This is a genomic window from Enterococcus sp. DIV0183 (genome assembly GCF_050541505.1).
Taxonomy (GTDB): domain Bacteria; phylum Bacillota; class Bacilli; order Lactobacillales; family Enterococcaceae; genus Enterococcus; species Enterococcus faecalis.
The window spans coordinates 1055515-1516887 of record NZ_CP172932.1; the positions used below are offsets into that span (position 1 = coordinate 1055515).

The following is a 461373-nucleotide window of genomic DNA, read 5'->3' on the forward strand; positions in this document are numbered from 1 at the left end:
ATTATCTCACTCCCAATCTATGCGTGGAAGATTGAGCCGAATTTAGTTCACGTTAATCAGGTGACTTTGGGAAAGAAAAATCAACGAGAACCATTGAATGTTGTGCAACTTTCGGATATACAAGTTTCAGAATTTTATGAGACGAAGCGGTTAGATAAAGTCATAAAAAAAGTCAATCGTGAAAAACCAGATATTATCGTTTTTACAGGTGATTTATTTGACAATTATGCCAAAAATCCGCAACAAAAAGAACCGATGATTGAAAAGTTAAAACAGTTACAAGCGACAATTGGAAAATATGCAGTTTGGGGAAATCATGATTATGGTGGCGGTGCTTCTGCGGTGTATGATGAAGTCATGGAGGCCAGTGGCTTTACTGTTATGAAAAACCAAGGAGAAACAGTAACCTTAGCAGATGGACGCCGTCTTTTTATTGGTGGTTTAGATGACTCGTTATTAGGAAATCCTTCCGTTTCAGAAACATTATCCTATCGAGAAACGTATGACTATGCGTTATTAATGACCCATGAACCAGATGTCGCGGATGCATTTGTTGGTACGGGTACACAGTTAGTTTTAGCAGGACATAGCCATGGCGGACAAATTTGGATTCCTTTTTATCCAATCACAAATGTTTTAGCAGAAAAGTATACCAGAGGATTGTATCAGTTGGACCAAGAAACGCAACTATATGTTAATACAGGCTTAGGAACGACCGCCATTCATGCCCGTTTTGGGGTGATCCCTGAAATTACACATTTTACTATCTATATTTAAAAAGTCTGGTCGGATTGACCAGACTTTTTTCTGTTATTTAACAGAATTATTTTTAAGAAAAAGATGTTCATATTTTGGTGAAACGTTTCTATAAAATGCTTTAAAATATCTAGAAAAGAGTATTTTTATGGAAAAAGAAGCAGGGAAAATAATTTCTTTATAAATGGTCTATAGCGCTTTTTAATGCTGTTATTTTTAAATAAAACCATAATGTAAGGGTTTACAACCGTTTGAAGTGAATGTATAATCTGTTTGTAGAAACGTTTCACTAAAAAGAAAGGAACCCTGCTTATGAAAAAACTAAAAAAGTTTTATGATCAGCGGCAATTGCATTGGATGGTACTTCCGGGTGTAGCATTCATGATTGTCTTTAACTACATTCCAATTTATGGAATTATCATTGCTTTTAAAAATTATACGATTGTTGACACGGTTTCTTCTGCACCATGGGTTGGACTTGAAAATTTTCGAATCATTATGGAAGATAGTTTTTTTTGGGAAGCAGTTCGTAATACCTTAGCGATTAGTTTAATGAAACTTTTTTTAGGATTCGCTATTCCGATTATCTTAGCGGTAATGATTTTTGAAATGAGAGATGGACATTTAAAAAAAGTGATTCAGACAATTTCTTATATTCCGCACTTTTTTTCTTGGATCGTTTTAGGCGGGATGTTGATTTCGTGGCTTTCAACAAATGGCTTTATCAACCAAGTCATGATGTCGTTAGGCTTAATGAATCAGGGCGTCAATCATTTGTTAGATCCTGATAAGTATTGGTGGATTGCTGTTCTTTCTGATTTGTGGAAAGAAGTAGGTTGGGGCACGATTCTCTATCTTGCTGGCATGTCTCGCATTGATCCAACGTTTTATGAAGCAGCGAGAATTGATGGTGCTTCAAAATTAACACAAATCCGAACGATTACTTTGCCCTTATTAGCGCCGATTATTTCGTTGAACTTAATTCTAAATGTTAGTGGTTTATTGGGATCGAACTTAGATCAAACGTTGGTTTTAATGAATGCTCAAAACCAAAACAAATCAGAAGTAATTAATTCATTTGTTTATCGTATGGGGCTAACGCAAGGGGACTTTTCTTATGCGACGGCAGTTGGTTTAGGGATTTCCGTTATTTCAATTATTTTATTAGTCATTACGGATCGCATTACTAGAAAAATGAACAATGGTCGGTCGGTTATTTTATAAAGGAGGCAACAGCTGTGATTAAAAGAAAATCAAAAGAAAACAAATGGTTTTACTTTTTCAATACGTTAATTCTTGTGTTGTTTTCTTTATTAATTATCGTGCCAATTTGGAATATTTTAGTTTCATCAGTTTCGTCAAGTTCGGGTTTAGCCGGTAAAGGCTTGGTTTTATGGCCGAAAGGATTTACGCTAGAAAATTATCGGAAAGTTTTTTCGGATAGTAGCATTCCGCGAGCGTTTTTGATTTCTGTTTTAAAAACAGTCATCGGTGCGTCGACGCATACGCTGTTCTGTGCAATTGTCGCCTATGGACTTAGTAAATCTAGACTAGTCGGGCGTAACATTTATACAACGATGGGTGTCATTACAATGTACTTTGGTGGGGGCATGATTCCCACGTATCTTTTGATTAAGTCATTAGGACTCTTAGATACCTTCTGGGTATATATCATTCCAGCTTTATTTAGCTATTATGATGTAGTTATCTTAATGAACTTTTTCCGAGAAATTCCACCATCTTTAGAAGAATCCGCCAAAATAGACGGCGCCAGTGAATTTCAAATTTTTTATAAAATCTTTTTACCTTTAACAAAACCGGCATTAGCCACCATCATTTTATTTAATGGGGTTGGTCAATGGAATGACTTTATGACCACGAAATTATATATTACCAAAGAATATCTGTATCCATTACAGATGAAGATTTATGAAATTATTGTTCAATCAAACTTGAGTACCATGACAGAGAGCGGCAGTACAGATATGGTGGTGCAGGCAACGACACGTGGCGTTCAACTGGCAACAATTGTCATTACAACGATACCAATTTTAATCATTTATCCATTACTACAAAAACACTTTATCGGCGGTATGATGGCCGGTGCAGTAAAAGAATAAAGAAAGTAGGGAACAATATGAAAAAAGTTTTAGGCGGTTTATTGGTGGCAACGGCGGTCGTTAGTTTAGCGGCCTGTAGCGGTGGGGAAAAGAAAGCTAGCTCAGATGTCTCAATTAAGGATCGGTATGAATTAGATGAAAAGACGCCTGCTTGGAAGTTAGATAAGAAGAAAGAACCGACCAAGATTAAATGGTATATTAACTCAGATTGGACGGCGCTGCCTTTTGGAAAAGACGTGACCACTGCGCAGATTAAAAAAGACTTAAATGTGGATATTGAATTTATTTCCGGCGATGATTCAAAATTAAATGCCATGATTTCAAGTGGAGATATGCCTGATATCGTGACATTAACTGAAAAAACTGGACAAGCAGCATTGAAAGCAGATTCTTGGGCCTATTCTTTAAACGATTTAGCTAAAAAATATGACCCCTATTTAATGAAAGTTGTTAACCAAGATACGTTTAAATGGTATGCCTTAGAGGATGGAAAAACATATGGTTACCCTAATTACTCTAATACAAAAGCGGATTATGAAAGTGGAAATATCCCAGTAAATGATAATTTTGTTATTCGTGAGGATGTCTATAATGCATTAGGCAAGCCAGACGTTTCAACACCAGAAAATTTTGAAAAAGTCATGCAACAGATTAAAGAAAAATATCCTGAGATGACCCCAATGGGCTTCACCACAGTGGGCGATGGTGCAGGACCATTTTTAGACAAATTACAAGACTTCTTAGGTGTTCCTTTAGAGGATAAAAATGGTAAATACTATGATCGAAATTTAGATAAAGAATACTTAGAATGGTTAAAAACATTTAATGATGTTTACCGAGCAGGCAATATTAGTGATGATAGCTTCACAGATGATGGGGCGACGTTTGATGAAAAAGTGAAACAAGGAAATTATGCAACCATGCTCGTTGCCGGAACCAGTGGTCAAGGTGGGAACTTCACAGAATTTATGAAAAAATCTGGCACACGTTATATAGCCATTGATGGACCAAGTAGCACTTCTGGCCGAAAACCAACATTAAATCAAACCGGCATTTCAGGTTGGTTAAGTAATTACATTACGAAAGATGCGAAAGATCCAGCGAAAGTCACTCAACTGTTCACATATTTAATTGATGAACCGGGACAAATTTTAACAAAATATGGCGTTGAAGGAGTTACTTATGCGTACAATGATCAAGGAAAAATTGATTATTTACCAGAAGTGAAAAAATTAGAACAAACAGACAATGATGCCTATAACAAAAAATATGGCATTAGTCGTTTCCTATACTTTAACAATGACCGTGTTAATAAACTAAAAGTGCCAATGGAAAGTGCTTTAACGCAAATGCAAGAATGGGGCAAAGGAAAATTAGTCCCACATTTCGTAATTGAAAATATTAATCCAGATGCGGGAACGCCGGAAGCTCGGGCGAATGAAGCGATTGAAACCAAACTAAATACAACCGTTATTTCAATGATTCGTGCGAAAGATGATACAGCCTTTGACAAATCTTTAGAAGACTACAAAGCATTCTTAAAATCAAATAAATGGGATGCAATTGAAAAAATAAAATCTGAGAAAATGGCGGAAAACAGAGACAAACTTAAGTAAGAGAGGAGGAGAGAAAAGCGGATAAAGCAACGAGAAATCCGCTTTTCTCTTTTAATATGAATAAGTTATTTGCATATGAAGGTTGGTATTATCGGATTTTTTCTTTTATTGCCAACTTGATCATTATTAATTTTCTCTTTTTAATTACCTGTATAACAGGCATCTTTAGCGGTGTCGGCTTAATTGCGTTGTATCGAACGATCTATCGTTTGTATCGTGAAAAAGATATTCCTGTTTTGCGAACGTTTTGGACAGCATTAAAAAATAACATCATGCGAGGTTTTATTTTAACAGGTGTCTTGTTCGTTGCTTTTTTACTGGGCGGTATTGTCGTAACAAGTTTATTTAAAATAGCCACTAGTTTAGGTTTCTTAGCTATTTTTCTATTAAGTTTTGTTGCATTATTTTTGACGAGTTTTCTTTTTCTCTTTTCCGTTTTTAATTGGTCCGTTAAAAAGACACTAGGTGAGACGGTTTATGTGGTCTTAAGTAATAGTGCAAATGCGATTATTTTGTTTATTTTACCTCTTTTAACGTTTGTTTTTTTCTATAAGCTTAATTTGTTTTTATATATTGCGTTAGGATTCGGGACAACGGCTTTTCTTCAAGTTGCGTTTTTTCAGAAAGTGTTAGGTGTGGAACATGAATGAGTATTTTGAGTTTTGGGAAAAGACAAAGGAAGAACTTCAAAAAATACCGCTAGATATCCATCGGCGGGTCATTGACTATCCATTGGAAAATGTTCAAGTGGAACAGGTCGACTTTTTAAGTTTCCTAGGTGAGCGCATCTTTGGCTATTTGTTACTTCCTAAAACGGCGGGGAAACAGCCAATAGTGATTGACTGTTTAGGCTATATGAATCATATTCAAGAACCTTGGCAATTTGCTCATTGGACACAAATTGGTTGTGCTTGTTTTGTCATTGATAATCGAGGTCAAGGGGGATTAACCAAAGATCGCGTGCCATATCAAACAATTTGGCATGAAGCACCAATGGGACGAGGATTTCTAGACAAAGAAGATTGGTACCAACGCCGTTTGTTTGCCGACCATTTACGTAGCGTAGAAGTGGCGCGGACCTTTACTGAAATTAATCAGGACCAAATCATTCTTCGTGGTGGTTCCCAAGGGGGTGGCGTAGTGTTAATGGTGAACAGTTTAGTCGACTTCCCGATTTTAGCTACTTTTGCAGATGTTCCAAGTCATTCTTGTTTAGAAAATCGAGTAGCAGAAGGAACGGGTTCGTATCAAATTATTCATCAGTACTTACAAGAGCATCCTCAAGCGCATGAAAAAATTGCCGCGGTTCTTCCTTATTTTGATAGTCGCCACTTTGTTTCGCAAATTAAAAATCCAGTCTTTGCTTCTGTTGGGAGTCACGATCCGATATGTCCAATGAAAGATTTTTTCCCTTCTTATCATCAGATAAAGGCAAGAAAAGCAGTCAGAGTGTATTGGAAAAAAGGCCATGGTGGCGGTGAAACAACTCAGATCCGTCGTGAAATGCGTCAAATTCAACAACTATTGCAGGAGGTTAAAAATGAAAATAGCTACGTATAATGTCCGGGTAGATACAGAGTATGACCAAGATTGGCAATGGTCTTTTCGTAAAGAGGCTGTTTGTCAGTTAATCAATTTTCATGATTGGAGCCTTTGTTGTATTCAAGAAGTACGACCGAATCAAGTCAGGGATTTAAAGGCGTATACAACATTCACCTGTCTTTCTGCGGAAAGAGAAGGGGATGGTCAAGGAGAAGGACTAGCGATTCTCTATAACGAACAAAAAGTTCAGGCTATTGATACAGGGTATTTTTGGTTATCTGAAACACCTCAGCAGCCAAGTATCCATCCTGAAGCTGGCTGTCCAAGAATTGCTTTGTGGGGACTATTTAAGGAAACGACTCAAAATACGCCTTTTTTAGTCATCAATGTTCATTTGGATCATATTTCAGCTCATGCTCGTTTAGCAGGAATGACCGTTATCTTAGAGGAGTTACATGACAAAATTGCACAGTATCCAACTTTATTAATGGGCGATTTTAATGCAGAGTCGGGGGAAGAGGTTCATCAACTTGTTCAAAAAAAATTTCAAGATAGCAAAAATTTAGCTACTCATTATGGCCCAAGAGGAACATTTCAAAATTTTACTTACACAAAACCTTGGGCGGAATTAGAAGAAATTGATTATATTTATGTAAAAGGTTGGCAAGTACAGCAAACCGCAAGTTTAACAGATAGTATCGATGGACGTTTTCCCTCCGACCATTTTCCTTTAGAAGCAGAAGTATGTATTGAAGAAAGGTGAGAGTATGAAAGAAAATCAACTGATTCAATTAGTCGAAGAAATGACAATTGATGAGAAAATTAATCAATTATTACAATTAGCAGCAGCGTTTTATTCAGATAAAGCAGAAGAAAAGACCGGCCCTATGTCAGAGCTAGGACTAAGTCAAGAAACGATTGATACGGCGGGGACAACACTGGGTGTTTCCGGTGCAAACGAAGCAAAACGTGTTCAAAAAGAATATATGCAAAATCATCGATTAAATATTCCAACACTTTTAATGGCGGATATTATTCATGGTTTCAGAACCATCTTTCCGATTCCTTTGGCTTTAGGAAGCACTTGGGATGAAGCAGCGGTTGAAAAAATGGCGGAGATTTCAGCAAAAGAAGCTGCTGTTTCAGGATTACATGTAACCTTTTCACCAATGGTTGATTTAGTGCGCGATCCACGTTGGGGACGTGTCATGGAGTCAACAGGTGAAGATCCATTACTCAACAGCCGCTTAGCTGCTGCAATGGTTAGAGGTTACCAAGGAGAAAATTTAAAAGAAGACAATTGGCGAGTAGCCGCGTGCGTGAAGCACTTTGCGGCATATGGTGGTGCCTTAGCTGGTCGGGATTATAATACGGTAGATATGTCTGAACGGCAGCTAAGAGAAATGTATTTACCTGGCTATAAAGCTGGATTAGATGCGGGTGCAAAACTTGTCATGACGTCCTTCAATACAGTGGATGGGATTCCTGCTACAGGCAACCAATGGCTGTTTAGAGACGTATTACGAAATGAATTTGGATTTGAAGGGGTTGTGATTTCAGACTGGGGAGCGATTAAAGAATTAATTCCTCATGGCGTTGCCAAAGATGAAAAACAAGCGGCAGAATTGGCTATCAAAGCTGGTGTAGATATTGAAATGATGACCACGTGTTATCCAGATTATTTAAAAGAATTACTTGAAGAAGGCCGGATTGCTGAAACACTTATTGATGAAGCAGTTATGCGAATTTTAAAACTAAAAAATGAGCTAGGCTTATTTGAAAATCCCTATCGTGGTGCGGATGAACAAGCGGAAGCAGAAGTGATTTTAAGCAAAGAACATCGAGAAATAGCTAAAAAGATTGCTCAAAAATCAATGGTTCTTTTAAAAAATGAAAATATTTTGCCTTTTACACCGCAAGAAAAAATCGCGCTTGTCGGCCCAGGGGCCCAATCACAAGATATTTTAGGGGCTTGGTCATGGCAAGGAAAGAAAGAAGAAGCCATTTCCCTCGTGGCTGGGGCCCAAAAATTAACCACAAATCTTCTAGTTGCCCAAGAACCCTTTGATTACTTTGAACCGACCGCGGCGGCCATTGAAGAGGCTTTAACGTTAGCTAGTCAAGCAGATAAAGTAGTAGTGGCACTAGGCGAAACAGATTGGATGAGTGGGGAAGCTGCCAGTCGCAGTGATATTCGTCTACCCGAAAAACAATTAGCGGTAGTTGCACAAATTATTGAGAAAAATCCCAATGTTGTTGTCACGGTCTACAGTGGCCGGCCCTTAGATTTGCAAGGGATAGATGTTGCAAAAGGAATTGTGCAAGCTTGGCAACCTGGAACAGAAGGGGGCAATGCGCTAGCAGAAATTTTGTGGGGACAGTACAATCCAAGTGGTCGTTTAAGTATGTCGTTTCCAGAAACGGTTGGTCAAGTGCCAATTTTTTACAATGTCGACAATACTGGGCGTCCTTATGAGTCAGCACCAGAAGAAAAATATGTTTCTAAATATTTAGATGTCTCTAATTACGCTAAATATCCCTTTGGATTTGGCTTAAGTTATAGTCATTTCTCTTATCAACCAATTCAACTAAGTGCATTAACATTTACCAAAGAACAACCAGTCACGGTCTCTGTTTTAGTAAGAAATAACAGTCCAATCGCTGGAGAGGAAACCGTGCAATTTTATGTACGTGATTTGGTGGGACAAGTGGTTCGCCCAATTAAAGAGTTAAAAGATTTCCAAAAAGTTTGGCTGGAACCAAAGGAAGAAAAAGAAGTTCAGTTTCTTCTTTCAGAGGATATGGTGCGCTATGTTCATTCAGACAATCAGGTAACCAGTGATGCAGGTGAATTTATCGTAATGATTGGTGGAAATAGTCGCGATGTACAAACCGCAACAGTCACGTTAAATGAATAAGATGGGAAGGATAAGTTATGCAGATAAAGAAGCTTAAGCAAGCAGACACAGTTGCTACATTTCTAGAGACAGGTGATTTAAAAGAATTGAATAGCTGTGGCATGATGATTAATCAATTAGAAGGTAATCCTTTAGACGGCAGTATGAACCAACTCTATTTGCGGATAATTACAGGGGACACAATTAATTATCGACCAATGATTGGTTCCAACAGTCAAAGTGATTTTTATCTTTCAGATAATCAATTGACATGGCGGGGTGAATTTGAAGCGGTTCGTTACCAAGTTGACTTTCGTTTGGGGCCAAGCAATCAATGGTTCTGGCGGGTTAATGTCACTGGAACTGGCTTAGTAGATATTGTTTATGGTCAAGATATTGGCTTAGCGACAAAAGGAGCCGTTCAGTCAAATGAAGCGTATGTGTCGCAGTATCTTGATCATCACATTTGGCAAGAGGGCGAAGAGCTTGTTGTTTTATCAAGACAAAATCAACCGCAAAATGAGAAGTTTCCAGCCCTTATTCAAGGGAGTTTTCAAAAATTAGTAGGCTACTCAACGGACGGCTATCAATTTTTCGGACGTTCATTTAAACAAACAAACACACCAGAAGCATTGGGGAAAAGATATTTAGCAAATGAAGTCTATCAATATGAATTTGCTTACACCGCTTTACAAACGGAAGCCGTCCAATTAACGAATGAAAGTAAGGAATTTGTTTTTTTTGGTGCGGTAACAGAAACACATCCGCAAGCATTAGCTGAACCTTTTTTATCGAAAGAAGCCTTACAAGCTATTTATGAAACTGTGACATTCGATTCATTAGAAGGAACACAGGACTATCCTCCGAAACTTTTAGGAGAACCTATCACAGGAAATCCATTAACAGAAGAAGAATTGGCTGCACTTTATCCCCTTCAGACACAAATTGAAAAAGTAGGAGGTCAGACGTATTCCTTTTTCACGGAAAATTACCATCATGTTGTTCTTCAAGAAAAAGAAATTGCCATGGAAAGAGCGCATGGCCACATTTTATTAAGTGGTAAAGGCTTAACGGTTGATGAACCTTTGCTTAGTACGACAGTGTATATGTATGGCATTTTCAATTCACAAGTAGTTTTAGGAAATACGACCATGAACAAATTAATGAGTAATAGCCGAAACGCTTTAAACGTTATGAAACGCTCTGGTCAACGAATCTACATTTTAGAGAATGGCTTATGGCGCTTACTAACAATGCCTTCTGCTTTTGAAATGGGGTTGAACTCTGCTACTTGGTATTATAAGTTGCCAAAGGATACAATTCGTGTACGCACTTTCACTTCGCCTGATTCAAGAGTGATTCAATTGGAAGTGACCAGTCAAAAGGATGTATATATGTGGGCTGTTTCTAACCATTTGTTATTAGGACCGGAAGAAGTACCAACCTATCAATTAGAACAAGCTGGCAAAACGCTTCGAGTGACGGGAAATCATTCTGCTACAGAAAATTATTACCCAGAACTAACCTATGCATTGACAGTTGATAAATCATTTCAAGTAACCGATAGCACATTATTTGGTGGAGCTGAAGCGGACTTATTAGTCTTGGCAATCGAAAAGACCCAAAAATTTTCACTACTTATTACGGGCAGTATAGAGGACCAAGCATTAGTTAATACACCATTAGATTTTGAAAAAGCAGAAAGTCAATATTTGGCATTCATTAATGGCTTGTTGCATCATTTTGAGTTAACACACACAGACTCAAGTGTGCAGCAAATGAATCAATTAACTCGTTGGTATACTCATAATATGCTCGTTCATTATTTGTCGCCACATGGCTTAGAACAATATGTTGGAGCAGCTTGGGGCACACGAGATGTGTCGCAAGGACCGACAGAATTTTTCTTTGCGACGCAACAGCCTAAGATCGTGGCCTCCATTATTCAGCATCTATTTGAAAATCAATTTGAGGACGATGGCAACTGGCCGCAATGGTTTATGTTTGACCGATACGAAGAACAAAAAGCCAGTGAAAGCCATGGCGATATTATCGTCTGGCCATTGAAAGTAGTGACTGATTATTTGGAACAAACTGCAGATTATTCAATCTTAGCTACGGAAATCCCTTATACAAGTCGCAAAGATAATCACAAAACAAAAGAAACAGCATCTTTATTTGAACATTTGAAAAAAGAAATAAATTATATTGAACAACATTTTTTACCAGAAACTTTTCTATCCTGTTACGGTGACGGCGATTGGGATGACACGTTACAACCTTATGATAATCGTCTTAAAGAGCAAATGGCTAGTAGTTGGACCGTTGCCTTAACGTATCAAGTGTTGAAAAAATTTGCGGCTTTAATTACGGAAATCGATGCTACTTATAGTCAGCACTTAACAATTTTAGTCGCAGGAATAAAGAACGATTTTCAAAAATATATGTTGGCGGATGAAACGATTCCAGGGTTTATTTATATGGAAACGCCAGAAACTTTTGAACAAATGATTCACCCAAATGACCAAAAAACAGGAATTCAATATCGATTATTGCCAATGACTCGTAGTATGTTAGCTGAATTATTAACACCGGAACAAGTAAGTCATCATTTAGAAATTATTGAAAAAGAATTAACGTTTCCTGATGGCGTGCGCTTAATGAACAAACCAGCGAACTATCGAGGCGGTGTGAGCACTAATTTTAAACGAGCAGAACAGGCGGCTAATTTTGGTCGCGAAATTGGCTTACAGTATGTTCATGCGCACATTCGCTATACAGAAGCGATGGCGAAAATTGGTCAGCGAGACAAAACCTGGCAAGCATTAATGCAAATCAATCCAGTTCAATTAAAAGAAGTGGTACACAATGCAGAGTTACGCCAAGCCAATGCCTATTTTAGTAGTTCCGATGGCGATTTTAAAACAAGGTATGAATCACAAGAAAATTTTGGTAAACTAAAAGATGGAAGTATTGGGGTAAAAGGTGGTTGGCGAATTTATTCAAGCGGGCCGGGAATTTATTTAAATCAATTAATTACAGCTGTTTTAGGGATTCGGCAAAAGGCCCAAAGTGTGGTTTTTGATCCCATGTTACCAGAAAAATTGTCTGGTTTAACACTAACTTACCAATTGTTTGATAAACCTGTCACATATAAATTTTATCCAAATCAGTCAGCGAAAATAGTTATCGATGGTCAAGAAGTTCCGTTTAAGTTTGAAGAAAACCCTTATCGAGAAGGGGGAATAGAAGTTCAAAAAGACGAGGTGCTTTCATTATTAAATGAAGCAAGTGTTATTGAAATTTACCATTAGAAAGGAGAGTAGTCCATGGTAGGAATTAAAGATATTGCAAAAAAAGCAGGCGTATCAATCTCGACCGTTTCTTACGCATTGAATGGTAGTTCAAAGGTAACTGAAGAAACACGAACGCGCATCCAAGCAATTGCTGAAGAGCTAAACTATGTTCCTAACATGGCCGCTCGCACATTAAAACGTCGTCAAACCAATATTATTGGTGTCTATTTGGCCGATTATGGCGGTAGTTTTTATGGTGAATTGTTGGAGGGGATTAAGAAAGGCTTAGCACTGTTTGATTATGAGATGATTGTCTGCAGCGGTAAAAAGTCACATCTTTTCATTCCTGAAAAAATGGTGGATGGGGCAATTATTTTAGATTGGACATTTCCAACAAAAGAAATTGAAAAGTTTGCTGAACGAGGCCATTCGATCGTTGTCCTTGATCGAACCACTGAACATAGGAATATTCGGCAAGTTCTCTTGGATAATCGTGGCGGTGCCACGCAGGCAATTGAGCAATTTGTCAATGTGGGTTCAAAAAAAGTTCTTCTGCTTTCTGGACCAGAAAAAGGTTATGATAGCCAAGAACGATTGGCTGTTAGTACACGAGAATTAACTCGTTTTGGGATACCTTATGAAATTATCCAAGGCGATTTTACCGAACCTTCTGGCTATGCGGCTGCTAAAAAAATTTTGAGTCAACCACAGACAGAACCATTCGATGTTTTTGCTTTTAATGATGAAATGGCGATTGGTGTCTATAAATATGTTGCAGAAACAAATTACCAAATGGGGAAAGACATTCGGATTATTGGTTTTGATAATTCTGAACTAGGTGCGTTTGTGCAACCGCGATTAGCAACAATTGCCTATTCTAAACATCGATGGGGCATGGTGGCTGCAGAGAAAATTATTCATTTAATGCGGGGAGAAGCTGCTGAGAGCGAACACATTTACACACGTTTTATAGAAGGAGAATCTTTTCCGTCTGAATAATAAATAAAAAGTTTGGTCCAATGCTAGCTAAGCTAGCGGACCAAACTTTTTTCTGTAATGGTAATTTCTTCTGATGCAATGGGTTCATCCAGACTGAGAAGGCGATCTCTAAATTTAAAATGGACCGGCTTGTTCTCATTAATAAATTCATACGGGTAAGCGCCTTGGATTGTTTCACCAGGATTGATTTCATCTGCTAAACGATCTAATTTGTCTTGGAAAGGTGAATCTGTTAAGACTGCATATTGTAAATTTTGGGCTTTTCCGTGGACAGTTTGGCTAACTTCCATAAAACTTTGAATCATTAGCTGAATATTTTGTGTTTTTTCGGTTGTATTGGTTAATTCAAACAGGACATAAAACATTGGTTTGCCTTGATAATCTTTTCCTTTATGCAAGGCAGTTAAGGCTAAACGCCCATCTGGAACCAACAATGTTCGATTTTCATACGTCCCAATACTTGTCGCCAACACTTCATCAGGTGCGGGCGCACTTTGACTTGCTGGGCTGCCACTTACAGTTGAACAAGCACTTAATAAGGTACTTAGAACGAGTAAGCTCATTAAAATGTAGGGTTTCCTCATATAAAGTCCTCACTTTGGTTGATTGACTATGTAAAAAACAAATTGCTTGTATCTATATAAAAAAGAGTGCTACAAGCAATATTTTAATCGTAGTTCTAGTAAATAGCAATACTTTTATCAAAATTCATGTTTGGAAATATAATTTGAAAAATATTTTTAACTAGCAGAAAAACATTTCTAACAAAAAGTATTGGCTCAAAGTAAAGAGATCGTTTTGTTAGAAATGAGAAATGGCAACATAAAAGTTTTCTATTTTTCTGCAATTAAGACAGTTTCAAAAGTGAATTCACTAGGAATATGATTCGCAATTGAGTATTCAAAAATATGCCCATTGCCTAGGTAAGCAATTTGTTCTGCACGCATCAGGAAATCATTATCGGTTAAGTTTAAATATTTTTTTTCCAACGCAGAAGGACGAATCCCAGAAATGCTGACCCGCGCACTTTGAATTTTTTGATGCAATTGTTCCGAAATATATTGATAAATGGAGACTTTCAATTCTTTCATTGTCAAGTTCGGAATTAGGGCAACGGGCATCCAAGTATATTCAATAATTGAGGGCACATCTTCGATAATCCGTAAACGAATAATTTTGTAGACTAACTCTTCTTCTGTAATACTTAATTTTTCAGTCACCCAAGGCTCAGGTACTTCTGTTGCAAAGCCTAAAACCACGGATTCAACTTTTCCATCGTAGGTTGAGTAAGTGCCGGTTAACGGAGAAAATTTAGTAATGGTTCGATTTTGAAAGTCTTGAACAAAGCTGCCCGAGCCACGTCGTCTGACAACATAACCTTCTTGCACAAGCAAATGTAAGGCTTTTGTAATGGTTAGTTCGCTGACCTGATATTTTTCTGCAAGAAGACGACCTTGGGGTAACTTTTGATTAATTGGATAAACACCTGCTTCAATATCCTGTTTTATAGCTGCATAAATTTCTTTATAACGTGTATTTGTCCGCATCAGAGTCCTCCTTTATCACCAGTATTTCTCTCATTATACCATGAATTTAACATGTTAAAACTATATATTTATTTTTAACGTAACCACTTAATAATCAAGTACTTAAATAAAAGTAGTTGACTTATCCTTTTTAAAACTATATAGTTTTAAAGGTAAACAGAAGAACTTATTGATCTGATTGGTACTTTTTGTGAAAACCTTTTACAATAAAAGGGCAGCACAGAAAAGAGGGAGGAATGACAATGGAACATCACCAACTAAAAGCATTTCCGCAAGATTTTTTATGGGGCTCTGCTTCGGCAGCTTATCAAGTAGAAGGTGCTTGGAATGAAGACGGCAAAGGCGCATCTGTTTGGGATGAATTTGTTCGGCTACCAGGAAAAACGTTCAAAGAGACAACTGGTGATTTAGCCGTCGATCATTATCATCGTTTCAAAGAAGATGTGGCTTTAATGAAACAACAAGGTTTAAAAGCATATCGTTTCTCGATTGCATGGACACGAATTTTACCTGAAGGGCGTGGTCAAGTAAATCAAGCGGGACTGAAATTTTATTCAGATTTAATTGATGAGTTATTAGCGGCAGGAATTGAACCAATGGTAACTTTATATCATTGGGATTTGCCAGCTGTTTTGCAAAAAGAATATGGTGGCTGGGAATCAAGAAAAATTATTGATGATTTTGTGGCCTATGCGAAGATTTTATTTGACGCTTTCCGTGGCAAAGTTCGCTATTGGATTAGTTTAAATGAACAAAATGTGTTTACTTCGTTAGGTTATCAATTAGCCGTGCACCCTCCCGGCGTAACAGATAATAAACGGATGTATGAGGCCAATCATATTGCTAATTTAGCCAATGCAGCAGTGATTAATGCGTTTCATGAATTAGAAATGCCTGGCAAAATTGGCCCTAGCTTTGCTTATACGCCTGTTTATGCCGTTGATGCGCATCCTGCCAATGTTTTGGCGGCAGAAAATGCAGAAGATTTGTTGTCGCATTTTTGGTTAGATGTCTATCTTTGGGGAGAATACCCAATTGCCGCATTAAATTACTTACAGGAGCAAGGTGTGGCCCCAACGATAAAAGAGGGCGATTTAGCGTTACTACGTTCAGCCAAACCTGATTTTCTAGGTATTAATTATTATCGGACGGATACGGTTGCTGCTAATCCATTAGATGGTGTTGGAATAGGGAAGATGAATACAACGGGTGAAAAGGGTTCTGAAACGGAATCTGGGGTACCGGGTTTATTTAAAAAAGTAAATAATCCATATGTTGAACGAACGAACTGGGATTGGGCCATTGACCCGCAAGGTTTGAGAATTGCCTTACGACGATTAGCTAGTCGCTATCAAGTGCCTATTTTAATTACTGAAAATGGGTTAGGCGAATATGATACCTTAACAGAAGATAAACAAATTCATGATACGTATCGCATTGATTATTTACGAAGCCATATCCAAGCGATTCAAGAGGCGATTACGGATGGCGTTTCAGTTATTGGTTATTGTACATGGAGTTACACCGATTTACTGTCGTGGCTCAACGGCTATCAAAAGCGTTATGGTTTTGTCTATGTGGATCAAGATGAAACACAAAAAGGTTCCTTAGAAAGAATCCCGAAAGACAGTTATTATTGGTATCAAAAAGTCATTGAAACAAATGGACTTATCTAATTATAAGAAAAGAGTGTGGAAAATATGACAGTAAAAATGGGGTTTATTGGATTTGGTAAAAGTGCCAATCGTTACCATTTACCTTACGTAATGATTCGAGAAACACTAGAAGTGAAAACAATTTTCGATTTACATGTTAATGAAAAAGCAGCAGCGCCCTTTAAAGAAAAAGGGGTAAATTTTACCACTGACCTTAATGAATTATTGACGGATCCAGAAATTGAATTGATCACAATCTGTACGCCTGCGCATACACATTATGATTTAGCCAAACAAGCCATTTTAGCTGGTAAATCAGTGATTGTGGAAAAACCATTTTGTGATACGTTAGAACATGCAGAGGAATTATTTGCTTTAGGGCAAGAAAAAGGGGTAGTAGTGATGCCTTATCAAAATCGACGTTTCGACGGCGATTACCTAGCGATGAAGCAAGTAGTAGAGCAAGGCTTTTTAGGAGAAATCAATGAAGTGGAAACACATATTGATTATTATCGACCAGGAAGTATCACGGAACAAGGACCTAAAGAAAATGGTTCGTTTTACGGACTAGGCATTCATTTAATGGATCGCATGATTGCTCTTTTCGGGCGTCCAGATCAAGTCACTTATGATATTCGTAATAATGAAGTGAGCGAGGCAGTCGATAATTATTTTGACGTTGATTTACATTATGGTTCAAAATTAAAAGTAAAAGTTAAAACGAATCATTCTGTCGCTAGTCCGTATCCACGTTTTATTGTTCATGGCAGCAATGGCTCGTTCATCAAATATGGTGAAGATCAACAAGAAAATGATTTAAAAGCCGGAATCATGCCAGATGCACCAGGCTTTGGAGAAGATTCACCAATGTATTATGGAGAAGTGACCTACCGTAATGGCAATGGCGACTGGATTAAAAAACAAATTAAAACGCCTGTAGGTGATTACGGTCGTTATTATGATGCCGTTTATGAAACGTTGAAAAATGGTGCACCGCAACTAGTAACTAAAGAGCAAGCATTAACTAACATCGAAATTTTAGAAGCAGGTTTTCTTAACCCAAGTCCAAGTGTTTATCGTTTGAAAGAAAACTAAAGCGTGTTTAAATGACTTGAAAAGCGCCTGCCCCACAGTCCAGACAACTGTGGGGCAGGCGCTTTTATTTATAAAGAGTTGTGAATTTTAATATAAGAAACGTATATTGTTAGTAAAAATAAAAAAAGGAAAGACATCTTAGTAGCACTACTTCCCCAAGAATTGCTACTAAAATGTCTTTTGTGATGCTCGCTCAATTGAAGAGCCTTAAATAGGATATCGAATATCCAGTATAAATGCAAGTAAACTACTTTATAGTTAATATTAGTATACTTCATAAAATAATTTTTCAAAGAGAAAAAGGCTTGTTATGAGAAAAAATTAATTTTTAACTCGTTTTTTCTAAGCAAGATTCGGGTGAAAAAGACAATAATTACTGAAGCTGAATGGTAATTAAAGAGGTTCTTTGCTAAAATAGGAAAGACAAGAAAGTTTGGTTAACGAAAGAACCAAATCAGAAAGGAGGACAACCAGTGGAGAGTTGGCTTTTTTTACTACTGATTGCCTTGATTGCGTTTGTTGCAAAAAATCAAAGTTTATTAATTGCGTCAGTTGTTGTGCTTGCTTTAAAAGCTTTACCAAATAGTGCGAAAATCATGTCGTGGTTGTCAGATAAAGGCATTAATTTAGGCGTCACAATTATTTCAATTACCATTTTAGTCCCGATTGCTACAGGACAAATTGGCTTAAAAGATTTAATCCAATCATTCAAAACACCGATGGGATGGCTGGGGATACTTTGTGGAATTCTGGTGGCTGTTTTATCCTCAAAAGGAGTAGGTTTAATTAATCAATCGCCTGAGATTACGGTGGCCTTAGTTTTTGGAACGATTCTTGGCGTCGTTTTTTTAAAAGGAATTGCAGCTGGTCCGATTATTGCATCGGGGATGATGTACGTAATCATTACTACCTTTCAAGCCTTTCAACACTAAAAAAGCAAACAAAACGCGTAAACGTTTTGTTTGCTTTTTTAGTGTTGATAAATGTCCACATTACTATCTAATATGCCACTTTCATTTTTTAAAGTAATGGTTCCCGCATTCGGATGAATCACTAGCTGTAAATGCCCTGTTAAAAACATTTGGTCATACGTCGAAGTATAGACGTGAAAAGAATCATTAGCAATTGTTTCGGTATAAGGTGCTTCCGCTTGATCAACAGGAACGATAATGAAACGATCGCCAATCATACAACAACCTTCTGCGGAAGAATAAGGATTAGAGCCGTCATTTGCTACCAACAAGAAGGTGTTCGTTTCAGTTAAGAAAGGGGCTAAACGTTGTTTTACTTCTTCAGAAATAGTCAGAGACATTTGCCTCACTCCTTTAATATAGTATGTAAAAGGAAGAGGGTAGCTTGTCGCTATGCCGCTCTTCAAAGGTTTTATTATTTGCTTGTTTCTTTACTGCTTTTTTTGAAAAGAGCAATAGAAAAGGCGACAACTAAGACAACTGTTGCAGCTAAAACAAATGGATTTTTTGTTGCTGATGTGAACCCTAGGACTGTTGAACCAATCGCACCTACGTAAGATAAAATAATCGCTGCTTTCTTTGGTGTTGAAAGTTCTGTAAAGCTATCGCGGAAGGCGACACCTAAACCTAAAGCGCCAATAAAGGCAAACATCCCAAAAATAATGTGTAAAAAGACCATGAATTTCACCTCCAACATTCAGTATAGAGAGAAATGGCTAGTTTGTAAACTAATTGAGCTTACTTGTGTTATTTATCACTTGATAAATGTCTTTGCCAATGCAAAAAAACAACGTACGATCAATCGGCAGTACGTTGTTTTTTAGTTTAATATAATTAGGAAGCAGAATCCTTATTTTGCTGGATTTTTTTGATCGATTTTTCTGTTGGCGTCACATATAACGTTCGTTGGTTTTCATAAATCACATAACCTGGTTTTGCTCCATTGGGTTTGTGCACATGTTTTACTTGGACATAGTCGACAGGCACTTGTGAAGAAAGTCGATATTTTGAAAAATAAGCTGCTAGAAGTGCGGCTTCAGTAAGGGTTTCTTCGCTAGGATGTGCGTCACGAATAATTACATGAGATCCAGGAATATCTTTGGCATGGAGCCAATAATCAGTTTTTTTAGCGGTTCGTAAAGTCAATTGATCATTTTGCAAATTGTTTTTTCCAACGAGAATAGGTGTGCTATCTGTGGCATAAAAAAGATCGGGTTGGCTTTTTTTCGGCTGTTTTTGTTTTTTATTTTTTTTACGTTTTAAATAGCCTTGCTCAATCAGTTCTTCACGAATCACTTCAATGTCCATTGGTGTCGCAATTTCAAGTTGTGCCACAACTGACTCTAAATAAGAAATTTCTTGTTGCGTTTGCTGAATTTGTGTCTTAACAACTCGGACAGCATTTTTCAATTTTTGATATTTTTGAAAATATTTTTGTGCATTTTGATTAGGTGAAAGTGCAGGATTTAGCGAGATACGCAACGGTGCATTTTCTTCATAATAATTTGGTAATTCCACCTCGGTGGCTCCTTTTGGGACTTGTGCCATGAAGGTTGTTAATAGTTCTCCGTCGCGACGGTAATTTTCAGCGTTTTCTGTATCGGCTAAGGTTTGCTGTAATTTTTTAAGTTTCTTTTGATTTCTTTTTAGTTCATTTTCAATTTTGCGAATTAGTTCGCCGCCTTGTTGTTTGACACGGTCTTTCTCTGCTTTACCAGAATAAAAGGCATCTAGTAATTCACTGAGTGTCGCATACGTTGTTTGTTCACCAACTAATGATTGATAAGGAATGGGCGTAAAATATTCTTTTTTTTCAGTAACTGTTAATGTCGGTACAACAGCTTCAGTGACTGAGGACCAAAATTCCGTCCAGATGGCTATTTTTTCATTTGGTTGTGCAAGTAAACGGGCACTTAATTCGTCTGCTGTATCTTTGCCTAGACCTTGAAAATGTTGTTGTAAATAACGTCCGTTTAATTCAGGAGCTGTAGAAAGAAGCGCAAAGACTTCTTCTTTTGCGGCCGTGAGCGGATTAAGTCCCATTGGTTTTGGCGGTTCAATATAAGTTGCTCCAGGAAGCAACGAACGATAACTATTTTGGCTCATTCCAATGTGTTTTATCGCATCTAAGATTTTTCCAGAAGATTGGTTAACTAAAACGATTGTACTGTGACGTCCCATTAATTCAACAATCAAAACAATATTTTGTAAGTCACCTAGTTCATCTCTTTTTGAAAAGGTGAAGTGAATCACGCGATCATTTTCTATTTGTTGAATCGTTTCTAAAATGGCACCGTCCAGAAATTTTCGTAACATCATCACAAAATTAGGAGGTGTTTCCGGATTGCTATAGGTAATTGTAGATAGTTGTATGCGCGCATAACTAGGATGTGCTGATAATAGTAATTTATGGTTTTTACCTTTCGCACGAATGACTAAAACGACTTCGTTTTCATAAGGCTGATGGATTTTTGAAATCCGGCCACTTACGAGTGTTTCTGTCAACTCATGAACCATGCTATGAGTAAATACGCCATCAAATGACATAATAAATCCCTCGTTTCTTTCCGACTAATAGCTTTATTATAGCGGAGTTTTTGAATTTAAGAAAGAAGCTTGTTAAAAAGGAGTTGGGTTTTCCTTAGAAAGCTGGGGAAGTTTGCTGGTTTTTTTAGTAATTAAAGCGCAAGGGTAGGCAAGAAAGAAAATGATTAGTATAATAGATAAGAACTAAAAGCGAGGAGCGATTAGAAGTTGAATAATTTTATGGAAGAATTAAAAGAGGCACTTTATGAATTAAGACAAAGAAAACTGTTAATGATTACCGCTATTGTAGCATTAGTATTAATAATTGGCTCAATCATTTTTATTCCAACGATGCAAAAAAATATTCGAGCTGCTCAAGTTGAATCGTTAGTCGCAGGACCCATCAAATCAGAGAAAGTCAGTGTCTTAGATTACAAAACAGCAGACAAGAAAATCCAAGAAACAGGAGCCATGTCAGTCATGTTTGCTAAACCATCTGGCAAGCAATACGATCAAATGGTGAAGCTGTTTAATTCAGATAAAATGAATGAATTTCATCGTTCGCTGTATATCTATCCGTTAATTTATAATGCTGGCAAAGCACAAGAGCAATACAATGTTAGCGGCGATGAGATCACGCTTGTTTTCTTTGAAAACGGCAAAGAAAAGACACGGACGGTTGTCGAAAAATCTATGGATTTAAAAACACAATTAATACCAGAATTAAATCGATTACCGATGGCTGGCGTTTTGAAAGACCAACAAAAGGCATCCCAAGAAGCTGAAAAAGAAGCAGCAAAGACCGCTGAAACACAGACGAAGACCAGCACGACTGGCGTTGCTCAATCTACTGAAACGACGACAGAAAGCACTGATACAGTACCAGAAACTGGTGAATAATAGCTAGCTATGTTAAACTTAGATTGTAGAAAGTTTTAAGGAACTAGAAAGAGGGGATTTTCGATGGCATTAGTAATTTCAATGACGATTTTAGTAAGTTTATGGCTGATTCAATCGCAAAAACAAGCAGTTAAAGTTCCCGTGAAAATTGAAAGAAACCGAAACAATTAAGTGGTAAATATGCTGAAATAAAGAAAAACGAGCCTCTCATAAGAGTGGTTCGTTTTTTAGAAGTAAAAGAAATGCAAGAAAATAAAAACTTTTTCTTGACGAACAAAATCAATATAGTGTAGACTACCTTTAACAACATAACTAGGAGGGAAAATACATGACACAATTATCTAACGTAAAAGAAATGCACCAATCATGGCAAAACTGGCGTAGATAGTTGTATGTATGATTCTTTCATAGATACAACTTTAGAAGACTTATTCTAAAAAGTGTATCTATGCTGGTTATATTCAAGAAGAAAAAACGACCACATAGAGGACCCATCTATGTGGTTTTTGTTTTGCATAAAAACAACGACCACTCCTAAACACTTAGGATAAGTCGTTGTTTTTTTGCTACGAATCACTACGATTGGCACGAAGTGACAGAGTAGATGATGAGTAGCACAAGGTGAACGAAGAGAACGTTGTCCCATTCGTAGAAAAGTGCTCCTGCGATTCTCACCAAAGTTGCGATCCTCGTCGCAGTTAAATCCTGACAAGCACTACGATTGGCACAAAGTGACAGAGTAGATGCAGGCTGCGCATACTCGCCGCAGTTTGGCCTTCAAGAGTGATGAGTAGCACAAGGTGAACGAAGAGAACGTTGTCCCATTCGTAGAAAAAGTACTCCTGCGATTCTCACCAAAATTGCGATCCTCGTCGCAGCTAAATCCTGACATTTGTAAAAAAGTGTTCCTAGGATTTTGACTAAGCAGAGGATTACGAATCTCAGTTTCACTTTCAACGGAAGAAACGCCCTATAGATAATGGTTTTATTATTAAAAAGAAAAAGTTGCCAAACAAAAGGGCAGTTAGGAGAATGCAAAATGAAAAATAAACGTTTAACGTTTGTCGTGTCTTTATTAGCTATTTATTTAATTGGTGCTTTTTTTGTGAATCAAAAAGTGACGAATTCAAAGAAAGAAACCGTTACTGTAGGGGTTTTGCAGTTTGTCAGTCACCCCGCATTGGATGAAATTTATAAAGGTGTTGAGGAAGGATTAAAGGAAAATGGCTATGACAAAGGCAAAAACTTAGAAATTATTTTTCAAAATGGTCAAGCCGACCAGAGTAAGTTAGCAATCATGAGTCAACAATTAGTACAAAAAAAGGCAGACGTTTTAATTGGCATCGCCACGCCAGCTGCGCAAGCGTTAGCCAACACTACCCAAGAAATCCCGATCATTTTAGGCGCCATTACGGACCCTGTTAGTGCAGGATTGGTGAAAGACAATCAAAAGCCAGGCGGTAACATCACGGGTGTTAGTGATCAATCACCTTTGTCAGCCCAGATGGATTTACTAAAAGAATTGATACCAGCTGCCAAAAAAATAGGTATTCTCTATGCTTCCTCAGAAGAAAACTCTCGATACCAAGTAGCTGAAGCGCAGAAAGCAGCTGAAGCCAAAGGATTGACAGTGAAAACATATGCTGTGCCATCAAGTAATGAAATTGCACAAACGGTTCAAGTGATGACTAAGGAAACAGATGTGATTTATATACCAACTGATAATACGATTGCTAATGCCATGCAAACGGTAGTCGGAGAAGCAAATCGAACCAAGACGCCGATTATTCCTTCAGTGGATACAATGGTAGAACAAGGCGGTTTAGCAACTGTTGGGATTAATCAACATGCATTGGGGGTACAAGCCGGCAAAATGGCAGCAGAGGTTCTGTCTGGAAAAAGTCAACCAGCAACTACACCCATTTATACCTTTAATACAGGCGACACAATTATCAATGAAAAACAAGCTCAAAAGTTAGGAATTACGATTCCCGCAGAGTTAGCAAAAAAATCGAAATTGATTAACTAATTATCAAAGAAAGTAGGAGAAGCGATGATTGTTTCAGCAATTGGACAAGGAATGTTATGGGCCTTGTTAGGACTAGGTATTTTTATGACTTATCGTATTTTAAATTTTCCAGATATGACCACAGAAGGTTCATTTCCGTTAGGAGGGGCGGTTTGTGTAACTGCCATTACAACAGGGGTTTCACCATTTGTAGCGACTCTTTTAGGGGTTGGAGCAGGAATGCTTGCCGGTTTAGTGACTGGTTTACTATTTACAAAAGGAAAAATTCCAATTATTTTAGCAGGAATTTTAGTGATGTCTGGTTTAAATTCCGTGATTTTATTTGTGATGAAATCGCCAAATAAGTCTTTACTAAACCAACCGAAGATTCAAGATGTTTTTCAAAAAATGGCCTTACCAGATTATTATGATACTATTTTTTTAGGGATTAGTGTTTTGGCTGTGGTAATGATTTTACTGTTATTTTTCTTTAACACTAGTTTAGGACAAGCCTATATTGCGACAGGTGACAATGAAGAAATGGCTCGCTCGATTGGCATTCAAACGGATCGCATGAAAATTTTAGGGTTGGTTTTATCGAATGGCTTGATTGGCTTATCTGGCGCTTTGATTGCCCAAAATGATGGATATGCGGATGTAAGTAAAGGAACTGGCGTCATTGTGATTGGCTTGGCTTCACTCATTATTGGTGAAGTACTGTTTGGAGAATTAACGTTTGGTGAACGGCTGATGGCGATTGTTGTAGGGAGTATTATTTATCAACTATTGATTTTATTAGTGATTAAATTAGGCTTTGATACAACGTATTTGAAAATCTTCTCAGCAGTGATTTTAGCAATCTGTTTAATGATCCCACAATTGAAAAAAGCATTACGACTACATGGCTTTTCTGATAAGGGGGAAACGAAATGAAACCAGTTGTTGAATTAAAAAATGCGACAAAAATCATTGATAATGGGATGAATGAAAAAAAAGTGATTTTGGATCATGTGAACTTAGCCATTTATCCTGGGGACTTCATTACTGTTTTAGGTGGAAATGGCGCAGGCAAGAGTACGCTATTCAATAGTTTAGCAGGAACTTTGACACTAACAGAAGGACAATTTTTAATTGAAGGAGTCAATCGCACCAATCTTTCTGAAGTCAAACGGGCCAAATCTCTAGCGCGTGTTTTTCAAGATCCTAAAATGGGGACAGCACCAAGAATGACTGTGGCAGAAAATTTATTGCTTGCCATGAAACGCGGACAAAAACGTCCCTTAACATTACGGAAGATAAATGAGCAACGCGCCTTGTTTACAAAAATCTGTCAAGAAGTTGGCAATGGCTTGGAAAATCATCTGGATACACCGACAGGTAACCTTTCTGGCGGTCAACGCCAAGCCTTAAGTTTATTAATGGCCACTATCACAAAACCAGAATTATTACTTTTAGATGAACATACTGCTGCCTTAGATCCCAAAACGTCCAAGCAGTTGATGCACTTAACGGAACAACGGATTGAAGAAGGGAACTTAACTTGTTTGATGATTACCCATCGAATGGAAGATGCTTTACGATATGGCAATCGTTTAATTGTTTTACAAAAAGGTAAAATTGTTCAAGATTTAAACGCTGCTGAAAAAGCACAATTAACGCTACAAGATTTGTTGCTGTTCTTTGAAGAAGTAGAATAAAAAAACAAGCTCAGAAAATGAGCTTGTTTTTTTATTTTTTGACCAATCGGAAGAGTCGCTTGGGGAAAAAACGTTTGACAATTCGTTCCAGTAGCGAGGTCACCATAAAGCCCGCTGCGATAGCTGCAGCAGTAAAGACAACTTTTAAAATCAACTGCAAACCGTCATCAATATTTCCTAACAAAATGCTCCGAACCGCTTGATAGGCAGGGCCTCCTGGCACTAAAGGAACCAAACTCGGAATGTAAAAAATAATCATCGGCATTTTTTTGTAACGGGAAAAAAAGATACTAGCGATTCCTAACCCGACCGTTCCTAAAAAGTTTGCAAAGGTTTGACTAGCATCAAAAGTTTGCGTTAAGACATAATAAATCATCCAGCCTGTCATGCCAGTAATGCCACAAGCCACCAGTGCTTTACGAGGAATGTTCGTAATAATACCAAACGTCACAGTCGCTAAAAAACTAAAGAGAAGATGAAAAATTAGTTCCATTTGAACGCTCCTTACATAAATAATTTAAAAATCAAGGCAATTCCCAGGCCAACAGACCCAGCAATAAAAATAGCTTCTGTCCCTCGCGCCGTCCCGCTGATGAGGTGGCCCGCTAAAATGTCGCGAAAAGAGTTCGTAATCGCCACACCTGGAACTAACGGCATTACCGCACCAATAATAATATTATCGATGTTGACCGCTAAGTGAAAATGCACAGCCAAATAGGCCAACAAACCAATGACAAAAGCGGCTGCGAATGAATCGAGGTAAGGAACTTGGAATAACTTTTGGGTAAAAAGATAACTGGCATACCCAATCACGCCAACAAAAAAAGTTGCAATAAAATCTTGCCAAGTGCCACCAAAAATGTACATTAACGTACAACTAACAATCCCGGCTGCTAACAAGCGTAACGAAATTGAAAAAGTGGGGGTATCTGTTTCTAATAGAGTTAAGCGCTGATAAAGCTCTGGTAAAGTAATCTCTTTTTGCGCAAATTCTCTTGATAACTGATTGACAAGGCTAACTTTTTCCAAATTAATCGAGCGCTGGGGGATGTTTTCTAATTGCGTATAATTACTGGAACGAAAGCCCACGAAAATCCCTGTAGCCGTCGTGTAACAAACGCTCTCTGGCTCGCCAGCATTTGCTGCAATCCGAGTAATTGTATCTTCGGTTCTATATACTTCAGATCCGCTTTCCAGCATAATTTTTCCAGCTAAAATGCATGTATCAATAATTAATTGTTTTCTTTTTTCGCTATTAACCAAAGGAATGGCTCCTTTCATTTCGAGTTCACTTTTAGTGTATCATTTTTTTTAAGAACTGTACGCAATTTAAAACAGAGATAGAAAAAAAGTGTGATTTTTTACAAAAATGAAACGAATCTTAAGAATAAATGAAAACAAATAAGGAATTAGTAAAAATTATGGGTTAGTTGTAAGAATCTAGGATCTTTCCTTGCATTTTAGTAGGAAACATCCTATCCTAAACATAGAAAAACAAAGGGGTCAATAAAAATGGACAACCAATGGTTACTCTACGGAATTAGCAGTGTTGTATTAATTATTTTAATCAGAAGAACAATCCTATCAGGAAACATCGTATTAAGTTGTTTGTTGGGAGCGATTTTGCTGATTCAAGTAGTGGGAGTAGCTCTCTGTGCACAGCAGAAAAAGAAAAATGAACATACAAAAGAACTACCTTCTTCTAAAGTACATCAATAGAAGAAGGTAGTTTTCTCTTATAGTAAATCAAATTTTTTCAAGCCATTAACAATGCCATTCTCAGTATTTTTAGTTGAAATAAAGGTGGCTTTTTCTTTTAGTTCTTCTCGCGCATTACCCATGGCAATTCCATAATCACAGGCCTCAAACAGCGCCAAATCATTGATGCCATCACCAAAGGCATAAGTCGGAATGCCGTTTAATCCCAAGGTGTTAAAAAGATTTTTGACACCAGAGCCTTTAGAGACCCCTTTACGAACAATATCTATTGAAAAAGGACCATTGCGATAAAAGGTCAATTCAGGAAACCGCTCATAGTAATATTCATCATCATCGCCATGTTGACTTAAGACCAACATCATGTTGACGGCATCATTCTCATAACCTGTGGGATCAATTTCTGGAACAGCTGAATGAATATAATCATAGGCTTGTTTCACTGTGCCAGTATGCCCTGTACAAAAAATACGGCGCTCATTGTAAAAAGCCAATTCATGACCACGCTGTTTGACATGTTCATGCAGTGAAACACATTCCTCTGTTGTAAATTCATCTGAATAAATCGTTTTTCCTTCATAATGAATAAATTGCCCGTTCATTACAATCGCAGAATCAATGCCACTGGCTTTCATGATTGGCTGAATCTCACACAAGGTCCGACCTGTCGCAATTAAAGGTAAAATTTGATTGTCTTTCAAGGCCGCCACTGCTGCGGTAATCTCAGGAGTTATTTGCGATGTTCCATCTAACAAAGTTCCATCTAAATCAAAAAAAGTAATAGCTTTCATTTTATCCATACCCTAACATCCTCTCTACGCTTGTTATTTTAACAAACTTTTCTGAAAAGACAATGGGTTCCTTTCGTTTTCTTTAAAAGAGCAGGAAAAAAAGTGATTTTTGATGGTTCTGTAAAGGATTTTTGAAGAAATATAGAATCGGTTGGTACAAATTCAATTTTAGAGTATACTACAATAGAGCAGTTTTATGAAAAGTGAATAAGGAGTGAATGAAATGAATATATTAATGATTGAAGACAATGAATCCGTCTCAGAAATGATGCAAATGTTTTTCTTAAATGAAGGGTGGGAAGCTACCTTTAAAGATGATGGCAAAGAAGGATTGGCGACTTTTCTTGCTTCGCCAGAAAAATGGGACATGATTACGTTAGACTTAAACTTACCTAGTATGGATGGGATGGCTGTTTGTCGTGAAATTCGCAAAGTTTCAGCCAATGTTCCCATTATTATGTTGACCGCTCGTGATTCTGAAAGTGACCAAGTAATTGGCCTTGAAATGGGTGCGGATGATTATGTGACAAAACCATTTAGTCCATTAACTTTGATTGCACGGATGAAAGCTCTACATCGTCGTGCCGAGGTGGCAGAGGCTGCGCATGATACGTCTGAGAATACAGATGAAACGTTTGATGTGATTACGGATCATTTTAAAATGAATACGAAAACACGAGAAACATATTTAGATAATCAATTAATTGAAGGCTTAACACCTAAAGAATTTGATTTGCTATACACTTTAGCAAAAAAACCACGCCAAGTCTTTTCACGCGAACAACTACTAGAATTGGTTTGGGACTATCAATACTTTGGCGATGAACGGACAGTTGATGCCCATATCAAAAAATTACGACAAAAAATTGAAAAAGTAGGTCCTCAAGTCATCCAAACGGTTTGGGGCGTAGGGTATAAATTCGACGATTCAGGTGTTGCTTAATGAAGTATTTGTATCAACAATTACTTGCTTTTATAGGTGTGATCGCTCTGATTATTCTCATTGTCGGAACGTCTTTCACACAATTGACCAAGCGCACAATGCAAGAAAATAACTATGAACAGCTATATGGTTATGCAGAATCGGCTTTAGAAACACGTGACTTTTTTATTAATGTTGCGGGTGTTTCAGATCGAGATGTTTTATCCTATTCATTTCAGTTGACTGAGCGCGTACTCCAGAAGCAAGATGTGCAATTTGTGTTTATTAACAAGGACCGCGAAGTGCAGTACCCACCAGTTGATAGCACGAAAAAATTAGACTTTTCCTTAATCGATAAAAATTGGGATCAAATCATGAAAGGCAATCGTGTTTATGCAACAGAAAACATTGATATTTATGGGGCCCGAAATACTTCGTCCTATGTAATGTTACCGGTGTATGCATCAAATCAGTCTTCTGATAAAAAAGTGATTATTGGTTCACTCGTTATTACACAACCTGCCAAAAACGTTGACCGAAGTGTTCAGTCCGTGACACAAAACTTGATTAAAGGCTTTATTTTTTCTGGTGTGATTGCCTTGTTACTAAGTTATCTATTTGCGACTTTCCAAGTGAAACGAATTAATCGGATGCGTAAAGCCACCAAAGAAATCACTAGTGGAAATTTTGATATTCAATTACCGGTTCATGACAAAGATGAATTTGATGACCTAGCAGAAGATTTTAATAAAATGGCCGCGTCTTTAAAAGAATCACAAGAAGAAATCAATCGGCAAGAAGAGCGCCGTCGTCAATTTATGGCGGATGCCTCTCATGAAATGCGGACGCCTTTAACAACTATTAATGGCTTGTTAGAGGGATTGCAGTATAATGCTATTCCTGAAAATCAAAAAGAGAATGCGATTAAACTGATGCAAAATGAGACCGCTCGCTTGATTCGCTTAGTCAATGAAAATCTTGATTATGAAAAAATTCGGACCAACCAGATTCAAATTGTTGTGAAGAAGTTCAACGGAACAGAAGCTTTAGAAAATATTGTGACTCAACTAACGGCCAAAGCTGAAGCCGCCGGTAATCAATTGTATTTAGACACCACCGAACCAATTGATGTGTATGCCGATTATGATCGTTTCGTGCAAGTTGTTGTCAATATTGTTCAAAATGCCATCCAATTTACTGAAAATGGCGAAATTCATATTGCTTTAGAAAAAGGCTATTTAGAAACCATTGTCCGTATTTCTGATACAGGAATTGGTATGACGGAAGAACAAATTCTGAATATCTGGGATCGTTATTACAAAGTAGATCCATCCCGTAAAAATACGAAATATGGAGAATCAGGATTAGGCTTACCAATCGTTCAACAATTGGTCCGCTTGCATAAAGGAAAAATCAATGTTGAGAGTGAACTTGGTAAAGGCACCACGTTTATTATTTCATTTCCTGATGTTGAAATTACTGAAAACTAAAGAAAACGTCTGGTCACAATCAGTGCCAGACGTTTTCTTTAGTTTAATAACGCATGTAGAGACAGGGGGTGCACATAGGGACTATCAATAATTTGTGGATCTTTTGTCAGAAATAGCAAGCGCTTGTTTCTTTTTTGAACTGCTATTTTTAATTGAGGTAAAATTTCTTGACGTTGTCCAATCGTTAATGAAGAAAAGATGTCATCAATCACTAACGTACTTGTTTTTGAAAGCAAAAGTTGTATTATGCGCATTTTAATTTTTTCAAAAGTCGTAAAAGAAGTAAAGGAACGACCAAGTAAGGCAGGTTCTAATTGGAACACCTGGAAAGCTTCGGCTAGAACTACTTTTCGATCCCGTTCTTTGATTGTACTAGCGATAAATAAATTTTCTTCTAATGGCAAGTAGGGCAGAAAGGTTTCACTAGAAGAAAGCCTAGTAATGGTTAGTTGATTTGTTTGGAAAAAATCGGCCAATGCGAGTTCTTGTTCTGGAGCAGAATAAATGATTCCATAAACTTCTCGCAAAGCTAACGCGTCGAATGAGGATTTTTTTTCGGTTGTTTTTTTGAATGATGGTGTGACATTCATAGAAAATCCCTCCCTTATTTCTTATGTGTGCGTAAATAAATCAACGTGAAAGGAGTCCCGCAAACAAGAGGAATGCCAAGCAAGATTAAGCAGTTAACAAAGCAATTACGGATTGTATAAAGCGACTGCATACTTTTAAAATCAAAAGAAAACGCTTGGATCGTTTGAATCCCTAAATGCTGGATATTTGTAATCGTGACATCCTGGTCGGTACTTTTAGCTAAAAATGCTGGAGTTTCCAAATGAGACCACTGTAAAATAGCATCACGAGCAGTCCAAAGAACAGTATTATACGTTTCTTGAAACATTAAAGTGAAAAGTAAAAAACTGAAAATTCCTAATAGAGCCGGTAAACATAACTCTAGTAAGAGCTGTTTGGTGACATACATATTTGAAAAGTGCATGTGATACCATGTATGTATTTCTTCCTTTTTTATGCGTAATGTCACATACATCAACAGAAGAAAAGTAACACCAAAGAAAATGACACTACCTAGATAGAGGTGCCAATAGTATTGGATCAGTTGGTAATGGTAACTAGTTTGTTTTTCAATATCGACAAAGTCTGGCATCGTTCGTAAAAACTCTTTTTCAAAATCAATTAAGTTAAACAGCCCAGTCAATAAGAAAGAGAACAGGAAGAAGAAGAGTGCAGTGATTAACGTGATTTTTTTATGATAAAAACTACTAGCTGTAGCGTAACGGACACTTCTCATCAACTTTCACCTCTCTAAACTATCTTTAGTATAGTGAAATAATATGAATTAATTATGAAAAAGTAGCAAAAAAGCTTGAGCAAATTGCTCAAGCTTTTTGAAGATTTATTTACCAGTTTTTTGATAGCCTTGATAACTGTCAGTGTGATATTCATCAACGGTTGATTTATTATTGTTTTTACTGTAAACACTCGTTGATTTTTCACCTTTTTCTTTTTCAATTGCTTCCAGTTGTTGCAATTGGTTCTTGTAATCATAGTCTTCTGGGTTAACTGGTTTTAAGCCGCTATTGGTATAGAAACGAAGCAAGTCACCGTTAGTAATTTGGTCAGACGTTTCTAATTGTTTCGTCGCTTTGGCTTTTAAATCAGCGACTTCTTTCTTAACTTCTTCGGTTGGTTCTGTAATTAAAGTGCCTGTTTTAGTATCGTAAATGCTAGAACCTAAAATAGTATATTTAGGTGTTACAACATTGCCGTTGCGGAAAGCAACGATTTGATTGTGTTGTTTAGAGAATAAATCTTGGCCTAGCTGAATGTAGTTTTTCGTATCGACACCAAGTAAGTGTAGAAGGGTTGGTAAGGCATCAACTTGGCCGCCATACGTATGGTTCACACCGCCATTTTCTTGACCAGGAACGTGAATCATATAAGGAACACGTTGCATATTGGCGTTGTCAAAATCGTTCCAATCTGCTTTGGTTTTACCTACTAACTCTGCTAAGTTTTGGTTTCTTGAATTAGAAACCCCATAGTGATCGCCATAAAGAACAATGACTGAGTTTTCATAGAGACCTGAAGATTTCAAGTAGTTAAAGAATTCTTCGACCGCTTTATCTAAATAATTCGCTGTTGCAAAGTAACCATTAATTGTTTCGTCAGAGGTTTTTGCAATTGGGAATCCTGCTTCATCGTTTGTAAATTGAGAATAAGGATAATGATTGGATACAGCAATAAATTTAGAATAGAACGGTTGTTGTAAATGTTCTAAATATTGAACGGATTGATTAAAGAATGGTTTATCGTGTAACCCATATTGGAATGAGTTATCTGAATTAACATCATAATAACTAGCATCAAAGAAATAGTCATAGCCTAAACGTTTATAGGTTTCATTCCGATTCCAGAAGTTACCGGCATTTCCGTGGAAAGCAGCGCTAGTGTAACCTTGCGTTTGTTTTAAAATATCGGGTGCTGCTTCAAACGTATTTTTCCCACCAACTTGTGTAAAGAGTGAACCTTGGTCTAAACCAAATAGTGAATTTTCAAGTAACGTTTCGGCATCACTTGTTTTTCCTTGACCAACTTGGTGGAAGAAGTTATCAAAGCTAAAGGTACTTTTACTATTGTAAAGACTATTGATAAATGGTGTGACTTCGTGTTCTACGCCATTTTCATCTTTTAATTTGTAATTAACTAAAAATTGTTGGAAACTTTCTAAATGGATATAAATTACATTTTTGCCTTTTGCAATACCAAACTTACTATCATCGGGAGCCGCATATTGTTGTTTCACGTAATCTTCAACTTGTTTCATATCGTTAGCACTGGCTTCGGCACGGACTTGGTTTGTTTGGTAAGTTGTAATGCCATCGTATACGGTAAAGGCATTTAAGCCTAAGAATTTCACGATATAGTCACGAGAGAATTGACGTCCTAATAATTGGGGACGTTCTGTTTCAGCCATAAATAGATTGAATAAGAAAAAGACAACAGAAAGGAGTGTGACAGAGACTGCTACACGTGCGCGGACTGGACGCGCATCTGTTTTAATTTTTTTCGTTAATAATAATACGCCAATAATAATGAAGTCTAAGAAATAAATGACGTCATAAGGTCTAAAGAGACGTAAGGCACTTTCGCCAAGACCGCTAGCTACTTTGCCAGCACCAAGCATCGTATTAACTGTGATGAAGTCAGTAAATTCTCGATAATACACGACATTTGAGAAGAGCAGTAAACTCATCAAGAAGTAAATAATCATCATTGTAATATAAGAAGCTTTTTTACGGCGAACATACAAAGCGATGGCTAATAAAAAGACCGTTGTGGCAATTGGATTAATTAAGAGTATGAAATACTCGTTAATATTTTCCAAACGTAAATGGAAATCAACGGCGTACGCAAAGAGGTTTTTTAGCCACAGTAAGATGGCGATTAGCGAGAATAACCCCAGTCGCGTGTTCAAAATATTTGTTTTAAATAATTTTTTCAAAATAAACGTCCTTTCTAAACGATGATTCTATAAAAGTAAAATTAGGTGAATTTCGTATTTTACAATATCGCTTTAATTTTACTCTTTCACAAATTTTATGTCAATTCTTACCGAAGTGAGGAATGGTGATGTTAAAGAAAACTTACTATTTCCTTAAACTTTTTAGTTCGTCAAATGACGTGAAGCTTGAATCCTTTAAAGACAGATGGGCCTTTTTTTGCTATACTAGATAGGACTTTGAAAAGTAGGTGTACAGAATGAAACTTCAAGTAACTAAAAAAGCAGAACATAAATTTAAAAAAGGATATCCTTTAATTCAGAAAGAAGATTTGCAACAAGTGCCAGCGCCGTTGCCAACAGATTGGCTTACTTTGATTGATAGTAAAGGCCAGCGTTTAGCCGAAGGATATTTAGGCGAACAAAATAAAGGCATTGGTTGGTTGCTGTCATGGCATGGACCAATTAATCAATCTTTTTTTCAACAACTCTTTGAAATAAGTCGTGAGAAGCGGATGTCTTTTGAAAAGGATTCACTGACAACCGCTTATCGATTATTTAATGGAGAAGGAGATGGTATTGGGGGTCTAATCATCGATCGCTATGCAGATTACGCCGTTTTTTCATGGTATAATGAAACCCTTTATCAGAAAAAAAACGAACTTTTGACGGCGTTTCGCACAGTTTACCCTGACATTATTGGTGTCTACGAAAAGATTCGCTTTTCCACAAAAGATTTACCAGAATCACAGTTTTTATATGGTGAACAAGCACCCGAGCCATTACTTGTCACCGAAAATGGCGTTCAATTTGCTACCTATTTAAACGAAGGATTAATGACAGGCATCTTTTTAGATCAAAAAGAAGTTCGTGGTCGATTAGTAGATGGTTTTGCAGTAGGTAAAACAGTCTTAAATATGTTTAGTTATACAGGTGCTTTTTCAGTAGCTGCCGCTATGGGGGGTGCCGTGGCCACCACTAGTGTGGATTTAGCTAAACGAAGCTTACCGAAAACGACTGAGCAATTTGAAGTCAATCATTTAAATCTTGCCGCGCAAAAGATTATTGTTATGGATGTTTTTGACTACTTTAAATATGCTTCACGTAAAGGCTTGAGTTATGACATGATCATTTTGGATCCGCCAAGTTTTGCTCGCAACAAAAAGAAAGTTTTTTCCGTTGCTAAAAATTATGGGGAGTTAGTGAAAGATTCTATTGATATTTTAACGGATAAGGGAACGCTTATTGCCTCAACCAATGCGGCAAATTTATCCTTAGCCAAATATCAAAAAATGGTGATTACTGCCTTGCAAGAGAAAAATGTTCGTTACAAGATTACGGACACGTATCAATTACCGGCAGACTTTCAAGTGAATCCTAATTTTCCAGAAGGTAATTACTTAAAAGTCCTGTTTATCGAAATTGAAAAATAATTTTTTACACCAAGTAAAAGTCCCAGCGCCGCTAATCGGCATTGGGACTTTTGCTTGGTGTTTATTTTATAGTAACTTTTGGGCTTTTTGGGTGTTTGCAAAATGCAGCTTCGCGTAGTTTGCTAATAAGTCTAGGCCGCCTTTTTTCAAAATACGGGCGGCTACTTGGTCTGATTTGCTGCCAGCACCAGAGGGCACAGAGAAACCCAATTCTGCAGATTCTTTGTCTAACTCTTCTAAAAAAGCAGCGCGGCTAATAATAGAGGCGGCAGCAACGGCAACATGATACTGCTCTCCTTTAGTGACGAAGAACAATTTTTCAGTGACTTGATTTTTTTCATTACGAACATATTTCCGATAATTATTTTCAGGGGTGAACTGGTCAATCAAAATCCCTTCTGGCTTTGTGGGAGCCAATTCTTGTAGCAACAGATAAATCGCTTGGTTATGCAAAGCGACTTTCATGTGTACAGCATTGTAGTTTGGTTGGATCTCATTGTATTTTTTTGGTTCAACGATTAATAACTTGTAAGGAATCAGTTCTTTAATGACATGTGACAATTGAATAATTTGTGGGTCGGTTAATTCTTTGGAATCACGAACACCTAATGCTTTTAGTTTGCTAATCATGCTTTTGTCAACATAGGCAGCACAGACAGTTACTGGACCAAAATAGCTACCATTACCGACTTCATCGGAACCTATCACAGACCAGTTGCCAAAATCAGCAGGCAGCGTTGTAGTCTGGGGGGACACTTTTTTCTTTGGTGTGGTGCTCGTTCCTTCCCAACGAGCGGCCTCTTTTTCAGCTTGAGGTCCCTGAAACATGACTTTACCTGATTGATAAGCGGTGATAGTAGTGGTGCCAACCTTGGCCACAAAGACAGTATAAGGGACCGTTTTATTTAAACGATTGGGTTGATAAACAGTGGTCATCTCTGCTAATGTTTTTTTACTAACTTTAATTACGTGATTCTGTGCCATCAATTGTTCCTCATTTCTTGATATTTCTTCTTTACTATAGTAAAGGAAAAACAAGTAAATGAAAAGGTTTTGCGTTAGCTTGTTCCTGAAAATGACAATGTTTAGGAAATGTATAATTTTTTTCTATAGTTGGGCGCTAGTTGTTATCTAAATTTTTATTCAGTGCTATACTGTGGGAGAGAAGGAGACGATGAAAGAGTCGACTAGAACAAGGGGTGATGTGTTTGAGAAGAAAAAAAGAAATGCAAGAAAATGAACCAATAGCAGTGACTGCTAACGCGGAACGCTATTATCCAGAAGATAAACAAGGCTTGACGGCCGCACAAGTTGAAGAAAGACAGCGAAAAGGCTTAGTTAATGCCGCCGTCGACACAGAGTTTATCACAACGAAACAGATTGTTATTAATAACGTATTTACGTATTTCAACTTAATTTTTGTGGTACTAGGTGTGTTATTAATGCTGGTACAATCTTATAAAAATATGACCTTTTTGCCAGTAGTAATCATTAATACGGTCATTGGAATTTACCAAGAAATTAAGTCGAAGAAAGTATTAGATAGCTTAAATATTCTAAACGCTACAAAAGTAACCGTTGTGAGGGATGGCCAAGAACAAGAAATTTCGCCAGATGAGCTGGTTTTGGACGATGTGGTGCTCTTTAAATCGGGTGAACAGATTTCTGGGGATGCAATTGTCTTATCTGGTGAAGTCCGTGTGAATGAATCCTTGTTAACTGGGGAATCTGATGAGATTACCAAAGTAGCAGATAGCCAACTTTTGTCAGGTAGCTTTATTGTGTCAGGTTCTTGTTATGCAAGAATTGATAAAATTGGCGCTGAGGCCTATGTTCATCAATTGACGCTTGAAGCGAAATCAATTAAAAAAGGGGAACAATCAGAGATGGTCGGTTCCATTAACCGTTTGGTGAAATGGGTAGGGATTATTATTATTCCAATCGGCTGTGTTCTATTTTTCCAAAGTTATTTCATCAACCATCAAGGGCTTCATGACAGCATTGTCTCCATGGAAGCTGCCTTGATTGGGATGATTCCGGAAGGGTTGTACCTTTTAACAACCGTTGCATTAGCTGCTAGCACAATGCGCTTAGCAAAGCGCGGCGTTTTATTGCACAACATGAAAAGTATCGAATCCTTAGCACGTGTTGATGTGTTATGTGTAGATAAAACAGGAACAATTACTGAAAACACGATGGAAGTCCAAGAGTTGGTTCCTGTGGTGAGTATCGAAAATGATGGTACAGACTTAACCAATGTCGAAAAATTAATTGGCGATTTTTGTCGAACAATGTCAGCTGACAATGATACGATGAAAGCGATGAAAGAATTTTTTGTTACTAATAATCAAAGGGAAGCCGTTAGCTACACCTCGTTTTCGTCTGTCGAAAAATTTAGTAGCGTGACTTTCCCGGAAGCGACGTATATTCTTGGGGCGCCAGAGATGATTTTGAGAGACAATTATGAAATGTATCAATCTGAAGTGGAACATTATACAAGTCAAGGCTATCGCTTATTGGTGTTCGGAAAGTATTTAGGAGAATTTCAGGAAACGTTGACAGCAGAGGTTCAACCTCTAGGCTACATTCTTCTTTGGAATCCGATTCGTAAAGAAGCCAAAGCAACTTTTGAATATTTCGCTGAACAAAATGTGGCCATTAAGGTCATTTCTGGCGATAATCCTTTAACAGTATCCAATGTAGCACAAGCGGCAGGCATTATTGGTGCTGAAAATTATGTGGACGCGCGAACATTAACTACAATGGAAGCCCAGACAGAAGCTTTAGAAAAATACACCGTTTTTGGTCGTGTCACGCCAGAACAAAAGAAACAATTTGTACTATTGTTGAAAAAATTAGATCATACAGTGGCGATGACAGGGGATGGAGTCAATGATATTTTAGCCATGAAAGAAGCAGATTGTAGTATTGCCATGGCTTCAGGAAATCAAGCTACAGCACAAGCCTCGCAAGTTGTGTTGTTGGATTCTGATTTTTCAACGATGCCGGAGGTTGTCTTTGAAGGCCGCCAAGTAGTTAATAACATTGAACGTTCTTCAAGTTTATTCCTTGTAAAAAATATTTTCTCCTTGCTGATGTCTGTCTTTGCTATGATTTTTGCCGTGACATATCCTTTACAACCGACACAAGTCACATTGATTAGTTTATTTACAATTGGTATTCCTTCGACATTTCTAGCTTTGGAACCAAATCATCGTCGCATTGAAGGGAAATTTCTTTTCAATGTGTTATCAAAAGCAATTCCTGGTGGGTTAACGGATATGTTAGTAGTCGGTGCTTTACTAATTTGTGGTGATATTCTTGCACTTCAAAAAACGGACATTTCAACGACTGCAACATTGTTGCTAGTTTCAGTCGGCTTTATGGTTCTTTATAAAATTAGTTCACCAATGAATCGTTACCGCAAGCGCGTAATGATTGGCTGTTTAATCGGAATGGTTATTACAAGTATTTCCATGAAAAACTTGTTCTCGTTAACTTCGGTATCGCCAACAGCCTTGTTACTTTTAGCCATTCTTTTCTTTGCAGCAGACTCAACTTTCCAACATTTATCAACCATTTCTGAAAAAGTTCAATTATGGTTTTATAAGAAAAGACATTAGGAGCAAAACACCGAGCCAAAATTATTTTGGTTCGGTGTTTTTTGTTTTTTATTGTTGGGAAAAATAAAAACACTTGTACCTAGTTAATCCTTGATAGTATAAACCTAACCAATTATTTTAGATAGGAAGGATTGAATAAAAATGAAAAAAAGAAGTTTTGTCTATTGGGGAATGTTTTTCATTCTTTTATCGACGCTGATAACGCCTTTTCTGAAACTTGAAACAGGATATGCGCAAACGGAACCAACTAGTACCAGTGAAACCAATCAAATTTCTGCTACGCCAAACGTAGTACCGCGTAAGCAAGTGGGCAACATTGTGACAGCGATTCAGCTAACGGACAAAGAGGGGAACCCACTTGGGACCATTAATCAATATACAGACATCTACCTCCGAATTTAGTTCAACTTACCGGATAATACCGTTAATAGTGGGGATACGAGTGTGATTACTTTGCCCGAAGAGCTACGTCTCGAGAAAAATATGACCTTTAATGTAGTAGATGATACAGGTGCTGTGGTTGCAATCGCACAGACCGATGTAGCGAATAAAACGGTCACGTTAACGTATACAGATTACGTAGAAAACCATGCCAATATTAGTGGGTCTTTATATTTTACAAGTTTGATTGATTTCGAAAATGTCAAAAATGAATCCAAGATTCCTATTTACGTCACGGTTGAAGGGGAAAAAATATTTGCTGGCGATCTTGATTACCAAGGTGAAGGCGATGATGTTAACGAAAAATTTAGCAAGTATTCGTGGTTTATTGAAGACGATCCAACCGAAATTTACAATGTGCTACGGATTAATCCAACAGGGCAAACGTATACTGATTTAGAAGTGGAAGATGTGCTAAAAACAGCAAGTTTAAGTTATATCAAAGACACTATGAAAATTGAACGAGGACAATGGACACTGGATGGAAATGCTATTTGGCAGTTCACGCCAGAGGAAGATATAACTGGTCAGTTGGCTGTCCAGTATGGTCCTGGTGACCGCAATTTTTCGGTGCATTTTGGCAATATTGGGACTAACGAATATCGTATCACCTATAAAACCAAAATCGATCATCTACCCGAAAAAGGTGAAACCTTCACAAATTATGCAAAATTAACAGAAAATCAAACGGTGGTGGAAGAAGTCGAAGTGAGTCGTGTCTCACAAACGGGTGGTGGAGAAGCTAATGGTGAGCAATATGTTGTTGAAATCCATAAAGAAGATGAAGCGGGCCAGCGTTTAGCAGGTGCAGAGTTTGAACTCATTCGTAACTCAACCAATCAAACAGTGGCCAAAATCACAACAGATCAAAACGGAACAGCGATTGTTAAAGGCTTGTTAAAAGATAACTATACTTTAGTAGAAACCAAAGCACCTACCGGTTACCAACTTTCGCAAAACAAGATTCCAATAACACCTGAAGACTTTGGTAAAAACTTAGTTGCACTGAAAACTGTTGTGAATCATAAGATTTCATATCAACCAGTCGCTGCTTCATTTTTAGCTGGAAAAGTTCTTTTAGGAAAACCACTGAAGGATGCTGAATTTCAATTTGAATTGTTAGATGAGAAAGGCACAGTACTAGAAACGGTTAGTAACGATACTTTAGGGAAAATTCAATTTTCACCATTAACCTTTGAAACTCCTGGAAACTATCAATACACCATTCGGGAAGTAAACACGCAACAGACAGGTGTTTCCTACGATACGCACAACCTTCAAGTTCAAGTAACCGTCGAGGCGCTTTTAGGAAATCTTGTAGCAACTACTCAGTATGATGGAGGTCAAGTATTTACTAATCACTATACGCCAGAAAAACCTATAGAAAGTACCACACCACCAACGAGTGGGACAACAGATACTACCACGAATTCAACCACAGAAACTACTTCAATAACCATTGAAAAACAGGCGATTCGTAATAAGGAATTGCCAAAAACAGGAGAAACAAAAGAAAACGCGTTTCTTTTCTTAGGTAGCCTTCTTTTGATTCAAGGATTATTTATCTATTTTAAAACGAAAAAATAATCGCTTAGATAGTTTCAGTAATCGAGACAAAATGTGCAAATTTCGAGAGATTTAGCTTGTTCATTTGAGTTTGGAGTGGTTCTGTGCTATACTATCTTTAGCGTAATGATACTAGTTGGGAGTGAGCGGATTTCTGCTCACTCTTTTTGATGGAAAAGTCATCAGGACACGGTTCGTTACATCAATCTCGAAGGAGGCGAAAATTTTGAGTAGTGCTGTGGAAACTGTAACAAAGTTAGTCACACCAATCTTAGAAGAACAAAATTTTGAACTTGTGGAAGTAGAGTTTGTTAAGGAAGGAAAAAATTGGTTTTTACGAGTATTTATCGATAAAGAAGGTGGCATTGATATTGAGGAATGTGCCTTTGTCAGTGAAAAATTAAGTGAAAAACTAGATGCAATGGATCCAGATCCAATTCCGCAAGCGTACTTTCTGGAAGTTTCTTCTCCGGGAGCAGAACGTCCGTTAAAGAAAGAAAGCGATTATGAACAAGCGGTAGGTAAGTACATTCATATTTCTCTTTATCAAGCAGTTGATGGAGAAAAACAGATTGAAGGTACCTTAGTCCATCTTGATTCAGAACAATTAACATTAAGTGTAAAAATTAAAACCAGAGTGAAGGAAATGACTTTTGAACGTAAAAATATCGCAAAAGCTCGTTTAGCCATTCAATTTTAATCAACAGACTCGAATGTAAAAAAGGGTCCACTAAAAGTTTTACTTTTAGCTAGGCCTGTGACAAGTTTTAACGAGAAGTTTTTCCCTTGGAAGAAGAACCACTCGTTCAGCTTTAACGAATCCATAGGAGGAAAAGAAAAACAATGAGCAAAGAAATGTTAAATGCATTAGACGTATTAGAAGCTGAAAAAGGGATTCCTAAAGATACGGTGATTGAAGCGTTACAAGCAGCTTTAGTTTCTGCATATAAAAGACATTATGGACAAGCAAGCAACGTCGAAGTTGAATTTGAACCAAAAAAAGGCAATATTCATGTGTATGCTGTCAAAGAAGTAACAGAAGAAGTATTTGATTCACAATTGGAAGTTTCATTAAAAGATGCCGTTGCATTAAATGGTGCATATGAAATCGGCGACAAAATTCGTTTTGAAGTTACGCCAAAAGACTTTGGCCGCATTGCTGCCCAAACAGCAAAGCAAGTAATTTTACAACGTGTCCGTGAAGCAGAAAGAACAATTATTTATAATGAATTTAGCGAATATGAAAATGACATCATGCAAGGAATTGTTGAACGTCAAGATCGTCGTTATATTTATGTAAACTTAGGTAAAATCGAAGCAGTCTTATCAAAACAAGATCAAATGCCAAATGAATTTTACCAACCGCATGATCGGATTAAAGTTTACGTATCACGTGTTGAAAACACATCAAAAGGCCCACAAGTTTTTGTAAGCCGTAGTCATCCAGATTTACTAAAACGTCTTTTTGAACAAGAAATTCCAGAAGTTTATGATGGAATTGTTGAAATCGTAAGCGTCGCTCGTGAAGCTGGCGATCGTTCAAAAGTAGCCGTTCGTTCAACAGATCCTAATATTGACCCAGTGGGTACCTGTGTTGGTCCAAAAGGCCAACGTGTCCAAGCGATTGTGAATGAATTAAAAGGTGAAAATATGGATATTGTGGAATGGAACGAAGATCCAGCTATTTATATTAGTAATGCCTTGAATCCAGCTCAAGTATTAGATGTTATTTTTGATCCAGAAAATAGCAAAGCATGTACAGTTGTTGTACCTGATTATCAATTGTCATTAGCAATTGGTAAACGTGGTCAAAATGCGCGCTTAGCTGCTAAATTAACGGGCCATAAAATTGATATCAAATCAGAATCTGATATGGCTGAATTTTATGAACAACAAGCCAATCAAGAAGTTGCCGAAGTGGCAGAAGAAATGGATGAAGCAATTATCCATTCAGATATGACGGCAGATGATTACGAAAACTTGGCTGCTGAAGAAGCAGTTGTTGAAGCAGAAATTACAGAAGAATTACCTGAACAAGAATAACGTTTTTGGAGGGTGAAAAAATGAAAAAGAGAAAAATTCCAATGCGTAAATCGGTTGTTTCAGGCGAAATGAAACCGAAAAAAGAATTAGTCAGAATCACTCGCTCCAAAGAAGGCGAAGTGGCCTTAGATCCAACTGGTAAATTACCTGGACGTGGCGCTTACGTTGATTTGGATCCTGCGGAAGTCCAAAAAGCTTGGGATAAAAAAATTCTTGATCGTGTCTTAGAAACAAAATTAAGTGATGAATTTTATCAAGAACTATTGGATTATGTAACACATCAAAAAGCCCGCAAAGAGTTGTTTGGCGATGGAAAATAAAACCAAAATTTTGAACCTTTTAGGTTTAGCAATGCGCGCCGGTAAATTAGTCACAGGCGAGGAATTAACCCTTAAAGATATTCGTGCAAACAAAGCGAAATTTGTGTTTGTTGCGCAAGATGCCAGTGAGAATACTAGAAAGAAAATCAAGGACAAAAGTTCTTATTATAATGTTCCTGTTAGCGAACTGTTCAGTCAATTCGAGCTCAGCCAAGCGATTGGGCGACCACGAATGGTTATCGGAGTAACTGATGCAGGATTTGCCACCAAAATCAAGGAATTACTAAAAGGTTAGGAAGGTGATTGCATGGGAAAAAAAAGAATTTATGAACTAGCAAAAGAAATGAATAAAGCAAGCAAAGACGTTGTCGATAAAGCGCATCAATTAGGTATGGATGTTAAAAACCATATGGGCGCAATTAGTTCCGAGCAAGAAACAAAGCTTCGTCAAGCATTCGGAGGAGGAAGTACCGTAAATACTCAATCAAAAGCAACAAACAACCAAAAGCAACAAACAACACAAAATAAACCAGCCAATAAGAAACCAATGAACAATAAACCTGGTGAACAAAGAAATAACCAAAATCGTCCAAACAATCAATCAACGAATGGACAACAAAGAAACAACAACAACCAAAATCGTCACGGCCAAAGCAACACACAAAACCGTAGCAATCAAACAAATACAAACAATCAAAACCGCAATACCCAAAACAATAACGGTTCTACAACGAATCAAAATCGGACCAGCCAAAATAACAATGGCGGGAACAACCAAAACCGTGGCGGCCAAAACCGTAACAACAATTTTGGTGGCGGTCAAAATCGTAATAACCGGAATAACTTTAATAACCAAAACCGCAATCGTTTCAATAAAAAAGGGAAAAAAGGCAAACATCAACAAGAATCAGCGAAGCCAGCAGTACCAGCACGTAAATTCCGTGAATTACCAGATGTTTTAGAATATACAGAAGGTATGAACGTGGCGGATATTGCGAAAAAAATCCACCGCGAACCAGCGGAAATCATCAAAAAATTATTTATGATGGGTGTCATGGTTAACCAAAACCAAGCCTTAGATAAAGATACAATTGAATTATTAGCTGTGGACTATGGCATGGAACCGCAAGAAAAAGTTCAAGTTGATATTGCGGACATTGATAAATTCTTCGAACCAGAAGCAGTTGTTGAAGAAAACTTAACCACACGTCCCCCTGTTGTCACAATCATGGGACACGTAGACCACGGGAAAACAACATTATTAGATACATTGCGCCATTCTCGTGTGACTTCAGGTGAAGCAGGCGGTATCACGCAGCATATTGGTGCCTATCAGTTAGATATTGATGGCAAACCAATTACGTTCTTAGATACACCAGGACATGCGGCCTTTACAAGTATGCGCGCGCGTGGTGCCAGCATCACTGATATTACCATCTTAGTTGTTGCAGCGGACGATGGAGTAATGCCACAAACAATCGAGGCGATTAACCATGCCAAAGCGGCAAAAGTGCCGATTATTGTAGCAGTTAACAAAATTGATAAGCCTGGTGCAAATCCTGATCATGTGAAACAAGAATTAAGTGAACATGAATTAATTCCTGAAGAATGGGGCGGAGATACGATTTTCGTCAATATTTCAGCGAAATTCAATCAAAACATTGATGAGCTATTGGAAAATATTTTATTGATTGCTGAAGTAGAAGACTTAAAAGCTGATCCAACGCAAAAAGCAATTGGAACAGTGATTGAAGCGCGCTTAGATAAAGGTAAAGGTCCGGTTGCGACATTACTCGTTCAACAAGGAACTTTACATGTTGGTGATCCAATCGTTGTTGGTAATACTTACGGACGTGTTCGTGTGATGACCAATGACATGGGCCGCCGTGATAAAGAAGCAGGACCCGCAACTCCTGTAGAAATTACCGGATTAAATGATGTTCCTCAAGCGGGTGATCGTTTTGTGGTCTTTGAAGATGAAAAAACAGCACGTCAAGCAGGGGAAGAACGGGCTAAACGTGCGTTGCTTGAACAACGTTCAGCAAGTAGCCGTGTGACATTGGATAACTTATTTGAAAGTCTAAAAGAAGGCGAATTAAAAGAAGTTAATATCATTGTCAAAGCAGACGTACAAGGATCTGCCGAAGCCGTTTCAGCAAGTTTACAAAAAATTGATGTAGAAGGCGTTCGTGTGAAAATTGTTCACGCGGCAGTTGGGGCCATCAATGAAAGCGACGTAACTTTAGCTGCAGCAAGTAATGCGATTATTATCGGCTTTAACGTTCGCCCAACACCACAAGCGAAACAACAAGCAGAACAAGAAGAAGTTGATATTCGTTTACACCGTATTATCTATAAAGCCCTAGAAGAAATCGAAACAGCGATGAAAGGGTTATTAGATCCAGAATTTGAAGAAAAAATTACGGGTCAAATGACGGTTCGTGAATTGTACAAAGTATCTAAAGTTGGCACAATCGCTGGCTGTTATGTTACAGAAGGCTTTATTCGCCGCGATAGTGGCGTGCGTGTCATTCGTGATGGTATTGTTATTTATGAAGGTAAATTAGCAAGCTTGAAACGTTTTAAAGATGACGTGAAAGAAGTCAAACTTGGTTTTGAATGTGGCGCTATGATTGAAAACTTCAATGATTTACGTGTAGATGATGCGATTGAAGGCTTCATTATGGAAGAAATCAAACAATAATTTTAGTAATTGGAGGAAGACACTATGGCAAATTATCGTGACCGTCGTGTAGGTCAAGAAATCATGCGTGAAGTGAATGATATCTTGAACAAACGCATCAGAGATCCACGCGTCCAAGGCATCACTATTACAGATGTTCGTGTGACCGGTGATTTACAACAAGCAACGATTTATTACAGCTTGTTATCTGATTTAGCTTCCGAACAACAAAAAGCTCAACAAGGATTAGACAAAGCCAAAGGACTGATTCGTAAAGAATTAGGACAACGGTTAACCTTGTATAAAACACCAGAGTTGATTTTTGAAAGAGACGAATCTGTCCAATACGGAAATCACATTGATGAGTTGATTCGTAAGTTGAATCAAGGTGAATAATTAAAAAGAAAAAGCACACCAGACGAATGGTGTGCTTTTTCTTTTCATGATTTCTTGATAAAATAGTCATGGAGGTGCAAAGATGAAAAGAATTGTTGCTTACTATAAAAATGGAGATCGTTATTTAAAAGAAATGGGTTCAGGCAAGAGTTCCCTGTACTTTTTTCTTTTCTTCTTTGTACTACATAGTATGCGGGAACATATTATTCAGTTCATCGGATTTTGGCCGTCATTTATATTCGTCTTCATACTTGTCCCAAATCTTATGCTTGGCGTCGGACATATTAACCATTGGTACAAAAACCGCTCTTGAATTTTCCAGAATACTTTTAAGCATGGAACAAAATCCTTATTGATTTTGTTCCATGCTTTTTAAGTTAACCCAGTATTTAATACCATCACAGAATAATCCCTAAATTCAAAAATCCGTCCTTTATAAAGATAAGTGGCGCCATACTTTTGTCGATAGTACGTAATCACATTTTTTAATGTTTCAACATCGATTTCCAAAAATTCAGCACAAGAATAATGGTTGCTTAAGCCAGCTTCAGAGCAACGAATTAAATCGTCTAATGTAACTAATTGCTCTAAGGCCACATTGCGGGCTTTCAACTCTTGCTTCCGATTTTCTGTACAATTTTGATTTAAAATAGTGCCAACGGATGTTTGATAATGCCCGTATTCCTCGGCTAAAATATTCTTCTTTTGACGGGTACTCAATGTTTTTTCAATATAAATTTTGCCATTTCGATACAACCCATAACAACCTGTTTGATTGTATAAATCAATTTCTAAAACCGTCACATCCTTTTGAATGGAACTGACGAGTTTTTCATAATCATTCACTTTACCATTCACCTGCCATTACTTAATAAAAAGAGTAGATGGGAAGTTAATCCTCTTTTTTGTCAGAAGAAATCGATTGTTGATATTTGGCATCAATTTCATCCAAGTAATCGTGAATTTTCTCGATTTCTTCTTTTGAAAATATCTTTTCTGGATCCCCAGCGTGGGCAGCCAGTGTCATTTCGTCACGGCGAGGGAATGAGAGAATTTCTGCTTGCGTTTGTTGTTCGTGTAATTGTTGTTCGGCAAATTGATAAACGATGGCTTGTCGTTGGGGTTCTAATTTTTTATAAATGCGGTCGATAGTTGAGGCATTTTTTTCCATGGGAACCTCTTGTCCCATCAACCAGGCCTCATTAATGTCTAATGCATCTGCAATGCGATAAACTTTGTCTTGTTTTGCTTCGTAACGACCAGCTAGCCAATCGCTGATCGAAGATTTACCGATGCCAGTTTTTTTCGCTAAATCACTAGGTTTGATGTTCTTGGCTGTTAAAGCCTCTTTTAAACGGATAGCAAAAATGTTCATATTTCCGAACCTCCTATTGCCTCAAAGTATACTATACCTGTTTAGAGAAGGCAAGTAACAATCGCAATTAAAATCACCGGTTCATAAAACCGAACTTATGAGTTGACAGTGAAAATATTTGATGCTAAGATAGAGCCATTCAAATGTTCGGTTAACTGAATTTTTTTTGGATATTTTGTTCGGAAAACCGTATTTTTGTAGAAAGGGTGAAGAAATGAGTCGGAATTATAAAAAAACGTTGTCGGATATGTTACTTTTAGCAATTATTTTATTAATAAGCAGTGTCTCAATAAAAATTGGAGCCATCGTGATTGGTATGATTGGCCTCATGGAATTACTAACAGAATAACAATAATTTAGTCAAAAGGAGAGAAGCGGATTGGCAGAACGACGCATGTTTGCAAAAACGATTATTGATAGTGATGCGTTTTTAGATATGCCCTTATCAAGTCAGGCTCTGTATTTTCATTTAGCGATGCGTGCCGATGATGATGGATTTATCAATAATCCCAAAAAATTGCAGCGAATGGTCGGTTGTGGTGAAGACGATCTAAAATTGTTGATGGTTAAAAAATTTATTCTAGTATTTGAAAGTGGTGTGATCGTTATCAAACATTGGAAAATTCATAATTATATTCGCAGTGATCGTTACAAACCAACCTTGTATCAAGAAGAGAAAAATCAGATTGTTGAAAAAAATAGCAAAGCTTATACGTTTAAAGCAGAATCGTCTGTCGGTGGTCAACCAGCTGACTACCAACGGTTACCACAGGAAAGCTTAGTCCAGTCTAAGTTAGGTCAGAGTCAAGGTAGTAGTTCAGAAAACGATTGTTTAAAGATGATTTATCATTTTTATGAGGAAAACGGCTTTGGTACACTGGCCTCAAAAACAAGCCAAGATTTTAAGTATTGGTTGCAAGATTTTATACAAAAAGGGGCTAGCCAAGAGGAAGCATGCCAATTAATCTTGCATGCTTTAGGAATTGCCGTCGATCGAAATAAACGGAATTACGGCTATGTAAATGCTATTTTGAAAAGTTGGGAGCAACAAAATTATTTATCCGTACATGAAGTTCTGGTAAATGATAAAAAACAAGTGTTGGAGCATACGCCGCAAATGACAGAAGAATATCAAGAGTTAGGTTTTTAAAGAAAGGAGGAAATCAGTATGCATGCGACAGATCAAACTTTTCAAATACTATTGAGTCAATTGTTAGAAAAAGTTGAAGACCGTTGTCCTGAATGTGGCAGTGAACAATATGTTTGGCAACAAAAAAATAAAGATGGCACAGAACGTTGTGCCCCAACTTGTTGGTCGTGTGGGTATAAAATGCTAAAAAAACATGAACAAGAAGCCACTCAACAACGTTCTCAAGAGAGTTTTATGGCGCGTACACAAAAATTTTTTCATCAAGGGTCCTTAATTGCTGATGATGCGCTACGGCAATGTCGCTTAACCAATTACCAAACCACTGAATTAGAAACAAGACAAGCAAAAGAACGGGCCTTAGCAGCAGTTTCAGCGATTGTTGAAGGAAAGCCAATCCACGTTATTTTTTCAGGGAAACCTGGTGTTGGTAAAAGTCATTTGGCTATCAGTATTTTAGTTGAAGTCTTAGAACGCTCTGCATATCAAAAGTATTGTTTATTTGTCAGCTACTCTGAGTTATTAGAAAAACTAAAAATGTCCATGAATGAATCGGCCAAAAGCCAAGCAAAGGCTCAAGGGTATATTACTAGAATGAAAAAAGCAGACGTTTTGGTTTTAGATGATTTAGGTGCTGAATTAGGAATTAAAAATAAAGTTAGTACGGATTTTAATAATGACATCTTAAACCGAATTTTAGAAGGTAGACAGAATAAAGCAACTATTTTTACTACTAATTTTTCTGGAAAACAACTGGTGGAGGCCTATGGAACACGCATTATTTCTCGTCTAATGAAGCACGCCAGTGGCTATGTTTTCCAATACAAAGACACAACAGACAAACGAATGAGGAGTGTGAAATAAATATGTTAACAATTATTATTGGGTTTATCTTTTGGACAATGACACTAATGTTAGGTTATCTAATTGGTGAAAGAGAAGGCCGTAAACATGAGTAATTTAACAAAACGTAAAAAAGATTTATTTGAAATGAAAAGCGTTGTATTTAAAGATATTTCAAAGCAACAAAGCGAAAAAGCACAAAAAAGAAAACGACTCTTACAACTAATGAATCAATATCCCGATTGGGCAAGTCAAAAAAATAAACTTATTATGCAGGAAATTCAAGAATTAGGACAAGCAATCGGTAATTGGTCGATGGATCAATCAAGACCCATCCAATCCATCAAGGCCGCATCGTTTACAAAAAGCGAGTATCTCTATTTAATTTGGCTCGGTTATTCAGATGAAGCGATTCGTCACGGCTTAGACATGTCGAAAGAGTGTTATTTTATTTATCGATTAACACTTTTAAATGAATAAAAGTAAAGGAGATTAACCAATGCGTACGTCAACATTTAATTATATCAAAGATATTTTAGCAGACTTTTATAAAACAGATGAGTATATCCGTCAACGGGAAGAAGAATTACGGCACCCTTATCAAGAAGCAGATTTAAATGCTGGTATTAGAGGACAAGGACTTCACTCTGTAGTGACCGAACGAATGGCGATTACGATAGCTATGGATCGTCGTCTGTGGAACTTAGAGAGAAATCGAGACATTATCAAAAATTGTTTAGCTGAAGCGGATGAACAAACGCGCGTGATTATTGAAGAACTATATATGAAAAAACGGCCCTCTTTAACATTAATTGGACTTGCCCAGCAATTATTTATTAGTAAAAGCCAAGCCTATAAATTAAGAAATCATTTCTTTGAAGCGGTGGCGGATGAACTAGGGATGTAAACATGGAAAAAGCGTGGAATTTTTTCAGGTGTCAACATGGTAAATTAATAGTGTCGAAAGAGATAGATAAACGTGAGGCAACCAAAAAAATGAAGACACGGAATTCTATGATTTTGACTGCTTTCTTGTGTCAGCTATGAAGGAGCAGAAAATGCCGGCTACTTTCAAGATCCTTCATTTTGACTAGAAGAGAGCCAATTTGTTAACCAATCCTGAATTTTTTGAATGGAAAGGTGGCGCTAAAAATGAATGAAGCGGAACAAGAGTTATATGAAGCCCTTGTTGCAATCTGCCAGACGTCAGGATTTTTGTTGCTAGAGGAACTGCCGACAGATTTACCAGATCAGCCATTTGTTTACTTAGGTGATAGTAAAGAATTACCTAAGCCAACTAAATCAGCTATTTTGGGAGAAATTGAATTAATAATGCATGTTTATGGTGCGTTATCTGAACGACAACAAATTTCTACAATTAAAGGAACGATTTTACGGCAGGCAACCAGTAACTTAAAACGAACGGCTCATTTTAATTGGGGTATCAAACATCAAGAAGTCAAAGCACAAATGGTAAAAGATACCAAACAAATGAAAAAAACAATTTGGCATGCTGTACTACCATTACACATGCAATTTTACTAGGAGGAATTATCAATGGGAGAAGTTATGCAAGGAAAAGACCGTATTTTATTAGTTCGTCGCTTGGATGAAGCAGCGACAAAGAAAGCAATGAAACCCTTATTTCAAATTGAACATGAATGGGAATTCTCACGTGAATCGAGCGGTACGCAAACAAAAGATGGCGTTGCGAATGCTGTTTCTGGTTTAGAAGTTACGTTATCGTTAAGCGGTTTAGCCTCTCGAGATGATGAAAATTTATACATGAAAGACGCAGTTGAAGATGGCATCTTAATGGAATTTTGGGATGTTGATTTAAAAGGTGAAAAAAATGCGGAAGGTAAATATCCAGCAATTTATGCCCAAGGTTATGTAAATTCATGGAGTTTACCAGCCAATGTAGAAGAATTAGTAGAAATCGAAACAGAAGCCTCTATTAATGGCAAACCACAAGATGGTTTTGCAACAGTAGAAGCAGATATTATTGCGGAAGCACAATATGCGTTCCAAGATACTGTTCCAGAGAAAGCACCACAACCTGGCGCATAATCAAAAAAGTGTTGAATTTTAGGAGGATAAAAAATGAATTTAGAGATTAACGGAAAAACAATTGAAGTGAAATTTACGATTGGCGCGATTCGCGAATTAGATAAACGTTACCAAATTGAAAATGGCGCTGCCAAATTCGGTATGGGCATCAGTTCAGCAATGATTTATTTACGCCAATACAATCCAGTAATCTTAGTTGACATCATGGAAGCTTTACAAAGTGGGCAATTAAAAATAGGTAAGTCGGAAATTGAAGCATGGTTAATGACCCAAGATGTCAAAAAACTTTCAGATGATCTGCTTAAAGAAATGGGAAAGCAACCTCTTACAAAACCAATGATCGATCAGTTCAGCAAAGAAGCGAAGAAAGCAGAAGCGCAAGCGACCAACTAATTAAAACGAGCGATGACGTGTATCACGACATCGCTCTTTCTGCTTTTCGCTACTTAGGCTGTCGTTCGTTTGAAGAAGTGGATCGGATGACCATGTCTGAATTTGAATTACGAATGATTGCTTTTAATTTAGCAGAAGTAGATGAAGAGCGGAAAAGGCACGAGCTTGCCTACTTAAATGTTAAAGCGCAAGCGACAAACAAAAAAGGAAAACCCGTTTTTGAAAGCTTTAAAAGTTTTTATGATTATGAAAAACGAGTTGCTGAAGTTCTGGCAGCTAACCAGCCACAACGAACAAAATTAAATGAGCGGAAAAAAACGCAACTTGCCACTGTGGCAGAGCGTCTACGCCGCTATCGAGAAGGGAGGAGAGTAGATGGAGAATGACAAAGAAAAAACGCCGTTATCGGAGGCAAAGAAAAGCCTTGCAGGCGTCCAACAAGCATTAAAAAGTATGAGCGGTGAGTATGCCTTATTAAGTGGATATTTAGGGAAAATTAGTGCGGGTGTCAATCAGTCAGCCACGGTCATGAACACATTTAAAACCGTCATGCAACAATCTGGAGAAACAGTGAAAAAAACAGGAGACGAAACAGCAAAGGCAGCAGATCAAATGAACACAGCGTTAACAGATTCTGCTGAACAAGCCGGTGAAGCAGCTAAAAAAGCGGGGAAAGAAACCTCTGATGGCTTTACTAATGCACAAAATAATATGCTGAGCTTTGGGACGGCCATGACTAGTGCCGTTTCCTTACCTATGCTGAACGTTTTAAAAACAGCTATGGGCGTCGGTGCTGGGGTCAGTGGCGAATTTCAAGGAATGCAAGGACTGATTATGGCCAGTGCAGGAGGGATTTCTGATTCATTGCAAGGCGAGTTGCAAGGGGCATTGACTCAGATGAATCAATCATTTGAAGCGGCGGCACAAGTGATTCAAAGCGTGATGGCTCCAGGAATGGAAATTTTGGTTCAAGTGGTTATTACAGTCGTCAAAGGCATTACAGCTTTGGTTAATTTATTTATCAAATTACCAAAACCCGTCCAAGTTTTTATTGTTGCCATTATGGGCATTTTAGCCGCCATTGGGCCCATGTTGATTATGGTAACGATGGCTCAGCTAAAATTTCAACAGTTTAGTGCTGGTTTGGCTCTTGTACAAGGAAACATTGGGAAGTTAGGTGGTGGCTTATCAAAACTAAGTGCTAGTTTTAGTGCCTTAGGTGGAGGACCATTAATTTTAATTGTAGCAGCCGTTTTAGCAGCGGTAGCAGCGTTTATTTATTTCTATAAAACCAATGAAACATTTAGAAATAGTATCAATAGCTTAGCTAGTGCCATTCAAGGAGCTGTTTCAGCGGCGTTTGGCAAATTGGTAGGATTGCTACAACAGATCCAGCCGGCCTTTCAGCAAGTAATGGCAGTTTTTAAACAATTTTTTGCAGTAGGCTTAGAGAAAATGGCGACTATTTTTTCAACAATTGGTCGTGTGCTAGCAGGCGTTTTTGCCAGCGGTTTGCAATTAGGTAGTAACTTATTAGGGCAATTTGGTGGCACCTTTGACAAAGCTGGTTTAGCGGTTGGTCTTTTGGTAAAAGTTCTGACAAAGGTTGCACTGGCTGCATTAGGAATTTCTGGGCCGTTTGGTCTAATTATTTCCTTGATTGTTTCATTCGTGACGGCCTGGATGAAAACCGGTGATTTGAGTGCGGGTGGTATTACCCAAGTCTTTGATAATTTAGGTAACACGATTACATCGGTTACAACAATGCTGGCAACTAATCTACCGAAAGTTATACAACTTTTTACAACAGTCTTAACCAGTATTCTCGGGAAAATAACAGAAGCTATTCCAAGCATCGTAACCGCGTTATCTAGTTTAATTACGTTAATTGTTGGTGCGATCGTTGCCAATTTGCCAGTCTTAATTGAAGCGGCAACACAAATTATTACTACGTTGATTCAGGGGATTACAACAGTCTTACCAATGTTGATAGAAGTTGGTTTGAGCTTATTAATGACTTTAGTTAATGCGATTGTCACCGCCTTGCCAACAATTACAACTGCAGCGATTAATATCATCACTACATTAGTGACAGCTTTTGTCACAGCGTTACCAATGCTAGTTACAGCAGGTGTTTCAATTATCACGGCCTTAGTCAATGCATTTGTTACTATGTTACCGTTGATTTTGACTGCTGGTTTACAAATTTTGATGGCATTAATCACTGGGATTATGACGATTTTACCTCAGTTAATTCAATCAGCGCTGACGATTATTCTAGCGTTAGTGACAGCGTTGATAGGTGCCTTACCACAGATTATCAGCGCAGGTGTCAAATTGTTAATGGCGTTAATTCAAGGAATTATTTCGATTTTACCAACCTTAGTTGCGGCAGCTATTACCTTAATTTTGGCATTGGTAAATGCCTTAATTGGTGCCTTGCCACAAATCATCAGCGCAGGCGTCAAATTGCTAATGGCTTTGATCCAAGGGATTATTTCAATTTTACCGCAACTGGTTACTGCAGCAATTACGCTAATTACCGCTTTAATGGGTGCGTTAATCAATGCGTTGCCACAGTTGTTAAGTGCTGGGATTCAACTGATTCAAGCCTTAATTAATGGTGTACTCAGTCTATTGGGTGCCTTGCTGTCCGCAGCAGGAACATTAATCTCACAAATGATCACGAAGATTGGTTCTTATTTTGGTCAACTGTTAGCTTCGGGCGGACAGTTAGTTGAAAATATCAAAAATGGGGTTACCAATGCAGCCAATCAGGTAAAAAATGCCATTGGTTCTGTAATTGAAGGTGCTTGGCAAGCAATCCAAGGTTGGTTTTCAAAATTCACCGATGCCGGTGCGAATATTGTCGGCATGATTGCTGATGGAATTACAGGCGCAATTGGAAAAGCCAAAGAAGCAATCGATGGAGTTGTCAGTAAAATTCGTAACTTTTTACCATTTTCACCAGCAAAAGAAGGTCCCTTATCTGATTTGCATAAATTGAATTTCGGCGGCACGATTGCCACGGGGATTTATGCAGGCGAAACAGCCGTTAGTAGAGCAATGGCTTCTATTTTAGATTTACCGCTGTTAAATGATTTTGCCTTGGACTTAGCTGGTCGAGGAAACTTCACGGCAACGATTGACCATCGTTTAGAAAATGATGCATACAATCGACCATTATTTGTGACAGTAGAGTCAACGTTAGATGGAAAAGTTGTCGCAGCAACTACGGCGCCTTATTTAGCAACAGAGTTACAACGACAACAAGTGAAACAAAATAACCGCTTAGGAAGGAGAGGATAACATGTATAAATTTGTTGATACCAATCAAGCAACTCATTCAACGCCTCTTCCTTCAGAAGCGTTGAATTTTAACGGCCAATTTTTAGAAAAAGTCATCCCTGGCTATCAAACATTATCAGTTTCAGGACGAGAATTAGTTCCAAGCGAAATTGAAAGCTATCAATTAGGGATTCGTGATGGTAAACGTCACGTTTATGCGCGAATTCCAGAACGAGAATTAACAGTCAAATATCGCCTTTCAGCTGTGAATAATGAAGCATTTCGAGATGCATTTAATCATTTAAACGTTGCTTTGTTTACGGAAAAAGACGTTTCTATTTGGTTTAACGATGAACCGGAAATGCTGTGGTTTGGCAGTAAGTCTTCAGTGAGTGATGTACCCGAAGGTGTTAACCAAGTAACAGGCACCTTTACTTTATTGCTTTCTGATCCGTATAAATACACACGGAGTGATGCGACTAGTGTGATGTGGGGTTCGCCAACCATTACATTTCAAGCGAATTACTTAATGGGGAATACAGGCTCAGGTGCAGTTGATTTTCCAATTTTAATTGAAGGCGGGGCTTATTGGGGATCAACCATGATTACCTTTCAAAATCGGGCTTACACGATGGGGGATTTAGGCAAAGAAGTTCGGCCAATTGAAATTTATCCTACGGTTGAAGGATTAAAAGTCAAACCGACCATTATTTTAACAGGAACCGGACGTGGTGTTTGGATTAAAACACGGAACGATACAATTAACTTAGGAGACTTTGATCGTTCGGAAATTATTATCGATACTGAAAATTTTTATCTGACAAAAAATGGTGCACCGATGATTCGACCAATGAACGATTTTTATCTATATCCCAATGAACCGCTGTATATTCAAGCCAAAGATAGCGACTTCCGCTTGACGATTCGCTATCCTAACCGATTTGTGTAGGAGGGTGATTAAATGTTAATGGCGCTGGATTTGAAAAGAACATATACGGCAATCTTGGATAATGCCTATCAAGTCAGTTATGAAAAAATAGAGAACAAAATTGGCAGTTTAGATTTTACCATGCCACTAGATGATCCTAAAAATGAATTTATTGCAGAAATGCAATGGGTGGAACTGACCGACAATGAGAATGAATATATTGGTTTATATCGCGTGATGCCAACCACAATTAAGAAAGATGCGAACAATAATCAAATTCATTACTCTGCCACAGAAGCATTATGTACCTTAGGTGATACTGTCCTTTTTGGTTGTCACGAAATTAAAAACAAAACAACGAAAGAGGCCATTCAATTTTTATTGAATAAACAAAAAACAAAGCATTGGGTCCTAAAAAAATGTGATTTTTCAAGGAAATTAACCTATAAATGGGAAAATGAAAATGGGTTAGTTGAGCCTTTATTTAGCATCCCAGCCGATTTCGAAGAGGAATATCTTTGGCAATGGAATACAGAGGTCTATCCTTTTGAACTTTCATTAGTCAAACCGCCAACAGAACCAGTTGCGCGAATTCAAGAAGGTTACAACATGCAAGGATTTGAAATAGAACGTAATCCCAAGATGCTAATCAATCGGATTTATCCATTAGGTTCAGGCGAAGGTGTTAACAAAGTCAATATTCGCTCGGTCAATCAAGGGGTTCCGTATTTAGAGAACAAGGCCGCAATTGACCGCTATGGTTTATTGGAGTCAATTTGGGTGGAACAGCGTTTTTCTGATCCCAAGGCATTAAAGGAAAATGCTTTGCGAATGTTAGAAGAATGGACCAAGCCACAAGTTTCTTGGGTAGTGACTGCAGCTGATTTAATTAAATTAACAGATCAACCTTTGGCAATCGATCGTTTGCGGTTGGGCACGGTTATCATGATTAATACGAATGAATTTGGGAGTGTCAACCTTCGTATTAAAAAAGAAAGCAAAAAAGATGTCTTTGGTGCCCCCCAAGACATTCAGCTAGAGTTGGGAAACCTGCAAGAAACAATTCATAGTACCATGACAGCTTTCAGTCGGAAACAAGAGATTAACGAAACTTACGCACAAGGGGCGACGACACTTTTAAATCGTTCAATACAAGGAGAACTTAGCAAGACACAGCCAGTGGAGCTGAATTTATACTTTGACGAGGACATTCTTTATATAAACACCGCAGAATTAACGTTCAAGGCAACTGCTAAAGGACCTTCGCATTCTGTAACGAACATTGATTTGGTAGTGGATGGCAAAAAATTACCCCAACTATCATTGCAACAACAACGGCTAAACATTTTGAGTTATTTACGAAAAACAACAGATGAAAAAATCGAACGCGGCAATCACACGCTTCAATTTTTCTCTCATCAGCCACTATGGTTGGATGCTTCGGTCATCTGTCGTGTGTATATTCAATCCCAATTGGGTGGCCAGTTTTAATAAAATAATGAAAACTAGAGGAGTGTGACGAAATGTCAGTAGAACATATTGAAGAATTAGATACCCTGAATCAAGGTCGCCTTAAAATCAATGCAATCTTGGATCAGTCGAATGCATCAGCTGAGAAAGTAGATGCTTACCAAGTCCAGTTAACGAATGGAATTTCTGAAGCGAAAAACATAGCAGATGAAGCTGGCAAAGAAGCCGTACAAATTGCCACCGATGCAGGCAATCAAGCAAATGAAACAGCCAACCAAGCGATGAACAATGCCAAAACAGCAATCATGATTGCAGGAAATGCAGTTTCAACGGCAAATAATAATAAACAAGAATTTGATACTTTACGAAATGATTTCGATCAATTAGTAGCAGAAGCGGGTGATAGTAATCCAGAAATTGTCCAAGCACGTACAGATACACAAGGCATCAAACAAGCTACCTTAGCGAATCGTCTTCAAATTGATTTGAATGACCGTATGACAAAAGCAGACGGTATTTCTTTATTGGCTAAGCCAACTACTGTCAAAATGAAGTTAGACTTTAACGGTAAAACGGCCGGCAATACAGCCACCAATGCAAACAGTTATTCCACTGATTTTACGGCAAAAATTCTTAAGAAGCCAACAGACGTTTGGGAGGAAGTTTCCCAAGCGGACTACAATAAAATGGCCAGCCGTGATGATGAGGGCGTGAAAACAGGTTCCACCCAAAGCGGTGTGATTCCGCAACAATTAGCGGCCTTCAATCTCGTTGAAGCCGCTAAAAAATTAATTCCACAAATGTTTGAAACAGTCACAACTGACGAGGCGGTGGCATTTATTCGCCAGAACGTTCAATTTTTTACGATTAATCAACGTGTGAAAGCCGCTGCGCCCAATAATCAAACGATTAAAATCGCTACGTATTTACCAACTACGGATAATTGGGTAACTCAAATCCAAGAATCAGCAAAAGAGTTTGGCGATTTTTCAATTCAAATCAATGATCAGAATTTTATCACAGATGAAGGTTTCATTTATTTAATGAGCTATACAGATTCATCGAATGGGGTAACGCCAGCTAGCTTAGAAGTTGATTACGTGGGGCTTCATATTGGTCTGTCTGTTGATGCCCAAGCGGTTTTAGCGAAGAGTGGTTTTGTTCAAGCAGAGCAACTCAATACCCATATGGAAAATCAAGATAACCCGCACCAAGTAACCGCTGAACAAGTGGGGCTAGGCAATGTAGAAAATTATGGCTTCGCATCAGACAGCGAAGCAGTCGCGGGAACTTTAACGAGTAAATATATGCACCCGAAAAACGTTGCGGAAGCGATTAAAGGTCAAGCTGTGACACAAACAGGTGATCAAGAGATTGCTGGGGTGAAGAATTTTGTAACTATGCCAACCGTCAATGGTGTGCCTTTGGAATCCTCTAGAATGGCCATTTATGAAGCTAGTGGAGTTGGTGAAGTCGAGGCAAAATATCAGGCGGCCTTTAATAAGGATAATATGAAATTTGTATTAATTAGGGTAGGAAATCGTGTCGATGCATTTGTAAGATGTAATTTGAGTGATCCAACGAAATTGAATAATAATTTGGTTAAAGTGTTTACTGTTCCAACAGGATATACATTATCGACGAAGATTACAAAGGGAATATGGAATTTGGCGTTAACTGCTATGCAATATACATTCCCTCAACCGAATTGTGCTGGTTTATATGAGATGGGAAATCAAGGAATTCTTTTTGGTGCTAACCGTGCTGGAAATATTTACCTACAAGGAAGTTGGTACACGGACGATCCGTTTCCAACAAAATAACAAGCTAGTTTAGGAGTCTTTTTATGGAACGTTATCTCAACACAATAACAATGCTTTTAAGCATTTTCGGTGGGATTGTCGTACGTTTATTAGGCGGATTAGATCAATTGTTGGATGTCTTCCTCTTTTTAATTATTGTCGATTTCATCACAGGTTGGATTAAGGCAATCGCCACAAAAGAATTGTCCAGTCGGATTGGTATGCTCGGAATTGCGAAAAAAGTGACGATGTTATTTGTGGTTGCCGTAGCGGTTCGTGTTGAAAAAGTTGTGGGGAACAATTTGCCAATTCGGGAAATGGTTCTGATTTTTTACATTGCGAACGAAGGACTTTCTTTTTTTGAAAACATTGCGACCTTTATTCCTATGCCGAAAAAGTTAAAAGAGTTATTTATTCAGTTAAAAAATAAAGATGATTAAGTAGAAGTGGTCGGGACAAACGTAGAACTTTCGGCTGATTGCCGAAGAAATTACTTCTGTCCCGCCATTTATCTGCAGGTTTAAGCCGTGGAAGGGAAGTTATTTTGACTTTCCTTTCATGGCTTTTTTAAGAAAGGAGCATGCTATGTTTAAAAAATTAATGATTCAACTTGCTTTAGTGATTGGTTTAAGTTTAACGATTCCGATGACGGCTTGCGCTTACACCATCGAAGCGGATCCAATCAACTTTACTTATTTTCCCGGCTCTGCAAGCAATGAATTAATTGTTTTACATGAATCTGGAAACGAGCGGAACCTAGGACCACACAGTTTAGACAATGAAGTGGCCTATATGAAACGAAATTGGTCAAATGCTTATGTCTCATATTTTGTCGGATCTGGTGGACGAGTGAAACAATTAGCTCCTGCTGGCCAAATTCAATATGGCGCAGGTTCTTTAGCTAATCAAAAAGCCTATGCGCAAATCGAATTGGCTCGAACGAATAATGCGGCGACGTTTAAAAAAGATTATGCTGCCTATGTTAATTTGGCCCGTGATTTGGCTCAGAACATTGGTGCTGATTTTTCGCTGGACGATGGAACAGGTTATGGCATAGTCACTCATGATTGGATTACAAAAAATTGGTGGGGAGATCATACAGATCCTTATGGTTATTTAGCGCGTTGGGGGATTAGTAAAGCGCAGTTGGCACAAGATTTACAAACGGGCGTTTCTGAAACAGCTGAGACTGTCATTATTCAGCCAGGTAAACCTAATGCGCCAAAATATCAAGTAGGACAAGCAATTCGTTTCACTTCAATCTATCCAACACCAGATGCTTTAATCAATGAACATCTATCAGCAGAGGCACTTTGGACACAAGTAGGAACAATTACAGCGAAATTACCCGACCGACAAAACCTTTACCGTATTGAAAATAGCGGACATTTGTTAGGCTATGTGAACGATGGCGACATTGCTGAACTTTGGCGCCCGCAAACGAAGAAATCATTTCTAATTGGTGTGGACGAAGGCATTGTTTTAAGAGCGGGCCAACCTAGTCTGTCAGCACCCATTTATAGTATCTGGCCCAAAAATACTCGCTTTTATTACGATGCGTTTTATATTGCAGATGGGTATGTTTTTATTGGTGGGACAGATACGTCAGGCGCGAGAATTTATTTGCCAATCGGACCAAACGATGGCAACGCACAGAATACATGGGGATCATTTACTAGCTAAAAAAAGCCACAAACTCTGCTTTTATCAGAGTTTGTGGCTTTTTTTGCATTCAGCAGAGATTTTGCCAAAGGGAATAAGCAACGGAGACTGCGAAGCTAGGTACTTTTATGCTATAATGACAAAGTTAGTATTATCGGAACTGGAGGAACTATAATGGACGGCATTTTACCGTTATGGAAAGAACGTGGCATGACAAGTCATGACTGCGTATTTAAATTGAGAAAAATTTTACATACCAAAAAAATTGGTCATGGTGGTACGCTAGATCCAGATGTCGAAGGGGTCTTACCCATCTGCGTTGGCAAAGGAACGAAAGTGATCGAATACATGGTAGATTCTGGCAAAACCTATGAAGGTGAAATTACACTTGGATTTGCTACGACAACCGAAGATGTTAGTGGCGAAATTGTTGAAAAAAAACCAGTTACAACACCTCTATCAACTGAACAAATTGATCAAGCAATGGCCGAAATGACAGGTGAAATCACACAAATCCCACCGATGTTTTCTGCGGTGAAAGTCAATGGTAAACGTTTATATGAATATGCCCGGAACGGGGAAGAAGTTGAACGGCCCCAACGAAAAGCTATGATTTATTCATTTGAACGTACTAGTGAACCAATTTTTAACGAATCCGCTCAAACACAAAGTTGGCGGTTTAAAGTGGTCTGTGGCAAAGGAACCTATGTGCGGACACTATCCGTGGATACTGGCAAAAAATTAGGCTATCCTGCCCATATGTCGGATTTAACGAGAACGGCAAGTGGCGGTTTGCAAGCTGCGCAATGCTTAACGTTAGAAGAAGTAGCCAAACAAATGGCTGCTGAAACAATCGATCAATGCCTGTTGCCCATTGAGACAGCAGTAGAACAATTCCCACGAATTGATTTATCAGATGAATTGTATCAAAAAGTAAAAAATGGTATGCGTTTGCACAAAAAAGAATTAGGAATAAAGGCAATGCCAGAATCCTTAGTTGCCTTATTTTACCAAAATCAAGTGGTTAGTTTATACATGCCACACCCAACGCATGATAAATTATTGAAACCAAGTAAAGTTCTACGGAACAATTAAATAAAAAAGAAGGAAGTTTTTGCACATGCAAGTTATTCAACTACATCATCCCTATGAACCCAATCAAATTCCTAATGAAGAAGTCGTGATGGTCCTAGGCTTCTTTGACGGTGTTCACAAAGGCCACCAAAAAGTAATTGAAACAGGTAAAAAGATTGCTGAGGAAAAAGGCTTGAAGTTAGCTGTGATGACCTTCAACCAACACCCATCAATCGTTTTTCAAAAAGTTTTACCAGAAAATATGAAATATTTAACTAGCTTGGAACAAAAAGAACGCCTAATGGCCAACTTGGGCGTTGATATTTTATATATTGTCGAATTTACTTCAGCGTTTGCTCAATTAAAACCGCAAGATTTTGTCGATCAGTATATCGTTAATTTAAATAGTGCAGTGGCAGTCTCTGGGTTTGATTATACGTATGGTCCTAAAGAAATCGCTGGAGTCAAACAGTTACCAACTTATGCGCAAGGCCGTTTTGAAGTGGTGACAGTACCAAAAGAAGAAATGACTGGTGCCAAAATTAGCTCAACAAGAATTCGCGAAAAAATGGAAGCCGGCGAAATGGAGGAGGTCACGGAGTTGTTAGGATATATTTATGAAACAGAAGGAACAGTTGTCCATGGCGATGCTCGTGGCCGTTTATTGGGTTTCCCGACCGCTAATGTCAAAGTGAAAAGCACCGTGCGCTTACCAAGAATTGGCGTCTATGCTGTGCAAATCGAAGTTGGTGGCAAATGGTATGTCGGCATGGGCTCAATTGGTCATAATGACACCTTTGGAAAAGGACGCGATTTAACCGTGGAAGTCTATATTTTGGACTTCCATCAAGACATCTATGGTGAGCAAGTGGTGGTTCGTTGGAATCATTATTTACGTGACCAAGTGAAATTCAATGGGGCTGAAGCCTTGATCGACCAATTAAAACAAGATGAACGAGATACGGCTGACTATTTCCAACAATCTGAGGACAAATAATGAAGATTCGTCAAGAAAAACCTGCAGAGTATCAAGCTGTAGAGCGTTTAACGTATCAAGCGTTCAAGGAATTAAACTTGACCGAAAACTGGCGTCCCACAGAGCATTTTATCGTGCATTTATTAAGAGAAAGTGCCGACTTTATTCCGGAGTTGTCCTTAGTTTCAGAAACTGATCAAGGAAAATTAACGGGTCATATTATGTCTTCAAAAGCCAAACTACGATTACCTGATCATACAGAAAAGGCTGTTTTGACCGTTGGGCCGCTAAGTGTCCATCCAGAAGCACAGAACACGGGCGTAGGCTCAGCGTTAATTAAGCATTCTGTGCAGAAGGCCAAAGAATTAGGCGTCGGCGGATTGATTATCCTGGGCCATCCAACTTACTATACGAAGTTCGGTTTTGTTCCAGCGACTACTTTTCAGATTACGTTACCGGAAAAAGAAACATCAGAAGCATTATTGGCTTTGGAATTACTGCCAGGTTATTTTGGCACAAGTGGTGGGGAGTGGCATTTTTCAACATGCTTTGCTTATCCAGAAACACACCCTGCAGAATTAGAAGCCTTTGAAGCAGAACTCGGAATAAATGAATAAAGAATAATAAGACGCGACAACTACTAGTTAAGTACTGGTGGTTGTCGCGTCTTTACTACTTTTTATTACAAAGTAGTTGACAGAACCGGTACTCAGTATTATTATGTAGTGGTACATAGTACTAAAGAGTAGTTTAGGGAGGAAAAGCAGTGAAGCAGACAGAGTTGCTAAAAGGCATTTTAGAAGGTTTAGTTTTAGCCATCATCCAAAGGAAAGAAACATATGGTTATGAAATTACAAAAATTTTAAATGACCAAGGGTTTACTGAAATTGTTGAAGGAACCGTTTATACGATTTTACTGCGTTTAGAAAAAAATCAATGGGTTATAGCTGAAAAAAAGCCTTCAGAAAAAGGACCAATGCGGAAGTTCTATCGCTTAACCTCATCAGGAGAAGCAGAACTCGCTGATTTTTGGCAGCGTTGGACGTTGCTTTCAAAACAAGTAAACAAGATGAAAAAAATGGAGGGATAGAGCATGTCAAATTTTAAAGCGTTGATCAAAAAAGTTGTGGGGGATAAAAAAGAGTACAAAGAATATAAACGACGGATTGCAGCATTACCAGCAGAGTATCGACAAGTATTTCAAGAAATTGAAAAATATGCATGGCATTTTTCAGATCATAGCGGAGCCAATATGTTCAATGCGTTGACTGATTTACTTGATTTGTTTGAAGAAGGAGCTGCTAACGGAACACCTATCAAAAATATTACGGGAGAAAAAGTAGGTGATTTTGCTGAAACAATTGTCAATGAAGTCGCTGGCAAATGGACCGATAAACAGAAAGAAAAACTGAATCATCAATTTTCTAAACAATAGTCAAAACAAAAAAAAAGAGAATAAACATGGTTGAAAATTTTTTTAAAGAAGGAAAGTTGCTGGTTATTCCCAAGAAAAATGCGAAAAAAGTCCAAGTGTTTCAACGTGTGGCCAACCAATTTGAATTTGGGAAAGAATATACGGAAAAAGAAGTCAATCAGCGACTTAGAGAAATCTATGAAGATTATGCACTTTTGAGACGGTATTTAGTAGATTATCAGTATTTAGAAAGAGATAAGTTTGGAAAAATTTATCAGAAATGTGAGCAACACACAAAAATTATATAAATGGCTTTTTTTAAAAGTAGCGAAACTAGGTGAAATGAACCAAGTCTAGCTACTTTTTGTTATGTAAGCTTAGTAATAGTTCTATAAAAAACTCTCTATTTGTTTTCTAACTCAGACTGGTAAGATTGATTTAATTAGAAAAAGATAGAGGTGAGAGAATGAATCTACGTACTTTAGGTCTAACAAAAATTCTTTTGACCTTTATTATATTAAGTATTATTGGCGCGTTAATGATTTATAGCGCCAGTAGCTATGACTTGTTGATGCAAGGCGTGAAGCCCACTGCTGTGTTTATTAAACAAGGCATTATTATGTGTCTCAGCTGGGTGCTAATGTTCGTGATTTACAAAGTTCGACTAGAAGTGTTATTTAATAAAAAAATTGCGATTGGACTGCTTTTAGTTTCGATACTATTACTGTTAATGGTTCGACTACCTTTTTTTGGTGTAGCAGCGAATGGCGCACAACGTTGGATTTCTCTCTTTGGGATCCAATTTCAGCCATCAGAACTTTGTAATTTTGCGATTATTTATTACTTGAGCTGTTATTTAGGTGAAAAAGAAAATGGCTTGACAACGAAGCAGTTAAGAAAACAATGGCTGTTTGTTTTGGTCGTTGCATTTTTAGTTTTGATTCAACCCAAAGTTGGCGGGGCTATTCTTATTTTAGTTATTGGCAGTGTCTTGATTTTCTCAGCAAGTATTCATGCAAAATTTAGTGTAATTGCTGCGGGGATTGTCGTTGCTAGCGCGGCGCTTCTTTCTAAAATAATTATTTTTCTAGGCGATCACCAGTACTTACCACATTTTTTTGCGCATGTGTATGACCGCTTAGTTGTTTTGAAAAATCCGTTTTTATCCTTTCATGATCGCGGATTTCAGCCTTCAATGGCCTATTTAGCAATGTATAATGGTGGGTTTTGGGGCACTGGACTAGCCAATGGTATGGTAAAAAAAGGTGGCTTGCCAGAAGGTCAAACCGATTTTATCTTTGCGGTGATTGTGGAAGAACTTGGTTTGATTGGCGGCTTACTATTACTATTTCTTTTGTTATTTTTAGCGGCCTCGATTTTGCGGAGTAGTTGTGTAATAAAAAATCATTGTTACGGCTTGTTTTTGTTAGGAGTCGGGACCTTGATTTTATCTCAAACGGCGATTAACATTGGTGGCGTTTTGGGTTTGATTCCAATGACGGGAATTCCTTTACCGTTTGTTAGTTACGGTGGGACAAGTTATTTAATCTTTTCAGTGGCATTAGGAATCGTCATTAAAATTATTGCAAACGAAAGGCGGCAGTTAAATGGTCAATACAAAAAAATTCAACTTACATCTTAATTATGATTTATTATTGCCCATTTTTTTACTCACACTTTTATCTTCTGGTGTGCAATATTGGATTGCCGTTAATGAAGGAAAAGATGGAACTGTGCCAGCATTAAAACAACTTTTCTTTATTTTTGTTGGCTATGCAGGCATGTTTTTAGCTAGTCGGCTGTCACAGAAATTTATTTGGAAAGTAGCTCCTTTTTTCTATGGGTTTTCATTAATCTTAATGAGTGCTTTGTATTTTTCCTATGACAAAGGAATGTATTTATTGACGGGCACAAAGCGCTGGTTAGATTTAGGGTTTATTAAATTTCAGCCATCAGAAATTGCGAAAATTGCGTTTATTTTAATGTTGGCAAAAATTATTGTCCAACATGAGCAACAAGACTGGTCTGATAAATGGCGTTCAGACAAGCAACTTCTAAAAAAAATCGTTGCGGTTAGTGTCCCTGTTTTTTTCTTGATGGCGGTACAAAAAGATTTTGGGACATCCCTTGTTTTCGTAACGATTATTCTATCTCTTTTAGTTATTTCAGGAATTGATCGCAAAATTTTAATCATTATTTTCAGCGCTTTAGCAACGTTAGGCGTGGTCTTGATTCTGTTAGTCTTTACAGAGTGGGGGCACAAAGTACTCTTCTTTTTACATTTTAAACAATATCAATTGGATCGAATTTTAGCATGGATTCATCCCTATGATTATGTCGATAAAATATCCTATCAACAAGTACAAGGTTTATTGGCAATTGGTTCGGGTGGTTTATTTGGCAAGGGTGTGCATGGGATTGAAGTGTATGTTCCTGTTCGTGAGTCTGATATGGTTTTTACTTTTATCGGGGAAGCCTGGGGCTTTGTGGGCAGTGCCACCGTTGTTTTTCTCTATTTTTACTTGTTTTATCAAGTTTTAGTAGCTGGCTTGCGGAGCAATTCGCGTTTCTGTATGTACATCTGTGTCGCCCTTATTTTTTCGCTGGTCTTTCAAACGGTGGAGAATATCGGTGCGGTGATTGGACTGTTGCCGTTAAAAGGTATTCCGCTTCCGTTTTTAAGTCAAGGAGGCACTTCGTTAGTGATGGCTATCACTTCTTTAGGATTTGTCAAAGGAAGAGAAGCCGCTACCTGAAAACACAAATAAAAACCAAGACTGGAACTCGCTTGCCGACAAGCTCTAGTCTTGGTTTTTACTATTGAAATTGTTTTTGGCATTCAGCCAAAAGTTGTTGAAGTTGTCGACTCATGTAACGTTCTTTTAAATAATAAACTGCCATGTTTCGTTTAGGTAGTTCTTGGTAAGTTAGTGTATGGATCGAATTGTCTAAAAGTTGAATATTTGTGTATTCGGGGACAATAGCGAAACTATCGGAATGAGACACCAAATGAGTAATAAGTGAAAGAGTATCCACTTGAATGACTTTCTCTGGAGAAAAATTAGAGAACGTAGTATCTAGCCAATTGGTTAATTTGTTTTGCTCGGAAAATTCGGTATTTAAACGGACGAAGGGGTACATTGTTAGTTCTTTTAAAATTTCTTCCGTCGTGGCTTTTGCCAAAGCTGGATGATCGTTTCTTAAAATGAATTGATAATTTGCTGTAAATAAATCAATTTTACCAATATGTTCAGGTAATGGTAAGTCAGCAAAGGAAATACCAAAATCTGCATCCATTGTTTCCAAGGATTGAAGAATATTTTCTGTAATAATAGTGTGGACTTGTAAGTTGGATGAACGATCCGTTAATGTTGTCATTAGTAAGTCATTCAATTTATATTCTAAATCACAGAGATAAGTGGCTACATAAATATGGTTGGAAGAATGATTAATTTCTTTTAGCTCTTCTTCAATTGAGACCAACTCATTGGTGATGCGCCAACAATATTTTTCTAAAATTAATCCAGCTGGCGTTAAGGTGGTAGTTTGGCCTTGGCGATTAAAAAGTTCAGCGCCTAACGTTGCTTCAAGAATTTTTATTTGCTTACTTAATGCAGCTTGAGAAATTGCTAAATTTTCGGCTGCTTTAGTAAATTGTTTCACTTTGCATAACTCTAAAAAATAATGTAAACGAAATAGTTCCATGGGAATTCCTCCTTTTTCTATTCCTAGAATAAATAACGTAATTGTTCGAATAAATAACGGTGTGCTTCACAATGTCCGTGATGATTATTCTGAACTAAATAGATGGCTCGTTCTGGACTATCTTCCAGAGGAATACCAACTAAGTTACGTCTGTTTAGTTCATCAGTGAGTGAATAGGGAAGGATGCTACAGGCTTTTTCTCGTTGGACCATGTCTAAGACTAAATGAAGAGAAGGAAGTTCGATGACGATTTGCCGATTTTCCCAATTGATTTTACGTTCCCAACGTTTAAACACTTTTTTTTCATATACTTGATCGGAATATGCAGCAAAAGGTAAAGAACGAATTTCGTCAATCGTCACGCTATCGGCATGGGCTAAAGGATGATTTTTATTGACACAAAGGAGATAGCTTTCTGTATAAATTAATTCTTTCTCTAATGGAATCGAGGTATCCAAAAATATCCCAATCCCAATGTCAATTAAATCTGTTTCCAAGGCTGTTTCAAGATCGTAATAATACTTAAAATCAATACTTACATACGGATAGGATTGATTAAATAACAACAAGACTTCTCCAAATGCTTTATCTATATCAATTAAGTTTGTTCCAATCCGAATGGTCGTTGTCGATCCTTGGGTCACTAATTCATTAATCTCTTCTTGCGCTTCCTTAATGAGTGCAAAAATCATTTCTGTTCGCTTGGCGACGACTTCGCCTGCTGGAGAAAGCCGACAATGTTTCTTGTCTCTTAAAATTAATGAAGCACCTAATTCACGTTCCAACTCCTTGAGCTGGGTACTTAAATAAGGTTGACTCGTATGGAGCTTTTGAGAAGCTAAAGTAAAACTCGCATACTTTGAAACTGCCATAAAATATTCTAGTTGTTGTAATTTCATTTTCCTCACCGCCGTTTCTTTAACTATACAAAAAATAGCAGAAGAAAAGCTTCTCGACAAGGCTATCTGACGGTCTTTAGATTAATTTAACCAGTTATGATTCTATGAATAAATACGAATCATACCAGAAAACCATAGTAAATAAGCGGATTATTTTTCTTTTTGTTACTGAATGGACAAAAAGTTATCTGCTAAAAACTTTTTCTATATCGTTATTTTTTCAAGGAAGGATTATACTTGCTGTTGTAATTAAATAAGATTTGTTAGGTGAGGCTCCTATACAAACATAGGCTACTGCCCAAAAATGTCGAGAGACGCCAATGGGTAGAACAGGAACTGTCGAATGAAGGCTTTTCTTAAGGTAGCTAAAAGCAATCGCTTTTTACGTTGTATAGTGCTAAAGCTCAACGATAAGAACGATTATTCTTTGACACGTTGAGTTTTCAGCGTGTCTTTTTTTGTGGAAAGGGTGAGGAAAATGGAAGATGAACCGATCGTCAATTCAAGTCAACAACAGATAAATGAGGTGAAAGAAAATGGAAAAGAAAATGCGTCACTTGGGCCATGACTATAGTTACAAAAAGTTTGCCCATTCAGAAGTAGAAAAAGTTTTACAACGTTTCGGCTCAACTTGGGATGGCATTAAACACCAAGATATTGAAGAATTACAAGAACGTTATGGCCGCAACAAAATTATGAATGAAAAAAAAGCTTCACGGCTGCGACTTTTTATAAAATCGTATATCACGCCGTTTACTTTGGTGTTACTAGCACTAGCCACGATTTCATTTTTTACAGAATATGTCTATGCTGCGCCAGAGGAAAAAGATGTTACTGGCGTGTTAATTATGTTAGCGATGGTCATCTTAAGCGGCACGATGAGTTTTGTTCAATCAGTCAAATCAAGCAATGCAGTTGAAAAATTACAAAATATGATTAAAGTTACAGCGACAGTCATTCGTGACAAGAAGCAAATGGAAATTCCTATTGAGGAAGTTGTGTGTGGCGACTTGGTCCAACTATCCGCTGGCGATATGATTCCAGCCGATTTACGTTTAATCCAATCTAAGGACTTATTTGTTTCCCAATCATCCTTGACTGGAGAGAGTTTTCCCATTGAAAAACACGCGACTCATCAAAAAGATAGTGATCAAATTGATACAGAATATGACAATCTTTTGTTTTTAGGAACAAATGTAATTAGTGGCACTGGTTTGGGCATTGTCATTAAAGTTGGTAATCAAACTTTATTCGGACGGATGGCTTCTGATAACGGAGAAGAGCAGCAGCAGACGAGTTTTGAAACAGGAATTAATAAAACAACGTGGGTGCTGATTCGCTTTATGTTGGTCATTACGCCAACTGTTTTTCTAATTAATGGGTTAACAAAAGGCGATTGGGTGGAAGCGTTAATGTTTGCGATTGCCACAGCTGTCGGCTTGACACCAGAAATGTTACCCATGATTGTAACAACCAATTTAGTCAAAGGTTCTCGAGAAATGGCTAAAGAAGGCACGATTATGAAAAATGTCAATGCCATTCAAAATTTTGGCGGGATGGATGTACTTTGTACGGATAAAACAGGTACCTTAACACAAGATAAAGTAATTTTAGAATACCACTATAATATTGGGTGCCAAGAAGATCAAAAAGTCTTGGATTTAGCATTTCTAAACAGTTATTTTCAAACGGGCTTGCGTAATTTAATGGATAACGCCGTTATTCAAGCGGCGACGCAAGAAAGTGATATACAATCAGATGATTTTTATAAAGTAGATGAAATTCCTTTCGATTTCAATCGACGTCGAATGAGTGTGATTATCAAAGAGTTTAAAACGCGAGAAACACGCTTAATTACCAAAGGTGCGGTTGAAGAAATGCTCTTGGTCTGCACACAGGTACTTTTAAATGGCGAAATTGTGCCCTTAACAGAGACGCTGCGTCAAAAAATTACCAAAGACGTTGAAGCTTTAAATCGAGATGGTTTGCGCGTTCTAGCAATTGCCGATAAAAAAGTCGAAGCGGCTGAATGGGAGTATACAACTAAAGATGAATCAGAGTTGATTTTACAAGGCTATCTTGCCTTCTTGGATCCGCCAAAAGAAACAGCGGCGGCAGCTATACACGCCTTGCATCAACATAATGTAGCTGTGAAAGTATTAACGGGGGACAATCAGTATGTGACGCATTCTGTTTGTAAAGAAGTTGGTCTGGCTGGCGAAAAAATTATTACAGGAAATGAACTTCAACAATTAAACCAAGAAGAATTAAGAAAAACCGTTCAAGCGTATAATATTTTCGCCAAAATTACGCCTGACCAAAAAGTTCGTATTGTAAATGCGTTAACTGAAAATGGTCAAACTGTTGGCTTTTTAGGTGATGGAATAAATGATGCTGGAGCAATGCGTGCTGCTGATGTAGGAATCTCTGTTGATACAGCTGTCGATGTAGCGAAAGAATCGGCGGATGTAATTTTATTGAGAAAAGATTTAATGGTTTTGGAAAAAGGAATTTTATCTGGACGGCGCGTGTTTACGAACACGATGAAGTACGTCAAATTAACAGCAAGTTCTAATTTTGGCAATGTGTTTTCCGTGATCCCAGCAAGTATCTTTTTACCATTTTTACCGATTGCTCCGATTCAATCGCTATTATTAAATCTAATTTACGATACTTCGTGCATGTCAGTTCCTTGGGACAAAGTAGATGAAGAATACGTAGAAAAACCAAAAAAATGGGAACCAAAATCAATTGGTAATTTTATGCGTTGGTTTGGTCCAACGAGTTCTATTTTTGATATTGTTACCTATTTATTTATGTATTTCATTGTGTGTCCGGCTATCCTAGGTGGCTCATTCTTTGAATTAAATGGAGCAGATCAATTGCTCTTTATTGGTATTTTCCATGCAGGGTGGTTCATTGAGTCCTTATGGTCCCAAATGCTCGTCTTGCATTTCCTACGGACAGAAAAAATGCCTTTGCTTCAAAGTAGTGCTTCTGGAATTATGACATTAGTCACTACAGCAGGGATTGTTCTCGGAAGTGTTTTACCCTTTACCGCTTTCGGTGCAGAACTAGGATTTGTCGGTTTATCACCAAGCTATTTCTTGTATTTAATCCCGACAATTGTTGCTTATTTAGCACTGGTTGCGTTCATTAAAGTTTTATACGTCAAACGTTACGGTCAATTACTGTAACTGATTTGTACTATTATATATAGAAAAATTTTTTTACTTTTCTTTCAAGGTTGAGGAGGTGTCGGTTTTTATGACAGCTCCTCATTGTTGTTTTAAGTGGCTGCGCGAATTTTTTTATGGATTTATTTGTCATTTACAGTTAGTATGGCTAGTAGAGACTTTCCAAAAAGAACGAGCTTTTTGGTAATAAGGAGATAAAACGAGCTAATGACCAAAACAAACCAACTTTCAACTTCAACGCCGATGTTCGATCGGTCGGCCTATATTCATATTCCATTTTGTGAGCATATTTGTTATTATTGCGATTTTAACAAGGTCTTTTTAGAAGGACAACCAGTTGATGAATATATTCAGAGTTTATTAAAAGAAATTCGACTTACGCAAGCATTGTATCCAGAACAAGAAATGAAAACCATCTATATTGGCGGAGGCACGCCAACTTCATTATCAGCGAAACAGTTAGATGTGCTACTAAAAGGGGTTCGCGAACAGCTAACGTTTGATGACCGAAATGAATTTACGGTGGAAGCAAACCCTGGTGATTTAACCCAAGAAAAATTACAAGTCATGAAAAACTATGGCGTCAATCGTCTTTCGATGGGCGTTCAGACATTTGATGATCGCTTGCTCAAAAAAATCGGTCGCAAACACACCGCCGCAGATGTTTATGAAACAATGAAATTTTTAGAGAAAGAAAATTTTACCAATGTCAGTATTGACTTAATCTATGCTTTACCTGGACAAACATTGGAAAGTTTTCGCGATACTTTGACAAGAGCCTTAGCATTGGACTTGCCGCACTATTCGCTTTATTCATTAATTCTTGAAAATAAAACAATGTTCATGAACTGGGTTCGTCAAGGACGGTTACAGCTGCCTGAAGAAGAAATCGAAGCACAGATGTTTGACGAAACGATTGAAGCAATGGAGAAAAAAGGACGTCATCAATATGAAGTCAGTAATTTTGCTTTAACAGGAAAAGAAAGCCAGCATAATCTGGCTTATTGGAATAATGACCACTACTATGGATTTGGCGCAGGTGCCAGCGGCTATCTTGGGCAAACTCGTTACAAAAATCACGGTCCAATCCAACATTATTTGAAACCCTTGCGAGAAAATCAATTGCCAATTGTGGAGACTGAAGAATTAACTCGTCTAAATCAAATAGAAGAAGAGCTATTTTTAGGCTTACGTAAAAAAGTAGGCATTTCTAAACAAAAATTCCAACAAAAATTTCAGGAACCAATTGAAGCAATTTATGGAGAGGTCATTCAACGCTTAATCAAAGAAGAATTATTAATTGAAGAAGCAGATATCTTACGTTTAACGAAAAAAGGGCTATTTGTGGGGAATAATGTTTTTGAAGCATTTTTGTTAAGTGAAAAAGAGTAAAAAAATAAAAAAATCATCGAAGTGTGACAAAGCATTTCGATGATTTTTTTATTACAAAAGTTGGTATTGATGGTTTTTGAAGGTGGTTTGCAGCGATTAGCACTCTTGCGTGAAGAGTGCTAAAAAGTTGCGTATTTCCCTTGACAAAAAGGCAAGGACTTGTTATATTAGTATATGTAGTTAGCACTTAGATGTTAAGAGTGCTAATGAAGGGTGGTAATAACGATGATTACAGAAAGACAACAAAATATCTTGAGACTTATCATCCAAAATTACACGAACACGGGCTTACCTGTCGGTTCTAAGAAATTGATGGAGGATGGCATTGCCTCTAGTTCTGCCACAATTCGTAATGATATGAAAGCATTAGAGGAATACGGCTTATTAGCTAAGACCCATTCTTCTTCAGGGCGAATCCCCTCAATGGCTGGTTATCGTTACTACGTGGATCATCTTTTACAACCAACACAAGTAGAAGAGAACGAACTTAGAAGAATCCGTCAATCTTTTGGAAAAGAATTTCATGAGATTAATGATATTATTCGACAATCAGCTGAAATTCTATCAGAATTGACAAGTTATACTGCTTTTTCATTAGGACCTGAAGTGAAAGAACGGAAATTAACCGGCTTTCGAATGGTTCCTTTGAATGATCGGCAAGTCCTTGCTATTATAGTGACAGATAAAGGCAATGTTGAAAACCAAGTATTTGCCATTCCTGCCGCTGTTTCTAGCCAAGATCTTGAAAAAATGACACAAATCATCAATGATAAGTTGGTTGGACAACCTTTGTTGACCGTTTATCATCGTTTGCGGACGGAGATTCCGATGATTTTACATCGCTATTTCCAAACGCCAGAAGGAATGATGAACTTATTCGATGAGATGTTAGGACATGCCTTTGAAGAAAAAGTCTTTGTCGGTGGTCGCATGAATTTGTTAGATTTTGGCATCAAACAAGATATTGAACAATTGAAATCTGTCTATTCCTTTATGCAAAATTCTGATGAGCTGACGCATTTATTAAATGGTTCTGCAACAACAGAAAATCCAATTGTTTTTCGTATCGGCTCAGAAATTGGCAACAATCTCTTAGAAGATATGAGCATGATCACTGCTACGTATGAAGTATCAGGACATGGCAAAGGAACAATTGCCCTGCTAGGACCAACCAGTATGCCGTATTCAAAAATATTCGGTTTGGTAGACACGTTTCGACATGAGCTAGCTTCACAACTAGGTGACTATTACCGTTTTTTAGGTAATTAAGCAAACCTTGTTAGGATAAGAAGTAGATGCATAAAGAGAAAGGAAGTTGCTGAAGTGAGTAAAAAAGAAGAGAAGCAAGAAGAATTACAAGAAGAAATGGAAGCTGTTGATGCTGCTGGCGTTTCTGAAGTAGAAGTTGAAGCAACAGAGATTGAAAATCTTAAAGCAGAGCTTTCCGAAATGGAAGACAAGTTCTTGCGGGCAAGAGCCGAAATTGCTAATATGAGCAATCGAAATAAAAACGAACGAGAATTATTAGTTCGTTACCGCTCACAAGATTTAGGTAAAAAGATTTTACCATCCATTGATAATTTAGAACGAGCAATGGCCATTGAAGTATCAGATGAACAAGGCGAAAGCTTGAAAAAAGGTATTTCGATGGTGCTAGAAAGTATTACTGTGGCTTTAAAAGAAGAAGGAATTGAAGAAATCCCAGCAATGGGTGAAACCTTTGATCCAAATTTACATCAAGCCGTTCAAACAGTCCCTGCTTCTGAAGAAACCCCAGCAGATACCATTGTTGAAGTTCTACAAAAAGGGTACAAATTACAAGATCGTGTGTTACGACCATCAATGGTCATTGTTGCACAATAACAAACGTTAATTAAAAATATATTATTATAGAAAACTAATACAGATTGGAGATATTCACTATGAGTAAAATTATTGGTATTGACTTAGGAACAACAAACTCAGCTGTCGCAGTGCTAGAAGGCGGCGAAGCGAAAATTATTGCAAACCCAGAAGGTAACCGCACAACTCCTTCGGTCGTTTCATTCAAAAACGGTGAAATTCAAGTGGGCGAAGTAGCAAAACGTCAAGCTGTTACAAATCCTAACACGATTTCATCTATTAAACGTCACATGGGTGAAGCTGGCTACAAAGTTGATGTTGAAGGAAAATCATATACACCACAAGAAGTTTCTGCAATGATCTTACAATATTTAAAAGGTTTTGCTGAAGACTATTTAGGTGAAAAAGTTGAAAAAGCAGTTATTACAGTTCCTGCATATTTCAACGATGCGCAACGTCAAGCAACAAAAGATGCTGGTAAAATTGCTGGTTTAGAAGTAGAACGGATCGTTAACGAACCAACAGCAGCAGCTTTAGCTTATGGCTTAGATAAAACAGACAAAGATGAAAAAATTCTTGTCTTTGACCTTGGTGGTGGTACATTCGACGTGTCAATCCTTGAATTAGGCGATGGCGTTTTCGATGTATTATCAACAGCCGGTGATAACAACCTAGGTGGGGATGACTTTGATAATAAAATCATTGACTACATGGTTGCAGAATTTAAAAAAGAAAATGGCATTGACTTAGCTAACGATAAAATGGCATTACAACGTTTGAAAGATGCTGCTGAAAAAGCGAAAAAAGACTTATCAGGTGTAACAAGCACACAAATCAGCTTGCCATTTATTACTGCTGGCGAAGCAGGACCATTGCACTTAGAAATGAACTTAACTCGTGCAAAATTTGATGAATTAACAAGTGATTTAGTTGAACGTACAAAAGTACCAGTACGTCAAGCCTTGAAAGATGCTGGATTAAATCCTTCTGAAATCGACGAAGTTATCCTAGTTGGTGGTTCAACACGTATTCCAGCTGTAGTTGAAGCTGTTCGCAAAGAAACAAACAAAGAACCAAACAAATCAGTTAACCCTGACGAAGTAGTAGCAATGGGTGCTGCAATCCAAGGTGGCGTAATCACTGGTGATGTTAAAGACGTTGTCTTATTAGACGTAACACCGTTGTCATTAGGGATTGAAACAATGGGTGGCGTATTTACAAAATTAATTGATCGTAACACTACGATTCCAACAAGTAAATCACAAGTATTCTCAACTGCTGCTGACAATCAACCAGCTGTTGATATTCACGTTTTACAAGGTGAACGTCCAATGGCCGCTGATAATAAAACATTAGGTCGTTTCCAATTAACAGATATTCCTGCGGCTCCTCGTGGTGTGCCACAAATTGAAGTAAGCTTTGACATTGATAAAAACGGGATTGTAAATGTTCGTGCGAAAGACTTAGGCACTCAAAAAGAACAAACAATCACGATTAAATCTTCTTCAGGTTTATCTGATGATGAAATCGAACGTATGGTGAAAGATGCTGAAGCAAACGCTGAAGCAGATAAACAACGTAAAGAAGAAGTTGACTTACGTAACGATGCAGATGCTTTATTATTCACTGTTGATAAAACATTGAAAGAATTAGAAGGCAAAGTAGATGCTGAAGAAGTGAAAAAAGCAGAAGATGCGCGTGATGAATTAAAAGCAGCCATCGAAGCAAACGATATCGAACAAATGAAAGCAAAACGTGATTCATTGAATGAAATCGTCCAAAACTTAACAGTAAAACTTTACGAACAAGCTGCGCAACAACAAGCACAAGAAAATCCTGAAGCTGCCCAAGGTGGCGCTGATGATGTTGTTGATGCTGATTTTGAAGAAGTAAATGGTGATGACAAATAATCAATAACAATTGATTTTAGGGACTGGATCATTAGTACAATGACTAATGTCCCAGTCCCTTGTCTTTTGTGAGAAAATCAACCACAATCAAGTTAGCAAGAAACTATTTAGGTTTTGAAAGAACTGTGGTATGATTACAACGATGTTAAACAAGCTGAAAATACCTATTCACAGCTAGTAACACTGATTCAAGGTGTGACAGATAATCCAACCAGAGAGACCGAAAGCAATCGATGAATTTGGCTGGTTCTAAACACATTGTAAAGTTTGAAGAAAGTTGGAGGGAAGTCAATGGCGACGAAACGAGATTATTATGAAGTGCTAGGATTAGCAAAAGGTGCTTCAGATGATGAAATTAAAAAAGCATACCGCAAACTTTCCAAAAAGTACCATCCAGATATTAACAAAGAAGCCGATGCGGAAGAAAAATTTAAAGAAGTTTCTGAAGCGTATGAAGTATTAAGTGATCCACAGAAAAAAGCGGCCTATGACCAATATGGCCATGCAGGAACTGATCCTAATTACGGTGGCGGCGCTGGTGGCTTTGGCGGTTTCGGTGGCGGCGGATTTAGCAGTAGTGGTTTTGGTGGATTCGAAGATATTTTCGATTCATTCTTTGGTGGCGGCGGTGGCCGTTCTGTTGATCCAAATGCACCAAGACAAGGCGCCGATTTACAATATACAATTCAATTGAAATTTGAAGAAGCTATTTTCGGTGTCGAAAAAGAGATTAAGTACAATCGAGAAGATACTTGTGCAACCTGTGGCGGTAATGGCGCCAAACCAGGCACACACCCAGAAACTTGTCATAAATGTCATGGCTCTGGAACAATCAATGTTGAACGTCAAACGCCATTAGGTCGTATGATGAGTCGTCAAACTTGTGATGTGTGTCATGGCACAGGGAAAGAAATTAAAGAACCATGTCCAACTTGTCATGGCACAGGTCATGAGAAAAAAGCACATACTGTCAAAGTAAATGTGCCTGCTGGAGTAGAAGACGGTCAACAAATGCGCTTAGCTAACCAAGGAGAAGCGGGTACCAATGGTGGACCATATGGTGATTTATATGTAGTCTTTCGTGTTGAAGATAGTGATATTTTCGATCGAGATGGCGCAGAAATCTACTATGATTTACCAGTAAGTTTCGTCCAAGCGGCTCTAGGGGACGAAGTAACTGTCCCAACTGTTCATGGTGACGTGAAATTAAAAATTCCGGCTGGAACACAAACTGGCACAAACTTCCGCTTAAGAGGCAAAGGTGCGCCACGTTTACGTGGTGGGGGCAATGGTGATCAACACGTGAAAGTGAAATTAATAACACCAAAAAATCTTAATGAAGAACAAAAGGATGCCCTACGAGCTTTTGCAAAAGCTGGCGGACAAAATGTAACTGAACAACAAGAAGAAGGCTTCTTTGATAAAATGAAAGATGCGTTTGGCGGTAAGAAGAAAAAATAAACCAAACGAGTCAGAGACAAAAGCAGTTAGCTCCAAGTGTTCATCACTCTCGAAGGCTAAATTGCAACGAGTAATTGTAGGTGCTGCTTTTGTTCAACTGATTATTTTAAGATTTAGAGAGTGGGACATAAGTCGTTTTGACTTATGTCCTATTTTCGTTTTTTATTTCCAAACATTTTACGAGAATATTTTAAAATTTAGCGTATACTTAATATAAGCAAGTTAGGAGGGCTTATTTATGAAACCATATGTTTATGTAATCAGTGATATTCATGGACAAGCAGATTTGTTTGATGCCTTACTCACAGACTATGACCCAGTTGATCATCAGCTAGTTTTAATTGGTGATTTAAACGACCGTGGTCCACATTCTAAAGCCTGTTTTCTCAAAGGAAAAGAACTTGTCGAGCAACACGGCGCTGTTTATTTACGAGGCAATCATGAAGAATATTTTTTGCAGTTTCTTCAAAATCCAGAGGACTGGTTTGCAGGATATGTTCGCAATGGTGGCAAGGAAACAATTGAAAGCCTCTTGCATCCAGGAGCTACTGCAGAATACTCACCAACAGAAATGGCCTTAATGATCCGTAGTCGCTATCCAGAGTTAATTGATTTTTTAACAAAACGACCACTTTATTTTGAATGGGAGCATTACTTATTTGTGCATGCTGGGGTTGATTTAACGATGGAAGATTGGCGGCAAACAGCACCTAAGGATTTTTTGTGGATTCGTGAACCCTTTCATCAAGGGAAAAATAATACAGGCAAGACCATTGTTTTTGGTCATACCATTACTCCGATGTTACATGGTGATATGCAGACCACGGACCTTTGGCAAAGTGATGGAAAAATTGGGATAGATGGTGGTGCTATTTTTGGCGGCTCTGTACATGGTGTGATTTTTAATGAAAAAGGCATTGTCCAAGATATCGAATATCAAAAACGCACCCCTGCGTGGCAACCAGAATTTTGATTCCTTAATCGCACGAATCAGTTACCTCACTTCTATATTTAGAAGCAAAAATATGCTAAAATAGATAAGTATGCATAAGAAAAGAGGTATCTAGTTAATGGCAGAAGCTTATAACGAAGAAGTAGTAGCGCTACTTCAAAAAGAATTGACAACGTATCGTTCAAAACAAATAACAACGGTTTTAACTTTATTAAATGAAGGAAATACAGTTCCTTTTATTGCCCGTTACCGGAAAGAAATGACTGGAAGTTTAGATGAAGTCCAAATCCGTGAAATAGAAGAACGTTATCATTATTTACAAAACTTGAAAAAGCGGAAAGAAGAAGTTCTCCGTTTAATTGAAGAGCAAGGAAAACTAACAAAAGAACTCAAAACAGATATTCAAAAAGCAGTAAAAATGCAACAAGTGGAAGATTTATATCGACCATATAAACAAAAACGTAGGACTAAAGCGACTATCGCGAAAGAAAAAGGGTTGGAACCATTAGCAGATTGGTTGCTCTCTTTACCTGAAAACGCGGATATCTTAGCTAAAGCGGCTACTTTTATTAATGAAGAAAAAGAAGTTGCAACCGCCGAGATAGCCTTGCAAGGTGCTCATGAAATTTTAGCAGAACGTATTAGCGATGAACCAAAATACCGAACATGGTTACGTGATTATATGGTTAAGCATGCGCAATATGTTAGCGTAGTTAAGGACGAAGAAAAAGACGAAAAGCGGACCTATGAAATGTATTACGATTTTGCAGAACCAGTTAGCAAAATGGTGCCGCACCGTGTCTTAGCAACGAATCGTGGTGAAAAAGAAGACATTTTAAAGGTTTCCCTTGTCGCTGATGAAACAAAAATTAATGATTATTTCCAACGTCAACTAATCGGCAAACAAGCAACAAGTTTTGCTGCTCCATACATTGAGGCTGCTTATTTAGATAGCTATAAACGATTTATTGGACCAGCGATTGAACGGGAGATTCGCAATGAATTAACAGAAAAAGCTGATGAACAAGCGATTGCAATTTTCGGTGAAAATTTACGTAATTTATTATTACAGTCACCACTTAAAGGAAAAGTTGTTCTAGGATTTGACCCGGCTTATCGGACAGGCTGTAAATTAGCAGTTGTCGATGAAACGGGTAAAGTTTTAGCAATTCAAGTGATTTATCCACATAAACCAGCGACTGCTGCGAAACGTGAAGCCGCTGGTCCAGCCTTTAAAAAAATCATTGAAGACTATCAAGTGGACATGGTAGCTATTGGAAACGGAACGGCAAGTCGTGAATCTGAATTGTTTGTGGCAGAGCAATTAAAAGCGGTGAAGCGTGACGTCTTTTACGTGATTGTTAATGAAGCAGGGGCTTCCGTTTACTCTGCGAGTGAAGTGGCTCGTAAAGAGTTTCCTGATTTACAAGTCGAAGAACGAAGTGCGGTCAGCATTGCACGTCGTTTACAAGATCCGTTGGCAGAATTAGTAAAAATTGATCCCAAAGCAGTCGGGGTCGGTCAATATCAGCATGACGTATCGCAAAAACGTCTTGCCGAGCAATTGGATTTTGTTGTAGAAACTTCGGTAAACCAAGTTGGTGTTGATGTGAATACAGCGAGTGCTCAACTTTTACAACATATTTCTGGCTTAAATAAAACAACGGCGCAAAACTTAGTCACTTATCGTGATGAAAATGGTGTCTTTACAGCACGAAATCAAGTCAAAAAAGTACCTCGTTTAGGACCAAAAGCATTTGAACAAGCAATTGGCTTTTTACGAATTCCTAATGGCAAAAATGTGTTAGATAACACTGGCATTCACCCAGAAAGTTATCCAGTAGCACAAGCAATTTTAGAAAAAGCAGAGATTGCTTCTAAAGAATTAGGGACAGCAGAAGCTATCGAAAAATTGAAACAGTTACCAGTGAATCAATTAGCTACTGAGTTAGAAGTAGGTTCAGAAACACTCACAGATATTATTGCTAGTTTAATCCAACCAGGTCGTGATATGCGCGATGAGATGTCAGCGCCACTTTTACGTAAAGACGTGTTGACGATGGAAGATTTGAAACCAGGAATGGAAATGCAAGGGACTGTTCGAAACGTAATTGACTTTGGTGCGTTTGTCGATATTGGTGTGAAGCAAGATGGCTTAGTCCACATTTCTAAGTTAAGTCCTAAATTTGTTAAGCACCCAACGGATGTTGTTGCGGTGGGGGATGTAGTCACAGTTTGGGTAGAAGATGTTGACTTGAAAAAGGGGCGTATTAGTTTAACCATGTTGCCTCGTGCTGATAGAAAAGAGTAACAATGAAAGAGTCTCAACCAGTCTTGATGACAGATCAAGCGCTTCAAACGCTAGTGGAAAAAATTTCAATCGTATTTTTTCAGAAACCTTTTCTGCATCAAGCTACATTTAATCGGCGGTTAAAAACTACGGGCGGTCGCTATCATTTAGCTTCGCATCACCTGGATTTTAATCCAACTGTCTTTTTAAAGTATGGACAAGAGGAACTGGAAAAAGTCATTAAGCATGAGTTATGTCACTATCATTTACATTTAGCTGGCAAAGGCTATCAGCATAAAGATAAGGACTTTAAAGAGTTATTGGCTAAGACTGGCGGTGCCCGTTACGCACCGCCTCTAGTAGAACGGAAAAAAGCAGTTTTCCATCAGTACCAATGTCAGTCTTGTGGAGAAGTCATCCTCAGAAAACGACGAATTGATACGACACGATATGTCTGCGGAAAATGTCATGGGCGTTTGTCCTGGCAAGCGAAAAAAGAACAAATCTAACAATTCTGGTCTTTGTTATCTTGACAAAGACCAGTAATTATTTTAGGATAAATAAGTGCTCTTAAAATGCAGATGTGTTGGAATTGGCAGACAAGCATGATTGAGGGTCATGTGGACAGATGTCCGTGTGGGTTCGAGTCCCATCATCTGCATCAACTAGTATAACAAGAGGTTGGGACAGAAGTGTTTAACTCCGAGAAATAAGAAGGAGTTGCTTCTGTTCCCGCCGTTTATCAGTTTTTGAGCGTGGAGCAAAAATCCAAAGTGATTTTTGTCCCACGCTCTTGTTTATTACGGAAAAACCATCAATTTTTTATTAAATTCTGATATTTATTATTGCTTTTTCATTATAGTTGGCGTAACTTTAGAGTATAAATTTGTGAAGCGAGGGAGTCCGTGTGAGAAATTTTAAAAAATCTGATAAATTAAATAACGTAAGTTACGATGTCCGTGGTCCTGTTTTAGAAGAAGCAGAACGCATGCAAGAAGAGGGCATACGTATTTTGAAATTAAATACAGGGAATCCAGCGCCATTTGGTTTTGATGCCCCAAATGAAATTGTGCGCGACATGATTGTGAATGTTCGCGATTCAGAAGGTTATTCCGATTCAAAAGGTATTTTTTCTGCAAGAAAAGCGATTGAACAATATTGCCAATTAAAAAAATTTCCTAATGTAACGATTAATGATATTTACACTGGTAATGGCGTGAGTGAACTAATTACCATGTGTATGCAAGGCTTGTTAAATAACGGCGATGAAGTACTTGTGCCAATGCCAGACTATCCTTTATGGACTGCTTCTGTTTCTTTGGCGGGCGGTACACCCGTTCATTATATTTGTGATGAGCAAGCAGAATGGTATCCAGACATTGATGATATAAAATCAAAAATAACTTCGAATACAAAAGCAATCGTTATTATCAATCCCAATAATCCGACTGGTGCTTTATATCCGAAAGAGTTATTACTAGAAATTGTCGAAGTGGCACGTCAAAATGATTTAATTATTTACTCCGATGAAATTTATGATCGCTTGGTCATGGACGGTTTGGTTCATGTACCGATTGCTACATTAGCACCTGATTTATTTGTCGTAACATTGAATGGTTTGTCAAAATCACATCGAGTGGCAGGCTTCCGATGCGGTTGGATGGTGTTAAGTGGAGATAAATCACGAGTAAAAGGGTATATCGAAGGGCTAAATATGCTTGCTTCCATGCGATTATGCTCGAATGTGTTGTCACAACAAATCATTCAAACCGCATTAGGCGGCTATCAAAGTGTCGATGATTTACTTTTACCAGGTGGCAGAATTTACGAACAACGAGAATTTATTTACAATGCGATAAATGACATTCCTGGTTTATCAGCCGTGAAGCCTAAAGCAGCTTTCTATATTTTCCCGAAAATTGATACGGCCAAATTTGACATTTATGATGATGAAAAATTTGTTTTAGATTTCTTACACAAACATCATATTTTATTAGTCCATGGTGGTGGGTTCAACTGGCAACAACCCGATCACTTCCGTATTGTTTATTTACCGAAGATGGAAGATTTAAAAACTACAGCAGATAAAATGCGTGAATTTTTAAGTACCTACAAACAAAAATAAAAGAACTACCAAAAAATAGCCTCTAACGAAGCTATTTTTTGGTAGTTCTTGTTTTATCAACAATACTATTCTGCGGTTTCACATGCTTTTTTACTAATAATCATTCGGTTGGTATATTTTTCTTCCATATCAGGACTAGGATTTGCTACTACGATGAGATAAGAATTTTCATACTCCTTCTCCACAAAGCCTGAATAATTTGTTTTTTCCCAAATGAAGTGAACCTTTTTCTCTTCGGCCATACAATAACACTCCTTTTTAATAAAAATGAACCTATTTATTTTCTAAGAAAACCTTAGATAATGTTCTTGCAGTATATTATGCAATAAAGTACAATAAAAGCATAATGCGAATTCGCATATTTTGACAAAATCCCCATTTTGCAAGGAAAATGGCCGATATAAATAGGAGCTATTGTGATGAATTCTTTAGGTGCAGTTATTAAAGAAATTAGAAAAAATAGAAAATTGACACAGAAAATGTTATCAGAAGACATCTGTTCGCAAAGTGTTTTAAGCCGCATTGAAAACAATGAAGAGTTGCCGAATGTCCTCGTAATGCAACAACTTTGTGATCGTTTAGGTGTGACTGTTGACCAGATTATGCGTTATAAATCTGGTGATGTGCACGTTGTTACGTATTCATTTGAAAAAATGGCTGAATATTTTCGCCATAAAAAATATCAATTATTATTAAATTATTTAAAGGAAAATCGTATTGAAGAACAATTGTATTTAGATACGGACTGGCAAAAATATTATTATTATTTAGGTAGTTGTGAATTGTTTGTTCTAAATGATTATGAAAAAGCTATTGCTAGCTTGCGTAAAGGGTTATCTTTCACCTATAAAGCCGATAAGTTAAATGTTTCTGATTTAGAGATTCAATTAATTAGTTGTCTAGGTGCCACTTATGGTTACATGGGCAATCGAGTAGAAGCAGAACGATTTTTAAGTTTGAGTATTCATTATTTTAATCAATTGCCAAATGAACGCAGTAATGCAGAGTTAACGAAAATATTTTTTAATTATGCTGATTTCTTATTTAAAAATTATACAGAAAAAGATGCCGAAATTTATGTGGATCAAGGAATTACTTGGGCCCGCAAAAAAAATAGTTATTATTATTTAAGTGAATTATTAAATCTAAAATATTTAGTTTTAATGAGAAAGAATAAACACGAAGAAGCAGAACGTTATCTGAACTTAGCACAACAAATGAAAAATGTGGAAAGTGGCAATCTTTAAAAAATCCTCAGAATTGCTTAAAAGGTCTACACCATTTCTTGACTTTTGTACTGATTAAGAGTACTTTTGAAGTAAGTAAAATAAAGAAAGAAGGATGAAGATGAAAACATTTATCTTTGCAGACAAGTTCTTTTTAAAAAGCGATGTTAAAGGACCTGGTTATTTAGAAATCACGGATGGTATCTTTGGTAATTATACAAAAGATGAACCGCAAGGGGACGTAAAAATTATTCGTGAGGAAGGCAAATGGATTGCCCCAGGTTTAGTCGATACTCATATTCATGGTTACATGAATCATGACGTAATGGATAACGATGCAGAAGGCATTAAAGTGATGTCTGAAGGCTTATTATCTTGTGGTGTAACTTCATTTTTACCAACAACATTAACTTCAAGTAAAGAACGTTTAACAGACGTTGCACGTACGATTGGTCAAGTCTACCAAGAAGTACCTGGTGCAAAAATTCAAGGGATTTACTTTGAAGGACCTTTCTTTACTGAAGAACATAAAGGCGCACAAAATCCAAGTTATTTTGGAGATCCAGACCTTGATACATTCCACGAATGGCAAGAAGCTTCAGGCGGAATTATTAAGAAAATTGCGTTGGCACCAGAACGTAATGGTGTGAAAGAATTTGTTGAAACCGTTACAGATGAAGGTGTCGTTGTTGCTTTAGGCCATAGTAATGCGACCTTAGAAGAAGCTGATGTGGCAGTTGAAGCAGGCGCTAGCGTTTTTGTTCATGCATATAATGGGATGCGCGGCTTAAATCACCGTGAACCAGGGATGGTTGGTGCATTGTTAACGTTACAACACGTTTTCTCTGAATTAATTTGTGATGGACATCATGTACATCCGCAAGCGGCTGAAGTATTGATGGAAAAAGCGGGCCATGATCACGTTGCGTTAATTACAGACTGCATGATGGCTGGCGGTATGCCAGATGGCAACTACAATTTAGGTGAATTTCCTGTTGTGGTAGCAGAAGGAACGGCTCGTTTGGATACTGGGAACTTAGCAGGAAGTATTTTAAAACTAAAAGAAGCAATTAAAAATGTAGTTGATTGGGGTATTGCAACACCTGCACAAGCAATTATGATGGCTTCATTAGTTCCTGCGATTAGCTGTAAAATTGATGATCAATGTGGCATGATTGCAAATGGTCGCGATGCTGACTTTATCGTATTAGAACCAACCATGGAATTAGCAGCCACTTATTTAGATGGCGTTGAACGTTATCGAGCATAAGACACAAGAAAAAGCTTGCGGAAATTTATCCGCAAGCTTTTTTTATAATTCTTTTGGTAAAATCGCAGAAGTGATTTCTTTGTTCTCGTAGGCAATAAAAAAATCGATTAATTGCTTGTCAAATTGCTCAATATCCTCTTTGTAAAGGGAGCTAGGAATCACAAAGGTTTGCTCTAGGGTGCCTGCTAGATAATCGCCATCTAAACTTTGGGCGACAACTAAAAATTCTTGTTTGCGCCAATGTTCCACATCTGTTTCAGAAATGGTTTCTGGAGAGGCTAAAAATTTACAATTTTCGACAAACTGTTCATCAATTTCTTCACTGAAAGTTAATTCAGCATCCTCTTCTTGAGGTTGAGAGAGGATTGCTTGCAAAAATGTTTGTGGTTTTGCATCGGGTAATGTTTCTTTTAGCTGTTCAAAATCCAATGAAAGTTCCTCCTTATTGTTTGTTTAAAATAGTTACTGAAAAATCAATGGGTGAATTTGTTTTAAGGCTTTTGGCTTCTAAGATGATTTTTTCAGCCAACAAATCGTTTCCGTTATATACAGGTGTCACGCGATAGCGAACGGTTTCGCCGCGATCAAGAGCTGCCCGAATCTGATTTTCATATTTCGTCATATAAGGAGTGTTGACAGGATTCTGATACAAGGTGGTTAAGTTACGTGGATCATCACCACTGCCTCCCATTTGACGGCCGATTAGGTGGCCACGCGAGTGATTAGCTTTTCCTGAAATGAAACCAGCTGGTCGAATATCTTTATTAGCGGAAGTTCCTGTATTGACCATTGCGGGTTTTAATAGCGCATCAGCGCCTGTCGCTCGTTTTAGACGATCTAGAGAATGATAAGTAATCCAGCCGTTTGAGTTATCCTTTAATTCCTCTGCTGAAAATGTGGTTTTACCATTTTCGATGGGTCCGGGATTATCTCCTTTTGGTGCTGGTGTGCTTGAGGGGGTGGTTGTTTGTGGTTGAACATTAAATAAATCTTGTAAAGCATCAGGAACTTTAACGCCAACCGCGCCTAAAATTAAAATGATTAATGCGCCAATCAGCATGATGGTTGAATTAAATGGTGGTTTCTTCTTTCTGTTTGCCATAACGTGCTCCTCTAATTTTATACTTGCAATAGTCCAAATTTAAGTGGACCATCTTTTCTATTATACGTAAATTTGCTAAAAAATCAAAAAAGGCTTTTCTTTGAAAGACTTGTTTTCTCAGATATGTTACTATTTTAATGTAGAAGGGAAGGGATAGTGGATGGTCTATATTGAAGTCAAAAATGAATACAAGCGTTACCAAATGGGAGAGACAACTATTACTGCGAATGACGGCATTTCTTTTGAAGTGGAAAAAGGAGAAGTAGCGGTTATTTTAGGCCCCAGCGGTGCTGGAAAATCAACTGTTTTAAATATTCTTGGTGGAATGGACAGCTGTGATGAAGGGGAAATTATTATTGATGGCACAGATATCGCTCAGTTTTCAGAGAAACAATTAACCACTTATCGACGAAATGATGTCGGGTTTGTTTTCCAATTTTACAATTTAGTCCCAAATTTAACGGCAAAAGAAAATGTCGAATTGGCTTCGCAAATCGTTGCGGATGCGTTGGATTCGACCAATGTTTTACAATCGGTGGGTTTAGGGGAACGTTTAGATAATTTTCCAGCGCAACTTTCTGGTGGTGAACAACAACGAGTAACCATCGCCCGTGCGATTGCTAAAAAGCCCAAGTTACTTTTATGTGATGAACCGACAGGAGCGCTGGATTATGAAACAGGGAAACAAATTTTAACCATTTTGCAAAATACTGCTCGTGAAACTGGAACGACCGTCTTAATTATTACCCACAATTCAGCCATTGCAGAAATGGCCGATCGGGTAATTCGAATTAATGATGCGAAAGTTCGCGAAATGACTGTGAATGATCAGCCTAAATTGGTTGCTGAAATTGAATGGTAGGTGCCTAAAATGAAGAAAACAGCGCTAATTAAAACAAGCTTACGTGAAATTAGACAATCTACTACACGATTTTTATCGATTATGGGGATTATTTTCCTTGGTGTAATGGTCTTTGTTGGTTTGAAAGCTACTGGACCAGATATGATTAAAACCGCGAATAATTATTACCAGAAAGAGCAGCTTCCAGATGCGCGAATAATTTCTACAATGGGACTGGAAAAGAAAGATTTAACAACACTACAGTCTTTAAAAGATGTCGAAACAGTTGTGCCGCGGTATACAATAGATGCCACGATTGGGACGCAAAATAATGCAGTAAAATTGTTTGGCTATCGAAAAAATCAAGCAGGATCGGTTAACTATCAAGTAGTTGACGGTCGGTTACCTAAACAAACAAATGAAATTGCATTAGATACATTAGCGAAAACTAGATATGACTATAAAATGGGTGATAAAATCACTTTAAACGATGCAGCGATTAAAGAAAAAGGGCTGAAACAAACTCATTTTACTGTTGTTGGATTTATCAATTCACCAGAATATATTGATAATACATCCAGGGGAACCACAACGGTCGGGTCTGGAACGTTAAACTTTTTTGGCGTGGTTTCGGAAAAAGCCTTTGACAGTCAACGGTATCCAGAATTGCTAATCTCATTTCGTTCATTAAAACATCAAAATACGTATTCCTCTGATTATGAAAAGAAAAGAGAGCAGGCCTTAAATCAAGTAAAAGAGGCACTGAAAAATCGGCCAGAAGAACAGGTTGCGGCTCTGCGTGATTCGGCTCAGCCGGACATTAACCAAGGTCGGCAAGCGCTGGAAACGGGAAAACAAGCACTTGCGCAGTTGGAGCAACAACCAGGAATTCCAGCTGAGATGCTTGAAAAGCAAAAAGACGAATTGGCTAAACAAGAACAACTGTTGGCTGAAAAAGAAACAGAGCTAGCCAATTTGAAAGCCCCAACGTATTATTATTTTACTAGGGAAGACAATCCAGGATTTTCTGAATATCAAGATAACGCTGATCGGATTTCTTCTTTAGCCACGCTGTTCCCGTTGTTCTTTTTCCTAATTGCGGCATTAGTCAGCTTAACTACCATGACACGTATGGTGGAAGAAAAAAGAATGGAAATTGGTAGTTTGAAAGCTTTAGGTTATCGTAATCGTGAAATTGCTTCGATTTTTATTACCTATGCAACTGTTGCCAGCCTAACAGGTGCATTATTAGGATTGGCAGTTGGCTATTATCTATTCCCTAAAATAATTTTTGATGCCTACGGTCAAATGTACAATATTCCTGATTTAGTTACACCGTGGTACTTAAATTACAGTTTATGGGGCATCATTGTAGCCTTAGCTTGTACTGTGGGAGCGGCCTTAGTGACATTAAGAATCGATTTATTAAGTACCCCAGCTACCTTGCTAAGACCCAAAGCGCCGAAAGCAGGCCAACGGATTTTATTAGAACGAATCCGCCCTTTATGGCAACGCATGAGCTTTATTCAAAAAGTGACCGCTAGAAATCTGTTCCGCTATAAACGACGGATGCTGATGACCGTTATCGGAATAGCTGGTTGTATGGGGCTGTTAATTGTTGGTTTTGGTTTACGCGATTCAATTGTGGATGTCGCTACAATTCAATTTAATAAAATCTGGCATTACCAAGCAGTCGTGACTTTTAAAGAGCAAACAACATCTGAAGAGACAAAAGAGTATCAAGAAACGTTGCGCAAACTGGATGGTTTGAATAAAACAATTCCGTTATATTCAGAAATCTTTAAAACGAAGGGCAAAGGCGCACCAACTCAAAATATTACTCTTTATGTGCCACAAAATCCTTCGAAAATGGCTGATTTTCAGTTATTTAATGATCGAGTCACTGGAGAAAAATATTCCCTCAACGATGACGGTGTAATCATTAATGAAAAATTAGCTAAATTATTTGGCTATAAAGTCGGAGATCAATTAAATTTAGAAAATAGTGATAATCAAACCTATCACGTGAAAATTGCCGCGATTGCAGAGAACTACACGGGTCATTTTGTCTATATGACGCCGAAACTCTACCAGACGATGACGAAACAGAAGCCGGAGTATAATACAGAATTCCTACTTTTTGACAAAAAGTTATCCTCAAAACAAGAAACCTCAATCGGAGAGGCGTTGACAAAACAGCCGAAAGTGTTGAACATTACGTTTTTAACTGCGATGAAAGGTTCGTTTGATGATATGCTGAAAAGCCTTGATATTGTCATTTGGGTACTAATTGCTGTTTCTGGTTCTTTAGCGTTAATTGTGTTATATAATTTAACCAACATTAATGTTTCTGAACGGATTCGAGAACTTTCCACGATTAAGGTTTTAGGGTTTTACGATCGTGAAGTCACCACCTATGTTTACCGTGAAAACATTATTTTAACGTTCATTGGTATTATTGTTGGCTGCTTCTTTGGGAAAATTTTGCATCAGTATATTTTAGCAACCGTTGAAGTTGATTTAATTATGTTTTCGCCAATTATTCATTGGCCAAGTTATCTATATTCCGCAGTCATCACCATGTGTTTCACGTTGTTTGTGATGGTCATTATGCATCGGAAATTGAAGAAAATCAATATGATTGAAGCGTTAAAATCAAATGAATAGCACATTTTAAAAAACGAGGAGTCCGTAGAAGTTCGATAATTCTAGGGCTGCTCGTTTATTGTTGCTTCTTTTATTAAGAAAAAATAGGTCTTAAGATGTATCTTTTGAGATTTATTTGGAAATTGCTACTCTTTTTATTTAAAAATTGGTACACTATTACTAGGTTATAGCACAGAAAGGAGTGTGGGAAAAGTGTTAGAAGGTCTACCATTGGAAACGGTTTATTTTTATGCATTAGTGGGGAGCGCGGTCCTCGCTTTTTTACTAATTATTTTTGGGGATGTTTTTAATTTTGATGGACCGGTGGACCCAATGCTGATTATTCCATGGATTGCTTTTACCTCGCTGTTTGGGTACCTTGGGGAAGAATTAACAGCGGTAAATAGTTGGCTTATTTTAATTGTCAGTGGTATTCTTTCAACCATTATTGTTTTCTTCCTAAATTTTTATGTGTTGGTCCCTTTGAAAAATTCGGAGGCCACAATTTCTATTTCGGAAAAAGACATGGAGGGTCGTGTTGCTACTGTGATTACCCCAATTCCTGTCCGGGGAATGGGCGAGATTCAATTGAAGAGTGTCACAGGTTCGTTAAGTCGACCAGCAGCATTTTATGTGCCACAAGAAGTGGCTGCGCCAAGAGGTAGTGAGGTATTGATTATTGAATTGAAAGAACGGGTTTGTTATGTCATTCCTTACGAAGGCAGTCTAAAAATATAGAGTAGGAGAGAAGAAAATGGGGATTTTGTTACCGATTATTATTGCAGTTTTAGTATTATTAATGTTATTAATTGTGTTTGTTTCTAAATATCAGACAGCCAAACCTGATGAAGCGTTAATTATCAGCGGGAGCTATCTAGGGTCTAAAAATGTTCATGTAGACGAAGGTGGCAACAAAATTAAAATCGTTCGTGGCGGTGGTGCGTTTGTCTTACCAGTGTTCCAACGTTCAAATCGAATTAGTTTGCTTTCAAGTAAATTAGATGTTTCCACACCAGAAGTGTACACAGAACAAGGGGTTCCTGTAATGTGTGATGGGACATCAATCATTAAAATTGGTTCGTCAGTTGAAGAAATTGCGACAGCAGCGGAACAATTTTTAGGAAAAACAACGGAAGAATTAGAAAATGAAGCACGTGAAGTATTAGAAGGACATTTACGTTCGATTTTAGGTTCAATGACAGTGGAAGAAATTTACCAAAATCGTGATAAATTTAGCCAAAGTGTACAAGAAGTTGCCAGTGTTGACTTAGCTAAAATGGGCTTAGTTATTGTGTCGTTCACAATTAAAGAAGTTCGTGATAAAAATGGATACTTGGATTCATTAGGGAAACCAAGAATCGCTCAAGTTAAACGTGATGCAGATATTGCTGAAGCAGAAGCTTTGAAAGAAACTCGCATCAAAAAAGCGGAAGCAGAAAAAGAATCACAACAAGCGGAATTGCAACGTCAAACAGAAATTGCAGAAGCTTCAAAAGAAAAAGAATTGAAATTAGCGTTATACAAACAAGAACAAGATATTGCCAAAGCCAAAGCAGACCAAGCCTATAACTTGGAAAGCGCGCGTGCACAACAACACGTGGTGGAACAAGAAATGGAAGTCAAAGTTGTTGAACGTCAAAAACAAATTGAGTTAGAAGAAAAAGAAATTACGCGTCGTGAAAAACAATACGACTCAGAAGTGAAGAAAAAAGCCGATGCAGATCGTTACGCACGCGAACAAGAAGCTCTTGCTCAAAAAGCACGCGAAGTAGCAGAAGCCGAAGCAGAACGCTTCAAAGTTGAAGCATTAGCCGAAGCGGAAGCCAATAAAACGCGTTTAACAGGTCAAGCGCAAGCCGAAGCTATTTTAGCTCGTGGTGCAGCGGAAGCCGAAGCCAAACAAAAGATTGCTGATGCCTTCAAAGAATATGGTGAAGCAGCTGTGTTAAGTATGGTGATGGAAATGTTGCCACAATTAATGAAAGAAGCAGCACAACCATTGGGCAACATCGACAAGATTTCAGTGGTAGATACAGGCGCAGGTGGCGAAAATTCTGGCGCCAACCGTATTACAAATTATGCAACAAATTTGTTGGCTGGTACACAAGAAACACTAAAAGAAACAACGGGCCTCGACGTGAAAGAGCTAATTGAAAACTTTTCTAAAAAAGGTACCTCAAATAGCGTGAACTATCATGCAACAGAAGGTTCAGAAAAAGAATAGAAATCAGTCTTTGAGGAGTAGCGAATCGCATTTCGTTACTCCTTAATGCTGCATTGAAACGATAAACGAACAAGCTGACAGAGAAATAGCGGGTGCTTGTTTTGTTTTAAAGATTCTGATAACATAGAGTTCTTGGAGGGATAGAGATGTCAAAAAAGAATAAAGATATTGAAGTACGTGTCGAAGAAGAAAAAGCCCAATACAATGGAGCAAATGTTTTAATGAACAAATTATTTATTGGTAAAAAAGAAATCGGTCGTGTCATTCCGCAAAATGATAAAAAATTCATCATTGAAATTGATGGTAAGCAAGAAGGTACAGCAAAAAATCTGGACGAAGCCTTTGAAACAATTATTCGTCAATGGAATTTAAGTGAATAAAAAATAAATAACAATTTTTTTAAAAAAAGGGTTGCTTTTTTCTGGAAAAGATTGTATTATAACTAAGTCAGGTCGTTACAGCGACAATGACTTTTTGGAGGAATAGCGAAGTGGCTAAACGCGACGGACTGTAAATCCGTTCCTTAGGGTTCAGTGGTTCGAATCCACTTTCCTCCATTTTCTTTTTGGGGTATAGCCAAGCGGTAAGGCAACGGACTTTGACTCCGTCATGCGTTGGTTCGAATCCAGCTACCCCAGTTTTCAGAACATTTCTGGTAGAGAGATGTTCTTTTTTTGTATAATTATATAACAAAAATGAGGTAAGATTTTCCTCATGTACAGGCTAGAAAAGTTTTCATTTATATAAGAATATGCTAAAGTATTAAGAAAGAATAGTCTGGAGTTGATAAGAATGAACTTTAAAGAAAAAATTACAGAAATGGTTGAAAATGTTTACGATTTAGCACGCGATGGTAAGTATGATGTCAAAGTTGACTTAATTCCTCGTAAAAAAGGCAACATCAAAAGTGGTGTTAAAGTCACTTCTTCAAGAAATACAGCCCACAATATCAAATGGCGTTCAAAAAACTAACTCGTCTTTAACAGAAACACCGGTGCAGACAACATTATTGTCTACTCCGGTGTTTTTATTTTTCTAATTCGATGCCTAAGACAGTTAAATGCCCATTACCAACTAATTTGATAACTAATTGGGCTAAGTGGTTGGGTGTCATATCCGTCTCGCTAGTAATCCACCAATGAAGGGTACCGATGAAGATAGAGGTCATGTATTCAATAACAAAATCTATCGGTACATCAATATCATTTTCGGTAATACGCAACTGCGAAAAAATCGTCGCATATTTTTCTTCGATAATTTCAGCTAAGCGTTTTCGAAAGTGTTCGTTGAAATTATTGTCCATGATAGTTAAGAAGAAAGATTTGTTCTCTTGAATATTAATATAGAGTTGCGTCAGAAGTTCTTCAATGTGCTTCACGCGGACACGGTTGCCATTAACCAGTTGTTGCGAATCAAGAATAGCGGTAAAAGCACTAAGCGTAAAGGTGAAGATTGCATCATATAAATGCTGTTTGTCTTTAAAGTGAGCATAAAAAGTCGCACGATTAATCATAGCTTCATCAGCAATATCCTGAATCGTCACCGCTTCGTAGCCTTTCGTTTCTACAAGTTTAAAAAAAGCTTCAATAATCATTTTTCTGGTTCGTTGTACTCTAAGGTCTGTTTTCTTTGCCATCATAAATTCCTTTCGAGATAGTCAACATTCGCGGAAACTTTGTTGTTTATCTCACAAAATAGGGTAAATTGCTTGTTGCAAATCATTTAGAACCTTTCTAAAATAGGTATATCTATTATAACAAACAGTTTGTATAATAATCAACAAACTGTTGGGAAATGAAGGGGTATTTTAATTGATGGTTATGAGAGCAGGGATTGATGTTGGGTCAACGACAGTAAAATTAGTATTTTTAAATAAACAAAATCAGCCTATTTTTACAAAATATGAACGCCATTTTTCAGATGTCAAAGCAGCAACGGAACGCATTTTAAAAGAAGGGCTAGCAAGGATTGGTGCAGACCAACCTGTGACAATGAGCATAACTGGCTCTGGTGGTATGGGGCTGGCTGAGGTATTAGGGATTCCCTTTGTTCAAGAGGTTATCGCGTGTACACGAACTGTTGAAACAATAATACCAGAAACGGATGTTGCTATTGAACTTGGCGGAGAAGATGCAAAAATCACTTTTTTTGATGGTGCTTTAGAGCAACGAATGAATGGTAGTTGTGCAGGTGGGACAGGCGCCTTCATCGATCAAATGGCTGTTTTACTTAAAACGGATGCCAATGGAGTAAATGAATTGGCGAAGAATTATCAAACTATTTATCCGATTGCTTCCCGCTGTGGGGTTTTTGCCAAAACGGATGTTCAACCTTTAATCAATGAAGGAGCAGCGAAAGAAGATATCGCGGCAAGTATTTTTCAAGCGGTAGTTAATCAAACAATCGCCGGGTTAGCTGCTGGTCGCAAAATTAAAGGTAAAGTAGCGTTTTTAGGGGGACCCTTATTTTTCATGTCAGAATTGAGAAAACGGTTTATTGAAACCTTAGCAATTCAGCCAGAAGATGTTATTTTTCCAGAACAACCGCAACTGTTTGTAGCAATGGGTGCAGCACTTTATTCAGAAGATGCAGCCGAATGTACATTGGAAGAATTAATTCAGCGCTTAGTGAACAGCCAGGCTACTGATTTACAGCCGAGCGACACGTTACCACCGTTATTTAACAGCGCAGAAGATTTGGCAGATTTTCGAGAAAGACACGCGCAAGCTCAAGCAACGGAGAAACCTTTATCTCAACATACTGGCGTGACCTTTTTAGGGATTGATGCAGGCTCTACAACGACAAAAGTCACATTGATTGATGAAGATGGTCATTTGTTGTTTTCTTTTTATGGTAATAACCAAGGGCAACCTTTAGAAACCACCATGACAGTACTGAAATCACTTTATCAACAACTGCCTGAAGAAGTTTTTATCGGAAAAGCGGCTGTTACAGGATATGGAGAACAGCTAATAAAAAATGCGTTAAAAGTCGATATTGGTGAAGTTGAAACGATGGCCCATTACAAAGCAGCCAACCATTTTCAGCCAGGTGTGGATTTTATTTTGGATATCGGAGGACAAGATATGAAAGCGATGACCATTAAAAATGGCGTGCTTTCCTCGATACAATTAAATGAAGCTTGTTCTTCTGGGTGCGGTTCCTTTATCGAAACCTTTGCGCAATCTTTAAAATATAATGTGAAGGATTTTGCTTTGGCGGCTTTAGAATCGCAAGCGCCTGTTGATTTAGGTTCTCGGTGTACTGTTTTTATGAACTCAAAAGTGAAACAAGTTCAAAAAGAAGGGGCCTCTGTCGGCGATATTTCTGCTGGACTATCTTATTCAGTCATCAAAAATGCCATTTATAAAGTCATTAAGGTTCGCCGACCTGAAGAGTTGGGAGAAAAGATTGTCTGCCAGGGAGGAACATTTTACAATGAAGCGGTCTTGAGAGCTTTTGAAAAAATTAGCGGTCGTGAAGTGGTTCGTCCATCTATTGCTGGTTTGATGGGGGCCTATGGGGCAGCGCTGATTGCTTTGGATGCTTATGAAATTGGGGAAGAAACCACGCTTCTTTCTTTAGAAGAGTTAGCGGCATTTACCTCTGAAAAGGAATTTACTCATTGCGGCTTGTGTGAAAACAATTGTCAATTAACGGTCACAGTGTTTTCGGATGGGCGCCAATTTATTACGGGAAATCGCTGTGAACGTGGTGCGCGAATTAAAATTAAACGAGAAGAACGCAAAGTGAATTTGGTTGATTATAAGTACCGCAAGTTATTTAAGTACCGACCTTTGCGGGAAAATAAAGCGTTTCGTGGGCGCTTGGGTATCCCTAGAGTCCTAAACATGTATGAAAATTATCCTTTGTGGCATACATTTTTTACTGACTTAGGCTTTCGGGTTGAATTATCGCCACGTTCTAATAAACAAATCTATGAACAAGGCCTTGAAACGATTCCCAGTGATACGGTTTGTTACCCAGCGAAAATGGCGCATGGACATATTCAAGCATTAATTGATGCGCAAGTGCCAATTATCTTTTATCCTGGTGTTGTTTTTGAACAGCAAGAAACAGTGGAAGCAGATAATCATTTTAATTGTCCAATTGTGCAAAGCTACCCAGATGTTATTCGAAATAATGTGGATGCCATCAGAGAGGGCCAAGTGGATTATCGAAATCCCTATCTTAATTTAGCGAATGAAGCTGCAGTTGCCAAAGTTTTAGCTGAAAATTTTGCTGATTTAGGGATTTCCCTAGAAGAAATTCAAACAGCGCTGCATCATGGTTATCAAGAATTAGCAGCCTTTAAAAAAGAAATTCAAGAAAAAGGCGAAGAAACGTTAGCCATGTTAACTGAAAAAGGCCAGAGAGGAATTGTCTTATCGGGACGACCGTATCACTTGGATCCAGAAATTAATCACGGCATTGCCGAAGTCATTACACAGGAAGGATTCCATGTCTTGACAGAAGACAGTATCTCGCATCTTGGAGACGTGCAGAATTTACGTGTGGTGAATCAATGGGTCTATCATTCTCGCTTATATGCGGCGGCTAAAGTAGTGGCTAAGACGAAAAATTTAGAACTTGTCCAACTGAATTCCTTTGGTTGCGGCTTAGATGCTGTGACAACCGATCAAGTAGAAGAAATCATGGATCGGTCTGGCAAAATTTATACAGTCCTCAAAATCGATGAAGGTGCGAATTTGGGCGCAATTCGTATTCGGTTGCGCTCCTTGAAAGCGGCTGTCAATGAGCGGGAGAAGCAACAGTTTGTTCCGCATATGCAAATGGAAGAGCCGGAGAAAATTGTGTTTACAAAACAAATGAAAAAAACACATACCTTACTGTTACCAATGCTTAGCCCGATTCATCAATCTGGATTAGTCGATGTAGCATTACAAGCTTCTGGGTATCATGTCGTCTGTTTGCCTGCGCAGGATAAAGAAGCCGTGAATGTCGGGTTAAAATATGTCAATAATGATGCGTGTTACCCAGCAATTATTTCTATCGGACAACTAGTCGAAGCTTTGGAAAGTGGTCAATATGATTTGGATAATGTCAGTGTCTTAATGACGCAAACAGGGGGCGGTTGTCGCGCAACGAATTACATTCCCTTATTACGAAAAGCCTTAAATGATGCTGGTTTTTCTCAAGTTCCTGTAGTTTCAGTTTCGATGGGCAATAAAGGGGTCGAATCCAATCCAGGATTTAAATTTACGTTGCCAATGATCAAACGCTTAGTGGTTGCCTTTTTATATGGTGACTTATTCGAACGAGTAGTTTATCGAACAAGACCTTATGAAACAGAAAAAGGAATGGTGGATCAACTGCACCAAGATTGGCTAAAAAGAGTGGAAGCCAATGTCCGGAATGGTTCGCTGACACAATTTAATCACTTCATGAAAAAAATTATTCGGACGTTTGATGAAATTCCTTTACAAGAGATAAAAAAACCAAAAGTCGGTGTGGTCGGGGAAATTTTAGTGAAATATTCGCCGACAGCGAATAATGATATTGTGCGTTTGCTAGAAGAAGAAGGTGCTGAAGCAGTTGTGCCAGATATTGTTGGCTTTATGAACTATTCTTTGTACAATCAAATTTGGAAATACGAAAATATGGGCATGTCAAAACAAAGCAAACGTTTAGCAGAATTTGCGATAAAAATCATTGAATTGGTAGAAAAACCAATGGATAAGGCATTGAGAAAATCGGTCCGTTTTGATGGTATTCATTCCATTTATGATATGGCAGCAGACGCAAGTAAAATTTTATCAATTGGCAATCATACGGGTGAAGGTTGGTTTTTAACAGCTGAAATGATTGAGCTCTTAAAACACGAGGTGAATAACATCGTTTGTATGCAGCCGTTTGGATGTTTACCAAACCATATTGTTGGAAAAGGGGTCGTGAAAGAGCTACGACGTCAATATCCGCAAGCAAACATTGCGGCGGTGGATTATGATCCAGGGGTATCTTTGGTTAATCAGTTGAACCGAATCCGTTTGATGATGGCCACAGCGAACAAGTTGTTGAAAGAAGAAAATGTAAAAAGATAATAACTAATAGAAATTCGTTTAAAAACATTTGACTTGGTCACTTTTTACTGACTAAGCCAAATGTTTTTGTTATAAAAAGAAAGCATGCAACTAGACCAACTTTGATAAAAATTCCAATTCCTCTTTTATTTATCATTTTTTGGTTGTTTACACGGTCTATACCAGTTATAATAGAAGAGGAGATGAACGAAGAGGAGGAAGCGTAAATGGTTCAAAATATACCAATTTATATTCAAATTCACGATAAAATCAAAGAAGATATTGAAAAAGGTGTCTGGAGCATCGGGGATCGTTTGCCCTCTGAGCGAGAATTAGCCTTGAAATTTGATGTTAGTCGAATGACCTTACGCCAAGCCATCCAGACTTTAGCAGACGAAGGGATTTTAGAACGAAAAATTGGTTCAGGAACGTATGTAGCACGTAAGAAAGTTCAAGAAACAATGACAGGTACCACTAGTTTTACAGAAATTACCTTGTCTCAAAATCGCGTTCCTTCTAGTCGGACGGTGTCTTATTTTGTAGCGAAACCTAGTTCTAGTGAGATGGAAAAATTACAACTAGGTCCAGAAGATTCAATTTTACGAATGGAAAGAATTCGTTTTGCGGATGACATTCCGATTTGTTTTGAGGTGGCGAGCATTCCTTATTCATTGGTCTCGCAATATGGCAAATCTGAAATCACGAACTCTTTTTATAAAACACTTGAAGCCAAATCTGGCCACAAAATTGGCCATTCTAACCAAACAATCTCTGCTGTTCAAGCATCGGAACAGATCGCAGAATATTTAGAGATTAAACGAGGCGATGCGATTCTGCGTGTGCGCCAAGTATCCTATTTTGAAAACGGACTACCTTTTGAATATGTTCGTACGCAGTATGCAGGAAGTCGATTTGAGTTTTATTTAGAGAAGTAGAGAAATGATAAGTATGGAAAAATGCCAAGAAATAGGCTGAGGTAAGATATTTTAACCTCCAAAAGTTGTATCTGAAAAATACAATTTTTGGAGGTTATTTTTTATGAACTTATCAGGTAGAATTCAAATTAAAATTAGTGAAAGCATCTCAATTCAAATAAATATTGAATAGAGTAGCAAGTCTGAATACCAGAAAAGTGAGATGGTTTGTCCCGCTATAAATATTGTTAAAAAATAAACTTATAATAGCTGCTAGTTTATTTAATTTATTCTTTTTTTGGCTGTAGTTCATTTTTGTCCATTTTTTACATTTCTTTTTTAAACTGTAACCTAATATAAGATATACCCGTTCAACGCTTTAATCAAATAGTTGCAAAATCAGCAGTTGTTTTGCAAATTGTTACATTGAAATTGTTAGTTATTACCAATCAATAATACTTATGATTGTCAAAGTTATTATATAGATATACTGAAAGAGAAATTTATTTTCTTTTTCAATAAAAAGTTTAGCGGAAGGAGTGATGCGGAATGAAAAAAATTAACGTACGTAAAGCCGATACAGTTGATGCAACAGCATGGTGGATTATTATCTAATTTGATAACCAAATAACGGTTAGACGAGATAGAAATATCTCGTCATTTTTTTAATAAGGAGTGAAAAAAATGAAGTATAAATATCCCAGAATAAAACCAATCTATCCATTATATCAATTAAATAAAGAGAGATTTAGAGTTGGGGCCCAATTAGGAATCACTATTGAATTTGATGATGATGAAGGTCAATTTTGGACATTATCTAATTTACTCGATGGAGTTAGATCGTTTGATGAAGTTGTCACAGAAATGAAGAGGAAATATCCGGAATTAACAGTAAAAGATATCGAAGAAGGGATAGATTTTTTAAATGATGAAGGTCTAATCGAGGAGACGTTTCCTGGTAGAATGATTGAAGATAGATACTTAGCTAATGTGAATTACTTTAGTAGGTACTGTAAAGCTGATGATGATAGATTTGAAATACAGGAAAAGATAAATAACTTGAAAATACTATTATTAGGTCTTGGTGGAGGAGGATCAAATATTCTAACGCTACTAGCGGGTCTTGGCCCCAAGATGATCAGAATGGTGGACTATGACCGAGTTGAAGCAAGTAATTTAGGTCGTCAATTACTATATAGAGAAGCAGATATTGGTGAGAAGAAAACTGTAGTTGCTAAAAGAGCCATTAATGAAATGAACTCAAATATTAACGTTGAAACTGTAGATAAAAAAATAATAGATGTGAATGATGTTGTTGAATTGACAGAAGGAATAGATATCATTGTTTGCGCTATTGATGAACCCCCTTTCCTTATACATAGAATTGTGAATGAAGCTATTGTAAAAGTTGGTTTGCCGTGCGTGTTTGGTGCCTCACAGGTTAGCCGAGGAAGAGTATACACTGTAATACCCCAGAAAACAGGATGCTTTGATTGCATGAATTTGAACTTCAGTAAAAATGACCCTAAATTTGTTGAACAATTTGTAGGTTTTAGAAATATTCAATTTGCTCCCCCATCCATAGCTTATGGTCCTGGTATCTTTCAATTAACAGCATCAATTGTAGATGAGTTAATAAGAGTGGTAACAAGATATGCTGAGCCAAAAAGTTTGGGAACGCAATATGAAATTAACTATGAGGACGGAAACTCGTTCACGCATAAAACTTGGCCAAGGTTTGAGAGTGAATGTCCAACTTGTGGTAAAGGAGATGTCTCCCAATGGGAAATATTTCAATATTATCAAGAGAAGAAATAGGCCGAGACTATACCGAAGCTCGTACGTTAAAACGTAAGCTAAACAATGGCGATTGGGTTTATGTATCAGAAGAAAATCAACTATTAGTGTTGAGTGATGAAGTGGCGAGACAAATTAATTCATCCGAACTAATCGAAGAAGAGGTACTTAATGAATTAGTTGAAAATAAAATTATGATAAAAAAAGCCGATCAGAGAGATGATTATAAGCCGCTATTTGTCGAGCCTAAGAATATCTTATTTAAAAGCTCCTCTTTCCTGATTGATGTTAACGGTATTGTTGCGTTTACGATTAGCATATTTTTATTCGTAATCAAGGGGTCTCCTTTTGGAAGTGCAGTAAATGTTTTGTTTACAAATCCTTTAAAATTTCTTCTAATTGCTATTCTTGTCTCAATCGTATCTACAACTTTTCATGAATTTATGCACATTATATTTTCAAGGAATTCAAGGAAAATCAATTTAAACATAGTTAAAGCCGTTGCTACGATACCTATGACTCATGTATGGACGTGGAGTAGGTTTGGTAGAATCACGGCGATCACCTCTGGAATGTCGTCGGATGCAATATTCTTGTTAGTTTTTTTGATTATGAATAATAAAAGTGTTGGAGTTAATTCTATTGCGGCATCAATACTTATAACAAGGATATTGTGGCAATTTATCATTATACAAAAAACAGATATTAACATTTTGATTTCTTTTGTGGTTGATAATCCTTTCTACTTTGAAGAGGTCGCAATTATGAAATTAATCATTATTAAAGTAATAAGTATAAGTGTGCTAGCAATGATAATTTGGTTATGGTTCCAACCTGTTATCAATCAATTTAATTAAGTCTAAATGTAGGAGGTTTGCTTTGAATCAACAGTTAGAATTACATTCGCTAAGTAAAAAGTACAAGAAATCAGAGAGCTGTGCAAATGATAATATAAATTTGCGCTTTAATAAAGGTGAAATAACTGCCATAGCTGGACATAACGGCGCTGGTAAAACAACAATGTTGAATCAGATTATAGGTATAACGAAATCAACAAAGGGCTCTATAACATTTAATGGTCTATCATTTGCAAGAGATAGTAAAATTGCAAGAGAATATGTCTCTATGATGCCTCAACTACATGCTCCCTTGGCAGGTATAACGATGGCTCAATCTGTCGAGTCAATAATAAGAATAAGAGGAGGCAGTCAGAAAATAGCTGAAGAAGAGTGTATTAAAATTTTAAAAGAATTAAAAATAGATGGATGGAAAGATATACCAGGACAGAAACTTTCAGGCGGACTTAGAAGGCTCACTTCATTTGCAATGGCCGTTGTATATCCTTCTCCAATAATAGTCCTTGACGAACCTACTAATGATGTGGATCCTATTAGACGGCAAAAAATATGGAGATATCTGAAAAAATTATCTAATAAGGGGCATATAATCATCGTGGTCACACACAATATTTTAGAAGTTGAAAAATATGCTGATAGATATATTTTAATGAATCATGGAAAGGTTCTTGAGGATAAGAACTTAAAAAAACAGTCTATAAAAATAAACGATCGAAATTATATGACTGTTAACTTTCTTAATCTAAGTGATTTGAAGAGTGTAATAGTACCGAGTGCAATTCAGACTAACATAAACGATGAGGAATTAATGATAGAAATGGAATTAGAGAACAGTCAAGTGTTAGAAGCAGTTGACTGGGTCATGAAATTAGTAATAGAAAGAAAAGTTCAAAATTATAAAGTTTCCCCAAAATCCTTAAATGAAACCTATGGAGAGTTAATAGATGAAAATGATAAAAAATTATAGAAGAAAATCAATGATTAAGGAATTATTTGCTTTAGTAGGGTGGAGTTTATTAAGACATAAATACTTATTGCCTGTTTTTACATTAACTCAAGTATTTCTATCATTAGCAATTGTCTACGGGTTAGCACTTCTAATACCAGATGTGAATAATCAGACAGCTATCTATCTGTCATCTGGAGCAACTACTCTTGGGATTATTGCGGTAGGGTGCGTTCTTGCTGCTCAAATAGTAAGTACAGCAAAACAGGAGGGCATTGTGGACTATCAAAGGACATTGCCAGTTTCTCGGTTGAACATATTAATTTCCGACTTTATAATTTGGGGAATGGCCTCACTACCTGGGGTGTTTATGTCATTTTTAGCGGCATATTTAAGATTCGATGTCCAAATTAGATTCTCAATGAAGGCCCTAGCTATTCTTAGTCTAATTCAATTATGTATGATCTCTATAGGTTTTGCTTTGGCATATTGGCTAACACCTAATGTAGTAGGATTAGCAACTCAGATAATTATGATAGGTGGACTTTTATTCTCGCCTATTACTTATCCAACAGATAGATTGCCTTCTGCTTTAGTGAACTTTTTTGAATTTTTACCATTTGTTCCATCGAGTAATTTGATAAGATCACTGTTTTATGAACAGAATACTGTTAATGTTTCTAATATTATTGTAGTTTGTTTTTGGTTCGTGTTAACTACATTACTTTCACTTATTTCATTGTCAAGAAGGGACTGAATTGCAAAATGCAAACAATAAATATAAATAATTTATATAAAAAAGTAAGTGATACATTCAATTTAAAGGTTGATCAATTAGATTTAGAAGTAGGGAAAATTTATGGATTAGTTGGTCCGAATGGTGCAGGTAAAACAACTTTGATGAAATGTCTATGTAGTTTGCTTAGACCTGATAGTGGAATACTTAAAATAGACAATCGGCAAGTAGAAATAGCAGACCCTAAAATATTATTGCAGGTGGGTACTAACTTTGTTAACTCAGATAGTTTAAATGGATTTATGCTTGAAGATATATACAATGACCATGCTTTTTATTACAAGTTAAAAAATTTGTTAATGATAGAGACTCTATTAATGGATGTTGGTCTAAATGTAAATAAAAAAAGAAAGTTTAATACAATGTCTTTAGGAATGAAACAAAGGTTTTTGCTAGGTCTTGCTACAGCTCACAACCCTTCATTAGTATTATTAGATGAGCCATTTAACGGTTTAGATCCTGATGGTGTAGAGTTATTTATTGAGAATGTTAAGACCTTGTCCGAAAATAGAGTGTTGATAATTAGTAGTCATATATTGAGAGATATGGAAACATTTCTTGATGACGTTATATTTATAGAGAAAGGCAATGTACAAGAACCAAAATCAATGGTTGAGATTCGAGAAGAGTATAGAGAGGGGTTGAAAGAGTATTATGATGAACAAAAGAGAAAACATGATTAGTGACTCAAAATTGAATGTTTATAGATATGAATTAGATAAAATTAAAAATGTTTGGTTTAAAGTTTTCTTAATTACACTGGTAATCCAAATGTTATTTTTTATGTTTTTCTCATTTGTGGGAATATTTGATGAAAGTGCTGATACGATCTCGTCATTTCAAGGAATTATAGCATTATCGAACACTGTTTCTATGTGCGGCATATCAATTTATGGAGCTGTATTACTAAGGAAAGAGCTTGTACGATTTTATGTTGGCAATCACCGGAATAGAACGTTTCTTTTTCCGATTGATCGAAAAGAGCTTCTCGTAAAAAAAACAAGTTCTTTTTACGTAATAATCTTATCTAGCTTTGGAAGTGCGCTTCTTATTTCATTTGTGACTGAGGTTTTGCTTAACTTAATTTTGAAGTTTCATAGTTCAAATTTATTTTTTGAAATTTACCTTGTTCTTATTACCATAGTTACAAGTTGTAGTCTACTATTCGTAATTTTGATATTGTCAGAAATAATTTCAATTTGGAAACAATCGGAAATTGCTTCAATAATAACGTCAGTGGTACTAATGCTAATATATTCGAATTTTTCTGCTATGGGTCTTATGAATTTTCCAACTATAACGTTCCTATTTTCAACGATTATGGGATTGATGCTTGTTTGGTTATTTTTGAAATTTTCTGATAAATTATGCGACATGGAAGTATACTAAAAAATGCGGTGATTTACTTGATTAGTTATCACCGCATTTGTTTCCTTTGTATACATTAAATATAACTATAGTTACAAAATATCTACGTTCTTTCGTCCAGTGACGTTGAATACCACCTAATTGTTGTAAGAGATCATCAATGTTTTTCATTCCTAAACCTTTATTTTTTCTATGTTTTCTTGTAAAAATTTCTTCAGAATTATAGTTATTAGATACTTCAATAAATAAATCATTATTGACTTGCTTGATAATTATATTGACATATCTGTCAATCGGCTTGATTCTCTTCGATGCTTGTATGGCGTTATCAATTATATTTCCAATTACAATAGTTAGAACGTCATTATTAATTTTTATATTTTTAGAGACAAATATCTGATGATCAACATTAATTTGATTCTTTCTTGCTTCAGCAAGCTTTTCATTCAATAGGTAGTTTAATACTCCATCGGCAGCATAAGTTTTTGTTGGTGGTTCTAAAATATCAAAACTACTCTTAATATAATCGATAGCTTCATTAACTTCTTCATTTTCGATAAGTCCGAGGATTGTTAAGTATTGATTCTTCAAATCATGTTTTAATTTTAAAACGTTAGTTCTGTTTCTCTTTATTTCATTTAAAATTCTATACTCCACTTCGATATTTTTTTTTCTCAAAGTAAGATCATATTGATTTTTTTGATATTCTATAGTGATTTTATAAAGAAAAATTACACAGATGTTTAAAAATATGACACTAATCGTAATAGTAATCTCAGAAATTTTGTCATTGTTGTTTCCTATTAAAAGCCCAAATAAAATGATTATTGATAGTATGGGAATAGGTAATAAAATCACAATAAATGATAAGTTTGTCGATAATTCAGACTTTGCTTCTTTAACTATTGAAAATTTAAGTATGACTATCCAGGCTACCCCAATCAAAGTTGTAATTGTTATTGAAGTTATGAAAAAAGTAGGGCTACCATAGGATGTTAATTCTGCATTTAAAATTATTTTCGTAAAGTGTAACGACAATACTTCACAGATTAAATTTATTGATATAAGTGTCATTGTCCATACGGCCGAGTCGAGATAAGGGACCGAGTGTAGCATAGCAATAGTGTAAGTTAAAATGAAACTTAGTAATAAGTTAAGATACGGTAAATAAATGTTCGGTATGTAAGCATTGGATAATATAATCGTAACCATGGCTGATATGATTATAACAATCCAGATGACATTATAAAATTCTCTATGATTTTTAATAGCTGTTGACCAATTAGAAAAAAAATAAGAGATAAGAAATAAATAAACTAACAAACTTAGGCTTCGTAATGTTCTATCAAGCATTATATCTTTCCTCTCATGGACATAACTATACTTTTATGAGCGGCGGCTTTGAAGCGCCTACTTATTGGTATTTCAATACATTTTTCTTTAGAATCCATTAATAGGAAATTTTTTCCTAACTCTTTTATATAAGCGCAATTTATTATGAAAGAAGAGTGGACTTGCACAAAATTCGTATCAAGTTGTTCGTTTATCTGATTCGTTGACATATAGGGTTTGTAGATTTCTCCAACTGTATGAATCAATACTTGTCTTTTATCTTTTTCGAAATAAATGATATCTTTGGTTGGTATTTTATAAGTAACTTTGTTACTAGAAAATACAAAGTAATTTCTTTTTTTTTCTAGCTGTTGTCTCAGTTTTTCCAAAACTTGGTGCAACCGATCTTCCGTAGGCGGTTTCAATAAATAATCAAAAGTTTGTACTTGGAAGACTTCTTCCATGTATTCTTTGTAACTCGTCAAAAAAACGATAGGTGATAAAATATCACGTTCTCGGATTTTTTTTGCCAAGTCTATTCCGCTCATTTCACTCATTTCTATATCTAAAATAAAAAAGTCAAAATTTTCTTGGTCAAGTTGATTGACTAACTTGAGAGGATTGTAGTAGGTATAGGTTTCAAATATATTTGGGTTATAATTAAATAGCATCGTGTTTATTTTTTCGGTTAACGTTGGATTGTCATCACAAATAGCAACTTTCAACAATAAAACCTCCTTTTTTTCATTCTATATATATTATGAATTAAATTATCTTTAAAAACAATCATTTTTTGTTAGCACAACTGATAAACCGACATAAGTAATCTGGATAAAAATATCAAAAATTCAGGTTACTGACAAACATTTAATTAGCATCTAAAAAATAATCATGTAAATTAAATGAGCAACGAAAACATCTGTTAGGGTGCTATCAGTTTTTTTTAAATCTACATATGATTAAAACTTGATGCTATAATGTTACTAGTAAGGTCAATGTATACCATAGCAGTACTTGAGAAAAGTAGAAGTGTTTCTGATGTTAGATATGTGGGCTGTATGTTGACTGATTTTCCTTTGAAGTTGAATAATAAGTTCGTGAATAATCGGAAATACTATATTTTTTCTGGTGAACAGATGGATTAGTGAAGATTGATACTGAACAGTCAATTGTTTTAAAAAAAGTGATTTTCAAATGGTAATAAAAGTATATTTAAAGGAACTCGAATTTTCAGAAAGTAGCTTCAAACTTAGTTTGAAAGAATAGCTTTCGGCTATAAAAAAAGTTAAAAGGAGCCTGCCATGTTACAGAAATATATAGAAATTTTAACAAGAGACGAGGTCATCTTTCGTAAAAAGCCAGATGGAACAGAAGTAAATTATTTTCTATTTCCAGAGTTTGAAATACATATAAATAGCTTGCCAGGAAAAACTGTGCAAGGTTGGCATAAGCATCACGAAATCGAAGAAGTTTTACTTGTGCAGTCGGGAAAAGTGAAAATAGAAGAGCTAGAAAATCAGCAAATTATTTCAAGAATTTGTGCAGAAGGAGAACTTATTCGGATGCATAAAAGTCTTCATCGGATTAGTAATCCTGATACGTTATCTGCATCATTTACAGTATTTCGTTTTGTTCCACAAGGGCAAAATCAACAAGAATGCATAAAAAATGATAAAGAAGAATTCTCTGATGCGGCAGTACAACGGCTTCTAAAAATCAATGATTCGTTGTGATCGTTATTTTTAAACTTTTCTTTTCCCCCTCCTAGAAAACACAAAACCGTGGTACAATAACTTACGTAATAGACACACCTACTCCGAATGTCAAAAAAGGGCAGAAAAGTAGACAAGAAATTGTTTAAGGAGTAAAGTAAACTTACTTAAAATTTTGGGGGAAATAAAATGTATGATGTAATTATCATTGGTGCCGGTCCTGCTGGGATGACGGCAGCACTTTATGCATCACGGTCCAATCTTTCTGTATTAATGATTGAACGCGGTGCGCCTGGTGGGCAAATGAACAACACTGCTGAGGTAGAGAATTACCCAGGCTTTGATTCTATTATGGGTCCAGAATTGGCCTATAAAATGTATGAAAATGTAGAAAAATTTGGTACGGAAAATGCGTATGGTATTGTGATGGGCATTGAAGACCACGGATCCTATAAAGAAGTGATTTGTGATGACAAATCTTATGAAGCTAAAGCGGTAATTATTGCAACAGGCTGTGAACACCGAAAATTGGGTGTAAAAGGCGAAGAAGAATTTGCTGGCCGTGGTGTTTCTTATTGTGCTGTTTGTGACGGTGCTTTCTTTAAAAATAAACGCTTAGTAGTCGTTGGCGGCGGCGATTCTGCAATTGAAGAAGCAATCTATTTAACGCAATTTGCTTCTGAAGTAGTGATTGTTCACCGTCGTGATGAATTGCGTGCGCAAAAAATCATTCAAGATCGTGCCTTTGCAAATGAAAAGATTTCCTTTGTTTGGGATACAGTTGTCGAAGAAATTGTTGGCAATGAAATGGTCGTGACAGGTGTGAAAGCACGGAATGTCAAAACAGATGAAGTTTCTGAAATTGAAGCAAACGGCGTGTTCATTTACGTGGGGCTAGATCCATTAACAGAACCATTTAAAAAAGCTGGTATTACGAATGAGGCTGGTTGGATTGAAACAGACCAAGAAATGAGAACAAAAATTCCTGGTGTTTATGCCATTGGTGATGTCCGTGAAAAAACATTGCGTCAAATCACGACAGCGGTCGGTGAAGGCGGTATTGCTGGACAACAAGTATTTAACTATATTGAAGAATTAAAATAAAAAAATGCTTTTGCCTTTAATAATAAGGGCAAAAGCATTTTTTTAATAGGTTCCTTTAATGACAAAATAAGAGCCGCGAATGGTTCCAGCTAATTTTGATTTTTGACGAGCAAATTTGAATTTTCCTTCAAATTCTGCAGGGATTGCCATACCATCTGAAAGTTTAAACCCAACGGCGCGTTTGCCTTCCTCAGCTAATGTGTACATCACGTTAACTGCTAAGCCGTTTTCATAAAATACATAGGCCATTTTTATGCCATCTAAAGTGAAAGAAGAAATTTCAAGTGGCTTGTAAGGGAAATGTAATTCTCGTTCTAATAAAATTTTTTCAATCCAGGCCAATGTTTCTGGAGCTTCAGAGGCAGGGACGGTCGTAAAGCGATGTTTGTATTTATTCCAAAAATAGCGAGCTTCATTCGCTCTTAGTCCAGCAAGGGCAGGTGCCACTGGTGAACTTTCTAAACCAATAGTGGCTACTTCTTTAAAATCAACTGTATAAACCATGAATTGATACTCCCATCTTTTCTTTTAAACTAAGTATAACGGTAGCAGGGGTAACGAACAATTATTATTACTTAAAAGAATGAAATTGGGACAGAACGATCGGCTTCGGAAAATGTTAAGGTTTCCTAATGCGTAGTTTCTGTCCCAAAGAGTATTTTAAGATTTGGTTATTTCGTGATAAGTTATACGCTTGTGCTTATTTATTGGCATCTAAGGTAACTTTTTCATCTGCCGTAGTCGTTTTAACATCTACTGTATAAACAAGTTTATTGTTATTTTTGGTTAACTTCCAAGTCAAAATACGTGGAGAAAGTCCTCCAACTTCTTTTTTTGCTTTGGCTAAAACGTCGTTAACAGCGCCTAATTCTTTGACTTCAGCAGCTGAAAAGGCTGTCTCGTTTTCGCCAAGTTGATTTGCTTCAGTATTTTTGGTGACTTTTCCTGTTTCAGGATTCACGTAAAGTGTTTCTGTATCGTTAGTAAAGATATAGCTGTAGTCACTTGCTGGTTCTGTATCAAATTGGACATTTACTAATGGTTTGCTGTTGCCAGCTTCTTTTTCATAGATTTCAGCAGCTTGCTGCAAACTAACTTTGTACTTAGTATCTGTGACAGCATCTTTTCCTATGCCACAACTAGCTAAAATAAAAATAGCTCCTAAAAGTGAAAAAAATAGTAAAAATGGTTTTTTTAACATGAAATTACCTCGTTTCTTTTTATTAAGCATTCACAATCATTTAGTATACGGTGGTTTTATAAAAATTACAAACAAAAAATAATCCTTTAAGAGAAATTAAAGGATTATTTTTTGTTATTTATTCTGCACGTAAAGCAACTGCCGCATCTTTTTTCGCTGCCATTCGGGCAGGGATATGGCCACCAATCATGGTTAAGATTGTGCTAATTACAATCAAAATAATCCCGTGAATTGGATTTAAGGTGGCAACATTTTCTAAATCAGTCAGGTTATAGAGCACTGCATTGATCGGAAATGTTGCGAGAAAGGCAATCACAACACCAAGAATACCAGAGGCAACGCCTAAAATAGCAGTTTCGGCATCGAACACCCGGGTAATATCTTTTTTACGAGCTCCTAACGCTTTCAGGATACCGATTTCTTTGGTCCGCTCAATGACAGAAGTATAGGTGATAATCCCAATCATAATCATACTTGTAACAAGGGAAATCCCAGCAAATGCAATCAGCACATAGGTGATGGCATCCATTAAACCACCTGTTAAGCGGGTCATTGTTCCAGCTAAATCAGAATAGATGATTTGGTCTTTTTTATCTTTTCCTTTGTTATAAGCATCTAAATAATCAAGAATTTTATCTTTTGATTTGAAGTCGTTTGGATAAATCATAATACTTGAAGGAATTTCATTCGCTCCTAAATAAGACAACAGGTTTTCTTTCGCGGAAGCATCTAATGTTTCGTTAGTCATAACGTTAGTGTTGCTGGCTTCTTGCGCTTTAACAATATCAGAGGTTTTGTTTTTGGCAACCATATTAGTTGAAAGTGCATCGCTATAAGCAATTCCAGGTGCTAATAGATTCATTGTTGAAGAATCTTTAATTCGCAAAATCCCTGAAATTGTTAATTCGGTATTTTCTGGATTATCGTAAACAGCTTGCAAATCTTGGTTAGGAATGAAGTTGCCTGTCGGTAATTTGGTGTAAAATGCATTATTATTGGCTAACTTCATTTTTGTGCCGACAATGTCTGAAAAGGCAATCTTTTGATTATCTTTCACGTCAAAGCCAAGATTTTTTAAAGCATTAATATTGGTGGTATTGTTACTATCGACGATTAAAACGACATCGGTTTCTTTTTCTGGATAATTTCCTTCAAGCAACGAGTAATTGTCTTTTAAGAAATTGTTTTTTCCATTTTCTAGTTGTTTAGGAAAAGCAGAAACGCCGACGCCAGTTTGGGCAGCCATCATAGAAGCCATCGCGTTTGATTGGCCGTCGGGTGCATCGTTTGAAAATTTGACAGCTTGTGCTTTCCCGTTGATTTCTCTTAATAAGTTCATATTGACTAGACGAGTATAGCCGATATTATTACTTAATTCAGGATCAATGTGATTGACATAGTCAATAAACTTTTGATCAATTAAATTCGTGTGTTGCGCACGGTCCGCATCGCTAATTTTAGCAGTCACTTCTTTTTCTTTCGGGAAGGTGCCTTTCTTGTCCTGATTATTGAAACTTTCTGGATCTTGATCTGTCGCTATTTTAGAAATGGTAATCGGAAATTGCGCTAACGTTTCCGACTGAGTTTTATCAATTTGTTTCTGGAATCCTGTTGAAAGAGAAAGGACAATCGCGATACTGATAATTCCGATACTTGAAGCAAAGGCGGTTAAAAAAGTTCGCCCTTTTTTAGTGCGGATATTATTAAAAGATAAACGCAGCGCAGTCGTGAATTTCATTTTGGTGCGTTTCAATTCGAAAGGTTCTTTTTTTTCATGTTCAATATGAGGACGCGAGTCATGACGAATTTGGCCATCTGAAAATTCAATAATTCGATCAGCGTATTCGTGAGCTAATTCAGGATTGTGGGTCACCATAATAACTAATTTTTCTTTCGAAAGTTCTTGGATAAGTGCCATAATTTGCAGACTGGTTTCTGAATCCAATGCACCAGTTGGTTCATCACAAAGTAAAATATCGGGATCATTAGCTAAAGCGCGAGCAATGGCAACCCGTTGCATTTGACCGCCAGATAATTGGGAAGGTTTTTTATGGATATGGTCCTTCAAACCGACACGGATGAGTGCATCTTCGGCTTTTTGGCGTCTTTCTGCTTTTGAAATACCACTCAGTGTCATACCAAGCTCGACATTATCCAAAATCCCTTGATGACTAATTAAGTTGTAACTTTGAAAAATAAAACCAATTGAGTTATTCCGATAAGCATCCCAGTCGGCTTCTTTAAAATTTTTTGTTGATTTGCCGTTAATGATTAAGTCACCAGAATCGTAATTGTCCAATCCGCCAATCACATTCAACATCGTCGTTTTACCAGAGCCGCTGGGACCCAGAATGGCTACAAATTCTTGTTTTCGAAAAGCGACAGAGACGCCATCTAAAGCTTTAGTGGTCGTTCCGCCGACAGTATAATATTTTTTTATCTCTTTGAGTTCTAGCATATTTTTCGCATCCTTCTTCCAATTTATCAACAATACAACCTTAAGTTAGTGTATAACGTAACATAATAGTTAACAAAAATCAATCATTACCATTTGATAATCAAGTGAATTTAGTATACACTAGGTGGGAAACGAGGGAGAACATATGGATAAAGAGAAGCATTCATCAAATTTAGATATTAGTGTCTTTACTGAAATTTTTTCATATATGAGCCAATTGCTTTTTAAAGACCTAGACTTGGAGGATCTAAAATTAACCAAGTTAGACATGTTAATTTTATTAATTGTGGCAACAAATGAAGGAATTAGTATGACGGAGTTAGCCAACCAAGTAGGAACGTCGAAAGTTCAAGTGAGTCGCTCTATTGCGGGGTTAGAAGAACGAGCGATTGTTCAACGTCGCCATAATCAAGAAAATCGCCGCGTGGTTAATGTTTATACGACAAAAGAAGGCGAGAAGCTCTTTAAGCAAAAAGAAAATCAAGTAAAACAGCAACTATCTGAAACGCTTAGTGTTCTTTCCTTAGAGGATTATCAAGAGGTCAATCAACACTTTTTGGCGGTCATGAAAATTTTGTCCAATTATCAAGCGCTACGAAGAAAAACGTGTAAGGAAAACAACGCCAAAAAATAAAAAACATCGTTTGGCTATAAACCAAACGATGTTTTTTCTAGCCTTTGACAGAGCCAGAAGTCACGCCTTCTACATAGAAACGTTGCATTAATATAAATAAAATAGTAATTGGAATGGCAATTAGCACACATCCTGCTGTAAAAGCCATGAATAGTGAATTGGCTGTTGATTTGGTCATCATCGAAAAGAGACCAATTGCAACGGTGTAATTTTCAACTTTATCACCCATAATAACTTTTGCGAAAATAAAATCCATCCAAGGGCCCATGAAGGCGGTTAAAGAAGTATAGACAATAATTGGTTTCGACAATGGCAACGTAATTTTTGTGAAAATTTGCCACTTGTTGGCACCGTCAATCATAGCCGATTCGTCTAAAGCCATCGGAATGGTATCGAAGAACCCTTTGGCGATGTAAAAACCTAGCGCCGAGCCTGCAGAGTAAACCAGAATTAAAGCGAATAAACTTTCAGTTAAATTTAAGGCTTTTAAAATATAGTAAACGGCAATCATGCTCATAAAACCAGGGAACATATTTAAAACGAGCGCCACTTTTAAAAATGGTTTTCTTAAGCGGAAACGCAACCGTGACAGCGCATAAGCCATTGCGATTGTAATAAAAGTTGATAACAGACAGCTTGCGATGGAGACGAACAAGGTGTTCAAAAACCAACGGACAAAGGGGAAGTTGCCAGTCTGATTTGTTAATAATACTTTATAATTTTCTAAAGTGAATGTTTTGGGAATGATATAGGGAACAAATGCACCGCCTTCGCCACGAAAACTTGTTAAGATAATCCACACAATGGGGAACATCCAAAAAACTGCTAAAATGGTTAGAATGATGTAAACGCTGGTAAGTGCAGTGCGTTGTTTTTTCTGGTAACTTTTTGCTTTAGCCATAAGTTACGCCTCCTTAAATGAATTCGTCCGTGTATAGGCAATTAAACTGAAGACTGCGGAGAGAATGAAGATTAAAATACCAATCACAGAGGCTAAATTGTAATCCATTGTATCGACAGTCAATTTATATAACCAGGTAACTAAAAGGTCAGTTGAGCCTGCACCGTAGAAGTTAGAATTGGCTGGCCCACCACCTGTTAATAGATAAATGACATTGAAGTTATTGATGTTGCCAATAAACTGTTGAATCAGCGCCGGGGTCATCACAAATAGAATTTGTGGAAACGTAATACTTTTAAAAATTTGCCATTTATTGGCACCGTCAATTCTAGCTGCTTCGATTTGATCTTCAGGAAGGTTTTGGATAATCCCTGTAGAGATTAACATCGTAGCAGGAATACCAATCCACATATTGACAACAATAATGGTTAATTTTGCCCAATTCGGATCTGTTAAGAAGGGGATAGAAGAATCGATTAAGCCCCAATTTAACAACAGAGCATTGATAGGTCCAGAACCATTTAAGAGGTTTCGCATAATTAAAAGTGAAACAAACGGAGGTACGGCCATCGTGATAACAAAAATAGTCCGCCAAAATGCTTTATATTTTAAGCCTTTTGTATTGATAAGCAAGGCTAAAATGATTCCAAAAAAGAAACAAGTTGCGGTTGCGAAAACAGCCCAAATCAAGGTCCAGCCAAGTACTGGAAAGAACGTTGAAGCCATATCGCCTGTGATTACATTGCCTAGATTTGCCAATCCAACCCAAGTAAAAAGGTTTTTCGGTGGCAAATGGTTATGGTCGTAGTTGGTAAAGGCAATTGAAATCATATACAACAACGGCAAGATGGTAAAGAAAAGAACGCCTAGTAAGGGGATCGTCATTAAAGTTGCATGGAAACGTTCGTTTAACAAGCTACGTAAATCATCCATAGTTGTTGGAATTTTTTTGCCGGCTGTCTTTAATTCATATAGGTGACGGGCGCTTTTTAAATTGATTACATATAAAATGATTAGCGATAAACAGACTAAAATTGCTGCAATTCCGAATAATAATAAGAGCATTGAATTATCGCCTTCTTTTAGAACTTCAATCCCTAAAGAATCATCATATACTAATCCTTGCTGTTGGGTCCCTAGTGTTCCTAGCATCATTAATGCGTGGAAACCATTACGGATTAACCAATAGATAAAGCCAATTTCAGCTGTTAAAAAGATGATTCCCTTTAACCACTGCTTGTTGGCGAAGTTTGCAGCACCCATAACTAAAAAAGATAGTTTTGTAGCGAAGTCGCCTTTTTTAAAGACCTCTCGAAATGACGTCTGGGCTTTCTTTTTCTTGAACATCTTCGTTCACTCACTTTCTACTTAAATAAAAAAGATAGAGGAAATGGGACAGCAGATTGAAGCTCGTCCCATTTCTTTACTCTTTTTATTCTTTTGCTTCTTTTGATGTGTCTTGGACTAATTTATCTAATTTTGCTTGATAATCCGCAGGTTTGATATTGCCTTTGTACGTATCATTGATCACTGCATCCATCGCAGGCCAGAATGAAACGATTTCTGGGATTTTTGGCATTACCACAGAGTGGGTTGGTTGCGCCATTTCTAAGATAGCTTTTGCAACAGTATCTTGTGTAATTTCTTCGTTTGTTTGTAATTTTTTGTTTGAAGGGACAAAACCGATTTCTTTAAAGTAAGTCATTTGTGCTTTTTCGCTGGTTAAATAGTTTGCTAATGTCATTGCGGCCAATGGTGCTTGTGTTTGTTGGTTGACAGCAAAACTACGAACGCCCAAGAAAGCTTTCATTTGTTTTTCTCCATTGCCAAAATCAATGGTTGGGTAGGCAGCGGCCCCCATTTTGTCGCCAAGAGCTTTTTCTACATCGTTTTTAGACCAAGGGCCAGAAAGGAAGGCATCCGTTTTGCCAGAACCTAGATTAGACAATGCTTCTGTATTTGATTGGATCACACCAGGATTATTTTTTTGATCGGCAATCCATTGTAATACCTCAATGCCTTGTTGATTATTAAAGTTGGTACCTTTTGGATCTTCGCCATTTTCACCATATAAGTAATCGCCGTTACTCATAAATAGAGGACCGAAGATATAATTTGCGCCATCTTCGCCAAAATTGGTACCGATTTTGCCTTTTTCAGTTAAAGACTTCCAAGTTTTGATTTCCTCTGGAGAATACGTATCTTTGTTATAATAAAGAACTTGTGACTCTACGGCATAAGGGTAGGCATAGACTTTGTCTTTCCAAGTGACTCCTGCGACTGCCGAGTCGATATTGTTTTCTTTGACTTCTTTTTCATATTTTGTGTTAGGGTAAATCAGACCAGCTTCTGCCATTTGACCAATTTGATCATGTGGCATCATGAAAACATCTGCGGCAGCTTTAGGATCTTTTGCAATGTCTTTTTTAGCATCTGCCGAATTTCCAGCAGTTAAGTTAACTTTAATATCGGGGTTTTCTTTTTCAAAATCGGCGACAACTTTTTTAAAGACGCCCATATATTCAGTATCAACCCATAATTTTACGTCACCAGCTGCTTTATTTGCTGAACCGCTTTCATTTTCAGCTTTCGTTTTTTCTGCGCCACCACAGGCAGTAAGTAAAACCGCGGAAGCACTTAAAAGGATACCGCCCATTAAAATCTTTTTCCAATTCGCTTTCATTTTTGAACCCTCCAAAAATTATTTTTTACAAGTCTTATTATGCAACCGATTGCGGAAATAATCAAGTGTTTTTCATCGAGAAAGTTAAAAAAGTTTTTTTGTTATAAATAACATACTGTTTATTTAAAGTGGTGTATACCACTAATTGAGCATTTTAAATAAAAAAATAAAAAAGGGTATACAAATGCAATCGTTTGCGCTAAAATGTGTTCGAGTATTAGAAAATACACGGAAAGCGACAATTAAAGGAGAGAATTAAATGAACACTGCTGCAATCTACCATCGTCCAGAAAGTGAATTTGCTTATCTTTATACAGAAGAAACCATGCATATTCGTTTGCGTACGGCAAAAGGCGACATTGCCTCTGTCCAATTAGTGCAAGGAGACCCTTATCTTTTAGGAAAAGAAAAGTGGTACCAACAGTCGTTAACCATGGAGAAGTTAGTATCTACGGAGTTATATGATTACTGGTTTATTGCATTAAGTGCAAAATTTAAACGCCTTTCATATGCTTTTACTTTAGTAGGGACGGATGGCTTGACGGCGTTTTATGGCGAACACGGCATTTATCCTTTAGAAGAAAAGTATTTAGCGATGGCGAATAATTATTTTCGGATGCCGTATTTTCATGAAATCGATCGTTTTAAAGCACCTGAATGGGTGAAAGAAACGGTTTGGTATCAAATATTTCCAGAGCGTTTTGCAAATGGTGATCCCGCCAATGATCCTGAAGGGACGTTGCCGTGGGGATCTAAAAGACCAGATCGACAAGATTTTTTTGGTGGGGATTTGCAAGGGGTGCTAGATCATCTTGATTACATTGAAGATTTAGGTGTTAACGGCTTATATTTTTGCCCAATTTTTGAAGCGTTTTCTAATCACAAATATGATACGATTGATTATTTAAAAATTGACCCAGCTTTTGGTGATGGCGCTACCTTTAAGCGTTTAGTCGAAGAGTGTCATCGACGGGGCATTAAGATTATGTTGGACGCCGTTTTTAATCATATGGGGGACACTTCGCCTCAATGGCAAGATGTGTTAAAAAATGGCCAGGACTCAATTTATGCCGATTGGTTCCACGTAAATGAGTTTCCAGCTAGCTATGAAGAAAGTGCTGATTTTGAAGAAGCAAGCAACATTACCTATGATACTTTTGCATTCACTCCGCATATGCCTAAATTAAATACAGCAAATCCAGAAGTGCAAGCCTATCTTTTAGAAATTGCTCGTTATTGGATTGAGGAATATGATATTGACGCCTGGCGTTTAGATGTGGCAAACGAAGTGGATCATGCGTTCTGGAAAAAATTCCGGCAAACATGTGATGACGCAAAAGAAGATTTTTATATTTTAGGAGAAATTTGGCACTCGTCGCAAAGCTGGCTCCAAGGAGACGAATTTCATGCAGTGATGAATTATGCATACACAGATGCGATTATGGGCTACTTTGTCAAGCAAGAACTGTCCTTGGAAAAGATGCTTTCTGAAATGAACAACCAGTTAATGCTCTATCGACAACAAACGAATCAAATGCAGTTTAATGTTTTAGATTCCCACGATACACCACGCTTATTGCATGAAACGAAAGAGGATAAAGAGCTGATGCGCCAAGTATTAGCGTTTACGTATATTCAACCAGGTGTCCCTTGTCTTTACTATGGTGATGAAATTGGTATGACAGGTGATATGGATCCTGATTGTCGTCGTTGTATGGTTTGGGAGGAAAATCAGCAAGATTTGGATTTGAAGGAATTTGTAAAATCATTGATTGCCCTTCGCAAAAAGTATGCGGCTGTTTTTTCTGGTGGAACAATCGATTGGACAGGAACTTCTTTTGAAACGGGGTTGATTAGACTCGCTTGTTGTTTGGAGGAACAAACGATCTATGGGATTTTTAATACTGGCCAAGAGACACAATTTGTCGATAGAACTGATCGAGAAGTTTTGCTAAGTTCTTCTATCGAAATTGCTTCAGAACAGATAATGGTTTTACCAAAAGGTTTTCTTTTATATCAAGCATAATAATTAAGCAAAGGAATGTGAAGAAGGATGGAAAAACATTGGTGGCAAGAAGTCGTGGTTTATCAGATTTATCCTCGCAGTTTTAAGGATAGCAATGGAGATGGCATTGGAGATTTACCAGGAATTATTGAAAAATTGGATTATTTGGAAACGTTAGGCATTGGGGCTATTTGGTTATCACCAGTTTATCAATCACCCAATGATGACAATGGTTATGACATTTCTGATTATGAAGCGATTATGACAGAGTTTGGGACGATGGCGGATATGGATCGTCTAATTGAGGAAGCGAAAAAACGAAAGATTGAAATTATTATGGATTTAGTGGTTAACCATACCTCAGATGAACATCGTTGGTTTATTGAAGCGAAAAAAAGCAAGGAGAATCCCTACCGAGACTATTATGTATGGGCTGATCCTGCTTCAGATGGCGGTGTGCCTAACCGATTGAAATCTGCTTTTTCGGGTTCGGCGTGGACGTTTGATGAAGCGAGTGGGCAATACTATTTGCATTTGTTTAGTAAAAAACAACCAGATTTAAATTGGGAAAACCAACAAATGCGTCAGTCGGTTTACGAGATGATGAATTTTTGGATTGATAAAGGAATTGGCGGTTTCCGTTTAGATGTAATTGACTTAGTGGGTAAAATTCCAGGAGAAGAGATCACCGCGAATGGACCTCATTTACATCGTTATTTACAAGAAATGAACGCCGCGACATTTGGCGGCAAAGAGCTGTTAACTGTGGGTGAAACATGGGGGGCCACACCTGAAATTGCAAAAATGTACTCTAGTCCAGAGCGTCATGAATTATCTATGATTTTTCAGTTTGAACATATGAGCTTGGATCAACAACCAGGTAAAGAAAAATGGGACCTTCAGCCAATGGAAGTTGCCAAGTTGAAACAGGTTTTTGCAAAATGGCAAACAGAATTAGGAAATGATGGCTGGAATTCTTTATTTTGGAATAACCATGATTTACCGAGAATGATTTCACGTTGGGGAAATGATCAGGAACATTGGTTGGAAAGTAGTAAGTTATTCGCTATTTTACTGCACATGATGAAAGGCACACCTTATATTTATCAAGGGGAAGAAATTGGTATGACCAATACGCCGATTACAGATATTCGTGAAGCGCGGGACATCGAAACGATTAACATGTACCATGAGTATCTAGAAAAAGGATATTCTAAAGAAGAAATTTTGCTGAAAATTAATACTAAAGGTCGTGATAATGCACGCCGGCCTATGCAGTGGACCGCTGAAAAAAATGCGGGCTTTACGACTGGTACACCTTGGATTGATGTTAATCCCAATTATCAAACGATTAACGTCGCTGCTGCTTTGGCAGATAAAAATTCACTATTCTATACGTACCAAGAAATGATTCGTTTGAGAAAAGAACATCCTTTAATTGTTTGGGGCAACTTTGAATTGCTAGAAACAGTGGACGAAGTGATCAGTTTTTATCGTACCTATGGTGAGGAACGCTGGCTTGTTGTAACGAACTTTTCTGACAAAGTTCAGCCATTTTCTGCAGACGTTCATGTAGAACAAGTAATGATTGAAAATATGCCGACAGATGTCACTGCTTTAGCAGATTATTCGTTAGCGCCTTGGCAAGCATTTGTTGTGAAAGTGAGTCAATAAGATGGAACAATGGTGGAAAAATGCTGTCGGTTATCAAATTTATCCTCGGAGTTTTAAAGATAGCAACGGGGATGGCATTGGTGATTTGCAGGGAATTATTGAGAAATTACCGTATTTAAAAGAACTAGGGGTCGATTTTTTATGGTTAAATCCGATTTACACTTCGCCAAACGTTGACAATGGTTATGATATTGCGGATTATCAAGGGATTCAGCCAGAATTTGGTACGATGGAAGATTTTCAAGAACTTTTGGACCAAGCGCATCAATTAGGTTTGAAGATTATTCTTGATTTAGTGGTCAATCATACAAGTAATCAACATCCGTGGTTTGTTGAAGCGAAAAAAAGTTTAGATAATCCGTATCGTGAGTATTATTTATGGGCCGATGCGACACCAAATCGTATGCCGAATGAATGGCAAAGCTTTTTTGGTGGCTCGACTTGGACGTATGACGCGGGTACAAAGCAAGCATATTTTCATGTGTTTGCAAAAGAGCAACCTGATTTGAACTGGAAAAATCCTAAAGTTCGTGAAGAGATTTATGCGATGATTCGCTGGTGGTTAGATTTGGGAATTGATGGTTTCCGATTGGATGCGATTAGCCATATCCAAAAAGAACCTTGGAATTTTAAGATTACCACGAATCCATGGGCTCCATTTATGAATGTAAAAGGCATTGAAGACTATATGCTGGATTTGAAAGCTATTTTTGCTGAGTATGACATCATGACAGTGGGGGAAGCTAGTGGCGTTTCAAGTAAAAAAGCGGTGGAATGGACCAATGATGCGGGCTATCTGAATATGATTTTTGAATTAGAGCACAATGTTCGAGAAGGAAAGCCAGGAGAAGAACGGTTAAATATTTTAGGCTATAAAAAAGTAATGGCTCGCTGGCAAAAGCATTTAGGGACAGAAGGCTGGAATGCATTATATGTAGAAAATCATGATAATCCCAGAATCAATTCGATTTTAGGCAATGAAACCTCTCATTCTGCTAAGGCGATTGGAACAATCGCCTTGCTCTTGCGAGGAACGCCGTTTATTTATCAAGGACAGGAAATCGGCATGGTTAATTATCCGTTTCAACAGATTGACGAGTTAGATGCTAAAGATTCTCATAACCATTATCGTTTGCTTATAGAAAGTGGCTACGATGCGAAACAAGCATTAAAAGAAGTGGCGCATTGGACGCGGGACCATTCGCGTACGCCTATGCAGTGGACGAGTCAAGAGGCAAGTTCATTCACCTCGGGGCATCCGTGGTTAGCAATTCATCCCAATTTCAAAGAAATAAATGTGGCTGACCAAGAAACGGATGCGCAATCCGTGTTGAATTATTATAAAAAGTTAATTGCGTTGCGGAAAGACAATCCAGTCTTTACAGATGGACAGTTTGAACTATTAGCGCCCAATCATCCGTCTGTTTTTGCTTTTTTAAGAAAAACAACTGAGGCAACAGCGTTAGTGATTGTCAATTTAAGTGGAGAAAAGTGCCAATTTGACTTGCCGAGTAAATTACTGGGCAGAAAGTGGCAACAATTGTTAGGGAATCAAGATTTTACGGTGAAGAAACGGATGCAGTTAGCACCTTATCAGGCAGGCGTATTCCAATAACTGATTTGTTCTATAACGAGTGCAAGAGGCTTACTTTTAAGTAGGACTCTTGCACTCGTTTTTAGGAACTTCAACAACCGAGAGACTTCATAAATAATTGAATTTTTACAGAAATGCGTTATACTTACTTTGAGTAAGTTATTTAATTTTTATGAAAGTAGGGGGAAATGATGCCGAAAACACGTGTAGAAGCATTTACAGATGCAGTGATTGCGATTATTTTAACGTTATTAATTTTAGAATTAAAAATTCCTGAAAAAGCAGATTGGTCTGCTCTGACTCAATCTGGACACAAAATCATTATTTATTTAATTAGTTTTGTTACTTTATTGATTTATTGGAACAATCATCATCATTTATTTCAAAGTGTCCGTAAAATTGATGGACGTGTCCTTTGGATGAATAATTTATTAATTTTGACGTTGACGTTTTTCCCGTTTGTTACTGGTTGGGTGGGTGAACATCCGTTTTCTTGGCCGCCACAAGCTTTGTATGGCTTAGTAGTATTAGGAGCTGATGTTGCTTATTATCTAGTGGTGCGGGCATTGATTCAGGCAAATGGGCCCAAATCCGAAGTACAACGTTTGTTTGGCCACTATCCAAAATTAACGCTTTCGATTGTGTTGAATATTATTGCGTTGATTGTGGGCAAACTGGTAGCGCCAATCGCTGTCCTGATTATTGATACGATTGTTTTAGTCATGTGGTTTATTCCTGAGCGAAAAGCAGAAATAAAGGAAATTTTAAAGTAGTTATTTTTTATTTATAACAAAAAAGTCATAAATCTTTTGACAAGAATGTCAAACTCCTCTATTATAAGAAGTGGATAAAAACTGAATAATTGTTAGGTGAGGCTCCTATTTGGACAAATGCTGCTGCCGCGAAAGGATCGAGAGACCCTTAGTTGGTTGAACAGGAATAATCGTGAAGGTTATTCATAATGTAGCTGATACATGTTATCTACGCCCTATAGTGCTAAAGCTCAACGATAGAGAATCTTATTTAAAGATGGTATTTTGGGACGTACTCTATTGTTGAGTAGGTCCTTTTTTGTGTGTTTGGCAAAAAAGCAATTATTCACTGGAAGTATAAATAAGAAAAAGAAAGGATGACTGTCATGGAAGACCCTGGAAGTGAACAGAGAAACAAAATACAGTCACCAACGAAAGGAGAAGATTTTAGCGCTCTTTTCGGCAGGTGACCACAACCTTGGAGGAAAAGAAAATGATGAACAAAAAAACAATGGATATGAGAAAAGCCACCAAAGATCAAGAATTACGTAAATTGGCGTTGCTTTCTGAACGGGAATTAATGATGGAATTACGGACATCTGAAAAAGGACTCTCGAATGAAGATGCCGAAAAAAGATTAGAGGAATTTGGACCAAACGAAGTTTCTGCACAAAAGCCAACCCCAGCAATTATTTTATTTTTAAGTGCATTCAAAGATCCGTTTGTCTATGTCTTAGCCTTATTGATGGTCGTTTCAACTTTAACGAAAGATTTCGAAGCCGCTATCGTGATGGGCGTGATGATTTTAGCCAGTGTCTTGATTGCTTTTATACAAGAATATCGTTCTCAAAAAGCGAGTTTGGATTTAAAAGAATTAATTGAAAACACCGCTGCAGTGACACGGGAAGGAATTACGAAAGAAATTCCAATGGACGAAATTGTTCCAGGAGACATTGTAACTTTAGCTACAGGAGACATGATTCCTGCAGATGCCGTGTTGATTTGGACCAAAGATTTATTCGTTAATCAATCGTCACTAACAGGTGAATCCATGCCTGTCGAAAAATTTTTGGATGCAGGTGTGGATCGTCAACAAACAGAGGTTTCTGCATTAGATATGCAAGACCTAGTGTTTATGGGCACAGATGTCTTGAGTGGACAAGGAAAAGCGATTATTTTAAAAACTGGGCAACATACATTTTTTGGTGATATTGCTAAAAATGCTACAACACAACGAGGAAAAACTAGTTTTGACTTAGGCTTAGCAAAAGTCAGCAAGTTTTTATTACGAATGGTAATGATTTTGTTTCCAATCGTTTTCTTGATTAATGGTTTAACTAAAGGTGCTTGGGGCGAAGCGTTTTTCTTCGCGATTGCCGTTGCAGTTGGTTTGACACCAGAAATGTTGCCAATGATTGTTACGAGTAACTTAGCCAAGGGTGCATTATCCTTATCGAAACATAAAGTCATTGTTAAAGAATTAGCGGCTATCCAAAATTTGGGTGGTATGGATGTGCTCTGTACAGATAAGACTGGAACGATTACCGAAGATCGTGTAGTTTTGGTTCAACATTTGAATCCATTAGGTGATTTGAGTGACGAGGTTCTAAATTTAGCCTACTTAAATTCTTCTTATCAAACAGGTTGGAAAAATTTAATGGATATTGCCGTTATTAATTTTTATGAAGAGCATCAATGGAAAACGCCGTTTAAAAATGTCACTAAAATTGATGAAATTCCTTTTGATTTTTCCAGACGCCGCTTAACGGTTGTCGTGAATGCAGATGATCATCAATTGATGATTACGAAAGGCGCCGTGGAAGAAATGGAAGAAGTGTGTACGCATGCGCAAATTAATGGCGAAATTGTACCATTAAGCACTGCTGTACGAGAAGAACTACGCCGAGTGAATGTTCAAATGAACAAACAAGGGATGCGTGTGTTAGCGGTAGCTGTAAAAAAAGATGTCCATAAAGAAGCAGTTTATTCAGTTGAAGATGAAAAAGAGATGACATTGATTGGGTTTATGGGTTTTCTTGATCCAGCAAAAGAGTCAGCTGTCAGCGCTATCCGCTCCTTACATGAACATGGTGTCAACGTGAAAGTGCTAACGGGCGATAATGACATTGTCGCCAAAAAAGTCTGTAAAGATGTAGGCATTGAAGTTTCCCATGTGTTATTAGGTTCTCAAATTGAAGCAATGACAGATGAAGAGTTGCGGGCGCAAGTAGAAGAAACTAATTTATTTGCCAAATTAAATCCGATGCAAAAATCTAAAATTATTGAATTGCTACAAGCAAAAGGTCATACGGTTGGTTTTATGGGGGATGGCATTAACGATGCACCAGCATTGCGAAAAGCTGATGTGGGCATTTCAGTAGATACTGCAGCCGATATTACTAAAGACGCTAGCTCGATTATTTTACTGGAAAAAAGTTTAAATGTACTGGAATCTGGTGTGATTGAAGGACGAAAAGTATTTAGCAATATGATGAAATATATTAAAATTACCATCAGTTCTAATTTTGGGAATGTCTTTTCAATTTTAGTAGCCAGTGCCTTTTTACCATTTCTACCAATGCTTTCCTTACAACTCTTGATTCAAAATTTGATTTATGATGTAGCTCAGTTGACAATTCCTTGGGATAATGTCGATGAAGAAGAGTTATTAAGCCCTGTTCGGTGGGAAACGAACGGACTAGCGAAATTTACGGTATGTATTGGCCCGGTAAGTAGTATTTTCGATATTCTAACGTATCTTGTCATGTGGTTTGTGTTTAGCGCCAATAGTTTGGCAACTCAACATTTATTCCAAACAGGTTGGTTTATGGTGGGACTTGTTAGTCAAACGTTAGTTGTTCATATGGTCCGGACGCGGAAAATACCATTCATTCAAAGTCGTGCGTCAATGCCTGTGATGTTAAGTAGTTTAGGCGCAATTTTACTCGGTTTCTTGATTGTAGCAACGCCTATAAGAGAGGTTTTTGACTTTGTGAAACTTCCGGCTAACTACTGGCCATGGTTCTTTGGAATCATCATTGCGTACATGTTAACTGTTGAAGTAGCTAAACGTTTATATATTAAAATTACCAAAGAATGGATTTAGTAAAATCTACTGAAAGAGAAGAGAATTTGCTAAGCTGTATTACTCGTTTTGCGAAAATTTGGTGATTTTAAGCAATGAATGTTCGTGATAAAACCTAAGGTAAAGTATTTGGCAAAAAAACGAGCCAAAAAAAATAAAAATTAACGAAAAAAAACTTTGTTCTCTAAAAAATAAAAAACCGCATGCTGAGTAGGTTACTCGGCTGACGGTTTTTATTTTTTGGTTTTTTCAAGATAATTTTCATGAAAACGCAAAGTTCGGAAATCAGATTACTAGCCAGCTCGGGGATGAGGGGGCTCGAATTAATAGAACTGTTATATAATATTTTCAAAATAGAATATAACAGTTAGGAGAAAAATAGTACAGAAGAAGCATGGAACAGAAACCGTTTTCTTGTTTGTGAAAATTATCACTAAACCGCAAAAACATGCGGTTTTGCTCTTTTGTGAAAAAATGAAGAAATTAGAGTTTTTTTCTTGCGCTTTTTCGAATTTAGTGATAATTTGTTAAGTGTAGTCGATAAAAAGTAATACAGTTTCGCACTCTGTTTTACTTTTATCGAAATTAAAGAAACGTAATAGAGAGGATTGTGTGACAAAATGGCAAAGGCTAAGAAACAAAAACCTATTGACTTTAAAGAGCTAATGGCTAAAGTCGACGCTGATTTCCCAACTTTCCAAATCTTGGATCAAGATGGAAAAATTGTGAATGAAGATTTAGTACCTGATTTATCGGATGAGGAATTAGTTGAATTAATGACACGCATGGTTTGGTCTCGTGTGTTAGACCAACGTTCTACTGCATTAAACCGTCAAGGACGCTTAGGATTCTTCGCGCCAACAGCTGGACAAGAAGCAAGCCAATTGGCAAGTCAATTTGCAATGGAAAAAGAAGACTACTTACTACCAGGTTACCGTGATGTACCTCAATTAGTACAACATGGTTTACCATTAAGAGAAGCTTTCTTATGGTCTCGTGGTCACGTAGCAGGGAACTACTACGCGGAAGATTTAAATGCATTACCACCACAAATTATCATTGGTGCTCAATACATCCAAGCAGCTGGTGTTGCTTTAGGATTGAAAAAACGTGGAAAAGAAAATGTTGTCTTCACTTATACTGGTGACGGCGGTTCTTCACAAGGGGACTTCTATGAAGCAATTAACTTTGCTGGTGCTTACCAAGCAAACGGTGTCTTCATTATCCAAAACAATGGTTTTGCGATTTCTACACCTCGTGAAAAACAAACAGCGGCTAAAACTTTAGCTCAAAAAGCTGTTGCAGCAGGAATTCCTGGTATTCAAGTTGATGGTATGGATCCATTAGCAGTTTACGCAATTGCAAAAGAAGCACGCGATTGGTCATCTGCAGGAAACGGTCCAGTTTTAATTGAAACATTAACTTATCGTTATGGTCCACATACTTTATCTGGAGACGATCCAACACGTTACCGTTCAAAAGAAATGGATGACGAATGGGTACAAAAAGATCCATTGACTCGTTTCCGTAAATATCTAACAGATAAAGGCTTATGGTCTGAAGCAAAAGAAGAAGAAATTATTGAAAAAACAAAAGAAGAAATCAAAGTAGCGATTGCAGAAGCGGATAAAGCGCCAAAACAAAAAGTTTCTGATTTCTTGAAAAATATGTTTGAAGTTCAACCTCAAACAATTAAAGAACAAATTGCATTTTATGAAGCGAAGGAGTCGAAATAAAAATGGCACAAAAAACTATGATCCAAGCAATTACAGATGCCTTAGCTCTTGAATTAGAGAAAGACGAAAATGTCTTAATCTTCGGTGAAGACGTTGGTAACAACGGTGGGGTTTTCCGTGCAACTGAAGGTTTACAAGAAAAATTTGGTGAAGACCGCGTCTTCGATACACCTTTAGCTGAATCTGGTATCGGTGGATTGGCTTTTGGTCTTGCCTTGCAAGGTTACCGTCCAGTTCCTGAAATCCAATTCTTTGGTTTCGTTTTTGAAGTATTTGACGAAATCGTTGGTCAAATGGCTCGTACGCGTTACCGTATGGGTGGAACTCGTAATATGCCAATTACTGTTCGTGCCCCATTTGGTGGTGGTGTTCATACACCAGAACTTCACTCAGATAACTTAGAAGGATTAATCGCACAATCACCAGGTGTTCGTGTTGTTATTCCATCAAACCCTTACGATGCAAAAGGACTATTAATTTCATCTATTCGTAGCAACGATCCAGTTGTCTACTTAGAGCACATGAAATTATACCGTTCATTCCGTGAGGAAGTGCCAGACGAAGCTTATGAAGTGCCTTTAGATAAAGCGGCTGTAACTCGTGAAGGAACAGACGTATCAATCATCACTTACGGCGCTATGGTTCGTGAAGCGATTAAAGCAGCTGATAGCTTAGCGAAAGACAATATTTCAGCAGAAATCATTGACTTACGTACAGTGGCTCCTTTAGATGTGGAAACAATTATTAACTCTGTTGAAAAAACTGGCCGTGTGGTTGTCGTTCAAGAAGCACAAAAACAAGCTGGCGTTGGCGCTATGGTTGTTTCTGAAATTTCTGAACGTGCCGTATTATCATTAGAAGCACCAATCGGACGTGTATCTGCTCCAGATACAATCTTCCCATTCGGACAAGCAGAAAATATCTGGTTACCAAATGCGAAAGATATCGAAGCAAAAGCTAGAGAAATCGTCGAATTTTAATAGTTATTCGAAGTAGATAAACGAAGAATTAAACAGGTGGATTACGGCTATAGGCATGAAATGTTCAGCTACTATAGTCGTTTCCCCGCGTTTTGCTCCTAAGAAAATAGACAGATCCAACGAAGAAGGGAAGACTTAAAAAATGGCTTATCAGTTTAAATTACCGGATATCGGTGAAGGGATTGCCGAAGGCGAAATCGTTAAATGGTTTGTGAAACCTGGCGATACAATCAACGAAGACGATACGTTATTAGAAGTACAAAATGACAAATCAGTGGAAGAAATTCCATCACCAGTAACAGGTACTGTAAAAAATATCGTTGTACCAGAAGGAACAGTTGCAAACGTTGGTGACGTGTTAATCGAAATCGACGCACCTGGTCACGAAGATAACGATGCAGCACCAGCAGCTCCTGCACAAGAACAAACACCAGCACAACCTGCTGCTGTACCAACAACCGAAGCAGCTGGCGGATTTTTCCAATTCAAATTACCAGACATCGGTGAAGGAATTGCCGAAGGCGAAATCGTTAAATGGTTCGTTAAAACGGGCGACACAATTAATGAAGATGATTCATTATTAGAAGTACAAAATGACAAATCAGTAGAAGAAATTCCATCACCAGTAACAGGTACTGTAAAAAATATCGTTGTACCAGAAGGAACAGTTGCCAATGTGGGTGACGTGTTAGTTGAAATTGACGCACCTGGTCATAATTCAGCAGCACCGGCAGCCGCAGCACCAGCTACTGACGCTCCTAAAGCGGAAGCATCAGCTCCAGCCGCTTCAACAGGCGTAGTTGCAGCCGCTGATCCAAACAAACGCGTTTTAGCAATGCCATCTGTTCGTCAGTATGCGCGTGAAAAAGACGTTGATATTACACAAGTAACTGCAACTGGTAAAGGTGGCCGTGTCATTAAAGCGGATATTGATGCCTTTGTTTCTGGTGGCTCTCAAGCAGCACCAGCTACTGAAGCTGCCGCAACAGAAGCAGCACCTAAAGCGGAAGCAGCTGCACCTAAAGCAGCGCCAAAAGCCTTTACTTCTGATTTAGGCGAAATGGAAACACGTGAAAAAATGACACCAACACGTAAAGCAATTGCTAAAGCAATGGTTAACAGCAAACACACTGCTCCTCACGTAACATTACATGATGAAGTAGAAGTTTCTAAATTATGGGATCACCGTAAGAAATTTAAAGATGTTGCTGCTGCAAATGGTACAAAATTAACATTCTTACCATACGTTGTAAAAGCATTGACTTCAACTGTTCAAAAATTCCCAATCTTGAATGCATCAATTGATGACGCAGCACAAGAAATTGTTTACAAAAATTACTTTAACATTGGTATCGCTACTGATACAGATCATGGCTTATATGTACCAAATGTTAAAAATGCTAATACGAAGAGCATGTTTGCTATCGCTGATGAAATCAACGAAAAAGCAGCATTGGCTATCGAAGGCAAATTAACTGCACAAGATATGCGTGATGGTACAATCACAATTAGTAACATTGGTTCAGTCGGTGGCGGCTGGTTTACACCAGTAATCAACTACCCTGAAGTTGCTATTTTAGGCGTTGGTACAATTGCACAAGAACCAGTTGTTAATGCAGACGGCGAAATCGTTGTGGGACGCATGATGAAATTATCATTAAGCTTTGACCACCGTATCGTTGACGGCGCAACTGCTCAAAAAGCAATGAACAACATTAAACGCTTATTAGCTGATCCAGAATTACTATTAATGGAAGGATGATTAACAAATGGTAGTAGGAGATTTCGCCATTGAACTAGATACAGTCGTAATCGGAGCTGGTCCTGGAGGATACGTTGCTGCAATTCGTGCCGCAGAAATGGGTCAAAAAGTTGCGATTATCGAACGTGAATACATCGGAGGCGTTTGTTTAAACGTTGGATGTATTCCTTCAAAAGCTTTAATTGCTGCTGGACATCATTACCAAGAAGCACAAGATTCTTCAACTTTTGGTGTAACAGCTAAAGGAGTCGAATTAGACTTTGCAAAAACACAAGACTGGAAAGATAACACAGTTGTAAAATCATTAACAGGCGGCGTTGGCATGTTATTGAAAAAACACAAAGTGGAAATTATTGAAGGCGAAGCATTCTTCGTTGACGAAAATACATTGCGTGTTATTCACCCAGACTCAGCACAAACTTACTCATTCAATAATGCTATTGTAGCAACAGGTTCTCGTCCAATTGAAATCCCAGGATTCAAATTTGGCGGACGCGTGTTAGATTCTACAGGCGGTTTAAACTTAAAAGAAGTTCCTAAAAAATTCGTTATTATCGGTGGCGGTGTCATCGGTGCTGAATTAGGTGGCGCTTATGCTAACTTAGGTTCAGAAGTAACAATTTTAGAAGGTAGCCCATCAATTTTACCAACTTATGAAAAAGATATGGTTAAAGTTGTCACAGACGACTTCAAGAAGAAAAACGTAACAATCGTGACTTCTGCAATGGCTAAAGAAGCTGTTGACAATGGCGATAGCGTCACTGTTAAATATGAAGTTAACGGAAAAGAAGAAAGTGTTGAAGCAGATTACGTAATGGTCACTGTTGGACGTCGTCCAAACACAGACGACTTAGGCTTAGAACAAGCGGGCGTTGAAATTGGCGAACGTGGTTTAATCCCAGTTGACAACCAAGGACGTACTAACGTGAAAAACATCTTCGCAATCGGCGACATCGTACCAGGTGCTGCGTTAGCGCATAAAGCAAGCTACGAAGCAAAAATTGCTGCTGAAGCAATTTCTGGTAAGAAAGTTGCAGTTGATTACAAAGCAATGCCAGCTGTTGCCTTTACTGATCCAGAATTGGCAAGCGTTGGTATGACTGTTGCAGAAGCAAAAGAAGCGGGAATCGAAGCAAAAGGCTACAAATTCCCATTTGCTGGTAACGGCCGTGCAATCTCTTTAGATAAAACTGAAGGATTCATGCGTTTAGTTACAACTGTAGAAGACAATGTCATCATCGGTGCACAAATTGCCGGTGTCGGTGCAAGTGACATGATTTCTGAATTAGCTTTAGCTATTGAATCTGGCATGAATGCAGAAGACATTGCTTTAACAATCCACCCACACCCATCATTGGGCGAAATTACTATGGATACAGCTGAATTGGCTTTAGGTTTACCAATTCATATTTAATAGTATCACTTTGTCGCACGACAGATATAATGCGCCTTTTGCACTTGTTGCATTAGCCACAGCAAGAGCAAAAGGTGTAAAAAAACAACGACTTCTAGGAGTCGTTGTTTTTTTATGCTCTGTTCTTTCTTTTACGGTATTTAAGGGGTGTTTCACCCGTTTCTTGTTTAAAGATCCGGACAAAATAGCTATCTTCAACAAACCCTAAATCTTCACTGATTTGGGCGATCGTTTTATCTGTCTCCAAAAGAAGCTGTTTAGCCCATGTGATTTTTAATTGTCGATAAAATTGACTAAAGGGAATACCAAACTCCTCTTTTAATAAACGACTTAAATACGTCGGCGTCAAATGAACAAGGTCTGCCAGTTCTTGTAAATTTAAACGCAGCGATTTGTTTTCCCAAAGGGCATCTAAAACCGGTTGTAATTGCTTATTTTTAGTTTGATAGGCACTTGAAGGAGTTAATTGAGCAGTTAATAAAGTTTGTTGAATATCTTTTTGGATCATATTCAATGGCTCCAGCTCTTCTTTTCGCGAACTAATCTGTAAGGATTGTTTGTACGTATTGATTAAATAATCTTTTTTGATGGCTTCAGAAATAATATATTGGCTTAGATCAGCGATTAATGTCGCGCTCTTTTCTAAGTCTGCTAGTTCTAAAACAGGGTATTGTTGATACAGCTCTTGGTGTGTTACTAAAAATTCTTGAATGAAGGCATCATTCATGGTTAAAACCTGTTCTAACTCTTCTTGGTGATCTTCGAGCAAAACTTCACCAGCCATAATGGCTCCTACATACTGGTCATCAACAATAATGGGGATGGCCATATCAACGATGTTAAAGTGACAACGGTAGATAAAAGGCTGACCAGTGCGAACAGCTTCCAAGCCACCACGAGCATCACATTTTTCACAAAGTTTCGAGAGCTCAGGGGAGTGACGTACCAGTTGGCAAAAGGGTTGAACTTGACTATGTTTCGTCACAGGACGACCTTTATAATCGACTAAAATAATGGCTAAACGAGTGCTTAAGGCCAATGATTCTTGCAATTTTTCCCACTTTTCTAAATCTAAAATATTTTTTAATTCTACAGTCATAAGGCAATCCTTCAATCTAAAGTTTAAAAATCATAATATTTTATTATTTCACAAAATAATTCTATCATTTTTTGCAAGAAAACGATACCAAAAGTTCAATGCTTTTTTGATGAAAGCGTTTTATACTATGTAAGTAAACAAAATATAGGAGGCTATCAACATGAGAAAAGCATTGATTTTACCAACGAAATATGTTCAAGGGGAAGATGAATTACTAAACTTAGGTTACTTCGTTTCAACTTTTGGAAAAAAAGCGTTACTAATTGCAAATCCTGCTGACGTTGATCGTGTACGTCCACAATTGGAAGAAACAGCGAAAAAGTTTGACATTACCTTCGTAGAGGGTGGCTTTAGTGGAGAAGTAACGCGTGAAGAAACAAAGCGATTGCAAAACGTTGGACAAAAAGAACAAGCAGACTGTATCATTGGTTTAGGTGGCGGTAAAGCAATCGATGCTTCAAAAGTCGTAGCGGAAGGTGAAAACTTAATTATTGTACCAACGATTGCGGCTCAAGATGCACCAACTTCGCATTCAGCTGTACTATATCATGAAGATGGCTCATTTGATGATTATGCTTACTTTAAACAAAGTCCAAGCGTCGTGATGGTTGATACAAAAGTGGTTGCCAAAGCGCCAACTAGATTTTTAGTTGCTGGAATGGGGGATGCCTTATCCACATATTTTGAAGCACGCGCAACACACAATTCATATTCTCGGGTTAATGCTAGTTTGCCAATGGGTTCAAGAGAAGGCTTAACGTCTGCTGCTAGCGGCACATATGCAGCTTTGGCCATGGCAAAACTTTGCTGGGAAAACCTACAGGAAGATGGGTTAAAAGCGAAATTAGCTTGTGATGCAAACGTGGTTACTGAATCATTGAATAAGATTATCGAAACAAATATCTTACTTTCAGGCTTAGGTTTTGAAAGTGGTGGTTTAGCTGCAGCGCATGCGATTCATAACGGTATGACAGTCTTACCTGGTGCGCACAGTTATTTACATGGTGAAAAAGTAGCCTTTGCAACGATTGCACAACTTGTATTAGAAGATGCAGCAAAAGACGAATTAGAAGCTGTTTTAGACTTTAGCGCTTCTGTAGGTTTACCATTAACGCTTTCAGACATTGGTGTCGATGAAATCACTTATGAAGAAGCGTTGGAAGTAGCCAAAATTGCTTGCATTCCAGAAGAATCAATTCATTCAATGCCATTCCCAATTGTCGTTGAAGAAGTAGCGAATGCAATCATTGTTGCAGATAAAGTCGGACAAGAATATAAAACAAGACATAAATTAGATTAAGGAAGTGTCCACATGAAAGCAGATATTTTACTCGTTTCACATAGCAAAATGATTACAGATGGTATTAAAGAGATGATTGAACAGATGAATGCCAGTGAAGAAATTACGATTCATTCACTTGGTGGCACATCAGATGGTTCATTAGGTTCAGATCCAATGAAAATCATTGACACGATTAACGAAGCGGACTCTGACCGAGAATTTTTAATTTTTGCCGATTTAGGCAGTGCCGTTTTAAGTTCAGAATTAGCTTTTGATATGCTAGAAGAAGACCAACAGAAACATTATCATTTAGTCGATGCACCATTGGTTGAAGGTGCCTTTGCGGCAGCAATTACTGCAGGTGTCTCAGATGATTTGACGCAAATTTTAGCAGAAGCTCAAAATGCTGGTAAGAAAGGGTGGAACTAAATGAAAAAAATTATTAATGAACCTGGTAAAATTGTCGAAGAAATGCTCCAAGGAATTGTGAAAAGCTATGGAAACCTTGTTCATCAAGTCGAAGATTCTCGCGTGATTGCTCGCAACGACTCAAACAAACAAGTTGGGTTAGTATCTGGTGGTGGAAGTGGTCATGAGCCTGCACATGCTGGGTTTGTTGGTGATGGAATGTTAAATGCCGCAGTTTTAGGTGATGTCTTTACTTCACCAACACCAGATCAAATTTTAACAGGGATCCAAGCGGCAGACCAAGGGGCCGGTGTTCTGTTAATCGTAAAAAATTATACAGGCGATATTTTGAACTTTGAAATGGCCAAAGATATGGCTGATATGGAAGACATCCATGTAGAAATGGTCGTTGTCGATGACGATATTGCTGTCGAAGATAGCACCTATACCGCTGGGAAACGCGGCGTTGCCGGGACTGTTCTTGTCCATAAAATTTTAGGACATCATGCCCGCCAAGGTGCTTCTTTAGAAGAGCTCGTTTCTTTAGGAGAAAAGATTGTAGCAGCCACGAAAACAATTGGAGTGGCTTTAAAAGCAGCCACTGTGCCTGAAGTTGGCAAACCAGGTTTTACTTTACCAGAAGATGAAATTGAATTTGGCGTAGGGATTCACGGAGAACCAGGCTATCGTCGTGAAAAAATCCAACCATCGAAAGAGTTAGCGAAAGAATTAGTTGAAAAAATATTAAGTAGCTATGAACAACAACCACAAACAGTGGGGGTACTTGTCAATGGCATGGGCGGCACGCCATTAATGGAACAATTTGTATTTATGAACGACGTGCTAACATTATTAGAAGATAAAGGTGTTCAAGTGACCTTCCATAAAGTGGGTAACTATATGACGTCTATTGACATGCAAGGATTATCTTTAACGATGATTGACTTGGCGACAAAAGACTGGCAAACAGCGCTAGAAAGCAATGTAACAACAATTTCTTGGTAAGGGTGATAAAAGATGGACTTAACAGTAAAAGACATTCAAACATGGTTAGACAATTATTCAAAAGTTATCGAAGAAAAAAAAGACTATTTAAGTGAATTAGACACGCCGATTGGTGATGGGGATCACGGTAACAACATGGCTCGTGGTATGGCTGAATACAAAATTGCGTTTGACAAAAAAGTACCAACAACAATCACGGAGACATTTAAAGTCCTATCCATGGCTTTGATTTCAAAAGTTGGCGGAGCTTCCGGTCCTTTATATGGTACTGCGTTTATGAATATGACTAAAGCGACAAAAGATTTGGAAACCATCAGTTCGCCAGAGCAATTAAAAGAAATTGTTCAGCAAGGTCTAGCTGGGATTCAGATGCGCGGCAAAGCTGAACCAGGAGATAAAACGATGGTTGATGTCTGGGCACCTGTTGCTGAAGTAATTGGAACGGAACAATTTAATGAAGAAAAAATTGAACAATTTGCTGAAGCAACAAAAGATTGGGTGGCGAAAAAAGGACGTGCCTCTTATTTAGGGGAACGAGCAATTGGTCATATTGATCCAGGAGCAGCATCTAGTGCATTATTATTTGAAGAACTAGTCAAAGTAATCAATCAATAACAGTGAGAAAAAAGTTTAGCAAGTGCCTCTCTTGAAGCGCTTGCTAAACTTTTTTATAAATAATGGTTTCTTTTGTTCATCTATGGGATAATTTAAGTAACAAAAAATAACAAAGATAGACAAATGGGGGATTTAAAGATGAAAAAGCATGTGATTGTGGGATGTTTATTAATCGTTAGCTCAATGTTTGTAAGTGCTTGTGGAAATTCGTCAGACGTGACCACGGAAAAAACCAGTGTCACAAAACAAGTCGAAGCTACGGGACAAAGCACATCCTCTTCTGCAGACCAAACCAAGTATGATGCCATTATTACAGAAGCTAAAAAGTTAACGGCAGAGGGGCAATATAAAGAATCAGAAGAAAAATTAGCTACGATCCCTGTTAGCGATTTAGGGAAACCACACTATTCGATCGTTAAAGAAACGGTTGAGAAACTAAATAATCAAAATAATGAAGGCTTAAAAAGACAAGAAGAAGTCGCGGTTGAAAAGCAAACGAAGTCGAGTCCGGCACCAACGGAATCACTTAAACCAATTCCAGATGAATTTGCTAAATGGGCAACCACGTATCTTTTTTATTATCCACGAGGAGATCAAAAGCAAGCGGGGTTAATCATTGAAGCGAATGGAGCGGTCACGCAGACGAATACGAATGGCGAAATTTACACAGGAAAAGCCGAAATAAGTGGAGCTTCGGGCACTATTTTAAGTTATGATACGACTAGTTATCGCCCGACGACCCAACCAGCTACAAAATCGATTACTCCAAATGTTAAAATCACTGTTACTTGGAACAATGGCGGCGGTGTTGATGTTTATTATGGCTACGTTTCTTATTCACAACGTTTAGCTTTGACAGATGGTATCGCCGTGACAGACGGGGTCAAAGAAGTTTGGCTTTCATAAAAAGAGCTAGACATTCAAGTTTTTGCTTGAATGTCTAGCTCTTTTGTTGATTGAATCGGGGGATTTAAATACTTAGTTTCGATAAGAACGAACGGTATTATTAATAGCAGAAATACTATATTTTAATTCATCTTCTAACGTTTGATCAATGTCTGTGTCTAAAGTTTCTGCAAACATGGCTTCATATTCAGCGATAGAAAGTTCTGTCCGATTATCCAGGAGTGCTAAATGAGTTTCTTTTTGTAAATGATTTTGATAACCAGCTACTAATTCACCAGTGAAAAATTCAGCGACAGCACCAGAACCATAACTGAATAACCCAATTTGATTGCCTGCGGTTAAAGTCGTTGCATTTTCTAAAAGGGAAATGAGTCCCAGATAAAGTGAACCCGTATACAAGTTTCCTACGCGACGACTATAGACGATGCTTTCTTCATAACGGGCTAAAATTCGTTCCTGTTCTGCTTCAGTTTGGTCGGAGATTTTTGCTAATAAGGCTTTTTTGCCCATTTTTGTGTAAGGAATATGGAACGCTAAAGCATCATAATCTGCAAAATCAAGACCGGTTCTTTTTTTATGTTCATCCCAGACTTGGGCAAAAGATTGGATGTAGGTTTCGTTTGACAAAGGACCATCGACCATAGGATACGGATGGCCTGTTGGACGCCAAAAGTCATAGATATCTTGCGTCAGCATCACATTATCCTCTTTTAAAGCCAAGATGCGCGGTTCACTAGCAACTAACATTGCAACCGCCCCAGCTCCTTGTGTAGGCTCACCGCCAGAATTTAATCCATATTTTGCAATATCTGCTGCTACAACCAAGACTTTTTTATCTGGATGTAAGGCTACGTGATTCTTAGCTAACTGTAAGCCTGCTGTTGCTCCGTAACAAGCTTCCTTGATTTCGAAAGAGCGAGCGAAAGGTTGAATCCCCATTAAACGATGTAAGACAACTGCGGCCGCTTTTGACTCATCGATACTGGACTCAGTCCCGACAATCACCATATCAATGGCCTCTTTATCTTCTTTGGTCAAGATCGCTTCTGCGGCATTGGCTGCAAATGTCACAATATCTTGGCTGATTGGGTTCACCGCCATTTGGTCTTGCCCAATACCAATATGAAATTTTCCAGGGTCTACATTTCTGGCTTCAGCCAGTGCCGTCATATCAATATAATAAGGGGGCACAAAAAAACTAATTTTATCAATCCCAATTGTCATTTCTTTAACTCCTTTACGATAAATAGATTCATTATATAAAATAGCACGAAATGAACCAAAATGGGGAATTTTTGTATTAACTTCATAGATTATTAAAAAATATCTTATAAGTCTGTTAACATTCAGTAATTGGCACTTGTGATTCTGGGATTTTATGATATATTTCAAGATGGAGGTGCATTTAGTTGAAAACAGTAGTTATTATTGATGCATTACGAACACCAATTGGAAAATATAAAGGCAGCTTAAGTCAAGTAAGTGCCGTAGACTTAGGAACACATGTTACAACACAACTTTTAAAAAGACATTCCACTATTTCTGAAGAAATTGATCAAGTAATCTTTGGAAATGTTTTACAAGCTGGAAATGGCCAAAATCCCGCACGACAAATAGCAATAAACAGCGGTTTATCTCATGAAATTCCCGCAATGACAGTTAATGAGGTCTGCGGATCAGGAATGAAGGCCGTTATTTTGGCGAAACAATTGATTCAATTAGGAGAAGCGGAAGTTTTAATTGCTGGCGGGATTGAGAATATGTCCCAAGCACCTAAATTACAACGATTTAATTACGAAACAGAAAGCTATGATGCGCCTTTTTCTAGTATGATGTACGATGGGTTAACGGATGCCTTTAGTGGTCAAGCAATGGGCTTAACTGCTGAAAATGTGGCCGAAAAGTATCATGTAACTAGAGAAGAGCAAGATCAATTTTCTGTACATTCACAATTAAAAGCAGCTCAAGCACAAGCAGAAGGGATATTCGCTGACGAAATAGCCCCATTAGAAGTATCAGGAACGCTTGTGGAGAAAGATGAAGGGATTCGCCCTAATTCGAGCGTTGAGAAGCTAGGAACGCTTAAAACAGTTTTTAAAGAAGACGGTACTGTAACAGCAGGGAATGCATCAACCATTAATGATGGGGCTTCTGCTTTGATTATTGCTTCACAAGAATATGCCGAAGCACACGGTCTTCCTTATTTAGCTATTATTCGAGACAGTGTGGAAGTCGGTATTGATCCAGCCTATATGGGAATTTCGCCGATTAAAGCCATTCAAAAACTGTTAGCGCGCAATCAACTTACTACGGAAGAAATTGATCTGTATGAAATCAACGAAGCATTTGCAGCAACTTCAATCGTGGTCCAAAGAGAACTGGCTTTACCAGAGGAAAAGGTCAACATTTATGGTGGCGGTATTTCATTAGGTCATGCGATTGGTGCCACAGGTGCTCGTTTATTAACGAGTTTAAGTTATCAATTAAATCAAAAAGAAAAGAAATATGGAGTGGCTTCTTTATGTATCGGCGGTGGCTTAGGACTCGCTATGCTACTAGAGAGACCTCAGCAAAAAAAAAACAGCCGATTTTATCAAATGAGTCCTGAGGAACGCCTGGCTTCTCTTCTTAATGAAGGCCAGATTTCTGCTGATACAAAAAAAGAATTTGAAAATACGGCTTTATCTTCGCAGATTGCCAATCATATGATTGAAAATCAAATCAGTGAAACAGAAGTGCCGATGGGCGTTGGCTTACATTTAACAGTGGACGAAACTGATTATTTGGTACCAATGGCGACAGAAGAGCCCTCAGTGATTGCGGCTTTGAGTAATGGTGCAAAAATAGCACAAGGATTTAAAACAGTGAATCAACAACGTTTAATGCGTGGACAAATCGTTTTTTACGATGTTGCAGACGCCGAGTCATTGATTGATGAACTACAAGTAAGAGAAACGGAAATTTTTCAACAAGCAGAGTTAAGTTATCCATCTATCGTTAAACGCGGCGGCGGCTTAAGAGATTTGCAATATCGTGCTTTTGATGAATCATTTGTATCTGTCGACTTTTTAGTAGATGTTAAGGATGCAATGGGGGCAAATATCGTTAACGCTATGTTGGAAGGTGTGGCCGAGTTGTTCCGTGAATGGTTTGCGGAGCAAAAGATTTTATTCAGTATTTTAAGTAATTATGCCACGGAGTCGGTTGTTACGATGAAAACGGCTATTCCAGTTTCACGTTTAAGTAAGGGGAGCAATGGCCGGGAAATTGCTGAAAAAATTGTTTTAGCTTCACGCTATGCTTCATTAGATCCTTATCGGGCAGTCACGCATAACAAAGGGATCATGAATGGCATTGAAGCTGTAGTTTTAGCTACAGGAAATGATACACGCGCTGTTAGCGCTTCTTGTCATGCTTTTGCGGTGAAGGAAGGTCGCTACCAAGGTTTGACTAGTTGGACGCTGGATGGCGAACAACTAATTGGTGAAATTTCAGTTCCGCTTGCTTTAGCCACGGTTGGCGGTGCCACAAAAGTCTTACCTAAATCTCAAGCAGCCGCTGATTTGTTAGCAGTGACGGATGCAAAAGAACTAAGTCGAGTAGTAGCGGCTGTTGGTTTGGCACAAAATTTAGCGGCGTTACGGGCCTTAGTCTCTGAAGGAATTCAAAAAGGACACATGGCTCTACAAGCACGTTCTTTAGCGATGACGGTCGGAGCTACTGGTAAAGAAGTTGAGGCAGTCGCTCAACAATTAAAACGTCAAAAAACGATGAACCAAGACCGAGCCATGGTTATTTTAAATGATTTAAGAAAACAATAAAAAAAATAGTTCAGCAGAAATTATTCTGCTGAACTATTTTTTTTCACATTAGGTAGACGTTTCAGGCCACGAATTGGTTTTACTTTTAAGACATCTAAGAAGAAAGTGAACACAGGGATTCCTACAATAAGTCCCCATACACCAAAGAGACGCTCACTAACTAATAAAATGACAAACGTATAAAAGATTGGTAACTCTGTTTTACTAGACATGAATTTAGGATTTAGCACGTAAGATTCAAATAAATGAACGATTGTAATTAAAGCTAAGATATAAATCACATCGTTCAAGCCACCTTGGGAATAAGCGATGAAACTTAGCGGAATGCAGGAAATAATCACACCAGCAACTGGGACTAAGCTCAAAATGAAGATCATAATGGCTAAACTAGGTAACTGAGTAAAGCCGATTATCGCCAAGGCCAAGGTAGTAATGACTGTATTCACCACAGCAATGAAAAACTGAGCTTCCATTACGACACCAAATGTGTTGACGAACTTGTTGGCAAAATAATAGATATCCTGAAAAAACCAATCAAAATCACTTTTTAAAAATAACTTAGAAAAATCAGCCATTTGCTTCTTCTCAATCATAAAGAAGAAACTTAAAATAAAGGACATGACAAATGATAAGCCGACAGCGCCAATATCTTGAATGTAGCGTAAAATCATTGAAGCACCATTCTGGAGTTGAGAGAGTAAGTTAGATTTTTCCAAGTATTGATCAATAAATTGCAATACTTGATTTGTATCTGTATGTGGACTTTGATAAAAATCAACTACAGAATTAATCATTTGAGTCGTTTGGTTAACTAGAACGGGAACATATTTAGTAATCGCTAAATAGATTAGAAAAACAACCAATGCATAGGTTAAGAGAACGATGACAATCGTCGGGATTTTCATATAGCGTTGAACAAAATGGACCAAACGAACAGCTAAATAGGTAAAGATAAATGTTAAAAGAATTGTTGTAATCATACTTCTGGATAAATAAAGCACAAAAATAATCAAAGCAAGGACGCAAAAACGTCGCAAACGTTCATTTTGAATAAATTTTTGATACAAACTCATAGGGGAAACTCCTTCTTTACTGAATAATCAATCCTGTTAAGAATAACATAACCATACCGATGGCAGCTAGGCCGCAAACAATAATATGGCGGCGTTTGTACATCACTACAATGGCGATGAACTCTCGAATAAACGCGTTAGGTAAAAAATAAAAAGCGGTTTTTGCACCAATGCCATCAGCTTTTAAGCCAGCCATTCGAGCGAAAAGACCCGCTCGGAAAAGGTGATAATTGTTTGTAGTAAAAATGGCTTGGAAATTAGCATTTCCAAAATCCTCAATCATTGTTTCTTTGGAAAAACGCATATTTTCTAGTGTGTTTTTTGAATGAGCTTCTACTAAAATATCATCATCAGGAATACCTTGTGTCAAAGCATACATTTTCATCGCGACACTTTCAGGAAGTAATTCATCAGGGCCTTGGCCACCAGACATGACGATTTTTGGTGGGTTTAACGTTGCGCGATTTTGAGCCTTGTAAAATTGAATGGCTTTGTTGATGCGGGCTTGCAATAACGGCGGCACAATCTCACCATTGATTAACCCCGAACCTAACACAACAATATAATCCTGTGTATATTTTGGCTGATTAAATTGATACAACGTAGAAACAGTTAAAAAATTATAAAAAACAAACGCGAAATAAGTCAAAATAAATGGCGCAATAGTTAATGGTAAGGAGAGCCACGTTGGTAACAACGATTGAAAAAAGAAATTATAAATTAATAGTAATGTTAAGCCAATTGCCAGCAACAACGTCAACAAGTTCCCTAGAGACCGACCTTCTTTTCTCATAACAACGACCGCATTCCAATAGAGGAAAATAATTAAGGCATAGAGTCCTAAAGCCAAAGCGATAAAAATTGCCAGCAGGGCAATAATTGCTAAGGTGATTAGAAAGTAGTTGTTTGTACGAATCGCAGTAATCCCTAAATAAGTCGCTAGAACCACAAGAAAAATATTAAATAATGTTCCATTCAGTAAACGCCTTTTTTCTTTGAAGTAGAAGAGCGCAAACAAGCCAAAAAAAGCAATGGGAATTAAAAAGAAGGCTGTGCCACGAATGATTTCTAAATATAAAACATATGAGAAGAACATAAAGACAGTCCAGCCAAACATCCACGGCAACCAATCGTGTTCTTTTTTCTTTTTCCGCCACGAGGGAATGAAAAAGAGACCCAATAAATAAACACCTAAAAAGGTTAAATCACCATAAAATTGCATAAATAAACTCCTTTAAAACATTTTTCCTCTTCAGTATAACGAAAACTCTTCAAAAAAAATAGAGGAAGCACTTAGTTTCAGAAAGTTTTCTTGTTCTTTTTTTTATAAAAAAAACCTGACGATTAACGTCAGGTTTTTGAGTCAGTATTGTTTAATTAAGCTTTAGTAACGTTAGTTGCTTGAGGGCCACGTTGACCTTCTTCGATTTCGAAAGTTACTGCTTGACCTTCTTCTAAAGTTTTGAAGCCGTCACCTTGGATAGCTGAGAAATGTACGAATACATCGTTTCCGTTTTCTGCAGTGATGAAGCCAAAGCCTTTGTCTGAGTTAAACCATTTTACTGTACCTGTTTCCATAATAAATATCCTCCTAGATGTGTGTTATAACACATTCATATTTTGCAATTACTTGAAAGGTGAAAAATGTGGAAGATGTTTATTTGAAACAGCTACCCATATTACCGAACAAAAACTACATCTATTACTATAGCATACTAACTGGTTTTTGTATAGCGATAACCTTATTTTCTTTTTTATCGGATGTTTTTTAAAAACTAGAAAGTGAAGATAAGGCTGTTATAGTGCTGTTTCAATAAGTCTCAGAAAAAAAGCCCATTGTAAGGCGCTTTCTTACAATGGGCTTTTTGCCTGTTTTTAATAACGGAGGATAGCCGCTAAAGACTTTTCATCTGGTGCAGCTTTTTGGTCTAAAACAAAAACTTGACCGCCGTTTTGAATGACTTGGTAAGCAATGGTGTTTAAAAGTTTGCGGCGATCGTACTCTTCAGATGACATTTCATTGTTTTCAGTAACAAAGAGTGACGTTGCAATAAAAAGATGGGAAATTTTGCCGTCAGCTGCCGCTGGCGAAATATCTGTAAATTGATCTAAGAATTTACGATCTAGTAATTTGTTATAAGAAGCTGTTTCTTTTTCTGTTAACTCTGCAGCTATTTTTTCACTAGCGCTGCGGATATCTTGAATGGTTGCTTGTGCAGGTGAAGCAGCAACTGAAATTGAGCAATCATAATAAGGATTTTTAGCAATCTTTTTAAAGAGTGTTTGGTTTTCTGGTAAAGCATAAAGATAAAGCGGTAATTTTTCAGGATTATCCAGTTGATCTTTTAAGAAAGTATCGACTGCTTGATAGTAGTTCACCCAATCAATTTCAACTTCTTTATCTTTAGTATTGATGCTATGATAAGCGACACCTTCTTTAGAACCGTTAGAACTACCTTGAGTTGAAAAGTTTAAATTACCACCCGTTAATTCATCACCTAAAGCTGTGACCACGTCTGTTGGCGCGTCTTTAGGCAATTCAACAGGAGTCACAGTCGTATGATCGACTTTGTAAAGTTTCATTGAATCGCGATTTAGAGCAAGTAGGTAATAATGGTAGTTAAATTGTTTGTCTTTGACTAGTCCAAGTAAATAAGGGATCGTGTCCACGTAATATTGATCGTCAACGGGCACATCTAATCGTTGAACAAAGGTGTTTTCTGGAGATAAGATGATTGAAACACTTGCTGTGCCGTTGCGCCAGAAGGAAGCATCAGCTAGAAGTGCGTCAATTTTTTCTTGGAAAACAGCCCATTTTTCCTCAGGAAATTTTTTTTCAAAGCGTGTTTTTGCCGCTTTTGCAAAATTTTTCAAAACAAGCGAATCTTTTTCTACGTTTTGATGAGCGACATGGGTGTTAAACAAGAAAGTAACAAACGGTCCATGAACTTCTTCAGAAAATAATGTTGATAAGCTATCTTTTTTTTGATTTGCCATAATAAAATCCCCCTTCTAAAAGTAAGTGTAGCACAGGAAATCGAATGTTTAAAACAATATGTTCAATAAAAGAAAACGCTTTAAATAATCTAAATAAAGGACTGTTAATGGTGTTCTAATAAAAGTTTTATAAAAAATATAGCTGAAACTCATGATAAAAAAGGCACAAACCACTATACTTACGTTATGCCAATTATCCCGAATTGGTTTTTTCATACTTACTCCTACCAAGAGTAAATAACAACCTTCATTTCCACCACAGACGACGGTCGTGGTGGTTTTTTTGTTTAGGTTCTAGTTTTTGCTATCAATGACTAGGAGAAGTGAACGTTCTTTAAGAATTTGTCATTTCAAATTTACGGAACCGCAAGAAACGATTTGCTTCTTCCTCTAACTGAGTAATTTCTTCTTCTGTTAACTCTTCCGTAGTAATGTGAATATGTAACTCTTTTTGTGTGCTTGTCATAGGTGCCTGATGATTAATCTCTGTTTGTTGGGTGCGGCCCATTAAATAGTCCAAGGAGACAGAAAAATAGTCTGCTATTTTTAAAAGATTCTCTACTTTAGGCGAAGAGGTATCCCAACGACGAATTTGTCCATTGGAAATGCCGACGTTTCTTTCTAATTGGGCGAGGGTTAGTTGCCTTGACTGAGCTAATTGTTTAATGCGAGAAATTAAGGTCATTTCAAGTCCTCCTTGTGTTTTCCGTTTGCTAATTTTAAATTAGCGTAAAAGCGAATGGTTGTCAATTGCGAGCGTGTAATAAGAAGGTGAACATCTCATGAGTGATTTTTTAGAAAATTTCCGATGAAAAAAAGAAGAAATAGAGTTATTATTAGTAAGTAAACTGTTTTGGAGCGAGAGGGGATGAATCAATGGAGAAAATTAAAAGTTACCAAGAGGATTCTGAAGTGCAGAAAAATCGTTGGTGGATCTTAGTTTCTGTGGCTATGTTTACCTTCATGTCTACATTAGATTCCAGCATTGTAAATATTGCTTTACCGACTATTTCAAAAGAAATGTCCGTACCCATGAATCAAGCGGAATGGGTCGTATCTATTTATTTAATGGTTGTCTGTGCTTGTTTATTATTATTTGGAAAAATTGGCGACAGTTTTGGAAAAATAAAAGTTTATCGAATTGGCACGGTTATTTTTACGATTGGTTCGTTACTTTGTGGCTTTAATCAATCGCTGAGCTTTCTATTATTTGCGCGAGTCGTTCAAAGTATTGGTGCTAGCATGACCATGGCGACCAATTCAGGAATTATTACGGAAGTATTCCCTTTAAATGAAAGAGGGCGGGCGCTTGGTGCAGTAGGTGCCTTTGTCTCTTTAGGCGCGATTGCTGGTCCTGGGATTGGTGGATTGATCTTATCAAACTTTTCTTGGTCGTATATTTTTTGGATTAATGTTCCTGTGGGGCTAGTTACAATTTTAATTGGCGAAAAGTTTCTACCAAAAGATATTACAAAAACAAAAGAAAAAATCGATTTTTCAGGATTTGCTTGTATTGCCATTGCGATTATGACGTTCTTCGGCGGGATTTTCCTCGGACAAGAGAGCGGGTTTGGCTCGTTACAATCCTATTTATTGTTCATTATTGCAGTAATCGCATTAGGATTATTTATAATGGTTGAACGAAAAAGAAAAAGCCCACTTATTAAGTTCGCAATTTTTAAAAACAAAATTTTTACTTTAAGTTTATTGTCCGCCGTTTTAATTTTTGCCTCAAACTTTTTTGTAAATGTTGTCATTCCATTTTATTTGCAGGATGCACGCAAACTAAGTGCTAGTTATGCTGGTCTATTAATGATGGTATTTCCTTTATTAATGGTGGTTGGGGCTCCTCTGAGTGGCTATTTGACGGATAAAATTGGCCCAGGTATTTTAACATTTGGCGGATTGTTGCTCTTGTGCTGTACGTCGTTAATGTATATGTTTTTAGATATGAATTCGCCTATCTGGTATTATGTGATTGCAACAGCCATTATGGGCTTGGGAAATGCACTTTTCCAGTCTCCAAACAATACAATGGTTATGAGCAGTGTTGAAAAGCAAGATTTAGGTGTAGCAGGAAGTATGAATTCTTTTGCTAGAAACTTAGGGATGGTCATTGGGATTGCGTTGTCAACGACCATTTTATATCGTGGTATGAGCGAAGCCTATGGTGAACGAGTAACCACGTATCTGGCTAATCGCCCAGATATATTTATTGTGGGAATGCGTGAAACCTTTTTTGTCGCCTTTCTATTATGTGTGGCGGCCTTTATATTAACGATTTTACGTTTTCGGAAAACAACCAAATAAGTAAAACCAAATAAGTAAAAAGAAGCAGACGAGAAAGATTCATGATTTTTCTCGTCTGTTTCTTTACTAGCTAAGAAAATAAGCAAATGCGATTGTATATTTCTAATTCTCTGTTACAATAAAGAAAGTAAACTGTACTAAACTGTACTACTTTTAAGAATGAATTTGACGATTAATTATCATAAGAGTGTGTAGAAAATACCGTAGGAGGAATACAAATGGAACTGATAGGACATGGACATTCATGTATTGAAATTCGTCTAAACGACGGCACGAACCTTTTATTTGATCCTTTTATTAATGGCAACCCTTTAGCGGACGTTTCACTTGAAGATTTACACCCTGATTACATCTTAATCACCCACGGACACAGCGATCATATTGGCGATATGCTAGCAATTGCTCAAGCCAACAAGGCAACGATTATTGCGATAGCTGAAGTGGCTACGTATGCACAGTCGCAAGGGGTAAAAGCGCATGGAATGAATCTAGGTGGGCGTTATGTCTTTCCTTTTGGTTCGGTTAAATTTGTGCCAGCTTTGCATAGTTCCGGTTATGAAATAGACGGCGTAATGACCTACATGGGCGAAGCAAGTGGGATTATTTTAGAAGCAGAAGATAAAAAAATTTATCACGCTGGTGATACGGCGTTGTTTTCAGATATGCGCCTTTTTGCAAAAGACAAATCCATTGATGTAGCGTTCTTACCAATTGGCGATAATTATACGATGGGACCAGAGGATGCGCTAGAAGCAGTCTCTTACTTAAATCCCGAAATAACCATTCCAATTCATTACAATACCTTTCCTGTTATCCAACAAAATCCAGCAATATTCGTAGAGCAAGTAGTTGGCGGGAAAGTATTAAACCCAGGAGAGACGATCCTAGTTTAGGAGGAAATTATGGCGACGAAACATGATCAAATTTTAAAACATATTGAAGAATTACCAATTGGCGATCGAATCTCTGTTCGAAGCATTGCCAAAAGTTTAAGTGTTAGTGAAGGAACAGCGTATCGGGCCATCAAAGATGCAGAAAATATTGGGCTTGTTTCCACCATTCAACGTGTTGGTACGATACGAATTGAGCGGAAGTTAAAAAAACATATTGAAAAATTAACATTTGGTGAAGTGGTCCGGATTATTGAAGGGGATGTGTTAGGCGGTAGCTCTGGTCTAGACAAAGTCCTTAATAAATTTGTAATTGGTGCGATGACAGAAACCGCGATGACGCGATATATTACTCCCGGATCCTTAATGATTGTTGGTAACCGCCAAGGTGTGCAAAAGCTTGCTTTAGAAAATGGGGCAGCCGTTTTAATTACAGGTGGATTTGAAACATCTGAAGAGATTGCGCAGTTAGCAGATCGTCTGGGTATGCCTGTCTTGAGAACCACATACGATACATTTACTGTGGCTACTATGATTAACCGTGCTTTAAGTGATCAGCTGATTAAAAAAGACATTTTACTCGTCAGTGATATTTATACAGCGCTTGAAAAAACCAATTATTTGTTGACAACTCAAACGATTGCAGATTATCAGGCATTATCTGAAAGTACCCATCATTCTCGTTTCCCAGTAGTAAATAAGAAATTACGTTTAGTGGGGATTGTCACAGCCAAAGATGTCATTGGTAAAAGTGAACATTTAACCGTGGATAAAGTCATGACAAAGGACCCCAATGTTGTGAAAAAGATGATGAGTGTAGCGAGTGTCAGTCATCAAATGATTTGGGATGGTCTAGAAGTCATGCCGGTGGTGGAAGATGATTTAGCGCTTGTTGGGATTGTTTCTCGCCAAGATGTGATGAAAGCTATGCAATTGGTGCAACGACAACCACAAATTGCAGATACAATTTCAGATCAAATTTCCGGGGAAGTGATGCCTGTTGAAGAAAATGGCAAAGAAACAACCCGTTTTCGTTTTTCGGTTGCGCCCCAAATGGTTAACAGTGTTGGTACTATCTCGTTCGGTGTCCTAAGTGAAATTATTTCTAACGTGACACAACGAACAATGTTGATGAATCAAAAAAGAAATGTACTAATTGAACAAGTGAATCTACATTATTTGCGGCTAATCCAGTTGGAAAGTGAATTGGACATTCGTCCACGGATTTTAGAAATTGGTCGTCGCTCTGCAAAATTAGATATTGAAGTTTATTTAGAAAATGTCATTGTGGCAAAAGCAATTGTTGTTTGCCAAGTGATGGAGAGAACGTAGGAGGCTACAAAGAATGGACGTAGTAAAAGAAATTATGGCAGCAATTAAACAATATGAAACAATTATTATTCATAGACATCAAAGGCCGGATCCAGATGCAATTGGCTCACAGGTTGGGTTAGCAGAACTCTTAAGAGCGAGCTTTCCTGAAAAAAATATTTATCAAGTAGGCGGACCAGTGGAAGGCTTAGAGTTTTTAGCTGAAATGGACGTTATTACTGACGATGTCTATCGAGGTGCATTAGTCATTGTAACAGATACTGCAAATGCTCCACGAATTAGTGATGCGCGTTTTTCTTTAGGCGATCAATTAATTAAAATCGATCATCATCCGAATGATGAACCTTATGGAGATTTAGTTTGGGTGAATACAAATGCAAGTAGTTGTAGTGAAATTATTGTTGATTTTTGGCAACAGCATTTAGCAGAATTAACGATGACAGATAATGCAGCTCGTTTATTGTATGCTGGGATTGTGGGGGATACAGGACGTTTTCTTTATCCTTCCACTTCGGCGCATACACTCGCTGTCGCTGCGCAATTGCGTACGTTTAACTTTAATGCAGCAGACTTAAATCGTGAGTTAGACCAAATGCCTTTAAAGGTTGCTAAATTAGCGGGTTATATTTATCAAAATTTAGAAATCGACGCAAATGGCGCTGCTCGTGTCGTTTTACCACAAAGTATTTTAAACAGTTATGATATTGTCGATTCTGAAACGGCAGCCATTGTTTCAATGCCAGGAAAAATTGAAGATGTTCTCTCATGGGCAATCTTTGTTGAACAGCCGGAAGGTTATTATCGCGTTCGGTTACGTTCCAAAGGGCCAATCATTAATACAATTGCTAAAAAACATCATGGCGGCGGCCATCCTTTGGCAAGTGGCGCTAATGCACGTGATGCGGCTGAAATTGAAGTGATTTACCAAGAAATCCAAGCAGCTTGCCAAGAGTGGGCGCAAAAATAAATAAGTAATTAGAAAGTAGTTATCGGACGTTGATAAATCATTAGGACTACTTTTCATTCACTAGAAAATAAGGTAAAATGAAAAAGAATTATTTTTTACAAAGGAGAACGTTAATGACAGAGCAATTACCAAACTGCCCTGAATGTGGGTCGGCATATGCCTATGAAGATCGCGGATTATTTATTTGTCCAGAATGCGGTCATGAATGGTCACCAACAGAAGAAGTTGCAGAAGAAGGCTTAGTAGTTAAGGATTCAAATGGCAATCTTTTAGCGGATGGTGACAGTGTTACTGTAATCAAAGATTTGAAAGTTAAAGGTGCCAGTGGCGCAATTAAACAAGGCACAAAAGTGAAAAACATTCGTTTAGTGGAAGGTGATCATAACATCGATTGTAAGGTAGATGGCTTTGGTCCAATGAAGTTAAAATCAGAGTTTGTTAAGAAAAATTAAATTTCATTTGAATGATGAGACAGTAAGAGTCTAGGACACAACCATCGTCCTAGACTCTTACTAATGTTTATCGGTCTTGTATTTTATCATTGTACGAAGGCCGTGCCAAGCGTTGTAAAGTGTGAGGATTAACCCGATACCTAAAGGAATCCATAACCATTGCGGAGAATAAGCGGCATCTTTTAACGTTTCAGGGTTGATGGTCCATGATTCTTGCAATACTTGGAAACTAAAAACCATGAGAAATGTTGAAATAAGTAACAAAATAAACCGTAAATAATGAATCGTTGTTTGACGGTGAATCAGTGCAAAGAGTAAGTAGAGCACAAGTAAAAATAGCGGCACTCCAAACGCAAAATATGGCTGTAACATGAGAACGTCCTCCTTTTTCTTAATGATACTGCAAAGGAGAGGATTTGCAAAATAAAATTTATTGTTGGTACATTTTTTTAGAAACAAGTATAGTGTTATTGAGGCATTCATACTTGAAATTGTTTATCTTGGAGGGATTTTTATGGCAGTATATAGCGAACCAATTAAATGGGCAATCATTATTTTCCCGTTTCTAGCATTTTTTATTTCTGGGGCATTATTAATCTATGAATACCGCAAATATGGTTCATTTGTTTGGACACGAGCAATGATTTTGTATTCATTTGTTTTTTATTTATTATGTGCCTATTTCTTGGTAATTTTACCGTTGCCATCTCGAGCAGAAGTGGCTCAATACACAGGACCAACAATGGAACTGCGGCCTTTTCATTTTATTTCAGGGATTTTAAACGAAACTGTTTTTTCGATCAAAGATCCTAGTACGTATTTGCCAGCATTAAAACAACATGCCGTTTTAGAACCACTGTTTAATGTTTTATTAGTTTTACCTTTTGGTGTGTATTTACGGTATTATTTCAAATGTTCATTTTTAAAAACAGTTCTTGCGAGTTTTTTATTGTCATTATTTTTTGAATTAACACAGTTATCTGGCCTTTATTTTATTTATCCACGTTCGTATCGCTTGGCGGATGTCAATGATTTAATTAATAATACCGTCGGAGGCATGGTCGGTTATTGGTTGACGCCACTCTTTACCTTTTTATTGCCAACACGAGAAGAAATTGATGCCACCTCTTATGAAAAAGGGCAGACAGTTAGCCTGTTGAGACGTTTCTTTGCATGGGGGATTGATTGGTTGGTGATTGGCTTTGTGCAAGGCCTGCTCGTTTTTGGACTAAATTTCATTCCAGCTTATAAAAATTGGGCAACCAATTATCCGATTTTTTCAGATCGGATGTGGTTCTTTATCATGGTGTTTGCGGTCTTTATCGTCATGATGAAACTGACAAATGGTCAAACGTTAGGGAAAAAAGTTGTTCGCATTCGGGTGGTTGAAACAGGACATGAAAAAATTCGTTTAAAAGCCTTGTTTGTTCGCTACGGTTATTTGTATTTTGTGTATGGTTTAATTAGTATTTATCTAGCCAATGCCACTGATTTATTGAATTCTTCTAATCGGATGTTGCAAATGGTGTCACTGCTTCTGTATTTGTTCTGTTTAATTTTATATTTACTGTTTTTGATCAACGTTTTGTTAACCTTGATTCGTAAAAAACGGCGTTTGTTTTATGAAAAAGCCAGCCATACTTATACAGTCAGTACATTAGAAGTTGCGAAAACAAAGGAATCAGCAGGTGAGTAAAAGTTGTTTTTGTGTTATAATGCCAAAGTGCATAAAGAATTTAACGAGAAGAGGTGAGGCAAGTGCCTTCATTTAAACAATTTCAATTTCAACCTTTTATCAACGAAGCACTCGCAGAAAAAGGGTTTGAAGAACCAACAGAAGTCCAAGAAAAATTAATCCCAATCATTAAGAAAGGGAAAAGTGTCATTGGACAATCGCAAACAGGAAGTGGAAAGACGCATACTTTTTTACTTCCATTAATGGATAAAGTTAAGCCAACTATCGACGAAGTACAAATTGTGATTACTGCGCCTAGTCGTGAATTAGCCAATCAAATTTATCAAGAAGCGCAGCAACTGGCTCGTTTCAGTCAACCAGAAATTCGAGTGTCAAATTTTGTTGGCGGAACAGATAAACAACGTCAATTAAATAAATTAAAGCATCAGCAACCTCATGTGGTGATTGGTACACCAGGGCGTATTTTAGATATGATGAATGAACAAGCCTTGAAAGTGCATACGGCTTTTGCCTTTGTTGTCGATGAAGCAGACATGACATTAGATATGGGCTTTTTAGCAGAAGTCGATCAAATTGCGGGTCGTTTGCCAGAAAAATTACAAATGCTCGTTTTTTCTGCAACCATTCCAGAAAAATTACGACCATTTTTAAAAAAATATTTAGAAAATCCAGTGATTGAACATATCAAACCAAAAGCAGTTATTTCAGAAACAATTGACAATTGGTTGATTTCCACCAAAGGAAAAAACAGCAATCAAATAATTTATCAATTATTGACTATCGGGCATCCTTATTTAGCGATTGTTTTTGCAAATACTAAACAAAGAGTTGATGAAATCACCGATTACTTAAAAGATCAGGGCCTAAAAGTTGCCAAAATTCATGGAGACATTACACCACGCGAAAGAAAACGTGTGATGCGTCAAGTTCAAAATCTTGACTACCAATATGTAGTAGCTACTGATTTAGCCGCACGTGGGATTGATATTGAAGGGGTTTCACATGTCATCAATGCAGAAGTTCCACATGAATTGGACTTCTTTATCCATCGGGTTGGCCGCACAGGACGTAATGGATTGAATGGGACTGCCATAACATTATATTCACCAGCAGATGATGAAGCGATTACTCAGATTGAGCAGTTAGGTGTTTCTTTCAAACCAAAAGAAATTAAAAATGGTGAGATTGTAGAGACGTATGATCGCAACCGTCGAACAAAACGAGAAAAATCTCGAGAAGAATTAGACCCAACGTTAATTGGTTTAGTGAAAAAGAAAAAGAAAAAAATTAAACCAGGATACAAGAAAAAAATTAATTGGGCAATTGAAGACAGCAATAAGAAAAAACGTAAAATTGAACGTCGTCAAAAAGATCGTTCTGCTAGAAAAGCAAAAAAGAATTCTTCTAACTAAAAACGTTGTAGATTATAAAAAGTAAGGGACTAGAATCGTAAAGATTTTAGTCCCTTACTTTTTATATGATAAATATTTAAGTCACTTTTAAAATAACTCTTTTTTAAAAGTAGTTATCGTTAAAAGTAGAGAAAATTACCGATTAATTGTAAAGATTTTTGTCGAAAACATCAAAATGTTAGTATTAAACATCAACATTTTGATGTTTTCTCAAGAAAAAAATAATAAAATTACAGAATTTTTGGCGTGTTTTAGCAAAAAGTAGGAAGTTTCGGCACTTTTTTTGTTAAAAAATCAGCTTTATTAGTTGATATTAAAGGAAATTCATTTTTTTTTACGGAGGATAAAAAAATTTTACACACAAAAAAAATCATTTTCTAATATAATATAAATAACCACCAAAATAAAGAATAAAGGAGCGAAGAGAGATGAAGATAAAAAGGTGTTTATTAACCAATCGATGGAGAAAACACGCGATTTGGTAACGTATTTTGATTGGTGCGTTTAGTTATTGGTAGCAGAAAGAGTTCTAGGAGGAAAGAAGAAATGAGAAGGATTTTGGTATTAACAAAGAACATTTTAGTTGAGCAAACATTTCAGCAGCAATTACAACATTTAAATTATGAAGTCTTTTGTACGAACTGCTGTGAAGAAACTATAGAACATGAGTTAACTTTTTTTAATTATTTTGATGCAATTGTATTAAGCGAAACACTATCTCAGAACGATTGCTTGAGATTATTAGGAAGTCTTTCATCGTTAGAGAAGCCGATTTATCGACGTTCACAATCGATGTGTAATAAACGTGAAGCGGAGATTTGGCAGGAAAGAGGTATTATCCGGTGGTTAGGCCTCAAAGATTCATTGGAAGATATTCGTGAAAAAATTGACACTGTCGATCAAAGTTTTGCCGAAGTCACAGCCGAGCTACTTGATGACCAAGTAAAAAAGATTCGCTTTACAAAAAACGAACAACGCTTTTTAAAAATCTTGTATCAGCATGCCCACGAAGGGTTGGATCGTGATCAAATTTGTCGCTTGCTTTGGCAGAAAGAACCAGATGCTTCTACAAAATCGCAGCTGTCTTTCGTATGTAAACGAGTGAAACAAAAATTTAGTGATGCAGGTATGAACGAAGAGATTATTACAACCTCTTGGGGAAAAGGGTATCAAATAAATGAACAAATTTTGCCTTATTTAGAGCAAACGTTATTTGAAACAGCTCAGTAAGGAAAGATTCCTACGAAAACAATTGACTTTTTAGCAGATCTTTCTTATACTTTTGACTATAAGCTAAAGGATATGAGGAATCTTATTTTGATCACAGAAAGCCGTTCATTGCTGAGAGAAGGGCATCAGATAAATTTACTTGCTCCCTTTAGATGGACTTGATAGAAATATCAACGCGACTCTGCGTTATAGAGCTTAAGAGGTAATGATCCAACATCATTGCAATCAAGGTGGTACCGCGAGCAATCGTCCTTGACTGCAATGGTGTTTTTTTTGTTCACAGTCTGCCGCTTAAGAGGGTACAAAACATAAATAGTTAATTATTAATAGAAAGTAGGAAAATCAATGAAAGAATTAACAAGTAGTCAAGTTCGTCAAATGTATTTAGACTTCTTTAAGTCTAAAGGACATTCAGTAGAACCAAGTGCTTCTTTAGTACCAGTAAACGATCCGACATTATTATGGATTAACTCTGGTGTTGCAACCTTGAAAAAATATTTTGATGGCTCTGTTGTGCCAGAAAATCCAAGAATTACGAATGCTCAAAAATCTATTCGTACAAATGATATTGAGAATGTTGGGAAAACGGCTCGTCATCATACAATGTTTGAAATGTTAGGGAACTTCTCAATTGGAGATTATTTTAAAAATGAAGCGATTCACTGGGCCTGGGAATTTTTAACTGGTGCTGAATGGCTTGCTTTTGACCCAGAAAAATTATATGTGACTGTTTATCCGAAAGATACAGAAGCAAAACGCATTTGGCGTGATGAAGTTGGTTTATCTGAAGACCATATTATTGATGTAGAAGATAACTTCTGGGATATCGGTGCTGGTCCTAGTGGTCCGGATACGGAAATCTTTTATGATCGCGGCGAAGAATTTTTAGATATTCCAGAAGATGATCCAGAAAATTATCCTGGTGGCGAAAATGAACGCTATTTAGAAATTTGGAACTTAGTGTTCTCTGAATTTAACCATACACCAGAAGATACGTACGAACCATTACCACATAAAAACATTGATACGGGCATGGGCTTGGAACGTGTTGTATCTATCATTCAAGATGCACCAACAAATTTTGAAACTGATTTATTTATGCCAATCATTCATGCGGTAGAAGCTTTAGGAACTAACGTGAAATATGGAGATGCACCACAAACGGATGTTTCCTTTAAAGTGATTGCTGACCATATTCGTGCTTTATCCTTTGCAATTGGTGATGGTGCGCTTCCTTCAAATGAAGGTCGTGGCTATGTGTTACGTCGTTTATTACGTCGTGCGGTAATGCACGGGAAAAAATTAGGCATTAATGAAGCCTTTTTATACAAATTAGTGCCTGTTGTTGGCGAAATCATGGTAAGCTACTATCCAGAAGTATTACAACAAAAAGACTTCATCGAAAAAGTGGTTCGGACAGAGGAAGAACGTTTCCATGAAACCATCAATGAAGGTTTAAGCATGTTAAATGAGGTTATTAAAGAAGTTAAAGATGCAAAAGGCGATACATTAGATGGAAAAATTATCTTCAAACTTTATGATACTTTTGGCTTCCCCGTAGAATTAACGGAAGAAGTTGCAGAAGATGAAGGCTTGAAAGTCGACCATGCTGGGTTTGAAACAGAAATGGAAGCACAGCGTGAACGTGCTCGTTCTGCCCGCAGTAAAGAAACTTCAATGGGTGTTCAATCTGCTTTATTAACAGATATTAAAGTAGAAAGTAAATTTGTTGGCTATACAGAATTAACACATGATAGTGAATTATTTGTTATTATTCAAGGTGACGCACTAGTAAATGAAGCATCTGCAGGAACAGCCGAATTAATTTTTGCTGAAACACCATTTTATGCTGAAATGGGTGGACAAATTGCTGACCGCGGCTATGTAAAAAATACCGCAGGGGAAGTCGTTGCCAACGTGGTGGATGTGAAAAAAGCACCAAACGGTCAATTTTTACACAAAGTAGAAGTTTTGGCGCCATTAGCAGAAGGTCAAATTTATCAATTGCAAGTGGACGAACGGATGCGGACACGTATTTTGAAAAATCATACGGCAACCCATTTATTGCATCGTGCTTTAAAAGATGTGTTAGGGGAGCATGCCAACCAAGCAGGCTCATTAGTTGCACCAGGACATCTACGTTTTGACTTTACTCATTTTGGGCAAGTTACATCAGAAGAACTAGCGCGGATGGAAGCCATCGTTAACGAAAAAATCTGGGAAGCTATTCCTGTTGTCACAATTGAAACAGATATTGATACAGCGAAAAACATGGGCGCAATGGCGTTATTTGGCGAAAAATATGGCAAAGAAGTCCGTGTAGTTAATATTGGGGATTACTCTATCGAATTATGTGGTGGAACACACGTTGCTAATACAGAAGATATCGGGATTTTCAAAATTGTTTCTGAATCTGGAATTGGTGCAGGAGTACGCCGTATTGAAGCAGTGACGAGTAAAGAAGCGTATCAACTTTTACAAGAAGAAGAACGTCAATTGAAAGAGATTGCTACATTAGTTAAATCACCTCAATTAAAAGAAGTGGTTACGAAAACAGAGCAATTGCAACAACAATTACGTGATCTACAAAAAGAAAACGAACAATTGGCAGGCAAATTAGCGAACCAACAAGCTGGTGACATTTTTAAAGATGTCAAAGACATCAATGGTGTTCGTTATATTGCCGCTCAAGTCAATGTTAAAGACATGAATCAATTACGCCAATTGGCTGACCAATGGAAACAAAAAGAATTGTCTGATGTACTAGTTCTAGCAACTGCACAAGATGAAAAAGTAAGCTTGTTAGCGGCTATGACAAAAGACATGAACGGAAAAGGCTTAAAAGCCGGTGACTTAATCAAAGCAATTGCGCCAAAAGTTGGCGGTGGCGGCGGTGGTCGTCCTGATATGGCTCAAGCTGGTGGGAAAAATCCAGCAGGGATTGCGGATGCCTTAGCAGAAGTTGAAAACTGGTTGGCAAATGCCTAATTAAAAATGTTTTCCCTATTATTAATATAAGGAGAATGCTCTTTATAGCAATAATGACAGCCCTCTTCAAAGTTATGAAATTGATTTTGAAGGGGGTTCTTTTTTTTAAATGATTAAGGAGAGGAAACAGTAGATTGCACGAATGTGTAAGTTTTCATCTTCAATTGACAATGGTATAATAAGCAACGGAGGAATCAAAAATATGAATGAAAATCAATTATCAAAACGTCTCGCAACGGTTGGTGATTTAATCCCTAGAGGAAGTCGCTTAGCAGACATTGGTTCAGACCATGCTTATTTACCAGTTGCTTTAATGTTAGAAAATAAACTGTCTTTTGCTGTGGCTGGGGAAGTGGTGGAAGGCCCCTATCAATCTGCCAAAACCCAAGTCAGTAAATCCAATTTGACGGATAAAATTATCGTACGTTTAGCGAACGGGCTAGATGCAATTGAACCTGAAGATCAAATAGACGTCATTAGTATTTGTGGAATGGGCGGCACATTAATCCGAGATATTTTAGAAGCTGGACGCAAAAAAAATCGTTTAACAGGGAAGGAACGCCTTGTTTTACAACCGAATATTGGTGAACCAACTTTACGCCGCTGGTTAATGGCAAATGACTACAGTATTATTGATGAAACAATCGTGGAAGAAAACCGTAAATTGTATGAAATTATCGTAGCCGAAAAAACAGAGCAATCCGTTTCTTATACGGACCAAGAATTACTATTTGGGCCAGTTTTAATTAAAAAACAAGGACCGGTTTTTACTAAAAAATGGCAACGAGAATTAAAACAGCGCAAAACTGTTCTTGCACAACTAGCAAAAGCAAGTGGAGAACATATTGAAAAGCAAGCGAAACTACAGCAAGACCAACAATTAATTGAGGAGGTACTGGCCAATGGCTGTGAACGGTAAGACATTGATTCGACGCTTCAATGACTATTGTCCCGAATGGTTAGCAGAAACGGGAGATCCTGTGGGCTTGCACATTGGTACATTAGATAAACCAATTGAAAATGTGATGGTTACCTTAGATGTTCGTCCTGAGGTCGTTGCAGAAGCAATTGAGAAGCAGGTTGATTTAATTATTGCGAAACACCCACCTATTTTCCGCCCAGTTAAGCGATTAACCACAGATAATTTTCAAGAAAAAATGTACGCTGATTTATTAAAACACGATATTGCTGTTTACGCAGCGCATACTAACATGGATATTATTGACAATGGGCTAAATGATTGGTTTTGTGAATTATTGGGAATTAAACAGACCACCTTTTTAACTAAAACACATACTGTTCCTTATAAAAAATTAGCCGTTTTTGTGCCAATTGATGAAGCTCCGCAAATGAGAGAAGCTTTAGGTCTAGCTGGCGCCGGATCTCAAGGTGATTATTCTAAAACAAGTTACTCTTTAATTGGAACAGGACGTTTTACACCAACACAAGGAGCAAATCCCACGATTGGCGAAATTGGTCAAGAAAGTGTCGTCCAAGAAGCAAAAATCGAAGTGATTTTCCCCGAAACTAAGCAAGAACAAGTTCTTTCAGCTATGTTACAGGCGCATCCTTATGAAGAACCGGCGTATGATGTTTATACCATTGAAAATCAATCAAAAGAATTTGGTTTAGGTCGGGTTGGAGTATTAGACAAGCCTGTGAGGCTCTCTGATTTTGTACAGCAAGTCAAGGAAGCTTTCCAATTGGACGGCTTGCGGGTCATTGCAAAAGATGATACTAAAATGATTCAACGGGTAGCCATTTGTGGTGGAAGTGGTGAAAAGTTCTATCATGATGCATTACGTAAACAAGCCGATGTCTATATTACTGGTGATGTGTATTATCATACGGCACATGACATGATTGCTGAAGATTTACCAGTTATCGATCCTGGTCATTACATTGAAGCGCTTTGTAAGCCAAAACTTGTGGAATTAATGAATCAATGGAAACAAGAAAATGAGTGGGCTGTATCCATTTTTGAATCAGAAGCGAATACCAACCCATTTCGTTTTAAATAAAAAATGAAGATTAAAGGAGTGTTCTTTTATGTATGAAAATTTATTACCTCGTTTTTTACGCTATGTGAAAACAGAAACACGCTCAGATGCAACAAGCACAACGACACCATCAACACAAACACAAGTAGCCTTTGCACAAACCTTAAAAAAAGAATTAGAAGAATTAGGAATGAGCGATGTTATTTATAACGAAACAAATGGTTTTGTGATTGCTACGTTACCTAGTAACGTGGAGAAAGACGTTCGTTCAATCGGCTTTATTGCCCATATGGATACCGCTGATTTTAATGCAGTGAATGTTTCTCCGCAAATTGTTGAGAACTATGACGGAGAATCAACGATTCCTTTAGATAAAGAAGGCAAATTCACTTTAAATACGAAAGACTTTCCTAACTTAAAAAATTATCGTGGTGAAACACTTATCACAACAGATGGTACCACTTTATTAGGGGCTGATGATAAATCAGGTATTGCGGAAATAATGACAGCCATGGAATATTTAATTAATCACCCAGAAATTAAACATGGCACCATTCGTGTGGCTTTCGGTCCTGACGAAGAAATTGGTGTAGGTGCCGACAAATTTGATGTCGCTCAATTTAACGTGGATTTTGCTTATACAATGGATGGCGGACCAGTAGGTGAATTACAATTTGAAACGTTTAATGCGGCGCAAGCAGAAATTACAATTCAAGGGAAAAACGTTCATCCAGGAACAGCCAAAAATACAATGATTAATGCGTTACAATTAGGAATTGATTTCCATAATGCCTTACCTGCTGACGAAGTTCCAGAAAAAACAGCAGGTGAAGAAGGCTTTTATCATTTAGCAGCGTTTGCTGGAACGCCAGAAGAAGCTACAATGACGTATATTATTCGCGATCACAATCGCGAGATTTTTGAAGCACGTAAAGCTAAAATTAAAGAAATTCAGCAAACATTGAATGCACCATTTGATGAAGAACGAATCAAAGTTGATTTATTTGATCAATACTATAATATGCGAGAAGTGATTGAAAAAGATATGTCCATTGTCGAAATTGCTAAACAAGCAATGGAAGAATTGTCAATTCAACCAATTATTGAACCTGTTCGCGGTGGAACGGATGGCTCAAAAATTTCTTATTTAGGGATTCCCACACCAAATATCTTTGCTGGTGGCGAAAATATGCATGGCCGTTTTGAATTTGTTTCATTACAAGCCATGGAAAAAGCGACCAATGTGATTATTAAAATTGCTGAATTAAATGCAAAATAAATGAGACACTCAATAGGAAAGTAAGAAAACGGGCAACCGAGAACTTACTTTCCTGTTGTAGTTTCATGAGTCATTGAAAAATTTTTTGCAATTAGAATCAGAACAAGGTATCCTAGTACAGTAACTAGTTAGGAGGCCAGAAAGAATGCTTCAGTGGATAGTAATCATTTATTTCCTCGTCATTAATTTAGTATTGTTTAGTATGATGGGTTATGATAAAAAACAAGCAAAACGTGGGGACTGGCGTATTCCAGAACGCCGCTTATTGACGATAGGACTTGTCGGTGGCGGTCTAGGTGGGCTAATGGGACAAAAGAAATTTCATCATAAAACCCAAAAACCAGTTTTTGCATTGTGTTATTCAATTGGCGTAATCGCGATGATTAGTTGCATCTATCTAACGTTTAAGTAAGAACAAAAAAGGAGAAGCGATGAAAGGAAAAGTAAAAATTGGCTTAAATATGTTGTTAATGATTATCGTTTTAGGCGTAATCTTTTATGTCATGGATAATTCATTAAGTGATATTTTTGCTCAACTGATGGAAACGAGTTGGCTGGTGCTGATTGCTGTTATTTTTTTTGGAGTAGTTTATCAATTTGCAGAAGGGCGCTCAATCAAGGAAATAGCTCGTTATTTTAACAAAGACTTTACAACAGTGGATGGTTTTTTTACTTCTTGTTATGTAGCATTTTATCGGATTATTTCATTTGGCACGGGAACCTTGCTTTCAGAAATTTATTTTTATAAGAAAAAGGGAATTCCTGTTTCTAAAAGTGTGGGGATAACGGCATTACATATGATTATGTACAAAGCAGCCGTGATTTTTTTAGCAATTATTGGTTTGATTATTCAATTTTCCCTGTTTTATGAAAATGCGCCTAAGATGATTCCGTTCATTTTAGCAGGTGTTATTTTAACATTAGTAATAATTGCAGCATTACTTATTTTATCTAGTAGCTTAAAGTTGCAAGTTTTATTGGTTAAGTTTGCCAATCGTTGGTTTAAACGACCAAAACTAAGAGATTGGGTGGATAATTGTAATTTACAAATCTATTCCTTGCGTGCAGCTGTCCAAACAATTACACAAGATCGCTCAGCGTTGCTTCGAATCTTTTCATGGAATGTATTTAAATTATTATTTTGGTACATTATTCCTTACATTGTTTTAGTAGAAAATCACCCGAATATTGATTTATTATTAGTGATGTCCTTTACCAGTTTTGCTGTTATTCTTTCAGGAGTTATTCCGACACCTGCTGGCATTGGTCCATTTGAATTTGTTTACTTATTGTTGTTTAAACCATTGGTCGGCAATGTTGATGCTGTAGCATCTGTTTTACTGTATCGATTTGGTAGCTTTGTGTTACCCTTTTTGATTGGCTTGGTTTATGTCGCCATTGAGAAACGAAAATCATTACGCATTGAGATTGAAGAAATAAAACGTCAAACAGATGAATAAGATAGAACGAGAAAAAGAGCGACTCTTTTTCTCGTTCTTTTTTTTTAAAAGGAATTGACTTGTACGAGGGATGTCTTATAATAGACTTAATACATGACTAAAAAATATTTTTTTGAACTAATAAAAATTATGGTAAAGGGGTGGCGAAAATTATTGCTGATTGTACAGCAGTGCTGTTATGCGGCGGGAAAAGTTCACGGATGGGATTTGATAAAGCATTATTGAAAATTCAAGGCCAATACGTGATCTTGCAAACAGCTGAAAAGTTAATGGAACTGTTCGAAGAGGTTATTTTAGTAACGAATGATAGTCAAAAATTTCCTAAGGCGTTTAGAAAATGCACAATCATTCAAGATATGTATCTTGGAAAGGGGCCATTAGGTGGGATTGTGACAGCAATGAACTATACTCAGAAAGCTGAAGTGTTTGTAATTGCCTGTGATATACCAACTTTTTCTCCTAAACTTGTGTATCAGTTAGCCTCTAAGCGTGGACAAAATCAAGTAACAATCTTTGACTTTGAAGGTCGTCAAGAACCATTATTTGGCTTTTATCGATGTTCTTGTTTACCAACATTTCAAAAACAGCTTGCGCAAAATAACTATCAGGTTCGCCAAGAATTTGAGCGTCTATCTGTAAAAACGGTGCAACTATCAAAAGAGAATCAACTTAAAAATGTCAATCGAAAAGAAGAATTGTCTCAGTGGTATCGATAAAAAGGAGGAATCGTAATGGATTTTTTCAGTAGTGAAGAAATAGTTGCAAGCTTAGGTGATAAGGCAGAAATGAAAGGTAAATTATCGTTTGTTCGACTCTGTATTTTAGGCATCATGGCTGGTTTTTGTATTGCACTGGGTTACTTGGCGTTTATTCGTATCACTGGAACTGCCCCCACAGAATGGGGAAGTTTTAACAACTTTCTGGGTGGAGCTTTATTTCCAGTTGGATTGATAGCGCTTACTTTTGTTGGTGGTGAGTTAGCAACAGGCAATATGATGGTAATGACATTAGGCGTATTACAGAAAAAGGTTCGAGTGGGCGCTCTTTGTTATAACTGGATAGTTGTTTTATTGACCAATTGTCTAGGCGGATTTCTTGTGGCGTATTTATTTGGCCATATTGTTGGGTTAACTGAAGGTGCGTTTCTGGATAAAACAGTCGCAGTTGCTCAGGCGAAAATTGCTGATCCACCGCTAGTTGCTTTTGTTTCAGGGATTGGCTGTAATATTTTTGTTTGTTTAGCGGTTTATCTCGGAGCGTTGGCAAAATCATATTTAGGTAAAATGTTTGGCTTATGGTTTCCTGTCATGGTTTTCGTTGTTTGTGGGTTTCAACACGTGGTCGCCAATGCGTTTATTATTCCAGCGGCAATTTTTTCACAAAGTACCACAATCAGTTGGTGGGATTATTTGCAGAATACATTATGGGTATTTTTAGGCAATGCAGTAGGGGGCAGTCTTTTTATGGCCGTACCATTGATCTTTATGACAAAACCAGCAACTGTCAAACCAAGAGTTGAGAAAACGATTCAGACGGAGGAGCTCTATGGCAATTGAGATACCAAACATGATTCAAATTGGTTCTACTGGTCGGAATAGTGGCAAAACGACATTAGCCGAAGCTCTTATTAAACAGTACCAAGAAGTCTATCCAATTTATGGCTTGAAGATTATTACGATTAGTGGTCAACGAGGGGTGTGTCAACGAGGCACAAAAGGATGCGGAATTTGTACCAGTATTACAGCTGGTTATGAATTAGTAGAAGAGCAAGAGACGATTGGCAATAAAGATACCATGAAATTATTAGCTGCAGGCTGTCAAAAAGTTTTTCTATTGAAGGTTTTTCAAGAAAATTTGGCGGAAGCCATTCAGCAATTTCTGAAAGCTGTGCCGGCCCAAGCATTAATCATTTGTGAATCAAATTCATTACGTAATGTTGTGCAGCCAGGACTATTTCTTATGATGAATAACCAGAATCGCCAAAAAGAATCAGCAAAAAAAGTTATAGATAAAGCCGATTTTTGTTTACTATCTGCTGAAATACCAAAAGAATTGCGTATCTATTATCAAGGAGAACAACTTCAAGTTTCACTAAAAAGGGGGAATAAAAAGGAATGTGTGCATTAAGCTTAATTGAAAAAGAAGCGATTATTCTAGAAAACGATGCTGATCCACAACGAATTTTAAATATTTTAATTGAATTACAATTTGCTTCAGAAGAAGGGTATATCGATCAGGAGACAGCTCAATTAGTTGCAGAGCATCTACATTTAACGGAAGCGCGAGTCTATGAAATCGTCAGTTTTTATGCCATTTTAAAGACGGAACCGCAAGCGAAGTATGTCTTGAAGATTTGTAACAGCACACCGTGTCATTATACTGGTGGGGCGATGGTTGCCGAAGTTTTAGAAACCATTTTAGAAGTGCCAGAGAATCAGCCGACACCAGATGGCTTATTTATGTATCACAGTATTCCTTGTATCGGGGCTTGTGATTTAGGTCCAGTAATTAAAATTAAGGACACCGTTTTTAGTCAACTAACAGAAGAGAAAATTTATCAATTAATTCAACATTTACAAAATGATTGCTATGAAGGACTGTAGGAGGTGAGTCAATGCTTAAGAGAAACCAACCAATGTTATTAGAGAGAATGGGAAAAATGCAATCTGCGACCGATGTTGCTGAATATTGTAAATACGATGGATTTGATGGTTTAAAAAGAGCAATTTCACTATCGGATGAAGAAATTTTAAACGAACTAGATGTTGCTCACTTAAGAGGTCGCGGTGGAGCAGCCTATCCTTTAGGAAAAAAATGGCGCCATCTTTATCATGCAAAAGGAACCACAAAGTACATTGTTTGTAATGCTGATGAAGGCGAACCAGGGACCTTTAAGGATAAAGTACTTTTATCTGAAGATCCATTGAGTGTGATTGAAGGAATGATCATTGCTGGCTATTTATTTTCAGCAAAAGCAGGTTATATTTATATGCGAGGAGAATATCGCAGAATCCAAAAAACATTTCAAGAAGCACTGGATAATGCACGACAAGCTGGTTTTTTAGGGGAAAACATTTTAGGAATTGAAGGATTCAATTATGATATTACGATTATTTCTGGTGCTGGCGCCTATATTTGTGGGGAAAATTCAGCACTTTTAAATTCAATTGAAGGAAAAACGGGGCGGCCGCGTGTTAAACCACCACACTTAGCAGATGTTGGTTTATATTTGCAACCAACATTAGTAAATAATGTTGAATCATTTGCAAGTGTTCCTGTAATTTTACGAGAAGGTGGACAAGCCTTTTTAGAGATGGGTACTGCCGATGGTGGCGGCACAAAGCTAATTTGTTTGTCTGGACATATTAAAAATCGGGGCTTATACGAGGTCAACCTTGGAACACCATTAGAAGAAATAATTTATGGCGAGCAATACGGCGGAGGCTCTGCAACTGGTCGATCATTAAAATTTATTCACTTCGGTGGACAATCCGGTCCAATTGGTGCTGTCGCAACGTTAAGGGATTGTTTGTATTCCTACGAAGATTTATGGGCCCATGACTTATCTGTCGGCTCTGGTGCAATTGTAGTAATGGATGATTCAGTCAATGTTGTGGACTATTTAGTACACGTGGCGGCCTTTTTTGCTCATGAGTCCTGTGGTAAATGCACCCCTTGCCGATTGGGAACAACTAGGATTTTGGAATTATTGAGTAAATTTAATCGGAACGAGGCAACAGCTAGTGATTTGCCGCGATTGGAAAAGATGCTCACGCATGTCACGCGATTATCAGCTTGTGGTTTGGGCCAATCCGTCGCAAATCCAATGAAGAGTGCATTGGCTTTGTTTCCAGAAGAATTTGAAACGACTGCTGAAACAGAAATCTATGCCACCAGCAAAGGAGGTTGGTAAAAATGAAAACAAAGTTGCATACGCAAACAGTTACGTTGTCTATTGATAACCAAGAAGTAACTGTGCCTAAAGGGACTACTATTCTCGAAGCAGCGAAAGGGCTAGGTGTTGAAATTCCAACGCTCTGTCATTTAAAGGAATTAGCACCTGATGGTTCTTGTCGGATGTGCGTGGTTGAGGTGGAAGGCGGTCGACGTGGAGGCTTAACAACTGCTTGTACGGCACATTGTCAAGAGGACATGGTTGTGTCAACACATTCTGAAAAAGTTGCTGATTCCAGACGTTTTATTCTTGATTTATTATTGAGTAATCATAAATTAGAATGTTTTTCTTGTGGAAAAAACGGGGATTGTCAATTACAACAGTATGCGCTAGATTATGGGATTGATGCCACTAGCTTTACCGAGGGAAAAAGAATGCCTTGCCATCAAGAAGATACCAGTAATCCATTTTTCTCTTATGATCCAGAAAAGTGTATCATGTGTCGTCGTTGTGCCCGTGTCTGTCAATTGCGGCAGGGAAGAGATGTACTTAGTATTGCTAATCGTGGCTTTGAAACAAAAATGATGCCAAGTTATGGGCAGGCGTTTGATCAATCTATCTGTGAATCATGTGGCAATTGTGTCTCTTCCTGTCCTACAGGTGCGTTAACAGCAAAAGATACGAAAGAGTACCGCAAATGGGAAACCCAGAAAATTCCTACAACTTGTCCGCATTGTGGGACAGGCTGTCAGATGAATTTACTCGTTAAAAATAATCGTTTGGTGGGTGTTGAACCCCTGGATGGACCAGCTAATAAAAATTTACTTTGTGTGAAAGGAAAATTTGCTTCATATAAATTTGTTGGGTCAGGAGATCGCTTAACGGAGCCATTAATTAAACGGAATGGCATTTTTGAACCTGCTTCTTGGGAAGAAGCCTTAACGCTTGTTTCGTCAAAATTTAACGAAATTAAAGCAGAAAACGGCGCGGATGCTCTTGCTGGTTTTTCGTGCTCTAGAGCAACAAATGAAGATAATTATGTCTTTCAAAAAATGGTGCGTGCTGCTTTTGGTACCAATAATGTTGATAACTGTGCCCGTGTTTGTCATTCGGCTTCGGTCCATGGTTTAGCCCAAACCTTAGGCTCTGGTGCGATGACCAATCCTATTGCTGATATCACTGAAGATGTCGACATGATTTTATTAGTAGGTTCCAATCCAGAAGAAGCTCATCCAGTTATTGGTGCGCAAATTCGCCAAGCCATCCAAAGAGGAACACAAGTTGTTGTTGTTGATCCGCGGAAAATTAACTTAGTGAAAGATAGTGCACTGCATTTACAAGTTCAGGCGGGAACGAATGTCGCATTTGCTAATGGCATGATGCATGTGATTTTGAAAGAAGGTTTAGCAGATCGCCATTTTATTGAAGAACGGACAGAAGGATTTTTAGATTTAGAAAAAATGGTGGCTGATTATACGCCGGAAAAAGTCGCAGAAATTTGTCATATTCATCCAGAAGATTTAATTCAAGCAGCACGCATGTATGCAAAAGCAGAGAAAGCACCAATCATTTATTGTTTAGGCGTAACGGAACATTCGACAGGAACTGAGGGTGTTATGAGTATGTCTAATTTGGCAATGTTGGTTGGTAAAGTTGGAAAACCAGGCTGTGGTGTCAATCCTTTGCGAGGTCAAAATAATGTTCAAGGTGCTTGCGATATGGGCTGTATGCCTTATGATTTCCCAGGCTATCAAAAAGTCAATAATCCAGAAGTGATCGACAAATTTGAAAAAGCTTGGCATGTGCCGTTAAATCGAAACACAGGTTTAACTTCTACTAAAGTCTTGCCAGCAGCAACGGCAGGAAATGTCAAAGGCCTTTATATTTTTGGAGAAGATCCAATTGTTACGGATCCAGACACAGGACATGTTCGTCAAGCTTTAGAAAGTTTAGACTTTTTAGTTGTTCAAGAATTATTTATGACCGAAACGGCTGCTTATGCAGATGTCGTTTTACCAGGCATCAGTTATGCAGAAAAAGACGGGACATTTACAAATACAGAACGGCGCGTGCAAAGAGTCCGTAAAGCTGTTGAACCAAGAGGACAAGCGCGAGAAGACTATGAAATTTTTTGTGAAGTCATGACACGAATGGGCTATCCTTGTGCGTATGAATCTGCAAAAGAAATTATGAAAGAAATTTCAGCTGTGACGCCTTCGTTTGGTGGAATTAATTATGAACGATTAGAGAAGGAGAGCTTACAATGGCCTTGTCGTAGCTTGACAGATCCAGGTACGCCGATTATGCATGTGGGCAGTTTTGCTCGTGGGAAAGGTTTATTTAAAGCAATTCCGTATAAGCAAGCCCAAGAATTACCAGATGAAGAGTACCCGTATTTAATGTCGACAGGCCGAATGCTTTACCATTACAATACCCGAGCAATGACAGGACGAACGGAAGGGATTAACCAAATAGCGAATCACTCTTATATTGAGATAAATGCAGTCGATGCACAAGCTCTGGGAATCCAAGAAGGTGACAAAGTTGAAGTTCATTCTCGACGTGGCAAAATTGAAACCTATGCGGCTGTCGGAAATCGAGTATTTCCGCAAGAAGTCTTTATGACATTCCATTTTCCAGATGGGAATGTTAACGAAATCACCAATGCTGTATTTGATGATATCGCCACAATTCCTGAATATAAAGTTTGTGCCGTTGCGATTAAACCAGTGAATAAATAAAAAAGGATGGTTAAAACATGATCGAGTTGGAAGAAGCACGAGAGAAAATGACCCAACATATGAAGAGTCAATGTGAAACAGAAGAAGTGGCGCTGCTTGATTCCTTGGGACGGATTAGCGGAGAAACCATTTTTGCAGAGACAGCGATTCCTCATTTTCCTCGTGCCGGGATGGATGGGTATGCCGTTCGGGCAGTAGAAACACGAGGTGCGACTGCTGAAATCCCAAGTTGTTTAAAAGTCGTCGGTTCTTTAGTGGCAGGGGATTCCATGTTTTATTGTAATCAGACGAATAACTGTGCGATTAAAATAACAACAGGTGCTTTTATTCCAACCGATTTTGATGCTGTAGTGCCACAAGAATGGACGGATTTTGGGCAAGACCATGTTAAAATTTTTCGCTCTGTCACTGCGGGCCAAAACTATGCGGAAATTGGAGAAGATATTGCTTTTCAGCAAAAAATTTTAGCAAAACATCAACAGATTAATAGTCGCATGATTGGTTTGTTGGCAATGCAAGGGATTGATAAAGTTGTTGTTTTGAAGCGCATGAAAGTGGGGATTTTAGCGACGGGTAGTGAGTTAGTTTCTTTGGAAGAACCACTGTCAGTTGGGAAAATTTATAATAGTAATCTCTACATGTTAGCAGCTTTTGTCAAAGCGAGTGGCAATGAAGTAATCCACCTAGACCATTGTTCAGATGACCCTGAAGAATTAGCGAAGAGGCTGATTGAGATTTCACCAAAACTTGATTTATTAATTACTTGTGGTGGTGTTTCGGTAGGTGAAAAGGACAATTTACCTTTAGCGATTAAACGTATCGGAGGAACAGAGTTGTTTCATTTTGTAAATATGAAACCTGGAACCCCAGTTATGGGAAGTCAATTTCAAGAAACACTCATTTTAAGCGTTTCAGGCAATCCGTTTGCGGCAATGGTTAATTTACATCTTTTTTACTGGACATTATTAGCTACTTTTTTTAATTGTGTCGAGTTAAATCTCAAGGAACGAACAGTAATTTTAGCGCATGAATTAGCCCCCAGTAGACTACGTCGATTTTACCGAGCGAAAGAAATAGATGGCAAAGTAAATTTAGTGACAAAAAGTCATCTTTCATCCAATTTATCAAATACTTTAGAAACAAATTGCCTGCTAGAACAACCAGCTGGTGTACTACTCAAAAAAGGCGCGCTTGTAAAAGTCTATTATTGGCAAACTTGATGACAACCTGACCTAAGATTAGTATGAAAGTAAGAGCCTGGAACAGAAATCACTTTGGATTTTTGTTCCAGGCTTAAAAATTGATAAACGGCGGGAACAGAAGCAACACTACGTGTTGCTCCGATCTCAACAACTTCTAAGGTGTTTTCTCGACATGCGTCTCGTCACAGTACAGCCTTCAAAAGAGCTACAGCTCTAAGAGTTGCGATGTTTCACTGTGAAGCATGAACAGATGAAATCATCGTACCTACTTGGTGAAGGTCCTTCGGAAATAAGCCGAAATTGTTGAGAATCACGAAGAACGTAGTGATTCGATGATGAACAATACCTACTTGGTCTCCAAAAATTAAAGAACACTGGGTAGGTATCATGCAACATCAACTCGTTCCTCGTTGTGTTTTATGACAATTTTCGGAAATTCCTTCTTATTGCTGAGAAACACTATTTGAAAAGCAAATAGATGTTGAACAGTACCTACTTGGTTCTCGGAGTTAAGCACTTCTATCCCGACCTCTTATTACTTATCAATTTTTAAGACTTAGACAAAAGTCTGGTCAGGCTAAGCAAAGCACGTAATTTTTGTCGCTTAACTTTTTTAACTTCGATTTCTCGCTAAAAAAAATTATGGATGCCAGATTGTTTTTTTGATACAAGAGTGATACACTTAAAAAAGAAGTATTGTGTAAACGTTAACAAATGTCAAATGTGAGGTGGAGAAATGGTTCAAAGTAAGGAATTTACGCACTTGAATACACAAGGAGAAGTGCATATGGTTGATATTTCGGAAAAAAATGACACTCAAAGAACAGCCCTCGCTTATGGAGAAATTCACATGTTGGAAGCGACAGCAGAAGCGATCCAGACCCAAATGATTAAAAAAGGTGAAGTATTACAGGTAGCAAGAGTCGCTGGGATTACCGCCGCAAAACGAACGTTTGAATGGATTCCTTTGTGTCATTTGGTTGCTTTGACAAAGTGTGAAATTCAGTTTAATTGGCGCAATCAAACTTGTTTAGAAGTACGTTGCTTTACAAAAACAGTGGGTTCAACTGGCGTTGAAATGGAAGCGCTAACAGGTGTGCAGGCAGCACTCTTAACAATTTATGACATGTGTAAAGCAATTGATCGCGGAATGACAATGACAAACATTGGTTTATTAGAGAAAAATGGTGGACGCAGTGGTCATTTCATTCGTTCTTCAATTAAATCAAAGGAAAGTGATGAGTGAACAGCATGAAAGATGCATTTAACCGTGAAATTGATTATGTTCGTTTGTCTTTAACAGATCGTTGTGACTTACGTTGCACGTATTGCATGCCAGCAACAGGTCTTTGCTTTTTAAAAAAAGAGCAGCTTCTAACAGATGATGAGATTATTTTTTTACTGAGGATATTAGCGAAAGAAGGCATCAAAAAAGTTAAATTAACAGGTGGTGAACCGCTTGTTAGACCAAATTTACTCTCTTTAATTAAAAGGATAAAGCAAATCTCAGGCATCGAAAAAGTAACCTTAACGACTAATGGCATGAAGTTAGCTCGTGAGGCTCAAGGATTAAAAGAGGCGGGCTTGGACGGCATTAATATTAGCTTAGACACTTTGGATCCAGAAGAATTTCGTGAAATAACAAGAGTTGGTCAGTTAAGGAATGTTCTGGCGGGCTTAGAACAAGCGATTGATGTGGGATTACCTAATATCAAAATTAATACTGTAGCTAGGAAAGAGCTAAGTGAAGCAACAATTGTAGAACTGGCTGAAATCGCTAAGAAAGAGACTGTGCATCTTCGTTTCATTGAAATGATGCCAATTGGATTAGGGAAGGAGCATCCAGGTAAGCAACAAGAAGAAGTAGAAGCCATTTTAACCAAACATTATGGAACGTTGCAACCATACCAAAAACCATTGGGCAATGGCCCTGCTAGTTATTACGCCTTAAAAGATTTTAAAGGGAAAATAGGTTTTATTAGTGCATTAGGGCATTGTTTTTGCGAGACGTGCAATCGAATTCGAATTACTGCAGACGGCCATTTAAAAACGTGCCTGCATTCTGCAGACGGCTACTCGTTAAAGGAAGCTTTAGCTATGGAACAAACAGCAGAATTGTTAGGGATTATCAAGAGTGGCATTGCCTGTAAGCCTGAAAAACATCTTTTCTTGGAACAACAAGGAGAACAACGATTTATGTCACAAATAGGAGGGTAAGTATGAAAACAGGAGAAATTATTGCAATAAATATTAGCCCGCGAAGAGGCACACAGAAAAAGGAAATTCCTGAAGTCAACTTAATTAAAGGTTTCGGATTAGAAAATGATGCGCACGGCGGTAATTGGCATCGACAAGTCAGTTTGTTATCTTTTGAAGAAATAACGGCTTTCAATGAAAAAGGAGCTCGGGTTGGCAATGGTGCTTTCGGGGAAAATATTATCGTCTCAGGGATTGATTTACGTCAATTACCTGTTGGAACGAAAATGAAAATAGGCGATTCCGAATTGGTGGTTACTCAAATTGGGAAAGAGTGCCATAAACACTGTCAGATTTACGCGCGAGTGGGCGATTGCATCATGCCTAGAGAAGGGATTTTTGCAGTTGTTGTGACAGAAGGTCATATTAAAAAAGGAGACCAGTTAGACGTTGTTTAAAGTGGGCATTGTAACATTAAGTGATCGTTGCTTTCAAGGGCTTGCTGTCGACCAATCGGGGCCCTTGATTCGTGAACAGTTACCTGTGCTCTACCAGGTAACCAAACAAACCATTTTACCAGATGAAGAAAATCAATTAGTAGAGCTATTGCAAGAGTGGTCTAAGACCTGTGATTTGATTTTAACGACAGGCGGCACAGGGTTGAGTGAACGGGATCGGACCCCAGAAGCTACCTTACGTGTAGCAGAGCGAATCATTCCTGGGATCAGTGAGGGCTTGCGTCAACTTAGCTTGGAAAAAACACCATTTGCTATGTTAAGTCGAGGCGTTTCTGTTCAAAGAGGACGCACGCTCATTGTTAATTTGCCTGGTAGCCCGAAAAGTGTAACAGAACATTTGCATTTTTTGTTGCCTGTTTTGCCCCACGCTTTGGATTTAATCACAAATAAAAAAATCATACATGATGAGGAATAAACCATGAAAACAATTCGAACAGAAGAGGCAGTTGGCCTTCCATTGAGTCATGATATTACGCGAATTGACTATGGGAAGACCAAGGAAGTGTGTTTTAAAAAAGGACATATAGTTGTTCAAGAAGATATTCCAATTCTTTTATCATTAGGGAAAAAACATCTGTTTGTTTCCTTGGATCCAGCAGAAATACATGAAGAAGAGGCAGCGACATTTTTGTATAACCTGTTAACAGATGACTCATGTCAGCCGAGTGAAGTCCATGAAGGAAAAATTGTTGCTAAAGCTAGCACGAGAGGTCTTTTAAAAGTCAATCGAGAAAAATTAATTGCTTTAAATGAAATTGAAGGTCTCGCCTTGTCAACTAAAGTTACCAATATAGAAGTTCAGAAAGATGAAAAAGTTGCAGCCTTTCGAGTGATTCCACTAACAATTTCTAAAAGCCAATTAGAAAAGGCACGCCAGCTCAGCACGTCTGAGCCACTAATCTCTGTGAAACCTTTCAAAAAAATACGGGTCGGGATTGTAACTACTGGCAGTGAAGTTTACACAGGATTGGTTGAGGATGCTTTTTACCCTGTGTTAAAAGCCAAGTTCTCCGCGTATCCTTTAGTTACGATTGTCAAGCAAGAAATTGTCGATGATCAGCCGCAAAAAATTACTGTTGCGATCAAAAAGATGTTAGCACAAGGGGTTGATCTGATTGTTTGTACAGGTGGTATGAGTGTAGATCCTGATGATTTGACACCGTTAGCAATTAAGCAGACAGGTGCTGAAATCGTAACCCATGGGACACCAGTCTTACCAGGCTCAATGTTTTTGCTAGCTTATAAAGGAGAGCAAACGATCATTGGCTTACCAGGTGGTGTTTTATTTTCAGAAAAAACGGTTTTTGATTTGTTGTTACCAAGATTAATGGCCAAAGAAGTGATTAAAAAATCTGAAATTATTGATTTGAGTTATGGCGGGTATTTATAAAAGAAAAGAGGCGTTCAAATGTCTAAACAAAAAAAGGCTGTGTTCCTGCTTAGTTTATTCAGTTTAGTTGCCCTAATTGCTGCATGTACAAATCAGCCGCAAAAAGAAACAGTTTCAACAAAAAAAGAAGAAATAACCCTTGCGGCAGCAGCTAGCTTAGAATCAGTCATGGAGAAGAAAATTATTCCATCCTTTGAAAAAGAGCATCCAGATATTCAGGTAACTGGAACCTATGATAGTTCTGGAAAATTACAGATGCAAATTGAAAAAGGCCTAAAAGCCGATGTATTTTTCTCGGCTTCGACAAAACAAATGAATGCATTGGTTGCAGAAAAACTAATTAATAAAAAAAGTGTCGTTCCTTTATTGGAAAACCAGCTCGTTCTTATTGTGCCTAACCAAGATCAAGCAAAGTGGCATGATTTTTCTGATTTAAAAAAAGCCCAAATGATAGCAATTGGTGATCCTGCAAGTGTTCCAGCTGGTCAATATGCCGAAGAAGGCTTAAAAGCTTTAGGTGCTTGGTCTTATGTAGAAAAACACGCAAGCTTTGGCACGAATGTAACAGAAGTCCTTGAATGGGTGGCTAATGCAAGTGCAGAAGCTGGCTTGGTTTATGCGACAGATGCAGCAACCAATTCAAAAGTAGCGATTGTTGCGGCCATGCCTGAAGCTGCTTTGAAAAAGCCAATTATCTATCCAGTTGGTAAAGTTGCCGCCTCTAAGAAACAAAAATCAGCAGATGCTTTTTTAAATTTTTTACAGAGTCAACAATGCAGAAAATATTTTGAAAATATTGGCTTTAAGTTAACAAAGTAGGTGGGAAAATGGATGTTCGACCAATTCTTTTATCTTTTCAGACAGCAATAATCGCCATTTTATTTACTTTTGTTTTAGGAACAGGCGTTGCGTATATTGTTTTTCGTTTGAAAAATCGTAAATTAAAAATTCTTTTGAATAGTTTATTTACGTTGCCATTAGTTTTACCGCCGACGGTTTTTGGCTTTTTTCTCTTAACTATTTTTGGTGTTCAGCAACCAGTGGGCCAGTTTTTACTTGATTTTTTTGCCATTCAAGTTGTTTTTTCGTGGCCAGCTACGGTTATTGCTGCCGTTGCTGTTTCATTTCCTTTAATGTATCGTTCAGCCTTAACGGCGTTTGAACAAATGGATAGTGAATTGTTGGCGGTAGCCCAGACACTCGGGTTTTCGGAAAGTCGATATTTTAGAAAAATTGCGTTACCTTTGTCGATGAACGGTCTTTTGGCCGGTGGCGTGTTAGCCTTTGCCCGTGGGTTAGGCGAATTTGGAGCGACGACAATGTTAGCGGGGAATATTGCTGGCAAAACAAGAACGCTTCCTTTAGCTATCTACTCTGCTGTAGCAAGTGGGGATTGGCGCTTAGCCAATCAATATGTTGTAATTATGTTATTACTTTGCCTGATTATTTTATTTTTTACGGAATTTTTTAGTCAGCGCGCTTGGAGAAGATCGGAATGAGATTAATTGTTGATATTCAAAAAGAATTGAAAAGTCATACTTTGCAAATTCAGTTTGAAACAAAGACGCAAACAACAGGAATTTTAGGTGCTTCTGGTTGTGGCAAGAGTATGTTATTAAAATGTATTGCGGGTGTTGAGACTGCGGATAAAGGTCAGATTGTTTTAAATGATCAAGTCTTATTCGATGCTGAACAAAAGATCAATTTGTCGCCGCAACAACGAAAAATTGGTCTTTTGTTTCAACAGTATGCGTTGTTTCCTCATTTGTCGGTAGTAGAAAATCTGACGTGCGTGACAAAAGATTTACAATTGGTCACTCAATTGCTTGCATCTTTTCACTTAACTAAAGTCCAAGAACAATATCCTAGTCAACTTTCTGGAGGACAAAGACAGCGAGTGGCTTTTGCGCGAATGCTAGCGGCTCAGCCGGCTTACCTGTTATTAGATGAGCCATTTTCCGCATTAGATGCACCCTTAAAGGAAGAGCTGCAAATTGAACTTCAACAGCGATTAAGTAATTTAAATCAACATGCCTTAATTGTGAGTCATAGTTTAGATGAACTGTATAAGTTATGTCAGAGTTTAGTGATAATCACAAAAAGCAAAACACTTTTTGGTGCAACAAATCAATTATTTAACCAACCTCAAACGATTGAAGCAGCTAAACTCACTGGTTGTAAAAATATTTGGCCTGTCAAACGCATAGATGCGCACAGAGTCCAAGTGATTGGCTGGCAACAAACACTAACGGTTACACAAGAAGTTCCTATTTCTTGTCATTCTATAGGTATTCGGGCCCATGATTTCACAACAGAACCGCAGGCAACCAATCAAATCGAAGTGCATCACTTACAAACATTGTCAGCACCTTTTGAACAAAGTGCTTGGTTTCAACACCAACAAACCAAAATTTGGTGGAAAGGCAGCAATAGACTCAATCCGAAAGTTATTACTCAGTTATCCATTCCACCTACAGCAATTATGCCATTATGTCTATAAAATAGAAAAAGATTACGTGAAGCGGTTGACATATGATTGCATCTTCATTTATAATAGATTCATGAAAGGTTATTCATGTAAACGGAATAATCGCTATTATATAGGGAGTGAAGGTGTTTAAATGCAAAAGAGTTATAAACTAGAAGGACTTGATTGTGCAAGTTGTGCAGACAAAATTGAAAAATCTGTCCAAAAAATTCACGGAGTAGAAAAAGCGCGTGTGGACTTCATGGCTGAAAAGATGACACTGGAGGTTGAATCAGGACATGATTTAGAAGTCGAAAATGAAGCGCGTGCAGTGATTGGTAAGTTAGAACCAGATGTCAAAGTTATTTCTTTAAAAGATGTCAAAGAAGAAGAGGGACGTAATCCAAATAAGAATCGCTTAATTCGTATCATTATTGCATTTGTTTTATTTTTAGCACTTATTATCATTAAACCAAGTAATAATTGGGTTGCTTTGGCGTCTTATTTAGTCGTTTATGTCTTAATTGGTGGCGACATTGTCAAACGAGCGGTAACGAATATTTTTCGTGGGGAAGTGTTTGATGAAAATTTCTTAATGTCTGTGGCAACGATTGGGGCATTCTTTATTGGGGAATATCCCGAAGCTGTGGCAGTAATGTTATTCTACCAAGTCGGCGAATGGTTCCAAAGTGCTGCGGTTGATCAATCCAGAAAATCAATTGCCAAATTAATGGATATTCGTCCAGATTCAGCAAATCTTTTAGTAAATGGACAAATAAAAGCGGTCGCTCCAGATACAATTGAAATTGGGCAACAAATATTAGTGAAACCAGGTGAAAAAGTTCCATTAGATGGTCAAATTATTGATGGATCAAGTATGGTAGATACCTCTGCGTTGACTGGTGAATCCGTTCCAAGAACGGTCAAAGTCGGCGATGAAATCTTAGGTGGTTTTATTAATAAAAATGGGGCCTTGACCATTAATGTTACGAAAAAATTTGGGGATTCAACAGTTAGCAAAATTTTAGATTTAGTTGAAAATGCTAGCAGTAAAAAAGCCCCTGCAGAAAACTTTATTTCTAAATTTGCTCGTTACTATACACCAGTTGTCGTTGTTTTAGCTATCCTATTGGCAGTGATTCCACCATTTATTTTCCCTGATACTTCTATTAATGAATGGGTTTATCGGGCATTAACGTTCTTGGTTATTTCTTGCCCATGTGCCTTAGTCATTTCTGTTCCTTTAAGTTTCTTCGGTGGAATTGGCGGAGCCAGCAAACTAGGTGTTTTAATTAAAGGAAGCAACTATTTAGAAATTTTAGCGAATACGGAAACGATTGTTTTTGATAAAACTGGTACGCTAACAAAAGGAAATTTTGTGGTTCAAAACATAACTAGTGTTGTTTTACCTGAAGAAGAGTTGTTACGTTTAACAGCAACAGCAGAACAATTATCCACTCATCCTATTGCTATTTCTATTAAAGAAAGCTATGGCAAAGAAACTGTTCCAGCAACAGCAATTGAAGAGGTTGCCGGACACGGTATCAAAGCCACAATTGAAGGTAAAACAGTTTTAGTCGGTAATGCGAAGTTAATGAAACAATTTGGTATCGAAGCACCAGAAGTGAAGGAAGCGGGAACTTTAATTTTTGTCGCTATTGATAATCAATTTGCAGGCTACTTAGTGATTGCGGATCAATTGAAACCAGACGCCATTTCAGCAATAAAAGAATTAAAAGCTGAAGGGGTCAAACAAACTGTTATGCTGACTGGAGACAATCAACAAGTTGCAGAAGCTATTGCAAAAGAAGTTGGTGTTGACAAAGTTTATGCAGAACTTTTACCAGATGGCAAAGTGGATCGTTTAGAAGAGTTGTTAAAAGCATCCTCACCTAAAAACAAAGTTGCCTTTGTTGGTGACGGCATGAATGATGCACCTGTTTTAGCCCGGGCTGATGTTGGGATTGCCATGGGTGGTTTAGGAAGTGACGCGGCAATTGAAGCTGCTGATGTGGTGATTATGAATGATGAACCAAGTCGTATCGCCTCTGCGATTAAATTATCAAGAAAAACATTGAGAATTGTTAAACAAAACATTATCTTTGCGATTGCTGTTAAAATCATTGTCTTGGTACTAGGTGCATTAGGCTTGGCTTCAATGCAAGCAGCAGTGTTTGCTGATGTTGGTGTAACTATTATCGCTGTTTTAAATGCTATGCGTTGTTTACGTGTAGAAAAGATGAAAGATAATAACTAAGCCTTAAAAAGTACAGCTGAGACGAACGTTTTTAGCTGATTATCAGGTTTTGAGCGTGGGACAAAAATCACTTTGACTTTTTGTTCCACGCTTTTTCTCCTACACAATTTCTATTCGTTCTCAAATTGCCAGAGTTCTTGTAAAGAAATCTTTAAATTTTTCGCTTTGTGGCATATAATAAGAGAGAATTTGTACGAAAATTGCGCTTCGCTTTTTTTTCATGGTACAATAAGCAAGAATGGATTGATTTACAGGAGGGAACCTCAACATGGCATCAAATGAAAAAACACGATATAAAGCAATCATTGCAGACCATACGTATACAATTATTGGCCAAGAGTCAAAACAACATATGGATTTAGTAACAAAAATTGTCAACGAACAACTGGAGGAAATTAAACATCTTTCTCCGCAAACTGATACGGAACAAGCTTCTGTTTTATTAGCAATTAATGCAATTTCAGATCAACTAAAAAAACAAGAATATGCTTTAAAATTGGAAAAACAAGTAGCAGATTTAAAACAGAAAACCATTCGTTTGGCTGAATTAGAGAATCGTGTGCGCCGAATGGAAATTATCGAAGAAGAAGCACGGGATGTTTTGAAAAAGAATGGACAAGAAGATGTAGAAATTCATAATCATGTGGAAGCCCAACAAATTTTGAATGAAAATCGAAAACAGCAGATTCAAAATAAAGGTGTTTCGGAGTAGTTCCTGAAAGGATGACAAGATGTTAACAATACTTATTTTATTACTTTTAGCCTTTGGATTTTATACAGGAGCTAAACGAGGCTTGATTTTACAAGTGCTCTATTCGGTAGGTTACTTAATTTCATATTTTGTTGCTCGTACCTATTACAAAGAGGTCGCTTCTCATTTAGAATTGTATATTCCATATCCATCGGTTACGCCAACGTCAAAGCTTGTCTTTTTTAATCAAGAGATTTCTTTAGACTTGGACAAAGCCTTTTATTCAGCGGTTGCGTTTCTATTATTGCTGTTTGCAGGCTGGTTAGTCGTTCGCTTTTTAGCGATCTTTTTACATGGATTAACATTTATTCCAGTTTTGAAACAGGTAAATGGACTATTAGGTGGCGTATTAAGTGTTCTTGTATTATACGTGGGTCTTTTTCTAGTGTTAGCTACGGCGTCAATGATTCCGTCAGATATTGTCCAAAATCAGTTTCGGTCAAGTGGCTTGGCACGAGGCATTGTAAAAAATACCCCAATTCTAACAAAACAAGCATATGAATTATGGGTTGAACCAATTACGAAATAAAGCTGAATGGGACTGAGATAGAGATAAGAAGTAAGTGAGCAAAGCGAAACTTCTTATGTTATGTCTCAGTCTTTTCAACAAATGAAAAAGTTAGAAAAGTAGGTGGAAAAATGAATCAGCGTATTCTATCAACATTAGGGTTTGATAAAGTAAAACAACAGTTGTTGCAATTTATTGTGACAGCTCAGGGGACAAACGAAGTTTCGGAATTATTACCGATTGCTGATGAAAATAAAATTCAAGCATGGCTAAATGAAACACAGGATGGTTTAAAAGTTCAACGATTACGTGGTGGAATCCCCATTCCTAAATTAGAAAATATCCAACCACACATGAAACGGATTGAAATTGGTGCGGATTTAAATGGTGTAGAATTAGCACAAGTAGGTCGTGTCTTATCGACTACTTCAGAACTGACTCGTTTTTTTGATGAGTTAAGTGAAAATGAAGTGGATTTTGAACGTTTATATATGTGGCGAGAGCAACTAGAAGTTTTGCCTGAATTAAATCGCCAACTCAAACAAGCCATTGATGATGATGGCTACGTCACAGATGAAGCTTCGCCAGCCTTAAAGGCAATTCGGCAAAATATTCGACGTAGTGAGCAGACCATTCGAGAAGAACTAGATAGTATTATTCGTGGGAAAAACGCACGTTACCTAAGTGATGCCCTTGTTACTATGCGAAATGAACGCTACGTGATTCCAGTCAAACAAGAATATAAAAATATTTTTGGTGGCGTGGTTCACGACCAAAGTGCTTCAGGTCAAACCTTATTTATTGAACCTAAACAAATTTTAGAAATGAATAATCGCTTGCGACAACAACAAATTGCCGAAAAAAATGAGATTACTCGCATCTTGGCAGAACTGTCGGCTGAGTTGGTCCCTTATCGCCGAGAAATTACGCATAATGCTTATGTCATCGGTAAACTTGATTTTATTAATGCTAAGGCGCGACTAGGAAAAGAACTAAAAGCAGTTGTTCCAGAAGTTAGTCAAGCAAATCATGTAGTTTTTAAACAAGCCCGGCACCCACTATTGGATCCAGAAAAAGCTGTAGCCAATGACATTGTGATTGGTGAAGAATATCAAGCAATTGTGATTACAGGGCCTAATACCGGCGGGAAAACCATTACTCTGAAAACGTTAGGTCTTTTACAATTAATGGGTCAAGCTGGATTACCTATTCCAGTTGAAGAAGAGAGTAAAATGGGTATTTTTACAGAAGTATTTGCGGATATCGGGGATGAACAATCGATTGAACAAAGTTTAAGTACTTTCTCTTCACATATGACGAATATCGTGTCTGTCTTAAAGAAAGTCGATCATCAAAGTTTAGTACTATTTGATGAATTAGGTGCTGGGACAGATCCGCAAGAAGGGGCCGCTTTAGCGATTGCCATTTTAGATTCATTGGGTGCTAAAGGAGCCTATGTGATGGCAACAACCCATTATCCTGAATTAAAAGTGTATGGCTATAATCGAGCTGGAACAATCAATGCCAGTATGGAATTTGATGTAGACACTTTGAGTCCAACCTATCGTTTATTAATTGGCGTGCCTGGCCGAAGTAACGCTTTTGAAATTTCGAAACGTCTTGGATTAGACAACAGTATTATTGAGGCTGCAAAACAAATAATGGACGGTGAAAGTCAAGATTTAAACGAAATGATTGAAGACTTGGAAAACCGTCGCAAAATGGCCGAAACTGAATATTTAGAAGCTCGCCACTATGTCGATGAATCGGCCGCTTTGCATAAGGAACTGAAAGAAGCCTATCAAGTATTTTTTGAAGAACGAGAAAAAGAATTACAAAAAGCACGGAAAGAAGCAAATAAAATTATTGCAGAAGCGGAAGAAAACGCAGAAACCATTATTTCTGATATTCGCAAAATGCAATTGGAAAGTGGCCAACAAGGTGGTGTCAAAGAACATCAGTTAATTGATGCGAAAACACAACTTTCTCAATTACACCATGAAGAAACCAAGCTTGCTAAAAACAAAGTGCTGAAGAAGGCGAAAGAACAGAAAAAATTAAAAGCTGGCGATGAAGTAATTGTCAATACTTACGGCCAACGAGGGACCTTATTAAAAGACAACGGCAAAGGACAATGGCAAGTCCAATTAGGCATTTTAAAAATGAACGTATCTGAAGAGGATATGACGCCTGTCGCTCCACAAAAAGAAGCGAAACCAAGAGTTACAACAGTTCGTTCTGCAGAAAGCAGTCATGTTGGCACACAACTAGACTTACGTGGCAAACGCTACGAAGAAGCATTGGCAGAAGTTGACCAATACATTGATGCTGCGATTCTAGCGGGCTATCCACAAGTAACCATTGTTCACGGCAAAGGAACAGGTGCATTAAGAACCGGAATAACGGAATTTTTAAAAAATCACCGCAGTGTGAAAAGCTATGAATTTGCGCCACAAAACCAAGGTGGTAATGGTGCGACTGTCGTAAAATTCCAATAAACAAGGACTTACAATAAGTAAGCAGAACACTCGCTATCTTAGAGATGACGTGTTATACTAAGCATGTAATAAGAGTAAAGAGTAGGAGGTTTGTGAAATGACACAAGCAATTACCGATAAAGATTTTGCAACAGAAACAGATGAAGGATTAGTCTTAATCGACTTTTGGGCAACTTGGTGTGGCCCTTGTCGTATGCAAGCACCCATCTTAGAACAATTATCTGAAGAATATGATGAAGACGAAGTGAAAATCGTCAAAATGGATGTGGATGAAAATCCTGCAACACCAGCAAGTTTTGGAATCATGAGCATCCCAACATTGCTATTGAAAAAAGATGGCGAAGTTGTTGAAAAAGCAGTCGGTGTTCATACAAAAGACCAATTGCAAGCAATGATTGCCAAACACTTATAAACGTTGATTAGTCATTACGAATAGTCTGATTCAGTCTGAAGAGAAATCATTAGCGATTGTCTTTTCAGGCTGTTTCTTTCGTACATAAAGTAGCGGCTTTTTTTGTTTAATTACAAAAAGAGGTGTATAATAGACGAAGCATTTTGTTAGAAAGGAAGTATCGTATGAACGAACGAATAAAAAATAAATTAGCACTGCTTCCTGATCAACCTGGTTGTTATTTAATGAAAGATAAAAACGGCACGATTATCTATGTTGGGAAAGCCAAAATTTTGAAAAACCGTGTCCGGTCTTATTTTCGTGGTAGCCATGATACTAAGACAGAACGATTAGTCAGTGAAATCGATGATTTTGAATATATTGTGACAGAATCGAATATTGAAGCACTTTTATTAGAAATTAATTTAATCCATAAAAATAATCCCAAATATAACATCATGTTAAAAGACGATAAAACCTATCCTTTTATCAAAATCACAAACGAAAAATATCCTCGTTTAATGATTACTCGAAAGGTTTTAAAAGACAAAGCGTTATATTTTGGCCCATATCCAGATGTAAATGCAGCGAATGAAACAAAGAAACTGTTAGATCGGCTTTTTCCTTTGCGAAAATGTAATCCGTCGCAAAAAACACCTTGTTTGTATTATCATTTAGGACAATGTCTGTGTCCCTATGCTTTTGATGTGGATCCGCAAGTCTACAAAGATATGGTGGAAGAGATTAAAGGGTTTCTCTCTGGTGGACATACAGAAATTCAGGACCGCTTACAAGAAAAAATGGCTTATGCAGCTGCACATATGGAATTTGAAAAAGCTGCAGAATTTCGCGATCAAATTAAAGCGATTGAAACAGTTATGACCCGCCAAAAAATGACGAATGTAGATTTAATTGATCGTGATGTGTTTGGTTATGCTGTTGATAAAGGCTGGATGTGTGTCCAAGTATTCTTTGTCAGACAAGGAAAATTAATCGAACGTGATGTATCGATTTTTCCATTTTATGATGATGCCAGTGAAGCATTTTTAACTTTTATTGGACAATTCTATCAAGAGAATGAGCATTTTGTGCCAAAAGAAGTCTTGATTCCTGATGACATTGATAAAGAAAGCGTCGAAGCTTTATTAGCTACGAAAGTCTTGCAGCCGCAACGGGGAGAAAAGAAAAAACTGGTTAAATTAGCCAGTAAAAATGCTGCAGTTGCTTTAAATGAAAAATTCGATTTGATTGTACGGAAACAAGAACGAACAATTGGCGCAGTTGAAAAATTAGGCAATGCGATGAACATACCTGCGCCCATTCGAATTGAAGCATTTGATAATTCAAATATTATGGGAACAAACCCTGTTTCTGCGATGGTTGTGTTTATTGACGGACGACCAGCTAAAAATGAGTATCGAAAATATAAAATAAAAACTGTGCAAGGTCCTGATGATTACGCTTCTATGAGAGAAGTCATTTATCGCAGATATTCACGAGTTTTAAAAGAAGGCTTGCCTTTTCCTGATTTAATTTTAATCGATGGTGGTAAAGGTCAAGTCGATGTTGCCAAAGATGTGTTAGCCAATCAACTAGGAGTCGATATTCCTGTAGCTGGATTAGCCAAGAACGACAAGCACAAAACGAGTGAACTTTTATTTGGTCCAAACTTAGAAGTTGTACCATTGGAAAGAAACTCACAAGAATTTTTCTTGTTGCAACGAATCCAAGATGAAGTCCATCGTTTCGCCATCACATTCCATCGTCAATTACGTAGTAAAAATAGTTTTGCTTCCAAATTAGATAACATTGAAGGCTTGGGACCGAAACGCAAAAAAAATCTTTTAAAAGAATTTAAATCGCTTAAAAATATTACGGCAGCCAGTGTTGAAGAATTAAGAAAAGCTGGGTTACCTGAAACTGTCGCGAAGAATGTGTATCGTCATTTGCACCAAGAAACAACCTCTGAGATAGAAAAATAAATGAAAACAAGCCAGAGGTCGGGACAGAAACGTTTAGCTCCGAGAACCAAGTAGGTACTGTTCAACATCTATTTGCTTTGCAAATAGTGTTTCTCAGCAATAAGAAGGAATTTCCGAAAATTGTCATAAAACACAACGAGGAACGAGTTGATGTTGCATGATACACTACACTCCGTTTCGTTCGCATCAATTTCTAAGCATGGAACATGCTAGAATTGAAGGACCCGGTGCTCTTTAATTTTTGGAGACTAAGTAGGTATTGTTCATCATCGAATCACTACGTTCTTCGTGATTCTAAACAATTTCGGCTTATTTCCGAAGGACCTTCACCAAGTAGGTACGATGATTTCATCTGTTCATGCTTCACAGTGAAACATCGCAACTCTTAGAGCTGGAGCTCTTTTGAAGGCTGTACTGTGACGAGACGCATGTCGAGAAAACACCTTAGAAGTTGTTGAGATCGGAGCAACGCGTAGTGTTGGTTCTGTTCCCGCCGTTTATAAGGTTTTAAGCCTGGGACAAAAATCCAAAGTGATTTTTGTCCCAGGCTCTGTTTTTTTATTCAATTTTTTCATGAAAAGTTGAACTCTCAAGAAAATATGATAACGATTTCTTTCGTGATATACTAATACTAACTTAAAAGAGAGGACGTCTGATCATGAAAATACTAACGCCCGTTTATCAAATAAAATTTAAAAAAGTATCAAATCAATTACTGATTGATGAGCGTTTAATGAATGAATTGGGTACGTGGTTGAATCGTACAGGTCGAATTTGGGCCTGTCAATCATCAAAATCGGCAAAGGAATTTAAAAATACATTTTATGAAAGCACAGGCTTGACCGCAAATGAAGTGCATATTTCTGCCGAGACGGATGGCCTTTTTCGCTTAGCAGAAAATAAAGCGTCTGATTAAAGTGAGGCATCTTTCCATAACAATTGTCATTGACAAGCCAACACAGGAAAGATACGATATGAGTAACTAAACAGCGGTTTAGAAAAAGTGAAGGGGGCGTTTATGTGTTAGAGGTAAAAGAGTTAGTCAAAACCTTTGGGGATTTTAAAGCAGTTGATCATGTATCCTTTACGATACCGGACGGGAAAATTTTAGGATTAATTGGCCAAAATGGTGCCGGGAAAACAACTACATTTCGCTTGATTTTAAATTTTTTAACACAAGATAGCGGGTCGGTTTTATGGAATGGTCAACCATTAAATGAAAAAGAGTACAATATTATTGGTTATTTACCAGAAGAACGGGGTTTATATCCTAAAATTACGATTGAAGACCAACTAATTTATTTCGCTTCGTTGCGGGGGAAAACTAAAAAAGAAATTGAACCTAAAATTGACTTTTGGATGGAAAAATTTCAAGTTAAAGGCAAAAAAACAGATAAAGTTAAATCTTTATCAAAAGGAAATCAACAAAAAGTTCAATTGATTGCGACACTTATTCATGAACCGAAGTTAATTATTTTAGACGAACCATTCAGTGGCTTGGATCCAGTTAATGCAGAATTATTAAAAGACGGCATTATTGAATTGAAAAATCAAGGTTCTTGTGTCATTTTTTCCAGTCATAATATGGACAATGTGGAGAAAATCTGTGACCATTTAGTCATGTTAAAAAATGGACGCATGGTTTTAGATGGTCAGGTTCATGAAATTCGACAACAATTTGGTCGAACAAAATTATTCTTAGAATCACCGTTATCTGTTGAGGAAGTTGCTGCTACAGCAGGTGTGAAAGAAGCACACTTGCGACAAGATGGCGTCTTAGAAGCGACATTAGAAAACGCTGAAGTGGGCAAAGTGTTGTTTGATAAAGCAACAGCCAACGGCTACATTCCAATGTTTAATCAACAACCACCAACATTGGAAGAAATTTTCAAAATGAAAGTAGGTGGGCAAGATGAGTAAATTTTGGATTATTGCGACTGATGTCTATAAGAAAAATGTGAAGTCGCTGTCTTTCTTAATCATGATTTTAGCGCCATTTCTTCTTGTAGGAATTGTTTACTTAGCGGGCTCTCTAGCTAGCGGTTTTTCAGGAGATACTACCATTGGTCTGGTTTCGGAAAACCAAACGCTGGTTAAAGAGTTGACAAAGAATAAAACAGAGGACTTTTCTTTCAAAGCTGTTTCTTCTGAGAAAAAGGCCCAAGAACAATTAAAAGACGAGAAAATTGATGCCTATTTACTTTTGGACACTACAGATAATCAGATTTCTGGTCAGCTTTACTCTGAACGCTCTTTAGGAAATGCAACCGAGATGCTAATTCCTCAAATGTTAAACCAATTACAAACAATGGCGAATGCCAATCGTTTAAACCTAACAGCTGAGCAAGTTGCCATGTTGAATCAACAAGCAACATTTAAAAAAGCCAAAATTAGTTTTGATGAAAATGGCAAAATAAAAACAGGAGAAGATAACACAGGGATTCAAATGGCGTTAGCAATGGGGATAACAATTTTGTTATTTGTCTTCATCAGCAGTTATTCTTCAATTATTGCCCAAGAGATTGCTTCTGAAAAAGGCACTAGAATCATGGAAGTTATTCTCTCTAGTACAAAAGCGCAAACCCATTTTTATGGCAAATTAACTGGGGTTATTCTAGTAGCTTTAACACAAATTTTCATTTACGGAGTGGCGTTTGTTCTCGGCTATTCTCAATTGAAAAATCTTGATTTTATGAAAAGTCTATTAAGTGGTATTTCACCACAAAGTATTTTTTCATCAACCTTTATTTTTACATTAGGCTTTTTCATTATTGGTATTCTCGTTTTTGCTGTTTTGGCAGCACTTTGTGGTTCTCTTGTTTCCAAACCAGAGGATACAGCAAAAGCAGTTCAGCCCATCATGTATATTGGTTTAATCGGTTATATGATTGGCATTACGTTTGGGACGAATGATCCACAAAATATCGTGGTGAAAGTGACTTCCTTTATTCCGCTGATTTCGTCATACATTATGCCAGTACGCTTGGCGACCGAAACGGCATCAACAATGGAAGCAATTGTCTCATTAGTGATTTTGGCAGTCTTTGGAATTATTTTAACAATCTTCTCTGCTCGTTTATACAAATCAAACGTTCTTGTATACAGCGAAGGCGGCATGATTCAATCCTTAAAACAGTCAATTTCTATTTTAAAAAATGAACAAAAGCATAAATAATTTTTGTTTAACTCTAAAAGGACCCGGTAAATCAGTCAAAGTGACTGATCTGCCGGGTCTTTTTTAGGCACCGTTCGTCGTTCAACTAGACGAACGGTTAATTTTTTTTCAGGAATGTTCGTCTGATTTAATTGGTTGTATAGGTAAATAAATGAGTTTTCGGCTTGATACTGAATGGCATAATCAACAGTCGTAATATGCATCAACTCACTGACATAACTATTATCAAAGCCAATGACAGCGACATCGCGAGGAACGGCATAATTTAGATTTTCAAGTTCTGAAATAAACTCAGCTGCTACGTGATCATTATAAAAGGCCAAAGCTTCTGGCTTGTCGGTTAATTGTTGCCAGTAATGGGCAATTTTGCGACCAGAATGGTTAGTATACTGATCATTAATCAGCCACTCAGCTTGCCAAGGTGCCTGAGTGTTTTCATAAAAATCTTTCATTGCACGTTTTCGTGCGTGCGTGTTTAAATTTTCGGGATTACCGAGGACATGACCAATTTTTTGGTATCCTTGTTGTTGTAAATATTCTAAGGAACGATAATAACCAGAGTAATGATCAATGTAGGAAGAGTATATATTAGGTGAATCGATACGATGCCAGGTTGCTAAAGGACCATACGCGCTGTATGGCTCAATCACTGACCATTCATTTGTTCGTGTCAATAAAAACAAGCCATCTAATTGTTTGTATTTTAATTGGTTCAAGGCATCAATTTCTTTCTGCTGATCGCCATCTGTAAAAAATAAGGTTACGGAATAATTGTATTTTTTGGCAATTGAAATAAAGCGATTCAAGAAAATACCTAAGGAACCTAAATAGCTAGGGGCTAAAAAGCCAATGGTTTTTGTGGCACCTGCTCGTAAATTCCGCGCCACATAATTCGGGGTATAATTTAATTCTTTCATTGCTTTGAGAATTTTTTCTTGACTATCGGCACTCACATATCCTTTTCCAGAAATTAAGCGAGAAACAGTCGATTTCGAGACACCGGCAACTTTTGCTACATCAATGATAGACGTCATTTTTTACCTCCAAAGTGGAATGTATTCTTATAAGAAGTATAGCATACATTTTTTTGAAAATAGTGCTTGACATGGGAACATTCCCATAATTTATCCTAAAGATGTAAACGATAACAATTTAATCAAGGAGGAAGAAGACGGATGACAAGAGGAGCATTAAAAATTGCAACAATTGGTGGCGGTTCTAGTTATACACCTGAATTAATTGAAGGATACATTAAAAGAAAAGATGAACTGCCAATTAAGGAAATTTGGTTAGTCGATATTGAAGCTGGTAAAGAAAAATTGGAAATCGTAGGTGCAATGGCGAAGCGCATGATTAAAGCTGCTGGTTTAGATTGGGAAGTTCATTTAACATTGGACCGTGAAGCAGCCTTAAAAGGGGCGGATTTTGTTTCAACACAGTTTCGTGTAGGATTATTAGATGCTCGCATTAAAGATGAACGGATTCCTTTGTCCCATGGAGTATTAGGCCAAGAAACAAATGGCGCGGGAGGAATGTTTAAAGCATTTCGAACAATTCCTGTCATTTTAGCTATTATTGACGATATGAAACGCCTTTGCCCAGATGCTTGGTTAGTGAATTTTACTAATCCAGCTGGAATGGTTACGGAAGCTGCAATTAAACATGGCGGTTGGAAAAAAACAGTTGGCTTATGTAATGTGCCGATTGGTCATAGAAAACAAGCGGCCGAAATGCTGGGAATTCCAGAAGAAGACTTATTCTTTAAATTTGCTGGAATTAATCATTTCCATTGGCACCGTGTTTGGGACAAAGAAGGACAAGAGCGAACACAAGAACTCATTGATTTAATTTACGGACCTAAGCAAGAGCAAGAAAGTCATTTGAAAAATATTTTTGATGCGCCGTTCCATTATGAACAGTTAAAAGATTTAGGAATGTTACCATGTGGTTATCATCGCTATTATTATATTGAAGATGAGATGTTGAAGCATTCCATCGAAGAGTATGAACGGGGCGAAACAAGAGCACAAGTGGTTAAAGAAACGGAAGGTCGTCTGTTTGAATTGTATAAAGATCCCAAACTAGATTACAAACCAAAAGAATTAGAAGAACGGGGCGGCACACACTATAGCGATGCAGCTTGTGAAATGATTGCATCAATTTATAATGATAAACGAACGGATATGGTTGTTTCTACTGAAAATAATGGGACAATTACTGATTTACCGTATGATTGTGTTGTAGAAGTATCTGGACCTGTGACAGCTCATGGCCATGAACCTTACAACTGGGGGGCCTTTCCGCCAGCAGCACGAGGAATTATTCAAAATATGAAAGCTATGGAAGAAACGGTTATTCGAGCAGCCATCAATGGTGATTACGGCGCAGCATTGCATGCTTTCACTATTAATCCATTAGTTCCTGGCGGCGTCATGGCGAAGACCTTGTTGGACGAATTATTAATTGCCCACAAAGCGCATTTACCGAATTTTGCAGATGCGATTAATAAAATTGAAGAAACACAACCAGAAACAGTCACATATGTGGCCGAATTAATGAAAAGTAATTAAAAAATATCGCACGCTAAAGATTCGTTTAGTGTGCGATACTTTTTTTAGAATAGGAAGCAAAGGGTTCCGTTTTTTTCTTGACAGTAAAATGATAGGTTTGTTGCCGGAACAGCCACTGAATACCAGAGTAAATTAAAATTTCAGCAATAATAAATGTCGAAAGTTTCTGTGCGGAAAGGAATAATAGCGTTAAAATTAAAAATAAGACGACACAGGTATAAAAAACGTGTTGCAATTTTTTAGAATTGATAATCGTGATTTCTTTGGTATCTTCAGTAACTTCAATGCGCCGATAAAATTGGAACCAGCCTTCATAGAACGTTAAAACATCCCCAGGATCAGCCTCAATTTCAATAGGTACATTAGTAAAAAGTTTCCCTTGATGCACACCATTTTTATAAAATGTAAAATAGCGTAACGCGCCCCAAGCTGATGTTTTTCGTGTCAATGTAATCTTCATGGTTTTCACCTCCGTCTTTATTTTGCCATAGTTTCGGTAAAATTGTATCCTACTAAAGTCCGATTCTCTCATTTTAGGGGCAGAATTGACAAAAGAAAGCAGAGGTGTTAATGTGGGAGTAATTAAACGAGGAGGTATAATTGTATGTTGGCATCTATCAGAATTTGGATTGACTTTTTGACAAAATAAATTGAATAAATCTTATCAAAAAGTCTGAAATTAAAATTCATGGGTGACGTGTGTACTTTTATACGAAACTACAAGGATAGCGATTAGGCTGTCCTTTTTTGCGTACCCAAGATTCTTTCGTTTCAGAAATGAAAGAAGAAGGCAAAATGAAAAAATTAAGTATTCATCTGAAAGAAGTAAGTATTCACTTTTCGGGAAAACCAATTCTAGAAATTGATGAATTATTTGTATATGAAAATGAAAAAATTGGGATTATTGGTAAAAACGGTGCAGGAAAATCAACACTGCTCAATTTAATTATGGGTAAGATTCAATCAGACAAAGGAAAAGTTCAAAGATTGAACGACTTTCATTACTTGGCACAAGTAGCTGAAGAAATAACGAATGAATCAGAGAAAGCTGACAAAAACTGTTTGCTAAATCAGAAAAATCAAAAACTAAGTGGTGGCGAAAAAGTCCAAAAACGCTTAGCAACATTATTTTCAGAGTATCCAACCGGGGTTATTTTAGATGAACCAACCACACATTTAGATAAAGAACATCGTCATTTGTTAGTGGCAGATTTAACGTATTATTATGGGACCGTTTTGTTTGTTAGTCATGATCGCTTTTTCTTGAATCAATTAGCAGAGAAAATTTGGGAAGTTTCGGATGGACATGTCAAAGAATATTTAGGAAACTACGATGCCTATTGTCGTCAAAAAGAATTGGAACAGCAAACACGATATAATGTCTATCATCAGTATCAAAAGGAAAAGAAAAAATTACAGGAATCTTACACAAAGAAACAAGCACAAGCGCAAAAATCTAGTCATGTTTCAAAAAAACAAAAACAAAAGCAAATTAAACCTAGTCGTTTAGCTGGTTCTAAACAAAAAGATACCGTACAAAAAGCACTCCAAAAACAAGCGAAAGCGATTAATGCCAGAATTGACAGATTACCCGATGTTGCGCAAGCAAAACAAAAGCGAAAAATTATTTTTCCTACTAATAATCAGTTCTCTTTATACAATCCATATCCAATTAGAATTGAAAATTTAACTTTCGCTTATGAGAATCGAACAATTCTTAACCAAGTGAACGTTCAAATTCCTTTAAACGAAAAAATAGCACTTTGTGGAAAAAATGGTGCTGGGAAGAGTACCTTCCTTCAACAAATTAAAGCTCGTCACCCGGCCATTTACTTTTCTCCCAAAGTCCGGTTAGGAACGTATCATCAATTAGATTATCGATTAAAAAATGATGAACCACTGTTGACTTATTTATTGAAGCGGACAAATTATTCTGAAAAGATTGTGCGTTCACTTTTATATCGGCTAGGTTTTCAACAAGAAAATTTACAGACAAAGATATCTTCTCTAAGTGGTGGCGAAGCCATAAAAATTACTTTGGCGCAATTGTTTATAGAACCAAATAATATTATCTTATTGGATGAACCCACCAATTTTCTTGATTTAGACACAATCCAAGCACTTGAAGAATTTATAAGTGCCTATCAAGGAACAGTAATTTTCACTTCGCATGATGAAACGTTTGTGGAAAAAGTAGCCACCCGCACTATTTATTTAGAAAACGGGAAAATTATTGATAAATAAAAAAAGTAAACAAAAAGTCGCTAAAATAGCGACCTTTTGTTTAGACTTCTTCAATTGGTAAATAGGTGTATTCTGCAATTTCTGCGGCATGGGAGCCAGCAACATGTCCAGTGACAAATGCAGCTGTAACATTGTAGCCTCCAGTATAGCCATTAATATCTAAAAGTTCACCAGCAAAAAATAAGCCATTGACTAATTTGCTCTCCATTGTTTTAGGGGTCACTTCTTTGAGGGAAATCCCACCGCCTGTGACAAAAGATTTTTCCAAAGGCAATGTTTTCGTAACAGTGAACTGAAAGTCTTTCAGTAGTTCCACAAAGGAAAGACGTTGCTTTTCTGTTAGTTGTTTGGCAGGCACTTCTTCAATTGCTAGTTTCTCTAGATAAAAAGTGAGCAGACGTTCTGGTATTAAAGAATGAAAGGCATTTTTTGCCACTTTATTTGGCTGTTCCTCAATCATGTAATCAACGTTTTTCAGCACTTCTTCAAAAGATTTTGTCGGAAACACATCCAAGGCTACCGTGACAGGTTGATTACCGTTGCGAGTTAATTCTTGGTTAATAAAACTAGAACAGCGGAGCGCGGCAGGTCCTGAAATGCCAAAATGTGTAAACAGCATATCCATTTGATGATTAACTAAAGGTTTTCCTTTTTGGTTCAAAACAGTTAAATTAACATCTTGTAAAGAGAGACCTTGCAACGTTTTATCAAGGATAAAAGGTTCTTCAGAAATAATAGGTGATTCGGTAGGGTAGAGCGGGCTGATGGTATGCCCCATTTTTTTGGCTAGTTTATAGCCATCACCAGTTGCTCCTGTGGAAGGATAAGTGCGGCCGCCAGTTGTTAATACAACACACGGTGCATAAATTTTTTCCAGTTCGGTTTCAACGCCAATTATTTGATCGTCTTTTCGTAGTAATTTTGTGACCTGTGTTTTTGTAAAAACAGTGACTCCTAATTCGTTAATGCGGTTAAATAGCGCATCAACAATTGACTTCGATTTATCTGTAACAGGGAACATGCGTCCGTGATCTTCTTCTTTTAAGTGAATACCATTGGATTCAAAAAAGTTCATGATATCATAGTTATCAAATTGTGAAAATGCGCTGTATAAAAATTTTCCATTCCCAGGAATAAATGAAATGATTTCTTCTGCGGGCCGATTATTGGTTACATTACAGCGGCCGCCACCAGTCATTAATAATTTTTTCCCAACACGGCGATTTTTTTCAATCAATAATACTTGAGCACCAGCTTCTGCGGCCGCAATCGTGGCCATCATACCACTCGTCCCAGCACCGACAATAATTACATCAAATTTCTTCATAGTTCTCCTCCAATTCAATAGGTAGTGTACCATAATTACAGGATTTTTTCTGGATTTAAGGAAAAAATAAACGTTTGACTATGGTAATTTTTGAATTTTCAGTTAAAATAAACCTATAACAATGAGAGGATGATTAAATGGACGCAGAACAATATGTTAAAAATATTCAAGAAAAGATTCACCAATTAGACCAAGGTCAAACAGAATATTTACAAGCAGTCGATGAGTTTTTACCAACCGTAGAAGGTTTTTTAGAAAAAAATCCTCAATACATTGAAGCAAATGTTTTAGGTGTCTTGATTGAACCTGAACGTATTTTTCAATTTCGTGTGCCGTGGCAAGATGACCAGGGCAATTGGCATGTGAACAGAGGCTATCGTGTCCAATATAATTCAGCGATTGGACCATACAAAGGTGGTTTGCGGTTTCATCCAAGTGTGAATTTAAGTGTGATGAAGTTTTTGGCCTTTGAACAAATTTTTAAAAATAGTTTAACTGGTTTGCCAATCGGTGGCGGCAAAGGCGGTAGTGATTTTGATCCAAAAGGTAAGTCAGATGCTGAAGTGATGCGCTTTTGTCAAAGTTTCATGACCGAACTTCAAAAACATATTGGTCCAAGTACAGATGTTCCAGCAGGCGATATTGGCGTAGGCGCTCGTGAAATTGGTTATTTGTTTGGCATGTATAAACGCTTGCGCAACTATGATGCAGGAGTGTTGACTGGAAAACCTTTAGGATACTGGGGAAGCCAAGCAAGAACAGAAGCGACGGGTTATGGAACGGTTTATTTTGTTAAACATTTATTAGCAGATAAAAACGATACGTTTGAAGGCAAAAAAGTCGCTGTTTCTGGTAGCGGGAATGTCGCAATTTATGCCATGGAAAAAGCAATTGAGCTAGGCGCTACAGTAATCACATGTTCCGATTCGTCTGGTTTTGTTTATGATCCAGAAGGAATTGATGTGGCGTTAGTAAAAGAACTAAAAGAAAAAAATCGTGAACGCATTTCAAAATATGTTGAAACACGTAAAGGCGCAACTTATTATGACAAAGAATCTGTTTGGGATTTCGAAACAGCGTATGATATTGCGTTACCATGTGCAACACAAAATGAAATCAACAAAAAGCAAGCCGCTATTTTAGTGAAAAATGGAGTGAAAGTCGTGGCAGAAGGCGCAAATATGCCTTGTACACTAGAAGCAGTCGCCGTTTTTGCTAAATCAGCTGTAATTTATTGTCCAGGTAAAGCCGCTAATGCAGGTGGTGTTGCGGTTTCTGCATTAGAGATGAGCCAAAATGCTGAACGTTTAGCTTGGTCCTTTGAAAAAGTTGACGGTATGCTAGATCAAATTATGCAAAACATTTATGAGACTTGTCGTGATACAGCTAACGAATATCAGGCACGAGATAACTTTGTTTTAGGTGCGAATATTGCTGGCTTTGAAAAAGTAGCGGCAGCGATGCTGAGTCAAGGACTTGTTTAATAACAAAAAATGCTAGGATTTCCTAGCATTTTTTATTGGTTTGTTTGATTAAGAGAATAAATATCTCTAATTAAATAGTTAAAATTAAACAATTGGTCTATCCAAAAGAATTTGCTTGAAAAAATGTCTAAAAACACGTAAAGTATACATGTAGTAAGTTTACTTTCGAGGAGGAAAAGGAATGTCACACATTCAATTAGATTATTCCAAATTAGCACCATTTGTTGCTGACCATGAATTGGAATACATGCAAACACAAGTCACTGCAGTGGACAAAGCATTACGTGAAGGTACAGGAGCTGGTAATGATTTTACTGGCTGGATTGATTTACCAGAAAACTATGACAAAGAAGAATTCGCGCGCATTAAAAAAGCAGCAGCAAAAATTCAATCTGACTCTGAGGTATTAGTAGTCATTGGTATCGGTGGTTCATATTTAGGTGCCCGTGCAGCAATTGAATTTTTGACACATTCATTTAATAATCTATTATCAAAAGAAGAACGGAAAGCGCCACAAATCTTCTTTGCTGGAAATAGCATCAGCTCAACTTATTTAGCTGATTTAATCAATGTGATTGGTGATCGTGATTTTTCTGTCAACGTTATTTCAAAATCTGGAACGACGACAGAACCAGCGATTGCTTTCCGCGTCTTTAAAGAGTTACTAATTAATAAATATGGCAAAGAAGAAGCCAATAAACGTATTTATGCGACAACTGACCGTGCTAAAGGAGCAGTAAAAGTTGAAGCTGATGCGGAAGGTTGGGAAACATTTGTGATTCCTGATGATGTGGGCGGCCGTTTCACTGTTTTAACGCCAGTAGGTCTTTTACCAATCGCTGTTAGCGGTGCTGATATTGATCGTTTAATGGAAGGTGCAAATGATGCACGTAAAGAATACGGCGCAACGAGCGACTTAAAAGAAAACCAAGCCTATCAATATGCTGCGTTACGTAACATTTTATATCGTAAAGGTAAAACAACTGAAATGTTAATTAACTATGAGCCTGGCATGCACTATTTCTCTGAATGGTGGAAACAATTATACGGTGAATCAGAAGGAAAAGATGGCAAAGGTATTTTCCCAGCAGCCGCAGACTTTTCAACTGACTTACATTCCATGGGTCAATATGTTCAAGAAGGTATGCGTAACTTATTTGAAACAGTAGTTAAAATTGAAAATCCACGCCATAGCATTTCAATTCCAGAACAAAATGAAGACTTAGATGGCCTAGGCTATTTACAAGGAAAAGAAATTGACTTCGTCAATACAAAAGCGTTCGAAGGTACGTTGCTTGCTCACACAGATGGTGGTGTGCCAAACATGATCGTTAAAGTGCCAACAATGGATGCTTATTCATTAGGTTATGTTATGTACTTCTTCGAAATTGCAGTGGGCATCTCAGGTTACTTAAATGGGGTTAATCCATTTGACCAACCAGGTGTTGAAGCTTACAAACGCAACATGTTCGCTTTATTAGGTAAACCAGGTTTTGAAGAATTAGCAAAAGATTTAAATGCACGCCTATAATTTGTAAATAACAGAAGAAAAGAGCCAGAAACACTTACGTTTCTGGCTCTTTTCTTCTGTTTAAATTATTTTTCCAAAGGTTCGTTCCATTTTTTAGGACTCCAAATAGTTCCTTCTAATGCAACTTGAAGACTTTCATTATCATCTTCTAATTGTTCAATATATTTGATGGTTTCCTCGATAATAAAAGAATTGGGTTCTTCACTGATTGACTGAAGTTGTTCTGCTAACCATGTATTTCTCATTTTTCTTCACCTCAAAATGTAGTCTATCATAGGTGAGCTTTTTAGTAATGAAACTTGCTTATTGGTTTTCCTTTAAAATAGCATAAATTCGTTCAATATCCGCTTGGGTGCCTCTTAATTCATAGTCAGCTAAGAAGGGAAAGTTAAATTGTTCCGCATACTGTTTAGCTGTCAGGCAGTATTGGTGATTAAAGTTTTTATTGCCGCTGCCCACCACGCCAGAGCAATAACGATAATTATTTTCAAAAGCAAGATATTCTCGCATGACTTCTGTTAAAATTTCGGTATTGCCGTTGTTGATGCCATCGCCACCATCTAAATAGGTAGGCACAAAGGTAAAAAATGGTTCTGTTTCTACTTCTAACGGAGAATTTTTCGAAATTTCTTTGAAAGTAATCGTAGGATTTTTTTCGTTTTGCTGATGTTGCTCTTCAGCATAAGTTGTTAAACGTTGAACAAATGAGCGTGTATTACCAGAGATTGAAATATATCGTATATTCATCAGAGATCCCTCCAAATAAATTTAATTGTTTACGTAAGTATAGCACATCTATGTGAAAAAAATTCAAGATCAATAATTATAAAGCGAAAAAATAATGCCTTTTTATTACCTATTATAAAAGTGAAAATTTGTTATTTTAATTCATTTGGGTAAGTATTGAATTTTGCGAAAAACTTTGCTAAGATGGTAGAGTATTGAATAAAGAATGGTTGGGCGAAAGCTTCAAGGATTCAGTTCTTCAAGGGGTGAGAAGAACAATTTTTGAGTTTGCGCCTTTTTGCATACCTAAAACAAAAGGGCTGAGCGTATCTCTATTTCGCTAGTCCTTTTTCTTATATGCTAAAGGTGTAAAAACTAAGGAGGTGGAGACAATGGTACAAGAAGTACTAGAGCAAATCAAGGCAGCGGAAGATGCGGTGGAAGAGCATCGGCAACAAGCTAAGATGAATTGTCGTTTATATGAAGAACAGAAGCAAGAACGTTTAGCTGAACTACGTCAAGAGAGTGAAGAAGCTGTTGAAAAAGTGCTGACGGATTCACTAGCAACGCAAGAAAAGATGTTACAACTTGAAAAAGAACAACTTTTAGATGAAACAAAGCGCACTGAACAAGCGCTTCACGAACGTTATGAAGCGAACAAAGAACAAGTCATTGATTCAATTATTGAGAGGGTGAAAGACGTTTATGGCAGTTAGTAAAATGGAAAAAATGACAATAATTGCCGCTGCCGAAAAAGAAGCAGCAATTCTACAAGCCATTCAAGGCTTGCAAATTGTCGAAGTAAAACGGATTTTTCATTCGCCTGAAGAAGAACAAGCCTTAAAGAGTCAATATTCTTTTTTACAAGCAGAACAGTCAACTGAACAGCTACGTAAATATGAAACGATGCTACAACAATTGCAAGAGCTTCTTTTATTTTTGACACGCTCTTCAGGAAAAGGCTTAAAGATAAAAAGAAAAGTCTATACCTTAGAAGAGTTGGAACAAACCTTTGATGAAGAAACATTACAAAGCTATTTGACGGAATTAAAGAATATTCAAGAATCTTTGAAACAAATTCAAACGGATCGTCAAGGATTAGAAGCCGAAGAAGAATTATTAGGCCGCTGGCAATATCTGGATATTTTACCGCATAAACAACAGTTAAAAAGTAGTTATGTCGTTCATGGTTCGATAAATCTAGCCAATAAAGCCAGTTTCTTGAGCGCTTTGTCTCAATGGCCAACGGTTTATTTTGAAGAAATTTATCAAAGTATGCATCATAGTTACTTTACACTCGTTTACCTGAAGGAACATCAGCAGAGTGTAACCGAGTTATTAAACCAATATAGTTTTGAACCACTCCAATACCGTTATGATGTTCCACCTAAAGAGGCATATCAACAAGTCAAAGAACGATATGAAATTTTACAAAAAGAAGAAAAAGCCTTAAAGCAACAACTGGCTTCTTATCATGATTTTTATGAAACGTTTTGCTTGGCTGAAGAAGTCTTATTGGCGGTTATCCAAAGAGAACAAGCACGTCAACATTTGTTAAATGCTTCATCATTTTTCATCTTGCAAACGTGGATTCCAGTCGAAGAAAAAGCCGAGATTTTGACAGCGATTGAAGAAAAAGTTCCTAAGGACGAAATAGCTCTTACTTTTGAAAATCCTACGAAGGCGGAAATTGAGACGGATATACCAGTTAAACTAGCGAATAATAAACTGGTGCAGCCGTTTGAAATGTTAACAGAGATGTATAGCTTACCAAAATATGAAGAAGTTGATCCGACACCTGCGATGATGCCGTTTTATCTAGTCTTTTTTGGCATGATGGTAGCGGATATTGGCTATGGCTTACTGATGCTACTCTTGTCTATTATTGCGTTGAAAGCATTTGTCTTACCGAGAGGCATGAAGCGTTTTGCCGACTTTTTCTTGATTTTATCATTTCCAACAATTATTTGGGGCTTCATTTACGGTTCGTTTTTCGGTGCAACATTACCGCCAACAATGTTTGGAATCAAATCACCATTTCCGATTTTATCAACGACCGAAGATGTAAATACGATTCTTATTTTATCGGTTATTTTTGGGTTTATCCAATTGGTTGTCGGTTTAATGATTAATGGGATTCAGTTATCAAAACAAAAGCGCTATTTAGATAGTATTAACGAAAGTTACGCTTGGTTAGGGATTTTGTTTGGTTTAGCATTGTTAGTCGTTGGTAAATTAGTGGTTAAAAATGAAGGCTTATTTACAGCAGGTGCGATTTTAGCAAGCCTTTCTGCCATTGCAATTATTGTGATTCCAATGATTCAATCGAAGGCCAAATTAAAAGGCTTAGCCAAAGGACTGTATGGACTATACGGTGTGACAGGTTATGTCGGTGATTTAGTTAGTTATACACGTTTGATGGCGTTAGGAATTGCTGGGGGAAGTATTGCTTCAGCGTTTAATATGCTCGTAGAGTTCATGCCGCCAGTTGCCCGTTTTAGCGTGGGCATCTTGCTGTTAATTGTTTTACATGCGTTAAACATATTCTTATCGTTATTAGGTGCGTATGTTCATGGCGCACGTTTGCAATATGTTGAGTTCTTTGGAAAATTTTACACAGGCGGTGGCCGGGCGTTTAATCCGCTAAAAACAAAAGAAAAGTATGTCAATGTTGAGAAAAAATAGAAAATTATTTATTGGAGGAAAATAGAGATGATGGATTACTTAATTAATAATAATGGTGGAATTGTTTTTGCAGTATTAGGAATGGCGATGGCGACAATTTTTGCTGGGATTGGATCAGCCAAAGGGGTTGGCTTTACTGGGGAAGCAGCAGCAGCTTTAACGACGGAGCAGCCAGAAAAATTTGGTCAAGCGTTAATTTTACAGTTATTACCAGGTACACAAGGACTATACGGTTTCGTTATTGCTTTCTTAATTTATATTAACTTAGGAAACGATATGAGTATGGTTCAAGGATTGAACTATTTTGTAGCAGCTTTACCAATTGCTTTTGCAGGATTGTTCTCTGGGATTGCCCAAGGACGTGTAGCCGCTGCGGGGATCCAAATTTTAGCGAAGAAACCAGAACATGCAACAAAAGGAATTATCTATGCTGCCATGGTTGAAACTTATGCCATCTTAGGGTTCGTAATTTCCTTCTTACTTGTATTGAACGTCAAATAATTGAGGAGGCAGATGGATGGATGCCATTGAAAAAATCATCAGTGAAATTAAGCAGCAAGGAAAGCAAGAAGTCGAAGCCTATGTCACCAGTGAACAAACGCGCATCGATCAAGAATTCCAAGCAGCACAACAAGAAATTTTGCTGAAGCAAGAACATGAAATAGAAAAACGACAACAACAATTATTAAAAGAATTTAAACAACGCCAACAACGGCAAACACTAGAAATTCGTCAGGATGCATTAAATAAAAAACAAGCATATCTTAACCAATTATTTGATGAAGTGGTCTTAAAGATGAGTGAATGGTCAGCGGAAGAATTTCAACAATTTATGAAAGCACAATTAGGTTCCCTTGAATTAACAGGAAAAGCGACCATTCTTTTAGGCGAGTATTCTCAAACGAAAGTGACGCAAGAATGGCTGACCGCCCTTTCTGATGCTACTGTTCAATGGGAGCTTTCAGAGGAAGTTGTTCCAAAAGAAAGTGGCTTTATCGTTGCAAAAGACGGTTTGGATTATAATTTTCTCTTTTCAGCATTAGTTGAAGAGATTCAAAAAACAGAAGGCTTTAAAGTAGCAGAAAAACTTTTCAGTTAAGAAGGGAGGACGTAGCATGAGAAAACCAACGTATCATCAAATTAATCCGCTGATTCGTTTAAAAGAAACGGAGCTGCTTTCTGAGCAACAGTTTCAACAACTTTTAGAAGCGGAAACAGTTGAAGACGTTAAAAATATGTTAAAAAGTACGGTTTATCAACCTTATTTAACCGAAACTTTTGAAGAAAAATTTGACTACCATTCTTCTGAAGCGCTGGGAAGTCTTTATCGCTGGTTATATGAAATGGCTCCAGAACCAGCTGTAGTAACGTTGTATACGATGCGTTTTACCTTCCATAACTTGAAAATTTTGACGAAAGCTAAGCAAACAGGTAAAGATTTTGATTATCTTTATTTAGAAGATGGTCGTTATTCTCTAAACACAGTCAAAAGTGCCATTCATACAAAAAACTCTTCCGAACTTGAGCCAGCATTATTAGAAGTGATCCGTGATGTTTTTGCCTATCTGGAAGAAGGCGGTTTGCCGCAAGCAATTGATATCCTTTATGATCGAGCATTTTTACAGCAACAGCGAAAATTAGCGGATGAATTGGGCTATGAAGAGTTAACGAAGGAAGTCATCGCTTTTATTGATTTAACCAATCTATCAACGATGGCTAGAGGGATTGTTCAACATCAAAACAGCAACTTTTTATCAACCGTGCTTTCTAGCGCTGGCAGTCTCTCAAAGAAAGAGCTGTTGACCTATGCGGAAAAGTCACTTGTAGAATTTACAGCATTTGTCAGAACAACGAATTACGGACAACTATTAGAAAAGATTATCAATAAAGAAACCAATGAATTAAATTTATTGGCTTTTGAAAAACTCAAAGATGATTACCTGACCTCAATGTATGAAAACGGGCGAACGGTTGCTTTTGGGCCGCTCCCATTACTAGCCTTTTTGAATGCGAAAGAGGTTGAATGGAAAAATCTACGTTTAATTTTGGTCGGAAAACATAGTGGGTTTTCAAATGAAAAAATTCGAGAAAGGATGCGAAAAGTCAATGGGGTATAAAATTGGTGTCATTGGAGACAAAAATTCAATCTTACCATTTAAACTGTTTGGCTTTGAGGTCCATCATGCCATTTCAGAAATGCAAGTTAGAGAAGCCATTGAAACTATGGCAAAAAATAAGTTTGGGGTCATTTTCATAACGGAAGAAGCCTCTACTTTAGCAGAAGAAACGATTGAACGATACAAAGAACAAGTGACACCAGCGATTATTTTAATCCCAAGTCATAATGGTACAATCGGAATCGGTTTAAGTGAGATTGAAAAAAATGTTGAAAAAGCAATTGGACAAAATATTTTATAATGCAAAGGAGAATGAGCGTGCAAATTGGAAAAATTGTCAAAGTTTCAGGCCCTTTGATTTTAGCTGAAAACATGTCAGATGCTAGTATCCAAGACATTTGTCATGTAGGAGATTTAGGCGTTATCGGAGAGATTATTGAAATGCGAGGCGACGTCGCTTCGATTCAAGTATATGAAGAAACAACAGGCATTGGACCAGGAGAACCAGTTATTTCAACAGGAGAACCATTATCTGTTGAATTAGCCCCAGGTTTAATTGCCGAAATGTTTGATGGTATTCAACGACCATTGGATACATTTCAAGAAGTAACCCACAGTAACTTTTTAGGCCGTGGCGTTAAAATTGATGCGTTAGATCGTGAGAAAAAATGGACGTTTGAACCGACTGTGGCAGTTGGTGAAGAAGTGTCGGCAGGTGACATCGTCGGTGTGGTTCAAGAAACACCGATTATTCAACATAAAATTATGGTGCCTTTCGGCGTTTCAGGAACGATTGCCGAAATTAAAGCAGGTGACTTTGCCATTGATGAAACAGTTTACTCAGTGGAGACGGCTAAAGGAACAGAAAGTTTTAGCATGATGCAAAAATGGCCCGTTCGGCGGGGACGTCCCATTTTAGAAAAACTAAGTCCCAAAGTACCGATGGTGACCGGACAACGCGTAATTGATACCTTTTTCCCAATTACGAAAGGAGGAGCGGCAGCAGTTCCAGGACCATTTGGCGCTGGAAAAACAGTCGTTCAGCACCAAATTGCCAAGTGGGCCGATGTCGACTTAGTCGTTTACGTTGGTTGTGGGGAACGCGGGAATGAAATGACAGATGTTTTAAATGAATTTCCAGAATTAATTGATCCAACAACTGGTGAGTCTTTGATGAATCGGACGATTTTAATTGCGAATACGTCAAATATGCCGGTAGCGGCACGGGAAGCCTCGATTTATACAGGGATTACCATTGCAGAATATTTCCGTGATATGGGTTACTCAGTCGCAATTATGGCGGATTCTACTTCTCGTTGGGCAGAAGCGTTACGAGAAATGAGTGGTCGGTTAGAAGAAATGCCTGGTGATGAAGGCTATCCAGCCTATTTAGGTAGTCGCTTAGCTGAATATTATGAACGAGCAGGACAAGTCATCGCGTTAGGAAAAGATCATCGTGAAGGAAGCATTACGGCGATTAGTGCGGTTTCGCCATCTGGTGGGGACATATCAGAACCTGTCACACAAAATACGTTACGCGTTGTTAAAGTATTCTGGGGCTTAGATTCTCAATTAGCACAAAAACGTCATTTTCCTTCTATTAACTGGTTGCAAAGTTATTCTCTTTACTCCACAGAAGTAGGGCAATATTTAGACTTGGAATTGCAAGGGAACTGGGCCGCTATGGTAGCTGAAGGGATGCGGATTTTACAAGAAGAATCTCAACTGGAAGAAATTGTTCGCTTGGTTGGGATTGATTCCTTGTCGGATAAAGACCGTTTAACGTTGGAAACAGCCAAATCATTACGGGAAGACTATTTGCAACAAAATGCTTTTGATGACGTGGATACGTTCACTTCTCGAACCAAACAAGCGAAAATGTTGCAATTGATTCTAACTTTTGGTGAAGAAGGTCAAAAAGCCTTAAGTTTAGGCACTTATTTCTCTGAGTTAATGGCGGGAACAGTTGAAATCCGTGATCGCATTGCTCGTAGCAAGTATTTACCAGAAGAAGAATTAGAAAAATTGGATCGTTTACAAGCAGAAATTAAAACAACGATAAAAGAAATCATTGCTGAAGGAGGAATGACGAATGATTAAAGAATATCGCACAATCAATGAAGTCGTTGGTCCTCTGATGATTGTTGAAAAAGTGGCAGGCGTAAAGTACGAAGAATTAATTGAAGTACGCATGCAAAATGGCGAAATTCGCCAAGGGCAAGTTTTAGAAATCAATGGAGATAAAGCGATGGTCCAAATTTTTGAAGGAACGAGTAATATCAATATTCGTGATTCAAAAGTTCGCTTTCTGGGACATCCTTTAGAATTAGGGGTTTCGCCAGATATGATGGGGCGCGTTTTTGACGGCTTAGGTCGCTTAAAAGATAATGGACCAGAATTATTACCTGAGAAAAAATTAGATATTAACGGCGAAGTTATCAATCCATTTGCTCGTGATTATCCCGATGAGTTCATCCAAACAGGGATTTCAGCGATTGACCATTTAAATACCTTAGTTCGTGGTCAAAAATTACCTGTTTTTTCAGCATCTGGCTTACCTCATAAAGAATTAGCGGCACAAATTGCCAGACAAGCCAACGTGTTAAATAGTGAAGAAGAATTTGCCGTAGTTTTTGCGGCCATTGGGATTACCTTTGAAGAAGCGGAATATTTTATGGAAGATTTCCGTCAAACAGGCGCAATTGATCGTTCAGTCTTGTTTATGAACTTAGCGAATGATCCAGCCATTGAACGGATTGCAACACCTAGAATGGCTTTGACAGCCGCTGAATATTTAGCTTATGAAAAGGGCATGCATGTCTTAGTTATCATGACGGATATGACCAATTATTGCGAAGCGTTGCGAGAAATTTCAGCAGCACGCCGTGAAGTTCCAGGACGTCGTGGTTACCCGGGTTATCTTTACACGAACTTAGCAACGTTGTATGAACGAGCAGGCCGAATTCGTGGCTCAAAAGGTTCCGTAACACAGATTCCTATTTTAACAATGCCAGAGGAGGATAAAACACATCCAATTCCCGATTTAACTGGCTATATTACAGAAGGGCAAATTATCTTGTCCCGGGAACTATATAAGAGCGGTATCCAACCACCAATTGATGTATTGCCATCACTTTCCCGTCTTAAAGACAAAGGAACTGGCGAAGGCAAAACGCGCGGGGATCACGCAGCAACGATGAATCAATTGTTCTCAGCCTATGCACAAGGGAAACAAGCCAAAGAATTAGCTGTCATTTTAGGAGAATCAGCTCTTTCCGATGTCGATAAAATTTACGCAGCTTTTGCCCAACGTTTTGAAGAAGAATATGTCAATCAAGGATTCGATACAAACCGTTCGATTGAAGAAACGTTAGATCTTGGATGGGAACTATTAAGTATGCTACCGAGAACAGAACTAAAACGAATTAAAGAGGATATGCTCGATCAATATTTAACTGAAGGGAAGTAGAAAAATGGCTCGATTAAATGTTAATCCAACCCGTATGGAACTTTCCCGATTGAAAAAACAGTTAACTACGGCCACGAGAGGTCATAAGTTGCTGAAAGACAAACAAGATGAATTGATGCGACGGTTTATTGCGCTAGTCAAAGAAAACAATGAGTTACGTATTCAGGTTGAACAAGAAGTGACGGATGCGTTATCAAATTTTGTATTGGCAAACGCAACGTTGAACGAAGCCTTTATTGAAGAGTTAGTGGCAATTCCAGCCGAAAAAGTTGAATTAGAAATTATTGAACAGAACATCTTAAGTGTGCCAGTTCCTAAAATGATTTTTGATTACGATGAATCGGTTCAAGAAGCACCCTTAGATTATGGCTACGTGAATTCAAACAGCGAGCTTGATCAAGCTTTTGCTAAAATTTCAAGCATTTTACCGAAATTATTAGCACTTGCAAATGTTGAAAAGACGTGCCAATTATTATCAAAAGAAATTGAAAAAACGCGTCGTCGTGTCAACGCCTTAGAGTATATGACGATTCCGCAATTAGAAGAAACAATTTACTACATTCAAATGAAATTAGAAGAAAATGAACGTGGCGAAATTACACGTTTAATTAAAATTAAAAGCATGAACAAAGAAAATTAGTGGTTAGAAAGAACGAGTGCGAAGCCAGTTGGTAGCTTTCGTGCTCGTTTTTAATAAAAAAGGGAGTGGAAAAAATGAAAAATGAAGAACGCCGCAAATCGATTGCACTGAATTGTCAAAAATACGAAAGTGACTATGCTCGCTTGGTGGAACCAATCAATGAGCTACTGTTAAACTTGGGAGCGGCTATTTCAGAAGAAGCCGCGAAGCAAATCATTCTGAATGTAAAACGATATCATCACGGCGTGAAATATCTTCCTGAGTGTCATTTAGATGAAAGTAACCAATTTATCGAAGATGGGCTTGAAGCTCTTAAAAAGGGAGATTTAGGCAACGGTGCGTTACAACTATTTGGGGCCGGCTTAAACTTTGCTAGTTTTGCAGCAAAAGCACAAGGAACCAAAAAAATTGATGCCCACCAAATGTTGGCAGAACGTTTTACGAAGTTGTTGTCTGTAAAGTAGCCAGCTACTCATTGTGAATTTTAGTATCTGGGACAGTAGTCAAAATGACTTTTGTCCCAGATATTTTTTTTATAAAAATATGAAACCTTTTACAGATACTTAACGTCTAATAGTTAGTTAAATGAAAAGAGGTGTTTTATGGATAAAATTTCAACAAAAAAATTAGTTCAGAAAGCAAAAAAAGGAGATGGACAAGCATTTGTTCACCTTTGTCAAAAATATGAAAAAGTTTTATACAATGCTGCATATAAAATGCTATTAAACGAAGTCGACGTTGCTGATTGTTTACAAGAAACTGAACTATGTGCATGGGAAAAAATAACAACATTAAAAAATGAATATGCGTTTAATTCATGGATTTTTAAAATAATGTTAAACCAAGTTCAAAATATTTTTAGAGAAAAGCAGAAAACAACTCACTGGATGGATACTTATTCTCTTGTTCCTGCTTTTGATGATTTATATGATTTGGATAAAGGATTACATAAATTACCTGATAATTATCGCGTTCCGCTAGTTATGTACTATTATGTTGGCCTTAGTATAAAAGAAATCGCTCAGCAACTTGATGTTTCAACAAATACCATCAAAATTCGCCTTTCTCGTGGTCGAAAAAAATTAAGGACATATTTAAAGGAGACATGGTAAATGGATAGAAAACGAAGTGATATATTAAAATATGAAAAAAAGATGCCTTTAGAAACAATAGAACGTTTAAACACACAAAGAACTAAGATATTAATGGGAGAAATAAAACAATACAGACAGCCAAAGAAAAAAATATCGCGTAAACATTTAATTATAGGGCTAATTAGTATTGCTACCACTTTTACTTTGATAGTAAAAACACCCATTGGACGTGCCATAGAAGAGGTATTGGGGATTAGTCAAGATACCGGTGTTCAAACAGTAGAATCTTCTGGTGTTCCAACAAAACTAGAATTGCGGAGTGTACAAAATGAGCAAGAAATCGTATTAACAAAATTTGTATCGACAAAAAATAAAATGGCGTTTGATTATCAATTTAAGATTAAAGATCAGAAATTAAAAGAGTTATTACAGAAAAAAATCGCTAGAAATAATTATTCTCAAGATATTCAACTAGGGTTATTTAGAGAAGGAAGCAAAGAAGATTTATTTGGGGGTGTAAGTTCAACATCGTTATATAGAATCGAGAAGGATGTTTTTTATGGTTCAGTGATTTCAACTTTCAATAAGCAAAAACTTGTTAGTCAAGATCAATTAACGCTTCATATCTACCGATTAGCTTGGGAAGATCAAGAACAGCATGATAATGAATTAAAAGAAGCAATCAAAGCAAGTAGCCGATCTTTTAGTGTTGAGAATGAATTAGAGTATCAAGGCGATTGGACGTTTAAAATTCCTTACCAACCCATTATGAAAGAAACGATACCTAGCATTAAAAACGTGAAAAAAATTAAAAATATTAAGGCCCAAAGTGATGCGCTTCAAACTACGCTGATTATGGACATTCCAAATCCAGAAAAAAATAAAAAAAGTCGTGAGATTCTAATTTCAGTTTATAAAAACGGTCTTGAGATACCTATTGCACGTCAAATTGGTAGTGGCTTTAATAAAGGGGAAGATGCTACAATTAACATTTCTTTTGACTTAAGTAGTTTGGATCATAAGTCATTATATAAAGTAATCGTTAGAAATTCTTATGAAGATGATGCAGCAGGAAAAGAATTAGGTTCGTTGGAGTTAAAAAATACTCAGAAATAATTGCTAAAAAGGTTATGGGAAATACAAATATTTTAATTAATATAACTACTAATAAAAGCATCTTTTTTATTGAGCGTTGTCATTAAAAAAAGATGCTTTTATTTTCATTATCAATGGTTATCATTAGGATATTCAGACACCTGTAATTGCCATAGCTTATCTGTCACTGAAGCAATAAACGCAGCACTCTTAGCATTATCAGGTCCTTTAGTAAAAATTGCTAAAGCAAAGGGATGAGGTGTTTCTAAAATCCCCATATCATGAATAAATTCATCATAGGAACCAATTTTATGAGCAACTTTTCCTTGAGTTGTGGGAGTTTCCATTCTTTCATGGAAAACACTTTGTTTCATAGAATCATAAATCGTTTGGTAATCTGGTTTTGTTGCTTTTTCAGTATATAATTTTTGTAGAATAACAAGCGCATCTTCAGAAGAAAATTGTGGCTCTTCAATCGAAGGTGTCTTGTGCAAATAACGCTGATACATTTCTCGTTTTGCTTTTGCATCACCACCCAATGTGTCATAGAGCATATTTTTAGCGATATTATCAGAATAGGTGATGGCATATTCTTGTAACGTTTTTAATGGATATTCTGGTTGGATATTATAGGCAATGATCCCAGTTCCTTCTTCATAATCTTCTTCGGCGTTATAGGGAATCAGGTCTGTCCATTTTTTTTGACCAGAAGCAACCGTGTCGGCGACTAGCATCGTCAGTGGCACTTTAATAGTACTAGCTGTATAAAATTCATGTTGGCCATTCACAGAACGTTGTTCGCCAGTTTCCAAATCTAAATAACTAATCCCGACCGTTCCTTCAAATTCTTTGACAGAAGCGACGAGCAGGTCATTTATTTTATCAAAAAATACTGTATTTGCTGAATTATTTTCTTCCTTGTCTTTCGTATGCTTCTCATGTTTGGTGGAATCAATTGTAACTTTTTGTTCAGATTCTTTGGCATAATCTTCGCCACGACTTGAGAAGAAGAAGCCCACAATTAGGAAAAAGCAAAGAAAGAAAATGGTGCCGTATAGTGAGAGTTGCTGTTTCTTCAATGTAAAACCCTTTCCGTTTCTCTAATAGATATTTTTCTCAACTCCTCCATTTAATCATTTTTCGGATAAGAGCGCAAGCGTCTTTTTAACGGCACTACTGGTTTTGTTTCATTTGTTTTTGGAGTGCTTGCGATTGCTTTAATAGCTCTTTGCCGATAGTGGTATCTTTCACCAATAGCCGCTGTAAGGGACGATCGATGACTTGTTTGATGGAATGAATGTCTTGATTATTTAAAATGGCTGTTTCTTTACTAGAAAAAGATTTATGCGCGGTCAGTTGTAAACCAAACGAGTTGTACAACAATGTATAACCAGCAATTCCAGTAATTGTCTGATAAGATTTTGAAAAGCCGCCGTCAATTACGAGAAGCGTGCCATTTGCTTTGATTGGCGATTCGCCTTTTGTTCGTTTAACTGGTGTATGGCCATTAATGATATGTCTATTTTCACCAGTCACTTCAAATTCATCTAGGATTCTTTCACAAACTTCAACCGTATCACGCAAAGAGTAGTAAGGATTCTTTTCTTCATGATGTGTTTCTTTTTCAGCGAGAAAATAACGCTCGAAGGTTTTCATAGCTCGTTTGCCAAATAATGAGGAACCTTCGCCACACCAAAGATACCATAAACAATCTGTTGCATAGTCATCTGTACTAGCAGGCTGAGCATAAGCTTCTTCTAACATTTCCTGAAAGAAGTCAACTAAAGCTTTTCCTGAATAGGAGTGGCCTTTAAATGTATAAGCTTGAAAAGTACCGTCCGCATTCAGAGGCAGACAGCCATGAATCAATAAATTTTGATTATACACAAGGTAAAGAGAAGCTTTTTCCATTAGAAAGCGCATGTGTTTTGTTAACCGCGGCGAAGACTGAAATTGCGTTAATAAATCATCAATTATCTGTTTTTCCTCACGTGTTAATTGGTAAGGCTGCTCTTCAGAAACGGTTTGGAAACAGCTGTTAATTAATGTATAACGACATTCGTCAAAAGTAATAGTTTCCCCTTGAATCTTATCTAAGCGTAGCCGATGTGCCAAGTTAAAATCAGGGCGTCGACCAATAATTTGGCCTTCTAGTTTTTCTTGAATAATGGCAATGGCTTGTTGCACACGCATCGCTACTTGTTTTTCAGCTTCAGTTAACGCACGATAGGGATTTTTCTTGGGTGCAAAAGCAGGATTTTCTTTATACGTTTCTAAACTAAATTTTTTTAAGGCGGTTAAATCGATAGCATAACGTTCTTCTAACAAATCTAAATTTCCATAGCGAGCACAAATACGTACTACATTGGCTAAACAAGCCAGTGAACCACTATAAGCAGCCAGCCAAATCATATCATGATTGCCTAGTTGAATATCCAAGGAGTGATAGGACATTAATCGGTCCATAATTTTATCTGGTGCTGGCCCCCGGTCATAGATATCCCCAATAACATGTAGGTGATCGATAATCAGACGTTGGATTAGATAAGCTAATTCTGTTACGAAACGTTTGGCTTCACCTAGTAAAATAATTTTTTCAATAATTTGTTGATAGTAACCGTTTTTGGTTGTTGTTTCATCATATTGATAAATCAATTCTTCGAGAATATACCCATAGGTTTCAGGAAGGGCTTTGCGAACTTTAGAACGTGTGTACTTCATCGAAGAAGAACGGACGATTTCAACCAGACGGCGAATCGTTAATAGCCACCATTCATAAGAGAGGGCGCTTTCATTTTCTAAAAGTGTTAATTTTTCTTCTGGATAGTAGATAATAAAACAAAGCTCGTCCATCTGATGGGCATTTAATTCTTGTTTAAATAAAAATTGAACTTTTTCTCTGATTCGCCCAGAACCATTTCTTAAAATATGGTCAAAAGCTTCAAATTCACCATGTAAATCACTGACAAAATGTTCTGTTCCTTTCGGTAAATTCAAAATTGCTTCCAAATTAATAATTTCTTCAATTTGTTGATCGCGGTTCAGTGTAGCCAAGTCATCTGCCTTCTTTCTTTTTCGTATATACCAATTTTTATTTAAAAGATTAAAGTCTTGATAATAAAGGTTTTTTATTCGTATGCCAATTATTGTAGGCTATTTGGCGAAAAAAAGCAACAGGAGAAAGTCAGAGAAAAATGTGGAAAATTATAGGAAGCTACTGGGTTTTATGCTATGATTTTTAATAAAACAAAATGAAGGGGCGGGAAAACATGTTATTTGGTACAGCAAAAATGAATCGGGAAAATCATTTAGAAATCGGTGGTTGTGACACCGTAAAGTTGGCGCAAAAATTCGGGACGCCGTTATTTGTCTATGATGTCGCTCATATTCGCGCACAAGCACGTGGTTTTAAACAAACGTTAAATCAATTAGGTATCAAAAATAAAGTGGTTTATGCAAGTAAAGCATTTAGTTGTTTAGCTATTTATCAAGTGTTAAAGGAAGAAGATATTGCTTGTGATGTTGTCTCTGGTGGAGAACTATTCACAGCTTTAAAAGGGGGCATGGAGCCAGCGGAAATTGAATTCCATGGAAATAACAAAACCCCTGAAGAATTACGTTACGCCTTGGATAACAAAATAGGTACAATTGTCATTGATAATTTTTACGAAATTGACTTGTTGGAAGAATTATTAGCTACACGAAACCAAACACAAAAAGTTCTTTTTCGGGTGAGTCCTGGTGTGGATGCAGAAACACATGATTACATTTTGACAGGCCAAGAAGATTCAAAATTTGGTTTTGATGTTGCAAGTGGCCAGGCGACAGAAGCACTCGTTCGTCTTTTATCAAACCCCTCTTTTGATGTGCAAGGGGTCCATTGCCATATTGGCTCGCAAATTTTTGCTGTGGAAGGCTTTTTAGCTGCTGTTGAAAAAATGTTCACTATTTTAGAAGACTGGCGGCAAGTCCATCAATTTACAGCACGTGTTTTAAATATGGGTGGTGGTTTTGGTGTGCAGTACACGCAGCAAGATGAGCCATTAGCACCAGCAACATTTGTTGAAAAAATTGTTTATTCCTTGAAAGGTTATTGTGAACAATTAGGGTATCCACTGCCTGAGCTTTGGATTGAACCAGGCCGCAGTTTAATTGCCGAAGCGGGCACAACGATTTATACAGTTGGCGCGCAAAAAGAGGTTCCTGGTGTTCGTCATTTTGTTTCCGTAGATGGTGGCATGGGTGATAATATACGGCCTGCTTTGTATCAAGCAGTTTATGATGGTTTTCTAGCGAATCGTGAGGGACATGATTCAGTCAAGAAAGTCACAGTGGTTGGTAAATATTGCGAATCAGGAGATGTCTTACTTCGAGATATTTTATTGCCAGAAGTTAAAGCAGGGGATTTATTGGCCATTAGTAGTACGGGGGCTTACGGTTATTCAATGGCAAGTAATTACAACCGAAATCCTCGACCAGCGGTGGTTTTTGTCGAAGATGGACAAGCAAAATTAGTTGCTCGCCGTGAGACATATGAAGATATGACAACGTTGGATTGTTGATAGATTAAAAGTAGCCGCCTCTTTTTGAGACGGCTGTTTTTTTTTCAAAAAATAACAAAATGTAAGGGTGATTTCTTTCAGAAATGAAAAATCCATAGTATATTAAATGAAGAAGGAAATACTTTAGAAGAGGGTGTGATTTGCAGATGAAATGGCTCCTCGGGTTACTGATCATTTTTGAAATAATTGGCGTTGTTTTTTCTTTTTACATTGCCAATTATTTTTTGAAAATTGCGTTGCTTAAAGACAACCCTTGGTATCATAAAAAAGGGCATCGGTTATTAAATCCTGATAATTTTCAAGAACGTGAAACAAGATATACAAAAATAGAAGAACAACAAAAACAAGAAGGCGAAGCTTTTTGGACAGAGTCTTTTGCTGAAGATCGTTGGTTGAAAATTAAAGATGAAACATTGTATGCACGGTGCTTTATTCCTTATCCAGATAACCATCGTTGGGCGATTTGTGTGCATGGTTATCGTTCAAACGGAAAACGCGATATGGCATATACTGCATTACGTTTTGCAGAAGAAGGCTACAATGTTTTAGTTCCCGATTTGCGTGCGCACGGGAAAAGTTCAGGGAATAAAATTGGGATGGGATGGCTGGATCGGTTAGATTTATTAAGTTGGATTAGTGAAGTTCTTGCCATTGATATGGAAGCAGAAATTATTTTAGTGGGCGGTTCCATGGGAGCGGCTACTGTCATGATGGCAAGTGGTGAAAAGTTACCAATGAATGTCCGCGGATTAATAGTGGATTGTGGCTACACTTCTGTCTATGATGAATTTAAATATGTCCTACATGAATCTTTTCATTTACCCGCTTTTCCTATTTTAACAATTGCTAATCAATTAGCATTAAATAACTATGGCTTTCAATTGAAAACCGCTTCTTCCGTGAGACAATTACACAAAAATACGTTACCCACATTCTTTATTCACGGTACAGGTGATCGCTTTGTTCCAATGACAATGTTTGAAGAAAATTTAGCGGCAACTCAGGGGATAAAAAAAGGTCTCATTGTTGCTAAAGCACCACATTTATCTTCAAGTGTCTACGAACCTGAAAATTATTACAGTAGTATTTTTGAATTTTTGGAAGAAAACTGTCCTGCAGTAAAAACAATATCCGACTAAAAAAGACATGGATTTTCATGATTCCATGTCTTTTTTTTGTCTGACTCGTTTAGTTAAATTTAAAGTGCTTAAAAAGAAAAATAACGGCGCCAAACTACCAAGGCAAAGAAACCATTTCATTGAATAAGTTAACTCTTGCTGTAAAAGAGATTCTCGTATATAGCTGAAACCTTCGCCATGGACCCGCAAATAAATATAAATGTAAGCAAAAAGAATCACTAAAGGCAAAATACAGACTTCTAATATTTCCAAAAGATAAGGAAATGTTTTATTTAATAATTTGAGGCGTGTCTTATTCAATAGATAAGCAAAAATGAAAATTGACCATAAAAAACCAAAAAAACTAATCAAATAAAAAATCAGATTCGCACTTCCTGCATTCATAAAAGCTTTCGGGAAAAGTAGTCTGCCGATGAATGTATTTTTAATTGTAAAAGGCACATCAAAAATGGAAATATAAAGACAAAAAAGTACTAATGTTAACAAGGCATGCCAAATCTTTTTCTCCATTTCATTTAAAAAATATCTAATTACTTGGTACATTTCCATAAACTGTCGCTCCGTGTTTGAAATAATCGTAGTTTTGACTATACCATAGCTGTTCTCAATTTTCTTGAAAAAAATACACGCAACCAGCCTCGACTATACGAAACACACAGAGTGTCTAAAAAATAAGTTGCGATCGCATTTTTTCGCATGCTAGTGTTGCACTTCTGTTTCGCTGGTGTTTTCTAATTGCTGATTTGTTGATTAAAAAAGGGCAGGAGGGAGCGTTTTTCTAGTATAATAATATAAAAGAATATAGAGAAAATCGTAGGATGGGAGTTATTCAAAGTGGCGGAGATTACAGTTAAGACAATTTCAGCGAAAGATGATTTAAAGAAGTTGCTTTTGGGTCAAGAGTATGACCACCAGCAGCCGGTTAAAAATATTTTAAAAGCTAGAACATCGAATGTCCATATTGAAAAGTACGAGGTTGTGGAGGATGTTTTTTTAAAGTTAACTGGGAAGGCGACCGTGCACAAAGATATTATGAACTCATTTTGGACAACGTATAAAATTATGTTACAACTTGTTTATCCCGATTTCTTTAGACCAGCGGAAGTAATTGGGGAAAATCAAGAAAGCTATTTAGAAAAACCTTCTGAACAGAATTTGCTTGCAGTAAATAGCAAGTATCCGCCTCATGATTCCGGGGCATCGGCTGTGATTTCGGACCAATATTTAACTTATTTTGACCAAGTTTTTCCTGACTATTTACCAAATCCTGTACCAAAAAAATATACATGGAATGAATTTCTTCTCGACAATTTTACTAAATTTGATCGAGTCCATCAGGACCCACAATTAAAGCGTTTTGCCGAACTTACCCATTCAATTGGAAACATTACAGTAGTTCCACTAGGATTTAACAGTGGAAGAAGTTTATCGTTTAAAGATTATTGGGATTATTCCTTAGACCAACTTTCGATATTTTTAGCTTCATTTCATTCATGGGAAAGCTACGTTCATACGTACGAGATGCAACCATTTTTAAATGAACAGTATCAACTAGTAGCGCTATGGAAAAATCATTTGAAAAAAGACTCGTTTATCTTACCTCAGAATATAGAGGAGATAAATGAATATTTAGTTCAAGTAAATCAACGAATAGAAAAAAGAGGGCAGCGAATAGTGAATCGGTTGTAATGAAATAAGAATCGACTTTTCACTAAACGTTGAAAATCTCGAATCGTGTGCTCTTTTATTGACTCAGGAACAGAGAACGATTAAATTACTAGATTAGTATCAAAAAATAATTGCGTATAGGGATAACCAGTCGCATGTTTAAATAACTTTTAGGTCTTATGTAAGTAACAAAAGTTATTAGTACGAAGCAATCATTTTAGAAAGGAGCTTTTATGCAATTCACATTATTAAATCAAGAAAATCAAGCCTATTGGGAAGCAACCTACATAGAAGCTTTTCCAGAAGAAGAGAGACTGCCGTTTGATCAATTATTGATGTCTTCTCAAGCAGGAAAATTTCATTTGTTTGTTATTCAAGAGGCGGATGAGAACGTGGGGATTTTGTTAAATAGTCCAATTGCACCTGAAGCAACCTATGTCTTTTTCTTTGCAATTGATCAGCACCACCGAAACCAACGATTAGGCTCAACCGTGTTAGCGTTATTGAAGACACGTTATCCTAAGGGGGTTCTTTTGGAGAGTGAAGAAATTGGCAAAAATGCAGCGAATGAAGCCCAAAGAGAAAAACGTTATCAGTTTTATGAAAGAAATGGCGTGCTGGATACAGGGTATCTGATTATGGATAGAGGGCTCACTTTTCATATCATGTTTGCTGGAGCGTCAGGCTTCGGTGGAACGCAGCTACAGTTTTTATTAGACTTCCATCCAGTAGCAAAAATTTGGAAAAAACCAAGTATTGATGGCATTAGGTAATTTTTATCAAATAAGTAAATTAAACAAACAAAAAAACATATGAAAGAACGGACCAATCGGTTCTTTCATATGTTTTTTATCATTAGCCTCGAAATAACTAGCGAATACCCAAAGCAATTCGTGCGTAACGGCTCATTTTATCCGTTGTCCAAGCAGGGTACCAGACTAATTTTACTTCGATATTATTCACTTCAGGAATATCTTTTAAAACACCATGGATTTGTTCTGTTAAAACATCTGCTAACGGACAACCCATTGTGGTTAAGGTCATTTTGATGACAGTATCACCAGTTTCTTCTGCAAATTCAACTTCATAAATTAGTCCTAAATTAACAATATCGATGCCTAATTCAGGGTCAATCACTGTTTCTAATGCAGTTAAAATATCTTCTTTAATTGCTTCAACTTCTTCGGTTGAACGTTGTTGAGGTTGTTCACTCATTCGTCTTCTACTCCTTTGCAAGTTGCCTCTTTACTATCATACCTTTTTTAAGAATGTTTGTAAATGAGAAGTATCTCACATGTCATGGAATTTACTGATTTATTAAAAAAGCTCATAAAATTCGAAATTCATTTTATTTTAATCGAAATCTCATTATTTTGTTGACATTAGAAAACAATGAGTTTAGAATGATCGATAACAATCTAAATTTAATTTTTGGATATTTTTAAAAACTGAATTTTCAGTCAATTGGAAATATCAAAGGGAGGATTTTATGAAAATTAAGCAGGTACATGTTAGGGCATCGAAAATTAAACTGAAAGAAACATTTACGATCGCTTTGGGGACGATAGAATCAGCGGATAGTGCAATTGTGGAAATTGAAACAGAAGAGGGATTAGTTGGATATGGAGAAGGAGGGCCAGGCATTTTTATTACCGGTGAAACGTTGGCTGGCACGATTGAAACGATCGAATTATTTGGCCAAGCAATCATTGGCTTAAACCCCTTTAATATTGAGAAAATTCATGAAGTGATGGATAAAATATCTGCTTTCGCTCCAGCGGCAAAAGCAGCAATCGATATTGCTTGTTATGATTTGATGGGTCAGAAAGCTCAACTGCCTCTTTATCAATTGTTAGGCGGCTATGATAACCAAGTAATAACGGATATTACACTAGGTATTGATGAACCAAATGTGATGGCACAAAAAGCCGTCGAAAAAGTCAAACTAGGTTTTGATACATTAAAAATTAAAGTCGGAACAGGAATTGAAGCTGATATCGCAAGAGTAAAAGCGATTCGTGAAGCAGTTGGCTTTGATATCAAGCTCCGCTTAGATGCGAATCAGGCTTGGACGCCCAAAGATGCAGTTAAAGCGATTCAAGAATTAGCAGATTATCAAATTGAATTAGTGGAACAGCCAGTTAAAAGACGCGATTTAGAAGGTCTAAAATACGTTACTTCACAAGTTAATACGACAATTATGGCTGATGAAAGCTGTTTTGATGCTCAAGATGCGTTGGAATTAGTTAAAAAAGGCACAGTAGATGTTATCAATATAAAATTAATGAAGTGTGGCGGCATTCATGAAGCGCTGAAAATTAATCAGATTTGTGAAACAGCAGGCATCGAATGCATGATTGGTTGCATGGCGGAAGAAACAACCATTGGCATCACGGCTGCTGCCCATTTAGCTGCTGCTCAAAAGAATATCACACGAGCAGATTTAGATGCGACATTCGGTTTAGAAACTGCGCCCGTAACTGGGGGCGTATCCTTAGAAGCAAAACCATTATTGGAATTAGGAGAAGCAGCTGGATTAGGCATTTCTCATTAAAAAAGGAGTAAAGCAAATGAAGTATGATTTAAAGTATCTTAGTGTTCCTTTGCCTGAGGAAATTCAAAGGGTGAAAGAATTTGGCGATTTTGCAAGTGCGGATATTGCCATTGATTTTTGGTTGACAAAAGAACTTCCGCAGGCATTAAAAGAACGTTTGATAATTGAAAAAGATGTCATTAAAATGATGCGTATGAATGAGTATCCTCATAGCTTTGCAAAAGCTGATCAAATGATGAGAGACACTTTTCAGGATTATCAAACAGAGGAATTAATTCGTTTAAAAGAAACGGGATTAGTGGACTGGGTTTATATTGACGGTGAACCGTATTTCCAACTTCGATTTTTGGCCAATTTAATTAAAACAAATGCGGCATATGTTGCACGTTTGCGGGAAGCAGAAAGCAATCAATTAGAAATTCTCCGCAAAAAAGAACTAAAAGAGAACATCGAACAAATGCAAAAAAACGGTGGTAGAAAAGTGAGAACAACAATTAAAGCCACCATTCAGGTGAAAAAAGAATTTGAGCGTCCAGGTGAGCGTGTTCGTGTCCATTTGCCGCTGCCCAAAGCGTGTCAACAACAATCAGAAATTGAAATCCTAGCTACGTCACCTGAAGCAACCTATATTGCGGCAGAAGATGCGCCTCAACGAACACTGTGTTTTGAAACAATCTTAAAAGAAAATCAAACGTTTACAGTTGAATATTGTTATGTTAATCGGATGGTTTACCAACAGTTAGAAGAAAATAACGTAGACAAAATGCAACCAAGCTTTGATTTAGAGGAACAGTTACCGCATATTCGATTCACGCCTTATTTAAGAAATTTAGCAGATAAGATTGTGGGCGATGAAAGTAATCCCTTAAAAAAGGCACGCTTGATTTATGACTTTGTGACGACAAAGATTCATTATTCTTTCATGCGTGAATATTTTACAATTTCCAATATTTCAGAGTATGCTGCAACTAATTTAAAAGGAGACTGCGGCGTGCAAGCGGTTTTGTTTATCACGCTTTGTCGGATTGCAGGGATACCAGCCAAATGGCAATCGGGATTATATGTTTCTACACATTATACAGGCTGTCATGATTGGGCACAATTTTATATAGAACCGTACGGCTGGCTCTTTGCGGATTTATCTTTTGGCGGAGGTGCTTACCGAGACGGGGATAGACAGCGGTGGAATCATTATTTCGGCAATTTAGATGTTTTTAGAATGGTCGCAAATAGTGAGATCCAGGCAGACTTTCAGCCGGCGAAAATGCAATTGCGTGCAGACCCAATTGACAACCAGCGGGGAGAATTTGAGTACGAAAATGAGGGCTTGCCCTACGCATGCTTGATAGTTTCGCAAGAACGGCTTTCCATGGAAGAATTGCCGTTTGATTGACACATAGGGGGAATAGTATGAAAAAGTTAAAAATGATGGGGATTATGTTATTTGTTAGTACGGTCTTGGTAGGTTGTGGCACAACAGCAGAAACAAAAATAGACGAGAAAGCAACTGAGAAAACCAGTGTCTCGAAAAAAGTTTTAAATTTAATGGAGAACTCGGAAATCGGTTCAATGGATTCTATTTTTACACAAGATGAAGCCAGTATTAACGCACAGTCCAATGTCTTTGAAGGGTTATATCAATTGGATGAAAAAGATCAACTAATACCTGCTGCTGCTAAAGAGATGCCAGAAATTTCTGAGGATGGCAAACGATATACCATTAAACTAAGAGAAGATGGCAAGTGGTCCAATGGTGATGCTGTAACAGCCAATGATTTCGTTTTTGCTTGGCGTAAATTAGCGAATCCCAAAAACCAAGCCAATTACTTTTTCTTGTTAGAAGGAACGATTCTGAACGGAACAGCTATTACAAAAGAGGAAAAAGCACCAGAGGAATTGGGTGTCAAAGCGCTTGATGATTATACTTTGGAGGTTACTTTGGAAAAGCCTGTACCGTATTTTACGTCGTTATTGGCATTTTCTCCATTTTTCCCACAAAACGAAGCATTCGTGAAAGAAAAAGGACAAGCCTATGGCACTTCTAGTGAAATGATTGTATCTAATGGTCCGTTTTTAATGAAAAATTGGGATCAGTCAGCGATGTCGTGGGATTTTGTGCGTAATCCCGACTACTACGATAAAGAAAAAGTAAAATCAGAAACGATTCATTTTGAAGTTCTTAAAGAAACCAATACCGTTTATAATTTGTACGAATCAGGTGAATTAGATGTGGCTGTCTTAACAGGAGATTTTGCTAAACAAAATCGAGACAACCCAGACTATGAAGCAATCGAACGGTCAAAAGTCTATTCCTTACGTTTAAACCAAAAAAGAAACGAAAAACCATCCATTTTTGCAAATGAGAATGTCCGCAAAGCTTTAGCTTATGCTTTGGATAAAAAAAGTTTAGTCGACAATATTTTAGCAGATGGTTCAAAAGAAATTTATGGGTACATTCCAGAAAAATTTGTATATAACCCAGAAACGAATGAAGATTTTCGTCAAGAAGCAGGCGCCCTTGTCAAAACAGACGCCAAAAAAGCCAAAGAGTATTTAGACAAAGCAAAAGCAGAGCTAAACGGAGATGTAGCCATTGAACTTCTTTCAAGAGATGGTGATAGTGACCGAAAAGTTGCTGAATTTATCCAAGGCCAGTTACAAGAAACGTTGCCAGGTCTCACTATTAATGTCAAAACAGTTCCTTTAAATAATGCGATTGAATTAATGAGAAAAGGGGATTATGAATTGTCTGTTGGCATGTGGGGACCCGATTATCAGGATCCAATGACTTTCTTAGAAAGCTCAGTTAGTGGTAACCGTATGAACTATTCTAGCCCAACGTTTGATCAACTAATTGAAGAAGCAACAACTAAATACGCAAATGATCCTGAAACTCGTTGGCAAACATTAATTAAAGCTGAAAAAGTATTGGTGGAAGAAGATACCGCTTTAATTCCTTTATACCAAGAGGCCCGTAGTCAGCTTGTACGACCAGGTGTCAAAGGTATTCAGTATCATAACTTCGGTGCAACGAGCACATATAAGTATGCCTATAAAGAATAAATTAGTGAACAAAAGTACCTTTAGCTGAAGGTACTTTTTTCCCGATAAGAGTTTCTTTTTTGTTAATAGTCAACAATTAATAAAAAAATAATTGAAAAAGGTTGACAAAAATAATGATACTCGTTAGAATAAGCACTGTTAACAAATGAATAGCGTTTTCATGTGACTAGATAATACTAGGCATGGAAGAATTTCGTAATACAATGTGGTGTACAATGGTTACGCAACATGTTTAACGGGATTGTTCTATGCTTTTTTTGTTGTTTTCACTGAAAATGTTAGAATTACTTCTGCAGAAGAGGGTCATTTATGAAAATTAAAAAGGTGCTAAATCAAAATGCTGTACTTGTTCTTGACGAAGGACAGGAGAAAGTAGCTGTCGGTAAAGGCGTCGGGTTTAATAAGACTAAAAATGATGTCTTATCTCGACAATTGGTGGAGCGGATGTTTGTGATGGAGCCAGAAGGACTGAAAAAACTTCAAGTACTGCTATCACAAATTGAAGACAAATACTTTTTAGCGAGTGAAGAAATTATCCAACATGCTGAAACAGTATTGGGTGAAAAGTTGAATGAACATATTAATATTGGGTTGAGTGATCACATTGCTTTTGCAGCTGAAAATATTCAAAATAATATTATTGTTCGGAACAAGCTTTTAAGTGAAATTGAGATTTTATATAGTGAAGAATTTGCTATTGCTCAATGGGCTGTAGAATATTTAACACAAACCTTAGAGATTCCATTTAGTTATGATGAAGCGGGATATATTGCAATTCATATCCATAGTGCTCGCAGCGGGCGTACTGATAATAGTAAAAGTATCCGTGAAGTTACAATCGTTTCTGAAATTATTCATTTAATCGAGCAGGAATTGGCTATTGATATTCATGATGATAAAAATAGTCTCAGTTATTCACGTTTGGTGAATCATTTACGTTTGTTTATCCATCGCTTCCAACAAAATCAATATGCTGTTTTAGATGAAGAAATTTTGGAAGTCGTAAAGAAAAAGTATGCTGAAAGCTATGAAATCTCAAAAAAAGTACAAGTCTTATTAATGAGAAATTTTCATTATCAAGTACCAAATGAAGAACTTGGTTATTTATCGATTCACATTGAACGATTAAGAATGACCAAATAATAAAAATTAAATAGTTTATGTGAGGAGTTACGTATAATGAAAGCGTATATGCAAAGAATGGGACGTTCGTTAATGTTACCAGTTGCTGTATTACCGGCGGCTTCTTTATTAGTTGGTATTGCCAACTGGATCGTGGGAACAATCGGCGCTAGTCCAGCCACAACTTTTCTAATGAATGGTGGTTTGGCTATCTTAAACAACTTAGCATTATTATTTGCGGTTGGTTTAGCGTTAGGAATGTCAAAAGATAAAGATGGATCGGCAGCATTAGCTGGTTTAGTCGCTTATTTAGTGCCAAAAACTGTTTTAGCGCCTGCTTCTATCCAAGCCATTAAAGGCTTCAAGGATATTGCTGAAGTAAACCCAGCCTTCAACAGCATGGACAACAATGTCTTTGTCGGGATTGTCGCTGGTTTAGTTGCTGCGGCAATGTATAATCGTTTCTCTGGTGTGAAATTGCCAATGGCTTTATCATTCTTTAGTGGAAAACGTTTAGTTCCTATTATGTCAGCTATTTCGATGTTAGCAATCTCAGCTGTCTTATTCTTCTTCTGGCCAGTTGTTTATAACGGATTAGTTGCTTTTGGTAAAGGAATATCTAGCTTAGGTTTCGTAGGAGCTGGCTTGTATGGTTTCTTTAACCGACTATTAATTCCAACAGGCTTACACCATGCCTTGAATTCTGTTTTCTGGTTTGATGTTGCTGGTATCAATGATATTGGGAACTTTTTAGCTGGTCAACAAGCGTTAGATACTGGTAAAGCAATTGTAGGACAAACAGGGATGTATCAAGCTGGTTTCTTCCCAGTAATGATGTTTGGTTTACCAGCAGGCGCGTTTGCTATTTATCAATGTGCGCGTCCTGAGAAGAAAAAAGTTACAGCTTCATTAATGTTAGCTGCTGGTTTTGCGGCTTTCTTTACAGGCGTTACTGAACCTTTAGAATTCTCATTTATGTTCGTTGCTTGGCCTTTATATGTTTTACATGCAGTCTTTACAGGTATTTCTTTAGCATTCGCTGCGTTTATGCATTGGACAGCTGGCTTTGCCTTTAGTGCAGGTTTTGTAGACTTCTTCTTAAGTTTGAAAAACCCAGTCGCAAATCACCCAATGATGTTGGTGGTTCAAGGACTTGTCTTTGCGGCAATTTACTACTTCGGTTTCCGTTTTGCAATCACTAAGTTTAACTTAATGACACCAGGACGCGAAGAAGGCGATGGCGAAGAAACACCAGATGTTGCAGACGGCGACAACAAATTCGCTTCTCTAGCTCGTCGTATTTATGATGGTTTAGGCGCTGATGCTAATGTAACTTCTATTGATAACTGTACAACTCGTTTACGCTTAACAGTGAAAGATACAGGCAAAGTGGATCAAGCAAAAATTAAAGCAACTGGGGTTCCAGGTGTGAAAGTCATTGATGACACCAATATCCAAGTGATCGTTGGTACGGAAGTACAATTTGTTGCTGACGAAATGCAACGATTATATAACCACCAAGCGCCAGCAACACCAGCCAAAGAAACACCTGTTTCTAAACCAGTTGTTGAAGAAAAAGCACCAGTTTCAACAAAAGAAACTGAATTATATTCTGTAGCGAATGGGAAAGTTATTCCTATTTCTGAAGTACCAGATGATGTTTTCTCAGCAAAAATGATGGGTGACGGTTTTGCTGTCGTACCAACAGACGGCGAAGTTTCAACACCCGTTGCTGGTAAAATTACTAGCATTTTCCCAACAAAACATGCGTTAGGTATCCAAACAGATTCAGGCATTGAAGTATTATTACACATGGGTCTAGATACTGTTGAGTTACAAGGTGGACCATTTACATTACATGTTGAAGAAGGCCAAGTTGTAAAACAAGGCGATAAAATTGCAACCATTGATTTAGCCGCATTAGAACAAGCTGGCAAAAAATCAGATTTAATTGTTGTTTTCACAAATCAAGATATCGTTGCTCAATACGATTTACAAAAAGCAGGTCAAACGACTTCAATGAATGATGTAATCGGAAATGTTACCGTAAAATAAAAGTAAAAAAGGGCTAGCCGCAAGGCAGCCCTTTTTTTGATGAAATTCGATAAAATTACTTGTTATTCTATTCTAGGTGAAAACGTTCAATCTTGCGAAGTTACGGTTTGTTCACAAAAAAGTTACTTTTATTAAATAAAACTAAAGAAGTAACAAAAACTTCGCTTTTTTCAGTTATTTCAAGTAACATAGAACGTATCTTAAAAGAAAAAGTTTGGATGATTCGATGCGTAGAGTAAGAAAAATAATTTATAAAATCATGCTACTTTTGTTTGTTGGTTTAGTTGCTGGTCTTGGCTATCTTGGCTATAAAATACATCAAAATGTTGAAACGGTAATGACCTTTGAAAAACAAGTAGAAGCAGAAGTCAAAAAAAATAAAATACCTGAATACAAAACATTAGCTTTAGCGATTATCTATACAGAATCTAAAGGGAAATCTGGCGATATTATGCAGAGCAGTGAAAGTGTTTATGGACAACAAGAAGTGATTGAAACACCAGAAGAAAGTATCGCACATGGCGTCAAATTTCTCGCGGAAGCGTTAGCGAAAGCAAAAGAAGCTGGCTGTGATGAGTGGACAGGCGTACAAGCATATAATTATGGACTGGATTATATTCAGTTTGTTAAAGAACGCGGCGGGAAACACACGACAGAGTTAGCAGAAGAATATTCAAGAGAAGTCCTTTCACCGTTGCTAGGGAATGACCAAAATACGAAATATCGTTATTATCGTTGGCAAGCGTTAGTTTACAATGGTGGTTACCTTTATCAAAATGGTGGCAATATGTTCTATGCGGAAATTGTCAAAATGAATCGTTGGTTTATTGAAAAGTTAAATTAAAACGAGAAAAGTCTAAAGAATTCTTTCAACTTACAGGAATTTTTTAGGCTTTTCTTGCAGTTTCATGAAAATGCAAGTAAACTAGAAGGGATGTAACTGATTAATTGAAAAGGTAGGGAAAGAGCTGGATGTTGAATAAAGTCGACCTGAAAAAAGGGTTAAGTACAGAAGAAGTTGCCAAGCAGAAAGAGTTAGGCCTTCAAAATAATTATGAGGAAAATGTAGCGAAATCTACAAAAGATATTATTTTTGATAACGTCATGACGTTATTCAACTTTTTAAACTTTGCAATCGCTGTTTGTTTACTATTTGTCGGAGCGTATTCCAATCTGGCTTTCTTAGCGATTATTATTGTGAACATGTCAATCGGGATTTTCCAAGAAATTCATGCCCGTAATTTAGTTCAAAAATTATCTATTGTGGCAAAAGAAAATGTTCATGTTGTTCGAAATGGCGTACAACAAGAAATTGATACAAAAGAACTAGTTATGGAAGATATTGTTATTATCTCTGCAGGGGAACAAGTTCCTTCTGATATGGAAGTTATTGACGGTAAAGTCGAAGCGAATGAAGCGTTGTTAACAGGTGAATCAGATTTAATTGAAAAGGAAATCGGCGATACCTTGCTTTCTGGAAGTTTCATTGTTAGCGGACAAGCCTATGCCCGTGTTATCCACGTTGGTGCCGAAAACTATGCTGTGAAAATCACCCAAGAAGCCAAAGTGCATAAACCAATTCAATCAGAGTTAGTCAATTCGATTCGTAAAGTCTCTAAATTTACAAGTTGGGTGATTATTCCTCTAGGGATTATTTTATTTGTTGAAGCTTTTTGGTTAAGAGATGCTGGCATCAAAACATCTGTTGTTGCTTCTGCAGCAGCTTTGTTAGGGATGTTACCAAAAGGATTAGTACTATTAATTAGTATTGCGCTGACAACAGGTGTCATTAAGTTAGCCAAAAAACGTATTCTAGTACAAGATATGTACTCAATTGAAACATTGGCCCATGTGGACACTTTGTGTTTAGATAAAACTGGAACGATTACAGAAGGTAAAATGAAAGTGCAAAAGGCGATTATCTTGCATGACAAATATGAAGAACTTTTCCCGCAGATTATCGGAAGCTACCTATCTGAAAGTACGGATAATAATATTACAATGCAAGCAATTCGTGATCATTATGAAGTATCCAATCGATTTGGCGCAAAAGAAGTCTTGGCTTTTTCTTCTGAACGAAAATGGGGGGCTATTGAATTTCCAGAAATTGGGACAGTTTATTTAGGAGCTCCTGAGCGTTTGGTAGACGATAGTCGGTTGCCAGAAGCTGTTTTTACAGCACAAGAGAATGGTTATCGCGTCTTGATGTTAGCTATTGCGGAGCAACAACCGTTAAACGAAACCAAAATGCCTTATTTAGAGCCATTAGCAATTCTAGAAATTGATGATCCAATTCGCCAAAATGCCAAAGAAACACTGGCTTATCTAAAAAAAGAAGGAATCGACTTAAAAGTAATTTCTGGTGATAATCCGGTGACTGTTTCAAATATTGCTCGTCGTGCTGGGCTACCCGGTTATGAGTCTTATATTGATTTGTCGACCAAAACGACAGAAGCAGAAGTGCGTGAAGCGGTTCAGCAATACACAGTGTTCGGACGTGTATCGCCTCAGCAAAAACGAACCATTGTACGTGAGTTGAAAGACACAGAGCATGTGGTGGCGATGACCGGCGATGGGGTCAACGATGTTTTAGCGTTACGAGAAGCGGATTGTAGTATCGCTATGGCAGAAGGAGATGGCGCTACTCGGCAAATTTCTAATCTAGTTTTGCTAGATTCTGATTTTACAACGTTACCAGATGTCTTGTTTGAAGGACGGCGTGTGGTAAATAATGTAACTCGAGTTTCCAGCGTTTTCTTCATTAAAACGATTTATTCGTTTATTCTCTCAATCATTTGTGCCTTAACAGCCATTGCGTTCCCGTTCATTCCGATTCAAGTGACCTTGATTGATTTAGCAATTGAAGGGTATCCTGCTTTCTTCTTATCTTTCGAAGGGGACAAACGAAAAGTTGTCGGGAAGTTTTTACCAACGGCTTTGAAAAATGCGTCTGTTAATGCGCTTTTAGTTGTAGTGAATATCATTGCTGTTTATCTGATTGGACAAAATCAAGGATTTTCTTCTTTAGACACCACGACGTTAATGTATTATTTATTAGTTGGAATTAGCTGTATGGCTGTTGTTCGAGCATGTCTGCCTTTAAATCCATTACGCATTTTCTTGGTTTTCAGTACCATTATTGGTATTTATGTAGCAGCTATGTTATTCCACAACATTTTAGAAATTGGTTTCTTAACTTCGCAAACAATGGGTCTCTTCTTTATTATGATGGCCATTAATATTGTGGTGCGTGTAGCAATTGGTTTCGTACAAATGAAACGTGCTGGAAAAACAATTAAAGATTTATAAAAAACAGAGGTTGAGTTAAAAGCATTCGTCTCCAGAAATGCAGTTCTTCTTTAAATCTTGAAGGGAGTCGGAGCAAGTTTGATGTTTAATTGATTATTTTAAGAGTTAGTGTCTGGGGCAGGAGTCAGGATGACTTTTGTCCTAGATACTTTCTTTTTTTGTTGAGTTGAAACAAGATACTTGAAAAACAGAGATTATGTGATACAATAAATCATGTGTAAATGTGTCCATTGGAATTCGCACTGAAATGACAGTGCGTTTTTTAAACGGTCAATCACATGAGTTAGCACAATGCTATTCTTAGGAGGTGAGGACAATGGCACAACGCATTCCTCAGGAAGTCATTGAGGAAGTTCGTCACCGAACGAATATAGTAGATATTATTGGGCAGTATGTCCAGTTAAAAAAATCCGGTAAAAATTATATGGGTTTATGTCCGTTTCACGAAGAACGTTCCCCTTCATTTTCAGTAGCAGAAGACAAACAAATTTTTCACTGTTTTGGCTGCGGGAAAGGTGGAACTGTTTTTAATTTCTTGCAAGAAATTGAAGGCATTAGTTTTCCAGAATCCGTGAAACGTGTTGCAGATTTGGAACATTTATCTGTGGACTTTGATTGGTCAGAGCCGCGTGAAGTAGCGGATACCCCAGAAAACCAACAAAGACGGAGTTTGTTACAACTGCATAGTAAAGCCGCAGAACTTTACCATCATATTTTAGTGAATACTAAAATTGGCGAACCCGCATTAAACTATTTATTAGAGCGGGGGTTAACACAAGAACTAATTGAGACCTTTCAAATTGGATTTGCGCCGCAAAAACGTGATTTCTTAAGTCAAGTTTTTAAAAATGAACAATTGGATGAAACGCTTTTTGAGCCTTCTGGGCTGTTTGTCCAAAGAGATAACGGTACGTTTTTGGATCGTTTCTATCAACGAATCATGTTTCCAATTAATGATCCCCAAGGCAATGTCATCGCCTTTTCTGGTCGCTTGTTAAAAACAGCTGATTTTCCAGGGGATGAGATGCCTAAATACTTGAATAGTCCTGAAACAACACTTTTTAATAAGCGAGAAACGCTGTTTAACTTTGATAAAGCCAGAAAAGAAATTCGTAAAGAAAATACAGTCTTGCTTTTTGAAGGATTCATGGATGTTATCGCTGCTTGGCAATCAGGCGTAAAAAGTGGGGTGGCTTCAATGGGGACTAGTTTGACCAATGAACAAATTCGGCGTTTGGAACGGGTCGCTAAGGAAGTAGTTATTTGTTACGATGGCGATAATGCCGGTGTTCAAGCCACAAACCGTGCGATTCAATTATTGCAAGAAAACAGTCATTTTGACTTGAGTATTGTCAGCATCCCTGAAAAGCTGGATCCTGATGAATATGTGCGGAAATATGGCGCAGAAGCTTTTCAAAATTTAGCCAATCATGGCCGAGAAACAGTTTTTAGTTTTAAAATGAACTATCATCGGTTAACTAGAAACATGAATAACGAAAAAGAACAATTGGATTATGTGAACGAATTGTTACGGGAGTTAACCAATGTTCAATCTCCCTTGGAACGTGATCGTTATTTAAACCAAATTGCTCAGGAATTTCAACTTTCTGTTCATAGTTTGGAAGAGCAATTCAATCAATTGAAGCAAGAGCAACGTTCAGTCCAACGACAAGAAAGGCAACAATTTTATCAAGATGAAATGATGCCACCACCAATGGAAGAACCTGTTTTTGAAGAGAATCACGTCCAGAACAAGTTACCGTTAACCCAAGTTCAAAAAGCAGAACGTTCTTTATTATTTCGTTTAATGAATGAACAAGGAGTACGGCAAACCATTCAACAATTGCCAGATTTTTCATTCGCTCATGATGAATACCAAGAATTATATTTCTTGCTAGAAAGTTATGCGACACTGCATCAAAGTTTCGACATTGCCGATTTTATTAATTTCTTGCAAGATAATCAAACCAAACAATTAGCAATTGAAATTGCGTATCAGAATTTATCAGAAGAAAGCTCTGAGCGAGAAGTTGCCGATTTATTACATGTAATTGCCTTATCAAGTATTGCAGAGGCAATTGAGCAGAAAAAGATTCAACAGCAAGAAGCAAAACGAGTGGGCAACCAACAGCTTGAAGCCGAATTAACAATGGAGATTATCCAATTGGCTCGACAGCTTAAAGCTCAACGAACATTTACTTAAGCAATATAATGAATAGAACTAAGCGTTTTGTTCATTTTATTTTGATAAGTCCCAGTGATTTATCAGTTATTTCAAGCGTGAACCGAAAAATGAAGGGGGCCTTCTTTCATGGAAAAAGAAACAAGTAAAAAATATGAAGCTGCAGTGGCAGCATTTATCAAAGAAAACAAGCCTAAAGGAACAGTGGTTTATGATGATTTAGCGAATCAATTAGCCACACCGTATACTTTGGATGCAGAAGCTATGGAAAAATTGATCCAAAAAGTTGAAGATGCTGGTATCAGCGTGGTCGATGAAAATGGAGACCCAAGTGAACATAGCTTGAAAAAAGATGAAAAAGAAGCGGAAAAGGCCCAAGCAGAAGACTTATCTGCGCCAACAGGTGTTAAAATTAATGATCCCGTGCGTATGTACCTAAAAGAAATTGGGCGCGTTCAATTATTAACTGCCGCAGAAGAAGTTGAATTGGCACTTAAAATTGAAGAAGGCGATCAAGAAGCAAAACAACGTTTAGCAGAAGCTAACTTACGTTTGGTTGTTTCAATTGCCAAACGATATGTAGGTCGTGGTATGCAATTCTTGGATTTAATTCAAGAAGGTAATATGGGCTTAATGAAAGCTGTTGAAAAATTTGATTACCGTAAAGGATTCAAATTCTCTACGTATGCTACTTGGTGGATTCGTCAAGCAATTACGCGGGCAATTGCGGACCAAGCTAGAACGATTCGAATTCCTGTTCACATGGTTGAAACAATCAATAAATTGATTCGGATTCAACGCCAACTATTGCAAGATTTAGGTAGAGAACCAACGCCAGAAGAAATTGGTGCGGAAATGGATTTACCAACAGAAAAAGTTCGTGAAATCCTAAAAATCGCACAAGAGCCAGTCTCTTTAGAAACACCAATTGGTGAAGAAGATGATTCACATTTAGGTGATTTCATTGAAGACCAAGATGCTACCAGTCCTGCTGAACATGCAGCTTACGAATTGTTAAAAGAACAACTAGAAGATGTTCTGGATACTTTAACAGACCGTGAAGAAAATGTTTTACGTTTACGTTTTGGTTTAGATGATGGTCGGACACGTACGCTAGAAGAAGTCGGAAAAGTTTTCGGTGTCACTCGCGAACGTATTCGTCAAATTGAAGCAAAAGCGTTAAGAAAACTAAGACATCCTTCTCGTTCAAAACAATTAAAAGACTTTTTAGAATAAACATACCGTTTAGCGGCTCTTTTCGTGCATGCGAGAAGAGCCGCTTTTGATTTTTAAAAAGTCTCTAAATGTCATTGCTAGTTATTGGAAGAAGGCGCAAGTTGTGGTAAATTAGAAGTAATGGAATATTAGCAGAATGTGAGGCGGAAGAATGACAAAAAAATGTCCGAAGTGCGGGAACGAATTCGATGCAGAATTAACGACCTGCCCAACATGTGGCTATTCACTAACTGACACAACAGTTGATAAAGAAGAAGCGGAAACGACTTCAACAAATATAGATTTTGAAACACAGGAAAATGAACAACACGAAGATCAATTAAATGAGAATATTGAATGGTCTGAGTTAAAAGATATGAGCTTAGGCCATGTGATGGAACTGTTTGGCGAATCACCAGAAGAAGAAAGTAATGATGACAAAAAAGAAGAGTCAACAGAAGATAACTTAATAGTCTCTGATTCAGAGCATGTTTCTGGTCTAGAAACATCGCTTCAAGAAGGGGCTAGTGAGGAGACTCATGATTCGGTGGAGGAGTCGACACCAGCGACAGAAGAGACGCCTACTCATTCAACAGAAGAAAAACTAGCAACGGACGAAGCAGTTAATTTAGAGGAAACAACGGAAGAAACAACTACTGTTGAAGCAGAAACAGCTGAGGTATCTAAGACGGTGAAGTCAGAAGAGGAAGCTTTAACAGAGATTTCAGGAACTGAAGTTATCTCTACTACTTCTGAAGAAGAAATTTTTTCACAACCACCGATAGAAGATCAAGATGTAACACCAAACGAAACTTTGCAAGCTTATATTCAAGCGCATCGAGCAGATACAGAAATGTCTGAAAATCCATCAGAAGAAACAGCAGAGACCCAAGAGTTAGAAAACAGCGGTGAGGCAGTATTAACCCAAGCCGAAACACCAACTGAATCCATTTCAGATTCTGAAGAAGGGTTAACAAGTGCAGCGTCGCTAGAAGCACCGAGTGAAGCTGATGCAACCGAGGAAAAAGTTTCAGATTCAGGTGTGATACCACCGATGAATGAAACTGGGAATGCTCAACCAGCGCCTGCTCCGAAGAAACCATCAAAAAAAGTAGTTTTCGTTGCGCTTGCGGTTGTTTTATTAGCTGGAGGTAGTGCTTGGGCGTATCATGATCAAACGCAAAAAGCTGCCGCGCAAGAGGCGGCGGCACTAACCAAGAAAACAGATACGCTGAAAGATGAACTAGCAGCCTTTTATACCACGAAGGAGCAAGTTTTTATTAAACCCGATATGGTGACTGTTAGTCCAGAAAAACTCTCAAAACAAGTCGCGGAAATTAAAGATTCAGAAGAGTATTCTCAATTAAATAAACAAATTCAAACATTGAAAGAGAAGCAACAAACCATTCAACAAATCAACCAATTATTTGAGGCGCCGATTGTCAATGGCAATGAGTTGAAACCGGCGATTCTAGCTGCTGATCAACCAATTTCCGTAAAGAAATTAACAGGAAATGATCCATTTGACCAATTGATGAACCAAGCAATCGATCAAGCGAACCAACAATACAACCAATTACAAAAAGCTAAAAAAGCGGTTGAGGTCATTTATAAAGATGGAAAAACTACCAATCAGCTGAATCGAGACACGTATCAAGCTGCTAAGGCAGAAGTAGATAAAGTAACAAGTGATAAGCTGAAAAAAGAACTGGTCAAACAAGTCACGACAGCTGACCAAGCGTTAACCAAGGTTGAAGAAGAACAGAAAAGAATTGCAGAAGAACAAGCTGCCGCAGAGCAAGCAAAACAAGCAGAAGAACAAGCAAAACAAGCTGCTGCCGCGAAAAAAGAGAACGCTAAGAAGGAAGAAACAGCAAAAACAGAAGCGAATGGCTACACGGCGCCGAACAGTGACGGGGTTTACACTAGTCCGCTTTATGCGCCAGATGCTGCTGATATCGCTGATAGTAGCAATCCAGCGTGGACATGGGCACCAGGTGTGAAAGAAAAAGTCTTAGACACAGTGATTGCTCGTGGCTATGTGGTTCCTGGCGGATATTCTTTAGAACCTGCCAAAATTGTGAATGGCGAAGGTTACTACAATCTTTATGCAACAAACAATCAATCAAAATTATTAGAAGGCACTACAGAGAAAAATGTTCACATGTATTTAGTTACAATCAATGCTAAAACAGGTTGGTTCAAAGGGAACGCTTCTCGTAATGCAGGGCAATAAAAGAAAATAGAAACAATCGAACAAAAGCAGAAATCTTTTGTTCGATTGATTTTCCTTGAGGAGTTAATGATAAATGAGAGAATTACTAGCAACAACATTTACCGGCATTGTGGTCGATGAAAATGAACAATTTTATTTTGTTCAAAAAAATGGCATCACATTCCGTTTAAAAAAAGAAGAAGGTACGCATGCTATAGGGGAGGCTGTAGAAGGCTTTGGTTATTTAAATCAAAAACAAGAGCCAGCACTGACAACTACAATTCCTACTGTGCGCATTGGTAGCTATGGCTTTGGTACTGTCACAGGAACGAGACGTGATTTAGGTGTTTTTGTGGATGTTGGCTTACCAGATAAAGATGTTGTTATTTCGTTGGATGAATTACCAACCATGCGGGAACTTTGGCCTAAAAAAGAAGACCGAGTAATGGTTACTTTAAAAGTGGACAGTAAAGACCGCATTTGGGGCGAATTAGCAGATGAAAAAGTCTTTAAAGCCATGGCAAAACGCGGGAATGCTGAAATGCAAAACCAAAACTTAACCGGGCATGTGTATCGTCTGAAACTTGCAGGAACGTATATTTTAACTGATGATTTATATATTGGATTTATCCATCCTTCTGAACGATTCCAGGAACCACGTTTAGGTGAAAAAGTAGTGGGGCGTGTGATTGGCGTGCGGCCGGACGGCGTATTGAATCTTTCATTAAAACCAAGAAGTCATGAAGTAATCAGCGATGATGCGTTAATGATTCTAACTTTCTTAGAAAGAGCAAACGATCACCAAATTCCTTTCACCGATAAATCAAGTCCTGATGAAATTAAACAAACCTTTGGCATTAGTAAAGCTCAATTTAAACGCGCCTTAGGCCATTTAATGAAACAAAAATTAATTAAACAAGAAGATGGTAAAACAATTCTAATTGGCTCGTTGGAACAATCAAAAGAAAAAAATTAAGGTAGCTAATTGAGAATATCTTGCAAATTACAGTTATTTCTTTTATAATTATTTTAATTTGATTGATAAATTAAGTTTCTTAATTTATAATCATTCTAAACAAGGAGCTGTAATAATGGATTCGACTGCTGCTTTAAAAAAGACAAAAAAACAATTGCATGAATCAGGCTTTAAATTAACACCACAACGGGAAGCAACCGTACTTGTATTATTGGAAAATGAAAAAGATCATTTATCAGCAGAAGAAATTTACTTCTTGGTAAAACAAAAAAGTCCGGAAATTGGTCTAGCAACAGTCTATCGAACGCTAGAAATTTTAACAGACTTAAAAGTCGTTGATAAAGTGAGCTTTAACGATGGTTTAGCTCGCTATGATTTAAGAAAAGAAGGCGCCAAACACTTTCACCACCATTTGTTATGCTTAGAATGTGGCACAATTGAGGAAGTGGAAGAAGACTTGCTTGGTGAAGTAGAGCAAATTGTTGAAAGTCGGTATCATTTTTTAGTCAAAGATCATCGCTTAACTTTTCATGGTATTTGTCAAAGTTGTCAAAGTAAACATTAAAAAAACTGCCTTGCATTAATTTATGCAAGGCAGTTTTTTATTCATTGGAATTATAAATTAGCGAATTTTTCCAATAAGCGAATCATTTGGCAAGTAAAACCATATTCATTGTCATACCAAGCCACAGTTTTCACTAATTGGAAATCGCCAGCTGTCGTTACTTCTGTTTGCGTTGGGTCAAAAATCGAACCTTCTGTCGTGCCGATTATGTCTCCAGAAACAATTTCACGATCATCATAACCGAAAGAAGGGTTATCAATGGTGTGTTTTTTCATTGCTTCATTTACTTGATCAGCTGTTACTTTTGTTTTTAAAATGCTAACTAATTCTGTTAAGGATCCATCCACAACGGGAACACGTTGGGCATGGCCTTGTAATTTTCCATTAAGTTCTGGAATAACTAAGCCAATTGCTTTAGCAGCACCAGTTGAATGGGGAATAGTATTGTCTGCAGCAGAGCGTGCCGCACGAAGATTTCCGCCACGAACAGGGCCATCTAATAGCATTTGTGTTGATGTGTAGGCATGAACAGTTGTCATGGTACCAACTTCAATACCAAATTCATTATTTAAAAAGTAAGCCATCGGTGCTAGACAGTTTGTCGTACATGAGCCGGCAGAAATGATTTTATCGTTGGCATCAAGTGTATCATCATTGACGTTATAAACGATTGTTTTCATTGCGCCTGCAGGAGCAGAGATAACCACACGTTTCACACCTGCATCTAAATGAGCTTGTGCTTTTTCTTCAGAGGTATAAAAACCTGTACATTCAAGGACAATGTCTACTCCGTTTTCTTTAACCCAAGGGATTTTACTTGCATCTGGTTCTGCGTAGACACGGGTTTCTTCGCCATCAACAACAATGCCATTTTCAGTGGCTGTCACGGTGCCAGGATAGGTGCCATGCGTAGAGTCAAATTGTAATAAGTGAGCCAACATTGTTGGGCTAGTCAAATCATTGATTGCCACAACTTCAATATCATCAGAAACTTCTTTTATTCGGCGAAAGGCTAAACGACCAATTCTTCCAAAACCGTTAATTCCTACTTTGACTGTCATAACAAAAATTCCTCCTTTAGATGTTTATGTTTCTTTGTACCCTTGCTGAAAAAGTGATTTTCTTCAACTATCTATAGTATGAACCTCTAAAATTTTTTTGTCAAAAGACTGATAGCGAAGCGACAAAAAGAAAGCGAAAGATTCATGAGAAATTTTGCTTTTTCCAACGATAACTAACTAGAATTGCTAGACAAACGGTTGTTTTCCCGATACAATAATAAAGACTTTCGAATCACGCTTTTTGAGGTGATTAAAGATAGTAGAAGTAGAATAGGAGGACAAATTATATGTCCATGTTTTTAGATCAAGTGACGATTGATGTCAAAGCTGGTAAAGGCGGCGACGGAATGGTTGCTTTCCGTAGAGAAAAATATGTACCAGACGGGGGTCCCGCTGGTGGTGATGGCGGTCGCGGTGGCGACGTTGTTTTAGTTGTTGAAGAAGGATTACGCACATTAATGGATTTCCGGTTTAATCGTCATTTTAAGGCGACACCTGGAGAAAATGGTATGAGTAAAGGAATGCACGGTCGTGGTTCAGAAGATTTACTTGTCAAAGTTCCACCAGGTACAACAGTTCGTGATGCAGAAACTGGAGCCTTAATTGGGGATTTAATTGAGAATGGTCAGACCTTAGTAGTAGCAAAAGGCGGACGCGGTGGTCGCGGGAATATTCGCTTTGCTTCCCCAAGAAATCCTGCACCAGAAATTGCCGAAAACGGCGAACCGGGTCAAGAACGTAAAATCGAATTAGAATTAAAAGTCTTAGCAGATGTTGGCTTAGTTGGGTTTCCTTCTGTAGGGAAATCAACGTTACTCTCTGTTATCTCGTCCGCTCGTCCGAAAATTGGTGCCTATCATTTTACGACGTTAGTTCCAAACTTAGGGATGGTGACTACTAGTGACGGTCGAAGCTTCGCTGCAGCAGATTTGCCAGGCTTAATTGAAGGAGCTTCTCAAGGTGTCGGCTTAGGAACACAGTTCTTACGCCACATTGAACGGACGCGTGTTATTTTACATGTCATTGATATGAGTGGCATGGAAGGGCGCGATCCTTATGAAGATTATTTGGCAATCAATAAAGAATTGGCTTCACACAATTTACGTTTGATGGAGCGACCTCAAATTATTGTTGCCAATAAAATGGACATGCCTGAAGCAGAAGAGAATTTAGCAAAATTTAAAGAGCAACTTGCGAAGGAACGCACAGATGAGTATGCTGATGAGCTACCTATTTTCCCAATCTCTGGGGTTACTCGTAAAGGTATTGAACCTTTATTAAATGCAACAGCTGACTTGTTGGAAGTAACGCCTGAATTCCCATTATATGAAGATGAAGTGGTAGAGGAAGAAACCGTTCGTTATGGCTTCCAACCAGAAGGTCCAGAATTTACGATTGATCGTGAACCAGATGCTTCATGGGTTTTATCTGGCGAAAAATTAGAAAAATTATTTGAAATGACGAATTTCGATCATGATGAAACAGTAATGCGTTTTGCACGTCAATTACGTGGTATGGGTGTCGATGAGGCATTACGAGCACGTGGCGCGAAAGATGGCGACATTGTTCGGATTGGTAATTTTGAATTTGAATTTGTCGAATAAGCATAAAACCAGTTCACTCAGTGAACTGGTTTTTTATTTTAAAATTAGTATTAAATTAGCGAATAGATTGAAATAATATTTTTAATAGCTTATAATTTTAAATGTAACAAAATAACAAACGAAAGGAGCGAAATTGAAATGGAAAACAATCAAGCAATGGTTCCTAAGTTTTCAGTTAAAAGTGCCGGTTTTCTTTTTAGTATGGGGTTCTTATGTGGTGTCCTGTTGCCGAGTGTTTTATTATGGACTTTCAGTCTGCCGTTTAATATTGGTGCCATGATTTTTTTGCCTGTGGGGATTGCTTTTGCATTAGCGTATAGTCATTATTTTATTGAAACGAAAACAGGTTTTTGTAAGCGTTTTATTTGGTTGTTTTTAATTTCTCTTATTTTATTAGAGCTTATCTCTTATTTATGGCTGATTAAAGGAGTTATTTTTTAAGAGAAAAACAGAGGAGAGTGTTATTTATGTTAGATAAACTGACTGTTTGGATTGAAAATCATCTAGCTGGACCAATGGCTAAAATTGCCAATCAGCGCCATTTACGTGCGGTGCGGGATGGGATTATTGCGACATTACCTTTAATTATTGTCGGTTCTTTTTTTCTAATTATTGCGTTTCCGCCGTTACCAGAATCTTGGGGCATTACTCAATTTTTAACAAGTAATGCTGCTACAATCTTATTGCCTTACCGAATGACAATGTACATTATGGCGTTATATGCGACTTTTGGCATTGGCGCTAGTTTAGCGAAATCATATAATCTTGATCAAGTCTCTGGAGGGATTTTGGCTACGATTGCTTTTTTATTAACATTAGTACCTGTAGCGATTCCTGAAGAAGCCAGTAAAGCAGCTGGCGTTTCTGGGTTTGTTTTACCAATGGCTAATTTGGGTGGTGCAGGGATGTTTGTCGGGATTGTGACGTCAATTATTGCTGTCGAAATCTATCGAGTGACAGATAAGTCTAAGTTCAAAATTACAATGCCTGATAACGTTCCACCTGCTGTTGCTCGTTCATTTGAATCGTTGACTCCGACGTTAATTGTCATGTTATTGATTGGTTCAATCACTTATTATTTAGGCTTTGATTGGCACACATTTGTAGGGAACTTAGTAGGACCACTAGTTCAAGCAGCGGACTCTTTATTGAGTGTCTTGCTGTTGGTCTTTTTAACCACATTTTTCTGGTTCTTTGGGATTCACGGCGCTTCAATCGTAGGATCGTTGGCGCGTCCTCTATGGCTACAACTATTAGAGGAAAACACGACTGCTAAAGCAGCTGGCGAAGCATTACCTCGGATTGCGGCAGAACCTTTTTACCAATGGTTTATTTGGATTGGTGGTGCTGGAGCCACAATTGGTTTAGCTATATTATTAGCCTTCCGGGCAAAATCAGAATATGGTTCAAAACTAGGAAAAGCTATTTTAGCACCGTCTATTTTTAATATTAATGAGCCAGTTATTTTCGGTGTACCGATTGTCTTAAATCCGATTTTAATGATTCCTTTTATCTTTGCACCAATGGTTTTAGCAACGATTGCTTGGTTTGCCACAAAATTAGGTTTAGTAAGTGAAGTTGTCTTTACCGCTCCTTGGACCTTACCAGGACCAATTGGCGCCTTTATGGCGACAGGCGGCGATTGGCGTGCTGCTGTTTTGAATATTGTTTTAATTCTAGTGGCCATCTTGATTTACTATCCGTTCTTTGTAGCTTATGATAAAAATGAGCTTGCCAAAGAACAAGGCAAACAAATAGAAGAATAAAGAGTGCAGCCGTTTAGTGTCCAGAACAAAAGGTGATGACCTTTTGTTCTGGACCTATTTGTTTATAGGTGATGAAAATTCTCAATTTTTTCGAAATGTATAGAAAATTTTGAGAAAAGAAACGCATAAAAAAGTGTAAAATATTATATATATAATGAAAATGGTTTTCTTTTGTGTGAACATAATAAAGTTATTGTTAACTAAAAGAGAAAAGGGGTATGAAAATGGTTAGAACGAAGGTATATACAAAGGAAAAAATCTTAAACGTAGCTGAAAAAATTTTAGTAGATAAAGGTTTTTCTAATTTAACTGCTAGAAATATTGCAGATGCTATGGGGATTTCTACGCAGCCAATTTATTTAGAATTTGTCAACATGGACGATTTAAAACGAACCTTAATTAAATCGTTATTTCATCGTATGCAATTATTTTATAAAGCAGATGTCGGTGCCTCAGACCCAGTGATTGCATTGGGTCTGAACTTTATATTATTTGCCCAAAAACATCAAAAAATCTATACGGCGTTATTTATGAAAGCACATGGTTATGAAGAAGAATTGCAGCAAATGCTTCAAACTTTTTTTGAAGAGCGTTTATTATTGGATAAAAAATATGTACAAATGGACAAAGGAAAATTTGTCGAATTATTTCCTAAAATGGTGGTAATCTATTTAGGTTTAGCCACAGCGGTTACAATGAAAACAATTGACTTAACTAAGAATCAAGAAATTCAATTATTAAGTCAATTATTGATAGAAGAGTAGTGTTTTGTTATTTATTCAAAATAACAAAAATACGACATAAGTCTGAGGAAAAACTGGTCGTTGCGCCCGAGGAAGGATTGTTTAAAACTTGCTATACTTTGGAAGAAGTAACAGAGAATAATTACTCGGGAGGATTTATGTGATGAAATTTATTAAATTTTTAGTGGTGACAGCAATTGTTATTGGTGGTGGTTTATTTGGGGCCAAGTTTTACGCAGAGAAGAACTCTGGCGAATTAGCTGGTGTGTTAGATCAATTAAATCCATTGGTTAAAGAAGGAAATGTGTATGTTAAAACAAAGAAAGCCGATAGCGTTAATGGCTATGGAATTGCTAGTTATACGCAAGTAGCCGCAGATGAGGAAGGCAAAACGCGAGAAATAACTTTCACAGCGGACCATGAATTAAAAACAGATCATTATCTAAAAGTCTCAAATAAAGGGGCCCACATCAATACGTATGAAGAGGTCAATCAAGACCAAGTACCAGAAAAGGCATTACAAGCGATTCAAAAATAACAAAAAGTCAGAACGTATCTTCAGCGTACGTTCTGACTTTTTGTTATTTTTTTGCTTCTTGAAGAATATTGATTTTTTCAATTTTAACATCAGTTTTTGGTTTATCGTTGGCACCAACTTCGACTTTGGCAATTTTATCGACAATATCCATTCCTTTGGTTACTTGACCGAAAACAGTATGTTTTTTATCAAGAGAAGGATAGCCGCCTTTTTTGTAAGCATCAATGATTGCTTTTGGATAATCATCATATAAAAGACCATCAGATTGATCATCTGTATTTTGGACAATAAAGAACTGACTGCCGTTAGTATTAGGTCCTGCATTCGCCATTGATAACGCGCCACGAATGTTATATAACTGGTTTGAAAATTCATCTTCAAATGGTTTATTCCAGATGCTGTTTCCGCCAGTTCCATCACCGCTAGGATCGCCACCTTGGATCATAAAGTTATTGATGACGCGGTGGAAAGTCAAGCCATCATAATAGCCATCTTTGGCATGTTTCATAAAGTTCTCGACAGTTTTTGGAGCCTGTTTAGGAAATAGTTTGATTTCAATATTTCCCATTGAAGTAACCATTTGGACTAAGTCTTGATCTTCGGCAACTTTGTCATCTAGTTGTGGTAAATCTAGTGAATTTAAGTCGACCGAATACTTTGTTTTGCTTTCACTGGATTTAGCGACAGAATCACTCGTTGCGGTCGTGCCTTTATTATTGGTTGTGTTACAGCCTGCTAAAAGCAAGGTGAATGCTGCAACTGAAGCAACAGCAAGCATTTTCTTATGTTTCATCTGTTTTCCTCTTCCTTTCACACTGACAATTAGGTTCTTTTTTATCATAACAAAAGAGAAGATAACAAACCAGTGGAATTTTTATAAGATTTCCTATAGGAAAGGTGTAGACCACTTTTGTTTTTTTTGTTACAATGTAAGCAGATACATTATTATGTTTTACAATTTAGGAGGCAATCACATGGGAAAATTAGGTATTTCAATTTATCCAGAACGTTCAACATTTGAAAAGGACAAAGCATATTTGGATTTGGCTCATAAATACGGCTTTAAGCGTGTCTTTACTAGTTTATTGCAAATCAATGATGATCGGGAAAAGGTATTAGCAGAGTTTAAAAAAGTCGTAGATTACGCCAACCAATTAGGTATGGAAGTGATGGTCGATATTAATCCTGCATTGTTCGAACAATTAGGCATCTCTTATGATGATTTATCATTTTTCCATGATATGGGCGCTTACGGTATTCGTTTAGATCTTGGTTTTACTGGGCAAGAAGAGGCGAATATGACAAGAAACCCTTATGGCATTAAAATTGAAATTAATATGAGTTCAGGGACAAGTTATGTAGATAATATTATGGCCTACTCACCAAACACAGAAAATTTACTAGGTTCACATAATTTCTATCCACATCGTTATACAGGCTTAGGCTATGATCATTTTGTTTATTGTTCAGAAAAATTTAGAAAATATAATTTAAATACGATGGCGTTTGTGAACTCACACGATGCTACATTTGGGCCATGGCCGACACAAGATGGGTTATGTTCTTTGGAAGACCACCGCGATTTAGAAATTGCAACGCAAGTTAAGCATTTAGTTTTAACAGGATTAATCAATGATATTTCTGTCGGAAATGCTTATGCCTCAGAAGCAGAATTAGCAGCAATGGCAGAAGCCTTTCATGCACCGTATCCTTCGATCAAAGTGGATACAGAACCAGAAATCACGGAAGATGAAAGAATTGCATTGTTCGATAACTTACACAGTTATCGTGGAGATCGTTCTGATTACGTTTTGCGTTCAACAATGACACGTGTTTACTATAAAGATCGTCCTTTCCCAGCTCATACAACGAGAGATATTGTTCGAGGCGATGTCTTGATTGACAACGTTGGCTATGGACAATACAAAGGGGAAACACAAATTGCTTTAAAAGAAATGAAAAATGATGGCCGTGTAAATGTGGTTGGTCGTATTTCTGATGACGAACGTTTCTTATTAGAATTTTTGAAACCATGGTCAAGTTTTAAACTTATTGAAAATAAATAATTTTTAGTTTCCTATAAATAGATAAGTGGAGCATAGCGTAAAAGGTAATATTTTTGTGCTATGCTTTTTTTGTCGCAACAAAATTGTCTCATTGTAGTGGTAAAGAAAGATGGTTGAATCTTTGAATGGTGGTTGTCAAAAAAAGGGCGACAACTTATAATGAATCATACAGTTTAAATAAAAGGAGTACGTAGATGAATCGATGGTTAAAAATTTTGATTGCGCTTATTGTAGTAATTGCAATTGGTTTAATTGCGGCAGGCTTATATTTTTATAATTATGCAGTAGTTCCAGGAAAGAAAGACTTTATAAATGAGAATACCCCAGGGTCAAAAGTGGTCCAGACACCTGAAGGCGCGTGGTTTAAAGATGACAAAAATCGACAAGAATGGTCAATTACTTCGGAAGATGGGCTACGTCTAAAGGCCATTTATTTACCAGCCGACAAAAAAAGTAATCGTACCGTTATTATGGCGCATGGTTATATGGGTTCGGCAGAAACGATGTCTGTCTTTGCGAAAATGTATCATGATTGGGGCTACAATGTGTTAGCGCCAGATGCGCGTGGTCACGGGAAAAGTCAAGGAGATTATATTGGGTTCGGCTGGCCCGATCGTAAAGATTATGTCCAATGGATTGAGAAAGTTTTAACCGAAAATGGTCAGCAAGAACAAATCACTTTATACGGTGTCAGTATGGGTGCTGCTACAGTCATGATGACGAGCGGGGAAAAATTACCAGATAACGTGAAAGCCATTGTGGAAGATTGTGGCTATTCTACAGTCAATCAGGAGTTGCAATATCAATTGAAAGAGCTTTTCAATTTACCAAGTTTCCCATTAGTTAATGTTACTAGCGGGATTACGAAACTTAGAGCTGGCTATTTCTTTGGGGAAGCAAGTGCTGTTAAGCAATTGCAAAAGAATCATTTACCAATGCTCTTTATTCATGGTGAAAATGATACGTTTGTGCCGTTTAGTATGTTAGACGAAGTTTATAATGCAACCCAAGGACCTAAAGAGAAATATGTCGTGCCTGGAGCAGAGCATGCGAAAGCTTATAATAAAAACCCAGAAAAATATAAGGAAACAGTAGCTGCTTTTCTAGATAAATATATAAAATAACAAATTTATTCTTTACTAATAGTAGCAACAACAAAAGACTTGTTCTTAAGTTAACGACTTAGTGAACAAGTCTTTTGTTGTCAGTTGATTTTTTTTAATAAGTTGGAATTTACCCATGCAATCTAGGGCATAATCTGATAGGATAGTACTAGAAATGAGGGAAGGATAATGGAAGAACAATTAGTCGATTATTTACACTATTTACAAATAGAGCGGGGCTTATCAAATAACACACGACGGAGTTACGAACGAGATTTAAAAAAATACGTAGCCTTTTTACAAGAACAAGGCCTGCATTCTTGGGACGAAGTTGACCGTTACATGATTACAGAATTTTTGCAATCCCTTCACGAAGAACAGCAAGCTTCAGCAAGTGTGATTCGGATGATTTCTAGTTTGAGAGGATTTCATCAATTTTTACGTCAAGAACGCTTAAGCGAACATAATCCGATGCAACATATTGACTCCCCCAAGAAAGTTCAAAAATTGCCAAGTACATTATCTGTTGACGAAGTGACTCGATTAATTGAAACGCCTGATACAAGTAAACCACTAGGTATGCGGAATCGTGCTATTTTAGAAGTGATGTATGCAACGGGCCTGCGAGTTAGTGAGCTAATTGAAATAAAATTAGGGGATCTGCATTTATCCATTGGTTTATTGCAAACAATCGGAAAAGGGGACAAAGAACGAATTATTCCTTTAGGCGATTATGCGATTCAATGGATTGAGCGCTATATGAACGAAGCCAGACCTCAATTGATTAAAAACCATCCGAATGAAACACACCTGTTCGTTAATCATCATGGCGAACCGTTATCTAGACAGGGCATTTGGAAAAATTTAAAACAGATTGTCCGAGAAGCCCGGATAGAGAAAAATATTACGCCGCATACATTACGGCATAGCTTTGCGACACATTTGTTGGAAAATGGCGCAGACCTTAGAATCGTGCAAGAATTATTAGGACATGCAGATATCTCCACGACACAAATTTATACACATATTACCAAACAACGAATGGCAGATGTTTATAAGGAACATTTTCCTCGGGCTTAATTTGCGAGAATGCCCACAAACGAATAAATTTATGGTAAACTAGGAAGTCGAGAAAAGAAAGTAGGTGTCGTTTTTGCAAGAAATTAATTTAAAACTAGATGTCTTTGAAGGACCACTGGATCTTCTACTACATTTAATTCAAAAATTAGAAATCGATATCTATGACATTCCCATTACAGCAGTAACTGAACAATACATGTCTTATATTCATGCGATGCAAACCTTAGAGTTAGAAGTCGCTGGAGAATATCTAGTCATGGCTGCCACCTTAATGGCTATTAAAAGTCAGATGTTGCTTCCAAAACAAGAGCTTGAAATCATTGATGATGAAGATTTTTTTGAAGAGGAAGACCCACGGGAAGCTTTAGTAGCTCAGTTATTGGAGTATCGGAAATTTAAATATGCAGCGACTGTTTTACACGAAAAAGAAGAAGAACGTAAACTCTATTATACAAAAGAACCAATGGATATGGATGATTATAAAGAGGAAGATACAACACTACCGCCTAATCAAATTAATACAATTGATTTATTTCTAGCCTTTCATGCCATGTTAGAAAAGAAAAAAAATCGCCAGCCTGTTGAAACAACTGTTGCCAGTGACGATGTTTCCATCGAAGAAAAAATCTCCGCTATTTCAGAACGTATGCGTCAAGTACAGAAAGGGAAGGCAGTGTCGTTTGATTCTTTCTTCGATTCTTATTCCAAACAAGAAATTGTGACAACGTTCATGGCTCTTTTAGAATTAATGAAAACGGGCGTGATTTATGCTGAACAAGAAAATAATTATAGTGAAATTTTGTTATTTAATACAGAAACCCAGCAGGAAGATACAACAGAGGTGGAGGAAACACAGTGACATTAGTTAGTCAAATTGAAGCAATTTTATTTGTGGTTGGCGAAGAAGGAATTGGCTTGGAAGAGCTGGCGTACTTATTAGAGAAGTCAACAGCAAAAACCTATGAAGAATTAACGAAATTGAAAGAACATTATGCTTCTGACAATAAATCGGCGTTAAATATTTTAGAAGTCGGCAATCATTTTGTCTTAACAACTAAGAAAAAATATGCCTCATTACTAAAAAAATATGCGCAATCGCCTATGTCGAACGCCTTATCACAAGCGGCGCTAGAAACATTATCCATTATTGCTTATAAGCAACCAATTTCGCGTATTGAAATTGATGAAATTCGTGGCGTACAGACTTCTGGCTCTATCCAAAAGTTAGTTGCCCGTCAGTTGATAGAAGAAAAAGGCCGCGTAGATGGTCCTGGTAGAGCAATTTTGTATGGCACAACGAAGTATTTTATGGATTACTTTGGGTTGAAAAGTTTAGATGAATTACCAGATATCCAACAAATGGAAGATGAATTAGAAGAAGAACTACCAATGGATCTATTTTTTGATCGTTATCAAGAAACGAACCCAATGTCTGAAACAACAGAAGGCGAGGAAGCTTAAACAATGGAAAGATTACAAAAAGCAATTGCTCATGCTGGGGTGACTTCGCGTCGCAAAGCAGAGGAATTAATTGTCAAAGGTCGCGTAAAAGTCAACGGCCAAGTGGTCAAAGAATTAGGAACACAAGTAAGTAAACAAGATACCGTTGAAGTTGATGGTGTACCAATTTATCAAGAAGAATATGGTTATTATTTATTCTATAAACCAAGAGGGGTTATTTCTGCGGTGTCTGACGATAAAGGCCGTAAAGTAGTAACGGATTATTTTACAGATGTTACTGAGCGAATTTATCCAGTCGGTCGTCTGGATTATGATACTTCTGGGTTGTTACTTTTAACGAATGATGGAAGTTTTTCACAAAAATTAACCCATCCTAAACATGAAGTAGATAAAGTCTACGTAGCAAAAATTAAAGGTGTACCTACTAAACGGGATCTATTGCCATTAGCCAAAGGCATTCGCATTGATGGCAAACGCACAGCACCAGCCAATTTTCAAATTCTTTCAGCGGATATTAAAACAGGTAGCAGTGTCGTGGAATTAACGATTCATGAAGGACGTAATCATCAAGTGAAGAAAATGTTTCAAGCTGTTGGTTTCCCTGTTCAAAAATTAAAACGTGAACGTTACGGTGAGTTGACCTTACAAGGTTTGCGACCAGGGCAATATCGTGATTTAACTAAAAAAGAAATCAGTCAATTATTAAATCAAGCTAAATAAGATAAAATGACTCGATCTCTTCGCGCTTATGGCGGAGGGATTGTTTTTTTTGAGAAATGAAACAATCAATGAAATTTAATAAAAAAGCTTAGTTAGTTGCATTCATTGTTCAAATAGGTTACACTAAGTAAGTAAAAAAATATAATACAAGGTTCGTCTTCAGGGGCAGGGTGTAATTCCCGACCGGTGGTTATAGTCCACGACTCGTTTTTAACGATTGAATTGGTGTAATTCCAATACCGACAGTATAGTCTGGATAAAGAAGATAGGGCTTATTTGAGACGCTTTTTCATCAGATAATCCTACTCTATTTTTCCCTGCAGAAAAATAGGGTTTTTTTGTATGACAAAGAAGCGAATCAAAAAGTTCGTTGAAGATGGGTCCTTAATTGGAGGATTTCAGATGAACAACAAGGTACAAAAAATGGTCAGCATTGCAATGTTGGCCGCAATCGGTACAGTATTACAATTTGTGGCATTTCCGATTATGCCGGCGTTTAGTTTTTTGAAAATCGATTTTAGTGATATTCCGATTTTACTCGGAATGTTCTTGTACGGACCGTTAGCAGGAGTAATTACTGCTTTTGTTCGTTCGTTGCTACACCTGTTCTTAACCGGACTAGCACCGCAAAATATGGTGGGAGATTTCGCTAGCTTTTTAGCAAGTAGTATCTTCACCTTGCCAATTTTTTATTTCTTTGGTAAAAAGAAAAATATCCGTACAAATCGGATAGTGGGCTTAGTAAGTGGGATCTTAGCCTTGACAATTTTCATGAGTATTGCGAATTATTTTGTCATTACACCCATTTACTTACAATTATATGGTGTGACCACACAACAATTTTTAGGAACATCTTTAGCAAGCTATGTGGCGATTGGTATTGTGCCATTCAACCTTATTAAAGGCCTCTTAGTCAGTGGTGTTTTTCTAGTACTACATGCGAAGTTATTGCCATGGCTATCAAAAAAACAACATACTATTCAGAAAAAAACACCGTTAACAAAATAAATGATAAAAAACCTGCTGTTGAACAATGTTTGACAGTGGGTTTTTAAAATTTACGCCTAAAAGAAAAGAGGTTGTCATAATCTGTCATCATTCTGTTAAAAAATACTAAACCATCTGCATTGTAATTTTAACTTTCCCTTGGTATGATAGAAATCATCAAAGAAAGAGGAGTTTTCCTGAGTGAAAAAGTGTAAAAATTGTCGTCACGTGAATCGTGATACGGAGTCCTTTTGTGAAGAATGTGGCGCTCCGCTAATGAATGAATCAATGCATCAAGAGGAAAACCAAGCACAACCATCAATGAATAAAGGGAACGAATCTACTCCTCTCAGATCAAAAAGAAGCTGGATCTGGGTGTTTCTTTTTGTGTTCATCGTTCTTGGAGCGGGTAGCTATTTTCTCGGGACGCATTATTTTTCTAAGGAACAACAAATTTCTCATTTTATTGAAGCGATTGAGAATGGTGATGCCCAAGAATTAAGTAAAAAAATGAGGACGAACGAGTCTGAATTTCAAGTGAATCCGCAAAGCATTAAGCCCTTAATCACTTATTATCAAAAAAATCCAACTGAGCTAAAAAAATTAGAAAAAGCGCTATTAAAGGATAAAAAGCTACATGGTTTAACTATTCGTGAAACAAGTCAAACAGCATTTTTCTTTCACCGTTATCAATTCATTTTAACGCCTGTTTCTGTTCAGTTAACGACGAATCAGCGCGGTGTGACGCTGGCAATGAACGGGCGGGAAGTGGGCACTTCCGACTCAACCACTTATCAAAAGGAATTGGGACCCTTAGCGCCAGGACAATATATCTTTACAGCCACAGTGAAAGATAGCACCGGTGAACCTGTTATCACAGAAGAGTATCGTTTATTAGAAGAGGAAAATTATATTTCTAGTATTCCTTTAGATTTTAAACGAATGAATTTTGTTGTGGAGAGCAATCTGCCAGACGCAGATATTTATATTAATGATCGGAAAGTTGGTACGCTAACGAATGGAAGCAAAACGATTGGCCCTTTGTTCTGGTCCAAAGGGATGACGATTCAACTTAAAAAGACGATTAATGGAGAAGAAATTCAAACATCAAAAGAAACGATTGGTGAAAATGATTTTGTCGAAGCGCTCTCCGATAATCCAACGCTACAATTGAATTTTCCGTTAGCTAGCGACTATGATGCCCGCAAAGCGCTAGAAACCTTTTATCAAGCATTTGCCAAACAAGTGAAAAGTCATACGGATAGTACAGAATTTGCTAAAAAATATCTCGTTGGTGGGGAAAATAATCCTCAATTTCCTTCTTTTATAGAAGCACTTGAACGATTACGTGAAAAGAAATCGACCGATGTTTCACCAGATTTTGAAGTGACTATTAATACGCTACAATTGGATGGTAAAGAAAATTACCATGTCAATTATTATTTAGAAGCTAAAAATTCTAAAGCAAAAGAAAATGGTCTTCGTTATGAATGGATCAATGGCCTAAATGATCAAATTCATTTAGTCAAAGAACCGCTAAAAGAAGGACAATTACAGTTTGTTTCGATAGATGAGCAAACACTTGCTTGGCTCGAAAAAATACTCTAAGCAAAAATGAGTGCTAAATTATTTAGCACTCATTTTTGCTTATTTCTATTGCACGCGTGGGACATTTGCGGTACGCTTTTAACACATTCTCGCGTTCGTTTTCTGGAATAAATTGTTGTCGAGCATGCGGCTCGTCTTTAAAAAGGACAATCCCATGATCATCATAATCAAATATATTGGGCGCATAAACTTGACAAAGTCCACAAGCAATACATTTTTCAGGAACTAAACGTGATTGCATAAACAGTGACACATCCTATCTAAAAGAGGTTTACTATGGAAGCAACTTTTATTTTAGCGTTATTATCTCACGGATACAAGGTGCGTGCATCAACTTTGTATCATCTTTTAAAAGGCAAACGGACTAGCTCTGTTTTGATTTATGGGTTTTTATATGATTGTTTACGATTCATTGGCTGGTGGCCAACGATTTCCGAACAAGCCTATTTTCAATTTCTTGAAAAACTTTCGAAGGCGAAACAAATTCAGTATCACAAAGAGACAAATGAGATTCAACTAACAAAAGAAGGGCAACTATTTTTAAAGGAGCACCATTTTTCGTTGCTGGATTATCCTGCAATTGATCTTTATCGTTTTGGCAGAAGTGATCGAGAAAGTTGGCAACTCATTCAATTTGCCGTGCAAGTGACTTCGTATTTATCATTTGAGGAAAAACAGTATATTCCACTTTTATCAACACCGATTCCGCAACTATATTTGAAACGATGGTTACAACAAGACAAGAAAGAGCAGCGCGTTCAATCAATCAAAGAAGAACTGTTGCGAGGGTTTGAGTTACTACCTGAAGCAGAAAGCGACTATTTGGTTGCGCAACTTTCTGGTTATCAGCAAACTGGCAAAGTTCCTCAGCAATTAACAAGCCATAAGACAGCTCTTGAACAGCGTTTGTGGCACACGCAAGCGGTTCATCATTTACTGCAGTTGATAATGTACGGAGGAAACTATCCTGCTTTACAAACGCTTGTATGGCCGTATCTAGAAAAAAATCTAAACCAAAGTATGCAAGAAACCCAACGATTCTTAACGGAAGGCAAGACGCTTCAAGAAATTGCTGAGCAGCGAAAAATAAAACCGAGTACCATTCATGACCATCTATTAGAGTTGGCTATTCAAGGGCAGCTGCAGGCGTCTGTTTATCTTGAAAAGGAGGCAATGCTCCAAAAATTGGCTCAAATAGAACAAGATCCGCGGTTGTGGATGTATCGGGATTGGCGAGCGCAAGAAGAGACGCTTTCTTATTTAGATTTCCGCTTATATCAAATCCAACAAATTTGGCAAGAAAAGGAGTGAGTGTTGTTGACATTAGAACAAGAATTATTCACTCGATTTGGTTATGCAGCGTTTAAGCCTGGTCAAAAAGAAGTGATTACAAACTTACTTGACGGTATGAATACATTGGCTGTTTTGCCAACAGGCACCGGTAAATCATTGTGTTATCAATTTGTGGGCCAGAAGTTAGAGGGACTAACGGTAATTGTTTCTCCTTTACTTTCGTTAATGGAAGATCAGGTGCGTCAATTACAAAGACAAGGAATTAAAGGTGCGGTTGCCTTAAACAGTACGTTACAATATTCAGAAAAGCGTTATATTTTAGCGAAAATGTTCCAATACGATTATCTGTTTTTAAGCCCAGAAATGCTTTTGCAGCAAGAAGTACTTAGTGTGTTACAACGCCAAAAAATTGCATTATTTGTGGTGGATGAAGCCCATTGTGTTTATCAGTGGGGCGTCGATTTTCGCCCTGAATATAGTAAATTAGATCTGGTCCAAAAACAGCTAGACTTTCCTTTGACCTTGGCGTTAACTGCCACAGCGACACCCGTTGTACAGCACGCAATTATAAAACAATTATTTTCTCATGGTAGCTATCAAGAAGTTCTTTCTTCAGTGAATCGAAAAAATATTGGCTTGTTCGTGAAGGAAACGTCAGAAAAAGAAGAAGTATTACTAGATTACTTATCTAAAACGGCTGGTAAAATCATTATCTATTGCGCCACGCGCAACAAAACAGAACAAATCAGTCAACTTATTCAGGCGAAAACCAGTTTTAAGGTAGCCTATTATCATGGGGGCTTGGAGGCTAGTGAACGTAGTCGCTTGCAAGAACAATTTATTGATAATCAAATCGATATTCTTTGTGCAACGAATGCTTTTGGGATGGGAATCGACAAACCTGATGTTCGTGGAGTGATTCATTTTGATTTGCCTGATAGCTTAGAAAATTACCTGCAAGAAATCGGGCGAGCTGGACGTGATGGTCAAAAAAGTTGGGCGCTATTATTGTATAAAAAAGGGGATGAATTTATTCATCGGTTTTTCTTAGAAGAGACAAGAGCGAATCGAGCGACATTAAAATCGCTGATTGAAGGAGAAGAACAAGCAGGTTTGTTAGAAAATGCCACCGAGTTACAACAAAAATGGGTTCAAGGCTATTTAGCCAAGGATTATTCTTTTGAAGAGCTAGAGCATCGTTTAGAGGAGAAAGAAAAAGATCGTCAAGCGCAATTAAGAGGGATGCTGACGTATATTGAAACCACAACCTGTCGAAGAACGTTGATTCAAACTTATTTTCAAGAATCGATTGTAAAACAATCACCGGAAACTTGTTGTGATAATTGTGCGTTATTCTTTGACATTTACCAAGATTCAATAGTAAAATCGAACAAGACCAGCAATCAAAATGAAGAAGATTGGCGTTCTAAATTTCTAAAATTATTTAAAGAACGTGATTAATTCATTTTTTTAGTCGGCAGTTGGCAAAAGCTATGATATAATAACAAGCGAGAGAAGTTTAGGAGGAAATTAGCAGTGAGTAAAAAGGACAAAAAGAAAAACCAAGCTCGTGAGCCATGGGAACAATCAATTTATGAACCTGATCAAAATGGTGGTGGTTCTCGTTTAGCAAAACGCCAACAGCAACGAGGAAATTCATTATTTCTAACTGTTTTAGTTATTTTGCTATTATTAATTATTGCCATTCCAATTGGGACTTTCTTATGGATGATGCAAGACAAGAAACCGAACGAAAGTGCTAGCAAAAATAGCCAGCCATCTTCTTCATTAGTCCAATCATCATCAAAAGAGAAGAAAAAAGAAAGTACGTCAAAATCAGTGGAAAGCTCAGAACCAGCAAGCAGCCAACCAGCTGAAAATACAACACCTTCAAGTTCTGATGCTGCTGCACAGCAACAACAGGACCAACAAGCACAACAACAGCAACAGCAACAACAAGAGCAGCAACAACAACAAGAAGCTCAAAATCAACAACAGCAACAAGCGCAGAATCAACAACCTGTTTATGATACCGTTCAAAGTGGTGAAGGGGCACGTCAAGTTGCCGAACGTAACGGAATGACATTAGAACAAATTTTAGCGTTAAATCCTGGGATTGATACATCTGTGTTTTATCCGGGACAACCATTACGTATTAAATAATCCAGAAAAAGAGGTTTGGACAGCACTTTCAAGGGCTAAACCGCGACGGATGATTACATGAGAATGCCAATAAGCAGAAATTTCCGAAAGATGGTTTGCGTCTTTCGAGGGATTTCGGCTTATTGCTTTTTCGTTAGAAACTCGTCATCAGTTTAAATCCAAGTTCTTTTCTTCTGATTTTAATATAAAAGAAGAAGCGCATTTTAAAGGATGCATATCAGTTAAGGAGTTTTTTCATGGGGAAAATCAGTATTGCTATTGACGGACCAGCTTCGTCAGGCAAAAGTACAGTTGCAAAAATTTTAGCAAAACAATTGAATTATGTGTATTGTGACACGGGTGCCATGTACCGAGCGATTACGTATCTGGCCTTGCAAAATCAAATCGACATTCAAGCGGAAGAGCCATTAGTAGCGCTTTGTGTCAACCACACTATTTCTTTTCAGCAAGCAGAGAATGGCCAACGTGTTTTTATCGACGGTCATGAAGTGACCGAAGCGATTCGCCAGCCAGATGTAACGAATGCTGTTTCAGCTGTTTCAAAACATGCAAAAGTTAGAGAAGAAATGGTGGCGTTACAACAGAAAATTGGTCAATCCGGCGGAGTTGTCATGGATGGTCGAGATATTGGTACTGCAGTTTTACCAAAGGCCGAAGTAAAGATATTCTTGGTGGCTAGCGTTGAAGAACGTGCAGAACGTCGTTTTAAAGAAAATCAAGAAAAAGGGATTGAGACGGATTTTGAAACCTTGAAGGCGGAGATTGAACGTCGGGATTATTTAGATTCAACCAGAGAAGTATCACCCCTTGTCCAAGCAAGTGATGCTGTGAAAATCGATACAACAGGGTTGACGATTGAAGAAGTCGTCGCCGCCATACAAAATGTGATTAAACAAAAAGGTTTTGAACTTTTTTAAAGAATTTTAAGAAAAATAGAAGAAATCGCTTTATTTTTTTACAAAAATCTCGTACTATGTAAGTATATATAGCTAAGTTTTGGAATTTTTGTTGGCATAGGAGGATAAGAGGCATGACAGATTTTGAAGACAAACAAGTAGCAAACAACGAAACAATGGAAGATGCAATGAACAGCGTTCAAGAAGTCAGTGTTGGCGATATTGTTAAAGGCGAAGTTTTAGCCATTGAAGACAAACAAGTTGTTGTCGGCATTGAAGGAGCGGGCGTTGAAGGCGTTGTTCCTGCAAAGGAATTATCGACTTTACCAGTTGAAGATGTACACGAACTTGTGAAAGTCGGTGATGTGTTAGATTTAGTTGTTATCACATCAATTGGCAAAGATAAAGAAAACGGCAGTTATTTACTGTCAAAACGCCGTTTAGATGCTAAAAAAGTTTGGGAAGAAATTGAACAAGATTTCCAAGCGGGCAAAGTAATCGAAGCACCTGTTACAAATGTTGTTAAAGGTGGTTTGGTTGTTGATGTCGGTGTTCGCGGATTTGTTCCTGCCTCAATGGTTGAAGATCATTTTGTTGCAGATTTTTCTGAATATAAAGGTCAAACACTAGCATTTAAAATTATTGAAATCGAACCTTCAGAAAACCGCTTAATTCTTTCACATAAAGCAGTTGTTGAAGCTGAAAAAGAATCGAAAAAAGAAGAATTACTTTCTTCTTTACATGACGGAGACGTTGTTGAAGGGAAAGTAGCTCGTTTAACAGATTTCGGTGCATTCATTGATTTAGGTGGCGTGGATGGTTTAGTTCATGTTTCTGAAATTGCTCATCAGCATGTGGGCAAACCAAGTGATGCGTTAACTGTTGGCGAAGACGTTCAAGTAAAAATTCTTTCAATTAATCCAGAAGAAGGACGTATTTCTTTATCTATTAAAGAAACATTGCCTGGACCATGGACAGATATCGAAACAAAAGCAGCCGCTGGGACTGTTTTAGATGGCACAGTAAAACGCCTAACAAGCTTCGGTGCCTTTGTGGAAGTTTTCCCTGGTGTGGAAGGATTAGTGCATATTTCTCAAATTTCTCACAAGCACATTGCAACGCCTCATGAAGTTCTTCATGAAGGGGATCAAGTACAAGTGAAAGTTTTAGAAGTTAATCCAGAGGAACATCGTATTGCTTTAAGTATCAAAGCGTTAGAACCAAAACCTGAGTCTCAAGAAGAACCAAAAGAAGAACAGGAATATGAATTGCCTGAAGAAAATACTGGTTTTACCATGGGCGATATTTTAGGTGACGCTTTATCTGATGCGAAAGAAGAGGAATAACACGTTACTTTCTTGAAATTTATGAGTTTGACATAGCCGTAAACAGATCGGCTATGTCAAACTCATTTTTTCTTGAATTGGTTAGAAAATCAGCAGAAACTAAAACTTTTCTTGCACTTTAAGGTTTGATTAGGTAAACTAGTAAGGATTGAAATTCTCAAGGAGGGAATCAAATGGCAAATCCAACTATTGCGATTGTCGGTAGACCGAATGTCGGTAAATCGACTATTTTTAACCGCATTGCCGGTGAGCGTATCTCGATTGTAGAAGATACTCCTGGCGTAACACGCGACCGTATTTATACAACTGGAGAATGGTTAGGGCGTGAATTTAGTATTATTGATACCGGTGGGATTGATTTAGGTGACGAACCATTTATGGACCAAATCAAACACCAAGCAGAAATTGCGATTGATGAAGCAGATGTGATTATCTTTGTTGCTAGTGGCCGTGAAGGAATTACTGATGCAGATGAGTTAGTAGCAAAAATTTTATATCGTAGTAATAAACCAGTGATCTTAGCTGTTAATAAAGTTGACAATCCTGAAATGCGTAATGATATTTATGAATTTTATGCTTTAGGACTAGGGGATCCTTTCCCAGTTTCTGGTAGTCATGGTTTAGGCATTGGCGATGTGTTAGACGAAGCAGTTAAACATTTTCCTAACACTTCAGAAGAAGAGGACGAAGATACAATTAAATTTAGTTTAATCGGGCGTCCAAATGTCGGTAAATCATCATTGATTAATGCTATTCTTGGTGAAGATCGTGTGATTGTTTCAGATATTGAAGGAACAACGCGAGATGCAATCGATACGTATTTTGAATCTGAAGAAGGTCAAAAGTTCTTAATGATTGATACAGCTGGTATGCGTAAACGTGGAAAAGTATACGAATCAACTGAAAAATATAGCGTCATGCGCGCAATGCGGGCGATTGAACGCTCAGACATTGTTTTAATGGTCTTGAATGCAGAAGAAGGTATTCGTGAGCAAGACAAGCGTGTGGCGGGCTATGCCCATGAAGCAGGTCGCGGTATTATTATCGTGGTCAACAAATGGGATACAGTCAAAAAAGATACAAATACAATGCGTGATTTTGAAGCGGAAATTCGTGATGAATTCCAATATTTAGATTATGCACCTATCATTTTTGTGTCTGCATTAACCAAACAACGTTTAAATAAACTGCCTGAACTAATTGAAACAGTAAGTATGAATCAAAACTTACGGATTCCTTCAGCGTTGTTAAATGACGTTGTAATGGATGCTGTAGCAATTAATCCGACACCAACCGATAAAGGAAAACGTTTGAAGATTTTTTATGCAACACAAGTGGCAGTCAAACCACCTACATTTGTTATTTTTGTCAACGAAGAAGAACTAATGCACTTTTCTTATGCCCGGTTTTTAGAAAATCAAATCAGAAAAGCATTTACGTTTGAGGGCACGCCGATTAAAATCATTCCGCGACGCCGAAAATAGTGCATTCTACCATACTTTTTTTAGATATTCAAATAAATTTATCAACTTTGAGAAAAAATGATTATTTTTTGAAAAAACTGGTTAAAATACACTAAAAACCTTGCTATTACAACTTTCTTATGCTATCTTGTTAACAGAATATTGAACCAGATCAATATTTGCTGTCTGTTTTTGGACCACTCAAAAATAGACGGAACTTTAGGTGTGTAAAAACATCGTATCTCTTATAGAGGAGGTGAAATGATCCATGGCAAATAAAGCAGAATTAATCGAAAACGTTGCATCTTCAACTGGTTTAACTAAAAAAGATGCTACTGCAGCAGTAGACGCTGTCTTTTCAACAATTCAAGAAACTCTTGCTAAAGGTGAAAAAGTTCAATTAATCGGTTTTGGTAACTTTGAAGTTCGCGAACGCGCAGCTCGTAAAGGACGTAACCCACAAACTGGACAAGAAATTCAAATCGCTGCAAGCAAAGTACCTGCATTCAAACCAGGTAAAGCATTGAAAGATGCAGTGAAATAAGACAGACAATTAGAACCCTTGGTTTCCAAGGGTTCTTTTTTGAATCATACATAAAAAATGTTATTTTAAGAGGTGGTCGAAACAGTACGCTAAAAGGCTAAATTGTAACGAGCCTTGGGTGAGAAAAACGTGCTTCGCTCCGAGAATCAAGCGGGAACGGTTTGATTCTCGCTCCTTGCTTTTTTGATAAAAAGAGAAAGATTTATGAATGAAGGACAAAAATAAGTTGTTGCCAGTAGCTGTTTTTTAGTGGTTATGCTAGACTTGGGGTGAAGGAAGAGGAAACAGTCTTAAGGTGGTGAATCAATGAAATACAACTATTCTAGAGGGGAAAACAAGGTCGCTATTATTTATGGAGAAACATTTGCTTCCGTCCTAAAAAAACGACCAGTAACGACGGAGTCAATCGTTGTTTTGGCGAATCAGCGTTACTATGATCTTTTTTCGGAGAAGATTAATTATGCCTTTGGGGAACAGTTGGGATTAAACTGGTATATTTGTCGCAATGATGTTCATTGCAATGACTTATCAGAATTAGAAAGTGTGTTACGTTTCTTAGCTGATTGGCCAGAAAATCAGGATGTTTTATTGATTGGTTTGGGTAATGAAGGGGTACTACAATTAACCGCATTTTTGCACCAAGTAAGTAAGTGTTCCTCCAAATGTTGGCTGATGCCTGTGTCTGTTCAAGCGTTACGGCAAGGACTTTTACCAAGTGTCACAATTCAGCAAGCACAGCATGCAACCATGCATATAGAAAATCATTCAGAAGAAATTTTGTTTGATAGTACCTTGACCAATAAAAAAGGTGCCGCTCCTTTAATTGATTTGCTCGTTTTTATTCGAGCGGGTCTTGTCTGTGATTATGCTTATTTACAAATGCTATACCAAACGTATCCAGATAAAAAACGGTTGAATCAAACGTCATTTAATGGTATTTTAGACGAGTTGTTATCTTTGTATGAACAAGCAGGGGAAAAAGTGGATCAATTTGGCCGAGTTTTTGAAGCGGCCTTTGCTACAACCGAAAATGGCCATTTGTTATCAGGTCCCATGAAACGATTATTGGGATTATTGTTACAAGTTTTATGGAGCCAGCAAGTCAATCACTTTGACTTTCAATTTAAAAATTTTATCATTTGGTTTATTCGCTTAGGTTTTCCGGTGGCGTTTCCAAAAGAAATTTTAAGTGCTGATTACGCAGAACAAGTCTTAGCTCACACAGAAACACTAGGTCCTCCTATGGCGTTGGAAAAAATCGGTCAACTAGGAGCAGCTTTAAAGCCAACGCCCGATCAACTGTTAACAACGATTGAAAGATACCAAGAAATTTTAAAAGAGATTTGAGGGGAAATTATGTCATATAGTGAAAAAATGGTTCAAGCATTACAAGCTGAAAATTTAGCAGAAGCACAGTTAATGTTTGAAGAAGCATTAAAGAAAGATGATGAAAATACCTTAGCTGATTTAGGGGAAACGTTATTATCTTTAGGTTTTCTAGAAGAAGCCAAACAAATTTTCCAACAGTTGTTGGAACAATTTCCCGATGCAGATGGCTTAAACATTCCATTAGCAGAAATCGCCATTGAAAATAATGAAATAGATGACGCATTCATCTATTTAGAAAAAATTCCAGAAACTAGTGACAGTTATGTCCAAAGTCTCTTAGTTACTGCGGATTTGTACCAAGTTTTAGGGATTCCAGAAGTCAGTGAAGCGAAATTAAAAGAAGCAGCCAATCTTATGCCAGAAGAGCCGTTAATTCAATTTGCTTTGGGAGAACTATACTTTACAAATGGTCAATTTGTCGAGGCTATTACTCGTTATCAAAGCATTGTAGAAAGCGGGACAGCGCAAATCTCTGCTATTTCCTTGAATGAACGCTTAGGAAGTAGTTACAGCATGTTAGGTGATTTTGAAGAAGCAGTTCCTTATTTGGAAGCCGCGGTCAAAGAAGAACAAACAGACGATCGTTTATTCCAGTTAGCTTTCACTTATTTACAGTTACATGAGAATCAAAAAGCCATTGCGTTGTTCCAGCAATTAAAAACACTAAACCCACATTATCAATCACTTTATCTATATTTAGCGGAAGCGCTCCAAGAAGAAGAGCAATTAGAGGAAGCAAAAGCGGTGATCGAAGAAGGAATTGCGGAAAATCCCTTCCAAGTAGAGTTATACCAATTTGCCTCTGAAAATGCCTATCGCTTACACGATATTGCTGGTGCTGAAAACTGGTTGTTAAAAGCTTTGGAATTAGGTGAGAAAACAGATGAAAGTCGTTTGACCTTAAGTAATCTCTACCTCACGGAAGAGCGTTTTGAGGAAGTAATTACTATCTTAAATGATTTAGAGGAAACGGATCATCCTTATGCTGAATGGAATTTAGCAAAAGCGTACAACGAATTAGAAGACTTTGCCGTCGCTAAAGTTCATTATGAACAAGCAGCGCAAGAATTGTCTCACGAACCAGAATTTCTAAAAGAATACGCATTGTTCTTACGAGAAGAAGGCGAACTTGAAAAAGCAAAACACTTGTTATACCACTATTTGGAACATGAACCTGGTGATGTCGACATGCAATCTGTGCTAGCAGATATGGAAGAAAGATAGGAAACGACGATGTTTGTTAGTTTATCAGAAAAGAAAAAATTTTTAACTTGGTTAGTGAATACCGTGCCTTTTGGAAGAAGAGAAGTACTGTGGATTTTAAATTACTTATTAACGCACGATGCGATTTTAAATAATGTTCATTTTGTTGAGAACGTAGAGAAAACCGATCGGGGGATTCGTGTGGTAGCGGATGGTTTAGGTAAGGAGCCGTTATTGCTTTTTATCCAAGCACAAGAATTTACAGATCCGGAACAAATTTTTCACGAGATTCGGATGAATTGGCGGAAAGCTCTTTATTTAGAATGTGTATTTCCAGAGGCTTGGCAAACGAGCCAGTATTTATCTGTTTTAGAAGATAATCCGTTTGCGCCATGGAATGAACAAGTGGATCAGGAAGTTGCCAGAGCGATTGATCAATACTTTAAGCAAGAAGAACAAACGCAGCGAATGGCATTAATTAAAGCTCAAATTGATGATGCTTTAGAAACAGGCAACAAAGAAGCGTTTTTAGAATTATCCGATGAATTAAATCGTTTGAAGCAACAATAAATAAAACCCAGCATTTATTGAAAATGCTGGGTTTTATTTATTGTTTTAATTTAAAGCGCCGTTGTTTGCTGGGTTTTGCATAAGTAAAGCCTTCGCCAATTGCTTCATGTACGTTAATGATGGACACAAAGGCTTTTTCATCTATTTCATTAGCAATCCGTTTGACTTCCATTATTTCTCGAGGGCTGACTACCGTGTAGAGAACCCGTTTTTCCACTTGTGAATAAGCACCTTCACCATTTAAATATGTTACCCCGCGTTCTAAAGAAGCCATTAAACTTTGACCGATTTCTTCGGAATGATTGGAAACAATTAAAATTCCTTTCGCAGCATAGGCTCCATCGAGTACAGAATCAACAACACGACTGAAAACAAAGGACACAATTAAAGTATACATCATTCGTTTGACATCAATATAGGTCAACGAGAGGAGTAAGACTGCAACATCAAAAAGTAACAACGAGCGTCCCATGCTAATCCCAAAGTATTTTTCGAAAATGCGGGCAATGACGTCGGTCCCACCAGTGGTTCCGCCTACGCGGTAAACAAGGCCACTACCGAATCCTGCGGCCAAACCAGCTAAGAGAGCAGCAATCAATAAATCATGATCTAAATTAATTTCAACAGGAAATTTTTGCCAAAACCACAAAAATACCGATAACGACACGGTACCAATTAGCGTATAATAGAGGGAACGTTTGCCTAAAATTTTACCACCAATTAATAAGAGCGGAATATTGATTAATAATGTCGTATATGCTGGGTTAAAATGAAATAAGGCTCTTAAAATCAAAGTAATCCCCGTGACACCACCTTCGGCCAGGTCATTGGCAATATTGAAAGTAACCAAACCAAAGGCATAGATACAGCTTCCTAATACAATAAATAACACATCTTTAAAATAAAATCTTTGTTCTTCCATTTAATCACGTCCTTTTACAGTATAAACTGTATCATTCTCTATATAAAACAACAAGTAGAACCTTTCCAGATAGCCAAGTTTTTGATAAGATGTAGGAGGTAGAGTAAGAAAGGTTGGGGTAAAATGTCAGAATCAGAACAACGTAGTTTGCAATCGATGCAAACAGAAGTTGATGATTATATTCAACAGTTTAAAACAGGCTATTTTTCACCATTAGGACAAATGGCTCGTTTGACGGAAGAGGTCGGAGAATTAGCCCGTGAAGTCAATCATTATTATGGTGAAAAACAGAAAAAAGCAGACGAAAAACCAAAGACAGTATCAGAGGAACTTGGAGATGTCTTTTTTGTATTGATTAGCATGGCAAATTCTTTAGAGATTGATTTAACCGAAGTTTTTGAAGAAAATATGGCCAAATTTAACAAGCGGGATCGCTATCGCTTTGAAAGAAAGGATGGGAAAACACATGATTAAAATAATTGTCGCTGGGTTTAAAGGACGGATGGGCAGTACTGCTACACAAATGGTCTTAGAAACCGCAGACTTTGAATTAGTAGGTGTGTATGATCCTCATGAAGCACAAGAAACTGTTTCTTTCAATGATGAAACAGCAATTCCCGTTTTTCAGCGCTTAGAAGAAGTCCTAGCTGTCAAACCAGATGTTTGGATTGATTTTACGGTTCCTGAAGCCGCCTATCCAAATACGCGTTTTGCGTTGGAACACGGTATGGCGCCTGTTGTTGGGACGACAGGCTTTACGGAGGAACAAATCAACGAATTGACAAACCTATCTCGAGAAAAAGCCATCGGCGGCTTAATTGCGCCAAATTTTGCAATTGGGGCAGTTTTAATGATGCAATTTGCCCAAAAAGCGGCACAGTATTTTCCGGATGTGGAAATCATTGAATTACATCATGATAACAAATTAGATGCACCAAGTGGAACGGCTATAAAAACTGCAGAAATGATTCAAGAAGTTCGGCCAGCAAAAAAACAAGGGAATCCGCAAGAGGTAGAATCAATACCAGGGGCACGCGGGGCTGATTTCGAGGGTCTGCGAATCCATAGTGTCCGCTTACCTGGTTTAGTGGCACACCAACAAGTCCAATTTGGCAGTGTAGGTGAAGGGCTCACTATTCGGCATGATTCTTATGATCGGCGTTCATTCATGACAGGAGTGGCGTTAGCTTGTCGGCAAGTGATACAGAGAACAGAACTACTTTACGGATTGGAACAGATGCTATGAAATTGACAACTATTCCAAACGAATTTAAAGAAGCCGCTCCCGTTATTCGTGAAATCAATGCACAGGGCTTTGAAGCGTATTTTGTTGGGGGCAGTGTCCGTGATGCTTTATTAAATAAACCAATCCATGATGTCGATATTGCGACAAGTGCCTATCCAGAAGAAATTAAGCAAATTTTTAAACGAACCGTTGATGTGGGTATCGAACATGGTACAGTCCTTGTATTGATGGAAGACCAACAGTATGAAGTAACAACCTTTCGTACCGAGTCAACTTATCAAGACTTTCGCCGACCAGATGAAGTCACCTTTGTTCGCTCCTTGAAAGAAGATTTAAAACGGCGAGATTTTACGATTAATGCCTTGGCGCTTGACAGCACAGGCGAAATCATTGATTTATTTGATGGTATCGAAGATTTAACTAATCAAACCATTCGTGCAGTCGGTAATCCCCATGAGCGGTTTCATGAAGATGCTCTGCGGATGATGCGGGGCTTACGCTTTGCTAGCCAATTAGATTTTAAAATTGAAGAAAAAACCTTAGCTGCTATCGCTGAATTTCATCCTTTATTGGAAAAAATTTCAGTAGAACGCATTACGATTGAATTTGTAAAAATGCTTTTAGGGGTTAATCGACAAGGTGGCTTAGCTCCGTTTATTGAAACAGAATGCTATCAATACTGTCCAAAATTACGAGAACAAGGGGCTGGACTTTTTCGTTTAATGGACTTGCCTGCTCGTCAAATTGAAACAGAAGCAGAAGTGTGGACGTTACTTATCCAATCGTTGAATTTGCCAGAAGCAGAAATTCGCTCCTTCTTAAAAGCTTGGAAACTTTCAAATCAATTAATTCAAAACGTTTCACAATTAGTACGCGGTTTGCGTTTTCGCTTGAGTAACGACTGGCAGCCAATGATGCTTTATGAATTAGGCGAAGAATCAGCAGTACTTGTTGAAAGGCTTTTATATTATTACCAACAAGACAGTCAAGTACAAGTAACAAAAGAGTTAGTTAAGGCATTACCCATCCATCAAAGACATGAATTGGCCATTACAGGAAAAGACCTTTTAGCCATCTTAGAAGAAACACCAGGCAAATGGTTAGGGGAACTGATTGCTGAAATCGAGCAACACGTTGTTGAAGGTAGCTTAGAGAATAAACAAGAAGTTCTGCTTTCGTTTGCCAAAAAACAACGTTCAAAAGGAGAGAAAGCATAATGCCAACAGAAATGTTTACAAAAGAATTCTTGGTGAAAGAATCACAAACGGCTAAAATGCTCGGTTCTGGTGACTTAGAAGTTTTAGGAACCCCTGCTTTAGCTGCCATGATTGAACAAACAGCCAAAGAAGCTGTGAAGTACCAATTATCAGTTGGGGAAACAACTGTCGGAACGGTGTTAGAATTGCGCCACTTATATCCATCCGCGGTAGGGGCGACAATCGTTGTTACGATGACCGGCATTGAACAGACTGCACACAAAATACGCTATGAATTTGTTGCTTATGAAGGAGAACGACAAATTGCCAAAGGTTCTCACCAACGTGCAGTAGTTGAGATTGATTCTTTTTTAAAAAGAATAACAAAAGATTAAGAATCTACAGCGAAAGTTTGTGACCGTTTATCAAAAGTATGGTAAACTAATAATGTAAGAAATTATTTTTAAGTAAGGAGATTTGTGCTATGGCTAGAGAAATGACAGGACTTAAATTTTATTTCAGAAATGGTGAAACTTGGACGATTGATCGTCGTTTTATTGGTGATTTATGGATCAAACATATTACAACAAGTTTTGGCCGTATCCATGGTAGTGAATTTGTTGAAATTCATCCATGTGAAGGGTTCAAAATTGAAATTTTCCAAGAAGGAGATCATGTTCAAACCCACGATATTAACTTAGGTGGCTTAGAATTAGGGATGTTCTCTCGTGCTTTAAAATATGAAGATATCGAACGTATGGAAATTCTTTACAAAAATGGCACACCAGATTTAGTTTATTTCCCTTACAAAGATAAAACAGATGAGGGCTTGGATAACATCTATCAATCTACAAAAGTCAGCGAAAAAACTAAAAACTTATACATTGTTATCGACCCAACACAAACAGTTGACGATGTATACGCTGAAGAATTAAAATAATTTTTGCCCCACAGGAATCAGTGAAATGACTGGTTCCTGTGGCTTTTTTAGTCTTTTGGCGAATAAAATAACATTGGTTTTAATGGAATAGTCGAAAAAATAAGCGAATAAGTGTTGACACATGTTTTTTCTAGCGGTATACTGTTAACAATTCTTAATTAAATCAGTTTTGGAGTGATTCTTATGACAACAACGAAGAAAAACCATACACAACTGAATAACTTTTACTTTAGCTATTTTAGATAGGTTTGTATTCATAACATTATGGGTACAGACAACAAACGTTTGTATCTATAATGGCTAGGGAAATTTAAGATGACTTTCAGCCATGTAGATTTAAGAAAATCTATAGTGGCTTTTATATTGCTTTTTTGTAGGGTATTCACTGTAGATTTTTCTTAAAATTTACTGTGAATATCCTTTTTGTTTGGCCAAAAATTAGGATTTCAGAAACTTACTAAAAAAATTTCGTAAAGGAGCACACAGGATGAAAGAAATAACTGGAGCCACTCGTTTAGCTGGGCTATTCGCGAAACCCAGCCAACACAGTATTTCACCGTTGATTCATAATACAGCATTTCAAAATTTAGGAGTTGATGCTCGGTATCTGGCGTTTGACGTTGGACAAGAGACATTGCCACAAGCAATTGAAGCGATTCGAACGTTTCACATGTTAGGGGCCAACTTATCAATGCCCAATAAAGTGGCGGCTGTAAGTTATATGGATGAACTAAGTTCTACCGCTCAACTGGTTGGCGCAATTAATACGATTGTCAACAAAGATGGAAAACTTTACGGAGACAGCACGGATGGTACTGGTTTTATGTGGAGTTTGAAAGAGAAAAAGGTTGACGTTTTTCAGAATAAAATGACCATCTTAGGAACAGGTGGTGCAGCCTTATCAATCATTGCCCAAGCTGCTTTAGATGGCGTGAAAGAAATCGCCGTTTACAACAGGAAAAGCGCGGGGTTTAACGACAGTCAAAAAAAACTGGCAAATTTCACTGAACGAACCAACTGTGTAATCCATTTAAACGATTTAGCGGATACTGAAAAACTAGCAAAAGATGTTGCTGAAAGCGTCTTGTTAGTTAATGCAACGAGTGTGGGTATGCATCCACATGCACATAGTAGTCCTATAGAAAATTATGCAATGATTCAACCGAAGTTATTCGTGTATGATGCTATTTATAATCCCAGAGAAACACAGTTATTAAAAGAAGCCCGTTTACGTGGCGCAGAAACAAGCAACGGCTTGGACATGCTACTTTATCAAGGAGCTGCTGCTTTTGAACAATGGACAGGACAAAAAATGCCTGTATCAGTCGTAAAACGTAAAATTGAAAATAGATAAAAAGAGCGCCGTTTAAAGGCATGAGGAGAGAATATAATGATCGTAATTATGAAAGAAAATGCAACCGAAAAGCAAATGAAACAAGTCATTGATTTAGTAACAGGTGCAGGCTTAACTACTCAAACAAGTCAAGATAATGGAAAAACAGTGATAGGCTTGATTGGCGATACAGAAAAATTAGTTGAAGCAGAGTTAACAGCATTAGAAGGCGTGGAGAAAAGTGTCCGCATTTCGTTGTCTTACAAACTAACGAGTCGTTTATTTCATCCAGAGAATACAGTGGTTGATGTGAACGGTGTTAAAATCGGTGACGGCAGTATGACCATGATGGCGGGCCCTTGTTCAATCGAAAGCTTAGATCAGATTCGTGAATGTGCGCGAATTGCTAAAGCTGGCGGTGCAACAATTTTACGAGGTGGTGCATTCAAACCTAGAACGTCGCCATACGCTTTCCAAGGACTAGAAGAAGAAGGACTGAAATACATTCGCCAAGCGGCTGATGAATTAGATATGCAAGTCATTACAGAAGTGATGGATGAAGCGAATTTAGAACTTGTCGCAAAATACAGTGACATTTTACAAATCGGTGCGCGCAACATGCAAAATTTCAAGTTATTACAAGCGGTTGGTAAAACTGGAAAACCTATCGGCTTAAAACGCGGGATTGCCGGTACGATTGATGAATGGCTAAACGCAGCTGAATACATTGCTGCGCAAGGAAATTTCAATGTGATCTTCATTGAACGTGGGATTCGTACGTACGAAACCGCTACGCGCAATACACTTGATTTAAGTGCGGTGCCTTTAATTAAAAAATTAAGTCATTTTCCAATTATTGTTGATCCGAGTCATGGTGTTGGTATCTGGGATTTAGTACCGCCAATGGCCCGAGCAGGTGTTGCTTCAGGTGCGGACGGCTTGATTGTAGAAATTCATCCAGATCCAGCGAATGCGTGGTCAGATGGGCCACAATCCTTGAATGAAAAAACTTACCTACGTATGATGAAAGAAGTTCATATCATCGAAAAAGCAATGAAAGAAATTAATGCTTTAGAAGATTAGTAAAGACAGAGGAGCAGAGGACATGAAATTAACCGTAACGTTACCTACACATTCATATGATTTAACCATCGAAACAGGTGCCTTAGATAAAATTGGCACCTGGGTACGTAGCCTGTGGCAGCCACAACGGGTAGCGATTATTACCGATGAAACGGTGAATAAATTATATGGCGCAGCTGTTGAGAAAGAATTGCAAGCTGCTGGTTTTGAAACATCATTGATTGCTGTAGCGGCAGGTGAACAAAGTAAGAGCCTCGAAACAGCTCAACTGCTTTATGATTTTTTAGCGGAACAGCAATTGACTCGAAGTGATGGTCTAATTGCTTTAGGTGGAGGCGTTGTGGGAGATCTAGCTGGATTTGTCGCTTCAACCTATATGCGCGGTATTCACTTTTTGCAAGTACCAACAACCTTACTGGCACAAGTAGATAGTAGCATTGGAGGTAAAACAGCGGTTAATACTAAAAAAGCCAAAAATCTTGTCGGTACTTTTGCCCAACCAGATGGGGTTTTAATTGATCCTAATACACTTAAAACATTAGAACCTAGACGTGTTCGTGAAGGAATTGCAGAAATTGTAAAATCAGCAGCTATCGCTGATGTTGAATTGTGGCACCGTTTATCCTCTTTGGAAAATGAACAAGATTTAGTGGCACATGCAGAAGAAATTATCACGGCCTGTTGCAAGATTAAACGTGATGTCGTCGAAGAAGATGAATTAGATTTGGGCTTACGTTTGATTCTGAATTTTGGGCATACGATTGGCCACGCATTAGAAAATACAGCTGGTTACGGGGTGATTGCTCACGGTGAAGGCGTTTCTTTAGGAATGATTCAAATAACTCAAGTCGCAGAACAACAAGGGCTTTCCCCACTTGGGACTACCCAAGAGTTGGTCACCATGCTAGAAAAGTTCCATTTACCAGTAACCACAGATCGTTGGTCAGAAGAACGTCTCTATCAAGCAATTACACATGATAAAAAAACACGTGGGGGACAGATTAAAATCATTGTCTTAGAAAAAATTGGTCAAGCGAAAATTGTCTCTTTAGCAACGGAAGAAATTCGAGCATTTTTAAACAGAGAAGGAGGAATTTAAGATGCGCTTTATTACAGCAGGCGAATCACATGGACCTGAATTAACTGCTATTATTGAAGGCTTACCAGCCGGCTTGCCTTTAAGTAGCGAAGAGATTAACCGAGAATTAGCAAGACGTCAAGGCGGTTACGGTCGTGGGGGACGGATGAAAATTGAAAAAGACCAAGTACGTATTACTTCGGGCATTCGGCATGGTAAAACACTTGGCTCACCAGTAACGTTGATTGTCGAAAACAAAGACTGGAAAAATTGGACCTCCGTGATGTCAGTAGAGCCAGTTCCTGAAAAACAAAAGAAAATCCGCCGCGTCAGCAAACCACGTCCAGGACATGCTGATTTAGTTGGTGGCATGAAATATCAACATGATGATTTACGGAATGTTTTAGAACGGTCTTCGGCACGAGAAACAACGATGCGCGTGGCGATTGGTGCGGTTGCTAAAAAACTCTTAGCTGAACTGGATATCCAAGTCGCTGGGCATGTCGCGGTATTAGGCGGGATTGAAGCTACGATTCCTGAAAATTTAACGATCCGTGAAATTCAAGAACGGTCTGAACAATCTGCCGTTCGCGTATTAGATCCTTCCGTAGAAGAAAAAATGAAAGAACTAATTGACCAAACCAAGAAAAATGGCGATACAATTGGTGGGGTAGTAGAAGTACTTGTGGGTGGCGTTCCAGCTGGCTTAGGTAGCTATGTTCAATGGGATCGTAAACTAGATGCCAAAATTGCGCAAGCTGTTGTAAGCATCAATGCTTTTAAAGGTGCTGAGTTTGGCATTGGATTTGAAATGGCGCAACGCCCTGGTAGTCAAGTGATGGACGAGATTGTTTGGGACGAAAGTACTGGTTATACCAGAACTTCCAACAATTTAGGCGGTTTTGAAGGAGGAATGACCAACGGAATGCCAATCATCGTTCGTGGTGTCATGAAACCTATTCCAACCCTTTATAAACCATTACAAAGCGTGAATATTGATACAAAAGAGCCTTATAAGGCCAGCGTTGAGCGCTCTGATAGCACGGCGGTACCGGCCGCTAGCGTTGTTTGTGAAGCCGTTGTTGCAACGGAAGTAGCGAAGGCTATGCTCGAAAAATTTGATAGTGACTCATTTGAACAAATGAAAGAAGCAGTGAAACGTTATCGTCTATATACTCAAAACTTTTAATGGAAGAAAGTCGCAAGTATATGGAGGGAAAAAATGAAGAAACGTATTTTAATCGTAGGATTAGGGCTAATCGGGAGTTCACTGGCTTTGTGTATCAAAAAAGGGCATCCAAACAGTGAGATTATCGGTTTCGATAATCAAGCGGAGGCAACTGAATTTGCTAAGAAAACGGGTCTAATTGATGAGATAGCTGAATCTTTAACAAGTGGGGCAAGACGAGCAGAGATTATTTTTCTTTGTTCCCCAGTTAAAGCAACTTTAGTACAACTAGAAGAATTAAACCAATTATCACTAGAAACTGCTCTGATCACAGATGTGGGTAGTACCAAGGTGGAAATTAATCAGTTAGCAACAAAGCTTAACATGAAAAATTTTATTGGTGGTCATCCAATGGCTGGTTCACATAAATCCGGCGTAACAGCCGCTGATGAACGTTTGTTTGAAAATGCCTACTATATTTTTACCGATGACCATGGCGAAAAAAACAAACAGATTCAGGAGTTACAAACGTTACTAAAAGGAACGCATGCGAAGTTTATTACGATGCCTGCACAGGAACATGATGAAATTACTGGTGCTCTAAGTCACTTGCCACATATTGTTGCCGCAGCGTTAGTGAACGAAAGTCAGCAACTGAATACCACTTACCCTAGAGCGCAGCAGCTAGCGGCTGGAGGATTCAGAGATATTACTCGAATTGCTTCCTCTGATGCAACGATGTGGACGGATATTTTATTAAGCAATCGCTTAGTATTATTGGACTTACTAGAAAATTGGCAAAAAGAGATGACTACTGTTTGCCAATGGTTAACAGAAAAAAATGCCCCAGCCATTCGTAATTTTTTTGATAAGGCCAAAGAAACACGTGCTCAGTTGCCCATTCATAAAGAAGGCGCAATCCCAGCTTTCTATGATTTGTTTGTTGATGTACCAGATCAACCAGGAATCATTGCTGAAATTACGCAAATTTTAGGCGAAGCGGACCTTTCTCTTACAAATATTAAAATTTTAGAAACGAGAGAAGAAATCTATGGGATTCTTCAATTGTCTTTTAAAAATCAATCAGACTGCCAAGCTGCAAAACAAATTTTATCTAAAAAAACGAACTATACGTGTTATGAAAAATAAGAGGTGATGAGGGTGCAACTACGTACAAATGTGAAACATTTACAAGGGACTCTGATGGTTCCTAGCGACAAATCGATTTCCCATAGAAGTATTATGTTTGGAGCGATTTCTTCTGGAAAAACGACGATTACAAATTTTCTAAGAGGCGAAGATTGTTTAAGTACCTTAGCGGCGTTTCGTTCTTTAGGTGTGAACATTGAAGATGACGGGACGACAATCATCGTTGAGGGGCAAGGATTTGCAGGCTTAAAAAAGGCGAAGAATACAATTGATGTTGGAAATTCAGGGACAACAATTCGTCTGATGCTGGGCATTTTAGCTGGCTGTCCCTTTGAAACGCGCCTAGCTGGTGATGCGTCTATTGCCAAACGACCGATGAATCGTGTGATGCTTCCTTTAAACCAAATGGGAGCGGAATGTCAAGGGGTTCAGCAAACGGAGTTTCCGCCAATTTCTATTCGCGGGACTCAAAATTTGCAACCGATTGACTACACAATGCCTGTTGCAAGTGCTCAAGTTAAATCGGCTATTTTATTCGCCGCTTTGCAAGCCGAGGGCACTTCTGTAGTGGTTGAGAAAGAAAAGACACGTGATCATACAGAAGAGATGATTCGACAATTTGGTGGGACACTTGAAGTAGACGGTAAAAAAATTATGTTAACTGGACCGCAACAATTAACAGGTCAAAATGTGGTAGTTCCTGGTGATATCTCTTCTGCAGCTTTCTTTTTAGTTGCGGGTTTAGTAGTCCCAGATAGCGAGATACTTCTGAAAAATGTTGGCTTAAATCAAACACGGACAGGTATTTTAGATGTGATTAAAAACATGGGTGGTTCCGTCACTATTTTAAATGAAGATGAGGCCAATCACTCTGGCGATTTACTTGTAAAAACGAGTCAATTAACAGCTACAGAGATTGGTGGCGCTATTATCCCACGTTTAATTGATGAGTTACCGATTATTGCTTTGTTAGCCACTCAGGCTACTGGCACGACAATCATTCGAGATGCAGAAGAATTGAAAGTCAAAGAAACCAATCGGATTGATGCAGTAGCGAAAGAATTAACAATTTTAGGCGCCGACATCACGCCTACTGATGATGGCTTAATTATACATGGACCAACTTCTTTACATGGTGGAAGAGTTACCAGTTATGGGGATCATCGTATCGGGATGATGTTACAAATTGCTGCATTACTTGTAAAAGAAGGCACTGTTGAATTAGATAAGGCTGAAGCAGTTTCAGTTTCTTATCCAGCATTTTTTGACGACTTAGAACGTTTAAGTTGTTAACGAAGGAGGATAACGAACCGTGGAAAGCATTGTTTTAATTGGTTTCATGGGTGCGGGTAAAACAACTATCGGCCAAAGTTTGGCCAATAAACTAAAGATGCCTCATCTTGATTTAGATACAGCGTTAATTGAAAAAATAGGACGCTCAATTCCTGACTATTTCGAAAAATATGGTGAAGCAGCTTTCCGAGAACAGGAAACCCAACTTTTAAAGGAGCTGTCAAAAAATACAGCCGTCCTTTCAACTGGGGGCGGGATTGTTGTCGGACCAGAAAATCGTAGCTTATTAAAATCTTTTCAGCAAGTGATTTATTTACATGCGACACCAGAAGAGCTGTTAAAAAGAATCAAAGAAGATACTGAAAACCAACGGCCCTTAGCTATAGAACGTTCTTCAAAAGAAATCATTGCTTTGTTTGAGTCTCGTAAAAATTTTTACGAAGAATGTGCGAAGATGACAATTGATACGACCAATCGCTCACCAGAAGAAATTATCAATGAAATTCTGCAACAATTAAAGGAGTAGAGAAACGATGAAAGTTGGTTATTTAGGTCCGATTGGTTCCTTTACGTACAGTGCAACGTTGGCTGCTTTTCCTGATGCTACGTTGATACCGTACGCATCGATTCCAGCTTGCTTGAAAGCAATTGAACAGCAAGAAGTGGCATGTAGTATTATCCCAATAGAAAACACGATTGAAGGAACTGTTAACGCATCGATAGATTATTTGTATCATCAAGCGCAGTTACCTGTCCAAGCAGAGTTAGTTTTACCGATTCAACAACAATTAATGGTGGCAAAAGAGAATCAAGCGATCTGGCAACAAAGTCAGAAAATTTTATCACATCCGCAAGCATTAGCTCAATCGCAGATGTTTCTAGCGAAAAACTTTCCAGAAGCGATTTTAGAAGCAACGCCTTCAACAGCTTACGCCGCCAAATACATTGCAGAACATCCAGAATTACCTTTTGCAGCTATTGCACCAAAACTTTCTGCGGAAATGTATGATTTGACCATTGTTGAAAAAAATATACAAGATTTATCGGTAAATCAAACCCGATTTTGGGTTCTTGGTTCTGAAAATTTAGCGATTTCTTTCCCGCTATCTGAGAAAAAAATAACGCTGGCGATTACGATGCCAAGTAATGTTCCTGGCTCTTTACACAAAGCATTAAGCGTGTTTAGTTGGCGAGGGATTAATCTTAGCAAAATAGAATCGCGGCCGTTGAAAACAAAGCTAGGAGAGTACTTCTTTTTAATGGACTTAGTGAAAGATCAACCAGAAAAATTAATTGAAGCAGCTTTAACAGAACTGGAACTGATTGGCGCAGAAATAAAAATTTTAGGGGATTACCCGATCTATGTTTTGTCCACACTTTAAAGAGTTAAAAATGAAAATGAAGCTTACTTATTAGATAAAGTGAGTTTCATTTTTTATTAAATTACATATTTGTAATAGGAATTTCCTGTGAAATGAGGTATCCTAAGAAAGGTGATAAAACACAGAGGTAAAGGAGTGACACGATGAGTCGTGTAGATCGTTATAAACATATTCATGAAAAATCGAGACCAGCAGAGCATAAAAAGACCTTTAATCCCCGAAAATCAATGGGTGAATATAGAGAAGAAGAACCAGAAGAACTAGCTGAAAGCCTTCAAGAGCCAGTTTACGAAGACAGCTATACTGAGGACAGTCGCAGAAGTGAAAGGCGACATCAAACAGATTCAGGTGGTGGCAACGGTTCTGACCAACCACCCCGCGGAAAAAAAGACAAGAAACCAAAAAAGAAACGTAAAAAATCAAAAACAAAACGCTTTTTCAAATGGCTAGTGATCCTATTGATTCTGTTATTTGCCTATAGTACAGTCATGTTTTTAAAAGGAAAATCTGCAGCAGAACATGATGACTCGTTGCCTCAAGAAAAAGTAGAAACATTTAATGGTGTCAAAAGTAGCAATGGGGCTAAGAATATTTTAATTCTTGGCAGCGATACACGTGGGGAAGATGCTGGACGAGCCGACACAATAATGGTTCTCCAACTAAATGGACCATCAAAAAAACCGAAATTAATTTCATTTATGCGTGATACATTCGTGGACATTCCTGGTGTCGGGCCGAATAAAATTAATGCCGCATACGCTTATGGCGGTGCTGAATTGGTTCGTGAAACGTTAAAACAAAACTTTAATTTAGATACGAAATATTATGCTAAGGTAGATTTCCAATCATTTGAAAAAATTGTTGACTCTATGTTTCCAAAAGGTGTCAAAATCGATGCAGAAAAATCACTGAATTTAGATGGCGTTGATATTGAAAAAGGGCAACAGGTCATGGATGGACATATCTTACTTCAATACGCTCGCTTTAGGATGGATGAAGAAGGCGACTTTGGTCGGGTTCGTCGCCAGCAACAAGTTATGTCAGCTGTAATGAGCCAAATGAAAAACCCAATGACTTTATTAAGAACCCCAGAATCACTTGGGAAATTAGTCGGCTATATGTCGACAGATGTGCCTGTTAGTTTCATGTTAACGAATGGACCATCATTGTTGATTAAAGGAAAAGCAGGGGTTGAGTCATTATCGGTTCCGGTACCAGATTCTTGGAATTTTGGTGAATCCTCTTATGCAGGCAGTATTTTAGAAGTAGATGAACAAAAAAATGCTGACGCCATCGAAAAATTCCTGAACGAATAAGGAAAGCATTTTAAAATATCCTTTTTTATGCTATATTAGAAACAACGTGGAAAATTAGTGAAACGAGGTTACAAAATGAAAATTGCTATTGTGACAGATAGTACAGCTTATTTACCCGAGCGCATTAAAGATCATCCGAATCTTTTTGTAATTCCCATCCCAGTCATTTTAGATGGAAAAATATACAACGAAGGCATTGACATTGAAGCAGATGAATATTATGCATTGCTAAATAATAGTAAAGAATTTCCGACGACTTCACAACCTGCTTTAGGAGAAGTGTTAGAGCTTTACAAATCAATCGCTGAACAAGGGTACGACACCATCATCAGCATTCATCTTTCTTCAGGAATCTCTGGTTTTGTTCATACATTGCACGGACTTACTGATGAAATCCCAGGCGTTGCTTTGTATCCATATGACTCAAAAATTACAAGTATGCCAATGGGACACATGGTAGAAGCTGCTTTAGATTTAACAGAAGAAAAAGCCAGCTTAGAAGAAATTTTTGCCAAATTAGATTTAATTCGTGACAATACGTATGCATATCTAATTGTAGAAGATCTGAACAACTTAGTTCGTGGCGGTCGCTTAACGAATGGCGCAGCCTTGATTGCTGGACTATTGAAGATTAAACCTATCTTGACTTTTGAAGATGGAAAGATTGTATTATTTGAAAAAATCCGTTCAACAAAGAAAGCTTTTGCTCGTGCAGAAAAGATTATTGGTGAACGAAACGCAGGGATTGAAGCACCAGTTAAACTGTACGTGATTCATGCCAATAACCGCATCGTTGCTGAAAAAGAACAAGCAAAATTACAAAAGCTATACCCAAATGCAGAAATTGAAATCGGTCATTTTGGTCCAGTTATCGGGACCCACCTAGGGGAAAAAGCAATTGGTTTAGCGATTTCAGCTCAATAATAAAAGATGAGACAAAAGTAAACTACTTCTGTCTCATTTTTTATTCTATTATTTTATCGTTCGCTGCTGTTACTCAGCCGAATACTTTTTGTTTATAAGAAAATGTAAAATTACTCCTTTTTATTAGAAAATATCTTGCAAATTAAGCAATTCCTTACAAAGTAATGTATACTAAGGAAGAGGAGGCGGTTAAATGAAAAGAAATATAGCCTTGTTGCAAAGCGAAAAAATGAAAAAAGTTCAAGCTTTAGCAAACTACTACCAAGAATCAATTGACTTACCGCCTGGAAAAAACCGTGAGGCGGTTATCAAAAAGATTAACGAATCAAAAAAAGAAATTAAAGAAATAAATGATATATTAACAGATATTCAAAAGAAAAAGAAATAAAGGAGTCGTTTGTGATTATCGATGGATTTACGTTATTGCTATTTTTATTTGTCGTCGTTATGTATGGTTACTTTTACTTCGTACGTAAAAGTATTGTAATTCCGGCTGCAAAACATCCTACAACAAAATATTTAGTTGCTTTTTTTAGTTTAATGATTCTGGCCAATGCATTTTCGGCAGGAGATAAAATTGAAATGATTCGAAGTGTGTTATATATTTTGATTATCTTCAGTTTTCTTTACGATGCAAGAGGTTTTGCGGAGGACTGTATTATTACGCATCCTTTTGACAATCGGGGCACGGCCTTTAAAGATATCGAAAAGATTGTCCTTGTTCAAAAGTCGAACGGTATTCGTTTAGGGTATTTAAAAAAAGGCAGAAGAGGGGTGGTTTTACGCTTTTCTGCGCCACTAGAAGAAATGGTTCTTTTTCTTTCAACACGGATGAATGAAGAGGCAGAAATTGATATTATTGTTAATGAAGATTAACCATGTTCAGCTCCTAGAAATCAGCTTTTCCCGCGTTAAGTTTTGTCTGAATTTCTTTTGAAAAAAAGAAAGCAATTTTGCTTGTACTTTTGGTAAAATTTGTTATAATTAGTCAGATTAAATTTTGGAAGGAAGTTGTTTCGGTGAGTGAAGAATTTGAAAAGTGTGTCGCTGACTTGAAAAAGAAATATCAAGCAATCCCTGAAGAAAAACGACAACACTTTGCAGAACGTATGCAAAAGAAAAATTTCTTACGCTACAAAAAAATTGAATTAATTAAAGGAGAACTTCTTCGTTTAGAAGCACGACGCGCTCAATTGGAACTTTGCGAACGCAGTTCTGAGTTAGAAGAAGTCGAAAAGAAAATTATTCTTAAAAAGAAAAAATTACTTAAATGTTTTGATCGGTAAGTCAATAAAAATTTAATATAGAAGGGAATGATAGGATGGAATTTACCTTTCTAATCATTGTTTTTGCACTGTCTATTACCTTCTCAAACATATTCAACCGGATTGTTCCCGTCATTCCGCTGCCAATTGTGCAAATTATTGTAGGCGTTCTAATTGGTTTAACTAAAATGGGGCAGGAAATTGAATTTGAGCCTGAAGTGTTTTTAGTAATGATTATTGCACCGCTTTTATTTAGAGAAGGGGAGCTAATCAATCTGAAAGCAATGATGAAAAATTTCGGGATGATTCTTTTCTTGGCCTTTTTTGGTGTGTTAATTACCTTAGTCGGAGTCGGCTGGACCCTGCATATGATTTTGCCTACTTTACCATTAGCCGCTTGCTTCGCTTTTGGGGCGGCTTTAGGGCCAACGGATGCGGTGGCGGTAGGTTCGTTATCAGGTCGAATTGACATCCCTGAACGTTCGATGAACATTTTATCTGGTGAAGGACTCATTAATGATGCATCAGGCGTTACAGCCTTTCAATTTGCATTAGCGGCTTTGTTAACGGGGTCATTTTCGCCGGTGGAAGCGGCAGGGACCTTGGTTATTTCCAGTATTGGTGGAGCGGTAGTCGGAATCGTGTTAGTTCTATTAAAACAGCAAATTGTTCATTTACTTGAAACTGCAGTGGCAAAAGATGTTACAGGCTACTTGTTGATTGAATTACTCTTGCCATTTATTGCTTATTTAATTTCAGAGTTGATTGGCGTTTCTGGAATTATTGCTGCTGTGATTGCTGGAATTATGCAAGCGTCTAGTTTGAAAAAAGTTTCGCTTTTTGAAGCAGAGCTGTCAAATGTTGGCGAAAGTATTTGGAGTATGATTGAGTTCACTTTAAATGCCTTAGTTTTCTTATTCTTAGGAATTGAACTTTCTCAAGTGTTTTCGCCAATTTGGATTGACCAACAATATTCAAACTGGTTCCTACTAATGGTTGTTCTAATTATTAGCGCCGTTGTCTTTTTGATTCGTTTCTTAGCCATTTTCAGTGTTTACACGCTTCAACATGGCCTTAAAAAAGTTAAAAACGCAATGAATGAAATGCTGATTTTAACTTTTGGCGGTGTTAAAGGAACAGTGAGTTTAGCCACCATCTTTATTTTGCCAACAGCGATTAACGGCGAGCATTTTAAAGAACGACCGTTATTACTATTCATTACGGCTTGTGTTATTTTGGTGACTCTGATTGGTGGGATTCTAGTTTTACCATTTTTAACTGATTCAGAGACGGAAGTGGAAAATGAAGAGTCAGTCGAAATTGATTTATTACGTGATGTCATTGATGTCTTAAAACAGCAAAATGAAGAGAATCCTCGTGGTGAAATGAATGCGGTCATTGAAAATTATCAAGATCGTTTAAAAGAATTGTATACCGAGCAGCTAAGTGCGGAACGAAAACAAGAAGTGCAAGAGTTGCGGACGTTAATTGTGTCCATTGAACGAGACGGCTTAGAAGAAAGTCTGAAACAAGGAGAAATTAGTGTCAGAAGTTATCGTATGTATCAACGCTTGATTACACGGATGCAACGGTCGATTGCCAAACAATTATTATCGATTGTAGGCTTTTGGTTATTATTTGCTCGACAAATCATTTCGATTCTTTTACATCCTAAGCTATTTTTCAATCGTGGTGAAGCTTCTGAAGAAGAAAAAGAATTACGAAATGAAGAACTAGAAAATATTCGCCAAGTTTTTCTAAGAAATTCTCAAGTTATTCTGAAGAGTTTAGATAATTTGCGCGGTGTCTATGATGATGATTTAATTGATTTCTTCATTGACGGACGCTTGGATTTAGCCCATAAGTTTGAAAAAGGCGAATTTATTGATTCATATATTGTTCATACGGAGACAGACTATGTCAAAGACCTATTATTAGGCTTCCAAGAAGAACGACGGATGATTGATCATTACGAACAATCTGAACGCATTTCAATTATCGAAGCGAACGAGTTACGAAAAAATGTCAATTTATTAGAGAGTTATTCGATTAGCGGCGAAGTGAATAATGTTCCGCTGAAACGATTTGTTAAAAATTTTAATAAAGAATAAGTAATAGTGTATGAGATGAAACCAAGATGATTTTTATCTCATGCACTTTTTTTATAATCCAATTTTTGATACAATAAGCAAGACCAAAATAGAAGGAGTTGGTAGTGTCGGTGAAAGAATTAAAAGTAACAGATTTAACCAAAACATATGGGGAAAAAACACTATTTGATCATCTTTCTTTTTTGATTCATGAAAAAGATCGCATTGGTTTAATTGGGATTAACGGCACAGGGAAAACCAGTTTATTAAATATTATTGCTGGCGTAGATAGCGGTGATGGTGATCTTGCTGCAATTCAGCAGCCAAGTGATTATCAAATTGGGTACCTTTCCCAGAATCAAACATTTGACGACAATATTACGATTGCAGAAGCCGTGTTTCAGGGAGACAGCCCGATCATAAAAGCGGTCAAAAATTATGAATTAGCGTTAGCTGCTTTAAGTGAGAATGGTTTAGACGAAGGGGTTCAAAGACGTTACACGCAAGCAGAAGAAGCCATGAATAAACAAGATGCTTGGACAGCAGATACCAATGCAAAAATTATTTTACAAAAATTAGGTATTCCCACATTGGAAAAGAAAATAGGTGAGCTTTCTGGTGGGCAGTTAAAACGAGTAAGCTTGGCGCAAGTCTTAATTGAAGCGCCTGATTTACTGTTATTGGATGAACCAACGAACCATCTGGATTATGAAACGATTGAATGGCTGGAAAACTTTTTAAATAACTATCGTGGCGCGGTTTTAATGGTGACCCATGACCGCTACTTTTTAGATCGAGTAACCAATCGGATTTTCGAACTTTCTTTTGGAAAACTGTATGAATACAAAGGAAACTATGAAACGTATGTGATGGAAAAAGCCGAACGTGAACGTGTCGCTGTAGAGCAAGAAGAAAAAAGAAAACGCCTCTTCAAACAAGAACTTGCGTGGATGCGAGCAGGAGTTCAAGCACGAGGAACGAAACAGCAAGCAAGAATTGATCGGTTTCAGAATTTAAAAGAAAACTTGCATCAGGTACAAACCAATGGCACCTTAGAAGCAGACTTTGCCACGCAACGTTTAGGGAAAAAAGTTCTGGAAATCAAGGAAGGAAATTATGCCATTGATCATAAACAGCTTTTGAAAGACTTTAATTTACTCATTCAAGCAAACGATCGAATTGGCATTACTGGTAAAAACGGTGCAGGCAAATCCACGTTATTAAATATTTTAGCTGGCCGCATTCCTTTAGAGAGTGGTCTATATAGTATCGGTGAAACCGTCCGAATTGGCTATTATACCCAGCAAAACGAAGAAATGGATCCTAATCAACGGATGATTGCTTATTTGCAAGAAGCAGCAGAAGAAGTGAAACGCAGTGATGGAAGCAGCGTTGGGGTCGCTGAAATGTTAGAGCGCTTTTTATTTCCTCGTTTTATGCATGGCACACTGATTGGCAAACTGTCTGGTGGAGAAAAACGCCGGTTATATCTCTTAAAATTATTAATTAGTCAGCCTAACGTGTTATTATTGGATGAGCCAACCAACGATTTGGACATTGATACGTTGACCATTTTAGAAGATTATATCCAAATGTTTAAAGGAGCGGTAATTGCGGTTTCTCATGACCGTTATTTCTTGGATAAAACAATGGATAAATTGTTAGTTTTTCAAGGAAATGGTCAGATCCTATCATTTTATGGCACGATGAGTGAATATTTGACGAACCAAAAAGAACAAGAAAAGGTCAAAGAAAAACCGCTCAATAAACCATTAAAAGAAGCATCGACAGAAAAGAAAGAAAAAACAAAGCTGACTTATATGGAACAAAAAGAGTGGGCAACAATTGAAGAAGACATCACACAATTAGAAACGAAATTAGAAACATTAACTGAAGAAATGAATCATCAGGGTGATGATTTTGTTCGTTTACAAGAATTGCAAGAAGCAGTAACAGCAACGGAACAATTGTTAGAAGAAAAAATGAATCGTTGGGAATACTTGAGTGAATACGCGGATTAAGAGACGGAGGGAATAAGATGGAAGAAGCATACTTAGCGCTAGGAAAAAAGATTTTAGAAGAAGGTCATTTTAAAGAAGACCGTACAGGAACTGGGACGTATAGTTTATTTGGCTATCAAATGCGTTTTGATTTGGCCAAAGGATTTCCCTTACTAACAACCAAACGAGTACCGTTTGGCTTGATTAAAAGTGAGTTATTGTGGTTTTTAAAAGGCGACACGAATATTCGCTATTTATTAGAGCGAAATAATCATATTTGGGATGAATGGGCGTTCGAACGTTACGTAAAAAGCGCAGATTATCAAGGACCAGACATGACGGATTTTGGGCATCGTGTCTTACAAGATCCAGCGTTTGCAGAACAATACAAAGAAGAACATCAAAAATTCTGTGATGCCATTTTAAATGATGCAGAGTTTGCAGAAAAATATGGTGAATTAGGGAATATTTATGGTGCGCAATGGCGTCACTGGGAAACCAAAGATGGTAGCTTTATTGATCAATTAGCTAATGTGATTGAAATGATTAAAACCAATCCTGATTCTCGCCGTTTAATTGTTTCCGCTTGGAATCCAGAAGATGTGCCTTCAATGGCGTTGCCGCCTTGTCACACTATGTTTCAATTTTATGTAAATGAAGGAAAATTAAGCTGTCAACTTTATCAGCGCAGTGCCGATGTTTTTTTAGGTGTTCCTTTTAACATTGCAAGCTATGCTTTATTGACACATCTGATTGCACATGAAACAGGTTTAGAAGTGGGGGAGTTTGTACACACGCTAGGAGATGCCCACTTATATCAAAATCATGTGGAGCAAATGCAAGAACAATTATCACGAGAAGTTCGTTCTTTCCCAACGCTCGTTTTGAATCCAGACAAGGCTTCTGTTTTTGATTTTGATATGGAAGATATTAAAGTAGAAGGCTATGACCCACATCCAACGATTAAAGCGCCGATTGCCGTATAAAAAAGGAGAGAGAAGCTATGTTAGCAGCCATTTGGGCCCAAGATGAACAAGGAGTGATTGGTAAAGAAGGCAAATTGCCTTGGCATTTACCCAACGACTTGAAATTTTTCAAGGAAAAAACAATTCATAATACATTGGTCTTAGGACGTGCAACTTTCGAAGGCATGGGATGTCGTCCGTTACCAAATCGAACAACGATTGTTCTTACCAGTAATCCGGATTACCAAGCTGAAGGCGTTTTGGTTATGCATTCCGTAGAGGAAATTCTTGCGTATGCTGACAAGTATGAAGGCGTGACCGTTATTGGTGGAGGTTCTGTCGTTTTTAAAGAACTGATTCCCGCATGCGATGTCTTATATCGGACAATGATTCATGAAACGTTTGAAGGCGACACTTTCTTTCCAGAAATCGACTGGTCTGTTTGGGAAAAAGTTGCCACTGTTCCCGGCGTCGTGGACGAGAAAAATCTCTATGCACATGACTATGAAACGTATCATCGAAACGATAAATAATAAAATGAAGGGAGGCATGAGCAATGCCGACATTGAAAGAAAAAATTATTCAAGAGAGTCAACGTTTAGGCATCGATAAAATCGGCTTTACTCATGCTGAACCATTTATTGAATTAGAAGATTCTCTGCATGAACAACGAGAGCGAGGATATAACTCGGGGTTTGAACATCAAAATGTGGAAGAACGAATTTACCCAGAAAAAACGTTTGAGCATCCTAAAAGTATTATCTCCATTGCTTTAGCTTATCCCACCAAAGCTCAGGGAAAAATGCCTAGAGATGAAAAGCGTGGCCAATTTGCGCGAGCCTCTTGGGGAATTGACTATCATCACATTTTGCAGGATCGGTTGCAAAAATTAATTGCTTTTATTGAAGAGCAAGCTGCCACTGAAGCAGAAAAAGAACACTGGCGTTTTCGGCCGCAAGTGGATACTGGCGAATATGTCGACACCGCTGTTGCTCAGCGGGCGGGTTTAGGATTCATTGGTAAAAATGGTCTACTGATTACCGAAGAATTTGGTTCCTTTGTATATTTAGGTGAGGTGACCACCAACATTCAATTTGAGCCAGATGAACCTGTTCCAAACGGTTGCGGTGATTGTACTCGTTGTATCACAGGGTGTCCTACAGGGGCTTTGTTAGGGGACGGTCGAATGAATGCTCAAAAATGTTTGTCTTATCAAACGCAAACAAAAGGCATGATGCCTGAAGAGTATCGGAAAAAAATGCGTAACGTCATTTATGGTTGCGACATTTGTCAGCTGGTTTGCCCTTATAATAAAGGAAAAGATTTTCATTTTCATGAAGAGATGGAACCAAAGATTGAAGAAGTTTATCCCAAATTGGCACCGTTATTAACTATTTCCAATAAAGAGTTTAAACAGCAATTCGGACACTTAGCAGGCTCTTGGCGTGGTAAAAAACCATTGCAACGGAATGCCTTGATTGCGTTAGCGAATTTGGGCGGCCGTGAAGCTATCCCACAAATTATTCTCTGTTTAAATGATCAGCGTCCTGTCATTCGCGGAACAGCTGCTTGGTCGTTAGGTCAGCTCGCAAAAAGAGAACCTGAGCAAAGTTTAGAAGCTTTAAATTATCTACTTTCTGTAGAAACTGAAGCAGAGGTTATCGAGGAAGCTCAAAAGGCTATTTACTTGTTAACAAGCAAAAAAGGAAGCCGCTCAACGGAGTGACTTCCTTTTTTTATTAAATATGATTGCGATATAAACCAACAACTTTACCTAAAATTGTAACGTTATCTAAAAGAATAGGCGCTAATGCATCATTTTCAGGCTGCAAGCGGATATGATCTACTTCTCGGAAGAATCGTTTACAGGTTGCTTCATCTTCATCGGTCATTGCGATTACGATGTCGCCATTATTGGCATTCGATTGCTTACGAACAATCACTTGGTCGCCATCTAGAATACCTGCGTTAATCATACTTTCTCCTCGAATCGTCAACATAAATAAAGCATTTTCTTCTGTACGTAAATCAGGAGGTAACGGGAAGAAATCTGATGCTTCTTCCACCGCTAAAATTGGTTCACCAGCAGTTACGACACCTAACATCGGAATAGTTGTCGGTTGAATCCCGATCTTTTCCAAGCCTTCTGGTGTTAATTCGATTGCTCGCGGTTTTGTTGGGTCACGTAAGATTAGACCCTTTTTTTCAAGACGAGCTAAATGTCCGTGAACGGTAGAAGTTGAGGATAAATCAACAGCCTTCCCAATTTCGCGAACGGTTGGCGGATAACCCTTTAATTCGACTTGTTCGTATATATATTTAAGTACTTCTAATTGTCTTGTTTCTGTACGTTTCGCCAAAACCCGCACCTTCTTTCAATTGATAAAATTAGTGTACCATAAAATGCGAACGAAATCAAACAAGCGTTCGTGTTTTATAAATATCAGAATATAGTTGTTTTTTTAAGGCAGTTCTTATAATATAGACAGTGAGAGTAAGGAGGGATTTTGATGTTATCGAAAGAAAAAATTGCCCGTATAAATGAATTAGCGAATAAAGCAAAAGTGGAAGAACTTAGTGCGAAAGAAAAAGTCGAACAACAAGAATTACGTAAAGAGTATTTAGAAGCATTTCGTGGAGGGATGCGTCACCATATCGAAGGAATGAAGGTCGTGGATCAAGAAGGGACCGATGTGACTCCTGAAAAACTAAAAAAAATTCAACGTGAAAAAGGACTTCACAACAGAAAGTAATTGCTTTCATTGTCGAAATAAGCTACACTATGAATAAAGGTAAAAAAAACCTAAATTAGGAGATGATTTTTTTGTTTGACAAGACAGATCAATTGGGCGTTAATACAATCCGGACATTAAGTATTGAAGCCGTACAAAAAGCGAACTCAGGACATCCTGGTTTACCAATGGGTGCTGCCCCAATGGCGTATGCACTTTGGACAAAACATTTAAAGGTGAACCCAACAACTTCTAGAAACTGGGTTGATCGTGATCGTTTTGTACTTTCAGCAGGCCACGGCTCTGCAATGTTGTACAGCTTATTACATCTATCAGGATACAACGTAACAATTGACGATTTGAAAAATTTCCGTCAATGGGATAGTAAAACACCAGGGCATCCAGAAGTGCACCACACAGATGGTGTTGAAGCAACAACGGGACCTCTAGGACAAGGGATTGCTATGGCTGTTGGTATGGCAATGGCTGAAGCGCATTTAGCTGCAACTTATAATCGTGATAGTTTCCCTATTATGGATCATTATACGTACGCAATTTGTGGTGACGGCGATTTAATGGAAGGTGTTTCCCAAGAAGCAAGTTCAATGGCTGGTCATATGAAATTAGGTAAATTAATTGTCTTGTACGATTCAAATGACATCTCATTAGATGGACCAACTTCTAAAGCCTTTACTGAAAATGTTGGGGCTCGTTATGAAGCATACGGATGGCAACATATTTTAGTTAAAGATGGCAATGATTTAGATGAAATAGAGGCTGCGATTGAAGCGGCTAAAGCTGAAACAGATAAACCAACATTGATTGAAGTTAAAACAGTCATTGGTTACGGAGCACCAAAAGAAGGAACTTCTTCCGTTCACGGCGCTCCAATTGGTGAAGAGGGCATTACAGCGGCTAAAGCTGTTTATGGTTGGGAATATCCTGACTTTACTGTGCCAGAGGAAGTCGCTGCTCGTTTTAAAGAAACGATGATTGACGAAGGCCAAAAAGCTGAAGAGGCTTGGAATGAGATGTTTAAGAACTATGAACATGCGCATCCAGAATTAGCCAAACAATTTAAAGAAGCTTTTGCCAACCAATTACCTGAAGGTTGGGAACAAGAATTACCTAAATATGAACTAGGAACAAGTGCCGCAAGTCGTGTAACAAGTAAAGAAACGATTCAAGCTATTTCAAAAGTTGTTCCAAGTTTCTGGGGCGGTTCAGCTGATTTATCTGCCTCAAATAATACAATGGTTGCTGCAGAAAAAGATTTCGAACCTGGTCAATACGAAGGCCGTAATATTTGGTTTGGTGTTCGCGAATTTGCAATGGCTGCAGCAATGAACGGGATTCAATTACACGGTGGTAGTCATGTTTATGGCGGGACATTCTTCGTCTTTACTGACTACTTACGTCCAGCAATCCGTTTAGCCGCTTTACAAAAAGTTCCTGTAACTTACGTCTTAACGCATGACTCTGTTGCGGTGGGTGAAGATGGGCCAACACACGAACCAATTGAGCAATTAGCAAGTGTTCGTTGCATTCCAAATGTTCATGTGATTCGTCCAGCAGACGGCAATGAAACTGTTGCTGCTTGGAAAATTGCTATGACTTCTACGGAAACACCAACTATTTTAGTTCTAAGTCGTCAAAACTTACCTGTTTTAGAAGGAACGTTAGAACACGCTTCTGATTCTGTTCAAAAAGGTGCTTATGTATTGTCACCACAAAAAGGTGAACAACCAGCAGGGATTTTAATTGCGACTGGTTCTGAAGTAAATCTAGCAGTGGAAGCACAAGCTAAATTAGCGGAAGAAGGCATCGATGTATCTGTCGTGTCAATGCCAAGTTTTGATTTGTTTGAAAAACAATCTGCTGAATATAAAGAAAGTGTGTTACCTAAAGCTGTGACAAAACGTGTGGCAATTGAAGCTGCAGCAAGCTTTGGTTGGGAACGCTATGTAGGAACGGAAGGCAAAACAATTACAATTGATCACTTCGGCGCTTCTGCACCTGGCGGTCTAGTTCTTGAAAAATTCGGCTTTACTCCTGAAAATGTGGTTAATACCTATAAATCACTATAAATAAACATTAAAAAACCTGAATGCTTGTGATAGCATTCAGGTTTTTTTGCTCCATTTCTTTTTGGGAGCAAAGAGCATAAAGTGAAAAAATAATGCGAACAATTGGAACCCAATACCAGTTAAAGTAACACCAGACCAACCATAGTTTTGCCACATTAATGTACCAATCAATGAACCCAGTGAACCGCCGATGAAATAGAAAAACATAAAGACGGTATTGTTACGATTGCTGGCTTCTTCTCCCAAATTTTGGACGCGTGTTTGATTGGCTACTTGCCCAAATTGAGTACCGATATCTAAAACAATAATTGCTAAGATTAGTAAGACCACATGTGTTCCACCTAGAAAAAGTAAGATAAAACTACCGAACTGCATCAACAGGCCAATCAAAACAATCTTCCGTTCTGGATAATAATCGGATAGACGACCAATGATGGGTGCTACGAAAGCTCCTGATAACCCAAAAATTGCTAGAATACCGACTTCTTTCGGTCCCCAATAATAAGCTGGACTACTAACAAAGAAAATTAATGTAGACCAAAAGATTGAAAAGGTTGCAAACATAAAAAAGCCATTGACAGTTGCTTCTCTTAACAAAGGTTGCGATTTGATTAGCTTAGGAAGACTTTTCAAAGAACCTAAATAAGTTAATCGATTTGAAGTTTGAGTATGTATCACTGTTTTGGGCAATTTTAATTGAAGTAGAACGACCAATGCTAACACGAATATTACGGCGATTAAGTAGACTGTTCGCCAAGAAGCTGCACTAGCAATGAAACCCGAGATCGTTCGAGACAATAAAATTCCTGTCAATAGTCCGCCCAGCATTCGACCTGTTACTTTACCACGGTTCGCTGGTCCCGCCATGACCGCAGCATAAGGAATAATAATTTGGGCGACAATAGAGAGCAGCCCGATAAAAAAAGAAGAGAGTGCAAAAAGGAGAAAACTTGGTGCAAAAAACGCAGCACTTAGAGACAGCGAGGAGAGCGCGGCTACTCGAATGATTAATTTGCGGCGATCAACGACATCGCCTAATGGAACAAGAAAAAGTAAGCCTAGCGCATAGCCTAATTGGGTCAGCATAGTAACAAAACCAATAGAACCAATACTGACTTGAAAGGCCTGAGCAATTTGGGTGCCAATTGGTTGAATATAATACATATTGGCGACCACAACCCCGCAAGTTAACGCTAATAAAAACGTCACTTGATTTGTTAAACCCGATTGTTGTTTCTTCATCTAACCCCCTACATTTCTATGTAATTCATTTTGTAATACAACAACTACTCGGTAATAGTTGTTTTGACTACAAAAACAGACTTCTCTTATAAAGTTTGTTCAAAAAGTGACAAGTCCATTAAAAAGTTTATCACAATAAATAAAGAAAAGTAAGAGGATAAATAACAAAAATCTCATCAAATTGAAAAGAAGAAGTGGTTGTTTTCACAAGTGTGAAGAGGGTTAATTAAATACAAACAAGATTTCAATTACATTACAGAAATTTTAAAACTCAAAATTTAATACGTTTATTTCTTGTTTCAATAGGAAATTAACGGTAAAATAGAAAAGTGAGACAGTGAGGAGGAAAAATGAATGAGCGAACAGTTAACAAGAAGTAGTAAACATATTCAAAAAGCTCTTAAAAAGCAAAAAGCTTATAAACGTGCTACCGCCGTTGCGGGGACTTCAATGATTTTAGCACCTGTGGTTGGTGCTGCGGTACCTGCCCAAGCAGAATCAAGCCAGCAAGCATTTATTAATGAAATCGGAAATTCAGCAGCAGCCGTTGCCAATAGCAATGATATGTATGCTTCCGTCATGATTGCTCAAGCGTTGCTAGAAAGTAGTTATGGTAGTTCTGGGTTAGCATCTGCACCGAACTATAACTTGTTTGGTGTAAAAGGAAGTTATAATGGACAATCTGTTTATATGCCAACAAAAGAATATTTAGACGGACAATGGGTGACCGTCACAGCAGCATTTAGAAGTTATAATTCTTATGCGGAATCGTTCCAAGATCATGCCAATGTTATTCGTTCCACTGCTTTTGGGGATACATACCATTATTCTGGCGTTTGGAAGAGTAATACTAGCAGTTATCGCGATGCAACAGCCGCTTTAGCTGGAAGTTATGCAACTGATCCAGGCTATGCCGAAAAATTGAATTGGTTAATTGAAGCATATAATTTAACTCAATATGATTGGGGAGCACCAGTCGCTCAAACCACTAGTTATTCAGATACAACGGGAACCGTTGATACAACAATCGATACAGCGGCTTCTGCAACAGCAACAGCAGAAACTGTAGCTAGTCAAAGTTACACTGTCGCAAACGGCGACACATTGTGGGACATTGCTGCACGTTTTGGAACGACAGTTGATAATTTAATGTCACTAAATGGATTAACATTGGATTCTGTTTTATCGGTGGGTCAAACCATCCAAATCGGTTAATTTTGCAATTATTTAGTTGAAGAAGGACCTTACAAAAGCGGCAGTTTTTGTAAGGTCTTTTATCGTGAAAATAGGTAGTGCCAGCAGCAATTATTGGATGAGTATAATCCGTTTTTTTATTTAATTTTTCACAAACTAAAATTCGTTTTTCTGGTAGAAATCGTTTTTTTGAGCTATGCTTAGAGAAAGAATTATTATATTGTTTGTAAAATTGGAGGATGTAGGATTATGACTAAAGGTTATGTAAAATCAGTAACAGAGTTAATTGGTCAAAGCCCAGTTGTGAAATTAAAACGGATGGTACCAGAAGCAGCTGCAGATGTTTTTGTTAAACTAGAGTTCTTTAATCCTGGTGGCAGTGTGAAAGATCGAATTGCTTTAAGCATGATCCAACAAGCCGAAGCAGATGGTCGCCTAAAACCTGGACAAACGATTATTGAGCCGACTAGTGGTAATACAGGCATTGGGTTAGCAATGGTAGGTGCTGCGTTGGGATATCCAGTTAAGATTGTGATGCCAGATACTATGAGTATTGAACGCCGCAAATTAATGCAAGCATATGGGGCTGATCTATTATTAACCCCTGGTGCCGAAGGAATGAAAGGGGCAATTGCAAAAGCTACAGCATTAGCAGAAGAACACGGGTACTTCATGCCTTTGCAATTTAATAATCCAGCTAATCCAATGGTACATGAACAAAAAACAGGAAAAGAAATTGTTGATGTCTTTGGTAAACGTGGCTTAGATGCGTTTGTTTCTGGTGTTGGCACTGGAGGAACCGTTACAGGAGTTGGCCATGAATTGAAACGGATTTTTCCAGATATTGAAATTGTTGCAGTAGAACCAACAGAGTCGCCTGTTTTAGAAGGTGGCGAACCGGGTCCACATAAAATCCAAGGAATAGGCGCTGGTTTTGTCCCAGAAGTTTTAGACACCACCGTTTATCAAAAAGTTGCCGCTGTTTCTAGTGAAGACGCATTAGAAACTGCTCGTTTAATGGGGCCAAAAGAAGGTATCCTTGTGGGGATTTCAGCAGGGGCAGCAATTAAAGCTGCCATTGATTTGGCAGTCGAATTAGGCGCAGGCAAACGTGTCTTAGCGCTGGTTCCAGATAACGGTGAACGTTATCTTTCGACAGCTCTTTACGAATTTCCAGAATAAAAAACACGCCAAAAAACGAGCATTTCTCTTAGTTTAGTAAAATGCTCGTTTTTTCCACGAGAATCCTACAATAATTCTTGTCAATCGTAATAAGAAATAGTATTATTTAAGAAAGATAGACAGGGGAGGGATACAAAGATGGACAACGTATTGGTTAAAAATGCACTTGCTGAATTAAAAGAAGCCAATATCCGAATTACTCCGCAACGTTATGCTATCTTGGAATATTTAATCGAAAATCATACACACCCAACAGCTGATGAAATTTATCGCGCACTAGAAGATCATTTTCCAAATATGAGTGTAGCAACGGTTTACAACAATCTACGTTTATTTACTGAAATCGGTTTCGTTCAAGAAATGAGTTATGGCGATGCATCTAGTCGTTTTGATTTTAGTTCGAAGAAACATTATCACGTGATTTGTCAAAAATGTGGTAAAATCGTTGATTTTCATTATCCAGGGTTAGAGGACGTTGAAATGGCCGCTAGTAAATTAACAGGCTTCGAAATTAATGAACATCGTTTAGAATTATATGGATTATGTCCAGATTGCCAACAAGCACAACAGGAGAATGTGTAAAAAATTACATACTGTTAAAAATTTATCAAAAGATAAGTCACTTGTCTAGGCAAATTTCACAAGCGTAAGAGTTTTCACTCTTATGCTTGTTTTTTTGTGTGGTTATTGACTTTTAAATTCTTAAAAACAAAAAATTAACTAGCTATTATTAAGAATTAGCAACAGTTTGTGAATTTTTTTATATGCGATTCACAAGCATAGAACTCGAATAAGCTTGATTCCTCTGATATATTTTAAACAGACAGAGGGAGACGTCACCTCTGCAAAACAAAGATTGTGAAAGAAGGGATTTACAACATGAAAGTCGTAGTCGTAGGATGTACCCATGCTGGAACTTCAGCAGTTAAAAGTATTTTAGCAAATCACCCGGAGGCGGAAGTCACTGTATATGAAAGAAATGACAATATTTCCTTCCTATCTTGCGGAATTGCCTTGTACGTTGGAGGCGTAGTTAAAAATGCTGCTGATTTATTTTATTCAAATCCAGAAGAACTGGCTTCTTTAGGAGCAACAGTGAAGATGGAACACAATGTTGAAGAAATCAACGTGGACGACAAAACTGTTACAGCGAAAAACTTACAAACGGGCGCAACTGAGACCGTTTCTTATGATAAATTAGTGATGACAACTGGTTCTTGGCCAATTATTCCACCAATTCCAGGAATTGATGCTGAAAATATTTTATTATGTAAGAACTATTCACAAGCCAACGTGATCATCGAAAAAGCGAAAGATGCCAAACGTGTCGTTGTCGTTGGTGGCGGTTATATTGGTATTGAATTAGTAGAAGCTTTTGTAGAATCAGGTAAACAAGTTACTTTAGTTGACGGGTTAGACCGCATTTTAAATAAATATTTAGATAAGCCATTCACAGATGTTCTAGAAAAAGAATTAGTTGATCGTGGCGTTAATTTAGCTTTAGGTGAAAATGTCCAACAATTCGTAGCAGATGAGCAAGGAAAAGTAGCAAAAGTCATTACACCAAGTCAAGAATTCGAAGCAGATATGGTGATTATGTGTGTTGGTTTCCGTCCAAATACAGAATTATTAAAAGATAAAGTTGACATGTTACCAAATGGTGCAATTGAAGTCAATGAGTATATGCAAACAAGCAATCCTGATATTTTTGCTGCGGGTGATAGTGCAGTTGTTCACTACAACCCAAGTCAAACAAAAAATTATATCCCATTAGCAACGAATGCTGTTCGTCAAGGTATGCTAGTAGGTCGTAATTTGACTGAACAAAAATTGGCTTATCGTGGCACACAGGGAACTTCTGGCTTATATTTATTCGGTTGGAAAATTGGTTCAACAGGTGTGACAAAAGAAAGTGCCAAATTAAACGGACTAGATGTCGAAGCAACTGTTTTCGAAGATAACTATCGTCCAGAGTTTATGCCAACAACTGAAAAAGTTCTGATGGAATTAGTCTATGAAAAAGGAACACAACGCATTGTTGGTGGTCAATTGATGTCTAAATATGATATCACACAATCTGCCAATACTTTATCATTAGCGGTCCAAAATAAAATGACTGTCGAAGATTTAGCGATTTCTGATTTCTTCTTCCAACCACATTTTGATCGCCCTTGGAACTACTTAAACTTATTAGCCCAAGCCGCTTTAGAAAATATGTAATTAATAATGATAGAAAAAGGATGAAGAACAGAAGTTCTTCATCCTTTTTGTTAGTCACTAAGCGCTCCAGTTGTTTGGTTCATTAATGCCATTAATTGCTCTTTCGTTGTTCGTTTGATAGAAAGAGGGGGGAGATTATCTAAAGAAAAATAAGCACAATTCGAGGTTTCAATGTTTTTTTCAAAGGGATGGTTTTCTAAAATCTCACAAGAAAAGATCATTTTATAGTACTGAAATAGTTGAGGAATGTCTTTTCGTTTATCTGTATCATAAACAGCAAGCAATTCTTTTGCTGTAACAACTAAGCCAGTTTCTTCCAATACTTCTTTTTCAATATTTTCTTTAGGGGAGCAGCCAATTTCGGCATAGCCACCAGGTAATGACCATTCTTTGGTCCGTAAATCTTCAACTAATAAAAAACGATTCTCTTTTTTTATCAAACCGCGAACATCTACTTTCGGTGTTGGATAACCTTCCTCTTTAGTTAAGATTTTTTCTAAGTCGGGCAAGACAGTCGCTTCGTGTCCGGTTGCGCTAATAAGTTGTAACGTAAGTTCCCGTAGTTCTTGGTAACGTTCTTGATCAAAAGCATCTTTCCCGTAAAAAAGACCTGCATCTGCCAATGCTAGCAACCGCTTATAGGTGTTCAGATAATCCATATACGCACGCTCCTCATAGACTTAATACGTTTAGTTTAACAGAAAAAAATAAAGGAAGGGCAGATTTAGCGAGAAAAGGCGTCGTTTTAAGGAAATAATAAAGAATAAATGACTAACTTACATTTTTAAACTACCTATGCTATTATTTAATAAAAAAGATTGGGTATACAATAATTTTATTATGTAAACAAAGCAAAAAGATTGACGTCATTCGCTAGACAGGTTAATATCATACTATTCGTTTTTACGAATCATTGGGTTTTAAGCGCCTTGAGGTTTTTCCGACATTATGGGACGCTTGGAATCCTTGTTTAATTTTAATTAAACAGTTGATTTAATCTACAAAGGAGTTTTAGTATGTCAGTATTTATTAGAGAGTGTACCGTCGCAGACGTACCAGAATTAGAGGCCATTTGCCAAGAGACTTTTGCAGATACTTATGGAGATGGCGAAAACGAAGAGGATTTACAGGCACATTATGAGAGGAAATTTAGTCCAGCAGTTTTAGAAAGCGAAATCTTACATAAAGATTCGCAATATTTCTTTGCTTTTTATAATAATGAACTTGCAGGTTATGTGAAATTAAATCACGGTGATGCTCAGATTACCTATCAACATCCACAAGCGTTACAAGTTGAGCGCATTTATATTCGTAAATCTTTTAAGCGTTTAGGCTTGGGCAAACATTTGATTACGAAAGCAATTGAATTAGCAGAAGAAGCAGAAAAAGAGACGGTTTGGTTAGGTGTTTGGGAACATAATCATCCAGCGCAAAAATTTTATCAATCATTGGGCTTCGTCAAAACAGATGAACATGATTTTTATATGGGAAATGAACGCCATACCGATTATACAATGACGAAACAGTTAAAAGAGTCAACGTAAAGCAAAAACAAGGAAACGGACGCAATGAAGCCGACGATTCCTTGTTTTTTTATCTTAAAATTGTGAAGGAGATTTTCCATAATATTTTTTGAATAATTTACTAAAATGATAGGCATCTTCGTAACCAACCGTTTTTGCTACTTCTTTGACACTTAAGGAATCATTTTTCAGCAATTCTTTCGCATGGTTTAAGCGGATTTGAATTAAATAATTGATTGGCCCAACGCCTGTGGCCGCTTTAAAGGTTTTCGACAAATAAGTCGGGGTCACATATAGCATTTCAGCTAACTGTTCCAAAGTAATTTCTTCGTCATGGTGCGTTTCCAGATAATAAATCGTATGATTGACTAAATTTCGTTTTCTTTTTTCCGTTTTCGATAGCCGAGTTTCAATTTTATTTTCTTGATCAACTGCTAAGCTTCTTAAAATATAAACCAATAGTTCAATAACTAAAGCTTTAATTTGTAACGCTGATTCAACTTCTTGATGGTTTAATTCATGAACAATTTGCCAAGCTTTTTCTAAAAAAGCACCATGTAAATGACTTAAATCTAATAAAGCTGATTTATTTGGAAATACGTTTCGCGCTAAGCCTTCTAAATAGAGATTTGAAATGCCAATGTGTAGTTGATGTGAGTAAGTTCCTGCTTTTTGTTGCTCACCATGTTCCGTTCGCGGATTAAAAAGAAACACCGTACCAGCAGTGGCATGGTACTGTTGCCCTTGAACAATATATTCAGATTCACCTTCTAAAAGAATAGATATTTCCAGAAATTCATGATGATGACAATTATAAGGGTGGGTCTCTTCGTTCCAAGGATCGAAGGCATATAAAATTTCAGGATTAAACGTTCGACTATTTGTGTAGTTCATAAAAAATCACTCCTACTTGTATCCGCTTTCTATACTATATTGTACATCAAAATATACAAGAATGCCCATTTCTTTTCCTATAAAAAAACAGTAATCTTATACACGTCCATAAAAACAAGAGAGAGTAGGGGAGAAAATGAATAGTTTTGAATGGATTTGGCAATATGCTAAAAAAAATAAGAATAAGTTACTGCTAGCTGTTATTTTTGTCGTTATTAACGCTATTTTAATTGTTATTATTCCATTGTTATCTGGCAGAATTGTAGACCAAGTAATCAATCAGGGGAAAACTGAAGAGCTTGTCCCAATTCTTGGGATTATGATTGGAGTGACCGTTATTCGGACAGTTGTTCGTTATAGTTATCAAGTCTTGTTTGAATCGGTTGGACAATCTGCGTTATTTGACTTAAGAAAAGATATGTATGTCAAACTTCAAGAATTAGATTTTGATTTCTTTAATCATACACGTGTTGGCGACATTATGGCGCGAATGACAGGGGATACAGACGCTATCCGCCATTTTGTTTCTTGGGTCACTTATAACCTCTTAGAATGTATTTTATGGTTCATCGCAGCCGTGATTGTGATGGGGACGATCAATTGGCAATTGATGCTAGCATTAATTTTAATTACACCTTTGATTTTTCTGTTAACACAAAAAATGTCGAAGGAATCGCATCCGGTATTTTTTGAGATCCGGGAAAGTTTTTCTCGGCTAAATTCGATGGTCGAAGAAAATATTGGTGGAAATCGGGTGGTTAAAGCTTTTTCTCAAGAACCTTATGAAATTGAAAAGTTTAACAAGCACAATGAAGACTATAAAAAATGGAATATGGCTTCTGCAGATGTCTCAAAAAAATATTTACCGTGGTTAGACGGTTTTGCAGGTAGTTTAAATGTTATTGCCTTAGTTCTTGGTGGCCTCTTTGTAATTCAAGGTCGGATGACAATTGGTGATTTAGTGGCCTTTAACGGTTTTCTCTGGATGTTGAACATGCCGATGCGAATGAGTGGCTGGTTGATCAATGATGTGCAACGCTTTACGGCATCGTCCATTAAAATTCGTCAGTTATTAGCAACGAAACCGAAGATTCCCATTGCTCGGGAAAAAGAAGCAGAACCAATCCAAGGCTATGTGACGTTTGATCACGTGTCCTTTCATTTTTCAGATGATCCAGAAACCCCCATTTTATCGGATGTTTCATTTTCAGCAAAACCTGGTGAAACAATTGGTATTTTAGGGGAAACTGGTTCAGGCAAAACCACTTTAGTTAACTTAATCGCTCGGTTCTATGATCCAACAAAAGGCACTGTTTATATTGATGGAAAAGATGCTAAAAGCTATTCTGTTCGTAAATTGCGAGAAAATATCTCCATGGTTATGCAAGATGTCTTTCTTTTTTCCAATACAATAGAAGATAACATTGCTTTTGGTAACACATTGGCTAACTTGGAACAAGTGCAAATGATGGCTGAAATTGCTGATGCTCATAGCTTTATTTCCAGAATGCCCGAAGGTTATGCAACAATTGTTGGTGAACGCGGCGTTGGCCTATCTGGTGGCCAAAAACAGCGGATTTCACTGGCCCGTGCCTTAACCAAAGATCCAGCTATTTTAATTTTAGATGACACAACTTCCGCTGTTGATATGGAAACAGAATCAAAAATTCAAAAAGAACTAGGTCGTTTGACGGAAAAGAAAACGACATTTATTATTGCCCACCGAATTTCTTCTGTGAGAGAGGCCAATTTAATTTTGATGATGGAAAAAGGCCGTGTGGTGGAAAGCGGTACGCATAGCGAATTAGTCGAACAAAAAGGCAAATATTTTGACGTATATCAAAAACAATTAGGTCTGACAAAGGAAGGTGAGTCGCGTGGCTAGAAATACGTTTGATGTAGATGAGACTTTAGAAAAAGAATTTAATTGGTCCCACTATAAACGATTAGGCGCCTATATTAAGCCTTACAAAAAAGCTGTTTTTAAAACATTATTTGTCATCATATTAGCTAATCTGGCAAGTATGTTAGGCCCTTACTTTACTAAAATTGCGATTGACCAAGTAATTCCACAAAAGAATCTCTCGTTACTCTTGATACTAGGGGCTATTTTCCTATTTTCCTTGGTGATTATTGGTTGGTGTATGCGTTATCGGATATATGCCATCACAGAAATTGGACAAGATATTTTAAAAGATATGCGTTTTTCAATTTTTGAGCATCTACAAAAATTACCATTTTCTTACTTTGACAGTCGGCCGCATGGAAAAATCTTAATTCGGGTGGTCAATTACATCAATACGTTAAGTGATTTATTAAGTAACGGATTGATCAATTTAATTTCTGATTTATTTAATGTGATTATCACCTTAATCTTCATGTTATTTATTGATGTGAAATTAACCTTATACAGTTTGCTGCTATTGCCTGTGTTGTTCGTGATGGTTCTATTTATCCAAGGGAAACAACGGAAAGCTTACCAAGAGCTTAGCAATAAACAATCAAACTTAAATGCCTATATTCATGAAAGTATTTCAGGAATTAAAATTACACAATCTTTTGCACGAGAAGATGAAAATTTCCAGATTTTTAACGAGGTAAGCGAAGAATATCGTCAATCCTTTATGAAAGCTGTGCGTGTCCAGTATTTATTATGGCCAGCAGTGCAAAATATATCCGTCATTACGACTTGTTTTATCTATTTCGTAGGAATCCGTCAATTAGGTGTGTCCGTTACCACTGGGACGCTAATTGCTTTTATCGGTTATATCAATAACTTTTGGAATCCAGTCATCAATATTGGTAACTTCTACAATTCTCTGATTACTGCAACTGCCTATTTGGAAAGGATTTTTGAAACGATGGATGTTGTTCCAGAAATTCAAGATGCGCCGCACGCTATTGAGTTGCCGCCAATTAAAGGAACCGTCGACTTTCAGCATGTTTATTTCCGTTATGAAGAAGGAAAAAATATTTTGACCGATGTTAGTTTTCATATTGAGCCAGGACAAACAATCGCCTTGGTTGGGCCAACAGGTGCGGGTAAAACAACAATCATCAATTTGTTAAGTCGTTTTTATGATGTGAATGAAGGGGCCGTTAAAATTGATGGTTATGATGTTCGCGATGTGACACTCCGTTCGTTAAGAAAACAAATGGGGGTAATGCTTCAAGATACGTTTATTTTTTCAGGAACGATTATTGAAAACATTCGGTACGGAAATTTAGCAGCCACAGAGGAAGAAGTCATCCAAGCCGCAAAAATTGTTCGTGCGCACGACTTTATCAAGGATTTAAAAGATGGCTATGAAACAGTTGTGGAAGAGCGGGGTAGTACACTCTCGGCAGGACAACGCCAATTAATTTCATTTGCTCGTGCTTTACTGGCAGATCCCAAAATTTTAATTTTAGACGAAGCAACCTCCAGTATTGATACAAAAACAGAAGAATTGTTACAAGAAGGACTACAACAACTTCTGAAAGGACGGACATCGTTTATTATTGCTCATCGACTTTCTACCATCAAAAATAGCGATAAAATTTTCTATATTGATGGTGGTCGTATTGTGGAAGAAGGATCTCATGATCAACTAATGGCAAAACATGCGTTATATCATCATTTATATCAATCGCAATACGACTTATTAAAGAGCTAGATGATAAAACAGAGAAAATTCTTAGTTGAATCTTTCTCTGTTTTTCTGTATCGTAACCTTAACAAAGGAAAAAATGATGAGGTGCCAAATGAAACGGAATTTTGAAGTGGAATTAACAACATTATGTATGATTAGAAATCAGAAAAATGAAATCCTTGTGCAAGAACGACAAAAAAAGGATTGGCCTGGTTGGACGTTCCCTGGCGGACATGTTGAAAAAAACGAGGGCATGGAAACAGCCATGGTTCGCGAACTCCTTGAAGAAACAGGATTAGTGCTGAAGCCACAATTAGTAGGTGTTGCAGAATGGCTGAATGATTGTTCAGGTGCGCGGGAATTAGCCACATTATTCATTGCAGAAACAGCGGATGAACTACCAGAAGAAACGGAACAACCCTTGTTTTGGGTCACTGAAAAAGAATTGCGAGAAGGTCCTTTAGCTGGCAGTTTAGCAGAACTTTTCCCAGTATTTTTTGGCGAAAAGCAATTTTATTTTAAAAATAATACAGCTTAATGATTCAAACCTAAAAGATTAAATCAATCCCACTTATTAAAAGAGAGGAAATCTAAAATTAAACATTGCTATTTATAAGCAATGTTTGCTATTCTTAATAAAAGGGAATTAATTTTTTATATAATGAGGGGGAAAAAGTGTGTTAAAAAGAAAAGTGGGGATTGTCGCAGGCGTTTTCTGTTCAGCTTTGTTACTGACAGGCTGTGGCAAAAGTGCGAAAGATGAGTTCATTCAAGGGATTGGCAATCAAAACGCACAAGAATCTGGGGTTTGGGATTTCTCTATGTCAATTAGTGACATGAAATTTTCACAAGAAGATGGTGCACAAACGAATCCTATGATTGGGATGCTCATCACGCAAATCAAAGACGCATCGCTTTCTGGGAAGATTCAAGTAGATGCCAAAAAAGAAAAAGCATTCAACTTAGAGATGAAATTAAAAGCGATGGGAATGGATGTACCGATTTCATTGGTTGGATCATTAGATAACGAGGGCAAAGAGCCAAAACTCTATTTAGCAACAGATATGATGGAATATATTGTCGCTGTCGCAGACTCAATGACTGACGGTGCTATTGATAGTTCTCAGTTAGATACAGAAAAACTAAAAGGAAAATACATTGATCTTTTAGCCATGAACGAGGAAAGCGCGAAAGAATGGCAAGATACAATCAAAGAGTATCAAGAATCGGAAAAAGAACGAAAACAGTCTGCTAAGGAATACAAAGAGTTTTTAGAAGGATTAGACAAGGATACGTTTGAGAAAAAAGGGGATACCATTACCCATACGTTTACAAAAAAAGAATTACAAAAGTTAATCAAAATTACGACAGAAACATCTGAAAAAGGTAAAGAACAAGATCCTTTCGAAAAAATCAAAGATGTTTCTGCCAAAGTTTCTGTTAATACAAAAGAAAATAAAACAAATATGTTGATTAATGTGAAACCGCAGCAAGACAAGAACGTTGATATGGGACTTGAATCATTATCTAGTAAAATTAGCATTACACAAAAAGCCAAAAAAGCGACGATTTCAATGCCTAAGAAAGAAAATATTTTATCAGAACAAGAAGTTGAAAAAATATTTTCCGATAGCACCTCTATGACAGGTCTATCGACTGAAGACACGACTGTTGCAATCAATCAATAACGCTGAATGACCAATAAAAACGGCCGCTCAAAAAAAGTAACGAAAGACCTAGCATGATTGGGATGCTAGGTCTTTTTTGAATAAAAAAACAGCATTTTAGTTTTATTTGAATTATTGGTTGTTATTTTTGGTGGTGTAAACAGTTTAAAGTTAATACATTTGTTTTTGATTTAAATTCTACTGCTATTTTTAATCATTCTATTAAATAACAAATGTTTTCGAGTGTTTTTAAGCATTATTTTTGTTATGCAGAGTGGTTTTTTTATACAATGAGTATAATTTTAGATGAAGGAGTGTTTTAGGTGAAAAATCAACATTTAACTACGTCACAAGGAAGTCCAGTTGGCGATAATCAAAATTCGCTAACTGCAGGAGAATTTGGTCCTGTCCTAATCCAAGACGTTCATTTATTAGAAAAATTAGCTCATTTTAATCGTGAGCGCGTACCAGAACGGGTTGTTCATGCCAAAGGTGCTGGTGCTCATGGAATTTTCAAGGTGAGCCAATCAATGGCACAATATACTAAAGCCGATTTTTTATCTGAAGTTGGCAAAGAAACACCTTTATTCGCTCGTTTTTCAACTGTAGCTGGAGAGTTAGGTTCATCAGATACATTGCGTGATCCTCGCGGTTTTGCGCTTAAATTTTATACAGACGAAGGAAATTACGACTTAGTTGGCAATAATACGCCCATTTTTTTCATTCGTGATGCAATTAAGTTTCCAGATTTTATTCATAGCCAAAAAAGAAATCCGCGGACGCATTTGAAAAGTCCAGAAGCTGTTTGGGATTTTTGGTCTCATTCACCGGAAAGTCTTCATCAAGTAACAATTTTAATGAGTGATCGTGGCATTCCGTTGTCGTTCCGTCATATGCATGGTTTTGGTAGCCATACATTCAAATGGGTCAATGCTGCTGGAGAAGTATTTTTTGTTAAATATCACTTCAAGACGAATCAAGGAATCAAAAATCTAGAGAGTCAATTAGCAGAAGAAATTGCTGGGAAAAACCCAGATTTCCATATTGAAGATTTGCATAATGCAATTGAAAATCAAGAATTTCCTTCTTGGACATTATCTGTGCAAATTATCCCGTATGCAGATGCGTTAACAATGAAAGAAACACTTTTTGATGTAACAAAAACGGTTTCTCAAAAAGAGTATCCGCTGATTGAAGTTGGCACGATGACTTTAAATAGAAATCCAGAGAATTATTTTGCAGAGGTTGAACAAGTAACCTTTTCACCAGGGAATTTCGTTCCTGGTATTGAAGCTTCTCCGGATAAATTATTGCAAGGACGTTTGTTCGCTTATGGGGACGCACATCGTCATCGCGTGGGCGCTAATAGTCACCAATTGCCGATCAACCAAGCAAAAGCGCCTGTAAATAACTACCAAAAAGACGGCAATATGCGTTTTAACAATGGCAATAGCGAAATTAATTACGAACCAAATAGTTATACTGAAACACCAAAAGAAGATCCTACAGCGAAAATTAGTTCCTTTGAAGTTGAAGGAAATGTTGGTAATTATAGCTATAATCAAGATCACTTTACACAAGCAAACGCTTTGTATAATTTGCTGCCAAGCGAAGAAAAAGAAAACTTAATTAACAATATAGCGGCATCTTTAGGTCAAGTGAAAAATCAAGAAATCATCGCGCGTCAAATTGATTTGTTCACTAGAGTAAATCCAGAATATGGAGCACGTGTCGCACAAGCAATTAATCAACAAGCATAATTTATATAACGTACGTGACAAAACCAGTCTAGATAAACTAAAGACTGGTTTTGTTTGCTTTTCAATGCTTTTTACTCTACTCCCGAATACTAGAATAAAGTGCAACACTCAGCAAATTATTGTTGAGTGTTTTTGTTATGTATCGAGGGTTAACATTGACAAATAAGCTATTTTAAGCTAATTTATAAATATGCTTATACCAACTTAAAAGGAGACATGTTTATGATTCAAAAGAAACGACTTGAGTTAATTTTAGAGGAATTGAAGACGCGCGGAACTCTTAGTTTGAAGGAAATTATAAACTTAACAGGTTCTTCAAGAGATACAGCAAGAAGAGATATTATCAAATTAGCTCAAAATAATGCTATTGATCGCACATATGGTGGAATTAGTTTGCCCAATACCTTTAGTCGTTTAGATGAATATCTTGAACGTACTGAAGATCTCAGTGCTGAAAAAGATATTCTAGCAAAAACTGCTAGTAATTTAGTAAAAGATAATTCCCATATTTTTTTAGATATTTCGACAACGGTCAGTTGCATTCCAAGACATATAAGACCTTATGAGAATGTCATAGCAACGACAAATTCATTAGATATTACCGACCAACTATTGAGAAATACTAAATGTAAAACTAAGATTTTAGGTGGAAGCGTCGATCCTATCAAACGAAATGTCGTTGGAACGAAACCAATGCTTGAGCTGGATTCATTTATCTTTGATGTTGCTTTTATGAGTGCCGCTGGAATCACAACTTCAGGCATTTATTACGCCTACGATGAAGATATAGATTTCAAAAAAAAGATAAGAAAACAATCCAAACTTGTAGTTTTACTAATTGATAATACAAAAATCGGATTAAGTCATAACTATAAAGGTTTAGATTTCGAAGATATTGATTTTCTTGTTATAGAAAGTCGTCTACCAGATGATTTAGAAAGAACAATATCAGATAGTAATGTCTCTATAATAAATTCAAAGTAGGTGCAAACATGATTAAAACGGTATTATTTGACGTAGATGGAACAATCTTAGATACAGAATTTGTCATGATTAAGTCTTTACAAAAAACTCTAAAAGAAGAGAAAAACTTGGACGTTCCAGAAGAAAATTTAGAGTATATCTGAAAATTTAGAGTATATCTTAGGTATACCAGGTAAAAAAGCAATTGAACGGTATTCATCATCTGGAGAGGAAGTTGATAAGCTACATGCATGTTGGTCCGAAAATGTTAAACAATACTCTCATCTTGCGACTTTGTTTCCTCAAGTGGAAGAAGCATTGACTAAGTTAAAAGAAAACGAGATACAAATTGGGATCGTTACATCCAAAACAAATGAAGAAATGGAAAATGAATTTGAACATTTTGGTTTAAGTAAACTTTTTGATATTTCAGTAACTGCCTCTGATACAACGAAACATAAACCTAATCCTGAACCAATTCTATATGCATTAAATAAATTAGGAAGTTTACCCGAAGAAACAATTTATATAGGCGATTCTATCTATGATATGCATAGCTCACAATCAGCTGGAGCTAAATTTGCTTTAGCAAAGTGGGGAGCAAAAGAAAATCCACTATTCTCAAGTGCAGATATTAGGTTAGAAACTCCTCTAGAAATATTACAACACTTAAAATAGATCAGCTTACTAAAAAAAATGTTATTTCATTAACGGTTAACATAAGTGAGGATTATTTCAAGTGATTGTCGTAGCAAGGATTTCAATCACCTAGATTGTGAAATGAGAATGGTCTACCTACGAACGCCTTGTCATTAAGGGATTTGTGGGCAGAAATCTTTGTGATTTACTAGAAGCGTCGTTTGTTGGGTTTGTTTTTTTAGATAGGAGTTTATGAAATGTCGTATAACCATTTATCAGCTGAAGAGCGTGGACAAATAGAAGCGTATCTGAAGGAAGGAGTCTCTCAGGCTGAGATAGCTCGCCGATTGGATCGGCATAGATCCACGATCTCTAGAGAGATCAAACGTGGTTCCGAGCAAAGAAAGAAGAAGAGTCTCGCTAGTTTGCCTTATCAAGCAACTAGCGCTGGTAATTTAGCACGTATTCGCAAGAAAAATTGCGGAACAACTACTAAGGCTACTGTACACAATACTAAAACTATCATGAAGTATCTTGATATGAAATATTCGCCGGAACAGATAGCGAACGCAGTTCGTAGTGTAAAGGTTTGTACATCAACAATTTATAACTGGATTTACAAAAAGATCGTTCCTTTAACCATCTAATTTTAAAAATATTTCTCAAAATAAGATCAATCAAGCTGTTCAAAGTATGAATTTACGGCCACGAAAAATCTTTAAGTGGAAATCACCGCAGCACAAATTTAATTTGGAGTATTCGAAAGCTTTCTAGCACCAACAAATAGTTTTTACATTGTTATAAAAAAGAATAAAACGAACGATACTATTTATACGGAAATTGAAACATGATATAATAGAGCAAATCACGAACAATCTTTATACTAAAACAATTATATGTTGCACTTAATCCTAACATTCGCCAATTCAAAACTACTTCGTATAATGTATATTATGTAAACTAGAATAAAATAAAAAACTTTAGCCGATAACTTGCCACTTCTCTTTCGACCAATCAATTCACCCAACTAACCTTACAGTTGTTTGCTAAGCTAGTTGGGTTTACTGTTTATTTAAACCTTGGATTGTTCATTTCTTGATGAATTTCTTTGCTCACTTCATATAGAAACAATGTTTGTTTTTTACTTGATGCATAATCGACAATGGGTTTTGGATAATTTTCTCCTAAATGTACATGATATCGCGTTTGTAAGGCTTCGTTCATTAGATTTGGTTGATGAATATACTTTTGTGGCACTTGCTTAAGTTCTGGAACATATTTTTTGATGAACTGGCCGTCATTATCAAATTTTTTTGACTGGATAATTGGATTAAAAATCCGAAAATACGGGACAGCGTCCGTTCCTGTCGAAGCAGCCCATTGCCAGCCACCGATATTATTGGCGGCATCATAATCAATCAACATTTTTTGAAAGTATTTTTCACCCCAACGCCAATCGATGTGTAAATTTTTAACTAAAAAAGAGGCAGTAATCATTCTTAAGCGGTTGTGCATCCAACCAGTTTGATTCAGTTGTCGCATGGCGGCATCAATTATAGGGTACCCCGTCTCCCCTTTTTGCCACTTGGCAAACATTTCTGGGTCATTTGCCCATTGAATATAACGAAATTTTTCTTGAATAGCTTCCTCTTTTTGTTGTGGAAACGTACTATAGATCATATTGTAAAAGTCGCGCCAAGCTAATTCTTTTTTGAAGGTTTCTTTACTTAAGCTAGAAGGCGCAGATGCAAGCTCTTGCCAAATAGTGCGAATCGAAAGTTCTCCCGTTCTTAAAAAAGTAGACAGATGACTCGTTTGATCCTGATAAGGGAAATCACGCTTATTTTCATAGGATTGAAGTTTTTGATCAATAAAAGTATTTAAGCACCTTCTGGCTGTTTTTTCGCCGACACTATAGTGTGTTAAAGGAATCCTCGCAATCTGTTCCCCATATGCTGCTTCCTCTTCTGGAAAAAGACACGCACTAAAAATTTTTTCAGCTGTATAGGAAACAGGAATCGGGGTTTCTTTAGGCGCCTCTTTCCATTTATTGTAATAGGGCGTAAACACTTGGTACTTACTGCCATCGTTCTTCTTAATTTCTTCAGAGCCATGCAAATAGGCATCTTGAAAAGAGAAAGACTGAATATTATTTTCTTCAAAAAAGCGCATAGCTTGCTGGTCCCGCTTTGCCCCAAAGCCACAAGTATCTTCATTAAAATAAATGGCCTGCCAATCGGGTAATTTGCGTTTCAAACGTGAAAATAAATCTAATGGTTCGCCGACCATGATTTGTAAATGTGCCTCTTGATCGATTCGTTCTTTAAACGAGGCTAAACTTGCAAAAAAAGCGTTATGATTAGCACTTTCTTGAATAAATTGTTGAGGATTCATTTGGAATAATAAAATCAATTCATCAGCTGCAGAATTTTGTAACGCGTGTGCTAATGCTTTATTATCCTGTAATCGTAAATCACGTCTAAACCACATCACTCTTTTCATTTTTAAATCCTCCTAAATACTTCGTCTTGCTTATCGTAACCGTGACTGCTGATTTTTAAAAGTAACTTGCCTAGACTTTTCAAAAAGCCGATAAAAACTGGGTTTTCAGCTTTTATCGGCTTTTTGATTAAATTAATAGGAAATATTAAAAGCTTTCATATCTTTCTCAATATATTGTAGGACTTCTGTATTGCCAAAAAATTGTGTAAAATAATAGGCTTGACGATAGTCATCGGCTGTGTCTTCCCCGAGCATTTGTTTGTTAAAGGCTTTTTCATATAAAAGATAATCTAGCAAATAAATGGAGTGTTTGTCACGACAAATCTGAATCCCTTTTTCGCTTAAAATGACACTTTTTTGGTAGTCTTTCATTTCCGAGTAGAATTTAGCAGAATTATAATAAATTCTACAACGCTCTAAGGAACATTCTAATTTAAATTGTTCCAATTCTTGTAATGATTTTTCGTAATACACTTGCGCTTTTCTCATATCTTTTTCCAGTTCATATAGCGTACCTAGCGCATTCAGGCTTAAAATGTTGTAAATATTGACTTTACGGTCAATTTCCGCGCCCCGATATAGGTAAAACAAGGCCTCTGCTTTATCTTTTTTTCCTAATAAACAAGTAATTCCCTTATAATATAACAATTTAGTCGTTAGTTCATTATTAGATAAGATAAGACCTTCAGGCACTTCTTGTAATAAATTGTAGGCCTCTAAGTGAAATAGCCGTAAAGATAAATCCTCGACTTTGTTTAGTAGATTTTCAATTTTCTTTTCTTCAGAAATCATCATACATTCTTCTACTTCTAAATCTAATCGGAGGCAAATAGATGAGAAAATATCTAAACTGTCACATAGATTACGGTTTTCAATATTACTAATTGTTGCTTGCGTACAGATGCCGTTAGCCAGCTCTGATTGTGTGATTTTTTTAAGTTTTCTCGCTTGTTTTATTTTGTCTCCTGCTACCTTCACGAACAGACCTCCACTTGTATTATTATGTAAATTCATTAAAAAATGTTATACTTTGATTATCAATTAAAGGAGGTACATGCTATGTTTGATTTACTTGCATTATTGACTGGAACATCAACTTATGGCAACGTTCCCCATGTTTAATTAGTCAATGCGTGTCAAGTATGGTCTTCCATACTTGGCATGTTTCCTTTAAAACTGACTCAATCATACTACAAACGGATAGACAAATACAACCGAAAATCATTGGTTTTTTATTAAGAAAAAGAACAGCAAGAAGTAGTTATCACTTCTTGCTGTTCTTTTGTTTAGTTAGGTGTATTTAGATTTAAAATGATTTGTTCCGGCGTAATTTCATTATGATCTGACATCATTGGCTCTACGCTTAAATAACTTGAAGTATTTGTAATGATAACCATGACAGTTGAGTCAAGCCCAGCTTCTTTAATGGCTTTTCGATCGAACGTTCCTAAAAGATCTCCTTTTTTAACACGGTGACCTTGGGTTACTTGTGTCTGAAAGACCTCCTGCCCCAATGTGACAGTATCAATTCCTATATGAATTAATACTTCAGCTCCTGCGTCCGTTTGGATACCATAAGCGTGCCCAGTTTCTGCAACCAAGTTTAATAAACCATCTGCAGGCGCGTAAACCTTGTTCGCTGTTGGCATGATTGCTAAACCTTTGCCCATCATCTCGCTTGAAAATACCGGGTCATTAACAGCAGTAAGATTCATGGCGTAACCAGTTACCGGAGAAAAAAGTTGTTCATCTAAGGTATTGTGTTGCATTTCAAAGACTTCGCGTTCTTCCTCTTCGATTACTTTATCTGAAATCAAAACCTCTTGCGGAATTGCAAATAGACTGGTTAATGCATAACATACACCGACAGATAAAAGTGCGACTAATAAATAGATCACTAATTGATGTGCACTATAGATATACATTAAGAAAGAAGGAATAACGGCTAAGCCATAAGAATTTGATTGAATATGAAAAATAGCTAAAATTGCTCCGCCTAAACCTGACGTAAACAAGACACATAGCAACGGTTTTAAGTTCCAACGAATAAGTAATCCAAATAACACAGGTTCACTAACTCCAAATAATTGAGACAACATAGAACCGATGGCCGTCGACTTCACTTTGCTATCTTGCGCTTTTTTCGCAAAAGCTAAACAACTGCCAACGTTGGCAAACCCATACATGGCACATATTGTAATCAATGCATTAAATCCTGTATTTGCTAATAATGATGTTTCTACCATAGTTAGTGTATGATGAATACCAATCAAAACCATTAAAGGATATGAGGCACCAATCACGAAACCACCTAATCCTAAGGGCAACCCAATCAACCATTGGACAACATCTACCATGCCTAACTCAACGGTATGCAAAATTGGGCCAATTCCGAGAATCATGATTAAAAAAGTAATTAACATAGTCATAAAGGGTGTAAAAATTTGATCAAGAATATTCGGCATCTTTTTTCGGAAAAAAAGTTCAATCTTTGCGCCAATTATACCAGCAGCAATTGCACTTAAAACGGATCCTTGTGCACCGACAACTGGGATAAAACCAAAAGCCATAATAGCTTTCACGCCAGAATCTGGTGTTGCAACTGCATAAGCGTTTGGTAAAATGGGTGATACCATCATTAAACCAATAACAATCCCGATTACAGGTGTCGCATTAAATGCTTTAAAGGTAGACCAAACAATCAAAGCTGGCAAAAAGGCAAAGACGGTATCTGTAATGACAGAGACAATTTGTTGAAAGCTTTCAGGAATATTGGCTACACTTGCTCCGAATAATTGTAAAAAAGTGTCGTTAAAAATAACACCTTTTAACCCTAGGAACAATCCTGTTGCTGCAATTACTGGAACAATTGGAATGAATATTTCACTTAAAATGCGCATTGTTTTGCGCATGCCCGTTTCATTATTTTTTAAAATTGCTGTTTGCTCTGCTTTTGACACAACATTGATTCCAAGTTTTTCTATTTCATCATACACTTTAGTCACAATACCAGTTCCTAAAATCACTTGGTATTGACCGCCATTATAAAAGACACCTTTTACTAAATCAATTTTTTCTAGTTGTTTACCATCTACTTGTTCGTGGTCCTTCAAAATAAAACGTAACCGCGTTTGACAATGGGTGACTGATATAATGTTATCCATACCGATTAATTGAATAATGTCTTTGGCTGCCTGCTGATAATTTTCTGCCATGTTATACTCCTCCTAGCTACTCATTTATAGTAATCAATAGTCCTTGATAGCTTTTTAATAATGTTCCCTGCTGAACTAACTGCTCTCGTTCTTCAGACTGTGTATCAAAAATAACTGTGCCATTAACTAAATAATGAGGGATTGGAACCGCCTCACCAAAATTAAAAAAGGCGTAAATCGTTTTTTCATTTAATTTGCGTTTATAAGCAATAACATTATCTGGAAGATTTGATAGACCCTCAAATGTTCCATAAAGTAAGATGTCTGTATAGGGACTCTTTTGACGAAATGCAATCATCCGCTTATAGAAATGAAAAATACTTTGACTATTTTTTATTTCTGCTTCGGCATTGATTTCTTTATAATTATCCACCATTCCTAACCAAGGCTTCACGCTTGAAAAACCGCCATACATAGAATCATTCCATGGAAAAGGCGTGCGGGCATTGTCTCGACTACGCAAATTGACAAGTGACAAGGCTTCTTTGGGCGTAAATCCTTCTTTTATTGCTCGATAGTATTGATCAATGCTAGAAATATCATCGAATTCATCAATCGAACCCCTTTCAAAATTGGTCATTCCTAATTCTTGTCCTTGGTAAATAAAAGGCGTGCCCCTTAAAAAGAAATACATGGCGCCGAATGTTTTAACCGCATTTGGCTGTTGAGCCTGTTCTTTTAAATATTTCGTTGTCGCTCGAGGTTGATCATGATTTTCAATAAAATTTGCACTCCAACCAGCCTCTTGCATGGCTTCTTGCTGTTTGAAAATTAATGTGCGTAAATCATTCCAAGACCAATCGATTCTATAAAACCATTCGCTTCCTGATTTCACATCCAAATCAGCCCATTTGAAGTCAAAAATCATGTCGAAATACCCTGTTTCTCCAATAAATTCTGATAAATTTGGATAATTGACGCCGGCCGCTTCGGCAACTGTGACAATATCAAAGCCAGCAAAAGCTTTTTCTTTTAATTCGTTCAGAAAGTCACTCATTCCTGGCATGTTTCTACTAGCTTTTGTTACTTTGGCTAATTGATCTGCCCCATCAGCAGGTAAGTTTGTCCAAGTCAAATCTTTCTTAATAAAATTAATCGCATCTACACGAAAACCAGCAATTCCTTTTTTTAACCAAAAACGGATCATTTGATAGATTTCTTTGCGTAGTTCAGGATTTTCCCAATTTAAATCCGGCTGTTTTTTATGAAAGGCATGAAAGTAGTAGGCATCTTCCCCAGGTAATTTTTCCCAAACACTACCACCGAAGTTAGACCGCCAATTTGTAGGTGCTTCTCGTCCTTCTTTTATAATATAAAAGTCTCGAAAACGACTTTGAGGATTTTTTAAAACATCTTGAAACCAAGCATGTTCATCAGATGTATGGTTTACCACCAAATCTAAAATAACTTTTATGTTTCGTTTTTTTGCTTCTTCAATGAGTTCATCGAAGTCTGCCATTGTACCAAAATCGCTAGAAATACCATAATAGTCTGAAATATCATATCCATTGTCAGCCATTGGCGACGGGTACATTGGACTCAGCCAAATCAGCGTAATTCCTAAATTTTCTAAGTAATCCATTTTTTGAATAATGCCTTGTAAATCACCAATTCCGTCATTATTACTATCCGAAAAGCTACGTGGATAAATTTGATAGGCCACTTCTTTTTGCCACCAATTTCTGTTCATTCTGGTTCTCCTCACTCTTAAACTAGTCCTGTTAATTTTTTCTGTAACCGTTTTTACATTTTGTATGATACTCGTTTTTGCGTAATATGTCAAACGTTTATCATAAATAAATGTAAATTATAATATTCTTTTGATTTAAATAGATTTATATATGTTATACGTTTGACTTTTTTCTGATTTGTTTATACTATTAGACTAACTACTATTTTCTAATAAAGGAGACATTACTTATGTCAAGCATCATGAACCAATGGACTGATGAATTACGTTATGCGCCTTATTCTTCTTGGACATCTGCTCACCTCGAAAATCTAACTTCTATTATCGCGCAATCTAGTTGGCGTTTTAAGTATCATATTCAACCACAGACAGGACTACTAAATGATCCCAACGGTTTTTCGTATTTCAATAACCAGTGGCATTTATTTTATCAAGCGTTTCCTTTCGGGAGTGTTCACGGACTAAAAAGTTGGGCCCACTTAACTTCCTCCGACTTAATTCACTGGGATTATGAAGGAATTGCCCTTTATCCCGACTCTGAATATGATTCTCATGGCGTCTATTCAGGCTCAGCTTTACCAATAGATAACCAACTATGTTTATTTTATACAGGAAATGTTCGTGATCAAACTTGGCAACGATTTGCATATCAAAATATTGCATGGCTGAATTCTTTAGGTGCGATCACAAAGGAATCAACACCATTCCTACCTATTGACCCCAATTATTCTTCCCATTTTCGTGATCCGATGGTATTTCCTTATCAAGAAGGACTTGTTTTATTAATTGGTGCTAGTGATTTAAATGGACAAGGAAAAATTGTGGTCTATTTATCTAAAGATCGAAATGTACACAATTTTCATCAACTTGGCGAATTGACGTTCACCGACCAAGAATTAGGCTACATGGTTGAATGCCCCAATTTGGTATTTATTGATGGCCAGCCTGTCTTATTATTTTGCCCACAAGGTCTATCTCCATCTGTAAAAAGTTATCAGAACATCTATCCGAATATGTACACATTGGCCGAAACGTTTGATTTGGAGAATCTTTCTTTAGTTCAGGCTGGGCCTTTTGAAAATTTAGATGAAGGATTTGATGTCTACGCCACTCAAGCCTTTAATGCGCCAGATGGTCGTGCACTTGCGGTCAGTTGGATTGGGTTGCCAGAAATCACTTACCCAAGTGATGTGGAGGGTTGGGCAAATGGCTTAAGTCTGGTTAAAGAACTCACAATTCACAACGGGAAACTATTTCAATATCCAGTTTCTGAAACAGAAATGCTTCGTCAATCCGCTACTACTTTATCAAATGGCTGCCATTTATTATCTACTGCTTCTTTTGAATTAGAAGTGGATATTCCCAAAAATGAGATTGCTTTTATTCGGCTTTTAGCGAACGAAACGGGTTCAAAAGGACTTTTAATTACAATTGATACGATTCATGGTAAAATAACCCTTGATCGAACATTTGCTGGCCAACCTTTTGCTGAAAAGTATGGCACAATTCGTGAAACTAAAATTAGGAAAAATAAGTCAGTTCAGTTAACTATTTTTGTTGATTGCTCTGTTGCAGAAATCTATGTAAATAAAGGTGAAAAAACGATGACTGGTCGCTTCTTTCCAGATAAAGCGCAACAGTATCTTCATCTATCCAAGACGGCAAAAGCTTGTTTTTATGAGCTGGAAAATACGAATAATTAGGAATGATGGTGAATTTTGATGGTGGTTAAATTAACGGATGTAGCAAAGCTTGCTGGGGTGAGCCCGACAACGGTAAGCCGCGTGATTAATAATTATGGTTATCTTAGTCAAAAAACAATTGATAAAGTTCATCAAGCGATGGAAGAATTAAATTATCAACCTAATGGATTAGCCAGAAGCCTCCAAGGAAAAAGTACGCAGCTGATTGGTTTAGTCTTCCCTTCTGTTAGTCATCCATTTTTTGGTGAATTAATTGAAACACTGGAAAGAAAGCTCTTTGTTCAAGGATATAAAGTGATTTTATGTGATAGTGAAAAAGATCCAGAAAAAGAGCGCGCCTATTTACGAATGCTCGCTGCAAATAAAGTGGACGGTGTAATCACTGGTAGCCATAACTTAGCTATTAACGAATATGAAAATGTTTCACTACCTATTGTTTCCTTTGACCGTTTCTTGGCACCTGGCATTCCAATTGTCTCTTCGCAAAACTTTCAAGGGGGCCAAAAAGCCACTGAAGCCTTATTTGCAAGTGGTGCACAAAAGATTGCAATTATTACTGGTGCTAATAACACAGGCGCACCTAGCGATTATCGATTGGCTGGTTATAAACAAACAATGGAAAAATATGGCGCAGAAAAAACGATTCTACAAATTGATAATGGGACCTCAACAACATTAAAAAATCTAGAAATCGAACGTTTGCTTCAAAATAAAACTGTGGACGGCATCTTTTGTACCGATGATTTGACAGCAATTACAGTTATGAATATTGCTCAAAAATTGAAGATATCCATTCCTGAAGAATTAAAAGTAATTGGTTATGATGGGACAAAATTAATCAAAAGAATTGCCCCACAACTATCAACCATTGTGCAGCCAATCGACGAGATGTGTGACGTTATGATTGACTTACTGCTTCGTAGAATGAAGGATCCTGATGTTGCGCTCGAGGAAAATTATCCTATTCCAATTCAGCTATCATTGTCTGAATCCTGTTAAAAAAGACACCTGAAAAGGTGTCTTTTTTTATTCTTAATTCCTCATTTGCCCATTTTCCCTTAATTCCAAAGCACAGAGATTAAATAATACAACAACATGATCCCTACAAATACACCGAGCATTAGTAAAACATACCACCAATTTTTGGCGCTATAGGTTTCATTTTTATCTTTTTCGGTTCGTTTCCCGGCAGCCCATTTCCATAAATCGTAATTATTCATCTCTCTCACCACCTTTAATGGGTTTATTAACTTAAGCCTAACACGGAACGACAAAACTTGAAAACAAAAGGATCACCCGCTTATGCCAACGGATGATCCTTTTTGGTCATTATTCTTCTGGTAAACCGTTATTTTTAATCACTGATTGGTACCAATAAAAACTATCTTTTTTAATACGTCGTAAATCTTTTAACTCATGGTCTTCACGATTGACGTAAATAAAACCGTAGCGTTTTTTGAATCCTTGATGAGAACTTAAAATATCCATGACCGACCAAGGACAATAGCCAAACAACTCAACACCGTCAGAAATAGCCGCATGACAAGCAGCAATATGATCATGCAAATACGCAATTCGATAGTCATCATGAATTTTTCCGTCCTCTGTTAGGTGATCTGGTGTGCCTAAGCCGTTTTCTGTAATGATTAACGGCAAACGGTATTGACGATAATAATCATTTAAAACTAAACGTAGACCAGTTGGATCAATTTGGGCGCCATACTTAGAGGTTTTTAAATGTTGATTTTTTTCGATTTTAAAATAACCGTATAGATCAAAATCAATGTCCTTTTCTTTCGTACCCAATGGGTGTTGCTCATCTGTCGGTAAATAGCTAGCGACTAACGTCCGATAATAATTAAGAGCGATAAAATCTGGTTTAGCGGCTTTCAAAATTGCTTGATCTTCTGGCTGTGTTTCGGGATAAATGCCGCATTTGGTCAAATACTCTTGATAGTAACCAGGGTATTCGCCAAAACAATACATTTCTAGAGCGTAATTCGTTTTAAAGTTATCATTCATACGAGCTGCCCAAACATCTTCAGGCTTATTAGAACTAGGATAAGTCATCGTTGAGGAAACAGAGGGACCGACTTTTCCCCCAGCAACCAATTGGTGACAATCATTCGTCGCTAACGCATGGGCAACAAACATATGGTAATCCATTTGTGCACGAATTTTTTCATTATTTTCTGGTGCAACATCGTACATATTCATTCGTTCATCGACACGAATCATTAAGTTTTGTTCGTTTGTAACTTGCCAATTTTTGACTCGATCACCAAACGCTTGATAACAAACTTGCGCATAGCGTTGAAATGCAGAAACGCAGCGACGATCAACCCAACCATTGTATTTTTCCACCAATGCAAAAGGTAAATCAAAATGATAAAGTGTGACAAACGGCAAAATATCGTTTTCTAAAAGTGTATCAATGACAGCATTATAAAAATCGATGCCGGCTTGATTGATTTCGCCATCACCTGTTGGAATGATTCGTGCCCATGAAAGAGAAAAACGATAGGTTTTTAAGCCTAATTCTTTCATTAACGCAATGTCCTCTTTGAAATGATGGTAAAAATCGCTGGCGACTTTCGTATCTGCTTGAACAGCTGACTTTTTAAAAGAATTATAATCAGCGACTGTTAGGCCTTTGCCGTCCTCATTCCAAGCGCCCTCAATTTGAAAAGCGGAGGAAGAAGCGCCCCATAAAAAATCGTTCTTAAATTGTTTAACCATTAGTGTTGCTCCTTTACTTGCATGAAAAATAAATTTGTTTGTGGTGTAATCTCTGTTTGTTTGGTTGTCTCAATTACAGCCATTTCCGCAGTATTTGTTACGATGACTAAGACGGTTGGATCATAACCAGCAGCTTGGATGATTTGTTTATCAAAAGAAAGCAGCTTTTGTCCTAGCCTGACTCTTTCTCCTACTTTTACGAACGTTTCAAATCCCCGCCCTTTTAATTCGACGGTATTGATTCCAATGTGAAGAAGGATTTCAGCACCATTGTCTAACTTTAAGCCAATTGCATGATGAGTTGGATATAAAGCCGTCACTTGCCCATTTTCTGGTGAAACAATTTGTTCCTCTGTCGGATAAATAGCTAGCGTTTTTCCCATTTGTTGAGAAGCAAAGACTTCATCGTTGATTTGGTCTAAAGATACGAGTTGTCCTTGAACAGGTGCTTGAATCCGTTGTTTTTCTTTGACTGTCCCTGCCTCTGTCTTTAAGCCGGGTTCTTGACGTGACTCGTCAAGCGATAAATCATTAAAGCCTAGAAAAATCGTTAATAGAAATGCACCAAAAAAAGCAATGCCACAACCTAATAAATAACAAATAAAGGCTTTGGTTCCTGCTTCTGCGTAAACTGGGATGGTCAAGAGTCCTTGGTTAGCGAAGGCTGTCCCGTAGGAACCGCCCCAGCCCATTAAGGCCCCACCTGCTGCTCCGCTAGCCACCGCATAAATCATCGGTTTTTTTAACCGCAAGTTTGCCCCATAAATGGCTGGTTCTGTGATACCAAATAATGCAGTCACTGTTGCAGAGGCAGCAACAGCTTTCAAGTCTTTATTTTTTGTGCGGACAAACACGCCAAATGCGGCGCCCGCTTGAGAAAAGTTCGCTGCACCAGCAAACGCTAGCAAATTTTGCCGTCCTGTTCGAGCGACATCATTAATCCCAATTGGCACAAGCCCACGGTGAGCCCCAAAAATGACTAAGACACACCAAATTCCCCCGATAAAACCGCCTAACAAGATGGGACTCAAATTCATTATATAATAATACAACCAATTCACGCCGTCACCTAAATAAATCCCTATCGGTCCAAATAATAATAAAGTGGCTGGAATCATTAAAAGTAATGACAGCGTAGGAACCATAATAATTTTTAGAACTTCTGGAATGACTTTTTCCAAAAAACGTTGCACATAAGCTAAAATAAAAATTGCAAGAATAATAGGAATTACTGTGGAAACGTAATTGGCTTTGGTCACATGTAATCCAAACAAGGTAACCGCTGATTCTTCAGTCATTAATGAAACGATGGTTGGATAACATAAGGTGGCACCAATTACCATGGCGATATATTCGTTTGTTTTGAAAACCTTAGCAGCTGAATAACCTAAAATAACTGGCATAAAATAAAAAAGTGCATCGGAAGCGGCGCTTAAAATAATATACGTATTCAAAGGTTTTAAATCGACCTGGTAAAAATTGTTTGCGACCATCACAGCAATAGCTAGAATTCCTTTTAACATGCCAGAAGCGGCAATTGCTGGTACGACAGGTGTGAAAATCGCGGCAACAGTATTTAAAATTCGATTGCCTAATGAATTTTTTTCTTTTGTGGATGTTTTGGTCGTAAGTTGCTGAGCCAACAAAGGTTCTAGAGCATTATAGACATGCGCGACTTTATTGCCTAAAACCACTTGATACTGCCCGCCACTTTCAACAACAGAAATGACACCTTCTGTTTGTAGTAAGGCTTCTTTGTTCGCTTGTTTCGTATCTTTCAATACGAAACGCAATCGTGTATAACAATGTGTGACATCCACGATATTGTCTTTGCCACCTACGTCTTTCAAAATTTCTTTTGCTATTGCTTGGTAGTCCATGGTGACCACTCCTTATCTATAAAATAACAGCTCAATAAAAAAGACCAAATCACACATGCACGTTTCAGCAAACACACTCAATATTTGCTCGTCGTGAATGTCCCTTTGATCTGATCTACGTAATAACTATGTTTCTCACGATAGAATAGCTGATTGAATTTATTTTTAATTTACCATTATTTAGAGGGATTATCAATGAATTAGGTAGACCACCTCAGTGTTTTGTTACTAAAATCAGCAGTGAAAATAGTAGTTTACTACATTCACTGCTGATTTATTTGATTACAAGACTGGTGACAACAAGCGTGAAAAGTTTTGCTTGAAGCGTAGCCAGTACCCTTGTTTTTTTATTATCTCGTCGGTTAATAAGACACTTTTTTCTATATCTTCTTCAAAGACTTGCGCTAACATCCACGCAATGTCGGGATTGTAAATAAACGTACTCACCTCAAAATTCAATGAATAACTGCGAATATCTTGGTTTGTTGTCCCAACCATAGCTAATTCATCATCAATCACCATTGTTTTTGCATGAATAAACCCACTATCATAAATATAAATTTTAATGCCGCGTTTGTGTAAGTAATTCGCGTAATATTGTGTTGCGCGGTAAATAAAGGGATGGTCAGGCATACAAGGAATCATAATTCGCACGTCGACACCTGAACGAACCGCCACTAACAACGCATTAATCATACTATCGTCAGGGATTAAATACGGTGTTTGAATCCAGACACTCTTTTCTGCAGAAAAAATCATCCGAACAAACCCGCTTTTCAAAATTTCTTCTTCTGAATCAGGACCATCTGAAACAACTTGTAAGGACAAATGCTCCACTTCATGATCTTCTGGTAATTTAAAATATTTTTCATGATACGTCATACGTTCTTCAGGATATTTGACTGAAGCATTCCAATCCATGATAAATATCTCTTGCAATGAAAATACGGCCGTCCCGACCAAACGAATATGGGTATCTCGCCAGTAACCAAATTTTTCGGTGACATTCAAATATTGATCCCCAACATTGAACCCGCCAGTCCAGCCAATTTTCCCATCGATGACAACAATTTTTCGATGCAAGTGATAATTTAGACGTGTTTTACGAATCATATCGCGAGAAGTAATAAAGGGAGCTACTTTTCCTCCAGCGTCAACGTAACGAGCAAAAAACTTTTTATTTGCGCCGGGTGAACCCCAAGGATCGTAAATTAAGTAAACTTCCACGCCTTCATGCAACTTTTCGATTAATACATCTAAAAATTGATTGCCAATTGTGTCATTAAAAAACGCATAATACTCCACATGAACAGTTTCTTTCGCTGCACGAATATCTTCAAATAATGCTTGGAATTTTTCTTGGCCATCTGTAAATAATTGCAAACTATTTCTTTTGGCCAACGGTGATGCGTCCATATTCCGGAAATAACGATTTAAAACTTTCGCATCATAAAGTAAATCATAACGTTTATCGCGCCCTGCTTTTTTGTTATCAACGTCCACTTTTTCTTTAATTCGTTGAACCATTTGTTTTTCATCATCAGACAATTTAAAAACTTCTTGTCCATCGATACCTCGCCCACAGAATAAGTAAATAATAAAGCCGATACCAGGCAAGAAAATCAACGTCATCATCCATGCTAAAACGCTGGAAATACTACGAGGTTTTCTAAAAACAGTAATTAAGGCAGCAATAACGTTAATTACTAATAAAAATAACAAAATCCAAACAAAAATTTTCATCGCTTACCTCCTTCTTACTTCATACTAAGATTATATCAAATAACAGTTAAATTAGGCGAATAATATGAGCGAGTATTCAAAAAAGAATTCATTTCTATAAGTGTTTCGCCTTTGATTCTCAGTTTTTCTGTACTATAATGAGGGCTGGATGTAAAGATTTTGAAAAGAGGTACTTATTTTATGGTCGTTGATTTGAAAATGTTAGCTATGATTTTTATCATTAATTTTGCGTATATTACCTTAAATACTATTCGTTTTATGTTAACGATGAAAGGTTATCGGGTTATTGCACCGCTGGTTAGTATGGCTGAAATAACAATTTATGTCTTAGGGCTGAGTATGGTTCTGAATCGGTTAGACAATCCTTTAAATTTACTTGTTTATGCGCTTGGTTACGCTGTTGGCATTAGTGTAGGAATTAAAATCGAAGACTATTTGGCCTTGGGTTATATTATGGTATCGGTTATCCTCCCTTCTACTACTGAACAATTTCATTTACCAGAAACACTTCGTGAACACGGCTATGGTGTTACGCAAAGTGTCGCCTACGGACGTGAAGGAGAACGAATGGTTTTAGAAATTCTTTCCCCAAGAAAAAACGAACGTACATTGTACAAATTAATCAATCAATTAGAGCCGAGAGCATTTATCATTTCCTATGAGCCTAAGTTCATTTCCGGTGGCTTTTGGACGAAAAAAGTTCGCAAAAGAAATGACGCCATTTCTCACTAAGAAGCGGCGTCATTTCTTGTTATTGATTTTTAGTTTACATAATAAAATTATCGTAACTTTAATTTATTCTAAGATAACTTAGAGAGTTCGTACCTAGTTGCTCAATCAATTGTTGCATAAAAACTAAGCGTTCGATGGCCGATCGGTTAGCAATTTTTTCATAATAAAATGCTAGAATATCCGACTGTGCTTCTAAAGGCTCGGCTTGTTCCGTTGCTACTGGTAAAAGGAGTTTTAAGTGGTCCTGGTCAATCGTAATCACTTGGGTCAAGTGCAAACTTTCTTGAAAAATATTAGGCACAGTACTGACTTTGCGGCCTCGCAGAGCTTGTTTAATGACTCTTCTCGCTTGCGAAAGATAGTATTCAGGATTTACGTCCCCTAGCAAGTCATATAAAGCGCTGAAGGCTTCTGGCAAGGCTTCCTCTTTGCCCAAATAATCAAAATAACGAGGCATTGTTGGAACCTCTGTCTTTTCTTTTTCAAGCGTAATTATAGATAGTTGTGCCGAGGCCAATCTTTGTTTTTGATAAAATGAGGGGTCACCGCTCACGCCAAAAAAATAGTCTTCCTCTTCTGGAAACACTTGTGGCCAAAAAGATTCAGCTAGCCAAAATAATTGCTCTGTTACAGTTCCTTTAAATTTAGGAAGTTCGTCTTCAGCCAAGGGCAAACTCGCAACTTCAGCTGCCGTATAAATAGGAAAATTCAAACGATATTGACGATTTTCCCGAATGATTAACTGACAATCAATCATTTCTGATAAAAATTGTTCTAACTTGGCTTCTGTTGCAAAGGCCGCTTTTAATTGTCTTAAAATGATTCTTTCTTCCCGATGTTCATACATAAAAGTAACAAGAGGGAAAAAAAGTGATTGGTTGAGCAAATGATTGTATTGTTTCGTTTGTTGCGGAGAATGATAGTAAATTGCTAAATCATTCATGTTAACGCCCCTTTACTATTGAAGCGCCTAAGCAACAAGGAATTTATCGCGTTGCTTAGGCGCTTACGGTTTTAGTTAAAGACTTCTGTTAATTGTGGTACTACTTGTTTTTTACGAGAAACAACGCCGGGTAAGAACGCACGATTGTTAACTAATGTTACATTGAACGCTGCTTCAATTTTGGCTTGTTCCGCACCAATCGCTAATAATTCAGAATCACTGTCTAGGATATTCGTAATAATTAAGACAAACAAGTCATAATTATTGGCTGCATTTTCTGCGGCCATAGCTGCTTCTAATTCAGCTTGACGATCTAAAACTTCTGCTAAATCGACGGTATTTACTTGGGCAACGCGAACTGTTTTGCCGTTCATTGGGAAGCTCTTAGCATCTAAATCTAAAAGGACTTCAGCTGATTTATCGCTTAAATTTGTTCCTGCTTTTAATAAGTCAAGACCATAGCCTTCTAAATTGATTTCAGCAATATCAGCTAGGGCGTGCGCTGCATCGATGTCTTCTTGTGTGCAAGTTGGTGATTTAAATAATAATGTATCAGAAATAATCGCTGAGACCATCATACCAGCAATTTGAGCTGGAATTGTCACGTTATTTTCTTTAAACATTTTATAGATGATTGTACTGGTACACCCTACTGGTTCTGCACGATAATACAATGGATCTGCTGTTTCGAAGTTGGCAATCCGGTGATGATCCACTACTGCTAAAATGTTTACTTCAGCGATATCTGAAATGCTTTGTTGGAATTCGTTATGATCCACTAACATGACTTGGTTTGTTTCGCTAGCTGCTTCAGTGACAACACGTGGTGCTTCAATATTGAAGTAATCTAAGGCATATTGAGTTTCTTCACTTGGTGTTCCTAAAGCGACAGCTTCTGTCTCTTTTCCTAATTCTTTTTGTAAGTAAGCAAAACTAATTGCTGCTCCGATAGCATCTGTATCAGGATTTTGGTGTCCAAAAACTAAAATTTTTGACATAATACACACTCCTTGGTTTTGATTCACTCTTAATGATAACAAAAAATAGAAAAGAAACAACAAAAAAATTGTCTTCTTTTCTATTTTTTCGTTTGTTAACGTGCTAGATAACCTTGATAGTCCTCGACATGTAGTAGTTTTTTCGCATTTTCAACACGATCATTTTTAGGAGGCTCAATTCCTTCTAATGGATAAGGAATACCTAGTTCTTCCCATTTGTACTTGCCCATCGTATGGTAAGGAAGCACTTCAACTTTATCTACATTGTTTAATGTTTTTATGAAGGCATCCAGACGGATTAAATATTCGTCGTAATCACTACGTTGAGGCACCAATACGTGGCGAATCCAAACAGGTTTGTCAATTTCAGATAAATAGGTAGCCATCTCTAAAATATTATCATTTGATTGCGTTGTTAACAGTTTATGCTGCTCGTTATCAATATGTTTGATGTCGAATAAGAGTAAATCTGTGTACTTCATCAATTCATCAAATTGACTAATGAAGGGTTCTTCCCGAGTAAAAGGTTTGCCACACGTATCTAAGGTTGTATGAATGCCTTGTGCTTTGGCTTTTTTAAATAAATCGATTAAAAAGTCCATTTGCAATAGCGGCTCACCACCACTGACAGTGATACCACCCTTTTCGCCCCAATAAGAGCGAAAACGTAATGCTTCCTCTAATACTTCGTCAGTCGTCACCACACGACCACCGGAACCAATTTTCCAAGTATCTGGATTATGACAGAATTGACATCTCATGCGACACCCTTGTGTAAATACGATAAAACGGACACCTGGGCCATCAACGGTACCAAAATTTTCTGTTGAATGAATTCTACCTGTAACTGGTGTTGTCATAATGATCCCTCTTCTTTCAAACGAAAAGGATGACACGTTAAATGTCACCCTTTCAGTTAAATAATGTAAATGTTTTTTATAGTCTGTCGTGTGAAGTTCTTGAAATAACGTCTGCTTGTTGTTCAGGAGTTAAGTCACGGAATTTCACGGCATATCCAGATACACGGATAGTTAAGTTTGGATATTTTTCTGGATGTGCTTGTGCATCTAATAATAATTCGTTTGTAAATACGTTTACGTTTAAGTGGTAACCACCTTTATCGAAGTAGCCATCTAATACGTTACGTAAGTTGTTAATTCTTGTGTCGTCGTCTTTACCTAAACCATTAGGGTTGATGGTTTGTGTATTAGAAATACCATCTAAAGCGATTGTATATTCTAAACGAGCTGTTGAGTTTAATGAAGCTAACAAGCCATTTTTCTCACCTAAGAATTTACCGTCTTGATAACTTGGGTTCGCACCTGGTGCAAGAGGTTTGCCGGCACGACGTCCGTCAGGCGTGTTCCCTGTTGCTTTACCATAAACAACGTTTGAAGTGATTGTTAATAATGAAGTCGTTGGTTTAGAGTTACGGTATGTGTGTTGACGTTTAATTTGTGTCATAAAGTAATCTAAAATCCAGTTAGCCATTGCATCGGCTTCTTCGTTATCATTTCCGTATGTTGGGAATTCTTTTGTTGGTACATAATCAATTGCCATACCATCTTCGTCACGGATTACTTCTACTTCACCGTGTTTAATTGCCATGATACTATCAGTCGCATGAGAGATTCCGGCAATACCAGTTGCGAATGTCCGTTGTAAATCAGTATCCATTAAAGCTAATTGTGGTGCTTCATATGCATATTTATCATGCATGTAATGAATAATGTTTAATGTGTTAACGTACAATTCAGCTAACCAGTCTAAGATGTCTTTATAGCGTTCCATGAATTCGTGGTAATCTAATTTGTCACCAGTCATTGGACGATATTTTGGTGCTACTTGCATTTTAGTTTTTTCGTCGACCCCGCCGTTAATTGCATAAAGAACAGCTTTCGCTAAGTTCGCACGAGCGCCGAAGAATTGCATATCTTTACCCATAACTGTTGCAGAAACACAACATGCGATTGCACAGTCGTCAGAACCCCAGTTTTCACGTAATAAGTCATCGTTTTCAAATTGGATAGATGAGCTTTCTTTCGCGATTTTAGCTGCATATGTTCTGAAGCCTTCTGGTAAGTGAGAAGAATACAATACAGTTAAGTTCGGTTCTGGAGATGGTCCCATGTTTGTTAAGGTGTGTAAGATACGGAAGTCATTTTTGGTAACTAATGAACGACCGTCAATACCCATACCAGCAATAGATAATGTTGCCCAAATTGGATAACCAGAGAATAATTGGTTGTATTCTGGTGTCCGTGCAAATTTAACCATACGTAATTTCATGATTAAATGGTCAATCATTTCTTGTGCTTCAAATTCAGTGATTAAACCAGCTTCTAAGTCACGTTGGATATAGATATCTAAGAATGCTGAGATACGACCAATTGACATTGCCGCACCATTTTGAGATTTAATGGCACCTAGGTAACCAAAGTATAACCATTGGATTGCTTCTTGCGCATTTGCAGCAGGACGAGAAATATCGAAACCATAAGAAGCAGCCATTTGTTTTAAGTCATTTAACGCACGGTATTGTTCAGAAATTTCTTCACGTAAGCGAATAACATCGTCTGTCATTTCTTTGTTACCAGTGTTATCATGATCTTTTTTCTTTTGTTCCATTAAGTAGTCGATACCATATAATGCGATACGACGATAGTCACCGATAATACGGCCACGGCCATAAGCATCTGGAAGACCAGTAATGATTTTGTTTTTACGTGCTAAACGCATTTCAGCTGTGTAGGCATCAAAAACACCTTGGTTATGTGTTTTTCTGTATTCTGTGAAGATTTTTGTCATTTCTTCGTCAGTTTCATAACCATTTGAAACTAAGGCATTGTTCGCCATTTTAATACCACCGAATGGCATAAATGCTTGTTTTAATGGTACATCTGTTTGTAAACCGACAATTTTTTCTTCTTCTTTGATTAAGTAACCAGGTTCATGTGACGTAATAGTTGCTGGGATATCGCTATCCATGTCATAAACGCCATTTTTTTCATGTTGGATTTCAAATAATTCTTGTAGTTTTGTCCATAATTTGTCAGTGCTCGGAGCGATTGGTTCTAAGAAACTGTCGTCGCCTTTGTACTCTGTGTAGTTGTTTTGAATAAAATCACGAGTGTCAACGCTTGTTCTCCATTTGTCGCCTTTAAAGCCTTCCCATTGTTTCATGAAGTGTTTGCCTCCTTAGTTAACTGCTACTTGATTGTATGTAACAGCTTTATGTGATTAGTATAACACATAACCTTTTAGATGCAAGCGTTTTTTTATTATTTATTGCACTTTCTTAATAAATAAATGGGGAGCGAAGATTCTAAACGCTGATATATAAACATTTATACTTGTGAAAATAAGAACGATTTATAGTTTTTATCACTTGTGAAAAATGTACTTCTGTATTAAAAACAGCAGCCATCTGTATTAATACAGATGGCTGCTGTGGAGATATTTATAACACAGTTTAGTTTGTTTGTTCTTCTTCAATCACTGCAGAATGCATCTCGTGGACTTCCATTACTTGGCCATCTTTTTGTTCATCGATGACAAAGGAACCGTTGGATGTTCGTTCACTGATTGGATAGTTTTTCGACTGAATAACTTCTTGTGTGCCTTTTTGCGTAGTAACTAATAAATCTAAATCGGTACTTTCAGACATAAAGACAACACGATGTGGATTTTTCTTCAATTCCCGCAAGACCATTAGTCCACGTTTTGCTCGTCCTAATTGTGTTAATTCTTGGGCTAACATGCGTTTAACACCGCCACGTTGGGTAACGATGACAATCGGTGTATCCCCTTCAGAATGAACCAGTAAACCATTAACGACATAATCGTCTTCTTTGAGGTTCATTGATTTAACTCCAGCCGCTTTACTACCCACGACTGGTACTTCATATAATGGATAACGTAAGCCAAAACCGCGATTGCTAACGAGGAAAACATCCAATAAGTCTTGATCATTTGTTAAATAAACATTGGTAATTTCATCTTGGTCTGATTTTAATTTCATACAAGATGTCGGGCGGCTCTTATAAGTGCGCCAAGGCTCAAAATCAGCCATTTTGGTTTGTTTAATCATGCCAGCTTTTGTAATGAAAACAAAGGTTTTTGTCGGACTTAACTCTTTATAAGGATATACAGCAATAATCGATTCATCGATAGCAAGATTTAAAATGGTTTGAGAAATATGTTCGCCAATTTCTTTCCAGCGTAAATCTGGCAACTCATGGACGGGGCGATAGATCATATTCCCTTTATTTGTTACTAGTAAAAGATGATCTAATGTATTGACTTCGCCAGCATATAATAAAAAGTCGCCTTCTTTCATGCCGATTTCTTCTGGTTTTGATGCTGTATAAGAACGAATACTACTCCGCTTGATATAGCCTTCGTGCGTCACGGTTACGACCACGTCTTCCTGCGCAACTAACACGGCTGTTTCAATCTTGATTTCTTGGATTTCCTCTTCAATTTGAGTTAAGCGCGGATTGCCATATTGCTTTTTAACTTCGCGAAGTTCTTTTTTCATGACTGAGAATAGTTCTTTTTCATTGTTTAAAATGTTCAATAACTCAGCAATTTGTTGTTCTAAAGTTTTCGCTTCTTCTTGTAAATCAGTAATATCCGTATTGGTTAAACGGTATAGCTGTAAAGTAACGATTGCTTCAGCTTGTTCTTCAGTAAACGCATAGTCGGATACTAAGTTCTTCTTCGCATCTTTTTTATCTTTACTGCCACGGATTGTTGCAATCACTTTATCTAAGATAGACAATGCTTTAATTAAACCAGCAACAATGTGCTCACGTTTGCGAGCTTTGTCCAACTCAAATTGACAACGGTTAATGATAACTGATTTGCGATGCGTAATGTAACTTTCTAAAATCCGTTTTAGGCCCACTTGTTGCGGGGTCATGTTGTCGATGGCTACCATGTTAAAGTTGTAATTGATTTGCAATTCAGTGTTTTTAAATAGATAATTTAAAATACCTTCTGCATTGACATCTTTTTTTAGTTCAACAACAATTTGCAAGCCAGTTCTGTCACTTTCGTCACGAACTTCGGCAATGCCGTCTACTTTTTTATTTAAACGGATTTCATCCATCTTCTTCACTAGCGTTGCTTTGTTGACTTCATAAGGAATTTCAGAAATGACAATTTGTTGTTTGCCGCCTTTTAAAGGCTCAATCTTTGTCTTCGCACGTAAAATTACTTTACCACGGCCGGTTTCGTAGGCTTTTTTAATTTCTGCTTTTCCTTGTAGAATCCCACCTGTTGGGAAATCTGGTCCTGGAATGTATTCCATTAATTTCTCTAAACTTGCATTAGGATGATCAATTAAATACACAGTTCCATCAATGATTTCCGCTAAATTATGCGTAGGAATTTCTGTTGCATAGCCTGCTGAAATCCCCGTTGAGCCGTTTACCAATAAATTAGGATATTTGGCTGGTAAAACAGTGGGTTCTTTTTCTGTATCGTCAAAATTCCAGACGAAATCGACGGTATTTTTGTCGATATCTTTTAACAACTCACCACTTAACTGTGATAAACGAGCTTCTGTATAACGCATCGCCGCTGGTGGGTCGCCATCCATACTTCCGTTGTTTCCGTGCATTTCAATTAGTACTTCCCGTAATTTCCAGTCTTGACTTAGACGCACCATCGCTTCATAAATACTGCTGTCGCCATGGGGATGATAATTCCCCATAATGTTTCCGACAGATTTTGCTGATTTACGAAAGCCTTTATCAAAGGTATTGCCGTCTTTATTCATTGAAAAGAGAATGCGGCGTTGTACTGGTTTTAGCCCATCTCGAATATCTGGTAGGGCCCGTTCTTGAATGATGTATTTGGAATATCTTCCAAAACGATCGCCCATTACTTCTTCAAGGGTTAATTCTTGAACTTCTTGGCGTTTTTCCAAAATTGTCACTCCCTACTCTATGTCAAACAAACTGATTTCAGTGTCATCGGTTTGTTCTGCTTCTTTTGTTTTTTCCGCATCTAAAAGACTTTCTCCTGTTGGTGCAGAAGTGTCTTCTTCTGAACGATCTAAAATACTGCCATCTTCTTCCAACGTAAATTGAACATGTTGTTCAATCCATTTTCGACGAGGTTCGACTTTGTCGCCCATTAATGTGGTCACACGGCGTTCTGCTTGAGCTGCATCATCAATCCGAACACGAATTAAGGTTCTAGTTTCAGGATCCATCGTTGTTTCCCAAAGTTGTTCTGCATTCATTTCACCCAGACCTTTATAGCGTTGGAGCATATAGCCTTTACCAACTTTATCAATCACTTCTGCCAATTCACCATCGGTCCAAGCATACTCAATGACTGATTTTTTTCCAGTTCCTTTAGAGACTTTATAAAGTGGTGGTAAGGCAATGTAGACTTTGCCGGCTTCAATTAATGGTTTCATATAACGATAGAAGAACGTTAATAGCAACACTTGAATATGGGCACCATCGGTATCCGCATCGGTCATGATGATGATTTTATCATAATTACAATCTTCAATTGAAAATTCAGGACCAACGCCTGCGCCAATCGTATAGATCATAGTATTGATTTCTTCGTTTTTCAAGATGTCTTGCATTTTCGCTTTTTCCGTATTAATGACTTTTCCTCGTAGCGGTAAAATGGCTTGGAATTTCCGGTCGCGCCCTTGTTTTGCTGAGCCACCGGCCGAGTCTCCTTCGACAAGATATAGTTCATTTTTCTTAGGATTTCTGGATTGAGCCGGTGTTAATTTTCCAGAAAGTAACGATTCACCTTTTTTCCGTTTTTTACCGTTCCGGCTTTCTTCACGGGCTTTACGAGCCGCTTCACGGGCTTCACGGGCTTTAATCGCTTTCCGAATTAATGATTGACTCATTTCACTGTTTTCTTGTAAATAGAAGCCCATTTGTTCGCCTACGACGTTATCGACAACGGTTCTTGCTAAAGGTGTACCTAATTTTCCTTTGGTTTGGCCCTCAAACTGTAGTAAGTTTTCTGGTACTCGAATAGAAAGGACGGCTGCTAAGCCTTCACGGAAGTCGCTACCTTCTAAATTTTTATCTTTTTCTTTTAATAGTCCCACTTTCCGTGCATATTCATTGTACGCCTTCGTCATTGACGTTTTCATACCGACTTCGTGGGTACCGCCATCTTTTGTGCGGACATTGTTAACGAAAGATAAAACATTTTCAGAATAGCCATCGTTGTATTGGTAAGCTAATTCAACTTCAATACCTTCTTTGGCTCCTGAAAAATAAACAACGGGTGTTAATGTATCTTTTTCTTCATTTAGATAGGCAACAAATTCTTTAATACCTTCTTCGTAGTGGAAGACTTCTTCTTTGGGTTCTTCCCCACGTTCATCTGTTAAAGTAATTTTGACGCCTTTTAATAAGAAAGCTGATTCTCTCAAACGTTCTGCTAAAATTTCGTAAGAAAAATTTGTCGTAGAGAAAATGGTGTCGTCAGGTAAAAAAGTAACGGAGGTACCGTTGCGTTTTTTTGTTTTGCCGATTTTTTTTAAGGTACCAACTGGTTTACCGCCGTCCTCAAATCGTTCCATGTATTCTACGCCATCACGAACAATATGAACTTCTAACCACTTAGATAAGGCATTAACAACACTGGCACCTACCCCATGGAGTCCGCCTGAAGTTTTATAGCCACCTTGGCCAAACTTACCACCCGCATGTAAGACAGTAAAAATTACTTCTACTGTTGGGATACCAGAAGCATGCATCCCTGTTGGCATTCCGCGGCCAGAGTCTGCAACACAAATACTATTATCTTTTTGGATAGTTACGTTGATTTCATTCCCGTAGCCAGATAACGCTTCATCGACTGCGTTATCGACAATTTCATAGACTAAGTGATGGAGTCCACGGCTATCGGTTGAACCGATATACATACCAGGTCTTTTCCTCACTGCTTCCAATCCTTCTAGGACTTGGATAGAGGCATCATTGTACTCATTGTTAATTTTTTTAGCCAAAGAAAAAACTCCTTATACTTAGATTCTCGTTTAGTTAATAAGCGTACATTAACTATTTCTTAAAGAATTAGAAGAAGAGTGAGCCGGTTTCTTGCGTTTTCCGTTCGCTCCTTCTAAAACCATCATTACAATAATACTCTATCTGGGTCAAAAAAAAAAGAGCTTTCCGTTCAGGACGCTCTTTCTTTATAAAATTACACGTGTTTATTCAGCATCTGCCATTTTTGCCAATTCAATTTTAATACAACGGTCCATAATAACTTGACGACCTTCATTTAATAACAAGTTCGCTGCCTCTTCGTTTTCCAAACCTAGTTGGGCCCAAAAGACAGGCGCTTCTGTTTTCAATGTTTCTGCGGCCACTTCTGGCAAAAATTCACTCCGCCGAAAGACGTCAACAATATCAATCTTTTCAGGAATCTCTGTTAATGTCCCATAAACCGTTTCGCCAAGCACCGTTTCACCTTTTAAAACTGGATTGACAGGCAATACACGATAGCCATGTTGCTGTAAAATTTCCGCAATTTTGTAACTTGTGCGGTCGGGCTTGTTACTCAAACCAACCACCGCAATATTTTTTGCTTGTTTTAAAATATCAAAAATTTGATTTTGACTTGGATTCTCAAATGTCATTCACTCAACCCCTTTTTTCGTTCTTATTTATTATAACGCTGAGTAAAGGGTTTTGGCAAAATTATTCTCTGACTGCCGATAAAATAATTATTGGCTTTGCCAATCTGCTGGATAAGTCACGTAGACAAAGCGGGCATCACCCGTCACTGAAAATTGAATTTTGCTACTTTTCGGGATTAAAATAATTTCGCCGGCTGTTGCAGAAATTTTACGTCCGTCAATCAGTATATCTAATTGTCCTGAAATAATATAATCAATTTCATCGTATTCTAGTGTCCAGTCGAAGGTGGTATCTTTCATCACCATTAAACCGCAACCAAGGCGCGGACTTTCTTCTAAAGAAAACAGATCTTTTGTGTAAACAATGTCCGCTGGGTTGCCTGTATCTAAGCGGTCGTCTTCTGTTACGTCGATTTCGGGTAATTTGATGGACATAATTCCACTTGGATCCACTTGTTTAGTCGGCATTAATTTTTCTGTGACAATTTGTCGAACAAGCGTTTCAATCATTTCACGATTTAATTCTGTCATATTTACACCTCATTATTTCACTTCTGTTTCGGGTTTCCCTAGCATTCGATTTGCCATAAAGATAGCCACAAAAATGGCGGTAATCCCTCCAACTAATTTGCCAACAATCATTGGAAAAATCATTTCTTTTGCTACGCCTGCAGTAAAACCAAGGTGGTCACCTAAAACGAAAGAAGCCGAAACAGCAAAAGCGATATTAATAATTTTCCCTCGATTATCCATGTCTTTTAACATTTGGAACATGGGAATATTGTTAGCTAATGTAGCAACCATTCCTGCAGCCGCTACTTCATTCATTCCTAAAACTTTTCCTAGTTTCATCAATGGTTTATTAAAGACTTTCGTAATCACAGCTACTAAACAGAAAGCGCCAGCTAAAGTTAAAGCAATCCCGCCAACGACTTCAATTCCTTCAGTAACTGGTGCAATGCCAGGAATCACTGTAATTCCTAATAATAGTTGAATCGCCCCCACAACTAAACCAAAGATAGCGACAATCACTACGCCTTGACCAAAAATTTGGAAGCCTTTAATCATGCCCTTTGGCGCTAACCATAAACCTAAAATAATTAAAGCGGCAACAATAATAATTGGAATTAAGTTAGGAATAATCAATGACAATGGCATGCCAGCTGTTAAACCACCTGCTAATAAACCAAAAGGAATTGTAATAATCCCGCTCAAAACACCTGTTGCTAAGAATTGTTGGTCGTCTTTTTGGATAATGCCAAGCGCTACTGGAATTGTAAAGACTAACGTTGGTCCCATCATTGCACCTAAGATTGCCCCCGCAAATAAACCAGCTTGCGGATCATTGGCTAATTGTTGCGCTAACGCAAAGCCGCCCATATCATTGGCCAATAAGGTTGTGGCAAACATTGCTGGATCAGCCCCTAGTAATTCATAGACAGGAACGACAATCGGACTTAAAAGATTGGCTAAGACAGGCGCTAAAGTGATAATCCCTACCATAGAAAGCGCTAGAGAACCCATAGCCATAATCCCTTCCTCAAATTGCTCCCCTAAACCTAGTTTGTTGCCAATACATTTATCGATTCCTCCAATAATCATGAAAAGAACCATAATATACATAATAATTTCATTAATGCTCATGTCTCGTCCTCCCTATTCTTCCTCTGTAGAATCAATGACACCAACAATCATTGCATCAATTGGGACATTCGGATCTTCTGCCGAAATACGGGCAGCATTGCCTTGACTAATTAACACTTTGTCCCCGACACCAGCTCCAGCGTTGTCAGCAGCAATTAAAAATCCTTGCTTTTCGTCCTCTTGATTCAAAATATCAACCATCATAAATTTCCAGCCATTTAATTTTTCATCTTTTCTTGTTGACCAAAGGCTACCAGTCACTTTTCCTAAAAACATCGTTTTTCCTCCTTACGTCAGCAATTGATGTTTCCTAGCATAATCTTTCGCTAACGGGGTTAAATAGGCGTTTTTACTTAAAGAAACACCTGATTCTGTCATTCTTATCAATTGTTTTTCAGTAATGTAGGTTCGTTTGGTCTCAGCCAAAGAACGAAGTTGTTTTTGACAGGCCGCCTGAAACACAGCGTAATTTTCTGAATCATGATAAAAAATCAGCCCAAACTGTTGGCACATGTCCACGTTTTCCTGAATCGTTTGTTTCAAACGATACTTCAATCGTGAATTTTTACTCACTGAAGGTATTGGGGTTAAAACCAATACCGGCTTACCTTCAAATAAGAATGCTAAGATGTTTTTGACTAATTCATCCGTTTCCTGTAAATGCGCAATCGCATTTACTTGGGAAATCGTTAGCCTCTTTACAACCAAGCCTCGTGCTAGCTTCTGCTCCTTGGTTACCCAATTTACATCAGGAAAACGAACAAACATTTCTTCAGGAAATGCTTCTTTTGCTTCTGCTAAAGCCACTGAATAAGACGACGACAGCAATTGTTGACAAATTTGATCAGTAATCTGTTGAATCAAATTTTCCATTTCAGAAACGTTCATTGTCTTGCCTCCTTTTACTTAAGAATGTAGCCACGAGCTCCTTTGGTTAAGCCGCAAGCGTTGGCTTCATCGTAGTCAATGTGCATGTACGTTGCAAATCGCGGACTGATTCGCACAACCACATCATCAAAGATTAACGGACGTGTGCCTTCCACTTTGACTTGCACAATTTGGCTATTGCTTACTTTATTTTTCAAGGCGTCTTCGGGTGTCATGTGAATATGACGTTTGGCAACAATTAAGCCGTGACTTAATGTCACAACTGCTGATCCGTTCATCAGCGTGACGCCAGGTGTCCCTTCTGTCTTGCCACTCTCTCTAACTGGGGCATTAATTCCTAAAATACGCGTATCCGTCATAGAAACTTCGACTTGTGATTCGCTACGTTCAGGGCCTAAAATAACCACATTTTGAAAGAGTCCTTTAGGTCCAGCAACCGTAATTCGTTCTTTACAAACGAACTGTCCAGGTTGTGATAAATCTTTCACTTTTGTTAGTTGATATCCTGGTCCAAATAATGCATCAATCTCTTGACGAGACAAATGAACATGTCGGCCAGAAGCTTCAACTTCAAAAGTATTTTGTTGTTGTTGCTGAATTCGTTTAACAACTTCTTCAACAATTTCATTCATTGAATCCAATTTGTTCATCTCCTAGTTTCGTGATATTTCAGCCATGGTGCTAATTAATTCTGTAGCCCAAGCTTGAAAAAGTCCGAACAGTTGTGATTCTCCTTTTAACTGGAGAATAATTTTATCTAGTTGTAATTGAATTTCTTTTGAGGAATAGCGCCATTGTCTCTGTTGGTTAGTTAGAATAGTTACCTTTGATTCCAAAATGACTGGTTCCATTACAAGCGACTGTTCTAAAATAAATTTCTCTAACCACTGTTGTTGTTGTTCGAAATATAACCAACCTTCTGTTGATAACGCTTCATTCGTTAAGAAAGGCAAATACAATAGATGGCTTAAGTGCCGAATCTCATAAATTGTTTCTTTCGATAAATGTTCTTGTTTTTGTGAGGAGGCCTTCACTGAATGAACCTCAGAAAGCAATGGGTTTGTTGAAGAGAAGCTGCTATTAATCCGATGCTCGCGTAGATAGCTTTTGGCGGCTGGCGTCAGAAAACTGCCTACAGGAAACACAAAATCCGTGCCATCTTCTAGTTCTTTTTTTAGCCTTTTGATGCGAAGCATATCTTCTGTAATAACTGTCATAACACCCCTCCTCAATGAAAGTTTAGGACAGAAGTAATGAACCTACCTCTGCCCCAAAAAATCAAAATTATAATTCAGTTGTTGCGTGTGGTAAAATAGCGTCTACTTCTGTATGTGGACGTGGAATTACATGGACAGATAATAATTCGCCAACACGTTCTGCTGCAGCAGCACCAGCATCTGTTGCTGCTTTTACAGCACCAACGTCACCGCGAACCATTACTGTAACTAAACCGCCACCGACTTGTTCTTTTCCAATTAAAGTAACGTTTGCCGCTTTCACCATTGCATCGGCTGCTTCAACAGCACCTACTAAACCACGAGTTTCGATCATTCCTAAAGCATTTGTACTTGACATTATAATTTCCTCCTAAGATGTATGTTTTATTTTTAAAAATTTGGGACAATTAGCAATTTGACTTAGGTCCCAAACCCTAAATCCAATAATTTATTTGTTTTACTCTTACTCGCTCGTTTCTTGTTAGTTTAAGCGAGCTAAAACTTGAGCTACCACGGCATTTACTAGTTCTTCTTGATTGGTTGTTTCGCAAGAAGTAGCCACAGATGTGGTTGATGTTTGACCAAATTCTTGACGAATCTCTTCTAAATCACGCACGCCATATGCAACACGACGTAAATTGAACAGATTTTCAACCCCAATATTATCAGAAGTTGAGCTGCCACCAACTGCGCCACAGCCAAGTGTTAATGCTGGCACTAAGTTAGTTGAAGCACCAATGCCGCCAAGTGTACCAGAGGTGTTAACAAGCAAACGAGAGACGGGTTTTCTTAAGCCAAATTCACGAATGACTTCTTTGTTTTCTGTGTGAATGCCCATTGTATGACCCGCACCTTCACCTTTCAAAATTTCAATTGATAACGCGCAAGCTGCTTCCCAGTTTTCAACTGTATAGAAAGCAATAATCGGTGCCAATTTTTCTCTTGAAAATGGATATTTCAAGCCTACATGTGTTTCTTCGGCAACAATTAAGCGGCGATCTTTTGGAATAGATAAACCAACTAATGAAGCAATATGTTGAACGGAACGTCCCACGATTTGCGGGTTCATTGTACCGTTTGGTCGTAAAATAAATTTAGCTAATTTGTCGGCTTCGGCTGGACTTAAGAAATACGCTCCCTGCTTAATTAACTCTTCTTTGACCGCTTCACGGTTGACAGTTTCAACAATAATTGATTGTTCCGATGCACAAATTGTACCGTTATCGAAAGTTTTTGAATCCATTATTTGTTTCACTGCATGAGGAACATTTGCGCTTCGTTCGATGTAGGCTGGTCCATTACCAGGCCCAACACCGATTGCTGGTGTTCCAGAAGAGTACGCGGCTTTAACCATTGCGTTTCCACCAGTAGCTAAAATTAAATTTGTTTCTTTATTTTTCATTAATTCGCTGGTCGCTTGCATGGTTGGCGTTTTGATGACCGAGACACAACCTTCTGGTGCCCCTGCAGCAATAGCCGCTTTTTGGATAATTTCCACTGTTTCAATAATCGATTTCAACGCATTGGGATGTGGTGAAAAAACAATGCTGTTGGCAGCTTTTAATGAAATTAATGCTTTGTAAATGACTGTTGATGTCGGGTTGGTAGAAGGAATTAATCCTGCAATTACACCCACTGGGACAGCAATTTCAGTGACTTTTTTGGCAGCATCATCATGGATCACACCAACTGTAGCTTTGTCCTTCATTTCGTCATATACTACTTTTGAAGCGAAAGCATTTTTGATGATTTTATCTTCATAGATACCAAATCCTGTTTCTTCATTGGCCATTTTCGCTAACTTTTCTCGTTGGTTAAATGTAGCCTCTGAAACCGCTTGAACAATCGCATCGATTTGTTTTTGCGAAAATGTTGCTAATACTTGCTGTGCCTCTTTGGCTTTTCTGATTAAATTTCTTGTTTCTTGGATGGAACGTAAGTCTTTATCTACTAATTCCACTCGTCTTCACTTCTTTCTATTTCAGCCATGATTGCTTGAATTAAAGCTTCTTTATTGGCAAATTTAATCTCACTTTTCTTTAAACTACTTAGGTTCATTTTGTAGGCTTGTTTGCGTAAATCAACCACGCGTTGTGTTTCTAATTTTTGGCGTGTGCCTGTGTGTTCTTCCAAATCTGGTGTTTCAATCTCTTCTTCAATTACTTCTACTTGTTCCATCGGTTCAGGTGCTGACTTGGGTTCTGGATCTGATAAAATCACTTCCGTTTGAGCATCAACCCGTGAGATCACATGATGAGCAATTAAACAATTTAATTCTTTAGCTACTTCCGTACCTACTTCAACGGCAGCTTGAACCGCGGCAACGTCACCAATCAGTTCCACAGTTGTTAAACCGCCATTAATAATTTCAGCTTTTAACAAAGTAACGTCGGCGGCTTTCAATGCCGCATCGGCCACACTAATGGCACCTAAAAATCCTTTGACTTCGACCATTCCTAATGCTTTCATTCAGGTCACATCCTTAATAACTCAACGGATTGTCAGCGATATTTTGAATGACTTGTTCAAACGCACTGCAAGCAGCTTTACATGCAGATTGACTACCTGTCAATAAGGCGCCGCCAAAGTTCGTTTCAGAAGGTGGGCCATAAAAGACACCCATTTGAACATCGGCAGCTTTCATTGCTGCATCTAAGCCAACCATTGCTTCTAGCGGTGGTGCAATCAGATAAGCAATCGCTTCACCTTCAGGAATATTCGCTTGTTCAGATAAAAAGCTACCCGTTCTTGATACTACATGTGCAAAATAAACAATGCTGTCATCTTCGTTAGCACTATAGAAGCTGGCTTCTTCTTCAATGACTTGCGTAATGACACTCAAGCCACTATTGACTTCGGCAGGACTCGGACCAGCAATAATGCCAATCACTTCACCGGCTAATTTGGTTGAAGCATTTGCTGCGCCAGCATACATACTTTTACCGTAAACTACAGTAACATCGGCGGCTTTGGTTGCTTCATCTAATGCAACATAAGTGACATCATCACAATCGGAAGTAACAATTCCTAATGAGCGATGTTCTGGTTTCAATGATAATTCTTTTGCTAATGCCGGATCGACATTGGGAATGACTTTCATACTTAGGACATTTGCGCCTAGACGATCATTTTTCATGAGAAATCCTCCTTTATTCAGCTTCTTTTAAATCAATACCAGATTTTTTCTTGTCTAACATTTTTTTAATAATTTCGGCAATGTAGGCCCCTGCTTCAACAGCCGGTGTCCCACCTTTGTGAATATTTGAAATAACTGTCCGCCGTGCTTCTGGCATACCGACAGTTGGTTTGTAAGCAATGTAGGCACTCATAGATTCAGCTGTTACTAAACCAGGACGTTCGCCAACTAGCAAGCAAACAACATCAGCGTCAGTGATTTCACCAATTTTATCCATTGCTGGCACGCGACAATATTTAACAAAAACTACATTGTCGAAATCTAAGTTGTACATGTTTAATCCTTGTTTAATTGCTGGTAGGACTTCTTTAATATTCGCTTCGATAGCAGCTGAACTAAGGCCATCCCCTACGACCATTTGGATTTTGGCTTTTGGTGTCGTATTTTTCCGAATGATTTCACTATTTTCTTCATCAAATTGACGACCATAATCTGGACGTGTTAAATATTCATCTTTACTGTTACAGATTGTTTTTGTAGAAATAAAATTCATTTCTTTTACCAAGTCTTCGCTTACGTCTGAAAAGACTGCATCTTGTGCTGCCGCATGGTCTGCTCGGAAACGTAATGTTGAACTAGTCATATAACGCGTCCCTGCACGACCAACGCCTAAACGAGCTGGCGAGAAAGCTTTCATTTTTAATAGTGCTTCAGGATCTACGGCATTTTTCAATAGTAATTGTTTACGTAAATCTACTTCAGTAATGTCAGGAATTAGGCCTTCTTCAATTTCTGTCGTTTCAGTGACGTGTGTTGTGACTGGTTTTTCTTCAGCAGTCACAGTGGCAGTCGAAACCGCTTGATTGTCAGCGACCATTTCTGTTAAAATTCCGGCAATCATTTCTTTTAATTCTTTTTCGTTCATTTGTATTCTCACCTCGTTTATTTAATAAATACAGATGCATCGCCAGCGCGACTTGTTAATTTTCCGTTTTCCATTAAGCCCATTTTTTCCATCCATTCTTCAAATTCTTTAATTGGACGTAAGCCTAATGTTTCACGAATCGTCGCAGTTTCATGGAACCCAGTTGTTTGATAATTTAACATGACATCATCGCCATGAGGAATCCCCATGATATACGTACAACCAGCTGTTGCTAATAACATTGCTAAGTTTTCCATATCATTTTGATCAGCTTTCATATGGTTGGTGTAGCAGACATCACAGCCCATTGAAATTCCAGTTAATTTGCCCATGAAATGATCTTCTAAACCAGCGCGGATGACTTGTTTTGAATCGTAAAGATATTCTGGTCCAATAAAGCCGACAACGGTATTTACAATATACGGATCAAATTTTTTGGCTAAGCCATAACAACGCGCTTCCATTGTGACTTGGTCTGCGCCAAAGTTCGCTTCAGAAGAAAGTTCTGAGCCTTGACCTGTTTCAAAATACATCACATTAGGACCAGCTGCTTGACCACTGTGAAGCGCTAAATCTTGTGCTTCAGCTAAAATTTCTGCATTTAAACCAAATGCAGTGTTTCCTTTTTCTGAACCAGCGATGGATTGAAAGACTAAGCCAGTTGGTGCGCCTTGACGCATGGCTTCCATTTGTGTCGTTACGTGAGCAAGCACGCAAGTTTGTGTTGGAATTTCCCATTCACTGCGGAACTCTTCAAATTTGTTTAAGATCCGTTTAACACTTTCTGTAGAATCATCAACAGGATTCAAACCAATTAAGGCATCACCGGCGCCATAAGAAAGACCTTCCATAACTGATGCCATAATGCCATCGACATTATCGGTTGGATGGTTTGGCTGTAAACGATTTGAAAAAGTTCCGGGACGGCCAATTGTTGTGTTGGCGGTTTTTTCAATATTGATTTTTTTTGCGCCAACAATTAGATCCATGTTGGACATTAATTTACAGACAGCAGCAATCATTTCTGAAGTGAGTCCACGGGAAATTCGTTTGATATCAAAATCGGTTGTTTCCGAAGATAAGATAAATTCGCGTAATTCTGCAACTGTCCAATGTTTAATACTTTCAAAAATTCGCATATTGACTTGGTCAATAATAATGCGTGTCACTTCGTCTTCGTCATAATCAACGACGGGATTGTTAAACAAGTCATTTAAGGACAATTCCGATAAAACGACTTTTGCTGCCACGCGTTCTTCGGCTGAATTAGCAGCTACGCCAGCTAACTTGTCGCCAGACTTTTCTTCATTGGCTTTGGCTAAGACTTCTTTAACGGATGTAAATTGATAGACTTTGCCAAATAGTTTGGTTTTTAAAATCATCTTTGTGTCGCTCCTTTTTAATTAAATACTAAGGTCTTAACAATGACTGGAAGGACGGCTCCTTCTGCCACTGGTAAACCGATATCTACATAATCACCGTTTTCTACTTTGACCGAATCAAGACAGATAAACGGATAGTCTTTTGGCAGATGGGCACTTAAGGCATGCCCTAAAGCTTTCGCCATGTCTTCATCCACCATAACAATAATGGGAATTTGTTCAGCAACTAAACTAGCTAATCCTTCCACAATCCCTTGACCATAGCGTTGAATATCAGCAAATGTTGGATTGCTCATGCCTCTAATTGCTAGGGCTATCTGGGGTGTTTCTTCAATACGATGCCAATTGAGTTTTTCTTGGATTCGCTGGCCTAATTCTGTCACAGTAAGGGTTTCATCCTCTTGCGCTAATTTTAGAATTGGGATATTTTTTACCGGCAAAATTTGCTCACGATAAGCGATCGTGCTTCCGCTAATTTCAGCAGTGTGTGAACCTGCTCCGACGACCGTCGCTCGGATTGTTTCTGCGCTTTCTAAGACTTCTTTTTCCGAAAAAATCAGTGACTTTCTCAAGTATTTCCCTAAAAGTAAGCCGATGTCCCCATATTTAAAGAGATTCGTACTTGTCGTATTTAAGCAATCAGCCACACCACCAGAAAATGTTACAATTGGTAATTCCTCACCTTTTCGTAGTGGATGGTTGGTTACTAATAACTGGTAGAACGGACTTTGTGTCCCCAAACCAATGCTATTTTCTAACACGGCAACTAATTCCGAAATAATTGGCAGTAAGTTTTGTTCGGTGGCTTGGTCACCAAGGTGCAAGGTTAGCCCTTTTTTATTTATAATTTCTTGAATCTTCGGAGCTATATAGGTGATTTTTTGTTGTTGATCTAATTTAATTAAGCGTCCGCCAATGTCAAAACAAGCCGTGTCAATCACTTCGCCATCTTTAAAGACAGCTAAATTTGTCGTTCCACCACCAATGTCTAAATTAACCATTGGTTTGCGTTTCGTTTCAGAATAAGTTTGAGCACCAGCGCCTTTCCCGGCAATGATACTTTCTAAATCAGGACCAGCCGTAGCAACGACAAAATCACCTGCATAGCCACTAAGTGCTCGTAGCACATTGTTGGCATTGCTTTTTCGAGCAGTTTCACCTGTGATAATTACCGCACCCATTTGAATATCTTGTTTATGAATGCCTGCTTGGCGATATTGCTCCGCTACAAACGCTTTGATAGGTTCTGCATCAATTTCTGATTGGTTAAGTAAGGGTGTAAAGATAATGTCACTTCGATAAATGACTTTTTTATCAGAAATGCTGATACGTGGTACTGTAAACGCAGAGGCAAAATTTTCAACAGTTAATTCTGACAAGACTAATTGGGTTGTAGACGTCCCTAAATCAATTCCTACGGTTAAAAGTGTTTCCTTCGACATCGCCTGACTCGCCTCCTTTTGCATACAAAAAGGCACTTAAAGAATCGTTAGAAAATTTCTTTCTACTTTTCTTTAAGCGCCTTTGCTTAATCAATGAACAACATCACTGGTGTTCTGTTCGAAATAGAAACAGGTTTTAGTTCCCTGTTTATTGGATTCAATTGTAATTTTTCCTTTTAGTTTATCTTTTACGTAGCTTTTGACAATCATCAAACCTAAACTGGTCTCGTTACTTTGATGAACATCATAGCCTTTACCATTATCTGTAACAGTAATGGTAATCATTTTATTATCTAATGTTCCACTAAGTTTAACAACGCCACTTGTTTGTGGCTCAAATGCATGATCAAAAATGTTTTGTAATAGTTCGTTGACAACAAGGGAAATGGTAACCATTTGTTCGCTAGAAACCATAATGGCTGGATCAACATCCATCATCATCTCAATGGGTTGTGCGCCTTGAAAAAGATGTCTAAAATTATACATCACTGCTTCCAATGTTTGCCGTAAAGCAACGTCATCTTTGACTTGTTTTGACAGCAATTCATGGGTGGCTGCAATCGCCATAATTCGATTGACACTTTCATGAAGGACTTTCTTTGCTTCGGGGCTTTGCGTTCGCCGTTCTTGAATACGCAATAAGGAAACCACCGATTGCAAGTTATTTTTAACACGATGATGAATTTCACGAATCGCAACAGATTTGGAAATAATTTCCGCTTCTTTTTCTTTAAATTCTGTATTGTCTTGAATAATCATAATCAGTTGTTCTTCTGATGCCAACCACACTTTCCGAACCTTAAAATAATAATTAAGGTAGGTCGTTTTGCTTTCAATTGGTTGATTACTCATTTTATATTTCATTTGATACAACACATATTCAAAAGTTGTATAATCGATGGACAAATTGTCATAACTCATTCCAATGATATTATCCCGATAACCAAGTTTGCGATAAAGCTCTTGTGCATTGTGATTGGTAATTAATAAGTGACCCGCCGCATCAAAAATCAAAACGGCTTCTGCCAATTGATCAATAAATAATGCGTCGACTTGACTAGTTGATTTCGCTACTTTTGCTAACTGGCAGTTATTTAGCTCCTCTTTTTGTAAGTCCGCTTGAATCTCTTCATCTGCCGCAATCTCGACAATAATGACACCAATCGTTCGATGTTCATTGCGAATGGGATAGATATTTTGCTTAATCAAACGATTTTCCTGAGTCACTGCTAACAAACCAATGCTATTTAAGCTAGTTTGCATGGTACGCAGAACACCAGGTTCATTTTTTAATAAAGCTTCCATCCCGACGACATCTCCACTATATAAAGAAGTTGTCTTCGCAGGCGGCTTATGATAAACGACTAGTGCTTGCTGTGACATTTCCTTATACACATCAATAAAAACATCTGCACTTTGATAGAGTGTCGTCGAAGAAAGATAACGTGCTGTACGTTGTAATTCTTTAATGTCTGATTCTGAAAGATTGGTATATTGGTGACATAATTGCTCTAATCGTTTCATTTATTCATCATCCATTACAATCAATTCTGCAATTTCACTCATACGTGCGCGTTTGTTCATACTTAACGTACGCAACATTTGGTAGGCTTCTTCTTCCGATATATGATTTTCTTTTACAAGAATACCTTTGGCTTTTTCGATAATTTTACGTTCTTCTAATTTTAAACTTAATTTATCGATTTGACTTAGTAACAGCTGCGTTTGTTTGCCTCGTTCAATGCTCATTTCAATTGTAGGTATTAATGATTTTTCGTCTAGAGGTTTAACTAAATAACCCAGTGCGCCTAATTTTTTAGCCTTGTCCGTATTTTGTACGTCACTGTATGCAGATAAAAAGACAATACTACTGGCTAGTTGGTCTTGAACAATTTTTTTACCTGCTTTTAGACCATCTAAAATTGGCATTTGAATGTCCATTAATACTAGGTCAGGTTGTGTTTTTTTACATACTTCAATTGCTTCAAAACCATCAGCTGCTTCACCGACTACTTCGTACCCTGCTTCTATCACAATATCACGAATATCGAGTCTCGTAATAGGTTCATCATCGACTATTACAATTCGTCCATCCATTTTCTTCACGCCCTTGTCCTTTCAACGCTATGTTCTGGTAATTTTACAAGTTACAGAAAAGTTTAAAATCTGTTGTAAACCTTCAATCACCGCTTGTAAGGCTGCTTCCACTGAGCTTACGTCACCAGAAATGACTACCGATCCAGAAAAACGATCAATAAAACCGATTTGGATATCTCCGCTTTTAGTCGCAATATCAACAGCGATAATTGCCGCTTCGCTCGGAGTGATTGTCAAAATACCTAGTGCATTGCTGGTGCCTTCTGGCAATCCTAATTTTGTATAAATTTCTTTATTAGGACTAGCAATGATGTGCGCTAACGTTACTTGTTTCCCAGGAACATATTCTTGAATCATTCGTTGTTTTTCTTCCAACCAGACTCGCTCCTTTAATTTAGCAAATAAAAAATCCTCAATAAAAAACGTAAAGGTTCCACTTTCGCTTTCTACTAAGGAGCTTCTTTGCTCTTAAATTTTGAAGCACGCCGTTGTGCTACCCACATTATATGTTATCGATTTCATCCTGTCAATCGCTTATAAGATAGAATTTAAAATTTTTGTCACTTCTGCTGCTGTTGGTTGGACAGGATTTGTTTTGGTGCAGCCATCCATCAATGCGCCTTCAGCTATTTTTGGGATTGCAGCCTGGACTTCTTCTTTTGGTAAACCATAGTCACTAAAAGTGGCAGGCATGTTTAATTTTTGACGGAGTTGCTTGATTTGTCGAATAAATTGTTGAACACCAATCCGTGCATTGGTTGTCTGTGTATCATTTAGACAATTTGCTAACTGCGCATAACGTTTAGCTGTTGGTTCGTTGGTGACTTTGCCATTCGCTAAGCCACTGTTATATGCAATGACTTCAGGTAAGAGCATTGCATTCATTCGTCCATGTGGCACATGTAAACGTGCACCGGCCGCATGAGCAATACCGTGATTCAAGCCTAACGAAGTAACATTAAACGCCATCCCTGCCATACATGAAGCTAAATGCATATTTTCACGGGCTTGTTGGTTGCTACCCTCATTAAAGGCTATTTCTAAATTGTCGAATACTAAGCGAACGACTTTTTCGCACAACGCATCTGAAATCGGATTTGCTTCTGTTGAAACATACGCTTCAATAACATGCGTTAAGACGTCCATTCCTGTATCCGCTGTGATTTTTGGTGGGACACTCATCACTAAATTTGTATCTAAAATCGCAATTTCTGGTTGAATTTCATCCGTTACAAGCGGGATTTTGGTGCCAGTTTCAGCAACCGTAATCACTGAAAAATTCGTAACTTCTGAACCAGTTCCACTAGTTGTAGGAACCGCAATAAACTCAGCAATCTGAGTTTGCAAAGTACGTTTGCCAAAAAATTTCATTGCTTTGGCCGCATCAATAGCGGATCCCCCACCTAAAGCTAATATCGTATCTCCTTGAAATGTCGCTAAATGCTTAATTCCCGCAGCAATCTTATCAATTGGTGGATCGGGGATGATATCACTAAAAATTTGCCATTCACTTTTTGTTAAATGCTTTGTCACTTCATTCACAAATCCAGAGTCAACCATGAATGGATCTGTGACAATGAAAACACGTCTATCATGAAGTGTTTCCAAATTGGCTAATGCGCCTTCTCCTACCCATAGTTCGGTAGGGAAATGAATTGTTTTCATCTCAATTCCTCCTTAATAAAATACAAAAAGACACTTCAAACAAACGAAAAATCATCTGTCTGAAGCGTCTTTGCTTCCTTATGTATACGCCATTGTACACGAAACCTTATCCATAGAGTACAACGCCTTTAATTAATTGTCAATAAAAAAAGGGAATATAGCAGTACGTCATTGTACCTGAAATCTCCTTCAACATTGAAAGACCAGCCCAAAATTCCCAAAAGCACTTCCTCGTGCCATTAATTGGATTAATACAAATATCTTGGGCTGGATTTTCAACACAAGCGTTGTTAAGAAACATCCTGTTTTGCCTCGAAACAGCATGCCCAATAATGAAAAAATGAAAAGACCTGACTTAAAAGCAACCTTGCTTCTTCACAGTGGCGGGACCGTGCCAGATTCTCACTGGCTTCCATTCATATTTTTCATAAAATATTCGTTTAATCTATCTGAAATTTACCATAAGTTTTTTAGAAAAGCAACTGTTTACAATCCATCTTCTTTAATTTTATGGAAAACCTTTTCGCTTCGTTCATAAAAAACATCAGGTCGTTGTGCTTGAACATTTAAATAGCGAGCCAACGCATAAAAATAATCTGATAAACGATTGGTAAAAATTAATACCTCTTCGTTAATTTTGGCTGTCCAATTTAAACGAACAATGATGCGTTCTGCGCGCCGTGCAATCGTCCGAGCCACATGAACCATACTGGCTGCTGAGGTTCCGCCAGGTAAAATAAAACGATCAATATCTGGTGATTGTGCAGTGTAGAAATCAATCCGCTGTTCTAGCCAATGCACACTTTCCTTTTGTAATTTAAATGGTCGTTGTGCTTCAATCGGTGTTGACAAATCTGTTCCCGCATCAAAAAGTAAATGTTGTAAAGCTTCTAGTTCTTCTTTAATTTCTTGATTTTCTTGTGGAAGTTGGCTGATAATATAGCCGACCCAAGAATTCAATTCATCAATCGTTCCATAACTTTCAACTCGATCAGAATCCTTAGCGACGGTTGAGCTGCCGACTAATTTCGTCATTCCCTTATCGCCAGTTTTTGTATAAATTTTCATTCTGCTTCATCCTCCTCTAAATAATCTACTAATTCTTGCAAGCCAATTTTTTCAACAGAAGAAATTTCAAAAATTCTTGTTGCACCCGCACTTTTTAATTGTTGCCGAACAATATCTAACTGCTGAGAATCTTGTGCTAAATCAATCTTGGTTAAAATACCAATGATTTCTTTCGGGAAAATACTACCAAATCCTGGTGAAAAAACTTGTTGTGTTTCTACAGCACTTTGAACCAAACCGATCACATCTGCTTCTGCCGCTGTGACGTTTAACGCATTATAATATTGTCGATGCAAAATAAACTCGCCTGGTGTATCAATCATTTCTGTATGAAATTCCACCGCCTGTGTTTTATCATAAATTAATTCTTTGCCTTGCAGAGCTTGACATAACGTGGTTTTGCCACAACCGATAGCTCCCATTAAAATGATTCGTTTCATCGCTACCTCCATAAAAAAGGAGCCCAAAGCAAGTACCATCACGTACTTAGTCTTGGGCTCCTTTGCCGATTTGTTAAAACACGCCATTGTGTTTCTGATTCTTTGCCTTTATCTTACCTGTTTCCAAAAAACTTGTCAAAATTATTGAATAGTTTCCCAAACTTTATGTTGTTTCTGAAAATAGGAGACAATATCTGTTTCAAAAATTGTTTGTAAAAATTCTTTGGAAGCCAACGTTTGAAAATCACCTTGCGCGGCCACTTTCCCTTGCTTCATAAACACAATTTTTTCACTTAGCGTTAACGCTAAACGGATATCATGAAACACCCCGATTAACGTTTTCCCTTCTTGCGCACTCCACTCATTTAACTGCTGAATCAATTCTTGTTGATACCGAATATCCAAATGATTATTGGGTTCATCCAATAAAATAATTTCTGGATCTTGTACAAATAATTTAGCCAAAAATACTCGTTGTTGTTGTCCTCCTGAAAGCTGATTGACAACTTTATCTTTTAAAGGCAATAAACCCGTGCGTTCTAAATAATAAAGGACTCGTTCTTTTTCTTGTTTAGAAACAATCGGTAAAAAACGTTGTGCTTGTTGTCGATACGCCCCCATCAAAACTGTTTCGTAAACCGTATAATCAAAAGCAACTGTCGTGAATTGACTCATCATCGCTACTTTCGTTGCCAATTCCTTCCGCTTTTGTCCATGAACTTCTTGACCATCAATTAAAACAGAACCACTATAAGGGACAAGTCCGGCAATCGTTTTTAAAAGTGTCGTTTTACCGCAACCATTTGGACCTAAAATACAAGTTTTACTACCTGTCGGAAAAACGAGGGAAATATCTTTTAAAATGGGGGTTTGTTGGAGCGTTACAGCTGTTTCTTTTAATTCAATCATGCAGCAACACCCCTTTTTTTAAAGTAAATATACAAGAAGAATGGCGCTCCAATCAAGGCTGTTACGGCCCCGATGGGAATTTCTCTTGGTGATAAAATCGTGCGGGCAATTGTGTCCCCTATTACCATGATGGTCCCACCTAAGATTGCTGAACCGGGAATCAGCCAGCGATGAGTCGCCCCTAGATAGCGACGGACAATATGTGGTGCTATTAAATCAACAAAACCAATCACACCGACAAATGAAACCGCACTTCCTGCTAGTAAACTAGCCAAAAGAATAATGCGTAGTTTTGCTGTTTTGACTTCTACTCCCGCTAACATCGCATGTTCTTCTCCTAAACCTAGAACATCCAATGCGTTGGCATCAAACCAAAGAAACAGACTACTGACAAGCAAGATTGGACAATAAATAGCAATTTTTTGCCAATTACTGCCAGAAAAACTACCCATTTGCCAAAAGACTAATTGTTTCAAATAATCTTGGAAAAGTGCTGTAATCAACGTCAAAATAGCACCGACAAACAAGGTCATAATCATTCCCACTAAAACAACTGTTTGATTGGACATTTGACTATCCATTGTTTGCGTAAATAACAAAACTAAAAAGACCGTTGCTAAGCCAAAGATAAAACCAGTTAAAGGCAATAAAAATGCCCCTAAGATCGAAGCAGTTACTCCAGTTACCATGATTAACGCAGCGCCTAAGGATGCTCCCGCTGATACGCCCAAAGTATACGAAGAAGCTAAAGGATTACCTAAGAGCGATTGCATCACCGTGCCACTTACTGCTAAGCCTGCGCCCACGAGATAGGCCATCACGACACGCGGTAACCGAACATTCCAGATGATTCCCTCTAAAATCCCGTCTTCTGAAACCGTCTTTTTCACTAAAATTTGAAGCAAATCCGTTAACGAAATCTGAACACTTCCAATTTTAATACCCAAAAAGAGCATGCTCATACTGATCAAGAGCATCAGTATGAGACACGTTTTTTTACTCATCTTTTAAATCCTTGTATTCCTCTGGATAAACAGCTTTTGCCATTTGTTTTAATGCTTTGGTAATGTGGTTATTTGGTAAAGAGCTAGACATGTTATCAATTTCGAAAACTTCTTTGTTTTGAACTGCTGGAACGCTTTCCCAGTTTTTACGAGCTAAAATTTCTTTGGCGGGATCTTTCATATAGTTAACATTGGTTAAAATGACTTCTGGTTTTGCAGCAATGGCCGCTTCTTCTGTCACTGGTAACCAGCCTTTTTCATTTGCCAAAACATTTTTTGCCCCAATTGTTTCAATCATTTCATTTAAAAATGTCCCATTACCAAAACTATAAATGTCTGGTAAGGCAGCCACTTCAAACAAAACAGTTTTTGGTTTTTTAATAGTTTTCCCAATTTTGGCTACTTCGTCGATTTCTTGATCCATTGTTTTGATTAACTTTTGTCCTTTTTCATGTTCAGATAAGCTATCCGCGATGAATTGGACGTCTTCTTTGATTGCTTTGATGCTTGTACTAGTGGGGATATTAACGACTGTAATTCCAGCATCTTCCACTTGTTTCCAAACACTTTCTGAGCTAGCTAAATTGATGTCATTCACATAAACAATTTGTGGTTTCAAGGCAATCAATTTTTCTGCATCGACAGCCATCATATCCATTTGTGGTAATTTTTTTAAATCAGTCATCATTGTGCTACTTTGAGTATCAACTGCGATTAATTGGTCGGTTTTACCTAAGTCTTCAATCACTTCTGTTGTTGATGGCACTAGGGAAATAATTTTGGTTGCTTCTTTGGGTAAAGTAATTTCTTTGCCGCTACGGTCTTTGGTTGGTAACGTTACTTCTGTTTTTTCAGAAGAGGTAGTTGCTTTCTTTTCCTGTTTACCACACCCTGCTAAGCCAAGTGTTGCTACTAAACCTAAAGTCATCATTGTTAAAGTAAATTTTTTCATTTTTTCATCCTCGCATTCGTCTATTTTATTTTGGGGAAAATTTTCTGAAATGAACCTCCTTTGTCTCAACGTCAAAACAATACAAAAAAACCACTTTTTTCTCCAATAGAAAAAAAGCAGTCACTTAACTATGCTAATGATATACTCAGCCAGTTATCTTCAAAGCCCCTTCTTTTTCCTACAAAAGAATGATTAGACTTATCAAGCCGGTATCCTGACTTAGCTTCTTCTTACTCCCAATCCTTCCAGAATAATCTGTGGTCTTATTGGTTTCATCCACCATACAGTAGGTAGGTCTGTAGAGGATTCGCACCTCTTTCCCTGACACTTCATAAGTACATATATATTGTATCTTCGTTGATAACTAATTTTCAAACCAGTGATTAGACGTCTTTGTCTAATGACACACATTTATTATAACGGTTATCAGCCATTTGTCAACGCTTCCTCAAGCAAAAGAAAAACTTTTCTTGTTTTAGTTATTAGACGTTGTTCCGTTTTTCTATTCATGATAAAATAAATCCTAGTTTGAATAAGAAAGAGGTTAACTTGATGAAAATCGTCATTTTGTTACTTGTTGCCTATTTATTAGGTTCGATTCCCTCAGGTGTTTGGATTGGTAAACTTTTCTTTAAAAAAGATATACGCCAATTTGGGAGTGGGAATACAGGAACAACCAATACATTTCGTGTCTTAGGGAAACCTGCCGGAATTACGGTATTATTAATGGATATCTTGAAAGGAACTTTAGCCACTTCATTACCCTATTTGTTTGGTTTACAAGGCGTGAATCCGCTCTTCTTTGGGGTAGCAGCTGTTTTAGGGCATACCTTCCCTATTTTTGCCAATTTCAAAGGTGGTAAAGCCGTAGCCACTAGCGCTGGCATGTTATTAGCATACAGCCCCACATTTTTTATTTATTCTGCTCTTATTTTTGTGATTTGTCTGTATCTAACCAGTATGGTGAGTTTAACAAGTATGATTAGCGCTGTACTAATTACACTTTCTACTATTATTTTGCCTTTCACTGTCCCAGCTATTTTACCAACATTTAACTGGTTATTAACCGTGATTGCGATTGCTTTGACTACTTTTATCTTTGTCCGTCATCGTGAAAACATTCAGCGAATTAAAAATGGAACAGAAAGTCGCCTTTCTTTTGGCTTACGTGCAAAAAAATAAAGAAAAAGGCTGTGAACAAATAATGTTCACAGCCTTTTTCTTTATTTTACACTAATCATATACTGTGTTTTAAATAGTTCGTTAGCTGGTAACTTATTGATGCCAAATTTTTCAGCAAGTTGGCCAGTTGCGTCGACAGCATCAGCAATCCCGCACCAAGGTTCGATACAGACAAAAGGCGCTTCTTTCGGTGTCGGTGACCAAATCCCCACAAAAGGCATTTCTGGATAACTCAAAGTGACTTGATGGTCACTTTCGTCTGTGGCAATCGTAATTGCTGTTTGACCTTTTGTTTCAAAAATCATTGCATCATTTTCAAATAATTGATGCGTTAAGTCAAAGCTGGTATTCGTTTGGGCTAGCGTTTTATTCGCTAAATCAATAAACGGGCCTGCTAAGGGAATTTGTGTCCGTGATTTTTTAGGTGAAAAACTTAGATAATAATCTTCAAACGTTAGTGAAGATTCTAAAGGTACATTAAAGGCTGGATGACCACCAATCCCAAAATACATCTCTTCTTTCCCTGTATTTTCTACTTGGTAGTTTACAGTCAATTCTTGGTGTTCTAATGTATAAGTAATCACTAGTTCAAAATCAAAAGGATACTTCTTCTTGGTTTCTTTTGTTGATTTTAGTGAAAAAGAAACTTCTTCTCCACCTTTTTCAATCACATCAAATACTTGATCACGAGCAAAACCATGTTGAGTTAAATGATACGCTTGATTTTGGTACATATACGTATCTTCTTTTAGACGACCAACAATCGGAAAAAGTACGGGCGCATGGCGGGCCCAAAATTCAGGATTTCCTTGCCAAATATATTCAATGCCGGTTTCTTTTGATTGTAAACTTACTAATTCTGCTCCTTCTTCAGCAAATGTTGCGATTAGAAATTCATTTTCAATTTGTACAGTCATTGCGTTGTCCTCCTAGTTGATACGAGCAATTGCTTATTTTTCCAACTCTTTAATAAATTGTTGATTTAATACTTTTAAATAAGTCCCTTTCATACCAAGAGAACGTGATTCAATAATTCCAGCTGATTCTAATTTTCTTAAGGCATTCACAATTACGGAACGAGTAATGCCTATTTCATCTGCAATACTTGAAGCAGTTAAACGACCTTCTTCGCCATCTAAGGCTTCAAAAATGGCATGGACGGCTTTTAATTCACTATAGGAAAGAGTGTTGATGGCCATTTGCACGGCAGTCGCACTGCGAACTTCTGCTTCAATTGTTCTGGATTGATGATACAAAATTTGCATGCCGACAACGGTCGCACTATATTCAGCTAACACTAAATCATCCTCGTTAAAGGATTTTTCAACACGCGCTAAAATAATCGTACCCAAGCGTTTGCCAGCACCGTACAAAGGCACAATAGTGGTTAACCCAAACGGATACAGCTCTCGTGATTCAAAAGGAAATGCAGTTAAATCACTATCTATTGGAATATTGGCTTCGGTTACTTTGAGCATATCCACGGCCTCGGTGTATCCTTGAGGAAATTTTTTCTCTTTAAACATATTTTTGATACGGGCATTATTAACATCTAATTTTTCAGTATACCCCAACAAATCCCCTGAACTGCTAATAATATACGCATTACTTTCTAAAATATCCCCTAAAATCATTGCCATTTTGTTGTACGGAAGTTCTGCTTGTACGTCAAACAGATTGTTTTTTTGCAAAAGCTCGTTCACTTGACGTGTTTTTTCTAATAATGTAGCCATCTTTTCTCCTCCAGCCTTTTTTATAAGATGTAACGACTTAAATCTTCATTTTGAACAATGTCATTCAATTTTTCATTGACATATGCTTCGGTAATCGTAATTTCACCCATTTGCATATCTGGTGCTTCATATAATAAATCTTCTAATAAACGTTCTAAAATTGTGTGTAAACGACGCGCCCCAATATTATCTGTATCACGGTTTACATCATAAGCGATGTGTGCTAACCGTTCAATTGCTTCTTTTGTAAAGATGACTGAAACATTTTCTGTGCCAATTAATGCTACATATTGTTTAATTAAAGCATTGTTTGGCTCAGTTAAGATACTTACGAAGTCATCCGCCGTTAAATCATCTAATTCAACTCGAATTGGGAAGCGGCCTTGTAATTCTGGAATCAAGTCACTTGGTTTTGACAAGTGGAAAGCACCTGAAGCGATAAATAAAATGTGATCCGTTTGTAAAGGACCATACTTCGTGTTAACTTGAGAGCCTTCAACAATCGGCAAAATGTCTCTTTGTACTCCTTCACGAGAGACTTCGCCCGAATTTTGTTGACTTTTAGAGGTGATTTTATCAATCTCATCGATAAAAATAATTCCGCTTGATTCAGCTAAACGAATAGCTTCACTATGGATATCAGCGTCATTGACAATTTTTGCTGATTCTTCTTTCACTAATAATTCTTGTGCTTCTTTCACCGTTACAGTACGTTCGATTTTTTTCTTTGGTGACAGAGCGCCTAACGTTTCATTTAAGTCGATACCCATTTGTTCTAGGCCATTGTTCATAGCTGGCATCGTTTTCTTCGGTTCTTCAATTTCAATTGTTACTTCACGATTATCTAATAGACCTTTTTCCAGCTGTTCCAAAATTGTTCGGCGATTCGTTCGAATATCTTCCGTTACTTCTTCTTGTCCTTCTTGCTGTTGCTGAGCCATGTTAAACATGTTCATCATTTGTTCAAATTGATTACCGCCAGCCTGTTTTTGTTCTTTTTTAATTCCAGGCACTAATACTTTGACTAAACGTTGATTGGCCTTTTTTAACGCTTGCGCATACACGCGACTGTATTGTTGTTTTTCAACAATTTGGATCGCATTTTCTACTAAATCCCGAACCATTGATTCGACATCCCGACCGACATAGCCTACTTCTGTAAATTTGGTTGCTTCAACTTTTACAAAAGGCGCATTGACAATTTTTGCGAGACGACGAGCAATCTCAGTTTTACCAACACCTGTTGGTCCAATCATTAGTAAGTTTTTAGGCGTAATATCTTGTTGCATATTTTCTTCTAATTGCAAGCGACGATAGCGGTTACGTAAAGCTACCGCCACTGATTTTTTGGCAGCTTGCTGTCCAACAATATATTGATCTAGTTCTTTGACTATTTCTTTTGGTGTTTTGTTTAATTCATTCATGGATTTTCCCTCGCTTATAATTCTTCTACAATGATATTATGATTCGTAAATACACAGATATCTGCAGCAATATTTAAGGCATTTTTAGCAATCTCTTTCGCTGGCATTTCTTTATCGCCAAAGTTTTTCATGGCTCTTGCAGCGGACAAAGCAAAATTACCGCCTGAACCAATTGCTAAAATACCATCGTCTGGTGTGATGACTTCCCCAGTTCCTGAAACTAAGAGCATTTCTTCCTTATTCATCACAATCAGCATAGCTTCTAATTTTTGCATAGACTGTTGTGTACGCCACTCTTGGGCTAACTCAACCGCAGCTCTCGTTAAGTTTCCGTTGTATTCATTTAATTTTCCTTCAAACTTTTCTTCTAATGTAAAGGCATCTGCCACACTTCCTGCAAAACCGACAACGACTTCATCATTGTAAATACGGCGCACTTTTTTGGCCGTACCTTTCATAACGACAGATTCGCCCATTGTTACTTGACCATCACCAGCCATTGCAAATTTTCCATCTTTTTCGACTGCACAAATTGTTGTAGAGTGAAATTGTGATTCAACCATTATTGTTCCTCCTAGACGTTTACCTCCATTATGCACGAGGATGAAACGTTCGATAATTTTTTTGTAAACTTTCTTTTGTCACATGCGCATATATCTGAGTTGTTGATAAATTAGCATGTCCTAATAATTCTTGAACTGTCCGCATATCGGCGCCATTATTTAATAAGTGTGTCGCAAATGTATGGCGTAACATGTGGGGATGAATTTCCGCATTTAATGAACTTTTTTTAATTAGTTGGTTTAAGACATATTCAATCCCTGTTGGCGTGATTTGTTCACCATGATGATTAACAAAGACATACGGATGTTTTTTTTGATATTTTGTCATTAATAGCGCGCGGCCATTCTCTAAGTAATCCTTTAAGGCGTCTTGTGCAAATGAACCAAAAGGCACATAACGGTCTTTATTTCCTTTTCCGTGAACCAATAAAACAGAAGCTTGAAAGTCAACTGCGTCCACCGTTAAGTTCGCACATTCACTGACCCGAATACCAGTCCCATACAGAACTTCTAGTAATGCTTGATTTCTCAAATCAAGCGGTTGCTCCCCTTGTGCGCTCTCAAATAATGCATCCATTTCTTTTTCATAAAAAAAACGGGGCAACCGTAACTGTTTCTTTTTCATATGAACATAGGAAAAAGGATTTTCTTGGATTGCTTCATTTTTTAATAAGAATTGATAAAAAGAACGCAAACTGGCAATTTTTCGACTAATCGAATTACGGCTATATTCCTGATCGTATAATTCGCTCAAATAAGCCCGAACATCCAAATGTTCCACAGTCAAATAATTGTCATTACCTGAAGTCTTTAAAAACGAAAAAAAATGTTGTATATCTTCTTGATATGCTTTTTTTGTTTTTTCTGAATAGCCTCTTTCGACAATAAGATAACGAGCAAATAACTCAGGCCAATTCTTTTCTTCCATGTGATAGCCCTCCTCATTCGATTACAAAGTAACTTTAGCATAACCTTTTTCAAAAGACAATTAAGTTGTCAGAATTTAATCAATATTTCTAAATATGTTCACAATTTTAACTATTCTTTAGCTTTTGTTATTTTTTTCTAAAAATTAAAAGACTGAGTATCATCGCATTTCTTAGCAATGATGCTCAGTCTTTTCTCATATTTTTTCTAATTTAGTCTAAAGATTGGATAACTTGAGCTTGGACATCTAAGGCCCGATTAGCAATTGCTTCATAGCGTTCTTTTTTGTCACGAATTCGTTCAGGTAACTCTGGGAAAAGCCCAAAGTTTGCATTCATTGGTTGGAAATGTTTGCCTTCTGCATGTGTAATATAATAAGCCATACTTCCTAAAGTCGTTTCGCGAGGGAATTCAATCGGCTCTTCCCCTTTGGCAAGACGAGCTGCGTTAATACCTGCGAGTAAACCACTTGCCGCGCTTTCAACATATCCTTCAACACCAGTCATTTGTCCAGCAAAAAACAGATCGTCACGTTTTTTTGATTGGTAGGTTGGTTTTAGCAACTCTGGAGAATTCATAAAACTATTACGGTGCATGACGCCATAGCGAACAAATTCAGCATTTTCTAATCCCGGAATCATACGGAATACTCGTTTTTGTTCACCCCATTTTAAATGCGTTTGGAAACCAACAATATTGTATAAAGAAGCTGCAGCATTGTCTTGACGTAATTGAATTACAGCATAAGGGCGTTTACCTGTTTTAGGGTCTTCTAGTCCGACAGGTTTCATTGGGCCAAACAACATGGTTTTAATGCCACGTTGCGCCATTACTTCGATGGGCATACAGCCTTCGAAAAACTTCTCTTTTTCAAACGTGCGTAAAGGAACCACTTCTGCATTGACTAGTGCTTCATGAAAAGCATTGAACTCTTCTTCAGTCATCGGACAATTTAAGTAAGCCGCTTCCCCCTTGTTATAACGAGATTTTAAATAAACTTTATCCATGTCAATTGTTGATTTATCAATAATTGGTGCTGCTGCATCGTAAAAATAAAAGCCTTCAGAACCATTAAATTCTTGAATTTTTTGAGATAAGCTTTCAGAGGTTAAGGGCCCCGTTGCAATAATTACAATCCCTTCCGGAATATCAGTGATCTCTTCATTTTTGATTGTAATTAATGGATGACTTTTAATTTTTTCAGTGATTGTTTCAGAAAAAGAATCACGGTCAACTGCTAAGGCACCGCCAGCTGGTACGGCGGTTTGATCTGCACTACCAATAATGATTGAATTTAAACGGCGCATTTCTTCTTTCAAAACACCTACCGCATTGGTTAAACTATTTCCACGTAATGAATTAGAACAAACTAACTCTGCAAAATTTTCTGTTTGATGCGCTGGTGTCTTTTTGACAGGGCGCATTTCATATAAATCAACTGGTACCCCAGCATTGGCCACTTGCCATGCCGCTTCACTTCCGGCTAAACCGGCACCAATAATTGTGACTTTTTTTGTCATGTATAAAAATTCCTTTCTATGTCAAGAAGTTAAGAGCTGTCTCTTACAAACTCAATTCATTTTACTAAAAGAGAAGACCGAAGTAAATTCTTCGGTCTCAATTTTTCTTATTTTTGGACGTTTTCTTCATAATCGCCATTGATACAAACGACTTGTTTGCCGCCTTTAACTTTTTTCTCTACTAAATATTGCCCACATTTTGGACATGGTCGGCCTACTGGTTTGTCCCAAGAAGTGAAGTCACACTCTGGGTACCGACTACAGCCATAGAAAATCCGATTTTTCTTTGATTTGCGTTCGATAACTTGTCCTTCGTGACACACAGGACACGTCACGCCAATTTCTTTAACGATCGCTTTTGTATTCCGACAATCTGGGAAATTACTACATGCATAAAATTTTCCGTAGCGACCCAGTTTAATCACCATTGGATGTCCACATAGTTCGCAGTCAAAGCCTGCTGGTTCATCTTTAATTTGGATTTTTTCAATCTTTTCTTCGGCATTTTTTAATTCTTTTTCGAAGGGCTTGTAGAAACGATCGACAACTTCAACCCATTTTTCTTGGCCTTCACCGACTTTATCTAAGTCCGTTTCCATTGTCGCTGTAAAATGTGTATCGACAATTTGTGGGAAAAACTCTGAAACTAGGGAATTCACAATTTCACCTAATTCCGTTGGTTCAAACCGTTTATTGGTTAGCTTCACGTAATAACGCCGTTGAATGGTTTCTAATGTTGGCGCATACGTTGATGGTCGGCCCACACCATTTTCTTCTAAAGTCCGGATTAACGTGGCTTCACTAAAACGAGCCGGTGGTTGAGTAAAGTGTTGTTTCGGTTCGATATCGACCGATTTAACAACGTCACCTTCCACTAATTCAGGTAAAATATTTTCCTTGTCTTCTTTACCATCATCGCGTCCTTCAACATATACTTGCATAAACCCTTTAAATTTCACTTTGGAGCCATTGGCAATAAACGTTACGCCGTTTTGTTGAAGCGTGACCTTCATGGTATCTAAAATCGCTGGTGTCATTTGACTAGCAACAAAGCGCGACCAAATAAGAGTATATAATTTTAATTGATCTTTATCTAAATACTTCTTCATTTCATCAGGTGTTCTTAAAACGCTTGACGGACGAACCGCTTCATGGGCATCTTGTGCACCTTGCGTATTTTTTGCTTTGCGGCCGCCATGTGCTGAGAACTCATCTCCGTAGGTCTTTTCAATGAATTCAGCAGCTTCTGCTTTGGCAGAATCGGCAATTCTGGTTGAGTCTGTACGCATGTAGGTAATCAGCCCCACAGTGCCTTGTTTACCTAAAGCAATTCCCTCATACAATTGTTGCGCAACCATCATGGTTTTACGGGTACGGAAATTTAATTTACGTGCCGCTTCTTGTTGTAAACTACTGGTTGTAAAAGGTAATGCAGGATTACGTTTCCGTTCTTTTTTCTCAACTTTTGTAACATCGTAATCTTTACCGTCAATTCGAGAAGTGATTTCTTTCACCGCTTCTGCATTTGGTAATTTTTTCTTTTTACCATCTACGCCCCAGAAATTTGCTTTGAATTTCTTGCGACCTTTTTGGAAATTCCCATCAATGCTCCAATATTCTTCAGGTTTAAATTCTCGAATTTCATTTTCTCGATCAATAATCATTTTTAAAGCAACAGATTGCACACGACCAGCACTCAAACCTTTTTTTACTTTACGCCATAAAATAGGACTAATCGAGTATCCAACTAAACGGTCTAAAATGCGCCGTGCTTGTTGTGCATCAACTAAATCAACGTTGATGGTTCTAGGTTCTTTAAATGCCGCTTTTACCGCTTCTTTAGTGATCTCATTGAATACCACACGGTTTTTATCTTTTAAATCAAGGCCAAGAAGATAAGCTAAATGCCAAGCAATTGCTTCACCTTCTCGGTCCGGATCGGCTGCGAGATAGACTTTTTCAGCTTTTTTTGCAGCCGCTTTTAAACTTTTGATGACATCGCCTTTTCCGCGAATCGAAATATAATGAGGTTCATAATTATTTTCAATATCAATCCCCATTTTACTTTTTGGTAAATCGCGAATGTGACCAACACTGGCAACCACCTTGTAGTTTCTTCCTAGATATTTTTCAATTGTTTTGGCTTTGGCAGGTGATTCTACAATCACGAGATACTTATAGGCCATTCAATTAGCTCCTTTCGCGTTCGCTTTCCTACTATATAATATATGTAAAAAACGCACAAATCGTAATACATCATATGCTATATAGAACAGGTTTGTCAAGACTAGGCTTTCTAACATTTCTGTCATTTCTGTTTGACTGTCCGAATTTATAAATAAAAAATGCCTATGATTTATAGATTTTATCCTAAAGCATTAAAATACCCAAAACATTCCAAATAAAATGAGTCAAGACAGCAGCTTCAAAGCGACCCGTGCGTAGATAGACCCAACTTAACGCTAAACCCATGCCCCAATAAATAATAAAACTACCTATATCTGTGGGCGTGTGCACAAGTGCAAATAAAATAGAAGAAACGAGTATGCCTATTTTTGAAGCTGGCTTGAAAAACGCTTGAATCCCGACACGAAAAATTCCCTCTTCGAAAATTGGCCCAATCACACCTGCAAAAATAAGTATAAGCCCTTTAGGAATAGATTGGACAATTTCTTCAACACTTTGTTGGTTAGAGGTCGTCTCTAATCCTTCCAGACGTAATAAGAAATCACCAAATATTCCCACACAAAAGATTATCACCAAACCTAACAAGACCACTGGCAAGGTTTCTTTGATTCCTAAAAAAGTCCAAGTTATGAGCTTTTTCTTTTTCAAAAAAGCAACAAATAGATAGACGAAATAGGCACCAAGTCCAACAGCCACTAATCCACTAACAAAGCGAAACCAAAAATTTTCTGTAGAAAATTGAACAACTGAGACCATCATCAAAGGAATTTGATCCAAAATCAAAAAGCCCAGTAGCTGCATACCAAACAACCATCTTTTTCTAACAACCGTTTCCATTTAGACACTCCTAACTACCAACCAAAAGATTAAAATCTGATTAAATAGTACCGAAGTGAACGTAGGTTGTCAATTCACAATTAGTAAAAGTCACAATTCTTCACAAATATCATCAATTGTCTGAACACATTTAGCGCCGTCCTGAATTAATTCATGGCAGCCTGTTGAAAAAGACTGGAAAATACTTCCCGGTACGGCAAATACCTCGCGCCCGTAATCCATCGCCGCTTGTGCAGTAATTAAAGAGCCACTATTCTTACGAGCTTCCATCACGCAGACCCCTAAAGATAATCCAGCAATAATGCGATTACGTGCAGGAAAATGATATTTTTTCGGCCCACTCCCATTCACATATTCTGTTAAAACAAGCTGATTCTGCTTCATAGTTTGCTGTAATTCTTTCTTTTCATACGGATAATATACATCTAATCCAGTGCCTAAAATTCCAATTGTCTGACCCCCGTTCTGGATGGCCATCTCATGGCTACGACTATCAATGCCTTTGGCAAGACCACTGACGATTGTGAATCCTTCTTTGACTATTTTAGGAACCAGAGCTTCAGTCACTCTTAACCCATACGAAGTGGCATAGCGAGCGCCGACGATGCCAATTTTCCTTCTACTTAACAATTGTAAATTTCCTCTATAAAAAAGAATTGCTGGTGGATTATAAATTTCTCGTAATAATTTAGGATAGACGGCATCTAAAATTGTCATAAATTGGTGTTGGCATTGTCGTATATATAACGCTTCACTATGAATCGTATGGTGTAACCAAGATTGTTCAAATAATTCACGATATTTCTTGATTTCAGCAATTCTAATAATTTCTGTACTGGAAAAATCAACACGCTTTTGTGCGATAGCTTCTTGTAACACTTTTAAGATCCCTAAATTGCCAATTCCTTGGCATACCGCTAATTTAAATAATAATTGTCGTTGTAAAATTTCCAACAAAAAACACCTCTTTCACATCTTCTTAAAATAAGAATACGTAAAAAAAGTGTTTTATTTTTAAATCATATCTTTTATTGGCGCAAACGTACGTCGATGAATGGGTGTTACACCGTATTTTTCTAACCCGAGAAGATGTTCTTTTGTTCCATAACCTGCATTGTTTTTAAATCCATATCCAGGATATAATTCATCATATTCTTCCATTAATCGATCTCTTGTTACTTTTGCAATAATACTGGCTGCTGCAATCGAAATGGAGCGCGCATCCCCTTTAATCAAACTTTCTTGTGGTTGGGGAACGTCTAACTGCATTGCATCAATTAATAAATAATCTGGTGCAAAAGCTAAATCGTCAATTGCCATTTTCATCGCTTGTTTAGTTGCTTGATAAATATTAATTTGATCAATGACTCCTTGATCAGCGATACCTAACCCGATAGCGACAGCCTGTTCTTGAATCTGGTTATATAACGTTTCCCGTTTTTTAGCAGATAGTTTTTTTGAATCATTTAAACCTAATAATTGACAATCTTTCGGTAAAATAACTGCAGCTGTCACAACAGGGCCAGCTAATGGTCCGCGGCCTACTTCATCAATTCCTGCAATTAAACGATGGCCTTTTTTATAGGCCGCTTCCTCAAATTGACTCATTTCTTTAAAAAGTTGCCACTCTTTTTCTTTGGCTAACTGGCGACGTTCCCATTGTTTGATCGCTTGTTGCACTCCTGAACGTTCATCTTCTCGCCAGCTTGCTAATCGTTCATCGGTTGCATCAGTGACAGTTAACAACGCTTCTTTGATTGCCTGAATCGACTCTTTTGCCATGTTATTCGTCTCCTAGTTCTTCCCAGCGGTCCAAAGTATACGTACCTAATTTTCCACTGCGAATTTCTAAAATAATCATTTCGCTGGCTCGATTATAATCATCTCTAAAACCACGTTTTTGGCTAATTAACATCAATTGTTCTGGGGCAGGTAAAAATAGCTCTTCCTCTGTTAAACCATATCGTTCCGTCAAACGTTGCGGATAAAAACGTGCAAAAAATTCTAATCCATAAATCGCCAAATCATCTAGATGCAATAATTGATCTTTTATAGCGCCAGTTAAAGCTAATTTTTTTCCAATTTCTTCATCTTCAAATTTTGGCCAGAGAATCCCTGGTGTATCCAGTAATTCCAATTGGGAACCAGAGCGTAACCATTGTTGTCCTTTTGTCACGCCTGGCTTGTTCCCAGTTTGCGCAATTTTTTTTCCGACTAAACGATTCATTAAGGTTGACTTACCAACGTTGGGAATCCCAATACACATGGCGCGAATCGCACGCGGTTTCAAGCCTTTCGCCTGTTCACGAGCCAATTTTTCTTTTAACGCTTCCTTGGCTGCTGGCACAATTTTATTGATTCCTTTATTTTGTTGGGCATTGATGACTAGGGTTTGGTATCCTTTCTTTTGAAAGTAATGTTGCCATTTTTTATTTTGGTCGTTATCTGCTAAGTCCCCTTTATTTAAAAGGACTAATCGTGGTTTTTGTTGGACAATTTGGTCCATCATTGGGTTACGGGAAGAAAGCGGTAACCGCGCATCAACTAGTTCAAATACAATATCGACATATTTGATTTTTTCAGAAACTTCTCTTCTTGCTTTGGCCATATGGCCGGGAAACCATTGAATGGTCATAATCTGTTCAAATCCCTTCTTTAACACATTGTTTCTTTGATTCAATTCTTCAACGAGTCCTGTGTTCCGCGTAGATTCTTGCGAAAAAACACCTTCTCTAGTTTAACATATTTTTCACGGATTTGATTTATTTTCTGTAGTGTTCTTTAAAAAACAAAAAAGCTGAGCCAAACTCACTTTGGATTTTGTCTCAGCCTTGTACACTGGCAAAGTATAGAAAGAAGTAGGTCAAGCTCTTCTCAAGACCGACTCAAGAATATTTCTGTTTTTACTTGTTATTTAGCATGAAGTAAATTTTCTTTACAATGAATTAACTCTGTTAAAAACTGACAGTACGGTGTAGCAATCCCATAGACTTTCCCTTTGCGAACAATTGCTCCATTGATATAATCAATTTCGGTTAAACGATGATTGGTTATTAAGTCCTGATACATCGATGGATGGTGCAAACCAATTGTTTCTCGATTATAACACGAGCGGATTTGTTGAAGAACTGCTTGTTTATCTAACGTAACTTGTTCCACTTCAGCGACTGCTAAAAATTCATTAACTATTTGTTGAACAATTTGATCTGCTTGCTCTGTTTCGCCAAAGTCTGCCATATTACAATCCAACAAAGTACATAAACCATTCATTGTTCCATTCACACAGGCCTTCTTATAAATGGATGATAAAATATTCTCAGAATAACGTGCATTTAAGCCAGCGTTATTTAATACCTTAATGACTGCTTCTGCTGCTTGTTCACTTTGCGCTCCTAAATTTTGTAAATCAATCGAACCATTGCCAAATAATTTTACTTTGCCAGGTCCTTCTAACCCAGCGGTCCACATTGTGTTTCCTAATAAAATATTTTCGTATGGCACGTATTTTTTGATAATATCTTCGTGCCCAATTCCATTTAACAAGCATAAAACTTTCGTATTTTTATTAAGGAAATGTTCTAATGCTTCAAGCATTCCTGCCAGTTGCATTGCTTTTGTAAATAGGATAACTAAGTCTGCTGTAAAATCGATGCTTGCTACTTCTGTCTGAGGATAAATAGGAATTTTAGCGGTCATCACTTCGCCATTAAAATCAGCAACTAACCCGTTTTTTCTTATTGCTTCAATATGTTCTGGCCAACCATCAACAAAAATAACGTCATTTCCTGCTTGATGTAACATTAGTCCAAAGCGACTGCCCATAGCGCCAGCACCTGCGATAATAATCTTCATTTCTTTTCCTCCGTTCAATTTTTTATTTTTAGGTAAAAATCTGCTAAGAAAATCTCTATCTCTTACTTTTATAGCAATAAAAAGGCAAAACATATGTTATATTATAAGTGATCTATTTGTTATTTTTTATCCAAGCGCATTTATGTAAGCGCTTTTAAAAAGGAAGGGAGTTTCTGATGAATATTCAGCTTTTAAAGTACTTCATTGAAATTGTTAATACCCGCAGTTTATCGGCGGCCGCTCGCAATTTATTTGTCACCCAACCAACACTTTCTTTAGCATTGAAAAAAATGGAATCTGAGTTAGGCACAGCGTTGTTTGATCATTCTGATCAACCGTTTCAATTAACCGATACAGGTGTTTATTTATATGAACATGGCCAAGAAGTTGTTTTTCAATTCGATCAATTGGTAACAGATATTCGTGAAATGAACCAGAAACCAGTTAAAAAGCAATTGCGTTTAGGCTTAACTACTTTATTTGCTGTACAATTTATGAAAGAAATTTCACGATTTTTAACAACCCATCCACATGTGAATTTAATATTACAGCAAGATGGCTCGCCAAAATTACAAACGATGTTAGCAAATAAAGAAATTGATATGGGACTAATTTCTTTCCCAAATACCTTACCTGAAATTATTCATATTGAACCTTTAGAAACGACTACCAAAGGCTACCATGTTTATGTCGTAGTACCAGAATCAAATCCTCTCTCCCAATATGAAAAATTAACTTTTAAAGATTTGAAAGATCAACGATTTTCATCGTTAAGTGATAATTTTATGATTGGTCGCCTACTACTAGATCGGACTCGGAGCTTCGGTTATGAGCCGAATATCATTTTGCATAACGATGATTTACAAGTACTTCTTTATAGTTTACAAAAAAATAATTCGATTTGTTTGCTGCCGATTGAATATTATGAAGTGGGAAAAAGTCAGGGACTGAAATGGATTCCTTTAAAAGATAAGTTTGACTATTTCCCCATCGGCATTGCTTTGCGCCGCGATTTTAGTATGACAGAAGATGTTAGAGATTTTATCCAAATCATTAAAGAAAATTAATGGATAATCTAGCCTTGATAAGCAAAGACGACTTTACTATCATAAAGTTTCAACACTTTTTCAAATAAGAATTTTGAGAATAAACCCGCAACAATTGGAACAACAAACCAAGAAAAGAGTAAGGGTAAGATCCCTAAGCCCGCATCCAACGAAGCAAGTGGCCCCACGAGTCCAACCAAGCCAAATCCAGCCGATTGTGGGGTTCCTGAAATGTTGAATAGAACCACAGGAATTGCTGAAATAGTCGCTGTAAATAAACAAGGAATTAAAATAATTGGGTATTTAAATAAGTTAGGCATCATCATTTTCATGCCGCCCAAAGAGACAGCCAGTGTCACTCCTGATTGGTTGACATTCCAAGAATTAATCACAAGAACAACAGTTGTAGCTGCAATTCCCATTGCAGCAGCACCTGCAGACAAGCCATTCAACTGAATCGCCAAACCGATTGCCACAGTAGTGATTGGTGAAATAATCAGTGCAGCAAATGAACAAGCAATTAAAATACTCATGATAATTGGCTGGAAATCAGTAAAATTGTTAATCACTTTACCAATGGCGACCGTGATCTGTGTCACATATGGGTAAATCAACATGCCAAACAAGCCTGCACCTACTCCAACAACGATCGGTAAAGCAATGATTTCCACTGAACCGAATTTTTTATCGATGACTAATAAAAGTAAGACTGCAACAGAAGCGGTAATCATAATATTAATGATGTCACCAGTGCCTGCACCAATAAAGCCTTTCACTTCTGAATTAAATTTAATCACGCCAGAGCCAGCAAATGCTGCACCGCCAGCAATCATCATTTTTTGTGGCGTTAAGCCAAATTGAAAAGCAATCAGTCCACCAATAATTAAAGGGGTGGCTAGTTGGAAAATTTGCGCCGCATGAATAATCATTTCGATAATCTTGTATTCTGCAAAATATTTTAAAATGGCTCCTAATACAGCATTGGGAATTAAGGCGATAATGGTGCCGGAAGCTGTTCCAGCTAACACTTTGTTAAAAAATATTCTTGGGGTTAATTGAGCATCCAGTTTATCAGTGGGCATTTTCAACACTCCTATTGATTATTTTTGTTTTTTTAGAACAAGTTTGAGAATGATTGAACTTTCTATTAGATAAAGAGCGGCCTCAAAGAAGAGCGCTTATTTCTTTGAGGCGCTTTTTATTTAACTAAAGCAAGGAACGATTTTTAATATACATCCGTATCCGCATTATATTTCGCTAAATTATCTTTAACATCTCGCAAGAACTTACCTGCTTGTTGTCCATCTAAAATTCGATGATCAATAGAAAGACATAAATTAACCATATCTGCCACTTTAAAGCCTCCATCTGCGGTTGGCACAAGGCGTTTATTAATTGACTCTACTTGTAATATCGCAGCTTGTGGATGGTTAATAATTCCCATCGATTGGACGGAACCTAGTGTTCCAGTATTATTAAGAGTAAAGGTCCCTCCTTGCATTTCTTTGCTTGCTAGCGTTCCTTGTCGGACTTCTTGTGCCAAGCGATTGATTTCTTTAGCTAGCCCTGCAATCGAATAGTTATCCGCTTGTTGAATCACTGGCACGTAAAGATGCTCGTCTGTCGTTACAGCTATGGATAAATTAACATCTTTATGATAAATAATTGAGCCATCATCCCAAGATGTATTGATTTTTGGATTTTTCTTTAACGCTTGAATGACTGCTTTGGCAAAAAATGGGAAGAAGCTTAGAGACAGGCCTTCTTGTTGTTTAAATTCATCTTTTAATGAATTTCTAAGTTGGACTAAGTTGGTCACATCCGCTTCCACCATTAACCAAGCGTGAGGGATTTCGTTGACACTTTGGACCATTTTTTTAGCAATTGCTTTACGTACAGGATCTGCAGAGACAATTTTATCTGTGGTTGTTTCAGTTGGACTAGCTGTTGCGGCGCTTTCATTTTGCGAAGCAACTGGCTCCTCTGAAATTGAAGGGCTAGTTCCTGGACTCACTGTTTTCTCAGGCGTTCTTGCCTGTGTTGGTGTAAAGTTTGTAACATCTTTTCTAGTAATTCGACCATCACGACCTGTCCCTGTAACTTGTGTTAAATCAATCTTTTTTTCTTGGGCAATTTTAAGGACTGCTGGGGAATAACGACCATTATTTTTTTGATGGGACGTCGCAGTGCTTGTTGTTTCAACCGTTTCATGTTCTTGTGCTTGTTCCGCACTTGCTTCTTTCACTGGTGCTAAAGTAGCTTCTTCTGTTTTTTCGGTTGTTTCTTCTGTCTCTAACGTCATCACCGCTGTTCCGATGGGCACATCTGTATCTAGAGAAATCAGAAATTCTTTTACTACACCATCAAAATCTGATGGGACTTCCGTGGTGACTTTATCAGAAACGACTTCCATTAAGGGATCATAACGTTTCACTGAATCTCCTGGTTTAACTAACCATTGGACAATGGCTGCCTCTGTGACACTTTCGCCTAGATGAGGCATTTTGATTTCTTTTGTGGCCATTTATTTTTTCCTCCTTGCTTCAATTAAAATTCTGCTAATTCTTTCATTGCTGCTAATACTTGCTCTTCATTGATTAAAAATTCTCTTTCTAAAGGTAATGCATAAGGCATGCTTGGACAATCAGGTCCTGCAAGTCGTTGAATCGGTGCATCTAAATCAAAGAGAGCATCTTCTGAAATCATTGCCGCAATTTCACTCATCACGCTGCCTTCTTTATTGTCTTCTGTTACGAGTAAAACCTTCCCTGTTTTCTTAGCTGCAGCTACTAATGTTTCGCGATCTAAAGGATATAATGAGCGAACATCGACGATTTCGGCATCAATTCCTTCAGCGGCTAGTTTTTCCGCCGCAGCTAAAGCTAATTGCAAGGTCATGCCGTAACTAATCACGGTTAAATCACTACCCGTTCTAACGACATTGGCTTTGTCAATTGGTACGATATAATCATCTGCAGGCACTTCATCTTTTAGTAAACGATATAAACGCTTATGTTCGTAAAAAATGACTGGATCATCGGAACGAATCGCTGCTTTAATCATCCCTTTTGCATCATAAGGATTAGAGGGGGTCACCACTCTTAATCCTGGTTGTCCACAAAAAACTTTTTCTGTAGACTGAGAATGATACAGCCCACCACGAACACCGCCGCCATAAGGGGTCCGATAAACGATTGGCGCAGTCCAATCGCCTTTTGTTCTATAGCGCATTGTCCGAGCCTCTGATAACAATTGATTGGTTGCAGGCAAAATGTAATCCGCAAATTGAAATTCACCAATTGCGCGATAGCCCATTAAACCTAAGCCGACAGCTAAACCACCAATTAAGCCTTCTGTTAACGGTGTATTAAAACAACGCTCGTCACCGTATTTAGCAGCCAAGCCCTTTGTTACACCGAACACGCCGCCTTTGTCGCCGCCGACATCTTCTCCAAAAATAACTACTTTTTCATCACGAGCCATTTCTTCAGAAATTCCTAAGTTAATTGCTTCTAAATAAGTCATCTCAGCCATTATATTTCTTCTCCTCTTCTCTTATTTTGCATACACTTCTTCTAAAATTGATGTCGGTACAGGATCTGGCATTGCTTCTGCTTCATCCGTTGCTTGATTGATTTCTGTACGAATTTCTTCATCAATTTTGGCAATGTCTTCGTCTGTTAAATAGCCCTCTTCTAATAATTGTTTTTCAAAAAGCTTCACTGCATCATTCTTTTTCATCTCTTCAATTTCTTCTTTTGAACGATAAACAGATTGATCATCGTCAGCGGAATGAGAAGTCAAGCGAGAAACCATTAATTCAATCAATTTTGGTCCTTTTTTCCCGCGAGCCGCTTTTACTGCTTCTTTAAATGCTAGATAGACTTCAGTAAAATCACTACCATCAACGGTTACACCTTCAAAGCCATAAGCTTTCGCGCGATCGGCCATTCGTTTATTGGCATACTGTTCTTCAATTGGGACAGAAATCGCATATTCATTATTTTCAACAACAAAAATGACTGGTAATTTTTTTACGCCTGCAAAGTTCATAGCTTCTTGGACTTCTCCTTGATTGGCAGAGCCTTCCCCAGTGGTGGTCAATGCAACAAAATCAGCTTTTTGAAGTTGCGCTGCATAACCAACACCTGTTGCTAATGGCATTTGTGTACTTACTGTTGAAGAGAAGGAAACAATATTATGCTCTTTTGAACCATAATGATTCGGCATTTGACGACCATGGGAAGAAGGATCCGCTTCTTTTCCAAAAGAACCCATTAAAATATCTTTGGAGGTCATGCCCCAAACCAAGCACGCGGTCATATCACGATAATACGGTAAAAAATAATCTTTTTGAGGATTAAAAGCCATCGCCATCGCTACTTGTGCAACTTCTGCCCCTTGACCAGAAATATTGAAAGAGGTCTTACCAATCCTTGTTAATTGCCACAACCGTTCGTCTAAACGACGTCCTCGTAGTACTTGACGATATGCCTGAATCAATTCTTCTTTTGATAAACCCGATTTTTTAAGCGTTTTCATTTTCATCAACCTTTCTCTATTTGTGAATCGCTAAGCCATAAGTATCTAAGGCTGCTTCTTGCAATACTTCTGTCATTGTTGGATGCGCATGGATTGCTTCACCAATTTCAATGGGCGCGGCATCTAAATACATGGCAGTACTTGCTTCGGCAATTAAATCCGTGACATGTGGCCCAATCATAGAAACCCCTAATAAATCATCGGTCTTCTTGTCACGAATTACTTCTATAAAGCCATCTGTTTCTCCATAAACAAGTGATTTACCATTACCATTAAAATTGAAGGTGCCAATCACTACTTCTTTATCTGCTGGTAAAGTTTCTCTAGTATAGCCGACACTTGCTATTTCAGGATTTGTATAAACACCTCGAGGCACGTTTGTATAATTTAAAGGTTCAACTGTCTCGCCTAAAAGATGCTGAACAGCTAACTCTCCTTCTTTCATAGCCACATGTGCTAGTTGGAGTGTATCGATACAATCACCGATCGCATAAATATGTCCTTCTGTGGTTTGATAAAATTCATTTACTTCAATGCCTTTGTCAGTATATTTCACTGAGGTATTCTGTAACCCTAACTTATTGATATTGGGTTGACGCCCAATTGCTACCATGACTTTGTCAACAGCGAGGCTTTCTTGTCCTGCAACTTCTATTTGAACCTTCTGCCCGGTAACTTTCGCTTCTTGGACTTTGCTACCTAATAAAATGTTAATTCCTCGTTGCTCTAAACGTTTCTTTAATTCTTTAGAAATTGTTGCACTCTCATTTATAAGTAACCGATCCAAAAATTCAATGATAGTTACGGTGACACCTAAACTATTTAATAAAGAAGCCCACTCGACACCAATAACGCCACCACCAATAATTGCAATTGATTCTGGTAGCTCTTCTAATTCAAGCATCCCATCAGAAGATAAGATAAATTCTTCATCCAGTGGCAAATTAGGTAACGTTTTAGGACTAGAACCTGTCGCAATAATGACATTTTTAGGAACGATAATTTCTTCTTCCCGTGTTGGATCATTAAACGTAACTGCCACTGCGCCAGAGACTGGTGAAAAAATAGAGGGACCTAAAATCGCACCTTCGCCTGCTAAAATTTTGATTTTATTTTTTTTGCATAAGCCTTCAACACCTTTGTGTAACTGCTCAATAATTCCTTCTTTCCGTTGTTGTATTTTAGAAAAATCAATGGACGCTGCCTCTGTTTCAATCCCAAAAGAAGCCGCTTGTTTTAAGGTATCAAAAACCTCTGCGCTTCTTAATAAAGCTTTTGTAGGGATACAGCCTTTGTGCAAACAAGTGCCACCTAATTTGTATTTTTCAACAATTGTGACGTTTAGCCCTTTTTGTGCAGCTCGAATTGCTGCTACATAGCCTCCTGTTCCGCCACCTAAAATCAGTAAATCTGTTTGTTCCGCCATTTTGATCACTCCTGCTCAATTTTTGCTTCACTATAATTTAAAGCTTGTTCTTCCCCTGTTAATACTCGATTGACGCCTTCATATAAAGCAGCCATCTCCATTTCACCTGGGTAAACCTTAATTGGTGCAATCCAAGTGATTTTTTGACTAATTTCTTGAACAACGGTTTGCGAGTAGGCTGCGCCCCCTGTTAAAATAATTGCATCAATTGTGCCTTCAAGAACTACGGCCATCTCGCCAATACTTTTTGCGATTTGGTAACACATTCCTTTTAAATAGTAATTTGCTGTTTGATCACCTGCAGCTATTTGTGCTTGGATATGCCGTAAATCTGTTTCACCTAGGTATGATTTAAGACCGCTATTCCCCGCAATTAGCTTTTTCACTTGGCTAATCGTCAACTCCTGTTCAAGTATCCATTGCGCAAATTCAACGAGCGGTAAGGCGCCACTGCGTTCTGGCGTATAAGGACCTTCACCATCAAGCCCATTTACCACATCCACCATGCGGCCTTTTTGATGCGCCCCCAAGCTAATGCCCCCACCTAAATGAACAACGATAAAATTGCTTTGCTCATATGTTTTCCCTAAATCCTCAGCGATTTTTCGAGCGACCGCTTTTTGATTTAAGGCGTGACCAACGCTACGCCGCTGAATGCCTTTTAATCCAGAAATCCTGGCTAATGGCTGTAGCTCATCTACAACAACAGGATCGACAATAAAGGCTGGCACGTGATATTTTTCTGCAAACTCATTAGCTAAAATCGCCCCTAAATTTGAAGCATGGGTATTAAAGCGTTCTGTCCGCAAGTCTTCTAGCATTTGTTGGTCGACAAGATACGTACCGCCAGGAATAGGCTTAAGCAAACCACCACGCCCCACGACAGCGGCTAATTGTGTGATGTTATGTGTTTCTAAAAATTCCGCGATCATTTGTTTTCGAAATGGTGTTTGACTGACAACATTTTCAAAAGGTGCCAATTCTTGGACGCTATGTCTAAGCGTTTCTTCTGCCAAGCAATCATGATTAGCAAAAAGCGCTAACTTCGTGGAGGTCGAGCCAGGATTAATAACCAATACTGTTTCCATTTTTTTCTGCTCCTTTTTTTAAACTTGTCTCATGGCAAATCTTAATGAATGGAATTTGCTTTCTGTTGAATCGCTTCTAGATGTTAAAACGACTGGGACTTTTGTGCCAACAATCGTTCCTCCCACTTTGGCGTGCCCAAACAAGGTTAATGATTTGTATAAACAATTTCCAACATCAATAGTTGGGACCACTAAAATATCTGCATCCCCCATGATAGGACCGCTGTAACGTTTATGCGCAACCGCTTCTTCAGAGGTCGCTAAATCAAGCGAAAGTGGCCCAAAAACCGTAGCCTCTTGTTGACCATTAAAATGTGCCGTGACTTCTTTTGCTAAAACAGACGAAGGCATTTTAGGATTGAAATTTTCCGCTGCGCTTAACAAAGCAATTTTCGGGTGATGCAATCCCAATTTTTGGGCGACTTCTTTAGCATTTTCAACAATTTCAATGAGGGTCGCTTGAGTGGGAGCGATATTCATCGCACAATCGGTTAACAAGAAGGTTTTTCCTGCAGGCAGCTCCACCATTGCTACATGGGAAAGAATCGGTTTATTTTTTAATTGATGCTCACTTTTCAACATTTCTTTTAGTAATGTGTGGGTCTGAATAATTCCTTTCAATAAAATTTGTGCTTGACCGGTTGCAACTAAACTGACAGCTTCCTGTGCTACCGCGGCCTCATCTGAGCAATGAACATATTTCCAGAGATTTTCAGTATCAAGATTTTCATTTGTATCAAATACAATAAACTGCAACGGTTGCTCGGCTTCTTTTAGTGCTTTTTTAACTAGCTGTAAAATCTCTGGTTGTGAACCTCCTGCAATTGAAACAGTGATCATTTTCTCACCTCATTTTTTCTTCTTTACACTTTAAATCTACCTTAGTATGTAAACGCATACAAATTGTTAATTTTTATGTCCTCATTAATATTTTTTATAGAGAAGGAAAAGCTTAGTAAATCAAGCTTTTCTTTCTCTAAACAATTGTTATCTAATTTACTTTTCATGAAAAAACTTCTTTTCTAAGAATGAAAGGAAAACTTATGCTTCGGCACAGCTGTTTATTTATGTCAGATCCTAAAGCATGTTATACTTTAGATACTTATTTTTAGGAGGAATTAAATGGCACTACTACTATTCTTTTTGTTTATCGCCCTACTAGGATTTGGTATATTAAAAATTAATAACCGCAGTATCCTCGGCGGTATCACTCTGGCTTCCGGCACCTTATTGTCATTAGTCACCTTACTATTTATCGGATTAGACAAAATTTATTTACATTTTAAGAATGGCGACCTAATTACCTTGGCCATTGCTTATCTATTAATTCCCGCTGTGTTTATCGGCATTTGCCTTTACTTTATTTTTAACTCACGTACGATGCAAACGAAAGAAGGCAAAAGTGTCACGGCTAAATTGTCGGCGGGCTTAGGGCTGAACTTATTAATTGCTTTACCAGCCTTTCTATATTTATTATCAGTTGGCACAGCGCAAATACCTTATATGCTTTTTCTGTTCTTACTTTTTCTATTGTTAATGGATCTTTTACTGACCTTTCTATTTGCTGCTTACGTCTTGTATTCATGGATGTACCAAATGATTCCTTTAAAAAAAGCGGTTGATTATATCATTGTTTTAGGTTCGGGAATTCGTAGCGAGGAAGTACCTCCACTTTTGAAGAGTCGGTTAGATAAAGGGATTGAATATTATGAAAAAAATCCCACCGCTAAATTTGTAGTCAGCGGTGGTAAAGGTCCTGACGAACCTGTGGCCGAAGCTTTCGCAATGAAAAAATATTTGCTTTCACAAAATATTCCTGCAGAAGCAATTTTGATGGAGGGCCAATCCACAACCACTTATGAAAATATGTTGTTTTCTAAAGCAATAATTCAGGCAGATTGGCAAAAGATGCCGTCTGATTCTAAACAACCCTCTGTTATTTTTTCAACAAATAACTATCATGTCTTACGAGGAGCTATGTATGCCCATCGTGTCGGCTTAAAAGCTGAAGGTGTCGGGGCGCCAACTGCCTTATATTTTTTACCAACTGCTCTAATCCGAGAATACATTGCCTTACTGGTTCATGATAAGCGAATTGTGCTTTTTGTTTTTCTACTTGTCACTCTTCTTTTAGGAATCAGTATCTTACCCATCTAAAAAAATAGCGACTCACAAAAATGTGAGTCGCTATTTTTATTTTTTTAATATAAAAAGGTTTAATGAACGTAATTGGCTATCAATGCAATCAGCCATAAATGAAGCGGATAGAATCCGTAAAATAAATATTTGAAAAATGGTGCTTTGCTCCCTCTCTCACCATTGTAAAGCAATATAAATGGTAACACAGTGATAAACATAAAATCAGAATTATAAGCTAACATTTCAATTGTCGTTGGCCAATCTCCCAACCATTGAAAACTTGTAACTAAGAAAAAGAGCGCTAATGCACCATATAAACAGTTCCGTAAGACAAGTCTCTTTCTGGCTAAATACGTAATCAACATAAAAGGTAACATCACAATGCCACCTTCAGCAAACATTGCTCCTATTCCTAAAATTGCTAATATACTAATCAATAAAACAATTTTTAAACTGATTTTTGGCATTTCTAGCATCGCTTTTGTCACAATTAACATACTGACACCAAGGGCTAAGGTGAAGAAAATATTGTTGTGAACAGCGACAGCTGGATTATTCACTAAATGATTTAGCAGCGTATTTCCAACAAACATGATTGCTGCCCAAATATACAAACGACCATTGTAACGATAAACATTCCGTGTATAGTTGAACCCTTCTACAGCCATGTAACCAAAAAACACACCGACACAACGAGTAATTACATGAAAAATCAGTGCCCATCCTGGCGGAACAAAATAACTAATATGGTCAAGAACCATTAACCCCATCATCAATAACTTTAAGCGATTTGCGTTCATGAATCGTCTCCTTTATTTTTTCTACAGAAACTATCATATCTTTTTATATAACAGAAAACAACGAACATTCTTGTTAGATTCAACCATTCTTTTTGTCACTTTCGTTAAACTTGGTACCGCAAAGATAAATCTTCAAATAAATAATGTTGGTATTTAAATTGTTCAAAATGAATTTTTCGAATTTCTTGCTTAATGGCTGTTAAGCATTCATCGACCGTCATCAATGATTCTTCTTTTAGAAGCGCCTCTTCTATTAATAATTTGCATTGGCAATCAATCAATAAAAGTTGACTATAGAATGTGTAAAATGTTTCTTTATTTAATTTTTCAATCAAATTTTTAGCTTGATTCTGCAGCTTTTGATAATATTTGGTCAATTTTTGATAATCCATTAAATCAACTAACTGACCTTGTTTTAACATGTTACTAAAGTCTAAATCCCAAAGCATTTCTTTAGTCGGCTGTTGCAATAAATAATACATAGAATGACTACTAATAATTTCAGTGGTCGGTTCTTCAATTGTTTCGTAAAAAGTTACAAAATATTCTCGCTCAATCACAGTAATAATTTCTTCTTCTGAAAGCTCACAATCTTCTAAATTTTGATAGAATATCAATAATTTAATCCGCTCATCTATTTTATTCAGCGAAGCGACTAATTCAGGAAAAAGAACCGACTGACAATTCTCTACTAATTCTCTTGCCTTATTTTGTTCATTTTTATAAAAGTTGTATAACTTTTTCCGCTGTTTTAACGAGTTTAATAAGTTATCGGGTATATTCCAGTAATATTGTTTCTTCATAGCATTCCCACTCTTCTTTTTTATGTACAATTTTACAAAATTGGTCTTTGCCAATTTCGTCTCTAGTTATTCTATCAAAAAAGTGACGCTTTTTTACTGACAATAATTACTCGTTTTACGCCCAAAAAGTGAAAACTCAGCTGTTAAGTAATTATTGGGGCTTGTTTCTCGCGGGCCGAAAAAACTTTTTCCTTTTAAAAGTCCAGAAAAAGACCTACACTAGAGATAGACAAACGTTGGAGGGATTTAAATGGATTTACACTTAACGAAGAAATTAGCATTAATTACTGGTTCAACCAAAGGAATTGGCAAAGCAATTGCGATTGAAATGGCTCGTGAAGGGACCGATGTCATTATCAATGGGCGCAATGAAGCCGAAGTAATCAAAGTTGTTGAAGAAATACAAACAATGTTTCCAGACACTCATCCTCAAGCAGGGACTGCCGATATTTCCATTGAAAGTCAACGAGCTACTTTACTTGAAAAATTCCCTAAAGTCGACATTTTAGTGAACAATATGGGGATTTTTGAGCCAATGGAATACTGGGACATCGATGACGCCACTTGGGAAAAATTTTTTACTGTGAATGTGTTGTCAGGCAATGCATTAGCAAAAGCTTATCTACCTAAAATGCTTGCACAAGATTTTGGTCGCATTATTTTCATCGCTAGCGAAGAAGCGGTGATGCCTTCTGGCGAAATGCCCCAATATAGCATGACAAAAACGATGAATCTTTCCTTAGCTAAAAGTTTATCCAACTTAACTGTCGGCACACATGTCACCGTTAACACGGTTATGCCTGGCTCAACCCTTACCGAAGGTGTAGAAAAAATGTTGGAAGATATGTACGCTGATTCAGACATTCCCAAAGAGGATTGGGAAAAAGATTTCATGAAAAATCATCGTTCTCGTTCACAAATCCAACGGCTCATTCGACCAGAAGAAATTGGTCGTTTTGTTACCTTTGTGGCCAGCCCGGATTCTTCTTCATTCTCAGGCGAAGCCTTAAGAATCGATGGCGGCTTAGTTCCAACGATCTTCTAAATTAAACAAAAAAGACAGCCAGAAAAAATTCACATTTTTTGCTGGCTGTCTTTTTAAGCATATTAATTGATTACTTACCAAAAGTAAGTTATATTTACCTCGAATTCGAAATAAAAAGAGGTGAAACAATGACCCAACAGCAAGAAGCTTTAAAAGCCTATATCGGTTTATTAAGAACCAGCCATCAACTAGAGCAACTTGCCAAGCAAGATGTCACTTGTTATGACTTAAACATTACAGAATTTTCAGTATTAGAGCTGTTACTCCATAAAGGTCCTCAGACCATCCAAAAAATTAAGGAGAAAATTTTAATCGCTAGCAGTAGCACCACTTATGTTATTGACCAATTACATAAAAAAGGCTATGTAACGCGCACCCCCAGTGAAAAAGACCGACGCATTACTTACGTTGAATTAACAGAAGCTGGAAAAACATTAATTGAAGAAATTTTCCCGATGCATGCAAAGCGAATTGCAGAAGCATTTGAACAACTCTCTTCTGAAGAATTAACTCTTCTTCAAAAAACTTTACGAAAAATAACAAATGAAACGAAATGAGGAAATAATGATGAAAAAAGAAGATCAATTATTAGGAATCCACCACGTTACAGCTATGACAAGTGATGCAGAAAAAAACTATCACTTCTTTACAGACGTTTTAGGGATGCGTTTAGTCAAAAAAACAGTGAATCAAGATGATATCTATACTTACCACACCTATTTTGCCGATGATTTGGGTACACCAGGTACAACCATGACCTTTTTCGATTTTCCCAATAACCCTAAAGGATTAAAAGGAACCAATACAATTTCAAGAACAGGGTTCCGGGTTCCTTCAGATGCAGCTTTGACTTATTATGAAAATCGCTTCAATGAATTTGCTGTCAAACACACAGGTATTTCTGAAGAATTCGGGAAAAAGGTCCTTCGCTTTTGGGATTTTGATGATCAAGCGTATCAATTAATCTCTGATGAATTAAATCAGGGTGTTGCAGCGGGCACCCCTTGGAAAAAAGGACCTGTCCCTACAGAATTTGCGATTTATGGCTTAGGACCTGTCGAAATAGCTATTTCCTATTTTCATGAATTCAAAGAAGTCTTTGAAGAAATTCTAGGCTTTCACGTAGTGGCACAAGAAGGCAATCGCTATTTACTAGAAGTTGGGCAAGGTGGCAATGGTGCCCAAGTCGTTTTGGTAGACGATGATACTAGCTCACAAGCGCAACAAGGATATGGTGAAGTACATCACGTTGCATTCCGCCTAGCGGATCGTAAATCACTTGGGACTTGGCAAGCGCTCTTTGATCATTTAGGCTTACAAAACTCTGGCTATGTCGATCGTTATTACTTTGAATCATTGTATGTTCGTATTGGGCATATTTTAGTCGAATTAGCCACCGATGAACCAGGATTTATGGGGGATGAACCTTACGAAACATTAGGAGAAAAGTTATCTCTTGCGCCATTTTTAGAAAACCGTCGTGAGTATATTGAGAGTGTTATCAAGCCGTTCAATACAAAACGAGCCTAAGGAGGAAAAAACATGCATTCAATTTTTAAAAAAGGACATCCTGAAGCACCTGTCTTTGTGCTACTTCACGGTACAGGTGGTGATGAAACATCTCTCCTACCAATTGCCCAAGAACTAAATAAACAAGCTACTGTGCTAAGTATTCGTGGTGATGTTTCAGAAAATGGAATGAATCGTTATTTTAAGCGCCTAGCGGAAGGTCATTATGACTTAGAAGATTTAGAAAAACGCGGCGAGGCACTTCATAAGTTTATTCAACAAGCCGCTAACGAGCATCAATTTTCATTGGATAAAATTATTTTTATTGGCTATTCAAATGGGGCCAATATCGCTATTCAATTATTGCTTACTCATCCCGATAGTTACCATCAAGCTGTCCTCTATCATCCCATGTTTCCTGTTGAATTGACCAATCAACCAGACTTGACCGACACTTCTGTTTTATTATCTCTAGGAGAGCATGACCCGATTGTTCCACTTCCTGAAAGTATGCGTGTGATTCAACTATTTCAGAATCATGGAGCAACCGTACAAGAGGTTTGGACACAAAGTCATCAATTAACTTATCAAGAAATTAAGGAAACACAAACTTGGTTGGCACATCTGTCCTCTTAACAAAAAAGTGAGGTCGGGACAGAACCGTTTAGCTCCGAGAAATAAGAAGAAATTTCCGAAAATTGCTCTTTAATTTTTGGAGAATTTCGGCTTATTTCCGAAGGAGTTGGTTCTGTTCCCGCCGTTTATCAGGTTTTGAGCCTGGGACAAAAATCTCTTTGGATTTTTGTCCCAGGCTCACTTTTTCTATTTTAAGATAATTCACTGTCTGAGCTTCTTTTTATTCTGCCATTTGAACAACTATTTTACCAACTGCATGGTGCGTTTCACTGAGTGCATGTGCATCATAAATCCCTTGTCTAGAAAAAGGGAAAACTTCACCAATAATTGATTTCACTTTTCCAGCTGCCATCAAATCAGCAATTTTTTGTAATTGTTCTCCATTTGGTTGAAGCCAAATACTTTCAGCAGAAATATTTTTTTCGGCTGCCAATTGTTTATCTTCAATGCCCACAATTGAAACAAGACGACCTGTGTTTGGTTTTAAGACGTCAAAACTATTTTTTTGAACCTCACCACCCATTGTATCAAAGACCAAATCAACATCAGCTAATACCTCTGCAAAATTCGTTGTATGATAATCAATCACTTCATCTGCACCAATTTTTCTCAGTAAGGCATGATTTTTTGCGCTAGCGGTCGTGATGACATGTGCGCCCGCTTCTTTTGCTAGTTGAATCGCATAAGTACCGACCCCACCTGCACCAGCATGAATTAAAACAGTTTCTCCTTCTTTAAGGTGACCATGATCAAACAATGCTTGCCAAGCGGTTAAACCAGCCAACGGAACGGCAGCCGCTTCTTCAAAGCTAATTGTTTCAGGGATTTTTGCTAATAAATGATCATCCACAATCGTTACTTCTGCATAGGTGCCAAAACGAGTAGTTTCAGGACGAGCAAAAACTTTATCGCCAACTTGCCAATCCGTTACTTGACTCCCCACCTCTGTAATCACACCAGCGACATCCCAACCAAGAATAATCGGAAAGGACCAATCAAACATCTGTTTTAAATATCCTTCACGCAATTTCCAATCAATCGGATTAATTGATGTCGCGTATTCTTTTACCAACACTTGATGTTCCGATAATTCTGGCAGTGTTACTTCTGCTTCTTCAAGTACCTCTTTACTTCCGTACTGATTAATCACAACAGCTTTCATAAACCAACTTCCTCTCATTTGTTTCATTTTTCACACTTTTAGTATACGCCTATTGCCTTCTTTTTATATAAGAATATGCTTTAGTTAAATTGAGAGAAAGTAGCTGTTTTTAGTCTATTATTCATAACGTAAAGATTCAATTGGATCTAATTTTGCTGCTCTTCGAGCTGGTAAAGTTCCTGCTAAAAAAGCAATAAACATAATAACTAAGATAATCGTTAGTGAAGATGGCAATGAAAATTGAATTAATTTAAATCCTGTTAAAGCCTTTAAAAAAGAATCCGTTGCCAAACGATTAACTAAATTTCCAACCCCAACAGCTCCTAAAATGCCTAATATTGAGCCAAAAAAGCCAATTAAAGCCGCCTCAACACTAAAAATTGTAAAGACTTTCCCATTGCTAAGTCCCATGGCTTTCATTAAACCAATTTCTCGCGTTCTTTCTTGGACAGACATATACAGCGTGTTAATAATGCCAAAGCTTGCAGCTAACAAGGCAATTGCACCAAACATGGTTAAGACACCAGTGATTGCATTGATTATATTACGAATCATGCCAATTTCATCTTCGACAGTAGTCGCTAAATAGCCAGCTTTGTCTAAATCTTTTTTGATGTCCTTAATCTGCTCTGGCGTGCTGTCTTTTTTAACTTCAGCAATAATCATCGCGTATTGATTTTTTAAATGTTCTGGAAGATCTGCTTGATTGATTGAGACAACTTTATCAATCAATGCTTTATTCATCAACGAGAGCCCATTTTGAATGACACTGGCATTTCTAACGCCAACAATTTTTGCTTCAATAACTTGCTCTTGTCCTTTCAAGGAACTTGAGATACCTAATTGAACTGTTTCTCCCACGGCAGCTTTACTAGATGTATAGCCGAGCGCTTTTACATATTCTGGTGACAAATTAATTTCGAAGTCCTGGCTCGTTTGCGAAACTTTACGGCCAGCCGCTAAATCAATGGTCATCTCATCTAGCGCAGAAGTTGCTGAAAATACATATTTATGCTTATCTGCTCCTTTTATATAATCGATAGCAACGGATTTCATTGGTTCCACTGATGTAACATCCGAGATTTTTTTAATCTTCTCAATATCTTTTTCAGCAAGCATACTTTGTTGTTGAATCGTACTGGTTTTTTTCTCTGGATTATATTTACTTGGTTCTGTTCCGTTACCAACATTCATCTCCATTTTTGGCTGAATAAATAGCTGATTTGCACCACCGACACTGCCGACTTGTTTGTCAATATAATCATTTACACCAATATTGACTCCTGTAGTTAAAGCTATGGTAAATGCTCCAATAAAGATTGCAATAATGGTCAATACGGTTCGACCTTTATTACGCATTAAATTGGTACTAGCTGATTTTAAAATATCTCTAAATTTCATTTACTCATCTCCTCCTACAATCAAGCCGTCTCGAACATGAACTTGCCGATCACAACGTGCTGCTAAGTCTGGATCATGTGTCACAATAATTAAGGTAATTCCTTTATTTTTATTTAAATCAAATAACAATTCTTCAATTTTCTTCCCAGTGGCAGAATCTAAATTCCCTGTAGGTTCATCTGCAAAAATAATTTGCGGATTATTAACTAAAGCACGCGCTATACATACCCGTTGTTTTTGGCCACCAGATAAATTATTCGCTTTATTTTGAACTTTATCTTCCAAACCGACTGCTTTTAACGCATCTAAAGCCATCTTTTTCCTCTTGCTACCGGAAATCCCACCAATTTTTAATGGTAAAAGAACATTATTTAAAACTGTATCCTTGGCATTCATAAAGAATTGTTGAAAAACAAAACCAAATTCTTCATTTCTCGTTTTATTCAGCACTTTCTTTCTAATACTAGTAACATTTTTACCATTTAAATAAATATCTCCTGAAGTTGGTTGATCTAACAATGCCAAAATGTGCATAAATGTTGATTTCCCAGAGCCACTTTTACCAATTATGGCCACAGATTCACCTTTTTCAACTTTTAAATCAACACCTTTTAACGCATCAAATTTTGTTTCGTTCTTTCCATAACTTTTTTTAATATTTTTTGCTTCAATTACCGCCATGTTACCCCTCCATTTTTCATTCTTTGTCGTTTACTTATTTACAAAGTTTTTTACTCTTTTCATACTCCTTTCTTCTCTTTCTATTTTGACGGAAGCCCTTTCCTTTGTCATGGTACTTCCGATGTATCTCTCAATTAAAACAATAAGAACATGTTCCAAATTCACCTCATTGAACATGTTCTTATTAATTAGTTATGCATTTACGCGTTTAATTTCACGATGTTTATTCAATAAATAGGCCAAGCCAAGATTAATACCAACAAAGCAACTGATTGTCAGAAGAAGTGGTAGGACAGTAAAACCAGTGGATTGATAACCAACCATTGCTTGCAAGACATGGAGCATTCTCAGGCGCATTGGTGCCCCCCCTAATTGTGCAATCGTGCCCAGTAAAATAGGAATCATTAATAACAGCAATAAAACAATGAGTTTTTTTACGCCATCTATCCGATCATTAAAGACACCTGCTAACAAGCCAAGTGAGCCGCTAAGCATTAGTAAGATAAAAAAGAGCAACCACGACATGAAAAAGTTTCCTTGTGCATAGACATCAATTAATTTCATTGATAATTGAAAATGAGAAATGAAATTGCCGCTAAATACTTTAATCAGTACAAGTACAGCAAAGGATCCAACCAAAGATAAAATAGCATTACTTACAAAATTCACCAAAAAAATTGTCCAGCGGGAAAGCCCGTTTTGAATAAACAGTTTAAAATCTGTGTTCATCCCCAAAAATGATAGTATCCCCATAAAAACCAGACAAGGAATTACTGCATCAGAGCTGACAGTGTTCACGTCGTTAGAAAAGAGCAACCCAATAAGAGGAAAAAGAATGCCGAACAAAGCATAAAAGCCAAAATAAATTGCTAAGGAACGGACTTGATAAATAACACGATACCGCAAAGCTGTTTTAAATTTCATTTTACTTTTCCTTCTTTCTATTGGTTAATTGTACAAAATATGTTTGTAAATTTAGCGGCGCAATTTGAACCTCTGCTTTTTCAGTCGGCAAGTCGCCGTACACGTAAGCCGTAACTGCTCCACCTAAAGTGTCCATGCCTAAGATTTCCAATGACTGAGTATAGCGCTCTACTTGTTCTTTCGGCCCAGAAACAATGCGACCGTTTTTCAAAATTGTTTCAATAGATTCTGCGCGAATCAATTTTCCTTGATCAATGATGATAATATCTTCTAATAAATTCGCAATTTCTTCAATCAAATGGGTAGAAATCACAAACGTACGGGGACGTTCTTGGTATGTCTCAATTAAATAAGTATAAAATAATTCCCGATGATTGGCGTCTAAACCTAAGACTGGCTCATCTAAAAAAATATACTCACAGGGGACGGATAGCGCCACTATTAGTTTAGCAATACTCCGATAACCAGTTGATAATTTTTTGAATGTCTTTTTACCATCTAAATCAAAATCGCTTAACATTTGTTCGGCTAAAGACCAGTCAAAGGATCCATAAAAACCTTCAGTCGTTTTAAAAATATCTTTAATTTTTAACTGAGGAGGAAACAAATTATCTTCACTCATTAAGTAAATATGAGTCAAAGCAGCCTCATTATCGGTCACTGTTTCTCCCGCCAATTTAACGGAACCTGAAGTGGCAAAACTTCGATTATTTATGATATTTAATAACGTACTTTTACCAGCCCCGTTTCTGCCTAAGAGCCCATAAATCGTTTCTTTTTCAAAAGTAATTGAAATATTATCTAGTGCTTGTTTTTGATGATATTTTTTACTTACTGATTCCACCCGCAAACTCATGCGTCATACCCTCTTTCAATTAGTTGTTTTAATTGTTCAGCTGTAATCCCTAATTTTTTAGCTTCTGCGACAACTTCTAAGACTTCTTTATTTAAAAATTCTTCTTTCCGTGCACTTCTTACTCTCTCTTGAGCGCCTGGTAAAACAAACATGCCAATCCCCCGTTTCTTTTCAATCAACTGTCGTTCTACTAATAAATTCATTCCTTTTAAAACGGTGGCTGGATTGATTTGATAACTTTTTGATATTTCTGTGGTTGAGGGAATTTGTTCGCCTTCTAAGTAAGCGCCATTAAAAATTCCTTCGGCAATCTGATCGGCTACTTGCTGAAATAAAGGCTTTTCCCCCGAAAAATTAAATTCCATTTTTACACCTCGCTTAAACGGTTAACTACTTATGTAACTAACTATATATCTTAGAAATTCTTTTGTCAACAAAAAAACCATTGTTTCCAAAGAAATTTTTCTTTGAAAACAATGGCGATACTTTTGAGTTTATTGAATGGTTTCGTTCTTATAGGGTTCCATTGTATAACAATTCATCGGTTGTTTCGTTGACAATTTTTAAGCGATTTTGTTTTTTTATCAAAATACTTTTATAGGTCGTTCCTGTAGCCTTTTCTTCCATCACAAGAATGCGTTTATACTCATTATCAGTGACTTTCTTAATCGTTGTTTGATTTAAGGACGGGATTTTTTCTTTTAGCGTTTTTTCTTCCGCCAGACCTTTTAAGATTTCTGATTCTGTAGTGGAACTTGTGGATTTACTAGAATCGCTTGATACACCTTCGTTATTAGACGCACTTTCAGATGACTTGCGACTTGATTCGGTTACTTTAGGCTGTGATGATTCACTGGTATTAGTTGAATTCATTTGAGTTTGGGTTTGATTCCCACATGCACCAATTAGCAACCCAACGCCTAAGATAGAACTTGCTAAAATTGTTTTTCTAATCATTTGCATGACCTCCTACATCTATCATTACTTTAACCTTAACATTTTTCAGCTAAGAGAACATTTTTTCAGATTAGAAAAGACCACTAGTCGTTATTTAAATAAACGAACTAGTGGTCTTACTTATTTAGGAATGATCTTCATATGAGTGAGTGGGTAATAAACAAATTGTGCTTTCCCTAAGATTTGATCTGCATGTATTGCACCAAAAGAACGGCTGTCTTTGGACATACGGCGATTATCACCAAGCACAAAATAGCTATCTTTAGGTAATTTTTCTTGCATTAACAATTCTTTTGAATCAAAATTCGTAGTGTAAGGCATCGTTTCATGATCTTTTTTTCTGTTTTTAGTTAAATACGGTTCAGCGATTGGCTGATTATTGACATATAACTGATCGTTTTCGTAACGCACAGCTTCTCCTGGTAAACCAATCACACGTTTAATCAGAATCGATCCTGTGTCTGTTTTAAAGACCACCACATCAAACCGTTTAATGGCGGAGAATTTTTCCATCACAATCATATCTCCTTGATTCAAGGTTTTTTGCATGGAATGGCCATCCACCCGAACAGGAATCAGGAAAAATCCTCTTAAAATAAAAACGGCTACGATTGCTGGTACTAAGATTTTCAGAAAGTACATTAAATACCCAACATAATCACGTTTCTTCTTCAACTTCGTGCCACCTTTTTTCTAGTTTTTTTGAATTTCTTTGACTGCTGTATCGTAGGCAGCGTCATTTTCAAGAATTAATTTACCTAAAGTGGCTTCAATTTTTGTGGCTGTTTCATTGTCGATTTCTCCAGTTACAGGCAAGCCATTTTTCTGTTGAAGATCGCTAACCGCTGCTTTTGTTTCTGCGGTGTAGTTTGCATTGTTTTCATCAACAGGATACGCTAATACAGCTAAAATAGCATTTAAGTTCTGAATATCTTCAGATTGATCTCCTTCTTTTAGCGTTTTATCGCGAGGAATCAATTTTAAATAGGCATACTCGGGGTAATCAGCTTTGATGGTTGGTTCAATTCCTTTTTCGTTGATCCATTCGCCTTTTGGTGTTAACCATTTTAAAACAGTCAATTTTATTTCGGTTTGGTCATTTAAATCTTTCACCGTTTGGACCGTTCCTTTGCCAAATGTTTTCGTTCCAATTAGTGGGACATTCGCAGATTCATGCAGTGCTGCAGCAAAAATTTCGGATGCACTGGCACTATTGCCATCAATGATAACTGCAACAGGTTCTTTTACTTTAAAGCCGCCGTCTAATTCTTTGGAAGCAACTTCTTTCATCGTACGTCCTTTTTTGTCTTCAAATTGAACAATTGTTTCGCCATTTTTTAAAAACATACTGGCCATTCGCTCTGCTTGATCTAGCAGTCCACCAGGATTTTGGCGTACATCAATTACAAAGGATTTAGCTCCTTTGTCACGTAAATTCGTGATTGTTTCTTTCAATTCTTGATATGTTTTTTTACCAAAGGACGTAATTTTAATCGAGCCAATTTGTGCATCATTTTTGTCTAACTCACCAGTCACTGTTTTAACGGGAATTTTCCCACGTTTGATGGAGATATTTTTAGTTTCTCCCTCTCTTTGGATAGTCAATTCAACGGAAGTTCCTTTTTTACCTCGGACTTTTGAGACGACTTCTGCTAGTTTCATCCCTTTTGTAGCTGTACCATCAACTTTTTCAATAATATCGCCTTCTTTGATTCCCGCTTTTTCAGCTGGGGAATCTGCTACAGGGGCCTCTGCTACAACTGGTTCGCCATCTTTCATTGTCATAGTGGCACCAATTCCTTCAAAATCGCCAGATAAGCTTTCGTTTAAATCATTTGCAGCAGATTCATTTAGATAAGTTGAGTATGGGTCTCCAATAGCTTCAGACATGCCTTTTAAGGCGCCTTCAACTAATTCATTTTTATCTACTTCACCTACATAATTGGTACTAATTTCATTATATAAATCCTGCACTTTGCTTAAATCAGCATTGGTAATTGCCCCTTCTTGACTCATCTTTTTAACACGATGATCAAAATAAATATAACTACTTCCTCCAGCTAAAAATGCGACACAGAGGAGCGAAATAATATATTGATAAAAAGGAACAGTTCGTTTGTTCTTCATAGATTTCATCTCATTTCTAACAAATTCGTCACTACTTTTGTTTACTATAACATGAATGAAAAAAGAGGAAAAGCTTTGTTTGCTTTTCCTCTGGATTTATTTATTGTTTTCAAGGTACTTTTCCCATAACTCATCAAAGATGTCCATGTTGCTTAAATAGTCAGCATTCATTTCTAAATAAGAAGAAAGTTCATGATAATCCTCGGTTTGTTTTGGAAACTGAATATCTTTGGCCGCTTCATTGGCAAAATCAGTTTCAGAATCTTTAGCCGGACCTTTTAATGTCATTAAGTAATGGTAAAAGCTTCGTCTCATGTAAATTAATCACTCCATTTTTCTTCGATAAATTCACTTCTACGTTGATGGGACAATCCATAACGCAAAGCGTCTTTTTTATAAAAGTCTTGATGGTATTCTTCAGCAGGATAAAATGGTGCTGCTGGTTCGATGGTGGTAACAATTGGTTCTGTAAAACGACCACTATTAGCTAGACGTTCTTTACTTTTCTCAGCAATTTCTTTTTGTTCTTGGGAACGATAAAAAATAACTGGCCGATAATTATCGCCGCGGTCTTGAAACTGACCGAAAGCATCAGTAGGATCTGTTTGTTGCCAATAAATATCCACTAATTGTTCGTAAGAAATAATCGCTGGATCAAAAGTGATTTCTACTGCTTCCGTATGGCCTGTTGTGTGTGTTAGAACCTGTTCATATGTTGGATTAGGCACGTGCCCACCTGTATAACCCGAAACAACTGAGATAATCCCTGGTTGTGTATCAAAAGGCTGCACCATACACCAGAAACAGCCGCCTGCAAAAATTGCTTTTTCTTCCATCTCTAACACTCCTTTTTTATTTCTCTTTTGGCAAGTATATATTCATCCGAATGTCATCGTCAACTAAATTAATCTTTTCTGCTCGAACAAATAGACCATTTTGCATTCTAAACTGATCTAAACGTAATAAAACAGTTTGATCATCTGGATTGATTTCAACCCATTTAGGTAGTTTGTAAGAACGTTTAGCAAATTTCAATACTTCTTTAATTGGCAAGCCTAACGTTCCTATAGATAAACTTTTTGCTTTTAATTGTACATTACCATTCGCCATCACGTAAGGATCAAAATATAAGTAAAAAGGAATGTCATGCCCTAACACCTGAAATGTTCCATTTAATAAAGCATCATTTTCTAAATAAAATTTATATTTAATCTCCGAGCCTTTTTGAAAGTCGGCTAAATAAAAGTCAATCAGTTTGTTCACTTGTTGTTTTTTTGACTGAATGGTGACGACTGGCTCGCCTTCTTTTTCAACAATTGCTGGTATTTTCTTTAAATCTGGTTCGCGAACTTGTGTTGCTCGAAATGTCACGAAAGCTACACTACCAATGACTAAACCCACTAGAACAAGAAAAGCGATTTTCCAGGGATTTCGTTTAAGATTGGTTGGTTGTGTCTTTTTAATTGATTTACTTGTTTTTGGCTTTTCTTCATTCATTTTATTCACTACCTTCTGATTTTGTTATCCATTCTTTCTCTGTCTTGACCATTTCATCCCGGACAGCTCCGGCCATAATTTGGTAGCCAAGATTATTTGGATGGAAGCGATCTTCTTCATATAACAAATTGTTTAAATCCTCTTTGCTAGCACTACTTCCTGTAGTTTCTGAGTCGCCACCAGTTACGCCAACTTCATCGCCACGACCTTTATAGAGTAAATCATTGATAGGAATGAAATAGGCTCGTTTTTGCTCTTGAACCATTTCTTCGGTTGCTTGATTCCAGTTATCAACGATTTCTTGCATTTCTGTAATTTCGGAAAAGTTTAAGTAGAAGGGATTGTAAATTCCTAAGACATAAATAGGGGCCTTCTCGTTGTACTCTCGGATTTCTTCAAGTAGTCGTCTTACTCGGCGTTGATAGGCTTTTTGTGGACGATTGAACGAGCTGACTTTCAAGTCGAAAATATTACTACTAATTACTTTCATTAAGTCATTTCCACCAACCGTTAGCGTAATCACGTCCGCAGAGGCAAGGCCCTTTTGAATTTCAGGTTTCTCTTTGATTCGTTTTAAAATTTGATCACTACGATCCCCATTTTTCCCAAAATTGTCTGTTTGAACACCGTTCAAGTTGTAGTGTTCTTTTAAATCATCTGCCACAATAGGAACAAAACCTCCACTATTCGTCAAATCGCCAATTCCTTCAGTTAAAGAATCACCGATAGCTGTATAATGAATGACTTCTTTTTGATTTTTTTGAGCAGTTGTGGCCACTTTCTCTTGCTTTAATAGTGGCTTTGCTTTGGGGATGGCCACACTTAACAATGTAAAAACACCTAGCGCAATGAGGATAGGTGTTAAGACGGTCAGCAAAATATGCTGTGTTTGTTTTTTCATCTTCGTCACTTCCTTTTAAATAAACCAACAAGAAATTTTCCTTTTCTTGTTAGAAAGAGGTTGCGTCTACTCATTTAAGAGCGAGACCCAACCTCGTTATTTCTTAGTCTGTATAGTACATAATAGCAAAGGCATTTTTTCCTGTATGTGTTGCAATGACTGGATTCGTATGTAATACGGGAATATCCATGTCTTTAAAGATTGCTTGTAATCCTTCTTTGAATCCATTTGCTAGTTCTAGCCCATCCGCATGAGAAATGCCAATTTGTCGAACATTTGGAATCTTACTTAATTCTGATTTCAATTCGTCAAACCATTTATTAAACGTTTTAACGCCGCGGCCTTTCGCTACAGGAATCAATTCCGTATTTTCAAAGTCCATGACAACTTTCATATTAAAAATGTTTGATAATAATCCTGTTGTACGGCTGATTCGTCCACCTTTAACCAAATTATCCAATGTTGAAATGCCAATGTATAATTTGGTATTTTGTTTGACGCGTTCAATTTCAGCTAAAATTTCTGGAACACCCGCTCCCGCTTGTGCCAATTTTGCTGCTTGAATGACTTGGAAAGACAAACCTTGGTCTGTAAAATCGCTATCAATCACCGTTACTTTACTTGATGATAAGTTGCTAGCTTGACGGGCCGCTTCAACCGTTCCACTTAAGCCTTTTGTCATGTGAATCGAAATTACTTCACTGCCATCTTCACCTAAGCGATCATATAATTCTACAAATTCACCAATTGGTGGTTGACTCGTTTTGGGTAAGGCCTTCGCATTAGCCATCATGTCCATAAATTTTTCGCCTGGCAAATGATCATCATCTGGATAAACAACGCCATCAACCATAATTGATAAAGGCATCATATGGATATTTAATTCATCTCTAAGACTTTTTTCCATCGTACATGAAGAATCCGTTACGATTTTAACGTTTGTCATAAATTTATCACTCTTTCTTTAAAAGGAACCTGTTTTCATGGTAGAATACCATTAAACGGTTAATTATCTAGTTATAGTATAACAGACACTGCCGAATTTTTCATCAAATTAAAATAAAGGAAGTGAATTTATTGGAAAAAACGCATTTCTCAAAAAAATACCTAATCGTGAACGAAGTCTTAAATGCAGTTACACATGGCATAGGCGCAGGTTTAAGTATTGCTGGCTTAGTCATTTTACTTGTTAAAGGAGCTCGTTTAGGCTCACCGATTCACGTGGTATCTTATGCTATTTATGGCTCCATGTTGATTCTACTTTTTTTATCTTCAACGTTATTTCATAGTTTAATTTTTACAAGAGCCAAAAAGGTCTTTCAGGTCTTCGATCATAGTTCTATTTTCTTATTGATTGCTGGCAGCTATACGCCGTTTTGCTTAATTAGTATTGGCGGTTGGTTAGGTTGGACCTTATTTAGTTTAGTCTGGTTAATCGCCGTTGTCGGTATTGTCTATAAATCCCTCACGTTGCATAAACAAGAAACAGTGAAAAACATTTCAACGATTATTTATATTGTTTTAGGTTGGCTCTGTATCATCGCTGCTCGTCCGTTATATGAATCTCTTGGGTTTACAGGAACAGCGTTATTGGTCGCAGGGGGCGTGTCTTACACATTAGGTGCAGCCTTCTATTCATTGAAAAATGTGCGGTTTATGCATGTAGTTTGGCACTTGTTCGTCATGCTTGCAGCGATCCTCATGTATTTTTCTGTTCTCTTTTATACGTAATCACAGCACAATAAGAACACGATGCTCAAAGCATCGTGTTCTTTTATTGCCCTAAATCTCTTTATTATAAAGGATTATTCTTCTTTTCGAATTATTTTAACATAAATTAGTAGAAAAGACTTTACAAAACGAACATACATTCGTATAATAACAATACGAACACTCGTTCGAATCAAATGAAGAGGTGATACACATGGAAGCAATTCGTCGTGTTGGATTTTTATTTTTTGTATTGGTTATAGGTATTTTTTTGGGAACATTAGGATTACGTCTTGCTTTTATGATCGTGACGCCGTTATTTATTCTTTGGTTTATGTCATGGGATGAGAAGCGTTATACACGTACACGTAAACAACAGCAAGCAAGATACGTTTATCGTAAGTTCCCTTAATAAATAATAAAACGGTGTGTCCCCCCCAAGCTATGCTCCGTTTTTATAAATATGTCAAAGAAAGAGCGAAGGATTAAATCCTTCGCTCTTTCTAATTAAATTAGATTAGTATTCCATTAAGGTAACAATATCGTAGCCATCAATTTTATCACGGCCATGTAAATCCATTAATTCAATTAGGAACGCACAACCAACCACAATACCACCTAATTGTTCGACTAATTCGATGGTTGCTTTAATAGTACCACCAGTTGCTAACAAGTCATCACAAATCAAAACACGTTGACCTGGTGTGATGGCATCTTTGTGCAACGTTAATGTATCTGAACCATATTCTAAGTCATAAGTCACTTCGATGGTTTCACGAGGAAGTTTTCCTTTTTTACGAACCGGAGCAAAGCCAACCCCTAGTTCATAAGCCACTGGACAGCCGACAATAAAGCCACGAGCTTCCGGTCCTACAACCATATCAATTCTTTTTTCTTTCGCGTAATCCACGATTTGTTTCGTTGCTTCACGGTAGGCATCCCCATTAGCCATTAATGGAGAAATGTCACGGAACACGATCCCTTTCTCAGGATAATCTGGAATGCTTGCAATGTAATCTCTTAAATCCATTTTTATTTGTCCTCCTCATTCCACAGCCATTGTTGTATTGTTTGACAATCACTGTAAAGTAGAAATTCTTCTGTTTTTATTTTTTTCAATCGTTGTTGGTACACTTGACTTTCAGTCAATGGTCGATTGTCGGGTTTCTCAATACTGTTTAAAACACCGCTTTCTATTGTAACAAATCCTAAGTCAAAAAACACCTGTATCATGAAAATTAATAATTTTTCTTGGATATTTAAGTAATTTGCCACCTTCGATAGCTGGGAACGTAGATTTACTTCTTTTTGCTGCAAAATAAATTTATACAATGTTGCAAATTGTTCACGTGAAGCCATACCGTTTAAATAAGCTTCTTCTGGTGAAATAAACATCATGTATATACGTTGTATCTCAGTCGCTTCAACAATTTCTTTAACCGTGATTGCTTCCACAGGACAGTCGACAAAAACCAGTTGTTCGATTTGATTTTGAGAAACAGCTTCCACCAATTCTTTTTGGTTTGACCAAACAATAATATTAGCGGTTGGATCTGAAATGAATTTTTGATTTTTTTCATCAAACAAAAGATAAGCTGTTGCTTCTGAAGGAATTGGTTTCGTTTGATTATTTTTGCCACGAAAATCAAATAATTGTCTTCCCGATACAGCAAAATCAGTCACCATTAATTGTGGTTTCTTACGACCATTCCATTCATTGATGGAAAGTTGGCCTGCCACATCGGCGGTTCCTTGTGCTAGTTCATCCGCTTGAGGCCCCATTTGAAAAGCAATTGCATCCAATTGTGCCCCTTCTTGATTCATTTGAAATTTCAGATGTGCATTATCTGCACCAATTTGCCGAATTTGCGTAGGCGTGATTTCCTTAAATACAAAAGTTGGAACAGTATTATCGGTCCCAAAAGGCGCCAAAATACGCAATTGATCAATAAAAGTAGTCGTGGCCTGCGAAACCGCTAAGCTCTCACTAATGAGCAACTCTTGTCCATTAGCCATATCAATTTGATTTTTTTCAATAAAGTGTACCAAATGTTCTTGAACAAAAGGAATATTTTCAACAGGTAAAGTCATTCCCGCTGCCATATGATGCCCACCAAAATGAGTGAATTGCTCACGCACTTCGTTCAACGCCTCATAGAGATTCAATGCGCTAATGCTACGTCCAGAGCCTTTAGCGGTCGTACCAGATTCATCTATTGCTAAAATAATGGTTGGTTTCCCCGTTTCTTGCATAATGCGGCCCGCGACAATCCCTAAGACGCCTTCATGCCAGCCTTGTTTCGCTAAAATATGGACCGGCGCATTCGGGTCGATTAAATCCAGGGCTTCTTTGGCAATCGTCGTTACAATGTCTTTTCGTTCATTGTTTTGTTGATCGATATATTTAGCGATTTCCAGCGCTTGTTCTTCATCAAATGTAGTCATCAATTCAACACCTGGTGCGGCTTCCCCTAATCGACCTAATGCGTTTAAACGAGGTCCAATGGTAAAGCCAATTGATTCTTCTGAAACAGCTTCCTTTTTCACACCCGCTTCTTGTAATAAAACGTCTAAACCAATTCGATCACCAGTTTGAATCATTTGAAGGCCCATTTTGACAAACGTTCTATTTTCATCGGTTAATGAAACCAAGTCAGCAATCGTCCCAATTGCTACCAAATCTAATAACTCAATTGGCAATTCACCAAGTAACGCAGTAGCGACTTTGAAAGCCACGCCAACACCAGCTAAATCTCCAAAAGGATAGTCACCTTGTGGATGTCTAGGGTGGACAATCGCATAGGCTTCTGGTAATTGTTCAGGCAATTCATGATGGTCAGTAACGATTACATCTACTCCTTGTGCCATAGCGTAGTTAATTGCTTCATGTCCGGCTACACCATTATCAACGGTTACAATTAATTGGACTCCTTGTTCAATTTGTTCAGCAAATACGTCTTTATTAGGCCCATAGCCATGAACAAAACGATTCGGTAGAAAGTACTGAACCATGCCACCGACTAATTCGATTGCTTCTTTCATAACCGTGGTACTAGTGATGCCATCTGCATCATAATCCCCATAGACAAGGATTTGTTCACCCGCTTCGACGGCTTGCTGGATGCGGGCTACCGCTTTCTCCATATCATGCATTAAGAACGGATCATAAATATCTTCGATAGTCGGATGTAGAAACTTACGTAATGCTTCTTCTGTCCGGATATTGCGGTGCCATAAAAGTTGGCCAATTAATGGATTAATTTCTTCTTTTTTTAATTGTTCTATAAATTCTACAGGTAATTCTGTCTTTGTCTGTAACTGCCATTGATAGTTTGATTTTTTCACGACGTCACTCCTAACCAAGTAATTATAGCAAAATTTTTCCAAAAACTAAAGAAAGCATTTTTTTAAATCTGAGAAAAAAACTGTGATATCTGTTAGATAAATAGCAGATATCACAGTTTTATTTTAAAAGAAACTTAGTGATAAAGTCTCTTCCTTATTTTTGTTCCTCTTCATTCACACGAGGTTTCACATAACGATCAATACGACTACCTGACACAGGCGTTACGTCTACTTCTGTGTTTGACGTTTGTTCGTTGACCACTGGTTCTGAGACTTGTGGTGCTGCCGCTTGTTTGGCTTGCAAATCAGCCAATTGATTATCAAAAGAACGTTGAACTTTTTCCGTTTCTTCTTTGACTAATTTATCCATATCATTTTTATAAATATCCAACTCTTTTTGTACAGCTTTTAATTCCTTACGTTGGTTCCAAATGGTGGTTGTGGAGGTTAGTAATCCAACTAGTGCGCCAATAATTGCAGAACCTAAAATAATTAAGATTAACGGTCCACTAATTTTAGTAAAACCAAAGTTTACTGGAACAGCTTGATTATTTAAAACAGCAAAAATAACAACAATTAAGACCAACACAAGGCCCAAAATAACACGCCATTGATTTTTCATGACTTGATCGACTCCTTTATTTTTTATTTAAAATATTTCCCGCTATGAAATCTCCTAAATGTGGAAACAATGTATAAAAGCGGGCTGCCGCTTCCATGACAAATGGACGATTAATCTCACGTCGAGAAGTCCCCATACTCCCAACCACTTCTTTTGCTAATTTCGTAGGGTCCAAAACAATTTTATCCACCGCAGCTAGATATGTGCCTGTCGGGTCCGCTTTATCAAAGAATTCTGTTTGGATTGGTCCTGGATTGACAGTCGTTACTGCTACACCCAACGGTTTCAATTCTAAACGTAAAGCATTTGAAAAACCTAACACAGCAAATTTCGTTGCAGAATAAACGGTTGATTTAGCTGTAGCCATCTTCCCAGCCATTGAAGCAACGTTGATAATATGTCCTTGCCCAGCTTCAATCATTTTAATAGCTACTTTTTGAGTAAACGTCATCATTCCTAGAACGTTGACATCAAACATTTGGCGTGCAACAGCCAAGTCAATTTCAACAAAATTTTCAAACAAGCCAAAACCAGCATTGTTGACTAAAACATCTATAGGACCAACTTCTGCTGAAATAGCTTCAACCACACGTTCAACACTTTCTGGATCGGCAATATCTAATTGATAAGAAAATGCTTCTCGTCCGCTTAAAACAGCACACTGCTCGCGAACTTTACCAATCAAATTAATTCTGCGGGCGCAGACAACGACGACCGCCCCTTGTTTAGCTGCTTCATAACAAATTTGTTCACCTAAACCAGCTGAACCTCCAGTTACGACAACGACTTTATTTGTTAAATCCATCTAAGCTCCTCCTTCATTGGCAAATGGAATCTCAATGATATCCATATCTTTTACGATTTTTGTATTGGGGAAAATTTCTTGGGCTTCTTCTTGAAGCTGATAGGCCTCTTTGGTTAAATAACGGGCACTAATATGCGTTAAAATAAGTTGTTTTACTTGCGCTTCTTTTGCAACTTCAGCTGCTTGTTGACTGGTTGAGTGGAAGTAGGCTTTTGCCATTTTTGTTTCGTGTTTATTAAACGTACTTTCATGGACTAAAACATCCGCTCGTCGTGCTAAAGTTACACTATTTTTGGTTTTGCGAGTGTCTCCTAAAATCGTCACGATTCGTCCAGGTTTACGCTCTCCCACAAACGCTTGTCCATTAATTTCCTGTCCATCAAAAACAATCGTTTCACCACGTTTGAGTTTGCCATACAACGGCCCAGAAGGAATCCCTAAAGCTTGAAGTTTCTCTACTTGTAATTCTCCTTCATGCGCTGCTTCCTCAATTCGATAGCCAAAGCTCGTGATGCCATGGTCCAAGATATTACAGCGAACAGTGAATTGTTTATCTTTAAAAATAACGTCATTTTCTTTCGTTAATTCAATAAATTTCAGTGGATAGGACAACCGCGATTGCGAGACCCGTAAAGAAGTCTTGACAAAGTCAGCAATCCCAACTGGTCCATAGATTTCTAAAGGTTCTGTCCCGCCCTGAAAAGAACGACTACTTAACAAACCAGGTAAACCAAAAATATGATCCCCATGTAAATGTGTAATAAAAATCTTTTCAATTTTTCTTGGGCGAATACTACTTTTTAAAATTTGCAATTGAGTCCCTTCCCCACAATCGAAGAGCCAAACTGCATTTCGTTCATCTAATAATTTCAACGCAATTCCTGTGACATTGCGATGTTTTGCTGGTACACCAGCGCCTGTTCCTAAAAATTGTATTTCCATCTGCTACCATACTTTCTTTTAAACTTCCTTTTTATTTTAGAAGAAGTTTGCTCCTTTAGCAAATAATAATTTATCTATTTTCTCAAAGTTTCCTTCTTAGTTTACCGTATTTTACGATAAAATAACAAAAAATTAGCAAACTACCATAAAAAACCGTGATTTCTTAGTATTTTAAAAGACTGTTTTCCTTTATTCAGAAAACAGTCTTTGCTCCTTATTCTTCTTTCGATGTTGCTTCTTTGTGTTGTTCTTTTTTTGCTTGCCACGATTGTTTCGCTTCATTTGCAACTTCGTTCGCATCGTTAATTTCTTGTTGGACTTCCTCTAAATCAAGCCGCGTGATTTCGCCACCTAAGTCAAACATAACCAATTGGTTGAGCGGACGGTTGTCTTCTTCTTCTGCAATTAATAACAATCCCGTTTGTCCTTCATCAATCTTTTGAATCACATGTTCAAAAACCGTTTGTGCTTCTTGAATTTCTTTGGCGTCTTTGCTTGCACCATACATACTTCCAGCAAACCAGCCAAAAAGAATGCCCAGAGGACCACCTAATATGCCTACTAGCATCCCAATCATGCTATCTTTTGATGTATGATTGTTGCCTGTAAAATCGATAAAATCATTGATTTTAAATTGATGCTGGCCATCATTAACATGCGTAACAACCGCCATTTGCTCACCTTTAAGCTGTCTTTCTGCCTGCATCTTTTTTATTTCGGAAAATGCTTGGTACGATTTACTTTCAATATCAAAGTTCATAATGATAATTCGTTTTGCCATACAAATCGCTCCTTTATTCTGGATACATCTATTTTAGCAAGAAAGGCCTATCTCTAGCAATGAAAACTTTTTGGTTATGTATAAAAAAAGAAGATAGCTAGGCTACCTCCTTGTTAATGCTTATTTACCATCAAGAATATTTAAACGGACCTTTTTCGGACCATCGATACGTACACTATAAACAATTGTCCGAATTGCTTTTGCAACACGCCCTTGTTTACCAATGATACGTCCAATATCTTCTTTGGCCACAGTCAAATTATACTCGAGGAAATCAGTTGATTCCTCAATTTCTAATGAGACTGCTTCAGGTTGACTGACTAACGGACGGACAATAGTTAAAATTAACTCTTTCACATCTGCCATATTCAATCACCTTATTTCTTAACGTTTTTAGCTTCATGATGTTTTTTCATAACGCCTTCTTTTGAAAGGATGTTACGAACTGTATCAGAAGGTTGCGCACCTTTAGATAACCAATCTAAAACTAAATCTTCTTTTAAAACTACTTCTGCAGGGTCTTTCAAAGGGTTGTAAGTACCTACAGTTTCGATGAAACGTCCATCACGAGGAGAACGAGAATCAGCTACTACAATACGGTAAAAAGGACTCTTTTTAGAACCCATACGTTTTAAACGAATTTTAACTGCCATTATTAAATACACCTCCATTAACTTAATCACAAGAGTTAGTTTAACAGATTAACAACAACCTGTAAAGAGTTTTTTCTTGACACCTTTACTTTTTTTCAATTTTTTTAGCCAATTTGCAGGAAAACAAACGAAATAATGAAGAATTTTTACAAAATTTGATAATAGTTGTACTGGTTTCTCACTTGAAAGCCTTCTGTTTGATAGAGATGAAGCGCTGCTTGATTTTCTGTTTCAACTTCTAAAAAAATAGTCGCTGAAGCTGAATTTTCTAAAATCATTCGGAGCGCAGACTGTAACACTTGACGGCCAAGACCGCGACCTCGTTGCGTTTTTGTCACAACAAAGCCATAAATCCCCCATTCGTTTTCAAAATGATCCAAACGTAGCGTGGCTAAAAGTTGATTGTTTTCTTTATAAATAAGTGTTCGTTGAAGGTCCTCCGGCAAAGGCGTACCTTCGAGTAACCTAGCCAAGGAATCCAAATCAGCCACTTGTGGTCGGAGAAGTGTCAGCTTCGCCAACGCCTGTGAGTAAGTTTCTCTTTGAAAAACCAGATACTGTTCTGAAAAAGCTGGCACAATTCCTTGTCTATTAAAATAATTCAGGCCAACAGATTGCTTGTCGTCCATCACGAGAAAGACTTCTTTCATTCCCCACAAAGCTGCTTGCTTTTCGAGTTCTTGAACAAGTTCTTCAAAAAATGGTCCTACATTTGGCGCAACAATCGTCGCTTCCAAGGTTTCCCCATCAAAACAATACCCTACGATATATGCTTGAATGGTTTGTTCCTTCCTGTATAAACCATAATAAGTATAAGCTGATTCCTCAGGAAATGTTTGTTCCAATTTATAAAAAGTTCCTTGTTTAATCATTTCCTTGTTTTTTAATTCAGTCAATGTTTGTTTCTCCAACTGTGTTAACTGTCGGCGCCAATTTATTTTTTTATTCAAGCAGTTGCTCCTTTACTCATCCTTTTACTAGCTATTATACGTGAAGTTACGAAGTTCAACAATGTACAAGGATAAAACGTTTGCGCTTTTTTTGAAAAAGTACTATCATAAAGTAAGTAAAAGAAAAATGGAGGGATTTACATGACAAAAAAAATTGGTATTTTTGTAGGGAGTTTAAGAAAAGATTCATTTAACAAATTGGTAGCAAAAACAATGGCGGACTTATTTCCAGCTGATTTCGAACCTGTTTTCATTAACATAGGTGATTTAGAATTATACAATCAAGATTTGGATGATGAAGGAACCCCCACCGAAGCTTGGACAACATTCCGTGAAGAAGTTAAACAAGTAGATGGCGTAATGTTTGTAACACCAGAATATAACCGTTCAGTACCAGCTGTTTTAAAAAATGCATTGGATGTCGGTTCACGTCCGTATGGCGAAAGCGTTTGGGATAAAAAACCAGGACTTGTGGTGAGTGTTTCACCAGGTGCAATTAGCGGATTTGGTGCGAACCATCATTTAAGACAATCATTAGTCTTCTTAAATGTTCCAACTTTACAACAACCTGAAGCCTATATTGGCGGTATTACGAACTTAATTGGTGAAGATGGTAAAATTATTGATGGCACTGTTGGCTTCTTACAATCAATTGTAGATGCTTACGTGGATTTCTTTAATCGCTTAACTGCCTAATTGAATCAATCGAGAAAAAGTGAGGCAACTTTTTACAGGTTGTCTCACTTTTTTTATTTTTTTGCTTGACCCTCTCGTTACGTAAAGGTTTATGATAGATTTTGTCAGGAGGAATGAATGATGGAATATACAATTAAAAAAATGGCTTCACTATCTGGCGTCAGTGCACGGACGTTACGATATTATGATGAAATTGGTCTTCTTCAACCAGCCAGAATTAATTCTTCTGGTTATCGAATTTACGGGCAAGCCGAGGTGAATCGTTTGCAACAAATTCTTTTTTACCGTGAATTGGATCTGAAACTAGATGAAATTAAAGAAATTTTGGAGCAACCTGACTTTAATGTTGAACAGGCTTTATACGAGCATCAACAAAAACTATTGGAAAAGCGCAATGAAATTGATCGTCTTTTAGCCTCTGTTCAACAAACCTTACACCATTACAAAGGAGAGATAAACATGTCAGATCAGCAAAAATTCGAAGCATTCAAACAACAAAAAGTTCAAGAAAACGAAGAAAAATATGGTAAAGAGATTCGGGAAAAATATGGCAACGAAACGATTGAACAAGCCAACAAAAAATATTTAAACTTGACGGAAAAAGACATGCAAGCAATGCAGAACGTGGAAAAAGATTTATTTTCTAAGTTAGCCATGTATCAAAAATCACCCAAGTTGACTAGCCAACTTGCGCAAGAAATTTTCCAATTACACAAAGATTGGTTAATGTACTCTTGGTCAAGCTATTCGCCAGAAGCACACAAAGGGTTAGGCCTTATGTATGTTGGCGATGAACGATTTACGTCATATTATGAACAACACGGCGCTGGTTTTGCCGAAGCGTTAAACGCAATTATCCAAAACTACGCTTAAACAGAAAGTGCGCCATCAGTCGAAGAGACTGATGACGCACTTTCTGTTTCTTCCAATAATTAACTAAAGCCTGTTTATCTTTTTTTCTTTTTCTTCTTTTTGTTTTTCTTCATCATACGATTCATGGCCATTTTACCTAGCTTGCCTTTAACGCCGCCACCTAACATTTGATCCATACCAGGAATGTTCATATCCCCTTTGGACATTTGTTGCATCATTTTTTTGGATTCTTTAAATTGTTTAATCATACGATTGACTTCAACCACACTATTTCCTGAACCAGCTGCAATTCTGCGGCGGCGACTAGGATTTAATAGATCAGGATTTTCACGTTCTGCAGGGGTCATTGATAAGACCATCGCCCGTTTCCGTGCCACATCTTTTGGATCGACTTTGACATTTTCAATACCAGGCATGTTACTCATTCCAGGGATCATTTTTAATAAGTCTTCAATCGGTCCCATGCCCATAACTTGATCCAATTGCTCAATGAAATCGTTAAAGTCAAAACTGTTTTCTTTCATTTTTTGAGCAAGTTCTTCTGCTTTTTTCTCATCGTAATCTTGTTGCGCTTTTTCAATTAGCGTCAACATGTCCCCCATACCTAGGATACGACTCGACATACGATCGGGATGGAAAATTTCTAAATCGGTTAATTTTTCACCAGAACCGACAAATTTAATCGGAGCACCCGTTACTGCCCGAATTGACAGCGCAGCCCCCCCACGAGTATCGCCATCCATTTTGGTAATAACAACCCCAGTAATTCCAAGCTGTTCATTAAAACTATCTGCAACGTTGACAGCATCTTGCCCCGTCATCGCATCAACAACTAACAGAATTTCATTGGGATCAGCCAACTCTTTAATTTGTTTCAATTCGTCCATTAAAGCTTCGTCAATGTGTAAACGGCCGGCCGTATCAATTAAGACATAATCATTTTTCTTTTCTTTTGCTAATGCTAACCCTTGACGAACAATTTCCACTGGATTAGCATCTGTTCCCATATCAAAAACGGGAACTTCTAATTGTTGACCTAAAACCTTCAACTGATCAATCGCTGCTGGACGATAAACGTCACCAGCGATTAAAAGCGGACGAGCGTTTTCAGTTTTCATTAAGTGTTTTGCTAATTTACCAGTAAAAGTTGTTTTACCAGCCCCTTGTAACCCTGTCATCATAATCACTGTCGGGATTTTTGGAGATTTATTCAGTTCAACCGTTTCTGAACCTAACGTTTTCGTTAATTCTTCATCAACAATTTTTACAATTTGTTGGGCTGGTGATAAGCTTTCTAATACTTCGACTCCTACTGCCCGTTCTCTGACACGTTTTGTGAAATCTTTGACCACTTGTAAATTAACGTCGGCTTCTAATAAAGCCAAACGGATTTCTCGCATCATTTCTTTTACGTCGGCTTCGGAAACTTTTCCCTTACGACGGATTTTACTCATTGCCTGCTGTAGGCGGTTTGTTAAACTCTCAAAAGCCATAGTTTCATTCCTCTATTTCTTGAATTTGTTCAATATATTTTTTGATTTCACTATCTTTGGGATAAGTTTCTTGAACATACTGCTGTAGTTGTTCAAGATATTCTTTCCGTACAACATAGTTTGAATAAAGATGTAACTTTTTTTCGTATTCTTCTAAAATTTTTTCGGTTCGTTTAATGTTATCATAAACCGCTTGGCGACTAACCTCATATTCTTCCGCAATTTCTCCTAAAGAAAAGTCATCAGCATAGTAAAGCTCCATATAATTCATCTGCTTTTCCGTTAATAATGTCGAATAAAATTCAAATAACGCATTCATGCGGTTTGTTTTTTCCATTTCCATGAGCCGTGCTCCCATCTTCAATCCCTTATAGGTTACCGATTTCATAGGGAATAGTCAATCTTTTTTTACTAAGTTTTTACCTTTTAAAAAGAAATGTCCGCAAGTTGCCATGTTTCTTCAGAATAAACGGTCATTCCTTGTTGAATAAAATAAGCAGTTGCGACTCCAACTCCAGCTTTTTTAATGCCAGAAAATTGTCCATCATAAATCAGCTGGCTGCCACAGCTGGGACTTTTTTCTTTCAAAATCAAGGTTGTAATTTGTAGGGCTTTTAATTTTTGATACGCGCGTTGTGCCCCTGCTTTAAATGTCTCAGTCACATCTTCCCCGTTATCCGTATATACATAAGCAGTATTCGCCCAAACATCAAAGCCATCCCCACCAATGATTTCTGCTGGCGGACGTGGAATAGGCAACTCCCCTAAAACTTCGGGACAAATCATTATTGCTTTTCCATTAGTTACAAGTTGTTTTAACGCTTCTTGTTCTTGAGATTTTCCATCGTAACGGCAACAAATCCCACCTAAGCAACTACTAATACCAATCATTCGCTTCTCCTCATTTCATTTCTCTATTATACCATGAGTTGACTTTTCTCAAAAGTAGCATTCTCGCTTACTTTAAAGTACGTTCTTCCTCTAAAAATATGTTAAACTAACAATAGTGAAATATACACTTATTTTCAGAAATTTCTTGAAGGAGTTATGTAAATGAAAAAAGTTCTTGTCGTCGATGATGAACCATCGATTTTAACTTTGTTAACCTTTAATTTGGAAAAAGAAGGCTATCAGGTGACTACTTCCGAAGATGGTAAAAACGGCTTCGAATTAGCTTTGTCTAATCAATATGATTTTATAATTTTAGATGTAATGCTTCCTGGTATGGATGGCTTAGAAATTACCAAAGCACTTCGTCGAGAAAAAATTGACACGCCTATTTTGATTTTAACTGCCAAAGATGAACAAGTAGATAAAATCATCGGCTTAGAAATTGGGGCAGATGATTATTTAACAAAACCTTTTAGTCCCAGAGAAGTCCTAGCACGCATGAAAGCTATTTTCCGTCGTTTAAAACCTACCACGACCGAAACGCTTCAAGAGGACACACCTAAAGCTCCGCTTGTGATTGGCGAGATTCGTGTGGATGAACAAAATTATGAAGTCTTTGTGCGCAATCAGCCCATTGAGCTAACACCGAAAGAATTTGAATTACTCGTTTACTTCATGAAACGCAAAGATCGGGTCATTAATCGGGAAACCTTGTTGGAACGAATTTGGCAATATGACTTCGCTGGACAAAGTCGCATCGTCGATGTCCACATTAGTCATTTACGTGATAAAATCGAGCCCGATCCCAAACGGCCCGTTTACTTAGTAACTGTCCGTGGCTTTGGCTACCGTTTTCAGGAGCCAAAACGATGAAAAAGAGACTGCGGATTGAATATTTTTTAGTTGCGGCAGTCATGCTTTTATTATTTGTCGGGAGTATTGCAGCGACCAATTTTTTCTTTCAAAAAGAAATGGTTGCTCAGCAAGAAACCTATTTAAGAAGAAAAAATACCCTTTTAACAGACCAGTTGCCCCCTTCCGTTTTCGAAAAAGGGCAACTGACAAACCAACAACAACTCCTTGTCACCCATGCGTTAGATGATGCAGAAGAACGGGTAACTTTGTTGCAAAAAAATGGTACCGTCTTTTTTGACAGCAGCCAAAATGAACCGCTAGAGTCGCACAAAAAACGACCTGAAATCGCTGCGGTTCTATCAGGAGCTACCTATGGTTCAGCTTTACGAAAGAGTAAAACGTTAAATAAAGAACTTCTGTACGTTGCCACGCCTGTTTTAAAATCAGGAGAAATCGTTGGCATTATTCGGATTTCGGAACAAACCGCGCTATTTTCTAAAAATATTCAATCTTTTCGTCGCTATATTATCTTTACATTTGGCATCTTGTTCCTACTAATTACCTTGTTTATCTTTTTATTGTTACGGCAAAAAAATCAACCGCTAGTGACTGTCTTACCGATTCTGAAACGAATGCTTAAACATCCAGATGAAAATCGATCCATTATCCAGCAATCTTCTGAATGGAATGAACTTTACGAAACTATTAACCTACTGAGTCAACAAGTAAGTCAAACGTATAAAGCGTATACGTCTGCGGATGAGCAATTTCACGAACTTTTAGATGAGTTGATGATTGGTGTCTTTATCATTGATACGCAAGGACGGCTTCGTCTGTTGAACCCTAAAATGCAGGAAATGTTAGGACTCTCTGCTAAAAATATGCAAAGCAATTATCTCGAAGTGATTCAAGACGCCGATTTGATTCATTTAATCCATCAAGTCGTCGCTGAAAAAAACAGTTTACATCAAGAAATCACTGTGACACAAGGACCAACACCTTTACGATTAGATCTTTCTCTTCGTTACTTGGATGATCAAAGCGCCAATGATTATCAAGTGTTAGGAATTGCCTATGATTTAACGCGCGTTCGCCAACTAGAAAAAATGCAAAAAGATTTTGTATCAAACGTGTCTCATGAATTAAAAACGCCTGTCACTTCTCTTTTGGGCTTTACCGAGACACTCATAGACGGTGCCAAAGAAGATCCGGAAGTCCTTAATCAATTTTTGCACATCATGCAAAAAGATGCCCAGCGTCTGCAACAATTAATTCAAGAAATTTTAGAACTTTCTCGGGGCAGCGCGACAATTCCTTATGCAGAACAAGAAATTACTTTAGAAAAATTTATTACAGAAATTCTCGGTTCTTATCAGCAACAATTGGCAGCAAAACAGCTGAAAACAGTCGTTCATGGTCTGCCAGAGAGCCAGTTTTTCACCAAATACGAATTGTTTTATCCAATCGTGAAGAATCTAATTGAAAATGCCATTCAGTATTCCCAAGAAAATGGTCAGATTACTATTTCTTATGCTATAGAAAATCAGCAATTACGTTTATCTGTTCAAGATACTGGCATTGGCATTAGTCAAAAAGACCAAGAACGGATCTTTGAACGGTTCTATCGTGTCGATAAAGCACGTAGCCGTCATTCTGGTGGCACCGGTCTAGGTCTAGCTATTGTCCAAAATTACACAGAATTATTAGGCGGTAAAATCGCCATTGATAGTCACTTAGGCTTAGGGACCACTTTTACAATCACCTTGCCTTTAACAAAAAAAGAAGCCTAAAAAAACTCAGCCAATCCTGTTTATTGGCTGAGTTTTTTTGTTTATTTTTCAGTTACTTTTCCATTTACATCACGTTCTACTTGCATGTCTGTGATGGCTAAATAACCTAAGTCTTTGACAATTGTTTTTTGAACATCATCGGTGACCATATAGTCTAAGAAGGCTTTTACTTCTTTATTAGGCTCCCCTTTTGTATACATATGTTCATAAGACCAGATTTTCCATGAATTGTCTTTCACGTGTTCTTCTTTTGGTTCAACACCATCAATGCTTAAGGCAACAGTGGAATCATCCATATAAGAAAAAGCTAAATAGCTGATTGCTCCTGGTGTTTGTTCAACAATTTTACGAACTGTTCCCGAAGAATCTTGTTCTTGTGATTGAACTGGTTTAGCTCCATCTAAGCCCCATTTTTCAAATGTTGCTCGGGTGCCACTTCCGTTTGCGCGGTTTATTACGACGATTTCTTGATCTTTGCCGCCCACTTCTTTCCAGTTTTTGACTTTGCCAGTAAAGACATCAATCAATTGTTGCTTCGTTAAATTCTTCACGCCGACTTCTTTGTTGACCACTGGTCCCATACCGACCACGGCCACCCGATGATCGACTAATTTAGAGGCATCCACGCCATCTTTCTCTTCGGCAAACACATCGGAATTTCCAATGGTCACTGCGCCATCTGCAACTTGCGAAAGTCCTGTTCCGCTGCCGCCACCTTGGACAGAAACTGTATAATTAGGATGTTCTTGTGTAAATTGATCTTTCGCAGCATCTACTAACGGTTGTAAAGCGGTGGAACCAACAGCGACAATTTTAACTGGTTTGTTACTATCCGCTTCGCTGGATTTTTCAGTTGTGCCTCCTTGAGCTCCGCACCCAGTTAATAATAACCCTAGACTCAGCATAGTTGCTGCAATTACACGTTTTTTCATCTTTGCACTTCCTTTTCAATTAGTTACAAGTTTAGTCTACCAAGACTCTGTTAATTCTGTTTCAATTAAATGTAAATAAAAGGTAAAGGTGTGTAAAGAATCTATAAAGGCTAGTGCGTTACGCGTTGTGTCGCCATGTAATGTGCAATTCGTTCCATGGCCGTTGTTAATTTATCCATATCGGACGCATAACTAATTCGGACGTATCCTTCTGCTTCTGGGCCAAAAGAAATACCTGGAATCAACGCTACTGCTTCTTTTTGCGCTAAATCAATACAAAATTTCATAGAATCTTGTTCATAACCAGTAGGAATCTTAGCAAAAATATAAAAGGCCCCATTTGGACGCGCAACCTCAAACCCCAATTGAGTCATCTGTTCATAAACAAAATCGCGCCGTTTCCGATACTCTTCTTTCATAATTTCAGCATCATGCATTCCTTCGATTAGGGCACGAACAGCCGCTTTTTGAGACACAGTTGCAGCCGCAGTAACTAAATACTGATGAACTTTAATGATCTCCGCTGTTAAAATCGCTGGTGCAAAAATAAAGCCAATCCGCCAGCCTGTCATGGCATGTGATTTCGACAAACCGTTAATTAAAATCGTTTGGTCACGTAACATTTCAGCAATCGAAACATGACTCTCATCATAAGTTAACTCACTATAAATTTCATCGCTAATCACAAAAATGTCGTATTTTTTTAGAACATCAGCAATTGCTTGCAACTCTTGGCGGTTATAGGTGACACCAGTTGGGTTGCTAGGATAATTTAAAATAATTGCTTTGACTTGTTCCCCATGCTCGGCCATTGCCGCTTCAATCATTTCAGGGGTCAAGACAAAATCGTTGCCTCGTGTATCCAAATATACCGGTTCCGCCCCCGCCAATGTAATAATTGGTTCATACCCTGGGTAAATAGGTGCTGGCAATAGCACTTTGTCACCTTGTTCTAAAATTGCTAATAACGAAGCTGAAATCGCTTCTGTTGCTCCAACTGTTACTAAAATTTCTGTCCCAGGCTGGTAAGTCAAATGGTACTTTTCTTTCATAAAATAAGCGGCTGCTTCACGGACATCTAATAAACCAGACATCCCTGTATAATGAGAAAAATTCGCATCAATTGCTTCTTTGGCTGCTTTTTTGACATGCTCAGGTGTGTTAAAATCCGGCTCTCCTAGCGTTAATTTTAAAATACCTTCAATTCCTGAGACTTGTTCGTCAAATTGACGAATTAAAGAAACAGCAATTTTATTTACTTGACGATTAAAACGATTGGTTAAATCCATTTAGCTTCACTCCTTCAGTTGACGTTATAGTAGCACAAATTGACCGTAAAATGAATGATTTTCTCATTGTTTCGCTAGATTTTTATTATAAATATCTCAAAAAAACGGCAGAGAAGAAAATAGGAGAACTTTGTCCTTTTCAACAAAGTTCTCCTATTTATTTATTTTTCGAAACGCCATGTCCGAATTTCAAACGGACGTAATGGTGCATCGATTTCTATCGCTGGTGTCAACGGTTCTTCTAATACATTTGTTAAACAAGTCGCTGGTCGTGTCTCTTTGTGAAGTTCACAAGGAATATTTTGCGCTGTTAGATTAAAGCCACGAACGACTAAATGATTTGTTTGCTCTTGACGTTTAACGGCTGTCCAACCAATTGGTCCTTCTGCCGTTGTCAAGTAGACATGGTTCGGTGCTAGTTTACCTTCATGACGCGCAGTAGTAGCTGCAGTAAAAGGAATTTGTGCACTATAGGCTTGTTGATACGTAGCAAAGCGTTCTTCTGGTTTTCCATGCAATGACAAACCATATTTAAAGGTATATTCTCCTTGGCATTGTGCTTCTGGTGTCGCAAAATAGCCCCAATCACCTAGTTCGCCAACACAACGAATTAATGTGACCGCAATGGTTCCATCTGCCAAGACTTCATACTCATTTAAGCCTTCATTGAAGATAGTCACGCCTTTGTTTTGGTCATGAACATTCACAAACGCTTGTTGGTGCTGCGGGTTTGTTGGATTTTCCCATGTGTCGCTTACTTGATTTGGTCGTGTCACGACTTCATAAATACTATCCGCTTCGTGTGTTTCTGTGACCATGCCAGTTGGGAAAAGCACGCGTAAACGATGATCTTTGATTTGATTATTAATGGTTGTTTCAAAGAACAATTGGTTACTTTCTTTGATCATTGTAACCACTGTCGTTATTTCGAACGGGCGAAGCGTCGTTGAACGTTGTGCTTGGCGTTCTCTAAACTCACGAACAGCCTTTTGTTCTTCTTCTAATCGTTCATCTGCTGAAACTGGTAACATGACGGTTTGTTTAATTTGATAACTTGCTTTTACAGGGGAATTTTCTTTATTCGTAATTTCAGCCGTTACATTTTCGGTTGTAATTCCTTGGTCTTCGGTCGGTTTGAAAAAGATATATTCATTCCCAATGTCGCCAGTATCTTCAAATGTTAACAATTTTGAAAATGTTTCTCCTGTTTTTTTGTCAGTAATGGTTAAGCTACCATTGTTTTCAATTTTCACTTGAATAAATTCGTTTTCCATTTCATTTGTTGCTGGTTGAGCCAAAAGACTTCCTTCAAAAGCTTTCGTTTTTCCTTGAATCAATGCAAAGCTATCCCAAGAGAATGGCGCCATTTCTTTGACAGATAATTCGACCGTTAAGTATTTAGCCATGTACGGTTGACGGAAAGCATCTTTAGGTAAATCGTAACCAAAACGAACATCTTCTTTGACAATACGGCTTGCAACGGCTTTTCCAGTTGGATCAATCACTTGATAATCTGGGGTGGCTTTTTGTTTTAATTCATGATAAAGATCTTCAGGTTTTCCTGTATAAAATGGCAATCGTTCAATCTCCACTTCCACAGTGACAACCTCCGTTTTCTGATAGCCACTAGTATTAAATAAAACAAACGGGTGCGCTTTTTCTGGGAAAACACTTGTATCAATTGCTTCTGTTAATTGTCGTGTTGCTTCATCTGCTAAGAAATGCCCGACATCATTGGCATTTTCAAAGCGAGTCATCATGCCTCGGTGAACCTCGTCGACAGAACAGCCACAAATACTATCGTGCGGATGGTTTTGAAGCAATGTTTTCCAAGCATAATCAAATTGGTCATGTGGGTAGTCGCCAGTTACTTCGTAAGCCATCGCTGCTAAAGGTTCTGCGATATTTTCTAATTGGCGTTGGACTTTTGTGTTCCACTGTTTTAAATAGACGCGAGCAGAAGAAGTATTGGCTAATGTGTACCAGCCGTCCGTTTCTTGACTCGTTAATTCGCCTGTTACTGTTCCTAAATCTTCTGGTAACTCCTCTTGAACAGCTTTCAAATAGTCATCGAAATTGGAATGAATAAATTCATATTCTGGGAATAGTTCATTGGCTAAAGCGATGGCCTTAGTAATATCTCTTTGTACCGGTTGGTGGTCGACCCCATTCATCATTAATAAATGGTTTGTGGAAGCGTAACGTTCCACATCAGCCAATTTTTGTTTCCAAAAAGCGATTGCCGCTTCTTTTTCTGAAGGAATTTCGTTCCCGTTACTATACCAGTTTGCAAAAAGCAAGCCGAAAATTTTGGTTTGGTCCGGACCTTCCCACCACATTTCAGAATATTGTGAGCTATAGTCGCTTTCTAAGACTTGGTTATCAAAGCCAATCGGTTTCACCCCGCGTCCAAAGGCAGCCGCAGGCAGATTTGCTAATTGCATCATTTGAGGCGTTTGACCCATGTTACCAAATGTATCCGGGAAGTAACCTAATTGAACTGGTGATCCCCATTTTTGACTTTCTAAATGCCCAATCAGCATGTTTCGAACATTGGATTCAGAGCTAATTAAAAAGTCATCTTGTAAAATATAAAATGGTCCGATTTTTAGTTTGCCTGCTTGGACAGCTTTTTTCACGGCTTCTTTTTTCTCTGGGCGAACTTGTAAATAGTCGTCTAAGATAATCGTTTGTCCATCTAAATGGAAACTGTTAAACTCTGGATCATTTTCAATTAAATCTAATACATTATCCACTAATTCAATTAAGCGCATATGATGTTCTTCATAAGGAAGATACCATTCACGATCCCAATGACTATGGGAAACAATATAGACTTTTTTCTTTGTCATCACTTTTCCTCCTATTTTTCCACTCGGATGTCAAAATAATCCATAACTAATTCACAAAACATCATATTAGCCCATGAAAACCATTCTCTTGTATAATTTTCAGGATTATCTACGTCAAAACCTTCATGCATCAAATGAGTCCCCGCATCTGTGGCAACTAATAAATCTAAAATCCGTTCTTTTTCTGCTTTATCTTTGGTTGTCATTCCTTCCATTGCTAAAGCAATCGGCCACACGTAATTTTCTGGTGTATGCGAGCTACCAATCCCTTTCGCGTATTTACCTTCATAGAAGTAAGGATTTTCTTTACTTAATAAGGTTTGACGCGTTGTTAAATATTGTTCATCCTCTGTTGAACAATAACCCAGATAAGGGGCTGCTACTAAATTGGGAACATTACTGTCATCCATCACGCTTGCATTGCCTAAGCCATCCACTTCATACGCATAAATCGTTTCGTTATTTTGATTTTTTGTTCGTCCAAATGTTTGGATGCCTTCTTCAATCTCTTCTTGTAATTTTTTAGCAATCGCCACAATCGTAGCATCTTCTAAAACATCAGAGAAAATTTCTTGAATATAGCCTAAAATTACGACTGCAAACATGTTAGAAGGAACTAAGTAACCATATTGGCAGGCATCATCACTAGGACGGAAGCCTGACCATGTCATCCCTGTTTTGCCAACTGGTGTTCCTTTCCCTGCTTCAACCAACGTATCTTCTTGACGCCACGTATCTCGTTCAAATAAATAAGGTGACTGTGCGTGATCTTGTTCTGTTGTGAAAACGTTGAGAATTTTTTTGACGCCTTCCACAAAATCTGAATTAAATTGTTCGGTCATCCCAGTATTTTTATAAAGTAAATAGGCTAATTGGACCGGGTAACATAATGAATCAATTTCATATTTCCGTTCCCAAATCCAGCCATTCATTTCGGTCTTATCAGTTTGATGGCCTGCATGATTATCTGTTTCATTAAACGCATTGGCATAAGGATCAATGCAAATATAACGAAACTGGCGTTTAACCAAACCAGCAATCATTTGAGCAAGGTCTTCGTCTTCTTTCGCAATCACTAAATAGGGACGAACTTGCGCTGTTGAGTCTCTTAACCACATTGCTGGAATATCGCCTGTTAATAAAAAGGTAGTACCATCTTCTTGACGTTTCACTGTTGTTAGTAAAGTATTGGCAAAGGCCGCCTGAAAGTTTTTTGCCCAATCTTGATGTGCTTCACCGCATTTTTCTGTAATTGTCTCCATAAATGTTGCTACGGATTTTGGAACTTCTGTATAAACCATTCTCGTCACCTCTTAAATTTGATATATCATTTCACAATTGAATTATAGCGTTTACATTTCACTTTGTCTAGTGATTTCAATCATTTTTTTCATTTTAAAACCAATTAATTTATGGTAAACTATAAATAAGATATATCTTATTGTGAGGTGAAATGAATGAAGCAACCATTATATCAACAAATTATTGATTATTTACAAAATGAAATTGATTCAGGGCGATTGCCTGTTGGAGCGCAAGTGCCTACCGAAAAAGAATTATCGGCTCAGTTTAACGTCAGTAGAATTACGTCCAAACGAGCGCTAACTGAGTTGGAAACGCAAGGCGTAATCCAACGTCACCAAGGAAAAGGAAGTTTTGTTCAAGCACCAAAGCACCCTCTCCATACCTCTTTAAATAAAGTTCTTTTTTTATTGCCTTTTGCAGACGATTTATCAGTAGGAAATTTCTATAGCGGTTTGGCCCCTACTATTCAAGCAGCTGGTTTAGAAGTCTTTATGACCTCGCCTAATTTTTTGAGAGAGAAAAATGCTGCGGACATTGTGAATGAGTTTGCCGGGCTTGTCTATTATGCTGCTACTAGTAATGACTATCTCGACTTACTGTTCGAGTTGGCTTTGATGAATTTTCCAGTCGTTGTCTTGGATAAAAAGATCCATGATTTACCTTTTGCAACCATTCAATCAGACAACTTTGCTGGTGGTAAAACAGCAACCGAACGCTTAATTGGCTTAGGACATACAAAAATTGGATATATCCTTTCAGGAAGTCCAGCCCTACAATCCGTTCGGCAACGTTATTTAGGTTATCTCCAAGCTTTAAAAGAAGCCAATCTGGCGTTTCATACAGCAATCACGGAAACCAATCTCTTAGATGAACACAACTTTAAACAGTATTTTGAGGCGCACCAACTCACAGCCGTGGTCTGCGATAATGACTTCAGCGCGTTACATTGTTTACGAAACTGTAAAAACCTAGGTATTCATGTGCCAGAAGAATTATCGATTATTGGTTTTGACGATATTCAAGCAGCAGCATTTGTCGAACCGCCATTAACAACCATGGCGCAAGACTTTAAAGAAATGGGAAAACTAGCTGGTGAAGTGTTATTACAAACGATGCAACAAGACCTTCAAATCATAGAAGACATTCAAGTGCCTGTCACATTAATTGAAAGAGAAACCATTGCTACTGTTTCAAAATGAGCAAAAAAAGAAGGGACTATCAGTCAAATCACTGATAGTCCCTTCTTTTTATTCCTTAGTGCTAAACGTTTTGGTATCTACCTCTTTTTTAAACAACGCTTTTAGTTCTTTGATAAAGTAGCGACCAATCGGACTGATTTCCCGATTTTTGGGAAAGAGTAAACAAATACGATTTTCCAAAGCTGGCGCCAATGGCACTAACCGAATTTCTTTCTTCGTAAAACCCGTTACGACACCTGAACCAGAAGCATAAGCATTGGTTTCTACCAACAAATTCATCAAGGTTCCACGATCCGTAGTATGAATGACCGATTCCTGTTCAGGAATTTCAACTAAATCTTCAGAAAAATAGGAAAAATTGCTTCCTTCTTGATTAAAGCGAACTTGTGGATAGGGAACTAATTCCTCTAAATGAATTTCTTTTTGCTTGGCTAAAGGATGATGATTACCTAAAAAAATGTGTGTATTAAAGGTACTAATTACCTCGTAGGCTAGATTAGCTTGTTCTAAATACCGTTCAATACTGACACTATTTTGTTCATTTAAATAAATAATCCCCAACTCACTGTGAAATCCTTTGACGTCTTCAATTACTTTTAAGGTTGTGGTTTCAAAGACACGAAAATCTTTATATTGATCCCCATACTTTTTAAGAACTTTGGCAATTACCTCACCTAAAAAATCGTAATGTTGCGAAGAGATGGAGAATCGTTCGCTGGTCACTGTCTCGCGATAGCGATTTTCCAATAACTCCATTTGAACTAAAACTTTCTCTGCTTGTTCTAAAAAAACCATTCCTTCTTCTGTTAAAAAAGCGCCCTTATTGGTACGTAAAAAGAGGGAAATCCCTAGTTCTTCTTCTAATTCTCGAATACTATTTGACAAGCTAGGTTGTGTAATAAATAGTTTTTTGGCTGCTTCCCGAAAACTCCCATTGTTAGCTATGGCAGCAACATACTTCATTTGTTGAATATTCAACACTTTTTCCTCCACACACTAATCATTTGAAAAATAAATCTTACGCCCATTCAACGGCTGAAGGGGCCGATTGTTAAAGGCCAACATACCTTCCTTGATCTTATTTAAAAAAGCTTGATCCATTTTTTGAATGGTATCAAATACAAACCATTTCACTGGACCCTTAGTTGGCGGTGTTGTTAACGAGCCTACATAATGGTAGTGTAGACGCTCCTCTGGTAAAAAGATTGACGGATTAAACCATTGTTGGTGCGTGCCGTTTTCCCAGTCCATCGGATGATTCGCTTCTGAAAAACGATTTTCTTCCTCAGTGATGGTAAACAGGCAACCGACAACTAAATTTTCGCCAGCATCATTCATATGAACCAAATGGAATTCTAGCGGATACTGCTTTCCCGACAGCAAATGTTCGCTAGGCATATGAAAATGGATATCGGTTAAATGATACGCAACATTTTCAAACATTACGTAACTTTCCGTATTTGGTGGTACAAAATGAAACGTATTTTTGAATTCCTTTTCAGTGAATTCTTCTTTTTTATAATGAAACGTAATCTGAGAATTTACTGTCTCAGCACTTTCTTTTTCTAAAGCAATTGGCGATTGATAAGCAAACTTAGCACCTTCTGCAAACCAGTCACATAGCGTATGCCAATGTTCTGGTCCATCGTTGCCTGTATAGCTCCATTCAACGTCCATATTTTTTATTTTTTTCATACACTCTTCCTTCATTTCCACATAGTAATCAGGTAAAACTCATGTTAAAACTCTATCCTAACATCTTTTCTACGTCAAACAAAAGAACTTAGATCATTACGCTCCTCGGCAAATGACCTAAGTTCTCCTACCGTTAAATCTGGTTACTGAAAATGACACTAAAAATCAGACGACAAGAACTATCTTTAGTTCAACGGTTATTTGCCCCAGTTTTCAGGATCTTTTTTCCATTCTTGTAATAAGGTAACATCTTTTTCTTCGATATAATTTGCTTCTAATGCAGCATCAATTAAAGTTGAGTAATTGGTTAACGTTAGTAACGTCATCTGTTTATCTGCAAAATTTGCCGTTCCTTTGGGTAACTCATAAGTGAAGATTGCCGCAACGCCTAAAACCGTTGCTCCTTCACGTTCCGCCGCTTCTGCCGCTTCTAACACGCTACCGCCGGTTGAAATTAAATCCTCGATAACTACCATTTTTTGTCCTTCAGAAATTCGGCCTTCAATTTGATTCCCTTTGCCGTGATCTTTGGCTTTACTGCGGATATAAACCATTGGTAATCCTAAAATATCGGCTACCCATGCCGCATGTGGAATCCCTGCGGTAGCTGTCCCAGCAATCACTTCGACTTCTGGGAAAGTTTCTTTAATTTTTGCCGCTAAGCCTTCTGCAATTTCTTTACGCACAGCAGGATAACTCATCGTGATACGGTTATCACAATAAATCGGGCTTTTTATGCCACTAGCCCAGGTAAACGGCTCATTAGGGTTTAAAAATACCGCTTCAATATCTAATAAATCTTTGGCAATCTTTTTTGCTACTTTTGTCATGTTACTTTCCGCTCCAGTCTTTTTTGATTTCTTGATAGGCTTCATAAGGATTTTCTGCTTGGGTAATAGGTCGGCCAACAACGATATATGTGGACCCGATTTCTCGAGCATGTTGCGGCGTAACGACCCGTTGTTGGTCACCTACTGCACTTCCTGCTGGACGAATACCAGGTGTTAAGCAAATAAACGTCTGCTTGGTTGCTTCTTGAATACCACGTGCTTCTAATGCTGAACAAACCACGCCATCCAGCCCCGCTTTTTCCGCACATTTAGCATAATGAATGACACTTGTCTCTAAAGGAACGTTGATTAATTGATCATGGTGCATCTCTTCTTCACTAGTAGAAGTCAACTGGGTTACAGCAATTAACTCAGGAACCTTAGCGCCTGGCTGAGTCCCTTTGATTAGACCTTCCTTAGCTGCTTGCATCATTCGAACGCCCCCTGCTGCATGGACATTGGTAATGGCAACGCCTAATTTTGCTAAATTTGTCATCGCTTTTTCCACAGTATTCGGAATATCATGTAATTTTAAATCCAAGAAAACATCGTGTCCTTGTTCTTTAAGCCAGCGAACAATCGCTGGTCCTTCTGCGTAAAAAAGTTCCATCCCCACTTTAACAAACAAGGCTTCTTCCTTAGGGAATTTTTCTAAAAAAACAGCCACTTCTTTTTGCGTGGGAAAATCTAACGCAATAATTGGTCTATCGTGCATTTTGCTGCCCCTCTCTCACTTCTTTAATTAATTGTTCCAACGATTCAATGCCTAACTCTTCCATTCGCTTAGGTAATCCGTCAATCAACTTCGGACAAATGTATGGATCTGTAAAGTTGGCCGTACCAACCCCGACAGCGCTAGCACCTGCCATGAACATTTCCAAGACATCGTCCACTGTTTGAACACCGCCCATTCCAATAATTGGCAACTGAGAAACACTGGCGACTTGTCGGATTAAGCGAATAGCAACAGGTTTAATGGCTGGGCCAGATAGTCCACCAGTTTGATTGGCTAAAATAGGTTTTCTCGTTTTTAAATCAATGCGCATCCCTAGCAATGTATTAATCATAGAAAAACCGTCTGCGCCCCCTGCTTCAATTGCTTGGGCGATCGGCACAATATCCGTTACGTTTGGTGATAGTTTAACATAAATCGGAACAGAGGCGACTTTTTTGACTGCTTGTGTTAATTGAAAAGCAACTTCTGGATCTGTACCAAAAGCTATGCCGCCATGTTTCACATTGGGACAGGAAATATTCAATTCAATTGCTTTGACGTTAGGCGCTTGCCCAATTTTTGCGCAAACAGCCACATAGTCCTCTTCGCAAGCACCTGCAACATTTGCGATAATCGGTAAGTTAGGGTATTTTTCTAATTTTGGTAATTTTTCTTGCATAACCACGTCTAAGCCTGGATTCTGCAATCCAATGGCATTTAGCATACCACTAGGTGTTTCAGCTACACGTGGTGTGGGATTTCCATATCGTGCTTGGGGCGTTGTTGCCTTAATCATAATTGAACCTAATTGATCAAGGTCATAATAGTTAGCATATTCTTCCCCGAACCCAAAGCAACCACTGGCGGGGATAATTGGATTTTTTAATGTTAAACCTGGAATTGAAACAGCTAAAGGATTTTTCATCATAAGATAACCTCACTTGCTTTAAAAATCGGACCTTCATCACAGACCTTGACACTTTTTGCTCCAGTAGTGTCTCCTTTTTTATGGCAAACGCAGGCATAGCAAGCCCCAATTCCACAGGCCATCCGTTCTTCTAAAGAAAGGTAAACGTGTGGATGTGTTGGAAATAAAGAATCAATTGCTTTTAACATACCATTCGCACCACAAGCATACACTGCATCAGGGATCCGTCCTTTTGCTAACGCTTCTGACAATAAACGGCCCACGTTGCCATGAGCGCCAAACGAGCCGTCATCTGTGGCAAAATGTGTTTCTCCTAATGCCATAAATTCTTGTTGGTAATAAGCAACCTCTTTTGATGCATAACCAAGAAAATGAATCACTTTCACGCCTTTTTCATTGAGTTGTTTTGATAATTCATACAATGGGGGAATCCCGATTCCTCCACCAACGATAAAAGCAGTTTGACCAGCTGCTACGGTAGTTATATCAAAGCCGTTTCCTAAAGGACCTAAAATATCTAATTGTTCACCAGCCTTCATGGCAGCAAACACTTCCGTTCCAGCGCCTTCGACTCGATAAATCAAACGACAGGTTTCATTCGAATGATCAATTTGGTTGATGCTAATCGGTCGCCGCAAAAGTAAATCTGCACGCGGAACCTTGATATGCACAAACTGTCCAGGTCGTGTCATCTCTTTCACTAACTCGCCTTGTAAGTCTAACTGATAAATCCGTGGCGCTAACTGTTTTTGAGCTACAATGGTCATCATTTCTTGCTTTCTCTGCATCAGTATCCTTCACTCCTTTATTCTCTGATTCCCCTATAAATGATTTTCTATTTCTTCGTAAAAGAATCTGGAACAGTCCTCCTCAGACGATTGTTCCAGATTTTTGCTTAAATGGCTTCTGTCGTAAAGGCTCTTGATTCTAAAACTTTTAAAATCGCATTCGCTGTGTCAAGTGAGGTAAACAACGGAATCCCATGTTCGACTGCTTCCCGACGGATTGAAAACCCATCTTGGTTGGCACTGGAACGATTTTTATCCATGGTATTGATTACCACTTGCGCATTCCCATTGCGAATGACATCCAGCACGGTTTCCCCTTCAGGATTAGAAATTTTCGTCACTTTCTTAACAGGCAACTGATGCTTCGCTAAAAAGTCAGCGGTTCCTTCCGTTGCGACTAAACTATAGCCAATTGCTGAAAAACGCTTAGCAATTTCTAACGCCTCTTCTTTTGTTTCATCAGCAATGGTGAAAAGTACAGCCCCATAACTTGGCAAATGCAAGCCAGATGCTTCAAAGGCTTTATACAAGGCTTTTTCTAAATAATAATCACTACCCATAACTTCCCCAGTTGATTTCATTTCAGGCCCTAAGTACGTATCTACTTTTTGTAGTTTCGTAAAGGAGAATACAGGGGCTTTCACATGAACTTGTTTACTTTCAGGGTATAACCCATCTTGATATCCTAGGTCAGTCAGTTTCTCACCAAGAATCGCTTTTGTAGCAACTTGGGCCATCGGAATCCCTGTGATTTTACTTAAGAAAGGAACTGTTCGACTCGCACGAGGATTCACTTCAATCACATAAACACGATTTTCATGAATAACAAATTGAATATTCATCATGCCTACACAGTTTAAACCAAGTGCCAGTTTTTTTGTATAATCGGCAATCGTTGCTTGAATTTCTTGAGAAAGATACTGCGGTGGATAAACCGCCATTGAATCACCAGAATGCACGCCAGCTCGTTCAATATGTTCCATAATCCCTGGAATTAGTACTGTTTCACCATCACAAATGGCATCAACTTCACATTCTTGTCCCAATAAATAGCTATCAACCAAGACAGGATGTTCTGGAGAAGCTTTGACTGCATGTCGCATATAATCTTCCAAATCCTTTTGATTTTCGACAATTTCCATTGCACGACCACCTAAAACATAACTTGGACGCACTAAAACGGGATAGCCGATACGATCAGCAATCACGACTGCTTCTTCTGCACTTGTGGCCGTATCTCCTGGTGGTTGAGGAATCTCTAACTCTTGCAAAGCTTGTTCAAATAAATCACGATTTTCCGCACGATCTAAATCTTCAATCGTTGTTCCAAGAATTTTAACGCCTTGTTTTGTGAGCGGCTCAGCTAAATTAATCGCTGTTTGTCCACCAAATTGGACGATCACGCCAATCGGATTTTCTAAATCAATCACATTCATGACGTCTTCTAAAGTTAATGGCTCAAAGTATAATTTATCAGAAACAGAGAAATCTGTTGAAACTGTTTCAGGATTACTATTCATAATAATTGCTTCATAACCAGCCGCTTGGATCGCTTTGACAGAATGAACCGTTGCATAATCAAACTCGACCCCTTGACCAATGCGAATGGGACCAGAACCTAATACTAGTACAGAAGGCTTTTTCGAAACATTGCTTTCGTTTTCCACTTCATACGTGCTATAAAAATAAGGCGTATGTGATTCAAACTCTGCAGCACACGTATCCACCATTTTATAGACGGGCACAATTTGATTGGCTCTGCGGAAGTCAGCGATGGCTTGTTCTGTTTGTCCCCAAAGTGCTGCGATTTTCCGATCAGAAAAGCCATTTTGTTTGGCTTCTTTCAAGACAGCTACGTTGTCCACGTGACTTTCAAGGGTCGTTTCAATTTCGATAATGTGTAAAAGTTTATCCAAGAAGAATAAATCAATTTTCGTTAAACTTTGTAATTCTTCAATGCTATATCCTCTGCGAATGGCTTCTGATAAGTAGAACAATCGATCATCTTGCGCATGGACCATTTTCTTCGTTAATTCCAAATCACTGACATGACTTAGTTCTGCTAACTCGTTGTGATAAGCACCAATTTCTAAAGAACGAACTGCTTTTAATAAGGATTCTTCAATATTGCGGCCAATTGCCATGACTTCCCCGGTTGCTTTCATTTGCGTTCCTAGTTCTCGAGCACCTTTTTCAAATTTGTCAAAAGGCCAACGAGGAATTTTGGAAACAACATAGTCCAAAGCCGGTTCAAATTCGGCATAAGTGGTTCCAGTAACTGGATTTTTCATTTCATCTAATGTTAAACCAACAGCAATTTTTGCAGCTAACTTCGCAATGGGATACCCTGTGGCTTTACTAGCAAGTGCAGATGAGCGAGAAACACGAGGATTAACTTCAATCACATAATAATTAAAGCTATGCGGGTCCAAAGCTAATTGAACATTACAGCCACCTTCAATTTTTAATGCACGAATAATTTTCAAGGACGCATCTCGTAACATTTGGTATTCATAATCTGATAAAGTTTGACTCGGAGCAAAAACAATCGAATCCCCAGTGTGAATGCCGACAGGATCAAAGTTTTCCATGTTACAAACCACAATCGCATTATCAGCCGAATCACGCATTACTTCATATTCAATTTCTTTAAAACCAGCAATACTTTTTTCAATTAAACATTGTGTAACTGGTGATAATTTCAGACCGTTTTCGGCAATCTGACGGAGTTCTTCTTCTGTATCACACATGCCGCCGCCTGTTCCACCTAAAGTAAATGCGGGACGAACGATAATTGGATAGCCAATTCGTTTGGCAAAAGCCACGGCTTGTTCCACCGTATTGACAATTTCACTTTCTGGAATCGGTTGTTCTAATTCTTCCATCAATTGTTTAAATAAATCACGGTCTTCCGCTTGGTCAATCGCACTGAGCTTTGTTCCTAGCAATTCTACATTTAGCTCATCTAAAATTCCTGATTCCGATAATTCCATCGCCATATTTAATCCAGTTTGACCACCTAATGTTGGTAGAAGAGCATCAGGACGTTCTTTTCGCAAAATTCTTGAAACAAATTCTAAAGTAATCGGTTCAATATAAACATGATCCGCGATTTCCTTATCGGTCATGATAGTCGCTGGATTTGAGTTTACTAAGACAACTTCATACCCTTCTTCTTTTAGCGCTAAACAGGCTTGTGTGCCTGCATAGTCAAATTCTGCTGCTTGTCCAATAATGATTGGTCCTGAACCAATCACCATGATTTTCTTGATGTCCGTTCGTTTTGGCATTAGTTTTGCTCCTTCCATGCATCCATTAATTCCATAAATTCGTCAAATAAATGAAGACCATCGTGCGGTCCTGGAGCCGCATCTGGGTGATATTGCACAGTAAAAGCAGGATAATCTCGATGACGCACGCCTTCAACCGTTCCATCATTGACTTCCACGTGGGTCACAAGTAATTTTTCTGGATCAATTGTTGCTTCATCCACGGCATATCCGTGATTTTGTGAAGTGAAATCAATGCGTCCTGTTGCAATTTCTCGTACAGGATGATTCAAACCGCGATGTCCAAACTTCATCTTATACGTATCCGCACCATTTGCTAATGAAAATAACTGATGACCTAAGCAGATGCCGAAAATTGGAACTTTTCCTTGGATTGCTTGAATCATTTCAATAGCTTCAGGCACATCTTTGGGATCTCCAGGCCCATTTGTCAACATGACACCATCGGGACTTAATTCTAAAATCTCTTCGGCCGTTGTATTATAAGGCAACACAGTTAAGTTGCATTGCCGTTTTGATAATTCTCGCAAAATACTATGTTTCAACCCGAAATCAACGACGACTACATTACGCCCAATACCTGGACTCGGATAAGGCTTAGTGGTGGAGACTTGTGCCACTTGATTTTTCGGCATGACTGTCGCTTTTAATTGATCAAATGCATGCGGCAAATCATCCACGGCATCAATGATGCTCCCTTTCATTGTTCCAGCTGATCGTAACTTACGAGTCAGCGCACGGGTATCAATTCCTGAAATTCCCGGAATCCCTTTGCGCTTTAAAAATTCATCCAAGGTCATTTGTTGACGCCAATTTGAAGCAACCCGCGCATGCTCTTTAACGATGACACCTTTACAGGTTGGTGCAATGGATTCATAATCATCTCGGTTGACCCCGTAATTTCCAACTAATGGATACGTAAAAGTAATCATTTGTCCATTAAAACTTTGGTCAGTAATTGCTTCTTGGTAACCTGTCATGCCAGTAGTAAAAACAACTTCTCCTACTACATTGCCTTCTGCACCAAACGTTTTTCCTTCAAATACTGTTCCGTCTTCTAAAATCAATAACCTTTTCAAACCTACTGCGCCTCCTCCGACCAAGCTAATGCTCCGTCAACAAATGTCATAAGTGTCTTTCCTTTGACTGTCCACCCTGTAAATGGTGTATTGACAGCCATTGATTCAAATGCTTCTGCATCAATTGGTGCAGCTGTTGCTAAGTCAAAAACTGCAATATCTGCTGGTGCACCAATTGTTAGTGTTCCTGCGTTTAATCCAAAAATTTCTGCCGGTTTCACTGCCATCCAATCAATCACTTGTTCTAATGTGAAAATGCCTGTTTCGACAAAGTTCGTATAAATCAATTGGAAGGCCGTTTCACTACCGACAATACCAAAAGGTGCGTTTAAAAATGATTGTTGTTTTTCTTCTAAACCATGGGGCGCATGGTCGGTAGCAATACAGTCAATCGTGCCATCTAACAAGCCGTCAATCAATGCTTGTCGATCTGCTAAACCACGTAATGGCGGGTTCATTTTCCAAAACCCTTCGTCACCAGGAATATCCTCATCGACTAAAATTAAATGGTGTGGCGAAACTTCGGCTGTTACGTGAATCCCTGCTTTTTTAGCATCTCGAATAACGCGCACGCTTTCTTCTGTTGAAACATGACAAACATGATAATGAACGCCTGTTTCTTTTGCTAAAGTAATATCCCGAGCAATTTGTGAAGCTTCCGTTGCACTTAAAATCCCTGGTAGGCCTAATTTCTTAGAAACTTCGCCTTCATGCATCACACCGCCAAATAATAAAGATTCATCTTCCGTGTGCGCAACAAGCGCCATATTTAATGCAGCCGCTTCTTTCATGGCTAGGTACATCGTTCCTGCCGTTTGGACACCAACACCATCATTCGTAAATGCAAAGGCGCCCGCTTCTTTTAAGGCCTTCTGATTGGTTAAAACTTCACTCCGTAGCTCTTCTGTAATGGGGGCATATTGTAAAACTTTCACGACTGCATCTTTTTGAATTAAGTCGTAAACCTCACTTAATTTTTCAGCCGTATCTGGTACTGGATTCAAATTGGGCATTGCGCAAACCGTAGTAAAACCACCGCGAGCAGCAGCTTTACTGCCCGTTTTAATCGTTTCTTTATACGTAAAGCCTGGTTCTCTAAAGTGAACATGCACATCCACCAAGCCTGGCGTGATTAGTTGCCCGTTCGCATCAAACACTTGCTCAAAATCTGCTTCGTCAAACGATTCCCCGATTGCGTGAATCACACCATTTTCTAGCCAAAGTGCTGCCTCAATCAATTGATTCTCTTTTTTGATGATTTTTCCATTCTTAATTAACGTCTTCATTTCTCCACCTAGGCCTTTCCATGTAAAATTGCTTCCAAAATTGCCATGCGCATAAAGACTCCGTTACTCATTTGCGCGACGATTCTTGATTGCAGACTTTCCACTAATTCATCTGCCAGTTCAACATCCCGATTGACTGGCGCTGGATGCATAATAATTGCGTGTTTCTGTAAACGAGTTGCCCGTTCGTTGGTTAAACCATATTCCAAATGATAGCCTTCTTTTGAAAAACTTTCCTTACCATCATGACGTTCGTGCTGCACGCGAAGCAACATCATCACATCGACTTTTTCAACAATTTCATCTAGCGGCACATATTGTCCATAGACATCAAACTGATGATCGTACCACTCTTCTGGACCTGAAAAATAAATTTCAGCGCCTAAACGGTTTAATAACTGCATATTTGATTTAGCAACGCGAGAATGTGTAATATCTCCCACAATCGCCACTTTCAAGCCTTCAAATCCACCAAATTCTTCATAAATAGTCATCAGATCCAATAAACATTGTGTAGGGTGTTGTCCACTCCCGTCCCCACCGTTAATAATAGAACATTGAATCGTTTTACTTTGAATCAATTCATCGTAATAATTTTCTTTACCATGACGAATGACTGCTACATCTACACCAATTGCCGACATCGTTAGTACTGTATCGTATAACGTTTCTCCTTTTTGAACAGAACTTCTACTTGCTTCAAACTCAATCACTTCTAAGCCTAATTTTTTCTCAGCTACCTCAAAACTTTTATGTGTTCGAGTACTATTTTCAAAAAACAAGTTTGTTGCAAAATATTGACGTTCTTCTGGGTGCCATTTTGCCCCCTGTTTAAATTCTCCTGCGCGACGGATTAACCCCATGACTTCACGGTCGGTTAAAGCCTCTGCAGTTAAAAGATGTTTTAAACTAATTCGTTCAGATGTAATAATCATTCGTCCAGTCCTCCTACTGTTCTTCGCTACGTGCGTTTTCCGGTAAAATTAAATTCAAAACAATTCCTAAGACGGTTGCTAATGCCATTGAAGACAATTCAAAGGTTCCTACTTTGAAGACTAAGCCACCAATGCCGATGACTAAAATTACTGAAGCAATCAATAAATTCTTTTTCTTATCAAAATTAATCTTATTATCGATTAAGATTTTCAAACCACTTGCGGCAATCACACCGAACAAGACGAAACTAATTCCTGAAATAACTGGTCCTGGGATACTTAGAATCAAGGCACTTAATTTCCCAACAAAGCCTAAAGCTACAGCGAACACCGCGGCTCCACCAATCACGAAGACACTGTGTACTCTTGTAATTGCCAGCACGCCGATATTTTCACCATAACTTGTAACTGGCGGTCCACCAACAAAACCTGCTACAATTTGCGCTAAGCCATCTCCCATTAAAGTTTTAGATAAGCCTGGGTCTTGGAAAAAGTTGCGCTTGGTTAATTTATTCAAGACCATTAAATGACCAATATGTTCTGTCATTGTTACAAAAGCAATTGGTGCCATTGTTGTAATGGCATTTAAATACAATTTCGGTTGGTATTGAACAAAAGGTACTTCAAAATTCGGTAAAGCAAACCACGCAGCTTCTTTAATAGGGGTTAAGTCAATAATTCCGAAAGCTAAAGCGACTAGGTACCCACTGACAATTCCCAAAAGAATTGGAATTAATCCTAGGAAGCCTTTGAAAAACATGTTGTAAAAAATGGTTAAGCCTAAAGTAATTAAGGCTACGGCAATATATTTAAAATCATAAACGTTGTTGTTATACATTGCGTTATTTGCGGCATTAGCTGCCAAGCCTAAACCGATAACCATCACGACAGGTCCTACAACGATAGGCGGTAAAATTTTATCCAACCAGTCGGAACCAATTTTTTTAATGATTAATGAAACGATTAGGTATACCAAGCCGGTTGTCATAGCACCTTGGGCAATGGCTGGATAACCATCACTCTTCATTAACATCTGCATCGCTGCAATAAAAGCAAAGCTACTGCCAAGATAGGCGGGGATTTTTCCTTTTGTAGTAATCAGATAGACCATTGTTCCTAATCCTGAACTGACTAACGCAATCCCTGGGTCAATTCCTACTAAGATTGGTACTAAAACCGTTGCACCAAACATCGTAAATAAATGTTGTAAACTTAGGCCAACCCAGTGAAAAGCTTGCGGTCTGTCTTTAATATCTAAGACTGCATCCTCATTTCGAAATTCTTTTTCTGACAACGTTGTTCACTCCTTTTTATTCGTTTCCTTTACTGATCATAATACGATCTGCGCCGTCACGCTCTTCAATTTCCACAATAATTTCCTCAGTTTTTGATGTTGGAATATTTTTTCCTACATAATCGGCACGAATCGGTAGTTCCCGATGCCCACGATCTACTAAGACTGCTAAAGAGATTTTTCTCGGACGACCTAAATCCATAACAGCGTCCATCGCAGCACGAATGGTCCGGCCCGTGTACAAGACATCATCCACTAAAATAACTTCTTTACCTTCAATTGAGACTGGTACGTCAGAAGAATGTAATTCAGGTTCCTCCATATCTTTCACATCATCACGATACAAAGTAATATCTAATTCACCAACTGGCACGTCAATATCTTCTAATTGTTTTAAGCGTTCGGCTAGACGTTGTGCAATGTATATCCCACGCGTTTTAATTCCTACTAAAACAATGTCTTGAATTCCTTTGTTTCTTTCAATAATTTCATACGAGATTCGAGTAAGCGCTCGTTTCATTGTGACTGCGTCAACAACTTCTTTCTTTGGCATAATAATTTCCTCCTCATTTCTTTTTTATCTAAGTCCTCGCTGTCTTGGGGTCAGCGATTCTTCCTTCAATTGAGCAGCTGAAAAATAAGTGGATTTTTATTGAAATTGTCCTGTTATTTTTTCCAACAAAAAATCCTCCTACCCGTATGAGGATAGGAGGATGTTGGTTACAGTTTAAAAAGGTACAAGGGTACCATGTAGCCCACACAACTTACTAACTAAGCGCACCTAGTGTTCTTTTGCATGATTCCTTCTTAGCCTCACGGGACTAAACTTAAAGGTTACAGTTATTTAGTTATTTTTCTTCTTAAAAAAGAGTTTACCTCTTCTTCAGAAAAAAATCAATGATTATTTCTTAATTGGTGTAAAGTTTTTTCAAAAACTTCTGGTAAAGGTGCTTCAAAGACTAATTGTTCACCTGTAGTAGGATGTGTAAAGCCTAATAACTTCGCATGTAAAAATTGTCCATTGCCAGGCAATGTTTTTTTCGGTCCATACAATGGATCTCCAGCTAATGGATAACCGATATATTTCATGTGAACACGGATTTGATGTGTCCGGCCTGTTTCTAGTTGTAATTCAACTAAGGTAAATGCATCAAAACGCTCTAAAACAGTAAAATGCGTGACTGCTTCTTTACCGCCTTCAATGACCGCTTGCATTTTACGGTCAACCTTGGAACGACCAATAGGCGCATTTATTTCTCCCTTATCGTGAGGAATAACACCGTGGACCAAGGCAACGTATTTACGTAATGATGTTTTTTCTTTTAGCTGTTTCGCTAATGATTCATGGGCTTGATCATTTTTAGCCACCATCAATAGCCCCGAAGTATCTTTATCAATTCGATGAACAATTCCCGGTCGCACCACATCATTAATCGCCGATAAGTGATCCGCATGATGAAGTAACGCGTTTACTAATGTACCCTTGGGATGCCCTGCCGAAGGATGAACGACCATGCCTTGAGGTTTGTTGACAACAATCACATCATTGTCTTCATAAACAATGGTCAATGGAATATCCTCTGCTACCATATCTAGAACTTCTGGTTCAGGAATTGTTACCACAATTTCATCGCCTGCTGTAACTTTGTAATTTGCGCGGACCGTTTCACCGTTAACTGTTACGTGTTTTTCTTTTAACCATTGTTGAATTTGCGAGCGGGAATGATTGGGTAAATGTTCACTTAATACTTTGTCAATCCGGCCTTTTTCTGTTTGAATCGTTACGTTAATTTGTTCCATTTTTGCCTTCCTTTGCTGCTTTTTCATCTAAAATCAAATAAATAAATATACAAATAACGCCGACCACTAACGTACTATCTGCAACATTAAAAATAGGAAAATTCATAAAATCCGTTTGGAGCATGTCCACCACGTAGCCTAAACGTACACGATCAATAAAATTCCCAATGGCACCTGCTAAGACAAAAGATAAACCTACAGAATACCAGATACTTTTTTTATAATTCTTAATTAATAAATAAATAATCACGACACTAACAATTACTGTGATGACATAAAAGAATATCATCTTTCCTTCTAATAAGCTCCAAGCGGCTCCGGTATTTCTTAAATGGGTCAGCGACAAAAATCCAGGAATGAATTCTTTTGTTTCACCCAAAGAAATGTTTTGGACCGTCAAATATTTGCTCCATTGGTCAAGCCCTACTAATAAGGCACTGATTAAAAAATATACTACTAACAATCGCGTCATTCCTTTTCTCTATGAATACTTGCTAAATCTCTTGGTCGAACAATGCCTACTAACTCACCATTAGGATGGCCACTTTTACTAATAAGCACAGCTTCTAAGCGTGGCTGCTCCCGAAACATTTGTTCAACTTCAAAAACGGTTGCTTCAATTGAAACAAATTGATAGTTGCTGCGTTTATAATTTGATGCCAACAATTCTCGCACCGTTCGGTTGGCAATGTGAACTTCGCCTTTGGTGCTCTCAATGGCAAACCATACACCAATCCCTCGAACCGTGACTAATCCTTTAAATACACCTTTTTCATAAATCGGAAATTGAGAATATTGTTTTTTTGCAATAATCGTTAATAACATTTCTAAAGAAGTGGTGATTTCAAAAGCTGTAACACGTTTCGCAAATTTAGGCACTACTTTTTCTGGTTTTGTTAAAGCTTGTTCAATCGTTTCAATTCGTTGAACTGCCCATTCGTTTGGCTCTGCAATTACAAAATCATCAGCAATTCGCTCATGAACGATGGCATTTCTTAACTGAGCCATTTGAAGCAAATCCTCTTCAAATTGAGCAATCTGTCCTTTTTCTTTTCGGGAAAGACGTCTTGTCATTTCACTGAATCCCATATTGACAGGATTGTTCAGTCTCTCTCTCATCCACTTTTCAATGCGATTAAAGTGTGCTAAAAATGTATCTGCTCGTTCCCCCATAGTCGTTGCTCCTTATAATAAACTACGCAATAAATTTCCGTCATTATTTTTTATTGAGCTACTTTCAAGTATATACTAAAAATAGGTCTCAGGAAAGAGCGGCTTTAAAAGAGACCGCTCGCTTGACCCGTTTCGTCCACATCCATATTTAACGCAGCAGGAACCTTCGGCAAGCCAGGCATCGTTAAAATGTCACCCGTTAACGCCACGATAAACCCCGCACCGATTTTTGGAACTAGTTCACGAATCGTAATCGTAAATCCTTCTGGCCGTCCTAATTTTTGAGGATCGTCAGAAAGTGAATACTGTGTCTTCGCCATGCAAATTGGTAATTGATCCCAACCATTTTTTGTAAAATCTGCGATTTGTTTTTGCGCTTTCGGAGAAAAAATCGCCTGTTCCCCGCCGTAAATCGTTTGTACAATGGCTTGAATTTTTTCTTCAATTGTTTGGCGAGGGTTATATAAAGGTTGAAACTGCTTTGTATTGGCTTCAATCTCTGCTACTACTGTTTTCGCTAGATTCGTGCCACCTGCGGCACCTTGCGCCCAAACACTTGTTAACTCGACGGGCACGCCTAACGCTTGGCAGGCTTCTTTCAACAGTTGAATTTCCTTCTCTGTATCCTGTGTAAATTCATTAATTGCAACAACTACTGGTACATCATAACGTTGCATGTTTTGAATATGTTTTTCTAAGTTGGTAAAGCCTTTTTGTAACGCTGGTAAATTTTCTTCTGCTAACTGATCTTTCGCCAAACCGCCATGCATTTTCAACGCGCGAATCGTTGCCACAATCACAACGGCATCGGGTGCTTTTCCTAAAGAAGGTACTTTAATATCTAAAAATTTTTCGCCACCCAAGTCGCCACCAAAACCTGCTTCTGTTACGACATAATCCCCTAGATGCAAAGCTGTTTTTGTCGCTAAAATACTGTTACATCCATGAGCGATATTGGCAAAAGGACCACCGTGAACAAAAGCTGGAGTTCCTTCAATCGTTTGAACTAAATTAGGTTTTAAGGCGTCTTTTAATAATAAAGTCAGGGCACCTGCCACGTTTAAATCTTTAACCGTCACCGGCTCTCTTTGGTCATTATAGGCGACAATAATCCGACTTAAGCGTTCTTTTAAGTCCGTTAAATTTTGCGCTAAACAAAGAATCGCCATAATTTCGCTCGCCACAGTAATATCGAAACCGTCTTCTCTTGGTACACCTTGGAAAGGACCGCCTAAACCAACAACGACCTGTCTGAGCGCACGATCATTTAGATCCACTGCCCGTTTCCAAATCACCCGTCGAGAATCAATCTTTAATTCATTTCCTTGCTGTAAATGATTATCTAGTAACGCAGCTAAGGCATTATTGGCTGTCGTAATCGCATGCATATCACCAGTAAAATGCAAATTAATTTCTTCCATTGGTAATACTTGTGCGTAACCACCACCTGTTGCGCCACCTTTAATCCCCATCACAGGACCTAATGATGGTTCTCTTAGGGCAATAACTGTTTTTTTATTGATTTGATTTAATGCATCTCCTAAACCAATGGTCACGGTTGACTTTCCTTCTCCTGCTGGTGTTGGATTAATCGATGTAACGAGGATTAATTTACCTTCTGGTTGCGCTTCTAAGGATTGAAGCGTTGGAAAATCTATTTTCGCTTTGTATTTTCCATAAAGTTCGAGCGAATCTTCTGAAAGACCGATTGTTTCGGCAATCTCTTGAATAGGTTTTAATGTTGCTGCTTGTGCAATGTTAATATCTGTCTTCATAACGGACCCCTTTTCAATTCTTTATCGTCTTTGTGACACATTGTTTCTTTTAAATTATAGCTTGTATTGAATAGAATGGCTAGAATAACCTTTTTTAAACAACCCAACCATTGACGTTTGGTAGCCTTTTCTCGTATAATGAAAGTGTCTTTACAAATCTAAAAGGAGCGTGAATTGGATGCAAAAAGGAATTGTCAAATGGTTCGATAACAGAAAAGGTTATGGTTTTATCGTTTACAACGAAGAAGATGAGATTTTTGTCCACTTCACTGCTATAGAAGGTGACGGATACAAATCACTTGATGAGAATCAATCTGTAGAGTTCGAGATAATGGAAGGCAATCGTGGGCTACAAGCAGCACATGTCAAAAAAATAGATAACTAAAAAAGCTGAACCAACAACGCTTTGCTCCAAAAAGTAAGTAAACGTAGCGTTTGTTTCAGCTGATTATTTTAAGATTTTGAGAGTGGGTCACCAGTCGTTTCGACTTATGACTCACTCTTGTTTTTTTCTTCTTTTTTATGAAGGCCCAAAGAATGATCTTCTGCTACCTTCAATTCAGGCTTTTTTACCTTAAGTGCCTCAAGAAATAACGGAATCGTTTTCTTTTTCATTAAAAAGACTTTTGAGCCTTCCTTAAATTCTGAGGAAAAAATTTCGATGCTTTTTTCATTGTAGGTTACTTTTTCTATCTGAGAAAGCGGAAGTGCTTTTTTGCGGAACCATAAAACATCTCTGACAATTAAAGATGTTTCTGTCATGTTAAAAGACCGCGCAATTCCTAGATACGCAAACACAAAAAATGGAACCATCACCAGATTACTAATCAAGTAAGGACCATTATTTTCCAATGCTAAAATTAAACTAATAAATAATATACAAAATGTGCAAGACCAGTAAATAATTGTTGATGCTAATTCTGGCTGCCAATAGAATTTCTGTTTTTTCATAAAGTGCCCTCACTACTTCTGGATCAACGCCGCTAAATTTAAATATGTTATAATAGTAACATACTTTTTTTAAGAACAAAAAGAAATTAGGAGTAATTTTATGTTAAGAATTTATGTAGATGCTGCAACAAAAGGCAATCCAGGTGAATCTGGCGGCGGTATCGTTTACCTCACCGACCAATCGCGGCAACAATTGCATGTGCCTTTAGGCATTGTTAGTAATCACGAAGCCGAATTTAAAGTGCTGATTGAAGCTTTAAAACAAGCGATTGCCAATGAAGACAATCAACAAACCGTTCTTCTCCACTCAGATAGTAAAATTGTTGTCCAAACAATTGAAAAAAAATATGCTAAAAATGAAAAGTACCAGCCTTATTTAGCAGAATATCAACAACTAGAAAAGAATTTCCCTTTGCTCTTAATCAAATGGCTACCTGAAAGTCAAAACAAAGCGGCCGATATGCTCGCACGGCAAGCATTACAAAAATTTTATCCCAATAAAAAGTAGCACTGTCTACTTAATGCTTTTCCTTTATTAATTTGATAGTTAAGCGTGGAGCAAAAATCCCTAGTGATTTTTGCTCCACGCTTAAAAACAGATAAACGGTTCTGTCTCGACTTCTTCTTATAGCCACTTATTCTTTTGTCGTTATTTCCGCAAATTGCCCATTCGTTAGCGAAAGGATTGCTTCAGGCGCTAATTCAATTTGCATGCCACGTTTGCCTGCAGAAACAATAATTGCAGAATATTGTTGAGCTTCTTCAGCCAAATAGGTGGGAAATTGTTTTTTCATCCCAATTGGTGAACAGCCCCCACGAATATAGCCTGTGGTTGCTTCTAAATCTTTTAAGTGAAGCATTTCTACCTTTTTGTTGCCACTAGCTTTCGCTAATTTTTTCAAATCTAATTCTTGATTACCAGGAATGACAGCCACGACTGGACCTGTTTTATTACCTACTGTAACCAAGGTTTTAAAAATTCGTCCTTTTTCAATATCTAAACTTTCAGCGACACTTTCTGCACTTAAATGATCTTCGCTCCAAGCGAATTCATATTCTTTATATGGTACTTTATGTTGTTCTACCATGCGCATCGCATTCGTTTTTTGTTGTGTTTTTTTCTTTGCCACTTTTTTCACCTTCTGAATCACTTGTTTTGTTCGAATGTCTTTAAATAATTTCTTAATACTTGTACGGATAGTTGGCCTGGTGCAGACGCTTGCTGGGCTGAGCCAAAAGTTAGTGCCGACCCGAACAGTTGACCTGTTACGCGACTAATCATCCCTAACTGTCCCATTGACATAGTAACGATTGGGACGGATGCATAATGGATGTACATTTCATTGGTTGCTGAAAGTAACGTAAGTACATCTGTCGCATCTTGTGGCATCACAGCTATTTTACAAATATCCGCCTGACGCATTTGCATTTGGCGTAACCGCGCGACAATCTCCTCTTGCGACGGTGTTTTCTGAAAGTCGTGATTACAGAGAACAATTTTAATCCCCGCCTTTTTAGCTTCGTGAATTAACGTATCTGCCGCCAGTGGATTCGCAAATAATTCAATATCCAATAAATCCAACGCACCCTTTTTCACTAATTCATGATACAAAGCAAAATAATTTTCCTCGGAAAAAGCCATTTCGCCGCCTTCTTTTTGTGTACGAAAAGTTAACAATAACGGTTTTTGCCCCAACCGTTCCATTACTTGTTGTGAAAGATTACATACATCGGAAAAATCAGCGACATTTTCATAATAGTCTAAACGCCATTCCACCAAATCACAATCTAGTGTTTGGATCGCCGTTGCTTCGGCCAAAATATCCTCGGCTGTTGGAGCAACAATGGGCACCACAATTTTGGGATTCCCTTCACCTATTCGCACATTTTTGACTATAACTGGCTTCACAGTTCCACCTAACTTCCTCGTTTGTTTTTCTCTCTTCATATCATACCATTTCTATTCTTTTTTGCAATTTAAAGAGCTACAAAGACACCTAGAATTAGGAATTTCCTAACACTAAATGCCTTTGTTTAGGTTATTTAACTCTTTCTATTGTTACGTTAAACTTCCGTACTTTGTAACTGATACATATCCGCATAAAGGCCACCTTCTGCCAGTAACGTTTCGTGCGTTCCTCGTTCTACAATCTGCCCTTTGTCTAAAACTAAAATCAAGTTTGCGTCACGAATCGTCGAAAGGCGATGCGCAATCGCAATTGTCGTTCTCCCTTGACGCATTTTGGCTAATCCTTCTTGAATCAATCCTTCTGTTTCTGTATCAATATTAGCGGTTGCTTCATCTAAAACTAAAATTTTGGGATCAGTCACAATCGTTCGTGCAAACGAAATTAATTGACGTTGTCCGCTAGAATAACTCGCTCCTCGTTCAATGACTTTCGCATGATAGGTATTGGGTAACGTGTGAATAAATTTATCTGCCTGAACAAATTCCGCAGCCTGTTTAATTTGCTCATCTGTAATATTGGGATTCAGTAAACGGATATTTCCAGCAATATCTCCATAAAACATGAAAGCGTCCTGTAATACTAAGCCCATCTTTTCCCGTAATTCTGTCATGGGAAAATCACGAATATCACGATCATCAATTAAAATCTGCCCTTCATAAAATTCATAGAAACGCATGAGTACATTAATAATTGAACTTTTACCACTTCCTGTATGACCGACTAAAGCGACGGTTTCCCCGGAATTTGCGACAAAGCTAATATTTTTCAATACTTCGTTTTTGCCGTCATAAGAAAAAGTAACATTGCGAAATTCAATTTTCCCGCGAATAATTTCCCCATTCGCACCTACTGATTGTTGCGGCGTTAATTCTTCCGTATCCATAATTTTTAAAATACGACTACCTGCGACAATCCCATCTGTAAAGATACTTAGGAAGTCCATCATTTGTGTCATCGGATTAAAAAAAGCTTGGACATACGTTACAAAAGCATAAATCATCCCCGCTTCTACAGGAGAATGTAAAGCATCGATGCCAAACATAGTTAAGGCCAATGCAATCGCCAACGTATACAACAAATTAATGATAGGACTTAATAATAACGAATTCATACGAATCATTGCTACTCGTGTTTTTAAATAATCATCATTGGTTTCCTCAAATTCTTTTTCCAAACGCTTTTCTTGGCGAAATTGTTGAATGATTTGCATCCCAGAGATGTATTCATTTAGTTTGGTGTTTAATTGACTTAATTTTTCCCGCATACTGCGATATAATTTTGAACTAAATTTTTGGTAATACCAAATCACAACTAATAAAATCGGCAAGAAAATTAGACAATAAAATGAGATTTCTGGACTGAGTTGAAACATTGCAAAAAATGACGAGATTACGGCAAAAATTCCTGTAATCACCATTAGGAATACATACCAGAATTCAAACAATGTTTCTGTGTCATTTGTAACACGAGACACCGTCGAACCCGCTGGTGTTTGATCAAAATAACGCATACCTAAAGTGTGTAATTTTTCAAATAATTTCACTCGTATATATTGATACGTTTTTAAAGAAGCCATCGAATACAAATACCATTGGAAAAACCAAACAATACTTTTGACAATGACACCAAAAAAATAAATAGCAGCAAAAGTTAGAATCACTTGCATTGTAGCAGTTTTAGGCGTTAAATAATTATCCATAAAAACTTGAATGACTCTAGGCAAAAGAATATTGATAATTGATAAGCCAAATGCAAAGAGAATAGCTGTGTAAAACATGCGTCGAAACGGTTTGGCAAAACGAAACAAACGCTGAACAATCGTTAATTGTTCTTTCAGCGGTAACTCTCTGGACCATTCGGATTGATACTTTTCTTCCATTAACTCTCACTCCCTTCAATTTTCGCTTCTAATTGCTGTTTTTCCCACATCCGCTGATACCAACCCTTCTGAGCCAGTAACTCTGGATGCGTCCCCCGTTCAATAATTTTCCCTTCATCCAACACTAAGATTTCTTTTGCATGCATGACACTACTTAAACGATGCGCTGTAATAATAGTGGTTTTTTCTTGGCGCGTTTCTTTTAGATTTGATAAAATCGCCTCTTCAGTCTTCGCATCGACTGCAGATAAGGCATCGTCTAAAATTAACAATTCTGGTTCAACAATCAAGGCCCGTGCAATAGAAATCCGTTGTTTTTGTCCTCCAGAAAGCGAAACGCCACGTTCCCCAACCATTGTGTCATAGCCTTCAGGGAATGCTTTAATTTCTTGGTTAATAAATGCTAATGCTGCCGCTTGTTCAACTGCTGCTTGTTCTAAGTCTGGTTTAGCAAAACGAATGTTATCTCGTACCGTCATGGAAAAGAGAAAATGGTCCTGTGGCACGTACCCCATTGCACCCATCAATGCATCTAATGTATAATTTTTAATATTATGTTTTCCAAAGGAAATCGTTCCTTGATACTGATCATATTCACGCATCAACAACTTCAAAATAGTGGTTTTACCAGCGCCTGTTTTGCCAACAATCCCCAAGGTTTCTCCTTCTTGCAACGAAAATTGGATATTTTCCAACGCCACCGTCTCTTCTTTTGGATAAGAAAAAGAATCAATCTTCATTGAAATTGTCCCTTGCGCCATTGTTTTGATGGCATCTTTTCGTTCGATAATATGCGTTTTTTCATGTAATAATTCGTTCACACGATCGTAACTAGCATTCCCACGTTCCAACACATTAAATAAGCGCCCAATCGCAAACATTGGCCAAACTAGCATCCCAATATAGGCAATGAAAGAGACCAACTGACCTAAACTAATCGTTCCTTCCATGATGAATCGACCACCAATAATAATTGTCAAAACATAAGAAACACCAATAATCAGCGTAATAAACGGATCAAATAGTGCATCTAAAAAGTTCGTTCGTTTATTTTTGACGATAGCATCATCAATTTTCTCTGTAAAATCAGCAAGATCTTCTTTTTCTTGCCCAAATGTTTTAATGACTTTAATTCCAGTGATACTTTCTTGTGTTTTATCATTAATCGCTGAAAAAGCAGCTTGTGAATCTCGAAAGGCATCATGCAACTTAGAACCTAGAACTCGTGAAGTGACGGCTAATAAAGGCAGCGGTAATAAAGCAATTAATGTTAAGCGCCAATCAACAAATAGAACCATTGCGATAATCGTTGTTCCTCCCGTAATCACAGAGTCGGCAAACGTTAAAATCCCAGCTCCAGCCACATTTTGGATGGCATTTAAATCATTGGTTGCATGCGCCATCAAGTCACCTGTCCGATATTTCTGATAAAATATGCTATCCATTTTTGTGAAATGATGAAATAATTGAGTCCGTAGCTCTTTTTCCAAACGAGCCGCACTCCCCCAAATATGCATCCGCCAAATATAGCGAAAAAGATATTGGGCAAGCCCAGCACCAATCAAGAGTGCAACCCACACGATAATTTTCGTTAAGCGAATTTCTTTGTTAACGATTTCATCTACAACGACGCCAATAACTTTGGGCGGGACTAATTGAACAAGAGCGACCATCATTAATGAGAAAACCCCAATAATATAACTTTTTTTCTCTTGCTTAAAAAACCAGCCTAATTTTTTGAATATGGACATTCAGTTGTCCCTCCTTTTACTTTGTTGTTCTACGAAGACTACTTTCGAGCTAGAAGGTTTCTTCGTTATTGTTGTTTTTGATTAAACGTTTCGCTCTTTTCCTCCTAGATTATCCTATTCTCCCGCAAAACAACAAAAAAACGGACTGAAAATCAGCCCGTTTTTACACTTATTCATGATTACCTGAATAACCTTTACTATTTTCCTTGGTTTTTCATTTGTTGCATCATTTGTCTAACCTTTTTCTCTGACGGTTTTTGACCCATTGATGCCATCATCATGCGTAACATATCCTCATTAACGGGAGGATTTTTTTTGAAATAATCTTGCATATATTTGCGTGCAAGGAAAAAGCCCCCTGCAGCGCCTACTAATAAAGCGATTACTGCGATTAATACTACCCAACCTGTTGCCATTGAAACTCTCTCCTCTCCGTATAGTTTTGCTCTCAATGAATTATTTTACTAGAAATAGCAAAAAAAGAAAAGTTCTTTTTGCGGGATTTCTCTTAAATAATGAAAAAAGTCTGATTTTTTTGCAAAATAGTGATTAAAAGTCAAAAATATACGCTCTTAAATGTCAATAGGACCTTTAAGAGCGATTGTTGCTTTAGTTTTGTCCTTGAATTTTTTCTAATAATTCTGGATCAAATGTTTGATTTTTTAACATCGCAATTTCAAAGCCGTAAGGGGCCTTTTTATTTTTTTTGTCTTCTCCGACATAAGGTGTTTCTAAAATTTTTGGTAAAGCAGTTAATTTTTCATGGTGAACCACACCGTTTAAAGCTTCAAAACCAATAGTGCCAAAGCCAATATTGGCATGACGATCTTTATGTGAGCCCATAGGATTTTTAGAATCATTCACATGAATAACTTTTAAACGATCCAATCCGATAATTTTATCAAATTCAACTAATACGCCATCAAAATCATCTTTTACATTATAACCTGCATCATTAATGTGGCAAGTATCCAGAGTGACAGAAAGTTTATCATTTAGCGTAACTCCGTCAATAATCGCAGCTAGTTCATCAAACGTACGGCCAATTTCGGTTCCTTTACCAGCCATTGTTTCTAAAGCGATTTGAGGGATTTGCTCTTTCCACAAGACTTCGTTTAGACCTTTAACAATTTGTTTGATGCCGGCTTCTGGACCTGCACCAACATGCGCACCTGGATGTAACGTGATTTGCGTTGCTCCCAACGCTTGTGCTCGCTCAATTTCTTGACGCAAAAAGTCTACGGCAAAACCGAAATTTTCCGTTTTAATTGTATTACCTAAATTAATAATATACGGGGCATGAACGACGATATTACTTAAATTGTGTTCCTTCATAAAAGCTTGCCCAGCTTCAATATTCATTTCTTCAATCGGTTTCCGGCGCGTGTTTTGTGGCGCACCTGTATAAATCATAAAGGTTGTTGAGCCATAACTAGCCGCTTCCTCGGCAGAGCCTAATAGCATTTTCTTGCCACTCATACTAACGTGTGATCCTAATAACATGTGGTTCCTCCTAATAATTCTTCTTTTTCTTTTGGTAGTGTTGATACTGTTGCAGCCATTCTTCAAGCGTGATTTTTGTTACTAATTCGCCAATTAGTTCATAGGGTATTCGCTTAGGATTAGTGAAGCGAAGACAACTTTTCCCCATGTTTAGCTTTGTTGACACTTGTTCCTGATAGGCTTCTTGAAACCAACTTCGGACGGCTTCATTTCCCATTAATCCCATGTGATATAAAGCTACTTGCCTTTTAGTAGCGCCTAAGCTGATAAATGGTAACGGTTCATCACCACGGTTAAGATAGCCTTCTGGAAATACTGAAAGCGGCACAACAAAGGTTGGCATGCCATATTGCATCGTTAATTCAAATCCTGCTGGCAAATTTTGCGAAACGACGTCTAATACTTGCTGATAAGCAATTCGCCATTTTGGTTCAACTGTTTCGATGTATGCTGTAACTGTTTCAATTGACTGCGCCATTATTTCTTCCTTTGCTGATAAAGAGCTTTGGTTTTATAGCCTTCTTTTAAAATGACTAACATTTCAGTTTGCCGCTTTTTCCGTGTCTCCGCTCGCTTTGCACTAAATACATACCGCGCCCACTCTTTTTGATAACCAGGCGTTAATGCAGCGAATGTCGCTGCAGCAGCTGGTTCTGTTTGTACCAACGCTTCAATTTCCGGTAAATATTGAACATAATCCCCAACAGCAGAACTGGTCTGATTCTTCGCTAGCTTTTTAAGAACATTCTTCATGCCGACAACCGTAAAAGTCTCATCTAAACTAACCATGCGATTAAATTTTAAGGTTGAGCCTTTAATATACCCATCTGCCTCGTTTACTTGTAATGTTGGAAAAATTTCATCTCGGTGGACAAAGGTTGGATACATTTTATTGCCTTTTTTCGGATAAGCCACATATAACAACCCATTTTCTACTAAATGTTGACCTTCAATCACCATTGAAACAATCTCTTGAAATTCCGCCATTGTTTTCACAAATGCAAAAATCAGCTCAACTGGTTCTGAGGGTAATTGCTGCGCGGCTGAAGCAAATTCAGATAGATACTCTCCCTGTGGTCTATTTAAAATAACTAGTTGCTGATACTTCGTTAAGTTTAACTTTTCGACAATTGATTTCATAACCTACTCCTTATAGCGACTGCACTTTTTATTCTAGCATAGCACAAGTTATCTGTAATTGAATATGCCCAATAGTAAAAAAGAGTTTTTTGTAACAGAATTAATCCCAATTTATCTTTTTTAAAAGCGAAAGCTTGGAACCTGTTGTCTAAACGACCTTCGTCCCAAGCTTTCATTTTTTTAGTATTTTAACAAGAAATATTTTTTCTTACCGCGACGAATCACAGTAAATTGTCCTTCGATTTTATCAGTTTCTGTCAATTCAGCTGCTAAATCTTGTCTACGTTCTCCATTGACGTAAATCGCTCCATTTTGAACATCTTCACGGGCTTGACGTTTGGATGGTTCTATTTTTGAGGTAACTAATAAGTCGACTAAACTTAATTGATCCTCTGGTTGCACCTCATACGTCGGTACATCTTTAAAGCCTTGTTTAATTTCTTCTGCTGTTAAGCTTTGGATATCCCCGCTGAATAAAGCTTCTGAAATTTTAACCGCTTGATGATAGGCTGCTTCACCGTGGACTAAAGTAGTCACTTCTTTGGCTAACGCTTTTTGCGCAGCACGTTGACCTGGGTTCGCTGTAAATTCTTCTTCAATTGTTGCAATTTCATCCAATGTTAAGAAAGTAAAGTATTTCAAGAATTTCACGACATCACGATCATCTGTGTTAATCCAGAATTGATAAAATTCATATGGCGAAGTTTTTTCCGCATCTAGCCAAACTGCGTTTCCTTCTGTTTTACCAAATTTGGTACCATCTGCTTTTGTAATTAAAGGCATAGTTAAGCCAAATCCTTGAACTTCTTGTTCTCGGCGTAATAATTCAATCCCTGAAGTAATGTTTCCCCATTGATCACTGCCGCCTAATTGCAATAAACAACCTTCTGTTTCGTACAATTTCAAGAAATCATACGCTTGTAATAATTGATACGCAAATTCAGTATAAGAAATTCCTGTTTCGATTCGACGTTTCACACTTTCTTTACTCATCATATAGTTAATTGTAAAGTTTTTTCCAACATCACGTAAGAAATCAATTAACGAAAGCTCTCCAAGCCAATCATAGTTATTTGCTAGAATCGCTGGATTTTTTTCATCTTCAAAATCGATAAAACGTGACAACTGGCCCTTAATACTTTCAGACCAAGCTTTCACTGTATCAAGTGTGTTTAAACTACGTTCTGCATCTTTGAATGATGGATCACCAATCATGCCTGTTCCGCCACCAACTAAAGCAATGGGCACATGACCATTTTGTTGGAAACGACGTAACATAAGAATTGGCAGTAGATGCCCGATGTGTAAACTGTCTGCCGTTGGATCAAAGCCGATATATAATTTAACAGATTCTTCATTTAATTGTTTTTGTAAGGCTTCTTCATCTGTGACTTGGTAGACCAACCCACGGGCTTTTAATTCTTCAAAAAAAGCTGAATTCATGATTTTCCTCCTATAGTAAAACATAATAATAGATCAAATTCCCCTATTCATAGTAACCGATTCTGTCACACTTGAAAAGTCAAAAAATGAGATTTCCCTATTTTCTCTTAAGTTTTTTCAACAAAAAATGGCAATTGGTGTAGAAACTATTCATAGAAGCTTTTTTTTGCTATAATAACACAGAATGTATCATTTTATTGAGGTGAAGCTTTTGAAAAATAATTCAAGTAACAATAAGCAAAAACCAACGGCCTCTTCTGGCGGCAATGTCTTTTTACTTATTTTAAATGTCATTATTCGCGTTTTTCAGTCATTAGTGGTTTTTGGGGTTATTCTGATTGTCTTAGGTGGCTCTCTTGGCTTAGGTATTGGAATGGGCTATTTTGCTTTTCTAGTTGAAGATACACAGCCCCCAACGAAGGAAGAATTGCAAAAAGAAATCAGTGATATTACCGAAGTGTCAAAAATGACTTACGCAGATGGTACTCCGATTGCTAACATCAAATCAGATTTAATTCGGACACGAATTAATGGCGATCAAATGTCTCCATTGCTAAAAAAAGCCATTATTTCAACAGAAGATGAATATTTTGAAGAACATCATGGGGTGGTACCAAAAGCGCTAGTTCGAGCGTTGATTTCTGATGCGACAGGTATCGGCGGTTCTTCTGGTGGTTCAACATTGACTCAGCAATTGGTCAAGCAACAGATTTTAACTGATGAAACGACCTTTAAACGGAAAGCCAACGAAATTTTATTAGCTTTACGTATTGAAAAATACTTTTCTAAGGACGAAATCGTGACAACTTATCTAAATGTCTCCCCTTTTGGTCGTAATAACAAAGGTGAAAATATTGCAGGCGTGGAAGAAGCAGCCAAAGGACTCTTTGGTAAAAGTGCCAAGGACTTGAATCTTCCTCAAGCGGCCTTTATCGCAGGACTTCCCCAAAGTCCCATTGTTTACACGCCCTATACTAACACTGGTGCCTTGAAAGACGATTTGTCTTTAGGAATGAAGAGAAAAGATTTTGTTCTTTTCAGTATGTACCGAGAAAAAGCTATTTCGCAAAAGGAATATGAAGAAGCCAAAGCTTACGACTTGAAAAAAGACTTTTTACCAACTGAACAGGCCAATGTCAATACAGAAGGCTATCTATACTATACGGTGTTAGATAAAGCAGTTGAGATTGTCATGGATTTAGATATGAAAAAAGCTAAAGTTAATCGTGATGATTTAGATCAAGTTGGTTTAGATCAATATGAAGAACAAGCACGTCGCGAAATCCAGTCGCAAGGCTATACAATCCAATCAACCATTGATCAGAATATTTACAACACGATGCAAACCGCTGTCGCAAATTATGGTTATTTGCTTGATGATGGCACTGCAGATGTCAATGGGAATACAATGATTGAAACTGGCAATATTTTAATGGATAACGCTACTGGTCGTATCCTTGGTTTTATCGGCGGCAGAAACTTCGATATTAATCAAAACAACCATGCCTTTAATGCCGATCGTCAAGTTGGTTCTACGATTAAACCAATTTCTGTCTATGGTCCTGCGATTGATCAAGGAATCATTGGTTCTGAAAGTCGTCTGGCCAACTACCCAACGACTTATGCTGATGGTCGTGAATTTGTTAATTCCACAAATGTGGATTTAAATCAATTCGTGACTGTTCGGAATGCCTTGAATTGGTCTTTCAATATCCCTGTCGTTCATGTTAATAATGAGCTAAGAAAAAAAATGGGTGATGATAATTTCTCTTACAATCACTACTTAAGTAAAATGAACTATCCAGCTTCAGATGCTTGGGCTTACGAATCTGCGCCATTGGGTTCAGTAGAAACAAATGTTGTAACACAAACAAACGGCTTCCAAGCGCTTGCTAACAAAGGTAAATATCAAAAAGCCTACATGATTGAAAAAATCACAGACAATAGCGGACATGTGGTCTACGAACACAAAGATGAAGGAACGCAAGTTTATTCACCGGCGACCGCTTCTATTATGAATGACTTGTTGCGCTCAGTGGTGGATTCTGCGAATACGACAAAATTCAAACCAACGTTAGCTGGCTTGAATCCTCATCTAGCTAGTGCTGATTGGGTCGGAAAAACTGGGACAACTGATGAGTTTAAAGATTCATGGCTGATTGTCTCTACCCCAACTGTGACACTAAGTTCTTGGGCAGGACATGATCTACCAGCACCAATGACGATGACCAGCGGCGACAATAATGGGAATTATATGGCGAACTTAGCCAACGCGCTGTACTATGCGAATCCAGAATTGTTTGGCATTGGTCAAAAATTTGAATTAGATCCAAGCGTTATTAAATCAAAAGTTTCTGAATTTACTGGTGAAAAACCTGGCTCAATTACCTATAATGGTGCCAAGTTCAACACACCTGGCAAAACAACGACTTCATACTATGCCAAAGATGGTGCACCACAAAGTACCTATAAATTTGGGATCGGTGGAACAGACAGCAATTACGCTTCTTACTGGGGAAATCTTGCTCCACGTGCCACTACAAATAATAACAACAATAACAATAAAAACAACGATAATAAAAAGAATAATAATTAACTCGCTAAAATGAGCCAGAAAACGTATTTTTCTGGCTCATTTTTAGGTATCAAAAAACGGCTAAACTAAGAGTTAACGCTCTTAGTTTAGCCGTTTAATTCAATTTATTTTGTTGAACCTTTTTGATCAATTCCATAAGGTAAAACAACTGTTTTTTCTTCAATTTCTTCTTTGTTCATTAGTTTTGTTAATAAGCGCATTGACACGGCACCGATATCATATAAAGGTTGTGTAATACTTGATAGACGTGGACGAGAGACTTCTGTAAGCAATGAGTTATTGCTTGTAATGATTTCAAATTCTTCTGGAACTTTCACACCAGCATCTAGCATCCCATCTAATAAACCAATCGCTAGCTCATCATCTGTAACAAAGGCAGCAGTTGCCCCACTATTACGGACACGCTCAGCCAAATTAATCCCTGCTTTAAATTTATATTCAGATTCAAAAACTAAGCCTTCATTATAAGACAAGCCATTTTCCGCTAAGGCTTCTTTGTAGCCTTTCATTCGGTTTTGACCATTAATTGGATCGATTAATGCACCACTAACAAAAGCAATTTTTTTGTTCCCATTTTTCGCTAGAGTCGCTGTTGCATCTTTCGTTGCTTCTGTGTAATCAATATTAACGCTACCAACTTGTTCGTCTGGATCAATTGAACCTGCTAAGACAACAGGTGTTTTTGAACGTGAAAATTCACCACGAATATCATCTGTAATGCGATGACCCATAAAGATAATCCCATCTACTTGCTTGGCAAGTAAATTGTTTAATACAGTAACTTCTTTTTGATCGTCTCCATCTGAATTAGCTAAAATGATATTGTATTTATACATTGTAGCCACGTCGTCAATGCCACGTGCTAATGAAGCAAAAAATGCATTACTAACATCTGGAATAATGACACCCACTGTTGTCGTTTTTTTACTTGCTAAACCACGTGCGACTGCGTTAGGACGGTAATCTAAGCGATCAATCACTTCTAAGACTTTTTTACGCGTTGCTGGTTTTACATTGGGATTACCATTGACAACACGAGAAACAGTAGCCATAGATACATTTGCCTCTCTAGCAACATCATAAATTGTAATTGTTTGTTTTTCCATGTTTCTTCTCCTATAAATATGAATTTGTTCTCATTTTCTGAAAACACTGTTTACATTTCTTTCCTAGCCTAGAATATCAAAATTCTTCTATTTTTGCAACCGTTTTATCGTTTTTTCATGAAAATTTACTTTCCATTTCAAAAGGAACTTTTTGTCATTTCATGTTATGATAGTACTGTGATTCACTTCAGAATAAAAGAAAGAAGGATGTTTTATGAATCAAGAAAAAATTGCCGATTTAAAAAATTGGATGCACCAAGAAAAGATTGACTTCACTTATATTAGTGATCCTGGTCATATCGCTTACTTTTCCAGTTACGAAAGCGAACCTCATGAACGCGTGTTAGCTTTGTTTATCGCTGCGGACGACCAATCATTTTTATTTACACCTGCATTGGAAGTCGAAGATGCCGAAAAGAGTAGTTGGACTTATCCCGTTTATGGTTATTTAGATAGCGAAAATCCTTGGGAAAAAATTGCGGCTTTATTAAATAAACGAACACAAGGCACACCACGCTTTGCTTTAGAAAAACAAGCTCTTTCTTTAGCTCGTTTCGATCAATTGAAAACCTATTTCCCAGCTAGCGATTTTTCGCATGATGTTACGCCTTTAATTGAAAAACTTCAATTAATTAAAACAGAACCTGAAATTCAACGTTTACTAGAAGCTGGTAGTTGGGCTGATGTCGCTTTTGAGATTGGCTTCAAAGCAATTCAAGCAGGCGTTGCGGAACAAGAAATTGTTGCAGAAATCGAGTATCAATTAAAACGTCAAGGTATTCGCTCAATGAGTTTTGATACGTTAGTCTTAACAGGAAAAAACGGAGCTAGTCCTCACGGGGTACCTGGCGAAACAAAAATTGAGCCCCATGACTTAGTGTTATTTGATTTAGGTGTCGTTCATAATGGCTATTGTAGTGATGCCACACGAACAGTCAGCTACTTGGAACCTTCTGATTTCCAAAAAGAAATTTATGGAATTGTTTTAGAAGCACAATTAGCAGCAACTGAAGCAGTGAAACCTGGTGTTACAGCAGGCGAATTAGATGATATTGCTCGAGGTGTAATCACAAAAGCTGGTTATGGTGAATACTTTAACCATCGCTTAGGCCATGGCATTGGAACCACTGTCCATGAATACCCATCGCTGGTTCATGGCAATGATTTAGTCATTGAAGAAGGTATGTGTTTCTCTATTGAGCCCGGTATTTACATTCCTGGAAAAGTAGGCGTTCGTATTGAAGATTGTTTACACGTAACGAAAACAGGATCCGAACCATTCACTAAGACAACCAAAGAATTGCAAATTATTGAATAGCATAAAAAAAAAAATGAGGCCATCAGTCAACCGGACTGATGGCCTCATTTCTAAATTTTAAGGTAAGCCGCTGAACAAAAGCAACACGATCCGTTGCTAACTTTCATAAGCTAAACGCTTGTTACCCTTTAAATTCTTTTTTTACGTCTTTCGCTGCATCTTTAACATCTTCTTTTGCTTCTGCAGCTTTTTCAGGAACATCTTTGGTGGTTTCTTTTGCTTCATCGACACCAGCAGAAACAGTTTCTTTGGCCGCTGCCGCAGAATCTTTAACGTCAATATAGATATCTTCTGCTGCATCTTCGGCAATTTCACCTAAATCTTCTGCGTGATCTTGAGCATCGTCAGCTGCTTTTTTAAATTGATCAGATAAATCACCTGTTTGTTTTTTAAAGTTATCAAGCATGTCGCCAGAAACACCTTGTGCTTTATCCAATGAATCTTTTGTTTTTTCTTTGACAGAACCTGCCAAATCAGAGGCTTGATCTGATAAAACGCCGGCTTTTTGTTTTGCGATTTCTGTTAATTCTGTTCCTTTTTGAACAGCATAATCTGTGTAATCTTGCGCTTTGTTTTTTAAATCATCTGTTTGATTTGATAAATCATCACGTAATTCTTTACCTGATTTTGGTGCAAGTAATAATGCGGCAACGGCTGCTGCTGTTCCACCAATTACTGCTCCTAAGAAAAATCCGCCTTTTTTAGCCATAAAAATCTCCTCCAATTAGTTATTTGTTTTTTTATTTTTTGAACGCATTGCTCTAAAAGCAGAACCGCCTACTTTACTCACTAAACCAGCTTTCGCTGTGCCTTTCCCTACGGTTCCTACCTTCGTAATCAAATGTTTACTTGAGGTGTTCAATTCAGAGACACTTTCGCTTAAATCAGCAACGGCCGTAAACAACGGATCAATCGTTGCCACTTTTTGATTCACATCTGTCAATAGTTCATTGCTTTTAACAAGCAAGCCTTCCACTTGGCGACTCAATACATTCACATCGCTAGTCACGACTTTGATTGTTGTATTTGTTTCATCAATTGTATCTTCAATTTTTGAAACAACTTGAGAAACTTTATATAACACAAGTACTAAAAAGATGACTAAAACAACAAATGCTACCGCTGCAATTAAGGCAGCAATTTCCCCACCTGACATATCATTACTCCCCTCTGAAATTTTATTTATAATCTTAGGATAACACCAACTTATATTTTTCACAACTCATAAAGCTAAGAATGACAATTTATTTTATAAAATTCTCATGCCCTTTTCTTTAAGAAAAAAAGCGTAAAATTTCCTTCTAACGAATTGAAATTTTACGCTTATTTTTATTTATTTTTCTTTTGGTTGCTCTTTTTTCGCTAATTGAGCACCTAAATTAATAATGTATTCTCGTAAATTATCTTTTACTTCTGGATGAGTCAAACCATATTCAATGCTTGTTTTCATAAACCCAAATTTATCGCCAACGTCGTAACGTTCTCCTTTAAACTCACGAGCAAAAACGCGTTGTGTTTTATTTAAAGTGTCAATCGCATCTGTTAACTGAATTTCGTTACCAGCGCCTGGTTTTTGATTTTCAAGTACATCAAAAATTTCAGGGGTTAATAAATAACGGCCGATAATCGCTAAATCACTTGGTGCTTCCTCGGGTTTTGGTTTTTCAACAAAATTCTCGACATTGTATAGTCCTTTTTCGATTTCTTTTTCTGGGTTGATAATACCATATTTTGAAGTATCTTCATGGGGCACTTTCATTACAGCAATCGTCGAAGCATGTGTTTCTTCGTAATCATCCATTAATTGTTTCGTTAATGGCACTTTATCTTCCATTAAATCGTCGCCTAACATCACGACAAAAGGTTCATTGCCAACAAATGCTTTCGCTTGTAAAACAGCGTGTCCTAAGCCTTTCGGATGGGATTGACGAATAAAATGTAAATTAACATCCGTTGTTTCTTCGACTAATTTCAATAAATCGGTTTTATTTTTTTCTTTTAAATTATTTTCTAATTCAACATTTGAATCAAAATGATCTTCAATCGGACGTTTGGCTTTGCCTGTCACAATTAAAATATCTTCGATTCCTGAAGCTAGTGCTTCTTCTACAATAAATTGAATCGTTGGTTTATCAACAATCGGTAACATTTCTTTTGCCATCGCTTTGGTAGCCGGCAAGAAACGTGTTCCTAACCCAGCTGCTGGAATAACTGCCTTTTTAACTTTCATCTTTTTTCCTCCTAAAAATCAAGTGTAAATTCGTTTTCGGTTTTGCCATCGCGCAACATAATTTCTTTTGCTGCTTGTTGTACATCTTCGTCATTGTACAAGACATTGTAGATTGTTTCTGTGATTGGCATTTCGACTTCTAATTGTTGTGCCAATTCATAGGCTGCTTTAGTTGTTGAAACACCTTCCACAATCATACCCATGTTTTCTAAGACTTCATCTAACTTATGGCCTTTTCCTAATAAATTACCCGCACGCCAATTTCGAGAATGGACACTTGTACAAGTAACAATTAAATCCCCAACACCACTTAAACCAATAAATGTTAATGGGTTTGCTCCCATCGCAACCCCTAAACGACTAATTTCTGCTAAACCACGAGTCATAATTGCCGCTTTGGCATTATCACCAAAGCCTAAGCCATGAATCGCTCCGGCGCCCAAAGCAATAATATTTTTTAAGGCCGCCCCTGTTTCTACACCAATCACATCATCGTTCGTATAAATTCTAAAGTAATCATTCATAAACAACTCTTGCACATACACAGCGTCTGCTAAATTTTCGCTTGCTGCTGTAATGGTTGTGATGTCATGAACAGCGACTTCTTCTGCATGGCTTGGACCAGATAAAACCACAATCCCTTGCCGTTTTTCTGCTGGAATCTCTTCTGCTATCACTTCTGAAATCCGCTTATGTGTACCTTGCTCGAGCCCTTTACTTGCATGAATAATAATTGGTTTTGTTTTTAAATGTTGGGCCACTTCTTGTGCTACTGAACGAATGGCTTTAGTTGGTACCACAAACAGTACCGCATCAACATCTACTAAAGCAGTGGCTAAATCAGTGGTTGCCTGAATTGAAGTAGGTAAGATTAATTCTGGTAAATAATGTTTGTTGGTGTGTTTTGTATTTATTTCATCGATTTGCTCTGGTTTATTTCCCCAAATACAGACCTCGTGTCCATTTTCGGCTAATACTTGAGCTAAAGCTGTCCCCCAGGAACCTGGACCTAAAACAGCGACTTTTTGTTTCATCGGTGAAACTCTCCTTTCGCTAAACAACGTTACTTCTTTAGTTTACCATATTCTTCGATCAAGTTGGATTAAGAAGTTGTTATTTTTTTCTTTTGTTTCTCCCGATTGTAAAATTTCAAATTGGGATTTCTTCTGCGAACGATCACAATAACAATTGCTGCCACGAACATCACTAAAGACAACAATTGTGAGACACGAATGTTACTAAACGCATACAAACTGTCCATCCGTAAGCCTTCGATGAAGAAACGGCCGAAAGAATACCATATTATATAACCTAAAAAGACTTCGCCTTCTTTTAAAAAGTGTGGCTTTTTGCGTAATAACACTAAAACGATAAAGCCTAAAACATTCCAGACAGATTCATATAAAAATGTTGGTTGATGATACGTTCCGTTGATATTCATGTTATCAATGATAAACGTTGGTAAATGGAGATTTTCTAAAAATTGTCTGGTGGTCGCTGGCCCATAGGCTTCATGATTCATAAAGTTGCCCCAGCGACCAATTGCTTGCGCTAAAATCACACTTGGTGCAGCAATATCTAAAAAAGTCCATGTAGAAATGAAACGATGACGCGTAAAGAAAAACAGCGCCAGTCCCCCACCAATAAGACCACCATAAATCGCTAAGCCACCATTTCGAGTAAAGAAAATTTCAATCGGATTGTCTACATAATCTTGCCATTGAAAAGCGACGTAATACAAGCGCGCGCCAACAATTGCTGCAGGTAATCCCCAGAGCATAAAGTCAAAGACATCATCTTCTTTTAAACCAACACGAACGGCTTCACGACTACTTAGCCAAACAGCTAAAGCAATCCCTGAAACAATAATAATTGCATACCAATAGACGGGAATACCGAAAAGGCGAAATGCAATTGAATTTACTTGGGCTAACATCATCACATCTTCTCCTTCTATTCTCCTGAATTTTCTTCAATCAAACGGGTTAAGCGCTCTTCGAACGTTTTTGTTGCATCATAGCCCATTGTTTTCGCGCGGAAGTTCATTGCTGCTACTTCAATGATAATGGCCACATTTCGGCCGGTCTTAACAGGAATACGAATCTGAGGGACATCAACGTTAGCTATTTCAACCATTGCATCATCACTACCAAGACGATCATATTTCTTGTCTTTTTCCCATGCCTCTAAATAAACGACCAATTGAACTTGCATAAAGCCACGGACCGCACTAGCTCCAAACAGGTTCATGACGTCAATAATTCCGATACCACGAATTTCAATTAAATGCTGCAAAATTTTTGGTGGTTCTCCAACCACGGTTAATTCATCTTGCTGATAAACATCGACGCGATCGTCTGCGATTAGCCGATGTCCACGTTTAATAAGCTCTAAAGCTGTTTCACTTTTACCAATACCGCTATCTCCTTGAATCAAAACACCAAGTCCATAAACATCAACTAAAACTCCGTGGACACTTGTCCGAACAGCTAAACGGCCATCTAAATAACTGGATAGTTCCCCTAGTAAACGGGAAGTTGAAATCGGTGAACGTAATACAGAAACGCCATTTTCTTTTGCTGCTGTAATTAATTCTTCGGGGATTTCTAGTCCTCTGGATACTATAAAGGCTGGAGTATCTTTCGCACATAAACGGCGCATCACTAATAAACGCTCTTCAGGCATCATTCGTTCCGCAAAGGTAATTTCTTTGCTCCCAAATAATTGTAAACGGTCATGGGAATAATAATTAAAATACCCAGTTAATTCTAAACCTGGCCGGGAAATTTCACCAGTTTTAATTGTTCTATTTAAGCTTTCTTCATCTCCGTATACTACTTCTAAAGAAAGATTTTCTACCAGTTGATAAATCTTTACCACTTCTGTCATATCGAATGTCAGTCCTTTCTGCTACTTGTTATATTTTATCATTTAAAAATACAAGTTTCTAGCTATTCACTAGATAATTCCTAGAATTATCATATTTTAAAAAAATGAAACTATTTTTCAGTGAAATTACCTATGCTATTTCTGTTACTTGACTATTTCAGAAAACTTTGTATACTTGAAGCCGATCCTTTTAAGAAAAGAGGAAACTTATGAAAGAATATTTAAAGGAAAAAGCCCATCAATTACCGTTAACACCGGGTGTTTATTTAATGAAAGACGCAACCGACACAATTATTTATGTGGGTAAAGCCAAAAAATTAAAAAATCGCGTGTCGAGCTATTTTATTAATAGTAATCAACATTCTCGAAAGACGATGCGTTTAGTCAAACAAATTATAGACTTCGATGTTCTCCATACTGACACAGAATTGGATGCACTCCTCCTAGAATGTCAACTGATTCAACAGTATCGGCCGCGCTACAATCGCCAAATGAATGCTTATGAACAATATTCTTATGTATCGGTAGCCGTTAATGAGCGGCAATTAGAGATTAAACTCTTAAATATTCCCACTAAAGAGAACTGTTTTGGTCCTTATTCGATTCGCCGAAAATTAAACCGTTTAAAAATAATTTTGGATAGTATCTACGATCTCGTCCCAACCAACTACTGGCATCAAACCTTTCAAAAAGAGAGTGCCATTCCGACCGAACTATTTCAACAAGAATTGTTCGACTTTTTCCATAATCAAGGACGAGAACCAATCAAACGAATTGCTCAACAAATGCAAGAGGCTGCTGAAAAACAAGCCTTCGAAAAAGCGGCAAAACTCAAGGAAGATTGGCTCTTTCTGACGCGCTTTGCAAACCAAAATCAACGAATTAGTCAAGCTAACCAACGAGATTGGCAACTGATGTGGTTACCTTGTCAGAAAAAAATCAAATACTATTTAATTTACCAAGGCTTGGTGGTAGCAACACGTGTTGTAACTAAACAAACGTTTCAAAAATATTCACCGCTTGAACTAGCAAAAAAAATCATGCCCAAAAAACCACCGAAAACAATTGAGCATTACTCGAAGCAACAAGTTGATTTTTTAAACATTTTATATGGCTATATCAGCCGCCATCCAGAATGTCACCTAGAAAATTTAACCATCGAAAAAGCCTGAAGAACGCATTTTATGCTGCGCTCTTCAGGCTTTTTTTATTCATATTTCGATAAATTGTGATCCGTAACGATCGTATTGACAATTGACATAATTACAGCCATTAGCACCGCTGCCCAAAAACTTGAGAAGCCAAAGTTCATTTCCCCCACAAAAAACGAGGTCATTTGTAAAATCGCTGCATTGACAACAAAGCTAAATAGACCAAACGTTAATAAAGTAAATGGGAGCGACAAGATTGTTAAGACTGGTTTCACCAACATATTTAGGATTGAGAGAACAAAGGCGGCAATAATTGCAGGCATTATGCCTCTCACATGAATCATGCCAGGAAAAACAACTGATAAAGAAATGAATGTCAGTGTATTAACAACCAATCGCTGAAAATATGTCATTAAAAGTCACTCCATTCGTCATCATCAATTTTTTCCGCTTCTTTACGTTGCTTTTTATTGGCAGCATAAGGATTTTCATTGCGAACATTTCTATTATAAGGATTTTGATGGCCGTAGCCGCGATCGCTTCCTGTTCTTCCAGAAGGGATCAAGACTGCTAAGGCAATGTATAAGAGAATGCCTGGAAATCCTGCTGAGAAAAAGCTGAGCAAGACATAAACGACACGAATAATTGTTGGGTCAATTCCTAGCCAATCAGCAATCCCAGCTAAGCTTCCTGTTAAAACCACGTTATTCGGAGATTTTGTTAGTTTTCTTTTCATATGTTTTCACCTCGTCTACTAAATTTTACACTAGAAAGGCTGATTCGTCAGCCCATCTAGCTTAAAATTATTAATTATTTATCCGTATCTTTTAGGAAAATACTTCCCGTTGTTGTAGAAGCATTAATTTGAGCCATTGATTCTTCCAGTACACGTCTAAAATGTAATTGTTGATTGCCGCGATCTTTCTTTTCACGAACAACTTCAATATCTGTTAAACGGCTGTTAATACTACCTAAATTAGTTTTCACTTGCCCTTCAACACCTAAGTCATTTGGCAAGGCCAATTTGATATTCCCATTTGCAGAGCTTGCTTCAACACGGCGAAGCGTTTTTTCTTTAGCTGTAATGCGGATATCTCCATTAATCAGAGAAACACTTAGACTTTCTGGTGCCGCGGAAATAGACACATCACCATTGACTGTTTCAATAATGTTATCTAAAATCGTTCCTTCTAGGACTTTAATTTCACCATTCACACCTTCAATTTCTAACATAGTTGCATCAATTTTTTTAAACGTAATCGTCCCATTCGTTGATTTTGTGTAAACATCTTTCGCTGTTAACTCTTCTACTAAGACATTTCCGTTTAATAATTTAACAGATACATGATCGTAAGTGCGTTTTGGTAAATAGAACGTTAAATCTGCTTTCACCCGTTTGTTTGGCACTTGGAAAGAAATCGTTTCATCATCCACATCAATGTCACTTCGTTCTAAGAAAGCTTCCATTGGTGAATCTCCTGCCATTTTACCATATAATTTGATTTTTGCTTCGACTTTCACATCTTCTTGATCCCAAGTTTTGAAAACCACGGTACCATTTGCTACCTTGACATCAATTAAACTTGCTTGTGGATTTGGATAGTTAAATTCATGTTCAAACTTAGTTGTTGCCACACCAGGAACTTTCATTTTAATGTCTTTCCATTCCACATTATCATTCATGGTGTCACTGAAAGAATTAAATGTTTTTTTCAAGAATTCTCCCACTTGGCCGCCAACTTCGGCAACTTTGCCGCCGACTTGGTTAAAGGTGTCTGTGGCTTGATCTTTCCACTCTTCAGAGAATTGAGAAGAAACTTTTTCTTTTGTATCATTCCATTGACCTTTCCATTGTTCTTTGCGAATGTTTTTTAGTTCTTCTTCCAGTGCTGTTTTTTCAGTACTTTGAGTCGCTAATTTTTCTTCTAATTGTGCAAGTAAAACGTGCAAGTCTTTTCGTTGAACTTGTTCATCTTCTGTTAATGCATCTAACTCTTCTTTTGTATCTAATGTTCCAATTTCTTCTGCGACTTCTTTAATTTCTTCTTTGATGCCGGCAATTTCTGCGTTGACTTCGTCCAATTCAGCCGAAGCACGATTGGCTTTTGTTGCTAACTCATCAAGAATTCTTTCTAAGTTTTCACGATCTTTTTCTGCACTGTCCTGTGTATTTTCTTCAAACGAATCAACAGTAGGTCCTTCTGATTCGCCTTTTTCTAATGCATCCATTAAATCTGCGACTTGATCTTCTTTATTTGTTGTTCCAATATTTTGTGTATCGACTTTTTCAGCAGCTTTTTCGATTTGTTTTTCATCTTTTTCAGTTGCCATATTTTCTAATAAAATTAACGCTTCTTCTGACGTTAGAATACCTTTTTTCACTAATTCTAATACGCGTTCTCTTTCTTTCATGGATATTGCCTCCTTAGCAAATTTTTCACTCAATAGTGTTTTCCTTACATGCATTATTATGCCTTGTTTTTGATCATTTGTCATAGGACTTAAGAACGATTTCTTCTCATTAGTAAGGACTAGTTTTATAAAATCAGTTCATTTTACGCTAAAAAAACTAGGAATTGGTCTAAAAAAGGCCGTCTCCTAGTTTTTTTTATTTGTTTTTCTTAAAATTGTTCGTCACGATTACTATTCAATTCGGTAATTTTACCAGTTGCCAAGTAAACAATCCACTCACAAATATTTGTGACATAGTCGCCAATTCTTTCCAAGTATTGTGCCACATGTAGATAATCAGTTCCGCTAATGACCGTTTCTGGATTAGCTTTCATTGCTTCTACGGCATGTTTGTAAATACTATCGAAATATTCATTAGTACGATCATCCATTTGTGCAATCATTCGTGCATCTTTTTGATCCGTTTTAACATAGGCGATTAAAACATTATCCACCATTTTTTTCACATAATCAGACATATCTGAAATTTCTTTTTCGATTTCAGGAATACGTGTTTCTCCTTTTAAGCGAATCGTTGATTTAGCAATTGAAACGGCATGGTCCGCCATTCTTTCTAAATCCGAACTAGCTTTCATAACAGTAATAATCATACGTAAGTCTGTTGTCACTGGTTGTTGTAACGCAATCATTTCAAAACTCTTTTTCTCAAGTTTGACTTCCATATCATTAATTTCAATATCGCGATCAATCACTTCTTGAGCCAATTTTTTATCATGATTAATATATGCCTTCACGGATTTATGGACGGCACTACTAACCATCATACCCATTTCATAAAATTGATTGTGCAGATTCAATAGTTCTTCTTCAAATTGTGTCCGTAACATTCTTTTTCCCCCTTTTAACCAAATTTACCAGAAATGTAATCTTCTGTTTGTTTTTCTTTTGGATTTAAAAACACTTTTTTCGTGTCATTAAATTCAATTAAATCACCTTGTAAAAAGAAGGCCGTTTTATCAGAGATCCGTGATGCTTGTGACATATTATGTGTCACCATAATCATGGTATATTTCTCTTTTAATGTTAACAGCATGTTTTCAATTTTACCACTAGAAACTGGGTCCAAGGCGCTAGTTGGTTCATCTAATAAAATAATATCCGGTTCCACAGCTAAAACACGAGCGATACAAACCCGCTGTTGTTGTCCACCAGAAAGTGAAAGTGCACTTTTGTGAAGTTTATCTTTGACATCCTCCCAAACGGCAGCAGCTTTCAAACTGGTTTCAACTGCTTCATCTAAGACTTGCTTGTCTTTGACTCCTTTTAGGCGCAAGCCATAAATCACATTTTCATAAACTGAAAACGGAAATGGATTAGGTTGTTGGAAAACCATGCCAATTTCTTTACGTAATTCAACGTTATCTGTTTTCGGTCCATAAATATCTTTTCCTTTATAGACGACACTTCCAGTAATAGTTACGTCTGGGATTAAATCATTCATACGATTCAAGCAACGTAAATACGTTGACTTCCCGCAACCAGAAGGACCAATCATGGCAGTTAATTCTCCTTGATTAAAAGTTAAATCAATGCCTTTCAATGCTTCTTTTTTCCCGTAATATAAATGTAAATCTTTTGATGAAATAATTTCTTTGCCCATCTTGCTCCTCCTAACCAAAATGTCCTGAAACGTAGTCTTCCGTTGCTTGAATTTTTGGTCGTGTAAAGATTTTTCTTGTATGGTCGTATTCAATGACTTTACCCATATAGAAGAAAGCTGTATAGTCACTAATCCGCGCCGCTTGTTGCATGTTATGTGTCACAATGATGATCGTGTAATCATCTTTTAAATTCACTAACGTTTCTTCAACCGTTCCTGTTGAAATCGGATCTAACGCGCTTGCCGGTTCATCTAACAATAAAATATCTGGTTTCATCGCAATTGCCCGAGCGATACACAAACGTTGTTGTTGCCCACCAGACAGAGCTAAGGCGCTTTTGTTTAAGTTATCTTTCACTTGATCCCAAAGTGCGGCTTGCTTCAAACTTGTTTCAACGATTTCATCTAATTTTTTCTTATCCTTTTCACCATGCTGTTTCAATGCGAATGTGATATTTTCATAGATAGATTTACTAAATGGATTGGGCCGCTGAAAAACCATGCCAATGCGTTTTCTCATTTCGTAGACGTCAACTTCTTTCGTATTGACATCGACATCTTTATACATAATTTTTCCAGTAACACGTGAATTGGCAATGCCATCGTTCATACGATTTAGCGAACGTAAATACGTGGATTTACCGCAACCAGAAGGTCCAATTAAGGCGGTTATTTTGTTCTTTTCAAATTGCAAATCAACACCTTTGATAGCCTCATTGTCCCCGTAAAAGACATGTAAGTCTTCCGTGTGTAACGCAATCGGGTCTTTTTGGCTATCTAGTTGAAGTAAATGGGTATCATTTAAATTGTATTCTTTCATGCTAATTCCCCTAACATTAAGCTGATGTCATTCTCTTATAAAGACGGTTGCCGATAAAACGAGCGCCGAAATTGAAAAGTAAAACTACTAAAATTAACACAGCGGAGGCACCTGCTGAGACCGCAGCGCCATCTGGCATCGTTCCTTCGGTATTAATTTTCCAAATATGCACAGCCAACGTTTCCGCTTGACGGAAAATGCTAATTGGACTTGAAACGCTCAATGGATTCCAATTACTGAAATCTAAGGCAGGTGCGCTTTGTCCTGCTGTATAAATTAACGCAGCGGCTTCACCGAAAATCCGACCAGAACTCAAAATAACACCTGTCAAAATTCCTGGT

At 37.6% G+C, this 461373-nt stretch carries 428 protein-coding genes, 3 tRNA genes, 6 pseudogenes, 5 riboswitches and 1 other annotated feature (2 of these 443 cut by a window edge); of the genes and pseudogenes, 254 read left to right on the forward strand and 183 right to left on the reverse strand.

Annotation, left to right across the window (positions count from 1 at the left end; all coding sequences use genetic code 11):
* The 10 genes from IGK72_RS05325 to IGK72_RS05370 form a co-directional block, all read left to right on the forward strand.
* Window positions 1-777, forward strand: partial view of a metallophosphoesterase gene (locus IGK72_RS05325; protein WP_016633884.1) — the 3' portion only. It extends 114 nt beyond the left edge of the window; 777 of the gene's 891 nt are visible here — the last part of the coding sequence; its start codon lies beyond the left edge, outside the window; its stop codon occupies window positions 775-777.
* Between the two features lie 291 nt (window positions 778-1068).
* The gene (locus IGK72_RS05330; RefSeq protein ID WP_070415895.1) at window positions 1069-1980 is read left to right on the forward strand and encodes an ABC transporter permease; all 912 of its coding nucleotides are present in this window, start codon (window positions 1069-1071) and stop codon (window positions 1978-1980) included.
* Window positions 1981-1994: 14 nt separating this feature from the next.
* On the forward strand, window positions 1995-2876 hold the full coding sequence (locus IGK72_RS05335; RefSeq protein ID WP_002357901.1) for a carbohydrate ABC transporter permease: 882 nt from the start codon (window positions 1995-1997) through the stop codon (window positions 2874-2876).
* A gap of 17 nt (window positions 2877-2893) precedes the next feature.
* A complete protein-coding gene (locus IGK72_RS05340) occupies window positions 2894-4492 on the forward strand; it encodes a hypothetical protein (RefSeq protein WP_002388857.1) in 1599 nt (532 codons plus the stop codon).
* A gap of 56 nt (window positions 4493-4548) precedes the next feature.
* Window positions 4549-5142, forward strand: a complete 594-nt coding sequence (locus tag IGK72_RS05345) for a DUF624 domain-containing protein (protein WP_002357898.1) — start codon at window positions 4549-4551, stop codon at window positions 5140-5142.
* Window positions 5135-6052, forward strand: a complete 918-nt coding sequence (locus IGK72_RS05350) for an acetylxylan esterase (protein WP_070415894.1) — start codon at window positions 5135-5137, stop codon at window positions 6050-6052. The genes IGK72_RS05345 and IGK72_RS05350 overlap by 8 nt, the downstream gene beginning before the upstream one ends.
* On the forward strand, window positions 6033-6797 hold the full coding sequence (locus IGK72_RS05355) for an endonuclease/exonuclease/phosphatase family protein (protein WP_002365532.1): 765 nt from the start codon (window positions 6033-6035) through the stop codon (window positions 6795-6797). The genes IGK72_RS05350 and IGK72_RS05355 overlap by 20 nt, the downstream gene beginning before the upstream one ends.
* A 4-nt stretch (window positions 6798-6801) precedes the next feature.
* Window positions 6802-8952: a glycoside hydrolase family 3 N-terminal domain-containing protein gene (locus IGK72_RS05360; protein WP_002391620.1), complete on the forward strand. Its 2151-nt coding sequence runs from the start codon at window positions 6802-6804 to the stop codon at window positions 8950-8952.
* A gap of 17 nt (window positions 8953-8969) precedes the next feature.
* A complete protein-coding gene (locus tag IGK72_RS05365) occupies window positions 8970-12245 on the forward strand; it encodes a GH36-type glycosyl hydrolase domain-containing protein (protein ID WP_070415893.1) in 3276 nt (1091 codons plus the stop codon).
* A gap of 15 nt (window positions 12246-12260) precedes the next feature.
* A complete protein-coding gene (locus IGK72_RS05370) occupies window positions 12261-13226 on the forward strand; it encodes a LacI family DNA-binding transcriptional regulator (protein WP_023894718.1) in 966 nt (321 codons plus the stop codon).
* Between the two features lie 32 nt (window positions 13227-13258).
* On the opposite strand, the gene IGK72_RS05375 is transcribed toward IGK72_RS05370, so the two are convergent.
* Window positions 13259-13789, reverse strand: coding sequence for a DUF5067 domain-containing protein (locus tag IGK72_RS05375; RefSeq protein WP_002384665.1), 531 nt, complete (start codon window positions 13787-13789; stop codon window positions 13259-13261).
* Between the two features lie 270 nt (window positions 13790-14059).
* Window positions 14060-14773: a GntR family transcriptional regulator gene (locus tag IGK72_RS05380; RefSeq protein ID WP_002366529.1), complete on the reverse strand. Its 714-nt coding sequence runs from the start codon at window positions 14771-14773 to the stop codon at window positions 14060-14062.
* Window positions 14774-15015: 242 nt separating this feature from the next.
* Here IGK72_RS05380 and IGK72_RS05385 point away from each other — a divergent pair, with 242 nt between their 5' ends.
* From IGK72_RS05385 to IGK72_RS05395, 3 genes are all read left to right on the forward strand, one after another.
* The gene (locus tag IGK72_RS05385; RefSeq protein ID WP_002366531.1) at window positions 15016-16449 is read left to right on the forward strand and encodes a glycoside hydrolase family 1 protein; all 1434 of its coding nucleotides are present in this window, start codon (window positions 15016-15018) and stop codon (window positions 16447-16449) included.
* Window positions 16450-16473: 24 nt separating this feature from the next.
* Window positions 16474-17523: an oxidoreductase gene (locus IGK72_RS05390; protein WP_010712336.1), complete on the forward strand. Its 1050-nt coding sequence runs from the start codon at window positions 16474-16476 to the stop codon at window positions 17521-17523.
* A 473-nt stretch (window positions 17524-17996) separates the two neighbouring features.
* Window positions 17997-18455 (forward strand): DUF441 domain-containing protein, encoded by a 459-nt coding sequence (locus IGK72_RS05395; protein WP_002357887.1) that lies wholly within the window; start codon window positions 17997-17999, stop codon window positions 18453-18455.
* 38 nt (window positions 18456-18493) lie between these two features.
* Here IGK72_RS05395 and IGK72_RS05400 read toward each other — a convergent pair whose 3' ends face one another.
* From IGK72_RS05400 to efbA, 3 genes are all read right to left on the reverse strand, one after another.
* Complete coding sequence (locus tag IGK72_RS05400; protein ID WP_002391631.1) at window positions 18494-18835, reverse strand: iron-sulfur cluster biosynthesis family protein; 342 nt, start codon at window positions 18833-18835, stop codon at window positions 18494-18496.
* 74 nt (window positions 18836-18909) lie between these two features.
* The gene (locus IGK72_RS05405) at window positions 18910-19173 is read right to left on the reverse strand and encodes a hypothetical protein (RefSeq protein ID WP_002381957.1); all 264 of its coding nucleotides are present in this window, start codon (window positions 19171-19173) and stop codon (window positions 18910-18912) included.
* A gap of 155 nt (window positions 19174-19328) precedes the next feature.
* Window positions 19329-21041, reverse strand: a complete 1713-nt coding sequence (gene efbA, locus IGK72_RS05410; protein ID WP_430608911.1) for a fibronectin-binding protein EfbA — start codon at window positions 21039-21041, stop codon at window positions 19329-19331.
* Window positions 21042-21260: 219 nt separating this feature from the next.
* Here efbA and IGK72_RS05415 point away from each other — a divergent pair, with 219 nt between their 5' ends.
* The 4 genes from IGK72_RS05415 to IGK72_RS05430 all read left to right on the forward strand — a co-directional run bounded on the left by IGK72_RS05415 (window position 21261) and on the right by IGK72_RS05430 (window position 25625).
* Window positions 21261-21920 (forward strand): hypothetical protein, encoded by a 660-nt coding sequence (locus tag IGK72_RS05415; RefSeq protein ID WP_031324335.1) that lies wholly within the window; start codon window positions 21261-21263, stop codon window positions 21918-21920.
* Window positions 21921-22959: 1039 nt separating this feature from the next.
* Complete coding sequence (trpX, locus tag IGK72_RS05420) at window positions 22960-23949, forward strand: tryptophan ABC transporter substrate-binding protein (RefSeq protein WP_002391629.1); 990 nt, start codon at window positions 22960-22962, stop codon at window positions 23947-23949.
* A gap of 24 nt (window positions 23950-23973) precedes the next feature.
* Window positions 23974-24861 (forward strand): ABC transporter permease, encoded by an 888-nt coding sequence (locus IGK72_RS05425; protein WP_002357879.1) that lies wholly within the window; start codon window positions 23974-23976, stop codon window positions 24859-24861.
* Entirely contained in the window at window positions 24858-25625 is a 768-nt protein-coding gene (locus tag IGK72_RS05430) for an ABC transporter ATP-binding protein (RefSeq protein ID WP_002357878.1), read from the forward strand. Before IGK72_RS05425 ends, IGK72_RS05430 begins: the two co-directional genes overlap by 4 nt.
* Window positions 25626-25656: 31 nt before the next feature.
* Here IGK72_RS05430 and IGK72_RS05435 read toward each other — a convergent pair whose 3' ends face one another.
* Together IGK72_RS05435 and IGK72_RS05440 are read right to left on the reverse strand one after the other, a co-directional pair.
* A complete protein-coding gene (locus IGK72_RS05435) occupies window positions 25657-26118 on the reverse strand; it encodes a threonine/serine exporter family protein (protein WP_002357877.1) in 462 nt (153 codons plus the stop codon).
* A gap of 11 nt (window positions 26119-26129) precedes the next feature.
* Window positions 26130-26906 carry a threonine/serine exporter family protein gene (locus tag IGK72_RS05440; RefSeq protein ID WP_002378231.1) on the reverse strand — a complete coding sequence of 259 codons (777 nt, stop codon included), beginning with the start codon at window positions 26904-26906 and terminating at the stop codon, window positions 26130-26132.
* A 231-nt stretch (window positions 26907-27137) separates the two neighbouring features.
* Between IGK72_RS05440 and IGK72_RS05445 the strand changes: the two genes are divergently transcribed.
* Complete coding sequence (locus IGK72_RS05445; RefSeq protein WP_002357875.1) at window positions 27138-27344, forward strand: hypothetical protein; 207 nt, start codon at window positions 27138-27140, stop codon at window positions 27342-27344.
* Between the two features lie 17 nt (window positions 27345-27361).
* Here IGK72_RS05445 and IGK72_RS05450 read toward each other — a convergent pair whose 3' ends face one another.
* Window positions 27362-28141, reverse strand: a complete 780-nt coding sequence (locus tag IGK72_RS05450) for a Cof-type HAD-IIB family hydrolase (protein WP_002363786.1) — start codon at window positions 28139-28141, stop codon at window positions 27362-27364.
* Between the two features lie 214 nt (window positions 28142-28355).
* Between IGK72_RS05450 and IGK72_RS05455 the strand changes: the two genes are divergently transcribed.
* Window positions 28356-29075 carry a response regulator transcription factor gene (locus tag IGK72_RS05455; RefSeq protein WP_002381953.1) on the forward strand — a complete coding sequence of 240 codons (720 nt, stop codon included), beginning with the start codon at window positions 28356-28358 and terminating at the stop codon, window positions 29073-29075.
* Entirely contained in the window at window positions 29075-30544 is a 1470-nt protein-coding gene (locus tag IGK72_RS05460) for a sensor histidine kinase (protein ID WP_002357872.1), read from the forward strand. The genes IGK72_RS05455 and IGK72_RS05460 overlap by 1 nt, the downstream gene beginning before the upstream one ends.
* A 38-nt stretch (window positions 30545-30582) precedes the next feature.
* Here the strand turns inward: IGK72_RS05460 and IGK72_RS05465 are convergent, their stop codons facing one another.
* The 3 genes from IGK72_RS05465 to IGK72_RS05475 form a co-directional block, all read right to left on the reverse strand.
* Window positions 30583-31134, reverse strand: coding sequence for a hypothetical protein (locus IGK72_RS05465; RefSeq protein WP_002360506.1), 552 nt, complete (start codon window positions 31132-31134; stop codon window positions 30583-30585).
* 14 nt (window positions 31135-31148) lie between these two features.
* Window positions 31149-31850: a hypothetical protein gene (locus tag IGK72_RS05470; RefSeq protein ID WP_430608921.1), complete on the reverse strand. Its 702-nt coding sequence runs from the start codon at window positions 31848-31850 to the stop codon at window positions 31149-31151.
* A gap of 105 nt (window positions 31851-31955) precedes the next feature.
* A complete protein-coding gene (locus tag IGK72_RS05475; RefSeq protein WP_002357869.1) occupies window positions 31956-34064 on the reverse strand; it encodes an LTA synthase family protein in 2109 nt (702 codons plus the stop codon).
* A 257-nt stretch (window positions 34065-34321) separates the two neighbouring features.
* On the opposite strand from IGK72_RS05475, the gene IGK72_RS05480 reads away from it, so the two are divergent.
* The gene (locus IGK72_RS05480; RefSeq protein WP_016630285.1) at window positions 34322-35494 is read left to right on the forward strand and encodes a class I SAM-dependent rRNA methyltransferase; all 1173 of its coding nucleotides are present in this window, start codon (window positions 34322-34324) and stop codon (window positions 35492-35494) included.
* 66 nt (window positions 35495-35560) lie between these two features.
* Here the strand turns inward: IGK72_RS05480 and rnhC are convergent, their stop codons facing one another.
* Window positions 35561-36478, reverse strand: coding sequence for a ribonuclease HIII (gene rnhC / locus IGK72_RS05485; RefSeq protein ID WP_010816463.1), 918 nt, complete (start codon window positions 36476-36478; stop codon window positions 35561-35563).
* 218 nt (window positions 36479-36696) lie between these two features.
* Between rnhC and IGK72_RS05490 the strand changes: the two genes are divergently transcribed.
* The 8 genes and pseudogenes from IGK72_RS05490 (at window position 36697) to rbfA (ending at window position 46566) form a co-directional block, all read left to right on the forward strand.
* Window positions 36697-39117 (forward strand): cation-translocating P-type ATPase, encoded by a 2421-nt coding sequence (locus IGK72_RS05490; RefSeq protein WP_002393199.1) that lies wholly within the window; start codon window positions 36697-36699, stop codon window positions 39115-39117.
* 141 nt (window positions 39118-39258) lie between these two features.
* Window positions 39259-41145: pseudogene (locus IGK72_RS05495) on the forward strand (Ig-like domain-containing protein).
* 205 nt (window positions 41146-41350) lie between these two features.
* Window positions 41351-41824, forward strand: coding sequence for a ribosome maturation factor RimP (rimP, locus tag IGK72_RS05500; RefSeq protein ID WP_002357863.1), 474 nt, complete (start codon window positions 41351-41353; stop codon window positions 41822-41824).
* Window positions 41825-41967: 143 nt separating this feature from the next.
* Window positions 41968-43167: a transcription termination factor NusA gene (gene nusA, locus IGK72_RS05505; protein ID WP_002357862.1), complete on the forward strand. Its 1200-nt coding sequence runs from the start codon at window positions 41968-41970 to the stop codon at window positions 43165-43167.
* A 20-nt stretch (window positions 43168-43187) separates the two neighbouring features.
* Window positions 43188-43487: an RNase P modulator RnpM gene (gene rnpM / locus IGK72_RS05510; RefSeq protein WP_002363794.1), complete on the forward strand. Its 300-nt coding sequence runs from the start codon at window positions 43188-43190 to the stop codon at window positions 43485-43487.
* Window positions 43477-43782, forward strand: coding sequence for a YlxQ-related RNA-binding protein (locus IGK72_RS05515; protein WP_002357860.1), 306 nt, complete (start codon window positions 43477-43479; stop codon window positions 43780-43782). Before rnpM ends, IGK72_RS05515 begins: the two co-directional genes overlap by 11 nt.
* Window positions 43783-43794: 12 nt before the next feature.
* Window positions 43795-46191 carry a translation initiation factor IF-2 gene (gene infB / locus IGK72_RS05520; RefSeq protein WP_002357859.1) on the forward strand — a complete coding sequence of 799 codons (2397 nt, stop codon included), beginning with the start codon at window positions 43795-43797 and terminating at the stop codon, window positions 46189-46191.
* A gap of 24 nt (window positions 46192-46215) precedes the next feature.
* Entirely contained in the window at window positions 46216-46566 is a 351-nt protein-coding gene (gene rbfA, locus IGK72_RS05525; protein ID WP_002360497.1) for a 30S ribosome-binding factor RbfA, read from the forward strand.
* Window positions 46567-46938: 372 nt separating this feature from the next.
* On the opposite strand, the gene IGK72_RS05530 is transcribed toward rbfA, so the two are convergent.
* Window positions 46939-47424 (reverse strand): toxin, encoded by a 486-nt coding sequence (locus IGK72_RS05530; RefSeq protein WP_002382232.1) that lies wholly within the window; start codon window positions 47422-47424, stop codon window positions 46939-46941.
* Window positions 47425-47458: 34 nt separating this feature from the next.
* The gene (locus IGK72_RS05535) at window positions 47459-47941 is read right to left on the reverse strand and encodes a helix-turn-helix domain-containing protein (RefSeq protein WP_002371257.1); all 483 of its coding nucleotides are present in this window, start codon (window positions 47939-47941) and stop codon (window positions 47459-47461) included.
* Window positions 47942-48107: 166 nt separating this feature from the next.
* On the opposite strand from IGK72_RS05535, the gene IGK72_RS05540 reads away from it, so the two are divergent.
* The 23 genes from IGK72_RS05540 to IGK72_RS05650 all read left to right on the forward strand — a co-directional run bounded on the left by IGK72_RS05540 (window position 48108) and on the right by IGK72_RS05650 (window position 67764).
* The gene (locus IGK72_RS05540) at window positions 48108-48290 is read left to right on the forward strand and encodes a hypothetical protein (protein WP_023627964.1); all 183 of its coding nucleotides are present in this window, start codon (window positions 48108-48110) and stop codon (window positions 48288-48290) included.
* Between the two features lie 45 nt (window positions 48291-48335).
* Window positions 48336-49091: a DnaD domain protein gene (locus tag IGK72_RS05545; RefSeq protein ID WP_002394380.1), complete on the forward strand. Its 756-nt coding sequence runs from the start codon at window positions 48336-48338 to the stop codon at window positions 49089-49091.
* Window positions 49092-49109: 18 nt separating this feature from the next.
* A complete protein-coding gene (locus tag IGK72_RS05550; RefSeq protein WP_010707651.1) occupies window positions 49110-49952 on the forward strand; it encodes an ATP-binding protein in 843 nt (280 codons plus the stop codon).
* 66 nt (window positions 49953-50018) lie between these two features.
* Window positions 50019-50411 carry a hypothetical protein gene (locus tag IGK72_RS05555; RefSeq protein WP_002360492.1) on the forward strand — a complete coding sequence of 131 codons (393 nt, stop codon included), beginning with the start codon at window positions 50019-50021 and terminating at the stop codon, window positions 50409-50411.
* A gap of 19 nt (window positions 50412-50430) precedes the next feature.
* Window positions 50431-50838 carry a RinA family phage transcriptional activator gene (locus IGK72_RS05560; protein ID WP_002360491.1) on the forward strand — a complete coding sequence of 136 codons (408 nt, stop codon included), beginning with the start codon at window positions 50431-50433 and terminating at the stop codon, window positions 50836-50838.
* Between the two features lie 221 nt (window positions 50839-51059).
* Window positions 51060-51476, forward strand: coding sequence for a hypothetical protein (locus IGK72_RS05565; protein WP_002382237.1), 417 nt, complete (start codon window positions 51060-51062; stop codon window positions 51474-51476).
* A 12-nt stretch (window positions 51477-51488) separates the two neighbouring features.
* Window positions 51489-52001, forward strand: coding sequence for a phage major tail protein, TP901-1 family (locus IGK72_RS05570; protein WP_002366557.1), 513 nt, complete (start codon window positions 51489-51491; stop codon window positions 51999-52001).
* Window positions 52002-52034: 33 nt separating this feature from the next.
* A complete protein-coding gene (locus tag IGK72_RS05575) occupies window positions 52035-52394 on the forward strand; it encodes a tail assembly chaperone (protein WP_002357848.1) in 360 nt (119 codons plus the stop codon).
* Between the two features lie 17 nt (window positions 52395-52411).
* Window positions 52412-52780: a hypothetical protein gene (locus IGK72_RS05580; protein WP_002361692.1), complete on the forward strand. Its 369-nt coding sequence runs from the start codon at window positions 52412-52414 to the stop codon at window positions 52778-52780.
* Window positions 52770-55703 carry a phage tail protein gene (locus tag IGK72_RS05585; protein ID WP_430608912.1) on the forward strand — a complete coding sequence of 978 codons (2934 nt, stop codon included), beginning with the start codon at window positions 52770-52772 and terminating at the stop codon, window positions 55701-55703. The genes IGK72_RS05580 and IGK72_RS05585 overlap by 11 nt, the downstream gene beginning before the upstream one ends.
* A 1-nt stretch (window position 55704) precedes the next feature.
* On the forward strand, window positions 55705-56631 hold the full coding sequence (locus tag IGK72_RS05590; RefSeq protein ID WP_002365553.1) for a distal tail protein Dit: 927 nt from the start codon (window positions 55705-55707) through the stop codon (window positions 56629-56631).
* Window positions 56632-56643: 12 nt separating this feature from the next.
* Entirely contained in the window at window positions 56644-58101 is a 1458-nt protein-coding gene (locus IGK72_RS05595; RefSeq protein ID WP_002379375.1) for a phage tail protein, read from the forward strand.
* A gap of 32 nt (window positions 58102-58133) precedes the next feature.
* Complete coding sequence (locus IGK72_RS05600) at window positions 58134-59903, forward strand: hypothetical protein (protein WP_016633492.1); 1770 nt, start codon at window positions 58134-58136, stop codon at window positions 59901-59903.
* A 23-nt stretch (window positions 59904-59926) separates the two neighbouring features.
* Window positions 59927-60322 (forward strand): phage holin family protein, encoded by a 396-nt coding sequence (locus IGK72_RS05605; RefSeq protein WP_002357842.1) that lies wholly within the window; start codon window positions 59927-59929, stop codon window positions 60320-60322.
* 118 nt (window positions 60323-60440) lie between these two features.
* The gene (locus tag IGK72_RS05610) at window positions 60441-61565 is read left to right on the forward strand and encodes an SH3 domain-containing protein (RefSeq protein WP_070415887.1); all 1125 of its coding nucleotides are present in this window, start codon (window positions 60441-60443) and stop codon (window positions 61563-61565) included.
* 153 nt (window positions 61566-61718) lie between these two features.
* Window positions 61719-62639, forward strand: a complete 921-nt coding sequence (truB, locus tag IGK72_RS05615) for a tRNA pseudouridine(55) synthase TruB (RefSeq protein WP_002357840.1) — start codon at window positions 61719-61721, stop codon at window positions 62637-62639.
* Window positions 62640-62664: 25 nt separating this feature from the next.
* Window positions 62665-63615, forward strand: coding sequence for a riboflavin biosynthesis protein RibF (ribF, locus tag IGK72_RS05620; protein WP_002357839.1), 951 nt, complete (start codon window positions 62665-62667; stop codon window positions 63613-63615).
* On the forward strand, window positions 63615-64211 hold the full coding sequence (locus IGK72_RS05625; RefSeq protein WP_002357838.1) for a GNAT family N-acetyltransferase: 597 nt from the start codon (window positions 63615-63617) through the stop codon (window positions 64209-64211). Before ribF ends, IGK72_RS05625 begins: the two co-directional genes overlap by 1 nt.
* A gap of 149 nt (window positions 64212-64360) precedes the next feature.
* Window positions 64361-64684, forward strand: a complete 324-nt coding sequence (locus IGK72_RS05630; RefSeq protein WP_002357837.1) for a PadR family transcriptional regulator — start codon at window positions 64361-64363, stop codon at window positions 64682-64684.
* Window positions 64685-64687: 3 nt separating this feature from the next.
* Entirely contained in the window at window positions 64688-65029 is a 342-nt protein-coding gene (locus IGK72_RS05635) for a DUF1048 domain-containing protein (RefSeq protein ID WP_002357836.1), read from the forward strand.
* A 26-nt stretch (window positions 65030-65055) separates the two neighbouring features.
* Window positions 65056-65316 (forward strand): DUF2087 domain-containing protein, encoded by a 261-nt coding sequence (locus tag IGK72_RS05640; RefSeq protein WP_002360471.1) that lies wholly within the window; start codon window positions 65056-65058, stop codon window positions 65314-65316.
* Between the two features lie 158 nt (window positions 65317-65474).
* Window positions 65475-66650 carry an FtsW/RodA/SpoVE family cell cycle protein gene (locus IGK72_RS05645; protein ID WP_002371242.1) on the forward strand — a complete coding sequence of 392 codons (1176 nt, stop codon included), beginning with the start codon at window positions 65475-65477 and terminating at the stop codon, window positions 66648-66650.
* Window positions 66616-67764 carry an FtsW/RodA/SpoVE family cell cycle protein gene (locus IGK72_RS05650; RefSeq protein WP_002357833.1) on the forward strand — a complete coding sequence of 383 codons (1149 nt, stop codon included), beginning with the start codon at window positions 66616-66618 and terminating at the stop codon, window positions 67762-67764. The genes IGK72_RS05645 and IGK72_RS05650 overlap by 35 nt, the downstream gene beginning before the upstream one ends.
* Before the next feature lie 61 nt (window positions 67765-67825).
* Here the strand turns inward: IGK72_RS05650 and IGK72_RS05655 are convergent, their stop codons facing one another.
* On the reverse strand, window positions 67826-68713 hold the full coding sequence (locus tag IGK72_RS05655; protein ID WP_002357832.1) for a LysR family transcriptional regulator: 888 nt from the start codon (window positions 68711-68713) through the stop codon (window positions 67826-67828).
* 23 nt (window positions 68714-68736) lie between these two features.
* Window positions 68737-69612 (reverse strand): LysR family transcriptional regulator, encoded by an 876-nt coding sequence (locus IGK72_RS05660; RefSeq protein ID WP_002382245.1) that lies wholly within the window; start codon window positions 69610-69612, stop codon window positions 68737-68739.
* A 252-nt stretch (window positions 69613-69864) separates the two neighbouring features.
* Window positions 69865-70035: riboswitch (M-box (ykoK) riboswitch) on the forward strand.
* Between the two features lie 113 nt (window positions 70036-70148).
* On the opposite strand from IGK72_RS05660, the gene mgtA (IGK72_RS05665) reads away from it, so the two are divergent.
* The 12 genes from mgtA (IGK72_RS05665) (at window position 70149) to IGK72_RS05720 (ending at window position 84781) form a co-directional block, all read left to right on the forward strand.
* Window positions 70149-72809 (forward strand): magnesium-translocating P-type ATPase, encoded by a 2661-nt coding sequence (mgtA, locus tag IGK72_RS05665; protein WP_070415886.1) that lies wholly within the window; start codon window positions 70149-70151, stop codon window positions 72807-72809.
* 243 nt (window positions 72810-73052) lie between these two features.
* A complete protein-coding gene (hemW, locus tag IGK72_RS05670; RefSeq protein ID WP_002410012.1) occupies window positions 73053-74201 on the forward strand; it encodes a radical SAM family heme chaperone HemW in 1149 nt (382 codons plus the stop codon).
* Between the two features lie 225 nt (window positions 74202-74426).
* Window positions 74427-75470 (forward strand): heat-inducible transcriptional repressor HrcA, encoded by a 1044-nt coding sequence (gene hrcA / locus IGK72_RS05675; RefSeq protein WP_002357828.1) that lies wholly within the window; start codon window positions 74427-74429, stop codon window positions 75468-75470.
* A gap of 54 nt (window positions 75471-75524) precedes the next feature.
* On the forward strand, window positions 75525-76064 hold the full coding sequence (grpE, locus tag IGK72_RS05680) for a nucleotide exchange factor GrpE (protein ID WP_002357827.1): 540 nt from the start codon (window positions 75525-75527) through the stop codon (window positions 76062-76064).
* A 59-nt stretch (window positions 76065-76123) separates the two neighbouring features.
* Window positions 76124-77953 (forward strand): molecular chaperone DnaK, encoded by a 1830-nt coding sequence (gene dnaK, locus IGK72_RS05685; RefSeq protein ID WP_002357825.1) that lies wholly within the window; start codon window positions 76124-76126, stop codon window positions 77951-77953.
* Window positions 77954-78067: 114 nt separating this feature from the next.
* The gene (locus IGK72_RS05690) at window positions 78068-78190 is read left to right on the forward strand and encodes a hypothetical protein (protein WP_002357824.1); all 123 of its coding nucleotides are present in this window, start codon (window positions 78068-78070) and stop codon (window positions 78188-78190) included.
* A 54-nt stretch (window positions 78191-78244) separates the two neighbouring features.
* Window positions 78245-79414, forward strand: a complete 1170-nt coding sequence (gene dnaJ / locus IGK72_RS05695; protein WP_002357822.1) for a molecular chaperone DnaJ — start codon at window positions 78245-78247, stop codon at window positions 79412-79414.
* Between the two features lie 238 nt (window positions 79415-79652).
* Window positions 79653-80387: a metallophosphoesterase family protein gene (locus IGK72_RS05700; protein ID WP_016630304.1), complete on the forward strand. Its 735-nt coding sequence runs from the start codon at window positions 79653-79655 to the stop codon at window positions 80385-80387.
* Between the two features lie 97 nt (window positions 80388-80484).
* Window positions 80485-82677 (forward strand): Tex family protein, encoded by a 2193-nt coding sequence (locus IGK72_RS05705; protein ID WP_070415885.1) that lies wholly within the window; start codon window positions 80485-80487, stop codon window positions 82675-82677.
* Window positions 82678-82703: 26 nt separating this feature from the next.
* Window positions 82704-83165 (forward strand): SprT family protein, encoded by a 462-nt coding sequence (locus tag IGK72_RS05710; RefSeq protein ID WP_002365561.1) that lies wholly within the window; start codon window positions 82704-82706, stop codon window positions 83163-83165.
* Window positions 83166-83233: 68 nt separating this feature from the next.
* Window positions 83234-83317 (forward strand) — tRNA-Leu (locus IGK72_RS05715).
* A gap of 246 nt (window positions 83318-83563) precedes the next feature.
* Window positions 83564-84781 carry a pyridoxal phosphate-dependent aminotransferase gene (locus tag IGK72_RS05720; protein WP_002357817.1) on the forward strand — a complete coding sequence of 406 codons (1218 nt, stop codon included), beginning with the start codon at window positions 83564-83566 and terminating at the stop codon, window positions 84779-84781.
* A gap of 65 nt (window positions 84782-84846) precedes the next feature.
* On the opposite strand, the gene IGK72_RS05725 is transcribed toward IGK72_RS05720, so the two are convergent.
* Window positions 84847-85023: a hypothetical protein gene (locus IGK72_RS05725; RefSeq protein WP_002357816.1), complete on the reverse strand. Its 177-nt coding sequence runs from the start codon at window positions 85021-85023 to the stop codon at window positions 84847-84849.
* A gap of 177 nt (window positions 85024-85200) precedes the next feature.
* Here IGK72_RS05725 and IGK72_RS05730 point away from each other — a divergent pair, with 177 nt between their 5' ends.
* Both IGK72_RS05730 and nagA read left to right on the forward strand, forming a co-directional pair.
* Entirely contained in the window at window positions 85201-86028 is an 828-nt protein-coding gene (locus IGK72_RS05730) for a helix-turn-helix domain-containing protein (protein WP_002381942.1), read from the forward strand.
* A gap of 100 nt (window positions 86029-86128) precedes the next feature.
* A complete protein-coding gene (nagA, locus tag IGK72_RS05735) occupies window positions 86129-87277 on the forward strand; it encodes an N-acetylglucosamine-6-phosphate deacetylase (RefSeq protein WP_002357814.1) in 1149 nt (382 codons plus the stop codon).
* A gap of 42 nt (window positions 87278-87319) precedes the next feature.
* Here nagA and IGK72_RS05740 read toward each other — a convergent pair whose 3' ends face one another.
* Both IGK72_RS05740 and IGK72_RS05745 read right to left on the reverse strand, forming a co-directional pair.
* A complete protein-coding gene (locus IGK72_RS05740) occupies window positions 87320-87706 on the reverse strand; it encodes a hypothetical protein (RefSeq protein WP_002360464.1) in 387 nt (128 codons plus the stop codon).
* Window positions 87707-87719: 13 nt separating this feature from the next.
* Window positions 87720-88379 (reverse strand): DNA/RNA non-specific endonuclease, encoded by a 660-nt coding sequence (locus tag IGK72_RS05745; RefSeq protein WP_023895310.1) that lies wholly within the window; start codon window positions 88377-88379, stop codon window positions 87720-87722.
* Between the two features lie 160 nt (window positions 88380-88539).
* Between IGK72_RS05745 and IGK72_RS05750 the strand changes: the two genes are divergently transcribed.
* The 8 genes from IGK72_RS05750 (at window position 88540) to IGK72_RS05785 (ending at window position 95062) form a co-directional block, all read left to right on the forward strand.
* On the forward strand, window positions 88540-89241 hold the full coding sequence (locus IGK72_RS05750; RefSeq protein WP_002379385.1) for an ABC transporter ATP-binding protein: 702 nt from the start codon (window positions 88540-88542) through the stop codon (window positions 89239-89241).
* 9 nt (window positions 89242-89250) lie between these two features.
* The gene (locus tag IGK72_RS05755) at window positions 89251-91887 is read left to right on the forward strand and encodes an FtsX-like permease family protein (protein ID WP_070415884.1); all 2637 of its coding nucleotides are present in this window, start codon (window positions 89251-89253) and stop codon (window positions 91885-91887) included.
* 183 nt (window positions 91888-92070) lie between these two features.
* Window positions 92071-92604, forward strand: a complete 534-nt coding sequence (locus IGK72_RS05760; protein WP_002357809.1) for a hypothetical protein — start codon at window positions 92071-92073, stop codon at window positions 92602-92604.
* Window positions 92605-92620: 16 nt separating this feature from the next.
* Entirely contained in the window at window positions 92621-94090 is a 1470-nt protein-coding gene (locus IGK72_RS05765) for a flotillin family protein (RefSeq protein ID WP_002357808.1), read from the forward strand.
* Window positions 94091-94236: 146 nt separating this feature from the next.
* Entirely contained in the window at window positions 94237-94470 is a 234-nt protein-coding gene (locus IGK72_RS05770) for a DUF2969 domain-containing protein (protein WP_002357806.1), read from the forward strand.
* Window positions 94471-94566: 96 nt separating this feature from the next.
* Window positions 94567-94647: transfer RNA gene (locus IGK72_RS05775), tRNA-Tyr, on the forward strand.
* 9 nt (window positions 94648-94656) lie between these two features.
* Window positions 94657-94728, forward strand: a tRNA-Gln gene (locus IGK72_RS05780).
* A 154-nt stretch (window positions 94729-94882) separates the two neighbouring features.
* A complete protein-coding gene (locus IGK72_RS05785; RefSeq protein ID WP_002357804.1) occupies window positions 94883-95062 on the forward strand; it encodes a hypothetical protein in 180 nt (59 codons plus the stop codon).
* 55 nt (window positions 95063-95117) lie between these two features.
* Here the strand turns inward: IGK72_RS05785 and IGK72_RS05790 are convergent, their stop codons facing one another.
* Complete coding sequence (locus tag IGK72_RS05790; protein ID WP_002357803.1) at window positions 95118-95729, reverse strand: TetR/AcrR family transcriptional regulator; 612 nt, start codon at window positions 95727-95729, stop codon at window positions 95118-95120.
* Window positions 95730-95904: 175 nt separating this feature from the next.
* Between IGK72_RS05790 and IGK72_RS05795 the strand changes: the two genes are divergently transcribed.
* The 8 genes from IGK72_RS05795 to IGK72_RS05830 all read left to right on the forward strand — a co-directional run bounded on the left by IGK72_RS05795 (window position 95905) and on the right by IGK72_RS05830 (window position 106830).
* The gene (locus IGK72_RS05795) at window positions 95905-100152 is read left to right on the forward strand and encodes a 2-hydroxyacyl-CoA dehydratase (protein ID WP_104806595.1); all 4248 of its coding nucleotides are present in this window, start codon (window positions 95905-95907) and stop codon (window positions 100150-100152) included.
* 206 nt (window positions 100153-100358) lie between these two features.
* The gene (locus tag IGK72_RS05800) at window positions 100359-101066 is read left to right on the forward strand and encodes a GntR family transcriptional regulator (RefSeq protein WP_002357800.1); all 708 of its coding nucleotides are present in this window, start codon (window positions 100359-100361) and stop codon (window positions 101064-101066) included.
* Window positions 101067-101729: 663 nt separating this feature from the next.
* Complete coding sequence (locus IGK72_RS05805) at window positions 101730-102863, forward strand: ThiF family adenylyltransferase (protein ID WP_002379387.1); 1134 nt, start codon at window positions 101730-101732, stop codon at window positions 102861-102863.
* Window positions 102827-103699, forward strand: coding sequence for a hypothetical protein (locus IGK72_RS05810; RefSeq protein WP_002363835.1), 873 nt, complete (start codon window positions 102827-102829; stop codon window positions 103697-103699). Before IGK72_RS05805 ends, IGK72_RS05810 begins: the two co-directional genes overlap by 37 nt.
* A 22-nt stretch (window positions 103700-103721) precedes the next feature.
* Complete coding sequence (locus tag IGK72_RS05815) at window positions 103722-104666, forward strand: ABC transporter ATP-binding protein (RefSeq protein WP_002363836.1); 945 nt, start codon at window positions 103722-103724, stop codon at window positions 104664-104666.
* On the forward strand, window positions 104644-105402 hold the full coding sequence (locus IGK72_RS05820; protein ID WP_002382254.1) for an ABC transporter permease: 759 nt from the start codon (window positions 104644-104646) through the stop codon (window positions 105400-105402). The genes IGK72_RS05815 and IGK72_RS05820 overlap by 23 nt, the downstream gene beginning before the upstream one ends.
* An 8-nt stretch (window positions 105403-105410) precedes the next feature.
* Entirely contained in the window at window positions 105411-106124 is a 714-nt protein-coding gene (locus IGK72_RS05825) for an ATP-binding cassette domain-containing protein (RefSeq protein ID WP_002378341.1), read from the forward strand.
* Window positions 106096-106830 carry a hypothetical protein gene (locus IGK72_RS05830; protein ID WP_023895308.1) on the forward strand — a complete coding sequence of 245 codons (735 nt, stop codon included), beginning with the start codon at window positions 106096-106098 and terminating at the stop codon, window positions 106828-106830. The genes IGK72_RS05825 and IGK72_RS05830 overlap by 29 nt, the downstream gene beginning before the upstream one ends.
* 21 nt (window positions 106831-106851) lie before the next feature.
* On the opposite strand, the gene IGK72_RS05835 is transcribed toward IGK72_RS05830, so the two are convergent.
* Window positions 106852-107883: a sensor histidine kinase gene (locus tag IGK72_RS05835; RefSeq protein ID WP_224561146.1), complete on the reverse strand. Its 1032-nt coding sequence runs from the start codon at window positions 107881-107883 to the stop codon at window positions 106852-106854.
* 278 nt (window positions 107884-108161) lie between these two features.
* Window positions 108162-108866, reverse strand: a complete 705-nt coding sequence (locus IGK72_RS05840; protein ID WP_002399975.1) for a LytR/AlgR family response regulator transcription factor — start codon at window positions 108864-108866, stop codon at window positions 108162-108164.
* A 576-nt stretch (window positions 108867-109442) separates the two neighbouring features.
* On the opposite strand from IGK72_RS05840, the gene IGK72_RS05845 reads away from it, so the two are divergent.
* Together IGK72_RS05845 and trxB are read left to right on the forward strand one after the other, a co-directional pair.
* Window positions 109443-109874, forward strand: a complete 432-nt coding sequence (locus tag IGK72_RS05845) for a cupin domain-containing protein (protein WP_002379393.1) — start codon at window positions 109443-109445, stop codon at window positions 109872-109874.
* A 168-nt stretch (window positions 109875-110042) separates the two neighbouring features.
* Window positions 110043-110957, forward strand: a complete 915-nt coding sequence (gene trxB / locus IGK72_RS05850) for a thioredoxin-disulfide reductase (RefSeq protein WP_070415881.1) — start codon at window positions 110043-110045, stop codon at window positions 110955-110957.
* Window positions 110958-110999: 42 nt separating this feature from the next.
* Here trxB and IGK72_RS05855 read toward each other — a convergent pair whose 3' ends face one another.
* From IGK72_RS05855 to IGK72_RS05865, 3 genes are all read right to left on the reverse strand, one after another.
* Entirely contained in the window at window positions 111000-111461 is a 462-nt protein-coding gene (locus tag IGK72_RS05855; protein ID WP_002355960.1) for a hypothetical protein, read from the reverse strand.
* Window positions 111462-111657: 196 nt separating this feature from the next.
* Window positions 111658-112158 (reverse strand): plasmid sex pheromone cAM373 precursor, encoded by a 501-nt coding sequence (gene camE / locus IGK72_RS05860; protein WP_002358931.1) that lies wholly within the window; start codon window positions 112156-112158, stop codon window positions 111658-111660.
* A 118-nt stretch (window positions 112159-112276) separates the two neighbouring features.
* Window positions 112277-114616: an ATP-binding cassette domain-containing protein gene (locus IGK72_RS05865; RefSeq protein WP_010826929.1), complete on the reverse strand. Its 2340-nt coding sequence runs from the start codon at window positions 114614-114616 to the stop codon at window positions 112277-112279.
* 124 nt (window positions 114617-114740) lie between these two features.
* Here IGK72_RS05865 and IGK72_RS05870 point away from each other — a divergent pair, with 124 nt between their 5' ends.
* A complete protein-coding gene (locus IGK72_RS05870) occupies window positions 114741-115250 on the forward strand; it encodes a MarR family winged helix-turn-helix transcriptional regulator (protein WP_002365578.1) in 510 nt (169 codons plus the stop codon).
* A 37-nt stretch (window positions 115251-115287) separates the two neighbouring features.
* Here IGK72_RS05870 and IGK72_RS05875 read toward each other — a convergent pair whose 3' ends face one another.
* From IGK72_RS05875 to IGK72_RS05885, 3 genes are all read right to left on the reverse strand, one after another.
* Window positions 115288-116151, reverse strand: coding sequence for a sugar ABC transporter permease (locus IGK72_RS05875; RefSeq protein ID WP_002360454.1), 864 nt, complete (start codon window positions 116149-116151; stop codon window positions 115288-115290).
* A gap of 3 nt (window positions 116152-116154) precedes the next feature.
* On the reverse strand, window positions 116155-117498 hold the full coding sequence (locus IGK72_RS05880; protein ID WP_002357775.1) for a carbohydrate ABC transporter permease: 1344 nt from the start codon (window positions 117496-117498) through the stop codon (window positions 116155-116157).
* A gap of 85 nt (window positions 117499-117583) precedes the next feature.
* Window positions 117584-118834, reverse strand: a complete 1251-nt coding sequence (locus IGK72_RS05885) for an extracellular solute-binding protein (protein WP_002382263.1) — start codon at window positions 118832-118834, stop codon at window positions 117584-117586.
* 259 nt (window positions 118835-119093) lie between these two features.
* Between IGK72_RS05885 and IGK72_RS05890 the strand changes: the two genes are divergently transcribed.
* From IGK72_RS05890 to lpdA (IGK72_RS05930), 9 genes are all read left to right on the forward strand, one after another.
* Complete coding sequence (locus IGK72_RS05890) at window positions 119094-120860, forward strand: glycoside hydrolase family 13 protein (protein ID WP_023895306.1); 1767 nt, start codon at window positions 119094-119096, stop codon at window positions 120858-120860.
* A 27-nt stretch (window positions 120861-120887) separates the two neighbouring features.
* The gene (locus tag IGK72_RS05895; protein ID WP_016626466.1) at window positions 120888-122513 is read left to right on the forward strand and encodes a glycoside hydrolase family 13 protein; all 1626 of its coding nucleotides are present in this window, start codon (window positions 120888-120890) and stop codon (window positions 122511-122513) included.
* Window position 122514: 1 nt separating this feature from the next.
* Window positions 122515-124128, forward strand: coding sequence for a glycoside hydrolase family 13 protein (locus IGK72_RS05900; protein WP_430608915.1), 1614 nt, complete (start codon window positions 122515-122517; stop codon window positions 124126-124128).
* Window positions 124129-124298: 170 nt separating this feature from the next.
* Window positions 124299-124880: a TMEM175 family protein gene (locus IGK72_RS05905; RefSeq protein ID WP_002392546.1), complete on the forward strand. Its 582-nt coding sequence runs from the start codon at window positions 124299-124301 to the stop codon at window positions 124878-124880.
* Window positions 124881-124961: 81 nt separating this feature from the next.
* Window positions 124962-125129: riboswitch (M-box (ykoK) riboswitch) on the forward strand.
* Window positions 125130-125352: 223 nt separating this feature from the next.
* The gene (mgtA, locus tag IGK72_RS05910; protein WP_080480218.1) at window positions 125353-127965 is read left to right on the forward strand and encodes a magnesium-translocating P-type ATPase; all 2613 of its coding nucleotides are present in this window, start codon (window positions 125353-125355) and stop codon (window positions 127963-127965) included.
* A gap of 599 nt (window positions 127966-128564) precedes the next feature.
* Window positions 128565-129680, forward strand: a complete 1116-nt coding sequence (gene pdhA / locus IGK72_RS05915) for a pyruvate dehydrogenase (acetyl-transferring) E1 component subunit alpha (protein ID WP_023895303.1) — start codon at window positions 128565-128567, stop codon at window positions 129678-129680.
* A 2-nt stretch (window positions 129681-129682) separates the two neighbouring features.
* On the forward strand, window positions 129683-130660 hold the full coding sequence (locus IGK72_RS05920; RefSeq protein WP_002357767.1) for an alpha-ketoacid dehydrogenase subunit beta: 978 nt from the start codon (window positions 129683-129685) through the stop codon (window positions 130658-130660).
* Between the two features lie 142 nt (window positions 130661-130802).
* The gene (locus IGK72_RS05925; RefSeq protein WP_070415879.1) at window positions 130803-132422 is read left to right on the forward strand and encodes a dihydrolipoyllysine-residue acetyltransferase; all 1620 of its coding nucleotides are present in this window, start codon (window positions 130803-130805) and stop codon (window positions 132420-132422) included.
* A gap of 7 nt (window positions 132423-132429) precedes the next feature.
* Window positions 132430-133836: a dihydrolipoyl dehydrogenase gene (lpdA, locus tag IGK72_RS05930; RefSeq protein ID WP_002357765.1), complete on the forward strand. Its 1407-nt coding sequence runs from the start codon at window positions 132430-132432 to the stop codon at window positions 133834-133836.
* Between the two features lie 112 nt (window positions 133837-133948).
* Here lpdA (IGK72_RS05930) and IGK72_RS05935 read toward each other — a convergent pair whose 3' ends face one another.
* Complete coding sequence (locus IGK72_RS05935) at window positions 133949-134935, reverse strand: PocR ligand-binding domain-containing protein (RefSeq protein WP_002382271.1); 987 nt, start codon at window positions 134933-134935, stop codon at window positions 133949-133951.
* Window positions 134936-135095: 160 nt separating this feature from the next.
* On the opposite strand from IGK72_RS05935, the gene IGK72_RS05940 reads away from it, so the two are divergent.
* The 5 genes from IGK72_RS05940 to IGK72_RS05960 all read left to right on the forward strand — a co-directional run bounded on the left by IGK72_RS05940 (window position 135096) and on the right by IGK72_RS05960 (window position 139151).
* Window positions 135096-136235, forward strand: coding sequence for a glycerol dehydrogenase (locus IGK72_RS05940; RefSeq protein ID WP_070415878.1), 1140 nt, complete (start codon window positions 135096-135098; stop codon window positions 136233-136235).
* A 12-nt stretch (window positions 136236-136247) separates the two neighbouring features.
* Window positions 136248-136646 carry a dihydroxyacetone kinase phosphoryl donor subunit DhaM gene (gene dhaM, locus IGK72_RS05945; protein ID WP_002357762.1) on the forward strand — a complete coding sequence of 133 codons (399 nt, stop codon included), beginning with the start codon at window positions 136248-136250 and terminating at the stop codon, window positions 136644-136646.
* A complete protein-coding gene (gene dhaK, locus IGK72_RS05950) occupies window positions 136647-137630 on the forward strand; it encodes a dihydroxyacetone kinase subunit DhaK (RefSeq protein ID WP_016627135.1) in 984 nt (327 codons plus the stop codon).
* A 12-nt stretch (window positions 137631-137642) separates the two neighbouring features.
* Window positions 137643-138245 (forward strand): dihydroxyacetone kinase subunit DhaL, encoded by a 603-nt coding sequence (gene dhaL, locus IGK72_RS05955; protein ID WP_010707623.1) that lies wholly within the window; start codon window positions 137643-137645, stop codon window positions 138243-138245.
* Between the two features lie 123 nt (window positions 138246-138368).
* Window positions 138369-139151 (forward strand): hypothetical protein, encoded by a 783-nt coding sequence (locus IGK72_RS05960; protein ID WP_031324353.1) that lies wholly within the window; start codon window positions 138369-138371, stop codon window positions 139149-139151.
* Window positions 139152-139223: 72 nt separating this feature from the next.
* Here IGK72_RS05960 and IGK72_RS05965 read toward each other — a convergent pair whose 3' ends face one another.
* Entirely contained in the window at window positions 139224-140375 is a 1152-nt protein-coding gene (locus tag IGK72_RS05965; protein ID WP_002361740.1) for a hydroxymethylglutaryl-CoA synthase, read from the reverse strand.
* A gap of 185 nt (window positions 140376-140560) precedes the next feature.
* Here IGK72_RS05965 and IGK72_RS05970 point away from each other — a divergent pair, with 185 nt between their 5' ends.
* Window positions 140561-142972: a hydroxymethylglutaryl-CoA reductase, degradative gene (locus IGK72_RS05970; RefSeq protein WP_023895300.1), complete on the forward strand. Its 2412-nt coding sequence runs from the start codon at window positions 140561-140563 to the stop codon at window positions 142970-142972.
* Window positions 142973-142992: 20 nt separating this feature from the next.
* On the opposite strand, the gene IGK72_RS05975 is transcribed toward IGK72_RS05970, so the two are convergent.
* The 5 genes from IGK72_RS05975 to IGK72_RS05995 form a co-directional block, all read right to left on the reverse strand.
* Window positions 142993-144045, reverse strand: a complete 1053-nt coding sequence (locus tag IGK72_RS05975) for an AI-2E family transporter (RefSeq protein ID WP_002357754.1) — start codon at window positions 144043-144045, stop codon at window positions 142993-142995.
* A gap of 16 nt (window positions 144046-144061) precedes the next feature.
* A complete protein-coding gene (locus IGK72_RS05980; protein ID WP_002382277.1) occupies window positions 144062-145267 on the reverse strand; it encodes a YdcF family protein in 1206 nt (401 codons plus the stop codon).
* Window positions 145268-145422: 155 nt separating this feature from the next.
* Window positions 145423-145623, reverse strand: coding sequence for a cold-shock protein (locus IGK72_RS05985; RefSeq protein ID WP_002357750.1), 201 nt, complete (start codon window positions 145621-145623; stop codon window positions 145423-145425).
* 297 nt (window positions 145624-145920) lie between these two features.
* Window positions 145921-147042: a hypothetical protein gene (locus IGK72_RS05990; protein ID WP_002357749.1), complete on the reverse strand. Its 1122-nt coding sequence runs from the start codon at window positions 147040-147042 to the stop codon at window positions 145921-145923.
* A 334-nt stretch (window positions 147043-147376) separates the two neighbouring features.
* Window positions 147377-147727 carry a helix-turn-helix domain-containing protein gene (locus tag IGK72_RS05995; protein WP_002365589.1) on the reverse strand — a complete coding sequence of 117 codons (351 nt, stop codon included), beginning with the start codon at window positions 147725-147727 and terminating at the stop codon, window positions 147377-147379.
* A 191-nt stretch (window positions 147728-147918) separates the two neighbouring features.
* On the opposite strand from IGK72_RS05995, the gene IGK72_RS06000 reads away from it, so the two are divergent.
* The 5 genes from IGK72_RS06000 to IGK72_RS06020 all read left to right on the forward strand — a co-directional run bounded on the left by IGK72_RS06000 (window position 147919) and on the right by IGK72_RS06020 (window position 152993).
* Window positions 147919-149352, forward strand: a complete 1434-nt coding sequence (locus IGK72_RS06000) for an MFS transporter (RefSeq protein ID WP_002357746.1) — start codon at window positions 147919-147921, stop codon at window positions 149350-149352.
* A 218-nt stretch (window positions 149353-149570) separates the two neighbouring features.
* Complete coding sequence (locus IGK72_RS06005) at window positions 149571-150245, forward strand: metal-dependent hydrolase (protein WP_002361745.1); 675 nt, start codon at window positions 149571-149573, stop codon at window positions 150243-150245.
* Between the two features lie 9 nt (window positions 150246-150254).
* On the forward strand, window positions 150255-151574 hold the full coding sequence (locus IGK72_RS06010; protein ID WP_002357743.1) for a DRTGG domain-containing protein: 1320 nt from the start codon (window positions 150255-150257) through the stop codon (window positions 151572-151574).
* 13 nt (window positions 151575-151587) lie between these two features.
* A complete protein-coding gene (locus tag IGK72_RS06015; protein ID WP_002357742.1) occupies window positions 151588-152541 on the forward strand; it encodes a DHH family phosphoesterase in 954 nt (317 codons plus the stop codon).
* A 113-nt stretch (window positions 152542-152654) separates the two neighbouring features.
* Window positions 152655-152993: a zinc ribbon domain-containing protein YjdM gene (locus tag IGK72_RS06020; protein ID WP_002357741.1), complete on the forward strand. Its 339-nt coding sequence runs from the start codon at window positions 152655-152657 to the stop codon at window positions 152991-152993.
* Window positions 152994-153053: 60 nt separating this feature from the next.
* Here IGK72_RS06020 and IGK72_RS06025 read toward each other — a convergent pair whose 3' ends face one another.
* Window positions 153054-153452 (reverse strand): hypothetical protein, encoded by a 399-nt coding sequence (locus tag IGK72_RS06025; protein WP_002382283.1) that lies wholly within the window; start codon window positions 153450-153452, stop codon window positions 153054-153056.
* A 55-nt stretch (window positions 153453-153507) separates the two neighbouring features.
* On the opposite strand from IGK72_RS06025, the gene IGK72_RS06030 reads away from it, so the two are divergent.
* The 33 genes from IGK72_RS06030 (at window position 153508) to IGK72_RS06190 (ending at window position 191029) form a co-directional block, all read left to right on the forward strand.
* Complete coding sequence (locus IGK72_RS06030; protein ID WP_010707619.1) at window positions 153508-154689, forward strand: VanZ family protein; 1182 nt, start codon at window positions 153508-153510, stop codon at window positions 154687-154689.
* A gap of 53 nt (window positions 154690-154742) precedes the next feature.
* On the forward strand, window positions 154743-156101 hold the full coding sequence (locus IGK72_RS06035; RefSeq protein WP_002385937.1) for a DEAD/DEAH box helicase: 1359 nt from the start codon (window positions 154743-154745) through the stop codon (window positions 156099-156101).
* Window positions 156102-156647: 546 nt separating this feature from the next.
* Complete coding sequence (locus tag IGK72_RS06040) at window positions 156648-157331, forward strand: helix-turn-helix domain-containing protein (protein WP_002381934.1); 684 nt, start codon at window positions 156648-156650, stop codon at window positions 157329-157331.
* 345 nt (window positions 157332-157676) lie between these two features.
* Window positions 157677-160319: an alanine--tRNA ligase gene (alaS, locus tag IGK72_RS06045; protein WP_002357736.1), complete on the forward strand. Its 2643-nt coding sequence runs from the start codon at window positions 157677-157679 to the stop codon at window positions 160317-160319.
* A 202-nt stretch (window positions 160320-160521) separates the two neighbouring features.
* Complete coding sequence (locus IGK72_RS06050; protein ID WP_002357733.1) at window positions 160522-161238, forward strand: tRNA (adenine(22)-N(1))-methyltransferase; 717 nt, start codon at window positions 160522-160524, stop codon at window positions 161236-161238.
* Entirely contained in the window at window positions 161222-162340 is a 1119-nt protein-coding gene (locus tag IGK72_RS06055; protein ID WP_023895294.1) for a Nif3-like dinuclear metal center hexameric protein, read from the forward strand. Before IGK72_RS06050 ends, IGK72_RS06055 begins: the two co-directional genes overlap by 17 nt.
* A 28-nt stretch (window positions 162341-162368) precedes the next feature.
* Complete coding sequence (pepT, locus tag IGK72_RS06060; protein WP_002360428.1) at window positions 162369-163598, forward strand: peptidase T; 1230 nt, start codon at window positions 162369-162371, stop codon at window positions 163596-163598.
* A 145-nt stretch (window positions 163599-163743) separates the two neighbouring features.
* Window positions 163744-164010 (forward strand): DUF1294 domain-containing protein, encoded by a 267-nt coding sequence (locus tag IGK72_RS06065; protein WP_002357729.1) that lies wholly within the window; start codon window positions 163744-163746, stop codon window positions 164008-164010.
* 19 nt (window positions 164011-164029) lie between these two features.
* Complete coding sequence (locus IGK72_RS06070) at window positions 164030-165058, forward strand: lysylphosphatidylglycerol synthase transmembrane domain-containing protein (RefSeq protein ID WP_002360426.1); 1029 nt, start codon at window positions 164030-164032, stop codon at window positions 165056-165058.
* A 140-nt stretch (window positions 165059-165198) separates the two neighbouring features.
* On the forward strand, window positions 165199-165774 hold the full coding sequence (mobA, locus tag IGK72_RS06075) for a molybdenum cofactor guanylyltransferase (RefSeq protein ID WP_002357726.1): 576 nt from the start codon (window positions 165199-165201) through the stop codon (window positions 165772-165774).
* 15 nt (window positions 165775-165789) lie between these two features.
* Complete coding sequence (locus IGK72_RS06080) at window positions 165790-166614, forward strand: formate/nitrite transporter family protein (RefSeq protein ID WP_002357725.1); 825 nt, start codon at window positions 165790-165792, stop codon at window positions 166612-166614.
* Window positions 166604-167185: a hypothetical protein gene (locus IGK72_RS06085; RefSeq protein WP_002357724.1), complete on the forward strand. Its 582-nt coding sequence runs from the start codon at window positions 166604-166606 to the stop codon at window positions 167183-167185. Before IGK72_RS06080 ends, IGK72_RS06085 begins: the two co-directional genes overlap by 11 nt.
* Window positions 167173-167661 (forward strand): NAD(P)H-dependent oxidoreductase subunit E, encoded by a 489-nt coding sequence (locus IGK72_RS06090; RefSeq protein ID WP_002357722.1) that lies wholly within the window; start codon window positions 167173-167175, stop codon window positions 167659-167661. Before IGK72_RS06085 ends, IGK72_RS06090 begins: the two co-directional genes overlap by 13 nt.
* A gap of 11 nt (window positions 167662-167672) precedes the next feature.
* Window positions 167673-168971 carry a complex I 51 kDa subunit family protein gene (locus IGK72_RS06095; RefSeq protein WP_002394421.1) on the forward strand — a complete coding sequence of 433 codons (1299 nt, stop codon included), beginning with the start codon at window positions 167673-167675 and terminating at the stop codon, window positions 168969-168971.
* 2 nt (window positions 168972-168973) lie between these two features.
* The gene (gene fdhF, locus IGK72_RS06100) at window positions 168974-171694 is read left to right on the forward strand and encodes a formate dehydrogenase subunit alpha (protein ID WP_002380247.1); all 2721 of its coding nucleotides are present in this window, start codon (window positions 168974-168976) and stop codon (window positions 171692-171694) included.
* Window positions 171695-171711: 17 nt separating this feature from the next.
* Window positions 171712-172914: a molybdopterin molybdotransferase MoeA gene (locus IGK72_RS06105; protein WP_070415875.1), complete on the forward strand. Its 1203-nt coding sequence runs from the start codon at window positions 171712-171714 to the stop codon at window positions 172912-172914.
* A gap of 718 nt (window positions 172915-173632) precedes the next feature.
* Entirely contained in the window at window positions 173633-174142 is a 510-nt protein-coding gene (gene moaC, locus IGK72_RS06110; RefSeq protein WP_002360420.1) for a cyclic pyranopterin monophosphate synthase MoaC, read from the forward strand.
* Window positions 174139-175113 carry a GTP 3',8-cyclase MoaA gene (moaA, locus tag IGK72_RS06115; protein ID WP_080390603.1) on the forward strand — a complete coding sequence of 325 codons (975 nt, stop codon included), beginning with the start codon at window positions 174139-174141 and terminating at the stop codon, window positions 175111-175113. The genes moaC and moaA overlap by 4 nt, the downstream gene beginning before the upstream one ends.
* A gap of 2 nt (window positions 175114-175115) precedes the next feature.
* Window positions 175116-175550, forward strand: coding sequence for an MOSC domain-containing protein (locus IGK72_RS06120; RefSeq protein ID WP_002357714.1), 435 nt, complete (start codon window positions 175116-175118; stop codon window positions 175548-175550).
* Window positions 175543-176025 (forward strand): MogA/MoaB family molybdenum cofactor biosynthesis protein, encoded by a 483-nt coding sequence (locus tag IGK72_RS06125; RefSeq protein WP_002365607.1) that lies wholly within the window; start codon window positions 175543-175545, stop codon window positions 176023-176025. Before IGK72_RS06120 ends, IGK72_RS06125 begins: the two co-directional genes overlap by 8 nt.
* Before the next feature lie 3 nt (window positions 176026-176028).
* The gene (locus tag IGK72_RS06130; protein ID WP_002379413.1) at window positions 176029-177000 is read left to right on the forward strand and encodes a molybdopterin-binding protein; all 972 of its coding nucleotides are present in this window, start codon (window positions 176029-176031) and stop codon (window positions 176998-177000) included.
* Window positions 177001-177018: 18 nt separating this feature from the next.
* Window positions 177019-177819 carry a molybdate ABC transporter substrate-binding protein gene (gene modA / locus IGK72_RS06135; RefSeq protein ID WP_023895666.1) on the forward strand — a complete coding sequence of 267 codons (801 nt, stop codon included), beginning with the start codon at window positions 177019-177021 and terminating at the stop codon, window positions 177817-177819.
* Window positions 177820-177827: 8 nt separating this feature from the next.
* Window positions 177828-178499 (forward strand): molybdate ABC transporter permease subunit, encoded by a 672-nt coding sequence (gene modB, locus IGK72_RS06140; protein ID WP_002357709.1) that lies wholly within the window; start codon window positions 177828-177830, stop codon window positions 178497-178499.
* Window positions 178496-179500 carry an ATP-binding cassette domain-containing protein gene (locus tag IGK72_RS06145; protein ID WP_002384570.1) on the forward strand — a complete coding sequence of 335 codons (1005 nt, stop codon included), beginning with the start codon at window positions 178496-178498 and terminating at the stop codon, window positions 179498-179500. Before modB ends, IGK72_RS06145 begins: the two co-directional genes overlap by 4 nt.
* Before the next feature lie 121 nt (window positions 179501-179621).
* Window positions 179622-181724 carry a heavy metal translocating P-type ATPase gene (locus tag IGK72_RS06150; RefSeq protein ID WP_002378314.1) on the forward strand — a complete coding sequence of 701 codons (2103 nt, stop codon included), beginning with the start codon at window positions 179622-179624 and terminating at the stop codon, window positions 181722-181724.
* Window positions 181725-181992: 268 nt separating this feature from the next.
* On the forward strand, window positions 181993-182436 hold the full coding sequence (gene zapA, locus IGK72_RS06155; protein WP_430619626.1) for a cell division protein ZapA: 444 nt from the start codon (window positions 181993-181995) through the stop codon (window positions 182434-182436).
* A gap of 19 nt (window positions 182437-182455) precedes the next feature.
* On the forward strand, window positions 182456-183004 hold the full coding sequence (locus IGK72_RS06160; RefSeq protein WP_002357705.1) for a CvpA family protein: 549 nt from the start codon (window positions 182456-182458) through the stop codon (window positions 183002-183004).
* 110 nt (window positions 183005-183114) lie between these two features.
* Window positions 183115-185481: an endonuclease MutS2 gene (locus IGK72_RS06165; RefSeq protein ID WP_023895665.1), complete on the forward strand. Its 2367-nt coding sequence runs from the start codon at window positions 183115-183117 to the stop codon at window positions 185479-185481.
* 97 nt (window positions 185482-185578) lie between these two features.
* Window positions 185579-185893, forward strand: coding sequence for a thioredoxin (gene trxA / locus IGK72_RS06170; RefSeq protein WP_002357703.1), 315 nt, complete (start codon window positions 185579-185581; stop codon window positions 185891-185893).
* 164 nt (window positions 185894-186057) lie between these two features.
* A complete protein-coding gene (gene uvrC / locus IGK72_RS06175; protein WP_002357701.1) occupies window positions 186058-187854 on the forward strand; it encodes an excinuclease ABC subunit UvrC in 1797 nt (598 codons plus the stop codon).
* Window positions 187855-188512: 658 nt separating this feature from the next.
* On the forward strand, window positions 188513-188770 hold the full coding sequence (locus tag IGK72_RS06180; RefSeq protein WP_002384565.1) for a DUF3884 family protein: 258 nt from the start codon (window positions 188513-188515) through the stop codon (window positions 188768-188770).
* Window positions 188771-188874: 104 nt separating this feature from the next.
* Window positions 188875-189774 (forward strand): ABC transporter ATP-binding protein, encoded by a 900-nt coding sequence (locus IGK72_RS06185; RefSeq protein ID WP_002357699.1) that lies wholly within the window; start codon window positions 188875-188877, stop codon window positions 189772-189774.
* Complete coding sequence (locus tag IGK72_RS06190; RefSeq protein ID WP_002404204.1) at window positions 189767-191029, forward strand: ABC transporter permease; 1263 nt, start codon at window positions 189767-189769, stop codon at window positions 191027-191029. The genes IGK72_RS06185 and IGK72_RS06190 overlap by 8 nt, the downstream gene beginning before the upstream one ends.
* A 35-nt stretch (window positions 191030-191064) precedes the next feature.
* On the opposite strand, the gene IGK72_RS06195 is transcribed toward IGK72_RS06190, so the two are convergent.
* A complete protein-coding gene (locus IGK72_RS06195) occupies window positions 191065-192063 on the reverse strand; it encodes a LacI family DNA-binding transcriptional regulator (protein ID WP_002363900.1) in 999 nt (332 codons plus the stop codon).
* Window positions 192064-192204: 141 nt separating this feature from the next.
* Between IGK72_RS06195 and IGK72_RS06200 the strand changes: the two genes are divergently transcribed.
* Window positions 192205-193599, forward strand: coding sequence for a 6-phospho-beta-glucosidase (locus IGK72_RS06200; protein ID WP_002357694.1), 1395 nt, complete (start codon window positions 192205-192207; stop codon window positions 193597-193599).
* A gap of 25 nt (window positions 193600-193624) precedes the next feature.
* On the opposite strand, the gene IGK72_RS06205 is transcribed toward IGK72_RS06200, so the two are convergent.
* Window positions 193625-194131 (reverse strand): hypothetical protein, encoded by a 507-nt coding sequence (locus IGK72_RS06205; protein ID WP_002366637.1) that lies wholly within the window; start codon window positions 194129-194131, stop codon window positions 193625-193627.
* 245 nt (window positions 194132-194376) lie between these two features.
* On the opposite strand from IGK72_RS06205, the gene abc-f reads away from it, so the two are divergent.
* Entirely contained in the window at window positions 194377-195843 is a 1467-nt protein-coding gene (abc-f, locus tag IGK72_RS06210; protein WP_002388087.1) for a ribosomal protection-like ABC-F family protein, read from the forward strand.
* A 40-nt stretch (window positions 195844-195883) separates the two neighbouring features.
* Here the strand turns inward: abc-f and IGK72_RS06215 are convergent, their stop codons facing one another.
* The gene (locus IGK72_RS06215; protein WP_002357691.1) at window positions 195884-197170 is read right to left on the reverse strand and encodes an NAD(P)/FAD-dependent oxidoreductase; all 1287 of its coding nucleotides are present in this window, start codon (window positions 197168-197170) and stop codon (window positions 195884-195886) included.
* Window positions 197171-197307: 137 nt separating this feature from the next.
* On the opposite strand from IGK72_RS06215, the gene gdhA reads away from it, so the two are divergent.
* Both gdhA and IGK72_RS06225 read left to right on the forward strand, forming a co-directional pair.
* The gene (gene gdhA / locus IGK72_RS06220; RefSeq protein ID WP_002384561.1) at window positions 197308-198654 is read left to right on the forward strand and encodes an NADP-specific glutamate dehydrogenase; all 1347 of its coding nucleotides are present in this window, start codon (window positions 197308-197310) and stop codon (window positions 198652-198654) included.
* A gap of 181 nt (window positions 198655-198835) precedes the next feature.
* Complete coding sequence (locus IGK72_RS06225) at window positions 198836-200185, forward strand: glucose-6-phosphate isomerase (RefSeq protein WP_002357685.1); 1350 nt, start codon at window positions 198836-198838, stop codon at window positions 200183-200185.
* A gap of 65 nt (window positions 200186-200250) precedes the next feature.
* Here the strand turns inward: IGK72_RS06225 and IGK72_RS06230 are convergent, their stop codons facing one another.
* Together IGK72_RS06230 and nrdI are read right to left on the reverse strand one after the other, a co-directional pair.
* Window positions 200251-200430: a hypothetical protein gene (locus tag IGK72_RS06230; RefSeq protein WP_002357684.1), complete on the reverse strand. Its 180-nt coding sequence runs from the start codon at window positions 200428-200430 to the stop codon at window positions 200251-200253.
* 58 nt (window positions 200431-200488) lie between these two features.
* Entirely contained in the window at window positions 200489-200932 is a 444-nt protein-coding gene (gene nrdI / locus IGK72_RS06235) for a class Ib ribonucleoside-diphosphate reductase assembly flavoprotein NrdI (protein WP_070415853.1), read from the reverse strand.
* 207 nt (window positions 200933-201139) lie between these two features.
* Window positions 201140-201187, forward strand: a sequence feature (sodium ion sensor (DUF1646 type); this cis-regulatory element may regulate processes involved in with the transportation of sodium ions).
* 116 nt (window positions 201188-201303) lie between these two features.
* Between nrdI and IGK72_RS06240 the strand changes: the two genes are divergently transcribed.
* From IGK72_RS06240 to IGK72_RS06295, 12 genes are all read left to right on the forward strand, one after another.
* The gene (locus IGK72_RS06240) at window positions 201304-201627 is read left to right on the forward strand and encodes a V-type ATPase subunit F (protein ID WP_002381927.1); all 324 of its coding nucleotides are present in this window, start codon (window positions 201304-201306) and stop codon (window positions 201625-201627) included.
* Window positions 201617-203596, forward strand: coding sequence for a V-type ATP synthase subunit I (locus IGK72_RS06245; protein ID WP_023895100.1), 1980 nt, complete (start codon window positions 201617-201619; stop codon window positions 203594-203596). The genes IGK72_RS06240 and IGK72_RS06245 overlap by 11 nt, the downstream gene beginning before the upstream one ends.
* Window positions 203597-203623: 27 nt before the next feature.
* Window positions 203624-204097: a V-type ATP synthase subunit K gene (locus IGK72_RS06250; RefSeq protein ID WP_002363905.1), complete on the forward strand. Its 474-nt coding sequence runs from the start codon at window positions 203624-203626 to the stop codon at window positions 204095-204097.
* A 16-nt stretch (window positions 204098-204113) separates the two neighbouring features.
* Window positions 204114-204695 (forward strand): V-type ATP synthase subunit E, encoded by a 582-nt coding sequence (locus tag IGK72_RS06255; RefSeq protein WP_002365627.1) that lies wholly within the window; start codon window positions 204114-204116, stop codon window positions 204693-204695.
* A 16-nt stretch (window positions 204696-204711) separates the two neighbouring features.
* Window positions 204712-205713 (forward strand): V-type ATPase subunit, encoded by a 1002-nt coding sequence (locus IGK72_RS06260; protein WP_023895099.1) that lies wholly within the window; start codon window positions 204712-204714, stop codon window positions 205711-205713.
* Entirely contained in the window at window positions 205703-206014 is a 312-nt protein-coding gene (locus IGK72_RS06265; protein WP_002357676.1) for a V-type ATP synthase subunit F, read from the forward strand. The genes IGK72_RS06260 and IGK72_RS06265 overlap by 11 nt, the downstream gene beginning before the upstream one ends.
* Before the next feature lie 17 nt (window positions 206015-206031).
* A complete protein-coding gene (locus IGK72_RS06270) occupies window positions 206032-207813 on the forward strand; it encodes a V-type ATP synthase subunit A (protein ID WP_002371187.1) in 1782 nt (593 codons plus the stop codon).
* Window positions 207806-209182 (forward strand): V-type ATP synthase subunit B, encoded by a 1377-nt coding sequence (locus tag IGK72_RS06275; protein ID WP_070415851.1) that lies wholly within the window; start codon window positions 207806-207808, stop codon window positions 209180-209182. The genes IGK72_RS06270 and IGK72_RS06275 overlap by 8 nt, the downstream gene beginning before the upstream one ends.
* 4 nt (window positions 209183-209186) lie before the next feature.
* Window positions 209187-209822: a V-type ATP synthase subunit D gene (locus IGK72_RS06280; RefSeq protein ID WP_002357673.1), complete on the forward strand. Its 636-nt coding sequence runs from the start codon at window positions 209187-209189 to the stop codon at window positions 209820-209822.
* A 74-nt stretch (window positions 209823-209896) separates the two neighbouring features.
* Window positions 209897-210286, forward strand: a complete 390-nt coding sequence (locus IGK72_RS06285; RefSeq protein WP_070415850.1) for a hypothetical protein — start codon at window positions 209897-209899, stop codon at window positions 210284-210286.
* 138 nt (window positions 210287-210424) lie between these two features.
* Window positions 210425-210934 (forward strand): RNA polymerase sigma factor, encoded by a 510-nt coding sequence (locus IGK72_RS06290; RefSeq protein ID WP_023895098.1) that lies wholly within the window; start codon window positions 210425-210427, stop codon window positions 210932-210934.
* Complete coding sequence (locus IGK72_RS06295) at window positions 210935-212032, forward strand: hypothetical protein (protein WP_023895097.1); 1098 nt, start codon at window positions 210935-210937, stop codon at window positions 212030-212032.
* 110 nt (window positions 212033-212142) lie between these two features.
* Here IGK72_RS06295 and IGK72_RS06300 read toward each other — a convergent pair whose 3' ends face one another.
* Window positions 212143-213030, reverse strand: coding sequence for a serine hydrolase (locus IGK72_RS06300; RefSeq protein ID WP_031324191.1), 888 nt, complete (start codon window positions 213028-213030; stop codon window positions 212143-212145).
* Window positions 213031-213184: 154 nt separating this feature from the next.
* Entirely contained in the window at window positions 213185-215065 is a 1881-nt protein-coding gene (locus IGK72_RS06305; protein ID WP_002371183.1) for a fructose-bisphosphatase class III, read from the reverse strand.
* Window positions 215066-215262: 197 nt separating this feature from the next.
* On the opposite strand from IGK72_RS06305, the gene lysA reads away from it, so the two are divergent.
* Window positions 215263-216573, forward strand: a complete 1311-nt coding sequence (lysA, locus tag IGK72_RS06310; protein WP_430619627.1) for a diaminopimelate decarboxylase — start codon at window positions 215263-215265, stop codon at window positions 216571-216573.
* A gap of 146 nt (window positions 216574-216719) precedes the next feature.
* The gene (locus tag IGK72_RS06315; protein ID WP_002403185.1) at window positions 216720-217712 is read left to right on the forward strand and encodes an alpha/beta hydrolase; all 993 of its coding nucleotides are present in this window, start codon (window positions 216720-216722) and stop codon (window positions 217710-217712) included.
* Window positions 217713-217727: 15 nt separating this feature from the next.
* On the opposite strand, the gene IGK72_RS06320 is transcribed toward IGK72_RS06315, so the two are convergent.
* Window positions 217728-218261 carry a hypothetical protein gene (locus tag IGK72_RS06320; RefSeq protein ID WP_002360384.1) on the reverse strand — a complete coding sequence of 178 codons (534 nt, stop codon included), beginning with the start codon at window positions 218259-218261 and terminating at the stop codon, window positions 217728-217730.
* 285 nt (window positions 218262-218546) lie between these two features.
* On the opposite strand from IGK72_RS06320, the gene IGK72_RS06325 reads away from it, so the two are divergent.
* Window positions 218547-219401 (forward strand): hypothetical protein, encoded by an 855-nt coding sequence (locus IGK72_RS06325; RefSeq protein ID WP_070415849.1) that lies wholly within the window; start codon window positions 218547-218549, stop codon window positions 219399-219401.
* 212 nt (window positions 219402-219613) lie between these two features.
* Complete coding sequence (locus IGK72_RS06330; RefSeq protein ID WP_002360382.1) at window positions 219614-220153, forward strand: GNAT family N-acetyltransferase; 540 nt, start codon at window positions 219614-219616, stop codon at window positions 220151-220153.
* Window positions 220154-220250: 97 nt separating this feature from the next.
* On the opposite strand, the gene IGK72_RS06335 is transcribed toward IGK72_RS06330, so the two are convergent.
* Entirely contained in the window at window positions 220251-220595 is a 345-nt protein-coding gene (locus tag IGK72_RS06335; RefSeq protein WP_002357660.1) for a metal-sulfur cluster assembly factor, read from the reverse strand.
* Between the two features lie 274 nt (window positions 220596-220869).
* On the opposite strand from IGK72_RS06335, the gene IGK72_RS06340 reads away from it, so the two are divergent.
* The 12 genes from IGK72_RS06340 (at window position 220870) to IGK72_RS06395 (ending at window position 238636) form a co-directional block, all read left to right on the forward strand.
* On the forward strand, window positions 220870-221934 hold the full coding sequence (locus tag IGK72_RS06340; RefSeq protein WP_002360381.1) for a dipeptide epimerase: 1065 nt from the start codon (window positions 220870-220872) through the stop codon (window positions 221932-221934).
* Between the two features lie 16 nt (window positions 221935-221950).
* On the forward strand, window positions 221951-223327 hold the full coding sequence (locus IGK72_RS06345; RefSeq protein WP_023895095.1) for a transglutaminase-like domain-containing protein: 1377 nt from the start codon (window positions 221951-221953) through the stop codon (window positions 223325-223327).
* 17 nt (window positions 223328-223344) lie between these two features.
* A complete protein-coding gene (locus IGK72_RS06350; protein WP_023895094.1) occupies window positions 223345-224997 on the forward strand; it encodes a peptide ABC transporter substrate-binding protein in 1653 nt (550 codons plus the stop codon).
* Window positions 224998-225306: 309 nt separating this feature from the next.
* Window positions 225307-226140: a PRD domain-containing protein gene (locus tag IGK72_RS06355; protein ID WP_002357655.1), complete on the forward strand. Its 834-nt coding sequence runs from the start codon at window positions 225307-225309 to the stop codon at window positions 226138-226140.
* A 36-nt stretch (window positions 226141-226176) separates the two neighbouring features.
* On the forward strand, window positions 226177-228174 hold the full coding sequence (nagE, locus tag IGK72_RS06360; protein ID WP_002363927.1) for an N-acetylglucosamine-specific PTS transporter subunit IIBC: 1998 nt from the start codon (window positions 226177-226179) through the stop codon (window positions 228172-228174).
* A 226-nt stretch (window positions 228175-228400) separates the two neighbouring features.
* Complete coding sequence (locus IGK72_RS06365) at window positions 228401-229018, forward strand: lysozyme family protein (protein ID WP_002357646.1); 618 nt, start codon at window positions 228401-228403, stop codon at window positions 229016-229018.
* Between the two features lie 128 nt (window positions 229019-229146).
* Window positions 229147-231483 (forward strand): cation-translocating P-type ATPase, encoded by a 2337-nt coding sequence (locus IGK72_RS06370; RefSeq protein ID WP_023895093.1) that lies wholly within the window; start codon window positions 229147-229149, stop codon window positions 231481-231483.
* A gap of 316 nt (window positions 231484-231799) precedes the next feature.
* A complete protein-coding gene (dnaG, locus tag IGK72_RS06375) occupies window positions 231800-233686 on the forward strand; it encodes a DNA primase (protein ID WP_002363929.1) in 1887 nt (628 codons plus the stop codon).
* Between the two features lie 108 nt (window positions 233687-233794).
* Window positions 233795-234901, forward strand: a complete 1107-nt coding sequence (rpoD, locus tag IGK72_RS06380) for an RNA polymerase sigma factor RpoD (protein WP_002360364.1) — start codon at window positions 233795-233797, stop codon at window positions 234899-234901.
* Window positions 234902-235052: 151 nt separating this feature from the next.
* Window positions 235053-237116 carry a cell division site-positioning protein MapZ family protein gene (locus tag IGK72_RS06385; protein ID WP_010717599.1) on the forward strand — a complete coding sequence of 688 codons (2064 nt, stop codon included), beginning with the start codon at window positions 235053-235055 and terminating at the stop codon, window positions 237114-237116.
* Between the two features lie 73 nt (window positions 237117-237189).
* The gene (locus tag IGK72_RS06390; RefSeq protein WP_002361792.1) at window positions 237190-238071 is read left to right on the forward strand and encodes a CvfB family protein; all 882 of its coding nucleotides are present in this window, start codon (window positions 237190-237192) and stop codon (window positions 238069-238071) included.
* Window positions 238072-238186: 115 nt separating this feature from the next.
* A complete protein-coding gene (locus IGK72_RS06395; RefSeq protein WP_002357640.1) occupies window positions 238187-238636 on the forward strand; it encodes a Fur family transcriptional regulator in 450 nt (149 codons plus the stop codon).
* Between the two features lie 50 nt (window positions 238637-238686).
* Here the strand turns inward: IGK72_RS06395 and gap are convergent, their stop codons facing one another.
* A complete protein-coding gene (gene gap, locus IGK72_RS06400) occupies window positions 238687-239697 on the reverse strand; it encodes a type I glyceraldehyde-3-phosphate dehydrogenase (RefSeq protein WP_002357638.1) in 1011 nt (336 codons plus the stop codon).
* Window positions 239698-239984: 287 nt separating this feature from the next.
* Here gap and obgE point away from each other — a divergent pair, with 287 nt between their 5' ends.
* The 5 genes from obgE to IGK72_RS06425 all read left to right on the forward strand — a co-directional run bounded on the left by obgE (window position 239985) and on the right by IGK72_RS06425 (window position 244348).
* Window positions 239985-241301 (forward strand): GTPase ObgE, encoded by a 1317-nt coding sequence (gene obgE, locus IGK72_RS06405; protein WP_002384537.1) that lies wholly within the window; start codon window positions 239985-239987, stop codon window positions 241299-241301.
* 138 nt (window positions 241302-241439) lie between these two features.
* Window positions 241440-241742 (forward strand): hypothetical protein, encoded by a 303-nt coding sequence (locus IGK72_RS06410; protein ID WP_002374891.1) that lies wholly within the window; start codon window positions 241440-241442, stop codon window positions 241740-241742.
* 26 nt (window positions 241743-241768) lie between these two features.
* Window positions 241769-243067, forward strand: a complete 1299-nt coding sequence (locus IGK72_RS06415) for a PTS sugar transporter subunit IIC (protein WP_002363934.1) — start codon at window positions 241769-241771, stop codon at window positions 243065-243067.
* A 218-nt stretch (window positions 243068-243285) separates the two neighbouring features.
* Window positions 243286-243831 (forward strand): TetR/AcrR family transcriptional regulator, encoded by a 546-nt coding sequence (locus IGK72_RS06420; RefSeq protein ID WP_002365644.1) that lies wholly within the window; start codon window positions 243286-243288, stop codon window positions 243829-243831.
* 142 nt (window positions 243832-243973) lie between these two features.
* Complete coding sequence (locus tag IGK72_RS06425; protein ID WP_002357632.1) at window positions 243974-244348, forward strand: YxeA family protein; 375 nt, start codon at window positions 243974-243976, stop codon at window positions 244346-244348.
* 43 nt (window positions 244349-244391) lie between these two features.
* Here the strand turns inward: IGK72_RS06425 and IGK72_RS06430 are convergent, their stop codons facing one another.
* The gene (locus IGK72_RS06430) at window positions 244392-245141 is read right to left on the reverse strand and encodes a peptidylprolyl isomerase (protein ID WP_070415846.1); all 750 of its coding nucleotides are present in this window, start codon (window positions 245139-245141) and stop codon (window positions 244392-244394) included.
* 181 nt (window positions 245142-245322) lie between these two features.
* Here IGK72_RS06430 and IGK72_RS06435 point away from each other — a divergent pair, with 181 nt between their 5' ends.
* From IGK72_RS06435 to IGK72_RS06470, 8 genes are all read left to right on the forward strand, one after another.
* Entirely contained in the window at window positions 245323-246414 is a 1092-nt protein-coding gene (locus IGK72_RS06435) for a DUF871 domain-containing protein (protein WP_070415845.1), read from the forward strand.
* Window positions 246415-246608: 194 nt separating this feature from the next.
* Complete coding sequence (locus IGK72_RS06440) at window positions 246609-247538, forward strand: alpha/beta hydrolase (protein ID WP_002357629.1); 930 nt, start codon at window positions 246609-246611, stop codon at window positions 247536-247538.
* Between the two features lie 168 nt (window positions 247539-247706).
* Entirely contained in the window at window positions 247707-248597 is an 891-nt protein-coding gene (gene xerD / locus IGK72_RS06445; RefSeq protein WP_002357627.1) for a site-specific tyrosine recombinase XerD, read from the forward strand.
* A 64-nt stretch (window positions 248598-248661) separates the two neighbouring features.
* Window positions 248662-249456 carry a segregation/condensation protein A gene (locus IGK72_RS06450; protein ID WP_002420210.1) on the forward strand — a complete coding sequence of 265 codons (795 nt, stop codon included), beginning with the start codon at window positions 248662-248664 and terminating at the stop codon, window positions 249454-249456.
* Window positions 249453-250058 (forward strand): SMC-Scp complex subunit ScpB, encoded by a 606-nt coding sequence (scpB, locus tag IGK72_RS06455; RefSeq protein WP_002357625.1) that lies wholly within the window; start codon window positions 249453-249455, stop codon window positions 250056-250058. Before IGK72_RS06450 ends, scpB begins: the two co-directional genes overlap by 4 nt.
* 3 nt (window positions 250059-250061) lie before the next feature.
* Entirely contained in the window at window positions 250062-250778 is a 717-nt protein-coding gene (locus tag IGK72_RS06460) for a pseudouridine synthase (RefSeq protein ID WP_002357624.1), read from the forward strand.
* A 151-nt stretch (window positions 250779-250929) separates the two neighbouring features.
* Window positions 250930-251049, forward strand: a riboswitch (FMN riboswitch).
* A 71-nt stretch (window positions 251050-251120) separates the two neighbouring features.
* Entirely contained in the window at window positions 251121-251786 is a 666-nt protein-coding gene (locus tag IGK72_RS06465) for an ECF transporter S component (protein ID WP_002382314.1), read from the forward strand.
* Window positions 251787-252041: 255 nt separating this feature from the next.
* Window positions 252042-253373 carry a zinc ribbon domain-containing protein gene (locus IGK72_RS06470; RefSeq protein ID WP_031324188.1) on the forward strand — a complete coding sequence of 444 codons (1332 nt, stop codon included), beginning with the start codon at window positions 252042-252044 and terminating at the stop codon, window positions 253371-253373.
* A 22-nt stretch (window positions 253374-253395) separates the two neighbouring features.
* Here IGK72_RS06470 and IGK72_RS06475 read toward each other — a convergent pair whose 3' ends face one another.
* On the reverse strand, window positions 253396-253614 hold the full coding sequence (locus IGK72_RS06475; protein WP_002357617.1) for a ferredoxin: 219 nt from the start codon (window positions 253612-253614) through the stop codon (window positions 253396-253398).
* 35 nt (window positions 253615-253649) lie between these two features.
* Here IGK72_RS06475 and IGK72_RS06480 point away from each other — a divergent pair, with 35 nt between their 5' ends.
* From IGK72_RS06480 to IGK72_RS06525, 10 genes are all read left to right on the forward strand, one after another.
* Window positions 253650-254684, forward strand: a complete 1035-nt coding sequence (locus tag IGK72_RS06480) for a helix-turn-helix domain-containing protein (RefSeq protein ID WP_070415844.1) — start codon at window positions 253650-253652, stop codon at window positions 254682-254684.
* The gene (locus IGK72_RS06485) at window positions 254685-256127 is read left to right on the forward strand and encodes a RecQ family ATP-dependent DNA helicase (protein WP_002397293.1); all 1443 of its coding nucleotides are present in this window, start codon (window positions 254685-254687) and stop codon (window positions 256125-256127) included.
* A gap of 75 nt (window positions 256128-256202) precedes the next feature.
* Window positions 256203-256829 carry a LysM peptidoglycan-binding domain-containing protein gene (locus tag IGK72_RS06490; protein ID WP_002360346.1) on the forward strand — a complete coding sequence of 209 codons (627 nt, stop codon included), beginning with the start codon at window positions 256203-256205 and terminating at the stop codon, window positions 256827-256829.
* A gap of 236 nt (window positions 256830-257065) precedes the next feature.
* Window positions 257066-257746, forward strand: coding sequence for a (d)CMP kinase (gene cmk / locus IGK72_RS06495; protein WP_023895088.1), 681 nt, complete (start codon window positions 257066-257068; stop codon window positions 257744-257746).
* 113 nt (window positions 257747-257859) lie between these two features.
* A complete protein-coding gene (rpsA, locus tag IGK72_RS06500; RefSeq protein ID WP_002360341.1) occupies window positions 257860-259071 on the forward strand; it encodes a 30S ribosomal protein S1 in 1212 nt (403 codons plus the stop codon).
* Between the two features lie 173 nt (window positions 259072-259244).
* Entirely contained in the window at window positions 259245-260555 is a 1311-nt protein-coding gene (der, locus tag IGK72_RS06505; RefSeq protein WP_002357608.1) for a ribosome biogenesis GTPase Der, read from the forward strand.
* Between the two features lie 247 nt (window positions 260556-260802).
* Complete coding sequence (locus IGK72_RS06510) at window positions 260803-261078, forward strand: HU family DNA-binding protein (protein WP_002357604.1); 276 nt, start codon at window positions 260803-260805, stop codon at window positions 261076-261078.
* A gap of 306 nt (window positions 261079-261384) precedes the next feature.
* Entirely contained in the window at window positions 261385-262425 is a 1041-nt protein-coding gene (locus IGK72_RS06515) for a hypothetical protein (RefSeq protein ID WP_023895087.1), read from the forward strand.
* 9 nt (window positions 262426-262434) lie between these two features.
* Window positions 262435-263691 carry a tetratricopeptide repeat protein gene (locus tag IGK72_RS06520; RefSeq protein WP_002397297.1) on the forward strand — a complete coding sequence of 419 codons (1257 nt, stop codon included), beginning with the start codon at window positions 262435-262437 and terminating at the stop codon, window positions 263689-263691.
* A gap of 9 nt (window positions 263692-263700) precedes the next feature.
* Window positions 263701-264240: a ReoY family proteolytic degradation factor gene (locus IGK72_RS06525; protein ID WP_002361802.1), complete on the forward strand. Its 540-nt coding sequence runs from the start codon at window positions 263701-263703 to the stop codon at window positions 264238-264240.
* A 37-nt stretch (window positions 264241-264277) separates the two neighbouring features.
* Here IGK72_RS06525 and IGK72_RS06530 read toward each other — a convergent pair whose 3' ends face one another.
* A complete protein-coding gene (locus IGK72_RS06530; protein ID WP_002357595.1) occupies window positions 264278-265162 on the reverse strand; it encodes a YitT family protein in 885 nt (294 codons plus the stop codon).
* Window positions 265163-265285: 123 nt separating this feature from the next.
* Between IGK72_RS06530 and IGK72_RS06535 the strand changes: the two genes are divergently transcribed.
* From IGK72_RS06535 to queG, 23 genes are all read left to right on the forward strand, one after another.
* Window positions 265286-265636, forward strand: a complete 351-nt coding sequence (locus IGK72_RS06535) for a nucleotide pyrophosphohydrolase (RefSeq protein ID WP_002363944.1) — start codon at window positions 265286-265288, stop codon at window positions 265634-265636.
* Window positions 265629-266408: a 4-hydroxy-tetrahydrodipicolinate reductase gene (gene dapB / locus IGK72_RS06540; protein ID WP_023895086.1), complete on the forward strand. Its 780-nt coding sequence runs from the start codon at window positions 265629-265631 to the stop codon at window positions 266406-266408. The genes IGK72_RS06535 and dapB overlap by 8 nt, the downstream gene beginning before the upstream one ends.
* Window positions 266405-267625, forward strand: a complete 1221-nt coding sequence (locus IGK72_RS06545) for a CCA tRNA nucleotidyltransferase (RefSeq protein WP_023895085.1) — start codon at window positions 266405-266407, stop codon at window positions 267623-267625. The genes dapB and IGK72_RS06545 overlap by 4 nt, the downstream gene beginning before the upstream one ends.
* The gene (locus IGK72_RS06550) at window positions 267625-267999 is read left to right on the forward strand and encodes a thioesterase family protein (protein WP_430619628.1); all 375 of its coding nucleotides are present in this window, start codon (window positions 267625-267627) and stop codon (window positions 267997-267999) included. Before IGK72_RS06545 ends, IGK72_RS06550 begins: the two co-directional genes overlap by 1 nt.
* Window positions 268000-268088: 89 nt before the next feature.
* Window positions 268089-268544, forward strand: a complete 456-nt coding sequence (locus IGK72_RS06555) for a hypothetical protein (RefSeq protein WP_002357586.1) — start codon at window positions 268089-268091, stop codon at window positions 268542-268544.
* A gap of 487 nt (window positions 268545-269031) precedes the next feature.
* Window positions 269032-269898: a shikimate dehydrogenase gene (gene aroE, locus IGK72_RS06560; RefSeq protein ID WP_430608919.1), complete on the forward strand. Its 867-nt coding sequence runs from the start codon at window positions 269032-269034 to the stop codon at window positions 269896-269898.
* A gap of 36 nt (window positions 269899-269934) precedes the next feature.
* Window positions 269935-270960 (forward strand): 3-deoxy-7-phosphoheptulonate synthase, encoded by a 1026-nt coding sequence (gene aroF, locus IGK72_RS06565; RefSeq protein ID WP_002363948.1) that lies wholly within the window; start codon window positions 269935-269937, stop codon window positions 270958-270960.
* A gap of 22 nt (window positions 270961-270982) precedes the next feature.
* Complete coding sequence (gene aroB / locus IGK72_RS06570) at window positions 270983-272059, forward strand: 3-dehydroquinate synthase (protein ID WP_002397300.1); 1077 nt, start codon at window positions 270983-270985, stop codon at window positions 272057-272059.
* A 1-nt stretch (window position 272060) separates the two neighbouring features.
* Window positions 272061-273227 (forward strand): chorismate synthase, encoded by a 1167-nt coding sequence (aroC, locus tag IGK72_RS06575; RefSeq protein ID WP_002357582.1) that lies wholly within the window; start codon window positions 272061-272063, stop codon window positions 273225-273227.
* Window positions 273228-273260: 33 nt separating this feature from the next.
* A complete protein-coding gene (locus IGK72_RS06580; protein WP_016627103.1) occupies window positions 273261-274355 on the forward strand; it encodes a prephenate dehydrogenase in 1095 nt (364 codons plus the stop codon).
* Between the two features lie 6 nt (window positions 274356-274361).
* Entirely contained in the window at window positions 274362-275648 is a 1287-nt protein-coding gene (gene aroA / locus IGK72_RS06585; RefSeq protein ID WP_002360320.1) for a 3-phosphoshikimate 1-carboxyvinyltransferase, read from the forward strand.
* Window positions 275649-275667: 19 nt separating this feature from the next.
* Window positions 275668-276174 (forward strand): shikimate kinase, encoded by a 507-nt coding sequence (locus IGK72_RS06590; RefSeq protein WP_002366687.1) that lies wholly within the window; start codon window positions 275668-275670, stop codon window positions 276172-276174.
* A gap of 7 nt (window positions 276175-276181) precedes the next feature.
* A complete protein-coding gene (pheA, locus tag IGK72_RS06595) occupies window positions 276182-277030 on the forward strand; it encodes a prephenate dehydratase (RefSeq protein ID WP_002397303.1) in 849 nt (282 codons plus the stop codon).
* Window positions 277031-277173: 143 nt separating this feature from the next.
* Window positions 277174-278346 (forward strand): LCP family protein, encoded by a 1173-nt coding sequence (locus IGK72_RS06600; protein ID WP_070415842.1) that lies wholly within the window; start codon window positions 277174-277176, stop codon window positions 278344-278346.
* A 75-nt stretch (window positions 278347-278421) separates the two neighbouring features.
* Window positions 278422-279270, forward strand: a complete 849-nt coding sequence (locus IGK72_RS06605) for a DegV family protein (RefSeq protein ID WP_002382324.1) — start codon at window positions 278422-278424, stop codon at window positions 279268-279270.
* Window positions 279271-279463: 193 nt separating this feature from the next.
* Window positions 279464-279658, forward strand: coding sequence for a hypothetical protein (locus IGK72_RS06610; protein WP_002357574.1), 195 nt, complete (start codon window positions 279464-279466; stop codon window positions 279656-279658).
* Between the two features lie 11 nt (window positions 279659-279669).
* Entirely contained in the window at window positions 279670-280146 is a 477-nt protein-coding gene (locus IGK72_RS06615) for a hypothetical protein (RefSeq protein WP_002357573.1), read from the forward strand.
* Window positions 280147-280223: 77 nt separating this feature from the next.
* Window positions 280224-280556, forward strand: a complete 333-nt coding sequence (locus IGK72_RS06620) for an ACP phosphodiesterase (RefSeq protein WP_002357572.1) — start codon at window positions 280224-280226, stop codon at window positions 280554-280556.
* A gap of 35 nt (window positions 280557-280591) precedes the next feature.
* On the forward strand, window positions 280592-282646 hold the full coding sequence (locus IGK72_RS06625) for a cation:proton antiporter (protein ID WP_002360309.1): 2055 nt from the start codon (window positions 280592-280594) through the stop codon (window positions 282644-282646).
* Window positions 282647-282756: 110 nt separating this feature from the next.
* A complete protein-coding gene (locus tag IGK72_RS06630; protein ID WP_070415916.1) occupies window positions 282757-284646 on the forward strand; it encodes an ABC-F family ATP-binding cassette domain-containing protein in 1890 nt (629 codons plus the stop codon).
* Window positions 284647-284663: 17 nt separating this feature from the next.
* Complete coding sequence (locus tag IGK72_RS06635; RefSeq protein WP_002357569.1) at window positions 284664-285611, forward strand: thymidylate synthase; 948 nt, start codon at window positions 284664-284666, stop codon at window positions 285609-285611.
* Between the two features lie 17 nt (window positions 285612-285628).
* Window positions 285629-286123 (forward strand): trimethoprim-sensitive dihydrofolate reductase, encoded by a 495-nt coding sequence (gene dfr, locus IGK72_RS06640; protein WP_002360302.1) that lies wholly within the window; start codon window positions 285629-285631, stop codon window positions 286121-286123.
* Between the two features lie 23 nt (window positions 286124-286146).
* Window positions 286147-287316, forward strand: coding sequence for a tRNA epoxyqueuosine(34) reductase QueG (queG, locus tag IGK72_RS06645; RefSeq protein WP_016616361.1), 1170 nt, complete (start codon window positions 286147-286149; stop codon window positions 287314-287316).
* A gap of 13 nt (window positions 287317-287329) precedes the next feature.
* On the opposite strand, the gene lexA is transcribed toward queG, so the two are convergent.
* The gene (gene lexA, locus IGK72_RS06650; protein WP_002357566.1) at window positions 287330-287950 is read right to left on the reverse strand and encodes a transcriptional repressor LexA; all 621 of its coding nucleotides are present in this window, start codon (window positions 287948-287950) and stop codon (window positions 287330-287332) included.
* Window positions 287951-288100: 150 nt separating this feature from the next.
* Here lexA and IGK72_RS06655 point away from each other — a divergent pair, with 150 nt between their 5' ends.
* Complete coding sequence (locus IGK72_RS06655; protein WP_002382327.1) at window positions 288101-288343, forward strand: DUF896 family protein; 243 nt, start codon at window positions 288101-288103, stop codon at window positions 288341-288343.
* A gap of 71 nt (window positions 288344-288414) precedes the next feature.
* Complete coding sequence (tkt, locus tag IGK72_RS06660; protein ID WP_002360299.1) at window positions 288415-290409, forward strand: transketolase; 1995 nt, start codon at window positions 288415-288417, stop codon at window positions 290407-290409.
* A 36-nt stretch (window positions 290410-290445) separates the two neighbouring features.
* On the opposite strand, the gene IGK72_RS06665 is transcribed toward tkt, so the two are convergent.
* Complete coding sequence (locus IGK72_RS06665) at window positions 290446-291651, reverse strand: MFS transporter (protein ID WP_010777641.1); 1206 nt, start codon at window positions 291649-291651, stop codon at window positions 290446-290448.
* Window positions 291652-292005: 354 nt separating this feature from the next.
* Here IGK72_RS06665 and IGK72_RS06670 point away from each other — a divergent pair, with 354 nt between their 5' ends.
* The 4 genes from IGK72_RS06670 to IGK72_RS06685 all read left to right on the forward strand — a co-directional run bounded on the left by IGK72_RS06670 (window position 292006) and on the right by IGK72_RS06685 (window position 296247).
* A complete protein-coding gene (locus IGK72_RS06670; protein WP_002357562.1) occupies window positions 292006-292866 on the forward strand; it encodes a glucosaminidase domain-containing protein in 861 nt (286 codons plus the stop codon).
* Window positions 292867-293094: 228 nt separating this feature from the next.
* Entirely contained in the window at window positions 293095-294027 is a 933-nt protein-coding gene (gene cysK / locus IGK72_RS06675; protein WP_070415841.1) for a cysteine synthase A, read from the forward strand.
* A 138-nt stretch (window positions 294028-294165) separates the two neighbouring features.
* Complete coding sequence (locus IGK72_RS06680; protein ID WP_002357560.1) at window positions 294166-294609, forward strand: Fur family transcriptional regulator; 444 nt, start codon at window positions 294166-294168, stop codon at window positions 294607-294609.
* 297 nt (window positions 294610-294906) lie between these two features.
* Window positions 294907-296247, forward strand: coding sequence for an NADH oxidase (locus IGK72_RS06685; RefSeq protein ID WP_002361833.1), 1341 nt, complete (start codon window positions 294907-294909; stop codon window positions 296245-296247).
* A gap of 50 nt (window positions 296248-296297) precedes the next feature.
* On the opposite strand, the gene IGK72_RS06690 is transcribed toward IGK72_RS06685, so the two are convergent.
* Entirely contained in the window at window positions 296298-296906 is a 609-nt protein-coding gene (locus IGK72_RS06690; RefSeq protein WP_002360295.1) for an NUDIX hydrolase N-terminal domain-containing protein, read from the reverse strand.
* A 233-nt stretch (window positions 296907-297139) separates the two neighbouring features.
* Between IGK72_RS06690 and IGK72_RS06695 the strand changes: the two are divergent.
* Window positions 297140-297244 (forward strand): annotated as a pseudogene (locus IGK72_RS06695) (GNAT family N-acetyltransferase); the annotation flags it as partial.
* A 19-nt stretch (window positions 297245-297263) separates the two neighbouring features.
* A complete protein-coding gene (locus IGK72_RS06700) occupies window positions 297264-297791 on the forward strand; it encodes a GNAT family N-acetyltransferase (RefSeq protein WP_002357555.1) in 528 nt (175 codons plus the stop codon).
* A gap of 54 nt (window positions 297792-297845) precedes the next feature.
* Here IGK72_RS06700 and IGK72_RS06705 read toward each other — a convergent pair whose 3' ends face one another.
* Entirely contained in the window at window positions 297846-298664 is an 819-nt protein-coding gene (locus IGK72_RS06705) for a helix-turn-helix transcriptional regulator (RefSeq protein WP_002357554.1), read from the reverse strand.
* 136 nt (window positions 298665-298800) lie between these two features.
* Here IGK72_RS06705 and IGK72_RS06710 point away from each other — a divergent pair, with 136 nt between their 5' ends.
* The 8 genes and pseudogenes from IGK72_RS06710 to IGK72_RS06745 form a co-directional block, all read left to right on the forward strand.
* Window positions 298801-300549, forward strand: a complete 1749-nt coding sequence (locus IGK72_RS06710; protein ID WP_002357553.1) for an ABC transporter ATP-binding protein — start codon at window positions 298801-298803, stop codon at window positions 300547-300549.
* Window positions 300542-302320 carry an ABC transporter ATP-binding protein gene (locus tag IGK72_RS06715; RefSeq protein ID WP_002360293.1) on the forward strand — a complete coding sequence of 593 codons (1779 nt, stop codon included), beginning with the start codon at window positions 300542-300544 and terminating at the stop codon, window positions 302318-302320. Before IGK72_RS06710 ends, IGK72_RS06715 begins: the two co-directional genes overlap by 8 nt.
* Window positions 302321-302408: 88 nt before the next feature.
* Window positions 302409-302834, forward strand: coding sequence for an 8-oxo-dGTP diphosphatase (locus tag IGK72_RS06720; protein ID WP_002394459.1), 426 nt, complete (start codon window positions 302409-302411; stop codon window positions 302832-302834).
* A 139-nt stretch (window positions 302835-302973) separates the two neighbouring features.
* Window positions 302974-303984, forward strand: coding sequence for a hypothetical protein (locus IGK72_RS06725; protein ID WP_016616358.1), 1011 nt, complete (start codon window positions 302974-302976; stop codon window positions 303982-303984).
* A 302-nt stretch (window positions 303985-304286) separates the two neighbouring features.
* The gene (locus tag IGK72_RS06730; RefSeq protein ID WP_023895077.1) at window positions 304287-305723 is read left to right on the forward strand and encodes a catalase; all 1437 of its coding nucleotides are present in this window, start codon (window positions 304287-304289) and stop codon (window positions 305721-305723) included.
* A gap of 222 nt (window positions 305724-305945) precedes the next feature.
* Complete coding sequence (locus tag IGK72_RS06735) at window positions 305946-306707, forward strand: DeoR/GlpR family DNA-binding transcription regulator (RefSeq protein ID WP_002357548.1); 762 nt, start codon at window positions 305946-305948, stop codon at window positions 306705-306707.
* 8 nt (window positions 306708-306715) lie between these two features.
* Window positions 306716-307364 (forward strand): annotated as a pseudogene (locus IGK72_RS06740) (HAD family hydrolase).
* A gap of 218 nt (window positions 307365-307582) precedes the next feature.
* A pseudogene (locus tag IGK72_RS06745) lies at window positions 307583-307720 on the forward strand (helix-turn-helix domain-containing protein); the annotation flags it as partial.
* A 673-nt stretch (window positions 307721-308393) separates the two neighbouring features.
* Here IGK72_RS06745 and IGK72_RS06750 read toward each other — a convergent pair.
* From IGK72_RS06750 to IGK72_RS06765, 4 genes are all read right to left on the reverse strand, one after another.
* Entirely contained in the window at window positions 308394-309827 is a 1434-nt protein-coding gene (locus IGK72_RS06750; RefSeq protein WP_070415840.1) for a cryptochrome/photolyase family protein, read from the reverse strand.
* A 132-nt stretch (window positions 309828-309959) separates the two neighbouring features.
* Window positions 309960-310841, reverse strand: coding sequence for a helix-turn-helix domain-containing protein (locus IGK72_RS06755; RefSeq protein WP_002363971.1), 882 nt, complete (start codon window positions 310839-310841; stop codon window positions 309960-309962).
* A gap of 272 nt (window positions 310842-311113) precedes the next feature.
* Complete coding sequence (locus IGK72_RS06760) at window positions 311114-313042, reverse strand: sucrose-specific PTS transporter subunit IIBC (RefSeq protein ID WP_002360285.1); 1929 nt, start codon at window positions 313040-313042, stop codon at window positions 311114-311116.
* Between the two features lie 16 nt (window positions 313043-313058).
* Window positions 313059-314732 (reverse strand): glycoside hydrolase family 13 protein, encoded by a 1674-nt coding sequence (locus tag IGK72_RS06765; protein ID WP_070415839.1) that lies wholly within the window; start codon window positions 314730-314732, stop codon window positions 313059-313061.
* Between the two features lie 242 nt (window positions 314733-314974).
* Here IGK72_RS06765 and IGK72_RS06770 point away from each other — a divergent pair, with 242 nt between their 5' ends.
* A complete protein-coding gene (locus IGK72_RS06770; protein ID WP_031324182.1) occupies window positions 314975-316435 on the forward strand; it encodes a sucrose-6-phosphate hydrolase in 1461 nt (486 codons plus the stop codon).
* A gap of 18 nt (window positions 316436-316453) precedes the next feature.
* A complete protein-coding gene (locus tag IGK72_RS06775) occupies window positions 316454-317434 on the forward strand; it encodes a LacI family DNA-binding transcriptional regulator (protein ID WP_002363973.1) in 981 nt (326 codons plus the stop codon).
* 59 nt (window positions 317435-317493) lie between these two features.
* On the opposite strand, the gene IGK72_RS06780 is transcribed toward IGK72_RS06775, so the two are convergent.
* From IGK72_RS06780 to cls, 4 genes are all read right to left on the reverse strand, one after another.
* A complete protein-coding gene (locus IGK72_RS06780) occupies window positions 317494-317655 on the reverse strand; it encodes a hypothetical protein (protein WP_002361843.1) in 162 nt (53 codons plus the stop codon).
* A 109-nt stretch (window positions 317656-317764) separates the two neighbouring features.
* A complete protein-coding gene (locus tag IGK72_RS06785) occupies window positions 317765-319174 on the reverse strand; it encodes a glycoside hydrolase family 1 protein (RefSeq protein WP_023895072.1) in 1410 nt (469 codons plus the stop codon).
* Window positions 319174-321054 carry a beta-glucoside-specific PTS transporter subunit IIABC gene (locus tag IGK72_RS06790; RefSeq protein WP_070415838.1) on the reverse strand — a complete coding sequence of 627 codons (1881 nt, stop codon included), beginning with the start codon at window positions 321052-321054 and terminating at the stop codon, window positions 319174-319176. The genes IGK72_RS06785 and IGK72_RS06790 overlap by 1 nt, the downstream gene beginning before the upstream one ends.
* Before the next feature lie 282 nt (window positions 321055-321336).
* Complete coding sequence (gene cls / locus IGK72_RS06795) at window positions 321337-322797, reverse strand: cardiolipin synthase (RefSeq protein WP_002371124.1); 1461 nt, start codon at window positions 322795-322797, stop codon at window positions 321337-321339.
* 180 nt (window positions 322798-322977) lie between these two features.
* Between cls and IGK72_RS06800 the strand changes: the two genes are divergently transcribed.
* On the forward strand, window positions 322978-323529 hold the full coding sequence (locus IGK72_RS06800) for a DUF2179 domain-containing protein (RefSeq protein ID WP_002361848.1): 552 nt from the start codon (window positions 322978-322980) through the stop codon (window positions 323527-323529).
* Between the two features lie 58 nt (window positions 323530-323587).
* Here the strand turns inward: IGK72_RS06800 and IGK72_RS06805 are convergent, their stop codons facing one another.
* From IGK72_RS06805 to IGK72_RS06945, 29 genes are all read right to left on the reverse strand, one after another.
* Window positions 323588-324472 carry a DUF1803 domain-containing protein gene (locus IGK72_RS06805; RefSeq protein ID WP_002371123.1) on the reverse strand — a complete coding sequence of 295 codons (885 nt, stop codon included), beginning with the start codon at window positions 324470-324472 and terminating at the stop codon, window positions 323588-323590.
* 71 nt (window positions 324473-324543) lie between these two features.
* The gene (locus IGK72_RS06810; RefSeq protein ID WP_002360265.1) at window positions 324544-325470 is read right to left on the reverse strand and encodes a manganese-dependent inorganic pyrophosphatase; all 927 of its coding nucleotides are present in this window, start codon (window positions 325468-325470) and stop codon (window positions 324544-324546) included.
* A 95-nt stretch (window positions 325471-325565) separates the two neighbouring features.
* Window positions 325566-326330, reverse strand: coding sequence for a pyruvate formate-lyase-activating protein (pflA, locus tag IGK72_RS06815; protein WP_002357530.1), 765 nt, complete (start codon window positions 326328-326330; stop codon window positions 325566-325568).
* Window positions 326331-326406: 76 nt separating this feature from the next.
* Window positions 326407-328653 carry a formate C-acetyltransferase gene (pflB, locus tag IGK72_RS06820; protein WP_002357529.1) on the reverse strand — a complete coding sequence of 749 codons (2247 nt, stop codon included), beginning with the start codon at window positions 328651-328653 and terminating at the stop codon, window positions 326407-326409.
* A 289-nt stretch (window positions 328654-328942) separates the two neighbouring features.
* A complete protein-coding gene (gene parC, locus IGK72_RS06825) occupies window positions 328943-331405 on the reverse strand; it encodes a DNA topoisomerase IV subunit A (RefSeq protein WP_002357527.1) in 2463 nt (820 codons plus the stop codon).
* Window positions 331406-331417: 12 nt separating this feature from the next.
* Window positions 331418-333475, reverse strand: a complete 2058-nt coding sequence (parE, locus tag IGK72_RS06830; RefSeq protein ID WP_002381887.1) for a DNA topoisomerase IV subunit B — start codon at window positions 333473-333475, stop codon at window positions 331418-331420.
* 204 nt (window positions 333476-333679) lie between these two features.
* The gene (locus tag IGK72_RS06835; protein ID WP_002365680.1) at window positions 333680-334108 is read right to left on the reverse strand and encodes a CoA-binding protein; all 429 of its coding nucleotides are present in this window, start codon (window positions 334106-334108) and stop codon (window positions 333680-333682) included.
* Window positions 334109-334195: 87 nt separating this feature from the next.
* The gene (locus tag IGK72_RS06840; RefSeq protein WP_002357522.1) at window positions 334196-334639 is read right to left on the reverse strand and encodes an ethanolamine utilization protein EutQ; all 444 of its coding nucleotides are present in this window, start codon (window positions 334637-334639) and stop codon (window positions 334196-334198) included.
* Window positions 334640-334651: 12 nt separating this feature from the next.
* Entirely contained in the window at window positions 334652-335752 is a 1101-nt protein-coding gene (gene eutH, locus IGK72_RS06845) for an ethanolamine utilization protein EutH (RefSeq protein WP_002357520.1), read from the reverse strand.
* A gap of 12 nt (window positions 335753-335764) precedes the next feature.
* A complete protein-coding gene (locus tag IGK72_RS06850; RefSeq protein WP_430608920.1) occupies window positions 335765-336028 on the reverse strand; it encodes a EutN/CcmL family microcompartment protein in 264 nt (87 codons plus the stop codon).
* Window positions 336029-336040: 12 nt separating this feature from the next.
* The gene (locus IGK72_RS06855; RefSeq protein WP_002382339.1) at window positions 336041-336640 is read right to left on the reverse strand and encodes a TIGR02536 family ethanolamine utilization protein; all 600 of its coding nucleotides are present in this window, start codon (window positions 336638-336640) and stop codon (window positions 336041-336043) included.
* A 14-nt stretch (window positions 336641-336654) separates the two neighbouring features.
* Entirely contained in the window at window positions 336655-337290 is a 636-nt protein-coding gene (eutD, locus tag IGK72_RS06860; RefSeq protein WP_002357516.1) for an ethanolamine utilization phosphate acetyltransferase EutD, read from the reverse strand.
* 3 nt (window positions 337291-337293) lie between these two features.
* Entirely contained in the window at window positions 337294-337857 is a 564-nt protein-coding gene (locus IGK72_RS06865; RefSeq protein WP_002382340.1) for a hypothetical protein, read from the reverse strand.
* Between the two features lie 67 nt (window positions 337858-337924).
* Window positions 337925-338215 carry a BMC domain-containing protein gene (locus tag IGK72_RS06870; protein WP_002357513.1) on the reverse strand — a complete coding sequence of 97 codons (291 nt, stop codon included), beginning with the start codon at window positions 338213-338215 and terminating at the stop codon, window positions 337925-337927.
* Between the two features lie 123 nt (window positions 338216-338338).
* Window positions 338339-339817 carry an acetaldehyde dehydrogenase (acetylating) gene (locus IGK72_RS06875; protein WP_002357511.1) on the reverse strand — a complete coding sequence of 493 codons (1479 nt, stop codon included), beginning with the start codon at window positions 339815-339817 and terminating at the stop codon, window positions 338339-338341.
* Entirely contained in the window at window positions 339808-340326 is a 519-nt protein-coding gene (locus IGK72_RS06880; RefSeq protein WP_002357510.1) for a BMC domain-containing protein, read from the reverse strand. Before IGK72_RS06880 ends, IGK72_RS06875 begins: the two co-directional genes overlap by 10 nt.
* Before the next feature lie 13 nt (window positions 340327-340339).
* On the reverse strand, window positions 340340-340993 hold the full coding sequence (gene eutL / locus IGK72_RS06885) for an ethanolamine utilization microcompartment protein EutL (RefSeq protein WP_002357509.1): 654 nt from the start codon (window positions 340991-340993) through the stop codon (window positions 340340-340342).
* Between the two features lie 13 nt (window positions 340994-341006).
* The gene (gene eutC, locus IGK72_RS06890; protein WP_002363986.1) at window positions 341007-341918 is read right to left on the reverse strand and encodes an ethanolamine ammonia-lyase subunit EutC; all 912 of its coding nucleotides are present in this window, start codon (window positions 341916-341918) and stop codon (window positions 341007-341009) included.
* A gap of 17 nt (window positions 341919-341935) precedes the next feature.
* Entirely contained in the window at window positions 341936-343300 is a 1365-nt protein-coding gene (locus IGK72_RS06895) for an ethanolamine ammonia-lyase subunit EutB (protein WP_002357506.1), read from the reverse strand.
* 17 nt (window positions 343301-343317) lie between these two features.
* Window positions 343318-344766: an ethanolamine ammonia-lyase reactivating factor EutA gene (gene eutA, locus IGK72_RS06900; RefSeq protein ID WP_165548453.1), complete on the reverse strand. Its 1449-nt coding sequence runs from the start codon at window positions 344764-344766 to the stop codon at window positions 343318-343320.
* A 66-nt stretch (window positions 344767-344832) separates the two neighbouring features.
* Window positions 344833-346266, reverse strand: coding sequence for a sensor histidine kinase (locus tag IGK72_RS06905; protein WP_002357504.1), 1434 nt, complete (start codon window positions 346264-346266; stop codon window positions 344833-344835).
* A complete protein-coding gene (locus IGK72_RS06910; protein WP_002384488.1) occupies window positions 346267-346839 on the reverse strand; it encodes an ANTAR domain-containing response regulator in 573 nt (190 codons plus the stop codon).
* Between the two features lie 27 nt (window positions 346840-346866).
* Window positions 346867-347214 (reverse strand): ethanolamine utilization microcompartment protein EutS, encoded by a 348-nt coding sequence (eutS, locus tag IGK72_RS06915; RefSeq protein ID WP_002345864.1) that lies wholly within the window; start codon window positions 347212-347214, stop codon window positions 346867-346869.
* Between the two features lie 159 nt (window positions 347215-347373).
* The gene (locus IGK72_RS06920) at window positions 347374-348504 is read right to left on the reverse strand and encodes a 1-propanol dehydrogenase PduQ (RefSeq protein ID WP_002382342.1); all 1131 of its coding nucleotides are present in this window, start codon (window positions 348502-348504) and stop codon (window positions 347374-347376) included.
* 292 nt (window positions 348505-348796) lie between these two features.
* A riboswitch (adenosylcobalamin (AdoCbl) riboswitch) is annotated at window positions 348797-348946 on the reverse strand.
* A 44-nt stretch (window positions 348947-348990) separates the two neighbouring features.
* On the reverse strand, window positions 348991-349572 hold the full coding sequence (locus tag IGK72_RS06925; RefSeq protein WP_002408470.1) for a cob(I)yrinic acid a,c-diamide adenosyltransferase: 582 nt from the start codon (window positions 349570-349572) through the stop codon (window positions 348991-348993).
* Window positions 349569-350012, reverse strand: coding sequence for a EutP/PduV family microcompartment system protein (locus IGK72_RS06930; protein WP_002365687.1), 444 nt, complete (start codon window positions 350010-350012; stop codon window positions 349569-349571). Before IGK72_RS06930 ends, IGK72_RS06925 begins: the two co-directional genes overlap by 4 nt.
* A gap of 141 nt (window positions 350013-350153) precedes the next feature.
* Entirely contained in the window at window positions 350154-350921 is a 768-nt protein-coding gene (locus tag IGK72_RS06935; protein ID WP_002365688.1) for an ABC transporter ATP-binding protein, read from the reverse strand.
* Window positions 350918-351925: a FecCD family ABC transporter permease gene (locus IGK72_RS06940; protein WP_002361862.1), complete on the reverse strand. Its 1008-nt coding sequence runs from the start codon at window positions 351923-351925 to the stop codon at window positions 350918-350920. The genes IGK72_RS06935 and IGK72_RS06940 overlap by 4 nt, the downstream gene beginning before the upstream one ends.
* The gene (locus IGK72_RS06945) at window positions 351918-352946 is read right to left on the reverse strand and encodes an ABC transporter substrate-binding protein (protein ID WP_002382345.1); all 1029 of its coding nucleotides are present in this window, start codon (window positions 352944-352946) and stop codon (window positions 351918-351920) included. The genes IGK72_RS06940 and IGK72_RS06945 overlap by 8 nt, the downstream gene beginning before the upstream one ends.
* Before the next feature lie 118 nt (window positions 352947-353064).
* A riboswitch (cobalamin riboswitch) is annotated at window positions 353065-353224 on the reverse strand.
* Between the two features lie 205 nt (window positions 353225-353429).
* Here IGK72_RS06945 and plsY point away from each other — a divergent pair.
* Window positions 353430-354059 carry a glycerol-3-phosphate 1-O-acyltransferase PlsY gene (plsY, locus tag IGK72_RS06950; RefSeq protein WP_002360243.1) on the forward strand — a complete coding sequence of 210 codons (630 nt, stop codon included), beginning with the start codon at window positions 353430-353432 and terminating at the stop codon, window positions 354057-354059.
* A 41-nt stretch (window positions 354060-354100) separates the two neighbouring features.
* Here the strand turns inward: plsY and IGK72_RS06955 are convergent, their stop codons facing one another.
* From IGK72_RS06955 to IGK72_RS07010, 12 genes are all read right to left on the reverse strand, one after another.
* Entirely contained in the window at window positions 354101-354976 is an 876-nt protein-coding gene (locus tag IGK72_RS06955) for an aldose 1-epimerase family protein (protein WP_002363997.1), read from the reverse strand.
* 33 nt (window positions 354977-355009) lie between these two features.
* Window positions 355010-355792, reverse strand: a complete 783-nt coding sequence (gene codY, locus IGK72_RS06960; RefSeq protein WP_002357492.1) for a GTP-sensing pleiotropic transcriptional regulator CodY — start codon at window positions 355790-355792, stop codon at window positions 355010-355012.
* A gap of 20 nt (window positions 355793-355812) precedes the next feature.
* Window positions 355813-357216: an ATP-dependent protease ATPase subunit HslU gene (gene hslU / locus IGK72_RS06965; protein ID WP_165548455.1), complete on the reverse strand. Its 1404-nt coding sequence runs from the start codon at window positions 357214-357216 to the stop codon at window positions 355813-355815.
* Window positions 357217-357230: 14 nt separating this feature from the next.
* The gene (hslV, locus tag IGK72_RS06970; protein ID WP_002357489.1) at window positions 357231-357779 is read right to left on the reverse strand and encodes an HslVU peptidase proteolytic subunit; all 549 of its coding nucleotides are present in this window, start codon (window positions 357777-357779) and stop codon (window positions 357231-357233) included.
* Between the two features lie 28 nt (window positions 357780-357807).
* On the reverse strand, window positions 357808-358707 hold the full coding sequence (gene xerC / locus IGK72_RS06975; RefSeq protein ID WP_002357488.1) for a tyrosine recombinase XerC: 900 nt from the start codon (window positions 358705-358707) through the stop codon (window positions 357808-357810).
* A gap of 211 nt (window positions 358708-358918) precedes the next feature.
* Window positions 358919-360226, reverse strand: a complete 1308-nt coding sequence (trmFO, locus tag IGK72_RS06980) for an FADH(2)-oxidizing methylenetetrahydrofolate--tRNA-(uracil(54)-C(5))-methyltransferase TrmFO (RefSeq protein WP_002357486.1) — start codon at window positions 360224-360226, stop codon at window positions 358919-358921.
* A gap of 107 nt (window positions 360227-360333) precedes the next feature.
* A complete protein-coding gene (topA, locus tag IGK72_RS06985; RefSeq protein ID WP_016616347.1) occupies window positions 360334-362412 on the reverse strand; it encodes a type I DNA topoisomerase in 2079 nt (692 codons plus the stop codon).
* 184 nt (window positions 362413-362596) lie between these two features.
* Window positions 362597-363250: a CPBP family intramembrane glutamic endopeptidase gene (locus IGK72_RS06990; RefSeq protein WP_002396303.1), complete on the reverse strand. Its 654-nt coding sequence runs from the start codon at window positions 363248-363250 to the stop codon at window positions 362597-362599.
* 90 nt (window positions 363251-363340) lie between these two features.
* Complete coding sequence (gene dprA / locus IGK72_RS06995) at window positions 363341-364204, reverse strand: DNA-processing protein DprA (protein WP_002382350.1); 864 nt, start codon at window positions 364202-364204, stop codon at window positions 363341-363343.
* 60 nt (window positions 364205-364264) lie between these two features.
* Window positions 364265-365032 carry a ribonuclease HII gene (locus tag IGK72_RS07000; RefSeq protein WP_002357481.1) on the reverse strand — a complete coding sequence of 256 codons (768 nt, stop codon included), beginning with the start codon at window positions 365030-365032 and terminating at the stop codon, window positions 364265-364267.
* Window position 365033: 1 nt separating this feature from the next.
* Window positions 365034-365885: a ribosome biogenesis GTPase YlqF gene (gene ylqF / locus IGK72_RS07005; RefSeq protein ID WP_002357480.1), complete on the reverse strand. Its 852-nt coding sequence runs from the start codon at window positions 365883-365885 to the stop codon at window positions 365034-365036.
* 275 nt (window positions 365886-366160) lie between these two features.
* A complete protein-coding gene (locus IGK72_RS07010; RefSeq protein ID WP_002371106.1) occupies window positions 366161-367102 on the reverse strand; it encodes a 2-dehydropantoate 2-reductase in 942 nt (313 codons plus the stop codon).
* Window positions 367103-367278: 176 nt separating this feature from the next.
* Between IGK72_RS07010 and IGK72_RS07015 the strand changes: the two genes are divergently transcribed.
* Entirely contained in the window at window positions 367279-368169 is an 891-nt protein-coding gene (locus IGK72_RS07015; protein ID WP_002357478.1) for a LysR family transcriptional regulator, read from the forward strand.
* Between the two features lie 8 nt (window positions 368170-368177).
* Here the strand turns inward: IGK72_RS07015 and IGK72_RS07020 are convergent, their stop codons facing one another.
* The 8 genes and pseudogenes from IGK72_RS07020 to ptb all read right to left on the reverse strand — a co-directional run bounded on the left by IGK72_RS07020 (window position 368178) and on the right by ptb (window position 376044).
* Entirely contained in the window at window positions 368178-369230 is a 1053-nt protein-coding gene (locus IGK72_RS07020) for a PTS sugar transporter subunit IIC (protein ID WP_002384478.1), read from the reverse strand.
* Between the two features lie 143 nt (window positions 369231-369373).
* Window positions 369374-370309: pseudogene (locus IGK72_RS07025) on the reverse strand (dihydrolipoamide acetyltransferase family protein); the annotation flags it as partial.
* A 192-nt stretch (window positions 370310-370501) separates the two neighbouring features.
* Window positions 370502-370672 (reverse strand): annotated as a pseudogene (locus IGK72_RS07030) (biotin/lipoyl-containing protein); the annotation flags it as partial.
* Window positions 370673-370695: 23 nt separating this feature from the next.
* Window positions 370696-371682 (reverse strand): alpha-ketoacid dehydrogenase subunit beta, encoded by a 987-nt coding sequence (locus IGK72_RS07035; protein ID WP_002357475.1) that lies wholly within the window; start codon window positions 371680-371682, stop codon window positions 370696-370698.
* A 21-nt stretch (window positions 371683-371703) separates the two neighbouring features.
* The gene (locus IGK72_RS07040; RefSeq protein WP_002379474.1) at window positions 371704-372696 is read right to left on the reverse strand and encodes a thiamine pyrophosphate-dependent dehydrogenase E1 component subunit alpha; all 993 of its coding nucleotides are present in this window, start codon (window positions 372694-372696) and stop codon (window positions 371704-371706) included.
* Window positions 372697-372706: 10 nt separating this feature from the next.
* Entirely contained in the window at window positions 372707-374116 is a 1410-nt protein-coding gene (gene lpdA / locus IGK72_RS07045) for a dihydrolipoyl dehydrogenase (RefSeq protein ID WP_033591475.1), read from the reverse strand.
* A 5-nt stretch (window positions 374117-374121) separates the two neighbouring features.
* Entirely contained in the window at window positions 374122-375204 is a 1083-nt protein-coding gene (buk, locus tag IGK72_RS07050) for a butyrate kinase (RefSeq protein WP_002364005.1), read from the reverse strand.
* An 18-nt stretch (window positions 375205-375222) separates the two neighbouring features.
* Window positions 375223-376044, reverse strand: coding sequence for a branched-chain phosphotransacylase (gene ptb, locus IGK72_RS07055; RefSeq protein WP_002357471.1), 822 nt, complete (start codon window positions 376042-376044; stop codon window positions 375223-375225).
* 282 nt (window positions 376045-376326) lie between these two features.
* Here ptb and IGK72_RS07060 point away from each other — a divergent pair, with 282 nt between their 5' ends.
* Complete coding sequence (locus tag IGK72_RS07060) at window positions 376327-377361, forward strand: YdcF family protein (RefSeq protein WP_023895066.1); 1035 nt, start codon at window positions 376327-376329, stop codon at window positions 377359-377361.
* Window positions 377362-377420: 59 nt separating this feature from the next.
* Here IGK72_RS07060 and IGK72_RS07065 read toward each other — a convergent pair whose 3' ends face one another.
* The gene (locus IGK72_RS07065) at window positions 377421-378143 is read right to left on the reverse strand and encodes a TraX family protein (protein WP_002379477.1); all 723 of its coding nucleotides are present in this window, start codon (window positions 378141-378143) and stop codon (window positions 377421-377423) included.
* 104 nt (window positions 378144-378247) lie between these two features.
* On the reverse strand, window positions 378248-379000 hold the full coding sequence (locus IGK72_RS07070) for a DUF7006 family protein (protein ID WP_016616339.1): 753 nt from the start codon (window positions 378998-379000) through the stop codon (window positions 378248-378250).
* Window positions 379001-379196: 196 nt separating this feature from the next.
* Between IGK72_RS07070 and IGK72_RS07075 the strand changes: the two genes are divergently transcribed.
* From IGK72_RS07075 to IGK72_RS07090, 4 genes are all read left to right on the forward strand, one after another.
* The gene (locus IGK72_RS07075) at window positions 379197-379991 is read left to right on the forward strand and encodes an SDR family NAD(P)-dependent oxidoreductase (RefSeq protein WP_002379479.1); all 795 of its coding nucleotides are present in this window, start codon (window positions 379197-379199) and stop codon (window positions 379989-379991) included.
* Between the two features lie 128 nt (window positions 379992-380119).
* Window positions 380120-380548, forward strand: a complete 429-nt coding sequence (locus IGK72_RS07080) for a MarR family winged helix-turn-helix transcriptional regulator (RefSeq protein WP_002379481.1) — start codon at window positions 380120-380122, stop codon at window positions 380546-380548.
* A 10-nt stretch (window positions 380549-380558) separates the two neighbouring features.
* Entirely contained in the window at window positions 380559-381521 is a 963-nt protein-coding gene (locus tag IGK72_RS07085; protein WP_002381868.1) for a ring-cleaving dioxygenase, read from the forward strand.
* Between the two features lie 12 nt (window positions 381522-381533).
* Complete coding sequence (locus IGK72_RS07090) at window positions 381534-382136, forward strand: alpha/beta hydrolase (protein WP_002361880.1); 603 nt, start codon at window positions 381534-381536, stop codon at window positions 382134-382136.
* A 220-nt stretch (window positions 382137-382356) separates the two neighbouring features.
* Here IGK72_RS07090 and IGK72_RS07095 read toward each other — a convergent pair whose 3' ends face one another.
* From IGK72_RS07095 to IGK72_RS07160, 14 genes are all read right to left on the reverse strand, one after another.
* Entirely contained in the window at window positions 382357-383325 is a 969-nt protein-coding gene (locus tag IGK72_RS07095; protein WP_014525018.1) for an NADP-dependent oxidoreductase, read from the reverse strand.
* A 90-nt stretch (window positions 383326-383415) separates the two neighbouring features.
* Entirely contained in the window at window positions 383416-384699 is a 1284-nt protein-coding gene (locus tag IGK72_RS07100; protein WP_002357458.1) for an ABC transporter permease, read from the reverse strand.
* Window positions 384700-385380: an ABC transporter ATP-binding protein gene (locus IGK72_RS07105; protein ID WP_002357457.1), complete on the reverse strand. Its 681-nt coding sequence runs from the start codon at window positions 385378-385380 to the stop codon at window positions 384700-384702.
* Between the two features lie 192 nt (window positions 385381-385572).
* Window positions 385573-386304 (reverse strand): hypothetical protein, encoded by a 732-nt coding sequence (locus IGK72_RS07110; protein ID WP_165548461.1) that lies wholly within the window; start codon window positions 386302-386304, stop codon window positions 385573-385575.
* A gap of 1 nt (window position 386305) precedes the next feature.
* Window positions 386306-387160, reverse strand: coding sequence for an ATP-binding cassette domain-containing protein (locus IGK72_RS07115; RefSeq protein WP_002366745.1), 855 nt, complete (start codon window positions 387158-387160; stop codon window positions 386306-386308).
* Entirely contained in the window at window positions 387157-387525 is a 369-nt protein-coding gene (locus IGK72_RS07120; RefSeq protein WP_002357453.1) for a GntR family transcriptional regulator, read from the reverse strand. Before IGK72_RS07120 ends, IGK72_RS07115 begins: the two co-directional genes overlap by 4 nt.
* A 148-nt stretch (window positions 387526-387673) precedes the next feature.
* A complete protein-coding gene (locus tag IGK72_RS07125; protein WP_002357452.1) occupies window positions 387674-388123 on the reverse strand; it encodes a hypothetical protein in 450 nt (149 codons plus the stop codon).
* 114 nt (window positions 388124-388237) lie between these two features.
* Window positions 388238-388792, reverse strand: a complete 555-nt coding sequence (gene lepB, locus IGK72_RS07130; protein WP_002382369.1) for a signal peptidase I — start codon at window positions 388790-388792, stop codon at window positions 388238-388240.
* 18 nt (window positions 388793-388810) lie between these two features.
* On the reverse strand, window positions 388811-390253 hold the full coding sequence (locus IGK72_RS07135) for a S41 family peptidase (RefSeq protein WP_002369330.1): 1443 nt from the start codon (window positions 390251-390253) through the stop codon (window positions 388811-388813).
* Between the two features lie 87 nt (window positions 390254-390340).
* On the reverse strand, window positions 390341-390559 hold the full coding sequence (locus tag IGK72_RS07140) for a YozE family protein (protein WP_002364020.1): 219 nt from the start codon (window positions 390557-390559) through the stop codon (window positions 390341-390343).
* A gap of 5 nt (window positions 390560-390564) precedes the next feature.
* A complete protein-coding gene (gene msrA / locus IGK72_RS07145; RefSeq protein WP_002357448.1) occupies window positions 390565-391080 on the reverse strand; it encodes a peptide-methionine (S)-S-oxide reductase MsrA in 516 nt (171 codons plus the stop codon).
* A gap of 16 nt (window positions 391081-391096) precedes the next feature.
* Window positions 391097-391750, reverse strand: a complete 654-nt coding sequence (locus IGK72_RS07150; RefSeq protein WP_002357446.1) for a YpmS family protein — start codon at window positions 391748-391750, stop codon at window positions 391097-391099.
* Window positions 391743-392642, reverse strand: coding sequence for an SGNH/GDSL hydrolase family protein (locus IGK72_RS07155; protein WP_002365717.1), 900 nt, complete (start codon window positions 392640-392642; stop codon window positions 391743-391745). The genes IGK72_RS07150 and IGK72_RS07155 overlap by 8 nt, the downstream gene beginning before the upstream one ends.
* 103 nt (window positions 392643-392745) lie before the next feature.
* Entirely contained in the window at window positions 392746-393588 is an 843-nt protein-coding gene (locus IGK72_RS07160; protein WP_002357444.1) for a DegV family protein, read from the reverse strand.
* 131 nt (window positions 393589-393719) lie between these two features.
* Here IGK72_RS07160 and trhA point away from each other — a divergent pair, with 131 nt between their 5' ends.
* Both trhA and IGK72_RS07170 read left to right on the forward strand, forming a co-directional pair.
* On the forward strand, window positions 393720-394373 hold the full coding sequence (trhA, locus tag IGK72_RS07165) for a PAQR family membrane homeostasis protein TrhA (RefSeq protein WP_002379487.1): 654 nt from the start codon (window positions 393720-393722) through the stop codon (window positions 394371-394373).
* Window positions 394374-394566: 193 nt separating this feature from the next.
* Window positions 394567-394764 carry a hypothetical protein gene (locus IGK72_RS07170; protein WP_002360203.1) on the forward strand — a complete coding sequence of 66 codons (198 nt, stop codon included), beginning with the start codon at window positions 394567-394569 and terminating at the stop codon, window positions 394762-394764.
* A 105-nt stretch (window positions 394765-394869) separates the two neighbouring features.
* Here the strand turns inward: IGK72_RS07170 and IGK72_RS07175 are convergent, their stop codons facing one another.
* The 9 genes from IGK72_RS07175 to IGK72_RS07215 form a co-directional block, all read right to left on the reverse strand.
* Window positions 394870-395382: an adenine phosphoribosyltransferase gene (locus IGK72_RS07175; protein WP_002357441.1), complete on the reverse strand. Its 513-nt coding sequence runs from the start codon at window positions 395380-395382 to the stop codon at window positions 394870-394872.
* A gap of 2 nt (window positions 395383-395384) precedes the next feature.
* Window positions 395385-397697, reverse strand: coding sequence for a single-stranded-DNA-specific exonuclease RecJ (gene recJ / locus IGK72_RS07180; protein WP_016633914.1), 2313 nt, complete (start codon window positions 397695-397697; stop codon window positions 395385-395387).
* A gap of 154 nt (window positions 397698-397851) precedes the next feature.
* Window positions 397852-398319, reverse strand: coding sequence for a LapA family protein (locus IGK72_RS07185; RefSeq protein ID WP_002369327.1), 468 nt, complete (start codon window positions 398317-398319; stop codon window positions 397852-397854).
* Window positions 398320-398335: 16 nt separating this feature from the next.
* Window positions 398336-399124 carry an SDR family NAD(P)-dependent oxidoreductase gene (locus tag IGK72_RS07190; RefSeq protein ID WP_002357438.1) on the reverse strand — a complete coding sequence of 263 codons (789 nt, stop codon included), beginning with the start codon at window positions 399122-399124 and terminating at the stop codon, window positions 398336-398338.
* Complete coding sequence (rnz, locus tag IGK72_RS07195; protein WP_023894623.1) at window positions 399125-400066, reverse strand: ribonuclease Z; 942 nt, start codon at window positions 400064-400066, stop codon at window positions 399125-399127.
* A gap of 214 nt (window positions 400067-400280) precedes the next feature.
* Window positions 400281-400847 carry a hypothetical protein gene (locus IGK72_RS07200; protein ID WP_002357436.1) on the reverse strand — a complete coding sequence of 189 codons (567 nt, stop codon included), beginning with the start codon at window positions 400845-400847 and terminating at the stop codon, window positions 400281-400283.
* 120 nt (window positions 400848-400967) lie between these two features.
* Window positions 400968-401213 carry a KH domain-containing protein gene (locus IGK72_RS07205; RefSeq protein WP_002357435.1) on the reverse strand — a complete coding sequence of 82 codons (246 nt, stop codon included), beginning with the start codon at window positions 401211-401213 and terminating at the stop codon, window positions 400968-400970.
* A gap of 11 nt (window positions 401214-401224) precedes the next feature.
* Window positions 401225-401500, reverse strand: coding sequence for a 30S ribosomal protein S16 (gene rpsP / locus IGK72_RS07210; RefSeq protein WP_002357434.1), 276 nt, complete (start codon window positions 401498-401500; stop codon window positions 401225-401227).
* 146 nt (window positions 401501-401646) lie between these two features.
* Entirely contained in the window at window positions 401647-402450 is an 804-nt protein-coding gene (locus IGK72_RS07215; RefSeq protein WP_002369325.1) for a GNAT family N-acetyltransferase, read from the reverse strand.
* Window positions 402451-402591: 141 nt separating this feature from the next.
* Here IGK72_RS07215 and IGK72_RS07220 point away from each other — a divergent pair, with 141 nt between their 5' ends.
* On the forward strand, window positions 402592-403146 hold the full coding sequence (locus IGK72_RS07220) for an NADPH-dependent FMN reductase (RefSeq protein ID WP_002357432.1): 555 nt from the start codon (window positions 402592-402594) through the stop codon (window positions 403144-403146).
* A gap of 117 nt (window positions 403147-403263) precedes the next feature.
* Window positions 403264-404019: a MerR family transcriptional regulator gene (locus IGK72_RS07225; RefSeq protein ID WP_002357431.1), complete on the forward strand. Its 756-nt coding sequence runs from the start codon at window positions 403264-403266 to the stop codon at window positions 404017-404019.
* A 74-nt stretch (window positions 404020-404093) separates the two neighbouring features.
* On the opposite strand, the gene ffh is transcribed toward IGK72_RS07225, so the two are convergent.
* The 3 genes from ffh to IGK72_RS07240 all read right to left on the reverse strand — a co-directional run bounded on the left by ffh (window position 404094) and on the right by IGK72_RS07240 (window position 406403).
* Window positions 404094-405512: a signal recognition particle protein gene (gene ffh / locus IGK72_RS07230; RefSeq protein ID WP_002361897.1), complete on the reverse strand. Its 1419-nt coding sequence runs from the start codon at window positions 405510-405512 to the stop codon at window positions 404094-404096.
* 4 nt (window positions 405513-405516) lie between these two features.
* Window positions 405517-405855, reverse strand: a complete 339-nt coding sequence (locus tag IGK72_RS07235) for a putative DNA-binding protein (protein WP_002357429.1) — start codon at window positions 405853-405855, stop codon at window positions 405517-405519.
* Between the two features lie 83 nt (window positions 405856-405938).
* Complete coding sequence (locus IGK72_RS07240; RefSeq protein ID WP_002369322.1) at window positions 405939-406403, reverse strand: DUF523 domain-containing protein; 465 nt, start codon at window positions 406401-406403, stop codon at window positions 405939-405941.
* Between the two features lie 162 nt (window positions 406404-406565).
* Here IGK72_RS07240 and IGK72_RS07245 point away from each other — a divergent pair, with 162 nt between their 5' ends.
* Window positions 406566-407276: a response regulator transcription factor gene (locus IGK72_RS07245; RefSeq protein WP_002357427.1), complete on the forward strand. Its 711-nt coding sequence runs from the start codon at window positions 406566-406568 to the stop codon at window positions 407274-407276.
* Window positions 407273-409048: a two-component system histidine kinase PnpS gene (gene pnpS, locus IGK72_RS07250; protein WP_002390658.1), complete on the forward strand. Its 1776-nt coding sequence runs from the start codon at window positions 407273-407275 to the stop codon at window positions 409046-409048. Before IGK72_RS07245 ends, pnpS begins: the two co-directional genes overlap by 4 nt.
* A gap of 41 nt (window positions 409049-409089) precedes the next feature.
* Here pnpS and IGK72_RS07255 read toward each other — a convergent pair whose 3' ends face one another.
* From IGK72_RS07255 to IGK72_RS07270, 4 genes are all read right to left on the reverse strand, one after another.
* Entirely contained in the window at window positions 409090-409980 is an 891-nt protein-coding gene (locus IGK72_RS07255) for a phosphate ABC transporter substrate-binding protein PstS family protein (RefSeq protein WP_002357425.1), read from the reverse strand.
* Between the two features lie 110 nt (window positions 409981-410090).
* Window positions 410091-411269: a pyridoxal phosphate-dependent aminotransferase gene (locus IGK72_RS07260; RefSeq protein ID WP_002364035.1), complete on the reverse strand. Its 1179-nt coding sequence runs from the start codon at window positions 411267-411269 to the stop codon at window positions 410091-410093.
* Between the two features lie 161 nt (window positions 411270-411430).
* Window positions 411431-414121 carry an alpha-mannosidase gene (locus IGK72_RS07265; protein WP_165548467.1) on the reverse strand — a complete coding sequence of 897 codons (2691 nt, stop codon included), beginning with the start codon at window positions 414119-414121 and terminating at the stop codon, window positions 411431-411433.
* 11 nt (window positions 414122-414132) lie between these two features.
* Window positions 414133-415422 carry a glycoside hydrolase family 125 protein gene (locus tag IGK72_RS07270; RefSeq protein ID WP_002357422.1) on the reverse strand — a complete coding sequence of 430 codons (1290 nt, stop codon included), beginning with the start codon at window positions 415420-415422 and terminating at the stop codon, window positions 414133-414135.
* A gap of 156 nt (window positions 415423-415578) precedes the next feature.
* On the opposite strand from IGK72_RS07270, the gene IGK72_RS07275 reads away from it, so the two are divergent.
* On the forward strand, window positions 415579-416625 hold the full coding sequence (locus IGK72_RS07275) for a GntR family transcriptional regulator (RefSeq protein ID WP_010820860.1): 1047 nt from the start codon (window positions 415579-415581) through the stop codon (window positions 416623-416625).
* Window positions 416626-416673: 48 nt separating this feature from the next.
* On the opposite strand, the gene IGK72_RS07280 is transcribed toward IGK72_RS07275, so the two are convergent.
* From IGK72_RS07280 to IGK72_RS07355, 16 genes are all read right to left on the reverse strand, one after another.
* Window positions 416674-417603, reverse strand: coding sequence for a LysR family transcriptional regulator (locus tag IGK72_RS07280; protein ID WP_002361904.1), 930 nt, complete (start codon window positions 417601-417603; stop codon window positions 416674-416676).
* Between the two features lie 18 nt (window positions 417604-417621).
* Complete coding sequence (locus tag IGK72_RS07285) at window positions 417622-418335, reverse strand: carbonic anhydrase (RefSeq protein ID WP_002382382.1); 714 nt, start codon at window positions 418333-418335, stop codon at window positions 417622-417624.
* 182 nt (window positions 418336-418517) lie between these two features.
* Window positions 418518-419150 carry an orotate phosphoribosyltransferase gene (gene pyrE, locus IGK72_RS07290; protein ID WP_002357418.1) on the reverse strand — a complete coding sequence of 211 codons (633 nt, stop codon included), beginning with the start codon at window positions 419148-419150 and terminating at the stop codon, window positions 418518-418520.
* A gap of 1 nt (window position 419151) precedes the next feature.
* Window positions 419152-419865 carry an orotidine-5'-phosphate decarboxylase gene (gene pyrF / locus IGK72_RS07295; protein WP_002357417.1) on the reverse strand — a complete coding sequence of 238 codons (714 nt, stop codon included), beginning with the start codon at window positions 419863-419865 and terminating at the stop codon, window positions 419152-419154.
* Window positions 419855-420793 carry a dihydroorotate dehydrogenase gene (locus IGK72_RS07300; protein ID WP_002379493.1) on the reverse strand — a complete coding sequence of 313 codons (939 nt, stop codon included), beginning with the start codon at window positions 420791-420793 and terminating at the stop codon, window positions 419855-419857. The genes pyrF and IGK72_RS07300 overlap by 11 nt, the downstream gene beginning before the upstream one ends.
* On the reverse strand, window positions 420790-421581 hold the full coding sequence (locus IGK72_RS07305; RefSeq protein WP_002397350.1) for a dihydroorotate dehydrogenase electron transfer subunit: 792 nt from the start codon (window positions 421579-421581) through the stop codon (window positions 420790-420792). Before IGK72_RS07305 ends, IGK72_RS07300 begins: the two co-directional genes overlap by 4 nt.
* A 107-nt stretch (window positions 421582-421688) precedes the next feature.
* Window positions 421689-424871 carry a carbamoyl-phosphate synthase large subunit gene (gene carB / locus IGK72_RS07310; protein WP_002361908.1) on the reverse strand — a complete coding sequence of 1061 codons (3183 nt, stop codon included), beginning with the start codon at window positions 424869-424871 and terminating at the stop codon, window positions 421689-421691.
* Window positions 424871-425950, reverse strand: a complete 1080-nt coding sequence (locus IGK72_RS07315; protein ID WP_430608765.1) for a carbamoyl phosphate synthase small subunit — start codon at window positions 425948-425950, stop codon at window positions 424871-424873. Before IGK72_RS07315 ends, carB begins: the two co-directional genes overlap by 1 nt.
* Before the next feature lie 2 nt (window positions 425951-425952).
* Window positions 425953-427236, reverse strand: coding sequence for a dihydroorotase (locus tag IGK72_RS07320; RefSeq protein WP_002357412.1), 1284 nt, complete (start codon window positions 427234-427236; stop codon window positions 425953-425955).
* A gap of 8 nt (window positions 427237-427244) precedes the next feature.
* Window positions 427245-428171 (reverse strand): aspartate carbamoyltransferase catalytic subunit, encoded by a 927-nt coding sequence (locus tag IGK72_RS07325; RefSeq protein WP_002357411.1) that lies wholly within the window; start codon window positions 428169-428171, stop codon window positions 427245-427247.
* Window positions 428172-428184: 13 nt separating this feature from the next.
* The gene (locus tag IGK72_RS07330) at window positions 428185-429465 is read right to left on the reverse strand and encodes a solute carrier family 23 protein (RefSeq protein WP_002364045.1); all 1281 of its coding nucleotides are present in this window, start codon (window positions 429463-429465) and stop codon (window positions 428185-428187) included.
* 16 nt (window positions 429466-429481) lie between these two features.
* The gene (gene pyrR / locus IGK72_RS07335; protein WP_375812738.1) at window positions 429482-430021 is read right to left on the reverse strand and encodes a bifunctional pyr operon transcriptional regulator/uracil phosphoribosyltransferase PyrR; all 540 of its coding nucleotides are present in this window, start codon (window positions 430019-430021) and stop codon (window positions 429482-429484) included.
* Window positions 430022-430359: 338 nt separating this feature from the next.
* Window positions 430360-431265: an RluA family pseudouridine synthase gene (locus IGK72_RS07340; RefSeq protein WP_002357408.1), complete on the reverse strand. Its 906-nt coding sequence runs from the start codon at window positions 431263-431265 to the stop codon at window positions 430360-430362.
* A complete protein-coding gene (gene lspA / locus IGK72_RS07345; protein WP_002360174.1) occupies window positions 431252-431728 on the reverse strand; it encodes a signal peptidase II in 477 nt (158 codons plus the stop codon). The genes IGK72_RS07340 and lspA overlap by 14 nt, the downstream gene beginning before the upstream one ends.
* Before the next feature lie 5 nt (window positions 431729-431733).
* Complete coding sequence (locus tag IGK72_RS07350; protein ID WP_165548476.1) at window positions 431734-432438, reverse strand: CBS domain-containing protein; 705 nt, start codon at window positions 432436-432438, stop codon at window positions 431734-431736.
* A 104-nt stretch (window positions 432439-432542) separates the two neighbouring features.
* The gene (locus IGK72_RS07355; protein ID WP_165548478.1) at window positions 432543-434213 is read right to left on the reverse strand and encodes a formate--tetrahydrofolate ligase; all 1671 of its coding nucleotides are present in this window, start codon (window positions 434211-434213) and stop codon (window positions 432543-432545) included.
* Between the two features lie 178 nt (window positions 434214-434391).
* Here IGK72_RS07355 and IGK72_RS07360 point away from each other — a divergent pair, with 178 nt between their 5' ends.
* The gene (locus IGK72_RS07360) at window positions 434392-434598 is read left to right on the forward strand and encodes a cold-shock protein (RefSeq protein WP_023894634.1); all 207 of its coding nucleotides are present in this window, start codon (window positions 434392-434394) and stop codon (window positions 434596-434598) included.
* A gap of 104 nt (window positions 434599-434702) precedes the next feature.
* Here the strand turns inward: IGK72_RS07360 and IGK72_RS07365 are convergent, their stop codons facing one another.
* Window positions 434703-435164 (reverse strand): EbsA family protein, encoded by a 462-nt coding sequence (locus IGK72_RS07365; RefSeq protein ID WP_002357403.1) that lies wholly within the window; start codon window positions 435162-435164, stop codon window positions 434703-434705.
* Between the two features lie 100 nt (window positions 435165-435264).
* Between IGK72_RS07365 and IGK72_RS07370 the strand changes: the two genes are divergently transcribed.
* On the forward strand, window positions 435265-435672 hold the full coding sequence (locus IGK72_RS07370) for a ribonuclease HI family protein (RefSeq protein ID WP_010820864.1): 408 nt from the start codon (window positions 435265-435267) through the stop codon (window positions 435670-435672).
* Window positions 435673-435799: 127 nt separating this feature from the next.
* On the opposite strand, the gene ybaK is transcribed toward IGK72_RS07370, so the two are convergent.
* From ybaK to tyrS, 10 genes are all read right to left on the reverse strand, one after another.
* Window positions 435800-436315, reverse strand: a complete 516-nt coding sequence (gene ybaK, locus IGK72_RS07375) for a Cys-tRNA(Pro) deacylase (protein WP_031323967.1) — start codon at window positions 436313-436315, stop codon at window positions 435800-435802.
* Window positions 436312-437073: a type I 3-dehydroquinate dehydratase gene (gene aroD / locus IGK72_RS07380; RefSeq protein ID WP_165548686.1), complete on the reverse strand. Its 762-nt coding sequence runs from the start codon at window positions 437071-437073 to the stop codon at window positions 436312-436314. The genes ybaK and aroD overlap by 4 nt, the downstream gene beginning before the upstream one ends.
* A gap of 155 nt (window positions 437074-437228) precedes the next feature.
* Window positions 437229-439013, reverse strand: coding sequence for an ABC transporter ATP-binding protein (locus tag IGK72_RS07385; protein WP_023894638.1), 1785 nt, complete (start codon window positions 439011-439013; stop codon window positions 437229-437231).
* On the reverse strand, window positions 439013-440764 hold the full coding sequence (locus IGK72_RS07390) for an ABC transporter ATP-binding protein (protein WP_010775880.1): 1752 nt from the start codon (window positions 440762-440764) through the stop codon (window positions 439013-439015). The genes IGK72_RS07385 and IGK72_RS07390 overlap by 1 nt, the downstream gene beginning before the upstream one ends.
* Before the next feature lie 197 nt (window positions 440765-440961).
* Complete coding sequence (locus IGK72_RS07395) at window positions 440962-441180, reverse strand: YneF family protein (protein ID WP_002357397.1); 219 nt, start codon at window positions 441178-441180, stop codon at window positions 440962-440964.
* A gap of 193 nt (window positions 441181-441373) precedes the next feature.
* Window positions 441374-442267 carry a deoxyribonuclease IV gene (locus IGK72_RS07400; protein ID WP_002357396.1) on the reverse strand — a complete coding sequence of 298 codons (894 nt, stop codon included), beginning with the start codon at window positions 442265-442267 and terminating at the stop codon, window positions 441374-441376.
* 10 nt (window positions 442268-442277) lie between these two features.
* The gene (locus IGK72_RS07405; protein WP_002378382.1) at window positions 442278-442745 is read right to left on the reverse strand and encodes a DUF1801 domain-containing protein; all 468 of its coding nucleotides are present in this window, start codon (window positions 442743-442745) and stop codon (window positions 442278-442280) included.
* Window positions 442745-443407 carry a YdeI/OmpD-associated family protein gene (locus IGK72_RS07410; protein WP_002369298.1) on the reverse strand — a complete coding sequence of 221 codons (663 nt, stop codon included), beginning with the start codon at window positions 443405-443407 and terminating at the stop codon, window positions 442745-442747. The genes IGK72_RS07405 and IGK72_RS07410 overlap by 1 nt, the downstream gene beginning before the upstream one ends.
* Window positions 443404-443583 (reverse strand): hypothetical protein, encoded by a 180-nt coding sequence (locus IGK72_RS07415; RefSeq protein WP_002365741.1) that lies wholly within the window; start codon window positions 443581-443583, stop codon window positions 443404-443406. Before IGK72_RS07415 ends, IGK72_RS07410 begins: the two co-directional genes overlap by 4 nt.
* 4 nt (window positions 443584-443587) lie before the next feature.
* On the reverse strand, window positions 443588-444850 hold the full coding sequence (tyrS, locus tag IGK72_RS07420; protein ID WP_002357324.1) for a tyrosine--tRNA ligase: 1263 nt from the start codon (window positions 444848-444850) through the stop codon (window positions 443588-443590).
* Window positions 444851-445034: 184 nt separating this feature from the next.
* Here tyrS and IGK72_RS07425 point away from each other — a divergent pair, with 184 nt between their 5' ends.
* Window positions 445035-447446 (forward strand): transglycosylase domain-containing protein, encoded by a 2412-nt coding sequence (locus tag IGK72_RS07425; RefSeq protein WP_031324503.1) that lies wholly within the window; start codon window positions 445035-445037, stop codon window positions 447444-447446.
* A 104-nt stretch (window positions 447447-447550) separates the two neighbouring features.
* Here the strand turns inward: IGK72_RS07425 and ccpA are convergent, their stop codons facing one another.
* Window positions 447551-448552, reverse strand: coding sequence for a catabolite control protein A (ccpA, locus tag IGK72_RS07430; protein ID WP_002357319.1), 1002 nt, complete (start codon window positions 448550-448552; stop codon window positions 447551-447553).
* Window positions 448553-448766: 214 nt separating this feature from the next.
* Here ccpA and IGK72_RS07435 point away from each other — a divergent pair, with 214 nt between their 5' ends.
* Window positions 448767-449870: an aminopeptidase P family protein gene (locus IGK72_RS07435; RefSeq protein WP_262238385.1), complete on the forward strand. Its 1104-nt coding sequence runs from the start codon at window positions 448767-448769 to the stop codon at window positions 449868-449870.
* Window positions 449871-449991: 121 nt separating this feature from the next.
* Here the strand turns inward: IGK72_RS07435 and IGK72_RS07440 are convergent, their stop codons facing one another.
* From IGK72_RS07440 to hprK, 6 genes are all read right to left on the reverse strand, one after another.
* Complete coding sequence (locus tag IGK72_RS07440) at window positions 449992-450579, reverse strand: YtxH domain-containing protein (RefSeq protein ID WP_002381831.1); 588 nt, start codon at window positions 450577-450579, stop codon at window positions 449992-449994.
* 15 nt (window positions 450580-450594) lie between these two features.
* Window positions 450595-451026: a DUF948 domain-containing protein gene (locus IGK72_RS07445; protein WP_002357316.1), complete on the reverse strand. Its 432-nt coding sequence runs from the start codon at window positions 451024-451026 to the stop codon at window positions 450595-450597.
* Window positions 451027-451203: 177 nt separating this feature from the next.
* Window positions 451204-452100: a UTP--glucose-1-phosphate uridylyltransferase GalU gene (gene galU / locus IGK72_RS07450; protein ID WP_002360159.1), complete on the reverse strand. Its 897-nt coding sequence runs from the start codon at window positions 452098-452100 to the stop codon at window positions 451204-451206.
* 11 nt (window positions 452101-452111) lie between these two features.
* On the reverse strand, window positions 452112-453134 hold the full coding sequence (locus tag IGK72_RS07455) for an NAD(P)H-dependent glycerol-3-phosphate dehydrogenase (RefSeq protein ID WP_002357312.1): 1023 nt from the start codon (window positions 453132-453134) through the stop codon (window positions 452112-452114).
* Window positions 453135-453202: 68 nt separating this feature from the next.
* A complete protein-coding gene (gene lgt, locus IGK72_RS07460) occupies window positions 453203-454036 on the reverse strand; it encodes a prolipoprotein diacylglyceryl transferase (protein ID WP_002381830.1) in 834 nt (277 codons plus the stop codon).
* Window positions 454037-454053: 17 nt separating this feature from the next.
* Window positions 454054-454989 carry an HPr(Ser) kinase/phosphatase gene (gene hprK, locus IGK72_RS07465; protein WP_002357309.1) on the reverse strand — a complete coding sequence of 312 codons (936 nt, stop codon included), beginning with the start codon at window positions 454987-454989 and terminating at the stop codon, window positions 454054-454056.
* A gap of 209 nt (window positions 454990-455198) precedes the next feature.
* Between hprK and IGK72_RS07470 the strand changes: the two genes are divergently transcribed.
* A complete protein-coding gene (locus IGK72_RS07470) occupies window positions 455199-456161 on the forward strand; it encodes a GIY-YIG nuclease family protein (RefSeq protein WP_002365747.1) in 963 nt (320 codons plus the stop codon).
* 35 nt (window positions 456162-456196) lie between these two features.
* Here the strand turns inward: IGK72_RS07470 and IGK72_RS07475 are convergent, their stop codons facing one another.
* From IGK72_RS07475 to pstA, 7 genes are all read right to left on the reverse strand, one after another.
* Window positions 456197-456553 carry a phage holin family protein gene (locus tag IGK72_RS07475; protein WP_002357307.1) on the reverse strand — a complete coding sequence of 119 codons (357 nt, stop codon included), beginning with the start codon at window positions 456551-456553 and terminating at the stop codon, window positions 456197-456199.
* Window positions 456553-456876, reverse strand: coding sequence for a PspC domain-containing protein (locus tag IGK72_RS07480; protein WP_002357306.1), 324 nt, complete (start codon window positions 456874-456876; stop codon window positions 456553-456555). The genes IGK72_RS07475 and IGK72_RS07480 overlap by 1 nt, the downstream gene beginning before the upstream one ends.
* Before the next feature lie 74 nt (window positions 456877-456950).
* Entirely contained in the window at window positions 456951-458552 is a 1602-nt protein-coding gene (gene liaX, locus IGK72_RS07485) for a daptomycin-sensing surface protein LiaX (RefSeq protein ID WP_002360155.1), read from the reverse strand.
* A gap of 209 nt (window positions 458553-458761) precedes the next feature.
* Complete coding sequence (phoU, locus tag IGK72_RS07490) at window positions 458762-459439, reverse strand: phosphate signaling complex protein PhoU (protein WP_002357304.1); 678 nt, start codon at window positions 459437-459439, stop codon at window positions 458762-458764.
* A gap of 14 nt (window positions 459440-459453) precedes the next feature.
* Window positions 459454-460212 (reverse strand): phosphate ABC transporter ATP-binding protein PstB, encoded by a 759-nt coding sequence (pstB, locus tag IGK72_RS07495; protein ID WP_002357303.1) that lies wholly within the window; start codon window positions 460210-460212, stop codon window positions 459454-459456.
* Between the two features lie 10 nt (window positions 460213-460222).
* Window positions 460223-461032, reverse strand: coding sequence for a phosphate ABC transporter ATP-binding protein PstB (gene pstB, locus IGK72_RS07500; RefSeq protein ID WP_002357302.1), 810 nt, complete (start codon window positions 461030-461032; stop codon window positions 460223-460225).
* Between the two features lie 16 nt (window positions 461033-461048).
* Window positions 461049-461373: the final stretch of a phosphate ABC transporter permease PstA gene (gene pstA / locus IGK72_RS07505; RefSeq protein ID WP_002357300.1), read on the reverse strand. It continues 560 nt past the right edge of the window; only the last 325 of its 885 coding nucleotides appear in the window; the start codon falls outside the window, past its right edge; the stop codon is at window positions 461049-461051.

Excerpts from the sequence above, each read along its gene's own strand:
- IGK72_RS05330 (WP_070415895.1), top strand. The coding sequence starts at position 1,069 with ATGAAAAAACTAAAAAAGTTTTATGATCAGCGGCAATTGCATTGGATG.
- IGK72_RS05340 (WP_002388857.1), top strand. The coding sequence starts at position 2,894 with ATGAAAAAAGTTTTAGGCGGTTTATTGGTGGCAACGGCGGTCGTTAGT.
- IGK72_RS05345 (WP_002357898.1), top strand. The coding sequence starts at position 4,549 with ATGAATAAGTTATTTGCATATGAAGGTTGGTATTATCGGATTTTTTCT.
- IGK72_RS05350 (WP_070415894.1), top strand. The coding sequence starts at position 5,135 with ATGAATGAGTATTTTGAGTTTTGGGAAAAGACAAAGGAAGAACTTCAA.
- IGK72_RS05355 (WP_002365532.1), top strand. The coding sequence starts at position 6,033 with ATGAAAATAGCTACGTATAATGTCCGGGTAGATACAGAGTATGACCAA.
- IGK72_RS05360 (WP_002391620.1), top strand. The coding sequence starts at position 6,802 with ATGAAAGAAAATCAACTGATTCAATTAGTCGAAGAAATGACAATTGAT.
- IGK72_RS05365 (WP_070415893.1), top strand. The coding sequence starts at position 8,970 with ATGCAGATAAAGAAGCTTAAGCAAGCAGACACAGTTGCTACATTTCTA.
- IGK72_RS05370 (WP_023894718.1), top strand. The coding sequence starts at position 12,261 with ATGGTAGGAATTAAAGATATTGCAAAAAAAGCAGGCGTATCAATCTCG.
- IGK72_RS05375 (WP_002384665.1), bottom strand. The coding sequence starts at position 13,789 with ATGAGCTTACTCGTTCTAAGTACCTTATTAAGTGCTTGTTCAACTGTA.
- IGK72_RS05380 (WP_002366529.1), bottom strand. The coding sequence starts at position 14,773 with ATGCGGACAAATACACGTTATAAAGAAATTTATGCAGCTATAAAACAG.
- IGK72_RS05385 (WP_002366531.1), top strand. The coding sequence starts at position 15,016 with ATGGAACATCACCAACTAAAAGCATTTCCGCAAGATTTTTTATGGGGC.
- IGK72_RS05390 (WP_010712336.1), top strand. The coding sequence starts at position 16,474 with ATGACAGTAAAAATGGGGTTTATTGGATTTGGTAAAAGTGCCAATCGT.
- IGK72_RS05400 (WP_002391631.1), bottom strand. The coding sequence starts at position 18,835 with ATGTCTCTGACTATTTCTGAAGAAGTAAAACAACGTTTAGCCCCTTTC.
- IGK72_RS05405 (WP_002381957.1), bottom strand. The coding sequence starts at position 19,173 with ATGGTCTTTTTACACATTATTTTTGGGATGTTTGCCTTTATTGGCGCT.
- efbA (WP_430608911.1), bottom strand. The coding sequence starts at position 21,041 with ATGTCATTTGATGGCGTATTTACTCATAGCATGGTTCATGAGTTGACA.
- IGK72_RS05415 (WP_031324335.1), top strand. The coding sequence starts at position 21,261 with ATGGAAGAATTAAAAGAGGCACTTTATGAATTAAGACAAAGAAAACTG.
- trpX (WP_002391629.1), top strand. The coding sequence starts at position 22,960 with ATGAAAAATAAACGTTTAACGTTTGTCGTGTCTTTATTAGCTATTTAT.
- IGK72_RS05425 (WP_002357879.1), top strand. The coding sequence starts at position 23,974 with ATGATTGTTTCAGCAATTGGACAAGGAATGTTATGGGCCTTGTTAGGA.
- IGK72_RS05430 (WP_002357878.1), top strand. The coding sequence starts at position 24,858 with ATGAAACCAGTTGTTGAATTAAAAAATGCGACAAAAATCATTGATAAT.
- IGK72_RS05435 (WP_002357877.1), bottom strand. The coding sequence starts at position 26,118 with ATGGAACTAATTTTTCATCTTCTCTTTAGTTTTTTAGCGACTGTGACG.
- IGK72_RS05440 (WP_002378231.1), bottom strand. The coding sequence starts at position 26,906 with ATGAAAGGAGCCATTCCTTTGGTTAATAGCGAAAAAAGAAAACAATTA.
- IGK72_RS05445 (WP_002357875.1), top strand. The coding sequence starts at position 27,138 with ATGGACAACCAATGGTTACTCTACGGAATTAGCAGTGTTGTATTAATT.
- IGK72_RS05450 (WP_002363786.1), bottom strand. The coding sequence starts at position 28,141 with ATGGATAAAATGAAAGCTATTACTTTTTTTGATTTAGATGGAACTTTG.
- IGK72_RS05455 (WP_002381953.1), top strand. The coding sequence starts at position 28,356 with ATGAATATATTAATGATTGAAGACAATGAATCCGTCTCAGAAATGATG.
- IGK72_RS05460 (WP_002357872.1), top strand. The coding sequence starts at position 29,075 with ATGAAGTATTTGTATCAACAATTACTTGCTTTTATAGGTGTGATCGCT.
- IGK72_RS05465 (WP_002360506.1), bottom strand. The coding sequence starts at position 31,134 with ATGAATGTCACACCATCATTCAAAAAAACAACCGAAAAAAAATCCTCA.
- IGK72_RS05470 (WP_430608921.1), bottom strand. The coding sequence starts at position 31,850 with ATGAGAAGTGTCCGTTACGCTACAGCTAGTAGTTTTTATCATAAAAAA.
- IGK72_RS05480 (WP_016630285.1), top strand. The coding sequence starts at position 34,322 with ATGAAACTTCAAGTAACTAAAAAAGCAGAACATAAATTTAAAAAAGGA.
- rnhC (WP_010816463.1), bottom strand. The coding sequence starts at position 36,478 with ATGGCACAGAATCACGTAATTAAAGTTAGTAAAAAAACATTAGCAGAG.
- IGK72_RS05490 (WP_002393199.1), top strand. The coding sequence starts at position 36,697 with ATGTGTTTGAGAAGAAAAAAAGAAATGCAAGAAAATGAACCAATAGCA.
- nusA (WP_002357862.1), top strand. The coding sequence starts at position 41,968 with ATGAGCAAAGAAATGTTAAATGCATTAGACGTATTAGAAGCTGAAAAA.
- rnpM (WP_002363794.1), top strand. The coding sequence starts at position 43,188 with ATGAAAAAGAGAAAAATTCCAATGCGTAAATCGGTTGTTTCAGGCGAA.
- IGK72_RS05515 (WP_002357860.1), top strand. The coding sequence starts at position 43,477 with ATGGAAAATAAAACCAAAATTTTGAACCTTTTAGGTTTAGCAATGCGC.
- infB (WP_002357859.1), top strand. The coding sequence starts at position 43,795 with ATGGGAAAAAAAAGAATTTATGAACTAGCAAAAGAAATGAATAAAGCA.
- rbfA (WP_002360497.1), top strand. The coding sequence starts at position 46,216 with ATGGCAAATTATCGTGACCGTCGTGTAGGTCAAGAAATCATGCGTGAA.
- IGK72_RS05535 (WP_002371257.1), bottom strand. The coding sequence starts at position 47,941 with ATGAACATTTTTGCTATCCGTTTAAAAGAGGCTTTAACAGCCAAGAAC.
- IGK72_RS05545 (WP_002394380.1), top strand. The coding sequence starts at position 48,336 with ATGTTTGCAAAAACGATTATTGATAGTGATGCGTTTTTAGATATGCCC.
- IGK72_RS05550 (WP_010707651.1), top strand. The coding sequence starts at position 49,110 with ATGCATGCGACAGATCAAACTTTTCAAATACTATTGAGTCAATTGTTA.
- IGK72_RS05560 (WP_002360491.1), top strand. The coding sequence starts at position 50,431 with ATGCGTACGTCAACATTTAATTATATCAAAGATATTTTAGCAGACTTT.
- IGK72_RS05570 (WP_002366557.1), top strand. The coding sequence starts at position 51,489 with ATGGGAGAAGTTATGCAAGGAAAAGACCGTATTTTATTAGTTCGTCGC.
- IGK72_RS05575 (WP_002357848.1), top strand. The coding sequence starts at position 52,035 with ATGAATTTAGAGATTAACGGAAAAACAATTGAAGTGAAATTTACGATT.
- IGK72_RS05585 (WP_430608912.1), top strand. The coding sequence starts at position 52,770 with ATGGAGAATGACAAAGAAAAAACGCCGTTATCGGAGGCAAAGAAAAGC.
- IGK72_RS05590 (WP_002365553.1), top strand. The coding sequence starts at position 55,705 with ATGTATAAATTTGTTGATACCAATCAAGCAACTCATTCAACGCCTCTT.
- IGK72_RS05595 (WP_002379375.1), top strand. The coding sequence starts at position 56,644 with ATGTTAATGGCGCTGGATTTGAAAAGAACATATACGGCAATCTTGGAT.
- IGK72_RS05600 (WP_016633492.1), top strand. The coding sequence starts at position 58,134 with ATGTCAGTAGAACATATTGAAGAATTAGATACCCTGAATCAAGGTCGC.
- IGK72_RS05605 (WP_002357842.1), top strand. The coding sequence starts at position 59,927 with ATGGAACGTTATCTCAACACAATAACAATGCTTTTAAGCATTTTCGGT.
- IGK72_RS05610 (WP_070415887.1), top strand. The coding sequence starts at position 60,441 with ATGGCTTTTTTAAGAAAGGAGCATGCTATGTTTAAAAAATTAATGATT.
- truB (WP_002357840.1), top strand. The coding sequence starts at position 61,719 with ATGGACGGCATTTTACCGTTATGGAAAGAACGTGGCATGACAAGTCAT.
- ribF (WP_002357839.1), top strand. The coding sequence starts at position 62,665 with ATGCAAGTTATTCAACTACATCATCCCTATGAACCCAATCAAATTCCT.
- IGK72_RS05625 (WP_002357838.1), top strand. The coding sequence starts at position 63,615 with ATGAAGATTCGTCAAGAAAAACCTGCAGAGTATCAAGCTGTAGAGCGT.
- IGK72_RS05635 (WP_002357836.1), top strand. The coding sequence starts at position 64,688 with ATGTCAAATTTTAAAGCGTTGATCAAAAAAGTTGTGGGGGATAAAAAA.
- IGK72_RS05640 (WP_002360471.1), top strand. The coding sequence starts at position 65,056 with ATGGTTGAAAATTTTTTTAAAGAAGGAAAGTTGCTGGTTATTCCCAAG.
- IGK72_RS05645 (WP_002371242.1), top strand. The coding sequence starts at position 65,475 with ATGAATCTACGTACTTTAGGTCTAACAAAAATTCTTTTGACCTTTATT.
- IGK72_RS05650 (WP_002357833.1), top strand. The coding sequence starts at position 66,616 with ATGGTCAATACAAAAAAATTCAACTTACATCTTAATTATGATTTATTA.
- IGK72_RS05655 (WP_002357832.1), bottom strand. The coding sequence starts at position 68,713 with ATGGAACTATTTCGTTTACATTATTTTTTAGAGTTATGCAAAGTGAAA.
- IGK72_RS05660 (WP_002382245.1), bottom strand. The coding sequence starts at position 69,612 with ATGAAATTACAACAACTAGAATATTTTATGGCAGTTTCAAAGTATGCG.
- mgtA (WP_070415886.1), top strand. The coding sequence starts at position 70,149 with ATGGAAAAGAAAATGCGTCACTTGGGCCATGACTATAGTTACAAAAAG.
- hemW (WP_002410012.1), top strand. The coding sequence starts at position 73,053 with ATGTTCGATCGGTCGGCCTATATTCATATTCCATTTTGTGAGCATATT.
- hrcA (WP_002357828.1), top strand. The coding sequence starts at position 74,427 with ATGATTACAGAAAGACAACAAAATATCTTGAGACTTATCATCCAAAAT.
- dnaK (WP_002357825.1), top strand. The coding sequence starts at position 76,124 with ATGAGTAAAATTATTGGTATTGACTTAGGAACAACAAACTCAGCTGTC.
- dnaJ (WP_002357822.1), top strand. The coding sequence starts at position 78,245 with ATGGCGACGAAACGAGATTATTATGAAGTGCTAGGATTAGCAAAAGGT.
- IGK72_RS05700 (WP_016630304.1), top strand. The coding sequence starts at position 79,653 with ATGAAACCATATGTTTATGTAATCAGTGATATTCATGGACAAGCAGAT.
- IGK72_RS05705 (WP_070415885.1), top strand. The coding sequence starts at position 80,485 with ATGGCAGAAGCTTATAACGAAGAAGTAGTAGCGCTACTTCAAAAAGAA.
- IGK72_RS05710 (WP_002365561.1), top strand. The coding sequence starts at position 82,704 with ATGACAGATCAAGCGCTTCAAACGCTAGTGGAAAAAATTTCAATCGTA.
- IGK72_RS05725 (WP_002357816.1), bottom strand. The coding sequence starts at position 85,023 with ATGGCCGAAGAGAAAAAGGTTCACTTCATTTGGGAAAAAACAAATTAT.
- IGK72_RS05730 (WP_002381942.1), top strand. The coding sequence starts at position 85,201 with ATGAATTCTTTAGGTGCAGTTATTAAAGAAATTAGAAAAAATAGAAAA.
- nagA (WP_002357814.1), top strand. The coding sequence starts at position 86,129 with ATGAAAACATTTATCTTTGCAGACAAGTTCTTTTTAAAAAGCGATGTT.
- IGK72_RS05745 (WP_023895310.1), bottom strand. The coding sequence starts at position 88,379 with ATGGCAAACAGAAAGAAGAAACCACCATTTAATTCAACCATCATGCTG.
- IGK72_RS05750 (WP_002379385.1), top strand. The coding sequence starts at position 88,540 with ATGGTCTATATTGAAGTCAAAAATGAATACAAGCGTTACCAAATGGGA.
- IGK72_RS05755 (WP_070415884.1), top strand. The coding sequence starts at position 89,251 with ATGAAGAAAACAGCGCTAATTAAAACAAGCTTACGTGAAATTAGACAA.
- IGK72_RS05765 (WP_002357808.1), top strand. The coding sequence starts at position 92,621 with ATGGGGATTTTGTTACCGATTATTATTGCAGTTTTAGTATTATTAATG.
- IGK72_RS05770 (WP_002357806.1), top strand. The coding sequence starts at position 94,237 with ATGTCAAAAAAGAATAAAGATATTGAAGTACGTGTCGAAGAAGAAAAA.
- IGK72_RS05785 (WP_002357804.1), top strand. The coding sequence starts at position 94,883 with ATGAACTTTAAAGAAAAAATTACAGAAATGGTTGAAAATGTTTACGAT.
- IGK72_RS05790 (WP_002357803.1), bottom strand. The coding sequence starts at position 95,729 with ATGATGGCAAAGAAAACAGACCTTAGAGTACAACGAACCAGAAAAATG.
- IGK72_RS05795 (WP_104806595.1), top strand. The coding sequence starts at position 95,905 with ATGGTTATGAGAGCAGGGATTGATGTTGGGTCAACGACAGTAAAATTA.
- IGK72_RS05800 (WP_002357800.1), top strand. The coding sequence starts at position 100,359 with ATGGTTCAAAATATACCAATTTATATTCAAATTCACGATAAAATCAAA.
- IGK72_RS05805 (WP_002379387.1), top strand. The coding sequence starts at position 101,730 with ATGAAGTATAAATATCCCAGAATAAAACCAATCTATCCATTATATCAA.
- IGK72_RS05810 (WP_002363835.1), top strand. The coding sequence starts at position 102,827 with ATGGGAAATATTTCAATATTATCAAGAGAAGAAATAGGCCGAGACTAT.
- IGK72_RS05820 (WP_002382254.1), top strand. The coding sequence starts at position 104,644 with ATGAAAATGATAAAAAATTATAGAAGAAAATCAATGATTAAGGAATTA.
- IGK72_RS05825 (WP_002378341.1), top strand. The coding sequence starts at position 105,411 with ATGCAAACAATAAATATAAATAATTTATATAAAAAAGTAAGTGATACA.
- IGK72_RS05830 (WP_023895308.1), top strand. The coding sequence starts at position 106,096 with ATGATGAACAAAAGAGAAAACATGATTAGTGACTCAAAATTGAATGTT.
- IGK72_RS05835 (WP_224561146.1), bottom strand. The coding sequence starts at position 107,883 with ATGACACTTATATCAATAAATTTAATCTGTGAAGTATTGTCGTTACAC.
- IGK72_RS05845 (WP_002379393.1), top strand. The coding sequence starts at position 109,443 with ATGTTACAGAAATATATAGAAATTTTAACAAGAGACGAGGTCATCTTT.
- trxB (WP_070415881.1), top strand. The coding sequence starts at position 110,043 with ATGTATGATGTAATTATCATTGGTGCCGGTCCTGCTGGGATGACGGCA.
- IGK72_RS05855 (WP_002355960.1), bottom strand. The coding sequence starts at position 111,461 with ATGGTTTATACAGTTGATTTTAAAGAAGTAGCCACTATTGGTTTAGAA.
- camE (WP_002358931.1), bottom strand. The coding sequence starts at position 112,158 with ATGTTAAAAAAACCATTTTTACTATTTTTTTCACTTTTAGGAGCTATT.
- IGK72_RS05865 (WP_010826929.1), bottom strand. The coding sequence starts at position 114,616 with ATGCTAGAACTCAAAGAGATAAAAAAATATTATACTGTCGGCGGAACG.
- IGK72_RS05875 (WP_002360454.1), bottom strand. The coding sequence starts at position 116,151 with ATGGCTAAAGCAAAAAGTTACCAGAAAAAACAACGCACTGCACTTACC.
- IGK72_RS05880 (WP_002357775.1), bottom strand. The coding sequence starts at position 117,498 with ATGTTCAAGAAAAAGAAAGCCCAGACGTCATTTCGAGAGGTCTTTAAA.
- IGK72_RS05885 (WP_002382263.1), bottom strand. The coding sequence starts at position 118,834 with ATGAAAGCGAATTGGAAAAAGATTTTAATGGGCGGTATCCTTTTAAGT.
- IGK72_RS05890 (WP_023895306.1), top strand. The coding sequence starts at position 119,094 with ATGAACACTGCTGCAATCTACCATCGTCCAGAAAGTGAATTTGCTTAT.
- IGK72_RS05895 (WP_016626466.1), top strand. The coding sequence starts at position 120,888 with ATGGAAAAACATTGGTGGCAAGAAGTCGTGGTTTATCAGATTTATCCT.
- IGK72_RS05900 (WP_430608915.1), top strand. The coding sequence starts at position 122,515 with ATGGAACAATGGTGGAAAAATGCTGTCGGTTATCAAATTTATCCTCGG.
- IGK72_RS05905 (WP_002392546.1), top strand. The coding sequence starts at position 124,299 with ATGCCGAAAACACGTGTAGAAGCATTTACAGATGCAGTGATTGCGATT.
- mgtA (WP_080480218.1), top strand. The coding sequence starts at position 125,353 with ATGATGAACAAAAAAACAATGGATATGAGAAAAGCCACCAAAGATCAA.
- pdhA (WP_023895303.1), top strand. The coding sequence starts at position 128,565 with ATGGCAAAGGCTAAGAAACAAAAACCTATTGACTTTAAAGAGCTAATG.
- IGK72_RS05920 (WP_002357767.1), top strand. The coding sequence starts at position 129,683 with ATGGCACAAAAAACTATGATCCAAGCAATTACAGATGCCTTAGCTCTT.
- IGK72_RS05925 (WP_070415879.1), top strand. The coding sequence starts at position 130,803 with ATGGCTTATCAGTTTAAATTACCGGATATCGGTGAAGGGATTGCCGAA.
- lpdA (WP_002357765.1), top strand. The coding sequence starts at position 132,430 with ATGGTAGTAGGAGATTTCGCCATTGAACTAGATACAGTCGTAATCGGA.
- IGK72_RS05935 (WP_002382271.1), bottom strand. The coding sequence starts at position 134,935 with ATGACTGTAGAATTAAAAAATATTTTAGATTTAGAAAAGTGGGAAAAA.
- IGK72_RS05940 (WP_070415878.1), top strand. The coding sequence starts at position 135,096 with ATGAGAAAAGCATTGATTTTACCAACGAAATATGTTCAAGGGGAAGAT.
- dhaM (WP_002357762.1), top strand. The coding sequence starts at position 136,248 with ATGAAAGCAGATATTTTACTCGTTTCACATAGCAAAATGATTACAGAT.
- dhaK (WP_016627135.1), top strand. The coding sequence starts at position 136,647 with ATGAAAAAAATTATTAATGAACCTGGTAAAATTGTCGAAGAAATGCTC.
- dhaL (WP_010707623.1), top strand. The coding sequence starts at position 137,643 with ATGGACTTAACAGTAAAAGACATTCAAACATGGTTAGACAATTATTCA.
- IGK72_RS05960 (WP_031324353.1), top strand. The coding sequence starts at position 138,369 with ATGGGGGATTTAAAGATGAAAAAGCATGTGATTGTGGGATGTTTATTA.
- IGK72_RS05965 (WP_002361740.1), bottom strand. The coding sequence starts at position 140,375 with ATGACAATTGGGATTGATAAAATTAGTTTTTTTGTGCCCCCTTATTAT.
- IGK72_RS05975 (WP_002357754.1), bottom strand. The coding sequence starts at position 144,045 with ATGAGTTTGTATCAAAAATTTATTCAAAATGAACGTTTGCGACGTTTT.
- IGK72_RS05980 (WP_002382277.1), bottom strand. The coding sequence starts at position 145,267 with ATGCAATTTTATGGTGATTTAACCTTTTTAGGTGTTTATTTATTGGGT.
- IGK72_RS05985 (WP_002357750.1), bottom strand. The coding sequence starts at position 145,623 with ATGGAAACAGGTACAGTAAAATGGTTTAACTCAGACAAAGGCTTTGGC.
- IGK72_RS05990 (WP_002357749.1), bottom strand. The coding sequence starts at position 147,042 with ATGGCAAATCAAAAAAAAGATAGCTTATCAACATTATTTTCTGAAGAA.
- IGK72_RS05995 (WP_002365589.1), bottom strand. The coding sequence starts at position 147,727 with ATGACCTTAATTTCTCGCATTAAACAATTAGCTCAGTCAAGGCAACTA.
- IGK72_RS06000 (WP_002357746.1), top strand. The coding sequence starts at position 147,919 with ATGGAGAAAATTAAAAGTTACCAAGAGGATTCTGAAGTGCAGAAAAAT.
- IGK72_RS06005 (WP_002361745.1), top strand. The coding sequence starts at position 149,571 with ATGGAACTGATAGGACATGGACATTCATGTATTGAAATTCGTCTAAAC.
- IGK72_RS06010 (WP_002357743.1), top strand. The coding sequence starts at position 150,255 with ATGGCGACGAAACATGATCAAATTTTAAAACATATTGAAGAATTACCA.
- IGK72_RS06015 (WP_002357742.1), top strand. The coding sequence starts at position 151,588 with ATGGACGTAGTAAAAGAAATTATGGCAGCAATTAAACAATATGAAACA.
- IGK72_RS06020 (WP_002357741.1), top strand. The coding sequence starts at position 152,655 with ATGACAGAGCAATTACCAAACTGCCCTGAATGTGGGTCGGCATATGCC.
- IGK72_RS06030 (WP_010707619.1), top strand. The coding sequence starts at position 153,508 with ATGGCAGTATATAGCGAACCAATTAAATGGGCAATCATTATTTTCCCG.
- IGK72_RS06040 (WP_002381934.1), top strand. The coding sequence starts at position 156,648 with ATGAGAAGGATTTTGGTATTAACAAAGAACATTTTAGTTGAGCAAACA.
- alaS (WP_002357736.1), top strand. The coding sequence starts at position 157,677 with ATGAAAGAATTAACAAGTAGTCAAGTTCGTCAAATGTATTTAGACTTC.
- IGK72_RS06050 (WP_002357733.1), top strand. The coding sequence starts at position 160,522 with ATGAATGAAAATCAATTATCAAAACGTCTCGCAACGGTTGGTGATTTA.
- IGK72_RS06055 (WP_023895294.1), top strand. The coding sequence starts at position 161,222 with ATGGCTGTGAACGGTAAGACATTGATTCGACGCTTCAATGACTATTGT.
- pepT (WP_002360428.1), top strand. The coding sequence starts at position 162,369 with ATGTATGAAAATTTATTACCTCGTTTTTTACGCTATGTGAAAACAGAA.
- IGK72_RS06065 (WP_002357729.1), top strand. The coding sequence starts at position 163,744 with ATGCTTCAGTGGATAGTAATCATTTATTTCCTCGTCATTAATTTAGTA.
- IGK72_RS06070 (WP_002360426.1), top strand. The coding sequence starts at position 164,030 with ATGAAAGGAAAAGTAAAAATTGGCTTAAATATGTTGTTAATGATTATC.
- IGK72_RS06080 (WP_002357725.1), top strand. The coding sequence starts at position 165,790 with ATGGATTTTTTCAGTAGTGAAGAAATAGTTGCAAGCTTAGGTGATAAG.
- IGK72_RS06085 (WP_002357724.1), top strand. The coding sequence starts at position 166,604 with ATGGCAATTGAGATACCAAACATGATTCAAATTGGTTCTACTGGTCGG.
- IGK72_RS06090 (WP_002357722.1), top strand. The coding sequence starts at position 167,173 with ATGTGTGCATTAAGCTTAATTGAAAAAGAAGCGATTATTCTAGAAAAC.
- IGK72_RS06095 (WP_002394421.1), top strand. The coding sequence starts at position 167,673 with ATGCTTAAGAGAAACCAACCAATGTTATTAGAGAGAATGGGAAAAATG.
- fdhF (WP_002380247.1), top strand. The coding sequence starts at position 168,974 with ATGAAAACAAAGTTGCATACGCAAACAGTTACGTTGTCTATTGATAAC.
- IGK72_RS06105 (WP_070415875.1), top strand. The coding sequence starts at position 171,712 with ATGATCGAGTTGGAAGAAGCACGAGAGAAAATGACCCAACATATGAAG.
- moaC (WP_002360420.1), top strand. The coding sequence starts at position 173,633 with ATGGTTCAAAGTAAGGAATTTACGCACTTGAATACACAAGGAGAAGTG.
- IGK72_RS06120 (WP_002357714.1), top strand. The coding sequence starts at position 175,116 with ATGAAAACAGGAGAAATTATTGCAATAAATATTAGCCCGCGAAGAGGC.
- IGK72_RS06130 (WP_002379413.1), top strand. The coding sequence starts at position 176,029 with ATGAAAACAATTCGAACAGAAGAGGCAGTTGGCCTTCCATTGAGTCAT.
- modA (WP_023895666.1), top strand. The coding sequence starts at position 177,019 with ATGTCTAAACAAAAAAAGGCTGTGTTCCTGCTTAGTTTATTCAGTTTA.
- modB (WP_002357709.1), top strand. The coding sequence starts at position 177,828 with ATGGATGTTCGACCAATTCTTTTATCTTTTCAGACAGCAATAATCGCC.
- IGK72_RS06145 (WP_002384570.1), top strand. The coding sequence starts at position 178,496 with ATGAGATTAATTGTTGATATTCAAAAAGAATTGAAAAGTCATACTTTG.
- IGK72_RS06150 (WP_002378314.1), top strand. The coding sequence starts at position 179,622 with ATGCAAAAGAGTTATAAACTAGAAGGACTTGATTGTGCAAGTTGTGCA.
- zapA (WP_430619626.1), top strand. The coding sequence starts at position 181,993 with ATGGCATCAAATGAAAAAACACGATATAAAGCAATCATTGCAGACCAT.
- IGK72_RS06160 (WP_002357705.1), top strand. The coding sequence starts at position 182,456 with ATGTTAACAATACTTATTTTATTACTTTTAGCCTTTGGATTTTATACA.
- IGK72_RS06165 (WP_023895665.1), top strand. The coding sequence starts at position 183,115 with ATGAATCAGCGTATTCTATCAACATTAGGGTTTGATAAAGTAAAACAA.
- trxA (WP_002357703.1), top strand. The coding sequence starts at position 185,579 with ATGACACAAGCAATTACCGATAAAGATTTTGCAACAGAAACAGATGAA.
- uvrC (WP_002357701.1), top strand. The coding sequence starts at position 186,058 with ATGAACGAACGAATAAAAAATAAATTAGCACTGCTTCCTGATCAACCT.
- IGK72_RS06180 (WP_002384565.1), top strand. The coding sequence starts at position 188,513 with ATGAAAATACTAACGCCCGTTTATCAAATAAAATTTAAAAAAGTATCA.
- IGK72_RS06190 (WP_002404204.1), top strand. The coding sequence starts at position 189,767 with ATGAGTAAATTTTGGATTATTGCGACTGATGTCTATAAGAAAAATGTG.
- IGK72_RS06195 (WP_002363900.1), bottom strand. The coding sequence starts at position 192,063 with ATGACGTCTATCATTGATGTAGCAAAAGTTGCCGGTGTCTCGAAATCG.
- IGK72_RS06200 (WP_002357694.1), top strand. The coding sequence starts at position 192,205 with ATGACAAGAGGAGCATTAAAAATTGCAACAATTGGTGGCGGTTCTAGT.
- IGK72_RS06205 (WP_002366637.1), bottom strand. The coding sequence starts at position 194,131 with ATGAGAGAATCGGACTTTAGTAGGATACAATTTTACCGAAACTATGGC.
- abc-f (WP_002388087.1), top strand. The coding sequence starts at position 194,377 with ATGAAAGAAGAAGGCAAAATGAAAAAATTAAGTATTCATCTGAAAGAA.
- IGK72_RS06215 (WP_002357691.1), bottom strand. The coding sequence starts at position 197,170 with ATGAAGAAATTTGATGTAATTATTGTCGGTGCTGGGACGAGTGGTATG.
- gdhA (WP_002384561.1), top strand. The coding sequence starts at position 197,308 with ATGGACGCAGAACAATATGTTAAAAATATTCAAGAAAAGATTCACCAA.
- IGK72_RS06225 (WP_002357685.1), top strand. The coding sequence starts at position 198,836 with ATGTCACACATTCAATTAGATTATTCCAAATTAGCACCATTTGTTGCT.
- IGK72_RS06230 (WP_002357684.1), bottom strand. The coding sequence starts at position 200,430 with ATGAGAAATACATGGTTAGCAGAACAACTTCAGTCAATCAGTGAAGAA.
- nrdI (WP_070415853.1), bottom strand. The coding sequence starts at position 200,932 with ATGAATATACGATATATTTCAATCTCTGGTAATACACGCTCATTTGTT.
- IGK72_RS06240 (WP_002381927.1), top strand. The coding sequence starts at position 201,304 with ATGGTACAAGAAGTACTAGAGCAAATCAAGGCAGCGGAAGATGCGGTG.
- IGK72_RS06245 (WP_023895100.1), top strand. The coding sequence starts at position 201,617 with ATGGCAGTTAGTAAAATGGAAAAAATGACAATAATTGCCGCTGCCGAA.
- IGK72_RS06250 (WP_002363905.1), top strand. The coding sequence starts at position 203,624 with ATGATGGATTACTTAATTAATAATAATGGTGGAATTGTTTTTGCAGTA.
- IGK72_RS06255 (WP_002365627.1), top strand. The coding sequence starts at position 204,114 with ATGGATGCCATTGAAAAAATCATCAGTGAAATTAAGCAGCAAGGAAAG.
- IGK72_RS06260 (WP_023895099.1), top strand. The coding sequence starts at position 204,712 with ATGAGAAAACCAACGTATCATCAAATTAATCCGCTGATTCGTTTAAAA.
- IGK72_RS06265 (WP_002357676.1), top strand. The coding sequence starts at position 205,703 with ATGGGGTATAAAATTGGTGTCATTGGAGACAAAAATTCAATCTTACCA.
- IGK72_RS06275 (WP_070415851.1), top strand. The coding sequence starts at position 207,806 with ATGATTAAAGAATATCGCACAATCAATGAAGTCGTTGGTCCTCTGATG.
- IGK72_RS06280 (WP_002357673.1), top strand. The coding sequence starts at position 209,187 with ATGGCTCGATTAAATGTTAATCCAACCCGTATGGAACTTTCCCGATTG.
- IGK72_RS06285 (WP_070415850.1), top strand. The coding sequence starts at position 209,897 with ATGAAAAATGAAGAACGCCGCAAATCGATTGCACTGAATTGTCAAAAA.
- IGK72_RS06290 (WP_023895098.1), top strand. The coding sequence starts at position 210,425 with ATGGATAAAATTTCAACAAAAAAATTAGTTCAGAAAGCAAAAAAAGGA.
- IGK72_RS06295 (WP_023895097.1), top strand. The coding sequence starts at position 210,935 with ATGGATAGAAAACGAAGTGATATATTAAAATATGAAAAAAAGATGCCT.
- lysA (WP_430619627.1), top strand. The coding sequence starts at position 215,263 with ATGAAGGGGCGGGAAAACATGTTATTTGGTACAGCAAAAATGAATCGG.
- IGK72_RS06315 (WP_002403185.1), top strand. The coding sequence starts at position 216,720 with ATGAAATGGCTCCTCGGGTTACTGATCATTTTTGAAATAATTGGCGTT.
- IGK72_RS06320 (WP_002360384.1), bottom strand. The coding sequence starts at position 218,261 with ATGGAAATGTACCAAGTAATTAGATATTTTTTAAATGAAATGGAGAAA.
- IGK72_RS06330 (WP_002360382.1), top strand. The coding sequence starts at position 219,614 with ATGCAATTCACATTATTAAATCAAGAAAATCAAGCCTATTGGGAAGCA.
- IGK72_RS06335 (WP_002357660.1), bottom strand. The coding sequence starts at position 220,595 with ATGAGTGAACAACCTCAACAACGTTCAACCGAAGAAGTTGAAGCAATT.
- IGK72_RS06340 (WP_002360381.1), top strand. The coding sequence starts at position 220,870 with ATGAAAATTAAGCAGGTACATGTTAGGGCATCGAAAATTAAACTGAAA.
- IGK72_RS06345 (WP_023895095.1), top strand. The coding sequence starts at position 221,951 with ATGAAGTATGATTTAAAGTATCTTAGTGTTCCTTTGCCTGAGGAAATT.
- IGK72_RS06350 (WP_023895094.1), top strand. The coding sequence starts at position 223,345 with ATGAAAAAGTTAAAAATGATGGGGATTATGTTATTTGTTAGTACGGTC.
- IGK72_RS06355 (WP_002357655.1), top strand. The coding sequence starts at position 225,307 with ATGAAAATTAAAAAGGTGCTAAATCAAAATGCTGTACTTGTTCTTGAC.
- nagE (WP_002363927.1), top strand. The coding sequence starts at position 226,177 with ATGAAAGCGTATATGCAAAGAATGGGACGTTCGTTAATGTTACCAGTT.
- IGK72_RS06365 (WP_002357646.1), top strand. The coding sequence starts at position 228,401 with ATGCGTAGAGTAAGAAAAATAATTTATAAAATCATGCTACTTTTGTTT.
- IGK72_RS06370 (WP_023895093.1), top strand. The coding sequence starts at position 229,147 with ATGTTGAATAAAGTCGACCTGAAAAAAGGGTTAAGTACAGAAGAAGTT.
- dnaG (WP_002363929.1), top strand. The coding sequence starts at position 231,800 with ATGGCACAACGCATTCCTCAGGAAGTCATTGAGGAAGTTCGTCACCGA.
- rpoD (WP_002360364.1), top strand. The coding sequence starts at position 233,795 with ATGGAAAAAGAAACAAGTAAAAAATATGAAGCTGCAGTGGCAGCATTT.
- IGK72_RS06385 (WP_010717599.1), top strand. The coding sequence starts at position 235,053 with ATGACAAAAAAATGTCCGAAGTGCGGGAACGAATTCGATGCAGAATTA.
- IGK72_RS06390 (WP_002361792.1), top strand. The coding sequence starts at position 237,190 with ATGAGAGAATTACTAGCAACAACATTTACCGGCATTGTGGTCGATGAA.
- IGK72_RS06395 (WP_002357640.1), top strand. The coding sequence starts at position 238,187 with ATGGATTCGACTGCTGCTTTAAAAAAGACAAAAAAACAATTGCATGAA.
- gap (WP_002357638.1), bottom strand. The coding sequence starts at position 239,697 with ATGACAGTCAAAGTAGGAATTAACGGTTTTGGAAGAATTGGTCGTTTA.
- obgE (WP_002384537.1), top strand. The coding sequence starts at position 239,985 with ATGTCCATGTTTTTAGATCAAGTGACGATTGATGTCAAAGCTGGTAAA.
- IGK72_RS06410 (WP_002374891.1), top strand. The coding sequence starts at position 241,440 with ATGGAAAACAATCAAGCAATGGTTCCTAAGTTTTCAGTTAAAAGTGCC.
- IGK72_RS06415 (WP_002363934.1), top strand. The coding sequence starts at position 241,769 with ATGTTAGATAAACTGACTGTTTGGATTGAAAATCATCTAGCTGGACCA.
- IGK72_RS06420 (WP_002365644.1), top strand. The coding sequence starts at position 243,286 with ATGAAAATGGTTAGAACGAAGGTATATACAAAGGAAAAAATCTTAAAC.
- IGK72_RS06425 (WP_002357632.1), top strand. The coding sequence starts at position 243,974 with ATGAAATTTATTAAATTTTTAGTGGTGACAGCAATTGTTATTGGTGGT.
- IGK72_RS06430 (WP_070415846.1), bottom strand. The coding sequence starts at position 245,141 with ATGAAACATAAGAAAATGCTTGCTGTTGCTTCAGTTGCAGCATTCACC.
- IGK72_RS06435 (WP_070415845.1), top strand. The coding sequence starts at position 245,323 with ATGGGAAAATTAGGTATTTCAATTTATCCAGAACGTTCAACATTTGAA.
- IGK72_RS06440 (WP_002357629.1), top strand. The coding sequence starts at position 246,609 with ATGAATCGATGGTTAAAAATTTTGATTGCGCTTATTGTAGTAATTGCA.
- xerD (WP_002357627.1), top strand. The coding sequence starts at position 247,707 with ATGGAAGAACAATTAGTCGATTATTTACACTATTTACAAATAGAGCGG.
- IGK72_RS06460 (WP_002357624.1), top strand. The coding sequence starts at position 250,062 with ATGGAAAGATTACAAAAAGCAATTGCTCATGCTGGGGTGACTTCGCGT.
- IGK72_RS06465 (WP_002382314.1), top strand. The coding sequence starts at position 251,121 with ATGACAAAGAAGCGAATCAAAAAGTTCGTTGAAGATGGGTCCTTAATT.
- IGK72_RS06470 (WP_031324188.1), top strand. The coding sequence starts at position 252,042 with ATGAATGAATCAATGCATCAAGAGGAAAACCAAGCACAACCATCAATG.
- IGK72_RS06475 (WP_002357617.1), bottom strand. The coding sequence starts at position 253,614 with ATGCAATCACGTTTAGTTCCTGAAAAATGTATTGCTTGTGGACTTTGT.
- IGK72_RS06480 (WP_070415844.1), top strand. The coding sequence starts at position 253,650 with ATGGAAGCAACTTTTATTTTAGCGTTATTATCTCACGGATACAAGGTG.
- cmk (WP_023895088.1), top strand. The coding sequence starts at position 257,066 with ATGGGGAAAATCAGTATTGCTATTGACGGACCAGCTTCGTCAGGCAAA.
- rpsA (WP_002360341.1), top strand. The coding sequence starts at position 257,860 with ATGACAGATTTTGAAGACAAACAAGTAGCAAACAACGAAACAATGGAA.
- der (WP_002357608.1), top strand. The coding sequence starts at position 259,245 with ATGGCAAATCCAACTATTGCGATTGTCGGTAGACCGAATGTCGGTAAA.
- IGK72_RS06510 (WP_002357604.1), top strand. The coding sequence starts at position 260,803 with ATGGCAAATAAAGCAGAATTAATCGAAAACGTTGCATCTTCAACTGGT.
- IGK72_RS06515 (WP_023895087.1), top strand. The coding sequence starts at position 261,385 with ATGAAATACAACTATTCTAGAGGGGAAAACAAGGTCGCTATTATTTAT.
- IGK72_RS06520 (WP_002397297.1), top strand. The coding sequence starts at position 262,435 with ATGTCATATAGTGAAAAAATGGTTCAAGCATTACAAGCTGAAAATTTA.
- IGK72_RS06525 (WP_002361802.1), top strand. The coding sequence starts at position 263,701 with ATGTTTGTTAGTTTATCAGAAAAGAAAAAATTTTTAACTTGGTTAGTG.
- IGK72_RS06530 (WP_002357595.1), bottom strand. The coding sequence starts at position 265,162 with ATGGAAGAACAAAGATTTTATTTTAAAGATGTGTTATTTATTGTATTA.
- IGK72_RS06535 (WP_002363944.1), top strand. The coding sequence starts at position 265,286 with ATGTCAGAATCAGAACAACGTAGTTTGCAATCGATGCAAACAGAAGTT.
- dapB (WP_023895086.1), top strand. The coding sequence starts at position 265,629 with ATGATTAAAATAATTGTCGCTGGGTTTAAAGGACGGATGGGCAGTACT.
- IGK72_RS06545 (WP_023895085.1), top strand. The coding sequence starts at position 266,405 with ATGAAATTGACAACTATTCCAAACGAATTTAAAGAAGCCGCTCCCGTT.
- IGK72_RS06550 (WP_430619628.1), top strand. The coding sequence starts at position 267,625 with ATGCCAACAGAAATGTTTACAAAAGAATTCTTGGTGAAAGAATCACAA.
- IGK72_RS06555 (WP_002357586.1), top strand. The coding sequence starts at position 268,089 with ATGGCTAGAGAAATGACAGGACTTAAATTTTATTTCAGAAATGGTGAA.
- aroE (WP_430608919.1), top strand. The coding sequence starts at position 269,032 with ATGAAAGAAATAACTGGAGCCACTCGTTTAGCTGGGCTATTCGCGAAA.
- aroF (WP_002363948.1), top strand. The coding sequence starts at position 269,935 with ATGATCGTAATTATGAAAGAAAATGCAACCGAAAAGCAAATGAAACAA.
- aroB (WP_002397300.1), top strand. The coding sequence starts at position 270,983 with ATGAAATTAACCGTAACGTTACCTACACATTCATATGATTTAACCATC.
- aroC (WP_002357582.1), top strand. The coding sequence starts at position 272,061 with ATGCGCTTTATTACAGCAGGCGAATCACATGGACCTGAATTAACTGCT.
- IGK72_RS06580 (WP_016627103.1), top strand. The coding sequence starts at position 273,261 with ATGAAGAAACGTATTTTAATCGTAGGATTAGGGCTAATCGGGAGTTCA.
- aroA (WP_002360320.1), top strand. The coding sequence starts at position 274,362 with ATGAGGGTGCAACTACGTACAAATGTGAAACATTTACAAGGGACTCTG.
- pheA (WP_002397303.1), top strand. The coding sequence starts at position 276,182 with ATGAAAGTTGGTTATTTAGGTCCGATTGGTTCCTTTACGTACAGTGCA.
- IGK72_RS06600 (WP_070415842.1), top strand. The coding sequence starts at position 277,174 with ATGAGTCGTGTAGATCGTTATAAACATATTCATGAAAAATCGAGACCA.
- IGK72_RS06605 (WP_002382324.1), top strand. The coding sequence starts at position 278,422 with ATGAAAATTGCTATTGTGACAGATAGTACAGCTTATTTACCCGAGCGC.
- IGK72_RS06610 (WP_002357574.1), top strand. The coding sequence starts at position 279,464 with ATGAAAAGAAATATAGCCTTGTTGCAAAGCGAAAAAATGAAAAAAGTT.
- IGK72_RS06625 (WP_002360309.1), top strand. The coding sequence starts at position 280,592 with ATGGAATTTACCTTTCTAATCATTGTTTTTGCACTGTCTATTACCTTC.
- IGK72_RS06635 (WP_002357569.1), top strand. The coding sequence starts at position 284,664 with ATGGAAGAAGCATACTTAGCGCTAGGAAAAAAGATTTTAGAAGAAGGT.
- dfr (WP_002360302.1), top strand. The coding sequence starts at position 285,629 with ATGTTAGCAGCCATTTGGGCCCAAGATGAACAAGGAGTGATTGGTAAA.
- queG (WP_016616361.1), top strand. The coding sequence starts at position 286,147 with ATGCCGACATTGAAAGAAAAAATTATTCAAGAGAGTCAACGTTTAGGC.
- IGK72_RS06655 (WP_002382327.1), top strand. The coding sequence starts at position 288,101 with ATGTTATCGAAAGAAAAAATTGCCCGTATAAATGAATTAGCGAATAAA.
- IGK72_RS06665 (WP_010777641.1), bottom strand. The coding sequence starts at position 291,651 with ATGAAGAAACAACAATCGGGTTTAACAAATCAAGTGACGTTTTTATTA.
- IGK72_RS06670 (WP_002357562.1), top strand. The coding sequence starts at position 292,006 with ATGAGCGAACAGTTAACAAGAAGTAGTAAACATATTCAAAAAGCTCTT.
- cysK (WP_070415841.1), top strand. The coding sequence starts at position 293,095 with ATGACTAAAGGTTATGTAAAATCAGTAACAGAGTTAATTGGTCAAAGC.
- IGK72_RS06680 (WP_002357560.1), top strand. The coding sequence starts at position 294,166 with ATGGACAACGTATTGGTTAAAAATGCACTTGCTGAATTAAAAGAAGCC.
- IGK72_RS06685 (WP_002361833.1), top strand. The coding sequence starts at position 294,907 with ATGAAAGTCGTAGTCGTAGGATGTACCCATGCTGGAACTTCAGCAGTT.
- IGK72_RS06690 (WP_002360295.1), bottom strand. The coding sequence starts at position 296,906 with ATGGATTATCTGAACACCTATAAGCGGTTGCTAGCATTGGCAGATGCA.
- IGK72_RS06700 (WP_002357555.1), top strand. The coding sequence starts at position 297,264 with ATGTCAGTATTTATTAGAGAGTGTACCGTCGCAGACGTACCAGAATTA.
- IGK72_RS06705 (WP_002357554.1), bottom strand. The coding sequence starts at position 298,664 with ATGAACTACACAAATAGTCGAACGTTTAATCCTGAAATTTTATATGCC.
- IGK72_RS06710 (WP_002357553.1), top strand. The coding sequence starts at position 298,801 with ATGAATAGTTTTGAATGGATTTGGCAATATGCTAAAAAAAATAAGAAT.
- IGK72_RS06720 (WP_002394459.1), top strand. The coding sequence starts at position 302,409 with ATGAAACGGAATTTTGAAGTGGAATTAACAACATTATGTATGATTAGA.
- IGK72_RS06735 (WP_002357548.1), top strand. The coding sequence starts at position 305,946 with ATGATTCAAAAGAAACGACTTGAGTTAATTTTAGAGGAATTGAAGACG.
- IGK72_RS06750 (WP_070415840.1), bottom strand. The coding sequence starts at position 309,827 with ATGAAAAGAGTGATGTGGTTTAGACGTGATTTACGATTACAGGATAAT.
- IGK72_RS06755 (WP_002363971.1), bottom strand. The coding sequence starts at position 310,841 with ATGAATTTACATAATAATACAAGTGGAGGTCTGTTCGTGAAGGTAGCA.
- IGK72_RS06760 (WP_002360285.1), bottom strand. The coding sequence starts at position 313,042 with ATGGCAGAAAATTATCAGCAGGCAGCCAAAGACATTATTCAATTAATC.
- IGK72_RS06765 (WP_070415839.1), bottom strand. The coding sequence starts at position 314,732 with ATGAACAGAAATTGGTGGCAAAAAGAAGTGGCCTATCAAATTTATCCA.
- IGK72_RS06770 (WP_031324182.1), top strand. The coding sequence starts at position 314,975 with ATGAACCAATGGACTGATGAATTACGTTATGCGCCTTATTCTTCTTGG.
- IGK72_RS06775 (WP_002363973.1), top strand. The coding sequence starts at position 316,454 with ATGGTGGTTAAATTAACGGATGTAGCAAAGCTTGCTGGGGTGAGCCCG.
- IGK72_RS06780 (WP_002361843.1), bottom strand. The coding sequence starts at position 317,655 with ATGAATAATTACGATTTATGGAAATGGGCTGCCGGGAAACGAACCGAA.
- IGK72_RS06785 (WP_023895072.1), bottom strand. The coding sequence starts at position 319,174 with ATGGTTAAACAATTTAAGAACGATTTTTTATGGGGCGCTTCTTCCTCC.
- IGK72_RS06790 (WP_070415838.1), bottom strand. The coding sequence starts at position 321,054 with ATGGACTACCAAGCAATAGCAAAAGAAATTTTGAAAGACGTAGGTGGC.
- cls (WP_002371124.1), bottom strand. The coding sequence starts at position 322,797 with ATGAAAATTTTTGTTTGGATTTTGTTATTTTTATTAGTAATTAACGTT.
- IGK72_RS06800 (WP_002361848.1), top strand. The coding sequence starts at position 322,978 with ATGGTCGTTGATTTGAAAATGTTAGCTATGATTTTTATCATTAATTTT.
- IGK72_RS06805 (WP_002371123.1), bottom strand. The coding sequence starts at position 324,472 with ATGAATGATTTAGCAATTTACTATCATTCTCCGCAACAAACGAAACAA.
- IGK72_RS06810 (WP_002360265.1), bottom strand. The coding sequence starts at position 325,470 with ATGTCAAAAATTTTAGTTTTTGGACACCAAAATCCTGATACAGATGCT.
- pflA (WP_002357530.1), bottom strand. The coding sequence starts at position 326,330 with ATGACAACACCAGTTACAGGTAGAATTCATTCAACAGAAAATTTTGGT.
- pflB (WP_002357529.1), bottom strand. The coding sequence starts at position 328,653 with ATGAAACAATGGGAAGGCTTTAAAGGCGACAAATGGAGAACAAGCGTT.
- IGK72_RS06835 (WP_002365680.1), bottom strand. The coding sequence starts at position 334,108 with ATGACATTTGAGAATCCAAGTCAAAATCAAATTTTTGATATTTTAAAA.
- IGK72_RS06840 (WP_002357522.1), bottom strand. The coding sequence starts at position 334,639 with ATGACAGAATTAAATCGTGAAATGATTGAAACGCTTGTTCGACAAATT.
- eutH (WP_002357520.1), bottom strand. The coding sequence starts at position 335,752 with ATGAGCATTAATGAAATTATTATGTATATTATGGTTCTTTTCATGATT.
- IGK72_RS06850 (WP_430608920.1), bottom strand. The coding sequence starts at position 336,028 with ATGTTTTTAGGAAAAGTGACTGGTAGCCTTTGGTCAACAAGAAAAGAT.
- IGK72_RS06855 (WP_002382339.1), bottom strand. The coding sequence starts at position 336,640 with ATGAACGTTTCTGAAATGGAAAATTTGATTCAACAGATTACTGATCAA.
- eutD (WP_002357516.1), bottom strand. The coding sequence starts at position 337,290 with ATGAACAAATTGGATTCAATGAATGAAATTGTTGAAGAAGTTGTTAAA.
- IGK72_RS06865 (WP_002382340.1), bottom strand. The coding sequence starts at position 337,857 with ATGACAGTTATTACAGAAGATATGCTTCGCATCAAAAGGCTAAAAAAA.
- IGK72_RS06870 (WP_002357513.1), bottom strand. The coding sequence starts at position 338,215 with ATGTCAAGTACAAATGCTTTAGGAATGATCGAAACTCGTGGTTTAGTA.
- IGK72_RS06880 (WP_002357510.1), bottom strand. The coding sequence starts at position 340,326 with ATGAAAGCATTAGGAATGGTCGAAGTCAAAGGATTTTTAGGTGCCATT.
- eutL (WP_002357509.1), bottom strand. The coding sequence starts at position 340,993 with ATGAAAAATGATCGTCTAGGCGCAAATGTCCTAAGTATGAAAGTCATT.
- eutC (WP_002363986.1), bottom strand. The coding sequence starts at position 341,918 with ATGAACGAAAAAGAATTAAAAGAAATGATTGCCGGAATTTTAACAGAA.
- IGK72_RS06895 (WP_002357506.1), bottom strand. The coding sequence starts at position 343,300 with ATGATTTTAAAAACCAAACTATTTGGCAAAGTCTATCAATTTACATCC.
- eutA (WP_165548453.1), bottom strand. The coding sequence starts at position 344,766 with ATGCAAAAGGAGGCGAGTCAGGCGATGTCGAAGGAAACACTTTTAACC.
- IGK72_RS06905 (WP_002357504.1), bottom strand. The coding sequence starts at position 346,266 with ATGAAACGATTAGAGCAATTATGTCACCAATATACCAATCTTTCAGAA.
- IGK72_RS06910 (WP_002384488.1), bottom strand. The coding sequence starts at position 346,839 with ATGGATGGACGAATTGTAATAGTCGATGATGAACCTATTACGAGACTC.
- IGK72_RS06920 (WP_002382342.1), bottom strand. The coding sequence starts at position 348,504 with ATGAAAACAATTCATTTCCCTACCGAACTATGGGTAGGAGAAGGCGCA.
- IGK72_RS06925 (WP_002408470.1), bottom strand. The coding sequence starts at position 349,572 with ATGAAAATTTATACAAAAACTGGCGATAAGGGAATGACGAAATTAGTC.
- IGK72_RS06930 (WP_002365687.1), bottom strand. The coding sequence starts at position 350,012 with ATGAAACGAATCATTTTAATGGGAGCTATCGGTTGTGGCAAAACCACG.
- IGK72_RS06935 (WP_002365688.1), bottom strand. The coding sequence starts at position 350,921 with ATGATTGAATTAAAAGAAACAGCTGTAACGCTCCAACAAACCCCCATT.
- IGK72_RS06940 (WP_002361862.1), bottom strand. The coding sequence starts at position 351,925 with ATGAGTAAAAAAACGTGTCTCATACTGATGCTCTTGATCAGTATGAGC.
- plsY (WP_002360243.1), top strand. The coding sequence starts at position 353,430 with ATGAAAATCGTCATTTTGTTACTTGTTGCCTATTTATTAGGTTCGATT.
- IGK72_RS06955 (WP_002363997.1), bottom strand. The coding sequence starts at position 354,976 with ATGACTGTACAAATTGAAAATGAATTTCTAATCGCAACATTTGCTGAA.
- codY (WP_002357492.1), bottom strand. The coding sequence starts at position 355,792 with ATGGCTACATTATTAGAAAAAACACGTCAAGTGAACGAGCTTTTGCAA.
- hslU (WP_165548455.1), bottom strand. The coding sequence starts at position 357,216 with ATGAATGAATTAAACAAAACACCAAAAGAAATAGTCAAAGAACTAGAT.
- hslV (WP_002357489.1), bottom strand. The coding sequence starts at position 357,779 with ATGGTTGAATCACAATTTCACTCTACAACAATTTGTGCAGTCGAAAAA.
- xerC (WP_002357488.1), bottom strand. The coding sequence starts at position 358,707 with ATGGAAGAAAAGAATTGGCCTGAGTTATTTGCTCGTTATCTTATTGTC.
- trmFO (WP_002357486.1), bottom strand. The coding sequence starts at position 360,226 with ATGACAAAAAAAGTCACAATTATTGGTGCCGGTTTAGCCGGAAGTGAA.
- topA (WP_016616347.1), bottom strand. The coding sequence starts at position 362,412 with ATGGCCTATAAGTATCTCGTGATTGTAGAATCACCTGCCAAAGCCAAA.
- IGK72_RS06990 (WP_002396303.1), bottom strand. The coding sequence starts at position 363,250 with ATGGAAACGGTTGTTAGAAAAAGATGGTTGTTTGGTATGCAGCTACTG.
- IGK72_RS07000 (WP_002357481.1), bottom strand. The coding sequence starts at position 365,032 with ATGGCAAAAGAGTCGATTCAGGCAATCAAAGAAGCGTTGTTAACTGTC.
- ylqF (WP_002357480.1), bottom strand. The coding sequence starts at position 365,885 with ATGACCATTCAATGGTTTCCCGGCCATATGGCCAAAGCAAGAAGAGAA.
- IGK72_RS07010 (WP_002371106.1), bottom strand. The coding sequence starts at position 367,102 with ATGAAGATTATTATCGCAGGTGCTGGCGCTATGGGCAGTCGCTTTGGA.
- IGK72_RS07015 (WP_002357478.1), top strand. The coding sequence starts at position 367,279 with ATGAATATTCAGCTTTTAAAGTACTTCATTGAAATTGTTAATACCCGC.
- IGK72_RS07020 (WP_002384478.1), bottom strand. The coding sequence starts at position 369,230 with ATGCCCACTGATAAACTGGATGCTCAATTAACCCCAAGAATATTTTTT.
- IGK72_RS07035 (WP_002357475.1), bottom strand. The coding sequence starts at position 371,682 with ATGGCTGAGATGACTTATTTAGAAGCAATTAACTTAGGAATTTCTGAA.
- IGK72_RS07040 (WP_002379474.1), bottom strand. The coding sequence starts at position 372,696 with ATGAAAATGAAAACGCTTAAAAAATCGGGTTTATCAAAAGAAGAATTG.
- lpdA (WP_033591475.1), bottom strand. The coding sequence starts at position 374,116 with ATGGCGGAACAAACAGATTTACTGATTTTAGGTGGCGGAACAGGAGGC.
- buk (WP_002364005.1), bottom strand. The coding sequence starts at position 375,204 with ATGGAAACAGTATTGGTTATTAATCCTGGCTCGACCTCCACGAAGTTA.
- ptb (WP_002357471.1), bottom strand. The coding sequence starts at position 376,044 with ATGATCACTGTTTCAATTGCAGGAGGTTCACAACCAGAGATTTTACAG.
- IGK72_RS07060 (WP_023895066.1), top strand. The coding sequence starts at position 376,327 with ATGGCACTACTACTATTCTTTTTGTTTATCGCCCTACTAGGATTTGGT.
- IGK72_RS07065 (WP_002379477.1), bottom strand. The coding sequence starts at position 378,143 with ATGAACGCAAATCGCTTAAAGTTATTGATGATGGGGTTAATGGTTCTT.
- IGK72_RS07075 (WP_002379479.1), top strand. The coding sequence starts at position 379,197 with ATGGATTTACACTTAACGAAGAAATTAGCATTAATTACTGGTTCAACC.
- IGK72_RS07080 (WP_002379481.1), top strand. The coding sequence starts at position 380,120 with ATGACCCAACAGCAAGAAGCTTTAAAAGCCTATATCGGTTTATTAAGA.
- IGK72_RS07085 (WP_002381868.1), top strand. The coding sequence starts at position 380,559 with ATGAAAAAAGAAGATCAATTATTAGGAATCCACCACGTTACAGCTATG.
- IGK72_RS07090 (WP_002361880.1), top strand. The coding sequence starts at position 381,534 with ATGCATTCAATTTTTAAAAAAGGACATCCTGAAGCACCTGTCTTTGTG.
- IGK72_RS07095 (WP_014525018.1), bottom strand. The coding sequence starts at position 383,325 with ATGAAACAAATGAGAGGAAGTTGGTTTATGAAAGCTGTTGTGATTAAT.
- IGK72_RS07100 (WP_002357458.1), bottom strand. The coding sequence starts at position 384,699 with ATGAAATTTAGAGATATTTTAAAATCAGCTAGTACCAATTTAATGCGT.
- IGK72_RS07105 (WP_002357457.1), bottom strand. The coding sequence starts at position 385,380 with ATGGCGGTAATTGAAGCAAAAAATATTAAAAAAAGTTATGGAAAGAAC.
- IGK72_RS07110 (WP_165548461.1), bottom strand. The coding sequence starts at position 386,304 with ATGAAATTTAAAACAGCTTTGCGGTATCGTGTTATTTATCAAGTCCGT.
- IGK72_RS07115 (WP_002366745.1), bottom strand. The coding sequence starts at position 387,160 with ATGAGTTTGCGGGTGGAATCAGTAAGTAAAAAATATCATCAAAAACAA.
- IGK72_RS07120 (WP_002357453.1), bottom strand. The coding sequence starts at position 387,525 with ATGGAATTTAATTTTTCGGGGGAAAAGCCTTTATTTCAGCAAGTAGCC.
- IGK72_RS07125 (WP_002357452.1), bottom strand. The coding sequence starts at position 388,123 with ATGCAAATGATTAGAAAAACAATTTTAGCAAGTTCTATCTTAGGCGTT.
- IGK72_RS07135 (WP_002369330.1), bottom strand. The coding sequence starts at position 390,253 with ATGAAATCTATGAAGAACAAACGAACTGTTCCTTTTTATCAATATATT.
- IGK72_RS07140 (WP_002364020.1), bottom strand. The coding sequence starts at position 390,559 with ATGAGACGAAGCTTTTACCATTACTTAATGACATTAAAAGGTCCGGCT.
- msrA (WP_002357448.1), bottom strand. The coding sequence starts at position 391,080 with ATGGAAGAAAAAGCAATTTTTGCAGGCGGCTGTTTCTGGTGTATGGTG.
- IGK72_RS07155 (WP_002365717.1), bottom strand. The coding sequence starts at position 392,642 with ATGAAAAAACAAACACAGCATATTTTGCTGACCGTCTTAACACCTATC.
- IGK72_RS07160 (WP_002357444.1), bottom strand. The coding sequence starts at position 393,588 with ATGACAAACGTTAAAATCGTAACGGATTCTTCATGTACGATGGAAAAA.
- IGK72_RS07170 (WP_002360203.1), top strand. The coding sequence starts at position 394,567 with ATGGAAGCAATTCGTCGTGTTGGATTTTTATTTTTTGTATTGGTTATA.
- IGK72_RS07175 (WP_002357441.1), bottom strand. The coding sequence starts at position 395,382 with ATGGATTTAAGAGATTACATTGCAAGCATTCCAGATTATCCTGAGAAA.
- IGK72_RS07185 (WP_002369327.1), bottom strand. The coding sequence starts at position 398,319 with ATGAAAAATCAATGGCGTGTTATTTTGGGCCTTGTGTTGGTCTTAATT.
- IGK72_RS07190 (WP_002357438.1), bottom strand. The coding sequence starts at position 399,124 with ATGGATTTAACAAATAAAGTCGTTGTCGTAACTGGAGGTTCAGCTGGT.
- rnz (WP_023894623.1), bottom strand. The coding sequence starts at position 400,066 with ATGGAAATACAATTTTTAGGAACAGGCGCTGGTGTACCAGCAAAACAT.
- IGK72_RS07200 (WP_002357436.1), bottom strand. The coding sequence starts at position 400,847 with ATGGCAAAACGAATTATCATTATGAACTTTGATATTGAAAGTAAATCG.
- IGK72_RS07205 (WP_002357435.1), bottom strand. The coding sequence starts at position 401,213 with ATGGCAGATGTGAAAGAGTTAATTTTAACTATTGTCCGTCCGTTAGTC.
- rpsP (WP_002357434.1), bottom strand. The coding sequence starts at position 401,500 with ATGGCAGTTAAAATTCGTTTAAAACGTATGGGTTCTAAAAAGAGTCCT.
- IGK72_RS07220 (WP_002357432.1), top strand. The coding sequence starts at position 402,592 with ATGACAAAAAAAATTGGTATTTTTGTAGGGAGTTTAAGAAAAGATTCA.
- IGK72_RS07225 (WP_002357431.1), top strand. The coding sequence starts at position 403,264 with ATGATGGAATATACAATTAAAAAAATGGCTTCACTATCTGGCGTCAGT.
- ffh (WP_002361897.1), bottom strand. The coding sequence starts at position 405,512 with ATGGCTTTTGAGAGTTTAACAAACCGCCTACAGCAGGCAATGAGTAAA.
- IGK72_RS07235 (WP_002357429.1), bottom strand. The coding sequence starts at position 405,855 with ATGGAAATGGAAAAAACAAACCGCATGAATGCGTTATTTGAATTTTAT.
- IGK72_RS07240 (WP_002369322.1), bottom strand. The coding sequence starts at position 406,403 with ATGATTGGTATTAGTAGTTGCTTAGGTGGGATTTGTTGCCGTTACGAT.
- IGK72_RS07245 (WP_002357427.1), top strand. The coding sequence starts at position 406,566 with ATGAAAAAAGTTCTTGTCGTCGATGATGAACCATCGATTTTAACTTTG.
- pnpS (WP_002390658.1), top strand. The coding sequence starts at position 407,273 with ATGAAAAAGAGACTGCGGATTGAATATTTTTTAGTTGCGGCAGTCATG.
- IGK72_RS07255 (WP_002357425.1), bottom strand. The coding sequence starts at position 409,980 with ATGAAAAAACGTGTAATTGCAGCAACTATGCTGAGTCTAGGGTTATTA.
- IGK72_RS07260 (WP_002364035.1), bottom strand. The coding sequence starts at position 411,269 with ATGGATTTAACCAATCGTTTTAATCGTCAAGTAAATAAAATTGCTGTT.
- IGK72_RS07265 (WP_165548467.1), bottom strand. The coding sequence starts at position 414,121 with ATGACAAAGAAAAAAGTCTATATTGTTTCCCATAGTCATTGGGATCGT.
- IGK72_RS07270 (WP_002357422.1), bottom strand. The coding sequence starts at position 415,422 with ATGGTTTATACAGAAGTTCCAAAATCCGTAGCAACATTTATGGAGACA.
- IGK72_RS07275 (WP_010820860.1), top strand. The coding sequence starts at position 415,579 with ATGAAGCAACCATTATATCAACAAATTATTGATTATTTACAAAATGAA.
- IGK72_RS07285 (WP_002382382.1), bottom strand. The coding sequence starts at position 418,335 with ATGAAGGAAGAGTGTATGAAAAAAATAAAAAATATGGACGTTGAATGG.
- pyrE (WP_002357418.1), bottom strand. The coding sequence starts at position 419,150 with ATGACAAAAGTAGCAAAAAAGATTGCCAAAGATTTATTAGATATTGAA.
- pyrF (WP_002357417.1), bottom strand. The coding sequence starts at position 419,865 with ATGCACGATAGACCAATTATTGCGTTAGATTTTCCCACGCAAAAAGAA.
- IGK72_RS07300 (WP_002379493.1), bottom strand. The coding sequence starts at position 420,793 with ATGATGAAAAATCCTTTAGCTGTTTCAATTCCAGGTTTAACATTAAAA.
- IGK72_RS07305 (WP_002397350.1), bottom strand. The coding sequence starts at position 421,581 with ATGCAGAGAAAGCAAGAAATGATGACCATTGTAGCTCAAAAACAGTTA.
- carB (WP_002361908.1), bottom strand. The coding sequence starts at position 424,871 with ATGCCAAAACGAACGGACATCAAGAAAATCATGGTGATTGGTTCAGGA.
- IGK72_RS07320 (WP_002357412.1), bottom strand. The coding sequence starts at position 427,236 with ATGAAGACGTTAATTAAGAATGGAAAAATCATCAAAAAAGAGAATCAA.
- IGK72_RS07325 (WP_002357411.1), bottom strand. The coding sequence starts at position 428,171 with ATGATTATTACATCTGAACGAATTAGTTTAAAACATCTTTTAACTGCA.
- IGK72_RS07340 (WP_002357408.1), bottom strand. The coding sequence starts at position 431,265 with ATGGAACAAATTAACGTAACGATTCAAACAGAAAAAGGCCGGATTGAC.
- IGK72_RS07350 (WP_165548476.1), bottom strand. The coding sequence starts at position 432,438 with ATGGGGGAACGAGCAGATACATTTTTAGCACACTTTAATCGCATTGAA.
- IGK72_RS07355 (WP_165548478.1), bottom strand. The coding sequence starts at position 434,213 with ATGAAGACAGATATTAACATTGCACAAGCAGCAACATTAAAACCTATT.
- IGK72_RS07360 (WP_023894634.1), top strand. The coding sequence starts at position 434,392 with ATGCAAAAAGGAATTGTCAAATGGTTCGATAACAGAAAAGGTTATGGT.
- IGK72_RS07365 (WP_002357403.1), bottom strand. The coding sequence starts at position 435,164 with ATGAAAAAACAGAAATTCTATTGGCAGCCAGAATTAGCATCAACAATT.
- IGK72_RS07370 (WP_010820864.1), top strand. The coding sequence starts at position 435,265 with ATGTTAAGAATTTATGTAGATGCTGCAACAAAAGGCAATCCAGGTGAA.
- IGK72_RS07385 (WP_023894638.1), bottom strand. The coding sequence starts at position 439,013 with ATGGAAGAAAAGTATCAATCCGAATGGTCCAGAGAGTTACCGCTGAAA.
- IGK72_RS07390 (WP_010775880.1), bottom strand. The coding sequence starts at position 440,764 with ATGTCCATATTCAAAAAATTAGGCTGGTTTTTTAAGCAAGAGAAAAAA.
- IGK72_RS07395 (WP_002357397.1), bottom strand. The coding sequence starts at position 441,180 with ATGGCAACAGGTTGGGTAGTATTAATCGCAGTAATCGCTTTATTAGTA.
- IGK72_RS07400 (WP_002357396.1), bottom strand. The coding sequence starts at position 442,267 with ATGTTATTAGGATCACACGTTAGTATGAGTGGCAAGAAAATGCTATTA.
- IGK72_RS07405 (WP_002378382.1), bottom strand. The coding sequence starts at position 442,745 with ATGGCGCAGTCAATTGAAACAGTTACAGCATACATCGAAACAGTTGAA.
- IGK72_RS07410 (WP_002369298.1), bottom strand. The coding sequence starts at position 443,407 with ATGAAATCAATTGTCGAAAAGTTAAACTTAACGAAGTATCAGCAACTA.
- IGK72_RS07415 (WP_002365741.1), bottom strand. The coding sequence starts at position 443,583 with ATGAAAGCTTGGGACGAAGGTCGTTTAGACAACAGGTTCCAAGCTTTC.
- tyrS (WP_002357324.1), bottom strand. The coding sequence starts at position 444,850 with ATGAATTCAGCTTTTTTTGAAGAATTAAAAGCCCGTGGGTTGGTCTAC.
- IGK72_RS07425 (WP_031324503.1), top strand. The coding sequence starts at position 445,035 with ATGTATCATTTTATTGAGGTGAAGCTTTTGAAAAATAATTCAAGTAAC.
- ccpA (WP_002357319.1), bottom strand. The coding sequence starts at position 448,552 with ATGGAAAAACAAACAATTACAATTTATGATGTTGCTAGAGAGGCAAAT.
- IGK72_RS07435 (WP_262238385.1), top strand. The coding sequence starts at position 448,767 with ATGAATCAAGAAAAAATTGCCGATTTAAAAAATTGGATGCACCAAGAA.
- IGK72_RS07440 (WP_002381831.1), bottom strand. The coding sequence starts at position 450,579 with ATGGCTAAAAAAGGCGGATTTTTCTTAGGAGCAGTAATTGGTGGAACA.
- IGK72_RS07445 (WP_002357316.1), bottom strand. The coding sequence starts at position 451,026 with ATGTCAGGTGGGGAAATTGCTGCCTTAATTGCAGCGGTAGCATTTGTT.
- galU (WP_002360159.1), bottom strand. The coding sequence starts at position 452,100 with ATGAAAGTTAAAAAGGCAGTTATTCCAGCAGCTGGGTTAGGAACACGT.
- IGK72_RS07455 (WP_002357312.1), bottom strand. The coding sequence starts at position 453,134 with ATGAAACAAAAAGTCGCTGTTTTAGGTCCAGGTTCCTGGGGGACAGCT.
- lgt (WP_002381830.1), bottom strand. The coding sequence starts at position 454,036 with ATGTTAGCCCAAGTAAATTCAATTGCATTTCGCCTTTTCGGTATTCCC.
- hprK (WP_002357309.1), bottom strand. The coding sequence starts at position 454,989 with ATGACAGAAGTGGTAAAGATTTATCAACTGGTAGAAAATCTTTCTTTA.
- IGK72_RS07470 (WP_002365747.1), top strand. The coding sequence starts at position 455,199 with ATGAAAGAATATTTAAAGGAAAAAGCCCATCAATTACCGTTAACACCG.
- IGK72_RS07475 (WP_002357307.1), bottom strand. The coding sequence starts at position 456,553 with ATGACATATTTTCAGCGATTGGTTGTTAATACACTGACATTCATTTCT.
- IGK72_RS07480 (WP_002357306.1), bottom strand. The coding sequence starts at position 456,876 with ATGAAAAGAAAACTAACAAAATCTCCGAATAACGTGGTTTTAACAGGA.
- liaX (WP_002360155.1), bottom strand. The coding sequence starts at position 458,552 with ATGAAAGAAAGAGAACGCGTATTAGAATTAGTGAAAAAAGGTATTCTA.
- phoU (WP_002357304.1), bottom strand. The coding sequence starts at position 459,439 with ATGTTACGGACACAATTTGAAGAAGAACTATTGAATCTGCACAATCAA.
- pstB (WP_002357303.1), bottom strand. The coding sequence starts at position 460,212 with ATGGGCAAAGAAATTATTTCATCAAAAGATTTACATTTATATTACGGG.
- pstB (WP_002357302.1), bottom strand. The coding sequence starts at position 461,032 with ATGAAAGAATACAATTTAAATGATACCCATTTACTTCAACTAGATAGC.